Origin of the sequence: Nocardioides sp. InS609-2, from assembly GCF_023208195.1 — a bacterium.
GTDB lineage: Bacteria > Actinomycetota > Actinomycetes > Propionibacteriales > Nocardioidaceae > Nocardioides.
In genome coordinates this window covers 3,467,120-3,918,357 of the sequence record NZ_CP060034.1, presented here as the reverse complement: position 1 = coordinate 3,918,357, position 451,238 = coordinate 3,467,120, and the positions used below count along the sequence as shown (strand labels likewise).

The 451,238-nt window shown below is 69.8% G+C and carries 436 protein-coding genes, 2 tRNA genes, 5 pseudogenes and 6 riboswitches (2 of these 449 running past the window's edge); of the genes and pseudogenes, 185 read left to right on the top strand and 258 right to left on the bottom strand.

Annotated features, from left to right (window positions below; genetic code table 11):
- Positions 1-867 carry the 5' portion of a hypothetical protein gene (locus tag H4Q84_RS20170; RefSeq protein ID WP_248580860.1) on the bottom strand. It extends 300 nt beyond the left edge of the window, so only the first 867 of its 1,167 coding nucleotides appear in the window; the start codon lies at positions 865-867; the stop codon falls past the left edge of the window.
- Between the two features lie 229 nt (positions 868-1,096).
- On the opposite strand from H4Q84_RS20170, the gene H4Q84_RS20165 reads away from it, so the two are divergent.
- Together H4Q84_RS20165 and H4Q84_RS20160 are read left to right on the top strand one after the other, a co-directional pair.
- On the top strand, positions 1,097-1,348 hold the full coding sequence (locus H4Q84_RS20165) for an acyl carrier protein (protein ID WP_248580859.1): 252 nt from the start codon (positions 1,097-1,099) through the stop codon (positions 1,346-1,348).
- Complete coding sequence (locus tag H4Q84_RS20160) at positions 1,345-2,613, top strand: condensation domain-containing protein (RefSeq protein WP_248580858.1); 1,269 nt, start codon at positions 1,345-1,347, stop codon at positions 2,611-2,613. Before H4Q84_RS20165 ends, H4Q84_RS20160 begins: the two co-directional genes overlap by 4 nt.
- A gap of 6 nt (positions 2,614-2,619) precedes the next feature.
- Here the strand turns inward: H4Q84_RS20160 and H4Q84_RS20155 are convergent, their stop codons facing one another.
- A complete protein-coding gene (locus tag H4Q84_RS20155) occupies positions 2,620-2,799 on the bottom strand; it encodes a hypothetical protein (RefSeq protein WP_248580857.1) in 180 nt (59 codons plus the stop codon).
- Positions 2,800-3,214: 415 nt separating this feature from the next.
- On the opposite strand from H4Q84_RS20155, the gene H4Q84_RS20150 reads away from it, so the two are divergent.
- The 5 genes from H4Q84_RS20150 to H4Q84_RS20130 all read left to right on the top strand — a co-directional run bounded on the left by H4Q84_RS20150 (position 3,215) and on the right by H4Q84_RS20130 (position 9,026).
- The gene (locus H4Q84_RS20150; protein WP_248580856.1) at positions 3,215-3,469 is read left to right on the top strand and encodes a phosphopantetheine-binding protein; all 255 of its coding nucleotides are present in this window, start codon (positions 3,215-3,217) and stop codon (positions 3,467-3,469) included.
- A gap of 2 nt (positions 3,470-3,471) precedes the next feature.
- Positions 3,472-5,046 (top strand): amino acid adenylation domain-containing protein, encoded by a 1,575-nt coding sequence (locus tag H4Q84_RS20145; protein ID WP_248580855.1) that lies wholly within the window; start codon positions 3,472-3,474, stop codon positions 5,044-5,046.
- On the top strand, positions 5,043-6,410 hold the full coding sequence (locus H4Q84_RS20140) for a condensation domain-containing protein (RefSeq protein ID WP_248580854.1): 1,368 nt from the start codon (positions 5,043-5,045) through the stop codon (positions 6,408-6,410). Before H4Q84_RS20145 ends, H4Q84_RS20140 begins: the two co-directional genes overlap by 4 nt.
- Positions 6,407-7,345 (top strand): LLM class flavin-dependent oxidoreductase, encoded by a 939-nt coding sequence (locus H4Q84_RS20135; RefSeq protein WP_248580853.1) that lies wholly within the window; start codon positions 6,407-6,409, stop codon positions 7,343-7,345. Before H4Q84_RS20140 ends, H4Q84_RS20135 begins: the two co-directional genes overlap by 4 nt.
- Positions 7,346-8,060: 715 nt before the next feature.
- On the top strand, positions 8,061-9,026 hold the full coding sequence (locus H4Q84_RS20130) for an endonuclease/exonuclease/phosphatase family protein (RefSeq protein WP_349238379.1): 966 nt from the start codon (positions 8,061-8,063) through the stop codon (positions 9,024-9,026).
- A gap of 534 nt (positions 9,027-9,560) precedes the next feature.
- Here H4Q84_RS20130 and H4Q84_RS20125 read toward each other — a convergent pair.
- The 5 genes from H4Q84_RS20125 to H4Q84_RS20105 are packed head-to-tail and all read right to left on the bottom strand — an operon-like array spanning position 9,561 to position 15,519.
- Positions 9,561-10,256, bottom strand: coding sequence for a hypothetical protein (locus H4Q84_RS20125; RefSeq protein WP_248580851.1), 696 nt, complete (start codon positions 10,254-10,256; stop codon positions 9,561-9,563).
- Positions 10,253-11,746, bottom strand: a complete 1,494-nt coding sequence (locus tag H4Q84_RS20120) for a TraM recognition domain-containing protein (RefSeq protein WP_248580850.1) — start codon at positions 11,744-11,746, stop codon at positions 10,253-10,255. Before H4Q84_RS20120 ends, H4Q84_RS20125 begins: the two co-directional genes overlap by 4 nt.
- Before the next feature lie 32 nt (positions 11,747-11,778).
- Complete coding sequence (locus H4Q84_RS20115; RefSeq protein ID WP_248580849.1) at positions 11,779-12,354, bottom strand: hypothetical protein; 576 nt, start codon at positions 12,352-12,354, stop codon at positions 11,779-11,781.
- Entirely contained in the window at positions 12,344-14,077 is a 1,734-nt protein-coding gene (locus H4Q84_RS20110; protein WP_248580848.1) for a peptidoglycan DD-metalloendopeptidase family protein, read from the bottom strand. The genes H4Q84_RS20115 and H4Q84_RS20110 overlap by 11 nt, the downstream gene beginning before the upstream one ends.
- The gene (locus tag H4Q84_RS20105) at positions 14,074-15,519 is read right to left on the bottom strand and encodes an endonuclease/exonuclease/phosphatase family protein (RefSeq protein WP_248580847.1); all 1,446 of its coding nucleotides are present in this window, start codon (positions 15,517-15,519) and stop codon (positions 14,074-14,076) included. Before H4Q84_RS20105 ends, H4Q84_RS20110 begins: the two co-directional genes overlap by 4 nt.
- Before the next feature lie 191 nt (positions 15,520-15,710).
- Between H4Q84_RS20105 and H4Q84_RS20100 the strand changes: the two genes are divergently transcribed.
- Together H4Q84_RS20100 and H4Q84_RS20095 are read left to right on the top strand one after the other, a co-directional pair.
- Complete coding sequence (locus H4Q84_RS20100) at positions 15,711-16,811, top strand: tyrosine-type recombinase/integrase (protein ID WP_248580846.1); 1,101 nt, start codon at positions 15,711-15,713, stop codon at positions 16,809-16,811.
- Positions 16,812-16,833: 22 nt separating this feature from the next.
- Positions 16,834-17,205 carry a helix-turn-helix transcriptional regulator gene (locus H4Q84_RS20095; protein WP_248580845.1) on the top strand — a complete coding sequence of 124 codons (372 nt, stop codon included), beginning with the start codon at positions 16,834-16,836 and terminating at the stop codon, positions 17,203-17,205.
- A gap of 877 nt (positions 17,206-18,082) precedes the next feature.
- On the opposite strand, the gene H4Q84_RS20090 is transcribed toward H4Q84_RS20095, so the two are convergent.
- Genes H4Q84_RS20090 through H4Q84_RS20060 form a run of 7 tightly spaced genes read right to left on the bottom strand, consistent with a single transcriptional unit; the run spans position 18,083 to position 28,137 of the window.
- Positions 18,083-21,811, bottom strand: a complete 3,729-nt coding sequence (locus tag H4Q84_RS20090; protein WP_248580844.1) for a hypothetical protein — start codon at positions 21,809-21,811, stop codon at positions 18,083-18,085.
- 59 nt (positions 21,812-21,870) lie between these two features.
- Positions 21,871-23,382, bottom strand: coding sequence for an SCO6880 family protein (locus H4Q84_RS20085; protein ID WP_248580843.1), 1,512 nt, complete (start codon positions 23,380-23,382; stop codon positions 21,871-21,873).
- A gap of 45 nt (positions 23,383-23,427) precedes the next feature.
- Complete coding sequence (locus H4Q84_RS20080) at positions 23,428-25,842, bottom strand: type IV secretion system protein (protein WP_248580842.1); 2,415 nt, start codon at positions 25,840-25,842, stop codon at positions 23,428-23,430.
- 16 nt (positions 25,843-25,858) lie between these two features.
- On the bottom strand, positions 25,859-26,155 hold the full coding sequence (locus H4Q84_RS20075) for a hypothetical protein (RefSeq protein WP_248580841.1): 297 nt from the start codon (positions 26,153-26,155) through the stop codon (positions 25,859-25,861).
- Between the two features lie 38 nt (positions 26,156-26,193).
- Positions 26,194-27,039 (bottom strand): hypothetical protein, encoded by an 846-nt coding sequence (locus tag H4Q84_RS20070; protein WP_248580840.1) that lies wholly within the window; start codon positions 27,037-27,039, stop codon positions 26,194-26,196.
- Positions 27,036-27,308: a hypothetical protein gene (locus H4Q84_RS20065; protein WP_248580839.1), complete on the bottom strand. Its 273-nt coding sequence runs from the start codon at positions 27,306-27,308 to the stop codon at positions 27,036-27,038. Before H4Q84_RS20065 ends, H4Q84_RS20070 begins: the two co-directional genes overlap by 4 nt.
- The gene (locus H4Q84_RS20060; protein WP_248580838.1) at positions 27,298-28,137 is read right to left on the bottom strand and encodes a hypothetical protein; all 840 of its coding nucleotides are present in this window, start codon (positions 28,135-28,137) and stop codon (positions 27,298-27,300) included. The genes H4Q84_RS20065 and H4Q84_RS20060 overlap by 11 nt, the downstream gene beginning before the upstream one ends.
- Positions 28,138-28,465: 328 nt before the next feature.
- Between H4Q84_RS20060 and H4Q84_RS20055 the strand changes: the two genes are divergently transcribed.
- Positions 28,466-28,612, top strand: coding sequence for a hypothetical protein (locus H4Q84_RS20055; protein WP_248580837.1), 147 nt, complete (start codon positions 28,466-28,468; stop codon positions 28,610-28,612).
- A 185-nt stretch (positions 28,613-28,797) separates the two neighbouring features.
- Here the strand turns inward: H4Q84_RS20055 and H4Q84_RS20050 are convergent.
- Positions 28,798-30,080: pseudogene (locus H4Q84_RS20050) on the bottom strand (IS3 family transposase).
- A 467-nt stretch (positions 30,081-30,547) separates the two neighbouring features.
- Between H4Q84_RS20050 and H4Q84_RS20045 the strand changes: the two are divergent.
- A complete protein-coding gene (locus tag H4Q84_RS20045) occupies positions 30,548-30,775 on the top strand; it encodes a hypothetical protein (RefSeq protein ID WP_248580836.1) in 228 nt (75 codons plus the stop codon).
- Positions 30,776-31,180: 405 nt separating this feature from the next.
- On the opposite strand, the gene H4Q84_RS20040 is transcribed toward H4Q84_RS20045, so the two are convergent.
- Positions 31,181-31,663 (bottom strand): hypothetical protein, encoded by a 483-nt coding sequence (locus H4Q84_RS20040; RefSeq protein WP_248580835.1) that lies wholly within the window; start codon positions 31,661-31,663, stop codon positions 31,181-31,183.
- Between the two features lie 309 nt (positions 31,664-31,972).
- Here H4Q84_RS20040 and H4Q84_RS20035 point away from each other — a divergent pair, with 309 nt between their 5' ends.
- Together H4Q84_RS20035 and H4Q84_RS23250 are read left to right on the top strand one after the other, a co-directional pair.
- Complete coding sequence (locus tag H4Q84_RS20035; RefSeq protein ID WP_248580834.1) at positions 31,973-32,191, top strand: hypothetical protein; 219 nt, start codon at positions 31,973-31,975, stop codon at positions 32,189-32,191.
- A gap of 249 nt (positions 32,192-32,440) precedes the next feature.
- Positions 32,441-32,566: a hypothetical protein gene (locus tag H4Q84_RS23250; RefSeq protein ID WP_282580275.1), complete on the top strand. Its 126-nt coding sequence runs from the start codon at positions 32,441-32,443 to the stop codon at positions 32,564-32,566.
- A 209-nt stretch (positions 32,567-32,775) separates the two neighbouring features.
- Here H4Q84_RS23250 and H4Q84_RS20030 read toward each other — a convergent pair whose 3' ends face one another.
- On the bottom strand, positions 32,776-34,185 hold the full coding sequence (locus tag H4Q84_RS20030; protein WP_248579429.1) for an IS1380 family transposase: 1,410 nt from the start codon (positions 34,183-34,185) through the stop codon (positions 32,776-32,778).
- Positions 34,186-34,339: 154 nt separating this feature from the next.
- Between H4Q84_RS20030 and H4Q84_RS20025 the strand changes: the two genes are divergently transcribed.
- From H4Q84_RS20025 to H4Q84_RS19995, 7 genes and pseudogenes are all read left to right on the top strand, one after another.
- Complete coding sequence (locus tag H4Q84_RS20025) at positions 34,340-37,138, top strand: hypothetical protein (RefSeq protein WP_248580833.1); 2,799 nt, start codon at positions 34,340-34,342, stop codon at positions 37,136-37,138.
- Between the two features lie 47 nt (positions 37,139-37,185).
- The gene (locus tag H4Q84_RS20020; RefSeq protein WP_248580832.1) at positions 37,186-37,710 is read left to right on the top strand and encodes a hypothetical protein; all 525 of its coding nucleotides are present in this window, start codon (positions 37,186-37,188) and stop codon (positions 37,708-37,710) included.
- The gene (locus H4Q84_RS20015) at positions 37,707-39,086 is read left to right on the top strand and encodes an SWIM zinc finger family protein (RefSeq protein ID WP_248580831.1); all 1,380 of its coding nucleotides are present in this window, start codon (positions 37,707-37,709) and stop codon (positions 39,084-39,086) included. The genes H4Q84_RS20020 and H4Q84_RS20015 overlap by 4 nt, the downstream gene beginning before the upstream one ends.
- 841 nt (positions 39,087-39,927) lie before the next feature.
- On the top strand, positions 39,928-40,668 hold the full coding sequence (locus H4Q84_RS20010) for a uracil-DNA glycosylase (RefSeq protein ID WP_248580830.1): 741 nt from the start codon (positions 39,928-39,930) through the stop codon (positions 40,666-40,668).
- Positions 40,669-40,903: 235 nt separating this feature from the next.
- Positions 40,904-41,483, top strand: a pseudogene (locus H4Q84_RS20005) (IS3 family transposase); the annotation flags it as partial.
- A gap of 631 nt (positions 41,484-42,114) precedes the next feature.
- A complete protein-coding gene (gene ltrA, locus H4Q84_RS20000; RefSeq protein WP_248579451.1) occupies positions 42,115-43,578 on the top strand; it encodes a group II intron reverse transcriptase/maturase in 1,464 nt (487 codons plus the stop codon).
- A 107-nt stretch (positions 43,579-43,685) separates the two neighbouring features.
- Positions 43,686-44,160, top strand: a pseudogene (locus H4Q84_RS19995) (DDE-type integrase/transposase/recombinase); the annotation flags it as partial.
- 37 nt (positions 44,161-44,197) lie between these two features.
- On the opposite strand, the gene H4Q84_RS19990 reads toward H4Q84_RS19995, so the two are convergent.
- The 3 genes from H4Q84_RS19990 to H4Q84_RS19980 all read right to left on the bottom strand — a co-directional run bounded on the left by H4Q84_RS19990 (position 44,198) and on the right by H4Q84_RS19980 (position 48,335).
- Positions 44,198-46,024 carry a glycoside hydrolase family 15 protein gene (locus H4Q84_RS19990; protein WP_248580829.1) on the bottom strand — a complete coding sequence of 609 codons (1,827 nt, stop codon included), beginning with the start codon at positions 46,022-46,024 and terminating at the stop codon, positions 44,198-44,200.
- A 176-nt stretch (positions 46,025-46,200) separates the two neighbouring features.
- Entirely contained in the window at positions 46,201-47,631 is a 1,431-nt protein-coding gene (locus H4Q84_RS19985) for a cytosine permease (protein WP_248580828.1), read from the bottom strand.
- A complete protein-coding gene (locus tag H4Q84_RS19980; protein ID WP_248580827.1) occupies positions 47,628-48,335 on the bottom strand; it encodes a nucleoside deaminase in 708 nt (235 codons plus the stop codon). Before H4Q84_RS19980 ends, H4Q84_RS19985 begins: the two co-directional genes overlap by 4 nt.
- On the opposite strand from H4Q84_RS19980, the gene H4Q84_RS19975 reads away from it, so the two are divergent.
- A complete protein-coding gene (locus H4Q84_RS19975; protein WP_248580826.1) occupies positions 48,267-49,814 on the top strand; it encodes a PucR family transcriptional regulator ligand-binding domain-containing protein in 1,548 nt (515 codons plus the stop codon). The two genes, H4Q84_RS19980 and H4Q84_RS19975, sit on opposite strands and share 69 nt — an antisense overlap.
- A 283-nt stretch (positions 49,815-50,097) precedes the next feature.
- Here H4Q84_RS19975 and H4Q84_RS19970 read toward each other — a convergent pair whose 3' ends face one another.
- From H4Q84_RS19970 to H4Q84_RS19940, 7 genes are all read right to left on the bottom strand, one after another.
- Positions 50,098-50,985, bottom strand: a complete 888-nt coding sequence (locus tag H4Q84_RS19970) for a cytochrome c biogenesis protein CcdA (RefSeq protein ID WP_248580825.1) — start codon at positions 50,983-50,985, stop codon at positions 50,098-50,100.
- 28 nt (positions 50,986-51,013) lie between these two features.
- Positions 51,014-51,412, bottom strand: a complete 399-nt coding sequence (locus H4Q84_RS19965) for a redoxin domain-containing protein (RefSeq protein WP_248580824.1) — start codon at positions 51,410-51,412, stop codon at positions 51,014-51,016.
- Between the two features lie 440 nt (positions 51,413-51,852).
- Positions 51,853-53,565 (bottom strand): ABC transporter permease subunit, encoded by a 1,713-nt coding sequence (locus tag H4Q84_RS19960; RefSeq protein WP_248580823.1) that lies wholly within the window; start codon positions 53,563-53,565, stop codon positions 51,853-51,855.
- A 56-nt stretch (positions 53,566-53,621) separates the two neighbouring features.
- The gene (locus H4Q84_RS19955; protein ID WP_248580822.1) at positions 53,622-54,368 is read right to left on the bottom strand and encodes an ATP-binding cassette domain-containing protein; all 747 of its coding nucleotides are present in this window, start codon (positions 54,366-54,368) and stop codon (positions 53,622-53,624) included.
- A complete protein-coding gene (locus H4Q84_RS19950; protein WP_248580821.1) occupies positions 54,365-55,288 on the bottom strand; it encodes a putative selenate ABC transporter substrate-binding protein in 924 nt (307 codons plus the stop codon). Before H4Q84_RS19950 ends, H4Q84_RS19955 begins: the two co-directional genes overlap by 4 nt.
- A gap of 35 nt (positions 55,289-55,323) precedes the next feature.
- The gene (locus tag H4Q84_RS19945) at positions 55,324-56,271 is read right to left on the bottom strand and encodes a hypothetical protein (RefSeq protein WP_248580820.1); all 948 of its coding nucleotides are present in this window, start codon (positions 56,269-56,271) and stop codon (positions 55,324-55,326) included.
- Complete coding sequence (locus tag H4Q84_RS19940) at positions 56,264-57,397, bottom strand: radical SAM protein (protein WP_248580819.1); 1,134 nt, start codon at positions 57,395-57,397, stop codon at positions 56,264-56,266. Before H4Q84_RS19940 ends, H4Q84_RS19945 begins: the two co-directional genes overlap by 8 nt.
- A gap of 113 nt (positions 57,398-57,510) precedes the next feature.
- Between H4Q84_RS19940 and H4Q84_RS19935 the strand changes: the two genes are divergently transcribed.
- The gene (locus H4Q84_RS19935; protein WP_248580818.1) at positions 57,511-58,164 is read left to right on the top strand and encodes a class I SAM-dependent methyltransferase; all 654 of its coding nucleotides are present in this window, start codon (positions 57,511-57,513) and stop codon (positions 58,162-58,164) included.
- A gap of 59 nt (positions 58,165-58,223) precedes the next feature.
- Here H4Q84_RS19935 and H4Q84_RS19930 read toward each other — a convergent pair whose 3' ends face one another.
- The 11 genes from H4Q84_RS19930 to H4Q84_RS19880 form a co-directional block, all read right to left on the bottom strand.
- Positions 58,224-59,120 carry a DMT family transporter gene (locus tag H4Q84_RS19930; RefSeq protein WP_248580817.1) on the bottom strand — a complete coding sequence of 299 codons (897 nt, stop codon included), beginning with the start codon at positions 59,118-59,120 and terminating at the stop codon, positions 58,224-58,226.
- A gap of 2 nt (positions 59,121-59,122) precedes the next feature.
- On the bottom strand, positions 59,123-60,475 hold the full coding sequence (locus H4Q84_RS19925) for an aldehyde dehydrogenase family protein (protein ID WP_248580816.1): 1,353 nt from the start codon (positions 60,473-60,475) through the stop codon (positions 59,123-59,125).
- Between the two features lie 74 nt (positions 60,476-60,549).
- Complete coding sequence (locus tag H4Q84_RS19920) at positions 60,550-61,773, bottom strand: Glu/Leu/Phe/Val dehydrogenase dimerization domain-containing protein (protein WP_248580815.1); 1,224 nt, start codon at positions 61,771-61,773, stop codon at positions 60,550-60,552.
- Positions 61,770-63,365, bottom strand: coding sequence for a 5-guanidino-2-oxopentanoate decarboxylase (locus H4Q84_RS19915; RefSeq protein ID WP_248580814.1), 1,596 nt, complete (start codon positions 63,363-63,365; stop codon positions 61,770-61,772). The genes H4Q84_RS19920 and H4Q84_RS19915 overlap by 4 nt, the downstream gene beginning before the upstream one ends.
- A 5-nt stretch (positions 63,366-63,370) precedes the next feature.
- Entirely contained in the window at positions 63,371-64,174 is an 804-nt protein-coding gene (locus H4Q84_RS19910) for an SDR family oxidoreductase (protein WP_248580813.1), read from the bottom strand.
- Positions 64,171-66,270 (bottom strand): acetate--CoA ligase family protein, encoded by a 2,100-nt coding sequence (locus H4Q84_RS19905; RefSeq protein ID WP_248580812.1) that lies wholly within the window; start codon positions 66,268-66,270, stop codon positions 64,171-64,173. Before H4Q84_RS19905 ends, H4Q84_RS19910 begins: the two co-directional genes overlap by 4 nt.
- A complete protein-coding gene (locus tag H4Q84_RS19900; protein ID WP_248580811.1) occupies positions 66,267-67,433 on the bottom strand; it encodes an acyl-CoA dehydrogenase family protein in 1,167 nt (388 codons plus the stop codon). The genes H4Q84_RS19905 and H4Q84_RS19900 overlap by 4 nt, the downstream gene beginning before the upstream one ends.
- Positions 67,434-67,566: 133 nt before the next feature.
- Entirely contained in the window at positions 67,567-68,352 is a 786-nt protein-coding gene (gene ddaH, locus H4Q84_RS19895) for a dimethylargininase (protein WP_248580810.1), read from the bottom strand.
- Complete coding sequence (locus H4Q84_RS19890; protein WP_282580274.1) at positions 68,352-69,044, bottom strand: amino acid ABC transporter ATP-binding protein; 693 nt, start codon at positions 69,042-69,044, stop codon at positions 68,352-68,354. The genes ddaH and H4Q84_RS19890 overlap by 1 nt, the downstream gene beginning before the upstream one ends.
- A 47-nt stretch (positions 69,045-69,091) precedes the next feature.
- Entirely contained in the window at positions 69,092-70,126 is a 1,035-nt protein-coding gene (locus tag H4Q84_RS19885; protein ID WP_248580808.1) for an amino acid ABC transporter permease, read from the bottom strand.
- A gap of 71 nt (positions 70,127-70,197) precedes the next feature.
- Positions 70,198-71,082, bottom strand: coding sequence for an ABC transporter substrate-binding protein (locus tag H4Q84_RS19880; RefSeq protein WP_248580807.1), 885 nt, complete (start codon positions 71,080-71,082; stop codon positions 70,198-70,200).
- A 189-nt stretch (positions 71,083-71,271) separates the two neighbouring features.
- Between H4Q84_RS19880 and H4Q84_RS19875 the strand changes: the two genes are divergently transcribed.
- Positions 71,272-71,871, top strand: a complete 600-nt coding sequence (locus H4Q84_RS19875; RefSeq protein ID WP_248580806.1) for a TetR/AcrR family transcriptional regulator — start codon at positions 71,272-71,274, stop codon at positions 71,869-71,871.
- A gap of 438 nt (positions 71,872-72,309) precedes the next feature.
- Here the strand turns inward: H4Q84_RS19875 and H4Q84_RS19870 are convergent, their stop codons facing one another.
- Positions 72,310-72,537 carry a hypothetical protein gene (locus tag H4Q84_RS19870; RefSeq protein WP_248580805.1) on the bottom strand — a complete coding sequence of 76 codons (228 nt, stop codon included), beginning with the start codon at positions 72,535-72,537 and terminating at the stop codon, positions 72,310-72,312.
- A gap of 185 nt (positions 72,538-72,722) precedes the next feature.
- On the opposite strand from H4Q84_RS19870, the gene H4Q84_RS19865 reads away from it, so the two are divergent.
- The gene (locus H4Q84_RS19865; protein ID WP_248580804.1) at positions 72,723-73,400 is read left to right on the top strand and encodes a response regulator transcription factor; all 678 of its coding nucleotides are present in this window, start codon (positions 72,723-72,725) and stop codon (positions 73,398-73,400) included.
- Positions 73,401-73,584: 184 nt separating this feature from the next.
- Here H4Q84_RS19865 and H4Q84_RS19860 read toward each other — a convergent pair whose 3' ends face one another.
- From H4Q84_RS19860 to ligD (H4Q84_RS19840), 5 genes are all read right to left on the bottom strand, one after another.
- A complete protein-coding gene (locus H4Q84_RS19860) occupies positions 73,585-74,250 on the bottom strand; it encodes a signal peptidase I (protein WP_248580803.1) in 666 nt (221 codons plus the stop codon).
- 105 nt (positions 74,251-74,355) lie between these two features.
- Positions 74,356-75,558 (bottom strand): HAMP domain-containing sensor histidine kinase, encoded by a 1,203-nt coding sequence (locus H4Q84_RS19855; protein ID WP_248580802.1) that lies wholly within the window; start codon positions 75,556-75,558, stop codon positions 74,356-74,358.
- Positions 75,551-76,255, bottom strand: a complete 705-nt coding sequence (locus H4Q84_RS19850) for a response regulator transcription factor (RefSeq protein WP_248580801.1) — start codon at positions 76,253-76,255, stop codon at positions 75,551-75,553. Before H4Q84_RS19850 ends, H4Q84_RS19855 begins: the two co-directional genes overlap by 8 nt.
- A 71-nt stretch (positions 76,256-76,326) precedes the next feature.
- On the bottom strand, positions 76,327-77,220 hold the full coding sequence (gene ligD, locus H4Q84_RS19845) for a non-homologous end-joining DNA ligase (protein WP_248580800.1): 894 nt from the start codon (positions 77,218-77,220) through the stop codon (positions 76,327-76,329).
- Positions 77,217-78,158, bottom strand: coding sequence for a non-homologous end-joining DNA ligase (gene ligD, locus H4Q84_RS19840; protein WP_248580799.1), 942 nt, complete (start codon positions 78,156-78,158; stop codon positions 77,217-77,219). The genes ligD (H4Q84_RS19845) and ligD (H4Q84_RS19840) overlap by 4 nt, the downstream gene beginning before the upstream one ends.
- 68 nt (positions 78,159-78,226) lie before the next feature.
- Between ligD (H4Q84_RS19840) and H4Q84_RS19835 the strand changes: the two genes are divergently transcribed.
- From H4Q84_RS19835 to H4Q84_RS19815, 5 genes are all read left to right on the top strand, one after another.
- The gene (locus H4Q84_RS19835; RefSeq protein ID WP_248580798.1) at positions 78,227-78,598 is read left to right on the top strand and encodes a nuclear transport factor 2 family protein; all 372 of its coding nucleotides are present in this window, start codon (positions 78,227-78,229) and stop codon (positions 78,596-78,598) included.
- Positions 78,599-78,662: 64 nt separating this feature from the next.
- Positions 78,663-79,571 carry a Ku protein gene (locus H4Q84_RS19830; RefSeq protein ID WP_248580797.1) on the top strand — a complete coding sequence of 303 codons (909 nt, stop codon included), beginning with the start codon at positions 78,663-78,665 and terminating at the stop codon, positions 79,569-79,571.
- 85 nt (positions 79,572-79,656) lie between these two features.
- Positions 79,657-80,034, top strand: coding sequence for a YciI family protein (locus tag H4Q84_RS19825; RefSeq protein WP_248580796.1), 378 nt, complete (start codon positions 79,657-79,659; stop codon positions 80,032-80,034).
- Positions 80,027-81,316, top strand: a complete 1,290-nt coding sequence (locus tag H4Q84_RS19820) for an RNA polymerase sigma factor (RefSeq protein WP_248580795.1) — start codon at positions 80,027-80,029, stop codon at positions 81,314-81,316. Before H4Q84_RS19825 ends, H4Q84_RS19820 begins: the two co-directional genes overlap by 8 nt.
- A gap of 73 nt (positions 81,317-81,389) precedes the next feature.
- Positions 81,390-82,229 carry an alpha/beta hydrolase gene (locus tag H4Q84_RS19815; RefSeq protein ID WP_248580794.1) on the top strand — a complete coding sequence of 280 codons (840 nt, stop codon included), beginning with the start codon at positions 81,390-81,392 and terminating at the stop codon, positions 82,227-82,229.
- Positions 82,230-82,762: 533 nt separating this feature from the next.
- Here H4Q84_RS19815 and H4Q84_RS19810 read toward each other — a convergent pair.
- Positions 82,763-83,740 carry a WYL domain-containing protein gene (locus tag H4Q84_RS19810; protein ID WP_248580793.1) on the bottom strand — a complete coding sequence of 326 codons (978 nt, stop codon included), beginning with the start codon at positions 83,738-83,740 and terminating at the stop codon, positions 82,763-82,765.
- A gap of 90 nt (positions 83,741-83,830) precedes the next feature.
- Here H4Q84_RS19810 and H4Q84_RS19805 point away from each other — a divergent pair, with 90 nt between their 5' ends.
- Complete coding sequence (locus H4Q84_RS19805) at positions 83,831-85,321, top strand: DHA2 family efflux MFS transporter permease subunit (protein ID WP_248580792.1); 1,491 nt, start codon at positions 83,831-83,833, stop codon at positions 85,319-85,321.
- Between the two features lie 51 nt (positions 85,322-85,372).
- Here the strand turns inward: H4Q84_RS19805 and H4Q84_RS19800 are convergent, their stop codons facing one another.
- Genes H4Q84_RS19800 through H4Q84_RS19785 form a run of 4 tightly spaced genes read right to left on the bottom strand, consistent with a single transcriptional unit; the run spans position 85,373 to position 93,157 of the window.
- Positions 85,373-86,239, bottom strand: a complete 867-nt coding sequence (locus H4Q84_RS19800; protein WP_248580791.1) for an SDR family NAD(P)-dependent oxidoreductase — start codon at positions 86,237-86,239, stop codon at positions 85,373-85,375.
- A 2-nt stretch (positions 86,240-86,241) separates the two neighbouring features.
- Positions 86,242-87,303 carry an ABC transporter permease gene (locus H4Q84_RS19795; protein WP_248580790.1) on the bottom strand — a complete coding sequence of 354 codons (1,062 nt, stop codon included), beginning with the start codon at positions 87,301-87,303 and terminating at the stop codon, positions 86,242-86,244.
- 49 nt (positions 87,304-87,352) lie between these two features.
- Positions 87,353-88,252, bottom strand: coding sequence for an ABC transporter ATP-binding protein (locus H4Q84_RS19790; protein WP_248580789.1), 900 nt, complete (start codon positions 88,250-88,252; stop codon positions 87,353-87,355).
- 24 nt (positions 88,253-88,276) lie between these two features.
- Positions 88,277-93,157, bottom strand: coding sequence for an NAD-glutamate dehydrogenase (locus H4Q84_RS19785; protein ID WP_248580788.1), 4,881 nt, complete (start codon positions 93,155-93,157; stop codon positions 88,277-88,279).
- A gap of 76 nt (positions 93,158-93,233) precedes the next feature.
- On the opposite strand from H4Q84_RS19785, the gene H4Q84_RS19780 reads away from it, so the two are divergent.
- The gene (locus H4Q84_RS19780; RefSeq protein ID WP_248580787.1) at positions 93,234-93,713 is read left to right on the top strand and encodes a DUF2505 domain-containing protein; all 480 of its coding nucleotides are present in this window, start codon (positions 93,234-93,236) and stop codon (positions 93,711-93,713) included.
- On the opposite strand, the gene H4Q84_RS19775 is transcribed toward H4Q84_RS19780, so the two are convergent.
- The gene (locus H4Q84_RS19775; RefSeq protein WP_248580786.1) at positions 93,701-93,853 is read right to left on the bottom strand and encodes a hypothetical protein; all 153 of its coding nucleotides are present in this window, start codon (positions 93,851-93,853) and stop codon (positions 93,701-93,703) included. The genes H4Q84_RS19780 and H4Q84_RS19775 overlap by 13 nt on opposite strands.
- An 89-nt stretch (positions 93,854-93,942) precedes the next feature.
- Between H4Q84_RS19775 and H4Q84_RS19770 the strand changes: the two genes are divergently transcribed.
- A complete protein-coding gene (locus H4Q84_RS19770) occupies positions 93,943-95,016 on the top strand; it encodes an alkene reductase (RefSeq protein WP_248580785.1) in 1,074 nt (357 codons plus the stop codon).
- A 63-nt stretch (positions 95,017-95,079) separates the two neighbouring features.
- On the opposite strand, the gene pruA is transcribed toward H4Q84_RS19770, so the two are convergent.
- From pruA to H4Q84_RS19755, 3 genes are read right to left on the bottom strand one after another with little or no spacing between them, the layout of a single operon-like run.
- Entirely contained in the window at positions 95,080-96,708 is a 1,629-nt protein-coding gene (pruA, locus tag H4Q84_RS19765) for an L-glutamate gamma-semialdehyde dehydrogenase (protein WP_248580784.1), read from the bottom strand.
- Positions 96,709-96,756: 48 nt separating this feature from the next.
- Entirely contained in the window at positions 96,757-97,116 is a 360-nt protein-coding gene (locus H4Q84_RS19760) for a hypothetical protein (RefSeq protein WP_248580783.1), read from the bottom strand.
- On the bottom strand, positions 97,113-98,564 hold the full coding sequence (locus H4Q84_RS19755) for a wax ester/triacylglycerol synthase family O-acyltransferase (protein WP_248580782.1): 1,452 nt from the start codon (positions 98,562-98,564) through the stop codon (positions 97,113-97,115). Before H4Q84_RS19755 ends, H4Q84_RS19760 begins: the two co-directional genes overlap by 4 nt.
- A gap of 134 nt (positions 98,565-98,698) precedes the next feature.
- On the opposite strand from H4Q84_RS19755, the gene H4Q84_RS19750 reads away from it, so the two are divergent.
- On the top strand, positions 98,699-99,064 hold the full coding sequence (locus tag H4Q84_RS19750) for a hypothetical protein (protein ID WP_248580781.1): 366 nt from the start codon (positions 98,699-98,701) through the stop codon (positions 99,062-99,064).
- A 1-nt stretch (position 99,065) separates the two neighbouring features.
- Positions 99,066-100,406, top strand: coding sequence for a hypothetical protein (locus tag H4Q84_RS19745; protein ID WP_248580780.1), 1,341 nt, complete (start codon positions 99,066-99,068; stop codon positions 100,404-100,406).
- Here H4Q84_RS19745 and H4Q84_RS19740 read toward each other — a convergent pair.
- Positions 100,369-101,628, bottom strand: coding sequence for a hypothetical protein (locus tag H4Q84_RS19740; protein ID WP_248580779.1), 1,260 nt, complete (start codon positions 101,626-101,628; stop codon positions 100,369-100,371). The two genes, H4Q84_RS19745 and H4Q84_RS19740, sit on opposite strands and share 38 nt — an antisense overlap.
- A gap of 2 nt (positions 101,629-101,630) precedes the next feature.
- Positions 101,631-102,275 carry a hypothetical protein gene (locus tag H4Q84_RS19735; RefSeq protein ID WP_248580778.1) on the bottom strand — a complete coding sequence of 215 codons (645 nt, stop codon included), beginning with the start codon at positions 102,273-102,275 and terminating at the stop codon, positions 101,631-101,633.
- A 125-nt stretch (positions 102,276-102,400) separates the two neighbouring features.
- Between H4Q84_RS19735 and H4Q84_RS19730 the strand changes: the two genes are divergently transcribed.
- On the top strand, positions 102,401-102,649 hold the full coding sequence (locus H4Q84_RS19730) for a helix-turn-helix domain-containing protein (protein WP_248580777.1): 249 nt from the start codon (positions 102,401-102,403) through the stop codon (positions 102,647-102,649).
- 7 nt (positions 102,650-102,656) lie between these two features.
- On the opposite strand, the gene H4Q84_RS19725 is transcribed toward H4Q84_RS19730, so the two are convergent.
- From H4Q84_RS19725 to sigE, 3 genes are read right to left on the bottom strand one after another with little or no spacing between them, the layout of a single operon-like run.
- Entirely contained in the window at positions 102,657-104,129 is a 1,473-nt protein-coding gene (locus H4Q84_RS19725) for a trypsin-like peptidase domain-containing protein (protein WP_248580776.1), read from the bottom strand.
- Positions 104,126-104,662 carry a hypothetical protein gene (locus H4Q84_RS19720; RefSeq protein ID WP_248580775.1) on the bottom strand — a complete coding sequence of 179 codons (537 nt, stop codon included), beginning with the start codon at positions 104,660-104,662 and terminating at the stop codon, positions 104,126-104,128. Before H4Q84_RS19720 ends, H4Q84_RS19725 begins: the two co-directional genes overlap by 4 nt.
- An 11-nt stretch (positions 104,663-104,673) precedes the next feature.
- Positions 104,674-105,288 (bottom strand): RNA polymerase sigma factor SigE, encoded by a 615-nt coding sequence (sigE, locus tag H4Q84_RS19715; RefSeq protein ID WP_248580774.1) that lies wholly within the window; start codon positions 105,286-105,288, stop codon positions 104,674-104,676.
- A gap of 230 nt (positions 105,289-105,518) precedes the next feature.
- Here sigE and H4Q84_RS19710 point away from each other — a divergent pair, with 230 nt between their 5' ends.
- Positions 105,519-106,184, top strand: coding sequence for an O-methyltransferase (locus H4Q84_RS19710; protein ID WP_248580773.1), 666 nt, complete (start codon positions 105,519-105,521; stop codon positions 106,182-106,184).
- A 3-nt stretch (positions 106,185-106,187) separates the two neighbouring features.
- On the opposite strand, the gene H4Q84_RS19705 is transcribed toward H4Q84_RS19710, so the two are convergent.
- From H4Q84_RS19705 to H4Q84_RS19695, 3 genes are all read right to left on the bottom strand, one after another.
- Positions 106,188-106,532 (bottom strand): hypothetical protein, encoded by a 345-nt coding sequence (locus H4Q84_RS19705; protein WP_248580772.1) that lies wholly within the window; start codon positions 106,530-106,532, stop codon positions 106,188-106,190.
- Positions 106,529-107,950, bottom strand: a complete 1,422-nt coding sequence (locus tag H4Q84_RS19700) for a leucyl aminopeptidase family protein (protein WP_248583690.1) — start codon at positions 107,948-107,950, stop codon at positions 106,529-106,531. Before H4Q84_RS19700 ends, H4Q84_RS19705 begins: the two co-directional genes overlap by 4 nt.
- 107 nt (positions 107,951-108,057) lie before the next feature.
- Entirely contained in the window at positions 108,058-108,225 is a 168-nt protein-coding gene (locus H4Q84_RS19695; protein ID WP_248580771.1) for a DUF3117 domain-containing protein, read from the bottom strand.
- Between the two features lie 165 nt (positions 108,226-108,390).
- On the opposite strand from H4Q84_RS19695, the gene H4Q84_RS19690 reads away from it, so the two are divergent.
- A complete protein-coding gene (locus tag H4Q84_RS19690) occupies positions 108,391-109,176 on the top strand; it encodes a PaaX family transcriptional regulator C-terminal domain-containing protein (RefSeq protein WP_248580770.1) in 786 nt (261 codons plus the stop codon).
- A 56-nt stretch (positions 109,177-109,232) separates the two neighbouring features.
- Positions 109,233-110,027 carry an enoyl-CoA hydratase-related protein gene (locus H4Q84_RS19685; RefSeq protein ID WP_248580769.1) on the top strand — a complete coding sequence of 265 codons (795 nt, stop codon included), beginning with the start codon at positions 109,233-109,235 and terminating at the stop codon, positions 110,025-110,027.
- Here H4Q84_RS19685 and H4Q84_RS19680 read toward each other — a convergent pair.
- Genes H4Q84_RS19680 through ileS form a run of 8 tightly spaced genes read right to left on the bottom strand, consistent with a single transcriptional unit; the run spans position 110,024 to position 117,703 of the window.
- Positions 110,024-110,782, bottom strand: a complete 759-nt coding sequence (locus H4Q84_RS19680; RefSeq protein ID WP_248580768.1) for a M14 family zinc carboxypeptidase — start codon at positions 110,780-110,782, stop codon at positions 110,024-110,026. The genes H4Q84_RS19685 and H4Q84_RS19680 overlap by 4 nt on opposite strands.
- A 4-nt stretch (positions 110,783-110,786) precedes the next feature.
- Positions 110,787-111,212 (bottom strand): hypothetical protein, encoded by a 426-nt coding sequence (locus H4Q84_RS19675; protein ID WP_248580767.1) that lies wholly within the window; start codon positions 111,210-111,212, stop codon positions 110,787-110,789.
- Between the two features lie 14 nt (positions 111,213-111,226).
- A complete protein-coding gene (locus tag H4Q84_RS19670; protein ID WP_248580766.1) occupies positions 111,227-111,553 on the bottom strand; it encodes a DivIVA domain-containing protein in 327 nt (108 codons plus the stop codon).
- Positions 111,554-111,556: 3 nt separating this feature from the next.
- Complete coding sequence (locus H4Q84_RS19665) at positions 111,557-112,315, bottom strand: TIGR00730 family Rossman fold protein (RefSeq protein WP_248580765.1); 759 nt, start codon at positions 112,313-112,315, stop codon at positions 111,557-111,559.
- Complete coding sequence (dapE, locus tag H4Q84_RS19660; protein WP_248580764.1) at positions 112,315-113,403, bottom strand: succinyl-diaminopimelate desuccinylase; 1,089 nt, start codon at positions 113,401-113,403, stop codon at positions 112,315-112,317. The genes H4Q84_RS19665 and dapE overlap by 1 nt, the downstream gene beginning before the upstream one ends.
- A gap of 43 nt (positions 113,404-113,446) precedes the next feature.
- Positions 113,447-113,839, bottom strand: a complete 393-nt coding sequence (locus H4Q84_RS19655) for a TetR-like C-terminal domain-containing protein (RefSeq protein WP_282580360.1) — start codon at positions 113,837-113,839, stop codon at positions 113,447-113,449.
- Positions 113,840-113,868: 29 nt separating this feature from the next.
- Complete coding sequence (locus H4Q84_RS19650; protein WP_248580763.1) at positions 113,869-114,468, bottom strand: TetR/AcrR family transcriptional regulator; 600 nt, start codon at positions 114,466-114,468, stop codon at positions 113,869-113,871.
- Positions 114,469-114,514: 46 nt separating this feature from the next.
- Positions 114,515-117,703 carry an isoleucine--tRNA ligase gene (ileS, locus tag H4Q84_RS19645; protein WP_248580762.1) on the bottom strand — a complete coding sequence of 1,063 codons (3,189 nt, stop codon included), beginning with the start codon at positions 117,701-117,703 and terminating at the stop codon, positions 114,515-114,517.
- 364 nt (positions 117,704-118,067) lie between these two features.
- Here ileS and H4Q84_RS19640 point away from each other — a divergent pair, with 364 nt between their 5' ends.
- The 6 genes from H4Q84_RS19640 to H4Q84_RS19615 all read left to right on the top strand — a co-directional run bounded on the left by H4Q84_RS19640 (position 118,068) and on the right by H4Q84_RS19615 (position 124,246).
- Positions 118,068-118,631 carry a DinB family protein gene (locus tag H4Q84_RS19640; RefSeq protein WP_248580761.1) on the top strand — a complete coding sequence of 188 codons (564 nt, stop codon included), beginning with the start codon at positions 118,068-118,070 and terminating at the stop codon, positions 118,629-118,631.
- Positions 118,632-118,680: 49 nt separating this feature from the next.
- Positions 118,681-119,508 (top strand): hypothetical protein, encoded by an 828-nt coding sequence (locus H4Q84_RS19635; RefSeq protein WP_248580760.1) that lies wholly within the window; start codon positions 118,681-118,683, stop codon positions 119,506-119,508.
- 36 nt (positions 119,509-119,544) lie between these two features.
- The gene (dapD, locus tag H4Q84_RS19630; protein WP_248580759.1) at positions 119,545-120,516 is read left to right on the top strand and encodes a 2,3,4,5-tetrahydropyridine-2,6-dicarboxylate N-succinyltransferase; all 972 of its coding nucleotides are present in this window, start codon (positions 119,545-119,547) and stop codon (positions 120,514-120,516) included.
- A gap of 70 nt (positions 120,517-120,586) precedes the next feature.
- Positions 120,587-121,483: a hypothetical protein gene (locus H4Q84_RS19625; RefSeq protein ID WP_282580359.1), complete on the top strand. Its 897-nt coding sequence runs from the start codon at positions 120,587-120,589 to the stop codon at positions 121,481-121,483.
- 13 nt (positions 121,484-121,496) lie between these two features.
- Positions 121,497-122,456: a calcium-binding protein gene (locus H4Q84_RS19620; protein WP_248580757.1), complete on the top strand. Its 960-nt coding sequence runs from the start codon at positions 121,497-121,499 to the stop codon at positions 122,454-122,456.
- An 830-nt stretch (positions 122,457-123,286) separates the two neighbouring features.
- Positions 123,287-124,246, top strand: coding sequence for a helix-turn-helix domain-containing protein (locus tag H4Q84_RS19615; protein ID WP_248580756.1), 960 nt, complete (start codon positions 123,287-123,289; stop codon positions 124,244-124,246).
- A gap of 6 nt (positions 124,247-124,252) precedes the next feature.
- On the opposite strand, the gene dapC is transcribed toward H4Q84_RS19615, so the two are convergent.
- A complete protein-coding gene (dapC, locus tag H4Q84_RS19610) occupies positions 124,253-125,347 on the bottom strand; it encodes a succinyldiaminopimelate transaminase (protein WP_248580755.1) in 1,095 nt (364 codons plus the stop codon).
- The gene (fdxA, locus tag H4Q84_RS19605) at positions 125,344-125,670 is read right to left on the bottom strand and encodes a ferredoxin (RefSeq protein ID WP_248580754.1); all 327 of its coding nucleotides are present in this window, start codon (positions 125,668-125,670) and stop codon (positions 125,344-125,346) included. The genes dapC and fdxA overlap by 4 nt, the downstream gene beginning before the upstream one ends.
- Before the next feature lie 53 nt (positions 125,671-125,723).
- Between fdxA and H4Q84_RS19600 the strand changes: the two genes are divergently transcribed.
- Positions 125,724-126,674: a GNAT family N-acetyltransferase gene (locus tag H4Q84_RS19600; RefSeq protein ID WP_248580753.1), complete on the top strand. Its 951-nt coding sequence runs from the start codon at positions 125,724-125,726 to the stop codon at positions 126,672-126,674.
- Here H4Q84_RS19600 and H4Q84_RS19595 read toward each other — a convergent pair.
- Together H4Q84_RS19595 and H4Q84_RS19590 are read right to left on the bottom strand one after the other, a co-directional pair.
- Positions 126,671-127,621 carry a DUF389 domain-containing protein gene (locus H4Q84_RS19595; RefSeq protein WP_248580752.1) on the bottom strand — a complete coding sequence of 317 codons (951 nt, stop codon included), beginning with the start codon at positions 127,619-127,621 and terminating at the stop codon, positions 126,671-126,673. The genes H4Q84_RS19600 and H4Q84_RS19595 overlap by 4 nt on opposite strands.
- A 5-nt stretch (positions 127,622-127,626) precedes the next feature.
- Complete coding sequence (locus H4Q84_RS19590) at positions 127,627-128,319, bottom strand: molybdopterin-dependent oxidoreductase (protein WP_282580358.1); 693 nt, start codon at positions 128,317-128,319, stop codon at positions 127,627-127,629.
- 35 nt (positions 128,320-128,354) lie between these two features.
- On the opposite strand from H4Q84_RS19590, the gene H4Q84_RS19585 reads away from it, so the two are divergent.
- Together H4Q84_RS19585 and aspS are read left to right on the top strand one after the other, a co-directional pair.
- Positions 128,355-128,915, top strand: a complete 561-nt coding sequence (locus H4Q84_RS19585; protein WP_248580750.1) for a TetR/AcrR family transcriptional regulator — start codon at positions 128,355-128,357, stop codon at positions 128,913-128,915.
- 281 nt (positions 128,916-129,196) lie between these two features.
- Positions 129,197-130,543: an aspartate--tRNA(Asn) ligase gene (gene aspS / locus H4Q84_RS19580; RefSeq protein ID WP_248580749.1), complete on the top strand. Its 1,347-nt coding sequence runs from the start codon at positions 129,197-129,199 to the stop codon at positions 130,541-130,543.
- A gap of 7 nt (positions 130,544-130,550) precedes the next feature.
- Here the strand turns inward: aspS and H4Q84_RS19575 are convergent, their stop codons facing one another.
- Genes H4Q84_RS19575 through H4Q84_RS19555 form a run of 6 tightly spaced genes read right to left on the bottom strand, consistent with a single transcriptional unit; the run spans position 130,551 to position 135,818 of the window.
- Positions 130,551-131,354, bottom strand: coding sequence for an alpha/beta fold hydrolase (locus H4Q84_RS19575; protein ID WP_248580748.1), 804 nt, complete (start codon positions 131,352-131,354; stop codon positions 130,551-130,553).
- Between the two features lie 29 nt (positions 131,355-131,383).
- The gene (locus H4Q84_RS19570; RefSeq protein WP_248580747.1) at positions 131,384-133,129 is read right to left on the bottom strand and encodes a VanW family protein; all 1,746 of its coding nucleotides are present in this window, start codon (positions 133,127-133,129) and stop codon (positions 131,384-131,386) included.
- 9 nt (positions 133,130-133,138) lie between these two features.
- Positions 133,139-133,468 (bottom strand): DUF6113 family protein, encoded by a 330-nt coding sequence (locus H4Q84_RS19565; protein ID WP_248580746.1) that lies wholly within the window; start codon positions 133,466-133,468, stop codon positions 133,139-133,141.
- A 17-nt stretch (positions 133,469-133,485) separates the two neighbouring features.
- A complete protein-coding gene (mshB, locus tag H4Q84_RS19560; RefSeq protein ID WP_248580745.1) occupies positions 133,486-134,397 on the bottom strand; it encodes an N-acetyl-1-D-myo-inositol-2-amino-2-deoxy-alpha-D-glucopyranoside deacetylase in 912 nt (303 codons plus the stop codon).
- A gap of 30 nt (positions 134,398-134,427) precedes the next feature.
- Positions 134,428-134,556, bottom strand: coding sequence for a hypothetical protein (locus H4Q84_RS23245; protein WP_282580273.1), 129 nt, complete (start codon positions 134,554-134,556; stop codon positions 134,428-134,430).
- A gap of 11 nt (positions 134,557-134,567) precedes the next feature.
- Positions 134,568-135,818 carry an NUDIX domain-containing protein gene (locus H4Q84_RS19555; RefSeq protein WP_248580744.1) on the bottom strand — a complete coding sequence of 417 codons (1,251 nt, stop codon included), beginning with the start codon at positions 135,816-135,818 and terminating at the stop codon, positions 134,568-134,570.
- A 26-nt stretch (positions 135,819-135,844) separates the two neighbouring features.
- On the opposite strand from H4Q84_RS19555, the gene H4Q84_RS19550 reads away from it, so the two are divergent.
- Positions 135,845-136,942, top strand: coding sequence for a hypothetical protein (locus H4Q84_RS19550; RefSeq protein ID WP_248580743.1), 1,098 nt, complete (start codon positions 135,845-135,847; stop codon positions 136,940-136,942).
- 70 nt (positions 136,943-137,012) lie between these two features.
- On the opposite strand, the gene H4Q84_RS23240 is transcribed toward H4Q84_RS19550, so the two are convergent.
- Genes H4Q84_RS23240 through H4Q84_RS19540 form a run of 3 tightly spaced genes read right to left on the bottom strand, consistent with a single transcriptional unit; the run spans position 137,013 to position 138,552 of the window.
- Positions 137,013-137,378: a thioesterase family protein gene (locus tag H4Q84_RS23240; RefSeq protein WP_349238376.1), complete on the bottom strand. Its 366-nt coding sequence runs from the start codon at positions 137,376-137,378 to the stop codon at positions 137,013-137,015.
- A complete protein-coding gene (locus tag H4Q84_RS23235; protein ID WP_282580272.1) occupies positions 137,378-137,812 on the bottom strand; it encodes an acyl-CoA thioesterase domain-containing protein in 435 nt (144 codons plus the stop codon). Before H4Q84_RS23235 ends, H4Q84_RS23240 begins: the two co-directional genes overlap by 1 nt.
- The gene (locus H4Q84_RS19540) at positions 137,809-138,552 is read right to left on the bottom strand and encodes a class I SAM-dependent methyltransferase (protein WP_248580742.1); all 744 of its coding nucleotides are present in this window, start codon (positions 138,550-138,552) and stop codon (positions 137,809-137,811) included. Before H4Q84_RS19540 ends, H4Q84_RS23235 begins: the two co-directional genes overlap by 4 nt.
- 57 nt (positions 138,553-138,609) lie before the next feature.
- Here H4Q84_RS19540 and H4Q84_RS19535 point away from each other — a divergent pair, with 57 nt between their 5' ends.
- Positions 138,610-139,674 (top strand): GNAT family N-acetyltransferase, encoded by a 1,065-nt coding sequence (locus tag H4Q84_RS19535; protein ID WP_248580741.1) that lies wholly within the window; start codon positions 138,610-138,612, stop codon positions 139,672-139,674.
- 109 nt (positions 139,675-139,783) lie between these two features.
- Entirely contained in the window at positions 139,784-140,422 is a 639-nt protein-coding gene (locus tag H4Q84_RS19530) for a DUF402 domain-containing protein (RefSeq protein ID WP_248580740.1), read from the top strand.
- 76 nt (positions 140,423-140,498) lie between these two features.
- Here the strand turns inward: H4Q84_RS19530 and H4Q84_RS19525 are convergent, their stop codons facing one another.
- Positions 140,499-140,858 (bottom strand): DNA polymerase ligase N-terminal domain-containing protein, encoded by a 360-nt coding sequence (locus H4Q84_RS19525; RefSeq protein WP_248580739.1) that lies wholly within the window; start codon positions 140,856-140,858, stop codon positions 140,499-140,501.
- Between the two features lie 68 nt (positions 140,859-140,926).
- Here H4Q84_RS19525 and H4Q84_RS19520 point away from each other — a divergent pair, with 68 nt between their 5' ends.
- Positions 140,927-141,880: an acyl-ACP desaturase gene (locus H4Q84_RS19520; protein ID WP_248580738.1), complete on the top strand. Its 954-nt coding sequence runs from the start codon at positions 140,927-140,929 to the stop codon at positions 141,878-141,880.
- Positions 141,881-141,886: 6 nt separating this feature from the next.
- On the opposite strand, the gene H4Q84_RS19515 is transcribed toward H4Q84_RS19520, so the two are convergent.
- The 19 genes from H4Q84_RS19515 to H4Q84_RS19425 form a co-directional block, all read right to left on the bottom strand.
- Positions 141,887-142,258, bottom strand: coding sequence for a VOC family protein (locus H4Q84_RS19515; protein ID WP_248580737.1), 372 nt, complete (start codon positions 142,256-142,258; stop codon positions 141,887-141,889).
- A gap of 197 nt (positions 142,259-142,455) precedes the next feature.
- Positions 142,456-143,172, bottom strand: coding sequence for a DUF6390 family protein (locus H4Q84_RS19510; protein WP_248580736.1), 717 nt, complete (start codon positions 143,170-143,172; stop codon positions 142,456-142,458).
- 1 nt (position 143,173) lies between these two features.
- Complete coding sequence (gene hypE, locus H4Q84_RS19505; RefSeq protein WP_248580735.1) at positions 143,174-144,232, bottom strand: hydrogenase expression/formation protein HypE; 1,059 nt, start codon at positions 144,230-144,232, stop codon at positions 143,174-143,176.
- On the bottom strand, positions 144,229-145,356 hold the full coding sequence (hypD, locus tag H4Q84_RS19500) for a hydrogenase formation protein HypD (protein ID WP_248580734.1): 1,128 nt from the start codon (positions 145,354-145,356) through the stop codon (positions 144,229-144,231). Before hypD ends, hypE begins: the two co-directional genes overlap by 4 nt.
- Entirely contained in the window at positions 145,353-145,637 is a 285-nt protein-coding gene (locus H4Q84_RS19495; protein WP_282580271.1) for a HypC/HybG/HupF family hydrogenase formation chaperone, read from the bottom strand. The genes hypD and H4Q84_RS19495 overlap by 4 nt, the downstream gene beginning before the upstream one ends.
- A gap of 29 nt (positions 145,638-145,666) precedes the next feature.
- Entirely contained in the window at positions 145,667-147,946 is a 2,280-nt protein-coding gene (gene hypF, locus H4Q84_RS19490) for a carbamoyltransferase HypF (protein WP_248580732.1), read from the bottom strand.
- Positions 147,939-148,181, bottom strand: a complete 243-nt coding sequence (locus H4Q84_RS19485; protein ID WP_248580731.1) for a HypC/HybG/HupF family hydrogenase formation chaperone — start codon at positions 148,179-148,181, stop codon at positions 147,939-147,941. The genes hypF and H4Q84_RS19485 overlap by 8 nt, the downstream gene beginning before the upstream one ends.
- Complete coding sequence (locus H4Q84_RS19480) at positions 148,181-148,648, bottom strand: hydrogenase maturation protease (RefSeq protein WP_248580730.1); 468 nt, start codon at positions 148,646-148,648, stop codon at positions 148,181-148,183. The genes H4Q84_RS19485 and H4Q84_RS19480 overlap by 1 nt, the downstream gene beginning before the upstream one ends.
- A 14-nt stretch (positions 148,649-148,662) precedes the next feature.
- The gene (locus tag H4Q84_RS19475; RefSeq protein WP_248580729.1) at positions 148,663-148,974 is read right to left on the bottom strand and encodes a hypothetical protein; all 312 of its coding nucleotides are present in this window, start codon (positions 148,972-148,974) and stop codon (positions 148,663-148,665) included.
- Between the two features lie 25 nt (positions 148,975-148,999).
- Entirely contained in the window at positions 149,000-149,203 is a 204-nt protein-coding gene (locus H4Q84_RS19470) for a hypothetical protein (protein WP_248580728.1), read from the bottom strand.
- A 153-nt stretch (positions 149,204-149,356) separates the two neighbouring features.
- Entirely contained in the window at positions 149,357-150,736 is a 1,380-nt protein-coding gene (locus tag H4Q84_RS19465; RefSeq protein WP_248580727.1) for a hypothetical protein, read from the bottom strand.
- The gene (locus tag H4Q84_RS19460) at positions 150,733-151,374 is read right to left on the bottom strand and encodes a DUF6084 family protein (RefSeq protein ID WP_248580726.1); all 642 of its coding nucleotides are present in this window, start codon (positions 151,372-151,374) and stop codon (positions 150,733-150,735) included. Before H4Q84_RS19460 ends, H4Q84_RS19465 begins: the two co-directional genes overlap by 4 nt.
- On the bottom strand, positions 151,371-152,030 hold the full coding sequence (locus H4Q84_RS19455; protein ID WP_248580725.1) for a DUF5947 family protein: 660 nt from the start codon (positions 152,028-152,030) through the stop codon (positions 151,371-151,373). The genes H4Q84_RS19460 and H4Q84_RS19455 overlap by 4 nt, the downstream gene beginning before the upstream one ends.
- Positions 152,027-152,935, bottom strand: coding sequence for a NifU family protein (locus H4Q84_RS19450; protein WP_248580724.1), 909 nt, complete (start codon positions 152,933-152,935; stop codon positions 152,027-152,029). The genes H4Q84_RS19455 and H4Q84_RS19450 overlap by 4 nt, the downstream gene beginning before the upstream one ends.
- A gap of 2 nt (positions 152,936-152,937) precedes the next feature.
- Positions 152,938-154,698 carry a nickel-dependent hydrogenase large subunit gene (locus H4Q84_RS19445; protein WP_248580723.1) on the bottom strand — a complete coding sequence of 587 codons (1,761 nt, stop codon included), beginning with the start codon at positions 154,696-154,698 and terminating at the stop codon, positions 152,938-152,940.
- A gap of 75 nt (positions 154,699-154,773) precedes the next feature.
- Positions 154,774-155,829, bottom strand: coding sequence for a hypothetical protein (locus H4Q84_RS19440; RefSeq protein ID WP_248580722.1), 1,056 nt, complete (start codon positions 155,827-155,829; stop codon positions 154,774-154,776).
- Between the two features lie 138 nt (positions 155,830-155,967).
- Positions 155,968-156,777, bottom strand: a complete 810-nt coding sequence (gene hypB / locus H4Q84_RS19435) for a hydrogenase nickel incorporation protein HypB (protein ID WP_248580721.1) — start codon at positions 156,775-156,777, stop codon at positions 155,968-155,970.
- Between the two features lies 1 nt (position 156,778).
- Entirely contained in the window at positions 156,779-157,105 is a 327-nt protein-coding gene (locus H4Q84_RS19430; RefSeq protein ID WP_248580720.1) for a hydrogenase maturation nickel metallochaperone HypA, read from the bottom strand.
- 121 nt (positions 157,106-157,226) lie between these two features.
- Positions 157,227-158,318 carry a glycosyltransferase gene (locus H4Q84_RS19425; protein WP_248580719.1) on the bottom strand — a complete coding sequence of 364 codons (1,092 nt, stop codon included), beginning with the start codon at positions 158,316-158,318 and terminating at the stop codon, positions 157,227-157,229.
- A gap of 108 nt (positions 158,319-158,426) precedes the next feature.
- Here H4Q84_RS19425 and H4Q84_RS19420 point away from each other — a divergent pair, with 108 nt between their 5' ends.
- The 4 genes from H4Q84_RS19420 to H4Q84_RS19405 all read left to right on the top strand — a co-directional run bounded on the left by H4Q84_RS19420 (position 158,427) and on the right by H4Q84_RS19405 (position 160,711).
- Complete coding sequence (locus H4Q84_RS19420) at positions 158,427-158,570, top strand: hypothetical protein (RefSeq protein WP_248580718.1); 144 nt, start codon at positions 158,427-158,429, stop codon at positions 158,568-158,570.
- Between the two features lies 1 nt (position 158,571).
- Positions 158,572-159,438 (top strand): crotonase/enoyl-CoA hydratase family protein, encoded by an 867-nt coding sequence (locus tag H4Q84_RS19415; protein WP_248580717.1) that lies wholly within the window; start codon positions 158,572-158,574, stop codon positions 159,436-159,438.
- A 62-nt stretch (positions 159,439-159,500) separates the two neighbouring features.
- On the top strand, positions 159,501-160,013 hold the full coding sequence (locus H4Q84_RS19410; protein WP_282580270.1) for a sigma-70 family RNA polymerase sigma factor: 513 nt from the start codon (positions 159,501-159,503) through the stop codon (positions 160,011-160,013).
- On the top strand, positions 160,010-160,711 hold the full coding sequence (locus H4Q84_RS19405; RefSeq protein WP_248580715.1) for a zf-HC2 domain-containing protein: 702 nt from the start codon (positions 160,010-160,012) through the stop codon (positions 160,709-160,711). Before H4Q84_RS19410 ends, H4Q84_RS19405 begins: the two co-directional genes overlap by 4 nt.
- Here H4Q84_RS19405 and H4Q84_RS19400 read toward each other — a convergent pair.
- Complete coding sequence (locus H4Q84_RS19400; protein ID WP_248580714.1) at positions 160,658-161,065, bottom strand: hypothetical protein; 408 nt, start codon at positions 161,063-161,065, stop codon at positions 160,658-160,660. The genes H4Q84_RS19405 and H4Q84_RS19400 overlap by 54 nt on opposite strands.
- A 76-nt stretch (positions 161,066-161,141) precedes the next feature.
- Positions 161,142-163,472, bottom strand: coding sequence for a CDP-alcohol phosphatidyltransferase family protein (locus tag H4Q84_RS19395; protein WP_248580713.1), 2,331 nt, complete (start codon positions 163,470-163,472; stop codon positions 161,142-161,144).
- 95 nt (positions 163,473-163,567) lie between these two features.
- On the opposite strand from H4Q84_RS19395, the gene H4Q84_RS19390 reads away from it, so the two are divergent.
- Genes H4Q84_RS19390 through H4Q84_RS19370 form a run of 5 tightly spaced genes read left to right on the top strand, consistent with a single transcriptional unit; the run spans position 163,568 to position 167,629 of the window.
- A complete protein-coding gene (locus H4Q84_RS19390) occupies positions 163,568-164,548 on the top strand; it encodes a zinc-binding alcohol dehydrogenase (protein WP_248580712.1) in 981 nt (326 codons plus the stop codon).
- Positions 164,545-164,949, top strand: coding sequence for a 6-carboxytetrahydropterin synthase (locus tag H4Q84_RS19385; RefSeq protein WP_248580711.1), 405 nt, complete (start codon positions 164,545-164,547; stop codon positions 164,947-164,949). Before H4Q84_RS19390 ends, H4Q84_RS19385 begins: the two co-directional genes overlap by 4 nt.
- Positions 164,946-165,986: a glycosyltransferase family 4 protein gene (locus tag H4Q84_RS19380; protein WP_248580710.1), complete on the top strand. Its 1,041-nt coding sequence runs from the start codon at positions 164,946-164,948 to the stop codon at positions 165,984-165,986. The genes H4Q84_RS19385 and H4Q84_RS19380 overlap by 4 nt, the downstream gene beginning before the upstream one ends.
- Entirely contained in the window at positions 165,895-166,947 is a 1,053-nt protein-coding gene (locus H4Q84_RS19375; protein WP_349238428.1) for a lysylphosphatidylglycerol synthase transmembrane domain-containing protein, read from the top strand. Before H4Q84_RS19380 ends, H4Q84_RS19375 begins: the two co-directional genes overlap by 92 nt.
- The gene (locus H4Q84_RS19370; RefSeq protein ID WP_248580708.1) at positions 166,940-167,629 is read left to right on the top strand and encodes a dihydrofolate reductase family protein; all 690 of its coding nucleotides are present in this window, start codon (positions 166,940-166,942) and stop codon (positions 167,627-167,629) included. Before H4Q84_RS19375 ends, H4Q84_RS19370 begins: the two co-directional genes overlap by 8 nt.
- Positions 167,630-167,713: 84 nt before the next feature.
- Here H4Q84_RS19370 and H4Q84_RS19365 read toward each other — a convergent pair whose 3' ends face one another.
- Positions 167,714-168,367: a class I SAM-dependent methyltransferase gene (locus H4Q84_RS19365; RefSeq protein WP_248580707.1), complete on the bottom strand. Its 654-nt coding sequence runs from the start codon at positions 168,365-168,367 to the stop codon at positions 167,714-167,716.
- A gap of 60 nt (positions 168,368-168,427) precedes the next feature.
- On the bottom strand, positions 168,428-168,712 hold the full coding sequence (locus tag H4Q84_RS19360) for a hypothetical protein (protein WP_248580706.1): 285 nt from the start codon (positions 168,710-168,712) through the stop codon (positions 168,428-168,430).
- Between the two features lie 163 nt (positions 168,713-168,875).
- On the opposite strand from H4Q84_RS19360, the gene H4Q84_RS19355 reads away from it, so the two are divergent.
- Entirely contained in the window at positions 168,876-170,336 is a 1,461-nt protein-coding gene (locus tag H4Q84_RS19355; protein WP_248580705.1) for an SGNH/GDSL hydrolase family protein, read from the top strand.
- Here the strand turns inward: H4Q84_RS19355 and H4Q84_RS19350 are convergent.
- Together H4Q84_RS19350 and lon are read right to left on the bottom strand one after the other, a co-directional pair.
- Positions 170,333-170,551, bottom strand: a complete 219-nt coding sequence (locus tag H4Q84_RS19350) for a hypothetical protein (RefSeq protein ID WP_248580704.1) — start codon at positions 170,549-170,551, stop codon at positions 170,333-170,335. The genes H4Q84_RS19355 and H4Q84_RS19350 overlap by 4 nt on opposite strands.
- A gap of 106 nt (positions 170,552-170,657) precedes the next feature.
- On the bottom strand, positions 170,658-172,970 hold the full coding sequence (lon, locus tag H4Q84_RS19345) for an endopeptidase La (RefSeq protein ID WP_248580703.1): 2,313 nt from the start codon (positions 172,968-172,970) through the stop codon (positions 170,658-170,660).
- A 589-nt stretch (positions 172,971-173,559) separates the two neighbouring features.
- On the opposite strand from lon, the gene H4Q84_RS19340 reads away from it, so the two are divergent.
- A complete protein-coding gene (locus H4Q84_RS19340; RefSeq protein WP_248580702.1) occupies positions 173,560-175,431 on the top strand; it encodes a sialidase family protein in 1,872 nt (623 codons plus the stop codon).
- Positions 175,432-175,620: 189 nt separating this feature from the next.
- On the opposite strand, the gene ychF is transcribed toward H4Q84_RS19340, so the two are convergent.
- Positions 175,621-176,697: a redox-regulated ATPase YchF gene (gene ychF, locus H4Q84_RS19335; RefSeq protein WP_248580701.1), complete on the bottom strand. Its 1,077-nt coding sequence runs from the start codon at positions 176,695-176,697 to the stop codon at positions 175,621-175,623.
- 446 nt (positions 176,698-177,143) lie between these two features.
- On the opposite strand from ychF, the gene H4Q84_RS19330 reads away from it, so the two are divergent.
- Both H4Q84_RS19330 and H4Q84_RS19325 read left to right on the top strand, forming a co-directional pair.
- Positions 177,144-177,662: a PH domain-containing protein gene (locus H4Q84_RS19330; protein ID WP_248580700.1), complete on the top strand. Its 519-nt coding sequence runs from the start codon at positions 177,144-177,146 to the stop codon at positions 177,660-177,662.
- A 35-nt stretch (positions 177,663-177,697) separates the two neighbouring features.
- The gene (locus H4Q84_RS19325; protein ID WP_248580699.1) at positions 177,698-179,143 is read left to right on the top strand and encodes a PH domain-containing protein; all 1,446 of its coding nucleotides are present in this window, start codon (positions 177,698-177,700) and stop codon (positions 179,141-179,143) included.
- Here H4Q84_RS19325 and H4Q84_RS19320 read toward each other — a convergent pair.
- Positions 179,100-179,843 (bottom strand): CDP-alcohol phosphatidyltransferase family protein, encoded by a 744-nt coding sequence (locus H4Q84_RS19320; protein WP_248580698.1) that lies wholly within the window; start codon positions 179,841-179,843, stop codon positions 179,100-179,102. The genes H4Q84_RS19325 and H4Q84_RS19320 overlap by 44 nt on opposite strands.
- Positions 179,844-179,944: 101 nt before the next feature.
- Between H4Q84_RS19320 and H4Q84_RS19315 the strand changes: the two genes are divergently transcribed.
- The 3 genes from H4Q84_RS19315 to H4Q84_RS19305 are packed head-to-tail and all read left to right on the top strand — an operon-like array spanning position 179,945 to position 182,361.
- Positions 179,945-180,724 carry an exodeoxyribonuclease III gene (locus H4Q84_RS19315; RefSeq protein ID WP_248580697.1) on the top strand — a complete coding sequence of 260 codons (780 nt, stop codon included), beginning with the start codon at positions 179,945-179,947 and terminating at the stop codon, positions 180,722-180,724.
- 35 nt (positions 180,725-180,759) lie between these two features.
- The gene (locus tag H4Q84_RS19310; protein ID WP_248580696.1) at positions 180,760-181,926 is read left to right on the top strand and encodes a DNA recombination protein RmuC; all 1,167 of its coding nucleotides are present in this window, start codon (positions 180,760-180,762) and stop codon (positions 181,924-181,926) included.
- Between the two features lie 21 nt (positions 181,927-181,947).
- The gene (locus tag H4Q84_RS19305; RefSeq protein ID WP_248580695.1) at positions 181,948-182,361 is read left to right on the top strand and encodes a DUF6542 domain-containing protein; all 414 of its coding nucleotides are present in this window, start codon (positions 181,948-181,950) and stop codon (positions 182,359-182,361) included.
- Here H4Q84_RS19305 and H4Q84_RS19300 read toward each other — a convergent pair.
- Complete coding sequence (locus tag H4Q84_RS19300) at positions 182,321-182,944, bottom strand: L-threonylcarbamoyladenylate synthase (protein ID WP_248580694.1); 624 nt, start codon at positions 182,942-182,944, stop codon at positions 182,321-182,323. The two genes, H4Q84_RS19305 and H4Q84_RS19300, sit on opposite strands and share 41 nt — an antisense overlap.
- A gap of 13 nt (positions 182,945-182,957) precedes the next feature.
- A complete protein-coding gene (locus H4Q84_RS19295; protein WP_248580693.1) occupies positions 182,958-183,953 on the bottom strand; it encodes a 4-hydroxy-3-methylbut-2-enyl diphosphate reductase in 996 nt (331 codons plus the stop codon).
- Between the two features lie 128 nt (positions 183,954-184,081).
- Between H4Q84_RS19295 and H4Q84_RS19290 the strand changes: the two genes are divergently transcribed.
- The 3 genes from H4Q84_RS19290 to H4Q84_RS19280 are packed head-to-tail and all read left to right on the top strand — an operon-like array spanning position 184,082 to position 185,997.
- A complete protein-coding gene (locus H4Q84_RS19290; protein WP_248580692.1) occupies positions 184,082-184,480 on the top strand; it encodes a hypothetical protein in 399 nt (132 codons plus the stop codon).
- Positions 184,481-184,538: 58 nt separating this feature from the next.
- Complete coding sequence (xseA, locus tag H4Q84_RS19285) at positions 184,539-185,789, top strand: exodeoxyribonuclease VII large subunit (RefSeq protein ID WP_248580691.1); 1,251 nt, start codon at positions 184,539-184,541, stop codon at positions 185,787-185,789.
- Entirely contained in the window at positions 185,782-185,997 is a 216-nt protein-coding gene (locus H4Q84_RS19280) for an exodeoxyribonuclease VII small subunit (protein WP_248580690.1), read from the top strand. Before xseA ends, H4Q84_RS19280 begins: the two co-directional genes overlap by 8 nt.
- Here H4Q84_RS19280 and H4Q84_RS19275 read toward each other — a convergent pair.
- Positions 185,994-186,386 (bottom strand): DUF5709 domain-containing protein, encoded by a 393-nt coding sequence (locus H4Q84_RS19275; RefSeq protein ID WP_248580689.1) that lies wholly within the window; start codon positions 186,384-186,386, stop codon positions 185,994-185,996. The genes H4Q84_RS19280 and H4Q84_RS19275 overlap by 4 nt on opposite strands.
- Positions 186,387-186,404: 18 nt before the next feature.
- On the bottom strand, positions 186,405-186,962 hold the full coding sequence (locus tag H4Q84_RS19270) for a DUF4245 family protein (RefSeq protein ID WP_248580688.1): 558 nt from the start codon (positions 186,960-186,962) through the stop codon (positions 186,405-186,407).
- Positions 186,963-187,071: 109 nt separating this feature from the next.
- Here H4Q84_RS19270 and H4Q84_RS19265 point away from each other — a divergent pair, with 109 nt between their 5' ends.
- Genes H4Q84_RS19265 through glpX form a run of 5 tightly spaced genes read left to right on the top strand, consistent with a single transcriptional unit; the run spans position 187,072 to position 191,077 of the window.
- Positions 187,072-187,467, top strand: coding sequence for a TOBE domain-containing protein (locus tag H4Q84_RS19265; protein WP_248580687.1), 396 nt, complete (start codon positions 187,072-187,074; stop codon positions 187,465-187,467).
- Positions 187,464-188,225, top strand: a complete 762-nt coding sequence (gene modA, locus H4Q84_RS19260; RefSeq protein WP_248580686.1) for a molybdate ABC transporter substrate-binding protein — start codon at positions 187,464-187,466, stop codon at positions 188,223-188,225. The genes H4Q84_RS19265 and modA overlap by 4 nt, the downstream gene beginning before the upstream one ends.
- Before the next feature lie 7 nt (positions 188,226-188,232).
- Complete coding sequence (locus H4Q84_RS19255) at positions 188,233-189,036, top strand: ABC transporter permease (protein ID WP_248580685.1); 804 nt, start codon at positions 188,233-188,235, stop codon at positions 189,034-189,036.
- Positions 189,033-190,037, top strand: coding sequence for an ABC transporter ATP-binding protein (locus H4Q84_RS19250; protein WP_248580684.1), 1,005 nt, complete (start codon positions 189,033-189,035; stop codon positions 190,035-190,037). The genes H4Q84_RS19255 and H4Q84_RS19250 overlap by 4 nt, the downstream gene beginning before the upstream one ends.
- Before the next feature lie 20 nt (positions 190,038-190,057).
- The gene (glpX, locus tag H4Q84_RS19245; protein WP_248580683.1) at positions 190,058-191,077 is read left to right on the top strand and encodes a class II fructose-bisphosphatase; all 1,020 of its coding nucleotides are present in this window, start codon (positions 190,058-190,060) and stop codon (positions 191,075-191,077) included.
- Here glpX and H4Q84_RS19240 read toward each other — a convergent pair.
- Positions 191,042-191,887 carry an alpha/beta fold hydrolase gene (locus H4Q84_RS19240; protein WP_248580682.1) on the bottom strand — a complete coding sequence of 282 codons (846 nt, stop codon included), beginning with the start codon at positions 191,885-191,887 and terminating at the stop codon, positions 191,042-191,044. The two genes, glpX and H4Q84_RS19240, sit on opposite strands and share 36 nt — an antisense overlap.
- Before the next feature lie 91 nt (positions 191,888-191,978).
- Here H4Q84_RS19240 and H4Q84_RS19235 point away from each other — a divergent pair, with 91 nt between their 5' ends.
- The 5 genes from H4Q84_RS19235 (at position 191,979) to ugpC (ending at position 197,330) form a co-directional block, all read left to right on the top strand.
- Positions 191,979-192,908, top strand: coding sequence for an alpha/beta fold hydrolase (locus H4Q84_RS19235; protein ID WP_248580681.1), 930 nt, complete (start codon positions 191,979-191,981; stop codon positions 192,906-192,908).
- A 121-nt stretch (positions 192,909-193,029) separates the two neighbouring features.
- A complete protein-coding gene (locus tag H4Q84_RS19230) occupies positions 193,030-194,277 on the top strand; it encodes an extracellular solute-binding protein (protein WP_248580680.1) in 1,248 nt (415 codons plus the stop codon).
- Entirely contained in the window at positions 194,274-195,230 is a 957-nt protein-coding gene (locus tag H4Q84_RS19225; RefSeq protein ID WP_248580679.1) for a sugar ABC transporter permease, read from the top strand. The genes H4Q84_RS19230 and H4Q84_RS19225 overlap by 4 nt, the downstream gene beginning before the upstream one ends.
- Positions 195,230-196,060: a carbohydrate ABC transporter permease gene (locus H4Q84_RS19220; RefSeq protein WP_248580678.1), complete on the top strand. Its 831-nt coding sequence runs from the start codon at positions 195,230-195,232 to the stop codon at positions 196,058-196,060. Before H4Q84_RS19225 ends, H4Q84_RS19220 begins: the two co-directional genes overlap by 1 nt.
- 4 nt (positions 196,061-196,064) lie before the next feature.
- Positions 196,065-197,330: a sn-glycerol-3-phosphate ABC transporter ATP-binding protein UgpC gene (gene ugpC, locus H4Q84_RS19215; protein ID WP_248580677.1), complete on the top strand. Its 1,266-nt coding sequence runs from the start codon at positions 196,065-196,067 to the stop codon at positions 197,328-197,330.
- A 23-nt stretch (positions 197,331-197,353) separates the two neighbouring features.
- Here ugpC and H4Q84_RS19210 read toward each other — a convergent pair whose 3' ends face one another.
- From H4Q84_RS19210 to thiE, 8 genes are all read right to left on the bottom strand, one after another.
- Positions 197,354-198,001 (bottom strand): DUF1707 domain-containing protein, encoded by a 648-nt coding sequence (locus H4Q84_RS19210; RefSeq protein WP_248580676.1) that lies wholly within the window; start codon positions 197,999-198,001, stop codon positions 197,354-197,356.
- 21 nt (positions 198,002-198,022) lie between these two features.
- On the bottom strand, positions 198,023-199,714 hold the full coding sequence (gene thiC / locus H4Q84_RS19205; RefSeq protein WP_248580675.1) for a phosphomethylpyrimidine synthase ThiC: 1,692 nt from the start codon (positions 199,712-199,714) through the stop codon (positions 198,023-198,025).
- Entirely contained in the window at positions 199,711-200,538 is an 828-nt protein-coding gene (gene thiD, locus H4Q84_RS19200) for a bifunctional hydroxymethylpyrimidine kinase/phosphomethylpyrimidine kinase (protein WP_248580674.1), read from the bottom strand. The genes thiC and thiD overlap by 4 nt, the downstream gene beginning before the upstream one ends.
- Positions 200,535-201,101 carry a thiamine phosphate synthase gene (locus tag H4Q84_RS19195; protein ID WP_248580673.1) on the bottom strand — a complete coding sequence of 189 codons (567 nt, stop codon included), beginning with the start codon at positions 201,099-201,101 and terminating at the stop codon, positions 200,535-200,537. Before H4Q84_RS19195 ends, thiD begins: the two co-directional genes overlap by 4 nt.
- The gene (locus tag H4Q84_RS19190) at positions 201,101-201,856 is read right to left on the bottom strand and encodes a thiazole synthase (protein WP_248580672.1); all 756 of its coding nucleotides are present in this window, start codon (positions 201,854-201,856) and stop codon (positions 201,101-201,103) included. The genes H4Q84_RS19195 and H4Q84_RS19190 overlap by 1 nt, the downstream gene beginning before the upstream one ends.
- Positions 201,853-202,050 carry a sulfur carrier protein ThiS gene (thiS, locus tag H4Q84_RS19185; protein WP_248580671.1) on the bottom strand — a complete coding sequence of 66 codons (198 nt, stop codon included), beginning with the start codon at positions 202,048-202,050 and terminating at the stop codon, positions 201,853-201,855. The genes H4Q84_RS19190 and thiS overlap by 4 nt, the downstream gene beginning before the upstream one ends.
- Complete coding sequence (locus tag H4Q84_RS19180; protein ID WP_248580670.1) at positions 202,047-203,033, bottom strand: FAD-dependent oxidoreductase; 987 nt, start codon at positions 203,031-203,033, stop codon at positions 202,047-202,049. Before H4Q84_RS19180 ends, thiS begins: the two co-directional genes overlap by 4 nt.
- On the bottom strand, positions 203,033-203,623 hold the full coding sequence (thiE, locus tag H4Q84_RS19175; protein ID WP_248580669.1) for a thiamine phosphate synthase: 591 nt from the start codon (positions 203,621-203,623) through the stop codon (positions 203,033-203,035). Before thiE ends, H4Q84_RS19180 begins: the two co-directional genes overlap by 1 nt.
- Positions 203,617-203,726, bottom strand: a riboswitch (TPP riboswitch). (Overlaps the previous gene by 7 nt.)
- Before the next feature lie 124 nt (positions 203,727-203,850).
- On the opposite strand from thiE, the gene H4Q84_RS19170 reads away from it, so the two are divergent.
- The 6 genes from H4Q84_RS19170 (at position 203,851) to H4Q84_RS19145 (ending at position 207,634) form a co-directional block, all read left to right on the top strand.
- Positions 203,851-204,090, top strand: coding sequence for a hypothetical protein (locus tag H4Q84_RS19170; protein WP_248580668.1), 240 nt, complete (start codon positions 203,851-203,853; stop codon positions 204,088-204,090).
- 66 nt (positions 204,091-204,156) lie between these two features.
- Positions 204,157-204,384 carry a hypothetical protein gene (locus H4Q84_RS19165; protein ID WP_248580667.1) on the top strand — a complete coding sequence of 76 codons (228 nt, stop codon included), beginning with the start codon at positions 204,157-204,159 and terminating at the stop codon, positions 204,382-204,384.
- On the top strand, positions 204,377-206,131 hold the full coding sequence (gene frdA / locus H4Q84_RS19160) for a fumarate reductase (quinol) flavoprotein subunit (RefSeq protein ID WP_248580666.1): 1,755 nt from the start codon (positions 204,377-204,379) through the stop codon (positions 206,129-206,131). Before H4Q84_RS19165 ends, frdA begins: the two co-directional genes overlap by 8 nt.
- Positions 206,132-206,133: 2 nt before the next feature.
- Complete coding sequence (locus H4Q84_RS19155) at positions 206,134-206,883, top strand: succinate dehydrogenase/fumarate reductase iron-sulfur subunit (protein WP_248580665.1); 750 nt, start codon at positions 206,134-206,136, stop codon at positions 206,881-206,883.
- Positions 206,880-207,290: a fumarate reductase subunit C gene (locus H4Q84_RS19150; protein ID WP_248580664.1), complete on the top strand. Its 411-nt coding sequence runs from the start codon at positions 206,880-206,882 to the stop codon at positions 207,288-207,290. The genes H4Q84_RS19155 and H4Q84_RS19150 overlap by 4 nt, the downstream gene beginning before the upstream one ends.
- The gene (locus tag H4Q84_RS19145; RefSeq protein ID WP_248580663.1) at positions 207,287-207,634 is read left to right on the top strand and encodes a fumarate reductase subunit D; all 348 of its coding nucleotides are present in this window, start codon (positions 207,287-207,289) and stop codon (positions 207,632-207,634) included. The genes H4Q84_RS19150 and H4Q84_RS19145 overlap by 4 nt, the downstream gene beginning before the upstream one ends.
- Position 207,635: 1 nt before the next feature.
- Here the strand turns inward: H4Q84_RS19145 and H4Q84_RS19140 are convergent, their stop codons facing one another.
- Positions 207,636-210,023, bottom strand: coding sequence for a bifunctional salicylyl-CoA 5-hydroxylase/oxidoreductase (locus H4Q84_RS19140; RefSeq protein WP_248580662.1), 2,388 nt, complete (start codon positions 210,021-210,023; stop codon positions 207,636-207,638).
- A gap of 57 nt (positions 210,024-210,080) precedes the next feature.
- Between H4Q84_RS19140 and H4Q84_RS19135 the strand changes: the two genes are divergently transcribed.
- From H4Q84_RS19135 to H4Q84_RS19120, 4 genes are read left to right on the top strand one after another with little or no spacing between them, the layout of a single operon-like run.
- A complete protein-coding gene (locus H4Q84_RS19135) occupies positions 210,081-211,241 on the top strand; it encodes an acyl-CoA dehydrogenase family protein (RefSeq protein ID WP_248580661.1) in 1,161 nt (386 codons plus the stop codon).
- A complete protein-coding gene (locus H4Q84_RS19130; protein ID WP_248580660.1) occupies positions 211,238-212,077 on the top strand; it encodes an enoyl-CoA hydratase family protein in 840 nt (279 codons plus the stop codon). Before H4Q84_RS19135 ends, H4Q84_RS19130 begins: the two co-directional genes overlap by 4 nt.
- Positions 212,074-212,826: an SDR family NAD(P)-dependent oxidoreductase gene (locus H4Q84_RS19125; RefSeq protein WP_248580659.1), complete on the top strand. Its 753-nt coding sequence runs from the start codon at positions 212,074-212,076 to the stop codon at positions 212,824-212,826. Before H4Q84_RS19130 ends, H4Q84_RS19125 begins: the two co-directional genes overlap by 4 nt.
- Positions 212,823-213,221 (top strand): RidA family protein, encoded by a 399-nt coding sequence (locus tag H4Q84_RS19120; RefSeq protein WP_248580658.1) that lies wholly within the window; start codon positions 212,823-212,825, stop codon positions 213,219-213,221. Before H4Q84_RS19125 ends, H4Q84_RS19120 begins: the two co-directional genes overlap by 4 nt.
- Positions 213,222-213,230: 9 nt before the next feature.
- On the opposite strand, the gene H4Q84_RS19115 is transcribed toward H4Q84_RS19120, so the two are convergent.
- Positions 213,231-214,031: a PaaX family transcriptional regulator C-terminal domain-containing protein gene (locus tag H4Q84_RS19115; RefSeq protein ID WP_248580657.1), complete on the bottom strand. Its 801-nt coding sequence runs from the start codon at positions 214,029-214,031 to the stop codon at positions 213,231-213,233.
- Positions 214,032-214,034: 3 nt separating this feature from the next.
- Positions 214,035-215,627 carry an AMP-binding protein gene (locus H4Q84_RS19110; protein WP_248580656.1) on the bottom strand — a complete coding sequence of 531 codons (1,593 nt, stop codon included), beginning with the start codon at positions 215,625-215,627 and terminating at the stop codon, positions 214,035-214,037.
- Positions 215,628-215,796: 169 nt separating this feature from the next.
- On the opposite strand from H4Q84_RS19110, the gene H4Q84_RS19105 reads away from it, so the two are divergent.
- On the top strand, positions 215,797-217,500 hold the full coding sequence (locus H4Q84_RS19105) for a fumarate hydratase (RefSeq protein ID WP_248580655.1): 1,704 nt from the start codon (positions 215,797-215,799) through the stop codon (positions 217,498-217,500).
- Positions 217,501-217,581: 81 nt separating this feature from the next.
- On the opposite strand, the gene H4Q84_RS19100 is transcribed toward H4Q84_RS19105, so the two are convergent.
- Positions 217,582-218,520, bottom strand: a complete 939-nt coding sequence (locus tag H4Q84_RS19100) for a DUF559 domain-containing protein (protein ID WP_248580654.1) — start codon at positions 218,518-218,520, stop codon at positions 217,582-217,584.
- 207 nt (positions 218,521-218,727) lie between these two features.
- Here H4Q84_RS19100 and H4Q84_RS19095 point away from each other — a divergent pair, with 207 nt between their 5' ends.
- Complete coding sequence (locus H4Q84_RS19095) at positions 218,728-219,021, top strand: zf-TFIIB domain-containing protein (RefSeq protein WP_248580653.1); 294 nt, start codon at positions 218,728-218,730, stop codon at positions 219,019-219,021.
- A gap of 44 nt (positions 219,022-219,065) precedes the next feature.
- Positions 219,066-219,758 (top strand): hypothetical protein, encoded by a 693-nt coding sequence (locus H4Q84_RS19090; protein ID WP_248580652.1) that lies wholly within the window; start codon positions 219,066-219,068, stop codon positions 219,756-219,758.
- Here H4Q84_RS19090 and H4Q84_RS19085 read toward each other — a convergent pair.
- Together H4Q84_RS19085 and H4Q84_RS19080 are read right to left on the bottom strand one after the other, a co-directional pair.
- Complete coding sequence (locus H4Q84_RS19085) at positions 219,737-220,255, bottom strand: SRPBCC domain-containing protein (RefSeq protein ID WP_248580651.1); 519 nt, start codon at positions 220,253-220,255, stop codon at positions 219,737-219,739. The two genes, H4Q84_RS19090 and H4Q84_RS19085, sit on opposite strands and share 22 nt — an antisense overlap.
- Positions 220,252-220,608 (bottom strand): metalloregulator ArsR/SmtB family transcription factor, encoded by a 357-nt coding sequence (locus H4Q84_RS19080; protein WP_248580650.1) that lies wholly within the window; start codon positions 220,606-220,608, stop codon positions 220,252-220,254. The genes H4Q84_RS19085 and H4Q84_RS19080 overlap by 4 nt, the downstream gene beginning before the upstream one ends.
- 80 nt (positions 220,609-220,688) lie before the next feature.
- On the opposite strand from H4Q84_RS19080, the gene H4Q84_RS19075 reads away from it, so the two are divergent.
- Positions 220,689-222,041 carry a class II fumarate hydratase gene (locus H4Q84_RS19075; RefSeq protein WP_248583688.1) on the top strand — a complete coding sequence of 451 codons (1,353 nt, stop codon included), beginning with the start codon at positions 220,689-220,691 and terminating at the stop codon, positions 222,039-222,041.
- Complete coding sequence (locus H4Q84_RS19070) at positions 222,038-222,745, top strand: class I SAM-dependent methyltransferase (protein ID WP_248580649.1); 708 nt, start codon at positions 222,038-222,040, stop codon at positions 222,743-222,745. Before H4Q84_RS19075 ends, H4Q84_RS19070 begins: the two co-directional genes overlap by 4 nt.
- Here H4Q84_RS19070 and H4Q84_RS19065 read toward each other — a convergent pair.
- From H4Q84_RS19065 to H4Q84_RS19045, 5 genes are all read right to left on the bottom strand, one after another.
- Positions 222,723-223,358 (bottom strand): class I SAM-dependent methyltransferase, encoded by a 636-nt coding sequence (locus tag H4Q84_RS19065; protein ID WP_248580648.1) that lies wholly within the window; start codon positions 223,356-223,358, stop codon positions 222,723-222,725. The genes H4Q84_RS19070 and H4Q84_RS19065 overlap by 23 nt on opposite strands.
- On the bottom strand, positions 223,351-223,836 hold the full coding sequence (locus H4Q84_RS19060) for a diadenosine tetraphosphate hydrolase (protein WP_248580647.1): 486 nt from the start codon (positions 223,834-223,836) through the stop codon (positions 223,351-223,353). The genes H4Q84_RS19065 and H4Q84_RS19060 overlap by 8 nt, the downstream gene beginning before the upstream one ends.
- Before the next feature lie 131 nt (positions 223,837-223,967).
- Positions 223,968-224,609, bottom strand: coding sequence for a lytic transglycosylase domain-containing protein (locus tag H4Q84_RS19055; RefSeq protein ID WP_248580646.1), 642 nt, complete (start codon positions 224,607-224,609; stop codon positions 223,968-223,970).
- A 203-nt stretch (positions 224,610-224,812) separates the two neighbouring features.
- Positions 224,813-226,156 (bottom strand): PhoH family protein, encoded by a 1,344-nt coding sequence (locus H4Q84_RS19050; RefSeq protein ID WP_282580269.1) that lies wholly within the window; start codon positions 226,154-226,156, stop codon positions 224,813-224,815.
- A 303-nt stretch (positions 226,157-226,459) separates the two neighbouring features.
- Entirely contained in the window at positions 226,460-227,236 is a 777-nt protein-coding gene (locus H4Q84_RS19045; protein ID WP_248580645.1) for an isoprenyl transferase, read from the bottom strand.
- Positions 227,237-227,305: 69 nt separating this feature from the next.
- Between H4Q84_RS19045 and H4Q84_RS19040 the strand changes: the two genes are divergently transcribed.
- The 3 genes from H4Q84_RS19040 to H4Q84_RS19030 all read left to right on the top strand — a co-directional run bounded on the left by H4Q84_RS19040 (position 227,306) and on the right by H4Q84_RS19030 (position 229,089).
- A complete protein-coding gene (locus H4Q84_RS19040; protein ID WP_248580644.1) occupies positions 227,306-227,824 on the top strand; it encodes a hypothetical protein in 519 nt (172 codons plus the stop codon).
- Positions 227,824-228,273, top strand: coding sequence for a YetF domain-containing protein (locus H4Q84_RS19035; RefSeq protein WP_248580643.1), 450 nt, complete (start codon positions 227,824-227,826; stop codon positions 228,271-228,273). Before H4Q84_RS19040 ends, H4Q84_RS19035 begins: the two co-directional genes overlap by 1 nt.
- Positions 228,274-228,348: 75 nt before the next feature.
- A complete protein-coding gene (locus H4Q84_RS19030) occupies positions 228,349-229,089 on the top strand; it encodes a hemolysin III family protein (protein ID WP_248580642.1) in 741 nt (246 codons plus the stop codon).
- Positions 229,090-229,092: 3 nt separating this feature from the next.
- Here H4Q84_RS19030 and H4Q84_RS19025 read toward each other — a convergent pair whose 3' ends face one another.
- Positions 229,093-230,322 carry an alpha-hydroxy acid oxidase gene (locus H4Q84_RS19025; RefSeq protein WP_248580641.1) on the bottom strand — a complete coding sequence of 410 codons (1,230 nt, stop codon included), beginning with the start codon at positions 230,320-230,322 and terminating at the stop codon, positions 229,093-229,095.
- Positions 230,323-230,486: 164 nt separating this feature from the next.
- Here H4Q84_RS19025 and H4Q84_RS19020 point away from each other — a divergent pair, with 164 nt between their 5' ends.
- Positions 230,487-230,864, top strand: coding sequence for a hypothetical protein (locus tag H4Q84_RS19020; RefSeq protein ID WP_248580640.1), 378 nt, complete (start codon positions 230,487-230,489; stop codon positions 230,862-230,864).
- Here H4Q84_RS19020 and H4Q84_RS19015 read toward each other — a convergent pair.
- Positions 230,842-231,753, bottom strand: a complete 912-nt coding sequence (locus H4Q84_RS19015) for a DUF1353 domain-containing protein (protein WP_248580639.1) — start codon at positions 231,751-231,753, stop codon at positions 230,842-230,844. The genes H4Q84_RS19020 and H4Q84_RS19015 overlap by 23 nt on opposite strands.
- Positions 231,754-232,214: 461 nt before the next feature.
- Here H4Q84_RS19015 and alc point away from each other — a divergent pair, with 461 nt between their 5' ends.
- Positions 232,215-233,165, top strand: a complete 951-nt coding sequence (alc, locus tag H4Q84_RS19010; protein WP_248580638.1) for an allantoicase — start codon at positions 232,215-232,217, stop codon at positions 233,163-233,165.
- Here alc and H4Q84_RS19005 read toward each other — a convergent pair.
- On the bottom strand, positions 233,155-235,101 hold the full coding sequence (locus H4Q84_RS19005) for a thioredoxin domain-containing protein (protein WP_248580637.1): 1,947 nt from the start codon (positions 235,099-235,101) through the stop codon (positions 233,155-233,157). The two genes, alc and H4Q84_RS19005, sit on opposite strands and share 11 nt — an antisense overlap.
- A 124-nt stretch (positions 235,102-235,225) precedes the next feature.
- On the opposite strand from H4Q84_RS19005, the gene H4Q84_RS19000 reads away from it, so the two are divergent.
- On the top strand, positions 235,226-236,506 hold the full coding sequence (locus H4Q84_RS19000) for a site-specific integrase (RefSeq protein WP_248580636.1): 1,281 nt from the start codon (positions 235,226-235,228) through the stop codon (positions 236,504-236,506).
- An 84-nt stretch (positions 236,507-236,590) separates the two neighbouring features.
- On the opposite strand, the gene H4Q84_RS18995 is transcribed toward H4Q84_RS19000, so the two are convergent.
- Positions 236,591-237,304: a hypothetical protein gene (locus H4Q84_RS18995; protein ID WP_248580635.1), complete on the bottom strand. Its 714-nt coding sequence runs from the start codon at positions 237,302-237,304 to the stop codon at positions 236,591-236,593.
- A gap of 384 nt (positions 237,305-237,688) precedes the next feature.
- Between H4Q84_RS18995 and mobF the strand changes: the two genes are divergently transcribed.
- Positions 237,689-240,220 carry a MobF family relaxase gene (gene mobF, locus H4Q84_RS18990; protein ID WP_248580634.1) on the top strand — a complete coding sequence of 844 codons (2,532 nt, stop codon included), beginning with the start codon at positions 237,689-237,691 and terminating at the stop codon, positions 240,218-240,220.
- On the opposite strand, the gene H4Q84_RS18985 is transcribed toward mobF, so the two are convergent.
- Positions 240,175-240,879, bottom strand: coding sequence for a helix-turn-helix transcriptional regulator (locus tag H4Q84_RS18985; RefSeq protein WP_248580633.1), 705 nt, complete (start codon positions 240,877-240,879; stop codon positions 240,175-240,177). The genes mobF and H4Q84_RS18985 overlap by 46 nt on opposite strands.
- A gap of 110 nt (positions 240,880-240,989) precedes the next feature.
- Between H4Q84_RS18985 and H4Q84_RS18980 the strand changes: the two genes are divergently transcribed.
- The 5 genes from H4Q84_RS18980 (at position 240,990) to H4Q84_RS18960 (ending at position 245,993) form a co-directional block, all read left to right on the top strand.
- Positions 240,990-241,238, top strand: a complete 249-nt coding sequence (locus tag H4Q84_RS18980; RefSeq protein ID WP_248580632.1) for a helix-turn-helix domain-containing protein — start codon at positions 240,990-240,992, stop codon at positions 241,236-241,238.
- Positions 241,239-241,243: 5 nt separating this feature from the next.
- Positions 241,244-241,525, top strand: a complete 282-nt coding sequence (locus H4Q84_RS18975) for a hypothetical protein (RefSeq protein WP_248580631.1) — start codon at positions 241,244-241,246, stop codon at positions 241,523-241,525.
- A gap of 70 nt (positions 241,526-241,595) precedes the next feature.
- Positions 241,596-242,759: a hypothetical protein gene (locus tag H4Q84_RS18970; RefSeq protein WP_248580630.1), complete on the top strand. Its 1,164-nt coding sequence runs from the start codon at positions 241,596-241,598 to the stop codon at positions 242,757-242,759.
- On the top strand, positions 242,731-243,543 hold the full coding sequence (locus tag H4Q84_RS18965) for a GSU2403 family nucleotidyltransferase fold protein (RefSeq protein WP_248580629.1): 813 nt from the start codon (positions 242,731-242,733) through the stop codon (positions 243,541-243,543). Before H4Q84_RS18970 ends, H4Q84_RS18965 begins: the two co-directional genes overlap by 29 nt.
- Before the next feature lie 107 nt (positions 243,544-243,650).
- Entirely contained in the window at positions 243,651-245,993 is a 2,343-nt protein-coding gene (locus tag H4Q84_RS18960; protein ID WP_248580628.1) for a DEAD/DEAH box helicase, read from the top strand.
- 159 nt (positions 245,994-246,152) lie between these two features.
- On the opposite strand, the pseudogene H4Q84_RS18955 reads toward H4Q84_RS18960, so the two are convergent.
- A pseudogene (locus H4Q84_RS18955) lies at positions 246,153-246,323 on the bottom strand (DUF255 domain-containing protein); the annotation flags it as partial.
- Positions 246,324-246,804: 481 nt separating this feature from the next.
- Here H4Q84_RS18955 and H4Q84_RS18950 point away from each other — a divergent pair.
- Together H4Q84_RS18950 and H4Q84_RS18945 are read left to right on the top strand one after the other, a co-directional pair.
- Positions 246,805-247,299 (top strand): hypothetical protein, encoded by a 495-nt coding sequence (locus H4Q84_RS18950; RefSeq protein WP_248580627.1) that lies wholly within the window; start codon positions 246,805-246,807, stop codon positions 247,297-247,299.
- 206 nt (positions 247,300-247,505) lie between these two features.
- A complete protein-coding gene (locus tag H4Q84_RS18945) occupies positions 247,506-247,766 on the top strand; it encodes a hypothetical protein (RefSeq protein ID WP_248580626.1) in 261 nt (86 codons plus the stop codon).
- A 21-nt stretch (positions 247,767-247,787) separates the two neighbouring features.
- On the opposite strand, the gene H4Q84_RS18940 is transcribed toward H4Q84_RS18945, so the two are convergent.
- Positions 247,788-248,132, bottom strand: a complete 345-nt coding sequence (locus H4Q84_RS18940) for a helix-turn-helix domain-containing protein (protein WP_282580268.1) — start codon at positions 248,130-248,132, stop codon at positions 247,788-247,790.
- Between the two features lie 204 nt (positions 248,133-248,336).
- Here H4Q84_RS18940 and H4Q84_RS18935 point away from each other — a divergent pair, with 204 nt between their 5' ends.
- From H4Q84_RS18935 to H4Q84_RS18920, 4 genes are all read left to right on the top strand, one after another.
- Positions 248,337-248,657 carry a Rid family hydrolase gene (locus H4Q84_RS18935; protein ID WP_248580624.1) on the top strand — a complete coding sequence of 107 codons (321 nt, stop codon included), beginning with the start codon at positions 248,337-248,339 and terminating at the stop codon, positions 248,655-248,657.
- Between the two features lie 157 nt (positions 248,658-248,814).
- A riboswitch (cobalamin riboswitch) is annotated at positions 248,815-249,026 on the top strand.
- 50 nt (positions 249,027-249,076) lie between these two features.
- Positions 249,077-249,937, top strand: coding sequence for a nitrite reductase (locus tag H4Q84_RS18930; RefSeq protein ID WP_248580623.1), 861 nt, complete (start codon positions 249,077-249,079; stop codon positions 249,935-249,937).
- A complete protein-coding gene (locus H4Q84_RS18925) occupies positions 249,934-250,599 on the top strand; it encodes a precorrin-8X methylmutase (RefSeq protein WP_248580622.1) in 666 nt (221 codons plus the stop codon). Before H4Q84_RS18930 ends, H4Q84_RS18925 begins: the two co-directional genes overlap by 4 nt.
- Positions 250,596-252,104, top strand: a complete 1,509-nt coding sequence (locus tag H4Q84_RS18920) for a precorrin-2 C(20)-methyltransferase (RefSeq protein ID WP_248580621.1) — start codon at positions 250,596-250,598, stop codon at positions 252,102-252,104. Before H4Q84_RS18925 ends, H4Q84_RS18920 begins: the two co-directional genes overlap by 4 nt.
- A 1-nt stretch (position 252,105) precedes the next feature.
- Here H4Q84_RS18920 and cobM read toward each other — a convergent pair whose 3' ends face one another.
- Positions 252,106-252,858, bottom strand: a complete 753-nt coding sequence (gene cobM, locus H4Q84_RS18915) for a precorrin-4 C(11)-methyltransferase (protein WP_248580620.1) — start codon at positions 252,856-252,858, stop codon at positions 252,106-252,108.
- Complete coding sequence (gene cbiE, locus H4Q84_RS18910) at positions 252,855-254,063, bottom strand: precorrin-6y C5,15-methyltransferase (decarboxylating) subunit CbiE (protein ID WP_248580619.1); 1,209 nt, start codon at positions 254,061-254,063, stop codon at positions 252,855-252,857. The genes cobM and cbiE overlap by 4 nt, the downstream gene beginning before the upstream one ends.
- A 54-nt stretch (positions 254,064-254,117) precedes the next feature.
- Positions 254,118-254,259, top strand: a riboswitch (cobalamin riboswitch).
- 21 nt (positions 254,260-254,280) lie between these two features.
- On the opposite strand from cbiE, the gene H4Q84_RS18905 reads away from it, so the two are divergent.
- The 9 genes from H4Q84_RS18905 to H4Q84_RS18865 all read left to right on the top strand — a co-directional run bounded on the left by H4Q84_RS18905 (position 254,281) and on the right by H4Q84_RS18865 (position 264,050).
- Positions 254,281-256,332, top strand: a complete 2,052-nt coding sequence (locus H4Q84_RS18905) for a magnesium chelatase subunit D family protein (RefSeq protein WP_248580618.1) — start codon at positions 254,281-254,283, stop codon at positions 256,330-256,332.
- Entirely contained in the window at positions 256,329-256,955 is a 627-nt protein-coding gene (bluB, locus tag H4Q84_RS18900; RefSeq protein ID WP_248580617.1) for a 5,6-dimethylbenzimidazole synthase, read from the top strand. The genes H4Q84_RS18905 and bluB overlap by 4 nt, the downstream gene beginning before the upstream one ends.
- 2 nt (positions 256,956-256,957) lie before the next feature.
- On the top strand, positions 256,958-257,572 hold the full coding sequence (gene cobO, locus H4Q84_RS18895) for a cob(I)yrinic acid a,c-diamide adenosyltransferase (RefSeq protein WP_248580616.1): 615 nt from the start codon (positions 256,958-256,960) through the stop codon (positions 257,570-257,572).
- The gene (locus tag H4Q84_RS18890) at positions 257,569-259,971 is read left to right on the top strand and encodes a cobyrinate a,c-diamide synthase (RefSeq protein ID WP_248580615.1); all 2,403 of its coding nucleotides are present in this window, start codon (positions 257,569-257,571) and stop codon (positions 259,969-259,971) included. Before cobO ends, H4Q84_RS18890 begins: the two co-directional genes overlap by 4 nt.
- Positions 259,972-259,985: 14 nt before the next feature.
- A riboswitch (cobalamin riboswitch) is annotated at positions 259,986-260,061 on the top strand.
- Positions 260,062-260,121: 60 nt separating this feature from the next.
- The gene (locus H4Q84_RS18885) at positions 260,122-260,334 is read left to right on the top strand and encodes a CbtB-domain containing protein (protein WP_248580614.1); all 213 of its coding nucleotides are present in this window, start codon (positions 260,122-260,124) and stop codon (positions 260,332-260,334) included.
- Between the two features lie 87 nt (positions 260,335-260,421).
- Positions 260,422-261,225 (top strand): CbtA family protein, encoded by an 804-nt coding sequence (locus H4Q84_RS18880; RefSeq protein WP_248580613.1) that lies wholly within the window; start codon positions 260,422-260,424, stop codon positions 261,223-261,225.
- Positions 261,222-262,274: a nicotinate-nucleotide--dimethylbenzimidazole phosphoribosyltransferase gene (gene cobT / locus H4Q84_RS18875; RefSeq protein ID WP_248580612.1), complete on the top strand. Its 1,053-nt coding sequence runs from the start codon at positions 261,222-261,224 to the stop codon at positions 262,272-262,274. The genes H4Q84_RS18880 and cobT overlap by 4 nt, the downstream gene beginning before the upstream one ends.
- A complete protein-coding gene (locus tag H4Q84_RS18870; protein ID WP_248580611.1) occupies positions 262,267-263,022 on the top strand; it encodes an adenosylcobinamide-GDP ribazoletransferase in 756 nt (251 codons plus the stop codon). The genes cobT and H4Q84_RS18870 overlap by 8 nt, the downstream gene beginning before the upstream one ends.
- A complete protein-coding gene (locus H4Q84_RS18865; RefSeq protein WP_248580610.1) occupies positions 263,019-264,050 on the top strand; it encodes a cobalamin biosynthesis protein in 1,032 nt (343 codons plus the stop codon). Before H4Q84_RS18870 ends, H4Q84_RS18865 begins: the two co-directional genes overlap by 4 nt.
- Here the strand turns inward: H4Q84_RS18865 and H4Q84_RS18860 are convergent.
- From H4Q84_RS18860 to cobA, 7 genes are all read right to left on the bottom strand, one after another.
- Positions 263,977-264,504: a bifunctional adenosylcobinamide kinase/adenosylcobinamide-phosphate guanylyltransferase gene (locus H4Q84_RS18860; RefSeq protein WP_248580609.1), complete on the bottom strand. Its 528-nt coding sequence runs from the start codon at positions 264,502-264,504 to the stop codon at positions 263,977-263,979. The genes H4Q84_RS18865 and H4Q84_RS18860 overlap by 74 nt on opposite strands.
- Positions 264,501-265,238 carry a cobalt-precorrin-6A reductase gene (locus H4Q84_RS18855; protein WP_248580608.1) on the bottom strand — a complete coding sequence of 246 codons (738 nt, stop codon included), beginning with the start codon at positions 265,236-265,238 and terminating at the stop codon, positions 264,501-264,503. The genes H4Q84_RS18860 and H4Q84_RS18855 overlap by 4 nt, the downstream gene beginning before the upstream one ends.
- The gene (locus H4Q84_RS18850) at positions 265,235-266,713 is read right to left on the bottom strand and encodes a cobyric acid synthase (RefSeq protein ID WP_248580607.1); all 1,479 of its coding nucleotides are present in this window, start codon (positions 266,711-266,713) and stop codon (positions 265,235-265,237) included. The genes H4Q84_RS18855 and H4Q84_RS18850 overlap by 4 nt, the downstream gene beginning before the upstream one ends.
- Before the next feature lie 126 nt (positions 266,714-266,839).
- Entirely contained in the window at positions 266,840-267,640 is an 801-nt protein-coding gene (gene cobF, locus H4Q84_RS18845; protein ID WP_248580606.1) for a precorrin-6A synthase (deacetylating), read from the bottom strand.
- Positions 267,633-271,226, bottom strand: a complete 3,594-nt coding sequence (cobN, locus tag H4Q84_RS18840) for a cobaltochelatase subunit CobN (protein ID WP_248580605.1) — start codon at positions 271,224-271,226, stop codon at positions 267,633-267,635. The genes cobF and cobN overlap by 8 nt, the downstream gene beginning before the upstream one ends.
- 26 nt (positions 271,227-271,252) lie before the next feature.
- Positions 271,253-271,397: riboswitch (cobalamin riboswitch) on the bottom strand.
- Positions 271,396-272,106 (bottom strand): (2Fe-2S) ferredoxin domain-containing protein, encoded by a 711-nt coding sequence (locus H4Q84_RS18835; protein WP_248580604.1) that lies wholly within the window; start codon positions 272,104-272,106, stop codon positions 271,396-271,398. It overlaps the preceding riboswitch by 2 nt.
- On the bottom strand, positions 272,103-273,086 hold the full coding sequence (gene cobA / locus H4Q84_RS18830) for a uroporphyrinogen-III C-methyltransferase (RefSeq protein ID WP_282580267.1): 984 nt from the start codon (positions 273,084-273,086) through the stop codon (positions 272,103-272,105). Before cobA ends, H4Q84_RS18835 begins: the two co-directional genes overlap by 4 nt.
- Before the next feature lie 136 nt (positions 273,087-273,222).
- A riboswitch (cobalamin riboswitch) is annotated at positions 273,223-273,369 on the bottom strand.
- A 242-nt stretch (positions 273,370-273,611) separates the two neighbouring features.
- Here cobA and H4Q84_RS18825 point away from each other — a divergent pair.
- A complete protein-coding gene (locus tag H4Q84_RS18825; protein ID WP_248580602.1) occupies positions 273,612-275,297 on the top strand; it encodes a ribonuclease J in 1,686 nt (561 codons plus the stop codon).
- Positions 275,298-275,347: 50 nt separating this feature from the next.
- Here the strand turns inward: H4Q84_RS18825 and H4Q84_RS18820 are convergent, their stop codons facing one another.
- On the bottom strand, positions 275,348-276,748 hold the full coding sequence (locus H4Q84_RS18820; protein WP_248580601.1) for a PLP-dependent aminotransferase family protein: 1,401 nt from the start codon (positions 276,746-276,748) through the stop codon (positions 275,348-275,350).
- Here H4Q84_RS18820 and H4Q84_RS18815 point away from each other — a divergent pair.
- From H4Q84_RS18815 to H4Q84_RS18800, 4 genes are read left to right on the top strand one after another with little or no spacing between them, the layout of a single operon-like run.
- On the top strand, positions 276,747-277,673 hold the full coding sequence (locus tag H4Q84_RS18815) for a DMT family transporter (protein WP_282580266.1): 927 nt from the start codon (positions 276,747-276,749) through the stop codon (positions 277,671-277,673). The genes H4Q84_RS18820 and H4Q84_RS18815 overlap by 2 nt on opposite strands.
- Positions 277,674-277,696: 23 nt before the next feature.
- Positions 277,697-278,740 (top strand): zinc-dependent alcohol dehydrogenase family protein, encoded by a 1,044-nt coding sequence (locus H4Q84_RS18810; protein WP_248580599.1) that lies wholly within the window; start codon positions 277,697-277,699, stop codon positions 278,738-278,740.
- A gap of 37 nt (positions 278,741-278,777) precedes the next feature.
- Positions 278,778-280,184, top strand: a complete 1,407-nt coding sequence (locus H4Q84_RS18805; RefSeq protein WP_248580598.1) for a 3' terminal RNA ribose 2'-O-methyltransferase Hen1 — start codon at positions 278,778-278,780, stop codon at positions 280,182-280,184.
- On the top strand, positions 280,181-282,730 hold the full coding sequence (locus H4Q84_RS18800) for a polynucleotide kinase-phosphatase (protein WP_248580597.1): 2,550 nt from the start codon (positions 280,181-280,183) through the stop codon (positions 282,728-282,730). Before H4Q84_RS18805 ends, H4Q84_RS18800 begins: the two co-directional genes overlap by 4 nt.
- Positions 282,731-282,746: 16 nt before the next feature.
- Here the strand turns inward: H4Q84_RS18800 and H4Q84_RS18795 are convergent, their stop codons facing one another.
- The 4 genes from H4Q84_RS18795 to H4Q84_RS18780 form a co-directional block, all read right to left on the bottom strand.
- A complete protein-coding gene (locus H4Q84_RS18795; protein ID WP_248580596.1) occupies positions 282,747-282,899 on the bottom strand; it encodes a hypothetical protein in 153 nt (50 codons plus the stop codon).
- Positions 282,900-283,058: 159 nt separating this feature from the next.
- Positions 283,059-283,292 (bottom strand): hypothetical protein, encoded by a 234-nt coding sequence (locus H4Q84_RS18790; protein WP_248580595.1) that lies wholly within the window; start codon positions 283,290-283,292, stop codon positions 283,059-283,061.
- Between the two features lie 28 nt (positions 283,293-283,320).
- Positions 283,321-283,797: a 2Fe-2S iron-sulfur cluster-binding protein gene (locus tag H4Q84_RS18785; RefSeq protein WP_248580594.1), complete on the bottom strand. Its 477-nt coding sequence runs from the start codon at positions 283,795-283,797 to the stop codon at positions 283,321-283,323.
- Positions 283,798-283,811: 14 nt separating this feature from the next.
- Positions 283,812-286,148 (bottom strand): molybdopterin cofactor-binding domain-containing protein, encoded by a 2,337-nt coding sequence (locus H4Q84_RS18780; protein ID WP_248580593.1) that lies wholly within the window; start codon positions 286,146-286,148, stop codon positions 283,812-283,814.
- 91 nt (positions 286,149-286,239) lie between these two features.
- Between H4Q84_RS18780 and H4Q84_RS18775 the strand changes: the two genes are divergently transcribed.
- The 3 genes from H4Q84_RS18775 (at position 286,240) to H4Q84_RS18765 (ending at position 289,195) form a co-directional block, all read left to right on the top strand.
- Entirely contained in the window at positions 286,240-287,037 is a 798-nt protein-coding gene (locus H4Q84_RS18775; protein WP_248580592.1) for a glyoxalase superfamily protein, read from the top strand.
- A gap of 10 nt (positions 287,038-287,047) precedes the next feature.
- Positions 287,048-287,668: a class I SAM-dependent methyltransferase gene (locus H4Q84_RS18770; protein WP_248580591.1), complete on the top strand. Its 621-nt coding sequence runs from the start codon at positions 287,048-287,050 to the stop codon at positions 287,666-287,668.
- A gap of 102 nt (positions 287,669-287,770) precedes the next feature.
- Positions 287,771-289,195 (top strand): cytosine permease, encoded by a 1,425-nt coding sequence (locus H4Q84_RS18765; protein WP_248580590.1) that lies wholly within the window; start codon positions 287,771-287,773, stop codon positions 289,193-289,195.
- Here H4Q84_RS18765 and H4Q84_RS18760 read toward each other — a convergent pair whose 3' ends face one another.
- From H4Q84_RS18760 to H4Q84_RS18750, 3 genes are read right to left on the bottom strand one after another with little or no spacing between them, the layout of a single operon-like run.
- Complete coding sequence (locus H4Q84_RS18760; protein ID WP_248580589.1) at positions 289,196-289,444, bottom strand: hypothetical protein; 249 nt, start codon at positions 289,442-289,444, stop codon at positions 289,196-289,198.
- Between the two features lie 12 nt (positions 289,445-289,456).
- Positions 289,457-290,338 carry a mycothiol conjugate amidase Mca gene (mca, locus tag H4Q84_RS18755; RefSeq protein ID WP_248580588.1) on the bottom strand — a complete coding sequence of 294 codons (882 nt, stop codon included), beginning with the start codon at positions 290,336-290,338 and terminating at the stop codon, positions 289,457-289,459.
- Between the two features lie 45 nt (positions 290,339-290,383).
- Positions 290,384-291,268 carry an aldo/keto reductase gene (locus tag H4Q84_RS18750; RefSeq protein WP_248580587.1) on the bottom strand — a complete coding sequence of 295 codons (885 nt, stop codon included), beginning with the start codon at positions 291,266-291,268 and terminating at the stop codon, positions 290,384-290,386.
- A gap of 71 nt (positions 291,269-291,339) precedes the next feature.
- Between H4Q84_RS18750 and H4Q84_RS18745 the strand changes: the two genes are divergently transcribed.
- Both H4Q84_RS18745 and greA read left to right on the top strand, forming a co-directional pair.
- Positions 291,340-291,735 carry a DUF4307 domain-containing protein gene (locus H4Q84_RS18745; RefSeq protein ID WP_248580586.1) on the top strand — a complete coding sequence of 132 codons (396 nt, stop codon included), beginning with the start codon at positions 291,340-291,342 and terminating at the stop codon, positions 291,733-291,735.
- Positions 291,736-291,877: 142 nt separating this feature from the next.
- Positions 291,878-292,375 (top strand): transcription elongation factor GreA, encoded by a 498-nt coding sequence (greA, locus tag H4Q84_RS18740; protein ID WP_248580585.1) that lies wholly within the window; start codon positions 291,878-291,880, stop codon positions 292,373-292,375.
- Between the two features lie 123 nt (positions 292,376-292,498).
- Here greA and ilvA read toward each other — a convergent pair whose 3' ends face one another.
- The 6 genes from ilvA to H4Q84_RS18710 are packed head-to-tail and all read right to left on the bottom strand — an operon-like array spanning position 292,499 to position 298,181.
- The gene (gene ilvA, locus H4Q84_RS18735) at positions 292,499-293,689 is read right to left on the bottom strand and encodes a threonine ammonia-lyase (RefSeq protein ID WP_248583686.1); all 1,191 of its coding nucleotides are present in this window, start codon (positions 293,687-293,689) and stop codon (positions 292,499-292,501) included.
- A 19-nt stretch (positions 293,690-293,708) separates the two neighbouring features.
- Complete coding sequence (locus tag H4Q84_RS18730) at positions 293,709-295,055, bottom strand: AI-2E family transporter (RefSeq protein ID WP_248580584.1); 1,347 nt, start codon at positions 295,053-295,055, stop codon at positions 293,709-293,711.
- Positions 295,056-295,064: 9 nt separating this feature from the next.
- Entirely contained in the window at positions 295,065-296,456 is a 1,392-nt protein-coding gene (locus tag H4Q84_RS18725) for a glutamate mutase L (RefSeq protein WP_248580583.1), read from the bottom strand.
- On the bottom strand, positions 296,440-297,612 hold the full coding sequence (locus tag H4Q84_RS18720; RefSeq protein ID WP_248580582.1) for a cystathionine gamma-synthase: 1,173 nt from the start codon (positions 297,610-297,612) through the stop codon (positions 296,440-296,442). Before H4Q84_RS18720 ends, H4Q84_RS18725 begins: the two co-directional genes overlap by 17 nt.
- Positions 297,609-297,971: a type II toxin-antitoxin system death-on-curing family toxin gene (locus H4Q84_RS18715; RefSeq protein ID WP_248580581.1), complete on the bottom strand. Its 363-nt coding sequence runs from the start codon at positions 297,969-297,971 to the stop codon at positions 297,609-297,611. Before H4Q84_RS18715 ends, H4Q84_RS18720 begins: the two co-directional genes overlap by 4 nt.
- 3 nt (positions 297,972-297,974) lie before the next feature.
- A complete protein-coding gene (locus H4Q84_RS18710; protein ID WP_248580580.1) occupies positions 297,975-298,181 on the bottom strand; it encodes a CopG family transcriptional regulator in 207 nt (68 codons plus the stop codon).
- A 45-nt stretch (positions 298,182-298,226) separates the two neighbouring features.
- Between H4Q84_RS18710 and msrA the strand changes: the two genes are divergently transcribed.
- Genes msrA through H4Q84_RS18695 form a run of 3 tightly spaced genes read left to right on the top strand, consistent with a single transcriptional unit; the run spans position 298,227 to position 300,933 of the window.
- Positions 298,227-298,940 (top strand): peptide-methionine (S)-S-oxide reductase MsrA, encoded by a 714-nt coding sequence (msrA, locus tag H4Q84_RS18705; RefSeq protein WP_248580579.1) that lies wholly within the window; start codon positions 298,227-298,229, stop codon positions 298,938-298,940.
- A 3-nt stretch (positions 298,941-298,943) separates the two neighbouring features.
- Complete coding sequence (locus H4Q84_RS18700; RefSeq protein ID WP_248580578.1) at positions 298,944-299,546, top strand: AAA family ATPase; 603 nt, start codon at positions 298,944-298,946, stop codon at positions 299,544-299,546.
- Between the two features lie 34 nt (positions 299,547-299,580).
- Positions 299,581-300,933: an AarF/UbiB family protein gene (locus tag H4Q84_RS18695; RefSeq protein WP_248580577.1), complete on the top strand. Its 1,353-nt coding sequence runs from the start codon at positions 299,581-299,583 to the stop codon at positions 300,931-300,933.
- Between the two features lie 3 nt (positions 300,934-300,936).
- Here the strand turns inward: H4Q84_RS18695 and H4Q84_RS18690 are convergent, their stop codons facing one another.
- A complete protein-coding gene (locus H4Q84_RS18690; RefSeq protein ID WP_248580576.1) occupies positions 300,937-302,937 on the bottom strand; it encodes a VWA domain-containing protein in 2,001 nt (666 codons plus the stop codon).
- A 78-nt stretch (positions 302,938-303,015) separates the two neighbouring features.
- Positions 303,016-304,404 carry a magnesium chelatase gene (locus H4Q84_RS18685; RefSeq protein WP_248580575.1) on the bottom strand — a complete coding sequence of 463 codons (1,389 nt, stop codon included), beginning with the start codon at positions 304,402-304,404 and terminating at the stop codon, positions 303,016-303,018.
- A gap of 208 nt (positions 304,405-304,612) precedes the next feature.
- On the opposite strand from H4Q84_RS18685, the gene H4Q84_RS18680 reads away from it, so the two are divergent.
- The gene (locus H4Q84_RS18680; protein WP_248580574.1) at positions 304,613-306,133 is read left to right on the top strand and encodes an OFA family MFS transporter; all 1,521 of its coding nucleotides are present in this window, start codon (positions 304,613-304,615) and stop codon (positions 306,131-306,133) included.
- 131 nt (positions 306,134-306,264) lie between these two features.
- Here H4Q84_RS18680 and H4Q84_RS18675 read toward each other — a convergent pair whose 3' ends face one another.
- The 5 genes from H4Q84_RS18675 to H4Q84_RS18655 form a co-directional block, all read right to left on the bottom strand.
- On the bottom strand, positions 306,265-306,423 hold the full coding sequence (locus H4Q84_RS18675; protein WP_248580573.1) for a MerR family DNA-binding transcriptional regulator: 159 nt from the start codon (positions 306,421-306,423) through the stop codon (positions 306,265-306,267).
- A gap of 17 nt (positions 306,424-306,440) precedes the next feature.
- Positions 306,441-306,827 carry a GNAT family N-acetyltransferase gene (locus H4Q84_RS18670; RefSeq protein WP_248580572.1) on the bottom strand — a complete coding sequence of 129 codons (387 nt, stop codon included), beginning with the start codon at positions 306,825-306,827 and terminating at the stop codon, positions 306,441-306,443.
- 121 nt (positions 306,828-306,948) lie between these two features.
- On the bottom strand, positions 306,949-307,476 hold the full coding sequence (locus H4Q84_RS18665; protein WP_248580571.1) for a DinB family protein: 528 nt from the start codon (positions 307,474-307,476) through the stop codon (positions 306,949-306,951).
- Positions 307,477-307,534: 58 nt separating this feature from the next.
- Positions 307,535-308,071, bottom strand: coding sequence for a hypothetical protein (locus H4Q84_RS18660; RefSeq protein WP_248580570.1), 537 nt, complete (start codon positions 308,069-308,071; stop codon positions 307,535-307,537).
- Positions 308,072-308,091: 20 nt separating this feature from the next.
- A complete protein-coding gene (locus H4Q84_RS18655) occupies positions 308,092-308,691 on the bottom strand; it encodes a hypothetical protein (RefSeq protein ID WP_282580265.1) in 600 nt (199 codons plus the stop codon).
- An 85-nt stretch (positions 308,692-308,776) separates the two neighbouring features.
- On the opposite strand from H4Q84_RS18655, the gene H4Q84_RS18650 reads away from it, so the two are divergent.
- On the top strand, positions 308,777-309,175 hold the full coding sequence (locus tag H4Q84_RS18650; protein WP_248580569.1) for a YchJ family protein: 399 nt from the start codon (positions 308,777-308,779) through the stop codon (positions 309,173-309,175).
- Here the strand turns inward: H4Q84_RS18650 and H4Q84_RS18645 are convergent.
- On the bottom strand, positions 309,165-309,500 hold the full coding sequence (locus H4Q84_RS18645; protein WP_248580568.1) for a hypothetical protein: 336 nt from the start codon (positions 309,498-309,500) through the stop codon (positions 309,165-309,167). The genes H4Q84_RS18650 and H4Q84_RS18645 overlap by 11 nt on opposite strands.
- Before the next feature lie 92 nt (positions 309,501-309,592).
- Here H4Q84_RS18645 and H4Q84_RS18640 point away from each other — a divergent pair, with 92 nt between their 5' ends.
- Positions 309,593-310,066, top strand: a complete 474-nt coding sequence (locus H4Q84_RS18640) for a VanZ family protein (RefSeq protein ID WP_248580567.1) — start codon at positions 309,593-309,595, stop codon at positions 310,064-310,066.
- On the opposite strand, the gene H4Q84_RS18635 is transcribed toward H4Q84_RS18640, so the two are convergent.
- Positions 310,026-310,805, bottom strand: a complete 780-nt coding sequence (locus H4Q84_RS18635) for a TSUP family transporter (RefSeq protein WP_248580566.1) — start codon at positions 310,803-310,805, stop codon at positions 310,026-310,028. The two genes, H4Q84_RS18640 and H4Q84_RS18635, sit on opposite strands and share 41 nt — an antisense overlap.
- Positions 310,806-310,855: 50 nt before the next feature.
- Here H4Q84_RS18635 and H4Q84_RS18630 point away from each other — a divergent pair, with 50 nt between their 5' ends.
- The 7 genes from H4Q84_RS18630 to H4Q84_RS18600 all read left to right on the top strand — a co-directional run bounded on the left by H4Q84_RS18630 (position 310,856) and on the right by H4Q84_RS18600 (position 318,375).
- The gene (locus H4Q84_RS18630) at positions 310,856-311,704 is read left to right on the top strand and encodes an ABC transporter substrate-binding protein (protein WP_248580565.1); all 849 of its coding nucleotides are present in this window, start codon (positions 310,856-310,858) and stop codon (positions 311,702-311,704) included.
- A 37-nt stretch (positions 311,705-311,741) separates the two neighbouring features.
- Positions 311,742-313,163 (top strand): cystathionine beta-synthase, encoded by a 1,422-nt coding sequence (locus H4Q84_RS18625; protein WP_248580564.1) that lies wholly within the window; start codon positions 311,742-311,744, stop codon positions 313,161-313,163.
- Between the two features lie 61 nt (positions 313,164-313,224).
- Positions 313,225-314,247 carry an SGNH/GDSL hydrolase family protein gene (locus tag H4Q84_RS18620; RefSeq protein WP_248580563.1) on the top strand — a complete coding sequence of 341 codons (1,023 nt, stop codon included), beginning with the start codon at positions 313,225-313,227 and terminating at the stop codon, positions 314,245-314,247.
- Between the two features lie 99 nt (positions 314,248-314,346).
- The gene (locus H4Q84_RS18615) at positions 314,347-315,093 is read left to right on the top strand and encodes an ABC transporter ATP-binding protein (RefSeq protein WP_248580562.1); all 747 of its coding nucleotides are present in this window, start codon (positions 314,347-314,349) and stop codon (positions 315,091-315,093) included.
- Positions 315,090-316,463, top strand: coding sequence for an ABC transporter permease (locus H4Q84_RS18610; RefSeq protein WP_248580561.1), 1,374 nt, complete (start codon positions 315,090-315,092; stop codon positions 316,461-316,463). Before H4Q84_RS18615 ends, H4Q84_RS18610 begins: the two co-directional genes overlap by 4 nt.
- A complete protein-coding gene (locus H4Q84_RS18605) occupies positions 316,460-317,773 on the top strand; it encodes a sensor histidine kinase (protein ID WP_248580560.1) in 1,314 nt (437 codons plus the stop codon). Before H4Q84_RS18610 ends, H4Q84_RS18605 begins: the two co-directional genes overlap by 4 nt.
- A complete protein-coding gene (locus H4Q84_RS18600; protein WP_248580559.1) occupies positions 317,725-318,375 on the top strand; it encodes a response regulator transcription factor in 651 nt (216 codons plus the stop codon). The genes H4Q84_RS18605 and H4Q84_RS18600 overlap by 49 nt, the downstream gene beginning before the upstream one ends.
- Positions 318,376-318,438: 63 nt before the next feature.
- On the opposite strand, the gene H4Q84_RS18595 is transcribed toward H4Q84_RS18600, so the two are convergent.
- From H4Q84_RS18595 to eno, 7 genes are all read right to left on the bottom strand, one after another.
- Positions 318,439-319,299 carry a Bax inhibitor-1/YccA family protein gene (locus H4Q84_RS18595; RefSeq protein WP_248580558.1) on the bottom strand — a complete coding sequence of 287 codons (861 nt, stop codon included), beginning with the start codon at positions 319,297-319,299 and terminating at the stop codon, positions 318,439-318,441.
- Between the two features lie 144 nt (positions 319,300-319,443).
- Positions 319,444-319,517, bottom strand: a tRNA-Leu gene (locus H4Q84_RS18590).
- A gap of 6 nt (positions 319,518-319,523) precedes the next feature.
- Positions 319,524-320,345 carry a uracil-DNA glycosylase gene (locus H4Q84_RS18585; RefSeq protein WP_282580264.1) on the bottom strand — a complete coding sequence of 274 codons (822 nt, stop codon included), beginning with the start codon at positions 320,343-320,345 and terminating at the stop codon, positions 319,524-319,526.
- Between the two features lie 4 nt (positions 320,346-320,349).
- Positions 320,350-321,243, bottom strand: coding sequence for an exopolyphosphatase (locus H4Q84_RS18580; RefSeq protein ID WP_248580557.1), 894 nt, complete (start codon positions 321,241-321,243; stop codon positions 320,350-320,352).
- A complete protein-coding gene (locus H4Q84_RS18575; protein WP_248580556.1) occupies positions 321,240-321,731 on the bottom strand; it encodes a DUF501 domain-containing protein in 492 nt (163 codons plus the stop codon). The genes H4Q84_RS18580 and H4Q84_RS18575 overlap by 4 nt, the downstream gene beginning before the upstream one ends.
- A gap of 7 nt (positions 321,732-321,738) precedes the next feature.
- Entirely contained in the window at positions 321,739-322,338 is a 600-nt protein-coding gene (locus tag H4Q84_RS18570; protein ID WP_248580555.1) for a septum formation initiator family protein, read from the bottom strand.
- A 21-nt stretch (positions 322,339-322,359) separates the two neighbouring features.
- Positions 322,360-323,637: a phosphopyruvate hydratase gene (gene eno / locus H4Q84_RS18565; protein WP_248580554.1), complete on the bottom strand. Its 1,278-nt coding sequence runs from the start codon at positions 323,635-323,637 to the stop codon at positions 322,360-322,362.
- A 796-nt stretch (positions 323,638-324,433) separates the two neighbouring features.
- On the opposite strand from eno, the gene H4Q84_RS18560 reads away from it, so the two are divergent.
- On the top strand, positions 324,434-324,928 hold the full coding sequence (locus tag H4Q84_RS18560; protein ID WP_248580553.1) for a DUF427 domain-containing protein: 495 nt from the start codon (positions 324,434-324,436) through the stop codon (positions 324,926-324,928).
- On the opposite strand, the gene H4Q84_RS18555 is transcribed toward H4Q84_RS18560, so the two are convergent.
- From H4Q84_RS18555 to H4Q84_RS18540, 4 genes are all read right to left on the bottom strand, one after another.
- Positions 324,929-325,522 (bottom strand): MazG family protein, encoded by a 594-nt coding sequence (locus H4Q84_RS18555; protein ID WP_248580552.1) that lies wholly within the window; start codon positions 325,520-325,522, stop codon positions 324,929-324,931.
- A gap of 7 nt (positions 325,523-325,529) precedes the next feature.
- The gene (locus H4Q84_RS18550; protein WP_248580551.1) at positions 325,530-326,219 is read right to left on the bottom strand and encodes a hypothetical protein; all 690 of its coding nucleotides are present in this window, start codon (positions 326,217-326,219) and stop codon (positions 325,530-325,532) included.
- Positions 326,216-329,788, bottom strand: a complete 3,573-nt coding sequence (gene mfd, locus H4Q84_RS18545; protein WP_248580550.1) for a transcription-repair coupling factor — start codon at positions 329,786-329,788, stop codon at positions 326,216-326,218. Before mfd ends, H4Q84_RS18550 begins: the two co-directional genes overlap by 4 nt.
- A 136-nt stretch (positions 329,789-329,924) precedes the next feature.
- Complete coding sequence (locus H4Q84_RS18540) at positions 329,925-330,107, bottom strand: hypothetical protein (RefSeq protein ID WP_248580549.1); 183 nt, start codon at positions 330,105-330,107, stop codon at positions 329,925-329,927.
- A 126-nt stretch (positions 330,108-330,233) separates the two neighbouring features.
- On the opposite strand from H4Q84_RS18540, the gene H4Q84_RS18535 reads away from it, so the two are divergent.
- Together H4Q84_RS18535 and H4Q84_RS18530 are read left to right on the top strand one after the other, a co-directional pair.
- Positions 330,234-331,013: an endo alpha-1,4 polygalactosaminidase gene (locus H4Q84_RS18535; protein ID WP_248580548.1), complete on the top strand. Its 780-nt coding sequence runs from the start codon at positions 330,234-330,236 to the stop codon at positions 331,011-331,013.
- An 18-nt stretch (positions 331,014-331,031) separates the two neighbouring features.
- A complete protein-coding gene (locus H4Q84_RS18530) occupies positions 331,032-331,970 on the top strand; it encodes a transglycosylase SLT domain-containing protein (protein ID WP_248580547.1) in 939 nt (312 codons plus the stop codon).
- Positions 331,971-331,983: 13 nt separating this feature from the next.
- On the opposite strand, the gene H4Q84_RS18525 is transcribed toward H4Q84_RS18530, so the two are convergent.
- On the bottom strand, positions 331,984-332,670 hold the full coding sequence (locus tag H4Q84_RS18525) for an acyl-CoA thioester hydrolase/BAAT C-terminal domain-containing protein (RefSeq protein WP_248580546.1): 687 nt from the start codon (positions 332,668-332,670) through the stop codon (positions 331,984-331,986).
- 207 nt (positions 332,671-332,877) lie between these two features.
- On the opposite strand from H4Q84_RS18525, the gene H4Q84_RS18520 reads away from it, so the two are divergent.
- Positions 332,878-333,150, top strand: a complete 273-nt coding sequence (locus tag H4Q84_RS18520; RefSeq protein WP_248580545.1) for a DNA gyrase subunit A — start codon at positions 332,878-332,880, stop codon at positions 333,148-333,150.
- Positions 333,151-333,226: 76 nt separating this feature from the next.
- Here H4Q84_RS18520 and H4Q84_RS18515 read toward each other — a convergent pair whose 3' ends face one another.
- The 6 genes from H4Q84_RS18515 to H4Q84_RS18490 form a co-directional block, all read right to left on the bottom strand.
- Positions 333,227-334,504, bottom strand: coding sequence for an HNH endonuclease signature motif containing protein (locus H4Q84_RS18515; protein WP_248580544.1), 1,278 nt, complete (start codon positions 334,502-334,504; stop codon positions 333,227-333,229).
- Between the two features lie 87 nt (positions 334,505-334,591).
- On the bottom strand, positions 334,592-335,122 hold the full coding sequence (locus H4Q84_RS18510; protein WP_248580543.1) for a GNAT family N-acetyltransferase: 531 nt from the start codon (positions 335,120-335,122) through the stop codon (positions 334,592-334,594).
- Positions 335,115-335,735: a class I SAM-dependent methyltransferase gene (locus H4Q84_RS18505; RefSeq protein ID WP_248580542.1), complete on the bottom strand. Its 621-nt coding sequence runs from the start codon at positions 335,733-335,735 to the stop codon at positions 335,115-335,117. Before H4Q84_RS18505 ends, H4Q84_RS18510 begins: the two co-directional genes overlap by 8 nt.
- An 85-nt stretch (positions 335,736-335,820) precedes the next feature.
- Entirely contained in the window at positions 335,821-336,219 is a 399-nt protein-coding gene (locus H4Q84_RS18500) for a VOC family protein (protein WP_248580541.1), read from the bottom strand.
- Positions 336,216-336,824 (bottom strand): HAD-IA family hydrolase, encoded by a 609-nt coding sequence (locus H4Q84_RS18495; RefSeq protein ID WP_248583684.1) that lies wholly within the window; start codon positions 336,822-336,824, stop codon positions 336,216-336,218. Before H4Q84_RS18495 ends, H4Q84_RS18500 begins: the two co-directional genes overlap by 4 nt.
- Before the next feature lie 7 nt (positions 336,825-336,831).
- A complete protein-coding gene (locus H4Q84_RS18490; protein WP_282580263.1) occupies positions 336,832-337,602 on the bottom strand; it encodes a 3'(2'),5'-bisphosphate nucleotidase CysQ in 771 nt (256 codons plus the stop codon).
- 107 nt (positions 337,603-337,709) lie between these two features.
- On the opposite strand from H4Q84_RS18490, the gene H4Q84_RS18485 reads away from it, so the two are divergent.
- Genes H4Q84_RS18485 through H4Q84_RS18475 form a run of 3 tightly spaced genes read left to right on the top strand, consistent with a single transcriptional unit; the run spans position 337,710 to position 340,633 of the window.
- Positions 337,710-338,378, top strand: a complete 669-nt coding sequence (locus H4Q84_RS18485) for a hypothetical protein (RefSeq protein ID WP_248583723.1) — start codon at positions 337,710-337,712, stop codon at positions 338,376-338,378.
- Positions 338,379-338,399: 21 nt separating this feature from the next.
- Positions 338,400-339,629, top strand: a complete 1,230-nt coding sequence (locus H4Q84_RS18480) for an MFS transporter (protein WP_248580540.1) — start codon at positions 338,400-338,402, stop codon at positions 339,627-339,629.
- Entirely contained in the window at positions 339,626-340,633 is a 1,008-nt protein-coding gene (locus H4Q84_RS18475) for a hypothetical protein (protein ID WP_248580539.1), read from the top strand. Before H4Q84_RS18480 ends, H4Q84_RS18475 begins: the two co-directional genes overlap by 4 nt.
- A gap of 174 nt (positions 340,634-340,807) precedes the next feature.
- Here H4Q84_RS18475 and H4Q84_RS18470 read toward each other — a convergent pair whose 3' ends face one another.
- Positions 340,808-341,962, bottom strand: coding sequence for a glycosyltransferase (locus H4Q84_RS18470; RefSeq protein ID WP_282580262.1), 1,155 nt, complete (start codon positions 341,960-341,962; stop codon positions 340,808-340,810).
- A gap of 110 nt (positions 341,963-342,072) precedes the next feature.
- On the opposite strand from H4Q84_RS18470, the gene H4Q84_RS18465 reads away from it, so the two are divergent.
- From H4Q84_RS18465 to H4Q84_RS18455, 3 genes are read left to right on the top strand one after another with little or no spacing between them, the layout of a single operon-like run.
- Positions 342,073-342,951, top strand: coding sequence for a hypothetical protein (locus tag H4Q84_RS18465; RefSeq protein WP_248580537.1), 879 nt, complete (start codon positions 342,073-342,075; stop codon positions 342,949-342,951).
- 56 nt (positions 342,952-343,007) lie between these two features.
- A complete protein-coding gene (locus tag H4Q84_RS18460) occupies positions 343,008-344,357 on the top strand; it encodes an O-antigen ligase family protein (protein WP_248580536.1) in 1,350 nt (449 codons plus the stop codon).
- Positions 344,350-345,858: a lipopolysaccharide biosynthesis protein gene (locus H4Q84_RS18455; protein ID WP_282580261.1), complete on the top strand. Its 1,509-nt coding sequence runs from the start codon at positions 344,350-344,352 to the stop codon at positions 345,856-345,858. The genes H4Q84_RS18460 and H4Q84_RS18455 overlap by 8 nt, the downstream gene beginning before the upstream one ends.
- Here the strand turns inward: H4Q84_RS18455 and H4Q84_RS18450 are convergent.
- The gene (locus H4Q84_RS18450; protein WP_248580534.1) at positions 345,852-346,946 is read right to left on the bottom strand and encodes a glycosyltransferase; all 1,095 of its coding nucleotides are present in this window, start codon (positions 346,944-346,946) and stop codon (positions 345,852-345,854) included. The genes H4Q84_RS18455 and H4Q84_RS18450 overlap by 7 nt on opposite strands.
- A gap of 165 nt (positions 346,947-347,111) precedes the next feature.
- On the opposite strand from H4Q84_RS18450, the gene H4Q84_RS18445 reads away from it, so the two are divergent.
- Entirely contained in the window at positions 347,112-348,080 is a 969-nt protein-coding gene (locus tag H4Q84_RS18445; RefSeq protein ID WP_248580533.1) for a glycosyltransferase family 2 protein, read from the top strand.
- Here H4Q84_RS18445 and H4Q84_RS18440 read toward each other — a convergent pair.
- The 15 genes from H4Q84_RS18440 to H4Q84_RS18370 form a co-directional block, all read right to left on the bottom strand.
- A complete protein-coding gene (locus H4Q84_RS18440) occupies positions 348,071-349,447 on the bottom strand; it encodes a DUF4082 domain-containing protein (protein WP_248580532.1) in 1,377 nt (458 codons plus the stop codon). The genes H4Q84_RS18445 and H4Q84_RS18440 overlap by 10 nt on opposite strands.
- Before the next feature lie 104 nt (positions 349,448-349,551).
- Positions 349,552-351,039 carry a hypothetical protein gene (locus H4Q84_RS18435; protein ID WP_248580531.1) on the bottom strand — a complete coding sequence of 496 codons (1,488 nt, stop codon included), beginning with the start codon at positions 351,037-351,039 and terminating at the stop codon, positions 349,552-349,554.
- A gap of 228 nt (positions 351,040-351,267) precedes the next feature.
- Positions 351,268-352,614, bottom strand: coding sequence for a hypothetical protein (locus tag H4Q84_RS18430; protein WP_248580530.1), 1,347 nt, complete (start codon positions 352,612-352,614; stop codon positions 351,268-351,270).
- A 270-nt stretch (positions 352,615-352,884) separates the two neighbouring features.
- Positions 352,885-354,387, bottom strand: a complete 1,503-nt coding sequence (locus tag H4Q84_RS18425; RefSeq protein WP_248580529.1) for a DUF4082 domain-containing protein — start codon at positions 354,385-354,387, stop codon at positions 352,885-352,887.
- A 542-nt stretch (positions 354,388-354,929) separates the two neighbouring features.
- Entirely contained in the window at positions 354,930-356,789 is a 1,860-nt protein-coding gene (asnB, locus tag H4Q84_RS18420; protein WP_248580528.1) for an asparagine synthase (glutamine-hydrolyzing), read from the bottom strand.
- Complete coding sequence (locus H4Q84_RS18415) at positions 356,789-357,970, bottom strand: glycosyltransferase (RefSeq protein WP_248580527.1); 1,182 nt, start codon at positions 357,968-357,970, stop codon at positions 356,789-356,791. The genes asnB and H4Q84_RS18415 overlap by 1 nt, the downstream gene beginning before the upstream one ends.
- Entirely contained in the window at positions 357,967-359,310 is a 1,344-nt protein-coding gene (locus H4Q84_RS18410; RefSeq protein ID WP_248580526.1) for a glycosyltransferase family 4 protein, read from the bottom strand. The genes H4Q84_RS18415 and H4Q84_RS18410 overlap by 4 nt, the downstream gene beginning before the upstream one ends.
- On the bottom strand, positions 359,307-360,449 hold the full coding sequence (locus tag H4Q84_RS18405) for a glycosyltransferase (protein ID WP_248580525.1): 1,143 nt from the start codon (positions 360,447-360,449) through the stop codon (positions 359,307-359,309). Before H4Q84_RS18405 ends, H4Q84_RS18410 begins: the two co-directional genes overlap by 4 nt.
- Entirely contained in the window at positions 360,446-361,705 is a 1,260-nt protein-coding gene (locus H4Q84_RS18400; protein ID WP_248580524.1) for a glycosyltransferase, read from the bottom strand. Before H4Q84_RS18400 ends, H4Q84_RS18405 begins: the two co-directional genes overlap by 4 nt.
- 5 nt (positions 361,706-361,710) lie before the next feature.
- Complete coding sequence (locus H4Q84_RS18395) at positions 361,711-362,814, bottom strand: DegT/DnrJ/EryC1/StrS family aminotransferase (RefSeq protein WP_248580523.1); 1,104 nt, start codon at positions 362,812-362,814, stop codon at positions 361,711-361,713.
- The gene (locus H4Q84_RS18390; RefSeq protein WP_248580522.1) at positions 362,811-363,461 is read right to left on the bottom strand and encodes an acetyltransferase; all 651 of its coding nucleotides are present in this window, start codon (positions 363,459-363,461) and stop codon (positions 362,811-362,813) included. Before H4Q84_RS18390 ends, H4Q84_RS18395 begins: the two co-directional genes overlap by 4 nt.
- Positions 363,458-364,600 carry a DegT/DnrJ/EryC1/StrS family aminotransferase gene (locus tag H4Q84_RS18385; protein ID WP_248580521.1) on the bottom strand — a complete coding sequence of 381 codons (1,143 nt, stop codon included), beginning with the start codon at positions 364,598-364,600 and terminating at the stop codon, positions 363,458-363,460. The genes H4Q84_RS18390 and H4Q84_RS18385 overlap by 4 nt, the downstream gene beginning before the upstream one ends.
- Positions 364,597-365,592 (bottom strand): NAD-dependent epimerase/dehydratase family protein, encoded by a 996-nt coding sequence (locus tag H4Q84_RS18380; RefSeq protein WP_248580520.1) that lies wholly within the window; start codon positions 365,590-365,592, stop codon positions 364,597-364,599. Before H4Q84_RS18380 ends, H4Q84_RS18385 begins: the two co-directional genes overlap by 4 nt.
- The gene (locus H4Q84_RS18375) at positions 365,592-366,653 is read right to left on the bottom strand and encodes a Gfo/Idh/MocA family oxidoreductase (protein ID WP_248580519.1); all 1,062 of its coding nucleotides are present in this window, start codon (positions 366,651-366,653) and stop codon (positions 365,592-365,594) included. The genes H4Q84_RS18380 and H4Q84_RS18375 overlap by 1 nt, the downstream gene beginning before the upstream one ends.
- Before the next feature lie 56 nt (positions 366,654-366,709).
- Positions 366,710-371,422 carry a DUF4082 domain-containing protein gene (locus tag H4Q84_RS18370; protein ID WP_248580518.1) on the bottom strand — a complete coding sequence of 1,571 codons (4,713 nt, stop codon included), beginning with the start codon at positions 371,420-371,422 and terminating at the stop codon, positions 366,710-366,712.
- Between the two features lie 71 nt (positions 371,423-371,493).
- Between H4Q84_RS18370 and H4Q84_RS18365 the strand changes: the two genes are divergently transcribed.
- Entirely contained in the window at positions 371,494-372,099 is a 606-nt protein-coding gene (locus H4Q84_RS18365) for an acyltransferase (protein WP_248580517.1), read from the top strand.
- On the opposite strand, the gene H4Q84_RS18360 is transcribed toward H4Q84_RS18365, so the two are convergent.
- Positions 372,093-373,487 carry a sugar transferase gene (locus H4Q84_RS18360; protein WP_248580516.1) on the bottom strand — a complete coding sequence of 465 codons (1,395 nt, stop codon included), beginning with the start codon at positions 373,485-373,487 and terminating at the stop codon, positions 372,093-372,095. The genes H4Q84_RS18365 and H4Q84_RS18360 overlap by 7 nt on opposite strands.
- Positions 373,488-373,894: 407 nt before the next feature.
- Here H4Q84_RS18360 and H4Q84_RS18355 point away from each other — a divergent pair, with 407 nt between their 5' ends.
- Positions 373,895-374,590, top strand: coding sequence for a TetR/AcrR family transcriptional regulator (locus H4Q84_RS18355; RefSeq protein ID WP_248580515.1), 696 nt, complete (start codon positions 373,895-373,897; stop codon positions 374,588-374,590).
- 49 nt (positions 374,591-374,639) lie between these two features.
- On the opposite strand, the gene H4Q84_RS18350 is transcribed toward H4Q84_RS18355, so the two are convergent.
- The 7 genes from H4Q84_RS18350 to H4Q84_RS18320 all read right to left on the bottom strand — a co-directional run bounded on the left by H4Q84_RS18350 (position 374,640) and on the right by H4Q84_RS18320 (position 380,371).
- Positions 374,640-375,110 carry a hypothetical protein gene (locus H4Q84_RS18350; RefSeq protein WP_248580514.1) on the bottom strand — a complete coding sequence of 157 codons (471 nt, stop codon included), beginning with the start codon at positions 375,108-375,110 and terminating at the stop codon, positions 374,640-374,642.
- Between the two features lie 138 nt (positions 375,111-375,248).
- Complete coding sequence (pth, locus tag H4Q84_RS18345; RefSeq protein ID WP_248580513.1) at positions 375,249-375,851, bottom strand: aminoacyl-tRNA hydrolase; 603 nt, start codon at positions 375,849-375,851, stop codon at positions 375,249-375,251.
- An 80-nt stretch (positions 375,852-375,931) separates the two neighbouring features.
- Positions 375,932-376,633 (bottom strand): 50S ribosomal protein L25/general stress protein Ctc, encoded by a 702-nt coding sequence (locus H4Q84_RS18340; RefSeq protein ID WP_248580512.1) that lies wholly within the window; start codon positions 376,631-376,633, stop codon positions 375,932-375,934.
- Between the two features lie 284 nt (positions 376,634-376,917).
- The gene (locus H4Q84_RS18335; protein ID WP_248580511.1) at positions 376,918-377,793 is read right to left on the bottom strand and encodes an aminoglycoside phosphotransferase family protein; all 876 of its coding nucleotides are present in this window, start codon (positions 377,791-377,793) and stop codon (positions 376,918-376,920) included.
- Between the two features lie 43 nt (positions 377,794-377,836).
- Complete coding sequence (locus H4Q84_RS18330) at positions 377,837-378,571, bottom strand: ABC transporter permease (protein WP_248580510.1); 735 nt, start codon at positions 378,569-378,571, stop codon at positions 377,837-377,839.
- Between the two features lie 46 nt (positions 378,572-378,617).
- A complete protein-coding gene (locus H4Q84_RS18325; protein WP_248580509.1) occupies positions 378,618-379,391 on the bottom strand; it encodes an ABC transporter permease in 774 nt (257 codons plus the stop codon).
- Positions 379,388-380,371 carry an ABC transporter ATP-binding protein gene (locus tag H4Q84_RS18320; RefSeq protein WP_248580508.1) on the bottom strand — a complete coding sequence of 328 codons (984 nt, stop codon included), beginning with the start codon at positions 380,369-380,371 and terminating at the stop codon, positions 379,388-379,390. The genes H4Q84_RS18325 and H4Q84_RS18320 overlap by 4 nt, the downstream gene beginning before the upstream one ends.
- Before the next feature lie 75 nt (positions 380,372-380,446).
- Between H4Q84_RS18320 and pepN the strand changes: the two genes are divergently transcribed.
- Complete coding sequence (gene pepN / locus H4Q84_RS18315; protein ID WP_248580507.1) at positions 380,447-382,867, top strand: aminopeptidase N; 2,421 nt, start codon at positions 380,447-380,449, stop codon at positions 382,865-382,867.
- 87 nt (positions 382,868-382,954) lie between these two features.
- On the opposite strand, the gene H4Q84_RS18310 is transcribed toward pepN, so the two are convergent.
- The 4 genes from H4Q84_RS18310 to H4Q84_RS18295 form a co-directional block, all read right to left on the bottom strand.
- Positions 382,955-383,926, bottom strand: coding sequence for a ribose-phosphate diphosphokinase (locus H4Q84_RS18310; protein ID WP_248580506.1), 972 nt, complete (start codon positions 383,924-383,926; stop codon positions 382,955-382,957).
- 44 nt (positions 383,927-383,970) lie between these two features.
- Positions 383,971-385,449 carry a bifunctional UDP-N-acetylglucosamine diphosphorylase/glucosamine-1-phosphate N-acetyltransferase GlmU gene (glmU, locus tag H4Q84_RS18305; protein ID WP_248580505.1) on the bottom strand — a complete coding sequence of 493 codons (1,479 nt, stop codon included), beginning with the start codon at positions 385,447-385,449 and terminating at the stop codon, positions 383,971-383,973.
- Positions 385,450-385,497: 48 nt separating this feature from the next.
- Positions 385,498-385,576: transfer RNA gene (locus H4Q84_RS18300), tRNA-Gln, on the bottom strand.
- Positions 385,577-385,834: 258 nt separating this feature from the next.
- Positions 385,835-386,950, bottom strand: a complete 1,116-nt coding sequence (locus H4Q84_RS18295) for a glutamate--cysteine ligase (RefSeq protein ID WP_248580504.1) — start codon at positions 386,948-386,950, stop codon at positions 385,835-385,837.
- A 51-nt stretch (positions 386,951-387,001) separates the two neighbouring features.
- Here H4Q84_RS18295 and H4Q84_RS18290 point away from each other — a divergent pair, with 51 nt between their 5' ends.
- From H4Q84_RS18290 to H4Q84_RS18275, 4 genes are read left to right on the top strand one after another with little or no spacing between them, the layout of a single operon-like run.
- Positions 387,002-388,102, top strand: coding sequence for an ATP-dependent DNA ligase (locus tag H4Q84_RS18290; RefSeq protein WP_248580503.1), 1,101 nt, complete (start codon positions 387,002-387,004; stop codon positions 388,100-388,102).
- Between the two features lies 1 nt (position 388,103).
- Entirely contained in the window at positions 388,104-388,253 is a 150-nt protein-coding gene (locus H4Q84_RS18285; protein ID WP_248580502.1) for a hypothetical protein, read from the top strand.
- Positions 388,254-388,304: 51 nt separating this feature from the next.
- Positions 388,305-388,841, top strand: a complete 537-nt coding sequence (locus tag H4Q84_RS18280) for a hypothetical protein (RefSeq protein ID WP_248580501.1) — start codon at positions 388,305-388,307, stop codon at positions 388,839-388,841.
- 10 nt (positions 388,842-388,851) lie between these two features.
- On the top strand, positions 388,852-391,518 hold the full coding sequence (locus H4Q84_RS18275; RefSeq protein ID WP_248580500.1) for a stealth conserved region 3 domain-containing protein: 2,667 nt from the start codon (positions 388,852-388,854) through the stop codon (positions 391,516-391,518).
- On the opposite strand, the gene H4Q84_RS18270 is transcribed toward H4Q84_RS18275, so the two are convergent.
- Positions 391,515-391,892: a VOC family protein gene (locus tag H4Q84_RS18270; protein ID WP_248580499.1), complete on the bottom strand. Its 378-nt coding sequence runs from the start codon at positions 391,890-391,892 to the stop codon at positions 391,515-391,517. The two genes, H4Q84_RS18275 and H4Q84_RS18270, sit on opposite strands and share 4 nt — an antisense overlap.
- Positions 391,893-391,906: 14 nt before the next feature.
- Positions 391,907-393,340 carry an MFS transporter gene (locus tag H4Q84_RS18265; protein ID WP_248580498.1) on the bottom strand — a complete coding sequence of 478 codons (1,434 nt, stop codon included), beginning with the start codon at positions 393,338-393,340 and terminating at the stop codon, positions 391,907-391,909.
- A 109-nt stretch (positions 393,341-393,449) separates the two neighbouring features.
- Here H4Q84_RS18265 and H4Q84_RS18260 point away from each other — a divergent pair, with 109 nt between their 5' ends.
- On the top strand, positions 393,450-394,073 hold the full coding sequence (locus H4Q84_RS18260) for a TetR/AcrR family transcriptional regulator (RefSeq protein ID WP_248580497.1): 624 nt from the start codon (positions 393,450-393,452) through the stop codon (positions 394,071-394,073).
- On the opposite strand, the gene H4Q84_RS18255 is transcribed toward H4Q84_RS18260, so the two are convergent.
- Together H4Q84_RS18255 and H4Q84_RS18250 are read right to left on the bottom strand one after the other, a co-directional pair.
- Positions 394,060-395,109 carry a hypothetical protein gene (locus H4Q84_RS18255; RefSeq protein ID WP_248580496.1) on the bottom strand — a complete coding sequence of 350 codons (1,050 nt, stop codon included), beginning with the start codon at positions 395,107-395,109 and terminating at the stop codon, positions 394,060-394,062. The two genes, H4Q84_RS18260 and H4Q84_RS18255, sit on opposite strands and share 14 nt — an antisense overlap.
- A gap of 10 nt (positions 395,110-395,119) precedes the next feature.
- Positions 395,120-395,677 carry a DUF664 domain-containing protein gene (locus H4Q84_RS18250; RefSeq protein WP_248583682.1) on the bottom strand — a complete coding sequence of 186 codons (558 nt, stop codon included), beginning with the start codon at positions 395,675-395,677 and terminating at the stop codon, positions 395,120-395,122.
- A 211-nt stretch (positions 395,678-395,888) separates the two neighbouring features.
- Here H4Q84_RS18250 and H4Q84_RS18245 point away from each other — a divergent pair, with 211 nt between their 5' ends.
- Complete coding sequence (locus H4Q84_RS18245; protein ID WP_248580495.1) at positions 395,889-396,071, top strand: hypothetical protein; 183 nt, start codon at positions 395,889-395,891, stop codon at positions 396,069-396,071.
- A 302-nt stretch (positions 396,072-396,373) separates the two neighbouring features.
- Here H4Q84_RS18245 and H4Q84_RS18240 read toward each other — a convergent pair whose 3' ends face one another.
- Positions 396,374-397,465, bottom strand: coding sequence for a DNA polymerase domain-containing protein (locus H4Q84_RS18240; protein ID WP_248580494.1), 1,092 nt, complete (start codon positions 397,463-397,465; stop codon positions 396,374-396,376).
- Between the two features lie 83 nt (positions 397,466-397,548).
- Here H4Q84_RS18240 and H4Q84_RS18235 point away from each other — a divergent pair, with 83 nt between their 5' ends.
- The 5 genes from H4Q84_RS18235 to msrB are packed head-to-tail and all read left to right on the top strand — an operon-like array spanning position 397,549 to position 402,668.
- Positions 397,549-398,754, top strand: coding sequence for a nucleotide sugar dehydrogenase (locus H4Q84_RS18235; protein ID WP_248580493.1), 1,206 nt, complete (start codon positions 397,549-397,551; stop codon positions 398,752-398,754).
- Entirely contained in the window at positions 398,751-399,527 is a 777-nt protein-coding gene (locus H4Q84_RS18230; protein WP_248580492.1) for a glycosyltransferase family 2 protein, read from the top strand. Before H4Q84_RS18235 ends, H4Q84_RS18230 begins: the two co-directional genes overlap by 4 nt.
- A gap of 7 nt (positions 399,528-399,534) precedes the next feature.
- Positions 399,535-400,566 carry an NAD(P)-dependent oxidoreductase gene (locus H4Q84_RS18225; RefSeq protein ID WP_248580491.1) on the top strand — a complete coding sequence of 344 codons (1,032 nt, stop codon included), beginning with the start codon at positions 399,535-399,537 and terminating at the stop codon, positions 400,564-400,566.
- A 1-nt stretch (position 400,567) separates the two neighbouring features.
- Positions 400,568-402,265 (top strand): hypothetical protein, encoded by a 1,698-nt coding sequence (locus tag H4Q84_RS18220; RefSeq protein ID WP_248580490.1) that lies wholly within the window; start codon positions 400,568-400,570, stop codon positions 402,263-402,265.
- Positions 402,266-402,269: 4 nt separating this feature from the next.
- Positions 402,270-402,668: a peptide-methionine (R)-S-oxide reductase MsrB gene (msrB, locus tag H4Q84_RS18215; protein ID WP_248580489.1), complete on the top strand. Its 399-nt coding sequence runs from the start codon at positions 402,270-402,272 to the stop codon at positions 402,666-402,668.
- Positions 402,669-402,906: 238 nt separating this feature from the next.
- On the opposite strand, the gene H4Q84_RS18210 is transcribed toward msrB, so the two are convergent.
- The 4 genes from H4Q84_RS18210 to H4Q84_RS23230 form a co-directional block, all read right to left on the bottom strand.
- The gene (locus tag H4Q84_RS18210; RefSeq protein WP_248580488.1) at positions 402,907-403,578 is read right to left on the bottom strand and encodes a class I SAM-dependent methyltransferase; all 672 of its coding nucleotides are present in this window, start codon (positions 403,576-403,578) and stop codon (positions 402,907-402,909) included.
- 86 nt (positions 403,579-403,664) lie between these two features.
- Positions 403,665-404,369: a hydrogen peroxide-dependent heme synthase gene (gene hemQ / locus H4Q84_RS18205; RefSeq protein WP_248580487.1), complete on the bottom strand. Its 705-nt coding sequence runs from the start codon at positions 404,367-404,369 to the stop codon at positions 403,665-403,667.
- Positions 404,370-404,373: 4 nt separating this feature from the next.
- A complete protein-coding gene (gene hemG, locus H4Q84_RS18200; protein ID WP_248580486.1) occupies positions 404,374-405,726 on the bottom strand; it encodes a protoporphyrinogen oxidase in 1,353 nt (450 codons plus the stop codon).
- A gap of 20 nt (positions 405,727-405,746) precedes the next feature.
- The gene (locus tag H4Q84_RS23230) at positions 405,747-405,875 is read right to left on the bottom strand and encodes a hypothetical protein (RefSeq protein WP_282580259.1); all 129 of its coding nucleotides are present in this window, start codon (positions 405,873-405,875) and stop codon (positions 405,747-405,749) included.
- Between the two features lie 139 nt (positions 405,876-406,014).
- On the opposite strand from H4Q84_RS23230, the gene H4Q84_RS18195 reads away from it, so the two are divergent.
- Positions 406,015-406,959, top strand: a complete 945-nt coding sequence (locus H4Q84_RS18195) for a DUF4349 domain-containing protein (RefSeq protein WP_248580485.1) — start codon at positions 406,015-406,017, stop codon at positions 406,957-406,959.
- A gap of 30 nt (positions 406,960-406,989) precedes the next feature.
- Here H4Q84_RS18195 and H4Q84_RS18190 read toward each other — a convergent pair whose 3' ends face one another.
- Positions 406,990-407,874, bottom strand: coding sequence for a sigma-70 family RNA polymerase sigma factor (locus H4Q84_RS18190; protein WP_248580484.1), 885 nt, complete (start codon positions 407,872-407,874; stop codon positions 406,990-406,992).
- Between the two features lie 83 nt (positions 407,875-407,957).
- Between H4Q84_RS18190 and H4Q84_RS18185 the strand changes: the two genes are divergently transcribed.
- Positions 407,958-408,416 (top strand): carboxymuconolactone decarboxylase family protein, encoded by a 459-nt coding sequence (locus H4Q84_RS18185; RefSeq protein ID WP_248580483.1) that lies wholly within the window; start codon positions 407,958-407,960, stop codon positions 408,414-408,416.
- A gap of 15 nt (positions 408,417-408,431) precedes the next feature.
- On the opposite strand, the gene hemE is transcribed toward H4Q84_RS18185, so the two are convergent.
- Complete coding sequence (hemE, locus tag H4Q84_RS18180) at positions 408,432-409,487, bottom strand: uroporphyrinogen decarboxylase (protein WP_248580482.1); 1,056 nt, start codon at positions 409,485-409,487, stop codon at positions 408,432-408,434.
- A 70-nt stretch (positions 409,488-409,557) separates the two neighbouring features.
- Here hemE and H4Q84_RS18175 point away from each other — a divergent pair, with 70 nt between their 5' ends.
- Positions 409,558-410,187, top strand: coding sequence for a DUF3000 domain-containing protein (locus tag H4Q84_RS18175; RefSeq protein ID WP_248580481.1), 630 nt, complete (start codon positions 409,558-409,560; stop codon positions 410,185-410,187).
- 4 nt (positions 410,188-410,191) lie between these two features.
- Complete coding sequence (locus H4Q84_RS18170; RefSeq protein ID WP_248580480.1) at positions 410,192-411,535, top strand: ribonuclease D; 1,344 nt, start codon at positions 410,192-410,194, stop codon at positions 411,533-411,535.
- Here H4Q84_RS18170 and H4Q84_RS18165 read toward each other — a convergent pair.
- From H4Q84_RS18165 to hrpA, 4 genes are all read right to left on the bottom strand, one after another.
- The gene (locus H4Q84_RS18165; protein WP_248580479.1) at positions 411,472-412,881 is read right to left on the bottom strand and encodes an extracellular solute-binding protein; all 1,410 of its coding nucleotides are present in this window, start codon (positions 412,879-412,881) and stop codon (positions 411,472-411,474) included. The genes H4Q84_RS18170 and H4Q84_RS18165 overlap by 64 nt on opposite strands.
- A 94-nt stretch (positions 412,882-412,975) precedes the next feature.
- Complete coding sequence (locus H4Q84_RS18160) at positions 412,976-413,428, bottom strand: type II toxin-antitoxin system PemK/MazF family toxin (protein ID WP_248580478.1); 453 nt, start codon at positions 413,426-413,428, stop codon at positions 412,976-412,978.
- A 133-nt stretch (positions 413,429-413,561) separates the two neighbouring features.
- Positions 413,562-414,149 carry a hypothetical protein gene (locus H4Q84_RS18155; RefSeq protein ID WP_248580477.1) on the bottom strand — a complete coding sequence of 196 codons (588 nt, stop codon included), beginning with the start codon at positions 414,147-414,149 and terminating at the stop codon, positions 413,562-413,564.
- Between the two features lie 97 nt (positions 414,150-414,246).
- A complete protein-coding gene (hrpA, locus tag H4Q84_RS18150) occupies positions 414,247-418,002 on the bottom strand; it encodes an ATP-dependent RNA helicase HrpA (RefSeq protein WP_248580476.1) in 3,756 nt (1,251 codons plus the stop codon).
- A 272-nt stretch (positions 418,003-418,274) separates the two neighbouring features.
- Between hrpA and H4Q84_RS18145 the strand changes: the two genes are divergently transcribed.
- Both H4Q84_RS18145 and H4Q84_RS18140 read left to right on the top strand, forming a co-directional pair.
- A complete protein-coding gene (locus H4Q84_RS18145; RefSeq protein ID WP_248580475.1) occupies positions 418,275-418,982 on the top strand; it encodes a response regulator transcription factor in 708 nt (235 codons plus the stop codon).
- Positions 418,982-420,352, top strand: coding sequence for a HAMP domain-containing sensor histidine kinase (locus H4Q84_RS18140; RefSeq protein WP_248580474.1), 1,371 nt, complete (start codon positions 418,982-418,984; stop codon positions 420,350-420,352). The genes H4Q84_RS18145 and H4Q84_RS18140 overlap by 1 nt, the downstream gene beginning before the upstream one ends.
- 4 nt (positions 420,353-420,356) lie before the next feature.
- On the opposite strand, the gene H4Q84_RS18135 is transcribed toward H4Q84_RS18140, so the two are convergent.
- Both H4Q84_RS18135 and H4Q84_RS18130 read right to left on the bottom strand, forming a co-directional pair.
- Positions 420,357-421,061, bottom strand: a complete 705-nt coding sequence (locus tag H4Q84_RS18135) for an NUDIX domain-containing protein (RefSeq protein ID WP_248580473.1) — start codon at positions 421,059-421,061, stop codon at positions 420,357-420,359.
- Positions 421,062-421,097: 36 nt separating this feature from the next.
- Positions 421,098-421,691, bottom strand: coding sequence for a TetR/AcrR family transcriptional regulator (locus H4Q84_RS18130; protein ID WP_248580472.1), 594 nt, complete (start codon positions 421,689-421,691; stop codon positions 421,098-421,100).
- Between the two features lie 49 nt (positions 421,692-421,740).
- Here H4Q84_RS18130 and H4Q84_RS18125 point away from each other — a divergent pair, with 49 nt between their 5' ends.
- Genes H4Q84_RS18125 through H4Q84_RS18115 form a run of 3 tightly spaced genes read left to right on the top strand, consistent with a single transcriptional unit; the run spans position 421,741 to position 424,658 of the window.
- Positions 421,741-423,267 (top strand): NAD(P)/FAD-dependent oxidoreductase, encoded by a 1,527-nt coding sequence (locus H4Q84_RS18125; protein ID WP_248580471.1) that lies wholly within the window; start codon positions 421,741-421,743, stop codon positions 423,265-423,267.
- Positions 423,264-424,115, top strand: a complete 852-nt coding sequence (locus H4Q84_RS18120; RefSeq protein ID WP_248580470.1) for an SDR family oxidoreductase — start codon at positions 423,264-423,266, stop codon at positions 424,113-424,115. Before H4Q84_RS18125 ends, H4Q84_RS18120 begins: the two co-directional genes overlap by 4 nt.
- Positions 424,116-424,124: 9 nt before the next feature.
- Positions 424,125-424,658 carry a DUF402 domain-containing protein gene (locus H4Q84_RS18115; protein ID WP_248580469.1) on the top strand — a complete coding sequence of 178 codons (534 nt, stop codon included), beginning with the start codon at positions 424,125-424,127 and terminating at the stop codon, positions 424,656-424,658.
- 65 nt (positions 424,659-424,723) lie between these two features.
- On the opposite strand, the gene H4Q84_RS18110 is transcribed toward H4Q84_RS18115, so the two are convergent.
- Genes H4Q84_RS18110 through H4Q84_RS18100 form a run of 3 tightly spaced genes read right to left on the bottom strand, consistent with a single transcriptional unit; the run spans position 424,724 to position 428,221 of the window.
- Positions 424,724-426,037 carry a threonine/serine exporter family protein gene (locus tag H4Q84_RS18110; protein WP_248580468.1) on the bottom strand — a complete coding sequence of 438 codons (1,314 nt, stop codon included), beginning with the start codon at positions 426,035-426,037 and terminating at the stop codon, positions 424,724-424,726.
- A gap of 19 nt (positions 426,038-426,056) precedes the next feature.
- The gene (locus H4Q84_RS18105) at positions 426,057-427,124 is read right to left on the bottom strand and encodes a DNA polymerase IV (RefSeq protein WP_248580467.1); all 1,068 of its coding nucleotides are present in this window, start codon (positions 427,122-427,124) and stop codon (positions 426,057-426,059) included.
- Positions 427,121-428,221 carry an FUSC family protein gene (locus H4Q84_RS18100; protein ID WP_248580466.1) on the bottom strand — a complete coding sequence of 367 codons (1,101 nt, stop codon included), beginning with the start codon at positions 428,219-428,221 and terminating at the stop codon, positions 427,121-427,123. Before H4Q84_RS18100 ends, H4Q84_RS18105 begins: the two co-directional genes overlap by 4 nt.
- Before the next feature lie 66 nt (positions 428,222-428,287).
- On the opposite strand from H4Q84_RS18100, the gene H4Q84_RS18095 reads away from it, so the two are divergent.
- Positions 428,288-429,673: a wax ester/triacylglycerol synthase family O-acyltransferase gene (locus H4Q84_RS18095; protein ID WP_248580465.1), complete on the top strand. Its 1,386-nt coding sequence runs from the start codon at positions 428,288-428,290 to the stop codon at positions 429,671-429,673.
- Positions 429,674-429,704: 31 nt separating this feature from the next.
- Here H4Q84_RS18095 and H4Q84_RS18090 read toward each other — a convergent pair whose 3' ends face one another.
- Together H4Q84_RS18090 and H4Q84_RS18085 are read right to left on the bottom strand one after the other, a co-directional pair.
- A complete protein-coding gene (locus H4Q84_RS18090; protein ID WP_248580464.1) occupies positions 429,705-430,598 on the bottom strand; it encodes a DUF559 domain-containing protein in 894 nt (297 codons plus the stop codon).
- 235 nt (positions 430,599-430,833) lie between these two features.
- Positions 430,834-431,994, bottom strand: coding sequence for a site-specific DNA-methyltransferase (locus tag H4Q84_RS18085; RefSeq protein ID WP_248580463.1), 1,161 nt, complete (start codon positions 431,992-431,994; stop codon positions 430,834-430,836).
- Positions 431,995-432,071: 77 nt separating this feature from the next.
- Here H4Q84_RS18085 and H4Q84_RS18080 point away from each other — a divergent pair, with 77 nt between their 5' ends.
- Positions 432,072-433,349 (top strand): phosphodiester glycosidase family protein, encoded by a 1,278-nt coding sequence (locus H4Q84_RS18080; RefSeq protein WP_248580462.1) that lies wholly within the window; start codon positions 432,072-432,074, stop codon positions 433,347-433,349.
- Here the strand turns inward: H4Q84_RS18080 and H4Q84_RS18075 are convergent.
- Positions 433,342-433,884, bottom strand: a complete 543-nt coding sequence (locus H4Q84_RS18075; RefSeq protein WP_248580461.1) for a hypothetical protein — start codon at positions 433,882-433,884, stop codon at positions 433,342-433,344. The two genes, H4Q84_RS18080 and H4Q84_RS18075, sit on opposite strands and share 8 nt — an antisense overlap.
- A gap of 75 nt (positions 433,885-433,959) precedes the next feature.
- Here H4Q84_RS18075 and mug point away from each other — a divergent pair, with 75 nt between their 5' ends.
- Positions 433,960-434,526: a G/U mismatch-specific DNA glycosylase gene (mug, locus tag H4Q84_RS18070; protein ID WP_248580460.1), complete on the top strand. Its 567-nt coding sequence runs from the start codon at positions 433,960-433,962 to the stop codon at positions 434,524-434,526.
- On the opposite strand, the gene glgC is transcribed toward mug, so the two are convergent.
- Entirely contained in the window at positions 434,523-435,764 is a 1,242-nt protein-coding gene (glgC, locus tag H4Q84_RS18065) for a glucose-1-phosphate adenylyltransferase (RefSeq protein WP_248580459.1), read from the bottom strand. The genes mug and glgC overlap by 4 nt on opposite strands.
- Positions 435,765-435,824: 60 nt before the next feature.
- On the opposite strand from glgC, the gene glgA reads away from it, so the two are divergent.
- Positions 435,825-437,012, top strand: a complete 1,188-nt coding sequence (gene glgA, locus H4Q84_RS18060; RefSeq protein WP_248580458.1) for a glycogen synthase — start codon at positions 435,825-435,827, stop codon at positions 437,010-437,012.
- Here the strand turns inward: glgA and H4Q84_RS18055 are convergent.
- The 4 genes and pseudogenes from H4Q84_RS18055 to H4Q84_RS23345 all read right to left on the bottom strand — a co-directional run bounded on the left by H4Q84_RS18055 (position 436,994) and on the right by H4Q84_RS23345 (position 439,978).
- The gene (locus H4Q84_RS18055; protein WP_248580457.1) at positions 436,994-437,452 is read right to left on the bottom strand and encodes a hypothetical protein; all 459 of its coding nucleotides are present in this window, start codon (positions 437,450-437,452) and stop codon (positions 436,994-436,996) included. The genes glgA and H4Q84_RS18055 overlap by 19 nt on opposite strands.
- 88 nt (positions 437,453-437,540) lie before the next feature.
- On the bottom strand, positions 437,541-437,954 hold the full coding sequence (locus H4Q84_RS18050) for a type II toxin-antitoxin system VapC family toxin (RefSeq protein ID WP_248580456.1): 414 nt from the start codon (positions 437,952-437,954) through the stop codon (positions 437,541-437,543).
- Positions 437,941-438,252: a helix-turn-helix domain-containing protein gene (locus H4Q84_RS18045; RefSeq protein WP_248580455.1), complete on the bottom strand. Its 312-nt coding sequence runs from the start codon at positions 438,250-438,252 to the stop codon at positions 437,941-437,943. Before H4Q84_RS18045 ends, H4Q84_RS18050 begins: the two co-directional genes overlap by 14 nt.
- A gap of 39 nt (positions 438,253-438,291) precedes the next feature.
- A pseudogene (locus H4Q84_RS23345) lies at positions 438,292-439,978 on the bottom strand (DUF6880 family protein).
- A 92-nt stretch (positions 439,979-440,070) separates the two neighbouring features.
- On the opposite strand from H4Q84_RS23345, the gene H4Q84_RS18030 reads away from it, so the two are divergent.
- Together H4Q84_RS18030 and H4Q84_RS18025 are read left to right on the top strand one after the other, a co-directional pair.
- Positions 440,071-440,499 carry a hypothetical protein gene (locus H4Q84_RS18030; RefSeq protein ID WP_248580452.1) on the top strand — a complete coding sequence of 143 codons (429 nt, stop codon included), beginning with the start codon at positions 440,071-440,073 and terminating at the stop codon, positions 440,497-440,499.
- 23 nt (positions 440,500-440,522) lie between these two features.
- Positions 440,523-440,774: a DUF3253 domain-containing protein gene (locus tag H4Q84_RS18025; RefSeq protein WP_248580451.1), complete on the top strand. Its 252-nt coding sequence runs from the start codon at positions 440,523-440,525 to the stop codon at positions 440,772-440,774.
- A gap of 4 nt (positions 440,775-440,778) precedes the next feature.
- Here H4Q84_RS18025 and H4Q84_RS18020 read toward each other — a convergent pair whose 3' ends face one another.
- The 10 genes from H4Q84_RS18020 to H4Q84_RS17975 form a co-directional block, all read right to left on the bottom strand.
- A complete protein-coding gene (locus H4Q84_RS18020; protein ID WP_248580450.1) occupies positions 440,779-441,579 on the bottom strand; it encodes a calcium-binding protein in 801 nt (266 codons plus the stop codon).
- Between the two features lie 61 nt (positions 441,580-441,640).
- Positions 441,641-442,444: an ABC transporter substrate-binding protein gene (locus H4Q84_RS18015; RefSeq protein WP_248580449.1), complete on the bottom strand. Its 804-nt coding sequence runs from the start codon at positions 442,442-442,444 to the stop codon at positions 441,641-441,643.
- Positions 442,445-443,041, bottom strand: a complete 597-nt coding sequence (locus H4Q84_RS18010) for an ATP/GTP-binding protein (RefSeq protein ID WP_248580448.1) — start codon at positions 443,039-443,041, stop codon at positions 442,445-442,447. It abuts the gene before it with no gap.
- Positions 443,022-443,360 carry a DUF742 domain-containing protein gene (locus H4Q84_RS18005; RefSeq protein ID WP_248580447.1) on the bottom strand — a complete coding sequence of 113 codons (339 nt, stop codon included), beginning with the start codon at positions 443,358-443,360 and terminating at the stop codon, positions 443,022-443,024. The genes H4Q84_RS18010 and H4Q84_RS18005 overlap by 20 nt, the downstream gene beginning before the upstream one ends.
- Before the next feature lie 51 nt (positions 443,361-443,411).
- On the bottom strand, positions 443,412-443,843 hold the full coding sequence (locus H4Q84_RS18000) for a roadblock/LC7 domain-containing protein (RefSeq protein WP_248580446.1): 432 nt from the start codon (positions 443,841-443,843) through the stop codon (positions 443,412-443,414).
- Positions 443,840-446,404 (bottom strand): ATP-binding protein, encoded by a 2,565-nt coding sequence (locus H4Q84_RS17995; protein ID WP_248580445.1) that lies wholly within the window; start codon positions 446,402-446,404, stop codon positions 443,840-443,842. The genes H4Q84_RS18000 and H4Q84_RS17995 overlap by 4 nt, the downstream gene beginning before the upstream one ends.
- A gap of 176 nt (positions 446,405-446,580) precedes the next feature.
- The gene (locus tag H4Q84_RS17990; RefSeq protein ID WP_248580444.1) at positions 446,581-446,967 is read right to left on the bottom strand and encodes a type II toxin-antitoxin system VapC family toxin; all 387 of its coding nucleotides are present in this window, start codon (positions 446,965-446,967) and stop codon (positions 446,581-446,583) included.
- Positions 446,964-447,233, bottom strand: a complete 270-nt coding sequence (locus H4Q84_RS17985) for a type II toxin-antitoxin system VapB family antitoxin (RefSeq protein WP_248580443.1) — start codon at positions 447,231-447,233, stop codon at positions 446,964-446,966. Before H4Q84_RS17985 ends, H4Q84_RS17990 begins: the two co-directional genes overlap by 4 nt.
- 796 nt (positions 447,234-448,029) lie before the next feature.
- Complete coding sequence (locus H4Q84_RS17980; RefSeq protein WP_248580442.1) at positions 448,030-449,511, bottom strand: RNA-directed DNA polymerase; 1,482 nt, start codon at positions 449,509-449,511, stop codon at positions 448,030-448,032.
- A gap of 68 nt (positions 449,512-449,579) precedes the next feature.
- A protein-coding gene (locus H4Q84_RS17975) for a vitamin B12-dependent ribonucleotide reductase (protein ID WP_248580441.1) crosses the window boundary here: on the bottom strand, positions 449,580-451,238 show its 3' portion. The gene runs 1,218 nt beyond the window's last position; only the last 1,659 of its 2,877 coding nucleotides appear in the window; the start codon falls outside the window, past its right edge; it ends in the stop codon at positions 449,580-449,582.

Below are 451,238 nucleotides of genomic sequence, written 5' to 3'. Positions count from 1 at the left end.
GTGATTGAGCTCGTCGAACCAGGCGTCCCGGAACGTGGCCACAGCCCCCGGGCCCGTGCGTGCGTCGGTGCTGTCCAGCGAGACGCCGGTGTTCATGAAGCACCCGACGAGGTCCGCCACACCAGGGTCCCGCCCACCCCACGGGTATCCGACGACGGACGCGGCGGAGCCCGGCATGACGTCCCGAATGGCCCGATGGAGGGAGAAGAGCAGGTAGGGGAACAATGAGCCGCGGAAACCCTGGGAAACCGCGACTCGGGGGAGCGCCACCGTCGGTGCCGGCACGGCCGTCCCCTGCCGCACCTGTGGGAGCGTCCCACCGGCTGACGCGAGCCGGTCGACCCAGAACGCGACGGAGGCGCCTCCGGCGGCGGCGTTCTCAAACGCGAACCGGTCGTGGACCGCTGCCTCGAAGCGCTTGCGCTCATACGCGTCGGGGTCACGGGGGGCAGCGAGTTGACGCATCACCAGCATCAACGACTGCTGGTCGACCAGGGCGTGGTCCAGCACGAGGGCCAGTCGGTCGCGAGCGGTTGAGCGGATCAGCTGGGCTGCGAGCGGGGCTCCGCGCAGGTCGGTCTCGAACCCGGCGACCAGCTGCACGACCTCCTGGTCTGCGGCCCCGTCCGACTCCGCCCCGAGCTCCGCGAAGTCGCACCAGCCCGGTATCCACTCCTGGTCGGCCTCGCCCCGTGAGAAGCGCGGGCGGTAACAGAGCGCCGGGTTCGTTGCGGCCACCGCCGTAAGCACCTTCTCGACGTCGCGTGCCACCAAGCTGCCCGGCGACGCCGAGAACTCCAAGCAGACGCTGCCCCTCCTACCCGTGCGCTCCCCCTCCATAGCAAAGGCGAACTGCGCGCTCAACATGGGAAGACTCGACGGCATGGGCCACCTCCAACCGGTCGCAATACTGGCCGTCGCCCTCGACTCCCGGTCCTATCAGGTGCTAGGAGTCGGGCCCGACCGCCGACGCCCGCAGATCCTGACCGGTGTCAGTACAGGCCCGTCGGGCCGGTCAGTAGCGTTGGCAGTGGCGTGGCGTTGCGCGACGAGCCTTCGCCCAGAAGTCCGACAGCGAAACGAGGAGCTCCCGCGCATGGATCGATCGAGCGACGCGCAGCCCGACCAGGTGGCGACCCTGACGGAGATCTGGCGACAGGCCCTGGATAAGCCGGGACTCGACGAGGATTCCGACGTATTCGAGAACGGCGGCACGTCGCTGCACGTGCTCCAGGTCGCCGGCCAGATCTACCAGCAGCTCGGCACCAACGTGAGCCTGCGCGACGTCTTCACCCACACCACGCCGCGCAGCCTGGCCACCCTCCTGTACGGCGACTCGGAGGCGTGAGCGTCGAGGGCGCAGTCCACCGCGGCCCGACGTCGCTTGCCGAGGAGGTGCGGCTTAGGGGTACCTTCTCGCACTGGCACAACCTCCTCTACGAGATCTGGTGGCTGACCGGTCCGCTCGAGGTCAACGCCGTCCGCGACGCGTGGCGACGGGTGTGCCTGCGCCACGACGCGATGCGCCGCACCTACGCCTCGCCCGTCGAGGCGCTGACGCACCGCGACCCTGTGGCCGAGGTCGAGCTACACACTGCCGACACCGATGATGAGGCGGCGGCGATCATGCGCCGCAGCCTCGGGACCCCGTTTGACCTGGGCGGCGACCGCTTCACACGCATCGTCCTCGTGCAGCGAGACGACCAGAGGCACCTGCTCGGCATCTCGGTCGACCACGTCATTAGCGACGAGATGTCCTGGCAGTACCTCATGCAGGACTTCAACGTCCAGTACCGCCAGGCGCTCGAACGCACCGCGCCCGACACGGCGGAGAGCAGGACCTACCGCGACTTCGCGTCGGCGATGCGCGAGGACTTCGACGGCGCGTGGGGCAGCGAGCGCCGGGAGTTCTGGACCGGCTACACGCGCGACTTCGGGAACATCCCCCCATCGTTCTCCCTCCAGGGCGAGTCCAAGGCCGAGCCGGACATGACGACGCTCGCACTGGACCTGCCCGCCGACGGCACGGCCATGGTCTGCGCCTCCGCAAGCCAGGCGCGCGCCACGCCGTTCTCTGTCATCGCGTCCGCGATGCTGAGCAGCATGCAGGAGGTGTCGGGCGAGGACGCGGCGGGCCTCCTTTTCCACCACCACGGGCGCTTCACCCCGGGGTGCTACGGCACGCTCGGGCTGTTTACCCAGGGGGTCCCCGTTCACCTGAGGGGCACCTCCCCGTCCCGACTGGACACGGTGCGCGACGTCTTCCATCGCAGCGTCCAAACTTCCGACCACATCCTCTCGCTCGACATCGCAGGCGACACCTGGTCCAGATCGCTCATTTCGCCGCGGGCGTCGGAGGTTTTCCTCGGAGTCACGGAGGGGCGCAACGCCAGCACCAACGTGCGGCTGCCCGGGATCACGGCCGAGTCCGTCGAGATGAAGTTTGATGGCGCGGCCGCCGGGAAGGACACCATCGTGTTCGTCTGGACGCTCCGCGAGTCGCATCCGCACGTTACGGCTACCTACAACCGCAACCTCTTCCCCGACGAGTCCGTCGACCGTCTGCTCCGCCTAGCGGCCGCGCACGCGGTCGAGCCGCTCGAGCAGGCCTGAGCCGCCTCAGCAGGCCTCGGCCGCCTGGCCCATGGGCCGCATCCAGCCCAGGTCGTTGGGCGGGCACTCGTACTGGATGCCGAGGATGATCCTGGGCAGCAGGGACCCGGTGAGGGCAGGCATCACCAGGGACGGCGGAGCGTCTCCGGTGCTCCGCCGGACGAAGCACAGGTTAACCCCGCCCATCTCTCCACCCACCGGTGCTCGACCGCGTCCAGAGACCAGACCCGGGCGCAGCCCTGCTCGACCGCCTGCCGTTGTCGTGGAACTTCTCGAGCGTGCCGTGGTGCAAACTCTCGTCCGCGCCCCACTGCATGGTGAACATGTGGTCCCTGAAGACCCAGCCGAAGGCAGGCGCCTCAAGAATTAGGCCCCGCTCCGAGCTCGAGTCGGACGGGATTGTGCCTCACCTGCAAGCCGGGCATGCGGGAGCTCCATTATGGTCGGCGACCTTGACCACCCAGGCACTTGGCAGCTCGCCCAGGACGACCTGGCAAGGCGGGCGCCGAGCGCACGGTCGGTACTGATGGGTGTCAGTACCTCGCGACGTCTCGAGTGTGCGAGATTCACAGTGCTGACCATGCGGCAAAGAGGAGAAACAATGCTCGAAACAGCAGGATCCGACCAAGTGGTCGACTGCCTCGTCACCACCTACCGTTCCGTCCTCGAGGTCGAGGACGTCGACGCCGACTCCGACTTCTTCGAGCTGGGTGGTCACTCGGTTCTAGCCGGCCGCGTGGTCGCCCAGGTCCGCGACCAGCTGGGCATCCCCGTCTCGCTGCGCGACGTGTTTACAGCGCGCACGCCGCGAGGCATCTCCGAGGCGGTCAGCGGTCGCGACCCCCTTCCGCACTGACCGTGACGAGTCTCGGTGACCTGACGGCGCTCGAGCATGGAGAGCAACGACACTACCCGCGGGACGACACCCTGCCCGCACAGGTCACCGCCTGGGCAGGTCGCACCCCGCACGCACGCGCCGTCGTCGCCCCCGGCGGCGTCCTGACCTACCGGCAGCTCATCGAGCGGTCGACCCGGCTGTGCCACGGCCTTCGCGCGCACGGCGTCGCGGCCGGCGACGTCCTGGCCGTGCAGGAGGGTCGCACGACCGAGCGCATCGTGACCTACCTTGCGATCCTCATGGCCGGCGCCAGCTACCTCCCGCTCGACGACCTAAACCCCCCCGAACGCAACGCCTTCATGGTCGCCGACAGCGGCGCTGTCGCCGTCCTCGCTCCCGCCGACCGCGACCCGCAGGTGCCCGTGCCGGTCATCGACGTCGCGAGAGCCGTGCGCAGCGGTGACGCCAGCAGTCCGGGCGATCTGCCCACCGGCACCGCCAGCGACACGGCGTACGTCATGTACACGTCCGGTTCCACCGGACGCCCTAAGGGCATCGCCGTCCCTCACCACGCGATCACGCGGCTCGTGGTCAACACCGACTACCTGACGCTAGGGCCCGGCGACGTCGTTGCGCACGGGTCCAACGCCAGCTTCGACGCCGCGACCTTCGAGATCTGGGGCGCCCTGCTCAACGGCGCGACGCTCGTCGGCCTCGACACCGAGGACATGCTGGTTCACCATCAGCTGACCCGCTTCGTCGGCGAGCACTCCGTGTCAGCGCTCTTCCTGACGACCGCGGTCTTCCACGCCCACGCCGACGAGGCGCCGGCAGCCCTCAGCAAGGTCGGCACGGTGCTCGTCGGCGGTGAAGTGGTGGACCCTGGTGCGGTCGCAGCGGTTCTCGGCGCCAGCGGCGCGAGGGTTCTCCATGTGTACGGCCCCACCGAGGCGACGACCTTCAGCACCAGTCTCGACGTCCAGCCCCGGCACCTCGCGGCCGACCGGCTGTCCATAGGCCGGCCGGTGGCTAACACCCAGGTCGCCATCCTGCGCGAGGGCGAGCGCGTCCCAGTCGGCGACGTCGGTGAGTTGCACATCGGCGGCGACGGCCTGGCGCGAGGGTACGTCGGAAGGGACGAGCTCACACGGGAGCTGTTCGTCCCCGACCCCCTCGACCCACAGCGGACCCTCTACCGCACCGGCGACTCCGCCCGGTGGAACGAGGACGGGACCGTTGACTTCCTGGGTCGCATGGACAATCAGGTCAAGTTGCGCGGGTTCCGCGTAGAGCTCGGAGAGGTCGAGGCCGCCCTGCGCGCGCACCCCGGTGTGGCCGATGCCTGCGTGGTCGTCCAGGGGACCGGCGCGCTCCAGCGGCTCGTCGGCTACGTCGCCACGGCACGCAGCGGTGACACCGACTACCACGAAATCCTGGCCCGCTCGCTGCCCCCGTTCATGCTGCCCTCGCAGGTCGTGGAGCTGAGCTCGCTCCCCCGCACCAGCAACGGCAAAGTCGACCGCCACGGCCTCGCCCGGTTCCAGGACAGACCCTCGACATCCCCGACGCGGACCAGTGAGGAAGCCACGCCGTGAACCACAGCCTCGTCCCCGACGCCCCCCTGTCCTTCGCACAGGCGCGCATATGGCTGCTCACCCAGATCACCGGCCCCGATTCCCAGTACAACGTCCCGCTCATCCTGCGGTTTCCCGGCGCGGTCGAAGCACCGGCCCTCGGAGCGGCCCTGCGCGACGTCGTCACGCGCCACGAGATCCTGCGGACGAGCTACGCCGACGTCGGCGGACGCCCCCACCTGTCGGTCTGGGAGACCGATGCGTTGCCCCAGCTACTCACCGTCGAGACCTGCCCTGAGGACCGGCTGCGCGATCGGGTGCGTGAGGTCTCTCAGCACCACTTCGAGCTCGTCGACCAGCTCCCGCTCCACGCGTGGCTGCTCTCCGGGGAGGACGGTGCCGGAGCCGTCCTGGTTGTCGTGATCCACCACATCGCCGTGGACGAGGGTTCCCTGGTGCCCCTTCTTGGCGACCTCGGCACGGCCTACGTCGCACGCCGGGCCGGAAGCGCGCCCGCGTGGCAGCCCATGTTGCTCCAATACTGCGACTACGCCGTCAGGCAGCGCGAGTTCTTGGGCAACGTCCACGACCCCGGCAGCCTAGCCGCACGCCAGCTGGACCACTGGGTCAAGCAGCTCACGGCGTTGCCCGAAGAGATCCCGCTGCCGATGGACCGGCCGCGGCCGGCCGCCCCGGACACGCGCGGCGCGACCGTGGTGGTGCCGGTGCCCGGCGAGATGCGCGAGCGCATCATGAAGCTGGCCCGGGCCGAGCGGGTGGCGCCCTTCACCCTCGTCAAGGCGGCTCTCGGCGCGTTCCTGTCGGGGCGCGGCGCCGGTGACGATCTCCCGCTCATCGGCTTCGTCACGGGGCGGTTCGACGGCGACCTCGACGGCATGGTCGGCTTCTTCGTCAACACCCTGGTCTTCCGCGTCGACGCCTCGGGCGCACCGTCGTTCCGCGAGCTCGTGAGTCGCACGCGTAGGGTCGACATCGATGCCTACTCCCACCAGGACATCCCCTTCGAGGAAGTGGTCCGGGCGCTCAACCCGTCCCGGTCCTCCCAGCGGCACCCGCTCGCGCAGGTGGCGATCTCTTACGTCACGCCTGAGACCTACACACTCCCGGGCACCGAAGCCCGGGTGGAGATCGGCCAGGACCTGCGGGTCAAGTTCGACTTGCAACTCGACATCGTCGACATCCAGGGCGCCGGTGCCGACCCTGCCCAGGGGATGTTCATCGAGTGGGTTTACGCCGTGGCGCTGTTCGACGAGGAGACCGTCTCGAGCATGGCCCACGACTTCCGCGGCTTCCTAGAAGCTCTGCTCCGCGACCCCGACCGGCAAGTCGGTCTCGACGACTCGGCCTACGCGGAGATGCGATGATCGCCGGGCGCACGCACGTCGACGTTAGCATCAATCCGCGGGGCATCGCTCGCACGCTCGAGGAGGCCGAGGCCCTGGTCGCCTGGGGCGCTGCGCGCCTCAGCGTGTGGGACTCCCCGAGCCGATACTCCGACTGCTGGACCACCCTGGGCGCGCTCTCCCAGCACGTGACCACCCGGCCCCTCGGCGTCGGCGTCACCAACCCGCTCACCCGGCACCCGCTCGTCACGGCGTCGGCGATCGCCAGCGTCCACGACGCAAGCCCCGCAGGCGCGTTCCTCGGGGTGGGCACGGGCGACAGCGGCGTGGTCAACCTGGGCAGGCGACGCGCGACCCTCGCCGACCTCGAGGAGTACGTGTGCTGCGTGCGCTCACTGCTCCACCACGACCGCGCGCATTGGCGGGGGCAGGAGCTCTGCATGGAGCGCCCCGGCACCAGCGCACCGCCGATCTACCTGGCGGCGCACGGGCCGCGCTCGCTGGCCCTCGCTGCGCGAATCGCGGACGGCGCGATCGTCGGGATCGGCTTCGATCGCACGTCGGTTGACCTGGCGCACCCGATCGTGTCGGACGCCGCCCCGACGCGCGCCGACGACCTGCCCGAGCTCGACCTCTGGTGGAACGCAGGCGGGATCGTTGTGGACCACGACGAGGAGCGTGCCGTCGTGCGCGCCGGATGGCTGGCGGCGTGGGCAGCTCACCACCTCGTCAACGGCAGGGCGGGGCTGGCCTCCATCCCCGAGGGGCTGCGCGCCGGGGTGAGAGAGCTAGCGGACTCCTACGACCTGGGCAACCACGGGATGCAGTCGGAGAGCAGGAAGCGCCGGTACCTCGACGTCGCGCGGAGCACCGGCGCCTGGGGCTACCTCGGTGACCGCTTCCTCGTCGCCGGTACGCCGGACCGGGTGCGGTCGCGGCTCGAGGAGCTGCGATAACTCGGGGTAGGCCGCATCTCCATTGGAACGGAGGCCTCAGGGCTCGACGGAGTCCGAGACCTGCTGCGGCTCCTGGACGAGCGAGTGCTGTAAGTCCTGGGGACGCGGGTCTTGGTCAGAGCGGGTCGCGGCGCACCCGTCCGGCCATGTGCGTGACGAGGGTGTCGACCAGGTCCAGGTCGAGCCACCTCCCCAGGGGCGCCGGCACGGTCGCCGCGTCACCCAACGCACGGTGGCGCGGCCCGGCGTTGGCCGAGTGCTTCCCGAAAGCTGCAGCCGTGCCTCCGACTGCACCACGGGGCTAAGCGCGTCGAGAGTGCGTGCGCCGAAGTAGCCGTCCGGGCCACGCGCCACGATCCGGGCGAGCGGGCCGAGAAGCTGATCCCACGATCGTCGTCCTCGAGTTCGGTGCAAAGGATGCGCGCGCGCGGAAACATCACCCTAGGCTGCCGAGCAGCTGGCCGCTCACCACCGTGAGAGCACGATGTTCGCCGTGGACGGGGCGACCTTGATGTCTACCACCACCGTCTGGAGGTCGTCCACCACAGGCTCCTCAGAGACGACGGCTGCGCCGATGCGGCCACACCCCAGAAAGTACCCTCGCGCCGCGCAGGGCCGCCCGTCGACGCATCCTCCCCGGTGTCAGGATCGGGGTCGGCGACCCGGCCATAGTTTAGACGGCGAAGGTCACCCCAAGTCGACGCACTGAGAGCAGATGCCTTGCCCCAAGCCGCTCACTCCCCCGACCAGCGCGATCGGCTGGACCGGGCCACCTCTCTTCAGGCGTGCTGCGAGCCGACGGGGGCCCGCCGGCGGTGCGTGCCGGTGGGTGGATCTTGACCAACGACGAGCTCGACCGTCAGGCCCTGCGGGACATCCCCCGTCCCGGCCGCGCCACCGCAACGGCTCATCGATGACGTCTCGCAGGCTGGAAGTAGCCACATGGAACATTGCAGGCGGCGTCTTGGGGGCGTCGCACCAGCGCGGAGTCGTGCCTGACCTGGACCACCACGTGAGCGTGCTGAGGACGCATGGCCCCGACGTGGTGTGCCTGCAAGAGGCTCACGAGTACGGTGATCGGACAGGTCAGACGGAAGAACTGGCCGAGCGCGCGGGGTATGCCCACTGGGCGGCGTACGCACTCAGTGCCTCTCACCTCGTCGACGGGGCGCAGCTGGCGCTAGGCGTGCTGTCGCGGTTCCCACTGAGCGGACTTTCGTTGCGGGTCTTGCCCGCGCCACGGCTGGAGGCGACCGGCCCGGGCGAGGAGGAGTGGATTCTGCACGACAAGGGCTACCTCGTCGGGACGGTGGGGCTGCCCGGGGGCGACGTCCACCTCGCCAACGGACATTTCTTCCCGCTACACCGCTTCGCACGAAGCCTGGCCGACCCGCAGTTCGCACCGCTGTTGCGACGGTTCACCGACGACCTGCTCGGGATCGACGCAGCTGGGCCAGCGCTGGTCGGCGTCGACCTGAACCACTCCCCGGCCGCCGAGGTGCTGGCGGCGGCACTGCTGCCTGGCCACTTCACAAGCGTCCTGGACGCACACGCACCGACCACCCCGCGCGGGGCGCAGCGCGACTACCTGCTCTGTGGCCATCAGGTCCGGGTCGTCTCCACGATAACGGTGCCGACGCAGTCAGACCACTTTTACTGCCAAGTCAGTGTGAGGGTCTGAAACCCTGTCACCACCGCCGGGGCGCGGGCGGCGGCGGCGGGCAACCCGGGACTACCCCGAGGTTTGGGCAACCCTCCTGGTCGGGGCGGTGTACCAGGCCACACGAAAGGCCTCGAGCTCTGCGGGATGCCGGGCACCGTCTACCAACTGGGCCGGATGGCGTTCTCGAGCCGGTAGGCCGCCAGAGCCAGGCGACCCACTCCCCCGCTGTTCGAGGTCGAGTTCAGCCCCGGAGCGGGACGAGTTGCGGGGAGCTAGCTACTGAAACGGTCTGAGTCCCGTTAATCAGCCGATGGTGAGACCCGCACGTCGGGGAACAGTCCCACTGGGGTGGTGAGTATGGGAGCGGGGCGTCGTGTTCGAAGGTTGCGTGGGTTTGCCGGACGGGCCCTCGCCGGAGAACAAGACCGCGAGTGTCGCGTACCGGTTTCAGTAGAGGCTCTGGTGTGTCCCGGGTACTACGGAGTCAGGATTTCTGGGTCTGTAACGCCGCCTGAGCCCGGCGGATGGCCACGGCGCGTTCCTTGACCGTCATCATTCGTGGGGTCCCTTCGCGGTCCGGGGCCGGGGCGAGACCTCGTCCGGCGCGTCGCCCATCAGCTGGCCGGTCTCGAGGTCGACTAGCCCGAGCCGTGGCCCCTCTGGGGGCTGCTTGGCGGCGCTGCGAGGCTTCGGGAGCGCGTCGACGTCACCGGCGAAGAGGTCCTCTCGGTGCTGGGTCTGCGCCGTCGCGGTGTAGTCGCTGTGGCTGGGTCGGCCTGGCCACGGGGCGTGGGCGTCGTCGCAGCGCGCGCGCAGTCGGCCCTGCATGCGGTCCACGAAGGTGGGCAGGCAGTAGCGGTGCCACTCCTCGAGGGCGTCGCTGGTCTTGGCCAAGCCTGAGCGGCGGCGCTGGTCGGCGATCACTGCGATCTCGTGGACCAGGTGCGGGTGCTCGGGCCAGCAGGGCGGCATGAGCGCGTGCGTGTCCCAGGTGTACTCGTGGTTGAGCCAGATCACGACCTGCTCGAGCCATTCCCACACCTCGTACCGCAGACCGGGGTCGGCGCAGGTGCTGGGCTCCCAGGGGCGCGCCAGTTGGGAGTGGGGGCCGAGGGCCTGCTGTTCCTCCGGGGTGCCGTTGGCCGCGACGTGCAGCTCCCGGTAGGCGAGCCTTACCAGTTCGCCTGGCTGGGGGAAGGGCAGGATCATCGGCTTGGGGTCGCGGCGTGGCTCCTGATGTGCGGTCACGAGACTGTGCTCCGATCGTCGTTGTCGCTGAACCCGAGCCGGCGGGCTTCGACCAGGGCTGCGGCCACTCGCGCCTCCGGGGTGAGGCTTGGGCTGCGGTCGCCGGTGAGTCGTTGCCTCAACGTTCGCTGTTGGGCCAGGAGGTCGGCGCCCTCCTTGCCTTCGACGCAGCGGGTCAGCTTGGCGATGATGGGCTTGCCGTTCTCGGCGATTACCAGCGCTTTGCGTTCGGGCAGTTGGCGTACTTCTTCGGGTCGCATGATCGCGATGTCGTCGCCGGAGTAGCTGCGTCCTCCCCCGCGGCCGCCGGAGTTGTGGGTGACTCGGCCGACCCGCACGGTGCCCAGGAGGTCGGAGATCTCCTGGTTGAACGCGACGTCCTTGGAGCCGCCGAACATGACCAGGACGTTGGTCAGTCCCAACAGCGCCCGGGACTCGTGTTCGCCGAAGAGCGAGGTCAGCTGGGCGCGGGTCTGGGCCGCGTAGATGAACGACAGGCCGAGTGCTCGTTCGTTGGCCATCCGGGTCCGCAGCGTCGGCAGTGGTGCGGTGGAGGGGAGCTCGTCGAGGCAGGCGAGCATGGGAGGGCAGAGCCGGCCGCCCCAAGGTGACCTGTTGGCGAGCATGAGTGCGGTGTCCAGCACGTGCTCGGCGACGGCGGTCATCAGGGGGCTCGCGGAGGCGTAGGGGTCTTCGCGGCCCAGAAGGTAGATCGTGCCTCGCCGGTCGATGACCTCGGCTAGGTCGGTGGCGAGCCTGCCGTGACTGGGAACGCATCGGCGTCGGGTGTCGGCTTGGAAGAACAGCGACAGCGCCTGCTGGACGGTGGTGACGGTGTTCCCGGCGGTCCGGTCGTCACCGTTGAGGGCACCGTGTAGCAGTCCGTGCCAGAACGGCTCGGCGTGCGGGTGTCGACGGAGGATCTCGGCGGGGTCGGTCGCCGCGGCCGGGTTGGCGATCCAGCGGAGCACGTCGTCGAGGGTCTTACCGGTCAGAGCAGCGGCGTGGAAGTAGCCCTGGAGGACTTTGGCCGATTCGGCGGCGTAGAAGCGGGCGGCGTCGTCGCCCGTTCCGCCGTTGATCGCACCCTTCACCGTGCCGGCAGTGAACGCCTTCGCGCGTCGCTCGGCCACCTTGGGGTCCACGCATCCGGCGATCGGGTCCCACACGAGCTCGCGGACCCCCCGACCGCCAGTGGGGCCCCACAGCCCGTCGGCCAGCCCGAAGGGGTCCAGGACGACACAGGGTCGGTCGCCGGCTAAGCGGGAGGTGAGGCTGAGCAGGAGGTCCTCGACCTTGGTGAGGGTGACCAGCGCCGCCCCGGGGGCGCCCAGCAGGGCCGGGGTGAGGAGGTCGAGTGTTTTGCCGGAGCCCTGCGGTCCGATCACGCCGGCCGTGCGGTCCCAGGGGACCCACATGTTGCCGCCACGCGGCTCGTGGGCCTCACCGATGCGCCACCCGACGTCCCAAGGGTTCATTCGAAGCTTCATCGTGTCTCTCCTCGATTGCGGCCCGCCACCAGTCAGGGGCTGGGAGGTTCGCTGGTTCGGTCAGTGGTGATCGTCAGTGGGACAAGGTCCTCCGCCCCCGGATCCGGGGCGGGCCTTTTGCCGTAGATGTCGGGTCGCACGAGCGCGGAGACCCTGCGGAGCCGGCTCAGGCCGAGGAGCTTCTCGGCCTCGGCGGCTGAGGCCATGCCTCTCATGCGCACCGGGCCCCACCGGGTGTAGCACTTGACACCGATCCAGGTCGTGAGGCTGAGGAACGCCAGTTCGATGCCGGATACGGCCGCCCACACGAGCCACGGCGGGGCCAGCTCATCGGGCAACGGGGTGGGCAGACCAGCGGCGGCGTCTCCGGTGAGGACCCGGGGCAGGCTGGTCCAGAACGCTGCCCCGATCGGCGAGGGAACCGCGACGCCACCAGTGTCAGGGCCGCTGTCGGCGGCCGGCCACGTCATCCCCGCGCCGACGATCAGGTTGGCGATCGTTCTGCCCGCCTGGATACCCACGACGATGCCGAACAGCACCACGAAGGTCACCGCGGCCGGGATCTCCCAGGTCCAGGGATAGGGCGTCTTGAGTCGTTCACGCTGCATGGTTGTGTTCCTCCTGCCCACCTACGTCTCTGCGGGCGGTGCGGGCGGTCACGTCGCCCTTCGCGTTTTCGGCCAGCCAGCCGCTGGGGTCGACGTTGTCGGGGCCGTAGATGGAGCCGTTCTCGAGGTGCACCTCGAAGTGGAGGTGGCATCCGCGCGAGTTGCCCAGGTCTCCGGTGGTGCCGATCTGGTCGCCGGCGGCGACCGTCTGGGCGCGGCTGACCGTGACCGTCTCCATGTGGGCGTACCAGGTCGCCAGCGATGTCGCGCCGGTGGTGATCTTGACCAGGTACGGACCCGCCCATGACTGGGTGGTGTCGATCTCGATCGTGCCTGCGTGGGCGGCGTAGACCGGGGTGCCGCAGGGCATGGAGAAGTCGGTCCCGGTGTGCCAAGACGACCAGCTCGACCCCGAGGAGTGCCAGTTGTGCTGGTCGCTGCCGACGTACTGCTCCGGGACCGGGTAGACCACCTCGGAGCATCCTTGGGTGACGTCTGCGGTGGAGTCCACCGCGGCCGCCGGCAGTGCATTGATGTGCACGTGGTCGCGGTGGTTCTCGGTGTCGTTGCCCCGGTCCTCCATCGGCCGCCATCCTTCGCCGGCACGGTCGGCCGACCAGATGCGCTGGTACCAGATGATGTAGTCGATCCCGAGCTGCACGGCGTGGGAGCGGGCGTAGTCGGCGAGCGCGTTTCCTTGCTGCTTGCCCGCTGCGGTGAGGGGCACCATGAAGTCGGCGGCCAGCCCGGACGGGTGTCCGTTCGGGTCGTGCGCGGACTCGCGGTACCCACCGACGTTCTGGATGCCGAACATCGGCCCGAGGACCCCGACGAGTCGTGCCAGTTGAGGCTGCACTGGCCCGAGGTTGTAGCCGGCGGGTTGCATCGTGCAGGCGGTGTTGTTGCTGGCGGTGGTGGCCACCACGAGGGGGTGATCGCTGATCTTCGCCGTCTGGACACTGGAGTCGACGCGTGCGCTGGCCCAGCTGAGGTTCGCCCCGTAGATGTGGTCCACGGCCGCGTCCTCGGTGGGTTCGGTGCACGGGTCAACTGATCCACCGAAGGCGTTGGTCAGGGTGGGGGTGAGCTGGCAGTGGGAGGACCCGTTCCCATCCCGGGCGTCGTTGAAGTCGCCGGCGATGACGACCGGGGTGCCGGCCGCTGCCAGGTCGGAGAGCGTAGCGTGTTGGCGGCGCAGTGCCTCGGCGCGCAGAGCTGCAGCGTTTCCGTATGCGTCGGCCGGGTTGTGGATGCTCCACACCCAGATGCTCTGCCCGGTGGTGGTCGACGTCAGCTGCACCAGCGGCATCCCGACCTCTTTGCCGTCGAAGTAGGGGATCTGCACGAGCTGACCAGTGGTCAGGGTCCAGGCGGTGCTGTCCCAGATGACCCGGTTCTGGGCGTCTCCGTCGAGGGGGAACATGCCCCAGGTGCCGGCGTAGTCACCTGCAAGAGCCTTGGCTTGTGGGGGGTGCACTTCTTGCAGGGCGGCGATGCTGACGCCGGCGGACTGCAGAGCCGTCATGGCGCCGGGAAGCCGCTTCTTCCAGGTCGGGAAGTCGGGCCTGGTCGACCCGCCCGCGGCGTTCTTGTCGGTGTGTCCCGCGCCGAGCAGGTTGAAGGTCGCCACGGTCACGCCGGCACCCGCGTGGCTGCACTCTCCCGTCGACGTCGAGGCGGGCGTGATGGCGGTGAGGTCGTTGGAGCCGACGATGTCGGTCATATCACCGGCGACCGTCTCCCACCGTGCATACGCGCCGCGCAGGTCGTCTCGGGGCCGCTGCACTCGGGCGGCGGCCTCGGCCAGCGGCAGCTGCTCCCACCCGCGACGTCGAGGAGCCCGGGGTTGTCGGTGTGGGCGGCCTGGCCGAAGAACGCCTGCGTCGCGAGCGCGGGGTCGGTGACCTGGGCGCGGGTGCCCCACCCGGTCGAGGGCCGTTGCTGGAACAGACCGGCGGAGTCTGCGTGGCCCCCGTCGAGGTTGCGCAGGGTGGACTCTTGGATCGCGGTCGCGAGCGCGATCTGGAGCCCGAACCGTGGCACCTGAAGGTCGCGGGCCACCCGGGCGATCTCGAGGACGTTGCCCGCCTGCTCCTCGGTGAGCTGGGGAAGCCCCGGGCCGAGGGTTAGAGCGGTCAGCTGTGTCAGGACGTCGCCCCTGCCCGTGGTGAGGGTGGTGTTTCGCGACGCCTCGACGATGGACTCGGTCGCAGCGGCAGCAGTCGTTGCTGTGCTGCTGGTGGGCCCGACACCGTTCATCGCGAACTTGGCGGCGACCCAGGGGTGATCGGACTGCATCGGCCCGGACCAGCCCTGTGTGAGGGTGACGCCGAGCTGGCGCTGGTAGAAGATGAAGTCGACAGCGGCGGAGTGCCAGCCGTATCCGGCCGCGCTCATCTTCGCAACCGCGGACCAGGACAGGTCGCTGTAGGTGGCGTGGGTGTTCATGTCGCCGGCGACCAGGACCGGGCCGTGAGCGGCCAATGAGGTCGACAACTCGATGAGGGTGTCCATGCCCTGGCCGTACTGCTCCGCGCGCGTCAGCGGCGGGTTGCCGTGCTGGCGGGGGTACTTGTGCGGGTTGATCATGTGGTGGGTCGAGAGCATCGACACCACCGCACCGTCAGCGCGTTGCAGCATGGTCCAGGTGACGAAGCGGTCCCACAGGATCGGTTGACCCTTGTAGAAGCCCTGGTCGCCCTCGACGATCGTGACCCGGCCGCCGCCGACGCGGGTCCAGGTGTCGGTGCGCCAGGCGACCACGTTGCTGATCGACTCTCGAGCGCTCGACCCTGGGATGGCGTCGGGGTCGCGGTACGCCGCGTACCCGGGCGCCGCGGCCTCGATCTCGGCCAGGCTGCGCCCGGCCATCTCGTTGAGCGACACGAAGTCGGGACGGGTGGACAGCACTCGGGGCATCGAGGCGTTGAAACCGGCCATCCCGACGCGGTCGGGGATGTTGGCCTGGGCGACCACGATGTCCCCGGTCACGGGTCCTCCGACGGGCCCCTCGACCGGGACGGTGCCCGTCGGGGCGGCCTGAACGGCCTGGGAGGTGCACTCCGTGGTCGCACCGACGCCCATCGACACCACCACGGCGGCCGCGAGCGGCAGCCCCAACAAGATCACCAGGACTGCCAGGCTCGCTCCGAATGCCTTCTTCACCGATATCCCCAGCCCTTAGGACGCTGTCTCTATGCACGACGGTTCGTTTGCCGGATCGGGAGCTCGGATCCGAGTCTGTGCAGGTGGTGCGGGTTCCCGACGTTGCAGCAGTTCATTGAATCTTCCTCACTCTGACTGACGGTTTGGGTGTAACGTCGACGCATGGGCCGCATGGTTGAACAAGGGCATTGATGAGACTGCTCGCGCTGCCCGGCTGCGTGACAGAGCACGCCCTCGCTTCGGCGCAGGACGTTGAGGACTTCGAGCAGGAGCTGGTCGACCAGTACGCGCTGGCGATGGTGGCCGCAGGCTTGAGCGACGGGCACATCGGCAACAGCCGAGCCATCGTGATCGAGTTCGCCCGGTCGTTGACCTGCCCGTTGTGGGAGGCGACTCCTCAAGACGCCGACCGGTTCCTGGCCGAGCAACGACGACTGGGACGCAGCCTGTCCACGCGTGCCGGCAAGGCGGGCACGCTGTCGGTGTTCTACGAGTTCGTCGTCGCTCGCTACGAAGGCACCATCCGGCGTGCAACCGGGGTCCAGGTCGAGCAGCCGATCGACGAGTACAACCGCCAGTCCGGGGCCTCGCTCGGGAAGATCCGGGTGCCACCCTCGGATGAAGAGATCGACGTCTTGTTCACGGCCTGGCGTGAGTCGGTCCCGGACGCACGCAAGTACCTGCCCGCGGCCAGGGACTACTTCGCGGCATCGCTGTGGCGTCGACTTGGGCTGCGGATCAGCGAGAGCGTCATGCTCGACATTCGCGACTGGCGTCCCGACCTCGGCGGGTTCGGCAAGCTCCACGTCCGCTTCGGCAAGGGCAGCCGCGGCCGTGGACCCAAGCCGCGACTGGTCCCGGCGATCAACGGCGCAGACCAGCTGATCGACTGGTGGCTGGCAGAGGTCCGCCCGCAGTACGGCGCGGACTGGGCCGACCCCGATGCCCCGATGCTGCCCTCGGAACGAGGCGACCATGACCTGGGTCGCTGCGGCCGGGCGCGCGCAGACGTGCTTCGTAGGACGCTGACCAGCCAGGTCGACCAGTGGCTCCCAGCCTGGTCGGGCCGGATGACTCCGCACGTGCTGCGCCACTACTGCGCGTCCTCGCTGTACGCCGCCGGGATGGATCTCAAGGCGCTCCAGGAGCTGCTCGGACACCAGTGGCTGGCGACCACCTCGGGCTATATCCACGTCCGCAGCGACCACATCGAACGGGCCTGGGACCAAGCCAACGAACGCGTCGAGGACCGCTTCGGCCAGCGACGCCTGGCCGGACCAACGATGAACTGACCCCAAGGAAGAGAGGAAGCAGATGCAGTGGCACTTGCGGCTGCGCGCCGCCGAGCGAGGGATCTGGAAGTCGGCCCAGCTGCGGCGGATGCTCGCTGACGCCGGACTGGAGATCTCCGCGGGGAAGATGTCGTCGTGGTGGGCGGGATCCCCGCCGACGATGCGTCTCGAAGAGCTCGACGTGCTCTGCGCGGTGTTGGAGTGCACGCCCAACGACTTGATGAGCCCCGAGCCAGACAAGGTCGCCGCTCGTCGCCCCCGCTCCTCGGACGCCGCTAACGGCGGCGACCATCCTGACCACCCCGACGGCCCGAACGGCAACGGCGGAACCAGCGGCGGTGCCCCGGGGGTGGCCCCGCGATTCGGCAAGCCCCGCTCGACGCCACCCCTGTAACCGGGGCCAGTCGATCGGGTTAGGTCACGGGTGGGACAGGGCGCGACGTCATGCCAGGGCCAGGACCGAACGCGCCGTTGCGACTGCCGCCCAAGTGCAACCGCTGCCAGATCAACCGAGTCGCATGGACCACTCCCCGCGTGGACTTCTGCTACGAGTGTCTGCCAGGTGGCCCGTTCCCCTCGCCACCGTGCCGGCGCTGCGGCGCCCACACCGACTACTTCAGCCAGGGCCTGTGCAACCGGTGTCATCCCCGCAGCCCCGAACACATCGACTCCTGCAAGGGCTGCCTGGCCTGGGGCGTCTACCCGCGCTACAACTGGACCTGCTGGTCGTGCCGCTGGTGGCAGACCCACTACCCCAAGGGCATCTGCGGCTTCTGCGGCCGCGCCAGCCATGTCAGCGAGCAACAAGCGTGCCGGCTGTGCCTGGAGAATGCCCGGCTCGAGCAACAGCCCGGCCGCGCACCCGACGTCGCCGGGGCGAACAGGCACAGCCAGCAGCTCTTCTTTGCCAACATGGTCTTCAAACGTCGTGTGACCCCGGCGCCCGAGTACGTCACCTGGACCCGAAGATGGTCCCTGAAGAACAAGAACCAGCTGCCCCATCAGCCAGGCACCCGCTTTGACGAGGAGGCCCAAGAGCAGCTCGCCCTGTTCGCCATGGCGCCCGACCCCGAGGTCCTGCGCCAGCGCATCCTGGTCGAGGACAGCGAGCTGACCCGCTACTGCGCGGCGATCCTCGCTGACCACGCGCGGCGCTACGGCTGGAGCGTGCGACAGCGCAACGCTGTGATGCAGACACTGCGAATGCTGCAGACCGTGCGACCCACCCCCACTGCGAAGATCCGCGCCAGCGACATCATCGCGTTGCGCCGCTACGACGGCACCATCTCCTCCACCATCGACGTTCTGGCCGAGGCCGGTCTGCTGATCGAGGACGTCCCCACCCACGTCGAGCGGTTCTTCACCGCCAAGTTCATCGACTCCGGCGCCCTGCCACCGCTGATGCGCCAACAGCTCGAGCTGTGGCTGCAGATCATGCTCGGCGGGTCGCGGCAGGCGCCCCGCCAGCTCCCGCGCGACCCGGCGACTGTCGAGCTGCACATCCGTGGCCTTGCGCCTGTGGTCCAGGCCTGGGCCGAAGCCGGGCGCCAGTCGTTCGCTGAGATCACCAAGGACGACATCCTCGCCGCCCTCGCGGCGCTGCCCGCCGACACCACCCACAGGCACTTCGCCGAGAACGGTCTGAAGTCGCTGTTCAGATCCTCAAGGGCCGGCGCCTCGTCTTCGCCAACCCCATGAGAGGCATCGACCTCACTCGCGTGGCGACCAACATCCCGCTCCCGCTGGACACCGCACTGATTCGCACCGAGCTGGACTCGCCGAACCCGGCCGTCGCCCTCGCCGTGGCCCTGGTCGCTTTCCACGCCCTCACCGGCAAGCAGGTGCGCGAGCTGCAGTTGACCGACATCGTCGACGGCCGGCTTCTCCTCGACGGCCGCGACATCCCACTCGCCGCACCCGTCAGGACACGGCTCGCTGCGTGGCTCGACTACCGCAACCAGACCTGGCCGGCTAGCGCCAACCCCCACCTGCTCATCAACCGACGCACCGCACCCCGACTCGTCGCCAGCGGCCACGCCTTCCCCTGGAAAGACAGCGCCGTACGACCGCGTGCCCTGCGCGAGGACCGCATCCTCCACGAGATCCACGCCACCGGCGGCGACGTGCGCCGCATCTGTGACCTCTTCGGCCTCAGCGTCGAAGGCGCCACCCGCTACCTCAAGACCATCGAGCACCCCGATCTCGGCATCGAGGGCGAGCGGAGTTCCCGAGGCTAGCGGCCGACCACCTGCCGGGAAGCACTCGCGCGGCACGCTCGAGCCACTGGTCGCGAAGCAGGGGATATTGATGAGACGGGCGATCCCCACAGTGGGAGCATGCTCGGGGCCCGGCCATCGGTACGAACTGGTCACCAGCCGCTCGACTGCAAGGAAACGAGACTGTTGAACATGCTGCCGGAACTGGACGCTCAGTTGGACGCGCACGAAGCTGACCTCCTGCGTGCCGTTCTCGGCGACTTCGCCGAGCGCGTCCAGACCGCGCTTGGGGACAACCTGGTAGGCGTCTACCTCAAAGGGTCCTTCGCGCTCGGCGCCGGAGACGTCCACGCCGATGTGGACTTCCTCGTCGTTACGGCGCAGGAACTCGACCCCAACGAGGAGTCGAAGATCCGTGAGATCCACCGACGGATGCCCACCAGGGCAGAGCACTGGGCACGCGTCCTGGAAGGCTCCTACGCCACCGCCGACCAGCTGCGTGAGCGAGCAAACTCCAACCAGTCGTGGCTCTACGTCGACAACGGGCAGCGTGAGATGGAGTTGTCGAGCCACGACAACACCGAGACGTTCCGCTGGGTACTCAAGAATCGCGGGCTGCCCATCACGGGCCCGCCCCCTGACTCGCTCCTGCCTGAGGTCCCGACACAGGTGCTCCGCCAGGAGGCTGCAGCGCTTGCCGTCCGGCGTCATGACGATGCCTTGAGCGACCTCGAGTACCTGGAGAACGGCTGGGGCCAGCCGCACGAGGTCCTCACTCAATGCCGCATGCTGTACAGCGCGAGCACCGGTCAAGTCGCGGGCAAGAACGAGGCAGCGCGCTGGTGCCTGACAGTGCTTCCAACGGAGTGGCACCAACTCGTCGAGGCGGCGATCGCCGATCGGCCCAACCCCTGGGAACGGGTCCACAAACGGGCCGACCCACGCTTGACTGCCCTCGCCCGCCGCTTCATCGAAGAGATGAAGCCGCGCATCGCCACAGCGTCGACCGGGCCATCCCTCCGCGACGACGCATGACCCGCCCTCGGTAGGACAACCTTCGCCGGGACATTGCTCGTGCCCGTGGGTCAGGTCACCGGCGGCGATGTCCGCCGCACCGGTGACGTGCTCGACCTCCGAGTCGAAGGCGCCACGCGTTACCTCAAGGCCATCGAACACCACGACCTGGGTGACAACGATGAGAGAGTTCGGCGAACATGAACGAAGACAGGCCGACAACCCACCGACCATGTGCAAGTTCGGCGAGAAAGCGTCAGAAATCCGGCGAACAGTCATAAGGCCGCCCTCGATGGCCTCGTTGGTCCAGGTCAGCTCCCGCTCGACGGGGTGGAGGACGGTCTGGACCTTGTAGGTCGACTCCCCCACGCACCACAGTGCGCGGCCCTTGCCCTGCATCGCCCACCCGGTGACGAGGTCTTGGGCGATCGGGCCGAGGCCGAGCATCGTGTCGAGCTCGCGGGCGACCTTCGGCTTCTGGCCGCCGAGGATCTTGATGTCGGCGAGCTCGAGGAGGTCCTTGGCGATGGCGGTGGCCTGGGAGTCGCCGTCGCCGACCGAGAGCAGGTCGGAGGGCTTGTGCAGGTTGGCCCACTGGATGTCGCCTCCCCGGCCTGCCATGCCGCGGGACAGGCGCAGGTCCGCATCGAAGCTCTGCACCGCGGAGACCCCGAGGCGCAGCTGCTTCCAGACCTCGTCGCGGACCACGATCCGCAGATCGCCGGGTTCGGCGATTTCGCGCAATCCCCGGCCCCAGCTGTTCACGCACAGCAGCGCGATGCCCACCGCTTCGTCGCCGAGGTCGTCGAGGCGCGAGAGGCTCAGGGACTGGATCGGGGCCCGCCAGTCGACGTCGATGTTGGTGTGGTCGTCGAACAGGCCGGCCAGGGTGCCCTTGACCAGCTGGCCCAGCGCGTTACGCAGCAGCCGGGTCTCGTCGAGGAACTGCCGTTCGGTGGCGTACTGACAGCCCCGGACCAGCTCGGGGGTGGGGTTGTGCAGCAGGTGCCACAGCTCGGGGATGGTTGTCTCGCGCAGCTCGGTGGAGCCCTGGGCGTAGCCGGTGAGGAACTCGAGCGCGGTGTGGACGACGTCGGCCTCGGTCGGCCCGAACGGGACGTGTGCGGTGCCGATGCGCATCGATCCCACCAGGCCGCGGACCAGGGTGAGCCAGCGGGCGAAGATGATGGTGGCACGACGTTGGGCCTCGGTGGCGTCGAGCCGGTCCCAGCCCTGTCCGAGGGGGCCTTTGGACAGCGGGTTGATCCTGGTCCACATGCCGGGCCCGATGACGAACGGCTCCACACCGTGGGCGCGGCAGAGCTTCTCGTACTCGTCCTTGGGGTCGCCCAGGATGAGGGTCCGGTAGCCGAAGGGCATCATGCGGTTGCAGAACGCCTTCACGGTCGCGGACTTACCCGTCCCGGGCTTGGAGTAGTAGAAGATGTTGGGGTTGGTGACCGGGACGTCGTCGCGAAGCACCCACCCCAAAGGGTCGGCGTAGAACGACCCGCCGGAGAGCTGGTCGATGCCCATCTGTGCGCCGGTGGGCGGCAGGCCGGGGGCACCGATGAAGGGCCAAAGGACGGGGGCCTGGTCGCTGGTCATGCGCCACGCCGAGGCCGGTGCGCCGGCTGCGGCCCAGCCGCGGCCGGCACGCATCGCGCCGCGGCGGGGAGCCGGCCTGAACAGGCGCGCCTCCTTGGTTGCGGCCAGGGCTACGGGAGTCAAGGGCAGGTCGTGGCCGAAGTCGGACAGCAGTTGCGACATGTCGCGGCCGCCTCGGCGACCATGAGCGCTGCGGCGCAGGCCCACTCGTGCGAGCGGGCTCATCGGGCGCCGCTCTTGCGGGTCAGGCTGGTGCCCAAGGGCACTGCCGAGGCGGCGAACGCGGCGTCTTGGGCCAGGTCGAGTCGCAGTGGGGCGAACCCGGCCCGTCGTACCGAGGCGTCCAGGCGGCGACCGAACTCGCTGACCCGTGCCGTCTTGGGGACCGTCACCGTGCACACGGCGTACGGGCGGGTCAGGAAGTTGCCGCGGGCCAGCTTGGTGTCCATCCCGCGGGCCTTGGCGGTCTCCTCGCGTTGCTTGGCGCGGACCTTCATGCCGAGCCTGCCGCGCACCGCCTCAGCGGTGTCGGCGGCCCACTCGGAGTTGCCTGACTGCCGGTCCGCCTTGGACTGGGCCACGATCGGGAAGGCGACCATGAACGAGCGCCGCTCCCCCGACTCGCTCGGCGTCAGAATCGGGGCCAGTGCCCCCATCACGGCACCCTTGGCGGGCAGCTTGATGGTGGCGCTGATCGAGTTCCACGCGTCGTGGCTGTAGTGCCGCACCACCGGGTCCGCACCCGAGGGGCCGGCCATCGCCCACGGGACGTCTGCGTTCACACCCGGGTCCTTCTCGCGCAGCGCCAAGGCCTCAACGATGCCGGCCCGGTCACCTGGGGCAAACCCGGTCCGGCAGGCCAACGCGAGCTCGGGTGAGGTCAGCCAGCTGACCGACGTCATCCCCATGGCACCGCGCAGGTGGGCCTCGACCTCACCCATCAGCAGGTACAGCTCGCGACACCGACCCTCCAGGCCACCACCAGACTCCTTGGCCGACCGGGCGATGCGGGCCTCGGGCACCACCAGGGTGATGAACTGCTCGGTACGCACCGACGCCTGGCTCAGCCCGTTGGCGAGGTCGGCGTTGATCTGCCGGGACAGCGGCGGGCTGGAAGGCTTCGTGTGGGCCTGGACCCACAGCTCCCGTTCGGCACCGTCCTCGGGGACGGTGCGGACCATGAACAGGATCTCCTCGATCTTCTCGGTGCGCCCGGCGACATCGATGAGCTCCGCGAGGCCTGCCCCGTAGCGGCGTCGCTCGTCGGCTGCCTCCATCCCGATTCCGGGGTGCACGACCGCGGCCGTCACCGCCCAGCACCGGCTGGCGTGGTCCTGGATGATCGCGACCCGCTGCAGGCCCGAACCGTGCGGCGGGCCGTCGTGGATCTGGACGCCCTGCAAGACCCCGGGCAGGTCCGGGGTCTCGAGGTCTTCGGTCTTGCCCTCGGCGGCCTTGGCCCGAAACGCCGTCCAGCCCATCAGCCCGCCGGCCGCGTGCGCGACCGCGGCGCACATCCATCCGGTGGCCGAACGGCCGTGAATGGGCACGATCGTTACCAGCACCACCGCCACCCAGATGAGCAGCAGCAGAAACCCTGAGAGCCAGGCGCCCTGCTGGATCGCCCAGAAGACCGGCAGGCTGCCGGTGGCCAAGAACGCCAGCTGTGTCCCAGAGATTCCGAAGAACCAGCCGATCCGGTCACGGCTGTAGTCGGCGTACGTCGTGGTCATCGCCTTCTCCATTTCGTTTCGTTGTTCCGACTCGTACTCAGACCGCTACCGGCGGCACCGCTCCCGCTGCTCCCGCGGCACCGCCCCCGGCACCGCCGGCTGCACCACCCGCAGCGCCGCCGGCCGGTGCGCCCGGGGCTCCGCCGCCGGTCCCTGGGGCGCCCGGTTGCGAGCCGCCCGGCGGCGGGGGTGGCGGGGGGGTGGGGGTGGGGATCCGGTGTCGTCATCGGCCGGCTCCGAGGAGCTGCGCTGCTGGTTGTTCGAGTTGTTGGAGTTGTTGTCGCGGTCCTGCAGACTGCTGAAGTCCGGCCCATAAGTGTGGTGGCCGACGCCGGCCTGGTTCGTCTCGTCGCCCAGCAAGGACGCGCCCTTGGTGCCGATGGTCGACACGATGCCCATGCCGGCAGCCATCACCCCGCCGACACCGCCGCCGATCGCGGCCAACATCCCTTGGCCGGACTTGCCGAACCGGTCGCTGGTCGAGGTCTCCGCGTTGCCCTCGCCGGCAGACCGTCCGCTGTCATCGGCCTGCGTCGCCGCGGAGGAGCCGTCCTCCGACCCGCCACCTGACCCGCCACCGGACATCAGGCCTTGCAGCCCGCCCGACATCGCCATGCCCTGACGGAACGACGAGCCCGATGGGGTGCCGGGGTCGACGAAGGCAAGCAGCTTGAACAACGCCATCGGGGCCACGCAGCTGACACACAGCAGCATCACGCCGGGCAGCGCGGTCGCGATGGCCTTCGTCGAAGTGTCGCTCATTCCAGCGGCCACCCCGGTGGTGAACTGAACTCCGATCCCGAGCACGAGCACCATCAACACGGGCGTGAAGGCCGCGGCGTGAAACCAGCGCAGGCTCTTCCAGAACCAGCTGCGGCCGACATCCGAGACCAGACCCGCGGCGGCCACAGGGCCCGTGGCGACCAGCACCATCAGCGATGCGGCGCGGGCCAACATGATGAGTATGTGGCCGAGCGCAGCCAGCCAGACCACGCAGCCCAGCAAGCCGAGCACGGTCGCCACAGCGGCGTCGGTGACGTCTTCGTCCTCGAACCCTCCGAGCGGGTCCCACTCATTCACGGTGTTCACGCCCAGAAGTGCCTTCAGCAGGGCACCGTTCAACCCCGTGCAGGCGGCGAGGAAGGCGACGCAGTAGCCCAACCACGCGAAGCACACCACCACGAACTGGGCGCCGCCGATCAGGGCCCGGGCAAGGCTCTTGCCCTCACGTTTGAAGGCAGCCACGCCGAGTTGGATCAGCGTCATCACCAACACCAGCGCGCCGGACATCCAGAACGCGTACTCGTAGATGACCCGGCCAGGCCCGTTCTCACCGAGGTCCGGCGTCAGAAACTTCTCGGTATACACCAGCGCGACGCGCAGCACGAACAAGCCGGCGTTCCACAGCGCCAGCATGGCCTCGGTCCAGCCCTGTGCGGCGGCCTTGGCGATCACTTCCCCGAGCTCACCGAGCGGGTTCGGGAGGTCCGGGATGATGTCAATCCCGAGTGCCGCTCCAGCGCCGGGCCCGACCCGGGCTCCGACACCGGCGCCGACCGCTTGCACGTGACCCGGCCCAACATGGATCGCCACAGCGGGACCGCGCCTCGCGCCGGCACCGAGGTTGTCACCGGCCGGCGGCGCGTCCGCGGTGAGGCCCTCGCTCACCCAGGTGCGCCACCCAGCCTCAATGGCCAGCTGCGTCCCCGGCCAGGTAGACGGCGCCGGTGCCGGCACCGAGCCGGGCGCGATCATCCATCGTCCGCCGTGCCACTGCATGCGCTCGCAGTAGCCGTAGGCGACCTCCCCCTGGGCGCGGAAGCTGGCACTGATCCGGGTCAACACACACGCCGTGACCCAGTCGGCCCCGTCCGTGCCTTTGATCAGGAGCGCAGCCGGCTGGACTCGCACCGTGATCGAGGGGTCCTTCGCCTCGACCATCCCGGTGCTGTCCAGGAACGCGCCCACGGCTCGGGCCAGGCCCCAGCCCTCCACGCCCGGACCAGCAGGCATCGCCCAAGCGTCGTAGACCTGCTGTGTAGTCGCCAGGCTCATCGCCTGCAGGACTGTGACCTCAAGCTGGGCGAGCTGACCGGCAGCACCCTCCGGGGTCTGCGGGAAACCCATGAGCACGTTCGCCGCCCCCAGCCGGGTCCCGGAGGGTACTGACAGCGGTGCCGCCTCGGTGGCCTTCTCGGACTGCTCCATGGCCTCCTTCGGCACCGAGAGCATCGGGGCGGCCGCGATCTCGTCGCGGAGCTCTTGGCCGGTAGCCGAGCTCGGCGGCAGCCCGCCTCCTCGTGCCACGCCCGGTACGTCCGCGTCACGCCCTTGGTTGCCCGCGGGTGCCACCACCTGCAAGACCGCGTAACCCAGGCCGGCGACCAAGACCAGGGCAGCCACGATCGCACCCGCGAGGATCCCCAGCAGGCGCCGCCGGCCCCAGCCGGTCGTGTTCATGGCTGCGCTGCTCATCTCAGACGCAGCCCTGGCCCAAGAGCCCGTCGAGCATCGAGGGCGCGACGAGGTAGCCGATCGCAGCGAGGAACACCACAACGATGCTGATCACCCCCACCTTGGAGGCGTGGGCCATGCCGAAGATCCGGCCGGCCACGACCGCCCCGATGCCAATCACGACCGCGAGGCCGAAGAGGATGATGACTCCCCACAGCACGTAGCCGGTGATCTCATCGACGGGTGCCTGGGCGCCGGGTGGCGCCTTCGGGCAGACCTTCATCGAGATCGTCAGGGCGGTTGAGGTCATGGTGTTCATAGGTGTGCTCTCCTTCGGTTGGATTCGAGTCGTCGTGTTCAGTTGGTGATGGTCGGATGCCCCAGGCGTGACAGGATTTGTTCGGCGGCGCGGATCAGCGGCTGAGGCAGAGGCTTGGAGTCGAGGCCGGTGACTGCCCGCTCTCGGTCCACCGGGATCTCCACCACCCCGCCTCCGTCGCCGAGCAGTCGACGCGTGCGAGGGCCAGCGGAGTGCTCCACGCACTTGGGCCACTTCTTGCGCCGTGGCCCTACGACGGCGACCAGGACGCGGTCGAGGTCCTCGAAGTGGGCCAGGGTCGTCTCCAGGCGCCGCAGGCTGGGCACGGTCGCTGCCGCGACCAACACCGTGTGGTCGGCTGTCAGGGTGGCCTCGGCCAGCCACGAACCGCCCGCGAAGAGCTGGGTGACGTCCCAGCCCACATCGAGAACCGTGAGCTGGACTCCCTCCGGGGTGGGCGTGGGGTGCGGCACCTGGTCCACGCCGGTCAACATGTCGTCGACTCGTTCGAGGAGCACTCGACCGCGGGTGCCTTGGCGCCATCCATCTGGATGGAGTCCCAGCTCAGCCGTGCTGGCCGCAGCCAGGCCGGACGCGGTGATCGAGCAGCACTCCACGATGCGCGCCCTGCTGCTCGAAGCCTCCGCGATGGCGGTGGCTACCGTGGTGGCCCCTACCGCGCCGGCGCAGCCAAGCACCGGCAGAATCCACTCCCCCGCAGCCGGGTGCCAGGTCGCGTGCCCGAAGGAAGAGGCCGCTGCGTTGGCGGGCGGCCGAGCTCTTGTTGCCCGAAAGTCACCGGCCTGGATGGCGCGCCAAGCCCTCGTGAGCTCGTCAACCGACACCGCCGACCTGGTCTCCCGACTGCCGGTGCCGGTGCTCACGGCTGGTCTCCCAAGGCCAACCTGCGGTACTCAAGTGCGGAACGAACCTCGGCTGGGGAGAGCCGCTTGAGGGCATCCTTGGCCCGCTGAACCTCATCGAACAGCGCCACGCACCCGCCCAGCTGACGAATCGCCTCGTCCTCCTTGCTGGCGATCTCGAACAACTGGGCAATCTGCTCGGTGCTTCGCACTCCCTGGACCTCTGACATCTCCATCACCGCCTTCGCCGGTCCTACGGCGAGACCGAGTGCTGGGCGATCAACCTTCATTCCGAAAACCCCCACCGGCGACCGCCTCGCTCAGTGCACGCATGCTGCGCGCCGCCCGTCGACGGACGGTGGCCTCCGATACCCCGACCCGAGGCGCCACCGCCCGGGAGAGGTCGTTGGACGCGAACCCGCCGCGGCCGCGTGAGGATCGCTGCACGTCGGAGCGCGCGGCCTCGTCGACCAGGCACATCAACAAGCACCTGTCGTCCTCGCTGATGACCTGGCTGGTCGTCGCCCACTCCAAGAGCTCCAGGAGCACCTCGAGCGGCTCTTCCTCTGCCGCTGGGAGTTCGGTCGCCGACCGGTTCTCCTCGTTGACATCTGCGAGGGTGGTGTGTGCCCACGACCTGTCGACACGGGCCACCTGGTGGTAGTCGCCCAGTTCCAGGAGCACCCCGGCTCGGGTGTCCATCAGAAGGTTGGCCGCTACCTTCCGTCGCCGGCGCCAGGCAAAGGACCGAACCTCGAGCCACAGCTGAGCGGCCACCAGTTCATCGACCGATGTGTCCGCCCCACCCACCGCACGCCGGGGCCCCACAGTCAGGCGGTGGGCAAGGTGACACGCACCCGGCAGCAGCGCCCAGGCCAGCACGGCAGCAGCTGCGACATCGTCACCACCGTCTGGCGCGGCCAGCATCGCCAACCCCAGCAGAGCCTCATCCGCGGCCGCCGAGTCAGCCACTCGCAGCCAAGGCCGCAGTCCTCGCATCCCGCCCGGAACCACGCCGAGACGCGGCTCCGTGTCGACCCAGACGCACCAGCGATCCTCGGCCAACTTCAACAGCCCGGCCCGGTCGTCATCTAGATCCAACAGCGCGGCAACACCCATCACACATTCCTCTCGTCGTGGCGAATCCACGGCGAGAAGGAACCATTCGAGCGTCCCTCTTCACGTTCCCCCCAACGCCCGGCAAGGCGGGGGAACGCTCAGGGCGCGCAGGTGTTTGCGCAGGTCAGAGGGCGTTCCCCCAAAATCTCGAAAACGTGTCGGCAAAGACTTGCCCTCAGGGATCTGTCGAGATGCAGCGAACATTGCACGGCGCGCCCTGCATGTATTCACGACCAATCTGCTCGACTTGCGTCTACGCAGTGGCAGGTTCCGCAGCCGGCTGGCCTGGCTCTGGAATATGGGCCGCGTTAGCCAGACCTGGCCGGGCATGTCTCGCGTCCCCAGCCAGCGCGGGCACGTCGTTGATGCCCTTGCCGACGAGCACCACATGTCAGCCAACCGGCCGCACGCCCTCGGCCCCGGCGTGGCAGCGGTCGGGTGGCTAGATATCCGCTCACCGCTCGAGATCCACTAGACGAGCGTCCGGCGAATCGACCACCCCGTGACGGAGGGTCATCGCTTGTGAGCTTCTCTCCCGACCCGAGATTGCCGTACCGATCGTTAGGCAAGCGTGCCGGGCTTTCAGACCCAGTGAGTTGGTTCCTGCGCTGGCACGGGCATCGGCGGGCCTTACCCCCGGTTCTTGGACACGGGGTGTGATTACGCGGCTGTCGGGAGCGTAGCCGCGTAGTTGTTCTCGTAGTGGATCGGGGACTGGTAGCGGCACCAGGAGTGCCGGCGGCGGGTGTTGTAGCGCGTGAGCCACCGGAACACCTCGCGGCGACAGGTGAGCTCGTCGGATCAGCAGTTCTCGTCTTGAGGACCTCTCTCTTCAGCGTCGCGTTGAACGACTCGGCCAGGCTGTTGTCCGCGCTGGTCCCCACGGCGCCCATCGACTGGGTCACGCCCAAGTCACTGCTGAGCCGGGCGTAGATCTTCGAGGTGTAGACCGACCCGTGATCGCTGTGGAACACGGCGCCGTCCAGGCTCCCCCGTGTGGCTGCTGCGGCCTTGAGGGCGTCTTCGACGAGCTCGGTGCGCATGTGGTCCGCGATCGCCCAGCCGGCCAGGCGGCGGGAGCAGCAGTCGATCACGGTCGCCAAGTACAAGTTGGAGCCGTCGGCGATGGGCAGGTAGGTGATGTCCCCGACGTAACGCTGGTTCGGGGCCTGGGCGGTGAAGTCACGGTTGAGCAGGTCGGGCACCTTGGCATCAGCTGGCTCCGGCACGGTCGTGCGGACCTTGCGGCGTCGCCGGTAGCCGACGATGCCGTGGCCGCGCATCACTCGCGCGACCCGCTTGTGGTTGACCCGCTCGCCTGCACCGACGCCGTCGTTGAGTTCGGCGGTGACCCGCGGTGCACCCACTGTGTTGTCTTTCTTGTGGACCGCACGGATCCGCTCGGCAAGCTCGGCGTCGGCCGCCGCCCGTGCTTCGCGGGCCGGTGCGGCTGCCTTCCAGGCGTAGTAGGACGCTCGCTCGATCTCAACGAGCTCACACAGCCGCTTCACCTCGTAAGTGGTGGAGTAGTCGGCGACGAACTGGAAGCGGCTCACCAGTTCGTCTCCCCGGCAAAATATTTGGCCGCCTGGCGAAGGATCTCCCGCTCGGTGTTGAGCTTCGTCGTCTCGGCTCTCAACGCGGCGTTCTCAGCCTCCAGCCGGGCGATCCGCTTCTCGGGCGTCTCGTCCACGCCATCCGGCGGGGCCAACAAGGCGGCTGACGGGGGCTTGAGTGGGCTCCGGATCAGGGTCCCGTCCGTGGCAGTCTTCTTGCCGGTCCCGTGCATCTCGGGCCAGTGCCGTGCATCTCGAGCCAGTGCCGCAGCGTGCCGCGCTGGATCCCGAGATCCTCAGCGATGCTGCGCACCGTCGCGCCCGTGTGGACTCGTACAAGTCGACGGCCTGACGACGGAACTCCTCGGAGTAGTTCTTCCTGGCCATAGTTCTGGATCATCTCGCTCTCTCCAGCAGATGCTGGATTCAGCGTGTCCAAGAACCAGGGTCAGGGCCCTATGTCCCGACCAGCCAGCCCCGGATCTTGGCCTCATAGGGGCCCAACACCGGCGCCATCCGTGCCGGCGGCTTCCGCACCGGCGGGACCGCATCAGCCAGCGCTGCCCGGACCGTGCGGCGGTGTACATGGTGCTTGTCCGCGAGCGCCCGGATCGACAACTCTCGATCCCGCGCATCACGTCGGATACTTTCGAACTGCTCCACTCTCGATCTCACTCTCACCCCAACATCTCTCGTGATCGCCTTGGCAGACGGACACGAAAGTACGGGGACTGGTAGGTCGAGGGTGGGGCCACTTCGCCCGAGCACTACGGCTCCAAGTGGGGCCACTTCAGGCTGTCACACTCACCCGGGGATGCACCCGGCACTTCGTGCGTGGTCAGTCTCGTGCCGCGATGGCCAGTTCCGAGGAGCGGACGACCCTCCACGAGGCGATGCGCAAGGTCCTGCAGACGGCGCCGGGCCGTCGGATGCTGGCAGCCGAGCTCGCTGCCCACATCGACCGCCGGGGGCTCTACAAGATGCGCGACGGTCGCAGAGTCGAAGCTCAGCAGATTCACGCCCGAGTCGGCCACTACCCCGAGCTCTTCGAGCGGGAAGGCACCTTCATCAACCTCAAGTAGCGACCACCAATAGCCATGCCGCTGGCCGAGCCCTTCTCGTGATGCGTCTTAGCCGCGAAGGACACGCATTGGGTGCTGTCGGCGAGGCCTCGAGCGTCCTGGGTCTGCCGGTGCAACTCCTTGGGCCCGCCGGCGGGCCGCCTTCCGCTCCTTCTTCCGGGCCTTCAGGGCTGTGGCCGCGGCATCCGCCGCACGGGTGACCTCGTCGAGACGGGGCACCGCCTCAACTCGGTCGCCGAGCTGGCCTGTTCGAGCTTGCTCGTCTGGGTGCGGACGTGCTGTGCCACCACCACGGTGTCTTGTGCCATGCCTTGGCTCTCCCGTCTGGGCCTGCTCCTCTTGACCGGATGGTATTGCCGAGCGCCGGCGCCTACCGGCGCGTCGCCACTCCGGCCTCCGTGGTGGTCACGGGCTGTTGAAGAGAACTTGCGCCATCTGCAGGTGGATGGTGTGGAGCCGATGGGACTGGTCGTGAGCTCGCTCCAGGAGTTCCTCGAGGTCGACGCGGGAAAGGCGATGGTCGTGGGTAGCCGCGGCCAGGAGGATCTCCCAACCCACCGCCTTGGCCGAAACACCACCCCTGAGCTTTTCCAGCTCCGCCAGGGAGGCGAGTTCGGTCGGCCAATGCAGCACCCGGGAGAGGTGCCCCACCCCCTCGAGCGCGTAGCGCGCAGCACGTTGGGGCACCGACCCCGGGTGGCGGCCGGTGGTGCGCACTATTTGTTCCAGACTGGCGCGGTCCGCCTCGATCTCCGCAGTGAGGGCCACGAGTTCGGCAGCCCACGGCGAACCCTCGTGGCGCGACGAGGCCGCGCGGAACATCGCCACCCCCGTGTGCGCCGCCATCAGGTGGGCCATCGCGTAGGTACTCACCACATCACGAGTCATGTCGGTCTCCCTGCCCGGTCTGCCCACCCTACCTGCCGCGAAATGAATGAGCAGGTACGTGGGGGTCACCGGCGGTCTTGACCGCGGTAAATAAAACCACTGCAGTCTGACCTGGGCATACGTGGCTCTATGGGTGCGGCCGTGCTCACGGCCAGCCAGCCCGGAAACGCCTCAGATGAAGTCATCCGGCCACCCGGTCGGGTCCGTGCCCCCCGTGCCAGTACAGCCAGCGCCGCTCGCGACCGTCCTTCAGGCTATGCCAGCAAGGACCGTGAGGGACCTGCGTCTTTGCGCCCACTATGACGCGCCGTGGCTAAGCCTTCGTTGGACGGCGGCGTCACCCATTACGACGTGAGCGCGGATCTGCAGTTCGACATCGAGCTCGTCACGATAGTGGAACTGCCTGGCCCGGTCACGGGGCAGCCGCAGCGGCCGTACGGCTCGCTGGAGCGTCGGCTGCGCAATGCCCGCACGGTTGTCGAGTACACCGAGGGGCTCGTGCACGACGTGCAGCATCCAGAGGACTAGGGATGATGCGGACTCCGACGCCCCGTCGGCTTGAATGGCTCCAATGGCTCCAATGGCTCCAATGGCCGATCATGACCTACTCGATGTCGTTGCCAGCCAAGCGTTGGGACGGTGACGAGTGGCTGCGGCAGGCATCCACACTGGCGTACCCGCACCTGAGTGCTCTCGCCGACGAGCGTGGCATCCCCGACGTCCACGTCGGCCTGGTCTTCGCTGATGACTCCGCCGTTGCCGTTCAGACCGTTCTCGATGAACTCCACCCGGAGGGTGCTGAACCCGTCAATGTTCGACATCAAGCGGGTGCAGGGGCAGACCGCGGCGAAGACCATCGCGCACGGCGAAGAGAGCCACCAGCGCCATGAGATGCCCCGGTAACCATGGGTCCGTTTTGTCGGTTCTCGCCCGGCCCCTGACGATGGCCCCCACACTTGTCCCAGCACTGAGCCTCGATCCACCGATGGGCAGGGGCTGAGCGTCCGCGGTCGCTGAGGCGGGGTCTTCGAGTGTGTGGGCGTGGCCGACCGTCTGGCCTCGCTGCCAGGTTGTTCCGGGTTGGTCGTTGTGCCGGTGTCGGCTGGGGGTGGTCAGGTCGTCGGTGCCGGTGTTGGTCCGCAGGCCCGGTTGAACAGTTCGCTCCAGGCTGTCTCACAGGGCCATCCGGTCGGGAGGTGCAGCGTCACTCTTCGTGCCGAGGACGCGACCCGGGCGGGCACGGCGATCAGCTTGCGGCGGATGGTCGCGGTGGTGGCCTTGGCGAGTCCCGGGCCGGTGATGGTCGCGGCTGCTCTGGTCAGGTTGAACGCTATGACGGCCAGCACGAGCCAGGCGGCGTTCGCTGCGAACTTTCCCGATGGCAGATGCGCGAGGGCGGAGCCCTTGAGGTCGGAGTGGACCTGTTCGATGATCGCGTGGCCGCGGTGGGTCTTGTCCGCGGCCACCGTGCCGGCCACGGCCGGGTCTGTGGTGGTGAAGAAGGCGTGGAAGCGCCAGGTGTCGAACAACGTCTCCTGACCATTCTTGGCGGACGTGTTGAGGTCGGGGATCCGGCGGACCACGAGCCGTCCGGTGACTTGGTCGGCTTTCTTCTTGGAAGTGAACGCGGTGAACGGAATCTCGGCGACCTCGGCGCGGGAGACCCACGTGTTGGTGGGTTCATCGAAGACGGCGTCGGTGTACTCGATGGTGGTCCAGGCATCGTCACCGATGGTGGCGATCGCCGCCTTGACCTTGGGATCCATTCGCACGGTGACCGAGATGTCGGCGCCACCGCGCAACGCCGCGTTGACCACCTCGGCGCCGTAGAACGCGGAGTCGGCTCGCAGCATCGGGCGCAGATCGGACTTGGCGGGCAGTTTGCTGGTGGTCTTCAACGCGTCGGCGACCAGGCGTTTCGCGCCCCGCGGTGAACCACATGATCCCTTCCGGAGCCGGTGGGCCACGATCACCGGCGCGGACTGGCTCGTGGACACGACAGCGAGCAGCGCGTTGAGCCCACGCACGCCGGAGTAGCCGTAGCCAGAGCCCTGCTTGGCGTGCCCGTGGACCTCGACGATGGTGTCGTCGATGTCGATCATCACCCGCTCGCTGGTGTCAGGTGAGGTCACGATCAGCGGTGCCTGCTCGGCCAGCCCGGCCAAGAACCTCGAGGCGACAGCGTCGAGCTGGCGGACGTGGCCGAAGCTGAACGTGCGCAGGAACGAACCCAGCGTCGAGGGCGCGTAGGCGTTCGTGAACACCCGGCCCATCCCGCCGTGACGGAGCAGCGCCATGTCATCGATGCTGTCCGCGCCGGCGACCATCCCGGCGACCAGCGAGGACACCTTCAACCCCGCGTTCGCGCCCTTGTCGGTCGGCACAGTGAGGTGGGCTTGGGCCAGTTCCTGGAGTCCCGCGGATCGGGCCAGCGCGAGGACCGGGACCAGCCCGGCCGACGACACGAGATTGGGATCATCGAACACTGCCGACGTGGCACGGGGCGTGTGGCAAAGTTGCATCTACGAGATGCCCTTCGTCTTGGTGAGAATTGGGACCCTGAAGAAGTCCGATTTTCCCAGCACGTAAGGGCATTCTCACTTCACGACGCGCTCACAACCTCAAGCTCATCGGTGGATCGAGGCTGAGCAGTAGCGACGCACACGGGGTGAACGGATGGGGCTCAAGGATCGACTGACGCCAGCGCTCGAGACGGGTGACGTTACCGCGGGCTGGGAAGTCCTTCGCGATCTGCACGGGGACGAGCGTCGCGAGGCGAAGGCTGCGTTCGAGTCACCCAAACCGTGGGCGGACCTCATCGACAACTCCACCTTCGGGTACGAACAGCCTGCGCCGGGCCAACCGCACGACAAAGACGCGTACGAGTCTGCGTCGAAGCGTCGCTACCGGGCGCACCTGATCCTCGCGCTCGCCGCAGTCGAACTGTGTGGACCGGTGATGGCAGCGGACCGCGTGCAAGCCAGGTGGTGGGGTCTGGTCGACGACCGCAGCGAGCTCATCTACGCCCTGTGGGAAAAGGACCGCGCGTGGGCCCAGGCCTACGTCGACCAAGCGTCGAAGAGCGGCGGGGCGGGTGACGTGATCCGAACCGTCGTCGCGCATCACGGCCTCGCTTGCCCATCCGGCGAGGCGTTCCTCGAGGTGTGGACCGACGGAGCACCGATCACGTTCCACGGCTGGCCGAAGCCCGAACCTGATGCCGCCGAGTGGCTCAATGCGGACCCTCTGCTTCCCGACCTCGCCTACCACCTGCTGAACTCCGACCACTGCGCCAGCTGGGGGTGGCTTCCAGAGGTGATGTGCCGTGGTGTGGAGCTCGGGGTGCTCGACCGCTCCCGGTTGCTCGAGGTGGTGCTAACCGCGCTGACGACCCAGCACCGTCCGTCCGCTCAGGCCGTGATGGCCGAGACGCTCCAGGTGCTGGGCTTGAGGGCCGAGGAGGTGCCGGGTGGGTTCGACTACATGCTGGGCGTGCTAGCGACGACCAAGTCCTCCGTGCTGAAGATGGTGTTCCCGCTGGTGCTGGAGCTGGTGTCTGGTCCGGAGGAGCTGCGCGACCTCACGATGCTGGTGGCCGGCCGCGAGAAAGTGCACAGGACGACCCTGCTCAAGGCGCTCGACGACGAGGCGCTGGAGGCAAGGGTCGGCGGTGACGGTGTAATCGAGGCGTTGGAGCTGCTCGCTGCCGACGATGACGTCCGCTTCGCCGCGGCGGTCACGCGAGCGCTCGAGCGACGCGGTGCCGCCTCGCCTTCACAGCCCGCCGTCGCCGAACCCCTCGGGCTGTGGGACCTGCGGCCGACGCCGATCGCGCCCGACAAGAACTGGCCGCACTGGCTCGACCTCAACATCACCTGGGGCAAGGCACTCGCGAAGAGATCCAACGAGTACCCCGAACAGCTGCAGCGGGCCACATACAACCTGCTGACTGCGATGGCCGCCGGCCAGGACTGGCGTGCCCCGCTGCTCGCCAACCTGCAGAAGCGCATGACAGACGGGCAGCTGATGGTGGCCCGCACAGTCGACGCCTTCATCGACGTATTCCTCGCCGGCGGGTTCCGCGACACGTACCCAGTCGCGCTGGCTGTCGCGGACACCGGCGCAGGTGTCGGACGCAAGCCGGCCGGGCTGCACCTGTTCTTGCGCATGCTGGCGCAGTACGCCGTCGAGATCCCGCCCGATGTGTCGATCGAGCTGCCGGCGAACATCCGCGCACTGGCCGCGGCGAACGGACGGACGAGCGCGCAGGAGGAAGCGCGGCGACTCGGTGTCGCCCTCGCACGCGCCGAGGACCGCGACGCCTGGCTGGCGGACCTCCATGCGGGCCGGGCGTCGACGACGCCACGGGAAGCCCGGGGACTCTGGACCGACCCGGTCCTGAGCCCCCTGCCTGAGGACGTCCGCCTCGAGGACGACCGCGTCGCCCGGGCTCGCGACCTCGCGCACCTGCGGGCGATGGTCGCCGACCCAAGCTACGTGGCGATCGGCACCCACGTGCAGTGCTTCTCAGAAGCGCGGGTCAACGAACGACAGGCCTACTTCGTCCCGGTGCCGGCCCCGGACGACGAGCTCCTCGAGCTCGCCGTGATCACGGCTGCAGCGTCGCACGGCTCCGAAGCCGTACGCCGCGAGATGCGCCGGCCGGTGACGAAGGCGGCCGGTCAGGGCTACCCGCACGAGTTCACCGGCGGCCGCAAGGCGGTCCAGCAGTGGGCGGCCTCCGACTTTACCGTTGACGACTATTGGCGGACGGCGTGGCGCTCGGTGTCCACGCAGGCCGTCAGGAGCGAGTTCCCTTACCAGGACCACGAGCAGCTTCACCACGTCGAGGTGTGGCGGCACAGCGTCCGCTACCAGGACTTCGACATCGCCCGCGCCGACCACGACGTCCTCCGCCAGGTGCCGCGGGTCGCCGAACTGCTGGCCGCGGACTCGCCGCTCGGGCGACCGACCGGCAACCCGCGGGTCGACGCCCAGCCCCTGCTCGCCGTGTTTCAGGCGCCGGACGAGCTGGAGGCGATCGCCCGGCTCCGACTGCTTGAGGGACTCCTGAACATCGAGCACAACGACGTCGTCCTCGCCGCGCCGACCTGGGCCGACTTCACCCTCGACTTCGACGACCTGCTCGCGCGCCTCATGGCGTGCGAGGGCCGACCAGTCGGGCCGCTCGACCTGGTCCAGGCCCTGCACCGGCTGCGGCCCGTGGACCCGGCGCGGTTGGCCGAGCTCCGCGGACTCAACGTCCGGACGACGCCCGAGCTCACCTCTCCCGACGGCGACGAGTCGTGGGACGCGGTCGAGCTCGTCCGGTCCTGGGTATCAAGCGGGGGCTCCCGCCAGTCGACGCGAGCGCCGTCGACGGCATGTGGACCTCCACGGCAACCGCACCCGTGCCGTTTACAACGTGCCAAGCGCTCGCACGCGTCTCCTCGTTCGCACAAGATCCCTACGTGACCGCAGCCAACCTGGCACGCGTCATTCCCACCTGGTCCGATCGTGCCGTGAGGCACGCGTTCGTCGAAGGAAACCGGCACGGCACGACAACGGCCGACTTCCCGGCCCACGCGACCGGGAACTTCGGCGCACCTCTGCACGACCTGTTCCTGCACGACCTCACCCGCGCCACCGTCAAGAGCGACCGCAACGACTACCGGCTCCTTGGCGCCCGCTGCGCTCTCGGGCACCAGCGGTTCGACCCCGCTCTGTTCGCGGAAGCGGGCCTTCAGCGACACCGGGCCGGCACCCTCGACCTGCCCCATCTCCTCGAGACCACCCAGACACTTGGCGAGCAGCAACTGGTCAAGCAGCTGTGGCCGCTGCTCACGGCCCTGGCCTCGGGCCTGGCCGCCGAATCCAAGCGGCCGCCAGCCCTGGCCGGCATGTTCCGCCAGCTGTCGGGCTGGGTGGTTGAGATACCCGAACGGGTCGAGCTACCGGACGGGATCCGCCACCTCGCCGTTGCACGCGGGTCGTCCAAGGCCCATGAGGCGGCCCGGACGCTGGTCGAGGCAGTGGAGCAGGCGTGATCGGCGACTACAGGACTGCCTCGACTCTGACCGAACACGAGGGCACGTCCACGCTCGCACTCGCCACCGCGCTCGGGGTCACCCCCGACGGACTGGTCGACAACCCGACGTTCTTCAGCGGCTTCCCGGACCGCCCCGACGTCCTCGCCGCCGGTCTGCTCGCCGTCGCCGACGTCGCCGCCACGCGCTACGCCGACTTCGGCCTAGCCCAACGAGTCGCCAACCTCGACCCCGTCGTCACCGCTGGCGGCGACATCCTCCGCTTCGAGTCGTTCTCCGCCTGCAACGGCGTCCACGCACGACTCGACGTCCTCGCAGAAGGGCTCGGCGCCAGCACCGTCGGGTTCGGTACCACCAACGTCGATATCAACCCGCCTTTGCGCGCTGCACTGGCCCGGACGTCACGCACCGAGACGTTGCACCTCACCGTCGGACACGACGGCCTCACCGCATCGACACCTGCCGCCAACCATGTCGAACGCAAGGTCTCCCTGCCCGACCGTTGGGTCCGAGGTTTCGCCGAGGTCCCCACCATCAACGCCTCCATGTCGCACCGCGGCACCATCGTCGGACCCGCCATCAGCAAGCTGCTCGGCGCCCTCCCACGCGTCGCCTCACCAGGCCCCTTCCTGCACCTCGTGCCCGCGCCCGGCTCCTGGCGCATTGCCACCCACCGCTCCGAACGCTCCATCCCCCTACCCGGCGCCACCCGGCTTCGAGGCTCCGAACGCGTGACGCGGCACGCACGACGACTCGACGTCTACGCCTCTCCGACCGGCACCACTGCATGGGTCTTCGAGCTCCCCAGCAGCCGCCTGACCCTGGTCCTGAGCCCTGAGCCGTACCGGGCGTTCTCCGGTGAGGGCGGGCTCCTCATGTGGCTCAACGACCCGTCCGCCGAAGCCTACGGCCTCGCACTCCTACCCCTTCTCGGCTGGGAACCCACCATCGACCCTGATCGCCTCGCTACCACCAGCGGACTGAGCGCATCCAAGGTCACGACAGGGCTCGCATGGCTCGCCGCGTCCGGCCGTCTCGGCTACGACCTCACCGCGCGCGCGTGGTTCCACCGTGAACTGCCCGTCGACGTAGCAAAAGTGCTCCGACGCAACCCACGCCTGCTTTCCGCGCAGCGTCTGCTCGAGCAGGACAAGGTCAGCCGGGTCGAGCCCAGAACTTGGCTCGTGGCCGGGGGCGGCAAAGCCACCTACCAGGTCCGTGCCTTCAAATCAGCTGACCCGTCCACCGAGACCCTCGAGTTCAGCCGACCCGGGCTGGTCTGCGAGTGCCCGTGGGAGGAGAAGCACCATGGCGCGCGAGGCCCGTGCAAACACGTGCTGGCGGTCGCCCTGAGCCTGCGTGGTGAGAGCAGTTGAGCTCGCTCAGTGCCACAGGCCCCGAATCACGAGCGAGCCGAGTCGATCGGACAAGAAGAGATTCCAGTACCTCACCGACGACAACGTTGAGGACGTCCACTCCGAACTGGCGTCCGTCGCCTGACCAGGTCGCCCGAGTGGACGTCGGCATGCCCGGGCTGCCCACCGAGTGGCTCGCACTGCGTTGGCGATCCTCACACAGTCATTCCGCCGCCAGTCGGACACCGTGACGCGCACTCTCATGCACAGAGTCGCGTACTTCGGACCTAGGGTTTGGGCGTGACCGACGAGCCGAGCATCGTGACGCACTCCGCCCCAATCGACAGGGCTCGGACGAACTTCATCCACAGGCTGGCGGTCGACGGTCGGTTCGAACAGGTATGGACACGCACGGACGATCAGGAAACGTTCGAGCTCCGCCATCCCGTTCTTCCCCTACGGCGTTTCTCTTGGTGACCGGATCGCCATCCGCGACGACGGATCGTTTCAAGTTGTTGAGAAGAGCGGCCACCAAACGATCCGCGTGGTGATCCACGACGCTCAGTACGCCCATGAACGGCACGCCGACTTCCACGCCCTGATCGCAAGCACCGGCGCGCGTTGAGAGACGCTGGGGCATGCGTCGACATATTGGGCGCTCGACGTTGACGGCGCCACCCACGCACAGCAGGTCATCACCGGGCTGACACCTCTCTCGCAAGCGGGCACCATCGACTGGGAATGGGCAGACCCACCTCTCCAAGACTGAGCGCCCGCAGGGTTCTGCGCGCGCGTCGGCGTTGCGTCACACCGCCGTATGTTGGCAACGCCAGCGCGGAACCTTCTCGTCTATGGTCGCCCGATGGTTGAGACAACGTGGTCCCTGGACCGGCTAGCTGCAGCGGGGCGGATCGCCGAGGACTGGGTCGCAGGGCTGCGGACGGCTGACCCAGCCATCGACGCGAGGATCACTGCATGCTTGGCGAAAGTCAGCACGGTGGAGCGATACCTGCCGGTCGAGACGGAGCTCAGTTCAGTGCTCTGGCGCGCCTATGAGGTGCCGCTCAAGGAGGTACGGGTCCTGATCCTCGGGCAGGACCCCTACCCGGACCCAGATCGAGCGACCGGTCTGAGCTTCTCCACCGGGCCAGGCGGGGATATCCCGGACTCGCTCATCAACATCTACGCCGAGCTCGGCGACGCTGACTTCCCAATCCCCAGTTCGGGGAATCTCGCCGCGTGGTCAAGCGAAGGTGTCATGCTCCTCAACCGCGCGTTGACACTTCCGCGTGACAAACACACGCGGCCAAAGAGGCACATTCGGTGGTGGTCGCACCTGACAGTAGCGACCATGCGTGCCATCGAAACTGAAGCAGCAGATCGACCGATTGCGGCAATGCTGTGGGGAGTCCCGGCTCATGGCATGCGCAAGCACCTCGGGCCTAATGTCGAGGTGTTCGCGTCGAGCCATCCCTCGCCCATGTCAGTGGATCGGACAGCAGGTCGCGAACGGCCGTTCCGGGGGTCGGACCCGTTCGGCAAGGTCAACGAGTGGCTCGTGAATCATTCAGCGGACCCGATCGACTGGACCATCCGCGACTGATCGCCGCTCGCGCCATACCTCCGCCTATGACTGTCAAGAAGTAAGGCCGCCATCGCCGATCCGACGCTCGTTGACGGCGATCTTGCACTCTCCCCTCTCCCCCGCTTGGCCCGGCCAGCAGCGGAAGCGTGCAGCCATGGCGAGCGCCACGCACGCGACAACCGTGGCCCGAAGAATTTTCGACAGAGTTGATCGCTCCGCACCAACCCGCTCCCCTAGGTGAATAGGGGGTAGGCGGCCGGGGACGACGAGTGATGAGTCGGCGGAGCTGAAGCGGCTGAAGCGTGAGAACGCTGAGCTCAAGCGTGCCAACGCGATCTTGCGGAGTGCTTCGGCTTTCTTCGCGACCGAACTCGACCGGCCACAGCGTTGATCGTGCAGTACATCGACTCAGTCGCAGGCAACCGCGACGGGGACGGTCTGCGATGGGGTGTCGAGTCGATCTGTGCCCAGCTCACCGAGCTGGGCGCCAGGATCGCCCCGTCGACCTACTACGAGCACCGTGACCGCCCGCCGAGTGCCCGCGAGGTCAGGGACGCCGACCTGAAGCCGAAGGTCGCCCAGGCGTACATCGAGAACTACGGCGTCTACGGTGCCCGGAAGGTCTGGCTGACCCTCACCCGGGAGCGCCTGGCGGTGCGCCGCCGATCGCACGCTGCACCGTCGAGCGACTGATGACCGAACTGGGCCTGCGCGGAGCGGTGCGCGGCAAGGTCAAGCGCACCACGATCAGCGACCCGCATGCTGCGAAGCCGCATGATCTGGTGGACCGCAACTTCCGGCCGCTTGCACCAGACCGGCTGTGGGTCGCCGATTTCGAGCGCCACGAGGCGCTGTTGAACCGTGCGGTGGTGAAAGGACACCGCCTCCGGTCCGTCGTAGCGGGCCGGGTGAAGCTGAGGGCAGCCTGACCCCCGGGACGGGGGTGAGGGTGGAAGCAGCCCTGACAACGACGGGACGGGCCAGTACTGCCAGATGGCCTGGGTCCGGCTAGCAAGACGGGAAGGCGTACGTGAGGAACCAACGGCTGAACGCCCCTCAAGAGAGCCACCAGCTCGAACCTGGCGGATCTGGGCTGGATAGCAGCGCGCACCCCGATCACGACACCGCCGAGCGCGGTGTCGGTGTGATGGTCGAGGGAACTTCTGGACTGGGTGATGTCGCCGGTCGGGAGGCCACGGTGAAGGTCTGCGGCGTAGCCGTGGCGATGCTGCAGGGGCATAGTTGGGCGCCGACCCCGTCGAACGGTTCGACAGTGAACGTGGGAACCATCTCGGCGGTCCCCTCCCCGGCCAGCATCCTGCTGGTCGTCGGGAAGGCCCGTCGCCGGCCGATGCTGCCGAGGTGGGGCGGAGGACCCGTAGTAGTCCGAGGCCGGGAAAGCCGGTCACATGGCGAAGGGGTCCAGCGTGTTCGCAGCAACCACGCACCTTCAGGAGGTCGCTGGTGAATACCGGCGAACCGGCACTCGATGTCTTCCCCGAGCGGGAAGAGGCCGAGTGGCGGGTACTGAGGATGCAGAAGAAGCTGCACCGATGGGCGGTGGCCGATCCTGGCCGTCGCTTCGATGACTTCGCCAACCTTGTCTACGACCCGGCGTTCCTGGTCGTGGCGTGGCACAGGGTGCGGGGCAACAAGGGCGCACGGACCGCCGGTGTCGACGGGGTCACTCCCCGCGGCGTCGACCGGGACGCGGTCGACCTGCTGGCCGGGGTCCGTGAGGACTTGAAGGCCGGTGCGTTCGTGCCGCTGCCGGTGCGGGAGAAGACGATTCCGAAGGCGTCGGGCAAAGTCCGAAGCCTGGGGATCCCGACTACCCGTGACCGGGTCGTGCAGGCTGCGTTGAAACTGGTGCTCGAGCCGATCTTCGAGGCGGACTTCAAACCATGCTCCTATGGTTTCCGCCCGCGGCGCCGGGCCCAGGACGCGATCGCCGAGATCCACTTCCTCGCCTCACCTCCTCGGAACTATGAGTGGGTGTTCGAGGCAGACATCAAGGCGTGCTTCGACGAGATCGACCACACCGCCCTCATGGGCAGGGTGAGACATCGTGTCGGGGACAAACGGGTCCTGGGCTGGGTGAAGGCGTTCTTGCGGGCCGGGGTCCTCACCGAGGACGGCATCAACCGCGAGACGATCACCGGCACACCTCAAGGCGGGATCCTTTCACCGCTGCTGGCCAACATCGCCCTGTCCGTGCTGGATGAGCACTTCGCCGCCAAATGGGAGGGGCTCGGACCGGAATGGACGCGCGCCAAGCACCGACGTGCCGGTGGTGCGGTCATGAAGCTCGTCCGCTACGCGGATGACTTCGTGGTCCTCATCCACGGACAACGCGCCGATGCTGAAGCGCTGTGGGACGAGGTTGGGGCGGTGCTCGCGCCGATGGGCCTGCGCCTGTCGGTAGAGAAGACGAGGGTCTGCCACATCGATGAGGGGTTCGACTTCCTCGGCTGGCGCATCCAGCGCCGGACCTGGCGGAGCCGGACCGGCAAGACGGCGATCTACACCTACCCGTCGAAGAAGTCATTGGCTTCGGTGATGGCCAAGGTGCGGACGCTGACGCGTCGTGCGAAACATCGAACGCTCGCCGACCTGCTGCGCCGGTTGAACCCGGTGCTGCGGGGTTGGTGCAACTACTTCCGTCACGGCGTGTCCTCGCGGACGTTCGGCTACGTCGATCACTTCGCCTTCTGGCGGATCGTCGGCTGGCTCCGCAAACGACACGTCGGGCTGAATATGCACACCCTGGTCCGGCGCTACCTGCCCGGTTGGCAGATCCGCGCCGGAGGAATCGAGATGTTCCGACCGGAAGCGATCGTTATCGAGCGCTACCGCTACCGGGGCACCAAGATCCCCACACCATGGTCGAGCGCACCGACAAAGGGATCACCCGCACCAACGGCATGACCACGTGGAGAGCCGGATGCGGTGAAAGTCGCACGTCCGGTTCGGAGGGCGGGCCAGGGAGACCCACCAGCCGAAAGGCTGGCAGGGCGCCCCGGTCCGACCCCTACACCGAGCACTGGACCGGTGAAGGGAAGCTGTATGTCCGCGTTCAAGGACGTCTACTCCAACCGGATCGTCGGCTACTCCATCGACTCTCGGATGAAGTCCCGGCTCGCCGTGGCTGCGCTGAACAACGCCGTCGCCCGCCGCGGCGACGTGGCCGGCTGTGTGGTCCACACGGACCGAGGATCGCAATTTCGTAGCCGGAAGTTCGTCCGTGCTTTGGGCCAAAACAGCATGGTCGGATCGATGGGCAGGGTCGGCGCCGCAGGTGACAACGCAGCCATGGAGAGCTTCTTCAGCCTGCTCCAGAAGAACGTCCTTAACAGGAAGCCCTGGGCCACTCGCGAGGAGCTGCGGATCGCGATCGTGACCTGGATCGAAAGGACCTATCACCGCCGCCGCAGGCAGGACTCGCTGGGCCGATTGACCCCCATCGAGTTCGAGATCATCATGACCACACCGGCCACTCAGGCCGCGTGACCCAACCTGTCACCTGATCGTGCAGCAGACCCTTTCGTCAGCCGCTTTGCTGTTCGGCGTCGGCGAGTGCTTGTGCTGCGTTGATCAGCCCTAGGTGGCTGAAGGCTTGAGGGAAGTTGCCCAAGAGTTCACCGCTGGTGGGGTCGACCTGTTCCGCGAAGAGTCCGAGGGGTGTGGCGTATCCCGCGGCGCGCTCCAAGGTCTGGCGGGCGCGATCGAGCTGGCCGGACAAGGCCAGGGCGTGGGCCAACCAGAACGTGCAGAGCAAGAACGTGCCTTCTGGCTCGGCGAACCCGTCTTCGCTGCGGTAGCGGTAGAGGAGGCCGCGTTCGTCTCGTAACCCCCTCTCGATCGCGTCGATGGTGGACAGGATCCGCGGGTCGTCGGGGGGCAGAAAGCCGACAATCACCATCAGCAGGGTGGATGCGTCGAGGTCGTCAGAGCCGAAGGACTGAGTGAATGCGTGGGCCGAGTCGCTGTAGCCGGAGGTCAGGATTGCTGTGCGGATCTCGTCGCGGGCATCTCTCCACGAACTTGCGCGAGCGGGGTCAACGGCGAGCTGTTCGGCCATCGATAGGCCGCGGTCCAGGGCCACCCAGCACATGAGCTTGCTGTGCAGGAACGGTCTGGGCGCACCGCGGATCTCCCAGATGCCTTGGTCGTCTTCGCGCCACAGCGCCGCAGCTTGATCGACTGCCGCGATCAGAAACCGCCCGGTTGCCTCGTCCATGTCGCCGAGTTCGCCACGCAGGGTGTAGGCCGCGTCCAGGAGGGCGCCATACACGTCGAGCTGGTATTGACCCCAGGCATCGTTGCCCACTCGGACCGGTCCACTGTTCCTCCAGCCGTCCAGATGTGGGAGCTCTCGCTCGGTGAGGTCTCGCTCGCCTCCGATCCCGAACATGATCTGGAGGTGGAGGCCGCGGTCGAGTTGCGTGGCGGCGGCCCTGGCAAGGAAGGAGAAGAATCGTGCCGCCTCATCTGGACAGGCCGCGACGAAGAGGCCCTGCAGCGTCATGCTTGCATCGCGGACCCAGGTGTATCGGTAGTCCCAGGTCCGGCCGCTCCCCACTCCTTCGGGCAGGCTTGTGGTTGCGGCGGCCACCACGGCCCCGCTGCGCGCGTAGGTCAGGCCCTGCAGGACTACCCCGCTGTGATGGACCAGGTCCCGCAGAGGTCCCCTATAGCGTTGATGCAGGACGGACCAACTGCGCCAGGACGACTCGGTGCCCTTCAACCGCCGCCGGATCTTCCGCGGCGTCCAAGCCTTGGCCGCCGGTCCCCAGGCGTCGCCCTGTCCCAACGCGAATGTGAGTTCCTGCCCTTCTCGCAGCGTGATCATCCCGGTCGCGCATGCCTCGCTGATGTCCAGGTCCATCTGGGTGCTGAGGACAACAACGGTGGCGCCGCCATCAGCGACGACCGCGCGGCCATCGGTAGCGGTCAGGCGCGGGTGCACCAAACCGAATTCCGGTCGGGGTGCGAACTCCACCCGCACCAACACAGACCCACGTGTGCAACGCACGTGTCGCAACAGGACCCCTGGCGCCGTACGCCCGAGTTCGTGTCCCTGTTCCCGCGCCCCGAGGGCCATTGCATCGGTGACGACCAGCTCCCCCTCGGGGCAGGTCCACGTGGTGTCCAGGACCAGACTCGTGGCACGGTAGGCCCAGGTCGAGGTACATCCAGGCGCTTCCGGAGCGATTGAGAAGTGACCCGCCGAGTCGTCCAGGAGACGACCCAGGACCGAGGGGCTGTCGAAGCGTGGAAGGCACAACCAGTCCACCGACCCGCCTGAGGTAACCAGCGCGGCCGAGCCACAGTCGGACAACAGCGCGTGATCTCGAAGGGGGATGTCACTCATGCCCCCATGAGACACCACCTCAGCGTCACTGCCTACGACGGCGGATGACGAAAGTGTGACGCCCAGCCAATCTCCGTGGCAGATCCCTGCCCACCGGCCAGCACCTTCGTTTCGGGTCCCAGCTCAGCCAGGCCGAGCACCTCGGCGACGGTGGTCGGCGTGCGAGGACGGCTTCATCACTCGGCCCTTGTGGCTGCGTCGACGAGCCCCCGGGAGCGGGCCGAGGCCGAGCGCCTCGCGAGCACCGTGTAGAGGACTCCCGCAGTCAGACCGCCCGCGAGCCACGAGATGTCCACGTTGCCGAGCATCTTCGCGCCGGGTCCCTGCAGGGCAGTCGGGATGCCGAACTCGAAGAACCAGGCGGCGAAGATGCCGACCAGGAACGAGATCATGGCGTCCCACTTGATGTCGCCGAGCCGGGAGCGGCCGGGTGCGTCGTACAAGGCGTCGATGTCCACCTGCTGACGACGGACCAAGTAGTAGTGCACGGCCATGATCGAGGCCCATGGTGCGACCCATACGACGAGGCTGGCCAGCCAACCGTCGAGAGCGTGCGCGAAGCTCTCCTGGAAGATGAGCACGATCGTGAACACCGACGCGAAGGCACCCACGAGGTAGGCCATGTTCCTGCGCGACACCTTCAGGTCGACGGTGAGGGCACAGAGCGCGCAGCTGTAGATGTTGAGGATGTTGGTGGCGATCGGGCCGTGGATCACCAGTAGCAGCACGGGGATCGCGAGAGCACCGAAGACCGTGACGATGAGCTGACCCGGGTCCGCCTGCTTGCCGATGGTCGCCACCGACGCGCCGAGCACGCCCAGCCAGACGACGGGAATGAATTGACCGAGCACGCTCGCGACGTACAGCTTCCGCTTGGGGACCGAGGGCGACACGAAGCGCGAGTAGTCAGAGGCGTACGCGAGCCAGGTGATGCCCCAGCCGATGCCGATCGCGGTCATGACCGTGCTCATGGCGCTCAGCCGGTCTTTGCCCTCCAGTCCGGCACCGGCGTACCCCCAGTCCACGTCGAGTTTGGTCCACGCGACGACGCTCATGGCCAGGAGTACGACGAGGGTGACGGGGACGGTGTACCTCTCGAACGCGGAGATCCAGCGGAAGCCGTTGGCCGCAATCCAGGTCTGCAGTGCCATCACCACCAAGACGATGGCGATCTTGACGCCCGTGCCTCCGGACATCCCGAGTTCGCCGAGCAGCGCGACCACGAGGTCGAGCACGATCCAGGTGTTGATAGCGCACCAGCCAGCGGAAGTGATGCCCTGGATGATCGCCGGCAGGTAGGCGCCGCGCCGACCGAAGGCGCTGCGGGCGAGGACCATCTGGCTCACGCCGGTCCGCTGACCCATCAGGACGAAGAACCCGAAGACGGCCATACCGACCAGGTTCCCCAGCACCAGGACGAGGACCGTGTCGGCGAGGCCGAGACCGAGCACGATGCCGAGGGCGCCGAGCACCCAGTTGATGGGGGCGATGTTCGCGCCCGCCCAGATCCAGAACTGTTGCATGGCGGTCGACTCGCGCGCACCCTCGGGGACAGGGTCGAGCGCGTGCTCGTCGTACGCCGAGTCGGGTGCTGAGTGTGCTGTCATCGTGTCTCCAAGGCTGCGGTGGCGGGCGTGGGTCCGGTGGGGTCCTCGACCCCGATGTCTTCGTTCCAGATCTCTGGGCTGCGGTCGATGAACTGAGCCATGAGGTCGATGCACTCGGGGAGGTCGAGGACCTCGAGCTCGACGCCGTGAGAACGCAACAGGGCTTCGCTTGCCTCGAACGTGCGGTTCTCTCCGATCACGACGCGTGGGATCCCGTAGAGGAGGATCGTCCCGGCGCACATGGGACATGGCGAGAGCGTCGTGTACAGCGTCGCGCGACGGTACGACGACGCCGGAAGTCGGCCGACGTTCTCCAAACAGTCGGTCTCCCCATGTCGGATCACGCTGCCCTGCTGAACCCTGCGGTTACGACCGACCCCCAGAACCTCGCCGTTCACGATGAGTGCGGCGCCGATGGGGACGCCGCCTTCCTCCAGCCCTAGGCGAGCCTGCTCGACCGCCAGCTTCATGACGATGAGGTCGTAGTTCACGGGAAACCTCCTGTTCGGGTGCCCACCCTCGTTGTGGGATAGCACCGAGTGTTCGCCGTCACATCCGACCGCCGGCAGGGACAGTACGTCGAATATTTCCGCACGAGCCTTGACAACTCGTCCAGGTAGATCGAGCGTCTTGGCATGCTCATCCCCCTCGCCGAGATCCTCACCCTCCCGGCAGTCGCCGCAGGGGCACCGCTCGTGCTGCACGGCACGCCCGAGGACTGCCTGATCCGGTGGGTGCACTCCTCCGAGGTCTTCGAAATGGGTCCCCTGCTCCGCGGCCAAGAGCTGCTCCTGACGACGGGCCTCGGGCTCAAAGGCAGCTCTCCCTCTGACCTCGAGGGCTACATCGATGCCCTCGCCGACGCGGGGCTCGCGGCGCTGGCCCTGGAGCTCGGGCGCACGTTCGCCGAGGTGCCCGCCGCGGTGACCCGCGCCGCGAAGCGACGTAACCTCCCCCTGCTCGCTTTCCGCGGGGTGGTCCCGTTCGAAAGCGTGGTCGAGGGGTTCCACGAGCTGGTCATGCACCGGGACCGCGCAACCTTGCGCGTATCGGACAGGGTGTGGCGCGAACTACTGGACGTCGTACTCGCCGGCGACGGCCTGAACGCACTGGTCAAGCGGGTCGCCCACCTCGCCAACGCGCGGTGCGTCCTCCTGGCCCGCGACGGCCGCGTCGTGGCAGCCAGCGATCCCGGGGCGACACAGGACTCCCCTACCGCTGCCAACAGCCGTACGGTCGACCTCGGAGGCACCGCCTGGGGATCCCTGGTGATCGCGGGCAGCACGAGCCAGACGCACACGGCGATCCTCGACCGGGCCGTCAAGGTCGTGAGCCTCGAGCTGCTCCGCACCGGCACGACCCTGGAGACCGCAGCAGTCGCCAACAACCTCCTCCGGGACATCGCGGACAGCCGCCTGCCCTCAGTGGAGGAGCTGCGTTCGAGACTTGAGATCGCCGGCTTTCCCGCCGAGAAGGGGCGGCCCATCGTCGCCCTGTGTGTCGCCAGTGACCGACGCATCTCGCCGCCGGTCCTCTCGGCGGCCGCGCATCGCGCTTCGCGCGAGACGTTCGGAGCCTGTCTGGTGGGTCACCTCGACGACGATGTCGTCATCGTCGCCCGGGTCCCCCGGGGCAGCGAGCAACGGCTCCGCGAAGCGCTCGGCAAGATGTGCTCCTCCTTGTCGGAGACCATCGAGCAGACGACCGGCCACGCGATCGTCACCGTGGCCGCCGGATCACCGGTCGGCGACGTAGACGGACTGACCGCCACCCTCACCCAGTCCCGCGAGGTGGCTTCGATCGCCCGCAGGCTCGGTGCCCGACGACAGCCCCTGCATGCACGCGACCTGGGTATCTACCGGCTGCTGGCACGCTTCGGCAACGAACCCGAGCTCGCCGACTTCCTGCGCGAGCAGATCGGCCCCCTGCTCGACCACGACGCGACGTACTCCTCCAAACTCGTGCAGACACTCGACACATATCTCCAGCACGGCCTCGCCAAGACCGAAACCGCGACAGCGCTGGGCATTCGACGACAGACCCTGTACAACAGGCTGGACCGCATCAACGCCGTCCTGGGCCGCGATGCTCTCACTGCTCACGAAAGCAGGACCGCGCTCAGCCTCGCTCTCCACGCGTGGAGACTACGGACAGGTCTCGATCCCAGCCGGAGCGGCGGCTGAACCCGGCGGCCTCCGCCAGCCTTGCTCGCCCCGTCCACCACGCGGTTCGTCACGAGCACGGGCCCTGCCCAACGTGCGGCGGCGTGCCGACCCCGTCGCCACCTCGGAGGCCGATTGGCCGACGGCCCGGCGAGGAGGCGCCACGCGGTGACTCCCACGGTGGTAGAGCGCCCGACCGACAGACGGCATCAACTTGCCGTCGCGCGGGTCTTCGGCGTGGACCGATGTGATGTCCTGGGAAGTTGGTCAGTAGGAGGCCTATGGTGCTCCGCGAAGCGATCACTCATGGCATCGAGTCCTGGGGCGTGGGTGGTGTGCGGTCCCGGGTTCGCCGTCTACTGGCGGTGACCGCGAGTGCCGTGAGCGCCAGGCCGAGGAGGGCCCATCCTCCGGGACCGACCGTGGCGACGAGGTCAGCGAGTTCGCGTTGCACGCGGGCGGCGAGGTCGATGACGGGGTCCTCGGTGGCGCCGCCGCCGAGCACCCGCACCTCCCAGGCGCCGTACCAGCCGACATAGGCCCCGGCGAGGAGGAGCACGCCGCCGCTCGCGCGCGGCAGCCAGCGGCCGGTGCCGCGCAACGTTCGCACCAGACCGTCCGAGGCCAAGGCGACGGCGATCGCGACCGCGCCGACCACCGCCCCCATGCCGAGCCCATAGGCCACGAACAAGCTGGCGCCGGTGGCCATCGAATCAGTACGGAAAGTCGCCACCACCACTGCCAGGAACGGAGCGATTGTGCAGGTGAGCGACGCCAGCGCGTAGCCTGCGCCGAACCCTGCCATCGCCCCGAAGCTCCGGGTGAGCGGGCGTGGTGCGGCAGCGGCACGCCGCCGGAATACGGGGACCCTCGGTGTCTTGCCGAGGACGAGAAGTGCCCCGACCAGGGCCAGGGAGAACCCGAGGGCGATGGTGAACCAGGGCAGGTATTGCTGCAGCTGTGAGGCGACCGGGGCGACGACGAAGCCGAAGATCCCGAACACAGCCACGAATCCGACTGTCATCGAAACCGTCAGGCCGAGCGCCCGCCCCACGGCACGAGGTCGCGTGGTCGGCTGGTCCCCGAGGATCAGGAGCGAGAGGTAGGCGGGGAGCAGGGCGAACCCGCACGGGTTGACCGCGGCCAGCATCCCGGCACCGAGGGCGACGGCCAGCAGGGGCGAGTCGAGCACTTGGACTTCGTCGATTCTGCGGGTCGGCTCAGCTGCCGGCCAGGTCGCCGACGACATCGAGCAACTCGGCGTCATCAAGGTAGCCGCTGGTCACCGTGCGACCCTCGGCGTCGAGCACCACGTACGTGCTCTGCTCGGTGATGCCGAAGTGACGCCACACCTCTCCGTCAGGGTCGGCGAGCTGGGCGATCTCCCGCGCCGGTACGTCGGCCGCGAAGTCGTCGATGGCCTCGCTGTCGTCAAGACTGCCCACCCCCACGAAAGCCACTTCGTCGGCGAATTGGTCTGCGGCAGCACTGACCCCTGCGATCTGACGGCGGCAGGTGGGACACCACGGAGCCCAGAACCACAAGACGGCCGGCCTTCCGGCCAGGGAGGAGCCCTCGAAAGCAGCCCCGTCGACCGTCTGGGAGGAGAAGTCCAGCACCGCGGGAACCGCGGCGGGCGGATCCTGCTCGCCCTCTCGGTCTTCCTGAGGATCGACCTCACCGGACTCGGATGGGCCCTCGGGCGTCGACCCGCTCGTCTGATCGGCCGATGCCGGCGCCGCCCTATCCCGGGAGGTCGATGTGGCCGTCCCGCAGCCGGAGATGGTCAGGCTGAGGACGATCGCAACGAAGGCCAGACCAGGAGGACGCACGCCCTCAGCGTCTCATGTCGACGGTCGCGATGACCTTATCAACCGGTGACGGCCCGCCTGGGACCATCCAGACTGCGCCCACCCCCGGCGTTGAAGCGAGCGCTCGATCTCCTCGGGGGGCGCCCTTCACGTAGCCCGTCTCCTTGGACAAGGTTGTGCGCAACCGCGAAATGGCATGTCGCAGTCAGACGACACCGTCGGTAGCCCGCTCACGCTCCTCGTGGCCGCTACGCGCTGAAGGCGCGTCGAAGTCGCCGGCCCGCGAGCTCGGCGGCGACGCTGACGACGAACGAGGCTGCGAGCAGGGTGGTGATGACGGGGAAGCGGAAGATCGCGAGGTTCTCCGCGAACAGCCGGCCCAATCCTGCGGCGCCGACGACACCCACGATGGCGGTCTCTCGGACGCAGATCTCGAAGCGGTAGAGCGTGTAGGTGACCAGATAGTGCACCGAGGGTGGCGTGGTCGCGGCGGTCGAGGCCAGCCAGCGGCGCACGCCGACGACCCGCAGGGCGTCTCGCGGCCGGGTATCTATGCTCTCCCAGGCCTCGGCGACGAGCCGGCCGAGAATGCCCCCTGTGTAGATGCCGAGGGCCAGGGCTCCGGGCAGGATGCCGGGAAACAGGACGAGAAGGGCGATCACCGCCCACACCGTGGGTGGGACCGAGCGCAGCTTCAGCAGCACGACTCTGGACGCCCACCACAGGAAACCCCGGACGAGGCCGGTCAGCAGCGAGGTGTGCTCGTCCATCGGTCCCCGGTGTGGCCGGGTCGCCCAAGGGCCGACCAGCATCGTGACGACCACGGCGACGGCCATGGCCAGCACTGCCATGGCCAGGGTGTCGAGGACGGCACCGGTTAGCGTCGGCCAGCCGCCCGGCGGCAACACGGGGGGCCACATGTCGTCGAGAAGTCGGCCGGTCAGGTCCCGGGTGCGCGGGGAGGTCAGCCCCGAAAAGGAAACGTCCGAGGAGACCCAGGCCCAGGCCAGGGCCGGGGCCGCGAGGAGGGCCGTGCCGCGGGCCCACCAGGACCGCTCGGCCCGAGCTGATCGGCGCGTTGCACCGTCCCCGGCGCCGGAAGGCACAGGCAGGGTGGGTCGACGGCGGCGCGCCTTGCCGCCGGACCAGTCCGCGCAGCTCACCACCGCCAGATCGCCTCGCAGCCGGGTGCTCCACAGGTCGGCCACGGCCGAGAGCAGCAACACCGCGCCCACCAGGGTCCAGACCTGGTCCCAGTTGCGGGACTGGAGGCTGACCACCAGCTCTTGGCCGAGCCCGCCGATCCCGACGACGCCGAGGATCACCGCCGAGCGGATGGCACACTCGAATCGGTAGAAGGAGTACGACAGGAGGATCGGCGCCGCGGCCGGGAAGAGCGTGTAGGCCAACGCCGACACGGGTCGTGACCCGGTGGCGCGCAGGGTGCGCACTGGGCCGGGGGGTACGCCGTCCAGGATCTCGCCGAACACCTTCGCCGTCTGCGCCCCGAACGGCAGGGCGATCGCGAGCACCGCGACCAGCGGATCGAGGCCGAGGACACTCACGAACAGCAGCGCCCAGATCAGCTCGTGGATCGATCGGACGGCCACCAAGGCGCCGCGCAGCACCACGCGTACCCACCGCACGACTCGCGGGGGGCGTTGGCCCCAAGCGACGTCGCTGAGCACCAGACCACCGAGGAGCCCGACCACCAGCGCAGCTGCCGTGCCCAGGGCGGCGAAGACCAGCGTCACCCCCGCGGCGTCGAGCACCACGGCAAGGAAGTCCGCCGACAGGTCGGGACGCAGCGCGGAGGCCATCAGGTCCGCGACCAGGGGGATGCCGCCGCGGTTGACGACCTCGGAGCCCGCCGGGACGGCTCGCCGCCAGGCCCAGACGAGCGGCAGCACGACCAGCAGCCCCACGACGACCCGCCGGCCCGCCACTGCTCTCGGGCTCACCCTCGGGTGAGCGGGTTGGCCGGTGGCGGCCTGATCCGGGGCGGTGCCAAGATCCGTCACGTCAGCGCGTACAGATCGTCCAGGACGCGGTCGTGGAGGTCGCCAGAGGGCAGGTCGAAGACCACCCGGCCGTGCTTCAACCCGATCGCCCGGGTGCAGTGTCGCCGGGCGAGGTCGGGCTGGTGCAGGCTGACCACGACCGTGGGCCGGCTGCCCGCCGCGCTCAACAGGTCCAAGATCCTCGCGGCCCGCGTCGGGTCCAGGCTGGAGACGGGCTCGTCGGCCACCACGAGGTCGGGGGCCTGCACCAGCAGTCGGGCGATGGCGACGCGTTGACGTTCCCCGCCGGAGAGTAGCTCGGTGCGTTCGTGGACCGCCCAGGAGAGTCCGACCCGGTCCAGCGCGTCGAGGGCGACGTCGTCGGCGCGGGGCCAGGCGAGCGCGGCCAAGGCCCGGGCGGTGCTCCAGTGCCCGAGTCGACCCGCGTTGACGTTGTGCAGCACGCGTACCTGCTCGATCAGGTCGAGGCGCTGGGAGACGGTGCCGATCCTGCGCTGCACGCGCCGTAGCCGGGCGGGTGGGAGGCCGCTCAGGTCGACGCCGAGCACCTCGACGGTGCCGGCGGTGGCGGTCAGCGACCCGTTCAGAAGTGAGAGCAACGTGCTCTTACCGGCGCCGCTGGCACCCAGGAGTGCCACTCGCTCGCCCGCGGTCACCGTGAGGTCGATGTCGACCAGCGCCTCGACCGAGCCGAACCGGCGCCCGGCCCGGCGGAGCCACACCACGGGCACCGGCTCCGTCACGCGAGTAGTCCCTGCTCGGCGGCGATGGCCTCGATCTGGTCGTAGTTGGCGTTCTCGGTGGCCACAAACGCTTCGGCGCCGAAGAGGTCGAGGATCTTGGCGTCGTCGGGGTTGGCCGCGTCCAGGCCGAACAGCAGGTCGGTCACCGACCGCGTGGTCCCGGCGCCGTACACCTCATCGAGGTCGGGTCGGGCCAGCCAGTGGTAGTCGGCGTACCCAGGGGTGCGCCACAGGACGACCACGTCCCGCAGGTCGACCTCATCCGCAGCCCGGGTCGCGGCCCACACCTGCTCGTTGACCGCGCCGACCTCGAAGCTCCCGGCGGCGACCGCCTCGATCGTGGCGTCGTGGGAGCCGGAGAATCCGGGCTCGCCCTTCAGGTCCTCTTGGTCGAGCCCACCCTGGGCCATGAAGTACTGCGGCATCAGCCGGCCCGAGGTGGACGTCTCGCTGCCGAACGTCAGGGTGTGACCAGCCAGCCCGGCCAACCCGGTGACGTCCTCGAACGGCGCCAGCCCGGCGGCCGAGTTGGCGATGAAGAGGCTGTGGAAGTCGGCGTCGATGTCACGTTGGGCGATCGCCGTCGCGCCCTCGACCCGGACCCGGGCCTGCACCCCGGTGAGACCACCCATCCACGCCAGGTGGATGTCGCCGACCTCGAAGGCGCGCACCACGGCGGTGTAGTCGGTCACCGGCCTGTAGGTGACCTCCAGCCCGGTGGCCTCAGCGAACCGGGACGCCACCGACGGGTAGAGCCGGTTCAACAGCTCGGGATCCTGGTCGGGGATCGCTGAGATCCCCAACGGGCTGCCGCGCTCGGCCGCGCCGCCCCCGGCCGACCCGTCCTTGCCGCCGCAGGCCGTCAGCAACAAAAGACCTGCCGAGCCCAGCAAAAGGGACCGTCGCGGGATCTGGGCCATAGTGGTTTTCTCCGTCGGTGCTCGGCGCGGTGTGGTCAGGTGCTGGCGGAGTCGACATGATCCGGTGGTGCGACGCCCGCATGCGCGCGGGATCGGCCCAGCCACGCGCCGACCACGGCGAGGCAGAACAGGTAGGCCGCCGAAGTGGGCGTGCCCCCGAGGAACGGATCGGAGAACCCGAGCTGGGCGTGCAACGACAGCCCGGCCAGGGCCGAGAGGACGGCCGCGGCAACTGCCAGGCGGCGTACACCGGACCGTGCCGCGAGCACCAGCAGCGCACCGGCGACCACCAACACAAGACCGCCGACCATGTTGTACGCGCCCAGACTCACCGAGAGGTCGCTGGAGCCCAGATCTGGCCCCCGGGTCGCGAGCGGGTCACCGAACGACCGCACCGCACTGGAGAGGCCGACGAGCATGGTCAACCCGCCCCACACCTGGCCGAGCACCCGCCCCGTGGTCCGCCCTGCGCGGACCGCGTCGGTGGCCAGGATCCGGCCCCCGGCGCTGACCAAGAGAATGAGGTGGGCCCCGATCATCAGCCAGTAGGACCACGGCCACTCGTTCGGGGCGTAGGCCACCGACAATCCGATGGCCACCGATTGCACGATCCCGAGCGCGGCCGCGAGCCGGACCCAGGAGCCGGTGAGCAGCAGCACCGCCAGCGCCGTCTCGAGGACGAGCACAAGCCAGCCGAACGGCGTGAAGTTCGGCAGCACGAGGTGCTCGACCACCCATGAGTACGGCGGGAACACCGGGTGACTGACGGCGTAGGCGGTGAAGTGATAGAGCCCGTTGTCCGCAGACTTACCGAAGTCGGGGGCCCGCTTCCAGGACACGTTGTAGAGCCACATCAGCCCCAGCAGGATCCGCAGCGCCGTGGCCCCCACCGCATGGGCGCGGGGTGCCTCGTCGGCGGCCGGCGCGAGCAGCCACCCGACGGCGCTCATCATGCCCGGGCGCGTGGTCGTGGTCTCAGGCACAGCGGAACACCTCTCTGCCGGTACGGGCCGAAGCGTCCTGGACGGCTACCGTGTCCCGCACCACACCGAAAACCTCTGCCAGCGGCAACGGCGCGTCCGCGATGCGCATGTTCGGGTTGGTGACGGCCACCGGGTGCCACCAGGCGCCGTCGACGGCCAGGGTGGGTTCCGGCTCCAGGTTGTCGATCGACACGTGCACACCGCCGTCGGCGAAGCCCTCCGCGGCCACCGGCCGGACAAGTCGGTCGTCGCGATCGATGCCCTCCTCATCCAGCCGACGGTGCAGCGCCTCCACACCGGCCGGGTCCTCCTCGTACAGAGTTGCGGCTACCCGGACCCGGAAGCCGAGCGAACGGGCCAGCCCGATCCCGGCCACAGCGCGCTCCCACGACCCCGCCCCGCGCTGCCGATCGTGCAGGGCGGCAGTGGCCGAGTCGAGGCTGACCTGCAGAGTCACCGAGCGGTCCAATGACTCCAGCAGCTGACGGCGGCGACCCCGGCCGAGGATCATCGCATTCGTGAGCAAGGTGCGCTCGGTCCCCTCGGCTGCGGCCAACAGGTCGCCGAGGTCGGGGTGCATGAAGGGCTCGCCACCCGTGAGGAAGACCTCCCGCCCGCCCATGGCCCGGAACTCCGCGAAGACGTCGCGAGCCACATCCGGGGAGAAGCGTCGGGCGTCCGCCCGCGTTGAGGACTCCGCGCAACAGTAGTCGCAAGCCAGATTGCAGTCGAAGTTGCTGTAGACCCACAGTCGCTGCCCCACCGGAGTGCGCGACCCGCGGCTGAAGACCGTGCCCGACTCGATCTCGGCGAGGGCGCCAGCCTGCGAGGTGGCCCCCAGCTTCCGGACGGCGAACCACCAGGGACCGCCCGGGGTCTCACCGACCTGGGCATCGACGTCATGACCGACAAGGTCTGCCCAGACCGGAAGATCGGTGAGCACGCTGGGCTCGGCACTGCGCACGCCGAGCAGCTGACCGGCCTCCAGGCGCCGCATCGCCCGAGTGATCAGGAGGAGCAGCCCGCTGCCACAGTCCATGTCTCCCCCGTCCACGAGCACCGCGACGGCACCGGCAGGCGTGGCGACCGGCTCAGCACCGGCGCGGGTGTTGGCGGATGGCGACATTCCTCCACACTAGGCCCCGGCCCACTCAGTGGGCTTCCGCAGAAACTTACGATGTGGTGACCGCATGACCGACGACGGCAGCCCCGGCGAGCTCCCGCGCTAGGCTCCCTGCCATGTCCGGACCCGTCCGCCCCGTCGATGCCGCGGACCGCCTGAACTTCTGGGAGGACGTGCACGACAACAAGGATGTGGACGACGTTTCCTGGTGGCAGTCGGTGCCGGAGCTCTCGTTAGATCTTGTCGACCAGACCGGAGTCGGGCGAGACCAGCCGATCATCGACGTCGGTGCCGGCTGGTCCACGCTGGTCGACCACCTTCTGCAGCGGGGGTTCCGCGACCTCACTGCCATCGATCTGTCCGCCACCGCGTTACGGACCGTACGGAACAGGATCGGTGAAGCGGGCACGCAGGTTGTCCTCGACGTCGCGGACGTGCTCGACCTGCGGCCCACACGCCGGTACACCGTGTGGCACGACCGCGCGGTCTACCACTTCCTCACCGAGCCCGACGAGCGCGAGGACTACCTCGCCTCCCTCGAGCGCAGCCTGAAACCCGACGGCTGGGCGGTGGTGGCGACCTTCGGACCGGACGGCCCAACCACCTGCAGCGGACTGCCGATCGTGCGCTACACCCACCGAGAACTGGCCGCCCAGTTCCCCGGCTACCAACTCGTCGCGACCAGCGGCGAGGAACACCTGACACCCTGGGGTAGCACCCAACAGTTCACCGCCGTTTTGCTGCGCCGCCAGCCCGCCGACTCGGACTGAGGCGGCTCCGGCCCGATTTATGCCTGCGAGTCCGGGAAGAGAATGGGTCTGCTGCACGATCAGGGATGGACGGGTTGCGGCTCCACCGGTGGACCAGTCGGGCGGCTGATCACTACGAGCATGGCGATCAGCACGAGTGCGCCCCCCATTGCCGTCCTCACGCCCAAGGCCTCACCAAAGACAGCGAAGCCGAAGAACGCCGCCCACACCGGTTCGAGAACCATCAGCACCGCCGCCTGAGAGGATCCGAGGTGTGCCTGCGCCCAGGTCTGCACGAGAAGTGCGACAGCCGCGGCCACGACCGTGAGGTAGCTGAACACGACCCAGTCCCGCCCGTGCGGGAAGGTCACACCGTCGACGGACGCGATCAAGGTGAACACGACACCCATCGTCAGCAACTGTACAAAGGTGAGCGGAAAGGCGGTCGCCGGCGTGGTCCAACGGCTCATCGCGACGATGTGCACCGCGTAGAGCGCGGCGGCGAGGAGCGTGATCAGTTCGCCCGGTCCCAACGCCCAGCCACGCAATGACATGAACGCCACTCCGACGCCTGCCGTCACAGACGCGATGAGGGCGCGTCGGTCGATCGGGGTCCGCAGCAGCGCGGCGGAGAGGAAAGGCGTGAAGACGACGTACATCGACACGACGAACGCCGAGACCGTGGCAGCCGTACGCTGTAGACCGACGAACTGCAGCAGCTGCGCGACCGCGTAGCAAAGACCAAGGCGGATGCCGAGGTCCAGGCATCGGCGGTCCATCCTCCGGACGAGGCCAGGTCGCACCGCCAAGATGACCGTGGCGGCGCCGAGGAATCGCAGGCCGAGAAAATCGGTCACGGACATGCGCGTCAGCAGGTCCTTGGACATCGAGAACGTAGAGCCCCAGATCGCGGTGACCGCGATCAAGGCTAGAGCAGCGGTGGTGAGCGTGCGGCGATCCGTGGGGGTCGCCTGCACGCTCACATTTGCACCGACTTCACTTCCAGGAACTCCTCGATGCCCCACCGGCCGAGCTCGCGTCCGTTGCCTGAGCGGCCGTAGCCGCCGAACGGTGCGGCGGGGTTGGAGGCCCCCCCGTTGACGTCGACCTGCCCGGTCCGCAACCGCCGTGCCATCTCCAGCGCACGGTCCTGGTCGCTCGACCACACGGCACCGTGCAGGCCGTAGTCGGAATCGTTAGCCATGGCGACCGCTGCGTCGTCGCTCGCATACCCCTGGACGGTCACGACGGGGCCGAACACCTCGTCACGTACGATTTCGGCGTCGGGTGCCACGTCGGTCAGAACAGTGGCCGCCACGAAGTGCCCGCGCTCGAAATGTTGCTCGTCGCCTCCGGCGATCAGCCGCGCGCCTGCGCCGACTGCGCGCTCGATGAAGCCCGTGACTGACGACCGTTGGCGGGTGTCGACGACGGGGCCCAACCAGGTCTGCTCAGAGCACGGATCGCCGACGGTCAATGCTTTGGCGGCCGCGGCCGCCACCTCGAGCGCCTCAGCCAGGGCCGCATGCGGCACGAGCAGCCGGGACCAGGCTGTGCAGGTCTGGCCGGAGTTCAGCATTCCACCCTCGATGCTGGCGGTGACAGCCTGCTCGAGGTCGGCGTCGTCCAAGACGATGCTGGCGGATTTTCCACCCAGCTCGAGGGACACGCGCTTCACGCTGGCTGCGGCCCGCGCTGCGATGCGCGCGCCGACAGCGGTGGAACCGGTGAATGAGACGACGTCGATACCGGGATGGACGACGAGCGCTTCCCCCACCACCGACCCTTTCCCCGGAACCAGGTTCAGCACGCCGTCGGGCAGGCCGGCCTCGATCGCTGCGTCGACCAGCAGGTACGCCGACAGCGGGGTGATCTCGGCTGGTTTCAGCACCACTGGACTGCCGGCGACGAGCGCGCCACCGACCTTGCACAGCACTTGGTAGAAGGGGTAGTTCCAGGGTGTGATGCATCCGGCCACGCCAGCTGACTCGCGCAGCACGAGCGAATTGCCGACGCGCTCCTCCCAGGAGACGTCGGCAGCGGCGTCGAGGTAGGACGAAAGCACCGCGAGGCCTGGGTCGACGTGCGCGGTCCGCGCTATCGCCACCGGCGCGCCCACCTCCGCGACTGTGGTGTCGACGAGCAGGTCGTAGCGCTCGCGCAAACGGTCGAGCCAGCCGCGCAGGACGGCGACGCGCTCAGCGACGGAGGCAGACGCCCACTCGGGGAGGGCATCGCGGGCGGCCGCCACGGCGAGGTCCACCTCAGCCGCACCGCATTCCGCACTGGAGCCGACGGCCAGCTCGGTGGCGGGGTTCTCGACCTGGACCATGCCGCCACTGGCCGGGATCTGCCAGCGGCCGCCGAAGAACGCCGCGTCGCGTGCCCACTCTGCCCGGGGCTGCGTCATCCCGTGATCCCGACCCGCTCGGTGACGGCAGCAGCGTTGGTGGCGGAGAGGGCCAGTGCACTCTCCCGCAGGGTACGACCGCTCGCGGTGCTGTCGGCGGCCACCGTCTCCACCAGCCGCCGCATCACCGCGTCGATCTTGGCGTACGACGACTCGGCGGTCGGCTCGATGTCGCCGAAGACGATCCACCACCACCAGGCGTTCGTCATCACGTTTGCCAGGAAGTCGGGCACGACGGCGATGCCGCGTGCTGCCAACGTCGCTTCGGCGTCAGGCAGCGTGGGCATGTTCGCGCCCTCCACCACTACGCGTGCCTGGATGCGCGACGCAGCGGCCTCATCGATGACGTACGACATCGCGGCCGGGACCAGGAGGTCGCACGCCACGGCTAGCCAGTCGTCGCGGTCACCGGTGACGTCGTCCGGTCCGAGAGCCGAGCGGTCGATGACACCCAACCCGTCGCGCGCTGCCAGCAACGTCTCGACGTCGAGCCCGGCATCGTTGCGGATCAGGCCGACGCGGTCGGCGACCGCGACGACACGCACGCCGTTCTCGACCAGGTAGCGGGACGCCGCCCCGCCGATGGAGCCGAACCCCTGAACCACGGCCGTCGCCGACGTGGCGGGAATCCCGAGGCGTTCGGCAGTGGCCAGGCATGCCTGGGCAACTCCGTAGCCGCCCACGAGATCTCCGAGGGAGATCCCGCCGATCGTCACCGAGAACGCTTGGGCCAGTCGCTGTCGAGCGGCGTCCGCGTCGTCGAGAGTGGCGAAGACTGCTTCGACCGTGGAGGCAAGCCCGACCTCGGCGGCCGCCTTGTCCAAGGTCTCCTGCCGCAGCCCGAAGTCTTCGCCGGTGTTCCACTGCTCCCGAACAACCGGGAGCACCGCAGCCAGGAAGCGGCGCAAGACTTCGGGCGCCTGCGGGTCGGCGGGGTCGACGTCGATGCCACCCTTGCCGCCTCCGAGGGGCACGTACACATCGTCGGGGTCGTAGACCAGCGCCTCCTTGCGGGTCATCCCCTGTGCGAGTCCGCGCACCTCCTCGAGCGTGCAGCCCTGTCGCAGCCGCAGCCCTCCGCTGGCGAGCCCCCGCACCAGGGTGTCGATGACGACATACCCTCGACGGCCGGTGACCGGGTCGGTCCAGGTGATCTCGAGCAGCGACCCCCTTGTTGTTGTCGCGGCCAGCGGGGCGGGGGTGGACGTGGCAGTGCTCATGCAGAGACTCCTTCGTGCATACGTACGTGGATGACGGTGGGCCGGTCGGCGATCAGCGCCTCGGAGACGGCGGACCCGAGGTCAGCGGGGTCGTCGATCATGACGCCGGCGCAGCCGAGCGCGCGACCGAGAGCCGCGAAGTCCGGCGCCGGGAAGGTGACCGCGTGCACTGGGTCGTTGCGGTCGGACATCTCGTTGCGGATTTCGCCGTAGCCGGAGTTGTCGACGACGACGACCGGCAAGGCGATGCCAAGCTCCGCGGCGGTGGCCAACTCTTGGACGGTGAACATGATGCCTCCGTCGCCGAGCAGCGCCACGACGGGACGACGCGGGTCGGCAACCTTGACGCCGATGCCGGCCGGCAGCCCGAACCCGAGCGTGCCGAAGCCGGTCGGGAAGAGGAACGAGCCCGGCGTGTACGTCGGAAGGTTGGTCATTGCGCCGAAGTAGCAGACCATTGCGTTGTCGGCAGCGATGACCACGTCGCGAGGCAGGACCGCGGCCAGCGCCTCAACAATTCCTAACCACTCGCTCCCCTCGATCCGGGCCTCGCTGCTCTTCTGGGCACGCCAGCTCGTGACGTCGCCGGGCTCCCCGCGCAACTGCGCGGTGGCGAGCCGAGCCTGCAGCGCCTGCAGCACCGCACGTGAGTCACCGACGAGCGAGACGTCCGGCACCGCATTCGTGACGATGCCGACAGGGTCGACGTCGATACGGACAAGCTTGCCGGCGACTGGCAGCGGGCCGTACCAAAGGTCGGCAGGTGCCAACTCGGTGCCGACTGCCAGGACGACATCGGCCTCGGCCACCAGCTCGCGCACCGCCGGGAGGTGGATACCAGCTCCCAGGGCGAGCCGGTGGTCTTCCGGCAACACGCCCTTGCCGTTGGTGGTGGTCACCACGGGTGCGCCCAGTAGTTCGGCCAGCCTCACCAGTTCGTTGGCTGCGGGCTTGCTACCTCCACCGGCCAGGATGACCGGCCGCTTCGCCGACGCCAGCCGGCCGACCGCCTCGTCGAGCAGCGCGAGCACGGGCAAGGTCGGTGCGGTCGCGACCGGTGGCACAACGATGACGTCGCCGGTTTCGGCGAGCACGTCGAGGGGCACCTCGAGGTGCACCGGCCGAGGACGCCCCGCGGTCATGATCGAGAAGGCCTGGGCCACCGCGGTCGATATCTCGGCGACGCTGGTGGGCCGCAGGCTGGCCGCGGCCACCGCGGCGAGTGCCGTGCCCTGGCTCTTCATCTCGTGCAGCAAGCCGTTCCCGGTCGCTGGGTGGCGTAGCGGGAGGCCTGGCGACACCACGAGGACCGGCACCGAGTCCGAGTACGCCTGGCCTACGGCTGCCGCCGCGTTGAGCAACGCCGGACCGGTAGTCACGACTGCGACGCCGGGGCGACCGGTGGCCCGTGCGTAGCCGTCGGCGGCGTACCCGGCACCCTGCTCGTGCCGGGTCCCCACGTGGCGGACGCCCCGCTCGGCCAGGTGCTTGTAGATCTCGAGGTTGTGGGTGCCCGGGATCCCGAACACCACGTCGACCCCGTGAGCCACCAGTGATGCGACAAGCGCCTCACCCCCTGTCATCGCGACCATGCCCCTTACCTTCCAGCCGACGAGTCGGCGTAGACGACCTTGCCGAGCCACTGACCGCCGTCGACACTCAGCACGTCACCGTTGATGTACGCGGCGCGCTTGCGGTCGAGGAGGAACGCCGCCGACTCGGCGACTTCCTCCGGGCTGGTGAAGCGGCCTGCCGGAACGCTGGCCAGGACGCGGGCCCGGTCCTCCTCGGTCGGCCACAGGGCAGCGCCGGCGCCCTCGGTCTCGGTGGGACCGGGTGAGATGCAGTTGACACGAACGCCTCGGCCGCCCCACTCGGAGGCCAAGGTGCGCGTCATCGCGAGCACCCCGCCCTTGGCCGCGGCGCTGTGCACCGTGCCAGGGTGGCCGTGCCAGGCGTAGCTGGCGATCACGTTCAAGATCGCGCCCCCGTCAGCCTTGAGCATGTGCCGCGCAGCGGCGCGCGAGGCGTAGAACGTCCCGTTCAGCACGATGTCGACCACGGCCTTCCACCCGCCGGGCGACAGGTCCTCGGCGGGGCAGGTGAAGTTGCCGGCTGCGTTGTTCACCAACGCGTCTAGGCGGCCGTGCTCGGCGACGACGCCGTCGACAGCAGCAGTCACCGCGTCGGAGTCGCGGACGTCGCAGGTCACGGTCCCGGCCTGGACGCCGTACATCTCGACCATGCGGGCAGTCTCCTCCAGCGGCTCTGGCCGGCGGCCCAGCACGACCACGTCACCGCCTCCAGCGGCGTACCTGAGCGCGATCCCTCGACCGATGCCGGACCCCCCGCCGGTGACGAGCGCCACCTGTCCCGTGAACTCCGCGGACGTCTCGATCATGCGATGGCTCCTGTCAGCTTGGGATCAGTGGGTGTTCGCGCAGCGATGGTGTCGGAGAGGATGACCAGCGCGTCAACCGCGACCGCGTCATCAGGACCCACGCGGAGAGGATTGATCTCGGCCTCGAACACGAGGGCGTTCTCTGCCACGAGGCGGGAAATGGCGACGACCGCTCGCGCGGCGGCCTGTACGTCGACGCGAGCGCGTCCACGCCACCCGTCGAGGAGCGGGAAGGCCCGCAGCGAGTGCAGCATGTGCAGAGCCTGCGACTCGTCCACCGGCCCAAGTGCGATCTGCACGTCCTGGTACAACTCGGCCTGGACCCCTCCGAGGCCGACGAGGACCACCGGCCCGAAAGAGGCATCGCGACGGGCACCGACGATCAGCTCGACCACGTCGCGACGTTGGTCCATCTCTTCCAGCACGTACTCGCCCTCACCGAGCCGGGCGGACATGTCCTGGTAGGCGGCGACGACGGCAGCCTCCTCGACGAGGCCCACAGCGACTGCACCGACCTCGGTCTTGTGCTCAATCCAACCCGCCTTCAAGACATAGGGTGCCTTCAGCTGCGACATCGCGTGCAACAGGTCGTCTGCCGAACGCAGTGCGCACGCCGCCGGGTAGCGGACCCCGTAGGACTCGAGCAGGTTGCGTCCGCGGAGGTAGCTCGCGCTGGCTCCGACAACGCCCTCGGGCCCGGCCGGGCCGACGATCGGCGCGCCCGTGTGCTCGGCGAGACTGGCCGCCAACCCGAGCGAACGCGCCACCGCGTCAATCGTGTGAAGCGTCGGCACGGACTGGGCGCGCATCGATCGGACTGCTTCGGAGTCGTGGCTCATGGAATGGACGACTACCGGACGCTGGTGGGACGTCACGGCTTCTGCCAATGACTCGACGACCTCGAGCTCACGCGCCAGCAACTCGGGTGTGTCCGCCCCATAACAGCCGAAGTAGCCGGACAGCACCACAGCGTCGACCTCCCCGCTTTGGATCAGCACGTCGACCACTCGGGAGTAGGCGGCGAGGTCTCGCTCGCCCGCACCGGCAAGGTCGACCGGGTTGGTGACTGCGGCCTGCGCGGGCAGGAAGCTGCTCAACAGCTCTGAGGTCGGAGCCGACAGTCGAGGGACCGAGAGGTCGTGACGCGCCAGGCTATCCGCTCCGACTGCTCCCTGGCCGCCGGAGTCGCTGACCACAGCGACACGGCGCCCCTTAGGCAACGGACTGCCATGCAGGAGGTGCGCCAGGTCCACCGCCTCGGCCGGACTGTTCACCAGGACCGCACCGGCCGCGCGACAGGCGGCGGCCACCACGTCGAGCGACGAGGTGAGCGAACCGGTGTGGGAGCGAGCGGCTGTGCGGCTCGCCTCACTTGCCCCGACGGTCAGGACGACGACCGGCTTACCCGCAGCACGCAGCCGTGCCATCGTCGTGACCAACTCGCGGCCGTCCCCGAAGTTCTCGAGGTAGAGCACGACCGCCTTCGTGGCGTCGTGGTGCACGAGGTCGGACAGGAGTTCGGCGGCCGTCACGTCGACCTGGTTGCCAACAGACACGAAGCGCGACACGCCGAGCCCCGCGTGCGCTGCCAGGCCCGCCATTTCGAGCCCCAGCTGACCGGACTGCGAGATGATGCCCAGGCTGCCGGGTGAGAAGGTGCCCCATGCCAGCTCCAAGTCGTGGGTAGCGTCGTAGAGGCCCAAGCAGTTGGGGCCGATCATGCGCGCACCTGACGCACGGACCTGCGATGCGATGCGCCGTTCCAGTCCCGGCTCGTCGTGAGCCTGGTCGATGCCGGTGGTGATGCCGAGGAAGCCGCGCGTACCCATGGACAATGCCTGTTGCACGAGGCCGGGGACGGTCGCTGCAGGAGCGCACAGCACCACCAGTTCGGGAGCGTCGGGAAGGTCGGCGAGGGAGGGGACAGACTCGACTCCCTCGATCACGGCCGACTTGGCGTTGACCAGGTGCACAGTGCGGGTGCTCGAGCCCCGCAGTGCCCCGCGCGCGAGCCAGTATCCCCACTTGGCCGGGTTGGCGGAGGCACCGACCACGGCGACCGAGCGAGGGTCGGAGAATACGGAAAGGTCGCTCATCGGCGCTGCACCGCACGCGAGATGATCAGGCGCTGGATGTCGCTGGTGCCTTCCTCGATCTCCTCGAGCTTCGCGTCGCGCAGCCACTTCTCGACGAGGAACTCTCGCGAGTATCCCCACCCGCCGTGGGTCTGGAGGGCAGCGTTGGTCACCCAGGTGGTGTTCTCGGACGCGGTCAGCTTGGCGATTGCCGACTCGACGGCGACGAACTCGCCCTGGTCGAACAACCGCGCTGCGCGCATGGTGACGAGGTGAGAGACGTCGGTCTTGGCGGCCATGTCGGCGATCCGGAAGGCTACCGCCTGGTGCTCGATGATCGGCTTGCCGAACTGCTCGCGCTCGCTGGCGTACTTGATCGTCGCGTCGAGCGCAGCACGCGAGAGACCGGTGGCGCCGGCGCCGATCAGGATGCGGGAGGCGTCGAAGGTGCGCATCAGGCCGTAGAAGCCCTTGCCCTCCTCGCCGAGGCGGTTCTCCACGGGGACTCTCACGTTGTCGAGGAAGACCTCGGCGTTGACGATGCCGCGCTGTCCCATCTTCTGCATGGGTTGTCCGACGCTCACGCCGGGCATGTCGCGCTCCACGAGGAACGCGGTGATGCCCTTGGAGCGCAGGCTTGCGTCGACGGTGGCGAACACGATGATCCACTGCGCGTAGGGAGCGTTGGAGATCCAGGTCTTCTGGCCGTTCAGGACGTAGTCGTCACCCTCGCGCACCGCCCGAGTCTTCAACGAGGCCGAGTCCGACCCCACGCCCGGCTCGGTCACCGCGACCGAAGTGACGGGAGGATTGTTGCCGGTCAAGGGGGTCAGCCACCGCTTCTTCTGCTCCTCGTCTCCAAGGGCCTCCACAGGCCCAGCGAAGAACGCGCTCGAGGTGAGGAAGTTGCCGATGCCGATGTCGCCGTAGCAGAGCTCCTGCTGGACCAGGCACTGCGTGACCAGGTCGGTCACGCCGCCACCGCCGTACTCCGTGGGCAACATGTAGGCGGAGAGACCGATCGAGGCGGCCCGCGCCCACAGGTCAAGAGGTGACTGCGTGTCCGCCTCGTCCACCTCACGCGCTCGTGGCCGGATCTCGCGCTCTGCGAAGTCGCGGGCCAGCGCGACGAACTCGACCTGCTCCTCGGATAGCTCGATGCCATCGCGAACGATGTGAGTCATGTTCTCTCCTTATCGGAAGCCAGCGCATCAACACTAAACTGACGCGTCAGTTAAATCAATGGACAGTCTCACCCATCGCGACCGATGGCCAAAACTTCTGTGGGGCAACAGGCATTCAGTGCAGCGGCTGGGTTCAGGCCTCGCCGGCTCGTCGTGGGATCAAAACACTCAGGCACGTCACACAACCCTCGAGCTTCTCGAACTCGCTGATATCCACGACGCGCGCCGTAAAGCCCAGGTCCGTGAGCCACTCGACGGTGCGGGGGGCGCTGGCGCTGATCAGCACCTGGTCCCCGCCGAGTGGCACGACATGACAGCCGCCCTCTTCGACCACCGGACGGTACGGCGGAATCGCACCGGACTCGAACAGGTTGTCTAGCGCCAAGAACGTGCCGTCGGGCAGCGCCGTCACGGCGGACTTCAGGTGCAGCACCGCCTGCAGCCGAACCGGCACGACGGTGCGGCCCAACGGGGCAACATGCTCGCGGAGCTGACGGATCCCGTCCGCGTTGGTGCGCCCGCCTCGGCCCACGTACATGGTCGTCCCGACCTGCAGCACGTCGCCTCCGTCCAGCGTTCCGGGGCCGGCGATGCGAACGACGTCAAGCCCGAGCTCGCGAACAGACTTCTCGGTCCCTGCCAACTCCCCGCGCCGACTCTTCGCACCGTTGCGCGTCAGGACAGCGACGCCGTCCACCACCACCACCGAGTCCTCGACGAAGGTGGCGTCGGGGAACCCCGGGGCCGGATCCACTTCGCGCACCGTCCACCCGGCGGACGCGAGAGCGGCCCGATAGGCAGCATGCTGCTGAGCGGCTAGCTCGACGTCCACGGGCACGCGGTCGATGTGCGTGACGATGCCATAGCCGAGATCGTCGGTGGGACGACGGACGAGCGCGACAGACGTCAGGGCGACCATCACAGCCTCCCTGCGGTGAGCACTCGGGCGAGGAACTGACGGGTGCGTTCCTCCTGTGGATCCTCGAAGATCTGCTGCGCGCTGCCGCTCTCGAGGATGCGGCCCTGATGCAGGAAGCAGACCTGCGAGGCGACCTCGCGCGCGAAACTCATCTCGTGCGTGGCCAGGAGCATGGTGAGGCCGTCCTGAGCGAGCTCACGAACAATGGCGAGCACGTCGCCGACGAGTTCGGGGTCGAGGGCAGCCGTGATTTCGTCCAGCAGCAGAACCTGGGGGTTCGTCGCCAGCGCGCGCACGATCGCCACACGTTGTTGCTGGCCGCCGGAGAGCGCGTCGGGGTAGACGTTGGCCTTGTCCTTCATCCCCACGCGGTCCAATAGGGAAAGTGCCTGACTCTCCGCCTCAGCCCTGGGTCGGCCCGCGACCTTGAGGGGGGCAAGGGTGACGTTCGCCAACACGCTCATGTGGGGGAAGAGGTTGTACGACTGGAAGACCATGCCGACGTTGCGGCGCAATCGGTTGACGTCCACGCCCTGTCCGCTGACGACGTCACCGTCCACGCGAATCTCGCCTCGGCTAATCGGCTCCAAGGCGTTGATGCATCGCAGCAGCGTCGACTTGCCGGAGCCCGAGGCGCCGATGAGGCAGACGACCTCGTGCTTCGAGACCTCGAGGCTGACTCCCTTGAGCACCTCGTGGTCACCGTAGAACTTCTGAACGTCATTGATCTCGAGGAACGTCACGACGAACTCCCGGTGCGCTTGTGCTCCCTCGCCATCAAGTGGTCGACGAAGCGGGCCTGTGGAATGGTGATGAGGACGAAAAGCAACGCGACCACGATCACGGGTGACAGGTTGAAGGCGTTGGACGCCGAGAGCCGAGCCTGCGTGAAGGCGTCGGTCACACCCATGACCCCGATGAGGGCTGTGTCCTTCTGCAGGCCGATGAAGTCATTCAGCAGCGGGGGCACGATGCGGCGTATCGCTTGCGGAATGATCACCGTCCGCAGGGTCATGCCGTACGACAGACCGAGCGACCGGGAAGCGGCCCATTGACTGGGATGGATGGACTCGATGCCGGCGCGGTAGACCTCGGCCACGTATCCGGAGTAGGTCAGCGTCAGCGCGATGACCGCGAGCCAAACCGGCGAGAGATCCTTGACCACCGGCACTTGCGCAAGTTTCAGGCCGAAGCCGACGAGGTAGAGCACGATGATGCTGGGTATCGCACGGAAAGTGTCGACGTAGGCGATCGCGATCCAACGAAGAGGCCGTCCGGCGCGACCCGGCAGTAGTCGCATGACCGCGATCAGTAGGCCGACGACGAGCACCAGCACCTGCGCACCCGCAGCGACCCGGACATTCACCCAGAACGCGTCGGTCACATTCCAGAAGCTGGACTTCAAGAACTCCCAGCGCAGGAAGGTGCTGGTAATGGCGCCATCGCTCGCGGTGGCGAACCACACCAGGCCCGCGAGGATCGACACCGCCAGGGCATAGCCCATCCCGGTGTGCGCGTGCTCCCGGCCCGTGGCCGCGGCGTGCCTCGCTGCGGCGAGCTCCCCTCGGGACACATGGTGGGTGCGGCTGCGTGCGCTGCCGAAGGCCCGCAGTGCGGGCACTACGGGTAACAGTGCAGCGACGGCGAGCAGCCCGAGCACGAGCGTGACAACCAGCGAGGGGTCGCTCAGCATCCGGTGCAGTGACCGCAGGCTGGCCGCGCTGGCAAGGCCGCACGCGACCGTGAGCACCAAAGCCACCGCTGCGATCGGCACCACCGGCTGCGGAGGTGTCGGCGGCGCCGACACGTCCGCGGCACTGGGTGGGGCACTGGTCACGGCACCGCTCACTTCAACGTCCATACCGGCACAGCAGCCGGGTCTCCGCCCAGTTCGGGACCGAGCCACGTCGCGGACAGCTTGTCCAGCGTGCCGTCCTCACGCATGGCCTCGATCGCCCCACTGACGGCGTCGCCGTTCGACGAGTCCTGGGGGTAGATCGCCGCATAGTGCTCACCGGTCTCGAACTGACCGACCACCTCGAGCGAGCCTCCCGAGTTCTTGGCAAATCCCAGCATGATGGCGGTGTCCTGGACGACGGCGTCAGCAATCCCGGAGCTCACCCCCGTCACCATCGAGGTCGTGTCCTGGAACAGCTGGGGCTCCTCGCTTGGCTGCAGGGTGCTCTGTGCCCACGTGACCGCGGTCGTGCCGACCTGGACCCCGATCTCCGCATCGCGGAGCGTGTCCTCGGTGATCTCGGTGTCGGATGGGGCCAGCACACCGAGATTCGAGTCGAAGTAAGGGGCGGAGAAGGCGACCACCTCTTCACGCTCCGGCGTCACGGAGATCTGTGCCATCGCCATGTCGTAGCCCTGCGTCTGACCGGCCACCAAAGCGTCGAACGACACATTTTCCACCCTGACACTGTCGAGTCCGGCCCGGTGGGCGATGTTCACCGCCAGGCAGAACTCGTACCCGCCCGTGGTGGTCTCCGGGGTCTCCCCCTTCCACCACCCCGGCGACGGCAGGTTGGTCTGAACGGTCAGGACACCCTCGGTGATCGGATCGAGGGAGATCGACCCCTTCTCACCGTAGGTCTCGCACTCACCGAAGCTGCCGGCGCTCGCGTTGCCCGCACCCTCGCCGCTCCCGTCGCCGCCGCATGCAGCGAGCGTGCTCAGGCTGACCGTGGCTGCTACGGCCAAAAGAAGTGTCTTGACGTTTCGCACAGACCCTCCGCATTGTTGACTGGTTCGTCAGTTATTGACGTGTCGGAGCGTGCCGCCATCCCCTTACTCTTGTCAAGGGATGTCCGCCAAAAGGCTCCTCGATCTGCCATCGGGGCCAGCAGGACTGACTGACCCGTCAGCCGGTCTAGAATCGAACGCCGCGCGTCGATCGAGTTGGGGGATACGAAGATGGCCAGAATCAGCGTTGAGGTCGAAAGACGAGAGCAAATCTTGTCCGCTGCATGCGAGGTGGTCTCGGAACTTGGTTTCAAGTCGCTGCGCATTGCCGACGTGGCTCGACGGGCGGGGACGAGCACGGGAACCGTGCACTACTACTTCGCGACCAAGACAGCGTTGATGCACGCTGCGTTCGAATGGAACTTCGAACGCTCGTTGAGCCGGCGACGCCCCATCCTCACCGCCGCATCTGATGCCAGGGAAAGACTTCGAGCGTTCATCGACTCCTACCTGCCTGCTGACGATGTCACCGTGCTGGCTTGGCACGTCTGGGCCGAGCTCTGGGTCGAAGCCCTGCACGACACAGAACTGCAGGAGCTCAACGAGCGCGTGTACGGAGAGTGGCGGCGTATCGTCGCTGGCATCATCCGCGACGGCCAGGATGCCGGGCTGTTCCCTCCGGACGACCCGATCCTTGCGGCAAACGCTCTGATCGCCATGATCGACGGGCTTGCCCTGCAGGTTCTCCTCGCCTCCACCAGCATGAGCATCGAGCGCATGCGCGCGGTCTGCGACCAAGTACTGCGAGCGATGGGGTTGGGCGACGGCTGAGTCGCGACTTTTGACGACCTGCCTACGGCACGAGAGCGACCCATGGACGGAATTGCCTCCCCGCGCCTGCGCTGCCGCTGCTCCGGACCGGACGGGACCTTCCACCGGTTCACCGGGACCTAAACGGGCTCCGACGCAGTCGGCTGGCTGGTGCTCTGCATTCAGGCAAAGCGAGCGGACGACGGCGAGTATCGATAACTCGGCCACGAGGGGCACGGTGGTGACGACTACCAGTACGACACTCTCATCCGCGCCAGCGCCGAGGCCACGAAGTCATCGCCGATGAAGTCGCGCTGGCCGGCGGACAGGGCCCGCCAGGTCTTCACGGCCCGCCCGCGTGCGGGAGCCGAGGCCGTCGATTCTCGGCACGACACCCCGGCAGCCCACTTCGAGCAGGGCATCCCAGCGCACCTGGTCCGCGGAACCGGTGGCCACCAGTCAGGGCAACAGGGCCTCGTCCACGATGGTGAGTACGTCGCGCCACCGGCCGAGATCGTCGAGGTCGGCGACCACCAGACCAGCCGTGGCGCCGCTGCCGGCAGCCTGCCGGCGCAGGGACAGATGGGGGGCCCGGGTGGCCGGGGACTCCACGTGTTCGATGACCAGGCCACGCGCCCCGAGGGCCGCCGCTAGGGCCTCCCCCACGAGCCGGCTGTGCGCCAGCACCGCGACATGGGACGACGGCGCGGCCTGGCCGGGTCAGGCACGAGCGCCAGTGTGCACATCACGCCTTGCCGCGTCGTACGAATGCCGGGGTCCACCGCTGGGCGGTTCGCTGACGCGCACGGGTGCTGACCCGTAGCATTCCCGTAGGTGGGAACCACATTCTTGACGTCCGGGGAGGGTCGATCATGCGCACACAGGGGACACGCGTCTGCCTGATCGACGACCACGCGCTCTTCGCCGAGTCGTTGCAGATCGCGCTCGAGCTCGAAGGGCACGAGGTGCGTCGCATCCCGCTGCCGAAGGACCTGCACAACGCGACCGCGCTGCTCCCGACCGTGCTGCGCTACAAGCCGTCCGTCCTGCTGCTCGACCTCGACCTCGGCAACGCCGACGGCTCGGCGCTCATCGAGCCGGTCACGCGTGCTGGCGGCGCCGTCGTGGTCGTCACCGGCAGCACCGACCGGGCCCGCTGGGGCCTGTGCATGAGGTACGGCGCCCGCAAGGTGCTGCCCAAGACCGGGCCGCTCAACGACATCCTCGCCACCATCCGCCGCATCTCCGAGGGCCGCACCGTCACCACGGCGGAGGAGCGCGACGAGTTGGTGCGCTTCTGGAGGGACGAACGCAAGGAGGTGCAGGAGCTCCATGAGCGCCTGGGCCGCCTCACGCACCGCGAGTCGGAGGTGCTCGGCATGCTCATGGAGGGCAACCAGGTGCGCGACATCGCCGCGCACAGCACAGTGTCGGAGGCGACGGTCCGGACACAGGTGAAGTCGATCCTCTCCAAGCTCGAGGTCACCTCCCAGCTGGCCGCCGTCGGGCTCGCGCACCACGCGAGCTGGAACGCACCGCACAGCTCGTAGGCCCCCGGATGTCCCTCATATGAGGCATGCCCGGTCTCGGTGGTACTGCCTACCGTTGTGAGTGAGTCAGCCGGCCTCGTCACGACCCCAAGCGTGACGATGCAATCCGGCCCCGTCGCCCGGTCCGCCCCACAACCCCAGGGCCAGGAGACGGGGTCGGTGGCTGTGTGGGTCAGGCTGTGGGTCAGGCCCCGCGGCGGAGGTGGTACGGCGCGGGCGAATTGGGCGCCGTGCGAGCGGCCGGGATCTCGGCATCACTGTGCGGGCCCGCGCTGGCGACCGGCGCGCTGACGACGCTCTTCGGCTGGCGAGGGCGGCGACGGCGGCGACGGTCGGTGCCGAACATCTCGCTGATGCTCATCAGGGCGATGATGGCGGCCGGCACCCCGATGACGACGATGCGCGTGGCCCGGTCGGTCAGCGCGATGAACGCGTAGCCGACGTACGGGATGGAGGCGACGACCCGCGGTTGCGTGGCCGTGTTGAGCTTGAAGGTCCACGGGTCGGGCGTGGCGTTGGCGTCGCCCTGGGTGCGGAACTCGTCACCGTTGATGCTGACGATCCGGTGGGTGACCAGGGTGGTGACGCCCGACTCGGCCGGCGGGACGTAGGAGATGGTGTCGCCCACCTCGAGCTCGGAGACCGGGACGGTCTGTTCGAACACGACCGAGCCGCGGTCGTAGGTGCCGGCCATCGAGCTGCCGGTGATGACGTAGCGCGAGAATCCGAACGCCGCCGGCAGGATGAAACCGAGAGCCACGAGCATCACGACGAGGCACAGCACGTTGACCGCGATGCGCCGGGTGCGGCTGACGCGGCGACGCCGGTTGATGCTGATCTCGATGCTCACAGGCGTGCTCCGTGGCTTACGTGCAGATGCTGCTGCTGACCTCTCAAATCTAGGCTGCGGCGGGCAACACGGGAACCACGACTCGTCCACCGTTGGGTAACAGAATCAGCGCCTCGGGAGCAGGATCTCGACCCCGGCCTCGCTGAGCACCTCACCCGACAGCCGCCCGCCCAGCGCCTCGACCATGGCCTTGGCCGAGTCGGCGCCGGCGCGTTCCTGCGGCTTGGTGCCGCTGCGGGGGCGTCCACCCTCGATCCGGATCCGCACGTGCTCGGGCTGGCCGGCGAAACGCAGGCTGACCGGGCCCGCTGCCGTCGCCGTGACGTCGGCCAGGACGTGGTCGAGCAGCTGCTCCACCGGGCCCGGGGTGAGTCGCGCGTCGCCACCGCCGTCGACGTAGGCCCGGACCTCGATGTTCTCGGGCAGCCGGTCGCGCCAGTGCTGGGCGATGCGGGAGCCGAGGGCAGCCAGGCTGATCTCGGCACCGGCGACGAGGCTGCGGCCGCGGGCGAACTCGAGCAGGTCGTCGACCACGCCGTCGAGGCGCTGCACCTCCCCCACGCAGCGCGAGGCCGTGCGGCGTACGTCGTCGCTCAACTCGGTGCGCATCGACAGCTCCTCCAGCTCCAGCCTCATACCGGTCAGCGGCGTGCGCAGCACGTGCGAGGCGTGGTGGAAGAAGGCGCGGTCACGCTTGATGGAGTCCTCGAGGCGGACCGAGCTGGCTAGCAGCGAGGTGGCGATGGCGGCGGCCTCGGGGATCGACGACTTCGGCAGCTCGAGGTCGAAGCGCCCGCGACCGAGCGCCTCGGCACTCTCGGCGAGTGCGACGAACGGACGCGAGAGGTAGCCCGCGAGCATGAACCCGACCGCTCCGGCGAAGAGCAGGAGCATCAGCAGCAGGGCGGCCAGCGCCCCCACGTTGCGCCCGAGGATGTCCTGGATGACCGTGCCCGACTGCCGGACCGTCACCATCGTCTGCCCCATGGTCTCGCGGCCGACCGTGTCGGCGGCCTCCTGCGCCACGTCGTAGCCCGCGCCCATCGCCGTCACCGGCGGGAGACCCGCGCGCTCGACGGTGACCGAGGTCCGTTCGGCGGCCATCGGCTCGAGGAACGCCGTGGTCACCGGGTCGCCGTCACGCTCGGCGCTGCCGACACTCACGGCGATGAGCTGCGCCGTACGTTCGAGGGAGGCGGACTCGCGCTCCTCGATCAGGTCTCGGAGGGTGAAGGCGCGGACCAGCCCGGCCACGAGGAGTACGACGACAGTCAGAGCGACGAACGCAATGGTCAGCCGCTCACGCATCGTGCGAGCTGCTCTCGAGGCGGAACCCGACGCCCCGGACCGCGACGACCCGATCGGTCGCCCCGGCATCCTCGAGCTTCTGCCGCAGCCGTCCGATGGTGACGTCGAGCGTCTTGGTCGAGCCGAACCAGTTCTGGTCCCAGACATCGCTCATCAGCTGCTCGCGCGAGACCACCTGGTCGCGCTCGCTGGCCAGGAGGGCGAGTACGTCGAACTCCTTGGTCGTCAGCGCGATCTCGCGGTCGTCCAGGCGCACCCGGCGGGCGCCCTCGTCGATGCGCAACCCGGTGACCCGGAGCGTCGACTGGGCGGCGCGCGGCGTCTCGCGAGGCAGGCTCCGGCGCAGCAGGGCGCGCACGCGGGCCTGGAGCTCGGCCAGGCCGAACGGCTTGGAGAGGTAGTCGTCGGCACCGTAGTCGAGCCCGACAACGCGGTCGAGCTCACCGGCGCGGGCGGTGACGATCATGATGCCGCCGTCGAAGCCCTGCTCACGCAGCTGGCGGCAGACGTCCAGGCCGTCCATGTCAGGCAGTCCGAGGTCGAGGATGACCAGGTCGACGTCGCGCTCCTTGACAAGCTGGAGGACGCGGGCGCCAGAGTCGAGCCACGTGACGTCGTGGCCCTCGCGCTGGAGGGTGCGGACCAGCGGAAACGCGATGTCTTCCTCGTCCTCGACGAGGACGACCTGATGGCCCATGGCTTGAAGCATAAGCGGGAACGTATCGTCCCACCTGGCTGTTGACGCACTTGCGCCCCTGCGCTGGACGGTCAGGTGAACAGGTCGCCGTGGGCGGCCACCCGCTCCAGGACCTGTTCGAAGCGGAACTGCTCCAGCCCCAGCGGGTCGTCGGCGCCCTCCTCGACCTCGGTCCAGGTCAGCGGTGTCGCGACGGTGGGCGTCTCGCGCCCGCGCAGGGAGTACGGCGACACGGTGGTCTTGCTGCCGGCGTTCTGCGACCAGTCGAGGAACACCTTCCCGCCCCGCCGCGCCTTGGTCATGGTGGCCGTGACCAGCTTCGGGTGCTCGGCCTGCAGCTCCTCGGCGACCTCCTTGGCCAGCGCCGTCGTGCCGTCGCTGTCGCGGCTGCGGGGCACCGCGGCGTACAGGTGGAGGCCCTTGCTGCCGCTGGTGACCGGGCGGGCGTCGAGGTCTCGTTCGGCCAGCTTGCCGCGCACCAGCAGCGCGACCTGGGCGCACTCGTGGAGGCTGGCCGGCTCGCCGGGGTCCAGGTCGATGACGAGCCGATCGGGCTTACGGGGGGCGCCGGTCCTGGTGACGGTCCACTGGTGCACGTGCAGCTCGAGCGCGGCCAGGTTGACCAGCCACGTCAGCGTCGCGAGGTCCTCGATGATGGGAAAGACGAGGGTGTCGGACGTGCTGTTCTTCGCCCGCGAGCCGGTGGTGGGCACCCTGGCCGTGCGCACCCAGCTGGGCGTGCCGGCCGGGACGTTCTTCTCGAAGAAGCTCTTGTCGGCCACCCCGTGTGGCCAGCGGATCCGGGTCACGCAGCGGTCGCGCACGTGCGGCAGGAGCACGCCGGAGACCTGGGCGTAGTAGTTGAGCACCTCGCCCTTGGTGGTGCCGGTGCGTGGGTAGAGCACCTTGTCGAGGTTGCTGATCTTGAGGGTGCGGCCGCCGACCTCGACGTGGACGTCGTTCACCGGGTGCCTCCGAGGTCGTCGGGGCCGAGGTCGGTGCGCACGCCCTGGAACGACGGCTGCCGGAGCCGCTCGTAGCCCAGCCCGTGCGTGTCGATGTCGACCACGACGACCGGCTCGACCCAGGTCGTGCCGGTCGCGTCGACGCGCGGCACCTCGTCGTCGAAGGGGCTTTCGGAGCGGGTCAGCGGGGCCAGCAGCCCGGCGAGCTTGCGCGAGGTCAGGCCGGCGATGCCGCTGCCGACCCGGCCGCGGTACATCAGCCCGCCGGCCGTCGGCTCCCCCACCAGCAGCGCCGCCAGCCGGTCGGTGGTGCCAACCTGGGGGCGCCAGCCGCCGACCACGAACGAGCCGCGGTGGCGGTGCGCCAGCTTGCGCCAGTGCGGGCTGCGAGTGTCAAACTCGTAGCGCGAGTCACGACGCTTGCTGACCACTCCTTCCAATCCCTGCTGGCGGGTCACGTCGAGCAGCATCGCGCCGTCGTCGTACGACGCGGGGACCTGCCAGCTCGTCTCGGCCAGGTCGAGCCCGGCGAGCAGGTCGCGGCGCTGCTCGAGGGGTAGGCGGCTCAGGTCGCGGCCGTCGAGGCGCAGCAGGTCGAAGGCCATGAAGGTGGCCGGGACGGTCGTGACGAGGCGGGCGACCTCCTTCGCGTTGCGCAGGTGCATGCGGTGCTGGAGCACCCGGAAGTCGGGCAGGCCGCGGTCGTTGAGGGCGATCACCTCACCGTCGAGCAGCAGGTCACGATCGCCGAGGGGTGACGTGCTGAGCTCCGGCCAGGCGGGTGTGACGTCGTTGCCGTTGCGGCTGTACATCCGCGAGCCGGCACCCGTGGTGTCGAGCAGGATGCGGACGCCGTCCCACTTGACCTCGTGCTGCCAGGCGTCGCCGGCGGGCACGTGGTCGCCCTTGGTGGCGAGCATGGGTCGCATGGGCGGCATGAGGTCATCATGCCCAACGGGTCGCGAACCCCCACGCGGATGTCGGCGGTGTCTGCAAGGCTCCCGGCATGAGCGAGCACGAGCAGACCATCCGGCGCTACTGGCAGTGCGCCGAGGAGCGTGACTGGGTGGGCTTCGCGGCCGTCCTCTCCCCCGACGCCGTCTACGACATGTCGCAGACCCGCGAACGGGTGATCGGGCGTGACGACTACGTGAAGTTCAACGTGGACTACCCCGGCGACTGGCACCTGTCGGTGCGCCGGGTCGTGGCCGACGAGCGCGGTGGCGCGAGCTGGCTCGACTTCACGGTCGGCACCGAGACGATGACCGGCATCAGTTTCTTCACCTTCGACGACGACGGGCTGGTCGCCGCGGTCGACGACTTCTGGCCCGAGCCCTACGAACAACCGGCCCGGTCCGACGTGGTCGAGCGCTACTGATGGATGCGGTGGTCGCGGTGTTGCGGCGATACTGGCCCGACACGATCGACTGGGAGGTATGAGCATGCGCGCGATCTGGAAGGGCAGTGTTTCCTTCGGCCTGGTGTCGGTGCCGGTGAAGCTGTACGCCGCCACCGAGTCCCATGACGTTTCGTTCCGGCAGGTCCATGCCAAGGACGGCGGCCGCATCAAGTACCAGCGCGTCTGCGCGATCGACGGCGAGGAGGTCGCCTACGCCGACATTGCCAAGGGCTACGAGACTGAGGACGGCGAGATGGTCATCCTCAGCGACGACGACCTCGCCGAGCTGCCGTCGGCGTCGTCGCGCGAGATCGCGGTCGAGAAGTTCGTGCCGTCCAAGCAGATAGACCCGATGCTGTTCGAGAAGAGCTACTACCTCGAGCCCGAGACCACCGGAGCCAAGCCCTACGCCCTGCTGCGCCAGGCGCTCATCGACGCCGACCGGATGGCCGTCGTCACCGTCGCGCTGCGTCAGCGCACCTCGATCGCCGTGCTGCGCGTGCGCGACGACGTGATCGTGCTGCAGACGATGATGTGGCCCGACGAGGTCCGCAAGCCCGACTTCTCGGTCGACGTCGGCGAGGTCAAGGACGCCGAGGTCAAGATGGCGCACATGCTCGTCGACACCCTGGCCGGCGACTTCGACTCGTCCGAGTTCGAGGACGACTACGCCGGCGCCGTCGAGGCGCTGGTGACCGCCAAGATCGAGGGCGGCGAGGTCAAGAAGACCGCGACGTCCACCAAGTCGTCGGGCGAGGTCGTCGACCTGCTCGCGGCCCTGCAGAAGTCGGTCGCCGCGGCCAAGACCGCGCGCGGCGAGAGTGACGACGAGGACGAGAAGCCCGCGAAGAAGACGCTCGCCAAGAAGGCACCGGCAAAGAAGACGGCCGCGAAGAAGACGGCGGGCAAGAAGACGGCCAAGAAGGCACCGGCGCGCAAGAAAGCCAGCTGAACTTCGTCCCTGGTCGATGTCGAAGTTCGGCCGCACCGTTCGACGTACCCCCGACAACACCCACCACCACAGGGAGGTAGCCGCGATGCGCTACATGGTCTTCGTCAACATGCGTGAGGACGTCGGAGCCCCGACGCCCGCCCTCGTCTCCGCCATGAACGAGCTGATGACCGAGGGCTTCGCCAGCGGCGTACTCGTCGACGTCGGGGGTCTCTGGTCGACCGGCGCCAGCACCGAGTTCGTCGTGCGCGGCGGCCAGGTCACGACCACCGACGGCCCGTTCGCCGAGGCCAAGGAGGTCGTCGGCGGCTACGCCGTGATCGAGGTCCGCGACGACGACGAGGCGCGCGAGCAGGGCCGCCTGATGGCGACCGTGCACCAGCAGCACTGGCCGGAGTGGGAGGGATCTGTCCACGTCCGCCGCATCGCGAGCCCGAGCGACGGTCCGCCCCCGCGTGACTGACGCTCCCTCCGGCTCCCCCGACGGGCAGGCGACTCGCGCCGTCACCGCCGTGTGGCGGCGCGAGTCGACCCGTCTCGTCGCGGCGCTCGTGCGGATGACCCGCGACGTGTCGCTGGCCGAGGACCTCGCGCAGGACGCCCTGGTGGCGGCCCTCGAGCAGTGGCCTGCCGACGGCGTCCCGGCCAACCCCGGCGGCTGGCTGATGTCGGTCGCCAAGCGCCGCGGGGTCGACCAGTTCCGCCGCAACGCGACCCTGCGTGACAAGACCGCCCAGCTGGGCCATGAACTCGAGGAGGCGACGATGCCCGATCTCGACGCAGCCATCGACCACATCGAGGACGACGTGCTCCGGCTGGTCTTCCTGACCTGCCACCCCGTCCTCTCCGCCGACAGCCGGGCGGCGCTGACCCTGCGACTCGTCGGCGGGCTCAGCACGGCCGAGGTCGCGCGCGCCTTCCTGGCCCAGGAGACCGCCGTCGGCCAGCGCATCTCGCGCGCCAAGAAGACGCTGGCCACCTCAGGGGTGTCGTTCGACCTGCCGACCGGTGCCGAGCGCACCCAGCGCCTCGACGACGTGATGGCGGTGGTCTACCTGATCTTCAACGAGGGCTACACCGCGACCGCCGGCGAAGAGTGGCTGCGGCCCGACCTGTGCCACGAGGGCATCCGGCTGGCCCGGATGCTGGCCGTGCTCGAGCCGACGGAGCCCGACACGCACGGGCTGCAGGCGCTGCTCGAGCTCCAGGGCTCGCGCACTCACGCCCGCACCGCCAGTGACGGCACCCCCGTGCTCCTCGACGACCAGGACCGCGCCCGCTGGGACCACCTGCTCATCCGACGCGGCCTGGCCGCGCTCGAACGCTCCACCACGGTCAGCCAGGGCGGCGGCCGCCCGGTCGGCGCCTTCACCGTGCAGGCCCACATCGCCGCCTGCCACGCACGCGCACGCTCCGCCGCGGACACCGACTGGCGCCAGATCGCCGGCTGGTACGACGCCCTCGCCGCCGCCGCGCCCGGCCCCGTCATCGAGGTCAACCGGGCCGTCGCCCACGGACGCGCTTTCGGCCCCGACGCCGGGCTGGCCGTGCTCGATGCCCTGACCGCCAGTGGCGGGTCCACGGTGCTGGCCGGCTCCCACCTGCTGCCGAGCGTCCGCGGCGACCTGCTCGAGCGCGCCGGTCGTCGGGCAGATGCCTCGGCAGCCTTCAGCGAGGCGGCCGTCCTGACCGGCAATGCCCGCGAGCGCGAGCTGCTGACCCGGCGCGCCGAGGAGAATTCCTGATCCTGATGTCGAAGACCGGGTGTGCCGTTCGACGAACTCACGAACCTCACTCACCATCGACCCAGGAGCAGACATGTCCACCACCACGAAGGACGCGACCGTGAGCACCAACGAGACCCGGTACGCCGTCTCCGCCGACGGCACCCGCATCGCCTACGACGTCACCGGCACCGGCCCGGCGCTCGTGCTCGTCGACGGGGCGCTCTGCCAGCGCTCGATGGGCCCGGCCCGCGGCCTGACCACGGAGCTGTCCGGACAGTTCACGGTGCACACCTACGACCGACGCGGTCGCGGCGAGAGCGACCCCGGCGCGTCGACGTACATACCGGAGCGGGAGATCGAGGACCTTGCCGCCGTCATCGACGCCGCCGGCGGCTCCGCGCACGTCTTCAGCGCGTCCTCCGGTGCTGCCCTCGCGCTGGCTGCCGCGGCAGCTGGTCTGCCGATCGAGCGGCTGGTCGCCTACGAGGCGCCGTTCATCGTCGACGACACGCACGCGCCGTGCGACGCCGACCTGGGCGAGCGCACGCGGGCCCTCGTCGACGCCGACCGGCGTGGCGAGGCCGTGAAGCTGTTCATGCGGCTCGTCGGCGTACCGCGGCCGATGCTGGCCGTGATGAGCGTGCTCCCGGTCTGGAAGAAGCTGACCGGCGTCGCGCACACGCTGCCGCACGACTACGCCATCGTGCTGCGGCACCAGCAGGGCACGCCGCTGCCCGACGGCCTGTACGCCGCCAGCACCACCCCGACGCTGGTTATCGCGGGCGGCAGGTCAGCCGAATACATGCTCAACTCGCAGGCCGCCGTCGCCGCCGCAGTGCCCGACGGCCGGCTCGAGGTGCTGCCCGGACAGACACACATGATCAAGGCCAAGGTCGTCGCGCCGGTGGTTGCCCGCCACCTGGCTGGCTGACGCCGGAACGCGAAGGCAGCGGGTCATGGGAAGCAACCTGACGGTCGACATCTTCCTCTCGGTCGACGGCTGGGCCGGTTCGGACGGATTGCCGGGTTAGTTCGGCTACTTCGGCCCGGAGCTCGAGCAATGGGATGAAGGCCGACGGCGACGTGCCGTTGCGCACGATGGGCAGCCTCTCCTCGGCCAGGTAGCTCGTCAGCGCTGGCCTTGTCGACCGGTTGCGGCTGATGACCTTCCCCCTCATCGCCGGGCCGGCCGGGCGCGAGCCAGCCTTCGCCGACCTGGCGTCCGCCGCGACCTCGAGCTGGTGGACACCAGGCCCTGGACGGCCGCGTGCTGCTCGTGGAGTACCAACCGACCGGGGAGGACATGCCGAGGGGCTGGGCACGGGACAGTGCCCAGCCAAGGCCCGGGCGCGCGCAGACTGATGGACCGATCGTCAGCGAGTCCAGCGACCACTCGAGGACGATCGGATCACGAGACCGAGGGCGCCTTGGACGTGTCCAGATGCCCGGCCAGCAGCTCGGACGTCAGGCGGGGGCCGACGCGGCTGCCGAGGCGAGCCTGGCTGACCACGCGATGAGCGTCTCGATCATCTCCGGCGGCGCGGAGTCGATCGTCACCGGAGCCTCGAGCATGACCACCCCGAAGGCCGCCCACCGGACGTCGTTGGCCTCGATCTCCAGCCGGCAGGACGTCTCGTCGGACGCCACGATCGTGGCCCACGGGCCGATCCGCGCGCTGACGTGCGACTCCGGCGCCTCGACGGTCACGACCAGGCGCAAGGTCTCGCCCCGCGAGAGCCCCTTCCTGACGTACGCCGCGGCGTCGCCCCCGGGGATGTCTCGGGGCCGGAAGATGGCTCGGGTGCCCTCGGGGTCGCGAAGCCGGTCCATCCGGAAAGACCGCCAGTCCTGACGATCGAGGTCGTAGCCGAGCAGGTACCACTTGCGGCCGACCGTCACGAGCCGGTGCGGCTCCACGTGCCGGCGCAGGTCCTCGCCGGGTGCACTGCCGCCCTTGGCGGTGTAGCCGAACCGGAGACGCTCCTGGTCCCGAACTGCCTGAGCGACCGCTGAAAGCACGCTGGCCTCGACCTCGGGTGCCTGCGAGAACGGTGAGTCGACGGTCGCGGCACGCAGCGCCTCGGCCCGACGCCGGAGGCGGGTCGGCAGCACCTGCACCACCTTCGCCAGTGCCGAGAGCGACGCCTCGGACAACGAGCCACTCAGGCCACTCGCCGTACCGCCGAGGGCGACGACCATGGCGATCGCCTCGTCCTCGTCGACGACCAGCGGCGGCATGGAGCCACCGGGGCCGAGCTGGTAGCCGCCCTCGACGCCCCGGTTGGAGTGCACGGGGTAGCCGAGGTCGCGCAGCCGCTCGATGTCGCGCCGAAGGGTGCGCTCGGAGACCTCGAGGCGCCCGGCGAGCTCGGTGCCGGCCCAGAAACGGTGGGTCTGCAGCAGCGACAACAGGCGCAGGGTGCGGGAGCTGGTGTTGGCCATGGATCCAGATTGCCACGAATACCGGTCAGAAACTGACCGGATGGATCCCTAGCGTGGGAACCACAGGAAGCAACCACTCGAGGAGCACACATGAGCACCGTCGTAGACACCCCGCAGCTCGGCGCATACCCCGGCGAAGGGGACGCGCCGATCGCCGGACGCGCCCGCACCGCTGCGCTGATCAGTCTCCTGCTCGCCTCCACGATGGAGCTGATCGACACCACGATCGTGAACGTCTCGCTGCCAAGCATCGAGGCCGACCTCGGGGCCACGGGCTCGCAGCTGCAGTGGATGGTGGCGGCCTACCCGCTCGCCTTCGCGGTGGCGCTGATCACCGGCTCGCGGCTCGGCGACGCGTTCGGCCGCAAGCGGCTCTTCGTGGGCGGCCTGGTCGCCTTCATCGCGATGTCGGCTGCCTGCGGCCTGGCGCCCAACCCCGAGACGCTGGTCGCCTTCCGCGCGCTGCAGGGCCTCGGCGCGGCCGCGATGATCCCGCAGGTGATGTCCAACATCCAGGTGATGTACGCACCCGAGGAGCGCGCGAAGGCGATGGGTGCCTTCACCGGCCTGGCCGGCATCGCGACGGTCGCCGGGCCGGTGCTGGGCGCGGTGCTCACCGAGGCAGACATCGCCGGCAGCGGCTGGCGCGCGATCTTCCTGGTCAACGTCCCGGTCGGCTTCCTCGCGTTGTACGCCGCGCTGCGGTTCATCCCCGAGTCGCGCTCGTCGGCCCGGCCCAACCTCGACCCGCTGGGCGTCCTCACGCTGGCCGGCGGACTGCTCGCCGTGCTCTACCCGCTGACCATGGGCCGCGAGCAGGGCTGGCCGGCCTGGGTGTTCGCGCTGGTCGTCGTCGGTGGCCTGCTGCTCACCCGGTTCGTCGTCAGCCAGCGCCGCGCCGAGGCTTCCGGTCGCGAGCCGCTGGTCGCGCTGAGCCTCTACAAGGAGCGTTCGTTCGCGGGTGGCTCGTCGGTGCTGATGCTGCTGTTCGTCTCGATGGGCGCCTACTTCCTGGCCCAGACGATCTACCTGCAGGCAGGGCTCGGCTGGTCGGTGCTGAAGGCTGGCCTGACCGGCATCCCGTTCGCGGTGACCACGGCCGCCATGGCCGGCTTCGGCGTGGTGGTGCTGGCGCCGAAGATCGGTCGCAAGGTGCTCCAGATCGGTGCGCTCGTCCTGGCCGCGGGCGCCGTCGTACTCGTGGTCACGGTGCAGTTCGCCACGCCCGACACGACGTTCTGGATGTTCATCCCCGGCTTCGTCGTCGCGGGCGCCGGGTTCGGCCTGATGGTCGCACCGATCGGCATGTTCACCGTGGCCGACGTCCCCGTCGAGCACGCCGGGTCTGCGTCTGGTCTCTTCAACACCACCGGCCAGCTCGCCAACGCGATCGGTGTCGCAGTGCTCGGCTCGGTCTTCTTCGAGATCGCCGAGCGCTCGACGTCGCGACTGCCCGACGAGATCTTCGCGCCGGCCTTCCAGGTGACGCTCGGCCTGGTCGCGGTGCTGATGCTGGTGGCGTGCGTCGCCTCACGGGCCTTGCCCGCGGTCGCGCCGGAGGAGCCGATCGAGATCCACTGATCCATCCAGAGCCGGCGGTCGTGGCCCACCAGGGTCACGGCCGCCGCTGCGTCATTCGCCGCGAGCGGCCGCCGAGTCGGGCGAGCGGCGGTCGACACGGTGGAACAGCGCGTCGGTGGCACGTGGTGCGACCAGGTTGAGCAGCTCGCCGAACTTGCCCACGACGCCGTCGACAGTCACCGGCCGGTCCTCCAGCGCCCGCAACACACGCCCGGCCGCCTGCTCCGGCGAGGCGCCGTGGCCGGCGTACGCCTCGGTCGGCGTCACCATCGGGGTGCGCACCAGCCCGAACCGCATGTTGGTGAAGGTGACGTTGTCGCCGTAGGTCTCGCGCCCCGCGATGCGCGACCAGCTGTCGAGCGCCGTCTTGGAGGCGATGTACGCCGCGAACTTGGGCGCCTTGAGCTGGACGCCCCACGTGACGATGTTGACCACCTGCCCGAACCGCTGGGCCCGCATCGCCGGCAACAGTCCCATCGTCAGCCGCACCGGGCCGAAATAGTTGACCGCCATCGTGCGCTCGAAGTCGTGCAGCCGGTCGTGGCTGAGCGCCAGCGACCGGCGGATCGACCGGCCGGCGTTGTTGACGAGGTAGTCGACACCGCCGTGCTCGGTCAGCACCGCGCTCACCAGCGCATCGACGGAGTCGGCGTCGGTCAGATCACAGGCATGCACCCAGGCTCGTCCGCCGCCGGCCCGGATGTCGTCAGCCAGCCGTTGCAGCTCGGGCTCGCGCCGCGCGACGAGCAGCACCGACGCACCTCGGGCAGCCGCCGCCCGGGCTGTGGCCTCGCCGATGCCCGACGAGGCTCCGGTGACCAGGACCCGGCGGCCGGCGAGCGGGCTGCGCGTGTCGCCCGCGAGGCGCCGCCGTACGCGTCGTACCCGCGCGCGGCTGGTGGCGAAGAGCAGCCCCATTCCTAGGTGGTCTCCCACCGGAAGAGCCGGGCGGCCAGCAGGGTGACGACGACAGCGAAGCCGGCGAGTACGGCGAGGGGCAGGCCGATCGCCGCAGGCCCCTCGCCACGCACCATCACGTCGAGCATGCCGTCGTTGAGCCACCGGAGCGGCAGGCACTTCGACACGATCTGCAGCCATTGCGGCGATCCCTCCAGGGGAAAGAACGACCCGCTCAGGAACGACATCGGCAGCACGATGAAGTTGGCCATGTTGACCGCGCCCTCGGTCGACTTCGCCACGGCTCCGGCAAGCAGGCCGATCGCCATGAAGCACAACGTGCCGACGATCAGCAGTGGGATCGCCGCCGGCCAGGCCCCGGTCAGCTTGAGCCCGAACGCCACCGCCCCGAGGCCGAGGAAGATTGCCATCTGCGTCAGCGCGATGGCGATGGTGACCACCACCCTCGCCGCCACCACGGTCGTCGTGGAAACCGGCGAGAGCTGCAACCGGCGCAGCAGCTTGGAGTTGCGCCAGCCGTTGAGGGTCGCGGCCGCCCCGAACGACGCACTCATCGCGATCGCCCAGCCGAGCAGGCCAGGCGTGACGAACTGGATGGTGCGCAGCGAGTCGTCCTCGACCGCCTGCGTCTCGAAGCCGTAGGTCGGTGGCTGACCGGACATCGCGATGTTGCTGGCGTCGACGAACGACCGCAGCGTGCCCTGCGTGATGCCGGCCTTCACCTGGTCGGTCTGCGTGTAGTGCGCGACGAGGGTGCCGCCGTCCATCTGCACGGCCACGTCGGCATGGCCCTTGCGCACCTTCTTGATGGCGGCCGTGAGGTCGTTGGACTTCTCGATCTCGAAGGTGTCCTCGAAGGCCTTCTTGGCCTCCTTCGGCAGGTCGTCGATCAGGCTGACCTTGCCGACCTCGATGAGCTCGACCTGTGACTGGCTCTGGTCGCTGAAGATGCCACCGAAGAGCACCAGGAACATCAGCGGGAAGATGACGGCGAAGAACACCGACGTGCGGTCGCGCAGGAAGCCCTTGATGATCGCCTTCGACAAGGCCAGGAACGCGTTCATGCGGGGTCCCCGCGGAAACGCGAGTGCAGCAAGCGGTTTCGTGGGGTGCTCAAGCGCGGTACTCCCGTCCGGTGACGTCGAGGAAGACGTCCTCGAGCGTGCCGGAGGCCACGGCGATCCCGTCGAGGTGACCGCCATCCGCCAGCCTCGTGAGTACGACGGCCGGCTCGCGTGTCGTGAGCACCAGCCCGTCGGTGTCGGTGTGAGCCTTCTCGATGCCGGGCATCGACTCGGCCTCCCTCTGCTCGAGCTGGCCGGCGGCCACGGTGATCCGGGTCGGCGCGTCGAGCGACCGGATCAGCTGGCGCGGGGTGTCGAGCTTGAGCACCTTGCCGTGGTCCATGATCGCGACCCGGTCACACAGCACCTCGGCCTCGTCCATGTAGTGCGTGGTGAGGACGACGGTGCGGCCGGAGTCGTTGAGTCCGGCGAGCAGGTCCCAGAGGTTGCGCCGGGCCTGCGGGTCGAGCGCCGCCGTCGGCTCGTCGAGGAACACCACGTCGGGATCGGGCACCAGCGCGCAGGCGATCGACAGCCGCTGCATCTGGCCACCAGACAGGTCCTCGACCCGGGAGTCGACCTTGTCCTCGAGTCCCACGCGTTCGAGCCACTCGTCGCCGCGTCCCGGCGGGACGCCGTACAACGCGGCGAAGGTGTGGATCTGCTCGCGGGCCGTGAGCCGTTCGAAGAACGACGACGCCTGGAGCTGCACCCCCATCCTCGGCAGCAGTCGCGGGTTGCGTGGCCAGGGCTTCTCCCCCAGCACGGTGACGGTCCCCGCGTCCGGCTTCCGGAGGCCCTCGATCATCTCCAGGGTGGTGGTCTTGCCCGCACCGTTGGGTCCGAGGATACCGAAGAACTCTCCTTCGGCGACCTCGAAACTCACCCCGTCAACCGCTCTTAGCTCCCCGTAGGCCTTGGCGAGGTCAATGACCTCGATGGCTCCCATGCGTTCGAGGCTAGCGCTTTGGCGTCACCCGGTGGCAAGCAGGGCGCGGACGACACGCAGGCCCACGGACATGCGCGCGAGGTCGGGATTGTCGTCGGAGCAGATCTCCTCGAGCGTCGCGGCGGACCGCCCCACCTGGTCGGGATCGGCGTCCTCCCACGAGGCAACCCGTGCCGGCGCGGACTCCGCGTCGGTCGTCGCCTCGAGCACCTGCGCGGTCAGCTGTGCATGCACGGCATACAGGTCGTCGCGCAGTGCGGCCCGCGCCATCGTGGCCCAGCGGTCATCACGCGGGAGGTTGATGATGCGGCCCACGAGCGCCGGCAGGCCGAGTCGCTCGCCGAGCGCGAAGTGCACGCGCGCCACCTCGGCCGGGTCGACACCCTCGCGCTCTGCGGTCTCGACGACGTTGAGCAGTGCGTACGACGGCGGCAGCACGGCCACCCGGGTGGCGAGCTCCTCGGGCACCCCTTCGGCCACCAGCGAGTCGCGACGCTCGACGAACGCACCGAGTTCGCGTCCGCTCATCAGGTCGGGCAGCTCGGCCATCACCTTCTGCACCTTCACCTCGAAGGCCGTGACGGTCGACTCACTGTCGAGCGGAGGACGCCGGTTGTTGACCAGCCACCGCGAGGCGCGCTCGACCAGGGTGCGCATCTCGATGCGCATCCGTGTCTGCAACGTCGCGGGCAGCACGTTGTCGTAGGACTTCAGGTCGTCACGCAGCTGTAGCGACCCGAAGATCTCGCGGGCCACGAAGTTGGCCCGGGTCAGGTCGGCCGCGCTGGCGCCGGTCTCGCCGGCCAGCCGCGGCCAGAACGTCATGCCGGCGCCGTTGACCAGGTCGTTGACGACCTGGGTCACGATGATCTGGCGGCGCAGCGGGTGGTCGAGCATCTGGGTGCGGTAGCCCTGCCGCATCTTCGACGGGAAGTAGGCGAAGAGGTCGGCGCGTAGGAACGGGTCGTCGGGCAGGTCGGAGGCCAGCAGGTCCTCGGCCAGCACGATCTTGGTCCAGGCGAGCAGCACCGACAGCTCCGGCACGGACAGCGCGTCACCGCGCTCGAGGAGGCGGCGTACCTGCCGGGTGGTCGGCAGGCCCTCGAGCTCACGGTTGAGCACGCCGCGGCGCTCGAGCGCCTTCATCCAGTCCTCGTGCACGTGCAGCAGCCCGGGCGCGTTGGCGGCGGCGTTGGCCAGCGCGAGGTTCTGCTCGTAGTTGTCGCGCAGCACCAGCTCGGCGACCTCGTCGGTCATCTCGGCGAGCAACGTGTTGCGCTGCTTGCCGGTCAGGTCGCCGTCGGCCACGACCTTGTCGAGCAGGATCTTGATGTTCACCTCGTGGTCGGAGGTGTCGACGCCGGCGGAGTTGTCGATGAAGTCGGTGTTCATCCGGCCACCCTCACCGCGCCGGGACGACCGGGCGTACTCGATGCGGCCGAGCTGGGTGAAGCCCAGGTTGCCACCCTCGCCGACGCACTGGGCGCGCAGCTGCCCACCGTCGACGCGGATCGCGTCGTTGGCCTTGTCTCCGGCGTCGGCATGCGTCTCGTCGGACGCCTTGACGTAGGTGCCGATGCCGCCGTTCCAGAGCAGGTCGACCGGCGCCAGCAGGATCGCCTTCATCAGCTCGGCGGGCGTCATGCTCGGCACGTCGCCGGAGATGCCGAGGGCGGTGCGCACGGTGTCGTTGAGCGGGATCGACTTCAGGTTGCGGCTGAAGATGCCGCCGCCCGAGGAGATCAGGCTCTTGTCGTAGTCCTGCCAGCTCGAGCGGGGCAGGTCGAAGAGACGCTTGCGCTCGGCGTACGACGAGGCGGCGTCAGGCTCTGGGTCGAGGAAGATGTCGCGGTGGTCGAAGGCGGCCACGAGCCGGGTGTGCTCGGAGCAGAGCATGCCGTTGCCGAACACGTCGCCCGACATGTCGCCGATGCCGACGGCGGTGAAGTCCTCGGTCTGGCAGTCGATGCCGCGCTCGCGGAAGTGCCGCTGCACCGAGACCCACGCGCCGCGCGCGGTGATGCCCATGACCTTGTGGTCGTAACCGACCGAGCCACCGGAGGCGAACGCGTCCCCCAGCCAGAAGCCGTAGTCGTTGGCCACGCCGTTGGCGATGTCGGAGAACGTCGCGGTGCCCTTGTCGGCGGCGACGACGAGGTAGGAGTCGTCACCGTCATGGCGTACGACGCCGGGCGCCGGCACCGTCACGCCGTCGACGAGGTTGTCGGTGACGTCGAGCAGCCCGCAGATGAACGTCTTGTAGCAGGCCACGCCCTCGGCGAGCCACGCGTCGCGGTCGGAGGAGTCGGGCAGCTGCTTGGCGAAGAATCCGCCCTTCGCGCCGACCGGCACGATCACGGTGTTCTTCACCATCTGCGCCTTCACCAGGCCGAGCACCTCGGTGCGGAAGTCGTCGCGTCGGTCGGACCAGCGCAGGCCACCACGCGCCACCGCGCCGAAGCGCAGGTGCACGCCCTCGACCCGCGGGCTGTAGACGAAGATCTCGTACTTCGGCCGCGGCGCGGGCAGGTCGGGGATGGCCGACGGCTCCATCTTGAACGACATGTAGTCGTGCACGCCGCCACCGGTGGCGGGCTGGAAGTAGTTGGTGCGCAGCGTCGCGTTGATGTGGGTCAGGTAGGAGCGCAGGATGCGGTCGTGGTCGAGGCTGACGACGTCGTCGAGAGCCCTGGCCAGCTTGTCCTGCACCGCTTCGACGAGGGCGACCCGGGCCTCCGCGTCGGCCGGCAGGTGGTCCTTGCCGGGGTCGAAGCGGGACTCGAAGAGCTGGACGAGCAGCCGGGTGATGTCGACGTTGCCGCGCAGCGCGCCCTCGATGTAGTCGAGGGCGAAAGGCGAGTTGCCCTGCCTCATGTACTTCGCATAGGCGCGCAGCACCGTGGCCTGGCGCCACGTCAGCCCGGCCCCGAGCACCAGTGAGTTGAAGCCGTCGATCTCGTTGTAGCCGTCCCAGACGGCACGCAGCGCGTCGACGAACAGCCTGCGGGCGGGCTCGGGCAGCTCACGGCCGTAGCGAAGCCCGAACTCGTAGATGTAGGTCTGGCGGGGCAGGGCACTGAGCTCGTAGGGCCGCTCGTCGACCACCTCGACACCCATCGACGACAGCATCGGCAGCACCTGCGACAGCGACAGCGGCGGTCCGATGCGGAAGACCTTGAGCCGGGCCTCGCCGCGGCCCGCGTCGACATGGGCGTAGAGCGCGAGGTCGAGCCCCACGCCGCCCGTGATGGCTTCCAGCCGGCCGAGGTCCGTGGAGGCGGTGGCCGGGCTGAAGTCCTCCTTGTAGGCCTCGGGGAACGACTCCAGGTAGGAGCGGCCGAGCCGCGAGCCCCGCTCGTCGCCGTACTCTCCGATGACGGCGGCGATGAAGTCGTCGCGCCACGAGCGCGAGGCGGCGGCCAGCCGGCGCTCGATGTCGGAGGTGTCGATGTCGCCGATGTGGCCACCCTTGGGCGGGTGTACGACGAAGTGCACGCGCGCCGTCGACGACTCGTTGACACGTGCGGTGAACTCCACGGAGTCGCCGCCGAGACGGTCCTTGAGGATCTGCGCGAAGCGCTCGCGGACGCCGGTGTTGTAGCGGTCGCGGGGTAGGTAGACGAGCACCGAGACGTAGCGGCCGTAGGTGTCGCGACGGACGAACGCCCGCAGCTGACGCCGCTCGCCGGCGTACATGACGTTCTCGGCGATCGGCGCGAGCTCCTCGACGGGAGTGTGGAAGAGCTCGTCGCGCGGGTAGTTCTCGAGGGTGTCCATCAGGGCCTTGCCGGCGTGGCTGCGCTGGTCGAAGCCCGCAATGCGCTGCACCTCGGCGGCCTTCTCACGGAGCAGCGGGATATGCGTCAGCGACTCGGTGTAGGCGCCGCTGGAGAACAGCCCGAGGAAGCGGCGCTCCCCCACGACCTCACCGTTGGCGTCGAACTTCTTGATGCCGACGTAGTCGAGGTAGGCCGGCCGGTGCACGGTCGCCCGCGAGTTGGCCTTGGCGAGCACGAGCAGCGTCTTCTCGCGTGCCTTCGCCTTGACCAGCGTGGGGAGCTTGCCGAACGACGTCGACATGTCCTGGTCGGCGCGCAGGATCCCGAGGCCGGTGCCGGGTACGGCGCGCAGCAGCACGTCGTCGCCGTCGTCCTCGAGCTTGTACTCGCGGTAGCCGAGGAAGGTGAAGTGGTCGGCAGACAGCCACTTCAGCAGGTCGCGTCCCTGGCGCAGCTCCTCGGCCGACAGCGGCGGCGGGGACTCGACGAGCTCGTCGCCGATCGCCTTGATCTGGGCCTGCATCCTCTCCCAGTCCTCGACCGACTCGCGGACGTCCTGGAGGACCTTGCGCAGCGACTGCTCGATCTCGGCGGCGCCCTCGTCGCCGGCGATCCGGTCGATCTCGACGTGCATCCACGACTCGGCCAGCGCCTGGTCGTCGGGGGCGACCTCGCCCTCCTCGACGGCGCGCACGCTCTCGAGGGTGCCGGTGATGTCGCGCAGCACCTGTAACTGGGGGTGGATCACGGCGTGCACGTTGCGCTGCAGGCGGCCGAGCTCCATCGTCACGGAGTCGACGAGGAACGGCATGTCATCGGTGACGATCTCGACGACCGAACGACCGCCGGCCGACCAGCCGGTGTCGGAGAGGCCGGGCGTGCTGACCCGGACGACCGCGCGGCCCTGCGGCCGGCTCTCGGCGAGCTTGTAGTGGCTCGCCAGGGCGCCGTACAGGTCGGTCCCGCTGCGCTCGGAGACGTCCTCCGGAGCGACGTGGCGGTAGTAGGCCCGCAACAGCGATCCCACGACCTCGTGCGGTGGGCCACCGGTGCCCGAGCTCTTGTGGGCGACGTCCGTCGCCCTGGCGATCAGTTCGGCCTTGTCATCCTCGATCGTGGTGGGCACAAGCCGACCCTAGGACTCGTGACGACAGCCACACAACACGGGTGGCTGTCAATCGGTATGCGCCATGATGTCGGCCATGAGCAAACGACTGACCCATGATCTGACGTACGACGCGCCGCTGGCCGATGTCGCCGCAATGCTCGCCGACCCGGCGTTTCGTGAGCGGGTGTGCGACGCCCAGGGCGTGCTACGCCACGACGTGACGATCGAGGCCTCCGGCGAGGGCAAGCACGTGCGGATCGACCAGGTGCAGGCGGCCAGGGGTCTCCCGTCGTTCGCGGCCAAGTTCGTCGGCGACGAGATCTCGATCGTGCAGGACGAGGAGTGGTCGGCCGCCGAGCACGCCGTCCTCACCGTCGCTATCCCGGGCAAGCCGGGCGAGATGGCCGGCACCATCACGCTCGTGGAGTCGGGCGGCGTCACCACCGAGACCGTCGACCTGACGATCAGGGTCGGCATCCCGCTGGTCGGCGGCAAGATCGAGGGCGTCGTGGCGGACATGCTGCTCAAGGCACTCAAGTCGGAGAACAAGGTCGGCCGCGACTACCTGTCCTGATCCGCGGCGGGGGCGGCGTCCTGGCGGCGGCGCAGCCACACCACGATCCCGAGCAGCAGGAACGGCCCGAACGCGAGCAGCAGCGTGAGCACCTGCTCAAAGGGATGCAGGGCCCCCAGGTGGAGCGGCGTGATGTTCATCGCCCTCCATTCTCGCGCGCGTTCGGAATGACCGGCACACCTCCCCTGGTTGATGGAGTGTTCAACCAATTCCACCAGAGGAGACACGCATGCCTGATCTGTTCGAGGCCCTGACCGTCAAGTCCTGGGAGCTGCCCAACCGCCTGGTGATGGCGCCCCTGACCCGCAACCGAGCCGACTCCGACGGGGTGCCGGGCGACCTCGCCGTCGAGTACTACTCGCAGCGCGCCTCCGCCGGGCTGATCATCACCGAGGGCAGCCAGCCCAGCGCGCGTGGGCAGGGCTACCTCGACACGCCCGGCTTCCACTCCGCCGAGCAGATCGCCGGCTGGCGTCGCGTCGCCGACGCCGTACACGCCGAGGGCGGACGCATCGTCGCCCAACTGATGCACGCAGGCCGCATCTCTCACCCCGACAACACCGGCGGCCAGGAGATCATCGCCCCGAGCGCGATCGCGGCACCAGACCAGATGTTCACCGCCGGCGGCCCCAAGCCGTTCCCGGTGCCGCGCGCCCTCGAGACCGACGAGATCCCCGCTGCTGTGCAGGAGTACGTCACGGCTGCCCGAAACGCGATCGAGGCCGGCCTGGACGGAGTCGAGGTCCACGCCGCCAACGGCTACCTCATCCACCAGTTCCTCGCCCCGGGCTCCAACGAGCGCACCGACGAGTACGGCGGCTCTCCGGCCAACCGGGCCCGCTTCGGCATCGAGGTCACGCAGGCAGTCGTGGCGGCCATCGGCGCTGACAAGGTCGGCATCCGGATCTCCCCAGCCCACAACATCCAGGGCGCCACCGAGGAGGACCCGGCCGACGTCGAGGCGACGTACACGGCGCTCATCGAGGCCATCGCTCCCCTCGGGCCGGCCTACCTCAGCGTGCTGGCCGACCCGAAGCTCGACCTGGTGCAGGACCTGCGCGCGGCCTTCGGCGGCGTGCTGATCGCCAACGACGGCTTTGGCGACGTGACGACCCGCGAGTCCGCCCAGGAGATCCTCGACAAGGACCTGGCCGACGCGGTCGCCATCGGCCGCCTGTTCATCGCCAACCCGGACCTGCCGGAGCGCTGGGCGACCGGCGCCGAGCTGAACGAGCCGAACCCCGACACGTTCTACGGCGGCGGCGCCGAGGGCTACACGGACTACCCGTTCCTCACCCGCTGACGCACACGCAGGAAGACCCCGCCCGGACTTCCCGGGCGGGGTCTCTTGCATGAGTACGGCGGCTCAGCCCATGTGCGGGTAGCGGTAGTCCTTCGGCGGGACGAACGTCTCCTTGATCGACCGCGGGCTGGTCCAGCGCAGCAGGTTGATCGCGGCGCCGGCCTTGTCATTGGTGCCGGACGCACGACCGCCGCCGAAGGGCTGCTGCCCGACGACGGCACCGGTCGGCTTGTCGTTGATGTAGAAGTTGCCGGCGGCGAAGCGCAGCTCACGACCGGCCCAGGCGATCGCCGCACGGTCCTGGGCGATGATCGCGCCGGTCAGGGCGTACGGCGCGAAGCTCTCCATCTGCGCCACGACCTGCTCGAACTTGCTGTCGTCGTAGACGTGCACGGCCAGGATCGGGCCGAAGTACTCGTCGGAGAACACCTGGTCGGTCGGGTCGGTCGAGACGACCACGGTCGGCCGGACGAAGTAGCCCACCGAGTCGTCGGTCTGGCCGCCGGCCACCACGGAGAGGTGCTTGTTGCGGGCCACCCGGGCGAGCGCCTTCTTGTGCTTGGCGAACGCGCGGTCGTCGATCACGGCGCCCATGAAGTTCGACAGGTCGGTGACGTCACCCATGGTGAGGTTCTCGACGTCGGCCAGGAACTGGTCCTCGAGCTTGTCCCACACCGACTTCGCGACGTACGCACGAGAAGCGGCCGAGCACTTCTGGCCCTGGAACTCGAAGGCGCCACGGATCATCGCGACGCGTACGACGTCGGGGTCGGCGCTGGGGTGGGCGACGATGAAGTCCTTGCCACCGGTCTCGCCGACGATGCGCGGGTAGGTGCGGTACTGGTCGATGTTGGCGCCGATCGTCTTCCAGAGGTGGTGGAAGGTCGGCGTCGATCCCGTGAAGTGCACGCCCGCCAGGTCGCGGTGCGTCAGGGCAACCTTCGAGACGTCGAGTCCGTCGCCGGGGAGCATGTTGATGACGCCGGGCGGCATGCCGGCCTCCTCGAGGAGCTCCATCGTGAGGCTGGCAGCGAGCTGCTGGGTCGGCGACGGCTTCCAGATGACGGTGTTGCCCATCAGTGCCGGAGCGGTCGGCAGGTTGCCGGCGATCGCGGTGAAGTTGAACGGCGTGATCGCGTAGACGAAGCCCTCGAGCGGGCGGTGGTCGGTGCGGTTCCAGATGCCGGGGCTGTTGGCGATCGGCTGGTCGTGGTGGATCTGCTTGGCGTAGTGCACGTTGAAGCGCCAGAAGTCGATCAGCTCGCATGCGGCGTCGATCTCGGCCTGGTAGGCCGTCTTCGACTGCCCGAGCATGGTCGCGGCGTTGATGCGCTGGCGCCACGGACCGGCCAGCAGGTCGGCGGCCTTGAGCAGGATCGCGCACTTGTCGTCGAACGGCATCCGCTGCCACGGCAGCGCGGCATCCTTGGCGGCCTTCACGGCGGCCTCGGCGTCCTTGGTCGTGGAGTTCTTCATCGTGCCGAGCACGTGCTGGTGGTCGTGCGGCTGCACGACCTTGATCTCGGCACCGCCGCCGTTGCGCTTGCGGCCGTTGATGTGGGCGCGCAGCGTGTGCTGCTTGCGCTCCAGCTTCTCGAGCTCCACCACCAGGGCGTCCCGTTCGGGGCTGCCCGGTGCATAGGTGAGGTTCGGCTCGTTGATGGGAGCCGGCGGGGTAGTCACTGCGTCCATGCCAGCGAGGGTAGCGACCGGCGGGCCCTTGTGCCGACTCGGCGGGGGCTACCGCAGCAGGTGCGGGATCTCCTGCGCGGCGAACCACGCCAGGTCGTCGTCGGGGTCTGCGTCGTCATCGGTGTCGACGTGTACGGCGACCACGTCGCGCCACGCGATCTCACCGTCGCCGTCGTCACTCGTCTGGTCACTCGTCTGGTCACTCGTCTGGGCCACAAGCACGCAACGGCGACCCGGGCCGTCGAGCAGGGCGGCGGAGAGGTCGGCGGCGGTCATCAGAGCGTCGTACTCGGACTGTTCGTCGTCGCCATCCGGAACCACCCGCTCGGCCGAGGCCGGTACGGCGCCCGCGGTGTGCCAGGCGCCGAGCAGGTCGAGGGTGGCGGCGAGGTAGCTGCGGGTGCTCACTTCTTGCCCTTCGACGTCGATGCCTTCTTGCGACCTCGCGGGGCGCGCTGCCGGGCGGGGCTCGCGGAGTCGACCAGCTCGTCGAGCGCCTCGAGGACGCACTGCCCGAGCACGTCGGCGTCGGGCAGCAGGTCGCGGTCGGCGGTGATGCCCCAGAACACCCGCCCGTCGTACGACGTCACGCCGATCGCCAGCGCGTGACCCGGGAGGAGCGGGTGGACGGGGTAGCTCTCGAGCATCCGTGCGCCCGCGGCGTACAGAGGGAACTGAGGGCCGGGCACATTGGTGACCGAGAGGTGGAAGCCCCGGCGCAGCTCCTGCGCGGCGACCCGGGAGCCGAGTGCGTGGAACGTCGTGGGCGCGAAGCCGGCGATGCCGGCCAGCCGCTGCGCGCCGACGGCACGGCCTGACTTGCCGTGTCCGTGGAAGCCGTAGCTGACCTGGTGCAGGCGGACGACGGCGCTGGGCTCACCGATCGGCAGGTTCACCTCGTGGCCGGCGATCTGGGTGCCGAGCGAGGTGGCCTCGAGCTCGTCGTCGATCACTGACATCGGCACCATCGCCTTGAGCTTCTTCATGCCGCCCAGCGACTCGGTGCGGGCCATCAGCCAGCCTCGCAGCGCGCCGGTGACGGTGGCCAGGATGACGTCGTTGACGGTGCCCCCGTGCACGCGCCGGATGCGCTGGTAGTCCTTGAGGTCGGTCTCGACCGTGACGAACCGGCGCTGCTGCGACAGGACGCCGTTGACCGGCGACTCCGGCACCGGCCTCCGGTTGGACAGGGCGCCGGCGACGGTCCCGACGCGGTTGAGCGTCTGCTCCGCGGTGCGCAGGGCGGTGCCGATGTTGCTGCGCACGGTGTTGAGCACGGTGAACGGGTCCTGCACCGACTCGGCCAGCGCGTCGGTCACCAGCGAAGCGGGGGTGGGCCGCGAGCGGGCCCGCCACTCGTCGTGGCCCAGCGTCTTCGGCTCGGGAGAGTCATCGAGCAGCACCTGTCCGAGGTCGACGGTTCGCACGCCGTCGACAAGGATCTGGTGGGACTTCGAGAGCACCGCGACCCGTCCGCCGGCGAGCCCCTCGACGAAGTAGACCTCCCACAGCGGCCGGTGCCGGTCGAGCGGGCGCGAGATGATCCGCGCCGTCAGCTCACGCAGCTGGTCGAGACTGCCCGGACGCGGCAGGGCCGAGCGGCGTACGTGGTAGGCGAGGTCGAAGTCCGGGTCGTCGACCCAGACCGGGTTGGCCAGCCGGCCGGGCACCGCCTGAAGCCGCTGCCGGTAGCGCGGCACGAACGCGATCCGGTCGCCGATGAGCTCGACCAGCCGCTGGTAGTCGAACGCGCTCTCGCCCGGGTCGAATATCTCGAGGGTGGCGTTGTGCATCGGCGTCGTGGGCGACTCCGTGGCCAGGAAGGCCAGGTCGCGCGGACGCAGCCGCTCGCTCATGCGTGCCCCCTGTCCGCCAGGTGTGACCGGTGTCGGCTCCGTTTGCCGCCTCGTGGGATTCTGGCAGACGCACGCAGTGAAGCGCGCGAGCCCACGGTTGGTGGGACCACCGGAGCACGAGGAGTTGTACGAAGATGTGGCGCACCACGATGGGACTGCTGGGCCTGTGCCTGGCGGCTGCCACCCTGACCGGCTGTTCCGACGACTCAAAGCCCGCAGACGAGCCGTCCGGCGACGTCGTCTCGTCGGTCGACATCACCTTCTCCGGCGACACGGTCGAGCCCAACGGCGAGCGCATCCAGATCAAGAAGGACGTGCCGCTGACCCTCAACGTCACCGCCGACGCCCCCGGCGAGATCCACGTCCACTCGAACCCCGAGCAGGAGTTCGAGTACGACGAGGGCGAGACCGAGCTCGAGCTGACGATCGACGCGCCGGGCGTCGTCGAGGTCGAGTCGCACACGCTGGAGAAGACCATCCTCCAGCTCGAAGTCCGCTGAGGTGGACCGCAGCACTCTCGCGCACGGCATCGGCGGGGCCAAGGACCTGCCGATCTCGCCCGAGCTGGCGATCGCGGGCGCCGTCGCGGCGCTCACCATCTCGTTCACGGTCCTCGCCCTTGCCTGGCGCACGCCCCGCTTCGACGCGGCCACTTCCGGCCGCCCCGCTCCGCGCCTGCAGGCGCTCGTCGACGCACCGTGGTTCGGCCTCGCCACCCGCACCTTCGGCATGCTGCTGTTCGTCTACACGCTGCTGGTCGCCGTGGTCGGCAAGGACCTACTCACCAACCCGTTCTTCGGCATGTTCTACGTGCTGCTCTGGGTCGGCCTGATCCCGGCTTCCCTGCTGCTTGGCCCGGTCTGGAAGACGATCAGCCCGGTCCGCACCATCAACGCCGGCTTCGCCAGACTGGCCGGCAGCGACGCCGAGTCGGGTATGTACGACTACCCACGTCGCGTCGGCTACTGGCCCGCAGCGGTCAGCCTCTTCGCGTTCGTCTGGCTCGAGCTGGTCTACCCCTACTCCACCGAGCTCGGCCCGGTGCGGCTGTGGTTTGCCGCCTACGTCGCCGCGATGCTCATCGGCGGCGCCCTGTTCGGCAATCGCTTCTACGCGTACGGCGACCCGTTCGAGGTGTTCTCGACGCTCGTCTCGAAGCTGTCGGTCTGGGGCCGTCGCCGCACCCCGGGCGGCCGGGGCCCCGGACTGCTCGTCGTACGCATGCCGCTCGCCAACCTCGACACCGTCGTGGCCGCACCCGGCCTGGTCGGGGTGATGGCCGTATTGTTCGGGTCGACCGCCTTCGACTCGTTCAAGGACTCCAGCCGGTGGGTGCGGTTCGTCCAGTCCAGCTCGATCAGCACGTCGTTGCTCAACAACCTTGCCCTGCTGGCGTTCTGTCTCGCCGTCGGAGCGGTCTTCGCGATCGGCACCATGGCCACCGGCGTCAGCAAGGACGCGCGGCGCAGCGAGCTGCCAGCCCTCTTCGCGCACTCGATCGTGCCGATCATCGTGGGCTACTTCTTCGCCCACTACCTGACCTACTTCGTGGAGCAGGGCCAGATCACGCTCATCCAGATGAGCGACCCGTTGTCGCGGGGCGACAACCTGTTGGGCACCGGCAACTGGTCGGTCAACTTCTGGCTGTCGTTCCACCCGACGTTCCTTGCCAACAGCAAGGTCGTCGGGGTCGTGATCGGCCACGTGCTTGGCGTCATCGCGGCCCACGACCGGGCCGTCAAGCTGCTGCCGCCGCGGCACCAGCTCACCGGTCAACTGCCGCTGCTGTTCACCATGGTCGGCTTCACCGTCGGCGGGCTCTACCTGCTGTTCGCCGCCTGAACCCCGTACGACGGTCTGCCGCGGCCGCCATCGTGGCCGGGAACATCGCGTCCACCAGACCACTCACCGCGCGGGTCAGCGCGCTGTCGGCCGTCTCGGCCAGGCTGCGCCCGCCGACCAGGGCCCGGTCGACGCCGGGCCGGTCGTCGGGCAGGAAGTGCAGCCCCGAGATGCGAGCGAAGCCCTCGACCATGCCGGCGATGTCCTTCTCCGACCAGCCCAGGCTCGGGCGCATCCGGTTGACCGCCACGCGCACCGACAGCCCGCCGGTGAGGTCGCGCAGGTCGACCAGCCCGCGGGCCAGCCGCGAGAGCCCGACCGGGTCGGCGGACCCGACGACCAGGATCTCGTCGGCGGCCTCGATCGACTCCAGGGTCATCGTGTTGCGGGCCGGAGCGGTGCCGAAGTCGGACCCGCGGTCTTGCTCGACGCTGAACCCCGTGTCGACCACGACGTGCGACTGCTCGCGGCCGAGCTCGAGGATGTCGGTGACCGCTCCGGCGCGGACCTCGACCCAGCGGTCGGCACGCGGCAGGCCGGTCAGCACGCTGAGGTGCTCGTCGACCGCGCGTCGTACGCTCGTGAACCGCTCACGGAGCTGACCGCTGCCCGCCAGCCGAGCCGCCGACAGCACGCCCGAGACCTCGTCGAGGATGCCGAGGTGCTGGGCCACGGCGCCGGCCCAGGGGTCGGCATCGACGAGCAGCGTCGCCGCATGCCGACGCGACAGCTCTGCCGCAATGGCGGTGGCGATGGTGGTGCGGCCGGGAGCGCCGGCCGGTCCCCACACCGCGACGACGCGGTGGGTGCCAGGCTCGGCAGGCACCGGCGGCTCCGCGGCGAGCTCGTCGCGGATGCGAGTGTCGGCCAGGTCCTCCACGCTCGACACCGACTCGGCCAGCGAGCCGAGGCCCGAGACCGGCACCAGCGTCGCGATGTCGAGTCGGGCCGCCCGCGCGACGGTCTCGTCGTGCTCGGGGTCAGGGACGACCGCGACCGGGCGCACGGCATGGCGTCGCAGGTGTGAGATGGCCGAGGCATCGAGGCCTGGCGCGTCGAGCGAGAGGACAACGACATGGGCCTGGCCGTTGCCGGCCGAGGCGAGCAGGTCGTCGACGTCGACGCACCTCTTGAGTACGACGACATCGTAGGCGTCGGAGAGCGACTCGAGCGCCGCAGACTCCCAGGCCGCGCCCGACGCGAGCAGCAGGACACAGATCATCGTCAGCCCCGGCCGACCAGCATCACCCGGCCGGCGCCGCTGGCCAGGATCAGGTCGGAGAGATCGGTGTCGTCGGGGATGCCGAGCACGAGCTGCCGGTCGGTCGACGAAGAGCCGAAGTCGGAGGAGCCGACGGGGCTGTCGATGACGGCGACGTCCTCGACGGCCAGCGTCGCGGTGGCCTTGTCGTCGCCGGAGTCGGGGACGATCCAGACGTCGACGCGCGAGCCGGGGCCGACCGACGTCGGCACCTGGGAGCCGGGCACCGAGACCGAGAGAGCGACCGTGCCGGCGTCGTCAGCGGTGCCGAGGGCGGCGCGGGGCAGCAGCTCGCCGTCGCCCACGCCTCGGGTCAGGACGAGGTCGGCGGGCAGCTCGTCGGCGACGCGGAGATAGCGCTCGGCGTCGGCGGGGTCTGCGAAGCGCACCCGGGCCTGTTCGAGGTCGCCCGCGTCGACCGCCACTCCGGGAGCCAGGTCGCCGGCGACCCCCCACACCGCGATCGAGTCGTCGGAGCCGCCGATGATGCGGGCGCCGGCCACCACGGAGGCGGCCACGATGGCAACGCCGATCCACAGGCGGGGGTCGCGCCAGCCAGGTGGCTGGGCCCGGACAGCGGACGGTGCGTCGTTCTTCCCGAGAGTCACCCGCACATCATGCAACGTCGACGGCGACCCGCGCAGAGGGTTGTCCACAGGCTCCGGCAGGACCGTTGTCCACAGGAGGTGGGACGAACAGCGATTCACGGCCCCCGGAGTGGCACGATGGGGGCATGGCCGGCACCCCCCGCTTCCTGACGCTCGCCGACGTCGCCGATGTGCTCAACACCTCGAGCGCACAGGTCTACGCGCTCGTCCGCCGCGGCGAGCTCTCGGCCATCAAGATCGGTGGCCGGGGCCAGTGGCGCGTCGAGTCGGCACAGCTGGAGACGTTCATCGAGCAGATGTATGCCCAGACGCGCGACTTCGTCGACCAGCACCCGTTCGTCGAGGCCGACGCGGGGCGCGCTGTCGAGGAGTAGCTCCTTCTCAGCCGACTTCTGAGTCGAGGGTGACCTTCACGTCGCGCTCCTCGCCGTTGCGCACGATCGTGAACTCCAGCGTCTCCCCGGGCTGGTGCGTACGGATCGAGACGATGAGCGAGATGCCGTCGGTCACCCGCTGGCCGTCGACAGCCACGATCAGGTCGTCCTCGAGCAGCCCGGCGTCCTGCGCCGGAGTGCCGTCGTTGACCTTGTCGATGCGGGCGCCGTCGGTGGTCTGGCCACCGGTCTGCACCTGCGCGCCGATCACCGGGTAGCGCGCCTCGCCCGTCTCGAGGATCTGGTCGGCGGTGACCCGCACCTGCTCGATCGGGATCGCGAAACCGACGCCGATGTTGCCGGACTCGCCCGACAACCCGCCACCGGTGGTGGCGATGGCGGAGTTGACGCCGACGACCTGTCCGCCGAGGTTGACCAGCGGACCACCGGAGTTGCCGGGATTGATCGCTGCGTCGGTCTGCACCGCATTGATGTAAGACGACTCGTCACCCGACTCCCCCGTGGTCACCGGGCGGTTGAGCGCCGACACGATGCCCGCCGTGACCGTCTGGCTCAGCCCCAGCGGCGAGCCGAACGCCACCACCGGGTCGCCGACGTGGAGGTCGCGGGAGGCACCCAGGGCCGCGGGCTGCATGTTGGCTGCGTCCTTCACGAGCAGCACCGCCAGGTCGTAGACCGCGCTGCGCCCCACCACGGTGGCCGGATAGGAGTTGCCGTCGGAGTCGACGACCTCGATCGGGCCGTCGTCCGATGCGGCGCTGGCGACGACGTGGTTGTTGGTGATGACGTGACCCTGCCGGTCGAGCACGAACCCGGACCCGGTCGCGCCGGCTTCCTTACCCTCGAACTCGGCGATGATCTGGACGGTGCTGGGCAGCAGTTCCTGCGCGACCGCGGCCACCGAACCGTCGATCGGGTCGAGCGGCGTGTCGGTGCGGGTGTCGACGGAGTCGAGGCCACCGCTGATGTTGTTGTCGTCGCCGAGTCGGTCGATCGCCACGGCGCCGAGGGCACCGCCGCCGAGACCGATCACGAGCGCGAGACCTGCAACGGCGGGCCACAGCCAGCCGGGCACGCGGCCACGAGGCTCGCGTTCGGCCCGGTCGGTCGCTTGCATCGGGGTGGTGGCGTAGGCACCCTGCGGGCCCGCGTACTGGCCGGCGGGCGGGCCCCAGTACGGCGTCTGCTGGGGCGGGATCGGCGACGGGCCGGCGGGGGTCGCCGGGCCGAAGCCGGGCACCGGGCCGACCATGCCGGTGTCGACGTCGTCCTGGTCGGTGGGGTGAGCGGCAACCGGCTCGTCGTACGGCTGGGAAGGGGTCACCCAGCCCGAGGGCTGCTCGCCGAGCCGGCCGTGGTGCAGCGGCTGGGTGGGCTCGGTGTCAGCAGGAGGCTCGACATCGTGCGCGCGCCCGGAGTCGAGATCGTCGTCAGGATGGCCCGAGTCGTTGTCGTTCACGGACCCATCTTCTCGCGGATGGCCCCAGGTCGCACGGTTCGGGTGGATCGATGCTTGTGGTCGGCCGTGGCGCCCATGCCCGGAGTGGCCGTGGACGTGGGCCGGGTGAGGCTCGTTACGGGCGCCCGGCGCTCCATCTGGGGGGCGTTGGCGGGGCCGGCACCGAGCGCGAGTACGCCGACAACAGCCACGCCGACAGCACCACTGCCGATGACGCCGCCGACCACACCTCCGACGAAGCTGCTGCCACCGAAGCCGTGCCCGGAGGTACGACGCGGGCTGGCCGGAACGAGGTACTCGGGCTGACGCGGGGCGGCCAGCGGGCGCGCCATCAGCAGAGAGTCCTTGAGCCGGTCGGGAGCCGCGGCGTCACCGAGCGAGAGCCCGGCCAGTCGCGTCTTGACCATGCCTTCGCGCTCGACGAGGTCGCGGCACGGGTGACACTGGTGCACGTGCTGCCACCAGCGGTCCTCCTCGGCCGCGGGCATCCGCCCGTCGAGGAGCGCGCTGACTCGCGTGCCCAGGTGACCCATGACCGGAACCATCATGAGGTGCGCCCGATGACCTGGATCGGTCCGGTGGCCGGGCCGGCGTACCGCTGGCGGCCGTCGACCGGGGCGCGGTGGGCCAGGGCGTTGCGCAGCATGGCGCGTCCCCGGTGGATGCGCGAGCGCACGGTGCCGAGCTTGGCGTCCATGATGTGCGCGATCTCTTCGTAGGTGAGTCCCTCGACGTCACAGAGCACGACGGCGGCGCGGAAGTCGGGAGGCAGCGTCGAGAGCGCGCGCTCGATGTCGTCGTCGAAGGTCGTGTCGGCGTAGACGATGTCGGGCGTCGCCTCTCCGCTGGTGAGGCGGCTGGCCCGCTCGTCGGAGAGGGCGTCGAAGCGGATGCGCTGCTTGCGACGGGCCGAGTCGAGGAAGAGGTTGGTCGTGATCCGGTGCAGCCAGCCCTCGAACGTGCCGGGTGTGTAGGTGTCGAGGGAGCGGAAGACCCGCACGAACACTTCCTGCGTGAGGTCTTCGGCGTCGTGGCGGTTGCCGGTCAGCCGGTAGGCCAGCCGGAACACGCGGTCGGAGTGCCGCTCGACGATCTCGTCCCAGGTCGGCACCTCTGCGGGGCCGGAGCCGTCAACCGGAGGGGGTACGTCGGCAGCCATGGGAGCCTCCTGGGTGCCGCGGGGCTTCCGGGGCGATGAACCGAACAAGATGACAACCTGACGCTAGGGAACTGGCCTGAGAGGAACCTGTGAAGTCGCAGGGATTCACCGGAGATTCCTCTCTGTGGGGCACAACGAGCCGGGCGCCCGCACTGTTCCCGGGAGGTTCCGACGGCTCCGGTTCGCGATAGGGTCGTGGGGCTGTTGACGCCCGCGCGACCCGCCCGACCATGGAGGCCATCATCACCACGCCGATCAAGCCCGCGAGCTGGTCCTACGCCGAGAGCTTCGTGGCCGAGGACGACGTCCTGGCGGCTGCCCGCGCCCGGGCCGACGAGGTCGGCGTCTCGCCGATCGGCGCCGGCGGTGGGGCCGCGCTGCGTTTCCTGGCTGCCGTGCTCGAGGCGCGTGCCGTGGTCGAGATCGGCACCGGCACCGGCGTCTCCGGCCTGTGGTTGCTGCGCGGCATGCGGCCCGACGGGGTGCTGACCACGGTCGACATCGAGGCCGAGCACCAGCGGCTCGCCAAGGAGACCTTCGCCGAGGCCGGCATCCCGGCCCAGCGCGCCCGCACCATCTCAGGCGCCGCCCTCGACGTGCTGCCGCGCCTGACCGACGGTCACTACGACCTGGTCTTCTGCGACGGCGACAAGCGCGAGTACTCCGCCTACCTCAAGGAGGCACTGCGGTTGCTGCGTCCCGGTGGCGTGGTGGCCTTCGACAACGCGCTGTGGCACGACCGGGTCGCCGACCCGGCCCAGCGCGACGAGGAGACGGTCACCATCCGCGACCTCGGCAAGGAGATCGCCGAGCACGAGTCGCTCGTGCCGGTGCTGCTGCCCGTCGGCGACGGTCTCCTGCTGGCGAAGAAGGAGTGGGCGGGCGACGAGGCGTGAGCCTCAGGCGCCGAAGGACGCCTGGGCGCTGAAGCCGTCCGAGCCCTCGGCGACGGCGACGATGTCGCACGCCTCGATGAGCACGGGTGCCGCGCCGACGATCTTCGAACCCGGCGCGTCGGCGGCCCCGGCGGTGAAGGTCTCCTGGAACGTCGCGCGCGCCTGGTCCGACACGAAGACGTAGCAGCCCTCGAACCAATCCCCCGGCCGCACGCGCCAGGTCTTGTGGTGCAGCCCGGTCATGCCGGTGAATCTGGCGTGCGAGGTCTCCGCGACGTACGACGCGAGCTCGGCCTCGACACCCGCGGACGCATCGGCGAGCGACCAGCGGACGGTCAGACCCTTCACTTGATCCCGGCCAGCGGGTCGTCCTGACCGAGCCAGGTGAGCAGGACGCGGGCGCCGAACCCGGTCGGCCCGGCGGTCCACTCGTACTTCTCGGCCGGGGCGTCGCCCACGGAGGCCACGTCGAGGTGCGCCCACGGCAGTCCGCCGGTGAAGTGCTGGAGGAAGAGTGCCGCAGTAATGGCACCCGGGCCGCCGGGCGCGTTGTCGGCGTCGGCGACCTTGGAACTGAGCAGTTCCTCGTAGTCGGCGGCCAGCGGGAAGCGCCACAAGCGCTCACCCGAGTCATTGCCGGCCGCGTCGATGGACCCGGCGAGTGCCTCGTCGCTGGCGAAGAAGCCGCCGGTGCCCTGGCCCAGCGCGACCTTCATCGCACCGGTCAGGGTGGCGATGTCGACGAGTACGTCGGGGTCGAGCTTGTCGACGGCGTACGCGAGTGCGTCGGCCATGACCAGACGGCCCTCGGCGTCGGTGTTCGTGACCTCGCTGGTGCGACCGCCGTAGTGCCTGATGACGTCGCCGGGGCGCATGGCGTTGCCGGAGACGGCGTTCTCTGCGGCGGCGATCAGCCCGGTGACGCGCAGCGGGCAACCGACAGCGGCCAGTGCAGCCATCGTGGCCAGCACGACGGCACCACCGGTCATGTCGCGCTTCATCGCGACCATGCCCTCGGCGGGCTTGATGTCGAGGCCACCGGTGTCGAACGTGATGCCCTTGCCGACCAGCACGACGTGGCGGGCCTTGCGGCCGCCCTTGGCCGGCGTGTAGTCGAGCCGGATCAGCCGCGGCGGGGTGGCCGACGCCTGACCGACGCCGAGGATGCCGCCGAAGCCGTCGGTGGCCAGCCGCTTCTCGTCCCAGACCTCGACCTCGAGACCCGCCACCCGGGCGATCTCGACAGCCTGTTCGGCGAGCCAGGGCGGGTTCTTGAGGTTGGCGGGCACGGTCGCGAGCATCCGCGCGCGCCAGCCGGCGCCGCCGATGGCGATCGCGCGCTCGAGGCCCGGGCCGACGGCGGCGTCGTCGTGGCCGGCGAGCGCGATGCGCGCCACCGGTGCCTCCTTGGGGCCCTGCGAGCGCCAGTGGAACCCGAAGGAACCCAGCATGGCCCCGACCACGAACGCCTCGAGCCCGCCCTCGGGCGCGATCGTGGCGATGGTGGTGGCCACACTGGCTCGGTCCTTGGTGGCACGCGCGAGCGTGGCACCGGCCCGCCGGAAGTCGTCCCGCGTCTGCGCACCCACACCCACGAGCAGCACCAGGCGTACGTCGTCGGCGACGACGGGGACCGACGTGACCTCACCGGTCCTGCCGGTGGCACGGGCCCCGTCGAGCGCCGCCAGCAGGTCGATGCCGAGCGTCTCCGCGGCCTCGTCGGCACCCGGCCCGAGCAGGACGGTGTCGTTGTCACCCGGCAGCACCGGGAACGCCCAGACCTCGACTCCGCCGATCTCGTGCGGAGCCAGCGGGCTGATGGCGAACTCAGGCGGCGAAACCTGGGGCGGCAGTGTGGGGGTCGATGTCACGATCAGCCGACGACGGCCCTGAGTGCGTCAGCGAGCGCCCCGGCCTCTTCGGCATTGAGCTCGACCACGAGGCGGCCACCACCTTCGAGCGGAACGCGCATCACGATGCCGCGCCCCTCTTTGGTGACCTCCAGCGGTCCGTCGCCCGTCCTCGGCTTCATGGCCGCCATCTGCGCACCTCTTCCTTCGTCGCAGCCCAGGCTGCAGTCGTGCTACTGCCGAATGGCACGTCGGAGTGGAAGGGCTCCACTCCGACGACGTGTCGCCGTCATTATTCCTCATCCAGGAAGTGACCGGGACCACAGGTATCCGCGACGGGCTGGCAGACTCCTCGCATGCACGCCAGGTCAGCGCTCTTCGACGTCTACGGCGACGTGCTGTCCCAGCGCGACAATCGCTCTTCGGTCGCAGGGCTGGTGCGGCTGCTGGCGCCCACCGGCATCGCCGCGCCCGCGGTGCGTACGGCGATCTCCCGGATGGTCAGCCAGGGCTGGCTGGAGCCGGTGACGGTCTCGGGTGCGCGTGGCTACGCCGCCACGGGGCAGGCCATCCGGCGCCTCGACGCAGCGCGCGAGCGCATCTACCGCCCTTCCTCCCGCGCGTGGGACCACACCTGGCAGCTCGTCTTCGTCAGCACCCCGATCAACAGGTCGGCCAGGACCCGGGTGCAGCGCGAGCTCTCGTTCCTCGGCTATGCCGAGATGGCCGACCTGGTCTGGGTCAGTCCGTTCGTACGTCGCGAGCTCCACGCCGCACTCGACCGAGCGGGTGCCCGGGCGATTACCGCCGAGGCCCGCGACTTCTCCCCGGCCCACGGACCCGCAGCAGCGTGGGACCTCGGGCATCTCGCCACGGCGTACTCCACGTGGCACGCGAGTGCGGCAGCCGAGATCGAACGGCACCTGGCGGGCCACGACGACCCCGACGAGGCGGCGTTCGCGGCGCGCTTCCACCTCGTGCACGAGTGGCGCAAGTTCCTGTTCGAGGATCCGGACCTGCCCGACGAGCTGCTCCCCCCCGACTGGCCGGGCCGAGCCGCCTCGGCGTTCTTCACCGAGGCCGCCAACCGCCTGCATGCCGGCTCAGAGCGGTTCGTCGCTCGCACGCTGTCCGGCCACTGAGCGACGGCGCGGGCTGTGGGGATCCCCGGCTGACCGAGTGCGGCAGACTGGCGGACATGACCGCTGACCCCGTGCTCGTCGACGTCACTGACGGCGTCGCCACCATCACCCTCAACCGGCCCGACGCGATGAACAGCCTCGACATCGCGACCAAGGTGGCGCTTCGTGACGCCGTACACGCGGTCGCCAACGACGACGCGGTGCGCTGCGTGGTGCTCACCGGCACCGGTCGCGCGTTCTGCGTGGGCCAAGACCTCAAGGAGCACATCACGATCCTGCAGAGCCGGTCGAGCGACGTGCTGTTCTCGACGGTCGACGAGCACTACAACCCGATCGTCACCGCGCTCGCGACGATGCAGAAGCCGGTGATCGCTGCCGTCAACGGCGTCGCGGCAGGCGCCGGCGCGAGCCTGGCGCTGGCCTGCGACCTGCGCATCCTGGCCGACACCGCCGGGTTCAACTTCGCGTTCGCCGGGGTCGCGCTGTCGTGCGACACGGGGTCGAGCTGGACGCTCCCCCGCCTCGTGGGCCGCGAGAAGGCGCTCGAGCTCCTCTACTTCCCCTCGACGGTCGACGCCGAGGAGGCCCGGCGCATCGGGCTGGCCAGCCGCGTCGTACCTGCAGCCGACCTGGCCGCCACGACAACCGAGCTGGCCGGTCGACTCGCCGCAGGTCCTACCGTCGCCTACGCGTCGATCCGCTCGTCGGTCGCCTACTCCGCCGAGCACTCCTTCACCGAGTCGCTCGCCTTCGAGGGCAAGATGATGACGCGCACCGGCGCGACGCACGACCACTCAGCCGCGGTCGAGTCGTTCGTGGTGAAGCAGAAGCCGGTGTTCGAGGGCCGCTAGAGCCCGGCAGGCGGGCGCTTGCTCCGCCGCGCATCGAGTACGTCGAGCACCTGACGCGGCGCGTCGACGCGCAGCCGGTGGCGGCCGGGGCGGGCGGCGTACTCGACGGTCAGGGCAGAGCCACCGAACGTCGCGTTGAACCACATGGTCATGGTGCCGTGGCACAGGCCGCCGCAGTTGAGCCGCGTCGACGGCAGCTTCAGCTTGCGGGCGAGGCGACGCGCGAAGCCGGCGTCCTTGGTGTCGGTGTCCACCCCGTTGAGCGGCTGGTGGAAGCTGATCACCCGGCGCGGCGCGATCTCGGTCAGGAACGCCATCATCGCCCGTGTCTCGGGCTCGGAGCCCGGCCGCGGACCCGACTCGTAGTTGCCCTCGAGATCCGCCCAGCGGTAGGGGTAGTTGCGGTTGAGGTCGATGCCGTGCGCGTTGCGGCGGGTGCCCCGGGCGACCCCGTCGGGGTTGTACGTCGGCACCACCCACAGGTCGATGCCCCGGACGTAGCGGCGGCCGTCACGCAGTGTCGTGAGGATCTGCGTCGTCGCGTGCTCGGTGCCGTGCATGCTCGAGATGAGCACGATGCGGGGCTTGCCGGGCTCGCCCAGGTGCCAGGCCACGATCGGGCGGCCCTGCACCGAATGACCGATGACGCGGCGCTCGATCACTGCCGGCTTGCCATCGGCCTCAGATGCGTGCGCCGCGGGCACGACGGTGAGCGTGACGACCAGGCCGCACAGGACGGCCAGCAGGCGGCGCACGGGATCAGACCGCCGAGGTGAGGTAGCCCCAGGTGAACACGAGCACCCCGACGACCATGCCGACGTGGGCGAGCACGGAGAGTCCGGGCCCTTCGCTCCACGTGTCTTCGGAGGCCTCGACAGAGTGCCTCCCGCGCGACGGCAACCAGCGCAGCAGCACGAGAAGCCCGGCGACCGCGACGACCCACCACAGCGCCAGCGCGACGATACCCACGACCGGGTCACCCGGCACGGAGTCCTCGGGGAAGGCCAAGAAGAGCACCCACAGGACCAGAGCCAGCACGCCCGCGACCGTGTGCACGTTGAGGACCGGGTTGCTGACGCGGTACTGCCCCGCGCCGCCCTCGTCACGGCTCAGCCGCAGCCGGGTGAGCACGACGACAACGCCGGCCAGGGCGGTCAGGATGTAGATGATGACTTCGGTGGACACGGGGGCAGTGTGCCTCAGTCGGACGCGGCACCGCCACGTTCGTCGCTGTCTGCCACCGTGTCCTCACGCGACTCGTCCTGGACGTCATCGGTTTCGGCCCGCGCCGCGTCGAGCTGCTCGGCCAGCCGCGACAGCAGGGTGTCGACCTCAGACATCCGATAGCCGCGTACGCCAAGAGAGAAGCGCACCCGGCGGAGGTCGTCGCCCGCGAGCTCACCGGCGGGTACGCGCGCGTCGGGGCGGTCGTCGTACGCCTCGGGCATCGTGCCGATGCGACCGGCAGCCGCGACGGCGACGCCGCCCATCGCCAGCACGATCAGGATCGCGAACAGCCAGGTCACGGGCTACTCCGATCGCTCGGCGTGCGGGGTCGGGTGGGCGCCCTGGCGGGCGCGCACCATCAGCTCGACCGCCAGGTCGACGTCGTCGGTGAGGGTGATCATGTCGAGGTCGGCGTCGTTGATCTTGCCCTCGGCCAGCACGGTGTCGCGCAGCCAGGCAAAAAGCCCTGACCAGTAGTCGACACCCAGCAGCACCACCGGGAACGACGTGACCTTCTGGGTCTGCACGAGCGTCAGCGCCTCGAAGAGCTCGTCGAAGGTGCCCAGCCCGCCGGGGAGTACGACGAAGCCCTGCGCGTACTTCACGAACATCGTCTTGCGGGCGAAGAAGTAGCGGAAGTTGATGCCCTTGTCGACCCACTGGTTGAGCCCGGCCTCGAAGGGCAGCTCGATGCCGAGACCGACGCTCACGCCGCCGGACTCGCTGGCGCCCTTGTTGGCCGCCTCCATGGTGCCGGGACCGCCACCGGTGATGACCGCGAACCCGGCCTCGGCCAGTTTGCGGCCGATCTCCTCGGCGACGGCGTAGTCGGCATGCTCGGGCTTCGTGCGCGCCGAGCCGAAGACCCCGATCGCGGGCCCGAGCTCGGCCAGCGCACCGAAGCCCTCCACGAACTCGGCCTGGATGCGCAGCACGCGCCACGGGTCGGTGTGCACCCAGTCGCTGGCCCCGCGCGAGTCGAGCAGCCGCTGGTCGGTGGTGCCGGTGTCGACCTGGCCGCGGCGCATCACCACGGGGCCTCTGTGCTTGTCGATTGCCATCAGTTGTCCCCCGTGTCGTCGGTGAGCCAGGCCCGCAGCTGCTCCTCGCAGCGCACGATATGCGCAGTGGGCACGTGCTCGTCCTGCTTGTGCGCGAACGCCGGGTCGCCCGGTCCGAAGTTGACCGCAGGCACCCCCAGACTGCTGAAGCGGGCCACGTCGGTCCACCCGAACTTCGGATTGACCTCGCCGCCGACGGCCTCGATGAACGCCTTGGCGGCGGGTACGTCGAGCCCGGGCAGCGCCCCCGGTGCGATGTCGGTGATCTCGACGTCGTACCCGTCGAAGAACTCGCGCACGAAAGCCGTCGCGTCGTCGCCCGAACGGTCGGGAGCGAAGCGGAAGTTGACCTCGACCACGCACTCGTCGGGCAGCACGTTGCCGGCCACTCCCCCACGGATGAACACCGCGTTGAGGCCTTCGTGGTACTCCAGCCCGTCGATCACCGGCGTGCGCGCCTCGTAGGCATTGAGCCGCGCGAGCACGTCGCCGGCGCCATGGATCGCGTTGACCCCGCGCCAGCTGCGCGCCGAGTGCGCACGTTCGCCGTACGTCTTCACGTCGACGCGCATCGTGCCCTGGCAGCCTGCCTCGACGATGGCGTTGCTGGGCTCCATCAGGATCGCGAAGTCGGCCGTCATCAGCTCGGGGTTGCTCTGGCTGAGCAGGTAGAGCCCGTTGAACTCGGTGTCGATCTCCTCGGCCTCGTAGAGGATGAACGTGACGTCGCGGTTGGGCGCCGGCACCGTCGCGGCGATGCGCAGCATGACGGCGTCGCCGCCCTTCATGTCGCAGGTGCCGAGCCCGTGCAGGATCTCGCCGTCGGGCGTGCTCTCGCGGCGCGCGGGCAGGTTGTCGTTGAGGGGCACCGTGTCGAGGTGCCCGGCGATCACGACACGCTCGGCGTGACCCAGGTCGGTGCGCGCGACCACGGTGTTGCCGTGCCGGGACACCTTGAGGTGGCCGAGGGTGCGGAGTGCCTCCTCGACGGCGTCGGCGATGGTCTGCTCGTCGCGGCTGACCGACTCGATGTTGACGAGCTGCTCGGTCAGGGTCACCGCATCTGCGGTCAGGTCCAGGGGCGACATGGCCCCATCCAACCAGCCGCCCCACCGTGGGCGACCCGGCGAGTCACGCACCGAGCGCGTCGGCCTCGCGCGCGACCAGGGCATCAAAGAGCGAATCGGCGGGCTCGAAGCCCCCCACGAAATGCCCGTTGAGCTCGAGCGTGAGCAGACCGATGACGCGAGCGAACGCGCCCAGGAGCAGGAGCATCACCTCCGGCAACACGTCCAGCTCCAGAGCGCCGCGGGTGGACACCAGCTGGCGCGCCAGGACCCGCCCGACGTGCACGGCGTCCGGTGCGGGCCTCGCCTCGACCACCGGCATACAGAAGGCCCGGACCACGCGACCGGCCGCCCCGATGGTGTCGGGTGGTGCCTGGTAGCCCGGGATGGCCGAACCGTAGATCAGGGCGAACCTGTGCGGCTGCGTCAGCGCCCACTCGCGGACCGCGTGGCAGATGTCGACCCAGCGTCGCCGGGGCGCCTTGGTCAGCCCATCGGGCGGGCTGCGGCAACGATGGACTCGAAGGCCGCCGTCGTGCGTTCGAGCGCGAGCGGGTCGCGCATCAACCGGGTGGCGTGGTGGTGCGCGAGCTTGATGCCGTGCACCTCGAACGCGAACTGCGCCGTGTCGAGGTCGGAGCGGAACTCCCCCGTGGCGACGGCGGACGCGGCCGTGCTGCCCAACAGCTCGAGCCAGTCGCGCTCGTTGTCGACCAAGGCGTCGCGCACGACGCCCGGACGGTCAGTGAGCTCGGCGGCCAGCGTCACAAAGATGCAGCCGCCTGCAAAGGCCGTCTGCTCCCACACCAGCCAGCCCTCGAAAAGCTTGCGCACCCTGGGCTCGCCCCGGGGGACGCCGAGGGCCGGGCGCACCACCGAGTCGACGAACAGCTTGCGCGCCCGCGTCAGGGCCTGCAGCTGCAGCTGTTCCTTGGACTTGAAGTGGGCGAAGAGACCGCTCTTGCTCATCCCCGTCACGCTGGCGAGACCGCCGATGCTCAGCGAGCTGATGCCAACCTGGGACGCCATCTGAAGTGCCTCGTCGACGATGGCCGCCCGCGTCGCCTCACCCTTCGTCGTCACCACAGATCCGAGACTAGCACGATCGTTCTTTTTTAGGGCCGTTCCGTGATCAGATCCTCGCGAGCGTGATCTCCAGTGGCTCGGTGCCGGACTCGACGACGTCGTACGACGCCGCCAGGGTCTCACCGGCCACCAGGTCGGCATGCGTCGTCACGGCAGCAACCACCTCCGCGCTGCCCCCGATGGTGAGGGCGATGCGGTCGGAGACGTCGAGACCGGCGTCCTTCCGGGCCTGCTGCACGGCGCGTACGACGTCGCGCGCGAGTCCCTCCGCGGCCAGCTCGGGAGTGACGTCGGTGTCGAGCACGACGAAGCCTCCGCGCGGCAGCATCCCGGTCGCGGTGCCGTCGGCGTCGCCGGCGACGGTCTCGAGGGTGAACTCGCCCTCGACGAGCGCCAGGCCACCGGCAGTGACGGTGCCGTCGTCGGCCACCGACCAGTCGCCGCTCTTGGAGCCCTTGATCGCCAGCTGGACGTCCTTGCCCAGTCGCGGGCCGGCAGCCCGGGCGTGCACGACGAGCCGCTGCTCCACGGCGTACGACGCGGCCTCGGTCGACTCGGCGTCTACCAGCCGAACGGCCTTGAGGTTCAGTTCTTCGGCGACGAGCCCCTCGAAACCGGCCAGGGTGGCGCCCGGCGCCACGACGGTCAGCGAAGAGAGCGGCAGGCGGTTGCGCAGCCCGGCGCTCTTGCGCAGCGCCGAGCCGGCGGAGCAGACGTCGCGCACGAGGTCCATCGCGGCGACCAGGTCGGCGTCCTCGGGCAGCTCGTCGGCCGCGGGCCAGTCGGCCAGGTGCACCGACCGCTCGCCGGTCAGGCCGCGCCAGATCTCCTCCGTGGTCAGCGGCAGCAGCGGTGCCGCCACCCGGCAGACGGTCTCGAGCACGGTGTGGAGCGTGTCGAACGCACCTTCGTCGACGACCCCGTCGGTGGCCCAGAAACGCGAGCGCGACCGGCGGATGTACCAGTTGCTCAGCACGTCGAGGAACGACCGCATGCTGTCGCACACACCCGCGATGTCGAGGGCATCGTGCTGGGCGGTCGTCTGCTCGACGTACTGCCGCGTCTTGGCCAGCAGGTAGCGGTCGAGCGGGTCGGTCGAGGTTGTCGATCGCTTGGCGGTGTAGCCCGCGGCGTTGGCGTAGAGGCTGAAGAAGTACCAGCTGTTCCAGAGCGGGATCATCACCTGGCGCACCGAGTCGCGGATGCCCTGTTCGGTGACGACGAGGTTGCCGCCGCGCAGGATCGGCGACGACATCAGGAACCAGCGCATCGCGTCGGCGCCGTCGCGGTCGAAGACCTCGTTGACGTCGGGGTAGTTGCGCAGCGACTTGCTCATCTTGTTGCCGTCGGAGCCGAGCACGATGCCGTGGCAGATGCACGAGCGGAACGCCGGCCGGTCGAACAGCGCGGTCGCCAGGATGTGCAGCGTGTAGAACCAGCCGCGCGTCTGGCCGACGTACTCGACGATGAAGTCGCCCGGGAAATGGTGCTCGAACCACTCCTCGTTCTCGAACGGGTAGTGCACCTGGGCGAAGCTCATCGAGCCGGAGTCGAACCACACGTCGAGCACGTCGGCGACGCGGCGCATCGTCGACTTCCCGGTCGGGTCGTCTGGATTGGGCCGGGTGAGGTCGTCGACGTACGGCCGGTGCAGGTCGGGCTCGCCGTTGTTCAATGGCAACCGACCGAAGTCGCGCTCGATCTCCTCGAAGGATCCGTAGACGTCGATGCGCGGGTAGGTCTCGTCGTCGGACTTCCACACCGGCACTGGGGAGCCCCAGAAGCGGTTGCGCGTGATCGACCAGTCGCGGGCGTTGGCCAGCCACTTGCCGAACTGGCCGTCCTGGATGTGGCCGGGCACCCACTCGATGTCCTTGTTGAGCTCGAGCATCCGCTCCTTGAACTTCGTCACCTCGACGAACCACGACGAGACACCCTTGTAGATCAGGGGCTCGCGACAGCGCCAGCAGTGCGGGTAGGAGTGGTCGTAGGTCTCCCGGCGCAGCAGGACGGTGCCAGGAGTGACGCTCGCGCTGACCGCCTTGAGGTCGTCGATGATGTGCAGGTTCGCGTCGAAGACCAGCATGCCTTCGTACTCGCTGACCGGGAAGGTGAAGCGGCCGTCCTTGCCCACGGGCATGACCGGCTCGATGCCCTCGCGGTCGGTGACGATCTTGTCGTCCTCACCGAAGGCGCCGGCCGAGTGCACGAGCCCGGTGCCGTCGGTGGTCGTGACGAAGTCGGCCTCGACCACGCGGAAGGCGTTCTCGTGGCCGAGGTAGTAGCCGAACGGCGGCGTGTAGGTGCGCCCCATCAGGTCGGAGCCCTTGAGCCGCTCGACGACCTGGCTCTCGATCGAGTCGCTGCCCTCGTCGAGCAGCTCACGGGAGTACGCCGCGAGCCGCTCCGCGCCGACGACGTACCGCTCCTTCGCGCCGGTGAACGACGACTCGACCACCAGGTAGTCGAGGTCGGGGCCGACCATGATCGCGAGGTTGGAGGGCAGGGTCCACGGCGTCGTCGTCCAGACGAGCGCCAGCTCGCCGGTCTCGAGACGCAGGCCCACGGTGACGGCCGGGTCCTGGCGATTCTTGTAGACGTCGTCGTCCATCCGCAGCTCGTGGTTGGACAGCGGCGTCTCGTCGTTCCAGCAGTAGGGCAGCACCCGGAAGCCCTCGTAGACGAGGCCCTTCTCGTGCAGCTGCTTGAACGCCCACATCACCGACTCCATGTAGTCGGGACTGAGCGTCTTGTAGTCGTTCTCGAAGTCGACCCAGCGGGCTTGGCGGGTGACGTACTCGACCCAGTCGGAGGTGTACTTGAAGACCGACTCGCGGCAGGCGGCGTTGAACTTCTCGACGCCCAGTTCGTGGATCTCGTCGGTCGTCTTGAGGCCCAGCTGGCGCATCGCCTCGAGCTCGGCGGGCAGGCCGTGGGTGTCCCAGCCGAAACGCCGCTCGACGCGCTTGCCGCGCATCGTCTGGTAGCGCGGCACGACGTCCTTGACGTAACCGGTGAGCAGGTGGCCGTAGTGCGGCAGTCCGTTGGCGAACGGCGGGCCGTCGTAGAAGACGAACTCGTTATCACCGTCGGTGCCGCCGTCGCGCTGGTCGATGGAGGCCTGGAACGTGCCGTCGCCCTTCCAGTAGGCGAGCACGCCTTCCTCGATCGTCGGGAACGACGGCGCGCTCGGCACCCGGGTCGCGTCGGTGTGGGAGACCTTGGGGTAGGTCATGTGAGGCTCCTGCGGTCGTCGTACGTCGTGGGCTCCTGCTCCACGAGGACGACATGACTGCCGCGGTACCACCTCGCTTGCCACCCGGAGGTGACCGCTTCATCAGGGCTGTGACGGGCCTACCCGTCCGGGTCTACTGGGGTCTTCTCGACCTGTTCTTCCGGAGGCTCACCGCTGATGACGGCTCGAACGCCTGTGCCGCCAGTCTAGGGCGGGGCCCGTGAAGGAGCCAATCACTTCGGCGATGGGTGAGGCAGACGCTCGCGCATGACCGACAAGACCGCCAGGAAGGTCTCGCTGGTCCCGGCGCCGCCCTGAGCCAAACCAAGATGCGGATCCCGAGGGCTTTTGCCAGACTCGCGCCATGACCGACAACGCGCAGGCCGCCCGCAAGCACCCCGACATGTGGGTCGACCCCGAGGACGACCCGCGTGAGACCGATGCCGGGGCCAGCGGCGAGAAGGCCGTGCTGCTGGAGTACCTCGACCGCTACCGGATGACGTTCGAGATGAAGTGCGAGGGTCTCGACGCCGAGCAGCTGGCGCGGCGTTCGGTGCCGCCCTCGACGATGTCGCTGCTCGGCCTGGTCCGTCACCTGGCCAAGGTGGAGCACTCCTGGTCGCGCCGGGTGTTCGAGGGGCAGGTCGAACTGCCGCGCCTCTACCGCACCGACGAGGACCCGGACCTCGACTTCAACGGCGCGGTCGCCGACGACGCGGTCATCGCCGACGCATGGGAGTCGTGGCGGCACGAGGTTGCGCATGCCCGTGAGGTCGAGGCCACCCTCGACCCCGACGCCACGACGTACGTCCACGGCGAGCCGGCCGCGGTGCGCGACATCCTGGTGCACCTGGTCGAGGAGTACGCCCGGCACGTCGGGCACGCCGACCTGCTGCGCGAGTGCATCGACGGGCGCACCGGCCAGTAGCCCGTGCCGTCGGGGTTTGGATCCCCCTCACCGGGACATGCTGTACCGAGTGACCATCCCCAGAACCCTCCTGCCGGCACTCGCCTGCCTCCTCCTCGCGCTCACGTGTGCGCCCGCCAGTGCCACCGACGAACCGTCCGTGGCCGGGCTGCCGGCGCTGGCCGCGAGTCCCAAGCTGAAGGTGAGGGTGCCCACCACGTCGATCGAGTCGACTCCCGGCACGTGGGTGACTCTCAAGGTGACGGTCCGCAACACCACGGTTACGGCGATCCGCAAGGTCGCCGTACGCACCGGTGCCTCGCCGGGGGTGTCGGTGGCGGCGGCCAAGATCAAGATCGGCAGCATCGCTCCCCGCGCGACGAAGACCGCGAAGGTCCGGGTCCGGATCGACACCGCTGCGTCTGCCGTCGTCTCGATCAGAGCCTCGTCGAAGAAGGACACGACCCTGCCGAAGAAGGTTGCGCTCACGTCCACGTCACCGCCCCCTCCGGGCGTCGAGGCGGCCTGGCGTGGCAACTTCACCGGCCCCACCGACGCCGGCATCGGCTTCACCCTGAGCGGCGACCGCAACACCATCACCGGCTGGTCCGGCCCCCGGGTCTACGGCTCCTGCTCCGACCAGGGCAGTGGCTTTGCGTGGTACCCCGACACCAGCTTCGACAGCATCCCGGTCGACGCCGCCGGCACCTTCGTCGGCACCAGCTCGTACGTCGACGCCGGAGGCTTCGACCACACGGTGCGCCTGAGCGGCACCATCTCCGGCACCACGGTGGTCGCGGGCTCCCTGACGCACACCGCCACGTGGGTGCACGACGGCACCACGGCGACCTGCACCATCTCCGACGCGCAGCAGACCTGGACAGCCACGCAGGGCTGACGCAGGGCCTTCGGCACCGCTCCGTAGGCTGGTCGTGTGACGACAGCATCAGAGACGACTCCGCAGACCCGGGCCTGGGGGTTCGGACTGGCGACAGTGGTGACCTCCGGGGCCTCCGAAGGCGCCGTACTCGACACCTGGTTCCCGGCGCCCGCGCTCGGCGACGCCGGTGACGCGAACGCCCCGGTCGCGCTGGAAAAGGCCGCCGGCGAGTTCCCGGAGCGCCGGGTGCGCACCGAGGTCGTGAAGGTCGAAATCGACCTGGCCGAGGCTCCGAAGGACGCCAGCGACGCCTACCTGCGGCTGCACCTGCTCTCGCACCGCCTCGTGCGCCCGCACGGCCTCAACCTCGACGGCCTGTTCGGCACGCTGGCCAACGTCGTGTGGACCAACCGGGGCCCGGCCCCCGTCGACGGCTTCGAGGAGATCCGGCTCGCCCTGCGCGCCGACGGCCCGGTGCAGGTCTTCGGCGTCGACAAGTTCCCGCGGATGACCGACTACGTCGTGCCGACCGGCGTCCGCATCGCCGACGCAGACAGGGTGCGGCTCGGTGCCCACCTGGCCGAGGGCACGACCGTCATGCACGAGGGGTTCGTGAACTTCAACGCCGGCACGCTCGGCGAGTCGATGGTCGAGGGCCGCATCGTCGCCGGCGTGGTGGTCGGCAACGGCTCCGACATCGGCGGGGGCTCCTCGATCATGGGCACCCTGTCCGGCGGCGGGAAGCACGTCATCTCCATCGGCGAGCGATGCCTCCTCGGCGCCAACGCCGGCATCGGCATCGCCCTGGGCGACGACTGCGTGGTCGAGGCCGGCCTCTACGTCACCGCGGGAACCAAGGTGACAATCCGCGACATCGACAACAAGCCGAAGGTCGTCAAGGCCCTCGAGCTCTCGGGCGCGAGCAACGTGCTCTTCCGGCGCAACTCCGTGACCGGCACCATCGAGGCCGTGGCGTGGCACCGCGAGGGCATCATCCTCAACGCAGCGCTGCACGCCAACGACTGACATGCCCCGGGTGGCTCGCTGGGCCGTGCTCGGCCTGGCGGTCGTCGTCGTCGTGACCGCCGTCGGAGTCCTGGTCAACCGTGGCGTCGAGCTGATCCCGACCAGCGAGAGCTGTACGGCGAGCGTGCAGGGCCGCACCGTCGAGATCAGCCTCGAGCAGGCCGAGAACGCGGCCCTGATCACGGCCATCTCGGTGCAGCGGGGCATGCCGGCCCGCGCGGCCACCATCGCCCTCGCCACGGCGTACCAGGAGTCGAAGCTGCTGAACATCGAGCACGGCGACCGCGACTCGCTGGGGCTCTTCCAGCAGCGACCCTCGCAGGGCTGGGGCACCGAGGAGCAGATCCTCAACCCCTACTACTCCATCAACGCGTTCTACGACGGCCTCATCGGCATCGACGGCTACGACTCGATGCGGATCACCGAGGCGGCGCAGGCCGTGCAGCGCTCCGGCTTCCCCGAGGCGTACGCCGACCACGAGGCCGACGCCCGGGTGCTCGCCTCCGCGCTGACCGGCAACTCGCCGCGCGCCTTGAGCTGCGTCATCGACGAGCCCGACGAGGCCGCCTCGTCACGCCTGAGCGACGAGGGGCTGACCCGTCGGGCCGCGAACGTGCGCAAGGACATCGTGGCGGCCTTCGGCGAGCAGTCGATGGGCGGCTTCGAGCCCGGCGGGGTCACCTCGGGCCACATGGTCGGCTCGGCGCACTACGAGGGCCGGGCGATCGACGTCTTCGTGCGGCCGATCAACGCCGACAACCGCAAGCGAGGCTGGGCGATGGCGTCCTACCTGATGGCCCAGGCATCGCGGCTGGACATCAACACCCTGATCTTCGACGACCGCATCTGGCACGCTGGATCACGTTCGGACGACGGGTGGACCGATTACGACGTGCCGACATCGTCCCGCGGAGACCGTAAGATCCTTGAGCACAGGGACCACGTACACGTCGACGTACACGACTAGCACGGGGATTGACATGAACAAGCGCAGCAGCAGGATCTGGCTGGCAGGCATCGTCGCGGCCATCAGCTTCTCCGCACTGGCGGCCTGCGGCAGCGATGACGCCGACGATGCTGCCGACCCCGTCGAGAGCGGCAGCGCGACCACGACGCCCACCGTCGACACCACCGCCGCGCTCGCCGCGACCACGTCGGCCGAGGCGTGCGCGTCGCCCACCGTCACCGGCACCGACGGTGACGACGCCGACCTCAGCGGCACCGACGGCAACGACGTCATCGACGGCGGTGCGGGCAACGACGTGATCGACGCCGGCGCCGGCAACGACGTGATCTGTGGCGGCGAGGGCGAAGACCTGTTGCGCGGTGGCGACGGCGACGACGTGCTCTACGGCGGCGCCGAGAGCGACGTGATCGCGGGCGACGCCGGCAACGACCGACTCATCGGCGGCGCCAACCTGATCCGCAGCGGCTTCGAGGTGCCTGACGTCCTGCTCGGCGGCGAGGGCGACGACACGCTCGAAGGTGCCGGCGACGGCGCCGAGCCGACCGGTGCCCCCGACATCGCCAGCTTCGTGACTGCCAAGGCCGGCGTCTCGATCGACCTGGCCTCGCTCAGCGTCACGGGTGACGGCAACGACACCCTGGTAGCCGGCCGCTGGATCGTGCGCGGCACCAAGTACGACGACACGATCAGCGGCAGCGCAGGCAACGACGTGGTCTTCGGCTTCGCTGGCAACGACACCATCAGCACCCTCGGCGGCGACGACATCGTCAACGACGACGCCGACCCCGAGGCCGAGGCGAGCGACGCGACGCCGGGCAACGACACCATCGATGTCGGTCCGGGCAACGACCGGGTGACCTCTATCGGCGGCAACGACACCCTCGAGGGCGGCGCCGGCACCGACGAGCTCAAGGGCAAGGCGGCCAAGGGTGGCTGTGCCGGGTTCGAGAAGGGCCCGGCGGTCTGCCGCTAGGGCGTGACGTCGAGGGGGGCGACGTCGAGCACGATGAGCTTGCCGGAGCAGACACTGGTGCGCAGTCCCATCCTGGCGTCCTGGCGCAGGTCGCAGGACTTCGACGTCGCCGCCGACCGGATCGATATGTCCTACGAGCCGAACATCGAGTTGGACACGCCGCTGGCCAGGACCGCGAACCAAGTGCTGCGCGGGTTGTCCGAACAGCTCAACGGCCAGTCGGTCAGTGTCATCCTGACCGATCCCACCGGGCTGGTGCTGAGCCGAGTGACCGGTGACCGTGACCTCGAGAGGCACCTCGATCGCGTCCTGCTGGCGCCCGGCTTCAGTTATGCCGAGAAGTTCGTGGGCACCAACGGCATCGGCACGGCCCTGGAGGTTGGTGGTCCGGCGCACGTTTTCGGCCACGAGCACTACGCCGAGAACCTGGAGGCGCTGGCCTGTGCCGGTGTGCCCATCCATCACCCGATCACCGGCAGGCTGGTCGGTGCCGTTGACCTGACCTGCTGGCGCAAGGACGCCGGCTCACTCCTCCTGACGCTGGCGAAGACCACCGCCGAACAGATCCGGCAGGCACTGCTCGCCGACGCCGGGTCGGAACAGATGGGTCTCCTCCAGGAGTACATGCGCACGTGCAGCCGGAACGCGGGGGTCGTGTTCGCCCTCAGCCGCGACGTGGTCATGTTGAACGAGCACGCCCGCTCGGTGCTCGCGCCCGCAGACCAGGCGACCGTTCTCGCCCACGCCACCGAGGTGCTGCGTCGGGCCGCCGAGCGCCGATCGACATCGAACTGCCCTCGGGGCAGTCTGCGCGGCTCTACTGCCGACCCGTGCTCGGCGACGGCCACACCGTCGGCATCGTGGCGCACGCGACTCTCGAGAGGCAGCGCGAGGCCGTTCCGGAAAGCGTCCCTCCCGCTCCGCGGCCGACACCGCTGGCCGGACTGGTCGGGTCGAGCCCCGCGTGGATCCATGCCTGCCAGCAGGTCGAGCAGGCCTTCCGGGCCGGAGAGTGGCTCGCCATCGTGGGCGAGCCGGGTGTGGGCAAGCTGGCCGTGCTGCGCGCCGTACAGCTGCGGCGCCAGCCCATCGGCCGGTTCGTGGTGCTCGAGGCGACCGAGGGCAGTAGCGGCCCGGAGTGGCTCGCGTCGACCCGTCGGTCGATCCTCGAGGACGCCGACAGCGTCGTGATCCGCCATGCCGACCGGCTGGACGGCACCCAGCTGCGCGGCATCTCCGCGGCACTCCAGGAGGCGCGGGCCGCCACCCGCGCGCAGCCGTTCTGGGCGGCCGTGACCTACTGGGAGCTGGCTCCGAAGCCCGACAAGGAGCTGCCGCGGCTGCTGCAGCTGTTCCCGCGCACCGTCGAGATCCCGCCGCTGCGCCTGCACCTCGAGGACCTCCTGCAGCTGGTGCCGCTGTTCCTCTCCAGGTCCGGTCGCGGGACACCACCCGTCTGCTCACCCGAGGCGATGCGGATGCTGATGCGGATGTCCTGGCCCGGCAACGCCGAACAGGTCCACCAGATGCTCGACGAGATCGTCACCCGCCGTCGCGGAGGCGTGATCGGACCGGACGACCTGCCGCCCGCGACCCACACCGTGAGCCGTCGGGTGCTGACCTCGCTGGAGGCGATGGAGCGCGACGCGATAGTGCGCTGCCTGACGGACTCCGACGGCAACAAGATGCGCGCTGCCCGGTCGCTGGGCATGTCCCGCGCGACGATCTACCGGAAGATCCGCGAGTACGGCATCGTCGCGCCGTCTCGCTCGCACCCTGACTCCGACTGACGGCAGTCAGACCTTCAGGCGGGCCACGGCGGTGTCGATGCGCTCGTCGGTGGCCGTCAGCGCCACCCTGACGTGCCGGCCGCCGGTCGGCCCGTAGAACGACCCCGGCGCGACCAGGATACCCAGCTCGGCGAGGCCAGCGACGGTCTGCCAGCAGTCCTCGTCGCGGGTCGCCCAGAGATAGAGCGAGGCCTCGGAGTGGTCGATCCGGAAGCCGGCCGACTCGAGGGCCGGCCTGAGCTTCGCCCGTCGCGCGGCGTACGTCGCATGCTGGGCCTCGGCATGTGTGTCGTCGTCGAGGGCCGCAGCCATCGCGGCCTGCTGGGGCGCGGGCATCATCAGCCCGAGGTTCTTGCGGACGGCGAGCAGCTCGCCCAGCACCGTCGGGTCACCGGCGACGAAGGCGCAGCGGTATCCGGCCAGGTTGGATCGTTTGGAGAGCGAGTGCACCGCGAGGATGCCCTCGTGGGAGCCGCCGCAGATGTCGGGGTGCAGGACGCTGACGCCCTCGCCCTCCCAGACGCACTCGATGTAGCACTCGTCGGAGATGAGCAGCGTGCCCCGGTCGCGGCACCACTCGACGACCTTGCGGAGGTGATCGGGCGGCAGCATCCTGCCGGTCGGGTTCGAGGGCGAGTTGAGCCAGAGCAGCCGCGGCACCTCGGGACCGATTGCGGTCAGCGAGTCGGTGGCGAGCGAGCGCGCGCCGGCGAGGGCCGCGCCGACCTCGTAGGTCGGGTAGGCGACCTGGGGCTGGACGACCAGGTCGCCGGCGCCGATGCCCAGGTGCACCGCAACCGAGGCGATGAACTCCTTGGAGCCGATCAGCGGGAGCACGGCGTCGGGGCCGAGCCCGGTCACCCCGAACCGACGCGCCAGCCAGTCGATCGCCGCCCGGCGGACCGCCGGGGTGCCGACGGTCGTCGGGTAGCCCGACGCATCGGCAGCCGCGGCCAGCGCCTCCTGCACGACGTACGGCGTGGGGTCGACGGGCGTGCCGACGGAGAGGTCGACGATGCCGTCGGCGTGCTCCCGCGCACGCTCGGCGTGCTGGGTCAGGGAGTCCCAGGGGAAGTCAGGGAGCCGACCCGAGACGGTCACTCGTCGTGCGGCTGCGGCGGCAGGGCCTCGATGAGCGGGTGATCCTTGTCGATCTCACCCATCTTGGCGGCGCCACCGGGCGAGCCGAGGTCCTCGAAGAACGCGACGTTGGCGGTGTAGTAGTCCTTCCACTCCTCCGGGGTGTCGTCCTCGTAGAAGATCGCCTCGACCGGGCACACCGGCTCGCAGGCCCCGCAGTCGACGCATTCGTCGGGGTGGATGTAGAGCATCCGCTTGCCCTCGTAGATGCAGTCGACAGGACATTCGTCGACGCAGGCGCGGTCCTTGAGGTCGACGCACGGCTGGGCGATGACGTAGGTCACCAGATCCTCCTGTGGGGCGGGGCGTTGTGCTGTTACCAGCCTAGTATCCCGCCATGCCCGAAGCTCGCCGACACCGCCCGCGTGGACTCGGCCCGCATGTCGTGGGCCAACGGGTCGTCGTACGCCGGGTGCTGCCGGGCGAGACCGGGCCGTCGGGTGGGCCGGCCATGACCGATGTGCTCGGCGTCTGCACGTCGTGGTCGTTGGAGTACTGCGTCGTCCAGCCTTCGACAGGTCCGGCCGTGACGATCGCCCTGGCCGACATCGTCAGTGGCAAGCCGGTGCCGCCGCGGCCGTCGGTCCGGCAGCGGGTGTCGCCGCACGATGCGCAGAGCCACGTGGCGTCGCTGTGGGACGACCTTGTCACCGAGCCGTTGGGCGAGTGGGTGCTCCGCGTCGCCCCGCCGTACGACGGCCGGTTGCGGCGGCGCGGCAACTCGGTGCTCGCCATGGGCTCCCCCGGTGCCTCGCTCCCCGAGGCCGCTGCGCACGTGATGGCCTTCTACACGCGCCATGACCGGCGGCCGCTGGCCCAGGTGGTGAGCGACGGGGACGTCGAGTCCTCGCTGCTGGGGCTGGGCTGGGCGCCGCTGGGCAGCGGGGATGCGCACTGCCAGCTGGCGTCGGTGTCTCGGGTGCTCCGCTCATGTAACGCGGAGTTAGGGCGACTGGGATACCGGCAGACCGGGATCCCAGTCGACCTAACTCCGCGTTACATGGAGGAAGGCAGTCGGATCGAGGTCACCCTGGGCGGGGGTACGGCGCGCGGCCGGGCCGCGCTCGACGGCGACTGGGTGGGGCTGTACTCGCTCGAGGTCGACCCGGCTCACCGGCGGCGCGGTCTCGCGACCGTCGTACTCAAGGAGCTGCTCGACTGGGCAGCCTCGCGCGGCGCCACGACGGCATGGCTGCACGTCGAGACGGACAATCCGGGCGCGATCGCGCTGTACGAACGGCTCGGGTTCGTCACGCACCACACGACCCGGTATCTCGCGGCGCCCTAACGGCCGAACATTCGCTCGGCCGTCGTCATCAGGGACGGCCAGGAGGCCCGGACGAGCATCAGCACGAGCGTGCCCGCCACGATCATCCCGGCGATGTTGAGGCCGAGCTGCGCCAGCGATCCGGTGATCTCGCCGCGGTCCCACACCGCCAGGCCGAGGGCGAGGTTGCCGGCGGCCGGCACGGTGGTGACGCTGATGAAGACGCCGACCATCGTGGCGGATCGTTCGATGGCGAGGGCGAGGGCTCCGGCGGCGCCGGCGACGAGAGCCACGATGAACGACCACCGGTCGGGGTGCCAGATGAAGCCGGTGTTGGGTCGTGGGCGCGTGACTTCCTCGACGGTGAGCATTCCGGTCACCGACGCCAGCAGGGCGAGCACGGCGACCACGACCACGGCGAAGGCGAACGACAGGACCAGTAGGCGCAGGCTGCGGCCGACGAGGGACCAGCGACCCAGCGCGATGCCCGCGCAGGCGGAGCCGATCGCGGAGAACTCCGGCCCGACGACCATGGCCCCGATGACCAGCACCGAGGAGTCTGTGACCACCGCGATCGCGGCGAGCACCACGGCCAGCACGAGGAAGATGAGGAACGACAGCGTGGGCACGGCGCCGTCGTACGCCTTGGCCTCGACCGCCTCCCAGATCACGGCGTCGTCCGGGTGCCCGGGAGTGTTCGCCTCCAGCTCGCGGGCGCCCAGGAACGGCGTCCCCGTGGGGGCGGTCAGGACGATGCCGCCGCGCTTGTCGAGGTCGAGCCTCTTGAGCGTGGTCAGCAACGACCCGGCACCCTCACGGGCAGCATCGCACTCCAGGAGGTCGCCCTCGGGCCGCGCCACCACGCCGAGCTGCACGGTCACATTGGTGGCGCAGTCGTGGGTCAGCAGCACCTCGCGCACGGCGTCGGTGAGGTCGGTCGGCACCGTCAGGCGGAAGTGGACCAGCACGCGCGTCAGGGTACGGCGTCTCCCTCCTCGACGAGCTCCGACCGTGCCAGCGACCACTCGGCCAGTCGGACCGTGATCGGAATCAGGGCACGGTATGGACGTCGTACGAGACGGGCGGGCAGGCGTGGATGGCGCTCCTCCAGCGCCACGCGCGCACGCAGATGCTCCTTGCTCGGTAGGACGGGCAGCTCCTGGAGGAGCTCGAGGCCGACCAGGTGCTTCACGCTCTTGTAGCCGTACTGCGACGGGCAGACCAGTCGCAACGGCGCTCCATGGCGGGCATCGAGTGGACGGCCGTCGAGACGCACCGCCAGCAAGACATCGTCGGCGAGCAGGTCCTCGACGCAGAGGACTGCCGAACCTGCGTCACCGCCGCGCGCGCGGACCCACGGGACAGGCTTCTCCTCGCCCACCCAGGGCAGGACGACCTCGTGCCAGAACTCTCGCATCCTCACACCGCCCCACTGCACGCCGCGATAGGACCAGGTCGTCACACAGTGGAAGTCGCTGTCCTGGTCACGCATCGGCAACGCCGCGAACTCCTCCTCCCCCAGCACCAGGTCCTCGCAGCCTGCAGCTGAGACCCGTAGCGCCAGAGGGCAGGCTCGAGGCGGGCGACGTAGCGGCTGATCGGCAAACCGGGGGAAGTTCACGCGCGCCCGCTGACCCGGCGGCAGAGGGGACTGGTCCGTACGCATCCGTATGGTCACGAGCCATACGTTAGAGTATGGACATGGTGACTGCCAACAGCCTCAGCGCGGCTGTCTGGGCGCGAGCGGCACTGGCGCGCATAAGCTCCGGCGGTGTCGACGCAGTCAAGGTCGAGACCCTCGCCAGCGAACTGGGCGTGACCAAAGGCAGCTTCTACTGGCACTTCGCCGACCGGTCGGCCCTGGTCGCGGCTGCCCTGGAGCTCTGGGAGCGGGAGGGCACGACCGAGGTCGTCGCGGCACTCGACGACGTCGACGATCCGCGGGCGCGCCTGCGGGCACTGTTCGAGACGTCATTCGGCGACCTCGTCGACAGCCCCATCGAGTCCGCCCTGGTCACCCGGATCGACGACCCGGTGGTCGGCCCGGTCGTCGAGCGCGTTTCCATCGCCCGCATCGCTTTCCTCGAGCGCCTCTTTCGCGAGCTGGGCCTGACCCCCTCGCGCGCCGCCGTCCAGGCGCGCATCGTCTACAGCCTGTACGTCGGCCACGGCCAGGTGCGACGCACGCTGCCAGATGACCCGGTGATCGGAGACCCGAGACCGGCCTATCTGCGCCGTCTTCTGGACGTCGCGACACCCTGACGTTCGCGAGGGGGCTGCGCATCGGCCTAGAATGTGAGTGGCTCGCGTGAGGACTGACACCCCTCGGCTGGAGACAGCGAACGCGGCCCGCGCGTCCGGCGTACCGACGAGAGGCCGGAGTCACTCCGGCGAAGGTGTGGTGGCACCGCGACTTTGCCCCCGCCCACACCTCCAGGGCTTTGGCTCCGAAGCGCGAGACCGGGGCGGCCCTGAGAGCAAGCGGGCCGTGCGCCTCCGGTCGAGCTGCGAGGAGCCGATCCAAGCAGCCACTGGAGGTAATCATGAGACCCATCCCCGAATCATCCGCCCGCCTCGGTTTCGAGGCTCGCTCCGCTCGCACCTCAACCAGCGGCGACGAACGCATTCTCACCACCGCCCTGCCCTCGGCCGAGCCGGGCTCTGCCGTCCTGTTGCAGGGGTGGGTGCACCGGCGCCGCGAGCTGGCGCGGGTCACGTTCCTGATCGTCCGCGACCGGGCGGGGCTCGCGCAGGTCGTCCTGCCGGCCGGCACCGAGGTGCCGCCGGAGGAGACGCCGATCGAGGTGCACGGCGTGGCCACGGCCAACGCGCAGGCGCCGGGCGGCATCGAGGTCACCGAAGCCACGGTCACCGCGCTAAGCGAGCCGGCCGACACCCCGGCCGTCGAGCTGTGGCGGCCGACCCTCGACGCCAGTCTGCCGACCCTGCTCGACCACGCCGCGACCACGTGGCGGCACCCGATACAGCGGGCGAAGTGGGAGCTGGCGGCCGCGTCGCTGCACGGCTTCCGCGCCTCGCTCGACGCGACGGGATTCACCGAGGTGCACTCCCCCAAGCTGGTCGAGTCGGCCACGGAGAGCGGGGCGAACGTGTTCGCGGTCGACTACTTCGGCCGGCCGGCGTACCTCGCGCAGAGCCCGCAGTTCTTCAAGCAGCAGCTGGTGGGCGTCTTCGAGCGGGTCTACGAGGTCGGGCCGGTGTTCCGCGCAGAGCCGCACGACACGGTGCGCCACCTCGCGGAGTACGTCTCGCTCGACGTCGAGCTCGGGTTCATCCGTGACCATCGCGACGTCATCGCGTGCCTGCGCGACACGGTCGCCGGCATGGTCAGAGGCATCCACGAGCGCGCGGGCGACGCCGTGGAGCGGCTCGGCATCACGGTGCCCGAGGTGCCGGCGGAGTTCCCGGTGCTGCACTTCCGCGAGGCACTCGAGATCGCCGGCGCACCTGAAGACGAGCCCGACCTCAACCCCGGGCACGAACGCGCGCTGGGTGAGTGGGCGATGCGCGAGCACGGCAGCGACTTCGTGGTCGTCGAGGGCTACCCGACCGCGAGCCGGGCGTTCTACAGCCACCCCGACCCCGACGAGCCGCACTGGTCACGCAGCTTCGACCTGATCTTCCGTGGGCTCGAGCTGGTGAGCGGTGCGCAACGCCTGCACAGGTACGCCGACTACGTCGCCACGCTGGAGGCGCGCGGCTACCCGTATGCGCCCTACGCGTCGTACGTCGAGGCGTTCCGGCGCGGCATCCCGCCACACGGTGGCTTCGCGATCGGCCTGGAGCGCTGGGTGGCGCGGCTGGTCGAGGCGGCCAACATCCGCGAGGTCACGCTGTTCCCGCGCGACCTCAACCGGCTGGCGCCCTGAGACCGGGTCAGGGCAGGCAGGACGGCCGGAACGCCGCGTCCGCAGGACCGGGCCGGGTCAGCGCGTCGAGGGTCCACTCGATGGCCGGTCCGTCCTGCGGGATCTGCAGGTGGTCGGCGACGTCGAGCGCGCAACGGTCCTGCAGTGTCACGTTGGTGACCTGCGGGCCTGCCGCAAGGTAGCCCGAGAGGTAGGGGTTGACCACGAGGTCGTACCGGGTGACGACGTTGGTGTAGCTGACGTCGCCGGGTGTCTCGTCACCGGAGTTCAGCGCCGTGATAAAGGCTGCGTCGGACGCCTGCTGCGTGCACGAGAAGCAGAAGCCCGCGCTCGGCGCCAGCAGCGCGGAGTTGTAGGTGCCGTGGTTGGACGGCGCCAGCCCGACGAGGTCGTCGACCTTGGCCGCACCGCCGAGGAACCTGATGTAGTAGCGCGGCATCATGCCGCCCTGCGAGTGCCCGACCAGGCTCACCTTCGAGGCACCCGTCGATGCCAGCACTCGGTCCACGAACGTCGAGAGCTGGGCCGCCGACTCCTCGATCGGGCCGGTCGCCCGCGTGCCGTAGTCGAGGGAGTAGACACAGAACCCGGCCTGCTTGATCCGGAAGGAGATCCGGTCGAGCAGGCTGCGGCGGTCACCGAACGTGCCGTGCACGAGCACGACGGGCTGCGGCTTCTCGGCGCTCGGCCGGCAGCTCCAGTCGTTGGACCCGATCGGGTCACCGGTCGTGGCAGTCGCCGGGGCACTGTTCAGACTGAGCAGGCCAGCAGCGAGCAGTACGGCGGCAAGGAGACCCGTCAGTCGGCGCATGACGGGTCAACGCGTGCTGGGGTCTGCGGTTACGGCGACGGGGTCTCCGGGGGCGGCTTGCAGATCACCGTGTCGGAGGGCGTGTACGTCGTGTTGAAGTTCTCGGAGTGGTCGAGCGCGCTCTGTCCGGGCTTGCGGAAGAACCGCTTCACGTCGACCTCGAAGCCGCCGTACCCGTCGTTGGGGTAGCAGTCCTCGGTGTTCAGGGTGCGGGTCTTCTCCGGCGTGAGGTTGTAGCGGTCAGAGGTGCTGGTGGTGATGTCCCACGTCTTGGTGGAGTACATGCTCACGGTCACAACGCCCGACGAGCTGCTCGTCGCCGGGGTGACGTTGGCGTGGACCAGGACGCCGTACGGGGTGTCGTTCTGGAACTTCAGGTCGATCGCACCCCAAGCCACGGTGGCCTCGCGGCCGACGGGGTAGCGGTCGATGTAGAAGCTGTGCGGCTTGTGCTCGACGTCCTTGAGGCCGGCGAAGAACATCGCGTTGAACGTCGTGGTCGCCATCTGCGAGACGCCGCCGCCGAGGTCTTCCTTGAAGATGCCGTTGCTGATGATGAAGCCCTCGGTGAAGCCGTTGGCGGCGGTGCGCTCGCCGACGGTGTCGTTGAGCGAGAACGTCTCCCCCGGCTTCAGCACGGTGCCGTCGACCAACTCGGCAGCCCGGCCGATGTTGACGTTGCGGTACTCGGCGTAGGGGTAGTAGGTCGTGAACGTCGAGACCCGTTCCTTGATCTCGAGCTGGCGCGCCATCTTGGTGGTGAAGCCGGCCTCGGCGACGGTCGCCGTAACGGCCAGGCTGCGCTGGCCGGGAGGCGCGGCGGCGAGACCGAGGAACGCCGCGTCGATCTGCGCCTCGTCGAAGCTCACGCCGGGCTTGTCGGGGATGACCTTGGGCGAGCCATCGACGAGGGCGACGGTGGCGTCGACCGGCGCGTCGGCCGCGCCGACGCGAGTCTGCACGAGCTCGGCGAGCTTGGCGGCGTCGAGCTGCGGCACGAGTACGCCGTCGGCAGGCACCATCGAGAGTGCCTCGGTGTAGTTGCGCGGCAGCAGCTTGATCGTAGACGAGTCGAAGGTGAGGGTCACCGGCTCGGACACCGCCGGGTTGGCGAACGTCGTGAGCGCCTGCTGCACGTCGGCCGCGTCGATCTCGGGCTGTACGTCGACCAGCTCGACCTCGGCGGACGCGCCCTCGTCGAGGTAGGCGCCGGTCAGCGCATCGCGCACGGCGGTCGGGTCGAGGCCGGTGCCGGTGCGGGGCTGGCGGGTCTTGACCTCGCCGTTCTTGAACTTGACCTTGCCCTCGCGGGCCTTGGCGCCGACCTCGCTGCCCAGGGTGTCGACCAGCGTGGTCATCGCGGTCTCGTCGACCGTGACCTTGGCCTCGAGCCCGTCGCCGCCGGTGTAGTAGTCCCAGAGGCGGGCGGGCGACCAGCTGTCGCCCCCACCGGCGTCGGCGACCGATGCCTCGTAGTCGACGGCTAACCCGGCCTCTGCAGGAGTGACGGTGCTCGGCTGACCGTTGACGCTGACGTTGATCGGTGCAGCGGCCCGCTCGGCGAGCCCACGCTCGAGTACGACGGCCGCCCGGTCCTGGCGCTGACCGCCGATGTCGACCCCGGAAATCGTCGTGCGCCGGGGCACCTTGTCGCCGGCCATCTCGTGCAATAGGGCGTAGGCACCGCCTGCGAGCAGGACGAGCCCGAGCAGGAGCAGCGTCACGACGCGGGCTCCGGCCTTCTCCTTGGCAGCAGCTGGCTGGGTCTCGAACACGCCGAGAGTCTAGGCGGGCGGCCTTTGATTTCCCCGATCGACGCGGGGCCTGTCCAGCGTCACCAGCGAGCCCGTCACCACGACCAGGGTGGCCACCAGGAACGTATATCCGGTGGCGTCGGCGGCCACCAGATAGTCACCCTCGGCGCGAGGGATCGACGCCCGCCCGACCACGATCACCCAGCCGAGCGCGAAGGCGAGCCGGCCCCACCAGCGACCCGGCAGCGCGCCCAGCAGACAGGCGCAGGCGGCCAGCCCGAGGGCCAGCCCCCACCAGCGGGAATGCAGCAGCACCGCGGCGTACGCCGTGGTGGCACCCAGCACGAAGACCGGGAGCACCAGCCACGCCCTGTTCGTCACAAGCCTGCGAAGAGATCCGTCTCGAGGCCTGCGTCACCGAGCGGACCCGTGGTGCCCTTCGCGAGGCGGAAGAACTCCTCGCCCCAGAAGGCGTGCCCGCTCTCGGCGCCGGAGAAGAAGAAGCCGTCGGGGGCGACCTGGGATCGGTGGGCGGCGAGCGACGCCATCTTGCGGTCGACGACGGCCGAGCCGTCGACGCTGGCCGTGAGCAGCTCGTCGGCCGTGACGAACGGCCCGAGGTCGCCGTCGGGCTCCATACCCTCGAACGTCTCGGTGTCGCCGTCCTCGCGCAGCTTGCGCAGGCTCTCGCGCATCCGGCTCTCGCTCATCGCGGTCCAGTAGACCTTGGCGACGTCGTGGGGCTCGCCCAGGTCGAGACGGTAGGACGGCACGGCGGCCAGCTGGACGGCGTACATCGCGACGCGGTGGGCCTGGATGTGGTCGGGGTGGCCGTAACCGCCGAACTGGTCGTAGGTGACGACGACCTGCGGGCGCACCTCGCGGATGATCTCGACCAGCAGGTCGGCCGCCTCGGTGAGGTCGGCGTTGGCGAACGCGTTGTCGTGGGTGTCATCGGCGGCGACGGCGTGGCCGTCCTCGTGCCACTTCATGCCGGAGTCGCGGAAGTGACCGGGGCCGCCGAGCCAGCGGTGGTCGGTGATCCCGAGCTCCTTCATCGCCGTCTCGAGCTCGCCGCGCCGGTGCTCGCCGAGTGTGTCGTCCTTGTCGGCTGCCATGTGCTCCCACTCGGGCACCAGGATCTCGCCCATCTCGCCGGACGTGCAGGTCACCAGCGTCACGCCGTCACCGCGGTCGACGTAGGTCGCCATCGTGGCGCCGGTGCCGATGGACTCGTCGTCGGGGTGGGCATGGACCAGTAGCAACCGCTGGGCGGGGGTATCACTCATGGCGTCGAGCCTACTGAGGCTCACCGACAGTCAATGCGGCCGCTTGATCCGCAGGGGTGCCGCGGGCAGGTCGAGGGGTACGACGGGTAGTGGTGGGGTGCCGTCGTCGGCATCGAGCCAGCCGTCGTACTCGTCGACGAGGAGCTCGAGCACGGGCACCGGCGCGTCGCTCAGGACTGCCCACGGGTGGTCCTCGTCGTCGTCCTCGCCGGCCAGCCGTTCGCGGGCGACCGTCGCCTCGTAGCCGTCACCGACCAGCCGCCTCGCCACGAAGCGGGCGTGGTCCTCGTCGAAGAAGATGCCTCTCGCCGGCCCAATATCTCCTCGATCTGTGGCCGCCTCTCGCGCATGCCGGCCAGGGCGCGCAGGGTCCGTTCGGGCTCGCCAACCGCAGCCAGCCCGGCACCGCCCGGGTCGCCGGACTCGATCATCGCGCGCACTCCGTCGGCCGCGGCGCTGACCCGCTGGTCGACGTTGTCGAGCACCTCCCGAGCGGTGACACCGCCGTAGCCCTCGGCCAGCGCGGTGAGGCGTTCGGCCGCGACCTCGGGCGGGATCTCACGGAAGAGCGGGACGGCGATCCAGGCCTGGTAGGCCAGCTCCATGGCAACCGTGGTGGGCCCGGCCATGTCCCAGTCGAAGACGCCGGAGACCTGGTCTCCGTCGAAGGCCACGTTGTACGGCCCGAGGTCGTTGTGGCCGATCCGGTCGGTGTGGCCGACCGGGAACATCCGCCACGGGCCCGGGTGGTCGAAGCCGGCCGTTGCCTCGTGGAACTCCCGCGTCCAGGCCGCCAGGTCGTGCAACCGCGCCGGCGACAGCAGCTCGGAGTCGACGTCGATCACCTCACCGGGCATGAAGTCGAGGATCTCGCGGCCTCGCTCGTCGATGCCGTGCACGCGGGGCACGCCGCGAAGCCCGGTCCGGGCGAGGTGGTGCAGCAGGGCGTGCGCGGCCGGTGTCCACGGCCCGGTGGGTCGTCGTACGGTCGCGCCGATGCGCACCGCCCCACCAACGTTGCCGCCCTCGAGCGGCTCCCCGTCGAGCAGGGCCTCGCGCACGTCGGCCAAGAAGGGGAGGTCGGGCTCGAGCCAGTCGACGTCGTCGAGCTCGTCGATCCCCAGCCAGGTCACGCGATCGTGCTCGGTCGGAACCGGCTTCCCCGCCCCTGCTGTGCACACCGCGACACGCAGCTCGTACGCCGCACTGATCGGCACCGTCGGGTCCAACCACCTGGTGACGGCCACCGTCAGGCCGAGCTCCTCGCTGATCTCGCGCACCAGTGCGTCGTCAGGGTCCTCGCCCGGCTCGACCTTGCCGCCCGGGAACTCCCAGCGGCCGGCGGCCTCGGGTGGCGCCGTACGCCGCGCGGCCAGCACGCGTCCGTCGCGGATGATCGCCGCGCCCACCACCGTCTGCACGGGAGCACGCTACTAACGTGGCCGCCATGCCTGGAACTCCCGCCGAGCCGACCTTCGGCGTGCACCTGGTGCGCACCGAGGAGAACATCGCCGAGATCGACGCGCTGGCCGGAGTTCTGGGTGGCCGGGTCGGCCTCGACGGACTGCTCGAAAGCCTGAAGTGGCAGGCGAAGGAGTCGCTGCTCGGCCGGCTGCTGGGCCGCGCGGTCTCGCGGGCGATCACCTGGGACGCCTACGACCGGCGCGACGTGCGCTGGTGGCCGCAGGGCATCTCGACGTCCGCCGACGCGAGCGACACCGAGGACATCGGCGGCCGCCGGGTGCTCGTGGCGACGTGGTACTCCAAGGTGATCGGCGGGGTGTCGTACGGCTCGCGGGTGACGTTCCTCGACCTCGACACGTTGAAGTACCGCCACGTCCTGCTCGTCACACCGCGTCTCGACAAGGCCGGCAAGCTGGTGCTGAGGCCGCTGCAGATCCATGCGGGTGGCGTGGTGTGGGCGGGTCAGTACCTCCACGTCGCGGCCACGTCGCGAGGCTTCGTGACGTTCCGGCTCGACGACATCATGCGGGTGCCCGGCGACGACGACCACCCCGACGAGTTCGGCATCGACGACGAGCGGGTGGCGTCGTACGGGCATCGCTACGTGCTGCCTCTGCGGTTCAGCTACCGAGCCGAGACCGACGAGGGGCACACCCGACTGCGCTACTCGTTCGTCTCGCTCGACCGGCGCAGCGAGCCGCCGACGATGATCGCCGGTGAGTACGGCCGCGGCTCCGACTCCACCCGGCTGGCGCGCTACCACCTCGACCCCTCGACCTGGTTGCTGGAGACCGGCGAGGACGGCTTCTCCCGGCCGATCGAGCTCGACGACGGCGGCGTCGTACAGATGCAGGGTGGGGTGGTCGCCGGGGGTCGCTACCACCTGACGGTGTCGAAGGGCCCGCACACGCCCGGCTCCGTGTACGTCGGCCAGCCGGGGAGCTTCCGACGGCGGATGTTCGCCACGCCGATGGGCCCGGAGGACATCGCCTACTGGCCGTCGACCGACGAGCTGTGGTCGATCTCCGAGCACCCCAGGCGGCGCTGGGTGTTCGCCATGCGCCGCTCGTGGTTCGACTGAGCTGCTTCGGTCTCGATACACCTCGCGAGTTGGTTGTCGAGTAGCGAGCGCCAGCGAGCGTATCGAGACCTCAGCCGCGTGGCGGCCGCGCCAGCTGACGCGCCTGCGCGACGAGTCGGCCGGCGGAGTCCCAGACCTCGCAGTCCTCCTCGAACATGCCACCGGCAATGTTGCGGGTCGCGTGCCGCAACTTGAGCCAGCCGGGCGCAGGCACAGCACGAACGTGGGCCGTCAGCTCCAGGGTCGGCGCCCAGCCGGGCAGGCCGAGGTCGAATGTCACCGGCGGCAGCGCATCGCAGACCATCAGCAGCTCGATCGGATCTGGGTCGCGCTCGCCCTTCAGTCGGAACCACGCCTGCAGGACGCCGTTGCCGCTGGGCTGACCCGTCGCCCAGCCGACGTATGCCGGGTCGAAGAGCATCTCGAAACGGTCCATCAGTGGCGCGCGGATCTCAGCAGGCGCCATCGTGTTGGGCACGCACTTGTCACGCGGGGGCAGCTGCGGCTCCTGCGCCGTCGTACGCACATCGTCGGGCAGGTCGCCGAGACGGCCGTAGTCGCAAGCGCTGTGATGCGGGCGACGTCGCCCTGCACCAGGTCGGCGCCCACGGTGGCGACGGATCCGCCAGTGCGGAGCACTCGGGTCTGCACCTGCGCCGGGCCGGGCGTGGTCGCGGAGAGGTAGTAGGCGCTGACGGCGATCGGGTCGGGCTTGTCGGGCAGCTCGTGGCTGATCGCGTTGCCGATGGTGGCGAGCAGGTAGCCGCCGTTGACCCCGCCGCCGACCACCCAGCCGTCGGTCAGCTCGGCGTCGTACACACCGTCGCCGCGCGGCCTCACCGCGATGTGCTCGTCCCACTCGATCGTCATGGCGCGAGCGAAGGGCGCGCCTGCGCGACGTAGACCCACTCCTGGCCCGGCCGGTCTGTGGCGTCGCGCACCTCCTCGACCTCGAAGCCCGCGGCGGCCAGCGAGCTCTCGATCTCGGCCTGCTCGCGGAAGCGCAGCGTCGACTCGGACGTGTACAGCTCGCCATCGCTCTCGAAGCGGATCGAGCTCAGGAACGTGACGTACGGCGGGGTGTCGGCCAGCAGCTCGTGCCACGTCTCGACCCGGCCGACGCCCTCGATGTCGGTGGTCGTCCGGGAGTGCTCGGGCGTCCAGCTCTCCCAGTCGCGGCGCGCCGGGACCCGGGTCTCGAAGACGAGACGCCCGCCCGGTTTCAGCGCACGGTGGATCGCTCCCAGCGTCTGCGTCCAGGCCTCGTCGGTGAGGAAGACCTGGGCCACGTTGGCGGTCATCACCGCGAGGTCGACCAACAGGTCAGCGGGCAGGTCGGTGGCGTCGCCGTGGATCCACGTCACCCGATCGGCACCGTCCTTGCGCCGCGCCACATCGAGTGAGGCCCGCGCAGGATCCACGCCGACGACGTCGATCCCCCGCCGGGCCAGCAGGCAGGCGAACGTGCCGGTGCCGCATCCGACGTCGAGCACCGACCGCGCGTCGTACTCATCGAGCATCGCGGCATAGACGTCGAGGTCGCTGCGGTCGGGATCGAGCGGGTCGTACACCTCGGCGAGCCGCTCCAGTGCGAAGTGTGCGTCGGGCATGGGCTCGAGTATCGCAATCCGGTTGCTCCGCTCGGCCGTGCCTGCTTTTGTCGCCCCATGCACCGCCTTCGCCCCGCCACCTCCCACGACGTCGACTTCCTCATCGACGTGGTGGTCACCGCAACCCGCGACCAGGGGCGGCTGCCGAACGACTTCGACGAGGCCGAGTGGCGCGCAGGTTTCGCGGAGTGGACCATCGAGGAGCTCGCGAGCACCTCCGTCATCGAGGTCGATGGCGAGCGGGTCGGCCGGCTGCGCGTCGTACGCCGCGAGCACGAGATCGAGCTCGCCGGCATCCAGCTGCTGCCGGCTCACCAGGGGCACAGTCTCGGCACGAGGATCGTCGAGGAGCTGCTGGCCGAGTCTCTGGACGGAGGGCGCTCGCTGGCTCTGTCGGTCGAGAAGGACAACCCTCGCGCTCTTGCGTTCTACGAGCGTCTGGGGCTCGTGCGGACCGGTGAGACCGACGACGAGGTGCAGCTGCGGGCGCAGGCCTTCAAGGGTGCCGGGTGGTACGCCGTCGCACCGCACGGCAGCCGTCGCCAGGTCCTCCATACCGTGGAGGAGCCGCTGCGCGAGCTCGGGCTCATGGCCGATGAGTACACCGGCCCGTTCAGGAGCGACGACGGCGCGCTCGGTGACGACTTCGACGAGGTCCACCGCGTGACCGGCATTTCCCGCGAGCTCTTCGACGACGTGATGGCATGGAACGACGAGGTCACCGGTGTCGGGCATCGACCGACCGGCGCCCTGTTCGTCCGTCAGCAGAACCTCTTGCGCAGGCTCGGCGAGGAGGTCCATCCCGGCATTGCGGTCGACTCCCCACAGAGGGAGCCGCCCGTGGTTGTCGTGCTGAGCAGTCTCAATGTCGACCCGGATCAGTCCGATCGCCTCGTCCTGTGGGACGAGGCCGCCCTGGAGAGCGGCCGAGCGATCCCACTACCACTGATCTCGGCCGCGTTGACCGGCCGAATCACGTCTTGGGTTGCCGACGCATGGAAGTACGACCACGGCACACCCCAGAACAATGCCGCGCTGTTCGAGTGGCAGGACGAGGGCTCAGCACTCGGGCGTGAGCTCCAGGAGGCCCTCGGGGCGGGGTTCCACGTACTGGGCCGCTGACCTGACCCCCGGTGACGTCATACGAATCGTGGAAGCGGGTCCACGGCTCGTATGACGTCCCGCCTGGCCTCCCCGCCCCGGAGGGGCGCGGCTCGGTAACCTCCACCGAGTGAACATCTCGGGCACGCGTCCCTCTGGCGAGCCGCCCTTCTGGGCGCCCGGCACCCCGATCATGTGGCGATACGGCGACCCGGACCGACCGCACTGGGGCACCCCGATGACCGTCGTGCAGGACAACGCCGACGGACTGGTCGCCTGGCTCCCGGCCGGGACACCGGTGCTCAAGGTCGCTCGCGCCGACGGTCTCGACTTCCGGGGTGACCCGTCGACGATGTTCACCGCTGAGCGGGAGCAGGTGGTCAGCACCTGGGAGGAGTACGACGTGCTGCGCATAGCGCCGACCGGCAGCGCATGGTCGGTGTGGGCGTTCTTCCCGGCCGGGGACGCGACGTTCGAGGGCTGGTACGTGAACATAGAGGACCCGCACGTCCGCGACGAGGACACGACGTACTCCACGGACCACGTGCTCGATGTCTGGGTCGAGCCCGACCGCAGCCACGGCCGCAAGGACGAGGACGAGCTGGTGCTCGCCGTCGAGCAGGGCCGCTACACCCCCGACGAGGCGGCCCAGATCGCCAACGTCGCCGACGAGGTCGAGGCCGTGATCGCTGCGTGGGGGCCGCCGTTCAGCGACGGGTGGGACAGCTTTCGCCCAGACGTCGCGTGGCCGGTCCCGCACCTGCCCTGAGGTGCGCCAGGACGTCATCCGAATCGTGGAAACGGGTCCACTGCGCGTATGACGTCCCGGGGCGGGCGAACAGCCGCTACCCAGGCAACGGCTGGTCCTTGGTGCGATGCAGCAGCCAGTCCCTGCCCGTCTCGATGAGGGCGTAGCGCACGGAGCCCTCGCGCCCGTGGAGCACGAAGAGCCGCCGGCGTTCGTTGCTCCCGACGTCCTCCCACCAGCCGATGTCGGCGACCGACTTGTGCTCGTCCTCGTAGGTCAGGTGGTCGAGGTCGTGGTCGGCCACGGCGACGGCGAGCCGGTCCTCCTTGCTGCTGGGCGGCAGGCCGCGCGGGACCGCCCACGAGCGCAGCACGCCGTCCTCCTCGAGGCGGAGGTCGAAGTGCGGGCTCGGCTTGCGATGGTCGTGCAGCACGAAGGCCGGGCGGTGGGACGTCATGTCCGCCAACCTAGCCAGCGGGGCCGTACGGCGTAGGCTCGGATTTCAGCCGACACCGAGGAGCCGATGTGACCAGTTCACCGCACCTGCTGGAGGAGCTCGAGCCCGTCGTGGCCGAGAACTTGGACCGTCACCTGGGGCTCGCGCAGGAGTGGCACCCCCACGACTACATCCCGTGGAGCGAGGGTCGCGACTTCGCTTTCATGGGCGGCGAGGACTACGCCCCGGAGCAGTCACGGCTCTCGGAGACCGCCAAGGCTGCGATGTTCACGAACCTGCTCACCGAGGACAACCTGCCGTCGTACCACCGCGAGATCGCCACCCGCTTCGGCCGTGACGGCGCCTGGGGCACGTGGGTGGGTCGCTGGACGGCGGAGGAGAACCGGCACGGCGTCGCGCTGCGCGACTACCTGGTGGTGACCCGTGGCGTCGACCCGGTCGAGCTCGAGCGCGCCCGGATGGACTACATGACCTCGGGCTACGACTCCGGCGACAAGACCCCGCTGGAGACGGTGGCCTACGTGTCGTTCCAGGAGCTAGCCACCCGCGTCTCGCACCGCAACACCGGCAAGGTGACCCACGACCCGGTCGCCGACAAGCTGCTCGCCCGGATCTCCAAGGACGAGAACCTGCACATGGTCTTCTACCGCAACATCGCGGCCGCGGCGCTCGACATGGCCCCCGACGAGACCATGCGGGCGATCGCCGACGAGGTGATCAAGTTCGAGATGCCGGGCGCCACGATGGCCGGGTTCCGGCGCAACTCGATGATCATCGCCAAGGCCGGGATCTACGACAACCGGCTGCACCACGACGAGGTGATCATGCCGGTGCTGCGGCACTGGAACATCTTCGACCGCACCGACTTCGGCGCAGTGGGTGACCAGGCACGCGACGAGCTCGTGACGTTCCTCCAGGCGCTCGACGTACAGGCGACCAAGTTCGTCGACCGCCGGGCCGAGCACCGCGCCCGTGTCGCCGCTCAGTCCGACACCGATGCCACGCCCGACATCGCATCCTGACGGAGCTCACTCCACGAGCGTCACCTTCGGCCGTACGACGCAGAACTCGTTGCCCTCCGGGTCGGCAAGCACGTCCCACGACTCGTCGCCGGTCTGCCCGACGTCGACCCGACGCGCGCCGAGGGCGAGCAGACGCTCGATCTCGGCATCGCGGTCGGCGGCCTCGGTGGTGAGGTCGAGGTGCAGCCGGTTCTTCACGGTCTTCGTGTCACCAGCCGGCATCAGGCAGATGCCCACCGGCGCGTCGAGCGACGGGCCGACGACGACCTCGCGCTCGCGCACCGACAACACCTGCCAGCCGAGCGCGTCGGCCCAGAAGCGGCCGAGGCCAAGAAGGTCGTGAGCGTCGATGACGACGTGGTGCACTCGCAGCGGCATCCCCGAAGTATCGCCGACCCGCATTCCACCCGCGTCACCGAGACCGCGTGCCGGTAAGCCTCCAGGGGGTAGAAGACGCCCGCGGGCGCGGCGCGGCGAGCCACTGGGCCCGTCGAATCGGGCAAGCCCGCTCGCCAGTGCCGGGAAGGAGCGTCGTACGGCCTCGATGTCCATGGCGGTCCTGCTCGCACCAGCCCCTATGCACCGAGCCCCACGGCAGACCTCTGCTCGGCCTCGAGGCGCCGGATGCGGTCTGCCTGGTCAGGCGTGAGTACGTCGCACACCCAGTCCCAGTGCAGCGCGACCGTCTCGCCGACAGCCGGTGACGTGAGCAGGCTCTGGCCGCCGACCGACCACCGGGCGAGCTCTTCGGTCGGGTCCGACAGCACGAGGGCGGTGCCGTCCCAGCGCAGGAGTCTGGTCAGCACCGTCACCCACTCGCCGTCGACCTCGCTCACCACGCCGCTTCGGATCCGGCAGCGGTCCAGCACCGACACGGCCGGGCTGGGGGGAAGACCACGGAGCAGCATCTCGGCCCACGGATAGACCTCGAACACCTGATAGCTGTGGTGCGCGCGCGCCCGCGCGGCCGACTCGCGCCACGTCCCGCCGACCTGCCCGTCGAAAGCCACCGTCAGATGGTCGACCAGGACGGCCGGATCAACGCCGTCGAGCAGGTCGCTGCCGATCCAGTAGGACTCGACCACCGTTGCCGAGAGCGGGTCGTCGGTGCCGAGAACCCCGGCGAGGAACGAGAGATAGACCCAGGCGCCGTCGAACAGTCGGGCCCTCCGTTCGATCTCGGCCACCGCGCCGGGCACGAGCATGTCGTGGGCGCGGTCTGGCCCGCAGTAGCCGAGCTCGTTGGGCGGGTAGGCGTAGCGCGCGAACTTGAGGGCTCCCTCGTCCGACACGTCAGCAGATCCTGGGCAGCTGCTCGCCGATCGGCAGGTCCACGACGCGGGTCCCGCCGAGACCCGTCCGGGCCACGACCATCTGCGGGTGCTCCGCGACGCACGTGCCGATCCGGCGCGCACCGGCACCGCGCGGGTGCTGCCGCATGGCGGCCAGCACCTCCTCGGCGTCCTCGGCCGCCACGATGGCGATCAGCTTGCCCTCGTTGGCGACCTGGAGCGGGTCGAGGCCGAGCAGGCCGCACGCGTCCTTGACCTCGGCCTGGATCGGCAGGTCCTTCTCGACCAGCTCGACGCCCACTCCGGAGGCCTTGGCGATCTCGTTGAGGGTGGCCGAGACTCCCCCGCGGGTCGGATCACGTAGCACGTGTACGTCGACCCCGGTGGCGAGCATGTCGGCAACCAGGCCGTGCAGGGGCGCGCAGTCGCTCTCCACCGTCGTACCGAACTCGAGCCCCTCACGACAGCTCATCACCGCGATTCCGTGCACGCCGATGTCACCGCTGACCAGCACGGCGTCGCCGACCTGGGCCCGCGCCGGCGAGATGTCGACGCCGTCGGGGATCACGCCGATGCCGGCGGTGTTGATGAAGATGCCGTCGCCACTCCCGCTGTCGACCACCTTGGTGTCGCCCGTGACGAGCTGCACGCCCGCGACCTCGGCCGCCTTGCCGATGGCCATCGCGACGCGACCGATGTCGGTAATCGGAGTGCCCTCGGCCAAGATGAACGCGGTCGACAGGTAGAGCGGCGTCGCCCCCGACATGGCCAGGTCGTTGACGGTGCCGTTGACCGCGAGGTCCCCGATGCACCCACCCGGGAAGAACATCGGCTTCACGACGAACGAGTCGGTGGAGAAGGCCAGCCGGCCGGCGGGCACCTCCAGCACCGCGGAGTCGCCGAGCTCGGCTCGCGCGGCGCCGCCGAAGGCCGGCAGGAAGAGCTGCTCGATCAGCTCGCCGGACATGGCTCCGCCGCCGCCGTGGCCCATCACGATCGTCGGGGTGTCGCGCAGCGGCAGCGGGCAGACCCATCCCTCGAAGTCCAGGTCGTTGCTCATCGGCTGTCAACCAGGCGGGTCTCGGACAGCTCCAGGTGGTCGAGGCGCCGGTAGGTGTAGTAGGCCGCGCACGCGCCCTCGGACGACACCATGGTCGCACCGAGCGGCTTGCGGGGCGTGCACTCCTTGCCGAACGCCGCGCACTCGTGCGGCTTGATCAGCCCTTGGAGCACCTCACCCGAGCGGCACAGTGCCGACTCGTCGGTGTGGATGTCGGTGACCGAGAAGCGCGCTTCCGCGTCGTACTCGGCGTACCGCTCCGACAGCTTCCACCCGCTCTGCGGGATCATGCCGATGCCGCGCCAGGTGCGGTCGGTCACCTCGAAGACGTCGCGCAGCATCGCCATCGCGGGGAGGTTGCCCTCGGCGGTGACGGCCCGGGAGTAGGCGTTCTCCAACTCGTGCCGTCCCGACTCGAGCTGGATCACCGTGCGCCGGATGCCCTCCAGGATGTCGAGAGGCTCGAACCCGGTGACCACGATCGGCACCTTGTACTTCTCGGTCAGGGCTGGGTACTCCGACGTGCCCATCACGCTGCACACGTGACCGGCCGCGAGGAACGCCTGTACCCGGCACTTCGGGGAATCCATGATCGCCGCCATGGCCGGCGGCACGAGCACGTGCGAGACGAGAAGCGAGAAGTTGGGGATGCCCTGCTTCTTCGCCTGGTAGACGGTCATCGCGTTGGCCGGCGCCGTCGTCTCGAACCCGATGCCGAAGAACACGACCTGCCGATCGGGGTTCTCACGCGCCAGCTTCAGCGCGTCGAGCGGTGAGTAGACGACACGTACGTCGCCACCCGCGCTCTTGATCGAGAACAGGTCCTCGCTGCTGCCGGGCACCCGGAGCATGTCGCCGAACGAGCAGAAGATGACGCCCGGCTGCTGGGCGATCGCGAGCGCCTTGTCGATGATCTCGAGCGGCGTGACGCACACCGGGCAGCCCGGGCCGTGGATCATCTCCACGCCCTCGGGCAGCAGCTGGTCGATGCCGTGCCGGATGATCGAGTGCGTCTGCCCGCCGCACACCTCCATCATCGACCAGGGCTGCGTGGTGACTGCGTGGATCTGCTCCACCAGCTTGCCAGCGAGCACCGGGTCACTGAACTCGTCGAGGTACTTCATCGTGGTTCTCCCGCCTGCTTGGCTGCGAGGGCGAAGCCGTCGCCGAACTCTTCCTCGAGGATGCCGAGCTTCTCGAAGTTGGCCAGCGTGTCCAGCGCCGACTTCTCGTCGAGCCGCTGGATCGCGAAGCCGACGTGCACGATGACGTACTCCCCGATCTGTACGTCGGGGATGTAGGCCAGGCAGACCTCCTTGCGGAGTCCGCCGAAGTCGACCTGCGCCATGGTGGTGCCGTCCTGATCCTCCACGGACAGGACGCGGCCTGGGACCGCTAAACACATGTGCGCTCTCCTTTGCAGTAGGCGAGGGGTCAGCTCAGCGAGCCGATCAGGATCTGTCCGAAGGCGATGCCCCCGTCGTGGGGTGGAAGCAGCCGCGGGCGCAGGACGGTGAAGTCGCGTGCCTCCAACAGCCGAGTGGAGCTGTCGAGCAGCAGGGCGTTCTGGAACACCCCGCCGGCGAGGACGACCACGTCGAGACCGGTCAGCCGGCGTTCGTGGCCGGCGAGGTCGGCGACAAGGGTCGCGACAGCGGCATGGAACCGCGCCGAGATCTCGGCGGCCGGCGCTCCACGGCGTACGTCGTCCACGACGGCGCGCAGCACGGGTGCGGGCTCCGCGAGCACCGGGCCGCCGTCGGGAGCCGTGATCGCGAACCGGTAGGGCTCCGAAACCTGCGCCGAGCGCGCCAGGGACTCGAGCTCGATCGCAGCCTCGGCCTCGTAGTCCACGGTGTGCCGGACTCCGACTATCGAGGACACGGCGTCGAAGAGGCGTCCCATGCTCGACGTGGGCACGCACCCCAGTCCGGTCGACAGCTGGTGGGTCAGCACGCCGCGCTCGGTCTCGGGACAGGCCGCCACGGCCGGGATGTCGTCGGACCACGGGATGCCGGCGGCCCACAGGTGCGCCAGCGCCATCCGATACGGCCGCAGCACACTCGCGTCGCCGCCGGCGAGTGGGACGTAGGCCAGCTGGGCTGCTCGCCGGAACGACTTGTAGCCGGCGACCAGGACCTCGCCACCCCAGATGGCGCCGTCGGTGCCGTAGCCGGTGCCGTCGAACGCCACCCCGATGACGGTGTCGTCGCTGCCGAGCCCGTGCTCCCCCATCACCGAGGCCACGTGCGCGTGGTGGTGCTGGACGGTGCGGACCTCACGACCGGCGGCATGCTCACGTGCCCAGCGGCTGGACCGGTAGCCCGGGTGCGCGTCGGCGACGAGGGACTCGGGCCGCACGCCGGTGAGCTCCTCGAGGTGAGCCTCCGAGGCGGTCAGCGCCGCCTGGGTGGCGAGGTCGTCGAGGTCGCCGATGTGCTGGCTCACCCAGGCGTAGCGACCCGAAGCGAGCGCGCACGTGTTCTTGAGGTCTGCCCCGACGGCCAGCACCGGGTCGACGTCGAACGGCAGCGCGACCGGCAACGGCGCGTGGCCACGGGAGCGCCGCAGCGGCAACTCGGCACCGCCGACGTAGCGGGCCACCGAGTCGTCGCACGGCACGTGGATGGGGCGGTCGTGCCGCAGCCAGGCGTCGGCGATCGAGGACAGCCGCTCGCGAGCCGCGTCGTCGTCGGTGACGATCGGCTCACCGGAGAGGTTGCCGGACGTCATCACGAGCGCGTCGGTGCCGGGTGCCTCCAGCAGCAGCACGTGCAGCGGCGTGTAGGGCAGCATCAGGCCGAGGTCGGGGTTGCCCGGCGCGACAGATGCACCGAGCTGCTCGGTGTCGGCGCGGGGAAGCAGCACGATCGGCTTGCGGATGCCGGTGAGCAACCGGCGCTCTGCCTCGTCCAAGGTCACGAGTCCGTCGGCCACCCCGCGGTCGCGCACCATCACCGCGAACGGCTTGTCGCCGCGCTGCTTGCGGCGGCGCAGCTCGGCGACGGCCGCCTCGTTGCGGGCATCGCAGGCCAGGTGGTAGCCGCCCAGCCCCTTGACGGCGACGATCAGGCCACGGGCGATCAGGTCACGCGCACGGCGTACGGCGTCGTCACCTTCCGCCCGTGGCCCGTCGCCGACAAGCTCCAGGGTCGGGCCGCAGTCGGGGCACGCGATCGGCTGGGCGTGGAAGCGCCGGTCCGTCGGGTCGTCGTACTCGCGGCGACAGGCGTCGCACATGGCGAATCCGGCCATGGTGGTCGCGGCCCGGTCGTAGGGCAGGCCGGTGATGATGGTGAATCGGGGACCGCAGTTGGTGCAGGTGATGAACGGGTGGCGGTAACGGCGGTCGGCCGGGTCGGCGAGCTCGCGGAGGCAGTCGTCACAGGTCGCGACATCGGGCGACGCCAGCGTGCGTCCCTCGCCGCTCGGGGAGTCCTCGATCGTGAAGCCGGTGCCACCACGAGCCGGCTGCGTCGTTTCGCAGACCTCCTGCACGTCGGCCAGCGGAGGCGCCGCGTGGGCCAGCCGATGAGCCAGCTCGGCCACCGCGGCCGGAGCTCCTTCCACCTCGACCAGCACCCCTGAGGACGTGTTGGCGACGGTGCCGGTGAGACCCAGCTCGCTCGCGGTGACGTAGACGAACGGGCGGAAGCCGACCCCCTGCACGAGACCGGAGACCTCGAACCTGCTGCGCACGCGCTGCTCAGCCATCGCGCGCGCGACCCATCATCTCGAGGCCGGTCATGGCCTTCTCGGCCGCTGCTTCATCGACGCGTTCGACGACGAAGCCCATGTGGATCAGCACCCACTCGCCCGGCTCGACCGCCATGTCCTCGAGCATCCCCAGGTTGACCGGACGCTGCGCGCCGAGCACGTCGACCAGGGCGAGCATCCCGGCGTTGCCCTCCAGGACTCGCACGACGCGGCCGGGGATCCCGAGGCACATCAGCCGGCCCCGTCCAGTGCCGGCACGCGTTCGCGGAGTACGGCGAGCACGGTCGCCATCGCCTCTGGCACCGCGGCCTCGACCTCGTCGGAGAGCCCGATCCCGTCACCGACGTCGGCCGGCCGGCACCCCACGACGTACGTCGGGGGCAGGGAGCCGCCCAGGTCGGACAGGCTGGCCAGGACGGCGACCGGGGCCATCCCGTGCGGGTCGAACGCGCCGGCGCCGAGGTCACCCTCGCCGACCTCGAGCACGTCGAGGGTGCCGGGGGCGCCGTCACCGGGCAGGGCGTCGACGATCACGAGCGCGTCGTACCCGTCGAGGAGGTCGTAGGCCAGATGCATGCCGCGGATGCCGTAGTCGACAGCGCGCACCTCCTCGGGCAGGGTGCCGGACGCGACCAAGCGCCGGACGACCTCGGGACCGAACCCGTCGTCGCCGCAGAAGAGGTTGCCGATGCCGGCCACCAGCACTCGCGTCGTCAGGACTTGTCCTCCGCCCGTCCGGTTCCCGGCTCGTGTGAAGGGCCCGTCGTGCCGCCTGGCTCGGAAGCCTCGTCGGCCCCTTCGGCCGGCTGTTCGTCCGCGGGTGAGGCGTGCTCACCGCGCTCGGTCTGAGTGGGGTCGTCGACCTCTGAGTCTGACTCCGCCGGACGGCCGGCGCCGCCCGTGTGGACGCCGTCCTGGGTCGTCTCTTCCGGGCCGCCCACCTCGGCTGACTCCTTGCGACCGTCGTACGGCGGGACGGTCTTGCCCTCGGTGTCGGGATCGTCGGGGTTGGGGATCGTGGTCATCGCGTGCTTCCTCTCCTCGTGTCGGTCATCCGCCGGACTGCAGGTCCGGAGACTCCGGGTGCTGGGCTTCCTGGGGATCGATGCCCGTGTCGTCGTCCTCGTCCGCGGTGCCGGCGGGACGGTCCACGGGGCCGCCTGACGGCTCGTCGGAACCCGTGTCGCGCGAACCCTCGGGGCCACGCTCGTCCTGTGGCTCCTCGTCGAGCTGTTCTCCTGGCTTGTCACTCATGCTGACCTCCTCACTGATCGGTGGTGCTGGGGACGCGTCACATCTGGCGCATCTTGAGGTAGCGCTTCACGTCGGGAATCGAACGGACCCCGACGACGGCGGCGACCGCGGCGATCCCGGCGCCGACGATCACGGTAAGCAGGCCAACAGTTCTCATGGGTGACTCTCCTCTCGTGCCTGGTCCAGTGGTTCGAGCTCATCGGGGGCGAAGTAGAAGAAGCGCCCGGCTTCCTCGTGCAGGTCGGCTGCGGGGTCGTCGACCAGCACCAGCGCGACGTGTGTGCTGCCGTCGACGTCGGAGAGCACAGCAGTGACCCGGGCGACCTGGTCGGCGAAGAACAGGTCCTGGGCGTCGGCGCGCCGCGACGGGTGCACCCGCACCAGGCTGCCGCGCGCCACGCTCACGCCCTCGATCACGACGCTGTCGGTGTCGGGCCGCACGCTCTCGTCGGCGGCCGGGTCCCACCACGGGACGTCGCCGGTGTCGAACTGCGTGCCGACGACAGGGCCAGTTGCCGGGGTCGCGACCCGGTGCGGGTCACGCAGCACGCCGTGCAGGTCGCGCAGCGTCTCGGGAGACATCTGGTCACAGCGGTCGATGATGGCGGCGGCGCGCGGATCGGTGGCCCGGGCCTCGGCCTTCTCGGCGTCAGTCATCGTCATCACGCGCAGGCTCAGGATCTCGTCGATCTCGGTCGAGTCGAACAGCGCACCGGCGCTCTGCTCTGCGATCTCCGGGTGGTCGTAGAGGATGATCGGCGAGCCCATCACCACGTCGTTGGAGCCGACAGGCCCCACCAGGACGGGGAAGCACCGCCGCTGCGTGCACCGGGCCGCGGCCGCTGCCGCCGCATCCGGGGGCTCCAGGAGCGAGACGAAGCCGACCCCGTCGGCCACGAGAAGGACGTGCGTGCCGATCATCGACGAGCGGATGGCGTCGTCCTTGCCGTGCACCTCGTCGGGGTGGGTGTTGGTCACCGCCACCGAGAGCCGCGGGAACCCGTCGTCGGGCTCGGCGCCCACGCTGACGCCCGCCTGCAGAGGGAACCGTCGCCGCACGATCCGACCGACCGTCGTACCGGATGCGTCGACGAGAGACTCGACGTCTTCACCGCCCGGGATCTCCACCGCGGTGACTACCGCCGGCCTGCTCACGTCGTACGACGGCAGCTCGACCTCGCACTCGACGGCCTCCTCCCAGCTGAGCACGGACAGTCCGTCGACGACCAGCTCGGCGACCGGGACGAAGTCGCCCCCGACGTACTGCTCGACGGAGCGCACCTGGAGCTGCAGAAAGCGCAGGTGCGGGCTCACCGTCGCGGCGTTCCCCGGGGGCGACAACAGGCACTGGAAGGACAGGCCCGGCTCTTCGGCAAAGCTCGCGGCCGATGCCCGCGGAGGCCCGAGGACCCCGAACTGCCAGCGGGACTGGTTCTTCGAGGAGCTGGCGCGGTAGGGGTAGAGCAGGTAGCCCTCGTAGAGCACGGCGTCGGCGATCGCTCGGACGTGGTCGAGGCTCGGCATCCGGCTCATGGCTGGACGCCGTCCCTGGTTGCGAGGAGGGTCTGCACGGTCTCTTCCCACGTGGTCAGGCCGTGCTGGGCCTTGAAGCCGGCCAGCTCGGCCAGGACGTCGTGGTCGAGGCGGATCCATCCGGTGTTCGGGTAGTAGGACGCGATCATCTGCTGCCAGACCTGCACCGGGAGCTGATAGGACGCCTCGCAGTCCCAGGGCACCTGCACCACTCCGAAGCCGTTGACGCCCTTGGTGAAGACGGTGCCCGAGAAGAGGAAGACGATCGGGATGTCACCCTCACCGACGGCGTGCAGGTAGCGCGACCCGGTGATCTCGAAGTCGTAGGTGCACGGCAGCGCCAGGTCGACCTCGGTGATGCCGGTGAAACCCTGGACCATGGAGCTGCACTGCATCCACAGGAACGGCTTGAGGGTGTCGACCCAGCGGTCCCGGTCGCCGAAGAGCGCGCGGAGACCGGACTCGTCGGCCTCCGCGTAGCGACGGCGCTGGGGCTCGATCCGCACCTGACAGCGCAGCGCGATCGCGTGGATCGTCTCGCCGCTCGTCTCCTGGATGCGCAGCCGCGCGGTGAGCTGTGGTGCGGCGGCGTACGGCTCGGCGAAGACGTCGACCACGGAGAACTCGTAGCTGCTCATGACGGTAGCCCCGGGGCGGGGGGTGCCGGCCTGCTGCGTTCGACGACCATCGTGAAGAAGTCGTCGATCGCGGCGCGCGCCTCGGTGCCGCCGTCGAAGCCACGCCACAGAGACCGCAACCGGCCGACCAGCTCGTAGCACGCGTCGATGGGCACGACGTGTGCGGTGTAGTCCGGGTGGTCCCGATCGGCAGCGCGCAGCAGCAGCGCCTCCACGTCGGCGTGCAGGTGGTCGAGCTGCGCGTTGGCCGCCACGATGCGGTCCCAGGCGTCGAGCGGGAGCTCCGACTCGGTCGCGCCGGCCGGACCGGGATAGAAGGCGATGATGCGGTCCTGCACGGAGTTCTTGAAGAGGAAGGCCAGCCCGACCGGGATCTGGAGCTCGTCCCACTCGCGGGCGCCGAAGTCGAAGTCGGGGAACGAGAGATAGCGGTCGGGTACGGCGCGGTAGCGCAGCTCGGCATGCTCGGCGGTGAACAGCAGGTAGCACCCCCGACACGTGCACATCAGCACCCTGCTCTCGAGATTGACCACGTGCTGGTGCTCGTCGGCGATCGTCGCGGCACACATCTCGCAGCGCTCCCCCACCACCGGCGCCGGCCGGGTGCTGGTGATCCGGCGGAGCGAGGCGAGCGGGGAGCCGCCGGGGGCAGTCATGCCGAGACCGGAGTGACGACCGCTACCGAGGTGACGTCGCCATCGGTGAGCAGAGGCACGGGGACCAGGTGCAGGGACTCGTCGTCGAGACACGCACCGGCACGTCGTACGTCGTAGTGCGCGCGGCAGGCGGGGCAGCGCAGAACCGCCTCGCCCACCGCGGCACCCAGCCTTCGCGACAGCGCCGCACCGTCGAGCGACTCCTCGCAGCGGGCACAGCGGTTGGCGTACGCGAAGAGCTCCGGGCCCAGACGGCAGACGAGGATCCGCGCGCCGCTGACCTCGACCGTCGTCACGGCGCCCGATGTCAGGGCTGCGAGGTCGGGAAGCGGCTCCCAGGACGACGTGGTCTCCTCGAGCCGCGAGCGCAGGGAGGAGACCGGGATCAGCGTCTCGGCACCGCTCGGCTCGGCGTCCTCGACCTCGATGCCGGTGATCTCGGGGGCGGCCGCCTCGATCGCCCCCTCGACGGCGAGCTTGAGGGTCACCGACGACGACGGGCAGCCGTCGCAGCTGCCGAGCAGCCGCAGCCGGACCGTGCCCTCGTCGCTGACCTCGAGCAGCTCGACGTCACCACCGTGCGAGCCGAGGTAGGGCCGGACACTCTCGAGCGCCTGTTCGACGCGCTGTCCCACGTCGTAGGGATGCAGGCCGTGCACCAGCAGCAGGCTCGCCACCAGGTCGTCGGCGGCCAGCGCGGCCAGCACCTCGTCGGTGAGCTGCCCCGCCTCGTAGGTGATGTCGAGGATGCGCTCGAGCCCGGCACCGTACAGGTCGGCCACCAGCCGGACCAGCTCCTCCGCGCGCTCGCGCGCCACCACGCCGCCCGAGCCACTGGCGTCCAGCAGCGCGTCGATGCGCTCGCCCGTGGCCCTGAGCTGGTCGGCCCCCTCGACTTCCGCCATCGCTACCCGCTGACGGACTGGGTCGGCGAATGCATCAGCTCGAGCTTCTGCCCCTCTCCGAGATACATGTGCACGCCGCACGGCAGGCACGGGTCGAAGCTGCGCACCGTGCGCATGATGTCGATGCCCTTGAAGTGCTCGCGGTCGTTCTCCTCGAAGATCGGCTGACCTTGTACGGCGTCCTCGTAGGGCCCGGGGGTCCCGTAGGAGTCACGCGGGTTGGCGTTCCACGGGGTCGGCGGGTAGGGGTGGTAGTTGGCGATCTTCCCGTCGCGGATGACCATGTGGTGGCTCAGCACCCCGCGCACCGCCTCGGTGAAGCCGCAGCCGATGCCCGTCTCGGGCACGGTGAACTTCTCCCAGGTCTTGGTGCGGCCGGCCCGGATCTCGACCAGCGCCTTCTCGGCGAAGTGCAGCGCGCATGCCGCGGCGTACGCCTGGAAGTAGGTGCGTGCCCGGTTGCGCTCCAAGGTGTTGCTCCACTGCGGGATCTTCCACTCCAGCTCGACCGGGCCCTTGAGCGCGGTCTTCGGCAGGTTGATCTTCACCGACTCGCCCGTCGACTGCACGTAGCCGATGTCGACCAGTCCGGCCAGCGCCGTCGACCACAGGCGCGCGAGCGGGCCACCGCCCGTGTCGAGGGCGAGGTAGTCCTTGCCGTCGAACCAGCGCGGTGACATCACCCAGCTGTACTTGTTGTCGAGGTCGCGCTTCTGCGGCTTCGGGTTGGTGTGCTGGTTCCAGGGGTGCCGCCGGTCGACCGGGTTGCCGAGGGGGTCCTTCTCTACGAATATCTCCTGGCCCTCCCAGTCGTCGTAGTAGGACGAGCCGAGCAGGATGCGGATGCCGAGGTTGATCTCCACCAGGTCGGTCGTGACGAGCTTGCCGTCCACGACGATGCCCGGGGTGACGTACATCTTGCGGCCCCAGTTGGTCATGTCCTTGTACTCGAAGTTGCAGTGCTCGGGGTCCTGGAACGAGCCCCAGCAGGCGAGCAGGATGCGGCGGTTGCCGACCTCCTCGTAGCCAGGGAGTGCCTGGTAGAAGAAGTCGAAGAGGTCGTCGTGCATCGGCACGACCTTCTTCATGAACTCGACGTAGCGCATCAACCGGGTGATGTAGTCGGTCATCAGCTGGATCGTCGCCACGGTGCCGACACCACCCGGATAGAGCGTGGAGGGGTGGACGTGCCGGCCCTCCATCAGGCAGAACATCTCGCGGGTCCAGCGGCTGACCTGCAGCGCCTCACGGTAGAACTCACCGGTGAACGGGTTCAGCGACCGCATGATGTCGCCGATGGTCCTGTAGCCATGGGCTTCCGCGTTCGGTGACTCGGTGTTGTTGGCGAGCTCGAGCACTCCGGGGTTGGTCTCCGCGACCATCTTCTCGCAGTAGTCCACCCCGACCAGGTTCTCCTGGAAGATGTTGTGGTCGAACATGTACTCGGCCGCCTCGCCGAGGTTGACGATCCACTCACCGAGGTGCGGTGGCTTCACTCCGTACGCCATGTTCTGGGCGTAGCAGGAGCAGGTCGCGTGGTTGTCACCGCAGATGCCACAGATGCGGCTGGTGATGAAGTGCGCGTCGCGCGGGTCCTTGCCCTTCATGAAGATCGAGTAGCCACGGAAGATCGAGCTGGTGCTCTTACACTCCACGACGGTCTTCTGCTTGAAGTCGATCTTGGTGTAGATCCCGAGGCTGCCGACGATTCGGGTGATCGGGTCCCACGCCATCTCGGTCAGGCCGTTTGCGTCCTCGGTCATGCTGCTGGGTGCTGGAATGGTCGACGTCATCCCGCCGCCCTCTCGGTCGTGTGTGGTTGGGTGGAAGAGCGGGAGCTACCAGGTGCGCTTGGCGCCGGTCGTCAACTGCCTGCCGGGCTTGCGCCACTTGGGCTCCTTGTCCAGCGTCGCCGTGGTCACCTTGCGGAGCCGGCGCATCGTGTTGCCGTAGAGCCCGACCGTGGTCGTCGAGAGCTTGCCGCCCGGCGGCTCGTCCATGAAGGGCATGAACTTGTCGGGGAAGCCGGGCATCGTGCAGCCGATGCAGATGCCACCCACGTTGGGGCAGCCGCCCATGCCGTTCATCCAGCCGCGCTTGGGCACGTTGCACTTCACTGTGGGGCCCCAGCACCCGAGCTTGACGATGCATTTGGGTGAGCCGTACTCGGTCGCGAAGTCGCCCTGCTCGTAGTAGCCGGCCCGGTCGCAGCCCTCGTGCACGGTCTGCCCGAAGAGCCAGGTCGGTCGCAGTGCCTCGTCGAGCGGGATCATCGGCGCCTGCCCGGTGGCCATGTAGAGCAGATAGGTCAGCGTCTCCGCCATGTTGTCGGGCTGCGCCGGGCAACCCGGCACGCAGACGATGGGGATGTCGGCCTTCGACTTCCAGCCCCAGCCGAGGTAGTCGGGCACACCCATCGCGCCGGTGGGGTTGCCCTCCATGGCGTGGATCCCGCCGTACGTCGCGCAGGTGCCGACCGCGACGATCGCGGTGGCCTTCGGGGCCAGCCGGTCCAGCCACTCGCTGGTCGTCATCGGCTGCCCGGTGTCGGGGTTGTTGCCGAAGCCGCACCAGTAGCCCTCATCGTGCAGCTGCTCGTTGGGGATGGATCCCTCGACGACCAGCACGAACGGCTCGAGCTCACCGCGGTCGGCCTTGTGGAACCACTCGAGGAAGTCGTCCCGTCCGCCCTGCGGTCCGCACTCGAAGTCGATCAGCGGCCAGTGGACGGCGATCTGTGGCAGTCCCGGGAGGGCGCCGAGCGCGATCTCCTCGATGCTGGGCTGCGTCGCGGCCGTCAGCGAGACAGAGTCGCCGTCACAGCTGAGACCAGCATTGATCCACAGGACGTGGATGAGCGTTTCTTCCGCCTTCACTGCTTCGGCTGTGGGCATCTGCGCCGGCTCTCTGGGGGCCCGTGACGGTCCCCTCTTGGTTCGCAGGTCGTCATCTGTGTGACCTGTGTCACTCCCCCAACCATGACAGTCGACGGCGTAATGCTTGTCAAGGGAAACCCGAACCCTTACCTCATTTCAGGTCAGCCAGGTCAGCCAGGCATCGAGGTTCTCGCCGGTCTTCGCAGACACCGGGACCACCTGCACAAGGGGGTTCAGCTTCCGGGCGTCCACGGTCAGGCGCTCCATGTCGAAGTCGACGTACGGCAGCAGGTCGGTCTTGTTGATGACGACGAGGTCCGCGGCCGCGAACATGTGGGGGTACTTCAGCGGCTTGTCGTCGCCCTCGGTCACCGAGATCACGACGACCTTGCGCAGCTCCCCGAGGTCGAACAGGGCCGGGCAGACCAGGTTGCCGACGTTCTCGATGAACACGATGCTGTCGCGTTCCGGCCGCAGCTGCTCGAGTGCGCGGGACACCATGGTGGCGTCGAGGTGACAGCCCGCCCCGGTGTTCACCTGCACCGCCCGGGCGCCGGCCTTGCGGATCCGCTCGGCGTCGAAGAGCGTCTCCTGGTCGCCCTCGATCACGCTGACCGCCCGGTCCGTTGCGGCGATCGTGCGTTCGAGCAGGGTCGTCTTGCCTGCCCCGGGCGAGCTCATCAGGTTGAGCGCGGTGATGCGGCGTTCGGCCAGCCAGGCCCGGTTGCGCGCTGCCAGTCCGTCGTTCTTGGCCAGCACGGCGACCTCGAGCTCCAGGGTGTGGGTGCGCAGCTCGTCGTCCTGCTCGAGGTGCACGTGGTCGTGACTGTGGCTTTCGTCGTGGCTGTGGTTTTCGTCGTGCCCGTGGCCGTGGCCGTGGCCATGCCCGTGGCCGGCCGCGTCGCTCGCGGCGCCAGGCGTCGTCACGCGTACGTCGGCCTCGCCGCATCCGCAGGTGCTGCACATGTCACACCACTTCCACTGAAGTCACCTGGAGCTCGCGACCGGACAGCAGCTCGACGTCGGCGCTCCCGCAGTCGCACAGCAGGAACGCGTCGCGCATCGAGAAGTCGGTGTCGCAGTCGCGACAGTGCGCCAGCCCGGCCTGCTCCTCGATCTCGAGCGTCGCGCCCGCCAGGGCGGTGCCCGCGGCCGCGAGCTCGAAGCAGAACACCAGCGCATCCGGCACCACGCCCGACATCCGGCCCACCCGGAGGCGTACGACGCTCACCCGGCCGCCGGTGCGTTCGAGCACCGTCGACACCACGCTCTCCGCGATGGCCAGCTCGTGCATACGTCCCGCCTCTCGACGTCACCGTAGGCCCGGAGCCGTGACCTCGCAACGGCTGCCGGGCCGTCAGCGGATCCAGCGGACGGCAAGCGCACAGCCGACCGCGATGTGTCCTCGCTGCGCATCACGTCCTGCTGAACCGCTCCACGAGCACGTCGACCACCTCCGCGGGCGACGGCATGTGGGCGATCTCCGCCGCCACGGATCGTGCCCGGTCGGTGAACGAGTCCTCGGTCATCAACCTGGACACAGCCCAGGTGACCGACTCCGCATTCACCTCGCCCGGGGTCAGCACCAGCGCCGTACCCGACCGGGTTGCGCCGGCGGAGTTGCGGAACTGATCTGCCCCCAGTGGCATGCACAGCTGTGGCCGGCCGGCGGCCAGCGCGCCCAGGAACGTGCCCGAGCCCGCGTGGGACACCACCACGGAGCAGCGCTCCAGCACCTGCGGCTGGTCGACCCACTTCTCGACCTGCACGTTCGGCGGCAGCTCCCCCAGCGAGCTCGGGTCGCCATCGGGCCCGACCGCGACGAGGAGCCGGATCGGCAGGGCGGACAGTGCCGCGGCGACGGTGGGCAGGATCGGCGCGTGGTTCTGGACCGTGCCGAGGGTGAGGTAGACGAGCGGCGGTTCGTCGTCCGGCTGCTGGTCCGGGCCGCGCGTAACCGGTCGCAACGGCTGCACGGCAGGGATGTGGTCCGTCGCGACCGACTGCACCGACGACGGGCAGATGTCCAGATAGAGCGACGTGAAGCACCCGGCGTACGGCGCGGGGTCCTGCACGTAGGCGGCCCAGAGGGGGGCGACGCGCTCTCCTGCCGCGGCCATGATCTCGGCCGGGATCGCCCCGCCGAATGAATGCGTCACACTCGGCGTCCCCAGCACGGCACCGACCAGCGGCGAGGCCAGCTCACCTTGCTCATGGACCATCAGGTCGGGTCGCCACTCCTGCGCGAGCGGCAGCAGGTCCGCCGCCATGGGCGGCGTCAGCAGCTCGCCGAACAGACGGGGGTACATGAAGGCCGCACGCTCGGGCGGCGCGATCCCGGCCGCGGTCGCATGCAGCCGACCGACCGCCTCGAGGAACTCTGGTCCCGCCGCGCCTGCTGGTGCCGTGTCCAGGCCGGCGGCCGCGACGTGCCGGGTCGCGTGTGCGCTGGTGGCCCACAGCACCTCGTGACCGACCTCCCGGAGGGCCAGAGCAAGCGGGAGCATGGGAAAGATGTGTCCGTATCCGAAGGTCGACGAAAAGAGCACCCGCACGCGATCACCTTCCCTGAACCGTCCACCCTCACCGGTTGATGGGTTGGGTACGGTCCTGACATGGGAATTCTCCGCAAGATCGCTGTCGTTGGCATCGCCAAGAAGTTGTACGACGAGTCGCGCAAGCCCGAGAACCAGCGCCGCATCAACGAGGCGATGTCCTCGATCAAGGCTCGACGCGAGCGCTCGCGTCGCGCGCGCTGACGTGGCCTACGAGACGCTGACCTGGGACGTCGACGGCGACGGCATCGCCACCCTCACCCTCAGCCGGCCCGAGAGCCTCAACGCCTTCGACCTCACGATGGCACGCGAGCTGGAGCGGGTCTTCCTGACCGACGCCCGCGACGACGCGGTGCGCGCGGTCGTCGTGACCGGCGCCGGGCGGGCGTTCTGCGCTGGCATGGACCTCTCGGCCGAGGGCAATGTCTTCGGCCTGGACGAGACGGTCGTCCCGACGCCCGAGGACCTGCGCGCCCACCTCACCGAGGCGCCGTACGACGAGGGCGTGCGCGACACCGGCGGCCGTGTGACGCTCGCGATCCACGCTCTGCCGAAGCCCGTCATCGCGGCGATCAACGGGCCGGCGGTCGGCATCGGCGCCACCATGACGCTGGGGATGGACCTGCGACTCGCGTCGACGACGGCGAAGATCGGCTTCGTGTTCGGCCGGCTCGGCATCGTGCCCGAGGCCTGCTCCAGCTGGTTCCTGCCGCGCATCGTCGGCATCCAGCAGGCACTCGAGTGGATCTACTCCGCGGAGATTCTCAGCGCCGAGGCAGCCCTCGCCGGCCGGCTGGTCCGCTCGGTGCACGAACCCGGCGACCTGCTGCCCGCGGCGTACGAGCTGGCGCGGTCGTTCGTTGTCGGCCGCTCCCCTGTCGCGCTGGGGCTGGCCAAGCAGCTGCTCTACCGTAACGGCGCCGCAGCCGATCCGCTCGAGGCACACCTGTCGGACTCGCTCGCGATGTTCCTCACCTCGATCGGCGACGGCAAGGAAGGTGTGGCCGCGTTCCTCGAGAAGCGCGCACCGGAGTTCACCGGGCGCGCCTCCGAGCTGCCGAAGGTGTTCTGAGCTCCGCAGCAGGACACTTGAACCGGGACAACGCGCTGCCCGTGTCATGCGTAGGAGGTTCGATGCCGGAGAGCCCAGCCGTCGTGATGCGGCAGCTGCACGACGAGCACGCCGCTGCGCTGTGGGGCTTCTGCCTGCGCCTGACCGGTGGCAACCGCGCCCAGGCGGAGGACGTCGCGCAAGAGACCCTGCTCCGCGCCTGGCGCAACGCGGCGGTCCTCGAGAAGTCCCAGGGCTCGGTCCGGGCGTGGCTGTTCACGGTCGCCCGCAACATCGTGATCGACGAGTGGCGCACGAAGCGCTCGCAGAGCGAGCTCAGCGTGGCCGAGGTCCCCGACGTGGCCAGGACCGACGACCAGACCGACCAGCTGCTTCTCTCGTGGCTGGTGGCCGAGGCACTCACCAAGCTGTCCGCCGACCACCGTGCCGTACTGCTGGAGTGCTACTACCGCGGGCTCCCGGTGGCCGAAGCCGCGCAGCGCCTCGGCGTCCCGGAGGGCACCGTGAAGTCACGCACGCACTACGCGCTGCGCGCGCTACGGCTGGCTCTCGAGGAGATGGGGGTGGGTCCATGAACACCTCGATGAGCTGCGACTTCGCCCACCACGACGGGGCCTACGTCCTGGGCTCGCTGTCGCCGGCCGAGCGCTCGGAGTTCGAGCGCCACCTGGCCGGCTGCGAGGACTGCGCGCGAGCGGTGCGTGAGCTCGCCGGGCTGCCCGGCCTCCTGGCCAGGGTCTCGCCGGACGTGCTGGAGTCCGTCGGCGCCCCCGAGCCGGTGCCGCCGTCGCTGCTGCCCGCGCTGGTCAGTGAGACACGGCGCTCCCAGCGACGTCGTACGACGGTGCTCGTCGGTCTCGCCGCAGCCGCGGCGCTGGTCGTCGCAGGCGGCTCGGCAGTCGCACTCAATGTGTTCGACGAGGACCCCGTGCCGGCCGGCCAGTCGGCCCCGCCCAGCGGCACCCCTGGCGAGCCGATGACCTCGGTCGGCTCGGAGTCGGTGTCCGGGACCCTCGCCCTGACCAGCGTCGCGTGGGGCACCCGCCTCGACCTCGTGTGCACCTACGCCCCGGACCACGAGGCGACGTACGGCGCGACGTACGCCATGGTCGTCCGCACCCGCGACGGACGGGTCGAGCAGGTCGCCACCTGGATGGCCCTTCCCGGGAAGGCCATGCGGCTCCCGGGCGCGACGTCGGCGACGCTGGCCGACATCGCCTCAGTCGAGGTGCTGACCGCCGACGGGGAGCCCGTGCTGACGCTGACGGAGTGAGCGCAGGTAGCCCTCGGCACGAGCCGCCAGCAGCCCGGCGACGATCGCGACGACCTCCGAGACGGCCGCTGCCCAGGTGTAGATGCCGGACCAGGACGCGTTGACGCCGTACAGCCCGACGGTCGTGGAGATGATGAACGCCCCGAGGGTGGACACGCCGAACCCGACCACGAGCAGCAGCGGCGCCCAGTGCCGCCAGGTGAGCAGCAGGACAGCGATGACGAGGCCGGCGACCGCGTTGACCAGGAAGGCCGGACCGACGACATCGAGGTCGCGGGTGCCGTCGAACCACAGCTTCAGGTGCACGGCGCCCGAGACCAGAGCCGCTGCCGCCGCCAGTAGTCGCATGTTCATGACCAGCTCCGATCCACCACGGGCACCCCGGCCGTCGAGGGCTCCACCCGTTACACGTCCCCGGGGACGGCGAGGTTCACTGCGGGCGCCGGCCGAAGGCCGAGAAGAACCGGTCACGGAACGTGTCCATCCGCCAGACCGGGGCGTCCGGCCCGGGCAGCAGTCCGCCCTGCCAGTCCCATCCCGAGACCCGGCGCAGGACCGCCGGGTCCTGCGCGATCACACTGACCGGGACGTCGTGGCCGGCGTGGTCACCGCTGACGTAGGTGTGCGGCTGGTGGTCGCCGAGCACGACGAGCACGAGGTCCGGGTCGGGCTGCTGCTCCAGGAACGACACCAGTGTCTCCATCGAGTACTCGATGGACTCTCCGTAGACCCGGCGGACCGCATCGGGATCGCGGAACACGACGTCCGAGGGCTCCCCGCGCTCCGGCATCGCGTCGAAGACCGAGCCGTCGCCGACCTGGGCCCAGGGGACGAGGTGTGGGAGCGGCGTCCACGGGTGGTGGCTGGAGACCAGGTCGATCTCGGCCATGACAGGCACCCGGTCACCGGGCGCGAGCTCCCGACGTCGGAAGTGCTCGAGCGTGTACTGGTCCGGCATCGAGGCGTAGCCGAACTCAGGCCCCTGGTAGCCGACGTTGCGGGCGTCGTACAGCTGGTCGAAGCCGTAGAAGTCAGCGCCCTCCGGCCAGGCCTTCGTGTTCGCGGGGACGTCGGAGACCGTGCGCCATCCAGCTCTTCCGAACGCCTCGGTCAGGGTCAGCCGGTCGGTGTCCAGCAGCTGGTCGTAGCGCTGCTGGCTGTCGACCCACAGACCGGACTGCAGTGTCGAGTGGGCCAGCCAGCTGGCGGCTCCGAAGGTCGGTGACGTCAGGAAAGCGCTGCGCGAGGAGTAGCCCGCGGCACGCAGCCGTCGGGTCCCGTCCTCGAGTACGGCGTCGACGCCGGCGGAGAAGGACGAGTCCTGCACCGCGACCCGGCCATAGCTCTCGACGAAGACGAGCAGCACGTCCTTGCCACGCAGACCCTTGAGCAGCCGGTCGGCCGGGGCCCGGCTCATCCGGTCCGTCGCGATCTCGCCGGCGAACCTACGACGGTCGCGGAGGTCGGCACGGACCAGGCGCACCTGGTCGACGGCCAGGCCGGCGGCGCTGGTCGAGGCGACCCGGCCGGCCTGGCCGGCCTGGAGGCCGGCCGCCGCGCACAGGACCCAGACGATGCCGAGCGCGGTGAGCGCCCGCGTGGTCCCCCGGCGGTGCTCCGCCGCGACCCGGGTCAGCCGGATCGTCGCCAGTGGCAGCACCACCAGGAGCACCACCAGCAGGCCTGCGGCCGCGACCGCGGCGGCGATGGCGGCTGGCTGCCCCACCGAGTCGGCCAGGACGCCGATCCCGGGCCCGAAGTAGACCCAGTCGCTGACCGGGCTGAAGCGTCGGTCCAGCACCGCGAGGAATCCCGTGTCCAGCACCTTCACCACGACCAGGACCCCCAGCAGCAGCCCGAACGTCGACGCCACCCATCGACGCGGCCCGGCCGGCAGCACCAGGGCGAGCGCGACCAGCACGATGCCCTCCAGCGGCAGCCGGAGGAAGGCCCCGGGCGTCGCCTCCTCCGCGCGGTCCGGCAGCACCAGGGCGAGCCAGACCAGCCCCAGCGCGAGTGCCGTGACCGGGGCGCCGGTGAGAGCGCGTCGGGAGGCGGGGACCGGGACGGTGTCGCGGCGGTGCCGCCACTGCCACCAGACGTCCCTGCCGAACGACTCCGTCAGCAGGACGAGCGCGACGACGAGCGCGACCTGCGCCCACCGCCGGGGCATCACGTCCGCCGCTGCCACCGCCAGGACGACACCCTGCACGGCCGCGACCACCTTGGCCCAGTAGCGCGGTGGCGTGGGCCGGCGAAGCCACGAGAGGGCCCAGCCGGCCGCGACGTACAGGTATCTCATCGCCCCGATGGCGAGGACCCAGACGCCGACGGCCGGTGCGACGTACACGCTGAGGACGGCGATGAGGAAGGCGTCGACCTCCATGTCGAAGCGGGCACCGAGCTCGGTCACTGTCCCGGTCCGCCGGGCGACGCACCCGTCGACGACGTCCAACAGGAGGGCGACGACGGTGAGGGCGACCAGGGTGGTGACCGGCGCCGGCCGGAGCACGGAGTCCGCGGTGAGGGCCGCCACCGAGCAGGCGATCCCGGCGCGGACCAGCGTCACGCGCCCGGCCGGCCCGATCCCCTGGGCGCTGTGCCGCACGAGCGCCGCGCCGAGCGTTGCGCTGAGGACCGCGTCGCTGAGGGCACCGACTGCCCAGCCGACGGTGCTGAGGCCGACCGTGGCCGACAGGGTCCCGAGCAGCGCGAGCAGGCCGACGAACCCGAAAAGCGGTCCGGCTTGAACCCGATTCACCGCGCCTCCGTGTGTAGGGGTACGACGTTGACACGACCGCGGACCGTCTTCGGTTCATCCAGCCAGGTTCGTCCGATTCAGGGAGAGGGGCGCCGGTGGCAGCCGAGTCCGCGTTCTGGGTGGCCGAGCCGGGCCGCGGCGAGATCAGGCCAGCGCTGCTGTCCGAACCGAGAGCAGGCGAGGTTCTCGTCCGTACGACGAGGTCGGCGATCAGCCGCGGCACCGAGACGCTGGTGTTCCGGGGCGGCGTGCCCGTCGACCAGTACGACGTCATGCGCGCGCCGTTCCAGGAGGGCGACTTCCCGGGACCCCTCAAGTACGGCTACCTCAACGTCGGTGTGGTGGAGCAGGGGCCGCCGGACCTGCTTGGGCGCACGGTCTTCTGCCTGCACCCTCACCAGACGGCGTACGTCGTCCCGGCTACCGCCGTCACCGTCGTGCCCGACGGCGTACCTCCCGAGCGGGCGGTGCTCGCCGGGACCGCCGAGACCGCCGTGAATGCCCTGTGGGACGCGGCTCCCCTGCTCGGCGACCGGGTGGCGGTGGTGGGAGCTGGCATGGTCGGGTGCTGCGTGGCCCGGCTGCTGGCCGGTATCCCGGGCACTCGGGTGACCCTCGTCGACACCGACGCGGCGAGAGCAGTCACTGCGAAAGCGCTGGGGGTCGCGTTCGCCCACCCCGACGAAGCCCGGGGCGGCTGCGACCTCGTCGTACACGCCAGTGCGACGGCCGCCGGCCTCCAGACCTCGATCGACCTGCTCGGCCCGGAGGGCGAGGTCGTGGACCTCAGCTGGTACGGCGACACCCGGGTCGAGCTCTCGCTGGGCGGAGCCTTCCACGCGGGGCGACTGTCGATCCGTTCCAGCCAGGTGGGCTCGGTCGCACCCGCCCGACGGGCCCGCCGCTCCCCCGCCGACCGGCTGGCGCTGGCCCTGGACCTGCTGAAGGACCCGGCCTTCGACGCCCTGCTGACGGGCGTCTCGCCGTTCCACGAGCTGCCCGAGGTGATGGCCGGACTGGCCGACGGCACCCTGCCCGCGCTGTGCCACGGCATCACCTACGACGAAGGGAAATGACCGTGTTCCGAGTGACCGTCCGCGACCACATGATGGTGGCCCACAGCTTCCGTGGCGAGGTTTTCGGGCCCGCACAGCGGCTCCACGGCGCGACGTACGTCGTCGATGCGACCTTCGCGGCGACCGAGCTCGACGCCGACGGGATCGTTGTCGACATCGGGCTGGCGACCGAGCAGCTGCACGGCGTACTGGCCGACCTGAACTACCGCAACCTCGACGACGAGGAGGCGTTCGCCGGCACCAACACCTCGACCGAGGCGCTGGCCCGGGTGGTGGCCGACCGGCTCGCCGAGCGCGTGCACGCCGGCCACCTCGGACCCAGCGCCAGGGACGTCAGCGGGATCACGGTGACGCTGCACGAGTCTCACGTCGCGTGGGCGAGCTACGAGCGACGGCTTTGAGCGTCGTCCACGTCGTCGTGCCCGAAGGCATCGACGACCCACGACATCCGAGCGGCGGCAACGCCTACGACCGCCGGATCTGCCGGGAGCTGGCCACCCTGGGCTGGGTGGTCCACGAGTACGCCGTCGCCGGCGACTGGCCGACGCCGAGCCCCGACTCCCTGTCGACACTCGCACGAGTGCTGGCCTCGGTCCCTGATGGAGCCGTGGTGCTGCTGGACGGGCTGATCGCGTCGGCGGCGCCCGAGGCGGTGCTGCCCGAGGCGGATCGACTGCGGATGGTCGTCCTCCTCCACATGCCGCTCGGCGGCGCCCGCGAACGGGCCGTACTCCTCGCGGCGGCCGCCGTGGTGACCACGAGCAACTGGGCACGTCGCACCGTGCTCGACCAGCACGGCCTACCCGAGCAGAGCCTGCACGTCGCGGAGCCCGGCGCCGACGTGGCCGCGCCGACGCCCGGTTCGCAGAGCGGCGGGGAGTTGCTCTGCGTCGCCGCCGTCGTACCGGCCAAGGGCCACGACACGCTGCTCGACGCGCTGGCCCGGATCAGCCATCTGGACTGGCGCTGCAGGTGCGTGGGCGCGCTCGACCTCGATGCCGGGTTCGTCGGCCACGTGCGCGCCCGGGCTCGGGGGGCCGGGATCGCGGCGCGGGTGCTGTTCACCGGTCCCCTCACCGCATCGGAGCTCGGTGCGGTCCTCACCACGACGGACCTGGTGGTGACGGCCTCGCGCCGTGAGTCCTACGGCATGTCCGCGACCGAGGCCCTGGCCCGCGGGATCCCGGTGGTGGCGGGCGCGGTCGGCGGGCTGCCCGAGGCCCTCGGTCTTGCGAGCGACGGGTCCCTGCCCGGGTCGCTGTTCCCAGCCGAGGACCCGGTCGCCCTGGCCGAGCACCTGGCGCGATGGCTCGGCGACGCGGGGTTGCGAGACGAGCTCCGGAGGTCTGCGGCCGGGCGCCGCGCAACGCTGGGCGGCTGGACGCAGACAGCCCGGCAGGTGGCGGCGGTCCTGGCCGACTCGCGCGTCGCCTGTTGAACCACTCGGCGCTCCCGTCCGTGTCTCAGGCATCGCACCGCCGACGATCGGAGCCGCCATCAGCAGGACGCTCTGGATCTGGGCGCGCCTCCTCGGCGGTGCCGCGATCCTGGGCGCCCTCGTGTGGCGGCAGGGCACCGGCCCGTTCCTGGACGCCTTGCGTCTGCTGAGCCCGGAGGCGCTGCTGACGGCTCTGGTGGTCACCTCCGGCACCACGCTCTGCTGCGCCTGGCGGTGGAGTCTGATCGCCCGACGTCTCGGCTTCGACGTACCGGTCCGGACGGCGTTCGCGGCGTACTACCGGTCGCAGTTCCTCAACGCCACACTGCCCGGCGGAGTGCTGGGCGACGTGCACCGAGGGGTGAGCCACGGTGGTGAGACAGGCTTGATGGGCCGTGGGCTGCGGTCGGTCGCGTGGGACCGCGCCATCGGTCAGGCGGTGCAGGCGGTCGCCGCGCTGGGTGCGGTTGTCCTGCTGGTCCAGGCCGTGCGCACGCCGGTGGTGCTCGTGACGGTGGTCGGTCTCGGCATCCTCGTCATCGCGTGGTTCTCGCTTCCCCGCCGTGGCCGCCTGGTGCTGGCCGGGGACTTCCGGCTGCTCAGCGGCGTGTGGCCGAAGGCGGCGCTGGCCTCCGCGCTCGCCGCCCTCGGCCATGCCCTCGTCTTCGTGGTCGCCGCCCGGACCGCCGGGGTCACTGCCCCGCTCCCCCAGGTCGCGGCCCTGGCGCTCGTCGTACTCCTCGTGTCGGCCGTGCCGGTCGGCGTCGCCGGCTGGGGTCCCCGCGAAGGAGCCGCGGCGTGGGTCTTCGGCGCCGTGGGTCTGGGCGCCGCTACGGGCCTCACCGTGGCGGTGGTGTACGGCGTGATGGCGCTGGTCGCGACGCTGCCGGGTGCCGTCTTGCCCGTACGTCGCGGCGACCGGGCGCCGACGCAGCAGCTGGAGGACGCGGCGCATGGCTGACCGGCCGTACACCCTCCTCAGCTGCGGGATGTCGCTCGACGGCTACCTCGACAACGCGACCGACCAGCGGCTGCTGCTGTCCAACGACGCCGACTTCGACCGAGTGGACGAGGTCCGGGCTGGGTGTGACGCGATCCTGGTCGGGGCGACGACGGTTCGGAAGGACAACCCGCGACTGCTCGTCCGTGGGGCGCGACGTCGGGAGGCGCGACTGGCAACGGGTCGACCCGGCTCTCCGCTGAAGGTGACGATGACCAGGAAGGCCCGGCTGGACCCGGGCGCGAACTTCTTCACGACCGGCGACAGCACGAAGCTCGTCTACTGCCCGGCCGAGACGGTCGACCATGCCCGGGACCGGCTCGGCTCGGTCGCCACCGTCGTCGACGGCGGCCGCACGGTGCGGATGCGCGGGCTGAGCGAGGACCTGCACGAGCGCGGGGTGCGGCGGCTGTTGGTCGAGGGCGGCGGGACCGTGCACACCCAGTTCCTCACCGACGGTCTTGCCGACGAGCTGCAGCTCGTCATGGCTCCGTTCTTCGTGGGTGACTCGCACGCCCGGAGGTTCGTCGGCGACGGGATGTTCCCCTGGGGTCCCGAGCACCGCGCGACGCTGGTCGAGACCCGGACCATGGGCGACGTCGTACTGCTCCGCTATGCCCTGTCGGCCAGGTTCGAGAGCTGACGCCGTCTCGTCTCCCGTCGCGAGGAGGGTCGGCGTCCTGCGCAGGAAGAGGGAGAGCCCGGCGCACCACCCGGCTTGGTCCGGTCAGCGGTCCTTTCGCAGTACGAGCACGTTGTCAGCGAGAGTGCCCGTCTTTCCGTTGTGGCCGGTGGCCTCTCGATCCCGCCTGACGCACAGCTCCGTGTGCCACACGCGGCTGTCGAGGCCGATCTCGTCGAGCGTCTGCGCGGCGGTCGGGAACGACGCAGTCCCGTGCGTCGACCACGAAGGCGCCGACGCGTGGTCGATCACGACCAGCCGGCCGCCCGGTGTGATCGCGTCGGCCGACCTGCGCAGCACCGCAGGCCGGTCCATCGCGACGGGCGACTGGAAGTACGTCGCGGTGACGAGGTCGAACTGTCCTTCGGGGAACGTCGCCGTCAGGTCGTGCTGCTGCATCGACACCCTCTGTGTGAGACCCGCCTCGTCGACCGCGTCCGCCATCCGTCCCAGAGCGGTGGCGGAGACGTCGACCGCCGTCACCGTCCACCCGTTGGCGGCCAGCCACAGGCTGTCACCCCCGTGGCCGGCCCCGAGGTCGAGCACGCGGCCGGGCTCGGGAGCCAGCTCGGCGAGGACGTCGACGAGGGCCGCGTTGGGTCGGCGACCCCAGTCAAGGTCGAGGCCGCTGTAGTGGGCATCCCAGAACTCCGGGGTCGAGCTCGTGTTCCGATGTGTGTGCGAGCCTGCCTTGTCCATACCCCGAAGGAAACCCGGCCGAGTCTCCAACTGCAAGGAAGTTTGCGATATTGGCAAATCTCAGATCGCGGCGACAACGCCAGGGCAGGAGCGGGACCGAGCACGCGAGCCATGGAGACGAACCCATTCGACATCGCCTGCTGACTCGGCGACGTACGTCCTGCGCGTGGCCCAGCCGATGTACGCCGCCCAGATGGCCTCGCGATGGTCGTCGGCGTGCGCGTCCACCGGGATGCCGTAGTAGGAGGCGCGTGATTTCCGATGGACCTCCGCCACAACAGGCGCGTCGGCCACCGCTGCGATCCGTACGTCGGCATGGGTATGCACGAAGTGTGTGCCGGACACCCGACATGGGCCAGAGCTCGGTGACCTCCGTGGGCCATATCCAGACCGTCCGATCGACGCTAGCCTGCAGGCGTCGAAACACGACTCGGCGTGCCCCTCGGCCTAGGGATGGTGGGGACAGGTGCGGGCACCGGGCACCAGAGTCGCGCGTTGGGTCAGGTGGTTGTGCGCCGTCCCCTTGCTGGTCGTCCTCGGCGGTGGCGCCGCGCTCGTGTTCTACATCGTTGTGCTCTCCGACGGGACGACCGCGGCAGCCTCACCGTCGCCGACGGCTGATCCCGGAGCGCCGCTGATCGTCGCCGTCGGTGACAGCTTCATCTCGGGAGAGGGCGCGAAGACCTACCTCGCCGGCACGAACAACCCAGGGAACAGCTGCCACCGTGCCAACACCGGCTACCCCTATCTCGTGGCGACCGCCCGACAGGCGCGTCTGGTCAACGCTTCGTGCTCCGGCGCGCTCATCCGTGACTTCGAGGAACCGCAGTACCCCGACTCACCCGACACGACGTACGGCGGCCTGCCCCAGATGGAGGCCCTCGCAGCGCCTCGCATCACGCCCGACGGTCCCGTCGAGCCCGGCAGCATCGATGTCGTCCTGCTCAGCATCTCCGGCAACGACGCCGGCTTCGGCGAGGTCGTGAGGACCTGCCTCAACACGAACTGTCTGCGCTACGAGCCGGAGTGGATGGCGCGACTGGAGACGCTCCAGCCGCAGCTCGCGGCCTTCTACCCGAAGATCAAGGACGCGGCGCAGGGTGCCCGCGTCCTCGTCGTCCCCTACCCCGACCCGCTGGTCGTCGGCGACTGCGTGAGGGGGCTCTCGACCGCGGAGGCCGAGTTCCTGATCAACCGATTCCTGCCCAGGCTCAACCTGCTCATCACCTTCGCGGCTGAGCAGGCCGGCCTCGAGGTCGTGGACTCACAGGACGCGTTCGCGGGCGCGCGCAACTGCGAGCCGGGCGTCACCGCCGATGGTGCGGCCATGAACACCATCGACCTCGGTCGCGCCGGCAACGGTCCCGGTGATGTCGTCCGCGGCAGCTTCCACCCGCGCGAGCTGGGCCACCGGCTTCTCGCCAAGGTGGTGCTGGACCACCTCCAGCAACCACCGACGGCCGACCCGCTCGGGTGCCAGCCCTTCGGCTGCCCGCCCGGCCCCCCGCCCAATCCCCCGATCCCGCCTCCCGGAGGCGATCCCATCCAGTTCCCGCCCGGCATCGCGTGTGGTGGCGACATCCTGCAGAACGGCGAGCTCAAGACCGTTGCCGCCGATCAGGATGCTGTGGAGATCGCCGCCAGAGCGGACAGCACCGTGTGCTTCTCCTTCGCCGGCCAGCCCTGGCGTACGGCGCAGGCTGCCGGTGATGGCACGGCCCGAATCGATGTCGCCCAACTCGCGCGAGCCGAGGTCCCGACCCTGACGGTGATTCAGTCGACCACTCCCACGCAGTGGACCCGGGACCTCTACCTACCTCCTGCCGGCGTCAACCCCACCGACCCCGCGTGGTGGCAGCAGCTCTCCGGCCTTCTCCTCTCGGTCGTCCTCGCCGCCGTCGCTCTGGCGATCGCGCCGTACGTCGTCGAGTGGGTGCGCCGCCGTCGTCGCGGCCGGGTCCCTGCCTAGGCTTGTCGTACGCAGCTGACCGCTGCCCGGCACCACGACTGTCGCACCCGCGGAAGCGTCGTGACGTCCTCGGAGCGGTCGCCCTCAACGCTGAGTACGTCGGTGTCGACCCGCCGCGGCCGGCCCTTCGACCGGCCGCGGCGGCGCACTTCGGCAACATCTCGCTGGAGCTCTTCGGGCAACTGCACCGCGGCGTACTCGACTACGACGCCCACTTCACCCAGATCGTCGACCAGCTGGCCGCGGACCTCGGCCTGGCCCGAGGCTGCGGTTCAGGGGGCGGCGTGGACAGCCCCGAGTCGGCGGGAGGTGCGCGCCTGGTCACGCAGCGACGGCTGCCGCACCAGCCGGAGACAACGCGCCACGGACCACGTCGAGGACGTCGCCGACCACGTGCACGGTCAGCGCCTCCAGGACGTCAGCCGGTACGTCGTCCAGGTCCGGCTCGTTGCGGAGCGGGACGAAGACCTCCGTCAGCCCGTTGCGCTGGGCGGCGAGCAGCTTCTGCTTGAGCCCGCCGATGGGCAGCACCCGGCCGTTGAGGGTGACCTCCCCGGTCATGCCGACCTCGGACCGCACCGGGCGACCGGTGGCGAGCGAGGTCAGGGCGGTGACCATCGTGATGCCGGCCGACGGGCCGTCCTTGGGGGTCGCCCCGGCCGGCACGTGCACGTGGATCGCGCGGTCGAGGAGCGCCGGGTCGACACCGAGCTCCACCGCGTGCGATCGGACGAAGGTGAGAGCGATCTGCGCCGACTCCTTCATCACGTCGCCGAGCTGGCCGGTCAGGGTGAGCCCGGCCGGGCCGTCGTGCGCGGACGCCTCGATGAAGAGCACGTCCCCGCCGAGACCGGTCACGGCGAGACCCGTCGCGACACCGGGCACCGAGGTGCGCTCGTGCGCCTCCGGAGTGAACCGCGGCCGGCCGACCAGGTCCTTGAGGTCCGCCAGGTCGACGTCGACGCGTTCGGCGCCGGTCGCGAGACGGATCGCCGCCTTGCGCAGTGCCTTGGCGAGGAACCGCTCCATCTGCCGCACGCCCGCCTCGCGGGTGTAGTTGGCCGCGATCTCGCGCAGCGCCGCGTCGGAGACGGTCACCTCGTCGGCGGTCAGCGCGGCCCGCTCGAGCTGACGGGGCAGCAGGAAGTCGCGGGCGATGGCGACCTTGTCGTCCTCGGTGTAGCCGTCGAGGGTGACCAGCTCCATCCGGTCCAGCAGCGCCTGCGGGATCTGCTCGACCACGTTGGCGGTGGCGATGAACAGCACGTCGGAGAGGTCCAGGTCGAGCTCGAGGTAGTGGTCGCGGAACGTGTGGTTCTGCGCCGGGTCGAGCACCTCGAGCAGGGCGGCGGCCGGGTCGCCGCGGTAGTCGGCGCCCACCTTGTCGACCTCGTCGAGCAGCACGACCGGATTCATCGAACCGGCCTCCTTGATGGCCCGGACGATGCGGCCCGGGAGCGCCCCGACGTACGTCCTGCGGTGGCCTCGGATCTCGGCCTCGTCGCGCACGCCACCCAGGGCGACGCGGACGAACTTCCGGCCCAGCGCGTGGGCGACCGACTCGCCGAGCGAGGTCTTGCCGACTCCAGGAGGCCCGGCCAGCAGCACGACCGCGCCGGAGCCCCGGCCACCGACGACCTGGAGGCCGCGCTCGGCGCGTCGGGCGCGAACGGCGAGGTATTCCACGATCCGCTCCTTGACCTCGTCGAGGCCGTGGTGGTCGGCGTCGAGCACGGCGCGCGCCGCGACGACGTCCGTCGAGTCCTCCGTGGTGACGTGCCACGGCAGCTCGAGCACGGTGTCGAGCCAGGTCCGGATCCACGCGGTCTCCGGACTCTGGTCGCTCGAGCGTTCGAGCTTGTCGACCTCGCGAAGCAGGGCGACGCGTACGGCCTCCGGCACGTCCGCGGCCTGGACCCGGGCGCGGTAGTCGTCCGAGCCTTCGGGCTCGCCCTCGCCGAGCTCCTTGCGGATCGCGGCGAGCTGCTGGCGTAGCAGGAACTCGCGCTGGCTCCTCTCCATGCCCTCACGCACGTCCTCACCGATCTTGTCGGTGAGCTCGGACTCGGCGAGGTGGTCGCGGGTCCAGCCGATGAGGGTCTCGAGGCGCGACTCGACGTCGGGGTTCTCGAGGAGCTCGCGCTTGCGGTCCGCGGAGAGGTACGGCGCGTAGCCGGCGGCGTCCGCGATCGCGCTGGGGTCGGTCATCTGGTGGACCGAGTCGATGACCTGCCAGGCCTCGCGCCGCTGAAGTACGGCGACGACGAGGCGCTTGTACTCCTCGGCGAGCTCGCGGGCCCGGTCGGTGACGTGGTCCTCGATGGGCTCGACCTCGACCCAGAGGGCCGCGCCGGGGCCGGTGACGCCGCTGCCGATACGGCCACGCTGCTCGGCCTTGAGCACCGCGGCGGGGCCACCGCTGCTGAAGCGGCCGACGCGCTCGACGCTGGCGATCACCCCGTGCGACGCGTAGCGGTCCTCGAGCCTCGGCGCGACCAGGATGCGGCCGTCGCCGCTGGCGCGGGCCGCGTCGACCGCGGCTTGGGACGACTCGTCGAGCTCGAGCGACACCACCATGCCCGGGAGTACGACGAGGTCGGAGACGAACAGAACAGGAAGACGGGTCTGGGACATGGGAGTCCTCGCTCTCGGAAAAGCCTGAGTGGTCCTGACTCAACTTCCGAGGGCTGGGTGGTGTTCCGGCGAGGGGCCGTGTTCGTTGACAGCGAAATCCGCGGCGTGCGATTCGCGAGGAGGCCTGGCAGATGCGCCGCGGCGTCGTCGTACGCAACGACCGGCGGATCAGAATGTTTGCGTCGAGAACCAGTTGGCGCTCGGCAGCCACTACGCGTTCTTGGGGCGACGCATCTGCTTGAAGTCCTCGGGCACAGCGTCAGCCCGCGGCCACGTCGAGGTCGAGGAGCGCATCGAGCTTCGCGGCGGGGGATGAAGTAGCCGACCGTCTGCCCGTGCCGAGTCACGGCAACGGGAGCATCGGCCCGATGTAGTCCGCGAGCGGACCCGACTTCACGCGATTCCCACGAAGGCTCTCTGGCAACGTCGGCCGTTGTGCCAATGATTCTTGGGAAGCCTCGACCGGTTCTCCGGACACGGAGGGGTTCCCACGTCGTCGCGACGGTCGTACGGTGACTCGGTCGATGCTGGAGTGGCACCGAACGGGCCGCGACCACTGAAATGGCCGTGTGACAAAGGAGTCACCTCGATGAAGATCGCCCTCGCCCTCAAGTATCAGGCTCGCACACGATCTCGGATCGGACTGCTGGCCATCGGCGTCCTTGCTCTCGCCCCACTGGCTGCGTTGCCCGCTCAAGCGACCACCTCGCCCGGCGATGACGCCGTCAGTGTCGACGCAGCGTACGTCAAGGCGAATGGACGGCCGTTCACTCCCGATGACGCCATTGCGCGCTGCGGCAACAACCGACGCCAGCAGAACGAACCCACCTCCGCGGTCGACGCGACCGCCCCGACGATCGTGACGTCCGGCTCCAACGACTATTGCACCGTCGAGGTCACCGGCGGCACCTGGGCCGGCTTCTACCGCTCCACCGACTCTGGCCGCACTTGGACCGACTCGCTCCTGCCCGGCTACCCGACGGACGACTCGCCAGAGGGCAAGGCGAGCCCGCTCCAGAAGCGCGGCATCGGCAACGCCGGTGACCCGGTTCAGGCATGGGACCTCCACGGCCGCCTCTTCTACATGGGTAACGCGTTCAACCGTGTGGCTCCGCAGAATGGCTCCGTCTGGATCGCCACCTATGACCGGCACGCCGAGCACTACGTGCGGACCGTGATCGTCGCCAGCGCCGGTCCTGCGCTGAACGGCAAGTTCAACGACAAGACGGCGATCGAGGTCGACCGGGGTACCCACAGCCCGTACGAGGGCAACGTGTACGGCGCGCTCTCGGTGTTCCAAGGCAACGGCAACAACGAAATCAAGTTCGTTCGCTCCACGGACCACGGCGCGACGTTCAGCAATGCTGTCAGGATCTCGCAGACCTCCCCTGGCAACCAGTTCGCCGACATCGCTGTCACCAGTGACGGCACGGTCTATGTCGTCTGGAACGGTTTCGTGGGAAACCGCGGCGCGGGTGGTCGCGACGCGATGCTCTACGTGAAGTCCACCGACGGCGGCAAGCACTTCACCCGGCCGAAGGTGGCCGCCGACTTCGACGGCTTCGATGCAGCAGACACCGCAGGTGACCCCGGGGCCGCGGCGGAGGCGCACGAGCAGGCCTTCGAGACGGCCGACGGCCCTGAGTCCGACGCCGAGCCGAACTCGGCCGGTGACTCCAGGGACTGCGGCTCTGGCCCCTTCGCCTGCCTGAGCGGTTTCACGTTCTTCCGGCACAACAGCCAGCCGCACATCACTGCCGACCCCAAGGGCGATCCCAACACACTTTGGATGGTCTACGACGCGTCGGTGCCCTCCACCGAGGTCGCGTCGACCTCGACGTACAACACGGCACCGGTCGCTGCGGACGGAACGCTTCAGGTGGCCCAAGGATCGATCTACCTCACGAAGTCCACCAACGGCGGGCAGACCTGGTCGACGCCGACCCGGATGGCTCCAGAGGCGGCCGGTCACCAGCTGTTCCCCGACATCAACGCAGACGGCGGAAAGCTCTTCGCGATGTGGTACGACAGCCGGAACGACCTCGGCTACAGCGTCCAGAACCCACCCGGCAACGCGACCGCGAGGGATGCAAGCGGTTTCCACCTGCCGACACTCGGACTGGATACCTACGGCGCCTCGTCGACCGACGGCGGCACCACGTGGTCACAGACAAAGATGTCCACCCAGACCCAGATGCCGAACTACGAGATGTTCGGCAACCGGCGGGTGCCCTTCCAGGGCGACTACAACTACGTGTCGAGCGTGAACGCTTTCGGCTACGGCACATGGACCGACACCCGCGAGGTGCGACCGGGTGACGACCCACGCTACGACGGCGGCGAAGGGTTCGACGTTTTCCAGTGCCGCATCGAAGGCCCCCCCGGCAGCTTCGGAGCCGACACCTGCCCCAACTCCGGAGGACTCGATCAGGACATCTACGGCGCGGGCCTCACGCCCTGACCAAGCATGGCGAACACCGACATCGACGGTGACGGGTACGACCCCCGCGAGCGACCTTGTGCGCCTGAGCGGCCTCGTCCTGCCACGTCACCTCGACCGGCGAATCGCCGAGGGCAATTTCGGGAAGGGAGTTCGGACAGGGTCGACTCTGGCCCTACACCCCGTCTGTCCCTGAACAAGCGCGACGTTTCACACGTTGAAGCGGAACTCCACGACATCGCCGTCGGCCATGACGTAGTCCTTGCCCTCCATGCGCACCTTGCCGGCTTCCTTGGCCTTGTTCATGGAGCCGGCGGCCATCAGGTCGTCGAACGAGACGATCTCGGCCTTGATGAAGCCGCGCTGGAAGTCGGTGTGGATGACGCCGGCGGCCTCGGGGGCGGTGGCGCCCTTCTTGATGGTCCAGGCCCGCGTCTCCTTGGGGCCGGCGGTGAGGTAGGTCTGCAGGCCGAGGGTGTCGAAGCCGACGCGGGCCAGGGTCTCGAGGCCGGGCTCGTCGACGCCCATCTCGGCCAGCATCGCGCGGGCCTCCTCGTCGTCGTCCAGCTCGACCAGCTCGGACTCGAACTTCGCGTCGAGGAAGATCGCCTCGGCCGGTGCGATGATCTCGCGCATCTGGTCCTTGAGGGTCTCGTCGGACAGCTCGTCGGCGTCGCAGTTGAAGACGAAGATGAACGGCTTGGCGGTGAGCAGGGACAGCTCCCGGATCAGCGAGCGGTCGATCTTGGTCGAGCTGATCGGCGTACCGGACTCGAGTGCGGTCAGCGCTTCGCGGGCGGCGTCGAGATTGGCGGCGAGCGACTTGTTGCCGCGCGCCTCTTTCTCCAGCCGCGGGATCGCCTTCTCGACGGTCTGCAGATCGGCCAGGATCAGCTCGGTCGAGATGGTCGAGATGTCGCTGCTCGGGTTGACCTCGCCGTCGACGTGGGTGACGTCCTCGTCGCGGAAGACCCGGGTCACCTGGCAGATCGCGGCAGACTCGCGGATGTGGGAGAGGAACTTGTTGCCCAGGCCCTCACCCTCGGAGGCGCCGCGGACGATGCCCGCGATGTCGACGAACTCGACCGTGGCGGGCAGTAGCTTGGCCGACCCGAACACCTCGGCGAGCTGCGGCAGCCGGTCGTCGGGGACCCCGACGACGCCGACATTGGGCTCGATGGTCGCGAACGGGTAGTTCGCCGCGAGGACGTCGTTCTTGGTCAACGCGTTGAAGAGGGTCGACTTGCCCGCATTGGGGAGTCCGACGATGCCGATGGTGAGTGCCACGGGCGGTGAGTCTAGGTCTGCGCTGACCCACGACCCAATCACCCGGCCCGGTCACCTGGCCGGAGCGCCGAACGACCCCGCGGCATCGGGGGGTCCGCGGGGTCGTTCCGGAGTTCGCGCTGCGGATCCTGCATGGGGTCATGATCCGCGGCCTGGGAAGGTGGGGGCCTTCCGTTGAACCTGAGTACAGCGTCGTACAGGAAGTGCAGCGTGTATGCAGAACGCTGCCCCATGTATTTGCAGTGCAACTACTTGCAGATCAGGAGCCCGGATTCCGTCGCCGCGGCTCGGGAAGAACGCCCGGGCGATGGTAGGTGCGCAGCGACTGCGCGCTGGCGATCGGCTGGTCGCCGTTGGCGATGGACCGACCGTCGGCGTCCCGGACAACGGCCCGCTCGAACTGCTTGAACGACGGCGCCTTCGCAGGTTTCTGCAAGGCTCTCGTCATGACCGATGTGACGGCCGAGACGACATTGCGCGAACCAGCCCATCAGGTGAGCCCGCGGGCGGTGACCTACTGGCGGCTGGGCGCGGCGATCGGCGCGGTCGTCTTCGTCGGTCTCACGATCGCGGCGTACGTCGTGATCCCGATGCTGACGGACTCCGGTCGGCCGTGGTGGGCGACTCTCCTGCTCGGACTGTTGGTGGTCGTCGAGGTGGCGTACGTCGTGGCGATGCCGACCATCCGCTACCGCGTGCACCGGTGGGAGGTCACCGAGACCGCGATCCACACGCGGTCGGGCTGGATCAGCCGCGAGACACGCATCGCACCGCTGTCGCGGGTGCAGACCGTCGACTCCCAGCAGGGCGCGCTGATGCGACTGTTCAGGCTCTCGACGCTGGTGGTCACGACCGCGTCGGCCGCCGGGCCGCTGACCATCGTCGGTCTCGACCAGGAAGCGGCGAGGCGGGTGGTCGCCGATCTCGTCGCCATCACCGGCGCCAGCGAGGGCGACGCCACGTGACGCCTGAGTGGCAACGACTCGACCCTCGGCTACTGGTGATCGGACCGTTACGGGCGCTGCGCCAGTTCCTCGTGCCGGCCGTCGTGGCGATCTTCGGCGTGAGTACGTCGGGTGGCCTGCGGTGGTGGTGGTCGCTCCCGATCGTCCTGGTGCCCTTGTTGATCGGCCTGCTGCCGTGGCTGACGACCCGCTACCGGATCACCGGGACCCGGCTCGAGCGGCGCTCCGGCTGGCTCAACAAGCAGGAGGTCACCGCTCCCCTCGACCGGGTGCGCAGCGTCGACCTCGAGAGCTCGCTGCTGCACCGGATCCTCGGGGTGACGACCGTCAGCATCGGCACCGGTGTCGACGAGACGCGGATCAAGCTCGACGCGATCGCCAACGACGACGCGGCCGGGCTGCGGCGGGTGCTGCTGGCTGAGCGCGCGCCGGCCGTCGTCTCGACTCCCCCGTCGGAGGACGCCCCGACTCCGCTCGAGCAGCCGGAGGTGCTGGCCACGATCGACTGGTCCTGGCTGCGCTTCGCGCCGTTCAGCCTCTCGCGTCTGGTCATCGTGGCGGGTGCGCTCGGCGCACTCTCGCAGTTCGCCGACGACCTGCCGTTCCTCGACAGCGAGCACCTTTCCGACGCCTGGCAGTGGGTGGTCTCGTTCGCGATCCCGCTGGTCGCCATCGTGCTGTTCGTCATCGCCCTGATCGGCTGGCTGGTCATCTCGGTCGGGGGCTACGTCATCCAGTGGTTCGGCCTCAGGCTGACCCGCGAGCACGGCTCGCTGCATCTGACCGCCGGCCTCTTCACCACCAAGTCGATCAGCGTCGAGGAGACCCGCGTGCGCGGGCTGGTGCTCGACGAGCCGTTGCTGCTGCGCCTGGTCGGCGGCGCCGAGCTGTCCACGCTCGCGACCGGCGTGGAAGACGGCGTGACGCAGATCCTGCCGCCCGCCCCGGTCGGGGTCGCGCGGCGCGTCGGGGTCGCCGTACTGCCGGGGGCGGAGCCGATCGACGTGCCGATGCGGCGGCACGGGCCACGAGCCAGGCGGCGCCGCATCATCCGTGCGCTCTGGTTTCCCGCGTTCCTCGTCGTAGCCGGTGTCGTCGCAACCATCGCGTTCGAGCTGCCGTGGTGGCCCGCGGCCGTGCTCGCCGTGGTCGTGCTGGGCCTGGGCGTCGTGCTGGGCGAGTCGGCCTACCGCCACCTCGGACACGCGCGTACGCCGGAGCACCTGGTCTCCGGAGACGGCATCACGACGCGTCGGCGGACCGTGCTGGAGTCGGACGGCATCATCGGCTGGGTCGTCGTGCAGACGTGGTTCCAGCGACGTGCCGGGCTGGTCACCCTGGTTGCCACCACCGCCGCCGGTGCCGAGAGCGTCCGCATCATCGACTTGCCGCTGGAGTGGGCCATCGAGCTCGCCGACGCCTCCACCCCGGGCGTGCTCAGTGCGTGGTTGCCTCGTCCGCTGGACGCTCTGACGAGTTGAGCCGGCGGGTGCGGTGGGCCGTCTTGGCGGTCAGCCACAGGCTCACGGCCACGTAGTAGACCGGGTAGGCCATTGAGACCACGATGAGCACCATCGACGGGTCCGGCAGCTGCGCCACGATGACGCCGAAGACCGCCAGCCAGGCTGCCGAGAAGCTCATGTTGAGGTACCAGAGGTCCTCGGTGCGCGACGGGTAGAGGTACTTCACGGGCACGAACACCAGCACCGTGAAGACGAGCAGCAGCACGGTCGTGACACCGACCGACATGCCGACCACGACGACGTAGAACGCCACGACGTTCCAGTAGCTCGGGAAGCCGAGGAAGAAGTGGTCGTCGGTCTTCGCGTCGGACCGGCAGAACTGGTAGCACGACGCCAGCAGCGGAAGCGACGCCACGGTGCCGCCCCAGAGGCCGTCGGGCAGGTAGCCGTTGGCCCAGAGCAGCACGATCGGCGCGAACGCGTAGGTCAGGTAGTCGACGATGTTGTCGAGCAGCGCACCGTCGAACTCCGGCACCAGCTCCTTCACCCGGAAGTGCCGGGCCATGAATCCGTCGGTGCCGTCGACGAACATCGCCGCCAGGAAGAGCCACAGCACGGTCTGCTCGTCACCCTCGTAGGCGAAGTGCACCATGCCGAGCGCGAGCACCGACCCGATGGCGGTGTAGGCGTGCACCGCCCAGGCGGCAAGCTTCTGCATGGGGACCACGCTAGGGGATGCCGCCCGATCCGCGGCGCGCAGCAGGGCCGGGGGCGGGTGGCGCCCCTGAGGGATACGAGACCCATCGATAGGGTTGACTCGTGCGCCTGGCCACCTGGAACGTCAACTCACTCCGCTCACGTATCGACCGGGTCGAGGCATTTCTGCAGCGCCACGACGTCGACGTACTCGCTCTCCAGGAGACGAAGGCGCGCGAGGACCAGCTGCCGCTGATGGGCCTCCAGTCGCTGGGGTACGACGTCGCCGCGGCCGGCACGAACCAGTGGAACGGCGTCGCGATCATGAGCCGGATCGGCCTCGACAACGTGCAGGTGGGCTTCGACGGCATGCCCGGGTACGGCGAGCCACTGGCGCCCGAGTCGCGCGCGATCGGGGCGGTGTGTGGCGGCGTACGCGTGTGGTCGGTGTACGTGCCGAACGGCCGCAAGCCCGACGACCCGCACTACGTCTACAAGCTCGACTGGCTGGCGAAGCTGCGTGCCGAGTCTGCCCAGTGGCTAGGCGAGGACGCGGCGCTGGTGGGCGACTGGAACGTGTGCCCGACCGACGAGGACGTCTTCGACCCGGCGCAGTTCAAGAACTCCACGCACGTCACGCCGGCCGAGCGGGCAGCGTTCCAGGCGTTCCTCGACGACGGCTGGGTCGACACGGCCAGGCCGTTCACACCGGGGCCTGACGTCTACACCTATTGGGACTACTACCGGCAGCGTTTCGAGCGCAACCGCGGCCTGCGCATCGACTTCGTGCTCGGCTCGCCGTCGTTCGCGGGCCGGGTCACCGGGGCGTTCATCGACCGCGACGAGCGGGCCGGCAAGGGCGCCTCCGACCACGCTCCCGTGGTCGTCGACCTCGCCGACTGATCCGGACTGTCGGTGGGTCCGGTCATGCTCGCCCCATGGAGATCGTGACGCTGTTCCTCACCCTCGTCGTCGGGCTCGCCCTCGGCGTGCTCGTCGGCCACCTCTGGGCCCGCTCGCGCGGCACGGGTGTCGCGCATGCCGCGCTCGAGGCGCGGGCTGCCGACCAGGCCGTCGTCGCGCAGGGCCTCGAGCGGCTGCAGCGCCAACTGGTCGACCTCGAGCGCGAGCGCGCCCAGTGGCAGGGCCACTTCGACGCGCAGGTCGACAGCATGCGGCTGTCCACCGACACGCTCCGCCGCGAGACGTCCTCGCTGTCCACGGCCCTGCGCAAGCCGCAGGTGCGCGGTAGGTGGGGCGAGCTGCATCTGCGCCGCGCCGTTGAGCTGGCCGGGCTCGTCGATCGGTGCGACTTCACCGAGCAGGCGCGGCTCGTCGGTGGGGCACTGCGTCCCGACCTGATCGTGCGACTTGCCGGCGGACGCTCGATCGTGGTCGACGCCAAGGTGCCCCTCGACGCGTTTCTCGACGCCACGGCCACCGATGACGACGATCTGCGGGCGCACCACCTGAGCCGACACGCGGCTCAGCTGCGCAACCACGTCAACGCGCTGGCTGACAAGGCCTACTGGCGGGCTCTGACCGAGTCACCGGAGTTCGTGGTGATGTTCGTGCCGGCGGAGGCGTTCCTCTCCGCGGCGCTCGACGCGCAGACCGACCTGCTCGAGTACGCCGCGGAGCGACGTGTCATCCTCGCCACGCCCACCACCCTGATCGCCCTCCTGCGCACCGTCGCGCACGGCTGGTCGCACGACCGGCTCGCGGACCAGGCGGCCGAGGTGCAGCGGCTCGGCCGCGAGCTGCACGAGCGGCTGGCCACGATGGGCGGCAACCTCGCCCGGCTCGGGCGTTCGCTGAGCGCCGCGGTCGGCGCCTACAACCAGGCCGTGGGCTCCATCGAGGGGCGGGTGCTGGTGACGGCCCGCAAGTTCAGCGAGCTCGGGGTGACCGACGACGCGCTCGATGAGCCGGCGCAGGTCGAGGTGACTCCGCGCAGCCTCGCGGCCGCGGAGTTCGCCCACGACATCAGCGCGCTCGGGCGCGACGCCGACCCGCTGGACGACACCCTCGACCTCTCCTGGGGCGAACGCGGCACGGGCGACCCGTCCGGGGGTGATGCGGCGCGGCGTGCGAGCGGAGCCTGAGCCCCGCCGTACGGTGCAAGCGTGAGCCAGACCCGCTCCTTCCCGATCGCGGGACTCGAGCCGGGACGCCAGGTCGTGGCGCTCGGCCTCGCTGCCGTGCTCACCGTCGTGGTGATCAACGTGCTCCTGGTCGGCGAGCTGTCGCTCTTCTTCGACCTCTGCTTCGTCGTGCTGTGCATGGCGCTGGCGCTGGCCGTGCGCACCCGTGACTTCTTCACCATCGGTGTGCTGCCGCCGCTGATGATGGTCGGCGTCTTCACCCTGATCGGCCTGACCGTGCCCGACGTGATCGCCGAGCCGCGCGACGGCGTCGTGCAGGCAGTCGTCAGCGGGCTGGCGCACCACAGTGGCGCGCTGGTGGCGGGCTACGCGTTGTGCCTGGCCACGCTCGCGTTCAGGACACGAAGCGAGAAGGATCCCCGGCCCCGAGCCTGAGCACCTCGGGCACGCCCTCCGACCAGTCGATGACGGTGGTGGGCTGGGCGGGCGTCTCCCCCGCCTCGACGACGATGTCGACCTGGTGGTCGAGGTCTTCCTTGATCTCCCAGCCGATGGTCCGGGCCTCTTCCTCACCGGGGAGGATCAGCGTGCTGGTGAGGATCGGCTCGCCGAGCTGCTCGAGGATCGCGGACACCACGACGTGGTCGGGGATGCGCACGCCCACGGTCTTCTTCTTGGGGTGCATCAGCCGCTTCGGCACCTCGCCGGTGGCCGGCAGGATGAAGGTGTAGGGCCCCGGCACCGCTGCCTTGATCGTCCGGAAAGCCGAGTTGTCGACGTGCACGAACTGGCCGAGCTGCGAGAAGTCCTTGCACATCAGGGTGAAGTGGTGATGGTCGTCGAGGTCACGGATGCGCAGGATCCGGTCACGGCCGTCGCGGTTGCCGAGCTGGCAGCCCAGCGCGTAGCCCGAGTCGGTGGGGTAGGCGATCAGCGCGTCGTCGCGCAGCGCCTCCACGATCTGGGTGACCAGACGCGGCTGCGGGTTGTCGGGGTGAAGGTCGAGGAAGCGCGCCATGGCGGGGAGCCGCTCAGGCCTGCTGGGTGAGGCGCAGGTCACGCCGCAGCTCGGGCGGCAGCGCGAAGATGAGCGACTCCTCGGCGCTGTGTACGGCGCGTGCCTCGGGGTAGCCGCGCTCGCTCAGGTAGGCCAGCACCCCGTCGACGAGCGACTCCGGAACGCTCGCACCCGAGGTGACGCTGACCTTCTCGACCCCGTCGAGCCAGGCCTCGTCGATCTCGGACGCGTCGTCGACGCGGTACGACGCCTTGGCGCCGACCTCGAGCGCCACCTCGACCAGGCGCACGGAGTTCGACGAGTTGCCGGACCCGACCACGATCACCAGGTCGGCGTCGTGGGCGATCTCCTTGACCGCCAGCTGGCGGTTCTGGGTGGCGTAGCAGATGTCGTCGCTCGGCGGGTCGAGCAGCAGCGGGAAACGCTCACGGATCGCGGCCACGGTCTCGAGCGTCTCGTCGACCGACAGCGTGGTCTGCGAGAGCCAGGCCACCTTGGCCGGGTCGCGTACGACGATGTCCCCGACGTCGGCGGGCGACTGCACGAGCTGGATGTGCTCGGGCGCCTCGCCGGCGGTGCCCTCGACCTCCTCGTGGCCCTCGTGGCCGATGAGCAGGATGTCGTAGTCGTCGGCCGCGAACCGCCTGGCCTCGTGGTGCACCTTGGTCACCAGCGGGCAGGTCGCGTCGATCGTCTTGAGGCTGCGGGTCTCGGCCTCGCGGTGCACCTCGGGCGACACCCCGTGCGCGGAGAACACCACGGTCTTGCCCTCGGGCACCTCGTCGAGCTCCTCTACGAAGATCGCGCCGCGCGACTCGAGATCGGACACGACGTGCTTGTTGTGCACGATCTGCTTGCGCACGTAGACCGGCGCGCCGTACAGGTCGAGCGCCTTCTCCACGGTGATCACTGCCCGGTCGACGCCGGCGCAGTAGCCCCGGGGCGCGGCGAGCAGCACGGCCTTGGCCTCATCGGCGCTGAGGACGGAAGGCACACCCAGGTCGGTCATGGGTCCGAGTCTAAGGGGGGGTGGTGGACTGGCGAAGTCCAGACCACAGCACCCAAAGATCGCGTGGATGACCACGAAGTAAGGGACACTCCCGCAGGACATCGGCCAGATAGAGAAACGAGCACCTGATGCAGATGACGGACGTGGCAGTGGCGGTGGCCATGGCGCTGGTGATCGCAGGAATCGCCGTAGCCCTGGCGCACTGCGTCGTCCTACTCATGCTGCTCGTCCGGAAGGGCGCGGACGCCGACCCCTTGCCGTTCCCGTGGGGATATACCGGTGTAGGTCTGGGCGTGGCATTCCTCGGCTTCTACCTCTCGCGTGGTGTCACGGACGGGTCATGGGGGGCCATCACGGACCTGAGTGGCGTGGTCTTGGCACTCGGCGTCGCGTCGTGGGGCTTCGGCGCCGCCCACATCATGGTCACGACCCGGCTCAAGCGGTCCGTGCGATGGACGCTGCCGCTCATCGTTTCCCTGGTGACCGGCCTTGCACTGGGTGCCGCCTCTCCAGTCCTCATCGGCTAGGACTCCGGCACGCCAGGCTGGCCACAGAGTGTCAGCGGCCACCCGTAGGCTCACCGCCGTGGCCTTCGAGACGTCTCCGACACAGCCGGCACCCGTCCGGCAGATCGCCAGCGCGATCTCGTCGTGGATCGACCGGCTGGGCAGCGTCTGGGTCGAGGGCCAGATCGCCCAGGTCACCCGCCGGCCAGGCGTGCAGACGGTGTTCATGACCCTGCGCGACTCGGTGGCCGACATCTCGGTCACGGTCACGTGCGCACGCAGCCTGCTCGACAGCCTCGACCCGCCGCTGGTCGAGGGCGCCAGCGTGGTCATCCACGCGAAGGCGTCGTTCTACCCCAACCGCGGCACCCTGTCGCTGCAGGCCCGCGAGATCCGGATGGTCGGCCTCGGCGAACTGTTGGCCCGCCTCGAGCGCCGCCGCCAGCTGCTGGCCGCCGAGGGGCTCTTCGCGCCCGAGCTCAAGCGGTCGCTGCCGTTCCTGCCCGCCTGCGTCGGCCTCGTCACCGCGCCGAAGTCAGCGGCCGAGCGAGACGTGATCGACAACGCCACGCGCCGCTGGCCCGCGGTGCGCTTCGAGGTGGCGTACGCCGCGATGCAGGGCCCGCGCTCCGCGAGCGAGGTCATCGAAGCCGTCGAACGCCTCGACCGGCACCCCGACGTGGACGTGATCGTCATCGCCCGCGGCGGCGGCTCGCTCGAGGACCTGCTGCCGTTCTCCGACGAGGGCCTGATCCGGGCGGTGCACGCCGTCAAGAAACCTGTGGTCTCCGCCATCGGCCACGAGCCCGACCAGCCGCTGCTCGACCTGGTTGCCGACGTACGCGCGTCAACACCCACGGATGCCGCCCGGCGCCTCGTGCCCGACGTCGTCGAAGAGGTCCAGGGCGTCGTCTGGGCCAGGGGCCGCATCCGGACCCTGCTCGGCCAGTGGCTCGACCGAGAGCAGGGTGGTCTCGACGCACTGCGCTCTCGGCCCGCGCTGGCAGACCCACGCACCCTGCTCGACGCCCGCGTCGACGAGCTCACCACGTTGCGCGAGCGTGCCCGGCGCTCGCTGTCGCACCGGCTCGACCGCGCAGCCGACGACATCGACCACCACCGGGCACGGGCCCGAGGCCTCTCACCGCTGGCCACGCTTGAGCGCGGCTACGCCGTTCTCCAGGACGCCGACGGCCACGTCGTCACGTCGATCGAGGGCATCGACGCCGGCCGGGCGGTGTCGGTGCGTGTCTCCGACGGCCGCGTGCACGCCACCACCGATCGGGTCGAGTCGCTCGACCACTCACCAGAGGGAGACACCCATGGCTGACAAGGCCGCCGCACCCGACCAGCTCTCCTACGAGGACGCCCGCGAGCAGCTGGTCGAGGTGGTCCGCACCCTCGAGGCCGGCGGCACCACCCTCGAGGAGTCGCTCGCCCTCTGGGAGCGCGGCGAGAAGCTCGCCACCGCGTGTCAGTCCTGGCTCGACGGCGCCCGCAAGCGGCTCGACGAGGTCGTCGAGGCCGACGAGGGCTAGCTCGGCTCGTCGATCGTGTGCATCGCGGCCTCTTCTGCGCTCGCGCCCGCGCCGTCGATGCCGTCGTCGGTGGCATACAGGTCGGTGTCGGCTCCGGCCGGGCCCGGGTCGGGCGCCTCCAGCCGGCCGGTGCGCTCGGCACCGACCTCGCCGCCGACGTCACCGTCGAGGATGTCCGCGTCAGCCTCGGCCTCGGCGTCCGCCCAGACCTCGGGCTCCTCCTGACGCACCCGCTCGTCGAGGGTCTCCCCCTCGATCTGCTCGGCGTGCGTGACGCCCTTGGCGGTCACGCCGCGCGGCTGCTCGGGAGGTGAGATGCCCTCGTCGAGGATGTCGTCGACTCCTCGGTCATCGAGCGTGTCCTGTGGTTGCAGCTGGTCTTCGCTCATGCTTCGACCGTACGCCGCTCACCCAGACGCGGCCGTGGGGTCCTTGGTCAGCAGCTCCAGCAGCTCTTGTACGTCGGCCGCGCCGGCCGACCCGTAGACGAGCACCGACTCGCCGTCGACGTCGGCGGCGTAGCCGACATCGCCGCCGTCATCGGTCCAGGACGACCACGAGGTGGCCAGACCATCCGGCACGGACAGCGACTCGCCCTCGGCGGCGTCCTCGTCGACGTACTGCTCGACGAGGTTGTCGATCGACTCGTCCTCCTGGCGCACGCCGACGAAGGCGCCGTCGTCGGTGAGCATGCCGAGCCCCCAGGCCGGGCGGTCGCCGGGCACCGAGTCGAGGCTGGTCACGCGCCAGCCGTCGGGCAGCGTGGGCGGGTAGACGACCTCGCGGCCGGCCCCTTGGAGCGCACTCACGGCCTCGAGGTAGTCGACGGTGTCGGGGGTGACGTCGAGGTCGTTGCGGTTGATGGCGCGGAAGCCGACGAAGGCCGCGATGGCCGCCACCGTGACGATCAGCGCGCCGACCATGCCTGCGGCCGAGCGCTGGTACCGGCCCCCCTGTTCACTCACGCCACCATCCTCTCAGGGTCACCAGCCAGGACCGTCGGGAGCCAGCCGTCATGCCGATTCGCGGACGCCCGATGCAGACAGATCACCGCAGATGCGGAACACTGCACAGGTGACCACCTACCGGATCGCGGAGGCAGCCGACCTCCTGGGCGTCAGTGACGACACCGTGCGGCGCTGGGTCGACAGCGGCCGGCTGCCGACGCTGCCCGGCGAGGGACCCTCACGCATAGATGGGGTGACGCTCGCCGAGCTCGCCGCCTCGCTGGCCGACTCCCCCGACCGCGAGAGCACCAGGGCGGCCTCCGTCAGCGCTCGCAACCGGCTGCACGGCATCGTCACCGCGGTCCGCAAGGACTCCGTGATGGCGCAGGTGGAGCTGGTCTGCGGGCCCTACCGGATCGTCTCGCTGATGAGCAGTGACGCCGCCACCGAGCTCGGTCTCGAACCCGGGGTGCGGGCCTTCGCATCCGTCAAGTCCACCAACGTGATCGTGGAGGTCCCGTGAAGAAGATCGCTGCCGCCCTGACCCTCGCCCTGGCGCTCGCCACCCTCGCCGGCTGTGCGGACGACGCCGACGGCGGCGGCGACGCCGCGGGCGGAGGTGGCGAGCTGACCGTGCTCGCCGCGGCCTCGCTGACCGATGTCTACGAGGAGATGGCGACGAAGTTCGAGGAGGCCCACGACGCCGTGGTCACCTTCTCCTTCGGCTCCAGCACGGACCTGGCCGAGCAGGTGGCCGACGGCGCTCCCGGCGACGTCCTCGCCACCGCCGACGAAGCCTCCATGCAGGTGGCCGAGGACGCCGAGGTCACGGGCGACGTGGAGCCCTTCGCCACCAATATGCTGACGATCGTCACCCCGCCCGACAACCCTGCAGGCATCCAGAGCCTCAAAGACCTCGACGGCGCGACCTGGGTCCGCTGCGCCGACGAGGTCCCGTGTGGCCGCGTCGCGCTGGCGGTGCTCGGGGCCAACCAGGTCACCGCGGAGCCGGCCAGCCTCGAGGACGACGTACGCGCGACGCTCGACAAGGTGACGTCCGGCGAGGCCGATGCCGGCCTCGTCTACGCCACCGACGCGGACGCGGCCGGCGACGCCGTCGCCACCGTCGAGATCCCGGGCGCCGAGGAGCGGCTGACGTCGTACTTCACCACCACGCTCGAGCAGAGCAAGGACGCCGATCTCGCGCAGAAGTGGGTCGACTACGTGCTCTCGCAGGAGGGCCAGACCGCGCTTGCCGACGCCGGGTTCACGGCCCCGTGAGCCGCTGGTGAAGGACAACCTGGGCCGCGCGCCGGTCCTGCTGGTGGTGCCGGCCGGACTGGCCACGCTGCTGCTGACCGTCCCACTGGTGGCGATGGTGGCGGCGACCAACTGGCCCGACCTGCCCACCCAGCTCCGGTCGGAGCCGCTGCGCGAAGCACTGTGGCTCTCCCTGGTCACCTCCACCGCGGCGGTGTCGATCTGCCTGGTCTTCGGACTCCCGCTGGCGTGGGTGCTGGCGCGGGTCGACTTCCGGGGCCGTGGCGTGCTCCGGGCGCTCGTCACCGTGCCGCTGGTGCTGCCTCCGGTGGTGGCCGGCGTGGCGCTGCGTACGGCGTTCGGCCGCACCGGCTTCCTCGGCAAGCCGTTGCTGGAGGCCACCGGTTTCGGCTTTCCGTTCACGACGTGGGGCGTGATCCTGGCCCACGTGTTCGTCTGCATGCCGTTCGTCGTGATCAGCATCGAGGGGGCGCTGCGCTCGACGAACCCGGAGTACGACGCGGCCGCGGCCACGCTCGGCGCCACCCGGTGGACCACCTTCCGCCGGATCACCGTGCCGCTGGCGATGCCCGGCATCGTGGCCGGTGCGGTGCTCGGCTGGGCACGCTCGCTGGGAGAGTTCGGTGCGACGATCACCTTCAACGGCAACTACCCCGGGACCACGCAGACCATGCCCACCCTGATCTACGTCAAGCGGCAGTCCGACCAGGACGCCGCCCTCGCGCTGAGCCTGGTCATGCTGCTGGTCTCGGTGATCGTGCTGCTGTCGCTGCGCGACCGCTGGCTCGGCACCCGGATGGCCAGCGCGTGAGCGGTCCGGGCCTCGAGGTCCGGGTCGAGGTGCCCGGTCGGGTGCGCGCGTCGTTCGACGCCGCGCCGGGGGACGTGATCGCGCTGATCGGGCCCAACGGTGCGGGCAAGTCGTCGCTGGTGCGCGCGCTCGCCGGCCTGGCGCCTGCCGAGGGTCACGCCCGCCTCGACGGCACCGACCTGCTCGCGATCCCCGCCCGCGAGCGCAGCGTCGGGCTCGTCTTCCAGGGCCAGCTGCTCTTCCCGCACCTCAGCGCCCTCGACAACGTCGCATTCGGGCCGCGCGCCCGCGGTGTCCCCCGCACGGAGGCCGATGCCGACGCCCAGGCCTGGCTCGACCGCTTCGGCGTCGGCGAGCTCGCCGACCGCAGGCCGCCCAAGCTGTCCGGGGGCCAGGCCCAGCGCGTGGCCATCGCCCGGGCGCTGGCGACGAAGCCCCGGCTGCTGCTGCTCGACGAGCCGCTGACCGGTCTCGACGTCAAGGTCGCGATGGCGCTGCGCATCGAGTTGGGGCGCCACCTCGCGTCGTACGACGGAGTCACGCTCCTGGTCACCCACCACGCGATCGACGCGCTGACCCTGGCCGACCAGGTGGTCGTGCTCGACGCCGGCGAGGTGGCCCAGGTCGGCACCCCGGCCGAGGTCTCGCAGCGCCCCCGCACCGAGCACGTCGCCCGCCTCGTCGGCCTCAACGTGGTGCGGCACGAGGACGAGCTGATGAGCTTCACCCCCGACGCCGTCGCCGTCTCCCTCGACGAACCGGTCGGCTCCCCGCGGCTGCGCTGGCGCGGCTCGGTCGCCGACGTGTCGCCCCACGGCGACGCCGTACGCCTGCTGGTGCATGCCGACCCCGACCTGATCGCCGACGTCACCCCGGCGGCTGCCACCGAGCTCGGGCTGACTCCCGGTCGCGACGTGTGGCTCTCGGTGAAGGCGACGTCCGTACGCCGTTACCCGGCGTACGCGCAAACGCCACCCGACGGCCGACCCACTGGGTCCTGACGCGGCGCTACCATGCGCCCATGAGCCCCAAGGACCTCAACGTCGCCCCCCAGTCGCCAGACCGCAACCTGGCCCTCGAGTTGGTGCGGGTCACCGAGGCCGCGGCCATGGCGGCCGGCCGCTGGGTCGGTCGCGGTGACAAGAACGACGCCGACGGCGTGGCCGTCAACGCCATGCGCGTGATGATCTCGTCGATCGGCATGAACGGCACCGTCGTCATCGGCGAGGGCGAGAAGGACAACGCGCCGATGCTCTACAACGGCGAGAAGGTCGGCGACGGCACCGGCCCCGAGTGCGACGTCGCGGTCGACCCGATCGACGGCACCACGCTGACCGCCAAGGGCATGTCCAACGCCATCTCGGTGCTCGCAGTGGCCCCCCGCGGCACGATGTTCGACCCGTCTGCCGTGTTCTACATGGAGAAGCTGGTGACCGGCCCCGAGGCGGCCAGTGTCGTCGACATCCGCCTGCCCGTGGCCGAGAACATCCACCAGGTCGCCAAGGCCAAGGGCTCGCGACCCGAGGACGTCACCGTCGTCGTGCTCGACCGGCCGCGGCACGACCGGCTCGTCGAGGAGATCCGGGCCACCGGCGCGCGGATCAAGTTCATCATCGACGGCGACGTCGCCGGCGCCATCATGGCGGCCCGGCCCGACACCGGCATCGACCTGCTGCTGGGCGTCGGCGGCACGCCCGAAGGCATCATCGCGGCCTGTGCCATGAAGTGCCTGGGCGGCGTGATCCAGGGCCGCCTCTGGCCCCAGGACGACGCCGAGCGACAGAAGGCCATCGACCACGGCCACGACCTCAGCCAGGACCACATCCTCACCACCGACGACCTCGTCACCGGCGACGACTGCTTCTTCGTGGCCACCGGCATCACCGACGGCGAGCTGATGCGCGGCGTGCGCTACCGCGCCAACGGCGCGACGACCGACTCCCTGGTGATGCGTTCGCGCAGCGGCACGATCCGGTCGATCACCTCAGAGCACCAGCTCGGCAAGCTACGCAATTTCTCCGCGATCGACTTCGACAAGTGAGGTACCGCCGCGCGTGAGCGCGGCCACCACCTGGTCGATGACGCGGGGGTCGAAGGCCATCCCGAGGTGCGAGGCGTTGACCTCCACGGCGCGGGCCCGGGGGTCGATGCACGCACGCGGGTCGACGATGCCGTCGCGCGGTGACCAGATCGCGGTGAAGTCGACGGAGTCGGGCAGCGGTGCGCGGCACTCGGCGAAGCTCCGCCGCGCGCACTCGCCCGACACGCAGTCCTCGGCCATCAACCCGCGCACGCCGGCCCGGCTGAGCCGCACGAGAAGGTCGACGCTCGCGGTCAGGGAGACGTGATGGGCGGCCGCCGCCAGCATCGGGCTGCCCATCGTGACGATGCCCGACACGAGATCGGGACGACGAGCGGCGACTCCCCGCGCGAGCATGCCACCGAGACTGTGGCCGACGATGCGCACCTTGGTGCCGCGCCGGGCCGCCACCGACTCCAGCCGCGCCTCGAGCTGGTGGGCGGCGGCGAGCGTGCAGCCGATGTTGGCGCGGATCTGCGAGCGGTAGGTGCGGATCCCCGTACGCCGCAGCGCACCGGCCATCATCGCCAGCGTGCCGTCGCCGGCGAGGAAGCCCGGCACCAGCACGACGGGTTCGTGGTCGCGCGACGGCGACCGGCCGGCGTACGGAGTGACGCGGCGTGCGCCGCCCTCGCCCAGGCGGCGAAGTGCGAATCGGCCGGCCTCGATGACCACGCTGCCCTCACGGAGTACGGCGACCGGATGAGGCCGCGCGAATCCCTCCGGGCGCAGGAAATCGCCCAGCGTCGAGGAGCCGTCACGGGTGCTCACGACGCCTGACCCTAGGCGCAGATCGCTTTCCTGGCTGGGAATCCGGCCCGGTCCGTGTCGCTGCTGGTCACGATCGTGTTGACTGGCGTACATGTCCTCGATGTCTTCCCGGCGGCCGGACATCACCGTTTCGGAAGAGCTCTTCGCGCCAGTGAGTCCGGGGGTGGAGCTCTGCTACCAGACCTACGGTCACCCCGACGACGAGCCGTTGCTGCTCGTCATGGGCCTCGGCGGGCCGATGACCTGGTGGGATCCCGAGCTGTGCCGGCGGCTGGCTGCCCACGGCTTCTATGTGATCCGCTTCGACAACCGCGACACCGGTCGGTCCTCCAAGATCCCGGGCCGGGTCACGCGCGCCCAGCTGGTGCGCGCGTTCACGGGTCGACGGGTGCGGCCGCCGTACTCGATGGGCGACCTGGCCGGCGACGCGTTCGGGCTACTCGACCACCTCGGCATCGCGGCTGCCCACGTGGCGGGCGTCTCGATGGGCGGCATGATCGTGCAGACGATGGCGATCGACGCGCCTGCCCGAGTGCGTTCGCTGACCAGCATCATGTCGACGACCGGCCGTCGTACCGTCGGCTGGCAGAGCCCGCGACTGATGCCGTCGCTGATCGGCAACCGCGCAGCCGGCCGCGAGGCCTACCTCGCCTCGAGCGCCGCCTTGTGGGCGATGATCGGCTCCCCCGCCTTCCCCCCGGACGAGGTGGCGGCGCGCGCCCGGGCCGAGGAGACCTTCGACCGCGGGTTCTCCGCCGGCGGCGTGCTGCGCCAGATGATGGCGATCCTCACCCAGCCCGACCGCACCCAACGCTTGCGCGGCGTGCATGTCCCCGCCCTGGTGGTGCACGGCCTGGCCGACCGCATGGTCCACGTCTCGGGTGGTCGCGCGACAGCGTCGGCCGTGCCCGGCGCCGAGCTGCTGCTCATCGACGGCATGGGCCACGACCTGCCGGCTGACCTCTTCGAGACGATCGCCGAGGCGATCGGTCGTACGGCGGACCGCGCGGCCCCTCACTGAGCGTGGCGCTGGACGTGGGTGTTGCCAAATGACGTTAATGAGACTAGACGTGACCTACACCACAACAGGGGAGGAGCACATGAAGCGTCCCTCGCAGTCATTCCGGAGGAGAAAGCGCATCGTGGGGGCGGGTCTAGCCCTCACCTGTGCCGCAGGCCTGGCGGCCTGCTCAGCAGGCGCCGACTCGGGCAGGCCTGAGCTCGTTTGGTACACCAACCCCGACAACGGAGGCCAGGCAAAGGTCGCCGAGAACTGCTCGACCGACGAATACACCGTCACGACCCAAGTGCTTCCTCAAGACGCCGGTCAGCAGCGCATCCAGCTGGCTCGACGGCTCGCCGCAGGTGATCCCGCGATCGACCTGATGAGCCTCGACCCGCCCTACACGGCGGAGTTCGCCAACGCCGGCTTCCTGGCCGAGATCCCGCAGGACATGCAGGACACCCTCTCCGAGCAGTCATTCGACGGCGCCACGGCAGCAGCCACGTGGGAGGACAAGGTCGTCGCCTTCCCGTTCTGGTCCAACACGCAGGTGCTCTGGTACCGCAAGTCGTTCGTCGACAAGGTCGGGCTCGACATGTCACAGCCGGTGACCTGGGACCAGATCATCGACGCAGCCGACGAAGGTGGCGGCAAGATCGGCGTCCAGGCCAACAAGTACGAGGGCTACTCCGTCTGGATCAACGCGCTGATCGCCGGCGCGGGCGGCACCATCGTCGAAGACGCCGAGAAGGGCGACGACGCCACGATCACCGTCGACAGCGAAGCCGGACGTGCTGCCGCAGCGGTCATCGAGAAGCTCGCCTCCAGCAAGGCAGCGGCCAGCGACCTGTCGGTGTCCAACGAAGGCACAGCCGGTTCGACGTTCGGCTCCGATGACGGCGCCTTCCTCGTCAACTGGACCTACATCTTCCACAACTACGACGAGAGTGCGCCCGACGTCGTCAAGGACATCGGCTACACGAAGTACCCGGCCACCGTCGAGGGCGAGGATTCACACCCGCCGTACGGCGGCATCGGCATCGGCGTGAGTGACAGCTCCGACCAGAAGGAGCTGGCCCTCAAGGCAGCCGCCTGCCTGGTCAGCCCGGAGAACCAGGGCGTGAACGCGGAGCTGACCGGCAACATGCCGGCGAGCTCGGCGGGCTACGACTACCCGGCCCTGGCCGAGATCTACCCCGAGGACCTGCTGCAGCTCTTCGAGGACAGCGTGGACGCCGCGGCGCCCCGCGCGGTCACGCCCTACTGGAGTGACATCTCCTCTGCCCTCCAGAGCACCTGGCACCCGCCGAGCGGCGTGAACTCCGAGACCCCGAAGAAGTCGCAGGAGTTCATCGACGAGATCCTGAAGGGAGGGAGGCTGCTGTGAGCACCGTCGTCGCCCCAGACTCCAAGAAAGACACACGCCGGGCCGGCAAGGTGCCCGACAGCGACCGGACGATGGCCGAGAACCGTCTCGGCCAGCGCCTGGTCGCCCCCGCGGTGATCCTGATGGTCCTGGTCACCGCCTACCCGATGCTGCAGGCGCTCTACCTGTCGCTGTTCAAGTACCGGCTGACCACACCCGACGACCGAGAGTTCGTCGGGCTCGGCAACTACCTCACCGTGCTGTCCGACTCGCTCTTCTGGCGGGACACCTTGAACACCGTGATGATCATGGTCATCACCGTGGCGGTGGAGCTGGTCATCGGCTTCGCCTTCGCCATGGTGATGCACAAGATCATGATCGCCCGCGGACTGATGCGGACCTCGATCCTCATCCCCTACGGCATCATCACGGTGGTCTCGGCCTTCGCGTGGCAGTTCGCGTTCTCGCTCAACAACGGCTTCGTGAACTCGTGGTTCTCGTGGCTGCCATGGATCGCGTCCGACACCAACTGGTACGGCGACCACTGGCACGCGATCTTCGCGATCATGGTCTCTGAGATCTGGAAGACCACGCCGTTCATGGCGCTGCTGCTCCTGGCAGGCCTCTCGCAGGTCTCCGAGGACATGCTGGAGGCCGCACAGGTCGACGGCGCCACGTGGACACAGCGCCTCTTCAAGGTGATCCTGCCCAACATGCGGGCCGCGATCATGGTCGCCGTCCTGTTCCGCGCACTCGATGCCTTCCGCATCTTCGACAACATCTTCGTGATGACTCGAGGCGCGCAGAACACCGAGTCGTCGTCGTTCCTGACCTACAGACAGGTGATCGAACAGATGCAACTGGGCATGGGATCGGCGTTGTCGGTGCTGTTGTTCATCACCGTGCTGCTGCTGGCCTTCGGGATCGTGCGGCTGTTCAAGGTCGACCTGGCACAGGCGAGGGGTGAGGGCTGATGAAGGGCAAGACCGGAATCTCCACCTGGATCGGCTTCGCGCTGATCCTGGTCTGGTGCCTGTTGCCGGTGGCGTGGATCCTCTCGCTGTCGTTCAAGTCGCTCGACGAGACGACGGCAGGCAGCCCGCAGTTCCTCCCGAAGGACTTCACCTTCGAGAACTACGGTTCGATCCTCGACAACGGTGACTTCACCCGCGCGCTGATCAACAGCTTCGGCATCGCGCTGATCGCCACATTGCTGTCGGTCATCTTCGCCACCCTGGCGGCGTACGCCATCGCGCGGCTGGAGTTCAAGGGCAAGCGAGTGGTTCTCTCGATGGCGTTGGCCATCGCGATGTTCCCGGTGGTCTCACTCGTCGGCCCGCTGTTCGACATGTGGCGCACGGTCGGGCTGTTCAACACCTGGCCGGGCCTGATCATCCCCTACATGACGTTCACGTTGCCGCTGGCGATCTGGACACTCTCGGCGTTCTTCCGGGAGATCCCGTGGGAGATGGAGCAGGCGGCGCAGGTCGACGGCGCCACGTCGTGGCAGGCCTTCCGCAAGGTCATCGTCCCGCTGGCGGCACCGGGTGTCTTCACCGCGGCAATCCTGACGTTCTTCTTCGCGTGGAACGAGTTCGTGCTCGCGATCTCGCTCACGTCGACGACGGCGTCACGCACGGTGCCGGCCCAGATGTCCTACTTCGTGGGGTCCGACCCGTTCAATCCGCCGTACTCCCAGCTGGCTACGGCCTCCGTGATCGTCACGATCCCGGTGATCATCATCGTCCTCCTGTTCCAGCGCAAAATCGTTGCCGGCCTCACCTCCGGCGCAGTGAAGGGTTGAGCTCATGGCTGCCATCGACATGAAGAACATCGTCAAGAAGTACGGCGACGGGTTCCCCGCAGTGAACGACGTCAGCATCGACGTCGCCGATGGGGAGTTCATGATCCTCGTCGGCCCGTCGGGCTGCGGGAAGTCCACGCTGTTGCGGATGATCGTCGGGCTCGAGGACATCACCTCGGGCGACATGGTCATCGGGGACAAGAAAGTCAACGACCTGGCTCCTCGCGACCGCAACCTCGCGATGGTGTTCCAGAACTACGCGCTGTACCCGCACCTCACGGTCTACGAGAACATCGCTTTCCCCCTCCGGCTCGCCGGCGCCTCCGAGAGCGAGGTCGACGAGAAGGTGCGCACCGCCTCGAAGACCCTCGAGCTCGACGAGCACCTCGAGCGCAAGCCCGGCAACCTGTCGGGTGGTCAGCGACAGCGGGTGGCGATGGGTCGTGCGATCGTGCGCAACGCCGATGCGTTCCTGTTCGACGAGCCGCTGTCGAACCTCGACGCCAAGCTCCGCGGCCAGATGCGCACCGAGATTTCACGGATGCAGAAGCGACTGGGCATCACCACGGTCTATGTCACCCACGACCAGACCGAGGCGATGACGCTGGGCGACCGGGTCGCGGTGTTGAAGCGCGGGGTGCTCCAGCAGCTCGCGACGCCGCGTGAGCTCTACACCAACCCGGGCAACCTGTTCGTCGCAGGCTTCATCGGCTCACCGCCGATGAACTTCGTGCCGGCAGAGGTCGACGGCACGTCGGTCAAGCTGCCGTTCGGGACCGTCACCATTCCCGAGGAGCGGGCGAAGAACGCCCAGGGCAAGGGCCTGCTCATCGCGGGCATCCGGCCCGAGCACTTCGAGGACGCCTCGGTGGTCGACGCCGGCAAGCCCGGGTCGACGTTCCGGGCCACGGTCGACGTGGTCGAGTGGCTCGGCAACGAGGCCTACGCCTACATTCCGTTCGAGGCGCCGCCCGAGGTGCAGCAGCAGCTGACCCAGCTGGAGCGGGACCTCGACGGCGAGTCGATGCGCACGCACCTCGTCGTCAGCCTCGACGGTGCCAGCCGGATCAGCGAGGGTGACGAGGCCGAGATCTGGATCGACGCCACCCAGATCCACCTCTTCGACCCGTCGACCGGTGAGAACCTCACCGTCGACCGTGAGAAGGCCGGCCGGATCCCCGGTGCCGACGATCCGACGGCGCAGGCACAGGCCGAGCAGATGGCCGACCACGGCGACGAGGTACACGCAGCCGAGGAGCCGCAGGCCTGACCAACAGGTCGAGACCAGAGGGCCTACCGGTGGCCGCCGTGCAGAGACTTGCGCGGCGGCCCCGGGGGCCCTTTGCGCTGCACGGTGACCGCGCCCATCAGGGCGAACCCGCGCACCCGCACGATCGGTGAGTCGGCGGTGATCTCGGCCGGCACCTTGTCGCGGCCCTGGTCGAAGGCGCCCATGATGCCGACGCCCTCGACGATCACCTGGGTGTGGGCGTTGACGGTGATGTCGATGCCACCCCAGAAGGCACTTGCGGTGATCACCGTCTCGCGGTTGGTGAACAAGGCCTCGCGCAGGTCGATGCCGATGCCGCCCATCATCGCGAAGGCCGAGTGGCTCGCACCGACGGTCCAGGCACCGCGGCGGTCGATGCCGCTCATGATCGCGATCGACGTGTTGTAGGTCGGCATCCCCAGGTCGCCGGCAACAGGATGCACCGGCGCGGAGGCGGGGCGCGGCACTGGGTGCTGCGGGTGGGCGGGCAGGTCGAGCGTGAGCGGCACCAGGTCGCCGTACGTCTTGGCGGACCAGGTGGCGTCCAGTCGCTCGTCGAGCTCGTGGAAGTCGATGCGGCCATCGCCCGCGGCATCGCGCAGCACCTCGGCCACGCGCTGGCGGTCGGCGTCGGAGATGCGCATCTGGTGCGGTTCGGGTGTCTCCCCCATGGCGTCAGGGTAGTACCCCGATCAGGCCTGACCGGTCTGGACGTACACCGTGCCGCCGAGCTCGAGGAACTCCTCGGACTTCTCCTTCATGCCCTTGGCCGGGTCGAGGCCGAAGCGGTCCCGGACGTCCTGGCTGATCTTCATCGAGCAGAACTTCGGGCCGCACATCGAGCAGAAGTGCGCCGTCTTCGCGCCCTCCGCCGGCAGCGTCTCGTCGTGGAACGACTCGGCCGTGTGCGGGTCGAGCGACAGGGCGAACTGGTCACGCCACCGAAACTCGAACCGGGCCTTCGAGAGGGCGTCGTCCCAGTCGCGCGCACCCGGGTGGCCCTTGGCGATGTCAGCGGCGTGCGCGCTCAGCTTGTAGGTGATGACGCCGGTCTTCACGTCGTCGCGGTTGGGCAGACCGAGGTGCTCCTTGGGGGTGACGTAGCAGAGCATCGCGGTGCCGTGCATCGCGATCGTGGCGGCACCGATGGCGCTGGTGATGTGGTCGTAGCCGGGCGCGATGTCGGTGACCAGCGGGCCGAGGGTGTAGAAGGGCGCCCCGTGGCACCACTCCTGCTGGAGGGCGACGTTCTCCTCGACCATGTCGAGCGGCACGTGCCCCGGCCCCTCCACCATCACCTGTACGTCGTGGCGCCAGGCCCGTTCGGTGAGCTCGGCCAGCGTGCGCAGCTCCGAGAACTGGGCCTCGTCGTTGGCGTCGGCCGTCGATCCGGGCCGCAGGCCGTCGCCGAGGCTGAACGACACGTCGTACGCCGCGAAGATCTCGCAGAGCTCGTCGAAGTGCGTGTAGAGGAAGTTCTCCTCGTGATGGGCCAGGCACCAGCCGGCCATGATCGCGCCGCCGCGGCTGACGATGCCGGTGACGCGCTGGGCGGTGAGCGGCACGTAGCGCAGCAGCACGCCCGCGTGGACGGTCATGTAGTCGACGCCCTGCTCGCACTGCTCGATCACGGTGTCGCGGAAGATCTCCCAGGTCAGCTTGTCGGCGTCGCCGTCGACCTTCTCGAGGGCCTGGTAGATCGGCACCGTGCCGATCGGCACCGGCGAGTTGCGCACGATCCATTCGCGCGTGGTGTGGATGTCGTCACCGGTCGACAGGTCCATGACCGTGTCGGCGCCCCACGTCACCGCCCAGGTCATCTTGTCGACCTCCTCGGCAATGCTCGAGGTGACCGCACTGTTGCCGATGTTGGCGTTGACCTTCACCAGGAAGCGGCGACCGATGATCATCGGCTCGGCCTCCGGGTGGTTGAGGTTGACGGGGATGATGGCCCGTCCGGCCGCCACCTCGCTGCGCACCAGCTCGACGTCGCAGCCCTCGCGCAGTGCGACGAACTCCATCTCGGGGGTGACCTTGCCGCGGCGGGCGTAGTGCATCTGCGTGACCGCCTGGCCACCGATGGCGCGGCGCGGGCTCCGTCGCTCGCCGCGCCACTCCTCCTGCGCTGCCCCGCGTCGTACGGCGGAGCGGCCGTTGTCGATCAGCTGCCCTTCGCGGCCGCCGTACTCCTCGGTGTCGCCGCGCCCCGCGATCCAGTCGGCGCGCAGCGGTGGCAGGCCGACCTCCGGGTCCGAGCCGGGCCCCTCGGTCGTGTAGCGGTCGAACGTCTCGCCGTTCGTGAGTGCGACGCGGGTGCGTGGCACCTGGATGTCGGGGCTGTTGCCTTCGACGAGCAGGCGGGTGTGGGCGGGGTGGACGGTCATGGTGCTTCTCCTTCTGTTGGGGATTGGATGTGCGCGACGGGCCCTCGACCACGGCCGAGGGTCCAGGTCCGGGAGGTGTGCAGCTGCCGGGTCGTGTACGCCGCGGCACGGCGTACGCACTCGGGGATCGGGTGGCCGCCGGCCAGCGCGGCGGCGAGGGCAGCGCTGAAGGTGCAGCCGGTGCCGTGGTCGTTGGTGGTCTCGACGGCCAGGTGTGGCAGCGGAACCGGCTCGAGACCGGGCAGGGCCACCCAGTCGGTGCAGGCTGCGATGTCGCTGCCGCCGCCGGTGAGCACGACTGCCGGGCCCAGCTCGGCCAGTCGACGGGAGAGAGCAGCCGGCGTGTCGTCGACACCGAGCAGTGCTCGCGCCTCGTCGATGTTGGGCGTGATGACCGTGGCGACCGGCAGCAGGTGGTCGAGGTAGGCGCGGATCACCTCGTCGTCGCCGAGGACCGCCCCGCTGGTGGCCACCAGCACCGGGTCGACGACCAGACCGGGTCGTCCGCCTGAGACCGGGTCAGAGCCCGGTGTGAGGCGGACGAGCCGGTCGGCGACGAGGCGGACGACGTCGGCTGTACCGAGCATGCCCGTCTTGACCACGGCGACCGGCAGGTCGTCGAGCACGGCATCGATCTGGGCCTCGACCACCTCGTACGGCACCGGGTGCACCGCGCGCACGCCGGTGGTGTCCTGCGCGGTCACCGCCGTGACGACGCAGGCGCCGTGCACCCCGTGGGCGGCGAACGTCGCCAGGTCGGCGGCGATGCCCGCGGCACCTCCGGAGTCGGTGCCGGCGATCGTGAGCCCGACAGCAGGGTTCATGGCGTCAACTCGGCCAGCAGCTCGGTGACCGTCGAGGCCGGGTCGGCGGCCCGCATCACGGCGCCCATCACGGCAACGCCGTAGGCACCGTGGGAGATTGCCTCCGCGGCGTTGGACGCGTCGATGCCGCCGAGTGCGAACACGTTGATGGGGTGGCCGGCGAGGTCGCTCGGGTCGAGCAGCGGTCCGTAGCCGGGCTTGCTCGTGCTCGCGGCGTAAGGCGAGAGGGTGGCGTACGCCGCGCCTTCGCCCGCCGCCCGGGCGACCTCCGCCGCGGTGTGGCACGACCGGCCCGCAGGACCACCGAACGCCGCCTGCCCGGCTGCCAGGTGGACCAGATCGGCGGCCGGGTCTGGGATCCGCGACGAGACCACGAGCAGCCCGGGCACCGTGGCCAGCTCGGCCACGAGTGCGTGCCGCGCCACCGGGTCGAGGTCGTGCTCGCGTACGACGACCGCCTCGAGCCCCGCGCCCACACACTCACGCACCGTGCGTACCAGGGCGCGGCCGAGCCGTAGCTGGGCCCGGTCGGTCAGCACGAGCAGGCGCGGCAGATCGGTCATCAGATCCGTCCCGCCATCGGGCTCGACGCCCGCGCCACGGACCGACGCGGGATCCGGCCGGCACTGCGGGCGACGGACCCCGCCTCCACGGCGAGCCGCAGGGCGCGCGCCATGAGCACCGGATCGTCCGCCCGCGTGATGGCGCTGGCTGCGAGCACCGCGCTGCATCCCAGCTCCATGGCCAGCGCGACGTCACTCGCGGTGCCCACACCGGCGTCGAGCACCACGGGCACGTCGACGGCGGCGACGACCGCTTCGATCGCGTAGGGATTGAGCACGCCGAGCCCGGAGCCGATCGGCGACCCCAGCGGCATCACGGCCGCGCAGCCCACGTCGGCCAGCCGACGAGCAAGCACCGGGTCGTCGGTCGTGTACGGAAGCACGACGAAGCCGTCGCCCACCAGGTCCTCAGCGGCTGACAACAGCTCGACGGCATCAGGCATCAGGCTGCGCTCGTCGCCGATCACCTCGAGCTTCACCCAGTCGGTGCCGAGCGCCTCTCGTGCGAGCCGGGCAGTGAGCACCGCGTCACGAGCGGACAGACACCCGGCTGTGTTGGGCAGTATTCGCACACCGCGCGCGGCCAGACCGGCGAGCATGCCGCCGTCGCGGGTCGACGACACCCGCCGGACGCTCACTGTCACCAACCCCGGCTCGGCCGCGTCGAGCACCGGGCCGAGCAGCGAGAGCTGGGGCAGCCCACCCGTGCCGAGCCACAGCGGGGACAGCGCGACGCCCGAGATCACGATGCTCATCCGCCCTGCACCGCCGTGACGATCTCGACCCGGTCACCGTCGACCAGCGGCCGGTCGTGGTCGCGCGCCGGGACCACGTCGCCGTTGACCGCCACGGCATGGCCGCGCGGGTCCGGGAGCAGGTCACGGATGGTGACCGGTTCGTCGGCCTGGCGGCTGACTCCGTTGACGACGAGGTTGATGACGGGATTCACAGGTGCCTCCGTGGGTCGAGGGCCGGCTCGACGTGGCCGGACTCCAGGTGGTCGGCGATCAGCCGGGCGGTCAGGGGCGCCAGCAGCACGCCGTGCCGGAAATGACCGGCGGCCAGCAGAACGCCGGGCTCGTGGGTGGGGCCGACGAGCGGCAGGTTGTCGGCCGTGCCCGGCCGGTCCCGGGCGAGCGCCTCGACGAGCTCCGCACGCTCGAGCTCGGGCAACAGGGTCCGGGCGGCGCCCAGGAGGCGCAGCACACCTCCGAGCGTGACGACCGGGTCGCCGTCGTGCTCTTCGCTCGTCGCGCCGATCACCACCTCTCCGCCGTCGCGGGGCACGACGTACACGGGCTCGCCCTGCACCCAGCCGCGCACCACGCGCTCCGGCGGATCCTCGGTGCGAGCACGCAGGATCTCGCCGCGCACACCCCGCACCAGCCGGGAGTACGGCGTGGGCAGGCGCGTCCCGGTGGCCAGCACGGTGACGTCGGCGGTGGTGGCCTCCGGCTGCACGGGCACCCGGCTGAGCAACGCCGCAACCACTGCTCTGGGATCGACGCTCAGGTCGTCGGCCAGCAGCGCTCCCCCGACAACGCGGGCGGAGAGGCGAGGCTCGCGATCGCGAAGGTCACGCGAGGTCAGCCTCGTCGCGTCGGCGCCGAGGCCTTGCAGCAACGAGACCTGGCGCTCCACCAGTTGCACGTCACCGGCGTCGTGGCCGACCAGCAGGCTGCCGCCACAGCGCAACGGCACACCGAGGCGTTCAGCGAGTGTCGGCCACAGCGCAAGGCTGCGCATCCCGAACCCGAGCAGTGCCTCCTCGCCGTGCCACACCTCGGCAGCCGGGCTGAGCATCCCCGCGGCGGCGTACGACGCTCCACGCCCGGGCGCCGGGTCGACGACCTGCACGTCGTGGCCGCGCCGAAGCAGCTCGTCGGCGCACGCCAGGCCGATGATCCCGGCGCCGCGCACCAGCACCCGCATCAGGCGACCGCCGCGACGAGCTCCTTCGCTGCCTGCACTGGGTCGGGTTGTCGCCAGATCGCACCGATGACTGCGATGCCGTGGGCGCCGGCTGCCCGGGCCTCGGCGGCTCGCCGGACGTCGAGGCCACCGATGGCGATCAACGGCAGGCCGCCTGCGGCTTCGGCGATCGCGTCCGTGCCGAGCGGGTCGGGCAGGCCGGCCTTGCTGGCGCTCGCGAACACCGGCCCGAAACCTGCGTACGACGCTCCGTCGACGGCCGCGCGCCGTACCTGCTCTGCGTTGCGGCAGGTGCCACCCACGAGCAGTCCGGGCGCAATCCGGCGGGCATCGGCGACCGGCAGGTCGGTGGCGCCGAGGTGCACTCCGTCGGCGCCGGCGGCCAGCGCGATGTCGAGGCGGTCGTTGACGACGACGACGGCGCCCGCCGGACGCGCGGCCGCGATCACACGTTCGGTCAGGTCGAGCACGCAGGTCGCCGGTAGCGCCTTTGCCCTGATCTGGAAGCCGTCGACTCCCACCTCGGCAAGACGTGGCAGCAGTGCCAGCGCATCGGTGATGTCGACCAGGCAGAAGAGACGGGGAATCATCGGAACTCACTTCCTTCGCCGGCATGACCCGGATCAGGTACGACGGTCGGAGCGGTTCCAGCTCCCTCTCAGCCCGCTTCCGCGGACTCCCGTGTGGACGTGGCTGACCGTAGCAGAGACGGACCCGGGCGCACGGTGGATCGCCGCCCAGCTGTGGAAGGGCCGACGAAAGACGCGTGGGTAGCGCTGGTTCGGACCATCGAGGGGTCCTCGACTCGAGGACAATCATGGATGCCGGACAGTCGCTCATCAGCGCGGCCCGGGCGGGGGCCGACCTCGCCGAGCGCGAAGGACGGGCCACGACCCAGTCGTCGGGCCTCAAGACCCACGGCAGGTGGGCCTACGAGCGCGCCGGCCCCGCGACGTACACCTGGACCAGCCCGCCCGACCCACCAGAACGTCGAACAGCCTCTGGTCACGTCGGCAAGGTCGCTGCTCAGCCTCGCTGGTTCAGTGGCGCTGGTTGAGGCGTCCGTCCCCGCCCTCTTCCCAATCGGGGCCGAAGGGAGGAATCTGGGATCCGGAGGTAGGTCATGACGTCAACCCTCACCCGCTTCGAGCCCCGGCTCGCGCCCTGCGGGAGCCAGGCCGACGGCGAGCAAGTCGTGACCGAGGACCTGCAGGGGCTCATCACCCGCGACCTCCGGTTCTCCTGCGGCTGCCAGACCCACCACGAGGAGTACCACGACGGGAGCGTCCACAACCAGGTCGTCAACCACCGCGGCCGAGTCCTCGTGGACGAGGAGCTGCGGGGTGAGTGACGGCCCGATCGTCGCTGCACACGACGTACTGCTCGTCGGCGGCGGGGCAGCCGGGTTGCGCGCCGCCATCGCGATTGCGGAGGCGGACCTCGGTCTCGACGTGGCCGTCGTGTCGAAGGTCTACCCGATGCGCAGCCACACCGTGTCCGCCGAGGGCGGCGCCGCTGGCGTCATCGCCGAGGGCGACACCATCGAGGAGCACATCTACGACACGATCTCCGGCGGCGACTGGCTGGGCGACCAGGACGCGATCGACGCGTTCGTCAACGAGGCTCCGCGCGAGCTGCTCCAGCTCGAGCACTGGGGCTGCCCGTGGAGTCGCCAGCCTGACGGCCACATCGCCGTCCGCGCGTTCGGCGGCATGAAGAAGAAGCGCACCTGGTTCGCCGCCGACAAGACCGGCTTCCACATGCTGCACACGCTGTTCCAGACGTCGCTGAAGCACCGCGAGGTCAAGCGGTACGACGAGTGGTTCGTGACCCGGCTGCTGGTCGACGACGGGCGGGTGCACGGGGTGGTGGCCGTCGAGCTGCGCACCGGCCGAATCCAGGCGATCACGGCCAAGTCCGTCGTCCTGGCCACCGGCGGCTGCGGGAAGGTGTTCCCCTTCACGACCAACGCCAACATCAACACCGGCGACGGCATGGCCCTGGCATACCGTGCCGGCGCACCGTTGAAGGACATGGAGTTCGTCCAGTACCACCCCACCGGGCTCCCGTTCACCGGGATCCTGATCACCGAGGCCACCCGGGCCGAAGGAGCGTGGCTGGTCAACAAGGACGGCTACCGCTACCTGCAGGACTACGACCTCGGGAAGCCGACGCCCGAGCCCGAGATGCGGAGCATGGAGCTCGGGCCTCGCGACCGCCTGTCGCAGGCCTTCGTGCACGAGGAGGAGGAGGGGCGCACCGTCGAGACGCCGTACGGCAACGTCGTGTACCTCGACCTCCGGCACCTCGGCGCCGACCTGATCGACACCAAGCTGCCGTTCGTCCGCGAGCTGTGCCTCAAGTACGAACGCATCGATCCCGTGACCGACCTGATCCCGGTGCGGCCGGTCGTCCACTACATGATGGGCGGGGTCCACACCGACATCGACGGCGCCACCCCGCTCGCTGGCCTGTACGCCGCGGGCGAGACCGCGTGCGTCAGCATCAACGGCGCCAACCGGCTCGGCTCCAACTCGCTGCCCGAGTGCCTCGTGTTCGGCGCGCGGGCGGGACGCGCCGCGGCCGAGTACGCCGCGACCGCACCCGCGCCGCCGGCGGTGATCGCGGCCCAGGCGGCCGACGAGGTGCGCCGCATCGAACGCGACCTGCTCGGCAACGTCCCCCGCGACGACGGCGTGGCAGCCATCCGCGAAGAAATGCAGACCACGATGGAGGACGCCGCCGGGATCTACCGCAACGGCCCGGCCATGGAGAAGGGGATCGACGGCCTACGGGCGCTGCAGGAGCGGGGCGCCCGGGTCGGCGTACGCGACTCGAGCCGGACGTTCAACACCGAGCTGGTCGCCGCACTGGAGCTGACCAACCTGCTCGACGTCGCCGAGTGCATGCTCGTTTCCGGGCTGCAGCGAGAGGAGTCCCGCGGTGCCCACCAGCGCACCGACTTCCCCGATCGCGACGACGAACGGTTCCTCGCGCACCAGCTGGTGCACCGCGAGTCCGACGGCGCCGTACGGGTGGAGACGCTGCCGGTGACGATCACGAGGTGGCCACCGGGCGAACGGGTCTACGGGAGGTAGTGATGGCTGACGACAAGATCACGATGGAGGTGGCCAGGTACCGGCCCGACAAGGACACGAAACCCGGCTGGCAGGAGTACGACGTACCCCTGCGCACCGAGTGGACCGTGCTGGACGGGCTCAACCACGTGAAGGACGAGATCGACACGACCCTCGCCTTCCGGTGGTCGTGCCGGATGGGCATCTGCGGAAGCTGCGGGATGAACGTCAACGGCGAGCCGCGGCTGACGTGCGGCACGTTCCTCAGCGACTACGCGCCCGGGCCGGTCCGGGTGGAGCCGCTCGCGAACTTCCCGGTGGTGCGCGACCTCGTGGTCGACATCGACGACTTCATGGAGAAGCTGCCCCGGGTCAAGCCGTGGATCATCCGCGACGAGGAGCAGTCGGTCGACGACGGCGAGTACCTCCAGACGCCCGAGGAGCTCGACGCGTACAAGCAGTTCAGCATGTGCATCAACTGCATGCTGTGCTACTCCGCGTGCCCGGTCTACGGGCTCGACCCCACGTTCGTCGGACCGGCCGCGATCGCGCTGGCCGAGCGCTACGACCTCGACTCCCGCGACCAGGGTGCCCGGGAGCGGCTCGACGTGCTCATCGAGCACGAAGGCGTCTACGGCTGCACCTTCGTCGGCGAGTGCACGCGGGTCTGTCCCAAGCACGTCGACCCGGCCGGCGCCATCCAGCGCTACAAGCTCAAGACGGCGCAGGAGTCCGTGAAGGCGTTCCTTCTCCCCCGAGCGCTGCGGCGATGACTCCCCCGACCACTCCGCCCGACACCGACCTGACCTACCGACGGCCGATCCCCGTGCTGTGGTGGGTCCGCAAGCGCAGCTACTTCCTGTTCGTGATGCGCGAGCTGAGCAGCATCTTCATCGCCTGGCTCGTCCTCTACCTGCTGCTGTTCGTCCGCGCCGTCGGCCGCGGTGAAGCGGCGTACGACGACTTCCTCGACTGGGCGGCCTCGCCCGTGCTCGTCGTGCTGAACGTGGTGGCCCTCGCGTTCGTGGTCCTGCACACGATCACCTGGTTCTCGCTGACACCTCAGGCCATGGTGGTCAGCCTGGGCGGGCGTCGGTTGCCCGCGGCGGCGATCATCGGCGCGCAGTACGCCGGGTTGGGCGCGGTGTCCGCGTTCGTGGTCTGGCTGGTGATGCGATGAAGTTCCGGATCGAACCCTTCCTCTGGCTGGCGTTCAGCGGCGGCGGGGTGATGGCCGCGCTCTTCCTGCCGGCCCTCGCGTTCCTGTTCGCCCTCGCCTTCCCGCTGGGCTGGATCGACCCGCCCGACCACGACCACCTGGCCGCCGTGGTGGCGCACCCGATCACGTTCCTGGTCCTGTTCGGTGTGTTCGTGATGATGCTGATCCACGCAGCACACCGGTTCCGCTTCACGCTGTACGACGGACTGCAGGTCAAGCACCGGGGGCTTGTGGCGGCGGTGTGCTACGGGGGTGCGCTCGTCGGGGCGTTCGCGGCGTTCCACTTCCTCGGCAGCGCGACCTGACCTAAGGGGTGTCTCCTGGTCGCCACCGGCGGTGACGCGTGCCCGCGTCGCCCTCGCGGATCAGCTGCAGCCGTGGGCGCGGTCCGTCGCTGCGGCCGGTCTGCGGTTTGCGCCGACCGGGTCGCCACGGCAGCGGCCACGGAGCTCCGGGTCCGTCGTAGTCCTGATCGACCGCGGCATGCAGCGTCCAGGACGGGTCGTATAGGTGCGCCCGGCCGATCGCGCAGAGGTCGGCCCGGCCCGCCATCAGGATCGAGTTCACGTCGTCGTACGACGAGATGACGCCGACCGCGATCGTGGGGACCCCGAGCCGGTTGCGGATCGCGTCGGCGTACGGCGTCTGGTAGGACCGCCCGAACTGCGGCCGCTCGCGCGCGGTGACCTGTCCGGTGGAGACGTCGATGGCGGCGGCTCCGGCCGCGACGAACGCCTCGGCGACCCGCAGCGCGTCGTCGAGGGTCTGTCCGTCGTCGACCCAGTCGGTCGCCGAGATGCGCACCGTCATCGGCCGGTCGGCCGGCCACCCGGCACGGATCGCGGTGAACACCTCGAGCGGGAACTTCAGCCGCCCGTGGACATCGCCGCCGTACTCGTCGGTGCGTCGGTTCGTGACCGGCGACAGGAAGGCAGACAGCAGGTAGCCGTGGGCGCAGTGCAGCTCGAGCAGGTCGAAGCCGGCCTCGGCTCCCCGCCGGGCGGACTCGACGAACTCGTCGCGGATGGTGTCCATCTCGGCGCGAGTCAGCTCGCGCGGCACCTGGTTGACGCCGTCGCGGTAGGCCACCGGGGAAGGGGCGACGACCTCCCAGTTGTCGTCGTCGAGGGGCTGGTCGATGCCCTCCCACATCAGCTTGGTGGAGCCTTTGCCGCCCGAGTGGCCTAGCTGGAGCCCGATCTTCGCGGCGGAGTTGGTGTGCACGAAGTCGGTGACCCGGCGCCACGACGTCTGCTGCTCGTCGTCCCAGAGTCCCGCGCAGCCTGGGGTGATGCGCCCGTCGGGCGACACGCAGACCATCTCGGTCATGACGAGCCCAGCACCGCCGAGCGCCTTGCCACCGAGGTGGACGAGGTGGAAGTCGGACGGCAACCCGTCGTCGGCGACGTACATGTCCATCGGTGACACTACGACACGGTTGACGAGGTCGAGGGTGCCGAGGCGGGCGGGCTGGAACATCGGCGGGCAAGGGTCGGTGCTGCCCACGCTGTCGGCGTACCACTCGTCGCAGCGGGCCACGAACTCCGGATCGCGCAGGCGCAAATTGTCGTAGGTGACCCGGCGGCTGCGAGTCATGATGTTGAAGGCGAACTGCAGGGGCTCCTGGTGGACGTACTGCCCGAGGTTCTCGAACCACTCCAGGCTGGCCTGCGCAGCGCGCTGGGTGGAGAGGACGACCGCCTTGCGCTCCGTCTCGTACGTCGCCAGGGCGGCGCCGAGGTCGCCATTCCCGTCCGGCACAGCCTCGTGCAGGCAGGCGGCCAGGGCCAGCGCGTCCTCCATCGCGAGCTTGGTGCCGGAGCCGATGGAGAAGTGCGCGGTGTGTGCGGCGTCGCCGAGGATGACGACGTTGTCGCGCACCCAGCGCTCGTTGCGGACCGTGGTGAAGCTGATCCAGCGCGAGTTGTTGGCCTTCACCTCGTGCCCGTCGAGCACGTCGGCGAAGAGCTCGCGGATGCGCGCGATCGACTGCTCGTCGGACTCCCCCGGCGACCAGCTGCGGTCGGCGAAGTCGGCGAACCCGGCCTTCTCCCAGACCGCCGACGTCATCTCGACGATGAACGTGCTGCCGGTGGCGTCGTACGGGTAGCCGTGGATCTGCATCACGCCGTACGGCGTCTGGGCGACGTAGAACTTGAACGCGTCGAACACCTTGTCGGTGCCGAGCCAGATGTACCGGCAGTCGCGCACCTCCAGGGTCGGCTCGAACGTGTCGGCGTACCTGGTGCGTACGGCGGAGCCGAGCCCGTCGCACGCCACGACCAGGTCGTGCGTGCTTTCCAGGTCGTCGACGTCGGGCGACTCGGTGCGGAAGTGGATGGTGACGCCGAGCTCGAGGCAGCGCGCCTGGAGGATCTCCAGCAGCCGCTTGCGCGACATCGCCGCGAAGCCGTGGCCGCCGCTGGTGACGACCTCGCCCTTGAAGTGCACGTCGATGTCGTCCCAGACCGCGAACTCGTGCTGCATCTGCGCATAGATGTGCGGGTCGGCGTGCTCGATGCCGCCCAGTGTCTCGTCGCTGAAGACGACGCCGAAGCCGAAGGTGTCGTCGGCGGCGTTGCGCTCCCAGACGGTGATCTCGTGAGGCTCACGCCCCGACTGCTGGGAGAGCTGCTGGGCCAACGCACTGAAGTAGAGCCCGCCGGGCCCGCCACCGATCACCGCGATCCGCATGGGCTCAACATATTGCGTTCTTGACGGAAGTTGTCAAGGCGCAATACCGTCGCTGGCATGAGTGGCCTCACCGGGGAGCAGCAGCAGTACGTCGACCGGATCCGCGCCGTCGCCACCGATCACCTCGTCTCCGTGCCGGCGGTGCACGGCGCCGTCAACCGGCCGCTGCTCGAGCTGCTGGGCGACCACGGCCTGCTCCGCGGCCTCTTCGGCGGTGCGCCCGACGAGGCGCCGCGCGACGCCGCCGCACTCCAGCTCTGTCTCCTCCGCGAGACCCTGGCGACGATCACGACCGAGGCCGAGACCGCCCTCGCGCTACAGGGGCTGGGCAGCTACCCGCTCCTACAGTCCGGCTCGCCGGAGGTCGTCGAGCGGTGGATCCCCGGCGTCGTGGCCGGCACCACTGTGGCCGCGTTCGCCCTCTCCGAGCCCGGTGCCGGGTCAGATGCCGCCGCACTAGCGCTGAGAGCCACGCCCGACGGCGACGGCTGGCGGCTGCACGGCGAGAAGACCTGGATCTCCAACGCGCCCGACGCCGACGTCTACACCGTCTTCGCCCGCACGACCGAGGCAGCGCGGGCCCGCGGCGTCACCGCGTTCGTCGTGGCCGGCGACGCCGAGGGACTGTCCGGCGAGCGCCTCGACATGGTCGCTCCGCACGCGATCGGCCGGCTGGTGTTCGACGGCGTCCGGGTCGGTCCCGAGGACGTGCTCGGCGAGGTCGACCGTGGCTTCGCGGTGGCCATGCGCACGCTCGACCTGTTCCGGCCCAGCGTCGGCGCCTTCGCCGTCGGCATGGCGCAGGCCGCCCTCGACGCGTCGCTGGACTGGGCGCTCACCCGCGAGGTGTACGGCGACCTGCTGATCCGCCAGCAGTCCGTCGAGCACACCCTGGCCGAGATGGCCACCCGCACCCAGGCGAGCCGGCTGCTCGTGCGCGCTGCCGCGACAACGTACGACAGTGGGGCGCCGGCCGCCGAGATCACGCAGAGCGCCGCGATGGCGAAGCTGTTCGCCACCGAGTCGGCGCAGTGGGTGGTCGACCAGGCAGTGCAGCTGCACGGCGCGCGTGGGCTGCAGCAGGGCCACCTGCTCGAACGGCTCTATCGTGAGGTCCGGGCGCCGCGCATCTACGAGGGCGCCTCCGAGGTGCAGCGCACGATCATCGGCCGTGGTCTGGTGCGTGCCCGACAGGCCGAACAGGAGGGCCAGCAGTGACCCGCAGCCGAGCCAACTATCGAGGCAGCGTCCCGATCACCCACGACTGGCAGCACTTCCGCTTCTCCGTATCCGACCGGGTCGCGACGGTGACCCTCGACCGGCCCGAGAAGATGAACCCACTCACCTTCGAGTCGTACGCCGACCTGCGCGACCTGCTGCACGAGCTCCCCCACCGTGGCGACACCGACGTGCTCGTGATCCGCGGTGAGGGCCGCGGCTTCTGCGGCGGCGGTGACGTCAACGAGATCATCGGCGAGCTGCTCAAGATGGACCCGCGCGACCTGATCGGGTTCACCCGGATGACCGGTGACGTCATCAAGGCGATGCGCGAGTGCCCGATCCCGATCGTCACGGGCATCCAGGGCATCGCCGCCGGCGCCGGGTCGGTCATCGCGATCGCCAGCGACTTCCGAGTCTGCTCGACCTCGGCCCGCTTCGCGTTCCTCTTCACGAAGGTCGGGCTGTCGGGCGGCGACATGGGGGCGGCGTACCTCCTCCCCCGGCTCGTCGGCGCCGGCCGGGCCACCGAGCTGCTGATGCTGGGCGACACCATCGACGCCGAGACGGCCGACCGCTACGGACTCGTGTCGCAGCTGGTGGCCGACGACGGGCTCGACGAAGCCGTCGAGGCGCTCGCGCGGCGCCTGGCTGACGGCCCGACGCTGGCGTTCGCGCAGACCAAGTCGCTCATCACCCGCGAGCTGGACATGCCGCTCGGTGCCGCGATGGAGCTCGACGCGATGACGCAGGCGCTGCTGATGACGACCAGCGACCACGCCGAGTTCCACGCCGCCTTCAACGCGAAGCGCCCGCCCGAGTGGACGGGTCGATGAGCCAGGTCGCCATGGTCACCGGCGCCTCGCAGGGCATCGGCCGGGCGTGCGCCGAGGCGCTCTCCGCGGCCGGCTATCGGGTTGCCCTGGTCTCCCGGTCCGAGGCGACACTGCGCGAGGTGGCCGACGTACTGCCTGGTGAGTCGCTCGTCCTGCCGACCGACGTGACCTCAGCCGAGCAGCTGGACGCCGCGTTCTCAGCCGTCGAGTCGGCGTGGGGCCCGGTGGAGGTGCTGGTCGTCAACGCGGGTGCGGCGATGTCGGCCCCCCTCGTGAAGACCTCCGACGACGACTGGCAGCGGATCCTCGACCTCAACCTCACGGCGCCGTTCCGGTGCCTGCGTCGCGCCCTGCCGTCGATGACGTCCGCCGGACGCGGACGGGTGGTCGTCATCGCGTCGACCGCAGGCAAGCACGGCGGCGCCCGCACCGCGGCGTACACCGCCAGCAAGCACGGTGTCCTAGGCCTGGTCCGGTCGGCTGCGGCCGAGGTCGCCCGCACCGGCGTGACCGTCAACGCCGTGTGCCCGGGCTACGTCGACACCCCGATGACCGACGAGTCGGTTGCCCACATCGCGTCGGGCACCGGACGGAGTCCAGAAGACGCGCGCTCGATCCTCGCCAATATGCAGCCGATCGGGCGCCTCGTCGACCCCGCCGAGGTCGCGTCGGCCGTGATGCTCTGCGTCGAGAACGGCGCGATCAACGGACAGGGCCTCAACGTCGACGGCGGGGCGGTCCAGTCATGAAGCGCGTCAACCCTGCCTCGCTCGCCGCCCCATCGGGCTTCTCGCATGCCGTGGTCGCCACCGGCACGACCGTCTTCCTCGCCGGCCAGACCGGGATGGATGCCTCCGGCGCGATCGTCCCGGGCGGCGTGGTGGCGCAGTTCGAGCAGGCGCTCAGCAACCTGCTCACCGCACTCGGCGAAGCCGGGGGCACCCCCGCCGACCTGACCTCGTTGACGATCTACATCGTCGACATGGACGATTACCGCGCCCAGGCCCGCGCCATCGGCCGCGTCTGGAAGTGGCTGATCGGCAGCGAGTACCCCGCCATGGCCGGCATCGGGGTCTCGCGCCTCTGGGACCACGACGCCGTGGTCGAGGTGCAGGGGTTGGCTGTGCTCAAGACTCAGGCGTAGGCCGGGACGTCATCCGTGCACGACCCCGTGCGCATGCGTGTGCGCGCCCTCGCGAAGCCGCGCGTCCAGCCCGGCGAACAGATCACCCGCCTCGATGCCCGGCCAGTCGGCGGGCAGGTGCTCGAGGGGCAGCCCCGGGTCGAGGTAGGGCAGCCGGCGCCAGGCGGTGAGCATCGGGACGTACGTCGCGAACGCCTGTGGCGGCGTGAGCCGGATGCGCTTCCGGAACGCCGGCCGCCACGCGTCGCAGAAGTCGGCGTACAGCGCGGTGAGGGCATCGAGGTCCCACCACTCCCCCATCCGCGCGGAGACGTCGCCTGCGCCGAGGTAGTCACCGCGGAAGAACTCGGTGTAGGCCGTGAGGCCGGCGCGCTCGAGCGCGCGCACGGCTCCGTCGTACGCCGTGGCGGGGGCGACCCAGACGCCGGGCGCGACGGTGCCGAAGCCGAGGCCGGCGAGCAGGGAGCGCAGCGCGTGACGGCGTTCGCGCTCGGACTCCGGGACAGAGAAGACCAGCACCAGCCAGCCGTCGGCGGCCGTGGCGCGCGGCCGGCTCCAGATGCGCTGGTCGCCCTCATGCAGCACTTCGAGCGAGCCGGGCGAGAGCAGGTAGCCCGCCTGGCCGTCGCGGCGCGACGGCTCGAGCACCTCGCGCCGCTTGAGGCGTGACACCGACGACCGGACCGCGGCGGAGTCGACGTCGAGGTCGCCCATCAGCGCGACGAGCGAGGCCACCGACAGCCAGTCGCCGTCCTCGCGCGCGTAGAGGCCGTAGAGCGACAGGATCAGCTGCCGCGGAAGAGTCTCCATGGGTCAGACATCTTCCCGCAGCCGGAACCGCTGGAGCTTGCCGGTCGCCGTACGCGGCAGGGCGTCGACGAACTCGACGGCCCGGGGATACTTGTACGGCGCGATCGCGGCCTTCACGAAGTCCTGCAGCTCGTGCGCCTTCGCCGCGTCGCCGGTGGCCGCGTCGGCGAGCACGACGTAGGCCTTGACCAGGGAGCCGCGGGCCTCGTCGGGCACCCCGACCACCGCGCACTCCGCGACCTCCGGGTGCTTGAGCAGCGCCTCCTCGACCTCCGGGGCGGCGATGTTGTAGCCCGACGAGACGATCATGTCGTCGCTGCGTGCCTGGTAGAAGAAGTAGCCGGCCTCGTCGCGGACGAAGGTGTCACCCGTGATGTTCCAGCCGTTCTGCACGTACACCCGTTGCCGTGGGTCGTCGAGGTAGCGACACCCGGTGGGGCCCTTCACCGCCAGCCGCCCCGGCACACCCGGAGCCGCCTCGTCACCGAGCTCGTCGAGCACGGTCGCGACGTAGCCCGGCACCGCGCGGCCCGTCGACCCGGGCACGATGTCGTCGCCCGCGGCCGAGACGAAGATGTGCAGCATCTCGGTGGCCCCGATGCCGTCGATGATGCGCACGCCGGTCGCCTCGAGGAATGCCTGCCACGTGACGGCGGGCAGGTGCTCCCCCGCCGAGACGGCGGTCTTCAGCGACGGCAGCGTGGCGCCCGCGGCGAGCATCGCCTTGTACGCCGTCGGCGCGGTGAAGCAGGTGGTCACCCCGAACTCGTCGATGATCGCGGCCAGCTCGACGGGCGTCGCCTTCTCGACCAGCACCGTCGAGGCGCCCGCGTGCAGCGGGAACAACAGCACCCCGCCCAGCCCGAACGTGAACGCGAACGGCGGCGTGCCGGTGAACACGTCGTCGGGTGATGGACGCAGCACGTGTCGGGAGAAGGTGCTGCAGACCGCGAGTACGTCGCGGTGGAAGTGCATGGTCGCCTTCGGGCAGCCGGTGGTGCCGGACGTGAACGCGAGCAGTGCGACGTCGTCGGAGGAGGTGGCGACGTCATCGTGGGTGAGCGGCTTGTCGGTCATCAGCTCGGCCAGCTCGGAGTCGTCTCCGAAGGCCACCACCCGCACGCCGAGGCCCCCGGTCCCTTCGAGGAACCGCTCGTCGACCAGCGCCAGGTCGAGCCGGGCGATGTCGTGGATGGTGTCCAGCTCACCGGCACGAAGCAACGGCATCGTGGTGACGGCGACGCCGCCCGCCTTGAGGACGCCGAACCAGCACGCGGTCAGCCACGGGTTGTTGGGCCCGCGCAGCAGCACGCGGTTGCCGGGTACGACGCCGAGGTCGTCGACCAGCGCGTGTGCGATCCGGTTGGCAGCGGCCAGCAGGTCGCCGTACGTCCAGGTGGTCGCGCCCGGTGAGTGCAGGCACGGCCGGTCGGCGCCGTGCTCGGCGATGACGTCGTCGAGCAGCGCCGTCGCGCAGTTGAGCCGGTCGGGGCAGTGCAGCTCTGGCAGGTCGAAGGTCAGCTCCGGCCACTGTTCGGCCGGCGGCAGGTGGTCGCGACAGAACGTGTCGGCATGGGCAGACGGCAGCAGCTCCATACCGGCAACGTATGGTCCGTATCCAACGACCGTCAAGAGTGCGACATACGACGGATCAGGCAGTGCACGGTCGATGATCCGTCAACGGCGAAACCTCCGGGCGGAGTTGTCAGCTTTCGCCCGGGCCGAGCAGGCGGTCCCTCGCGAGCCCGGCGTACGCTCTTGGGCCGTGAGCACCCAGCCCGAGTTCCGCTACTCCGACCTCCTGCCGATCGGCGCCGACGACACGCCGTACCGGCTCCTCACGACCGACGGCGTCTCGACCTTCGAGGCCGACGGGCAGACGTTCCTCAAGGTCCACCGCGAGGCGATCCGGCTGCTGACGGCGGAGGCGATGCACGACATCAGCCATTACCTGCGGCCGGCGCACCTGGCCCAGCTGCGCAAGATCATCGACGACCCGGAGTCGTCGGGCAACGACCGATTCGTCGCGCTCGACCTGCTCAAGAACGTCAACATCTCCGCCGGTGGCGTGCTGCCGATGTGCCAGGACACCGGCACCGCGATCGTGATGGGCAAGAAGTCCGAAGGCGTGCTCACGGGTGTCGACGACGGCGAGGCGATCAGCCAGGGCGTGTACGACGCGTACACGAAGCTCAACCTGCGCTACTCGCAGCTCGCGCCGCTGACGACGTACGACGAGAAGAACACCGGCACCAACCTGCCCGCGCAGATCGAGCTCTACTCCACTCCCCAGACCAGTGGGAAACCGGAGTACAAGTTCCTCTTCATGGCCAAGGGCGGCGGCTCGGCCAACAAGTCGTTCCTCTTCCAGGAGACCAAGGCGGTGCTGAACCCCGAGCGGCTGCTGACGTTCCTCGACGAGAAGATCCGCTCGCTCGGCACGGCCGCGTGTCCGCCGTACCACCTGGCTGTGGTCATCGGCGGCACGTCGGCGGAGTTCGCGCTGAAGACCGCGAAGTACGCCTCGGCGCACTACCTCGACAACCTGCCGACCGAGGGCTCGATGAGTGCGCACGGCTTCCGCGACGTCGAGCTGGAGGAGAAGGTCTTCGAGCTGACGCAGTCGTTCGGGATCGGCGCGCAGTTCGGTGGCAAGTACTTCTGCCACGACGTGCGGGTCGTGCGACTCCCCCGGCACGGCGCCTCGTGCCCGGTAGCCATCGCGGTCAGCTGCTCGGCCGACCGGCAGGCGCTCGGCAAGATCACGCCCGAGGGTGTCTTCCTCGAGCAGCTCGAGACCGACCCAGCGCAGTACATGCCCGACGCCGGCATTGCCCACGACATCGCCGGCGGCGCGGTAGTGGAGATCGACCTCAACCAGCCGATGGCCGACATCCTGACCGAGCTGCGCAAGCACCCGGTGAAGACCCGGCTCTCGCTGACCGGCCCGCTGGTCGTCGCGCGCGACATCGCGCACGCCAAGATCAAGGAGCGGCTCGACTCGGGCGACGAGATGCCGTCGTACCTCAAGGACCACCCGGTCTACTACGCCGGTCCGGCGAAGACTCCCGAGGGCATGCCGTCGGGCTCGTTCGGCCCGACGACGGCCGGCCGGATGGACTCGTACGTCGACCAGTTCCAGGCCGCCGGGGGCTCGATGGTGATGCTGGCCAAGGGCAACCGGAGCAAGCAGGTCACCGAGGCGTGTGACGCGCACGGCGGCTTCTACCTCGGCTCGATCGGCGGACCGGCCGCGCGCCTCGCGCAGGACTGCATCAGGTCGGTGTCGGTGCTGGAGTACGAAGAGCTCGGCATGGAAGCCGTCTGGAAGATCGAGGTGGAGGACTTTCCGGCGTTCATCGTCGTCGACGACAAGGGCAACGACTTCTTCACCGACCCGGGCGGTGCCGTGACCGTGCCGCTGAGCTCTTTGAAGGCGGCCGGGATCCGGCTGCGGTCGACGCAGTGAGCGGGCTGTTCCCCCCTCGGGACGTCATACGGACGGAGCCTCCGGCGGCACCATCCGTATGACGTCGCGAGGGGGCTCGGGTCACGCGGCGCCGGTCAGCCCGCCGGCGCGGAGCGCGGCCGCGATCTGAGCGAAGAACTCGTCGGGCTGCAGTCTGAGCCCGAGCAGCGGGAGCCTGAGGACGGTGTTACCGGCCAGGACGAGAGAGTTCTGGCGCAGCGCATCGCCCACGACGTTCTCCGCCCAGGTGTGGTGGATGCCGTCGATCTCGACGACCAGACCGAACGCTGGCCAGTAGAGGTCCAGGTAGTAGCGACGACGGGCATCTCGCCGCAGCACCTGACGCTCGGGTGGCGGCAGACCGCGGCGCCTGAGCTCGGCGGCCACGTCGAGCTCGCCGAGGGCACGCCCACCGTCGAGGAGGTCGTTGACCACGACGTGCAACAGCGCCCGGCGCTTGTCGCGCCGGATGCGCAGCAGCTCGGTGCCGATCGCCGACGGCGAGGCGAGTCCCTGTTGCACGACGAGCGTCAGCAGGTACGTCGCCTGCCGGTCGGTGAGCGCCCACAACCCCGCTCTCACGGCTGCGACAGGGACGCGGGTCCGGGGTATCCCGAACGGGACGACATCGTCCGCCGACCAGCGGCGTGTCTGGCGGATGTCGTAGCGCCGGTTGCGTCGTACCCTCGCGCCCCGCGGCACGCTCACTCGAATCCGCTCGTGATCGAACCGCTCGAGTCCGCTCGCCACGAGGGCCGCTACGCCGTCGAGGCAGGCGCGCGGCCCGCCCTGGAACACCGCCGCCCACCGGTGGCCCTCCTCGTCGAGCACGTGGTTGTGTAGGCACACGGCCTGGTCCCCGACGAGCTGCCATCGACGCGCCCGCACCTGGCCACGGATCTCCCAGCGGGTGATGCCGATGCCGTAGAGCTGGCGCCGGGACGCCACCTGTCCCTGCATCCCGGCCAGCTCCTGCGCACCTCGGAAGCGAGCATCGGTGTGATCGTGCGGCCAGGCCATGCGCCCACCGTCGCCCGACGCCCCGCCGGGTCGCAACCGCCGATCCCCGTGCTGTGGACAACGCCTCCCGGGACGTCATACGGACGGAGCTTCCGGCGGCACCATCCGTATGACGTTGCGGGAGGCTGAGCACGGCGCGGAAGGTCGAGCACGGGAACCTGTCCTGACTTCGCGTCGTTGGACCGGGAAACCCCAGGAGGACATCTGATGCAGTGCCCGACCGACGGCACCACCCTGACCATGAGCGAGCGCAGCGGGATCGAGATCGACTACTGCCCGCAGTGCCGCGGCGTCTGGCTCGACCGCGGTGAGCTCGACAAGATCATCGAGCGCTCGATGGGTCAGGCACCGGCCCCGGCCGCGCCCGCGGCACCAGCTGCTCCGGCCTACGAGCAGGAGCGCGACACACGGCGCCACCAGGAGGACCGGCGCTACGCCGACCCGTACCAGCAGCCGTACCGCAAGAAGAAGGAGAGCTGGCTCAGCGAGATCTTCGACTGAGCCCGCCCTCGGGCAGCGACCCCCGGCGCAAGTAGCGTCGGGGCATGCCCACTGAGTACGCCGAGGTCGCGCGCGCCGAGTCGGAGCGCGGTGAGCTCGTGCTGCGCTCGCGCCGCGAGGACGACGGTCCCGAGGTCCTGGAGCTGCGGGCCAACGGCGTCTTCGTGATGGACACCGCCGAGACCACCAGCGAGGTGGCAATCGCGACGGCCGCGCTGAAGCTGGTGATCAACCCGCGCGACGTGCTCGTCGGAGGCCTCGGCCTGGGCTTCACGCTCCAGGCCGTGCTCACCGACCTGCGCGTCGAGAGGTGCACGGTCGTCGAGATCGAGGAGGCGCTCGTCGGCTGGATGCGCGACGGCACCATCCGGCACGGCCAGCGCGTCCTCGCCGACGCCCGCGCCAACGTGGTCGTCGCCGACATCTCACTCGCGCTCGCGGAGGCCCGCGAGTCCTCGTACGACCTGGTGCTCCTGGACGTCGACAACGGTCCGGGCTACCTGGTGCACGACGCCAACGCCGCGATCTACGAGCCGCCGTTCCTGGGCCTGTTGCGTCGCATCGTGCGGCCCGGTGGCGCCGTGGTCATCTGGTCTGCGGCAGAGGAGCCCGGACTCGAGCGCAACCTCGGCGGGGTGTTCGACCACGTCGAGCCGCACTCCTACGCCGTCGACCTGCAGGGGCGCGAGGAGACCTACTGGCTGTATGTGGCCCGTCAGGAGAGCTCGGCGCGGTAGTAGGCGGCGAAGGCCGGGTAGTAGTCGTTGAAGTCGATGGCCGTGAGGTCTCCGCCCGTCTCGGCTGCCACCATCCGGTCGAGGTAGTAGTCCCAGCCCGGACCGACGCTCTCGGCCAGCGTCAGGTCGCAGACCTCCTGCGCAAACGTCAGCGTGGTGACGCCATCAGCTTCGTTGAGGTCGATCTGCCAGCTCCAGAGCTGGCTGTGGTCGTCGGGCCGCGCCGATCGCATCACCAGCCGGGTCGGCTCGCGGCACTCGTCGATCAGGACCTCCTCCTCGGGCGCGTCCTCGGCCTCGGCGGTCATCCGGAACGCGATCTCGCCGCTCGCCGGGTCGCCCGCCCAGGTGCCGATCCAGCGCACCAGGCGTTCCGGCTCGGTCACCGCCGCCCAGACGTCGGCGATCGGGGCGCTGAACGTGCGCTCGAACACGACGTACGGCGTGCCGTCACGGTCGTCGCGGCGGCCGGTGGCGCTCGGGGTGCTGGTGTTCATGCTGTCTCCTCGGTGTCCGTGGACTGGGGGCTGGATCGCTCGCGCACCGTGCGGCGGACCTCGAGGTCGAGCCCGTCGAGCGCCGACTCGTCGAACCGTGGTGCCGGATCAAGACCGGCCAGCCAGGTCGACACCGGGACCAGGCCGGACCGTTCGAGCCGGTAGTGCCGCTCGCGACCGTGGTCGACGGCGGTCACCAGCCCGGCGTCGCCGAGCACGCGGAGGTGGCGGCTGATCGCGGGCCGGCTGATGTCGTGACCGGCGGCGAGGTCGATCACCCGGACGGGTCCGCCCCTGAGCTTGCCCAGGATGTCGCGGCGCACCGGGTCGGCAATCGCGGCGAAGGCATCCATAGTTATTGGTAACTGATTTGTTACCAATATGTCAAGGTAACGTCGGGACGGTGAGCGACTTCCGCACCGAGCACGACAGCATGGGCGAGATCCAGGTGCCCGCCGCCGCCCTGTGGCGGGCCCAGACCCAGCGCGCTGTCGAGAATTTCCCGATCAGCGGCACCACCCAGGAGCCCGCGCTCATCCACGCCCTGGCCCGGGTGAAGGCGGCCGCCGCCAGGGTGAACGCCGACCTCGAGGTCATCAGCGCCGAGCAGGCCGCCGTCATCACCGACGGAGCCGCCGCGGTGGTCGCCGGCGAGCACGACGCGGAGTTCCCGCTCGACGTCTTCCAGACCGGGTCCGGCACGAGCACCAACATGAACATGAACGAGGTGCTGGCCTCGTTGGCCGCGCGCGCCGGCGCCGAGGTCCACCCCAATGACCACGTCAACGCCTCACAGTCCAGCAACGACACCTTTCCGACCGCGATCCACGTCGCTGCAACGCTCTCGGTGCGCGACGATCTGTTCCCCGCACTGTCGAGGTTGGAGTCGTCGCTGTCGGCAAAGGCCGATGAGTTCGCCGGGCTGGTGAAGTCCGGTCGCACGCACCTGATGGACGCCACCCCCGTGATGCTCGGGCAGGAGTTCGGTGGGTACGCCGCCACGGTCGGTTACGCGCGGGAGCGACTGGACGCCGTACTCCCCCGGGTGCGTGAGCTGCCGCTCGGCGGCACCGCCGTCGGCACCGGCATCAACACGCCGCCCGGCTTTGCCGCCGCCGTCATCGCGGCGCTCAACACCGACACCGGTGATGCCTTCACGGAGGCCCGCAACCACTTCGAGGCGCAGGGCTCGCGTGACTCGCTCGTCGAGCTCAGTGGGGTGCTGCGCACGATCGCGGTCGGCCTCACCAAGATCTGCAACGACCTGCGCTGGATGTCGTCGGGGCCGACGACCGGGCTGGCCGAGATCCACCTGCCCGACCTCCAGCCGGGGTCGAGCATCATGCCCGGCAAGGTCAACCCGGTGCTGCCCGAGGCGACGCTGATGGTCTGCGCGCAGGTCGTCGGCAATGACGCGACCGTGGCGTGGGCGGGCGCGGCCGGCAACTTCGAGCTCAACGTGATGATGCCGGTGCTGGCCCGCAACCTGCTCGAGTCGGTGCGCATCCTCGCCACCGCATCGACGCTGCTGGCCGAGCGCTGCGTCGACGGCATCACCGCCGACGCCGATCGGATGCGCACCTACGCCGAGTCGTCGCCGTCGGTCGTCACGCCGCTGAACAAGCTGATCGGCTACGAGGCGGCGGCCAAGATCGCCAAGCAGGCACTGAAGGACGGCGCGACCATTCGTGAGACGGTCATCGCGATGGAGTACATCGACCGAGGCGAGCTCACCGAAGCCCAGCTCGACGAGGCCCTCGACGTGGAAGGCATGACCCACCCATGAAGCTGAACGACCCCGCACACGTGCGCGAGCAGTATGCGACCGAGGCCAACCTGGAGACCCGCCGCTCGGTGTGGCACCCCACCGCCGACGGCCTCGACCCGGCCACCGAGGCGCTGCGGGCCATCGACCGCGCCCTTGTCGGCGACGCCGACATCCTCGAGATCGGCTGCGGCACCGGCGTGATGGCCGAGCAGATCCACGCACTGCCGGGCGTGACATTGATCGCGACCGACTTCTCGCAGCGCTTCGTCGAGCTCACCACGGCCCGCGGCGTCGACGCCCGCCAGGCCGACATCTGCTACCTGCCTTTCGATGACGCGTCCTTCGACGTCGTCTACGCCGGCTGGATGCTCTACCACGTGCGCGACCTGGAGCGAGCCCTCAACGAGGTCCGCCGGGTGCTGCGGCCGGGTGGCACGTTCGTCGCGGTCACCAACGGCAACGACCACCTTGCCGACCTGCGCGTCCAGGCGGGCGGCAGGCCGGAGGTCACCCAGTTCAGCAGCGAGACCGGCGAGTCCGTCCTGCGGCGCCGCTTCGGCGACGTACGCCGTCATGACCTGGAGACGCGCGCGGTCTTCCCCGACCACGCGACCGCGCAGGCCTACCTTGACTCGTGCGGCGAGGGTTTCGCGGGCAAGCTCCCGACCTTCGAGGGCGAGCGGGAGTACGCCGGCCACGTCACGGTTTTCGAGGCCCGCTGACCCGCCGGGCCAGCAGGTAGCCCGCAGGCCACCTCTCACCCTCGCGGGGCTGCCGCAACAGCCGCGCCGTCTCGACGATCCCGGTCTCGCGCAACAGGCCCGAGACCAGGTCGAGCGGCCGCCGGAACGCCGTCACGACCTTGTGGTCGAACGCCTCCGCCGCATCACCATCGATCGACTGGAACGCGATCAGGAGGTGCCCACCCGGCGCCAGCACGCGGCTGATCTCCTCGAACACGAGCGGGAGCCCCTCCGGTGGCGTGTGGATGGTGGAGTACCACGCCAGCGCCCCGTCGAGAGATCCGTCCGCGATGTCCAGCGCTTCCAGAGATCCTTCGTCGAAACGCAGCTGTGGGTGCCGCCTCCGTGCCGTGGCCACGAAGGCCGGTGCCAGATCGATGCCGAACGCGTCGAGCCCGTGGTCGTGCAGGTACGCCGTCCAGTGCCCGGGTCCGCAGCCGAGATCGGCCACCCGGCTGCCGGCGTCTGCGCGCACCAGCTCAGCGAACGCCGTGACCATCGCGCGGTCCACCGGATGCGCCACAGCCACGTCTCCGAACAGCTCCGTGTAGGCGTCGGCGAGCGCGTCGTACGACGCCCGGACGTCAGCCACGGCGGAGCGTCTGCTGACGGTCGATCTCCGCCGTGAGCTCGGCGCGGAGCTCGTCGTGCCGAGGGCCGAGGGTGGTATCTGGGCCGGCGTTGCCGGTCCAGTGGTGCAGCGCCTGCGGCCAGCCGATGATCTCCTCGGGCTCCCACTCGTAGCGTGGAGTCACGTGGGCGTGCAGGAAGGCGTCGGTGTTGCCCTGGATCTCGAGGTTGATCCGGCGGAACGCCGGGTCGCGGCGCCGGCACACCTCCGACACGGCGCGACCGAGGACGGCCATGTCCTCGAGGAAGACGATCTGCCGCTCGGGCGTCAGGTCGGTGAGCTGGTCGATGCCCGGGGTGTCGGTGAGCAGCACGCAGTAGCCCGGCAGGTGCTGTCGATCGCCGATGACCGCGAAGCCGGCGTCCAGCCGGCGCAGCACCGTCGGGTTGGTGCCCACCAGGGCGGAACCGATGCGGTCGGTCTTGTAGGCCTCGTCCATTCGTGTGTCCTCCAACGTCGGTGGCCCAGAAGCAGGCGATCCCCGCCGCACCCGGTGCTTCTCGGCCATCAAGCTGCAGTGATCCCCGGCTGACCGGGGATCACTGCAGAAATGAGACGGACCCCGAAAGTTCAGTACCAGCCGTGGCCCTGCTTGAAGCCCCACGCGCTGCACGGGGTGCCGTAGCGGCTGGCGATGTAGTCGAGGCCCCAACGGATCTGCGACTCGGCCGAGGTTATGTAGTCCGATGGCAGGTCGTGGGTCGCGGTGAGCGCCTGCGGGATGCCGTACGCCGAGGAGCTGGGGTTGTCGGCCGTGACGCGCCAGTTGCTCTCGCTGACGTAGAGCGAGTCGAGGCAGGAGAACTGCGAGTCGTCGAAGCCGTACTCGGAGAGCAGCGCTCGGCCGATCTCGCGCGGGTCGGCGTCATCGAGGTTCTCGGTGCGGGTGGTCGCGATGCCCTGGGTGCGCGAGAGCGCGGCCTTCTTCGCCGGGTCGGTGACCCGGCGGCGGTCGGAGCGCGACACTGTGCCCTTGGTCGCGCGGTCGCTGAGGCGCTCCTCGGCGAGGGTGTCACCGGCCGCGGAGCTCAGGTCGGACGACGCCTGCGAGATCGCCGGGGTGTCGGAGAGGACACCGCCGGCGACGCTGACGCCGGTCGCGACCACGGCGGCGCCCGACAGGGCAGCAGTGGTGCGTACGACGCGCTTGCGGGCGTTCTTGGCGGTTGCGCTGGGGGCGCGGTGCGACGGAACGTACTTCGTAGACGACACGACTCTCACAGGGGCTTGACGACAATGTGCGGGGAACCGGTCGCATCGACGTAGGACGCCGGACCCGAAAGATCACGAAACGGTCACGAGCCACCTTGCATGAGTCCCGTATGCGGTGCAAACCGAACGACGCGATTCGGGCGAGGAAATTCGCCTCATCCGTCGCACGGTTCACACCCGCCACACGGGCCTCGTGCATCACGTCACAGCGTGACGTTCTCCAGCATCTCGGTGACCAGGGCCGCGATGGGCGAGCGCTCGGACCGGGTCAGCGTCACGTGGGCGAACAGCGGGTGCCCCTTGAGCTTCTCGATCACCGCGACGATGCCGTCGTGTCGGCCGACGCGCAGGTTGTCGCGCTGGGCGACGTCGTGGGTGAGCACGACCTTCGACCCGGCGCCGATGCGCGAGAGCACCGTCAGCAGCACGTTGCGCTCGAGTGACTGTGCCTCGTCGACGATGACGAACGAGTCGTGCAGCGACCGACCCCGGATGTGAGTCAGCGGCAGCACCTCGAGCATGCCGCGGTCCATCACCTCGTCGATGACGTCCTTGCCGGCCAACGCACCCAGGGTGTCGAAGACGGCCTGCGCCCAGGGCGACATCTTCTCGTTCTCGGAGCCGGGCAGGTAGCCGAGCTCCTGGCCGCCGACGGCGAAGAGCGGGCGGAACACCACGACCTTCTTGTGCTGGCCGCGCTCCATCACCGCCTCGAGACCTGCGCACAGGGCCATCGCAGACTTGCCGGTGCCCGCGCGGCCACCGAGCGAGACGATGCCGACCTCGGGGTCGAGCAGCAGCTCGAGGGCGATCCGCTGCTCGGCGCTCCGACCGTGGATGCCGAATGCCTCACGGTCGCCGCGCACCAGGTGGACCTGCTTGTCGGGACCGACGCGGCCCAGCGCGGTGCCGCGGTCGGAGACGAGGACCAGCCCGTTGTGGCAGGGCAGGTCGCGGGCCTCGGCCAGGTCAGCCACGCCGTCGGCGTAGAGCTCGTCGAGGACGTCGGCTGCAACCTCGAGCTCCGCCATGCCGGTGTAGCCCGGGTCGGAACTGCTGCCGCCGTTGGGGCCAGTCTCGGCTCGATATTCTTGGGCGTCCAGGCCGATCGCCGAGGCCTTGATGCGCAGCGGCATGTCCTTCGACACGAGGGTGACCAGACGACCCTCGTCGGCGAGGTTCTTGGCGACCGCGAGGATCCGGGTGTCGTTGTCACCGAGACGGAAGCCCGAAGGCAGTGACCCGGGGTCGGTGTGGTTGAGCTCGACGCGGATCGAGCCACCTTCGTCGCCGACCGGGACCGGTTCGTCGAGTCGGCCGTGGAGGATGCGCAGCTCGTCGAGGGCTCGCAGCGCGGAGCGGGCGAAGAACCCGAGCTCAGGATGGTTCCGTTTGCCCTCCAGCTCGGTGATCACGACCACCGGGAGCACCACCTCGTGCTCGGCGAAGCGGCGCATCGCGGCGGGATCGGCCAGCAGGACGCTGGTGTCGAGGACGTACGTGCGGTTCTTGGACGAACTGCGCTTGACCTGCTTGGTGGCAGCCACGACATCTCACCCTCACGGCACCGCGCGCTCACTCGACGCCCGGCCCTAGTTCACGCTGACGGACCGGGAGCTTCCCTGGATGTGGGAAGAGACCCGAAAGCCGGAGTGCCGGCTCCCTCGGGCGCGTGGGAGCGGCTGCCCCCAGTGGCGTCCTGCGTAGTCGTCAACGTTCACGATCGGGCCTCCCGATGCGGTGAGCTTCCCCACTCACCGATACGGAAAACGTACGCCTGGGGATGCCGGAATATGGGCAACACGCCCGAACTCGTGGTGAACACACGACGGCCGCCCAAGGCTGCGTCGTCAGGACCCGAACCGGCGCTCGCGCTCGGCGTACGCGCGAACGGCGCGGAGGAAGTCGACGCGCCGGAAGTCGGGCCAGTAGGCCTCGCAGAAGTAGAACTCGCTCTGCGCGCTCTGCCAGAGCAGGAAGCCGCCGAGGCGCTGCTCCCCCGAGGTGCGGATCACCAGGTCGGGGTCGGGCTGGCCCTTGGTGTAGAGGTGCTCGGCGATGTGCTCGACGTCGAGGGTCTCGGCGAGCTCCTCGATGGAGGTGCCCTTGCCGGCGTGCTCCTGGAGCAGGGAACGTACGGCGTCGGCGATCTCCCGCCGCCCGCCGTACCCGACAGCGACGTTGACGAGCAGGCCGTCGACGTGGCGGGTGGACTCCTCTGCGGCTTTGAGGTTGCGGGCCGTCGAGGCCGGCAACAGGTCGAGGGAGCCGACGGGGTGCAGCCGCCACCGGCCCTGCTCGGCCAGTGCGGACACCGCGCCCTCGATGATCCCGAGCAGGCCCTCGAGCTGGTCTGCGGGACGGTTCAGGTTGTCGGTGGAGAGCAGCCACAGGGTGACCACCTCGACGCCGACCTCCTCGCACCAGCCGAGGAGCGGTTCGATGTTGGCGGCGCCGGCGCGGTAGCCGTGTGCGGTCTCGGCGCCCACCGCCTTGGCCCACCGCCGGTTGCCGTCGAGCATGACACCCACGTGCTTTGGCAGCCGGTCCGGCGGGAGTCGACGGACGACGCGAGCTTCGTACGCCGGGTAGAGCACCCGTCGTACCGCGTCCTTCCAGTTCGCCACGTCCTCGATGGTAGAGGAACATCGGCGCGCCGCCTGCCCCTGGCGGCCGCTCGGGGGCAGGCTGACCCGGTGAGCGACGACACCACCAGCGACCTGCGCGATGCGCCGCCCGGTCGACGCAGCCGGTGGACAAGGCACGCCGGCGTCGCCCTGCTCACGCTGATGCTGGCCGCTGCGGCGGTCGGACTGCTGGGTCCCCGCACTGCGGACACCTCCGACAGCGCGGGCGATTGGTCGCTGGGCGTCACCTACCCGCAGATCACCCGGGCCGGTCAGCCGTCCCCATTGACCCTCACGGTCACCAACGCGACCGGCTTCGGGGACACCGTTCGGATCCGGCTGTGCGACGAGCTCTTCGACGACCTGGACTTCCAGGCGTGGTACCCCGCGCCGTCGTCGGAGACGGACGACGGGCCATGGCTCTACTACGAGTTCGACCCCCCGCCCTCGGGCAATCGTCTCGAGATCAGCCTCGATGCCCGCACCGCTCCCGGGCACCTCGGGGGGCGCCTTCCCTGCGACATCGCGGTCCTCTCGGGAGACCAGCCGACCGCCCAGGTCTCGTTCACGGTCTGGAGGCTGCCCTGATGGACGTGCTCATCCGTGCGCTGATCGTCTTCACGTTCCTGTGGGTCGTGGTCCGGATCTCGGGGAAGCGTGAGGTCGCCCAGCTCTCGGCGTTCGACATGATCCTGCTCGTCACCCTCGGCGACCTGGTCAGCCAGGGCATCGTGCAGGAGGACTTCTCGGTCACTGCTGCCCTCGTCGCCGTCGCCACCTTCTCCGTGGCCAGCATGCTGCTGGCCTGGCTGGGCACCCGGTTCCCGTTCATGGCCCCCGCCCTGGCCGGCCGCGCCCGGGTCGTGGTGCGCGACGGCGAGCCGTTGCTCGACGTACTCACCGGCGAGCGACTTACCATCGACGACCTCCACGAGGCAGCCCGCGAGAAGGGCATCCGCCGCCTGCGCGATATCGAGCTGTGCGTCCTCGAGACCGACGGCGGGTTCTCCTTCTTCACCTACGACGCCAGTGCCTGAGCCGTCCGCTGAGCGACCGTGACCCTGTCACGCGAAATGCAGACGGACTGGGTCGACTCACGTACCTTGGAGCGCATGAACGACTCACTGCGCAACCGGCTCGACGACGTCCACGGGCGCGTCGACGATGCCGCGGGCGCGATCAGTGAGGCGATCGCAGAGATCAAGCCCCGCCTGCGCGGCTGGTCCCACGCCGTCGTCGCACCGCTGGCGCTGGCCGCCGGCATCGTGTTGGTCGCGCTCTCCCCCAACGCCACCACGCGCGTCGGATCGGCCATCTTCGCCGCGTCCGCCCTGGTGCTCTTCAGCGTCTCCGCGATCTACCACCGCGGCACGTGGTCACCGCAGGTGCACGAGCGGCTCAGGCGGTTCGACCACTCCAACATCTTCATGCTGATCGCCGGCACGCTGACCCCGTTCGCGCTGCTGCTGCTCGACGGCGCCGACCGGTGGGTCATGCTCGCCATCTCGTGGGGCGGTGCGTTCGCCGGCGTCGGTCTCAAGGTGTTCTGGGGCAACGCTCCCCGCTGGCTCGATGCGCCGATCTACATCGTGCTGGGCTGGGCGCCCGTCTTCTTCCTGGGCGACTTCATCTCCGGCGCCATGGACTATGGCCCCGGAGTGGGCACCACGCTACTCGTCCTCGTCGTCGCCGGCGGCGGCCTCTACACCGTTGGCGGCATCGTCTACGGCACGAAGTTCCCCAACCCGTCGCCCCAGACGTTCGGCTTCCACGAGGTGTTCCACACCTTCACGATTCTCGCGTTCGTGACGCACTACGTCGGCATCTCCATGGCCACGTACTCACTGCGCTGACCCTCAGCTGCGCGGCGCCAGCCGCTGCAGGGTGGTGACGTGGCCGGGCGTGAGCTCGTCGAGTGAGCTCACGCCGAGCAGCCGCATGGTGCGCTCGATCTGGCCCTGGAGGATCTCGATGGTGCGGTCGACGCCGTCGCGGCCACCGGCCATCAGTCCGTAGAGGTAGGCGCGCCCGACCATCGTGAAGTGCGCGCCGTGCGCGATCGCGGCCACGATGTCCTGGCCGGACATGATGCCGGTGTCGAGATGCACCTCGAGGTCGCTGCCGACCTCCTTGACGACCTGCGGGAGCAGGTGGAACGGGATGGGCGCGCGGTCGAGCTGGCGGCCACCGTGGTTGGAGAGCACGATCGCGTCGACACCTGCGTCAGCGAGGCGGCGGGCGTCGTCGACGTTCTGCACACCCTTGACCGAGATCTTGCCGGGCCACTGCGACCGGATCCACTCGAGGTCCTCGTAGGTCACCGTCGGGTCGAACATCGTGTCGAGCAGGTCGGCGACCGTGCCCGACCAGGCGTCGAGGCTCGCGAATGCCAGGGGCTCTGTGGTGAGGAAGTTGATCCACCAGGCCGGCCGCGGGATCGCGTTGAGCACGGTGCGTGGCGACAGCGTGGGCGGGATGGTCATGCCGTTGCGTACGTCGCGGAGCCGGGCGCCGGCCACGGGCACGTCAACCGTCACCAGCAGCGTGTCGAAGCCGGCCGCAGCGGCGCGGTCGACCAGCGCCATCGAGCGGTCGCGGTCCTTCCACATGTAGAGCTGGAACCAGTTGCGACCCCCCGGTGTCGCTGCAGCGACGTCCTCGATGCTCGTCGTACCCATCGTGGAGAGGGCGAACGGGATCCCCGCTGCCTCGGCGGCCTGCGCCCCGGCGATCTCGCCCTCGGCCTGCATCATCCGGGTGAAGCCGGTGGGCGCGATGCCGAAGGGCAGCGCCACCTTCTTGCCGAGCACCTCACGTGAGGTGTCGATCTTCGAGACGTCACGCAGGATCGCGGGGTTGAACTGGACGTCGGCGAACGCCTCCCGGGCGCGGAACAGCGAGACCTCGCCGTCGGCAGCCCCGTCGGTGTAGTCAAAGGCAGCCTTGGGCGTACGACGCTTGGCGATCGTGCGCAGGTCACTGATCGTCAGCGCCTTCTCGAGCCGTCGCTTCTTCGGCGACATCTCCGGCTTCTTGAACTTGAGCAGGGGGGCCAGGTCGTGTCGGTTGGGCAGCTGCCGCTTCATCGGTTCACTCCGATTCCGAGACGGGCTTGCGCACCATCCCAGTCGAGGCCAGGTCCGCACCGAGTGCCCGAACCTGTACGAGCACGTTACCCAGAGCCGCTGCCCCGACGTGGCCCTGCTCACGTTCGGCAACCATATGCGCCGCTCGCACGTCGTTCCAGGTGATGTCCGAGAACACCAAGACCATTCAGATCTCCTGGCCGCACGTGGTCGGCGGCTCCGTCGCCGCCGCCACCGCGGCTGCCCTCTCGACCCGGCTTGGCCTGGTCGGCACCATCGTCGGCGCGGCCGCGGCGAGCATCGTCAGCGCCCTCGTCGCCGCGACGATTGCCGGCTGGCTCGAACACCTGCGCCGAGTCGCCGTCGACCGCGAACCCGCGCGCTGGCAGGGCTTCGTCGTCGGCACGGCCGCCATCGCGCTGGTCGCTGTCGCGTTCAACACCGGGATGGACCTGGTCACCAGTGACCTGCCGAGCGATGCGTTCGCGACGCGCTTGCTGGCGGAGATGGGGCTCGGGGCTAGACGCTCAGCGCCAGGGTGACGGCGATCGCGACGGCCACCGCGAGCGCGGCGATGCCGGCGGTGACCATCGGCCACCGAGCGGAAGCCCGCTCGACTGCGAGGTAGGAACCAGCGATGGCGGCCAGGCCAAGGGTGACGGGCAGAAGCACGGCAAGGAGTACGCCGACGATCGCGCCGGCCATCCGGAACCGACCCCATAGCAGACCGAGTGCGACCGGGATCGTCACGGCGCCCGCGAAGCCGCCGACCACCTCGAGCCACCACGGCCGCTCCCCCATCCACGGCAGCTCGAACGTCGCCGGCCACGCCAGGTCGAACAGGTCGGCGATCGCGCTGTAGCCCAGCACGACGATGCCGAGCACGGTGAGCGCCACCGCACCGCGGTAGCGCCACGTCGTCGCTGCCGCCCAAGGCAGGTCCCGGCCCAGCACGAGCGTGGCCAAGGTGACCGCTGACCACACGATCCAGCGGCGTACGACGCCGGTGCCGGTGTCGGCCATCGCATCGCGGAAGATACGGTCGGCCTCCACCCGGTCGACGCGGTGCCCCAGGGTCGAGACGTAGGAGGCGGCCTCGTCGGGGTCCTGCACGAGGCCGTCGTGCAGCAGCGCGGCCGGCAGGTGCGCGCCCGTCTTGGGCACCAGCCACGTGAACAGGGCAGGCACCGACGTCAGGTCGGTGCGGAACGCATCCGGGTCGGCGGGCACCAGCAGCTCGCCCAGATGGCGGTCGTCGTAGGCGATGCGACGTTCCATGCTGAACGACTCGAGGCCGGACTCGGTGTGCCGCTCGAGAACGATGCGCGGATCCTGACCAGGATCGGGCGGCAGGCCGGGCTGCTGGTCGCGCCCGGGAACACCGCCGTCGTAGAAGCGGCGTACCTGCTGTCGGACCCGAGCGATCTCCACCGGATCAGCGTGGCACAGGGCGCCGACATCGCACCGGATCCGGAGGTTCTGTGACTAGCGTGAAGCGATGGAGGTCTACGACTTCAATGCCCTCCCGAACGAGGCGCGGACCCTCGTCTCCGGTTGCCTCGACACCGGTGACTTCGGCGACGTCTGGGGCGGGGTCGCGTCGCTCCGGCTGCGGCTTTCCTTACCTGGACCGCTGCGCGGAGCCGCGGGATCGAGCTCGCGTCGGTCGTGCGGTGGATGTCGGCCGCGCCGGCGGACCTCGTCGTGTTCGCTCCCGATGAGACGTTCACCGACGACCCCGCGCGGCTGCACCACCGCAACCCCGTGTCGCCGTACGCCGGGGCAGAGCCTGCCGGCGCGGTGCGCGACGTGTGGCTGCGCGGACAGCCAGTTGTGAGGGGTGGCAGGGTGGCCGACATACCGACCGGACGACTGCTGAGGAGAGGAAGCCGATGACCGACTTCACGGAGTTGCCGGACCTGGCCTCGCGAGCACTCGCGGGCAGCGTGGTCGCGGCCAACGACGAGTTCTTCGCGGCTCGCGAGAACCTGATCCAGCCCGGACCTCCTGCGGTGGTGCCCACGTTCGGCCACAAGGGCAAGGAGTACGACGGCTGGGAGACCCGACGCCGCCGCGAGCCCGGTGTCGACTGGGCGATCGTGCGGCTCGGCGTGCCCGGAGTGATCCACGGTGTTGTTGTCGACACGGCGCACTTCCTCGGCAACTACCCGCCGTTCGTCTCGGTCGAGGCCGCCTCGGTCGACGGCTATCCGTCCGCTGCCGAGCTGGCGGACCTGCACTGGGAGCCGATCGTGGCGCGGTCGCCGGCTGCCGGCGGCTCGGTGAACTCCTACCCGGTGACCGATCCCCGGGACTGGACGCACGTGCGGCTCACCCTGCATCCGGACGGGGGCGTGGCCCGGTTCCGCGTGCACGGCACGCCCGCCCCCGACCCACGCTTCCTCACCGGCACCATCGACCTGGCTGCCCTCGAGAACGGCGGCGGGCTGGTCTCCTGCTCCGACGCCTTCTACGGATCCGCCGAGAAGATGATCCTGCCCGGCCGCGCCCACGACATGGGCGAGGGCTGGGAGAACGCTCGCCGTCGCGACGGCGGCAACGACTGGGCCGTGTTGCGGCTTGCCGGCGCGGGCGTCGTACGTCATGTCGAGCTGGACACGTCGTACTTCCTCGGCAACGCGCCGGGCTGGGTGCAGCTGTCAGGCTGCGCCGACCTGGACGCAGGCGAGTGGTTCGACCTGGTGCCGAAGCAGCGCTCCCAGCCGGACACCCGTCATCGCTACCTCGTCGCCGAGGACCGACCGGTCACGCACGTCCGGCTCGACGTCTACCCGGACGGCGGGATTGCCCGGCTCCGGGTGTGGGGCGAGCTCACGAGCTGAAGATGTCGTCCGGTTCGGTGACCGGACGCTCGCACACCATGCCTCGACAGACGTACGCCGCGGGCCGGCCGTCGACCTCGCCACGACCCTCGAGCAACGGAATGCCCTCGACCCCGGGCTCGGCGACGACCACCACGGCACCGGGCTTGCGCAGCGCGCGGTGGGCCAGCGCATCCCTTTCCGCACCCGGCTTCCCGACGACTGCGATCTCGAGCGGACCGTCGAGCATGCTCTGCGCAGCGGCGAGCGACCAGCCGGCGAACCGGGGCGCCCGCTCCATCAGCGTGGCCACGCTCGCCAGTGCCTCCTCGGCGGCCTGCCGGTGGCGTCCCGACCCGGTGAGCGCGGCGTACGTCGACAAGGCCTGCGCCGTGCTCGACAGCCCCGACGGGCTCGCGTTGTCCGAGGGGTCTCTCGGTCGGGCCACCAGCTCCTCGGCAGCTGCGGAAGTGTCGTGGAATCCCCCGTCGTCGGCCCTGAAGTCGCGCAGCGCCACGTCCAGCAGATCGCCGGCCACCTCCAGCCACTCGGCCTCGGCGGTGGCCGCCGCCAGGTCGAGCAGGCCGAGCGCCAGCGCGCCGTGGTCCTCGAGCACCGCGGCATGCCGGCCGACCACGCCGTCGCGCGACACCCGGCGCAGGCCGTCGTCGGTGAGGTGTACGTCGACCACCAGGCGCGCCGCCGTCCGTGCCGCGTCGACGTACTCGTCGACACCCAGCAGCCGACCAGCAGCGCAGAGACTGCTGATGGCCAGCCCGTTCCAGGCGGCGACGACCTTGTCGTCGCGGGCCGGGCGGATGCGCGTGGCCCGCGCGTCGAAGAGCCGGCTGCGCACCCGGGCGAATCGCTCGGCGTCGTCCGGCTCGCGCAGCAGCTGCAGCGTCGAGGCGCCGTGCTCGAAGGTGCCGGCCGCGGTCACCTCGAACGTCTCGCCCGCCCACACCGCGTCCTCAGGACCGAGCACCTCGAGCAGCTGCAAGGGAGTCCAGGCGTAGAACTTGCCCTCGACACCCTCGCTGTCGGCGTCGAGCGCGGATGCGAAGCCGCCCTGCTCTGTGCGCAGCTCGCGCAGCAGGAAGTCAGCGGTCTCGCGGGCCACCCGCTCCCCCAACGGCCCGCCCCACCGGGCATAGACCCCGAGCAGCAGGGCGTTGTCGTAGAGCATCTTCTCGAAGTGCGGCACGACCCAGTCGCGATCGACGGCGTACCGCGCGAAGCCGCCGCCGAGCTGGTCGTACATCCCGCCCCGCGCCATCACCTCGCAGGTCGCATCGAGCATGGGCGAGCCACCACGGCGCAGCAGGAACTCCAGCACCATGCTGGGCGGGAACTTCGGCGCACCGCCGAACCCGCCCGACTCGTCATCGAAGTCACCCGCCAGCACCGTGTGTGCGCGTTCCAGCACCTCGGCGTCCACCGGGCCGGGCGTCATCGCCGACTCGCGGCGCAGGTGCTCGCGGATCTGGTCGGCCGTGCGGCGTACGTCGTCACCGCGGTTGGCCCACGCGTCGGTGAGCGCCTCCAGCACCTGGCGGAACGACGGCTGCCCGTGCCGCGGCTCGTCGGGGAAGTAGGTGCCCGCGAAGAACGGCGTCGCGTCGTGGTCGAGCACGCACGTCATCGGCCAGCCGCCGTGCCCGGTCATCGCCGTCGTCGCGGACATGTAGACCGCGTCGACATCGGGCCGCTCCTCCCGGTCGACCTTGATGCTCACGTAGTGCTCGTTCAGGTACGCCGCGGTGGCGTCGTCCTCGAACGACTCGTGGGCCATCACATGGCACCAGTGGCACGCGGCGTACCCGATGCTCAGCAGCACGGGCACGTTGCGGCGCCGAGCCTCCTCGAACGCGGCGGGTTCCCACTCCCACCATTCCACTGGATTTTCCGCGTGTTGGAGCAGGTAGGGGCTGGTCGCGTTGGCGAGGCGGTTGGCCATTTCCTGTGACTCCTGACGAGTGGCACGTGCACAGATTCTCTTGAATGATGCATGAAAGTGATGCGCGATGGATCTGCAACGGGTCCCCCTGTGGCCCGGTGGCACCAGCCTAGGAGGCGGTCTCGTGGCCACACGCACTCAACCCAAGCTGCTCGCTCAGGGCAAGCCGCGCACGCTCGGCGGCACGAGACGTGCTTGGCGGGTTCGTCTCTACGCCCCCGGATCGGGCAACAACAAGTACCAGGTCTACTTCCGGGCACCCGCTGGCGAGGGTGAACCGTGGAAGCGGGTGCTGCGCCGCGCTGCCTCCGAAGAGGAGGCCCGCAAGATCTTCGCCCAGGCCGAGGCCGCGCTCGACACCGAGCAGGCGACGCCCGTCGGCGCTGATGTGCGCGCGTCGCGAACGATCCGGATGCTCGGCGAGGAGTACCTCAGGGATTCGATCGAGCGCGGCAAGCAACCCCGGACGATGGAGCAGCGCGAGTCCCGGCTCAACGCCCACATCCTGCCGACCATCGGCGACGTGCCCGTGACGAAGTGGCGAGTCGAGCACAGCCGCAAGGTGATGGAGAAGGGATCGAAAACCCTCTTCTCCACCCGCGGCCGCGAGGACCTGCGCGGCCAGCTCGCCGCGATGCGCAAGCTCGCCTGGCGCTTGGGCTGGCTCGACCGGAGCATCGATCCCCTGGACGGACTTGAAATCTGGCGAGCGGATGTGCTCCACGGAGCGACCGCCCAGTACGTCGATCCCCGCCTGCGGCCAGAGACCCGTCAGGTGCACGCCATGGCCAACGCAGCCGACCAGCTCTGCGGCTCCGACGGCACCGACCCGTTGATGACCCGCCTCCCGCTCTTCGGAACGAAGATCCGCGTGGCGGGATTCGGTGGGCTCCGCCTCGGCGAGCAGAACGCATTGCGTGCGATCGACGTCTTCTTCGACCGGGGCTACGTCCACGTCAACGGTTCCTGGATCACACCCCGCCGCGTGCCCGGGTTTCGTGGCCCAGTGAAGAACCACACCCTGCACGAGGTCCCACTCCCCGGGTCACTACTGCGCGACGAACTCCTCCCCCGGGTCAAAGAGTTGCTCGGGCTGCCCGCCAAAGCGTCACTCCAGCAGGTAGCCAACGCTCAAGGGGCGGAGCGGCAACGACGGGCAGACTTAGCAGCCCGTGAGCCCGACAAGAAGCTCGCCTGGTGGAACTTCCGCGTGCCACCCGAGGATGAACTCTGGCTCTTCGTGGACACCATCACCGGCCTCCCGGTCAAACCGGAGCTGCACAACGAGCGCTGGCACCGCATCCGCGCCTGGGTCGAGGAGAACGATCCCGAAAACGCCTGGCCCGCGCACGATCGTCTATCGCAACCTTCGCCACCACGCGGCGACCAAGTGGTTCCACGATGAGCTCGGCGAGCTGAGTATGTCAACCTGATGTGGCCCCGCCGTGACGGCCGAGAGGGGCCCCACCGAACACTGGAACTCGGTTTGCTATGAGGAGTTGTCTTTACCCAGCACGTCGGTCCGGGCTGCGTCGGCGACGAGTACGTGCGCGGGCGCCGTGACCAAGCCTGAGCCCAGCAGCACGGCCGTTGCGGTGTACTCGCCCGGTTCGATGCTCGTCAGATCAGGAAGCCACCTCACGGGGAGCCAGCCGTACCCCTGTTCATCGAGTTCGATTGGGGGTCCGAATCCGGAGAAGACAACCTCCGAGGGTTGCGGCAACCAGGTGCCATCTCGCGCATGGGCAAGTCGCCCTACGACATGGGTCTTCTCGATAGCCATTGGATCGATGGACCCGCCGTTGACACGATTGATTCGGACTTTGATTTCGGCGAGTTGCTGCGCGAGCGCCAGATTCAACGAGTTCGAAGGCCACGCGAGGGTGAACTCGTGCGCCGCTTGGCTCGCGGCGGGGGTGACGCCGACCGGCCAGGTCGTGATGCCTCGCCATCCCTCCTTTTCTGCGGTGAGGTAGACGATCCACCAGTCGTCGCTGCCGTCTTCGGCCGGGGAGGCAAAGACGGGTGTCGGAGCGTCTTGGGTTCCTTCGACGGTCAGCAATCTCCACCCGCGTGTCGGGGGAGCGCCTCGAGACGTGTCCGGCGGCATCTCGATGCGGAGCACGGGCTTGCCGTTGAAATAGGTCGGCAGGTTGCCACCCTCATCGTGAAGCCGGATCTCATCGAATTCGTTCTGGTCCAAGCTGACTCTTGTTACTTCGGACATGTCGACACCACCCTTTTCGGCCGGTCACGATCAGTAGAGGCAGTACATCTTGCTGCCGCCTAGGCACTGGGCCGTGCTGGTCTTGACTCCGTCGTAGTAACGCGTGCTGTTGGGCGTGAATGTGGCCGTCATGCGGACTCTGTCCACCGTTTCCTTGTTCGTCTGGTTCTGGTGGGCGACGCCTTGGGACCCTGAGCCATTGCCATCTTGGACACCGCCCTCACCCGCCTGCTCACTGCCGCAAAAAGACCCGTTGCAGTACGAAAGTTCGTAGGGGCACGGGCGCGAGAACCGGCTCTGACCAGCGGATATGTGGTTGTCGACGGTTGTTGAGGGAGGTGGATTCAGATGCACGGTGGCATGAAGGTCTACCGGGGCGCAGCCGCGGCCGCGCGACACTACGTCGAGGCAGACCGCTCCCGGGCCGACGACTACTACCTCACCGAGGGAAGCGGCGTCGCGATGCGCATGGTCGCCGCCCCCGATGGCATCGAGCACCGACACGACATGGATGGTGAGACCTACGAGCAGTGGGTCGCCGGATACGACATCGAGACGGGTGCGGCCAAGGGGCGGTTGAGGACCGATGACCAAGCGGTGCGGTTCGTCGAAGTCACCGTCAACGGGCCGAAGACGTGGTCGCTCGCGGCGGCGCTGCACCCGGAGGTCGCGGCGGCCTATGACACCGCACAGATGGAGGCCGCCGAGGAGATCGTCGGTTGGCTCGCCTCGCACGCGACGACCAGGGTCGGGCCACGCGGCCGTCAGATGCAGGTGCCAGTCGAGCAGATCGAGGCAGCCGTCGTACGTCACTTCACCTCCCGAGCCGGTGACCCGCACCGGCATCTGCATCTCCAGATCAACGCCCGGGTCTTCGCCGAGGGCAACTGGCGGGGCATCCACACCGTCGGAGTGCGGGACAGCTTGGAGGCGATCAACGGGATCGGGCATGCAGCCGTGATGACGAACCCGGCGTTCCGGGCAGCGCTGGCCGCACACGGTTTGACCCTCGACCCCGAGGCTGGCGAGGTCGCCGAGCTAACGCCGTACGCCGGGGCGTTCAGCGCCAGAGCACGGCAGATCGAAACCAACATCGACTCCTACGAAGCCCGGTGGCGTTCCGAGCATCCAGGTGAGGAACCCGGCCCGGTATTGCGGCAGGCATGGGACCGCCGCGCGTGGCCGGACGCTCGCCCCGACAAGATTGTGCCGACCTCGGGTGAGGAGTTGCGGCAGCGGTGGGTCGAGGAGCTGCGCGAGCTGGACTTTCGACACGCCGCCTCCGGCGGCGGCTCGACCACCGAACTCAAGGCCGGCGTGCTGGACCGGCACGCCGTGGTTGACCTGGCGCTCGTCCGGCTCGGCGCGCGCCGCTCCGCGTGGAACGCTGCCGACGCACGTGGTGAGGTCGAGCGGCTGCTCGCCGCCACGGGTGACGTCATCGAGGGAATGGTGCGGCGCGAGCTGGCCGAGGACCTGACCGCCCGGGTCGTCGCCGCTTCCCGTCCCCTGCTCGGCCGACCGGACGTCCCTGAGCACGTCCGCGCACTGACGTCGGCAGACGTGCTGGCGATCGAGCGCGAGATCGTTGACCGGATCACGCAACGCGCCGAGGCCAAGGACATCACGATCGTCGAGGGTGCGGCGGGGGCAGGCAAGACCACCCGGTTGGCCGCGACCCGCGACCGAGTGCACGCGGCCGGTCACCGCATGGTCGTCGTCACCCCGACCCGCAAGGCCGCCCAGATCGCCGAAGGCGCGCTCGGCGCGTCGTCCTACTCAGCTGCCTGGCTGTTGCACCAACAAGGCTTCCGCTGGGACGACGATGGCCGGTGGAGCCGGGTCGCAGCATCGCCTGATGTTGCCGCCCGAACCCGGCCCGGGGACGTCCTTGTCGTTGATGAAGCGGGGATGCTCGACCAGGACACCGCCCGCGCACTCCTGCATCTGGCAGACGAGACCCAGGCAAGATTGATCTTGGTCGGCGACCGCCACCAGCTCCCCGCCGTCGGACGAGGCGGCGTTCTCGACCTCGCTGTCCGCTATGCACCCGATCGCGTCACCCAACTCGACACTGTCCGGCGGTTCGCCGACCCCGCTTTCGCCGAGTTGTCGTTGCGAATGCGCACCGGCGAGAAGCCCGGCGAAGTGTTCGACGAGCTGGTGTGCCGTGGCGAAATCGTGGTGCACGCCAGCGACGTCGAGCGACAGCAAAAACTCGCGGTGCGCACGACGTACGGCGAGCTCGTGGTCGCCGACACCCGCGAGCAGGTCACCAAGATCAACGGCCTCGCGCATCAGGTCCGCAAGGCCGTCGGCGAAGTCACCGACGAAGTGGTGAGTGCCTCGGGCGAACGGATCGGCATCGGAGACAAGATCGCCACCCGCCGCAACGACCGCGACACCGACGTCGCCAACCGGGAGACCTGGACCGTCCTGGCCTGCGACAACGGTGCCCTCGCCGTCCGCGGCGACTCGGGCAAGCGAGTCCTGCCGCCCGACTATGTGCGCCAGCACGTCGAACTCGCCTACGCCACCACTGCGTACGGCGCCCAAGGCTCGACCGTGCCGGTCTCTCATGTCCTGATCGGGGACCACACCGGGGCCGCCTCCGCGTACGTCGGCATGACCCGCGGCCGAGAACGCAACGTCGCCCATCTCGTCGCCGAGTCCGTCAAGGACGCCCGCACGCAGTGGATCGACGTGTTCGGGCGCGACCGTGCCGACCTAGGCCCGGCACATGCGGCCGGCGCTGCTGCCGAAGCGATCGACCGCCACGGCCCGAACGCACCGGGGCGACCTACAATGCGTCGCCCAGCGCCCCGGCGTCACGAGGACGACTTCGGCTACCGGCCTCCAGCGTCCTCCGCCGGCCCGAGCCTCAGACTCTGATCTCCCTGAGGCATGGGACGCGGATCGAATCGAGAGCGTCGCGGCGGCGGCGGTGGAGGCGGGGGCGGTAGGGGTTCGTAGCCCCGGACCCGCGCGTTCCGCGCGACCTCGGGATTCTCCGTGAAGAAGAAGCGCAGCCCGTCCACCTCCAGCGGCAGCGTGGCGAGCCGGATGGCCGGCTCCCAGGCTTGCCGAACCGGATCGGGCAGGTCGAGGTCGTCCCACAGGTCGACCAAGAGGCCGCCGTCGATCCAGCGGATCATCTGCTGCGGCATGCCTCGACGGATGAGCTGCTCGTAGGCTCCCCGCCGCTCCGTCCTGTCGCGCATGCCCCCATGCATCCTGTCGGTGTTGTGGATCAGATCGGGCATCTGGATCGTGGCGAAGCACATCGGAGGCTCAACCGCCCACAGCATGCTGGGCACCCAGAACTTCACGATTCCCGCTGGATAATGCTCCACCCAGTCAACCCGTGCCCGAAGCGTGAGCTCGTAGTCCATCGAGGCGAGGATTCGGGACGCGACCTTCAGCGACGGCGACTTCAGCCCGCGCTCGTATGCCGACAACGTCGCCTGCGAGGTGCCGGACAAGGCCGCCAGCCGGGCCTGCGTCAGACCTCGTGCTCGCCGCGCTCGCTCCAGCAGGAATGACCGGTCCATACCCGAGGACGATACCCAATCGGATGTATTTGGCCTCCCATCTGGCAGACCTCGCGCACCTACCTCCTGACAGCGGATCCACCAACGATCCGCCACAACCAGGAGGAAGCATGAACAAGAACCCCGTCGACGTCCCCTTCCACGCCCGTCACGAGGACGAACTGCTCACCCTCGACGAGGTCGCCGAGATCCTGATGACCTCGCCGAACACCGTCCGCTGGTGGCGCCAGATCGGCACCGGCCCCGACTTCTTCAAGATCGGCCGGCGGCTGTACACCACGGTCGGCGACCTGCGCCGCTGGATCCGCGAGCAGCGGCTCGCCTCCCAGCCCGTCATCGGTCGACCGAAGGCGGTGTGATCCCGATGGACGACCCGCGCAACATCTTCCTCGACGCAAGGGAGGTGATGCGCCGCTACGGCTGGGGCAAGACCAAGGGCTACCGCAACCTCAAGGACCGAGAACTGGTGCCGCCGCCCGTCATGACCCACCCCGACCGATGGCGACTCGACCAGCTCCTTGCGTGGGAGGAGAAGCGCATGGCCCTGGCCCAGGCAGCGTTGGAGGCTCTCGTCGCACCCGACCGAGACGAGATGACCGTCATCGACCTACTCCCCCAGCCCAAGCGACGGCGCCGGTCGGCATGACGCATGTGTGTGTGGACTTCCCGAAAATAAGGATCTTCCACGACATGCGGAATTCGGCTATTATCAAGAAATGGCCGGAGTCCTGCGCACGCTCACCTTGCCCTCCGAAGGGTACGGCGATGAGCCCAAGAGCGAGGCCGACGTCCTGCTGACATCGGCTGCCCGGATCCAAGCCGCGCTCCCGACGGGCTGGACCGTCCAGGCGAAGACCGAGGTCGGCGGACTGGATGTCTCCACCAACACCTCCCGCCGCCCCGCCTCACGGCTCTCTCTCATGCGAGAAGGAAAGACCGTGCTGGCGTACGTCGTCGAGGCCAAACGTGCCCTGGCTTCGAACTACCTGCTCCCCGCCATCAATCAGCTCCTCGCCTTCCAGGACGCCCGGCCCGCCAACTCGACCCGGATCCAGCCGATGCTGGTCGCTCGCTACCTCAGCCCCCAGCAACAGCGCGTGCTGCAAGAACGGGGCATCGCCTACGCCGACGCAACAGGAAACCTGTACCTCACATCGAACGACCCGCTGATCCTGCTGTCCGATCGAGGTGCGAGTACTGATCCGTGGCGGGGTCCCGGACGCCCGACGACCAGCCTGAAGGGCCTCCCCGCCGCTCGGCTCGTGCGTGCGCTGGCCGACTTCGTCCCGCCGTACTCCGTCGCGGATCTCGCCGATCTGTCCGACGCATCCCTCGGCGCCGCCTACCGCCTCAGCGACTATCTCGCCGGTCAAGGGCTGCTGACCCGCGGCGAACGCGGGCCGATCACGGATGTCGACTGGCCCGAGCTACTGCGGCGGTGGAGCCAGGAAGCTCGATACCTCGACACCAGCACGACGCGGGGCTTCCTCGAACCGCGCGGTCTTGACAACCTCGTCGAGAAACTCGCCAAGCAGACACCAACGCAGCGCTACGCAGTGAGCGGCTCCCTGGCCACCCAGCCCTATGCCTCATACGCTGAAGCTCGTTTAGGACTCATCTACGCGGACGACCCGCTGACGCTCGCGTCGGACCTCGGTCTGCGCCCCGTGGAGACCGGCGCCAACGTCATCCTCGCCGCGCCCCGCTCCCCCGTGGTCTTCGAGCGCACTTCGACCTGGCGAGACATCACCATCGTTGCCCCCAGCCAAGCCGTTGCCGACCTCCTTGGCGGCCCCGGCCGAAACCCCGCCGAAGGCGACTACTTGTTGGACTGGATGAAGGAGAACCCGGATGCCTGGCGCCGACAAATTGATCGTTGAAGCCCGTGCCGCTCTGCTCGATGCAGTCGCAGCCCTCGAAGCCCACAAGGACTCGGTGATCCTCATCGGCGCTCAGGCGATCTACCTGCGCACCGGCAACGCCACCTTCGCTCTGGCCGAAGCCACCAAGGACTCCGATCTGGCCATCGACCCGCGGAAGCTCGGCGAGGATCCGCGTCTCGAGGAGGCGATGACCGGCGCAGGCTTCATCCTTAACCCGGTCAGCCAGCAGCCAGGTGCCTGGATGTCGCCCAACGGGATACCCGTCGACCTGATGGTCCCCGAGCACCTCGCCGGCTCCGGCAGCCGGCGCGGCGTCCGCATCCCGCCCCACGCCAAGCACTCGGCACGCCGTGCGGTTGGCATTGAAGCGGCGATCATCGACCAGTCCCCGATGACCGTCGAGTCCCTCAATGGAGACGGACGAAGCGCCATCATCAACGTCGCAGGTCCGTCGGCCCTGCTCGTAGCGAAGCTCCACAAGCTCGGGGAGCGGGTGGGAAACCCAGACCGTCTCAACGACAAGGACGCGCACGACATCTACCGACTGCTGGTCGCAACCGAGGCCCCTGACCTGGCCGAGACCGTCCGGCGGCTTCTCACGGACAAGCTGTCCCAGGAGGTCACGGCCCAGGCGCTCGCCTACCTTGAGCAACTCTTCGTAAGCCCGGAGGCCCTCGGGTCCACGATGGCCGGACACGCCGAGGAAGGAGTCGGCCAACCGGACACCGTTTCGGCTGCGGCTAGCTTCCTCGCGCAGGACCTGCTGTCAGCCTTGGCCTGATGGGAACCAGCGGCCGGCTGTAGCTACGGCTTCGTCAAGATCTGGCGCGACCGCTTCCTCAACACGCCCCCCAACCTCGTTCTCGTCCAGATACCAGGATTGACGCCGTGAGCAACCTGCAAGCCGAACTCGAGAGCTTGAGGCGCGAGAACGCGCGCCTGCGCAAGCTCCTCAAGCTGACCGACGCGGAGGCGTCTCCATCTCGCGGTACCCAAGCGGCGTGGTTCGACAAAGCACCTGGTTCGGTGGACGCTCGTTCGTCCTCGCAGGCCAAGGTCGAGTTCTATGCAGCGCTGTTCGGCGCACGGCGTGACGTCTATGCGATTCGGTGGGAGAACGCGCGCACCGGCAAGTCGGGGTGGATGCCCGCCGTCGAGGGCGGGTGGCGCAAGGGCCGCCCTGCATCCGAAGTGCGGCATCTGCCACTGACGCCCGAGGTGCTTGCCGCGCATCTGACCGGCGATGTCCACATCGGCCTCTATCCGATGCTCCGTGGTGACCAGACTTGGTGGCTCGCCGCCGACTTCGACGGACAGGCCGCCATGCTCGACGCACTCGCGTATCTGAAGGCGGCCAGAGCGGTTGGAGCACCAGCCGCGTTGGAGGTCTCGCGCTCCGGTATCGGCGCACACGTGTGGATCTTCTTCACGGACCCAGTGCCCGCCGCTTCGACCCGACAGCTCGGGACCGCGTTCGTCCGCGAGGCGATCGCGATCCGTGGACGGATGGACCTGCGCTGCTACGACCGGCTCTTTCCGTCCCAAGACGTCCTGCCCGGACAGGGGCCCGGTAACCTGATCGCCGCGCCGCTCCACGGCAAGTCACGCAAGCTCGGCACCACCGTCTTCCTCGACCTGGCCACGCTGGAGCCGTTCGAGGACCAGTGGGAGTACCTGTCCACGCTGGAACGTCTCACGCCCAAGCAGGTCACCAAGCTTGCTTCATCGCTCCGGGAACCGACGGTTGGCGCACGCGTTGATCGCGCCCAGCCAGCCCGATCGACCAGGACACAGCCGAGCCCTGCCCCGATCGTCCACCTCAGTCTCGACGGGACCGTGAGGATTCCGGGATCGGAACTCAGCCCCTGGCTCTACGCCACCCTGAAACACGCGGCATCGACGTACAACCCGGACTTCTACGACCGCCAGCGTCGTCGCCAGTCGACCTGGAACGTCCCGCGCATCATCACCTCCTACGACGAGACGCTTGACGACCACCTCGTTCTCCCACGCGGACTACGCGAAACCGCTACCGGCCTCATCGAGAAAGCCGGCAGCAAGATCGAGCTTGCGGATCAGCGAGTCGCCGGCGATGCACTGGAGCTCTCGTCTTCCATCGACCTCACTCCGCAGCAACGGGAAGCAGTGGCGGCCGTACTCCCACACGACCTCGGGTTAATCGTCGCGCCGCCCGGCTCTGGGAAGACCGTGATGGCCTGCGCCGTCATCGCCCAGCGAGCCGTCTCCACGCTCGTGCTCGTGGACCGTAAGACGCTCGCCGACCAGTGGCGTCGCCAGATCCAGGACCTGCTCGGAGTCAAACCCGGCCAACTCGGCGGCGGCCGTTCCAAACTCACCGGAGTCGTCGACATTGCGACCTTGCAGACTCTCGCTCGCCGAACCGATCTCGCGGACAAGCTGAGCGCGTACGGCCAAGTCGTCGTCGATGAGTGCCATCACGTCCCGGCGGCCGCGTTCGAGTCCGCGGTGCGCGCGATTCCCGCCCGGCACTGGGTTGGCCTCACCGCCACCCCGTACCGGCGCGACGGTCTCGATGACCTGATCGGCTTCCAGCTCGGTCCCGTCCGACACACCTTCGCCCACGCGGATCCCGACACACTCGAAGGCGCCAGTGCCGGCCGGCCTCGCCCTTTGCTCATCGTCCACCCCACGGCATTCCGGCTGAACGACCCGATCGATCTCTCGGTCCCGGGCACCATCGCCGGCGTGCACCGCGCCCTCGCCGAAGACGAAGCACGCAACGAGCAGATCCTCAAGGATGTGGTGGAGGCCCTCGGTCGCGGCCGACACTGCCTTGTTCTCGCCCAGCGCACCGGCCACGTCGACCACCTGGCCGCCGCCCTCACCGAGCGAGGACTCGAGCCAGTCGTTCTCAAGGGCGGCATGGGCGCCAAGCAGCGCGCGGCTGCCAACGAACGGCTCGTCCCGACCGATGGCGGTCCACCGCTACTCGTCGTCGCCACCGGCCACTTCGTTGGCGAGGGCTTCGACTGTCCTGCACTCGACACTCTGTTCCTTGCGGGCCCGGTCTCGTTCAAGGGGCGCCTCGTCCAGTACGCCGGGCGCATCCTCCGTGCCTATCCCGGCAAGCAGACCGCCGAGGTCCACGACTACCACGATGTCGATGTTCCCGTCCTCGCGGCCGCGCTCACCAAACGGGCACCCGGCTACACCAGCCTCGGGTTCCCCAACCCCCGCAAGACCAGATGACGTGCCAGGCCGAGCCAGCTTGCGCCCCGAGTGATACACGAGAGTGATACACGAAGCCCCGGAAAAGGTGTCCAACGGCGGCACTCGGCGAAACGCCGTGAACCGCGACCACCGCTCTGACCTGCGGTTTCGTTGAAATCCACCGACGACCGTCTACGCGGCGACCTCGTGGCACCAGTGGCACGCGGCGTACCCGATGCTCAGCAGCACCGGCACATCGCGCCGCCGGGCCTCCTCGAACGCCGCCGGCTCCCACTCCCACCAGTCGACGGGGTTGTCCTTGTGCTGCTGCAGATACGGGCTCGTTGCTTCCGACAGACGGTTCGCCATCCGGGGTTCTCCTGTCACGCCAACAAGTGTGGATACCTGTCGCAATCAGGGCTGACGACAGGTTTGTCAGACATACGGTCCGTTGTCAGCCAACACCCCCGGGCGGTTCCGGAGCTTTCTGGGTGGGTGCGACCTACGCCATGCTGCGGCCATCACCGCCGACCAGCAACTTCACACGGTGCGATCCCATCGCCCGCGCCACACACCACCATTCCCCCCGACCGCCGCGACGTCTTCCTCAAGATTCGGGCGTCTTGGGTGCAGGCCGCAGTCGTCGCGCTGTCATTGCTCGGCCACGAACGACGCCTGAGGCTGCCAAGGCACCGCCTCAACGCCAAGGGCGTCCGGCCGGTTGGGCCAACTGCTCCCACCCACCGCCTGCGCGGACTCGAAAGACCGCGCCGTTGGGCACGGGAACCCATGGAGCTACCACCGGGTCCGTGCCTGCGATCTGAGCCAGGGCCGCACGGATCGCATCACCGTGGCTGACCAGCGCGGTCGTTCGCCCGGGCACGAGCTCACCCAGCACGGCGGCGATCCGGGTGTGCAGCGCAGCAACGGACTCGCCACCGGCGACGGGCTCAGTCGGGTCGGACCAGTCGTGCTGTTCCGCGACAGCCCACGTGTCGTCGTACCCGCGACCCTCGAGGCGGCCCAGGCCCTGCTCCCGCAACCGATGATCAAGCTGCGCGGGGACGCCCAAGGCGTTGCTGAGGATCCTTGCGGTCTCGACCGCGCGAACCAGGTCACTTGTGACGAGCCGCTCGAGACGTTCACGTCGTTCGGCGAGGTCAGTCGAAATGATCTCCGTGGCAGCGCGTGCCTGTTCACGGCCCACGTCGGTGAGTGGCGGGTGCGACGTCTGGCCTTGGGTGAGTCGACGCACATTCCACTCAGACTCACCGTGTCGGACGAGGTAGACGCAAGCCACAGGGTCGATCCTCCGCACGACGTCGAAAAGCAAGGACAAGACTAGGCCGTCTCTCGCATATCTGTGGAGACGGCGTCTCGTAGCCAGATCCTGATCGAGGCGACGTCGATGGTTCCTCGGTAGATGAAGTCGCGCTTGTCGTACCGGGTGGCAGCGCAGCTTGTGCACGGCCCGCTCGACGACGTTGCGCTGGCGGTAGGAGGCCGCGTCGAGGCCGCGTCGAGGCCGGGGAGCCGACCGCGGCCGCGGAGGTGGCCACGGATGCCCTGGAGGAGTACGCCTTGTCGGCCAGCAACTCGTCCGGGCGGGTGCGCGGACGCCCAGGGCCGTTGCGCAGGACGCGCAGCTCGTCCATCAGCAGCTCGAAGGCCAACGAGTCGTGCCGCTGCCCGGCGGTGGTCAGCGTGACCAAGGGGCGGCAGCGGGCGTCCGCACCGGACACCGAGGACGAGACAAACCTCGAGCTGGCGCTTCTGTCAGGCGTCCACGACCCGGCCCCCCACCAGCTTTAGGCCAGTTGCGGCCCGCTGAGGTCAGTGTTCTTCGTCGTCGTAGGTCACTCGCGCGTCCTCGATCTCCGCCATGTGTGTGTGCGCCCACTCCAGGAGCGCTTCCACCGGCGCGCGGAGCGTCTTGCCTAGAGCGGTGATCCGGTATTCCACCGCGATCGGCCGGGAGCGGACGACTTCGCGCTCAACAATGCCGTTGCGTTCGAGCCTGCGCAGGGTGGCGGTGAGCGACTTCTGCGTCACAGCGGGGATCGCGCGGCGCAGGTCATTGAATCGGCACGGCCGTTCGCACAACTCGTTCAGCACGTTCAGAGACCACTTGTCGAGGACGTGGTCGAGCAGCTCCCGGTGTGATGCAGCGATGTGCAACCGGCCGTAATGGGCAGCGGTGTATCGGTCATGAAACCTGGTCTCGTTGAAGTGTCCTGCGGCTACTTGGTAGCAAGTATTTACCTAACACGCTACTAACCCAGGAGATTCTCATGTCCGTACGACACTTCACCCCCGAAGGCATGCTGGCACCCACGCCCTACCACCACGTCGCAGTCGGCCACTGGCAGCCGACACATCCACGTGAGCGGGCAGATCGCTCGCCTAGCCGATGGCACCCCGGTCGCTCCTGGCGATCTGGCCGCCCAGCTTGCCCAGGCGTTGCGCAACACCGCGCGTGGACTGGCCGGCGCGGACGCGGGGTTCGAAGACGTACTGCGCCTCACGTTCTACGTCACACAGTGGGAGCCGGAGAAGATCACTCCCTTCATGGCCGGTCTCGAGCAGGTCGCGGACGAGATCGGTCTTTCCCTGCCCCTGCCCCCCTCGTCGCTCATCGGTGTGGACTACCTGTTCGAGCCCGATGTGCTCGTCGAGGTCGAGGCCACCGCAGTCATCGACTAGAGCCGCCCGCGTCCGGCGCAGCACGTCATGGGCACACCGTAGGCAACCGCTTCGGCTTCTCGCTGGTCGACACCGTGCGGCAGGGCCACGTCACTGACGCGACGCGAGCCGCCATGCATACGTCTCGCCCGGTGACGGCAAGGGTCCGCCGTTGGGTTGGTACCCTCACCACGCCAGTCGACCCGCATGCACTTGTGCGGGTCAGGGAACCCGGTGCGAATCCGGGACTGACGCGCAGCGGTATGGGTGACGGACGGAACGTGTTTGCGGGGAAGCTCTCGCGACAGCCACTGGATCGAAGGGTCCGGGAAGGCGTTCCGCACCGGATGATCCCGAGTCCGAAGACCTGCTGGCCCCTGCGGCAAACGCCGCCGGGAAACGAGGGCTTCGCGCACGGGCCTTGATCCCGAAGGACAGCAGTGACGACCACACCGAGCCTTCGGTCACGACCCGATCTTTGCCCCGGCGTGTTCCGCCCGTGGTCAGCCGACGATGGTGCCCTCGTCCGGCTGCGACTGGTCGGCGGACGGCTGGCCCCGGAGTCGCTGGCAGCCCTGAGCGATGTCGCCAGCGAGTACGGCGACGGCGCCCTCCACCTCACCCGACGGGCAAACGTGCAGCTGCGCGGCCTCCCCACCCGCGGCGGCGACCTGGTCCCCGAGGTGGTGCAGGCGATCGAGGCGACCGGGCTGCTCCCCTCCCGGACCCACGAGCTCGTGCGCAACCTCATGGTCTCCCCCCAGACCGGGCTCAGCGGAGGCCGCGCTGACCTCCGACCGGTCGCTGCCGAGCTGGACGATGTGCTGTGCGCAAACCCGCGGCTGGCCGGGCTGCCGGGCCGGTTCCTGTTCGTCCTCGACGACGGCCGGGGTGATCTGGTCGGCCGGTCGACCGACCTCGGCTTGGTGGCTCTCGATGCCACGACCGCGCAACTGCGCGTCGGTTCCATCGGTTGGGGGCCAGTGATCGGACTGGCAGCGGCCGCTCGGGCCATGGTTGACCTGGCTCTGCGTTTCCTGGACGAGCGCGGCGACGGACCCGAGGCGCCCTGGCACGTGGACGAGCTCGTGCAGCCGCTGACCGACCGCCTCCCGCGAGAGGCCGCGACCACCGTGACCTGCCCGGCCCTGCCGTTCGGACCCGTCGCAGGCGGCGAGCACGTGGCCGCTCCGAAGGGTGTCGTCGACCACGCGCTGGCCGCCCTCCTCGTCGGGCACGCCCGCGAACTGGTCGTCACGCCGTGGCGCGGCGTACTCGTCCCGTCCGAGGAGGCCACATGAGTGACCTGCAGCGCCCCACTCGCCACTACACCTACATCGACGACGGCCCGTCGATCTACGTGGAGTCCTTCGCGACCATCCGACGGGAGGCGAGCCTCGAGGCGATACCAGCAGACGCCGAGAAGCTGGCGGTGCGGATGGTGCACGGCAGTGGCCAGGTGGACCTCGTGCCCGACCTCCAGATCCATCCGGGACTGGTCCCCGCTGCCCGGCTGGCACTCGCGACGGGCGCGCCGATACTCGCCGATGCGCGGATGGTCGCCATGGGCATCACAGCCGGACGGCTGCCGGCCGACAACGACGTGCTCTGCTTCCTCAACGACGAGCGTGTGCCCGGCCTGGCCGCCACGTGGAGCACCACCCGCACGGCAGCGGCCGTCTCGCTGTGGGAGCCCCACCTGGACGGCGCCGTCGTGGCGATCGGCAACGCGCCCACCGCGTTGTTCCACCTGCTGGAGATGCTGATCGCCGGGGCACCCCGACCAGCGGCGATCGTCGGCTGTCCGGTTGGCTTCATCGGCGCGGCGGAGTCCAAGGAGGCCTTGGCCTCGTTCTACGAGGATCACGGCATCGACATCCCGTTCGTCACGGTGCGCGGGCGCCGCGGGGGCTCGGCGATGACCTCCTCCGCCATCAACGCGCTGGCCCAGGAGGAGGAGTGACAGCCGGGCACTTCTACGGAGTCGGGCTCGGCCCCGGGGATCCCGAGCTGATCACCCTCAAGGCGGCCCGGCTGATTGCCACGGCCGACGTGATCGCCTACCACGCAGGGGTCGGCAAGCAGTCCAATGCACGCCGCATCGCCGCCGGCCTGATCCCGGCGACTGTCGTGGAGGAAGAGCTTCGCTACCCCGTCACGACCGGTCGCACCGAACATCCGGGTGGCTACGCCGGAGCCATGGCGGAGTTCTACGAGCAGTCCGCCGCCCGGCTGGCCGCACACCTCGAGCTCGGTCGAACGGTGGTGCTGCTCGCCGAGGGCGACCCGCTGTTCTACGGCTCGTACATGTACATGCACGACCATCTCTCGGAGCGGTTCCCGACCGAGGTCGTCCCAGGTGTGCCGGCGTTCGCCGCGGCCACCGCAGCGGTCGCGTCACCGCTGGTGCGGCAAACCGACGTGCTGACGATCCTGCCGGGCACGCTGCCCGAGGCCGAGCTCGCACGTCGGCTGGCGGACACCGACGGCGCCATCATCATGAAGCTCGGCCGCACCTTCCCGGCCGTCAGGTCTGCTCTGGCGCAGGCGGGACGCCTCGAGCACGCGCTCTACGTCGAGCGGGCCTCCATGCCCGAAGAGCGATGGCTTCCGGTGTCGGACGTGGATCCGGCGACCGTGCCGTACTTCTCGCTGATCGTGGTGCCGGGCGACTCGGCGCACCAGGAGCCGACGGGGCGACGAGCTCACGCTCACCCTGCCCCGGTCGAGAGTCCCGCCGCGGAGCTGTTGGTGGTCGGGCTCGGTCCTGGTCCGGACGGGTGGATCACTCCCGAGGCGACAGCCGCCCTGGACCAGGTGGACCACGTGGTCGGCTACGCGGCGTACGTGAACCGGGTACCGCAACGGGCCGGCCTCACTCGGCACGCCTCCGGCAACACCGTCGAGCTCGACCGGGCCCGGCTCGCTCTCGACCTCGCACTGCGCGGGGAGAAGGTCGCAGTCGTCTCCGGCGGGGACGCCGGGGTGTTCGGAATGGCCTCGGCCGTCCACGAGGCGGCCATCGACCCGGCCTACAACGACGTGGTGATCCGGGTGCTGCCCGGGGTGAGCGCGGTACAGGCCGTCGCCGCCCGGGCGGGCGCCCCCATCGGCGCAGACTTCGCGGTGGTCAGCCTCTCGGACCGGCTCAAGCCCTGGTCGGTCGTGGAGCATCGGCTGCGGGCGATCGCCGAGGCCGACCTCGTGCTGGCGATCTACAACCCGGCGTCCCGCTCGCGGACCGACCAGATCGTGCGCGCCCAGAAGCTGCTGCTCGAGCACAAGTCCGCCGACACCCTGGTCGTGGTGGGCCGTGACGTCGGCCGCGAGGAGGAGTCGCTGCTCGTCACCACGCTGGCCGAGCTCGACCCGGAGTCGGTCGACATGAAGTGCCTGCTGATCGTCGGCGCGTCCACCACGCGTCGTACGGCTTCCGGAAGCGTGTGGACCCCACGGTTCGTCGACTGAGTCAGGACGTGGTCGAGCGGTCCCGCGTCGGGTCGTAGAGGTAGGAATCCCCACCACCACGGGGATCCAGGGCCCGCCCGACCATGATCACGGCGGCCTGCCGGATACCCGCGAGCTCTACCTGCTCGGCGATGTCTGCGACGGTGCCGCGCAGGAGGATCTCTCCTGGCTGGCTGGCTCGGTAGACCACGACCACCGGGCAGTCGGGACCGTAGTCGTCCACCAGCTCGCTCATCACCTCACGGATCCTGGTGATCGCCAGGTGGATCACCAGGGTGGCGCGAGTGCGCGCGAAGTGGCGCAGAGCCTCGGTTTCCGGCATCGCGGTCGATCGGGCCTGGGCGCGGGTCAGCACGACCGACTGCGTGATCAGCGGGACCGTCAGCTCGCGACCCACGCGCGCGGCTGCGGCGGCGTAGGCCGGCACCCCCGGCGTCACCTCCCACGACACGCCGGCCTCGTCGAGACGGCGGGTCTGCTCGGCCAGGGCCGAGTAGACCGACGGGTCGCCCGACACCAACCGGACGACCTCGAGCCCGTCACGGTCCGCCTCGACGATGTGACGCATGATCTGGTCGAGGTCGAGGTCCTGGGTGTCGACGAGGGCGGCGTCCGGCGAGCAGTGCACAAGGACGTACTCGTCCAGGTAGGTGCCCGGGTAGAGCACCACATCCGCCTCGGCGAGCCGCTTCGCCGCACGAAGGGTGAGCAGGTCCGCGGCGCCGGGGCCGGCGCCGACGAAGTGCACGGTCATGCGGTCACCGCCCACTGCGTGACGGCGCGTGCCGGGGTCCAGCCGGTGAAGGCACCGATGGGCGCGGCGTGCTCGACCGCGATCCGGGTGAGCTCGCCGCCGTGCTCGGCATACATGCGTGCGAGGAGGGTCTCGGTCTCGAAGGTCACCCCGTGCACGACCAGGCGACCACCGGGAGCGAGCCGGGTGAGGCTGCCGGTCACCACCCCGGGCCGCGTGGCGCCGCCACCGACGAAGACCGCATCCGGGGCTGGCAGTCCGTCGAACGACTCCGGCGCGCGCGCGTGGACGACCCGAAGCGCAGGTACGCCGAGGGACGCGGCGTTGCGGCTGATCCGCGCAGCGCGTACGGGGTCGGCCTCGATGGCGACCGTCCTGCAGGTGGGGTGTGCACGCATCCACTCGATGCCCACGGAGCCCGCGCCGGCGCCGATGTCCCACAGCAGCTGGCCCGGCTGTGGCGCCAGTCGCGCCAGCGCGCTCGCACGCAGGTCGCGCTTGGTGAGCTGGCCGTCATGCTCGAAGTCCTCGTCGCGCAGGCCCGTCGCCCAGGACCCGATCACCGGCCCGCGCAGGTCGAGCGCGATCACGTTGAGCCTCGACGCCGCGGCCCTCCACGTCGCCGCAGTCGCCTCGACGCGCGTCTCGTCGGCGCTGCCGAGGTCGCCGAGCACGGTCATCTGGCTGTCGCCGTACCCCCTCGCCACCAGCAGGGCGGCGACGACCGCCGGGGTGCCCTCGTCCGAGGACAGGACCAGCAGCCGGTGAGCCGGCGCGAGATGCCGGAGCACGGCGTCCGGATCACGCCCGACCAGACTGACGACCTCGGTGCTGTCCGCCGACCAGCGCATCCGGGCGCGCGCGAGGGAGACCGACGAGATCGCCGGGACCACCTCGCTGAAGTCCGCGCCGAACACCTCGGCGAGGGTCGACCCGATGCCGGAGACCATTGGGTCGCCCGACGCGAGCACCACGAGCTGAACGCCTGCATGGCGCTCCATCAGTTCGACGAGCCCGTCGCGCAACGGAGAGGGCCACGGCTCCCGTGTCTGGCCGTGGACCTCGGGCACCAGGCCGAGGTGGCGCTGGCCGCCGACCAGGACAGCAGCGTTCCGGACCCGAGTCCTGGTGGGCTCGGACAGACCGGACCATCCGTCGGCGCCGAGGCCGACGACGGTGACGTGAGCGGGGCGCGAGGAGGGCACGAAGTCACGCTATCGTGACCGATGACAGGCACGAGGTGCCCCGAGGTGCCGGACGTTCCCAACGGAGCGCCGGGCCCGAGGGGAGAATCTGGGAAGCCGGTGAGAATCCGGCACAGGCCCGCTGCGGTGGTCTGGACGGCGTCCCCGGACGTCGAGCCAGCAAGTCCGAAGACCGGCCTCGCGCCCACGTATCCACTGGCGACGAGCGGGAGCCTCCATGCCACAGCACTACCCCTTTTCTGCCGTCGTCGGTTCCGACGACATGGCGCTCGCCCTCCTCCTCACCACGATCTCGCCTGACATCGGCGGGGTGCTGGTACGCGGCGAGAAGGGCACCGCGAAATCCACGATCGTGCGTGCGCTCGCCACCGTCCTGCCCCCCATTGACGTGGTGGCAGGGGACCGGTTCTCCAGCGACCCCCGCGAGACCACCACCCTCTCGCCCGACGGCCCGTTCGCCGCGGACGCGAGGACCGAGACGCGGCCGGTGCGTCTCGTCGAGCTGCCCGTCGGCGCCACCGAGGACCGCGTGCTCGGGTCCCTGCACCTCGAGCGTGCACTCTCGGAGGGCCGTGCCGAGTACGAGCCCGGCCTGCTCGCCCGCGCCCACCGCGGGATCCTGTACGTCGACGAGGTCAACCTGTTGCACGACCACCTGGTCGACCTCCTCCTCGACGCCGCGGCCATGGGCCGTTCCACCGTGGAACGCGACGGAGTCTCGGTCGAGCACGCGGCCCGGTTCGTGCTGGTCGGCACGATGAACCCCGAGGAGGGCGAGCTCCGTCCCCAGTTGCTCGACCGATTCGGCCTCACCGTCGAGGTCGCGGCTTCTCGTGACCCGGCAGTCCGGGTCGACGTGGTCCGCCGCCGCCTCGCCTACGACGCCGACCCGGATGGCTTCGCGGCGACGTACGACGACGCGGAGCGGGCCCTCACCGCGCGCATCGTCAAGTCGCAGGAGATCGTCGAGACGGTGCTCCTCTCCGAGCAGGCACTGTGGAAGATCGCGGAAGTCTGCGCAGCCTTCGACGTGGACGGCATGCGCGCCGACATCGTGACCGCGCGCACCGCGGTAGCCCACGCGGCGTGGCAGGGGCGCACCGAGGTGACCCGCGAGGACATCCGTGCGGCGGCGCGGCTGGCGCTCCCCCACCGGCGCCGGCGCAACCCCTTTGACGCCCCCGGCCTGGACGAGGACCTGCTCGACCAGGTCCTCGGCGACGACGAACTCCCGCCAGACCCACCGCCACAGGGCAACCCGGGCGACGATGACCACGACCCCGGCAATCCCCTCGGGCAGGAGCCCGAGGACGACACCCGCGTGGAACCCGGTCAGGCCGAGGCCGCGGAGGACACCACACCTGACGTGCCCTCTGACTCGGCGGCCGCTCCTGGCGATGTGCAGGACCGACCGGCTCCTGCGACGACCGGATCGCAGGACTCGTCGCAGGCGGCCGTGACAGCGGGTGATCCCTACCGGACCAAGGTGTTCACCGTCCGAGGGACGGGCACCGGCGCGGCGGGCCGCCGCAGCCGGGCGATCACGCAGTTCGGCCACCGGGTGGGCACCTCACGGCCGGACGGGTCCGGCGGCTCCATCCACCTCATCGAGACCATCCGTGCAGCGGCGCCGCACCAGGCGATCCGGGGTCGCGCCGGAGGCCCACTCCGGTTCCGCGCGGACGACCTCCGGGTGGCCAGCCGCGAAGGCAAGGAGGCCAACCTGATCCTCTTCTGCGTTGACGCCTCGGGCTCCATGGCGGCACGCACTCGGATGCAGCAGGTCAAGACCGCCATTCTCTCGCTGCTGCTCGACGCCTACCGCCGACGCGACAAGGTCGGGTTGGTCACCTTCCGGGGCGGTGCCGCCGAGCTCGCGTTGCCCCCGACCCGCTCCGTCGAGATCGCGGCGCGGCGGCTGGCCGAGCTGCCCGCCGGAGGTCGCACCCCGCTCGCCGAGGGTCTGCTCGAAGCGGCGCGGGTGCTGGAGCTCGAACGCGTCCGCGACCCACGACGACGACCGCTGCTCGTCGTCGTCACTGACGGCCGCGCGACCTCCGGCACCGACCCGGTGGCGCGTTCGCGGCAGGCCGCTCATCACCTGGCGTCCCTTGGCGTGGCCGCCGTGGTCGTCGACTGTGAGACCGGGTCGTTCCGGATGCGGTTGGCCGCGGAGCTCGCCGCCAACCTGCGCGCCGAGCACGTGCCGATGAGCGAGTTGAGTGCCGCCGACCTCACCCGGATCACGCGCGCAGGCAACGCAGCATGAGCGCCGACCTGTACGACGTGATCGCGCGCCGCCGCGACGTACGCGCCGAGTTCTCTGGTGGACCCATCGAACCGGACGCGCTCGACCGGGTTCTCGGGGCGGCCCATTCCGCACCGAGCGTGGGGCACAGCCAGCCCTGGGACTTCGTGTTGGTCCGCGACCCACTCACCCGCGCGCGCTTCCAGGAGCACGTGCAGACCGAGCGCGCGACGTACGCCGCGACCCTGTCCGAGGATGACCGCGAGCGCTTCGAACGCATCAAGGTGGAGGGTGTCCGGGAGTCGACCGTCGGCATCGTCGTCACCTACGACCCCGACCGAGGCGGTCCGCAGGTGCTGGGTCGGCACGCGATCGACGACGCCGGGCTGTACTCGACCTGCCTGGCGATCCAGAACCTCTGGCTGGCCGCAACGGCCGAGGGTCTGGGCGTCGGCTGGGTGTCGTTCTACCGCGAACCGTTTCTGCAGGGTCTGCTGGCGATTCCTCCCCGGGTTCGCCCGGTGGCCTGGCTCTGTGTGGGACCGGTGACCCATGTCGAGGCCGTGCCCGACCTGGAACGACACGGTTGGCGACAACGCCGCCCGCTCGCCGACGCCATCCACCACGAGAGCTACAGGAGCTAGCCATGCCCAAGGGACAACCGGTCGCCGTGCCCGATGACGGGCTGAGCACCCGCGAGCGCCGCAACCAGCCGCTGCTGATGGTGCACACCGGCGACGGCAAGGGAAAGTCGACCGCGGCCTTCGGGCTTGCGATACGCAGCTGGAACCAGGGCTGGAACGTCGGTGTCTTCCAGTTCGTGAAGTCGGCCAAGTGGCGCATCGGCGAGCAGACCGTGCTCGAGCGTCTCGGCCGGCTCCACGAGGAGACCGGCGAGGGTGGTCCCGTCGAGTGGCACAAGATGGGCGCCGGGTGGTCCTGGTCCCGCAAGGAGGGCGACGAGTCCGATCACGCGGCCGAGGCCGCGGAGGGCTGGCAGGAGATCAAGCGCCGCCTCGCCGCGGAGACCCACGACCTGCTCGTGCTGGACGAGTTCACCTACCCGATGGAGTGGGGCTGGGTCGACGTGGATGACGTGGTCGAGACGCTGAGCAACCGCCCAGGGCGCCAGTACGTCGTGGTGACCGGCCGCCGGGCACACCCGAAGCTCATCGAGGCCGCCGACCTGGTCACCGAGATGACCAAGGTGAAGCACCAGATGGACCGAGGTCAGAAGGGCCAGCGGGGCATCGAGTGGTGACCCTTCCGCGGCTGGTCGTGGCAGCTCCCGCGACCGGCCAGGGAAAGACAACCGTCTCCATCGGCCTGATGGCGGCACTGTCTCGAGCCGGGCACGTCGTCAGCGGACACAAGGTCGGACCCGACTACATCGACCCTGGCTACCACGCCCTCGCGTGCGGGCGTCCGGGCCGCAACCTCGACCCGCACCTCGTCGGTGAGCAACGCATCCTGCCGTTGCTCCTGCACGGTGCAGCCGGGGCCGATGTGGCCGTCATCGAGGGCGTGATGGGCCTCTACGACGGCCGGGTCGGCGGTCACGGGTTCGCCTCGACGGCGCACGTCGCGGCAATCACCCGCAGCCCGGTCATCCTGGTCGTGGACATCTCGCGTTCCTCCCGGTCGATCGGGGCGGTCGTGCACGGGATGGGGACCTTCGACGACTCCATCGAGATCGCGGGCGTCATCCTCAACAAGGCCGGCTCTCCGCGGCACGCCGCCGAGGTCGCCTCCTCGATCTCGCTGCCCGTCCTCGGCACCATCGGGCGCAACGACTCCTTCGGCGTACCCTCCCGACACCTGGGGCTCGTGCCCGCCGCCGAGCGGGACGAGGCGGCACACACTCTGGACCAGCTGGTCCTGCAGATCAGCGAGGTCGTCGACCTCGACCGTGTCCTGCAGATCGCCGCAACGGCGCCCGACCTGGACGCGGTGCCGTGGGACCCGACCGCCGAGGTCTTCGCCCCGGCGTCCGGCCGCCGCCCCGTGGTGGCGATGGCCGGTGGCCGCGCCTTCACCTTCCGGTACGCCGAGACCGAGGAGCTGCTGCGTGCCGCGGGGTGCGACGTGGTGCCCTTCGACCCGCTGAGCGACTCTGCACTGCCACAAGGAACCTCGGGGATCTACCTCGGGGGCGGCTTCCCGGAGGTGCACGCTGCTGCGCTCACGGACAACGCGCCGTTGCGCGCAGATCTGCGCGCCGCAGTCGACGCGGGTGTCCCGACAGTCGCTGAGTGCGCCGGGCTGCTCTACCTCGTCGACACCCTCGACGGGCACCCCATGGTGGGCGCGATCGACGCCACCGCGGCCATGAGTTCCCGGCTGACGCTGCGCTACCCGACCGTCGTGGCGACCTCCGACTCCCTGCTCTGCCGCTCCGGCGAGCAGGTGAACGGACACGAGTTCCACCGCACCAAGACGGAGCCGGTGAGCGGAGACGCACCTGCCTGGACGGTCGACGGGCAGGACGTCGGCTTCACCAGCCCGACGCTGCACGCGTCGTACCTCCACACGCACTGGGCCGGGCACCCGCGGATGGCGCAGCGGTTCGCGAACGCGGTGCACTCTGCGGTCCCGCACTCCGCCGCCGGGGCACGTCGGGTCGAGAGAGGCGCCGAAGCGCCGGCGGCCGTCACGGACCCGCTGCGCCACCACGGTGACGTCGAGGCGGTCGACGGACTGGTCGACCTCGCGGTCAACGTCTTCCCCGGGCCGCCGCCGACCTGGCTGAGCACCACGCTGCGCGAGAGCCTGGAGCGGATCGGCAGCTACCCCGACGCCAGGACCGCGTCCGCGGCGGCAGCGGCACTGCACGGTCGCGCGCCCGACGAGGCGCTGGCCACCGCCGGCGCGGCCGAGGCGTTCTCGCTCGTCGCGCACCTCCGCCCGTGGCGGCGGGCCGTCGTCGTACACCCCCAGTTCACCGAGCCGCACGCCGCGCTCCAGCAGGCCGGGCACCGCGTCACCGAGGTGATCTGCCGTCCCGAGACAGCCTTCGTGCTCGACCCCGCCGCCGTGCCCGACGACGCGGACCTGGTGATGGTCGGCAACCCGACCAACCCCACCGGGGTCCTCCACCCCCGGGAGACGATCCGGTCGCTGCTGCGTCCGAGCCGGCTGGTCGTGGTCGACGAGGCGTTCATGGACACGGTCCCCGGCGAGGCGGAGAGCCTGGCCGCCCACGCGCTCCCGGGACTCCTCGTGCTGCGCAGCCTCACCAAGCACTGGGGCATCCCGGGCGTGCGCGCCGGCTACCTGCTGGGCGAGCCCGCCACGGTCGCCCTGCTGCGGCAGGGTCAGGTGCCGTGGTCGGTCTCGACGAGCGCGGCCGCCGCCATTCTCGCCTGCACGGCTCCGGCTGCGAAGTCGGACGCGGAGGAGCGCACCCAGCGGCTCGTCGACTGGCGCCAGCACCTCGAGGACGCCCTGCGGCGGCTGGGCGTTGAGCACGTGCCGTCGTCCACGTCGTACGTCCTGGCGCGCGTCGGGGTCGGCGTGCACACCCGACTGCGCGAGGCCGGGATCGCCGTACGCCGGGCCGACACGTTCCCCGGGCTGGGGCCCGAGTGGGTCCGGATCGCAGCGCGGCCGAGACCCCAGACAGACCTGATGGTGGCGGCCCTCTCACATGCCCTAGGCTGACCGCGCGGGCACGAGGAAGCCGGTGGGATTCCGGCACAGTCGCGCTACTGTGACACCGCCTCCGAGCGATCGGCAGCGGTGGAGTCAGACCCGAAGGTCCGCGCATCCATCCGCACTCAAGGGGACGCTCTCATCCCCACAGGAGGAACCATGTCGCAGACCGCTGCTGTCCCCGGGGCCGTCGAGATCCCGTCCATCCCGCTGCGTGAGCTGGCCCCCTGGGCGCTCTTCTTCGGGCTGCTCTCCGTCCTCGTCCTCTTCTTCATCAGTGCCGACCAGGGCGCGGTCTCGCTGCCCGCCGGCAACGCGATCCACGAGTGGGTCCACGACGGACGCCACCTGATGGGCTACCCCTGCCACTGATCGCCCGGTCCCTGACCGTCTCGTTCCTCCACCCCGGTCCTCCGGGCGATCCGTCGTACCCGGAGCCGTCATCTGAACGGATCCACCATGTCTGCACGCAACTTCCTGGTCCGGGGTCTCCTCGCCGGACTCATCGCGGGTCTCGCCGCGTTCGGGGTCGCCTACTTCGTGGGCGAGCCGCAGGTCCAGGCCGCCATCGAGCTAGAGGAGGCCGGCTCGGCCCCTGCTCCGACCGCCACCGCCGAGGAGACCGGCTCCCACGACGGCGAGGAAGCTGGTCACTCCCACGATGAGGAGGGCACGGTCGTCGCCCGTCACAACCAACGAACGTGGGGCCTGCTGACCGGCACCCTCGGCATCGGCGTCGCGCTCGGGGGCATCGTCGCCCTCGTCTCCGCCGCCGTGGTCGGCCGCCTGGGCCGCCTGGCTCCCGGCCAGTCCACCGCGCTCGTGGCCCTCATGGGCTTCGTGTCGGTCGCCCTGATCCCGTTCCTGAAGTACCCCGCCTCGCCGCCCGCGGTCGGCAACGCCGAGACCATCGGCAGCCGCACCGGGCTCTACTTCATCTACCTGGTGATCTCGGTCGCCGTCGCGGTCGCCTCGGTGGTCCTGGCCGACCGGCTCTGGCGCGATCACGGGTCGTACGTCGCCGTGGTGGCCAGCGGCTCGCTCTTCCTCGTGGTCACTGTCGTCTCGGGTCAGCTGCTCCCGACGGTCAACGAGCTCGGCGACTTCCCGGCCGACACCCTGTGGTACTTCCGCCGGGCCGCGATCCTCACGCAGGCCACGATGTGGGGCGTGCTCGGCGTGGCGCTCGTCGGGCTGACGCGCCCGCTCTTCCGACGCGACCTCGCTGACGCCGAGCGCCGCGAGCTGGCAGCCAGCCTGTGACGGCCGGCGCAGGACCGGCGTACGTCGCCCCTCCGAGCCGCGAGGCACACGCCCTGGCAACCGCGCGGCTCGCCGGGCTGGCCACGCCTGCCGGTGCACTCGGCCGTCTCGGCGAACTCGGGGTCTGGCTGGCGAGCACCCAGGGTGCCGTGCCGCCGACCCCGCTCGACGACGTCCGGCTGGTGATCTTCGCAGGCGACCACGGGGTCGCCGCCCACGGCGTCTCTGCGTACCCGCCCGAGATCACCGCTGCGATGGTGCGCACCTTCGTAGCCGGCCGGGCCGGGGTCTCGGCCCTGGCCGCAGCCCACGGCGTGCACGTGCGGGTGCTCGACCTGGGCGTCGACGACGACCTCGCCGGCGTGCCGGCCGCCGTCACCGCGCACAAGGTGACCCGCGGCAGCGGCGCGATCCACCTCGAGGACGCGCTCGACGTCGAGCAGACGTCGCAGGCGTTCGAGGTCGGTCGCACGGTGGCGCGCGAGGAGGTGGCAGCCGGCGCCCAGCTGCTGCTCAGCGGCGACATGGGCATCGGCAACACCACGCCGGCCGCAGCCCTGATCGCCGTCGCGCTCGGCCTCCCCGCCTCCGAGGTCACCGGCCGAGGCACGGGCGTCGACGACGCCGCCCTGGCCCACAAGCAGCAGCTGATCGACTTGGCGCTCGCGCGGGTCCGGGACCGCACCGACGCCCCGATGGCGGCACTGACCGCCCTCGGCAGCGCCGATCTGGCGGCGACCACCGGCTACCTCATCGAGGCCGCAGCGTCGGGAGTCCCGGTGCTGCTCGACGGCCTGATGTCGGTGGCCTGCGCGCTGACCGCGGAGCGGATTGCCCCTGGCGCCGTCGCCTGGTTCGCCGCGGGACACCGCTCCACCGAGCCGGCGCAGTCACTGGCGTTGTCCAAGCTGGGGCTCGAGCCAGTGCTCGACCTCGGCATGCGGTTGGGCGAGGGTAGCGGGGCTGTGGCCGCCGTACCCGTGCTGCGCAGTGCCGTGGCCGTTCTCCGTGACGTCGCCCTGCTCTCGGAGCTCATGCCGGATGCGTGACGGCTGGCGGCTCGCAGTCGGGATGCTGACCGTGGTGCGCGTCGCTCCCCCGCGCGGCGTCGACCGCGGCGTTGCCCGGGCGGCCATGCTGCTGGCCTCCCTGGCCGTGCTCCCGCTCGGCCTCGCGGTGGCGACCGTCGGCGGGCTCGGGCAGGCGGCCGGGCTCCCCCCGCTCGTCATCGGGCTCCTGTGTGTCGGGACGCTCGTGCTGGGCAGCCGGGCCTTCCACGTGGACGGCCTGTCGGACACCGTCGACGGACTGACTGTGTCCTACGACCGCGAGCGGTCCCTGGCCGTGATGCGCACGGGTACGTCCGGGCCGGCCGGCGGCGCGGCAGTGCTTCTCGTGCTGGGGCTGCAGGCCGCCGCGTTCGCCTCGATCGTCACCGCGACGGAGGGCGCGGTCCTGGCCGGAGTCCTCGTCTGTGCCTCGCGCTGCGCGCTGCTGCTGACCTGTGCGGCAGGTGTCCCGGGTGCCCGGACCGACGGCCTGGGCGGCGACTACGCCGGGTCGGTCCCCCGCAGCGCGACCGTGCTGGGGTGGGGGCTGGTCACGGTCCTCACCGCCGGCCTCGTCGCGTGGACGGGTGGTGATTGGTGGCGCGCCCCGATCGCGGTCGTGGTCGCCGTCGCCGTCGTCCTGGTGCTCCTACGGCGGGCCGTTCTCCGCTTCGGAGGCGTGACCGGCGACGTCTACGGTGCGGCCATCGAGCTCTGTCTGGCAGCCCTGCTGGTGACGCTCGCATGAGCCGTGCTTTCTCCCGGGCTGCCGGCCTGGCATTCGGCGTGGTCGCCGACCGCCTCGTGGCCGACCCCCGACGCTTCCACCCGGTCGCCGGGTTCGGCACGATCGCGGCGGGCCTGGAGTCCCGGTTGTACCGGCCGACGCGGGGGCGGGGGCTCGCCCACAACGGCGTGCTCGTCGGCGCCGCGGTCACGGCTGGGCTGGTCGCCGAGCGCCTGACCCTCGGTCGACCCGGCCTGCACGTCCTTGTCACCGCCGCCTCGACCTGGGTCGTGCTCGGCGGATCCTCGCTCGAGCGTGAGGGGCGGGCGGTCTCGACGCTGCTGGAGCAGGGTCGGCTACCCGAGGCGCGCCGGCAGCTCACCCACCTCGTCGGTCGTGACACGCGCACCCTCGACGCCGACGAGATCGCGCGTGCCGTCGTCGAGTCGGTCGCAGAGAACACGTCCGACGCCGTCGTCGCCCCGCTGGTGCTCGGTGGCCTGGCCGGTGTGCCCGGGCTCCTCGGCTACCGGGCAGCGAACACCCTGGACGCGATGGTCGGCCACCGCAACGAGCGCTACGACGAGTTCGGCTGGGCCTCCGCCAGGCTCGACGACCTGCTCAACCTCCCCGGTGCCCGGCTGACCGCTCTCCTCGCAGCGGCGCTCGGACCAGACCCGCGCGGGGCGCTCGAGGCCTGGCGACGCGACGCCGCCGGCCATCCCAGCCCCAACGCCGGCCCGGTCGAGGCTTCGTTCGCCGGAGCACTCGGCCTGCGGCTAGGCGGGTCCAACACCTACGGCGACCGGATCGAACACCGCCAGGAGCTCGGATCTGGCCGCCCGCCCGCGCCGTACGACGTCGCCCGGGCGCTGGACCTGGCCCGGCGCGTCGACACAGCCTCGGCACTCGTTGCGGTGCTGCTCTCGCTGGCCTGCGGAGGGCGTCGCCCGCTCGGGCGGCAGCCGCCGAGGCTCAGAGCACCAGCACTCGTCCGGCGACCACCAGGTGCACCTCGTCGCACTCTGCCGCGAATCGCTGGCTGGTGAGCCCGAGCAGGTCGCGGAACACCCGGCCCGAGCGGTGCGCCGGCACGACTCCGAGGCCTACCTCGTTGGTCACGAGCACCACGGGTCCGGTCGCTCGCCGGAGCTCGGCGACCGCTGCGGAGAGGCGGGTCTCGACGAACGCGTGCACCTGCGCGCCCGGACGCTCCCAGGCCCCCTCGTCGTCGAGCACGGCAGTGAGCCAGGTGCCGAGGCAGTCGACGAGCACAGGCCCCGGGGTGGTCAGCGCAGCGGCAAGGTCGCGGCTCTCGAGGGTGGTCCAGCTCGCGGGCCGTCGAGACCTGTGCGCGGCGATGCGCTCCGCCCAGTCGGGGTCGGAGTCCTCGTCGGTGGTCGGGCCAGGGGCGACGTACGTGACGGCGGGGTGGGCGTCGAGCAGCCCCTCCGCGTGGCGTGACTTGCCTGAGCGGACCCCGCCGGTAACCAATACCTTCATCGCTGGCCCCGCAGCCAGTCCACGGCGGCAGCGACGTCGTCGACGGTCTCGACACCGGCCGGCGGGGCCGGGCGGCGTACGACGACGAGGGGCACGCCCAGGATCTCGGCAGCGTCCAGTTTGGCCTCCGTCTGGGTGCCTCCCGAGTCCTTGGTGACGAGGACGTCGGCGCGGTGGTCGCACATCGCCGCCTGCTCCCCCTCGAGCGTGTAGGGCCCACGTCCCAACACCACGCGCCAAGCCGTGGGCAACGCGATCTCCGGCGGGTCCACTACCCGCGCCAGCACTGCTGCCTCGACGAGCGGCGCCACGAAGTGGCCCAGCGACTGGCGGCCGATCGTCAGGAACGGGCGCTCACCCAGGTCTGCGGTCCTACGAGCCGCCTCGGCGTGGTCGTCGACCCAGTGCCAGGCCGAGGCGCCGGGGCGCGACGACCAACCGGGCCGTTGCAACCGGAGCAACGGCAGCGTCCCGCTGCAAGCCACGGACGCGTTGGTCGAGATCATGGCGGCGAAAGGATGGGTGGCGTCCACGACCGCCGTCACGTGGTTTCCCAGCGCCCACTCCCGCAGGCCGTCGGCACCGCCGAAGCCACCTGACCGGACCTCGCCCACGGGCAGCCGCGGACGGTTCACCCGACCGGCCAGCGACGACACGACGACCACGCCGTCCGCGACGAGGGCGGCCGCGAGGTCCCGGGCCTCCCCGGTGCCGCCAAGCAGGAGGACGGTCACGACAGCACCCCTGGCGGGAGCACGCGCAGGTCCGGAGCACCGTCGCGGGCCAGGGCCAGCAGAGCGTCCACGTCGAGGTGCTGCTCGACCAGATCGCCGAGCAGATCTAGCCGGCGCTCACGCGCCGCCGCGAAGCTGACCTCGCTGGGCTCCCACGCACGACCGGTTGCGGCAGCGACGTCGGTCAGGAAAGCCGAACGGAACGGGTCGCCCTCCAGGCTGCCGTGCCACATGGTCCCGAAGACGGCCTCGCAACGGGCACCACCGAGGAACTCCTCGCCGGATCCCCGCACCGTGCGCCCGTGGTGGATCTCGTACCCCGTCGCCCGAACGCCCAGTCCGTCACCGACCGGGAGCCGCAGCACCTTCTCGGCGGCGAACTCCGTGCGTACGTCGAGGAGTCCGAGCCCCTCGACGACGGCGCCGGCAATGCCTTCGACGCCGTGTGGATCGGCGATCTCTTGCCCGAGCATCTGGAATCCGCCGCAGATGCCGAGCACCGGTCGGCCCTTCCCGGCGTGGGCGAGGACGGCCCGGTCGAGCCCCCGCGCTCGCAACCAGGTGAGGTCGGCGATGGTCGAGCGGGTGCCGGGCAGGACCACGAGGTCTGCATCGTCCAGCGCCCGCGGGTCGGTGACGAAGACGACGTCGAGCCCCGGCTCGAGCCCGAGTGCGTCGACGTCGGTGAAGTTGCTGACCCGTGGCAACCGCACCACTGCGACCTTGAGTGCGGCGCCCTCACCAACCCGTCGCCCGGCCAGGTCGAGCGCATCCTCGGAGTCCAGCCACAGGTCGGGTTGCCACGGCAGGGTGCCGAACACCCGGCGTCCGGTCAGCTCCTCCAGCGAGCGAAGTCCCGGCGCGAGCAGGGACTCGTCACCGCGGAACTTGTTCACGACGAAGCCCGCGACCAGCCGCTGGTCAGCCGGCTCCAGCAGGGCGACGGTGCCGAACATCGCCGCGAACACACCACCTCGGTCGATGTCCCCGACCACGATGACCGGGAGGTCCGCGTGCCGAGCAAGCCCCATGTTCACGTAGTCGCTCTGCCGCAGGTTGATCTCCGCCGGGCTGCCGGCACCTTCTGCGACGACCAGGTCGAAGCGGGAGGAGAGGTCGTCGAAGGCGTCGTACGCCGCGGCGGCGAGGTGGCGCCGCCCGTCGACGAAGTCACGGGCGCTGACCTCGCCGGCGGGCCGGCCCATCACGACCACGTGGCTACGCTGATCGCTGCCGGGCTTGAGCAGCACCGGGTTCATCGCGGCTTCGGGCTCGGCGCGCGCCGCGAGCGCCTGCACCCATTGCGCGCGGCCGATCTCGGCGCCGTCGCGGGTGACCATCGAGTTGTTGCTCATGTTCTGCGACTTGAACGGCGCCACCGATATCCCGCGCCTCGCGAACGCCCGGCACAGGCCCGTCGTGACGATGCTCTTGCCCGCGTCGGAGGTGGTGCCGGCGACCAGCAGCGCGCTCATCCGCGCAGCCCTCGTCCGCGCGGGACCCGTCCGAGGCGGTGCGGCATCAGCCCAGTGGGCAGGGTGCCGCCGTCGATGCCCGAACTCACGAGAAGTGCCTCTCGCTGGCGCCGCGGTCGGGCAGCGTCACGGCCGTGCCTCCCGCGACGGCGCGGCACCGCGTACGAGATAGACGTCCATCACCCAGCCCGCCGCCGCCCTTGCCCGCTCGCGTGCCTGCGCGATCCGGTCGAGCACGTCCCCGACGCGCCCGGAGACGAGCTCCTCGCTCGGCGTGCCGAGGTTGCCGCCCCACCAGATCTGCCAGTCCTCGAGGCCTGCGACGTCGATCTCGCGGTTGAGCATCACCAGGATGTTGCGCTGGCCGGCCTCGACTGCCTCGCGCAGGCGCCGGCCGGTGGTGACGTGGAGCGGCTCGCCGACCTCGTGAAGCATGATCGCGTGCCGGGCGGCGAGCAACTGGAGGCTGGAGATGCCGGGGACGACATCGATCTCGAAGGCCACGTTGCCGCGGGCGCGGACCTGCTCGACAACGCGGATCGTGGAGTCGTAGAAGGCCGGGTCGCCCCAGACCAGGAAGCCCGCATCGCCCTCGTTGTCGAGCAGCGCCTGCTCGAAGGCCTCGGCCCGCGCGGCGTGCCAGGACGCGACCACGGCGGCGTAGTCGTCAGCCGACGCCGTACGGTCCGGGTGCCGGTCGCGCTCGGGGTCCTCGACCCGCACGATGACGGGTGACGCCTCGAGGTGCCGGTCGAGCAGCCGCTCGCGTGCGTTGACCAGAGGGTCGGGCATCCCTCCGCGAGGTGACTTGTCGGAGACGACGAAGAACCTCACCTCCCGCATCGCGCGCACGGCCTCCAGAGTCACCTGTTCGGGATCACCCGGCCCCACCCCGATGAGCCGAACCCGCCGTGTCCCGTCAGCCACCGTGACGGTCCTCGAGGTCCCCCTCGAAATCCAGGTAGACCGCCTGCATCGCGGCGACCACGTCCGGATCGGGCTCGGCCCACAGCCCTCGGTCGATCGCCTCGTGCAGCTTCTCCACGATGCCGCGCAGCGCCCACGGGTTGGACTGCCGCATGAATGCCTGGTTGGTCTCGTCGAGGACGTACTCCTTCGCCAGGCTGGCGTACATCCAGTCGTGCACCACGCCCGCCGTCGCGTCGAAGCCGAACAGGTAGTCGACTGTGGCGGCCAGCTCGAAGGCGCCCTTGTAGCCGTGCCGCTGCATTGCGCTGATCCACCGCGGGTTGACGACGCGGGCCCGGAAGACGCGGTTGGTCTCCTCCTGCAGGGTGCGTGTTCGCACGGCGTCCGGCGTGGTCGAGTCGCCGATGTAGGCCTTCGGGTCGGACCCGGTCAGCGCCCGGACCGTCGCGACCATGCCTCCGTGGTACTGGTAGTAGTCGTCGGAGTCGGCGATGTCGTGCTCACGGGTGTCGATGTTCTTCGCCGCCACCTTGATGCGCCGATAGTTGGCCCGCATGTCGTCGGCGGCGGGAGCGCCGTCCAGTCCGCGCCCGTAGGCAAAGCCGCCCCAGGCCGTGTAGACCTCGGCCAGGTCCTTGTCGTCACGCCAGCTCCCCGACTCGACGAGCTGCAGGATGCCGGCGCCGTACGACCCGGGCTTCGAGCCGAAGATGCGCGTCGTGGCGCGGCGTTCGTCACCGTGCTCGGCCAGGTCGGCCTGCGCGTGTGCGCGCACGAAGTTCCGGTCGAGCGGCTCCTCCAGCCCGGCCACCAGCTTGACGGCGTCGTCGAGCATGGCCACCACGTGGGGGAAGGCATCCCGGAAGAAGCCGGAGATCCGGACGGTGACGTCGATGCGCGGACGACCCAGCTCCTCCAGCGGTACGACGTGCAGGTCGCTGACTCGACGCGACGCCTCATCCCATTCCGGCCGGACACCCAGCAGGGCGAGGACCTCGGCCACGTCGTCGCCACTCGTGCGCATCGCGCTCGTACCCCACACGCTGAGTCCCACCGACTCCGGGTAACCGCCGGTGTCGTCGAGGTAGCGCTGCACCAGGCTCTCCGCCATCGCCAGCCCGGTCTGCCAGGCCAGCCGGGACGGCACGGCACGGGGGTCGACGGTGTAGAAGTTGCGGCCGGTCGGGAGCACGTTGACCAGCCCGCGCAGGGGCGAACCTGACGGCCCCGCCGACACGAATCCGCCGTCGAGCGCGTGCAGGACGGCGTCGAGCTCGTCGGTCGTCCGGCTCAGTCGCGGCACGACCTGGGTGGCCGCGAACTGGAGCACCTGTTGCACCTGGGGGTCGTCGTGCAGGCCCTGCGCGGCCTCCGGGGACCACGCGGCGTCCTCCATCCCCTGGACCAGAGCACGGGCCTGCCGCTCGATCGCGTCGACCGTGGCGGCTGCTTCCGCGTTCTCCTTGAGCCCGAGAGCTGCGCGCAGGCCAGGAACCGCCGCGGACTGCCCGCCCCACACCTGGGAAGCACGCAGGATCGCCAGCACCAGGTTGACCCGTGCCTCCCCTGCTGGCGCCTGGCCGAGGACATGCAACCCGTCGCGGATCTGGGCGTCCTTGATCTCGCACAGCCAGCCGTCGACGTGCAGGATGAAGTCGTCGAACGTCTCGTCGTCCGGCCGCTCGTCGAGGCCCAGGTCGCGGTGCATCTCCGCGGCGTGCATCAGCTGCCAGATCTCCCCACGGATTGCCGGCAGCTTGGCAGGGTCCATGGCTGCGATGTTCGCGTGCTCGTCGAGAAGCTGCTCGAGCCTGGCGATGTCACCGTACGATTCGGCGCGAGCCATCGGTGGGATCAGGTGGTCGACGATCGTCGCGTGCGCCCGCCGCTTGGCCTGGGCGCCCTCGCCCGGATCGTTGACCAGGAACGGGTAGATCAGCGGCATGTTGGAGATCGCCGCGTCCGTCGCGCAGTCGGCGGACAGCGCGGCGTTCTTTCCCGGCAGCCACTCCATCGACCCGTGCTTGCCGAGGTGCACGACGGCGTGCGCCCCGAAGCCCCGCTCCAGCCAGCGGTACGCCGCGAGGTAGTGGTGCGACGGCGCCATGTCGGGGTCGTGGTAGATCGCCACGGGGTTCTCGCCGAAGCCGCGCGGCGGCTGGATCAGCAGCACGATGTTGCCGGCCGTGATCGTGGCAAGCACGATCGCGCCGTCCTCGTTCACGAACAGGGTTCCCGGCGCCTCACCCCACGTTTCGACTATGTCCCCCATCAGCGTCGACGGCACGTCGCTGGTCCAGGCGTCGTAATCGGCCTTCGTGATCCGCACGTGCGCGTCAGTGAGCTGGGCGCTGGTCAGCCACTCCTCGTCCTGGCCTCCGGCCGCGATCAGTGCGTGGATCAGGGTGTCGCCGGCGACTGTGTCGTCGTCCTCGTCGAGCCCGGGGATCGCGCCCGGTTGGCCGAGGTCGTAGCCCTCGTCGCGCATCCTGCGCAGCAGCCGGATTGTGGAGACCGGCGTGTCCAGGCCGACCGCGTTGCCCACGCGCGAGTGCTTGGTCGGGTACGCCGATAGCATCAGCGCGACCCTCCGCTCGGAGGTGGGGATCTTGCGGAGCCGGGCGTGGTTGACCGCGATGCCGGCCACGCGCGCGCACCGCTCGGGGTCGGCGACGTACCGCGGCAGGCCGTCCTGGTCGATCTCCTTGAAGGAGAACGGCGCGGTGATGATGCGGCCGTCGAACTCGGGGATGGCAATCTGGCTCGCTGAGTCGAGCGGCGTCACGCCGTCGGCGGAACCCTCCCACTCGGTACGACTGCTCGTGAGGCAGAGCCCTTGCAGGATGGGGATGTCGAGTGCGGCCATCCGCTGCACGTCCCAGGCTTCGTCCTCCCCACCGGCGCTGGCCGTGGCGGGCTGGCTTCCCCCGGCGGCGAGCACGGTGACGACCAGGGCGTCGAGCGCGCCCAGGGCGTCGTACAAGGAGTCGGGGGCGGCGCGCAGCGATGACGAGAAGATCGGTACGCCCACCGCCTCGCCCGTGGCGTCGACGGCATCGGCCAGGGCGTGGGCGAAGGCGGTGTTCCCGCTGGCCTGGTGGGCGCGGTAGAACAGCACGCCCACGCGGGGCAGACCCGCATCCGACGGAGCCGATGGGCGCTCCAGAATGCCCCAAGCCGGGATCTCGGCCGGCGCCTCGAACCCCTCCCCGGTCAAGAGCACGGTGTCGGAGAGGAATGCGTGCAGTTGGGCGAGGTTGGTCGGGCCGCCCTCGGCGAGGTAGCGGTGGGCCTCGGCGCAGACGCCGATCGGCACCGACGACATCTCCATCAGCTCAGCGCTGGGCTGCTGCTCGCCGCCCAGCACCACAATGGGCATCCCGGCGTCCCGGATGCGGGCGAACCCCGAGCACAGGTCCTGGGGGGAACCCAGGATCCGGCCGACCACCAGGTCGGCACCCTCGATGACTTCGGCCATCGATTGGTGGCCAGGCCGCGACGGGTTGGCCCAGACGTAGTCGGCCCCCGACGCGCGGGCCGAGAGCAGGTCGGTGTCGGAGGTGGACAGCAGCGCGATCTTCATGTTTCTCCCAGGGGGTTCTCGCCCCTCGTCGGCGGAGGTCCCGTGGCCAGTGTCTGGCTGAGCCGGCCAGGTGGGACCTGGTCCGGCATCACAGTGGCGGAACCGCCCCGGAATCGACCGGGTTCCTGTTCCACGAGACTTTCGGTCCCTACCCTAGACGAGCGGCTGGTCACCTGCCTGTGCGCCTGCTCCTGGGCAGCCGGACGGACTCGACAGGACGGCCTCCCACGAGGTGCTCAGCAGTGATCTGCCGGGCGGCGTCGGGATCTACGTCGCCGTACCAGACGTCGTCAGGCTGGACGCTGACTACCGGCGCGTGGTTGCAGGGGAACTGGCAACCGGTGTGGGTGATGAGCACGTCGTCGTCCGTCTGGCCCAGCCGCATCAGCTCGAGGATCACCGCCTCGGCGGTCCGGTCGGACCCCAAGGCCGTGCAGCGTGGACCGCGACAGACCAGCACTTGGTGGCGATGCCCGGGCACGTCCTCCCAGGCGGCGGACTCGAGGCCTGCCTCAGTGCCCGTCACCGGTCTGAGCAGACGTAGCACCTCGAGCACCTGCGCCGGCTCGTTGGCCAGGCGGGTGGCCACCTCGACGACGGGGCGGCGCCCCGGACGCTGGCGCAGCCAGTGGCCGGCGATGCGGCGCAGCCACGAGGCCGCTGGTGCGAGGCTGCCGAGACTGACACCCACGAGGACGACCCGCTCCGCACCAAGATCAGCGAGCCTCGTCAGCTCCGAAGAGACCGAGGGGTCGCCCATCTGCAGGAAGGCGACAGTGGCACGGTGCTCGTGGGCGACCTCGTGCAGCAGGTTGCGCGCCTGGACCTCCCGCACTGACATGCCGACGAGCACCACGGGTGCGGTCACATCGTCGTTCACGACGTCCTCCGCAGCGAGACAACCTGGCCGATGACGACCACCGCTGGAGCCCGGATCCCGGAGTCGTGAGCCACCGCCGCGATCGCGGCCAGAGACGCGGTGACGACTCGTTGGTGGGGATGGGTGCCGTCGGTGATGACGGCCGTCGGGGTAGACGGATCCATGCCCACCGCACACAACTCGGCGGTGATCGCCTCCAGCGTGCCCACGCCCATGAGGAACACCAGAGTGGTGCCGCAACGGGCAAGCGCGGCGTAGTCCAGGGTCGAGTCCGGGTGACCGGGCGGAACATGGCCGGACACGACCGTGAAGCCCTGCGTCAGTCCCCGGTGGGTCACCGGAATGCCGACGGCCTCCGGAACCGCGATGCTCGAGGTGACTCCGGGGATCACCCGGGCCGGTACGCCGGCCTCGCGGCACGCCTCCAGCTCTTCGAGGCCACGACCGAAGACAAAGGAATCGCCGCCCTTGAGGCGAACCACGTGCTGACCCGCCAGAGCCCGGTCAACCAGGATGCGATTGATCTCCTCCTGGCTGGTCGAACGACCGAAGGGGATCTTGGCCACGTCGACGATTTCCGCGTCTGGCCGGGCCCAGGTCAAGGCCTCCCACGGCGCGAGCCGGTCGATCACCACCACGTCTGCATCCGCGATGGCGTCCCGGCCCGCGACCGTCACCAGGTCGACCGCCCCCGGTCCCCCGCCCACCAGCGTGACCCGCCCCTGGCCTCGCCAGTCGCCCAGTCCGTCAGGGACCGGTTGTGAGCGGCGGCGGGGCCGCAGTGTCAGGTCTGCCGCCGCAACGTCCTCCGGCCCCGCCTCACGCCTGACCCAGGTGACCAAGCCCCGGGCAGCGAGGTCCTCCACATAGGCACTAACCCGGGCGGCATGCACGGTCACGTGCGCTCCCGCACTGAGCAGGCGCGCCACTTCCACGGCGGCGAGCTCGTCACCACCCAGCACCAACACGCGTGCATCCACCACGTCGATCTGGAGTCCCCGGTGGTCCGCGCCGCGAGCGGATCCGGGTGCACGGGTGTCACGAGGGGTTTCTTCCTGCGCTGGCATTAGGGGCTCCCGCTCACTCTGCCTGACTCGAGCGCGCCCGCGGAGGTGCGGGCGTGCGAGGCCGCGAGGCCGGTCTTCGGACTTCCTGGATCCACGTCCAGGTCACCGCAGCGGGTCCTGTGCTGGATTCTCACCAGCTTCCCGATTCTCCCCAAGCCCATCGAGACTGTGGGGCACCTCGCGCCGTCCGTGAACCCTAGGTGTCATCCGCAGGCCGCGGGCCGGCGGCCTGTGTCTCGGCGCAGCTTCAGGAGGTGCATGTCCAGGGAGTCTCCCTGGCAGGCATATGAGCGCATCGCCTTACGGAGTAAGGCGACTTACAACGTAAAGGTACTGCCAGGGCTGGTGCCGGACATGGCCCCGGAAGCCTCTACCGTGTGACCGTGTGACCGGGTCGAACCGGCCGCACCGTCACTTCCACAACCGAACGGACACACCGTGAGTCATCCGCACCCCGAGCTGCAGAAGCCCCCCAAGCTCCCGAAGGGTGGGCTCAGGGTCGTCGGTCTGGGCGGCCTCGGCGAGATCGGTCGCAACATGACCGTCTTCGAGTACGACGGCTCGCTGCTGATCGTGGACTGCGGGGTGCTCTTCCCCGAGGAGCACCAGCCCGGCGTCGACGTGATCCTGCCGGACTTCGGCTGGATCCGCGATCGGCTGGACAAGGTCGCCGCAGTGGTCCTCACCCACGGCCACGAGGACCACATCGGCGGTGTGCCGTACCTGCTGCGCGAGCGGCCCGACATCCCGCTGGTGGGATCCCGGCTCACGCTCGCCCTGATCAAGGAGAAGCTCAAGGAGCACCGCATCGTGCCGGTGCTCCAGGAGGTCAAGGAAGGAGACCGCTCCCAGCTGGGCGGTTTCGAGTGCGAGTTCCTTGCCGTCAACCACTCCATCCCCGATGGTCTGGCCGTTGCCATCCGTACCGGTGCGGGCCTCGTCCTGCACACCGGCGACTTCAAGATGGACCAGTTCCCACTGGACCGCCGGATCACCGACCTGCGCGGGTTCGCACGTCTCGCGGACGAGGGCGTTGACCTCTTCCTCGTCGACTCGACCAACGCAGAGGTTCCCGGTTTCACCACCGCGGAGCGCGACCTGGGCCCGGCCATCGAGAAGGTCTTCCGGGACGCCCCTCGCCGCATCATCGTCTCCAGCTTCGCGAGCCACGTGCACCGCATCCAGCAGGTGCTCGACGCAGCCGCAGCTCACGGGCGCAAGGTCGCCTTCGTCGGGCGATCGATGGTCCGGAACATGGGCGTCGCCGGGGACCTCGGCTACCTCCGCGTGCCCGAGGGTCTGATCGTCAGCCTCGAACACCTCGAGAAGATGCCCGCCAACAAGGCGACGTTGATCTGCACCGGCTCCCAGGGAGAGCCGATGGCCGCGCTCTCACGCATGGCCAGCCGGGACCACAAGATCCGAGTCGGCGAGGGCGACACGATCCTGATGGCGAGCTCGGTGATCCCCGGCAACGAGAACGCCATCTCGACCGTCATCAACGGCCTGACCCGTTGGGGTGCGAACGTCGTCCACAAGGGCAACGCGAAGGTCCATGTCTCGGGGCATGCGAGCGCCGGCGAGCTCGTCTACTGCTACAACATCATCGCGCCGGCCAACGTGATGCCGGTCCACGGAGAGTGGCGTCACCTTCGCGCCAACGCCGATCTCGCCATCAGCACCGGGATCGACCCCGACCACGTCGTCATCGCGGAGGACGGCGTCGTGGTCGACCTGGTGAACGGTCACGCCAAGATCACCGGCAAGGTCCAGGCCGGCAACATCTACGTCGATGCCCAGACCGTAGGCGGAGCCACCGAGGCCCACCTCAAGGACCGCCGCACCCTGGCCGAAGAAGGCGTGGTCACCGTGCTGGCGATCGTCGACGCCGACACCGGGGAGCTCGCCGACCGCCCCGACTTCCTCGTCCGCGGGTTCGCCCACGAGCCCACGACGTTCGATCCCGCCATCCAGGTCATCGAGCGCACCTTGGCGCGAGCTGCTGCAGAAGGCATCGGAGACCCGCACCAGCTGGAGAAGATGCTCAGTCGCGACATCGGCCGCTGGTCGCACCGGGCGTTCCGCCGTAGTCCGCTGATCATCACCGTGGTCATCGACGCCTGACCGGGACTCACTCACCTGGCCGGATCAGCCCGCCGCGACATCCAATCCGCTCACCCGAGTGCCTGGCCGAGGATGCGTGCGCCCGAGGGGAACGCGGAGGGGTTGGGTCCGGCGTAGTTGAGACGTACGAACGGTCCGGCCGGTTCGGCCGGGAACCACTCGCCACCCGGGGCGATGACGAGCCCCGCCCTCTCGCAGTCCTGGGCGAGCCGGCCGACGTCGGTCCCGTCGGGAAGGCGCACCCAGAGGTTCAGGCCTCCTGACGGCACGTGCTCGATGCCTGCCCGGGGTGCGTGTTCCCGCACGGCATTCACGAGGAGGTCGCGACGCGACCGGAGCTGTTCGCGCAGGCTGCGCTGGTGCGTGCGCCAGCCCGGTTGGGTGACCACGTCGAGCGCGGCCACCTGGAGCATGCTGCTGACGTACATCGACTCGGCGCCGCGGTCGGCGAGGATCCGGTCGCGGGCGGGTCCTCGGGCGATGACCGCGGCCACGCGGATGGCCGGCGACACGCTCTTGGTCAGCGACCTCAGGTAGATCACGTGACCGGAGTCGTCGTGGGCGGCCACGGGGGTGGCCGTGGTGGTGATGCCGAAGTCGTGTGCCCAGTCGTCCTCGACCAGGAACGCCCCGTGTGCGCGCACCACGTCGAGGACCTGCGCGTGCAGCGTGGTCGGCCACTGCGCCCCGGTGGGGTTGGCGTAGTTGGGTTGTGCGTACAGGACCCGGGCACCGGTCTCCCCGAAGGCGCGTGCCAGCTCATCAGGGTCGGGACCGAAGGGTCCGCTGGGCACGGGCACGATGCGGACGCCTGCCTGCTGCGCGGCCAGGATGGCTCCCCAGTACGTCGGTGACTCCACCAGCAGTGGCTGCCCCGCCGCGACCAGGGCACGGAAGATCGAGCTCAGGCCGCTCTGGCTGCCCGGGAGCACCACGACATCGCTGGGCGTGGGTGGGGTGACGCCGACCGGTGTCGCGGAGCCGAGCTCGTGGGCAAACCAGGATTGCAGCTCTGGCAGGCCGGCCGCGGGTGACCGTCCCAGGGCTGCGTCACCCCGGGCGGCGCGCGTGAGTGCCGAGCGGACCAAGCGCTCCGGCAACAGCTCGCGGTCGGGATAGCCGGCGTGGAGGGCGATGACGTCGTTCGGCGCGGTCCGCATGGCGGAGGGCATCGACTGGATGCGCGTCGGAGGTGACCGCAGCGCCGCGGTCTGCCAGCCGTAGTCGGCCGGCCGGGCGGTGCGCACTGCCCGGACGAAGGTGCCCACGCCGGGCCGGCTCTCGATCAGGCCCTCGCCGGTCAGAGTGCGCAACGCTCGCTGCACGGTCACGGGGCTCGCCTGGTGCTGGGCGACCAGCTCCCGCGTCGAGGGCAGCTGAGCGCCCGGGGCCGCCGTACGCATCCACGTCCGCAAGCCCGTGGCGATCCGCGTACTGCTATCGTCGTCCATGAGAGAGAACAGTAGCGCTATCGCTCCAATACGCCCGGCGATATCGGCCCCGGCGGCGTCCGGCCTGTGGTGGGGCCTGCTAGGCGTGGCGGCCTTCTCTTTCACCGTCCCGTTCACGCGGGTCGCGGTGGGCGGCCTCTCTCCCCTGTTCATCGGCTCGGGCCGGGCGGTCGTGGCTGCGCTGCTGGCTGTCCTGGCACTCGCCGTCACCCGGCAAACGCTGCCTCACGGTGCCCAGTGGGCCAGGCTGGCCGTGGTAGGCGCCGGCATCGTCGTCGGGTTCCCGCTACTGACGTCGTTCGCCCTCACCACCGCCCCGGCCAGCCACGGCGCCGTGGTCATCGGCGTCCTGCCGGCCGCGACGGCCGTGATGGCCGTCCTGCGCGGGCACGAGCACCCGCCGCGCGTCTTCTGGGTAGCCGCCGGCATCGGCGCGCTTGCCGCGCTGGCCTTCGCGTCCCTGCAGTCCGGCGGGCTGGGTCAGCTGCACTGGGCCGACCTGATGCTGTTCGGCGCAGTCGTCGCCGCAGCCATCGGGTACGCCGAAGGCGGCCTGCTCGCCCGCGAGCTGGGCGCCTGGCAGACCGTGTCCTGGGCCCTGGTCGTCTGCGCTCCGCTGATGTCAGCGCTCGCGCTCGTCTCAGCGGTGGGGCAGCCGCCCGACGGGACACCGGCGCAGTGGGCGGCGTTCAGCTACCTGGGCGTGGTCAGCATGTTCCTCGGCTTCTTCGCCTGGTACCGGGGGCTTGCCATCGGGCCGATGGCGCAGGTCAGCCAGGTGCAGCTCGTCCAGCCGGTCATGAGCATCACCTGGGCAGCCCTGCTGCTCGGTGAGCGCCTCACTGCGACGACACTGCTGGGAGGAATGGTGGTCATCGCCTGCGCTGGAGGCGCGGTCCGTGTTCGGCTGGGCAGCCCGCGCTGAGCCCACTCCCTAGGATCGCCCGCATGCAGGCAGTCCGGTACGACGCGTACGGCGCGACACCGACCCTCGTCGACATCCCGGCGCCCGAGTGCCCGGCGGACGGCGTACTCATCGAGGTCCGTGCCACCGGCGTGTGCCGGTCCGACTGGCACGCTTGGCAGGGGCACGACCCGGTGCCACTGCCGCAGGTGCCCGGGCACGAGTTCGCAGGCGTCATCGCCGCGGTCGGTCCGGAGGTGACGACTCGACAGGTCGGCGAGCGGGTGACCGTGCCGTTCGTCTGCGGCTGTGGACGGTGCGACTACTGCGCGGCCGGTGACGCCCAGGTGTGCCCGGACCAGTCGCAACCCGGGTTCACCCAGCCGGGCTCGTTTGCCGACCTGGTCGCCGTACCGGCAGCGGATCTCAACGTCGTCCCGCTCCCTGACAAGCTGGACTTCGTCACGGCGGCGTCGCTGGGATGCCGCTTCGCCACCGCCTTCCGCGCGCTGACGACGCATGGTCGGGTGCGACCCGGAGAGTGGGTGGCGGTCCACGGGTGCGGCGGTGTCGGCCTGTCGGCGGTGATGATCGCGAGCAAGCTCGGCGCCCGCGTCGTCGCGGTGGACGTGTCCGGGTCCGCACTCGAGCTTGCGGCCGAGCTGGGCGCCGAGGTGCTCGTCGACGGTGGGCCGGACGCCGTACGACGTGTGGTCGACGCCACCGGCGGCGGCGCGCACGTCTCCCTCGACGCCGTCGGATCCACCGACACGGCCGTCGCCGCCGTGTCCTCGCTGCGCCCGCGCGGCCGGCACGTCCAGGTCGGGCTGCTGCTGGGCGAGCACGCCACTCCCCCGGTGCCGATGGGAGTGGTGGTCGCCAAGGAGCTCGAGATCTACGGCTCCCACGGCATGTCCGCCCGCGACTACCCGGCGATGCTCGACCTCGTGGCCTCCGGCGCACTGCGGCCGGACCGGCTCGTCGGCGCCGTCATCGGACTCGGCGACGCCGGCGCGGCCCTGGCGGCCATGAGTCACCCCGCGACCACAGCGGGAGTCACCGTCGTACGGCTGGAGACCGGGCGCTGACGAATGTCAAACAGCTCCCGGGTGGCTTTCGTGGACAATGGCGCCGGTGTACCTGACCCTCACCTCCACGGCCCCGGACGCGACCGGGCTCGGCTACCTGCTGCACAAGCACCCGGAGCGGGCCCAGCAGTTCGAGGTGTCGGCGGGAGTCGCCCACGTCTTCTATCCCGAAGCGTCCAACGAGCGGTGCACGGTTGCCCTGTTGCTGGAGGTCGACCCGATCACGCTAGTGCGTGGCCGGAGGTACGGCGGCGACACGTTCGCGCTCAGCCAGTACGTCAACGACAGGCCGTACGCCGCGTCGTCGATGCTCGCCGTGGCCCTGGGCAAGGTGTTCCGCACGGCCATGGCCGGCCGGTGCGACGCGCGACCGGAACTCGTCGACCAGCCGCTCCCGCTGGAGATCCGGGTGCCGGTGCTGCCATCGGTGGGCGGCGCCAACCTGGTGCGCGAGCTCTTCGAGCCGCTGAGCTGGACGGTGGAGGCGATGCCGATCGTGCTCGACGTGACCGTGCCCGAGTGGGGCGACTCGCGCTACGTCGACCTCCTCCTGACGGGCAGCTTCACCGTCGCCCAGGCGCTGTCGCACCTCTATGTCCTGCTGCCCGTGCTCGACACCTCCAAGCACTACTGGGTGTCGTCCGACGAGGTCGAGAAGCTCATCCGCGCGGCCGGCGCCTGGCTGCCGACCCACCCCGCCCGCGAGGTGATCACCCGCCGCTACCTGGCGCACCAGCGCGACTACGTCGCCTCGGCGACCGCACGGTTGACGGAGGTCGACGACCAGCCGGAGGAGACCCACGAGCCGCCTCGCAGCCTGCCGCTGGTTGCCCTACGGAAGCAGGCCGTGCTCGACGTGCTCCGTGCGGAGGGCGCGGCGCGCATCGTCGACCTCGGCTGCGGAGAGGGCGCGCTGCTGCGGGAGCTGATCCAGGACGCGACGTTCAGCGAGATCCTGGGCGTCGACGTGTCGCCGCGTGCTCTCGAGCTCGCCGAGCGACGGCTCAACCTGGACCGGATGCCCGACAGCCAGCGCGCCCGGCTGAAGCTGCTGCAGTCGTCGCTCACCTACCGCGACGCGCGCATTGCCGGGTACGACGCGGTGGTGCTGATGGAGGTCATCGAGCACCTCGACCCCGAGCGCCTGCCCGCTCTCGAGGACACCGTCTTCGGGCAGGCCCGCCCGCGGACCGTCGTCGTGACGACCCCCAACGTCGAGCACAACGTCCGCTACGAAGGTCTCGCGGCCGGCACGATGCGGCACCGGGACCACCGCTTCGAATGGAGCCGCGCCGAGTTCGCCGCCTGGGCGGGGTCGGTGTGCGAGCGCACCGGCTACACGGTCGCGTTCCTCCCGATCGGCGACGACGACGCCGAGGTCGGGCCACCGACACAGATGGCGGTTTTTAGCCGATCCGACGCAAACCGTCAGGAGGCGTCATGAGCGAGCTGGGCATCCCCGAGCTCAGCCTGGTCGCCCTCGTCGGCGCATCGGGCTCGGGCAAGTCCACCTTCGCGCGCGACCACTTCGGCAGGTTCGAGGCGATCTCGAGCGACTACTGTCGCGGACTGGTGTCCGACGACGAGAACGACCAGGGTGCGACGGCCGACGCCTTCGCCGTCCTCCACTACATCGCCGGCAAGCGGCTAGCCGCCGGTCGGCTGACCGTCGTCGACGCGACCAACGTGCAGCGCGAGGCCCGGCGCAGCCTGGTCGAACTCGCCAGGGCACACGACGTACTCCCTGTCGCGATCGTGCTCGACGTGCCCGAGTCGGTGTGCGTCGCCCGCAACGCAGAGCGGCCCGATCGCGACTTCGGCGCCCGCGTCGTACGACGCCAGCGCGACCAGCTGCGCCGCTCACTGCGTGGACTGGCGAAGGAGGGGTTCCGCAAGGTGCACGTTCTCAGCAGCGTCGAGGAGGTCGCGGGCGCCGTGATCGTGCGGGAGAAGCTGCTCACCGACTTCCGCGACCAGCACGGGCCGTTCGACGTCATCGGCGACGTGCACGGCTGCCGCGCCGAGCTCGAGGCCCTGCTCGACCAGCTCGGCTACGCACTCGTGCGTGACAGCGAGGGTCGCCCGGTCGACGCCACCCATCCCGAAGGCCGGCGCGCCGTCTTCGTGGGCGACCTGGTCGACCGCGGACCCGACAGCCCCGGCGTGCTGCGGCTCGTGATGGGCATGGTCGGCGCCGGCCATGCGCTGTGCGTGCCCGGCAACCACGAGAACAAGCTGATCAGGGCGCTCGGCGGGCGGCAGGTGCAGGTCAGTCACGGGCTCGAGGAGACCCTGGCCCAGCTCGGCCGAGAGAGCGAGGAGTTCAGGCGCGAGGTCGCCGAGTTCTGCTACGGCCTGGTCTCCCACCTCGTGCTCGACGACGGCAAGCTTGTTGTCGCGCACGCCGGGCTCAAGGAGGCCTACCACGGGCGGGCGTCCGGTCGCGTCCGCAGCTTTGCCCTGTACGGCGACTCGACGGGCGAGACCGACGAGTTCGGCCTGCCGGTGCGCTACCCGTGGGCCGACGACTACCGCGGCTCGGCGATGGTGCTCTACGGGCACACCCCGACGCCGGAGGTGGAGTGGGTCAACAACACGCTCTGCCTCGACACCGGCTGTGTCTTCGGCGGCCGACTGACGGCGCTGCGCTACCCGGAGAAGGACGTCGTCTCGGTGGTGGCCGAGCAGGTCTGGTACGAGCCGGCCAGGCCGTTTCCGACTGCTGTTTCGACCGGCACGGCCCGCGACCACGACCAGCTCGACATCGAGGACGTGCTCGGCAAGCGGATCGTGGAGACGGCCAACCACGACCGCATCACCATCCGCGAGGAGAACGCCGCCGGAGCGCTCGAGGTGATGAGCCGGTTCGCCCTGCATCCGCGCTGGATGCCCTACCTGCCACCCACGATGGCGCCTGCGGCCACGTCGCAGCGGGCGGACCTGCTCGAGCACCCGGACGAGGCGTTCTCGGCCTTCGACAACGCGGGCATCCATGAGCTGATCTGCGAGGAGAAGCACATGGGCTCGCGGGCCGTCGTACTCGTGTGCCGGGACGCGGAGGCCGCGACCAAGCACTTCGGTGCGACCGGTGGCGAGACGGGCGCTGTCTACACGCGCACGGGTCGGTCGTTCTTCGACCGCGCTCTCACCGAGCAGCTGCTCGCCCGGCTGCGGGCCGCCATCGACGACGCCGGGCTGTGGGACGAGTTCGAGACGGGCTGGCTGCTGCTCGACACCGAGCTGCTCCCCTGGTCCGCCAAGGCCGGCGACCTCCTGCGTGACCAGTACGCCGCCGTCGGGGCGGCTGCCCGCCACGTGCTGCCCGCCGCGGCGGTGGGGCTCGCGACAGCCCTCGGCCGCGGGGTCGACGTCGACGACCTCCTCGACCGCACGCGCAGGCGCGCCGACGACGCCGAGGCCTTCACCGCGGCGTACCGCCGCTACTGCTGGCCCACCGACGGCCTCGACGGCGTGAGTGTCGCGCCCTTCCAGTTGCTGGCCACGCAGGGCCGGACCCACCACGACCGTGACCACGGCTGGCACCTCGCCATCGCCGACCGATTGGTGGCGGCCACACCCGATCTCGTGCGTACGACGCGGCGCATCCTCGTGGACACTCGCGACCCGGCATCTCTCGCGGCCGGCGTGGAGTGGTGGGAGTCGATGACCGCTGACGGCGGCGAGGGCATGGTGGTCAAGCCGCTCGCCAACCTGAGCCGGGCGCGCCGCGGCCTCGCCCAGCCGGGCATCAAGGTGCGCGGTCGGGAGTACCTGCGGATCATCTACGGCCCCGACTACACCGAGCCGCAGCACCTCACCCGGCTCCGCGATCGCAACCTCGGCCACAAGCGCTCCCTGGCGCTGCGTGAATACGCCCTGGGGCTCGAGTCGCTCGAACGGCTCACCCGCGGGGAGCCGCTGTGGCGCGTGCACGAGGCCGTGTTCGCCGTGCTGGCCCTGGAGTCCGAGCCGGTGGATCCGCGGCTGTGACCCGCTGGTTAGCCGGTCACGGAGCGACAAGGTCGGCAGTCTGGCCCGACCGGGTCAGCGAGTCGGCCACGAAGCCGCTCGCCTCGAGCTCGTCGACCACGTCGGTCAGGAACTGCACGGTCGCGGGCGTACGCGTCAGCGTGGTGCCGACCGCCTGCTGGATCTGCATGAACCGCTCGTCGATCAGGCGCAGGTCGGGGTTCGCGTCGACATACGCACTCAGCGGCTGCCGGATGCCGGATGCCGGCCGCGACCTCGCGCCCCTCAGCGCGGGAAGCGTCGACGCCCTCGTCTCCGCGGACGAGCGTGGCGTGCCGCAGGGTGCGGATCACGAAGAGGCGTACGCCGAGCCCTTCTTCACCCCGATGCGCACTCCTGCCCGGTCGACGTCAGCCGGGGTGGTCCGGTCGGAGCCCTGCGGGACGGCGTACACACCCTCGATGACCACGTACGGCGCGGTGAAGGCGACCTCGGTGGCGGCGCGGGCGGGCTCGACGACCCCCGCAACGCCGTCGGGATAGTCCGGGGCAGATCGCACCTCGGAGTCGGCCCGGAGGTGCATTTTGCCCCGGACTACCCCGCGAAATCAGTCACATCGCCCGGGCACCAGCCTTGATGGCCTGGCGAATACGTGTGTAGGTGCCACATCGGCAGACGTTGCGGATCTCGTCGAGATCGGCGTCGGTGATCTCGCGGCCCTCCGCCTGGGCCGCCTTGACCTTGGCGACGGCCGCCATGATCTGCCCGGGCTGGCAGTAGCCGCACTGCGCGACGTCGTACTCGAGCCAGGCCTCCTGCATCGGGTGCAGGTCACCGTCGACGGTGTCGGCGAGGCCCTCGATCGTGGTGATCTCATCGGTCGGCTCGATGTCGGCGACCCGCACGGAGCACGGGTTGAAGGCCTTGCCGTTGAAGTGGGAGGTGCAGGCCTTGCAGACGTTGATGCCGCAGCCGTACTTGGGGCCCTTGAGGCCGATCACGTCGCGGATCACCCAGAGCAGGCGGACGTCGTCGTCGACGTCGACCGTGGTCGTCGAGCCGTTCAGGATGAAGGTGTGTTGAGGCATTGATTCGCTCCGAGTCAGAACGTGTAGTCGAGGCCGTCGGTCGGCGCGGGCGGGACGGGCGGGATGAACGTCTTGATCTCGAACGGCAGCGGGCTGTCGTGGTTGACCGGGAACTTCGTCGGCATGGTGCCGGTCGCGCGGGCATAGGCGCAGGCCACCGCGGACATCGAGGCGGCGACACCGGCCTCTCCGGCTCCTCCGGGCTGCTCGGAGTCGGACGGCACGATGACCACCTCGAACTCCGGCGGGATGTTCCACTGCCGCGTGTAGAAGTAGTTGTCCCAGCTGGCCTCGAGGAAGTGCCCGCCCTTGAGGTGCAGGCTGCTGGTCAGCGCCAGCGCCAGCCCGTCGGAGAAGCCGCCCATCATCTGGGCCTCGAGACCCCTGGGGTTGATCACCAGGCCGGCGTCGATCGCGAACACGGCCTTCGTGACACGGGGTCCGGTGATGCCCTCGCGGATCGGGCGGTTGACGGTCTCGGGGCGGCAGTCGATCTCGACCAGGCAGGCCGTGGCGCCCTTGTACTCCTTGTGGATCGAGATGCCCTGCGCCGTACCGGCAGGCATCGAGCGACCCCAGTTGCCGACCTCGGCGACCTTCTCGAGCACCGCGCGGACCTGCTTCGACTTGGTGAACTCGAGGCGGAACGCGAGCGGGTCCTTGCGCATCGCCTTGGCGAGCTGGTCGACGACGAGCTCGTTGGCGCAGCGCACGTCGGGTGAGTAGATGTTGCGCATGCTGCCGGTGTTGAAACGCAGGTCGGTCTCGTTGAGCAGCTGCGTGACGACCCCGAAGTTGTAGGGCAGCTCCTGCGTCAGCGTGAAGATCGACTCCGAGAAGCCGAGCTCGTTGCCTACGCCACCGGGCAGCTCAGCCGCCATGGCGGTGAGCATCTCGCCCAGGCCATGGCTGAAGTCGGTGCTGACGCTGGTGTGCCGCTGCTCGAACGACAGCACCTGGCCGGCGAGGTGGGTGGCGCGGATGCGCGAGGTGCACATCGGGTGCACGCGGCCCTGGCGCGGCTCGTCGGCGCGGTGCCACATCAGGCGCACCGGCTTGCCCATCGCCTTGGAGATGCGGGCCGCCTCGATCGCGTGGTCGCCGAAGAGCTTGTGGCCGAACGACCCGCCTCCGGTGACGACGTTGACCGTCACGGCGCCCTGCGGGAGGCCGATGGCCTTGGCGATGTTGCCCTGCGCCACGATCGGCGACTTCAGGCCGGCCCAGACCTCCGCCCGGTCGGGCTTCACGTCGGCGATGGCGCAGTAGGGCTCGAGGGCCGCACTGCTGCGGAACATGAAGGTGAACTTCGCCTCGACGGTCTTGGCGAGGATCGGCACCTTGGGTACGGCGAGCGGCAGCTCGGCCTTCTTCAGCTTCGCAAGGATCGTCTGGTCGGACTCACCCTCGACGGTGCCAGCGTTCCAGTCGACCCGCATCGCCCGGATCGCCTCGATGCACTGGCCGAACGTCTCGGCCCGAACAGCGATGCCGGTCGGCACCTTGGCGATGTCGGTGACGCCGGGCATGGCGCGCACCTCAGCCTCGTTCTGGATCGCCCTCGGCGAGCCGTTCAGCGTCGGCGGCCGGCACACCATCGTGGGCAGGGCGTCGGGGATGTCGAGGTCCATCGTGAACTGCTTCTTGCCGGTCACGATGTCTCGGGCGTCGACGCGGTTGACCGGCCGGCCGATCACCGCGAAGTCGCTGCGCGCCTTCGGCGTGACGTCGACCCGCCTCGTCGTGGAGCTGGCGGCCTTGGCGGCGAGCTCGCCGTAAGTCACCGAGCTGCCGTCCGGCGCCTCGATGACGCCGCTCTTCGACTTCAGCAAGGCGACGACCGAGCCGAGCTCGATCGCGGCGGCGTCGAGCAGAGCGCCCTTGGCGATGGCCGCCGCCACGCGCACCGGCGTGTACGTCGACACGGTGGTGTTCGACCCACCGGTGAGCTGGTTGAAGACGAGCTCGGGGCGCGCCTTGGCGAGGGTGACCTGCACCTTCTCGAGCGGCAGGTCGAGCTCCTCGGCGATGATCATGGCCGTCGACGTGGTGATGCCCTGACCGTTCTCCGACCGCGGGATCGCGAACGTCGCGGTGCCGTCCTCGTTGATCGTGATGGTGATCAGGTTGGCCGTCGGCCGGGCCGCGTCGGTCTGGAGGTCCTCGAGGTCGTAGAGCTCGGGGATCTGCGGACCACTCGGGATCGCGGCGAACGCGGGAGTCCCGAGCGCGAGATCAGCAGCGGCGACCAGCGTGGTCGAGGCGACGACGTACCCGATGAAGCTGCGGCGACTCACGCCTGCGCGGGGGCTCTCGTCGAGTGGTGCGGGATTCGGCAACGTGGAAGTCATGCGGTTCCCTTCAGCATCCGAGATGTGCTCAATTTCAACCAACGAGTATTCGGAGCGGGAGTGACGGCGGATTGGCGTAGCGTCTCGCTCCATGGACGACCTGCTGGAAGCGGTGCCCATCCTGCGGATCTTCGACGAGCAGCTGGCCAAGGATTTCTACGTCGGCTACCTCGACTTCACGCTCGACTGGGAGCACCGGTTCGAGCCACGCCTGCCGCTCTATGCGCAGGTCTCGCGCGGCGCCGTACGCCTGCACCTGAGCGAGCACCACGGTGACGGCACGCCCGGCACCACGGTCATGGTCAACGTGAGCGACGCCCGAGCGCTCCACGCGGAGCTGCACGCACGCGACTACGACATGCTGCGTCCCGGCCTCGAGCACGAGGCGTGGGGCCTCGTCGTCACGGTGATCGACCCGTTCGGCAACTCGATCCGCTTCCACGAGGCGGTCGAGGGCGTTGAGGCCGAGCCGCTCGGCCCCATCCGGCACGAGCTCGTCGTGGCCGGCACTCCAGAGAAGGCGTTCGAGCGCTTCACCGCCAGGTACGGCGAGTGGTGGGACGCGCAGTACACGCCCGAGCCCGACACCTATGAAGGCATGAGCGTGAGCCCGCAGGTCGGTGGCACAGTCGCGCTGCGGCACCGCGACAGCCCGCCGTACTCCATCGGCGTGGTGACCGTGTGGGAGCCGGGCGAGCACTTCGCGCAGACCTTCACCCTCGCGATCGACCCCGGGCACCCGACGACCCTGGACGTGCGGTTCGCCGACGATCCGGACGGCTGCCGGGTGACGTTCGAGCACGGCGGCTGGGACGCCGGCAACGCGCACAGCCGCGCCAGGTTCGGTGACTGGCCGCACCTGCTGGACCGCTATCGGGCGATGAGCTGAGGAGGAACGCATGGACGCACACCTGTGGGACGAGAGGTACGCCGCGGCCGACCTGGTCTGGTCGGCCGGGCCCAACCAGTTCGTGGCCGCCGAGTGCGCCGACCTGACACCGGGTCGCGCGGTCGACCTGGCCGCCGGCGAGGGCCGCAACGCCATCTGGCTGGCCCAGCAGGGCTGGCAGGTGACGGCGGTCGACTTCTCGCAGGTGGGTCTCGACAAGGGCCGCCGGGTGGCCGAGGCCACCGGCGCCACTGGCGTCGAGTGGATCTGCGCCGACGCGACGACGTTCGTGCCCGCCGGGCCGGTCGACCTGGTGGTCATCGCCTACCTCCAGGTGCCTGCCGCCGATCGCCTGGCCGCGGTCACCGGCGCCGTACGCGCACTACGCCCCGGCGGCACGCTGCTGTGGGTCTCGCACGACGCCACCAACATCGCCGAGGGCACGGGTGGCCCGCAGGACCCGTCGGTCCTGATGAGCGCCGAGGACGTGCTCGCCGACGCCGAGTCGTCGGGTGTGCCGGTCGACGTCGCCCGAGCCGAGCGGGTCGCCCGGCTCGTCGAGAGTGGCGACCATCGGGGCGAGGAGCAGCGCACCGCCTGGGACGCGCTGGTGCGGCTGACCCGCCGCTGACAACGTGCACTCGTCTCGAATCCGAGATGCTGCGTGACCCGGGCCACTTCACAGCACGGGCGGTCCAGGAGTGTGATGGTCGGTGACCCGAAGGAGAACCTCATGACGCAGCAGCCCCAGCGAGCCCTCACCGTCGAACGCCGTTCGATCGACGTGATCCCCGCGAACGAGCGCCACGGGTCACCGATGAACCAGTTCACGCTTTGGATGAGCGCCAACCTCCAGATCACCGCGGTCGTCGACGGGGCGCTCGCCGTCGTGTTCGGCAACCAGGCGCTGTGGGCGATCATCGGGCTCCTGATCGGCAACCTGGCCGGCGGCGTCGTGATGGCGCTGCACTCGGCCCAGGGCCCGCGGCTCGGGCTGCCGCAGATGATCTCCAGCCGCGCCCAGTTCGGTGTGTACGGCGCCGCCATCCCGCTCGTGCTGGTGATCCTCATGTACCTCGGCTTCACCGCCACCGGCACCGTCTTGTCGGGTCAGGCCATCAACGCACTGCTCGGGGTCGACGCCCCGGCGATCGGCATCATCATCTTCGTCGTACTCGTCGGCATCATCGCGACGTTCGGCTACCAGCTGATCCACATGGTCGGGAAGGTAGCGGCCGTCATCGGCGTCGTCGGCCTCGGCTACCTCGCGATCCGCCTCTTCACCCAGCAAGACGTCGGCGCTGCCTTCGCCGACAACTCGTTCGGTGGTGCGCCGTTCCTGCTCGCCGTCGCCCTCGGTGCCGGGTGGCAGCTCACCTACGGCCCGTACGTCGCGGACTACTCGCGCTACCTGCCCGAGAGCACGCCGGAGCGCAGCGTCTTCGGCGCGACGTACGCAGGCACCGTCATCGGCTCGCAGCTCTCGATGACCTTCGGCGTGATCGTCGCGGCCGTGGCGGGCGATGCGTTCCTGCCCAACCAGGTGGAGTGGCTCGGCGAGCTCGCCGGCCCGGCGGTGCTGGCCGGCCTCATCTACCTCGTCATCGTGATCGGCAAGCTCACCGTCACCTGTCTCAACGCCTACGGCAGCTTCATGTGCGCGGCCACCATCGTCACCGGCTTCACCGGGCGCCAGGCGATGAGCAAGTCGGCCCGGGCCGTGTTCATCAGCGTGATGCTGCTCGCCGCCGCACTGATCGCGCTGGCCGCGAGCGCCGACTTCCTCAACAACTTCAAGAACTTCGTGCTGCTCCTGCTGATGGTCTTCACGCCGTGGTCGGCGATCAACCTCACCGACTACTACCTGGTGTCGAAGGAGCGGGTCGACATCCCCGCGCTCTACCAGCCCGACGGGCGCTACGGCCGCTGGAACCTCATCGCCATCACGACGTACGTCGGCGGTGTGCTCGTACAGATCCCGTTCCTGGCGCAGTCGCTCTACACCGGCCCGATCACCGAGTCACTCGGCGGCGCCGACATCTCGTGGATCGTCGGCCTGCTGGTGCCCGGGCTCGTCTACTACGTGTGGGCCAGCCGCAACCCGCGTGCGCCGGAGGCGATGGTGCGCCTGCCCGACGAGGACCTCGCCGGAATCTGATCAGCGCTGGTCGTCGGCCCCGTTGTCGGCCCCGTTGTCAACAGAGTCGTCGACCGGCTCGTCCCCGTACACACCCGAGTCCTTGGCGGCCTGCGCCTTGCGCAGCTGCTTGACGAGGCTGAACGAGAGCACCACGACGGCGGCGATGAGCAGCAGAAAGACGATGAGCGCGGTCCAGCCGGCCTTGACGTCCGCGTCCTCGGGCGCCTTGTCGGTGAAGGACAGCGTGGTCATCAGCAGGACGAACATGGGACCAGCCTCTCAGGCGGGGTCGGTGATGCCGGTGAACAGGTCGTCCTCCGGTGTCTCGGAAGCGACGTGGCTCACCACGAGCTCGTAGTCCTCGGTCGGCCAGACCTTCTCCTGGATCTCGCGCGGGATGGCGAACCAGAAGCCGTCGGGGTCGATCTGGGTGGCGTGCGCCAGCAGCGCCTGGTCACGCACTCCGAACCAGTCGGAGCAGACCACCTGTGTGGTGACGCGGGCGTCGCGCTCCGGGTCGGGCTCCCACTCCGCGAGGCGCTCGGCCCACGGCGACTCCAGGTCGTGCTCGATCATCGCGTCGTGCAGCGCCTGGATCTTCGGGCGGTTGTGGCCGTGGTGGTAGTAGAGCTTCAGCGGCTGCCACGGCTCACCGGCGTCGGGATAGCGCTCCGGGTCGCCGGCTGCGTCGAACGCCGCGACCGACACCAGGTGGCACGCGATGTGGTCGGGGTGCGGGTAGCCACCGTTCTCGTCGTACGTCGTCATGACGTGCGGGCGGAACTCGCGGATAAGCCGGACCAGCGGCTCGGCCGCCTCCTCCACCGGCACCAGCCCGAAGCACCCCTCGGGCAGCGGCGGCAGCGGGTCCCCCTCGGGCCAGCCGGAGTCGACGAAGCCGAGCCAGTCCTGGCGGACGCCGAGGATGTCGCGGGCCCGCTCCATCTCCTGGCGGCGCACCTCGGTGATGTTGGCCAGGATGTCGGGGCGGTCCATCTTCGGGTTGAGGATCGAGCCGCGCTCGCCACCCGTGCACGTCACGACGTGGACGTCGACGCCCTGGGCGACATACATCGCGGTCGACGCGGCCCCCTTGCTCGACTCGTCGTCGGGGTGGGCGTGCACGTGCATCAGGCGGAGGCCGGAGGGGCGATCAGGCATGACCCGAGTCTAGGTCCCGCCGCTCGTGCCCCCGACGCCTGCTGGTCACTCCCGGTCGAGCAGCGCCAGCTCGTCGGCGCTGAGGGCGAGGTGCGCGGCTGCCGCGGAGTCGGTGATCGACTGCGGCCGCTTCGCACCGGGGATGGGGATGACCACGGGTGACTGGGCGAGCTCCCAGGCCAGGCTGACCTGCTGGGCGCTGACTGAGTGGGCGGCGGCGACCTCGGCGAAGCCCGGGTGCTTGTCGGCCAGCTCCTTGGCGTCCGACAGGCCGCCGAGCGGGCTCCAGGGCAAGAAGGCCAGGCCGAGCTCCTCGCACACGTCGATCTCGGGGCGGCTGCTGCGGAAGGCCGGGGAGAACTGGTTCTGCACCGAAACCAGCTTGTCGCCGAGGACCGTGTGGGCCAGCCGGATCTGGTCGGGGTCGGCGTTGGAGAGCCCCACCATCCGCACCTTGCCGGACTCGGCGATCTCGGCGAGCGTGCCGATGACGTCGGCGTAGTCGATCTCCGGGTCGGGCCGGTGGTGCTGCCAGAGCGAGATCTGCTCGACGCCGAGGCGACCGAGGCTGGCGTCCACGGCGGCGCGCAGGCGAGGGGGCGAGCTGTCGAGCGCCCAGCCGCCGCCCTCGGTGCGCACGTGGCCCCCCTTGGTGGCCAGGAAGACCTGGTCACGCACGCCGAGCTCGTCGAGCAGGGAGGCGATGAGCGTCTCGTTGGCGCCCTGCGCGTCGGCCCCGAGCTCCTCGCCCGGACCGTAGGCGTCCGCGCTGTCGAACAGCGTCACCCCGGCGTCGAGCGCGGCGCGGACCGTGTCGGCGAGCTGCTCGCGCGGCTGGGTGCCGCTCTGGTCGAAGGTCATCAGGCCGAGGCCGATCGCGCCGACGTCGACGCGGCCGACGGTGTCGTTTCCGATGGTTCGTGTCTGCATGCCCGAGACGCTACGCGTTGGCCCATCACCCGCGCGCCGTGGCCAGGGGCGTGGGTGGCACGCTTGACCGCATGACGTCCGAGACCGAGCTCGCCGATCGGTACGGCGCGCCGACGGCCGGTCGCCGCCGGCTGGTCGTGATCGCGGTCGTATGCGTGGCTGCGGTGTGCCTCGGCTGGCTGGGCTGGACGGCGTGGTTCCACGTCACCCCCGACGTGCGCAGCGAGCTGGTCGGCTTCTCCGTCGTCTCCACGCACGAGACGACGGCCGAGATCGATGTCTCCGTGGATGACGCGGTCGACGCGTCGTGCACGGTGCGCGCCTACTCGGCCGACCACACCACGGTCGGTGAGCTCACGTTCGAGCCGGTCAACGGCCGCAACTCGGTCGCCGTACGCACCGAACGCGAGGCGACGAGCATCGAGAACATCGGGTGCACGGCCCCCGGCCAGCCCCGTCCACGCTGAACGGGACGATTTGACGGGCCCGTTGCTAAACTGGTCCGGTAGTCCCAGTTCCACCCGCTAGGGCCGCTCATCGCACGCGTGCGCTCCCGGAGCCCACGTCGGAGCCCGGCGGGTTTTTGCTTTGTCCCACAGGAGTGAACCCATGACCCAGTCGACCGAACAGGCGACCATCTGGCTGACCCAGGACGCCCACGACAAGCTCGTGGCCGAGCTGGAAGACCTCAAGGGCCCTCAGCGCCAGGAGATCATCGACCGCATCAGCGCGGCGCGCGACGAGGGTGACCTCAAGGAGAACGGCGGCTACCACGCGGCCAAGGACGAGCAGGGCAAGCAGGAGGCCCGCATCCGTCAGCTCGAGGACATGCTCCGGCGCGCCGAGGTGGGCGAGACCCCGCCCGACGACGGCATCGTCGAGCCCGGCATGGTCGTGACCTACCGCTTCGTCGGCGACGACGAGACCGAGACGTTCCTGCTCGGCGCCCGCGAGATCGAGGACGACACGATCCCGACGTTCTCCCCGCAGTCGCCGCTCGGTGCTGCGATCCTGGGCGCCAAGAAGGGCGACGTCATCAAGTACACCGCTCCCAATGGCAAGTCGATGAAGGTCGAGATCGTCAACGCCAAGCCTTATCAGGGCTGAGCCACCTCAAGCAGGTCGGGAGAGGCTCGGAGTCAAGAGCGCCGCGGGGAACTCTTGACTCCGAGACCCGAGCTGTAGGCGCGCGCGCCTCACAGTCCCCCGGAACAGCCCCTGCCGTCAGGTCTACTCGTAGACGCGGTAGCCGCGCTCGCGCAGCCGGGACCTGACGGCCTCGGCGTGCGGCTCGCCGCGCGTCTCGAGTTGGAGGCTGACCTCGACCTCGTCGAGGCTCAGCGTCGGCGAGATGCGCTCGTGCGCGACCTCGAGCACGTTGGCGCCGGATTCGCTGACCTGGGTCAACAGGCTGGCCAGCCCGCCGGGGACGTCGGGGATGACGACGCGCAGGTAGAGGTAGCGGCCGGCGCTGGCGAGGCCGTGCCGGATCACCTTGCCGAGCAGCAACGGGTCGATGTTGCCGCCGGAGAGTACAGCGACCGTCGGGGTCGTCCAGCGGGTCGGGTCGTCCAGCATGGCGGCCACAGCAGCGGCGCCGGCGGGCTCGACCACCATCTTGGCGCGCTCGACCAGCGCCAGGAGCGCCCGCGAGAGCGACTCCTCGGAGACGGTGACGATCTCGTCGACGTGGTCACGAACGGCGGCGAACGTGATCTCGCCCGGGCAGCCAACGGCGATGCCGTCGGCCATCGTCTTCATCGACGGGAGCGGAACCGGAGCGCCTGTGCGCAGGGAGTCGGGGAACGCCGCGGCACCCTCGGCCTGCACGCCGATGACCGTCACGTCGGGCCGCTTGGCCTTGATCGCGATGGCGACGCCGGCCAGTAGTCCGCCACCACCGGTCGGCACCAGCACCGTGCGCACATCGGGCGACTGCTCCAGGATCTCCAGCCCCGCCGTGCCCTGACCGGCCACGATGTCGACGTGGTCGAACGGGTGGATCAAGGTGGCGCCGGTCTCGGCGGCAAACGCCCGGGCCGCGACCAGTGCGTCCTCGAGGTAACGCCCGTGGAACACCACGTCCGCGCCGTAGGCACGGGTCGCCTTCTCCTTGGGGATCGGCGCCCCCTCAGGCATGAAGACGGTGCTCTTGATGCCCAGGCTCGTCGCGGCGAGCGCGACGCCCTGCGCATGGTTGCCGGCCGATGCGGCGACCACGCCGTACGCGCGCTCCTCGGCGGTGAGGCGCGAGATACGCACGTAGGCGCCGCGGATCTTGAACGAGCCGGTGCGCTGGAGGTTCTCGCACTTGAGGTCGACGCGACCGCCGGCCAGCGCCGACAGCCAGCGGGACTCCTCCATCGGCGTCAAGATGGCGGTCCCGGCGATCGTCGTACGAGCTGCCTCGATGTCGGCCAGGGTGCACTCGGCAGTCGGGTCAGCGCGGTGCTGGGTCACTGTCGACCTCCTCTCCGTGCTCGTCGTCGTTGATGTCGATGTCGTCGGTCTCCCCCGGATCGTCGGCGAGCGGGGGTATGTCCTCGGGGTCGGGCTCGTCCGGAGGACGCTGCGCCAGATGTTGCACAACGGCATTGACGGCCGCAGCGAGGGGCACCGCGATCAGGGCACCGGCAACGCCGGCCGTCAGGACGCCACACCCGATCGCCACGATGACGCCCAGTGGGTGCAGCGAGACGAAGTGGCCCATCAGGAAGGGCTGCAGGACGTGTCCCTCGAACTGCTGGACCACGATCACGCCGCCCAGCATCAGCAGCGCGGTGAACGGGCCCTGGTCGACGAGCGCGACGAGGACCGCGACGGTGCCGGCGACCGTGGCACCGATCATCGGGACGAACGCGCCGAGGAAGACCAGCACGCCGATGGCGAGCACGAACGGAAGGCCAAGCACGGCGGCGACGATCGCGACACCCATCGCGTCGGTGAACGCCACGATGACGGTGGCCCGCACGAACTGGGTCAGCGAGATCCAGGCCACCCGGCCCGACCCGTCGATGGACTCGCGGGCCGCCCGAGGCGCCAGCCGCACGAGCCAGCCCCAGATGCGGTCGCCGTCGGCGAGGAAGAAGTAGCTGGAGAACAAGATGATGAAGAAGGCTGCGGCGACGTGACTCAGCGCGGCGCCGAACTCAGTGAGCTGGCCGACGAGCTCGCCGTCGCTGCTGCGCTCGGTGATGGCCTTCTGGGCCTGGTCGATGTAGTCGTTGATCTGGCTGTCGGAGGCGTGCAGCGGACCGGTGCGCAGCCAGTCCTTGATCTCGTCGAGCCCCCGGACGACCTGGTCGGCGAGGTCGGAGGCGCCGCTGGCGACTTGTTGCCCGGCGACGCTCAGCAGGAACCCGACCAGGGCGATGCCACTGATGACGACGAGCAGGCTGGCGAGGCCCCGTGGCAGACCGATCGAGACCAGACCGCGGACGACCGGCGAGACCAGCGCCGCGATCAGGAGCGCCACGGCCAGCGGCAGGGTGACAAGGCCGAAGAAGGCAATTGTGCGGGCGATGACGTAGCCCGCGACGGCGATCACGAGGAATCGCCAACCCCACGCCGCTGCGAGGTCGAGGCCCCACGGCACCTCCGCCCGGCGGAAGTTCGAGGGGCCTGTGGCGAGAGGCGCCGGCTCCGCGCGGCGCTCAGACCGGATCAATGCCCACTGTGACGCGAGCTGCTGCGTGATGCGGTCGGCGAGCCGGGCGTCCTCGTCGTCGGATCGCATCGCGCGTGGAGAGCGTCCCGGAAGGCGGAACCTGGGTTCCTCGTTGGTCACCTCGACAGGCTACAGAGCAGGTTGCTCGGCCAGACGGCGGACCAGCCGGTACGCCGCCTCCGGATGCGCGCCCGCGAGCAGCCCGGCCGCCGCCAGCACGTAGTCATGGTCGACGACGATGCGCGGCGACCTCGGCAGCTGCCAGCCACCGTCGATGTCGGCACCGGTCGAACCGGCGAAGCCCCGCTCGGCCACCCCCGGTCGGCCGTTGCGCAGGACGCCGCCCGAACCCACCATCAGGTCGACCTCGCGGAGGTCCTTGCCGGTGCGCTCGACGACGCGTCCTTCGGGGCTGACGACGACCTTGCTACGGCCAGCGTGCCGGCGCAGGGCCAGGCCGATCGCGGCCCGGGCCAGGGCTTCGTCGTCATCGGCGCCGGCGTCGTCGGTGGGCAGGAAGCCCGGGTCGGCCTGACGCTGTGCCGCAGCGTCGGCGAGGTCGTCGAGCCCGGCCTCGGCCGCCGTCGTCACGGCGGACCAGCGCATCCCGAGGTCACCCTCGACCGTGCGCGTCACGGGAGTCGTCGCGACCACTTCGCGGGCCAGTCCGGCGTCCTCGGGGTCGAGCTCGACCACGCTGTGCACGTCGGTGGTCGCGCCGCCGACGTCGACCACGACCACGTCACCTGCACCCGGTCGCTCCTCGTCGACACCGCGGGCCAGCAGCTCCACACCGGTGAGTACGACGTCGGGCGTCGCGCCGGTGACCATCGCGACGAAGTCGGCGCGGCTGCTCAGGTGCTTCCCGCCGATGACGTGGGCGAGGAAGACCTCGCGGATCGCGGAGCGCGCGGAGTCGGGAGACAGCACGCCGATGCGCGGCACCACGTTGTCGGCGAGCACGTGCGGCACTCCCGCGGCCTCGAGGATGCCGGCCACCTCGGCCTGCGCGTCGACGTTGCCGGCGACGACGACCGGCCCCGTCCAGCCGGAGTCGACCAGGTCTGCCGCGCACTGGAGCAGCACCTCGGCGTTGCCCCCGTCGGTGCCACCGGTCAGCAGCACCACGTCGGGCTGGGTCGTCCGCACCACACCGGGCCAGGACCCGGTCTCAGGCGGACGACTCGAGCCGGCGATGACAGCGACCACCTTGCCCCCGCTGCTCAGCGCGACCCGGCGGCCCGCTTCGGCGGTGACCAGCTCCTCGTTGCCGACGACCGCGATCCGCAAGCCACCGCCGGCGGACGAGCAGGCCAACACTGCGGCCGTCGCGGCCCGGGCATCCTGCTCGACCAGCTGCGCCAGGCACGCGTCGTACCCGTCGAGGACGTCGGTCTCGATCGTGGTCGGGTGCGAGGCGGCAGCGACGATGCGGCCCTCGACGAGGTCGACGAGCCCGGCCTTGGTGAACGTCGAGCCGAAGTCGACGCAGATCACGACCCCGTCAGTCAGCGGAGCCAAGTGAGCGGTCCAGGTCGCCCAGCAGGTCGTCGATCGACTCGATGCCGACGCTGAGCCGGATCAGGTCGGCGGGCACCTCGAGGTCGGTGCCGGCGACCGAGGCGTGGGTCATCCGGCCCGGGTGCTCGATCAGCGACTCGACGCCGCCCAGCGACTCACCCAGCGTGAAGACCTCGGCGCGGCCGCAGACGTCGAGCGCGTGCTGCTCGCCGCCGGTGACACGGAAGCTGATGATGCCGCCGAAGCGCTTCATCTGCTTCGCCGCGACCGCGTGTCCGGGGTGCTCCTCGAGACCGGGGTAGATCACCTGCGCGACCTGGTCGTGACTGGTGAGGAACTCGACGACCTTCTCGGCGTTGTCGCAGTGGCGGTCCATCCGGACGCCGAGGGTCTTGAGACCGCGGTGGGTCAGGAACGCGTCGAACGGGCCGGCGACGGCGCCCATGGAGTTCTGGTGGAAGGCGACCTTCTCGGCCACCTCGAGGTCGCGCACCACGAGCGCACCGCCGACGACGTCAGAGTGGCCGCCGCAGTACTTCGTCGTCGAGTGCACGACGATGTCGGCGCCCAGAGTCAGCGGCTGCTGGAGGTACGGCGAGGCGAAGGTGTTGTCGACGACCAGCAGCGCACCCGCGTCGTGGGCCACCGACGCGAGCGCCTCGATGTCGCCGATGTTGAGCATCGGGTTGGTGGGCGTCTCGACCCACACCAGCTTGGTCTTGCCGGGCCGGATCGCCGCACGCATCGCGTCGACGTCGGAGACCGGCGCCGGGCTGTGCTCGAGGCCCCAGACCTGCTCGACCTTGTCGAAGAGCCGGTAGGTGCCGCCGTACGCGTCGTCGGGGATGACCACGTGGTCGCCCGGCCGGCACAGGGCACGGATCAGGGTGTCCTCGGCGGCCAGGCCGGAAGCGAATGCGAAGCCGCGCTCACCCTCCTCGAGCGCCGCTATGACGCCTTCGAGCGCGGTGCGGGTCGGGTTGGCGGAGCGGCTGTACTCGTAGCCGCCCCGCATGCCGCCGACACCGTCCTGTTTGTAGGTGCTCGTGGCGTAGATCGGCGGGATCACGGCCCCGGTCATCGGGTCGGGTTCGTAGCCGGCGTGGATCGCACGCGTCTCGAAGCCGGACTTGCTGCGGTGCTGCTGAGAGGTCACCCGTCGAGCCTAAGGGTCGCGGCGATCTCCTCGACATCGGCGTTGCCTTCGGCCACGCGCATGACGAGGTCGAAGGCTTCGTCGTCGGTGAGCAACACGTCGTGACCGTTCAAACCCAGGAACGACACCGCGGCGAGCCACGCGAGTCGCTTATTTCCATCGACGAGCGCGTGGTTGCGGCAAATCGAGTGAAGCAAGGCCGCGGCCTTGAGCTCGATCGTGCTGTAAGCGTCCTCACCGAACACACTGGACCGGGGTCTCGCGGCTGCCGAGTCCAACAACCCGGGATCGCGGACGGGACCTGCGCCGAGTTTGCGAGTCAGCAGGAGCAAGGCCTCAAGATCGAGGTAGAGGGTCACCGGTCAGGCCTTGCCCAGGCGGTCGAGCACGTCACCCCACTTGTCCAACATTTCCTCGGCGACCGCGTCGATGCGCTCGCTGCGCGTCAGGGAGGCGTGACGCTCGAGGATCGCGCGCCGGGCTGCCTCTTGCTTGGACACGCCTTCAACACGGGCAAGCGTGGTCAAGGCGTCGTCGAGCTCGGGGTCGGTGCGCAGTGTCATGGCCATCCCTCCACGGTATCAATCTGGTATCACCGAGGGTAGGGAACACTGGTGAGCGACGGATCGTTGTTTCCACAGCACCCAGTGATCGGAGACCACATGTTCGGCCGCGCCACCAAGACCACCCTTCCCACAGCCGAGGACGCCCTGAAGGGCCGCGAGACGGGGCACTCCGGCATCGCCGCGCGCCACGTCGTACTCGACGCGCCGGTGATCACCGACGACGTGCCCGAGGGCATGGAGGTCGCGATCTTCGGGCTGGGCTGCTTCTGGGGTGCCGAGGAGATCTACTGGCAGCTGCCGGGCGTCTGGTCGACGTCGGTGGGCTACGCCGGTGGCATCACCCCGAACCCGTCGTACGACGAGGTCTGCTCGGGTCGCACCGGGCACACCGAGGCCATCCGCCTGGTCTTCGACCCGACGGTCGTGTCGTTCGACGACCTGGTCAAGAGGTTCTTCGAGATCCACGACCCCACGCAGGGCATGCGGCAGGGCAACGACGTCGGCACGCAGTACCGCTCGGCCATCTACTTCACCACCCCCGAGCAGGAGCAGACCGCCCGCGACCTGACCAAGGTGTACGGCGACGAGCTGGCGCGCCGGCAGCTCGGCACCATCACCACGGAGATCCGGCCGGCCGCCCCTCTCGATGGCGGAGCGCCGTACTACTACGCCGAGGACCAGCACCAGCAGTACCTCGCGAAGAACCCGATGGGCTACCGCTGCCACGCCAACACGGGCGTCCGCTTCCCGGCGACTGCCTGAGTCGTGACCGGCGCGGCAGCGATGCCCCGGTTCCTGGTGCTCGTGACGGGGTACGCCGCGGCCGGGAAGACGACCCTCGCGCCGATGCTGGCCAGCGAGCTGGATGCCCTGTGGATCAGCCGGGACCGCATGCACGAGATCGTCTACTCGGGTTGGGAGCCTGAGCACCCCGCGCTGACGTCGCCGACGTACGACCCGCAGGTCGGCGGATCGACGTTCCGTGAGGGTGCAGTGGTGTGGAACCTGTTCCTGTGGATGTTGCAGCGCGTGACGACCCGGTTGTCGGTCGTTGCGGACACGCCGTTCAACCACGACTGGAACCGCACCATGTTCGCGGAGGCCGCAGTCAGGATCGACGTACCGATCGTGGAGGTCGCTCTGGTCGGCGACCCCGATGTGCTGCTGCGGCGAGCCCGCACTCGCGCCGCGAGCGGCGAGGTCCACGAGATCAAGGCCAGGTTCAGCGTCAGGCCGGACCGCTACCTGGCGGGGCCCTACCGACCGGTGCTCCACGACGACCGGGTCGTGCAGGTCGACACCACCGATCTGGACCAGGTCGACATCGCCGGCATGGCCGCGTCCGTCAGAGATGTGCTGCAGCGATGAGGCTCCGCAACCACGCATCCCCGACAATGGGGCCATGCCCGAAGACCCGCGCAAGGCCATCCCCCGGAAGGCGATCGCGCGGGGTGCCCGGCTGGCCGCACTTCCCCTCGGGTACGCCGGCCGCTCAGCGCTGGGGGTCGGAAAGCGTCTCGGTGGCCGATCGGCCGAGGTGGTGCTGACCGAGATCCAGCAGCGCACGGCCGAACAGCTCTTCCGCACCCTCGGCGAACTCAAGGGCGGGGCGATGAAGTTCGGCCAGGCGCTCTCGGTGCTGGAGGCGGCCTTCCCCGACGAGCTCGTGAAGCCGTACCGCGAGCAGCTGGTCAAGCTGCAGGACGCGGCTCCCCCGATGCCGACCCAGACCGTGCGTGAGCAGATCGAGTCGTCGATGGGCCCCGACTGGCGCACCCAGCTCGTCTGGCTCGACGGCGGCCAGGCGGCCGCTGCGTCGATCGGGCAGGTGCACCGCGGACGCTGGCACGACGGCCGCGACGTGGCCGTGAAGGTGCAGTACCCCGGCGCCGGCCAGGCGCTGATGAGCGACCTGCGCCAGCTCGCCCGCGTCGCAAAGGGCCTCGCCCCCGTCTTCCCCGGCATCGACATCAAGCCGTTGGTGGCCGAGCTACAGGCCCGCGCCGCCGACGAGCTCGACTACGAGCTCGAGGCAGAGGCACAGGCCGCGTTCGCAGACGCCTTCCGCGACGACCCGCTCGTCGTCGTACCCGACGTCGTGTACGCCGGCCAGTCGGTGCTCGTGAGCGAGTGGATGGAGTCGCCGGGGTCGCTGGCCACGGTCATCGCCGACGGCACCCAGGAGGAGCGCGACCACTACGGCGAGCTGCTCGCGCGGTTCCTCTTCTCCGGGCCGGCGCGCACCGGCATGCTGCACGCCGACCCACACCCCGGCAACTTCCGGCCGATCCCCAACGCCGACGGCTCCCCCGGCAAGCTCGGCGTCCTCGACTTCGGCGCCGTCGCGCGCCTGCCCGACCGGCAGCTGCCCACCTCGATGGGCAACCTGATGCGGGTCGCCGCCCTGGACGACCCCGATGCCCTGGTCGAGGCCCTGCGTGGCGAGGGCTTCATCAAGTCCGGCATCAAGGTCGACCCGCAGCTGGTCTTCGACTACCTCTCGCCGTTCGTCGACCCCACCCGCGTCGAGCGGTTCCGCTTCACCCGCGAGTGGATGCGCACCCAGTTCGAGCGGATCAACGACCCCCGGCAGCCGTCGTTCGCCGTGGCGACCAGGTTCAACCTGCCGACGTCGTACCTGCTGATCCACCGCACCTGGCTGGGCGGCATCGGGCTGCTGAGCCAGCTCAACGCGGAGGCGCCGTTCAAGGCGATCCTCGAGGAGCACCTGCCCGGCTTCGCGCCTTCGCCGTAGGCCTCAGCCGACCCAGAAGCCGCGTCCGCCGAACATGTCGCGGTAGTTGGCGCCACCCGACGGCGCGCGCGAGCCCAGGTAGGAACCAACCACGGCGGCGCCGAGATCGTCGAGCTCGGGCGCAACGACACGACCGTCGACCCGCTTGGCCATCGAGTCGATGAACCGCGCCAGCCCGGGGTCCTCGCCGAGCCGGAAGAAGGTGACCTGTGCGCCCAGCCGGCCGGCGTTGTCGAGCTCGCGGACGGCGTACGCGATGGTCAGCGGGTGCGGCGGGTAGTCGAAGTAGATCTCGCCGTGCGGCTCGAGGTGTGACGTCGGCTCGCCGTCGGTGACGATCAGCAGCACCGGCTGGGCGTTGGGGTGCTTGCGGAAGTGCCGGTTGGCCAGCAGCAGCCCGTGGTGCAGGTTGGTGCCCTTGTCCCAGCGGGCGTCGAGCGCGGTGAGCTCGTCGATCTCCATGGTGCGTGCGGCCCGCCCGAACGAGATCAGCTCTAGCGCGTCACCCCGGAACCGGCTACGGATCAGCTGGTGCAGCGCGAGTGCGGTGCGCTTCATCGGCACCCAGCGGCCGTCCATCGCCATCGAGAACGACGTGTCGACCAGCAGTGCCACCGCTGCCTGCGTGCGGGCCTCGGTCTCCTGCACCTCGATGTCGTCGACATGGATCTTGATGGGTCCTGACTTGCCCTCACCGCGTGTACGACGCACGGCGTTGCCGATCGTGCGCGGCACATCCCACGGCTCGGTGTCGCCGAACTCCCACTGGCGGGTGGCGCCGGAGCGCTCACCGGCCGCACCTGCCTGGCGTACGTCGCGTTGCCCCTGTCGCGACGACAGCCGGGTGGCCACGTCGCGCAGCAGCGCCTTGCCGAGCTCGCGCATCGCCTTGGGGCTGAGCCGGAGCTCGCCGTCGGAGCCGCGCTTGAGGTAGCCGGACTCGCGCAACGCCTTCTCGAGCTCCGCGAGGGTGCGGCCGTCCACGGCCGCGTCGTTGCCGAGCTGGCGCGCCAGCAGGTCGAGGTCGACGTCGTCCATCCGGGCGCCGCCGTACGACTGCGAGAGCTGCTCGGCCAGCGCGTCGAGGTCGGCGACGTCCTGCAGCACGCCGGTGCCGTCGCCGAGACCCAGACCTTGCTCGCCGCCGAACTCCTCAGACCCGCCCCATTCCTCACCGGGCCGTAGGGCCTGGAGGTTCTCGTCCATCCGCGACAGCTGCGCCATCAGGTCGGGCGAGCCGAACGCCTGCTGCGAGAGCTGCATCAGCTCGGCCCGCTGCTCCGGGCTCATCGAGTTGAGCATCCGCTGAGCGGCAGCACTCCTCGCGGCCAGCGCGTCCATCAGCTCGTCGATGTCCTGCGGGTTCTCGGGGAAGAAGTCGCCGTGCTTGTCCATGAACTCGCGGAAGTCCTCGTCCGTGTCGTCGCCGAGCCGGTGCTTCTCGAGCAGCGAGTTGAGGTCGTCGAGCATCTCGTTGATCGCCGCGCGGTCCTCGTCGGTCGCACCCTCCAGCGCCTGCTTCATGCCGGCGAACCTCTGGTCGAGCACCTCGCGCCCGAGCAGGTCCTTGATCTGCTCGTAGGCCTCGCGGGCCTCACTGCTCTGCCAGTCGTACGACGACAGCTCGCTCACCGCAGCCGCCGTCGAGGCCGGCAGGTTGTCGAGCTGCATCTCGCGGAACGCCCGGGCTGCGTCGTCCATCGACACGTCACGGGCCAGCTGCTTGCGCTCCTCGAGCACGGCCTTGTCGAGCAGCTCGCGCACCTCCTGCAGCGTGCCGTCGAGGTTGTGGCGGGCGAGCAGCTCGCGGCGCTTCTCGACCACCCGTCGGGCCAGGTCGTCGAGGCCGATCTGGTCCTGCCCGCCGCGCCGCAGGAACTCCTGCATCGCGTGCTCCGGCGAGTAGCCGGCCATCACCTCCTGGCCGATCGCGTCGAGGGCCTCGGCCAGGTCGACGGGCGGCGCCAGCGGGTCGCCGCCGGCGTAGCGCTGGTAGCGGCTCACGGCTGCCGCCTCCGGATGATCCGGTGGCTGGCGATCGGGGCCGAGACAGCGGTGACCACGTCCGTCCGGATCACGACCTCAGCCATAGACCGTCTCGGATCCGTCGCTGTCCTTGCCCACCTTGCGGGCCAAGAACAGTCCTTCGAGGGCCAGCTCGATGGCCGCTGCCCGGGTGCCGTCGTCGGTCGCGCCCAGGCGGTCGCAAACGTCGTCGTACAGCTCGGCCTCGCCCAGCACGGGCAGCCCGGTGAGGAAGGCGCGTGCGGTGACGTGCTCGCCGGTGGTGACCATCGAGCCCGCCTCGATCGCGTCGACGAGCAGGGCGAAGTCGAGGCCGCGGAAGTGCTGGCGCACGGTCTCGGCGGTCGCCGTACGGAGGAGGTGGGTGAGGATCTCGTGCTCTCGGCCTTCTTCGCCGGTCTCGAACTCGACCTTGCCGCCCAGCACCTCGACGGCGGTCTCGAGGTCGACGACGCGGGCGACCGCGTGCTCCTCGCCGTGCATGGTGGCGCGTCGCAGCGCGGCAGCCGCCACCGTCTCGGCACCGGCGATCGCGAAGCGGGCGCTGACACCCGAGCGCTGGTCCACCGCGCTGGACTCACGCAGTCCGCGGGTGAAGCGCGCGAGGATCTCGACGAGGTGGTCGGGCACATCGGCGACCAGGCCGGCCTCCTGCCGGATCACCGCGATCTCGGCATCGAGCTCGACCGGGTAGTGGGTGCGGATCTCGGCCCCGAAGCGGTCCTTGAGCGGGGTGATGATGCGGCCGCGGTTGGTGTAGTCCTCCGGGTTGGCGCTGGCCAGCACGAGCGTGTCGATCGGCAGTCGAAGCACGTAGCCGCGGATCTGGATGTCGCGCTCCTCCATCACGTTGAGCATCGCGACCTGGATGCGCTCGGCCAGGTCGGGCAGCTCGTTGATCGCCACGATGCCGCGGTGGCTGCGCGGGATGAGCCCGAAGTGGATGGTCTCGGGGTCACCGAGCATCCGGCCCTCGGCCACCTTCATCGGGTCGACGTCACCGATCAGGTCGGCGACCGACGTGTCCGGCGTCGCCAGCTTCTCGGCGTACCTCTCGTCACGGTGCCGCCACGAGATCGGCAGCTCGTCACCGAGCTCGATGGCGCGGCGTTTCGACCCGTGGGTCATGGGGTCGTAGGGGTGCTCGCCCAGCTCGGCGCCGTCGATCACCGGCGTCCACTCGTCGAGCAGCCCGACGATGGTGCGCAGGAGCCGGGTCTTGCCCTGCCCCCGCTCACCGAGGAGTACGACGTCATGGCCGGCGAGCAGGGCCCGCTCGACCTGCGGGATCACGGTGGTCTCGAAGCCGTGCAGCCCGGGCCACGGGTCGTCGCCCGCGGCCAGCATCGCCAGCAGGTTGTCGCGGATCTCGTTGCGGAGGGACTTGTGCTCGTGCCCGGACGCACGCAGCTCGCCCAGGGTCTTTGCGGTGGGGGCCTTGGTCACCCCAAAAACACTACTCAGGGTGCCAATCCACACCCGGCCCTCAGCCGCGAGCGCAGTGTGGCCGCGGGTGCCTGGCCCCACTTTGGCCACTCATCGCTTCGATTCGAAGTCACCCGACCACCGTAACCAGCGTCACCTTTCGCCCGAGATCCGTGGTAGGACGGTTCTGGGCCAGATTGGCTGAATGTTGAACAACAGGAGATCGTCCATGGCGCTCGAGTTCCTGGACCGCGACCACACCATTGCCCCGCCCGGCTTCAACCGCTGGTTGATCCCCCCGGCCGCCCTCGCCGTACACCTCTGCATCGGGCAGGCCTACGCCACCAGCGTCTACAAGGCCTCCCTCGTCGAGCACTTCGACTCCAGCCTCACCGCGATCGGCGTCATCTTCTCGATCGCCATCGTGATGCTCGGCCTATCTGCGGCGGTCTTCGGCACCTGGGTCGACTCCGGCGGCCCGCGCCGCGCCATGTTCACCGCCGCGTGCTGCTGGGCGACCGGCTTCGTCGTCGGCGCGATCGGCATCAGCACCGACCAGCTGTGGCTGGTCTACCTGGGCTACGGCGTGATCGGCGGCATCGGCCTCGGCATCGGCTACATCTCGCCGGTGTCGACGCTGATCAAGTGGTTCCCGGACCGTCCGGGCCTGGCCACCGGCATGGCCATCATGGGCTTCGGTGGCGGCGCGATGATCGCCAGCCCGCTGTCGTCGAAGCTGCTCAGCGCGTACGACGACAACTACGACGCCGTGACCGGAGTCGCCGCGGGCTCGGCGGTCTCCAAGCTCTTCCTCACCCTCGCCGTCGGCTACTTCGTCGTCATGGTCTTCGGGGCGTTCCTGGTGCGCGTGCCCGCCGACGGCTGGAAGCCGCACGGCTGGGACGGCTCCAAGGTCAAGGCGAAGTCGATGATCACCCACGAGAACGTCTCGGCCAACAACGCCATCCGCACCCCGCAGTTCTGGTTCCTCTGGGTCGTGCTGTTCTGCAACGTCACCGCCGGCATCGGTATCCTCGAGCAGGCCGCGCCGATGATCCAGGACTTCTTCCGCGACGGCGCCGACTCATCGGTCGCCGCCGCCTCGGCAGCGGGCTTCGTCGGCCTGCTGTCGCTGTGCAACATGGGCGGCCGCTTCCTCTGGAGCTCGACGTCCGACGTCATCGGCCGCAAGCCGATCTACATGGTCTACCTCGGCCTCGGCATCGTCCTCTACATCACCCTCGCCCTCGGTGGCAGCAGCTCGGTAGTGCTGTTCGCCTTCCTGGCCGGTGCGATCATCAGCTTCTACGGCGGCGGCTTCGCCACCGTGCCGGCGTACCTCCGCGACCTCTTCGGCACCTTCCAGGTCGGCGCGATCCACGGCCGACTGCTCACCGCCTGGGCCGCGGCCGGTGTGGCCGGGCCGCTCATCATCAACGGCTTCCTCGATGCACGTGGCGAGCCGGGCGCGCTGGTCGCCGACGACTACCGGCCGGCTCTGCTCACGATGGTCGGCATCCTGGCGGTGGGCTTCGTGTCCAACCTGCTGATCCGGCCGGTCGCCGACAAGTTCCACGAGCCCGAAGGATCGGAGACCGCGTTGACGTCCGACCAGGTCGAGGCCGATGCGAAGTACGACGTGCCCGCGCGCCGTACGCCGCTGCTCGCGGTCGCGTGGCTGGTGGTCGGCATCCCGCTGGCCTACGGCGTCTACGAGACAGTCGTCAAGGCGGCCGATCTCTTCAGCTGACCGCGGCCCGGACGACGGGCTGCTGCAGGTCGGTCACCCAGTCGGACTGGTCCTCTCGCTCGGCCCGCAGGTAGAGCTCGCGGCAGGGTCCCTCGGGGGCCAGTCCGCTCTCGGCGAGGGCGCCGTGCAGGTCAGCCCAGGACGCACCGATGCAGCTGGTCGGGCGAGTACCAGCGAGAGCCGGTGGACGCGTCGACCCTTGCTGGCACCACCAGACCAAGCTGGTCGTAGTGGCGCAGCATGCGCACGGACACCTGGCCGATGCGAGCGAAGTCTCCGATGGACAACATGGGTCATTCATCCCGCCTCACACGGTGTGAGAGTCAAGCCCTTCACTGAGATCGAGGTACATCACGTGCAACCCGACGTACCCGTGGCTCGGTGACCTGAACGCCCCCGGCACCCTGCCGATGATCTCGAAGCCGAGCTTCTCCCACAGGTGTACGGCGCTCGCGTTGGTCTCGACGACTGCATTGAACTGGATGCCGCGGTAGCCCTGCTCGCGGTGCCACTGCACGACGTACTCACCGAGGCTGCGACCGACCCCGCGACCGCGCGCGGCCGAGGAGACCATGAACGCCGCGGTGCCGACGTGGTCGCCGTTGGCCGGCCGGTTGGGGCCCATCTTGGCGCTGCCGAGCACGACGCCGTCCTCCTCGAGTACGACGGTGAGGCCGGGCGGCGCTCGACCCACAGGTCGCGGGCCTGGTCTGACGTCAGGTCGGTCGGGAACGCGTACGTCTCGCCCTCGGCCACGATCGCCGCGAAGAACGGGTGGATCTGGCTCCAGTCGGCCTCGGTGGCCGGGCGGATCGTCACAGGTCGGTCTCCCCGTCGATGGCCTCGCGGATCAGGTCGGCATGGCCGGCGTGACGGGCGTACTCCTCGATCAGGTGCACGAGGATCCACCGCAGGCTGGCGTGCCGGCCGTTGTGCCGGGGCATCTTGGCGAGCTGATCGAGGTCACCGGTGGCCATCGCCGCGTCGAGAGTGGCGTTGGCGCGGGCGACCTCCTCCTCGTGCCACTGCATGAGCTGGGCCGGGCTGTCGTCGACGGCGGAGTGCCAGTCCCAGTCCTCGTCGGCGTCCCAGTCGACCTGGGCCCAGATCCCCTGCGCCTCCTCGCCCTTGAACACGACCGTCCACCACCACTGCTCGACGTAGGTGAGGTGCTTCAGCATCCCGCCGAGGGTCAGCGGCGAGGTGGGCAACGGCGTGGCGAGCTGCTGTTGCGTCAGCCCCTCCGCCTGCCGGCGCACGGTCACCCGGAAGTAGTCGAGGAAGCTCCGCAGCATCGTGGTCTCGTCGGCGGAGTACGGCGGGTCGGTGCGCTCGAAGCTCATGTCCGTCACCGTATTGGCTCTCGTGTCCCGGGCACCAACGGGTTTGCCGGTGACTCCATCAGCGGCGAGCGTCCCGCTCCGCACACTCCTTCAGCGTCAGCAGCTGCTTGCGCATCATCGGTACGTCGCCCCACAGCAGCGCGGTCTGGTGCAGCGCCGAGAGGCGACTGCTGGACCGGGCCAGGTGCAGGTCCCCGCGCAGACCGGTGCCGCCGTCGGGCAGCGGGGTGACGTTGTATGTGATGGTCAGTGCGCCGAAGAGCCGCAGTGCGCCGGGCTTTGCCATCTCGAGCACGACCCGTTCGCCCGGCGACACCGACATGACCGTGAAGATCGTCAGCACCCGCTGGCCGGGGGTGAACTCGGTCAGCCCCGGCGTCAGCACTCGCGGGCTGCGGTGGCCCCAGTTGTCGAGCAGGTCATAGCTGTACGGCGCCACCTGGAGCTGCCGCAACCACAGCCACACCGTCGGCGCGGGCGCGTCGACCCGGACGCCGCGTGCGGCGGCCGGGCCGTCGTACCCAGGAGGTGCGGGTGCGGGGTGCGTCCCGCTGAGGTCGCCCCACGCCCAAGGCAGGCCGGCTGATGAGTTCACCCGGCCAGCCTAGAGAAGGTTCAGACCGCCGGACCCTCGCCCCGCAGCTTGTCGACCTCGGACATCGCCTCGCGGAGCTGGCCGAGCCACTCGTCAGCGTGCTCGCCGACAAGCCGCACAGACCAGGCGAGCGCGTCGGAGCGAGAGCGCGCCACGCCGGCGTCGACGAGGGTGTCGAGCACCCGCCGTTCGGGCTGGCGGAGCCGGGTCATCACCGGCGCGGCGACGTGGGTGAACAGTGCCTCGGTGTCACCGAGGCGGGCGCCCCACGAGACCTTCCGGGCGTATCGGCCCTGGGCCTCGAGGGCGATGGAGATGCGAACGTCCCGGCTGTCGGCACGGAATCGGCTGAGCCGGCCCTCGGCCTCGGCGCCCTCGACGTCGGCGTCCTTCAGGGTGCCGATGACGGTGATCTCCTCGCGGTCGACGCTCACGTCGACGTCGGAGAACCAGTCTTCGGGCAGGCGACCTGCGAACCAGGACGCGGCGTCGGCCGCGCTCGGGAGGTCGGCGGTCTGCCAGCCACCGCGGCGGCCGCCACGGTGCGGGCCGCCACGACCGTCTTCACGACGGCGGCCGCGACGGGGAGTGTCTTCTTCGGAAGATTCTGGGGGATTCACGATGTGCTCCTTGCAGTAGTTACATGATTACAGCATTACAACGAAAGAGAGTCCAGGATATTCCCGGCTCGATACAGTGCGCACGATGAACGCCCCACTGAGCTGGCCCTGCCCCTGCGGCACCGGTCTCGCGTACGACGCATGCTGTGGCCGCCTGCACCGCGGTGCCGCACAGGCCGAGACGGCCGAGGAGCTGATGCGCTCGCGCTACGCGGCGTACGCCCTGCGCAACGAGGACCACGTCTTCCGCACCTGGCACCCGCGCACCCGGCCGGACCGGATCGACCTGGAGCCCGCGACCACGTGGACCGGACTGCGCATCCTGGACACCGAGGCCGGTGGCGTCGACGACGAGTCAGGCGTCGTGGAGTTCGCGGCGGCGTGGACTCATGCCGGGAAGCCGGGCGTGCTCCGCGAGCGGAGCCGGTTCGAGCGCCGGGCGGGCCGCTGGGTCTACGTCGACGGAGACGTGATCAGGGGCTGACCAGGCACTCGGCGTAGCCGTCCGGCCACCAGCCGTCGCGGTGCTTCGACACGCTGAAGACTCGGACGACCTGGCCGTCAGGCGCCAGCGCGAAGACGACCGTCTCACCGTGCACCACTTCCACCACCAGCTCGCTTGCCTCGGCGAAGGGAGCAACAGCCTCTTCGGGGGTCGGACGGCCAGGTCCGGGGACGTCGAGGGCCACCCGGCGCTGCTGAGCAACCGGGCACGGGAGCGCGAGAGCCTCGGCGGCCACCTCGGGAGTCGCCTGTCCGGAGCACCCGGCCAGGACGATCATCACAACCGACCCGGCTACCCACCTCATGTGGGATGGACGCTCGGCTTCGCCGACGCGTTCCCGGTCATGGACCCGGGCGAGTGCGGACTCCCCGACCACCCCTGCCCCACACTGGACCGATGCTGCATCGCCATCCCTTCCTCAGCCTGCTCACCGGCGGCTACCTGGTCTTCGTGGGGTGGCTGACGCTGACTCCGCAGCCGATCGGTCCAGACCAGCAGGACCTGGTTGTGCGCCTGCTCGACGCCCTGCACCGACGTGGCTACGCCGCGTCGATCGACTACGACCGCTTGGAGTTCCTCGCCAACATCGGCCTCTTCGTGCCGGTCGGGATGTTCCTGCTGCTGCTGTTCGGGATCCGCTGGTGGTGGGTGGCCGCGGTGGTGGCCTTCCTGCTCACTGCCTTCATCGAGAGCGCCCAGCGCGGCATCCCCGGCCGGGTGCCCGACGGCCGCGACCTGCTCGCCAACACCGTGGGCGGCCTGATCGGCGTGTTCGTCGCGACGCTGCTGACGCTGCCGGCGGCGATCCGCCGCGACCGGGCCCGGCTGGTCACCACACGCCACTCACCTCCCCGCCGATCCGCACGATGAAGGCGGCAACGACCACGATGAAGAACACCCGCACGAACCGGGCTCCCTTCGAGACCGCCACTCTCGCGCCGAGGTAGCCGCCCGCGAGGTTGGCCAGCCCCATCACCAGACCGATGCCCCAGATCACAGCGCCCTGAGGCACGAAGATGCACAGCGCCGCGAGGTTGGTGGCCGCGTTGGCGAGGCGGGCCTTGGCCGACGCTTCGAGGAAGTTGTAGCCCAGCAGCCCGACCAGGGTGAACACGAAGAAGGAGCCGGTGCCTGGCCCCAGCGCACCGTCGTAGAAGCCGACGGCCAGGCCGGTGCCCATCGCGGCCAGCGTGTGGTGGTGGCCCGCGAACCGGAGCGCCGTGGCGTCACCGAGGGTCGGCTTGAGCAGCACATAGGCGCCCACCACGATCAGCGCGACGAGCACGATCGGCTCGAACGCCTCCCTGGGGATGTGCGACGCCACCACCGCACCCGCCGCGGAGCCGATGAACGCCAGCGCCATCAGCGGCAGGAACGTGCGCGGGTCCGGCCGCACCCGGCGGTAGTAGGTCACCGATGCCATCGACGTGCCACAGATCGACGCCAGCTTGTTGGTGGCCAGCACGTGCACCGGCCCAGCGTTCGGCAGACCGAGCAGCAGGGCGGGCAGCTGGATCAGCCCACCCCCTCCGACGACCGCGTCGACGAACCCGGCAGCGAGACCGGCGAGGGTGAGCAGCGCGACGACGTCGAGCCCGATGTCGCCCACACTTCTCCTCACGTTTGCCGCTGACCCCTGATGCTGCCAGAGTCGCGGCCGTGTCCCGCATCGTGTCCCTGCTGCCCTCGACCACCGAGATCCTCTTCGCGATCGGCGCCGGCGACGACGTGGTCGGCGTGACGTTCGAGTGCGACTTCCCGGCGGAGGCGCGCGGCCGGACGATCGTGTCGACCAGCGCGATGCCCGAAGGCCTGACGCCGCGCGAGATCGACGACTTCGTCGTGGCGGCGATGGCGCGCGGCGACGATCTCTACCACCTCGACGAGGGCGCACTCGCCGGCCTCGACGCCGACCTCGTCGTCACCCAGGACCTTTGCGCGGTCTGTGCGGTCGACGTCTCCGTGGTCGACGACGCGCTCGCCCACCTGGGCTGCACCGCGCAGGTCCTCACCATCGACCCACACACCTTCGCCGAGGTGCTGGACTCCATCCGCACCCTCGGCGATGCCACCGGGCACCGGCCCGAGGCCGACGTCCTCGTGGCCGACATCGAGGCCCGCCGTGACGCAGTCGTACGACGCGTGGCCGGCCGCCCGCGACCGCGCGTGCTGCTGCTGGAGTGGACAGACCCGCCGTTCGCGCCCGGCCACTGGATCCCCGAGATGGTGGAGCTCGCGGGCGGGCTGCCGGTGCTCGGCACACCCGGCGAGAAGTCGGTCCGGGTCACGTGGGAGGCCGCGCAGGCGAGTGCTCCCGACGTGGTCATCGTGGCGCCGTGCGGCTACGACCTCGCCGGTGCCCGGTCGCTGGCGGACGAGCTGGTCGCGGGCGGCGCCCTGCCGGCCGGCGTACCCGTGCACGCGGTGGATGCCAACGCCTCCTGGGCGCGGCCGGGCACCCGGTTGGTCGACGGCGTGGAGGAGCTCGCGCGGATCCTGCACCCGTGAACTTCGCCGGCGGAGGGCCCGGCGATACCGTGTGGGGGTGAAGTATGCGAACGCGCTCCTCGACCTCATCGGCAACACTCCCCTGCTCCGGCTGTCCACCTCGCTGGGTCCCGAGCTGGCGGTCGACCCTGCCACGCCACAGGGTGAGGAGACCGGCCCACTGCTGCTCGCGAAGATCGAGTACCTCAACCCCGGCGGGTCCGTGAAGGACCGCATCGCCACCCGCATGATCGAGGCCGCGGAGGCGTCCGGCGCACTGCAGCCCGGCGGCACGATCGTCGAGCCCACATCCGGCAACACCGGCGTCGGCCTGGCGATGGTCGCGCAGGCCAAGGGCTACAAGTGCGTCTTCGTGTGCCCCGACAAGGTCAGCGAGGACAAGCGCAACGTCCTCAAGGCGTACGGCGCCGAGGTCGTCGTCTGCCCCACCGCCGTCGCCCCGGAGCACCCCGACTCCTACTACAACGTCTCCGACCGGCTCTCGTCGCAGCCGGGCGCGTGGAAGCCCGACCAGTACTCCAACCCCAACAACCCGCGCTCGCACTACGAGACCACCGGCCCCGAGATCTGGGAGCAGACCGACGGCCGGATCACCCACTTCGTCTGCGGCGTCGGCACCGGCGGCACCATCAGCGGCATCGGCCGCTACCTCAAGGAGCAGAACCCCGACGTCAAGGTGGTCGGCGCCGACCCCGCAGGCTCGGTCTACTCCGGCGGCAGCGGACGGCCGTACCTCGTCGAGGGCGTCGGCGAGGACTTCTGGCCCGACTGCTACGACCGCACCATCGCCGACCGCATCATCGAGGTCTCCGACGCCGACTCGTTCGCCTTCACCCGTCGGCTCGCCCGCGAGGAGGCGCTCCTGGTGGGCGGTTCGTCGGGCATGGCGGCGTACGCCGCGAAGCAGTTGGCCGCCGAGCTCGCCGGGACCCCCGAGGGCGAGAACGCCGTGATCGTCGTACTCCTGCCAGACTCCGGCCGCGGCTACCTCACCAAGGTGTTCAACGACGAGTGGCTCGGCCAGTACGGCTTCGCCAGCGGTCAGGGCTCGACCGAGAAGACCGTGGGCGAGGTGCTGCGCGGCAAGTCCGGCCAGCTGCCCGACCTCGTCCACACCCACCCCGGCGAGACCATCGCCGAGGCCATCGCGATCCTGCAGGAGTACAGCGTCTCGCAAATGCCCGTCGTGCGCGCCGAGCCGCCGATCGTGGCCGCAGAGGTCGCCGGGTCGGTCTCCGAGCGCACCCTGCTCGACGCCCTCTTCACCGGCACGGCCCGCCTCACCGACCCGGTCGAGGACCACATGTCGCCCGCGCTGCCCACCATCGGCTCCACGGAGCCGGCGCACACTGCTGTCGCGCTGCTCGAGGGCGCCGACGCGCTGCTCGTGCAGGAGGACGGCAAGCCGGTCGGCGTGGTCACCCGCCAGGACCTGCTCGCCTTCCTCGCCCGCCCCTGACCTCGCGGCAGCACGTCAAATCCGTGTGTAGCCGTTGGGTTCGATCCATAGAGTGAGGGACGTGGGGAAAGCAGCAGCAGCTCGCAAGCTGGCCTCTGCCGCGGCGTACGGCGGTGGGGGCCTCTCTGTGCTGGGCGCAGGTCTCTACGGCGTGCTGACGTTCGAGGCGAAGGCCGCGCGCAAGGCCATCGGCCGGCTCGACCGCGAGCCACCCGACTCGACCGGCTGGTACGGCCGCGGCCGACCCGGGCCGGCCATCAAGATCGCGCTGCTGGGCGACTCGAGCGCAGCCGGATACGGGGTGGAGCGGGTCGAGGACACCCCCGGCGCCCACCTGGCCTCCGGCGTCGCGGCCGAGGCCGACCGCCGGGTCTACCTGCGCCACGTCGCGGTCGTCGGCGCCAAGTCGACCCAGCTGGAGACACAGGTCGACCGCATCCTGCCGATGCAGGCCGATGTCGCGGTGATCCTCGTCGGCGCCAACGACGTGACGCACAAGCTGCTGCCGTCGCAGTCGGTGCGCTACCTCGGTGAGGCCGTACGTCGCCTCGTCGAGGCCGGCACGGCCGTGCTCGTGGGCACCTGCCCCGACCTCGGCACCATCCGGCCGATCGCGCCGCCGCTGAAGCAGGTGGCGCGTGAGTGGTCGCGACGGCTGGCCGCGGCGCAGGCCATCACGGTCGTCGACGCGGGCGGACGCTCGATCTCGCTCGGCTCGATCCTCGGGCCGGAGTTCGACGCGGCGCCGGCGCTCTTCTTCGGCCCAGACCAGTTCCATCCGTCGGCAGACGGCTACCGTTCGCTGGCCGGAGTGCTCATCCCCTCGACGCTGGCCGCCCTCGGCCTCGGGCCGGATGAGGCCGCGGCGCCCGACCCGCAGCGCGGCGAACGCGTGATGCCGGTCGCCGCCGCCGCCGTGCGAGCCGCCCGCAACCCGGGCACCGAGCTCGACGGCACCGAGCTCGGCGGGTCCCAGAAGGGGCTGCGTGGCCGCTGGGTGGAGCTGCGCCACCGACGTCGTCAGCCGTCGGCAGAGACGACCTCGCCCGAGACCAGCGAGGTCTCCGTGAGCCGGCAGGGGTAGGGAAAACCCCACCAGAGGTTGGCGGTCTGGACCCATCGAGCGTGGGCGACCGGATCCATAGCGTTGTGGACATCCGATCCGTCCACGAAAGGCCACCTCATGGCTACCGCACTCTCTGTCCGCGACCTGACCCGATCATTCGGCGAGGGTGAGCACGTCGTGCACGCACTGCGCGGCGTCTCGCTCGACCTGCCAGCCGGTAGCTTCACCGCGATCATGGGTCCGTCGGGCTCCGGCAAGTCGACGCTCCTGGCGTGCCTGGCCGGCCTCGACGCCCCCACGTCCGGCAGCGTCACCGTCGAGAGCGACGACGTCACGGGCTGGTCGGAGGCGCGGCGCACCGTGCTGCGCCGCAACCGGCTCGGCATCGTCTTCCAGCACTTCCAGCTGATCCCGTATCTCACCGCCGAGCAGAACGTCGGCCTACCGGTGCGGCTCGCCGGCCGCCGGCCCGACCGGCATCGGGTCATGTCCCTGCTCGACGCGGTCGGCCTCGACGGCCGCGGCGGACACCTGCCCGGCCAGCTGTCGGGCGGCCAGCAGCAGCGCGTCGCCATCGCCCGCGCGCTGGTCAACGAACCCGCCGTGGTGCTCGCCGACGAGCCCACCGGAGCGCTCGACAGTCAGTCGGCGCGCAGCGTGCTCGCGCTGCTGCGCGGTCTCGTCGACCAGGCCGGCCAGACGGTGCTGATGGTCACGCACGACCCCGTCGCCGCGTCGTACGCCGATCGCGTGGTGTTCCTGGTCGACGGCGCGGAAGCCGGCCGGATGACCAGCCCGACGGTCGACGCCGTCGCCACCCAGCTCGCCCACCTCGACGACCTCACCCGTGGCGTGTCGGCATGAGCGGGATGACGATGCTGGCGCGCCGCTCACTGAGCCATCGCAAGCCGGCGTTCCTCGCCACGTTCGTGGCCGTGTTCCTCAGCGCGCTGATGGTGGGCTCGTTCGCCCACCTGGCCGAGATCGCCCTGGGCGACGACGTGCCGGCGGCGAGCCAGGAGGCGCTGCTGACCATGGGCGCCGCCATCGGCGGCTGGGGCGCCGTACTCGCCATCTTCGCCGTCTCCTCCACCCTCTCCGTCGCCGTCCGCGGCCGCGAGACCGAGATCGGCCTGCTGCGCACCATCGGCGCCACCCCGCGCCAGGCCCGCCGCCTGCTGCGGCGCGAGGTGCTGGTGGTGGCCGTGCTCGCGGCGGCCGCGGGGATCGCCCTGTCCTGGCCCACCGGCGCACTTCTGCTGCACGGGGTCCGCGACGCCGGCATGGCGGCCGACACCGTCGAGTTCTCCTTCGGGACGATCGCCGCCGGCACGACCTTCCTTGCCGTGGTGGGGCTCAGCCTCCTCGCGGCCGGTATCGCCGGTCGACGAGTGACCGGTGGCACCGCACGTTCGGCGCTCGCCACCTCCAACGACTCCGCACCCCGGCGCTCGCGCTGGCGCACGCTCGGCGGTGGCTTCCTGATCGTGTACGGCGTCTCGGCCGGTCTCATCACGATCTTCGTCACCGGCGACCTCGAGGACCCCTTCGCCGCCATGTCGACGGCAGGAAGCGCCGGCCTGATCACCGCGGTCGGAGTGGCCGCGTTCGGCCCGTCGATCCTGCGGGCGCTCGCCCGCCCGTTGACACCCCTGCTGGGAGTGGCCGGAGTCAGTGGGCACCTGGCCGCGCTCGGCACCCGCCACCGCAGCCACCTGCTCGGCCCGGTCTTCGGCGCCGCGGCGGTCTTCACCGCGGCCGGCACCAGCGTGCTCATGCTCGTCGGAATCGACAACCGCACCTTCGTGCTGCCCGAAGGGATGGTGCAGTCCGAGGCCGACACGGTGTTCTTGCTCAACAACGTGGTCACCGGCATGATCGCGCTGTTCTGTGCGGTGGTCCTGGTGAACGCGCTGCTGGCGGTCATCGCCGACCGGCGGGCCGAGTTCGGCCGCGTACGGCTGGTCGGCGGCACACCGGGACAGGTCCGTACGGCGGTGCTCATCGAGACCCTTCTCGTCTCGACGCTCGGCGCGATCACCGGCCTGGTCGCCTCGCTGGTGACCGTGGTGCCGTTCTCCATGGTCCGCGACGAGGGTGTCGTGCCCGACGGGCAGCTCTGGCTCCCGGCTGTCATGGCCCTGGTCGCGATCGCCCTCACGGTGACCGCCGGCAGCTTCGCGGTCGCGCGCGCCGTACGGCCTCGGGCACTCGAGGTCGTGGCAGTGTCATGAGCCCGATGGAAGACTGGCCGACGATGACCGATCCGCGCGCGTGGGACCTCGACGAGCTGCTGCGCGTCGACTCGGTGCTGCCCGTGCCGCTCGACGAGGCGGGGTTGCGTAGTCGGCTTGCGCTGACCGGGCTGGCGCTGGTGCACGTGGCGCTCGCGGTCCCAGCGCTGGTGCTCGCGATACTGACCATCCTGTCGGTCGCGCTGGGTCCGCTCGGCATCGGCATTGCGCTGTCCCACCTGGTCGTGCCGGCCACGTCCGGGCTCAACCGGGTGCACCGGCAGCTGTCGGCCAGGGTGCTCGGCATCGAACCCATCGAGGCGTCGTATGCACCGGGCAGCGGGCCGCTGGGCGGTCCGTTCACCTGGCTGCGCGACAAGGCCCGGTGGCGTGACTTCGGACATCTGGCCTTCGCCGCGACGGGCGGGTTCGTGATGTCGGTCGTGGTGGCTGGTCTGCCGGCGCAGCCCATCGTCAACCTGTTCGGGGCGGTGCTCGACGGCGGCTGGGCCTGGTGGGGGCTGTTCCTGCTCAGCGGGCCGGTGGCGCTGGGGATCTGGTGGTCGGTCACGCCTGCGCTGGTGCGGGCCCACGCCCTTGCCACGCGCGGCATCCTCGCGCCGCGGGCCGACGAGCTCGAGCGCCGGGTCGAGGAGGTCACCGCTTCGCGCACCGCCACCCTCGACCACTCCGCCGCCGAGATCCGCCGCATCGAGCGCGACCTGCACGACGGCGCCCAGGCCCGGCTCACCGCGATCGGCATGACTGTGGGGTACGCCGAGAGCGTGATGGCCGACGACCCCGCAGCCGCCTCCCAGCTGATGCGCGAGGCCCGTGAGACGACACTGGCCGCGCTGGAGGACCTGCGGGCGCTGGTGCGCGGCATCCACCCGCCGGTGCTGGCCGACCTCGGCCTGAGCGCCGCGGTCGAGAACCTCGCGATGCAGCTGCCGATCCCGATGTCGCTCGACCTCGGCCTCGACGGGCACCCGCCGGCACCGGTGGAGTCGGCGGTCTACTTCGCCGTCGCCGAGTGCCTGGCCAACAACATCAAGCACGCCGACGCCAGGCGCGGGTGGGTGCGCTTCGACCACGACGGCACCCGGCTGCGCGTCGTGTGCGGCGACGACGGCCACGGCGGCGCCGACACCGCGCGGGGCACCGGGCTCGCCGGTGTCGCCCGGCGGCTCTCCGCGTTCGATGGCACCATGACCGTGGACAGCCCCGTCGGGGGGCCGACCGTGATCACCATGGAGGTGCCGTGCGCGTTGTCATCGCGGAGGACCAGGCCCTCCTCCGGGACGGTCTGATCCGCATCCTCGAAGGCAACGGCTTCGACGTCGTCCATGCCGTCGGCGACGCGCCGTCGCTCGACACCGCGCTCGACGATCCCGACATCGACGTCGCGGTGCTCGACGTCCGCCTGCCGCCCGGTCATGCCACCGAGGGCCTCGTGGCGGCGACGCGCGTGCGCGCGGCCAGGCCGGCGTTCCCGGTGTTGGTGCTGAGCGCCCACATCGAGCCGGGCTACGCCCGCGGCCTCCTCGCCAGCGGCGAGGGCGCGATCGGCTACCTGCTCAAGGACCGCGTCGTCGACGTCGGCAGCTTCGTCGACGCCGTACGCCACGTGGCTTCCGGCGGCACGGTGCTCGACCCCGAAGTGGTCGCGGCCCTCCTGGCCCGGGCCGATCGTCGTACGCCGGTCGGCAGGCTCACTCCCCGCGAGCGGGAGGTCCTCGGGCTGATGGCGGAAGGCCGCTCCAATGCGGCGATCGCTGCCGCGATGGTCGTGACCGAGAAGGCCGTCGGCAAGCACTCCAACAACATCTTCACGAAGCTCGACCTGCCGATGGCACCCGACGACAACCGCCGGGTGCTCGCCGTACTCGCGTGGCTCCAGGAGTCGAACTGACCAGAAATGACCACCGGCCCGCCTCCCACTCAGGGGAGGCGGACCGGTGTCGATCGTGGTGGGTCAGTCCTGGCTGAAGATCGCCAGGATGCGAAGCAGGTTGGTGTAGATCCACACCAGGCTGACGGTGAGGCCGAAGGCCGCACGCCACGACTCGCGCTCGGGGAGACCGGCAGCGATGCCGTTCTCGACGTAGTCGAAGTCGAGGATCAGCATGAAGATGCCGAGCACCAGGCCGACGACGGCCATGACCAGGCCGAGCGTGCCGAAGCCGAACAGGCCGGTCGTCACGCCGAACATGCTCAGCACGAACGACAGCAGGCCGAGGCCCACCATGCCGAACATGGCCGCGACCACGAAGATGCGGAACTTCTGGCCTACCTGGATGTTGAAGATCTTGTACGCCGCGAGCGTGCCCGCGAATGCCGCGAACGTGCCCACGACTGCGCCCGTCACGACGCCGGCGCCGGCGTAGGACTCGAAGAACTTGCTCAGCGCACCGAGGGCGACACCCTCGACGGCGGCGAAGAGCAGCACCAGCGGCGGGCTGACCACGCGCTTGAACGAGTTGACCATCGAGAGCCCGAAGGCGCCGAGGGAACCGATCGTCATCAGGGCGATGGCGCGCTGGTAGTTGTCCTCGTTGACGAACCCGTTGCCGGCCGCGACGTCACCGATGAACCACCAGGTGATGGCTGCGGTGACCATCACGACGGCGAGCGAGATGCCGGTCGCCTGGACCACCGAGTCGATGGTCATCCGACCGCCGGAGCGCTCGTCGGTGGGCGTGCCGGTGCCCCAGGTGGAGGGGTCGGAGCTGCCCTGGACGGACGAGCCGCCCGGGTAGGTCTGGTTGCCGTAGGCGTTGGTGCTGGCGCGGTTGAACTCTTCGGTTCGCGCGAACACGGGGTTGTTGCTCTTCATGGTCTCCTCCTTGGAGGCCGTCCTGCTGAAAGCCGTCGTGGTGACGACTGCTGGGTCCACTCTATGCGGGCTCGCTGATTCCAACGCCCGACGGTAGGGCGGTGTTCCCGTGAAACCTGTGATGGTCCTGAGTGGATCGAGGGGTGCCCCGGGTGGGGGTCGAACCCACACTGAACGGCTTTTAAGGCCGCCTCCTCTGCCGGTTGGGATACCGGGGCAGGCGCTCATCCTCCCAGTGCGCGCGCCCGGCCGAGCACGTCATCCAGCATTTCCGGCGTGAGTCGGCCGGTGAACGTGTTGTGCTGGCTCGGGTGGTAGCAGCCCAGCAGGGTCAGGTCGCCGATGGTCACCTCGGCCCCGTGCGCGAACCGCGGCTTGGGTCTCGGCACCTCCATCCCGGCTCCGGCCAGCGCTCGCAGGGCGCCGTCCCAGCCGTACGCGCCGAGGGCCACGACGGCCCGGAGTCCCGGGGCCACCAGCGCGATCTCGCGGTTGATCCAGGGCGCACAGGCGTCGCGCTCGTCCGTCGTCGGCTTGTTGTCCGGTGGCGCACACCGCACCGTGGCGACCATCCGGGCACCGACGAGGCGCTGTCCGTCGCCCGCGTGGACGCTGGTCGGTTGCGTCGCCAGTCCGACGCGGTGCAGGCTCGCGAAGAGCCAGTCGCCGCTGCTGTCGCCGGTGAAGACGCGGCCGGTGCGGTTGCCGCCGTTGGCGGCGGGCGCGAGGCCGACCACGAGCACGCGGGGGTCGTCGGTTCCCCAGCCGGCGATCGGCCGACCCCAGTAGGGCTGGTCGGCGAACGACGCCCGCTTGTCGCGCGCGACGTCCTCGCGCCACCGCACCAGGCGCGGACAGGCCGAGCAGACGCTGACCCGCGCATCGAGCTCGGCAAGATCAGGCGTCGCCGCCAGACGTCGTACGCCGCCGGCGGAGCGCGCCACCAGCGTGTCCGTGGCCGCCGGGTCCTCGGGCCAACCCGTGCCCGGCGGCACCGGTGACGGGAACGGATGACCGGTCAGGGGGTGGGGCAGGTCGACCGTCACGTGCTCAGTCTGCGATCGACCAGGCGATGCCGTCGAGGATGTCGGCCTCGGAGACCACCATCGTCTCGACACGGGTACGCCGCAGGATGCGCGAGAGGATCAGCGCCCCGGCGTCGATCACGTCGGCCCGGCCGTGCGCCATGTATGGCAGTGCCAGGCGTTCGGAAACCGTCAGCCCGACCAGCCGGTCGACGTACGTGTGCACGCCGGCCACCGGGATCACTGCCTGGTCGGTCTGGGCGGCGTCGTACGCCGGCAGGTCGAGCACGCCGCTCGCGACGGTGATGATGCTCCCCGCCACCCCGACGACGGTGGCCGCGGCGGCAGGGTCGACCGGACACGCGTCGAGCGCCGCGTCGATGTCGGCGACGCAGGCGGCCAGCTCGGCCGCGGTCGGGGGGTCGGAGTGCAGGTGCCGCTCGTGGAGGCGGACCGAGCCGATGTCCATGGAGTACGCCGCGTCGGGCGCGTGGTGGCCGAGGATCAGCTCGGTCGACCCACCGCCGATGTCGATCACCAGCACGGGCGGCGTCGCGACGTCACGCAGATTGCGGACGGCCCCGCCGAACGCCAGCGCGGCCTCTTCGTCGCCCGACAAGACCTCGGGCAGCACGCCCAACCGGGCCTGCACTCCTTCGGCGAAGACCGACGCGTTGGTGCTGTCACGGGTCGCCGAGGTGGCGCAGAACCGCAGCCGGGTCACGTCATGGGCGGCAATCAGCACGGCGTACTCGTCGATCGCGGCGAAGGCCCGCTCGAGAGCGTCGTCTGCCAGCCTGCCGGTCGCGTCGACACCCTGACCGAGCCGCACCATCCGGGTCTCTCGCACGGCCACGTCGGGCAGGTCGCCGATGAGCAGCTTGATGGTGTTGGTGCCGCAGTCGATGGCGGCGATCATGCGTCGGCCGAGACGCACGGCCCTTCGGCCCACCACTCGCCCAGGAGGTCGAGCACCTCGTCGCCGAAGGGGTTGACGCCGCGACCCTGCGCGAGCGCCTGGCCGGCCAGCACGTGCAGGCACTTCACCCGGTCGGGCATGCCGCCGGCGGAGGTGCCCTCGATCTCGGGTACGTCGCCCAGCTCGGCTCGCGCGGCGAGGTACCGCTCGTGGGCCGCCCGGTAGGCAGCAGCGAGGTCGGGATCGTCAGCGAGCCGGGCCTGCATCTCCTTCATCAGCCCGCTGCCCTCGAGCGTGCCGATGCGAGAGGCCGCGCGCGGGCAGGTGAGGTAGAAGGTCGTCGGGAACGGCGTGCCACCGGGCAGCCGCGGCTCGGTCGTGACGACGTCGGGGTTGCCGCACGGACAACGGTGGCCCACGCCGTGGATCGCCCGCGGAGCCCGGCCGAGCTGTGCCTGAATTGTGGCCTCGTCGTCCGCGTCGATCATGGGTCGATCACTCGTTGGCGCCGATCTTCTCCGCGGGACCCTTGCCGACCTTGGGTGGGTGACCGGCGAGCTCCACCGAGGCCCAGGCGTCGTCCCACCAGGCCTTCGGCTCGGTCTTCACGACCTCGTCGGGGTCACTCAGCTCGGCGTTTGCCTCGAGGGGCTCGCCCTTCGCGTCGAGCACCACGAAGCCGGTCTCGCCCGGCATCAGGTAGCCGAAGTGCGCGCGGGCCTGCGCCTCGACGTACGCCGGGTCCTGCCAGCGCCGCTTCTCGCGCTCGAGCTCGTTGATGCTGGTCTCGCGCTCGGCGATCGCGCTCTTGAGGTCGCTGATGTGCTCGCGCTGCTGGAGGTATGCGCGCATCGACGACGCATAGGACACGACGAGCACCGCCAGCACGAGCACGAGCACGGCGGCACGACCCGTCAGCCGCGGCCGTCGCCGACCAGGGGCCAAGGGTGCCGCGGGGATCGGTCGCGCAGGAGGCGTCGCCGCCGGCGCAGAGCTGGCAGACGGCGCGGTGGAGCGGGCGCGCGGGCTGTCGCGCTGCCCGGGTCGCCTGCTGCCGCCGGGACCGCCCCGGGGAGTACGTCGTTGCTGTGCCATGTCTGACTAAGGATGACCGATTCAGCCGGTGAAACGCGGGAAGGAGCCTCGCCCGGCGTAGCGCGCCGCGTCGCCGAGGACGTCCTCGATGCGCAGCAGCTGGTTGTACTTGGCCACCCGGTCGGAGCGCGCCGGGGCGCCGGACTTGATCTGGCCACAGTTGGTGGCGACGGCCAGGTCGGCGATCGTGGTGTCCTCGGTCTCGCCGGAGCGGTGGCTCATCATGCAGGTGAAGCCGCTGCGCTGCGCGAGCGCGACCGAGTCGAGGGTCTCGGTGAGCGAGCCGATCTGGTTGACCTTCACCAGCAGCGAGTTGGCCTGGCCGCCGGTGATGCCGCGCTGAAGCCGCTCGACGTTGGTGACGAAGAGGTCGTCGCCGACGAGCTGGGTGAGGCCACCCAGGCGGTCGGTGATGGTCTTCCAGCCGTCCCAGTCGTCCTCGTCGAGGGGGTCCTCGATGGAGACGATGGGGTACGACGCGACGAGGTCGGCGTAGTAGTCGATCATCTCGGCCGAGGTCTTCTTCTTGCCCTCGAACGTGTACTTCTTCTTGTCGTGGAACTCCGACGCCGCCACGTCGAGCGCGAAGACGATGTCCTTGCCGACCTTGAGCCCGGCGCCCTTGACTGCCTCGGAGATCAGGTCGAGCGCGTCGCGGTTGGACGGCAGGTCGGGGGCGAAGCCGCCCTCGTCGCCGACACCGGTGGACAGCCCCTTCTTCTTGAGCACGGACTTGAGCGAGTGGTAGACCTCGGCACCCTGCTGCAGCGCCTCGCCGAACGTGGCCGCACCGATCGGCGCGATCATGAACTCCTGCACGTCGACGTTGCTGTCGGCGTGCGCGCCGCCGTTGAGGATGTTGAGCATCGGCACCGGCAGGACGTGCGCGTTGGGGCCACCGACGTATCGGAACAGCGGCAGGCCGGCGGAGTCGGCGGCGGCCTTCGCCACGGCGAGCGAGACGCCGAGGATCGCGTTGGCGCCGAGGTTGGCCTTGTTGGGCGTCCCGTCCAGGTCGATCATCGCCTGGTCGACCAGTCGCTGGTCGTCGGCCTCGAGGCCGAGCATCGCAGGGCTGATCTTCTCGACGACACCGGCCACTGCCTTGGCAACGCCCTTGCCGCCGTACCTCTTGGTGCCATCACGCAGCTCCACGGCCTCGAACGCGCCGGTCGAGGCACCCGAGGGCACCGCTGCTCGGCCGAAGGATCCGTCGTCGAGGAGCACCTCGACCTCGATGGTGGGGTTGCCGCGCGAGTCGAGGATCTCGCGTGCGCCGACTGCTTCGATGGATGCCACGGTGTGCTCCTGGGGGTGTCAGGGAAGTCTTGGACGAGCGCGTCGCAGCCTATCGGCCCTCCGGTTCGGCGCGCTCCGGGCACCTGCGGGCGTGGACGGCGCCGGTCCCGAGGACCGGCGCCGTCACTTCTGGATCAGCGGCACAGGATCTTCTTTTCGGCCCGCGCCTCCGAGCGCCACTGTGCGCACTTCCTGCCATCACCCAGGTCGAGGACCTCAGCGATCTCGGGCTCGACGATGACCGAGGGGGCCGGAGCTCGGTCCCCGATGTCGTTCGTCGGATGGTCAGCCTTGCGGTCGCGGCGTTCGTGGCCCTGTGCAACGCGATCGCCTGCGCGCAGCTCGCGATGACCTACCCCACCTCGGGCGGCACCTAGGTCTACGGCCGCGAGGTCCTCGCGCCGTAGTGGGGCTTCCTCGCCGGGTGGGGCTTCGTGGTCGGCAAGACCGCGTCGTGTGCGGCCATGGCGATGACGTTCGCGGCGTACGCCGTCCCGGGTACGCCGTGGCTCCGGCACGCGGCGGCGGGCGCTGCCATCGTCGTACTCGTGCTCTTCTTCGACCTGCGTGGCGCGATCGGGTTCTCGAGCTGCGGGGTTCTGGTCTACTACGCGGTCGCCAACGCGGCGGCGTTCCGGCAGCCGAGCGTCCCAACGGCGCTGGCCACGGGCGCTCAATGTGGTCGGCCTGCTCGGCTGTCTCGTCCTCGTGGCCACGCTGCCGGCGGTGTCGGTGGTCGCGGGGGTCGACGTCCTCGTCGTGGGAGTGGCGGGGAGATGGCTTGTACGTTTGCGAGATGCGCGCCAAGCCTGACCGTCCCGGACCCGGCCAGGAGTCGGTCTGGGACTACCCGCGACCGCCCGCGCTCGTGACGAGCGACGCGCTGGTCGGGATCGTGCTCGGTGGCGTGACGATCGCCAGCACGCGCCGGTCGCTGCGGGTGCTGGAGACCAGCCACCCGCCCACGTTCTACGTGCCCGCGGTCGACTTCGTCGACGGTGTGCTGGTGCCGGTGAGCGGCTCGACGTTCTGCGAGTGGAAGGGCGCCGCGTCGTACTTCGACCTCGTCACGCCCGACCGCACCGCGCCCCGGGCGGGCTGGACCTACCCGACACCGACCCGTGGCTTCGAGGCGCTGGTCGACCACGTCGCGGTGATGCCGTCGCTGGTCGACCGCTGCGTCGTCGACGGCGAGGTGGTGCGGCCGCAGGCCGGCGGCTTCTACGGCGGCTGGATCACCGACTCGGTCGCCGGGCCGTTCAAGGGCGAGCCGGGCACGCACGGCTGGTAGCTACAGCCGACGTCGTACGGCGTCGCGCAGGGCCTGCTCGGGATCCACGCCGTCGGCGCGCGCCTCGGCCACCAGGGCCAGCAACCGCTCACCGAGATCCGGCGACGCCGCCACCGTGACGGGGTCGCCAGCTCGCGTGAGCCGGTCGAGCACCTTGTCTGCGTAGAGCAGCGCCGGCAGCCCGGGCGGGATGCCGTCGGTGACGAACTCCCGCTTCTTCTCGGCCGCCTTCACCGACTCCCACAGCGTGTTGACCTCCGCCGGCGTCATCGCGCCGTCACGCTCGGTGCCGAAGACGTGCGGGTTGCGGCGCACCATCTTCTCGATGATGCCGCCGGCGACGTCGTCGATGGTGAAGTCGCCGGACTCCTCGGCGATCACGGCATGGAAGTAGATCTGGAGCAGCAGGTCACCGAGCTCCTCACGCAGGTGCTCGGGGTCACCGCTGTCGATGGCCTCTAGGGTCTCGTGCGACTCCTCGAGCAGGTAGCGCGCCAGCGACCGGTGCGTCTGCGACTGCTTCCACTCGCACTCGGCGCGCAGCCGGCGCATCACCTCGAGGAACTCGACGAGGGACGCGCCGGAAGCGGACATGAGCGGGTCAGCCGCAGCGGTGGCCGCGCGGCAGGCTGCGCGCGTAGACCGGGTCGGGCTCCTCGGCGAGGCCGGACTTCGCGGCATCGCTGACGGCGACCGAGAGGTTGGTGTCGGCCGGCACGATCTGCCCCTCGACGACCGCGAGGCCGTAGCGTGGGTCGACGTCGATCGGGTGCTGGTCGGGCCACGAGATGAAGAGGTCCCGACCGCGCTGGGTGATCGCCTCGACGGTGGGCTCGGCGATGCCGTCCTCGGTGAGCGACGCACGGCCGACGGCGTCGACCACGCCGTTGATCAGCGACTCGGCCGACATCACCTCGACGTAGTCGGCGCGGGTGTCCTCGGGGAATGCCTTGGCCGTCTCCGTCAGCTGACCGACCTGGCTGGAGTACTCGTCGCCCGGCTTCACGTCGTACGACGCGGCGAGCTGGCGTGCCTGCGATGACGCCGCGAGCAGGCTGACCACGAACTGGCGCACCTTGCCCAGCGCGGCCACGTTGCCCGAACCGCGCAGGTCGGGCTCGATCGAGGTGCAGATCGCCGAGGTGGCGTGGTCGACCTGGCTCACGGTGATCTGCTCGCCGTCGACGTCGGCCGCGACACCGGGCGAGGCGCTGCCCGCACAACCGGACAGCATGGCCCCTACGGAGACGGTGGCCAGCGCGGCAACCAGGTGACGACGGAACGTGCTCACGATTTCTCCTTGACTGGGGCTGCATCGGGCGGGTCGAGGACCGTGTCGATCACCGCACGGGCCCATTCAAGCAGGGCGCGCCCGGTGCCTGCCGCCGACCCGACCGGTCGCGGCACGAGCACCGCGCCGAGCTGGGTGAGCACCCGGCTCTGCGGGTACAGGCGCTGTAGGCGTACGACGCGGGAGTCGGGCAGGTCGACCGGTGCGAAGCGCATGTTCTTGCCGGCCAGGCCGATCTCGTGCAGCCCGGCCTGCCGGGCGCGGGCGCGGAAACGCGCGACCAGGAGCAAGGTCTCGACGACCTCGGGCGGCTCGCCGTACCGGTCGACGAGCTCCTCGCGGATCCCGTCGACGTCCTCGTCGCCCCTGGCCTCCGACATGCGCTTGTACATCTCGAGCCGCAGCCGCTCGCTGGAGACGTAGTCGTGCGGCAGGTGGGCGTCGACGGGCAGCTCGATGCGGACCTCGCCGGCGTCCTCGGGCTCCTCCTCGCCGCGGAACTGCGACACCGCCTCGCCGACCAGGCGGACGTAGAGGTCGAAGCCGACATCGGCGATGTGGCCGGACTGCTCGCCGCCGAGCAGGTTGCCTGCGCCACGGATCTCGAGGTCCTTCATGGCGATGGCCATGCCGCCACCGAGGTCGGAGTGCTGGGCCAGCGTCGCGAGGCGTTCGTGGGCGGTCTCGGTGAGCGGCTTCTCGGCCGGGTAGAGGAAGTAGGCGTAGGCCCGCTCGCGGGAACGACCGACCCGGCCACGCAGCTGGTGCAACTGAGAGAGGCCGAGGGTGTCGGCGCGCTCGATGATCATGGTGTTGGCGTTGGAGACGTCGAGGCCCGACTCGACGATGGTGGTGCACACGAGCACGTCGAAGCGCTTCTCCCAGAAGTCGAGCATCACCTGCTCGAGCTGGTGCTCCCCCATCTGGCCGTGCGCCGTCGCCACCCGGGCCTCGGGCACCAGCTCGCGCAGCTTGGCGGCGGCCTTCTCGATGCTCTGCACCCGGTTGTGGATGTAGAACACCTGGCCCTCGCGCAACAGCTCGCGGCGTACGGCGGCGACGACCTGGCGGTCCTCGTAGGCGCCGACGTAGGTCAGCACCGGGTGCCGTTCCTCGGGCGGAGTGGTGATCGTCGACATCTCCCGGATGCCGGTGACCGCCATCTCGAGCGTCCGCGGGATCGGCGTCGCACTCATCGCGAGCACGTCGACCGACGTGCGCAGCCGCTTCATCTGCTCCTTGTGCTCGACACCGAACCGCTGCTCCTCGTCGACGATGATCAGCCCGAGGTCCTTCATCTTGATCTCGCCGCTGAGCAGCCGGTGGGTGCCGATGACGATGTCGACGGTGCCGTCGGCAAGGCCGGCGATGACCTCGCGGGCCTCCTTGTCGGTCTGGAAGCGACTGAGTCCCTTGAGCACGACGGGGAAGCCGCTCATCCGCTCGGAGAACGTCGAGAAGTGCTGGGTCACCAGCAGCGTGGTCGGCACGAGCACGGCGACCTGCTTGCCCTCCTGCACCGCCTTGAACGCCGCGCGCACCGCGATCTCGGTCTTGCCGTAGCCCACGTCGCCGCAGACGAGCCGGTCCATCGGGACCGTACGACGCATGTCGGCCTTGACCTCGTCGACCGTGGTGAGCTGGTCGGGCGTCTCATGGAACGGGAAGGCGTCCTCGAGCTCGCGCTGCCACGGGGTGTCGGGGCCGAAGGCGTAGCCCTTGGTGGCCTGCCGGGCGGCGTACAGCTTGATCAGCTCGGCGGCGATCTCGCGGACCGCCTTGCGGGCACGGGCCTTGCGCTTGGTCCAGTCGGCGCCGCCGAGGCGGTCGAGGCTGGGCGACTCGCCGCCGACGTATCGGGTGACCTGGTCGAGGGTGTCGGCAGGCACGAAGAGCCGGTCCGGCGGGGCACCACGCTTGGCCGCGCCGTACTCGAGGACGAGGTACTCGCGGATCGCGCCCTGGATCTCGCGCTGCTTCATCTCGACGAAGCGGCCGACGCCGTGCTTCTCGTGCACGACGTAGTCGCCGGCGGTCAGCTCGAGCGGGTCGATCTGCTTCTTGCGACGGGCCGGCATCTTGCGCATGTCGCGCGTGGACGCCTTCTGGCCGGACAGGTCGTCGCCGGTGATGACGGCGAGACGGAGGTTCGCATCGACGAACCCGTGGCTGAGGCAGCCGGTGGAGACCGTGACGACGCCGGGGGTGTGGTCGCCGTCGGTTGTCAGCCGGGCCGCGATGTCGTGCTCGCCGAGCACCTCGACGAGGCGCTGCGCGGGCCCGTGTCCCTGGTGCACGATCACGACGCGGAAGCCGTCGCCGAGATAGCCCCGGATGTCGGCGATCGCGCGCTCGAGGTCGCCGCGGTAGCTCTCGGCCGGTAGCGCCGCGATGGTGCGCGACTCGACGGCGCCGACGCGCACGTCGATGTCGAGCTCGGCCAGGTCTGCGGTGTCGCCCAGCCCGAACGGGCTCATCGACCACCAGGCCAACGCCCGCGCGATGGTGTGCTCACGGACGTCGGCGATCGAGCGGTACGACGCCGCGCCGAGGTCGATGGGAGCGATGCCGCCGCTCGCGGCCGCTGCCCAGCTCGCGCCGAGGAACTCGTCGCTCGTCGCGACCAGGTCGTGGGCGCGGGAGCGGACCCGCTCGGGGTCGAGCACGAGCACGTGCGTCTTCTCGGGCAGCAGGTCGACGAGCAGCTCCATGTCGTCGACGAGCACGGGTGCGAGCGACTCCATGCCCTCGACCGCGATGCCGGCGGCCATCTTGTCGGTGAGCTCGAGCAGCGTGGGGTGGGCACGGCCCAGCTCGGCCGCGCGGCGTCGTACCTCCTCGGTCAGGAGCAGCTCGCGGCACGGGGGCGCCCAGAGCCGCTCGACGGGCTCCAGGGTGCGCTGGTCGGCGACCGAGAACGTGCGGATCTCCTCGACGTCGTCGCCCCAGAACTCCACCCGCAGCGGGTGCTCCTCAGTCGGCGGGAACACGTCGACGATGCCACCGCGCACCGCGAACTCGCCGCGCTTCTCGACCAGGTCGACCCGCGAGTACGCCGCGTCGGCGAGGCCGCGGACGACGTCCTCGAGCGCCAGTGTCTGGCCGGGCACCAGCTCGACCGGCGCGAGATCGGCCAGCCCCTTGACCTGCGGCTGGAGGATCGAACGCACGGGGGCGACCACGACCTGGAGCGGTCCGTTGGACGCGTCGGAGCCGGGGTGCCGGAGGCGGCGGAGCACAGCCAGCCGGCGGCCGACGGTGTCGCTGCGCGGACTGAGGCGCTCGTGCGGCAGCGTCTCCCAGCTCGGGTAGTAGCCGATCGTGGTCGGGTCGATCAGGTCGCCGAGCTCGACGACGAGGTCCTCGGCCTCGCGGGTGGTCGCGGTGACGACCAGCACCTGCCGGCCGGCGTCGACGAGCCCGCGCACGATGAACGGGCGCAGCGCGGCGGGACCGGTGAGGTCGAGCCCCGAGACGCTGCCTTCGTGGGCGTCGGTCACCGACTCGGCCAGCACGGGGTCGGCCAACACGGCAGGGACCAGCGCCTCCAGGGCGGGGCTCAGGCTCACGGACTCACTCTCGGGCTGGGAACACAACACGACAGCCCCCGGCCACGAAAGGCAGGGGGTGTGGGCCCAGTCTACGGCGCGCTGCGCGGCGTCCTTGCTTCGCGGGCTTGCTTCGAGGGCTTGCTTCGAGGGAGCGTCAGGCGGTGACGAGCCCCGGCCGCGCCGCGGGCAGGCCGGGCGCCAGCTGCGGGGTGCACGTGCAGCTGTCGGAGCACGGCAGGTAGGAGTGCATCGCGTGTCCGCAGGAGTAGCAGGGTCGGTCGTGCGACAGGTGACGAGTGCGCGTCGCCCCGTTGCTGGTATCGGCCGTGTTCCTCATGCCTCCATGTTCGGCCGACCCAGCGGTGACTTCAGGGTTCGACACGGATCTGACCCGAATCTGGTCACAACGGACTACTCCGAACCATCCGAAGTGACGACGCCAGTTGCGCCTATGCTGCCGATCATGTGGCGTCGCGCGGTTGCCGTGGTCGTGGGGCTCGTCGCGATCTCTGCCCCGCCGGCAATCGCGGCAGCCGACGTGGCCCTTCCTGATCCCGCGAGCGACTGGGCCTACCAGATCGGCGGGGCGTCCACCCCCGCCGCAAGCGTCGGCACCGTGTCGCGCGATCGGAGCGAGCCACCCGCACCCGGCGCGTACAACGTCTGTTACGTCAACGCCTTCCAGGCCCAGCCGGGTGAGCGGGCGTTCTGGCGGTCACCGGCACACTGGCAGCTCGTCCTCAAGCAACACGGGCGGCCAGTCGTCGACGGCGCCTGGGGCGAGTGGCTGCTCGACACCCGCACCCGCTCGAAGCGGGCCCGCATCGCCCGCATCGTCGGCCGCTGGATCGACGGCTGCGCTCGCGACGGCTTCGCCGCCGTCGAACCCGACAACCTGGACTCGTGGTCGCGTTCCCGTGGCCTGGTCGACCCCGCCGACAACGTGTCCCTGGCCCGGCTGCTCGCCGTCCGGGCACACCGGAACGGCCTCGCCATCGCCCAGAAGAACGCCGCCGGGCTCACCGGCCGCGGCCCTGGGATCGGCTTCGACTTCGCGGTGGCCGAGGAGTGCGGCCGGTACGACGAGTGCGGGCGGTACGCCGCGGGGTACGACGATCGCGTGCTCGTCGTGGAGTACCGCCGCCAGGACTTCGACGCAGCCTGCCAGGCTTGGGGTGACCGGCTGCCGATCGTGCTGCGCGACCGCGATGTCACGGTCGGTGGCGTCGACGAACGCTGCTGATCGCCTACCCTCGAGATCGTGACCGGACGACGCGCGCTGGGTGCTTGGCTCCTGTGTGCCGCGATGAGCGTGCAGGCGTGCAGCGACAGCGCGCCGGCCTCCGTCGCCGGCGCGACGGAGCGTCCAGCGGCCGCCTCTCCGGCCCAGCCGACCCGGGCCGCGCTGCCGGTGATCCGGCCGGCCCGGTCCGCGCGCGAGGTTGCCGAGCAGATCGTGGCCGCCGAGGACGCCCTGGCCGACCGGGCGACGTCTCCCGACGCGCTTGCCGCGGCCGGGCACCTCCAGCAGCTCGCCTACCGGGAGCTCGGCAGCCGTCCGCGCTGGGACGTCCGCGTGCGCGAGCTGGTGCCGCGCCGGCTGCACCAGCTGGTGCGCGACAACGTCGCGTCCCGGCGCGAGTTCCGGTCGATGCACCCGAGCAGACGCTCCGACCTCAGCGACGAGCTGCCCGCGTGGCGGATCATCGCGCCGGCGCCGATGTCGCGGCTGCGTGCCTTCTCCCGGGAGGCCGAGCGCCGGTCCGGAGTCGACCGGGAGTACCTCGCCGCGATCAACCTCGTCGAGACTGCATTCGGCCGGATCCGGGCCACGTCGACCGCCGGCGCCCAGGGACCGATGCAGTTCCTGCCCGCCACCTGGGCGGCGTACGGCGGAGGAGGCGACATCAACTCGCCCCGTGACTCGATACTCGCCGCGGGTCGCTACCTCGCGGCGAACGGCTTCAACCGGCCGGGAGGCCGGCCCGGTGCGCTCTACCGCTACAACAACTCCTCGGCGTACGTGCGCGGCGTGACACTGCTCGCCGAGGTGATGAAGCGGCGGCCGACGGCGTTCGCCGGCTACTACCACTGGCAGGTCTACTACCTGACCAGCCGCGGGAGCATCCTGCTGCCCGAGGGGTACGTCGCCCGCACGCCGATCCCCGTCGACGACTGGCTGGCCGAGCACCCTTCATAGACGACCAGACCGGTCATCTTGTCGAGAGTCCGAGCGCGGCGACGAGGTGCGGCCAGGCCAGCGAGCCGAGCGCGGCCTCGGCCTCGGGAGTCCCGCCCCGCCGCATCCGGGCGCCTGCCGCTCTCAGCGAAGGCTCGCCGGGCAGGACCGTGCGGTGACCCGCGCCGGGATGCGTGACCACGGTCGTCTCGAGGCCGCGCTCCCCTCGCCGAGCCGCGATCCGCTCGGCGAAGGCGACGGACGGCCATACCTGGTCGTCGCCACCCGCGACCAGCACGACCGCTCCTGCGATGCGCTCGACCGGGATCGCTGCCTCGTCTGCTGCTTGCACGTCGGCGGCAAGGCTGTGCGCGTAGAGATCGCGGTACGCCGGAGGGTCCTGGGCCGACTCCCACCCCTCGACGAACGGCATCCATGGCACCGGCTGGCCGTCCGCCGTCCAGTGCGAGGTCCATCTGGTGCCGTCGTACCCGCCCCACACGACCGAGGAGGGGGCGAAGGCGACGGTGGCGCGGACCCTCTGATCGCGCGCTGCGGTCAGGAGGGCCGCCTCGGCCCCGAACGACGTACCCATGACAGCCAGTCGATCGGTTTCGGCCGCGAGGTGGTCGAGGGCTTCGGAGAAGAGCTCGATCGGGACGTCGTACGGACCAGCCTGCTGGCCGGGCCCGCCGAACCACCGGATCGCGAGAACGTGCACGCCGTGCTGCCACAGCAGGCCGGCACGCTGGAGTCGACGCGACCGCTCGACCCCGCCAGGACCAGGACTCCGGTGCCGCACGGGACCTCGGGGCGGAGGAGACGCCACTCGGGGTCGGGGAACGGCATGGGCTCGATCGTAGGTGGCGGCCCGGGCGTTCCGAGGCTGCGGATGGTCCAACGCCGCCTTCCGCGAGACGCTGGCGCCATGACGCCCCAGGAACACGCACACGCCAGTAGCAGACTCGAAATCCTGCAGGCGATCCTGGCGGCCATGGAGCGGCGTCAGGAAGTGACCGAGTTGGTTTGGGCAGCCGCGACAACCGAAGCGGCGCGCGACGGTCTCTGCGAGCTCCTTGCGATCGACGGGGATTGCGCTTCGGCGCTGCTGGACATGCAGATCGGACGGCTGACGGGTTCGTCGCGCCGGCACCTCGCAGACCAGGCCGCGCAGCTACGGTCCGAGCTCACCCAAGCCTGATGACACGACACCGACCTTCGAGACGACATACGTCTGGCCCCGCCCTTCGTCTCGGGCGGGGTGTGGGGCTTGGTGGTCAACCCGGCTTCGTGCCCTTGTCGTCCCTGACGAAGATGTGGCCTTGGGGGCTGGTCCAGGTGTACGTCGCGGGGCCGGTGCGCCGGTAGGACCAGGCGCCGTGGGTCTTCAGGCGGTGGTGTCGCCGACAGAGCGCGGCGAGGTTATGGGTGGAGGTCTCGCCGCCGGCTTCCCAGGGGACGATGTGGTCGAGGTCGCCGGCTCTGGCGGGTCTGCTGCACCACGGGAAGACGCAGGTCTGGTCGCGCAGGATCACTTGCTCGCGGAGCCGGGGTGAGGGTTGGTAGCCGGCACAGACGATGTGCTCGTTGAGGTCGATGACGGGTTTCACCGTCACCTGGGTGCGGGACTGCTGACACCACCCACGGATCTGGTCGAGGGTGGCGAGGTTGCCTCGTTCTAGGCGGGCGATCGGGTCGCCCTCGGCCAGGTGGACGTGGAGGACGACTTGCCGAGCCGCAGTGGAGGCTTGGTTTCGAGACGGTTGCTGCGCAACCTCACCAACCAACGGGAGGGCGAGCTGGGACCGTGCCATCTCCCCGACCGCGGACGCCCGCCGGGCATCGAGCGAGTCCTCGGACCCGAGGCTCTTCAAGACGTCTGCACCGTGGGTGACGGCGGCGCCGAAGTCGAGGGCGTCGGCCAGATCCAGCTCGGCGGTCACCCGCATGGTCCCTGCAAAGGAGACTTGCTCCTCCTCGATCGTCACATGCCGCCCGTCGGCAGCGAGCCGGGCTTCCGCGGCAGCGCGTTCGGGGTCGAACCGGGCGATCGCCGCATCCACCAACCGGTCCACCGCCGAGGTCGAGGTGCGGTGCGCGAACCGGGCGAGCTGCGCGTCGACGTACGACGCTGCTTCACGGGAGAGCCCGGCGTGGATGGTGGTCTCGGCGATCCGCCTGGCCCGCCAGGCGGGCAGTTCACCGGACTGGACACGTCGCCACAACCGCGGCAACCGGTGCCGCAGCTCGATCGCCTGACCGATCAGGTGCTTCGCCGACACCGTCGAGATGCCCAGCACGGCTCCGAACTCGGCGATGCAGAACTCCGCCACCAAGGGCGCCCCCGGACCAGCGACCGGCTCCTCGTGCTCCGAACCACCAGGCAGCAGGATCGCGGCCGCATCAAGCACCGACGACGCCGGATGCAGGTCGGCCCACTCACACGCCGCCACCAGCAACTCGGCCTCGCCGCGATCAGCCGTGGCGCGAGATGAGCGCGCGAACGCCAGCACCGCGGATGCGGTGTCGGGAAGCTCGCTCGTCGTGATCGCCATACAAGAGAGCCAATCAGGGACCACCGACATTTTCGGGCCGGATCCAGGCGTGGAGGGACGTTGTGGAAACTATTCGAACTTTGCCGCTCAGGTGTCTCTGTCTCGAGGCAGGGCGATCCAGTAGCGCCGCACCGGACCATGCTCGGTGTCGCGGATGGCTTCGAGGACGCCGCCGTTGCTCTCGATCGTGCGGGCCGAGGCGATGTTGTCCGCAAGGCAGGGTACGAGGACGCGGTCAACGCTGAGGGCGGCGCTCGCCTCCGCGAGCATCTCACCGAGGGCCCAGCTGGCCAGACCGCGTCGTCGAGAGGACGGGCGCACGCCGTAGCCGATATGGCCCGCGTCGCCGTCGAAGAAATGGCGCAGGACGATCCCGCCGAGCACCTGGCCGTCCTCGACGATCCATCGGGGTGAGCCGTGCCTCTCGTCCGGGCACGGGGTCCCGGCCGGGTGGGTCAGCCGGACCCTCTTCTGCACCCAGGCGGCGAAGCCTTCGGGTGAGTCCACGTCGTCGTCCCCGATGCCGAAGCCGTCCTCGTGACGACCGGGTCCCCAGTCGTCGCGGCACTCAAGGAAGGCTGCGTGCAGCCGCGTGGTCGGCACGATCAGTTCACGCACGTCGCGAAAGCCTCCGGCACCACCGCACGCACGCCGCCTCGTGGTGCACCCCGACCGTGTCCCGTCCGGAGCTGGCACACACCCGCTCGATCACGGCCCGCGCGGCGGCGAGGCGCGCCCCCCGGGCAGCGGGGTCCATGGCGATGACGGCGGAGTTGGTGGCCAGGGCTCCGCAGAACTGCTCGGCGGTCACCTCCCAGGTCCATGCGAACCGCGCAACGACGGTCTCGTCCGCCGGGAACGGCAGGGCGGGGAATGCCGGGCCGCCGAGGCCTTTGCGATCAGGGTCGATGCCGGCGAGCTCGAACTCCCACGGTTCGACGGGCGTGACCAGGTTCCAGATGAGGCCGAGCCAGCCGCCGGGCGCGAGCACGCGTCGTACCTCCGCGACCGTCTCGTCGAAGGGGAACCAGTGCCACGCATCCGCGAAGAGTACGGCGTCCACGCTGGCGGCGCCGATCGGCAGCGCGTCTGAGGCAGCCCGGTGGCCAATGGCGGCGGGGTGACAAGAAGTGAGCACGTCGAGCATCTGTGGATCAACCTCCACGGCCTCGACCGTCAGGCCGAGCTCTATCAACGCTCCGGTCAGCTGCCCGGTGCCGGCGCGAGCCACGAGACCGCCTCGGGCGGATACCGGGGCCGCCAGCGGGCGTAGTCCTCGGCGACCTCGCCGAACAGCATCGAGCGGCCCGGGTCGATCACGAGGGGCTCTTCCGCTCCGCCTCCGCCTTCAGGATGCAGAACTCGTTGCCCTCGGGGTCGGCCAGGACCACCCAGCCGGTGCCGGGGCCGTACTTGCCGCGGAGGTCGGCGACCTGGGTGGCGCCGATGCCGAGCAGGCGCACGACCTCGTCGTCCTGGGTGCCGGTGCGAGGCCGGAGGTCGAAGTGCATCCGGTTCTTGACCGACTTCTCGTCGGACACTTCGATGAAGAGGATCAGGTGCCCGGTCTCGGCATCCCGGATCAGGCACTCCTCGTGGCCAGGCTCGTTGGGGTCGTCGGGCATGTCGACGTAGCCGAGCAGCTGCTTCCACCACTCGGAGAGCTCGTAGGCGTTGCGACAGTCGACGGTGGTGTGCGAGACGAAGGAGGTCATGGCGCCAGCCTGACATCGTGCGCGGCGAGGAGCGAGCGGATTGCCACCGGCCCGTCGTCGATCGTCCACTGCAACGCGGGCATCCCGGCCGCGAGCGCGCCGCACACGTTGGTGGCGCTGTCGTCGACGAACACCACGTCGCTGGTCGCGACACCGAGCGACTCGGCCACCTTCGCGAAGAACGCCGCATCGGGTTTGGCGAGCCCCAGATCACAGGAGTAGAAGCAGGTGTCGAACAGGTCGTCGTACCCCAGCTCGTGCTTCATGTACGACGCGCGCTCGGCGTGCTGGTTGGTCCCGAGGTGGACACCGTGGCCGGCGGCCCGGAGCGACCGCACGAGCGCGACCGAGTCGGGCGCCACGTCGATCGCCAGCCAGAGCGCGGCATACAGCTCGTCGACGGGCACGTCGAGATCGCGAGCAGCGAGCGCAGCCGCCAGCGCGGCAGGAAAGTCGCCTGAACCCACCAGGGTCGGCGTCTCGAGATCGTGCAGGGCCCCATGGAACTCCTCGGCTCCGTCACCCAGCAGGCGCGACATCGTCGCGCGCCAGCCGCCGCACACCTGCTGCATGACGCCGTCGGCGTCGACCAGGACGTGAGGCACCAACGCGTCAGTCGGTGCCGTGGGCGCGGACGAACGCGACGATCGCGTCGGCCAGCTCGGGCCGGCAGACGATGAGGTCGGGCAGGTAGACGTCGTCCTGGTTGTAGACCAGCTCGGACCCGTCGACCCGCGAGCAGAAGAGGCCGGCGGCGCGGGCCACGGCGACGGGTGCGGCGTTGTCCCACTCGTACTGGCCGCCCGCGTGCACGTAGGCATCAGAAACGTCGCGCACCACGCTGATCACCTTGGCGCCGGCGCTGCCCATCGGCACCAGGTCGGCGCCGAGCTCGGTTGCGAGCGCCTCCACGAAGGCCGGCGGGCGGCTGCGGGAGACGGCGATGCGGGGACGGTCCGAGGTACGCGGAGGCACGACGCTGGGCGACGCGGTGCTGAAGGTCTGGCCCAGCACGGGCTGCGCAACTGCGCCGGCGGTGAGCTCGCCGGACTCCCAGAGCGCGACGTGCACGGCCCAGTCCTCGCGCGGCGGCTCGGAGAACTCGCGGGTGCCGTCGAGCGGGTCGATGATCCACACCCGGCTCGCGGTCAGCCGCGACTTGTCGTCACGAGCCTCCTCGGAGAGGACGTTGTCGTCGGGACGAAACTCCGCGAGGAGCCGCGCCAGCAGCTCCTGTGCCGCGGCGTCGCCGGCGTCCTTGAGCTCCTTGCCCTCGAGCCCCTCGGCGCGGACCTCGAGCAGCCGCGCCCCGGCCTGCTCGGCGGCCCAGGCCGCGAAGGTGTGGTCGTCGGAGAGGTCGACTGTCGGGATCTCTGTGGTCACGCCGATCAGCCTCTCATGTGACTAGCGGACCGACTGCTGAGAGGGCCGGGGATATGCTGACGTCCAACCAGATGGGATCTAGGCTGCTCCCACGGAGGGCGCCGGCCATGACCAGGACCGCACGACACATTACGGTTCTCGTGGCATGCGCCGCCGCGCTCGCGGGCTGCAGCAGTGCCGACCCCTCCAGCGCGCCGCCCTCGGCGAGTGCCTCCGCGAGTACGTCGGCCAGCCCGGGTGAGCCCGCGAAACCGAGCGGCACAGGCACGGCCGCCCCGGACAGCGCCAGCCCGGATGCACCGGCCAGCCCGGATGCGCCGGACGCCGTCGGCTCCGACGGTCCCGTCGAGGTTCTCCCCCCGAGCCCCTCCGAGGGCGGCCTTCCCGGCCTCTCTCCCAGGCCGAATCCCGCCAAGTCCCTGGTCAGCCGGCCGTTGCCGGCCAGCGCGAGCGCCCAGGGCTCCCTGGTGCCCGGCTACCCCTCCGGTGTGCTCCCCTCGGTCGCGGGCAGCACCATCGAGGCCAGCAGTGTGGCGGCCGACGGGCGACGCCTGCAGGTCGCTCTCACCGCGCGCACCGGCAAAGGTGCCAGCACCGTGCTGCTGTTCTACCGCCAGCAGCTCACGTCGCTGGGCTTCACCGAGGAGAAGGTCACGGCCGTCGGCGGCTCCCAGACAGCGGGCTTCCGGCGTGGGCAGAACTCCGCCACGGTCACGGTCACCCGTGACGGCGACGAGTCCTCGTACTCGCTCTTCTCGACCTTGTACGCCGGCTGAGAGGCGCCCGTGTACCTCAGCATGAGCGACCGCCCGGGCGGCAAGGACCGGACGGGCACGCGTGACCCGATCCCCCGCGTGGTGATCACCCTCGGCTTCGTCAGTCTGCTGACCGACATCTCGTCGGAGTCGGTATCGGCGATCCTGCCCCTCTACCTCACTGCGGTGCTGGGGCTCTCGACCATCGCCTACGGCTTCGTCGACGGGCTCTACCAGGGGGTCAGCGCGCTGGTGCGCATCGCCGGCGGCTGGGCCTCCGACCGCAGCGACCATCCGAAGTGGGTGGCGGCGATCGGCTACGGACTCTCCTGCGTGGCCCGGGTGGTGTTGCTCTTCGCCAGTGGCCTGGGCGCGATCTCGGCCGTCGTCACCGCTGACCGCATCGGCAAGGGCCTTCGTACGGCGCCGCGCGACGCCATGATCTCGGCGGCCACCCCGACCGCCGACCTCGGCCGGGCGTTCGGCGTGCACCGCACCCTCGACACCGTCGGTGCCGCGCTGGGTCCGCTGATCGCGTTCTCGATCCTGTGGGTGATCCCCGACGGCTACGTCACCGTCATGATCGTCTCGCTGGCCTTCGCCGTCCTGGGCGTCGCGCTGCTCGGCCTGCTGGTGCCCGACGAGCGACCGCGCGAGAAGCTCGAGGTGGCCCCCGGGCGCGAGTTCCGCTGGCGCGACGTGGCCGAGCCGCGGCTGAACCGGCTGCTCGTCATCGCCGGCCTGCTCGGCATCCTCACCGTCGGTGACGGCTTCCTCTACCTCGCCCTGATCGACCAGCAGGACTTCGACGCCACCTGGTTCCCGCTGCTGTACGTCGGCACCAACACCGCCTTCCTCGTTCTGGCCACTCCCCTCGGCGCGCTCGCAGATCGGATCGGCCGGGCGCGGATGCTCGTCTTCGGCCATGCCGCGCTGCTCGGCGCCTACGCGTGCGTGGCACTGGCGTCGGGTGGCGCGCTGTTCACCGTGCTCACGCTCGTGCTGCTCGGCACGTTCTACGCCGCCACCGACGGCGTGATCGCCGCCCTGGCGGGGCGACTCGTCGCGCCGACGGTCCGGGCCAGCGGCATCGCCACGGCGCAGACCGTGGTGGCCCTTGCCCGGTTGCTGGCGTCGTTCGGGTTCGGCGTCCTCTGGTACGCCGTCGGCCCGCGGACCGCACTCCTGATCGTAGGCGGCGCCCTGCTCGTCGCCGTACCCCTTGCCCTGCAGCTGATGCGGGGCCTCGACGCATCGGCGGACACCGCATGACCAGTCGTCGCATCATCGCCTTCGTCGTGGTTGCCGTGCTGGCCATCGGCGGAACCGTGGCGTTCGTGCTGCGCGACTACGACCGCTACCGCGACCGCATCGACAGCGCGCCGCCGGTGCCGAGGACCAGCCTCGGCGCCGTCGTCGACGGGCCTCGCGTGGTGTTCCGCAACACCGCCATCGGCAACGACTACGGGCTGGTGGCCGTGGTGCCGCTCGACGACCTGACCGGGCCGCGCGCGTTCACCGATGTCTCCTGCGACCGCATCGACGCCAGCCCGACGGGCGCCTCCTGTCTGGTGACGAAGCGCGGGGTCGTCACCCGCTACGCATGGCTCGACCTCGGGCCCGACCTCACGGTCGAGGACGAGCACGGGATCGCCGGCCTGCCCTCACGCACGCGGCTCTCCCCCGACGGATCGCTGACCGCGAGCACCGTGTTCGTCTCCGGGCACTCCTACATGCAGGCCGGCTTCTCGACGGCCACCCGCATCCGCGAGGTGGGTGGCACCGACTACGGCAACCTGGAGCGCTTCGACTTCAGGCTCGACGGCGAGAGGATCGCCTCAGTCGACCGCAACGTGTGGGGGGTGACGTTCGCCGACGACACCACGTTCTACGCGACGGTGGCGACCGGCGGGACGCCGTACCTCGTCAAGGGCAACCTGACCGAGCGCACCCTCACCGCCATCCATGCCGGTGCCGAGTGCCCGGCCCTCTCCCCCGACGGCACCCACATCGCCTACAAGAAGAACGTCAGCGACGACGCGACCCACTGGACCATCGCGGTACTCGACCTGGCCACCGACAAGGAGGTCCTCCTCGACGGCGAGACGGCGAGCGTCGACGACCAGGTGCAGTGGCTCGACGACGACACCGTGCTCTACGGCCTGCCGCGCGCCGACGAGGCCGGCGTGACCGACGTCTGGCAGCTCGAGGCGACGGCCGACGCCACGCCGCAGATGTTCCTCGAGCAGGCCTGGTCACCGGCAGTGATCCACTGACCTGAGTTACCGAAGACAGGCTATGACAGGGACGCCTCGACCACGGAGACTCGATACTTGGTCCTGGGGGACCATGCCCTGTCGCGTTCGGCAGGGCAGGGCGGGGCAGGGCGTAGGGGGCAAGCATGGGGATCTACGAGCGGCGCGTAGGCGCCGACGTTCGAGACGAGTCCCTCAGACCAGGAGGCTCGCCGGACGCGTCTTCGGAGAGCTCCAGATGGCACCGACGTCGGCACTCACACCGTCGAGAAGCCAGTAGCCCGACTCGTGCAAGCCGATGACGCTCTCCGGTCCGACCCTGAGGTCATCCAGTTCAGCAGCTCCCAGGTTCGTCACCAGCGTCGGCCGGTCCTCAATGGTGATGGACGCGAGCCCGGCTGGAGTCACGGCGCTGCACACGAGCTCGGCACCGCCTCGCTGCAGGCGGGCGCCCTCGCTCGGCTCCGGAAAGCCGGACCCCTCCGGCAACACGTTGAGGACGCGCAGGCTGGTCGTCTGCGTGCACTCCAGCACCCGGTCGATGTCGAAGCGGATGTCGGCGAGCACGATGTTGCGCACCCCGGTCTGTGCCTTGACGCGGCGGGCCGACCAGGAGCCACGGAGCCAGCGCAGTCGCCACCGGTGGTCGGCCAGCAGGGGGCGGGTCTCCGACTTCGGCACCGACGAGGTCACATCACCGCACGTGGTGCGAGTCGGCACCTGGTCGGGATACATCGCGGCGAGAACGGCGTGGGCGTGGTCGAGCCGGGCCAGGTTGGTCGACAGGCTGTTGTGGGTGAGCGGCACGTCGACCGCTGCCACCCGCAGGCTCTGCGCGCGGAAGCGCATGCCGAGCTCGACGGCGTATGCGTGCCAGGCCAGGTCGGCGTGCTCGCTCACGGGCTCCTCGAGCAGGTCGCTGCGCCGCGCGAGAAAGAGCACCTCGTCAAGGCTGTCGACGTCGACCGGCGTCGAGGTACTGCGCCCCAGGATCATCAGCCGGTCGCGGATGCGGCCGACGAGCTCGCCGTCACCGGTGATGCCGATGGCACCGAGCAGGCCCACGTCGGGGTGGTCGGCCAGCAGACCGGCTGCCCGCTCGAGGGCCTCGAGGGAGTGCAGGTGAATGTCTTGATGGATGAACGCGACGTACTCGGTGGTCGCCGCCCGGACGCCGCTGTTGAGGGCGGAGCCGGCCGTGGGGTGCACCTGCCCGCGGTTGTCGACAGGGAGGTACTCGGTATGGGGCGCAGTCGGCAGCAGGGCTGCCACGGAGGCGTCGAGGCACGCCGACCTCACGGCCTCGTCATTCCAGACACAAACGATGCTGACAGGTTCGCGTCGCGACACAGGGACAGACTAGGCGACAACGGCCCATCCGGGATCGGCGTTCTCGCCGCGGGATGCCCTAGTGCTCAGTTAGGCTTGAGACACGTACAGGATGAGAGAGCGGGAAGCTGATGGATTTCCTCGACGCGCTTAAGGTCCTGTGGCGCAGGTGGCTCATTGTGCTGCTCGGGATCCTGATCACCGGCCTCGGCTGTGGGGCCGTGATCGCCAAGGTCCAGACCGTCTATCAAGGCTCTGCCCAGTACCTCCTCCTGCTGCCGTCCAAGGCAAATGGTGACTCGAATCCACAGAACCCGCTCATCAACCAGCCGGCCGGCCTGGTCATCGGTGCGAGCCTCATCGCCGCCGAGATCAACACCAAGGACACCGAGCGCGAAATGGCGCGCGACGGCTTCGAGTCCGACTTCGCACTCGCGCTCGCGCCCTCGGGCGGCCCGCTGTTGAGCATCACGGTGACCGACACCGACCGCGTGGGCGTGATCGCCACGCGCGACGAGATTCTCCGACGACTCGACAAGCAGCTTGCCGAGCTCCAGGAGCGCGACATCCCCGACATCCCCGATAACCAGATCATCTCTGCATTGCCGGTGGCCGTGAACCAGGAGGCGGAGGCGGTGCCCGGAGCCAAGATCAAGGCGCTCGTGGTCGTGGTGGCCCTCGGCGGCATCATCACCCTGCTGCTCGTCTTCGCCCTTGACCGCCCGCTGAGCCGGCGGGCCGCCCGGCGTGCCGAGAAGAAGAAGGCGAAGTCTGAGGCCGCCGGCGCCGGAGGGGCCCCGCCCGACGACACGGCCACCAAGCCCGCGGCGAAGCCGGCCAGGGGCGGGTCGCCGGAGCCGACGACCGCGTCAACCGGGTCCTCCGGCAACCGGCCCCAGTCGCGGCCCAAGACGACGGGAAAGGAGTCCGACCGGCAGCAGGGTAGGGGCCCCATCGACAAGAACGGTGCCGGCAACAGCGCCCGGCCCGCCGTCCGTCGCGGCAGATGAGCGCGACCGCCCCGTCACCTGCGGTCAAGCGGCCTGTCCGGCCCGCGCCAAGGCGCTTGCCGGGCACCACCCTGCTCACCATCTACGTCTGCCTACTGACGCTCATCCCGGCCGGCCTCGTGTTCGGCCCCATCGGCGCGGCCGGCACGCCGGCGACCCTGTGGGGGATCTTCCTCCTGATCTTGTGGCTGTGCAGCCGGCTGGGCGGGCTGGGCTCGAGGTCCCACGTCTCGCCCGTGTACCTGGCGCTGGGTTTCCTGGCCGTGTCCGTCCTGCTGAGCTGGGCCAACGGAGTCAGCGTCGGCTGGGTGCGCCCCGCCGACGTCCATCAGGTCACTGACGGCGTCTACTCGCTGGTGCCGGTCTCCGTCTCCGAGCTCCAGGAAAAATCCCAGCTGGCCGGCATTCGCGGGCTGCTGTCGGTGGCGGGCTGGCTGGGTGTTGCCCTCATTCTCTGTGACGGACTCCGCACCTGGCGCCAGCTCGACCGCTTCGTGACGACGATCGTCTGGCTCGCCGCGGTCATCGGCCTGGTTGGTGTCATCCAGTTCGTCACCGGCACCAACCTCGCGTCGTACATCCGCATCCCCGGGCTGACGATCAACGGCGAGATCGGGTCGCTCGTGCGCTCCGGCCTCAACCGCGTGCAGGCCACCGCAACACATCCCATCGAGTACGGCGTCGTGCTCGCCGCCCTGTTCCCCCTTGCGCTGCATCAGGCGCTGTACCGCGTCCGCCGCTGGTACGACTACGCGCCGGTCGCCCTGCTGTCGCTCGCCGTGCCGATGTCGGTGTCCCGCTCGGGGATCCTTGTGCTGGGTGCGAGCCTCCTCATCCTCTTCGCGGGCTGGTCATGGAACCGCCGCGCGTGGTCCCTGGTGCTGTTCCCCGCGGTGGTGGTGGCCATGCGCGCGACCTTCCCCGGTTTGGTCGGCACGATCCGTTCGCTGTTCACCAGCCTGCTCGGCGACCCCAGCGTGTCCGGGCGCACATCCGACTACGGCCAGATCCTCGGGATCTACGCCGGCCACCCGTGGTTGGGTCGTGGAGCGTCGACCTTCATGCCCGCCTACTACCGCACCCTCGACAACCAGTTCCTGATGAACCTCGTCGAGCTCGGTGCGGTCGGCCTGGTCATCACCCTGTTCCTCTTCATCGCCTCGACCTACGCGGCGAGGTACGCCAAGCGACACGCCACCTCCCCCGAGCACCAGCACCTCGGCCTCGCGCTGAGCGCGGGACTGGTCGGCATCGCGATGAGCTACGCGACGTTCGACGCCTGGGGGTTCCCGATGGCAGCGGGCGCCACGTTCCTCCTCATCGGCCTGTCCGGCGCGGCCTGGCGGATGACGCGCGACGACGTGCGGAAGCTGGCCAGCGCGAACGGCGACGTCGGCGATGGATGACGAGCGTCCCGGGGAGGCCTCGGCACCCCCCGACGGTGCTGGCCCCCCAGCGAGCGGCCTCCGGCGCAGCGTGCTGCGCAGCACCGCGTGGAGCACCGGCGGGGCGCTAACGATCCGGATGGCCAGTCTCCTGACCGGCATCGTCGCCGCCCGCCTGCTGACGCCCAACGAGTTCGGGCTCTTCGCCGTTGCCCTGGTGGTGTTCACCTTCATGGGCAACTTCGCCGACATGGGCATCGGTGCTGCAGTGGTTCGGGCCCGCGACGACATCGACCGCATCGCCTCGACCGCGGTGACCTTCGCCCTCATCAACTTCACCGGCCTTGGCGTCGTCCTCGCGCTGCTCGCGCCGTTCATCGCCAGGGCGTTCGGTGCCCCCGACGCCACCGGCGCCCTTCGGGTCATGTGTCTCTACCTCGTCCTGTGCGGCCCCGCCGCGGTGCCGGTGGGCCTCCTCATCCGTGAGTTCCGGCAGGGCCAGCGGGTCGTGTTCGACTTCGTCGGGCTCCTGGTGTCCAGCGGCCTGCTCATCTCCCTCGCCCTTCAGGGACTGGGCGAGATGGCCCTGGCCTGGTCCCGGGTCGGCGGCCAGGCCTTCGTCGTCATCGCCCTTCTCGTGGCGGCGAAGAAGCGCTACCGGCCGGGGTGGGACCGCGACGCGGCCCGCGAGATCATGCGGCTCGGCATCCCGCTCGTCGGAGCCAGCCTCATCGGCAGCATGCTCATGGGCGTCGACGTCTTCGTGATCAGCCGGCTGCTGGGGCCGCACGAGGCCGGCGTCTACACACTCGCCGCCACGATCGCTGCCTGGCCGCTCGGCCTGTTCCTGCCGGTCCTCGTCAACGTCGGTCTGCCGCTCTTCGCCAAGATCCGCGACGACCGCGAGCTCGTCGGTCGCCTCCTGGCCAGCTGCCTCGACATGATCGCCGGGGTCTTCTGGCCGGTCTCGGCCATCCTCGCCGGCCTGGCGCCGTACCTCGTGCGGGTGCTCTACGGAGACAAGTGGTCGGCGGCCGCGGCCATTCTGAGCGTCATCGCGATCACGAAGGCCTTCGAAGCCGTGATGTCGCTGGTCGCCGACGTGCTGATCGCCGGCGGCTACGCCAAGGAGTACATGCGCTCCCAGCTCGCGCGGCTACTGCTCGTGCTGCCGGCCATGTGGCTGACCGTGCCGCGCTGGGGCAGCGTCTCGGCGGCATGGGTGACCATCGTCGTGCTGGCCGTCGTGGTGATCCCGTGGAACCTCTCGACCTGTCGCCGGATGACGTCGCTGCCGGTCGTCCCGATGTTCCGCACCTCCCTGCCGCCCATCGGCGGAGCAGTGGCAGCCGGGCTGGTCGCGAGCTGGGTCGGCGCAATGCCCGACAACCCGTGGCTGGCGCTCCTTGCCGGTGGTGCGGCCGGCTCGGTCGTGTACGCGCTCCTGATGCTGCGCTGGGGCCTCAAGGCCTACCACCGCACCACCCAGCTGCGCCGTGCTCCGGCTGTCGAGGCTCAGTAGCCCAGGACCGACTGACGCCACGCGGCGTACCGCGCGCTCCAGTCGTGCTCGGCGCGGAACGCCGCCACCTCTTCCGGTGTGGCGGCGGGCAGGGCTGCCGCCTCGAGCACCGCTGGTGTGAGCGACCCACCCGCTGGCACGAGCAGGCAGCGGGGCGACAGGCCGCGCATGGCTTCGAGGTCGGTGGCCACCACGGCGGCCCCCGCGCCCAGGTACTCGTAGATCTTCAGCGGGCTCATGGACCCGGTGCCGTCGAGGTGCGGCACCAGGCAGACGTCGGCCGCGGCCATCATGGCCAGGATCGACGACCGCGGCTCGGCTTCGTGGATCAGCACGTTGGGCTCGGCCGCCAGCCCCCGGAACCACTCCGGGTCCTGCATGGGACCGACCAGGACAATCGTCCAGTCGGATCCGAGGTCTCGCGCGAGCGTCGTTAGGGCGTCGACATCGACGCGACCCTGAAGGCTGCCAGCGTAGAACGCCACCCGGCCACGCACCTCGGTGAACCAGGCCGGCACGGAGTCGACGTCGTCGTAGTCGGAGGCGAGGATGGCGTTGGGCACCACCGTACGGCGCCGCGCGCCGACGTTCTGCACGATCTTCTCGGTGACGCCAACGACGTTGACGTCCGCGGCAGCCAGGGTCTCGTGGGCCCAGCCGTACAGGTCGAAGAAGCCGGGAATTCCCCGAAAGTCGTCCCAGGCGTAGTAGCTGATGTCGCGCCAGGCGCCCCGGTCGGCTACGGCGGCCAAGACGGGATGTGAGGTCACAAGGACGGTTTCCGTCGCCTCGACCTGCGCGCGCAGCCAGCGGTCGAGACGCCGGTAGACGGGAACGGCCTCGTTCATCGTCGTGGGCTCGCCGCGGCGCCAGCGGTAGGGGTGGACGAGCCGGCGGCTCGGGTCCGTGGAGAAGGCTGGCGACGGGCAGCGCGCACGTTTGACCCGGCCCAGGTGACTGCGCACGGGATCGGCCAGGAGCACGAAGGGGATGGTCGAGTCGTCGCGGAGCAGAACGCTGATGCGGTCAGGAGAGTAGGCGTAGCCGACGGCCATCCCGTCTGCCCAGGTGCGATGGGCCAGGGCCATGACGACATCCGTCACAGTCTCAGGTCCATCTGGACCGTGACACTCGGTGGGCGCAGTTCATCCGCCCACCGTAAGGGATCCAGGCCGTTCGCCGGCCCGAGTCAACCGGTTCGGGCTAGAATCCTCGACGTTCTGGCCATCGCGCGAACGAGGTGGGAGCAACCCATGGACTCCCCCGGCACTCCGACACCCGTGATCGATGTCGCGGTCGTGGTCGTCGCCTTCAACAGCAGCGATGTCCTGCCTGCCCTGGTCGAGTCCCTGCCGGAGGGCCTGTCGGGTCTGACGTGGCAGCTCATCGTCAGTGACAACGCGTCCGTCGACGGCAGCGCCGACGTGGCCGTCCGCCTCTCCCCCGGCTGCACGATCGTCGACATGGGCCGCAATGCTGGCTACGCCGCGGGACTCAACGCCGGCGTCGCCGCAGCTCCTCCCCACCGCGCCGTCCTCGTGCTCAACCCCGACGTGCGACTCGCCGCCGGTTCGGTGGGGCTGCTGCTGGAAGCTCTCCAGGCACCCGGCGTCGGCATCGCAGTGCCACGGCTCGACGACTCGAATGGCGACCTGCACTTCTCACTGCGGCGCGAACCCACGGTGCTGCGCGCCTTGGGCGACGCCACCATCGGTGCCGTCCGCGCTGGACGCCGGCCGCGCTGGGGTGAGCTCGTCACCGATCCTCGGGAGTACGACGCCCTAGGCTTCGCCGACTGGGCCGAGGGCTCCACGCAGCTCATCTCGGCGCAGTGCTGGCACGCGTGCGGCACCTGGGACGAGTCGTTCTTCCTCTACTCCGAGGAGACGGAGTACGGCCTTCGAGCGCGCGACCACGGCTACCGCACGGTGTACGTCCCGACAGCACGCGCGACCCACCTGCAGGGTGAGTCCACGCGCTCGCCAGGCCTGTGGTCGCTGCTGGTCGCCAACAGGGTGCGTCTGCACCGTCGTCGCAACGGGTTCGTCGCGGGCACTCTCTTCTGGGCCGTGGTCGTCCTGCGCGAGGCAAGCCGGGCAGCGATGGGCCGGGCCACCAGCAGGGCGGCCCTCGCCACCTTGCTGAGCCCGCGACGGATGACGGACCGTCCCGGCCCGCACACCGTCGCCCCAGCAGCCGCCAAGGGGAAGACTCAGGGCTGACGGACCTTCTTGCCGTCGTCCCACACGTTGCCCTCGAACACGTTGCCCTCTCCTGAGTCGGCCACCGCCGCCGCGGCACCGAACGCGGCGCACTTGCGGTTGGCGCCCCGCTGGAACACGTTGCTCGTGATCACGACGTTCGTCGGGTTGTCGCCGTATGGCTTGCCCGTGTCGTAGCCGCCGTACAGGCAGTACGCCGCGCGCCCGGCGGTGAACAGGTTCGCGTCGATGGTGACGTCGGTGATCGGGTCGAAGTCCGCGAAGAGCGCGACGGCGCCGGAGCACCCACCGTTGCCTGAGGTCTCCGAGTCGCACGCCAAGGTGTTGTGGCGGACGAGCATGTCGGAGCCACCGTTGGAGACGAACCCGTCGCCGTGCCAGTCGCTGCCGGGCTGGATGTACTGACCGTGCAGCCAGGAATCCTGGATGTCACAGTTCTGGTTGCACGAGAGCGACTGCCGGGCCCCGACGACCTCGACGCGACGCATCGTGACGTTGTACTGCCCGACGGCCGAGCCGTCGAACGTGCCACCGTCGACCGTCGAGTCGGAGATCGTGAGCGAGCCCCCCTCCCTGATCTCGATGTTGCCGTTGACGAGCGAGTGCTTGATGACGACGTTCTCGGCCTGGATGGAGAGCCTGCCGTTGACCTGCCTGCCGTCGATCACGGCGCCGTCGGCGCGGATCGTCGAGGTTCCGGTGTACGCCGACAGCGACACTCCGCCGGGCACGCCGGTGTTGGCGGCGTCGGGGAACGATGACGGGGTCTTCGTCGTCACCTTTCCGAGCACCGGCCGGACCAGGAACTGCGCGTGCTTCATCAGCTTGGCCGGGTAATGACCCTTCAGTGCGTGGGCGCCACCCAGGACGCTGTAGCGGGATCCTCCGCCGGCCGTGCCGTCGCGGAGAACGGCGTAGGGAACTCCCGCGCGTACCGAGAAGGATGCGGCGTACGTGCTCCCCGCCTCGAGCTTCACCGGCGAGGCGAAGGACGCCTTCTGCCACCCCACCTCCCCGGTGGACGGGATGGCAAGCGTGCCGAGCGACTTGCCCGAGTCCGACCACACGCGAGCAACATGCCGCCCCGTGTCACCACGGACGCGGTAGTAGCGGAGCGCGGTCACCCTCGATCTGGCTGCGGCCTGGAAGCGGATCCCCCGCTCGGTGTCTCGTGACGAGCGGTCCCGCTCGTACTCCGGATCGTGAGCGCGCGCAGTCACACCATCGCGGTCCAAGGGCGGTACGACGCCGGCAGACGCACCCGCGACGAGACCTATGCTCACCAGGCCGGTGAGGCTGACAGTCATCGAGAGGGCGAGCGCCACCCATGTGGGGGTGGCCCGAGAGCGGAGGATCTTGTGGTCCATGTCCATTCCTGGGGTAGAACCCGGACGGCATCAGGGCCCCCCTGACCGCCCGAACCGTGGACTGTAGCAGTTCTGGCCTGCGCCACCTGAGCTCGCCGACACGGCTAGGGCGCCGGGATCACCCTGCCGTCGTCCCAGACGTTGCCGCTGAACACGTTGCCGTTGCCGGACGGCGCGACAGCCGTCACCGGTCCGTAGACGGCGCACTTGCCGCTGGCGCCCCGCGCGAAGACGTTGTTCGTCACCTTCACGTTCGCCGCGGCCATGCCGTACGGCTTGGCCGGGTCGTACCCGGCGTACATGCAGTATCCGGCCGGGCTCGACAAGAACAGGTTGTTGTCCACGGTGAGGTTCGTGATCGGGTCGAAGTCGCCGTAGGCGGCCAGGGCTGCCGAGCACGCGCCACCACTGCCGCTCACCTGGGAGTCGCACGCCATCGTGTTGTGGCGCAACGTCATGTTGTCGCCACCGTTGGTGAGGAAGCCGTCGCCGTGCCAGTCGCTGCCCGGCTTCATGTACTGCCCGTGGAGCCACGAGTCCTGGACGTCACAGTTCCCGGCGCAGCCCACCGAGGCCCGCGCACCGACAACTTCCACCCGGCGCAGGGTCAGGTTGTACTGCCCGACGGCCGAGTTCTGCGAGGTGCCGCCGTCAACGGTCGAGTCGGACATCGTGAGTGAACCGGTTTCCTCGATGTAGACCGTGCCGTTCACCTTCGTCCGCGTGATCGTCACGTTGGGCGCCTTGATGGTCAGGGTGCCGTTGACCTGCTTGGCGTCGATCACCGTGCCGGCGCTCGTGATGGTGATCGGACCCATGTAGGTCGTCAGGGCCAGTCCGTCCGGGACACCCGTGTTGGCGGCGTTCGGGAAGCCCGGCGCCGGCGTCGGTGTCGGTGTCGGCGTAGGTGTAGGTGTCGGCGTCGCGGTCGGCGTCGGCGTCGGCGTCGGCGTCGGCGTCGGCGTCGGCGTCGGCGTCGGCGTACTCGTCGGCGGTTTGCCCCTGGTGTGACGCACACTCACGTCATCGAGCAGCACGCGGTCCTTGCGGGCCTGCGTGGTGCGGACCTGCACCGTGATGAGGGAGCTGGTCGAGGTCCGGAACACCTCGACCTTGGCGCGCTGCCAACGGTTTGCGATGACGACGCCGTCCCGTTCGGTCGCAAGCACCCTCCCGCTCCCCGGCTCGATCTCACGCACCACGAGGCTCGCGTGAACGATGCCGCGGGTGGAGCGCAGCCACGCACTCACGATGTGCGGGCCACCCTCGTCGCTGGAGAAGACCGTGGTACTGGCCGCCACCCTGCCTGAAGTGCTGGTCCGCAGGCGGGCAGCCCGACCGGACTGACGCCCTTGGGGTACGGCGGCGATGTCCGCCAGCGGGCTGGCGGACCACCCTCGTGTGCCGGACTCGAACGTCTCCTCGTAGAGCGTGCTCGTGTCGTCGGCGGTCTCGCTGGCGAGCCCGAGGGTCGAGTCCGTGAGGGCGACGGGACCCGCGAGAGCCGGCGTGATGATCAAGATCCCGGCGGCTGGCACCAGGAGCAGGACCGCCATCAGGGCGCACTCGACCACGGGGCGTGGATTCTTCACGGCGAGTCGACCTTTGCGTAGGGGGCAGGGCACCCGGACGAGGGACATCCGTCCACGCATAACACCGGCGAGCGCTCCTTGAGAACAGCAGAAACGGTACCCAAAATGGGGTATGCCCACCGGTGAACGGTCAATCACGCGAGTAAAGAATTCTCGCCTCAGGCCCTGTCTCGAGGACGCCCCGCGCAGATCGTCACCCGCTCTGCGGCGAGCTGACCACCGGCCGTCCTACGGGGCCGAGATGGCCACGCCGTTCTCCCAGACGTTGCCGCTGAACACGTTGCCGTTGCCGGATGGCGCCACCGCGGTCACGGGACCGAACGCGGCGCACTTGCCGCTGGCGCCCCGCGCGAAGACGTTGTTCGTCACCTTCACGTTGGCCGCGGACTTGCCGTACGGCTTGGCGGGGTCGTAGCCGGCGTACATGCAGAACCCGGCTGGGCTCGACACGAACAGGTTGTTGTCCACCGTGAGGTTCGTGATCGGGTCGAAGTCGCCGTACGCGGCGAGGGCCGCCGAGCATGCGCCCCCGTTGTCCGTCGGCTGGGAGTCGCAGGCCAGGGTGTTGTGGCGCAGCGTCATGGCGTGGCCTCCGTTGCTCAGGAACCCGTCGCCGTGCCAGTCACTGCCCGCGGGCATGTACTGGCCGTGCAGCCAGGAGTCCTGGACGTCGCACTGGCTGGAGCAGCCCACCGAGGCACGTGCACCAACGACCTCCACGCGACGCAGAGTCAGGTTGTACTGACCGACCGCGGAGTTCTCTGACCTCCCGCCGTCGACGGTTGAGTCAGACATCGTCAGCGAACCGTTGTCCTCGATGAAGACGGTGCCGTTGACCTTGGTCCGCGTCATCGTCACGTTGGGCGCCTTGATGGTCAACGTGCCGTTGACCTGCGCGCCGTCGATCACCGCTCCGGCAGTCGTGACGGTCATGGGACCGGCGTACGTCGCCAGTGCGATGTCGGGCACGCCCGTGTTCGACGCGTTCGGGAACGGGTTGTTGCTCGGCGGCGGGGGCGGGGTGGTGGTCGACTTCGTCCGCCGCAGGTGCACGTCGTCCAGCAGGACGCGGTCGCCGCGACCCTGCTTGGTACGGACCGCCACCTTGATGACGGAGGTGGCAGACGTGCGGACCACCTCGACCTTGGCGCGACCCCAGCTGTCGCGGGCCTTGACCCGGTCGCGCGCCGACGTCAGGAGCTGCCCGGTGGCGGGCTCGACCTCGCGCACCACGAGTGCGGCGCGGACGGTGCCGCGGGTGGACTTCAGCCAACCGGTGACGGCCTGGTTCGCGCCGACGGCGTCGCTGGCCGCGACCCTGGTGCGTGCGACCGCGGCCCCGGGACCACTGGTGCGCAGGCGTGCAGCTTGGTCGGACTTGCGTCCGTGAGCGACGGTGGTGAGCTTGGCGCGGGCGTTGGTCGACCAACTCTTCGTGCCGGACTCGAACGTCTCCTTGTAGACCGTCTTGGTCTCCGCGGAGGCTCGCTCTGAGTTGCCGACGGGACCGGGACCTGCCTGCGCCGGTGTGCCCGCAAGCACTCCGACCGGGGCCGCGAGGAGGAGCACAGGCATCAGGACACGCTGGAAGGTACGGGGGTGGATCATGGGGATTGGCCTTACCTAGGGGACAGGGCACCCGGTGGAGCTGAGGGCGGCAGCGCCCGGACCGACGGGGTGCCTGGTCGTCAGTGCGGGATCGTACCCAAAATTGGGTAGCCGTCAGGAATCGCCAGATCCCTGTCGGCTCGCGTTGCCGCTCGCGGGACGAGGCACGGCGTGGTGCCGGGCGGTGATCCGGGACCATCCCGATCACCACCCGGCGCCTTTCAAGCTGTTGGTCCGTCAGCCGGCAGGGACAGCGCCGCCGTCGTCCCAGACGTTGCCGCTGAACACGTTGCCGTTACCGGACGGCGCGACAGCCGTCACCGGTCCGTAGACGGCACACTTGCCGCTGGTGCCGCGAGCGAAGACGTTGTTCGTCACCGTCACGTTCGCCGCGGCCATGCCGTACGGCTTGGCCGGGTCGTACCCGGCGTACATGCAGTAACCGGCCGGGCTCGACACGAGCAGGTTGTTGTCCACGGTCATGTTCGTGATCGGCTCAAAGTCGCCGTAGGCGGCCAGAGCTGCCGAGCACGCGCCACCATTGCCGCTCACCTGGGAGTCGCACGCCATCGTGTTGTGGCGCAACGTCATGTTGTTACCACCGTTGGACAGAAACCCGTCACCGTGCCAGTCGCTGCCCGGCTGCATGTACTGGCCATGGATCCAGGAGTCCTGGATGTCACAGTTGCCGGCGCAGCCCACCGAGGCTCGCGCCCCGACAATCTCGACGCGACGGAGGGTCAGGTTGTACTGGCCGACAGCCGAGTTCGACGAGGTACCCCCGTCAACGGTGGAGTCGGACATCGTGAGTGAACCGTTGTTCTCGATGTAGACCGTGCCGTTGACCTTGCTCCGCGTAACGGTCACGTTGGGCGCCTGGATGGTCAGGGTGCCGTTGACCTGCTTGGCGTCGATCACGGTGCCGGCGCTCGTGATGGTCATCGGGCCGCCGTAGGCCGACAGCGTCACACCGTCGGGCACGCCTGTGTTCGACGCGTTCGGGAATGCGCCACTAGCCGGAGCCGACGTCGTGGGAGCCGACGTCGTAGGAGCCGACGTCGTAGGAGCCGACGTCGTAGGAGCCGACGTCGTAGGAGCCGACGTCGTAGGAGCCGACGTCGTAGGAGCCGACGTCGTAGGAGCCGACGTCGTAGGAGCCGACTTGGTCGAGCCCTTGGGCTGGAAGACCACATCTACGTAGTAGTTCGAGCCGTGCCACGTGCTGGTCGGGCGGCTGCTACTGCCGCCGTACGCATACGTGCCGCGCAGCGCAGTGAGGGCCTCGGTGCTCAAGGTCTCGTTGTGATCGAAGGCGTGCTCCTGGATGGCGTAGTTGCCGTTGGGCGCCAGGTAGGACGCGGTGTAGTTGACTCCGGGCTGGATCTCGACCGGCTGGGAGAAGCTCGCGGTCTGCCAGCCTGCATCCGAGGAAGCGGGGAAGGTCACCGAGGCGAGGCGGCTACCGGTGTCGCTCCACAGCTGGCCGGTGTGCGGGCCGCGGTTCGCGGAGTCGCCGTAGAACTGGATGCCGGTGACGGCTCCAGGGGTCGAGGTGGTGAACTCGACGCCGAGCGTGACCGAGTCGTCGTCGTTCTCTGCCGGGACAGCAGGCACGACGGAGTCGGACCACATGCCGTATGCCGTCGAGTTGGCCACCGGGTTCAGTGCCGTGTTCGAGACGAGGACCGGCAGGCCGATCAGTGCGGTGAGTGCGACAGCGGCGCCAAGGATCCTGGACATTCTTGGTCGTGGCAGTCGTCTGTGCGAGGGGATGGGGGACATCGATTTCCATTTCCGAGTTGTTCTTACAAGGGCATCACTCGGGTTGCGACTCCGCTACGGCGCGCCCGACAGCGCCCAGCACCGGTTGGGCTGAGCGAGGACGTATGCGACGTTGTGCGGGAAATCCCCCCGACAACCCGGTACACGGTGGGCGTTCGAAACGCGCCATGGCTTATTGCCGACACTCGGATCTTCGAGACCCGGCGCCGAGCCGTCGAACGCCGTCTCTGACAGCGAAAGACACCGTTTCACTGACCCGCAGCGACCGGCAAAAGGTCCGGTCAAGCGGGTCCACAAGAACGTAACAGCGCCCCTCGGGAGGTACGAATCGGGCCAGCGGGGACAAACCGACCAGGTCGCGCAGGAATAGGCATTCACTCGGCACCTGTCAAGCACCTGCAGCACCTGAACCCCAGCAACTCCACGAAGCCACATGCGTAACACCCTTCAATGTGATGTAGAACACAGTTCGAACGGCGTGTCGGCGCGAGAAGCGGGGGTCAGGTTGCCGTGGCAGCCCGGGACCCCAGGAATCGCCGGCCCCAGACCTCTAGCGACAGCAGGGTCCAGATACGGATCTCCTCGTCGCGACGGCCTCGGGCATGGTCGTCGAGGATGCCGCCCACGACCCGCGCATCCATGAGCGAATCGACGAGACTGTCGGGTCCACGCAGCAGGTCACGAGCGAGCTCCTGCAGCTCCCCGCGGAACCATGCGTCGATCGGCACCCGGAAGCCGACCTTGGGCCGGAACACGATCTGCTCCGGCACATGGCGCAGCGCCACCTGCTTCAGCACCCACTTCGTCTGCCCCTCGCGCACCTTCACCGAGCTCGGCAGGCGGAAGGCCAGGTCAACCAGGCGGTGGTCCAGGAACGGCGGACGCAGCTCGAGAGAAGATGCCATCGACATCCGGTCGCCGCGCTCGAGCAGGTTGTCGGGCAGCCAAGTGTCCAGGTCCATCCGACCCATCAGGTCGATCGCGTCGCGATGGGGCACGTCGCGGCGTACGGCAGGGCTGCGCTCGCCGAGCAGAGCATCGATCTCGTAGTCGGTGAACGGTGCGAACCAGTCCTCCATGCGCGCGTGAGGCTGCGCGGCGAGCGCACGCACCGCGATCCGCAGCTTCCCCCGGCTCGACGGCAGGGCCCGCTCGAGCGTGCGCATCCCGCGGCCGCGCACCCGCGCCGGGAGACGGTTGGCCAGCGTCGTGGCGCCGGCGTACCGGTACTTCGGGTAGCCGCCGAACAGCTCGTCACTGCCCTCACCGGACAGCACGACCTTCACGTGCTGCCGAGCTGCCTTGGCGAGCTGGGCCACGGCGATGTCAGCAGGCTCGCTCACCGGAGCGTCCCGATGCCAGGTCAGGTGCTCCCACATGCCGCGGAAGTCGCCGGGCTGGATCCGCACGCGGTGATGGTCGGTGCGGAACACACTGCTGACCAGGTCGGAGTGTGGTGTCTCGTCGACCCGCGGGTCGCCGAAGTCGGCCGTGAAGGTGGCGATGGGGCCGGTGCTGCCCGCCCTGCGGCGCGCGCCGTCGGCGAGCGCGACGATCAAGCTGCTGTCGACTCCCCCGGACAGATAGGCACCCACGGGTACGTCGGCGACGAGGGCGGAGTCGATGGCCTGCTTCAAGGTGTCCTCGACGAGGTCGATCGCCTGCCCGGGCGAGCACGGCTCGAGGTCGTCAGGATCGGGGAGGCGCCAGTAGGGTCTGACGGTCACCTCGCCGCGAGCGGACACCTCCACGACATGGCCCGGCGGCACCTTGCGGATGCCCTTGAACAGCGTGTTGGGCGCGTGTATGGCGCGCGCCTTGAGGTAGCCGCGCAGCTGCGTCTCGTCGAGGGCGACCCGGTCGCCGAGCACCTCTAGCAGTGCCTTGATCTCGGAGCCGAAGACGAGCTGCTGCGCATCGAGGTAGTAGTAGAGAGGGAGCACTCCCACGCGGTCGCGGACCAGCCACGTGCGACCGGTGTGACGGTCGAACATGCCGAACGCGAACTGTCCGACGAAACGGCTCGCGGCGTGCGGCCCGTGCCGGGCCACGGTGGCCAACACGACCTCGGTGTCTCCGCTGGTCGTGAACGGGTAGTCACTGCCCTGACGCAGCTCGCGGTAGTTGAAGATCTCGCCGTTGAACGTCAGCGTGTAGCGCTGGTCGGGGGTCTGCATCGGTTGCGGCGAGCCCTCCAGGTCGATGATCGACAACCGGGTGTGGGCAATGCCGACCGGACCCTCGATGAGGAAACCCTCGTCGTCGGGCCCGCGGTGCGCGAGCACGTGCATCATCCGTCGAAGCGCGGCCTCGTCGACCCGTTGGTCGTCGAAGCGCCGGATGCCGGCGACGCCACACATCAGCCCACCTCCTGCTGGTCGAGGATCGCGCGGAGCACGTCTGCCCGAGCGTCCCAGGAGTCACCAGCGACTGCCGCTCGACGAAGCTCGGGGGTGCCTGCCGGGTGGCCGTCGACGGCCTCGCGCACGAGGGCGACGAAGTGGTCGGAGGAGCCAGAGACGGCCATGACGTCGGCATGTGCCTCCGCCTCCGGGTAGGGCGTGGTCACTACCGGCAGGCCGAGTGCGAGGTACTCCTTGGTCTTGATCGGGTTGCAGAAGCGGATCCAGTCGTTCTGGAGCCACGGCATGAGAGCAACGTCGAAACCCGCGCCGTAGGCCGGGATCTCGGCGTACGGCTTCATCCCGAGCCAGTGGACGTTGGGCAGCGCGACGAGCTCGTCGAGGGGACAGGTGGCCGCCCCCACGAGCACGACAGAGACGTCGGGGAGCTCGACCGCGAGGCGGCTGATGAGGTCGAGGTCGACGACGTAGTCGTCGATGCCACCGAAGAACCCGACGCGCGGGTGCGGCACCGGCGCGAGGTCGGCCGGCTCCGCGCCCCCGGGCTGGGGAGCGAAGTGGTCGAGATCGACACCGTGGCCCAGAAAGAGGGCGCGCCCCGAGCCCGCCGACACCAGTGGCTGCTCGTCCGCCATCAGCTCCCGGCTGACGTAGACCGCCGCGTCGCACGCCTCGAGCATCGACGCCTCGAGGCCGGCGATGAGTGTCGTGTCGGCCTCGGGCAGGGCGGAGTAGCGGTCGGAGCGGTTGACCACCACGGTGCGCGTCCGGAGACGGCGCGCGACCTCCCAGGCGGTCGGGAGCGTGATGAGGACGTCGGGGACGCGGATGCCGACGAGCCGCGACGCAACCCGCACCTGAAGCCGCACCGACAGGGCGTTGAGACGGCTCAGGCGCGGATTGGCGAACACCGGCACACTGACCGGCGTCATCACGTACAGCTTCGGGAAGGCGGGCTCAGGTCGGCGCAGTGCCCGGAGGGTGCTGCCGACCTTGCGTGCGACCCGGCGCAGCGGCTGGCTGGTGGTCCCGCGCCTTGGCATCCGCATGCCCAGGCTGTTGACGAGGAGCACCGGGCGGTCGATCGACAGCGCGCGGGCCAGCTGGACGTCGGAGTGCGCGCGGTTGTGGTACCAGTAGTCCTGCGCCGAGAAGAGGACCACGCCGACGCCTCTCATCCGGCGTCCTGCGAAGGCACTCGCGAACGGTTCCGGACGTACGACGCCAGGGCGACATCGTCGTACAAGTCGACGTACGCACGGCCCAGCTCGTCGTGAGACGTCTCCTCCGCCGGGGCCGCCGTGGCGACCGTCGCCAGGCCACTCAGCTCGTCGATGACCCTGACGTACGACGTGGCCTGGGCCTTCCAGTCGAGCTGCTCGGCAACCCGACGCCGGGCTCGCAGGCCCATGTCGGCACGCAGGTCGTCGTCGTCGAGCAGCCGCTCGACGGCGTCGCAGAACGCGGTGAGGTTTCCCGAGTCGACGTACAGGACCGTGTCGGCACCGCTGACCCTGGTCTCGACAAGGTCGAACGAGACCGAGGGAAGGCAGTAGGCCATGTACTCCATGGTCTTGTTCATCGTCGAGACGTCGTTGAGCGGCGACTTGAGGTCGGGGCACACACCGATGTCGGCGTTGCTCAGGTGACCCGCCATCGCCACCTTGTCGACGCGTCCGGTGAACTCGACCACGTCGTCGAGGCCGAGCTCGCTGCACTCGCGCCGCAGGGCGGCGAGGCAGTCACCGAAGCCCATCAGCACGGCCCGAACGTCGGTGCGGCCGCGCCGGTGCACGAGCTCGTCCATGACGTGGAGGACCGTGTCGACGCCATCTTGAGGCCCCATGATCCCGACGTAGGCGAGTGTGAAGGTCTCCCGCTCGGCCGGCGCGGTGGGGGTCGCGAGGACCGGCCGCATCTGGCGCGTGTCAGGACCACTGCGCACCACGGTGACGTGCCGCGGGTCGAGGCCGCCCCTGTGGATCGCCACCTGGCGGTAGGACTCGTTGGTCGACGTCACGCGGTCGGCCGTGCGGAAGGTGCGCCGCTCGAGCCAGGTGAGCGCCCGCAGCTCGAGGCGCTCACGCAACCCGGAGGGCTGGCCGAACCGCGACAGGAACAGCTCCGGGTTCAGGTCGTGGTGGTCGAAGAGGAATCGCACTCCACGACGTCGCCAGAGACGGGCGAGCAGCCAGTAGGTGTCGGGCGGGTTGCAGGCCTGTAGGACGTCGAAGCGCTGCCTGCGCCAGACCCGCAGGGACAGCCAGGCCGTGCGCAGCCAGGAGTAGATGAACTCCAGGGCGTAGCCCGCCAGGCCCGATGCCTCGGGGGTGGGAGCGTACTTGTAGACGTGGACGCCCTCGATGACCTGCCGGGCCGGGTCGTCCGGTCCCTTCGGGCAGATCACGCTGACGTCGTAGCCTCGCGCCCGCAGGGCCAGGCACTCGAGCCAGACCCGCCGGTCGAGAGGCACGGGCAGGTTCTGCACGATGATCAGGACGTGTGCGCCGCCGGTCACGCGGGGCCTCCAGACGGGTCATGGCGAAGTCGTTGTCGGCCACCGAGTGGTGCCTGCCGGATCACGGCCGTGAGGCCCGCTGTGAAGGCGGCACGGGAGAAGAGCTGCTCGGCCCGTCTCCGGGCCGCGCGCCCCAGGGACGCACGACGTGCGGGATCTGCGGCCAGATCGCCCACGCTGCGCGCGAAGGCCTCGACGTCGCCCGCCTCGACCAGCACGCCCGTGTCACCGAGCTGGTGAGCCACACCCCCGACGTCGAAGGCCACGACCGGCTTCGCCAGCATCATCGCCTCCATCACCACCAGCGGAAACGGGTCGTCGCGCGACGGCAGGGTCATGATGTCGAAGCCGCGCATGGCGGCGTACGGGTTGGCCGACGCTCCCGCGAACTCGACCTGCGGCTGACCGGCGGCCTCGACCGGCGGATCGCCGTCGCCGACCCAGACGAAGCGCAGCCGCGCGCCACCCTCGCCGGCGATCGCGCTGCGCGCGGCACGCAGCCAGAGGTCGACGCCCTTGCGGTGCTCCACCGCTCCGCAGCTGCCGACCACGACCTCGTGACCGTCCCTCGCCTCGGCAGGACCGGCCGTGAGGCGGCGGATGAGGTGTTCGTCTGGGATGGATAGCAGCAGGTGGACGTCTGCGGCCCCGGCATCGAGAAGGTCGCCCTCCACACTTGGCGAACAGGCCACCAGCAGCACGTCAGGCGCAGGCAGACCGCGGATCCCCACGCGCCCCAGGAACCCACCCAGGACCTCGCCGGACTCGTGCACGTGCAGCACCACCGGGTGTCCCAGCAGGCGACCGACGCGGACGTACGCCGCAGCCGACGACGAGTTGACGTAGACGATGTCGGGTCGAGCCATCAGGACGGTCACGAGCGCGACAGTGAGCTCCAGCAGCCTGGCCACGGGGTCCCGGAACCTCCCCGGGCGTGACCACAGCCGGCGTCGGACGCGCCAGAGCGGCTCGACACGCGTCGGCGCCACGTGGGCGAAGTCGGGCAGGAGGGGTCCCGGCCGCTGGGACACCACCCTGACGTCGTGGCCCTGCTCGACCAGGCAGTGGGCGACGAGCGCAGCGATCCGCGGCGCCCCCGTGCGCGATGCCTCGTGGCTCACCAGCAGGACCCGGCTCATGATCTCGCCCGCCGCGGCCCGGCCGCTGCCCGCCGCAGAACACCCAGGCCGTGGCGCGACACGAGGTAGGCATCGTCGAGCAGGCGGACCGGAGCGGGGCTCGCACCCACGAGGCAGTCACGGTAGATCACCTCGAGGCGCGTGGCGGCAGCGTCGAGGCCGAACCGCTCCTCGGCGACGCCGAGCCCCCACCGGCCGAGCGACTCGCGCGTCCCGGGGTCCAGGCGGCCGAGCTGTGCTGCGAGGTGCTGCGCGGGCTCCGGCTGCTCATCGGTGCCGAAGAAGCCGGCGCTCATGAAGTAGTCGTTGCTGGCAGGCTCGAAGAGCCGGCTGAAGCCGTTCTCGCCGAGCACGACGAGCGCGCGGCCGTGGGCGAGCGTGCGGCTGGCCGACCCGCCCATGGCGAGGCCGACGTCGGTGGCGGCGTAGGCAGGGTGCGGGTCGGCGAGGGCACCCGTCAGGATGATCGCCTCCCGTCCGAGCTCGGCGTTGACCTTCGCGGCGTGGAGCCGCACCTGCTCCATGGCGTTGCCGTCACCGACGACGGCCAGCCGCAGGTCGGGATCGTCACGGACGGCGACGGCGTCCATGGCCATCAGGATGCCGGATAGCTTCATCACCCGGTCGACCCGGGTGATCACGGTGAGCAGCACCTCCGTCGGGGTGATGGAGTACTCGGCCCGGAACGCGGCACCCGCAGCGGCGTCGGGCCGGTCGTGCGCGAGGTCCACCGGCGGCTCCAGCAGCCAGGCGCGGGAACCGTGCTCACGCAGCGCCTCCTCGTGCAGCCCCACCGTGCCGACCAGGAGCGGCGTGCGGGAGGTGGTGGGGAACTCGTTGGTCATCATCCAGTTGAGTACGACGGCGATGCGCCTCCGCCGCAGGCCGCTCGCCAGAGCGGCAGCACGCCCGAGCCACGGCGCGAAGACGTGGATGACCCGCAGGTCGTGGGCCTCCGCGTAGCGACGGAGCTGGCGGGCCCGGGCGAGCAGCCCCGCCTTCGTCGGCAGCAGGGTGACCTCGAAGCCGGCAACCTCGGCGTACGGCAGGATCGAGACCAGCACCTGCTCGTCGATCGCCAGCAGGTGCACCTCGTGTCCGCGGCTGCGAAGAGTGCGGGCGAGGTCGATCGCGTTGATCGGGCAGCCACCCAGGGCAAGCCCTTCGAGCACGAAGGCGACGCGCAGCGGGTCGGCGCGACCGGAGTGGGCGGCAACGCTGCGCTGCCCTCCAGAGTCTCCGACTGTCAGGCTCATGGGTGTCAGCCGACCAGCGAGCCGAGTGTCGCAGCGACGTACTCCTGCTGCTCGGACGTCAGGTGCGGGTGCATGGGCAGGGAGAGGACCTGGCCGGCCGCCCGCTCGGAGACGGGGAACGATCCGGGGCCCTGCTCCAGGCCTGCGTAGGCGTCGGTCAGGTGCACCGGCGTCGGGTAGTGGATGCCGGCGCCGATGCCCGCTGCGGTCAGCCCGGCGAGCACGCGGTCGCGCTCCGCCACGCGGACGACGTAGAGGTGCCACACGGGCTCGTTGCCCGGGAGGACACGGGGGGTGCGGACTCCTGGGATTCCCGAGAGGAGCTCGTCATAGCGCGCGGCCGCCTCACGGCGCAGCTGGTTCCACTTCTCCAGCCGCGACAGCTTGGCCCGGAGATAGACGGCCTGGACGGTGTCGAGCCGGGAGTTCACGCCGATCACGTCGTGGACGTACTTGGTGGGCGAGCCGTGGGCACCCAGCAGCCGGACCCGGTCGGCCACTCCCGCGTCATCGGTCGTGACGGCTCCGGCGTCACCAGCGGCGCCGAGGTTCTTGCCGGGGTAGAAGCTGGTGCCGGCCACCAACCCGAGCGTGCCGGCCGCGCGTCCGTGACGGCGAGCACCTTGCGACTGGGCGGCGTCCTCGACGATCGAGATGCCAGCGGCAGCACAGAGCGGCTCGAGCAGCTCGACGACCGCTGTCTGCCCGAAGAGGTGCACCGGCACGACGGCCTGGGTGCGTGAGGTGATCGCCTGCTCCACCGCAGCCGCATCGATCAGCAGGTGGTCGTCGTCGACGTCGACCAGCACGGGCGCCGCGCCGATGCGGGAGACGGCCTCGGCGGTCGCGATGAAGGTGTTCGCTGGGAGGACGACCTCCCCGCCGGGCGTGACCCCGACAGCCCGCAGCGCCAGCTCGAGCGCGTCGGTGCCGTTGGCGACGCCGATGCAGTGACGAGCCCCGACGTAGCCGGCGTACTCATCTTCGAACGCCGTGACCTCCGGGCCGCCGATGAATGCCGTGCGCGCGAAGACGTCCTCGATGCCGGCCCTCACCTCGTCGGCGATCTCCGCGTGCTGAGCCTTCAGGTCCACGAACGCGACATTCATCTCTCCACCTCCACTGCGATGCTGATGCGACGAGCGGGAACACCCACCCAGGTCTCTCCGGCCGGCAGCCCCGTCGTCAGCGCTGCCCCCATGCCGAGCACGGCGTCCTCGCCGACCACGACGTCCTCGCGGACGCAGCTGCCCATGCCGAGGTAGGCACCAGTGCGGACCCGCACTCTCCCGCCGAGGTTCACCCCCGCGCAGAGGGTCACGAAGTCCTCGACGACGTCGTCGTGGGTCAGGGTCACGTGCGGCATCGCCACGACGTGCTCGCCGACGTCGACCGCCGCGGTCATCACGACACCCTCGAGCACGATGCTGCCGCGACCGATCCGGCATCCGTCGGGCAGGTGGACGCGCGGGTGGACGACAGTGGCGTAGCGGCCGGCACCGACGCCCAGGTCGGCTAGCCGCTCGACGATGGCGCGGCGCGAGGTGCCCCGGCCGGCGCAGACCAGCAGCTCGTGGTCGGCGTACTCGCCCACGAGATCGAGGCCGCCCACCACGGGCACGCCGTCGAGCTCAGTGCCCCACAGAGCCGGGTCGTCGTCGAGCACCCGGATCGTGTCGTGGGCTCCCCGGTCGCGCTCCATGACGAGCACCTCGCGTGCGAGGCCAGTCGCGGCGAGGAGCATCAACCGGCTCACGACGCCTGTCCTGCGCTGCGGAGCGCCTCGATGACCCGAGCCTGGTCGGACTCCGAGAGCTGATGGAACATCGGCAGGATGAGCGTGTTGTCGGTGAGCCGCTCGGTCACCGGCAGAGGCACGTCGCCGGTGTCGCGGTCGCGGTAGGCGGGCTGTCGGTGGGAGGCCATGATGCCGCGGCGGGCGGAGATGCCCGCCTCGGCGAGGGTCAACATCAGCTCTTCGCGATCCTGGGCGAAGTCGGGCTCGACCTCCACCCAACACGACTGGAAGTTGGTGGTGCCCCAGGCAGGGTCGACCACGATGCGCAGCCCGTCGATCTCGTCGACCGCCATGGCGTAGGACGCGGCGATGGCGCGGCGACGGTCGACCACCTCGGGCAGCCGACCGAGCTGGACGATGCCCACGGCTGCCTGGAGGTCGGTCATCCGGAAGTTGAAGCCGATCTCGGCGTACTCCTCCGGCGGCGCCAGGACCTGCGAGTGCCGGTCGGCCGCCGACACGCTCATCGCGTGCTCGCGCAGCTGCCGGGCACGGGCCGCCCATTCGGGGAGAGACGTGGTGACCATCCCGCCCTCGCCGGTGGTGAGGATCTTGCGCGGGTGGAACGACCAGGCGGCGATGTCGGCACCGGCACCGACGGGGCGGTCGCGATAGGTCGAGCCGGCCGCGCACGCGGCGTCCTCGATCACGACGATGTCCTGCGGGTCGCACAACGCGCGCAGGGGTGCGAGGTCGAGCGGCACGCCACCCTGGTCCACGGCGATCACCGCGCGTGTCCGTGCGGTGATCGCCGAGGCGACTGTGTCGGCCGTGAGGTTGCCGGTCGTCGCATCCACGTCGGCGAAGACGGGGCGCGCCCCGACATAGGTCACGGCGTTGGCGGTGGCGATGAAGGAGAACGACGGCACCACGACGTCGTCGCCGGGGCCCACCCCGGCGACGAGCAGGGCCAGGTGCAACCCGGTGGTGCACGACGACACCGCCACGGCGTGGTCTGCCTGCATGGCCATGGCGAAGGCGGTCTCGAACGCCGCGACGCGCGGCCCTTGGGCGACCCAGCCGGAGGCGATCACCTCGGCGACGGCAGCGGCCTCCTCGTCGCCCAGCCAGGGCTGCATGACATTGATGCGGCTCATGACGCCACCGGGGTGCGGCCCGCTGCGATCTCCTCGCGCAACGGACGCCACCACTCGACGAGCTCGCGCAGTCCCTGGTCGAGGCCGACCTGGGCGGTGAACCCGAGGTCGCGCTCGGCCGCGGAGACGTCTGCGAGCCGGCGTACGACGCCGTTGACCGCGCGATCGGGGCCGTGCTCGACCGCGAGGTCGGAGCCCATCACCTTGAGCAGTGTCTGGGCCAGCCCGAGCAGGCTGGTCTCCTCGCCGCAGGCGATGTTGTAGACGCCCTCGGTGATGTCGCTGCCCGCCGCGAGGACGTTGGCCCGCGCGATGTCCGTGGTGTAGGCGAAGTCCATGGTCTGCTGCCCGTCGCCGAAGATCAGCGGCGGCTGGCCGTCGACGATGCGTTCCATCCAGCGCACCAGCACCTCCGTGTAGAGGCCGTGCACGTCCATCCGCGGGCCGTAGACGTTGAAGTAGCGCAGCAGCACGTAGTCGAGGCCGTTCATGGCCCGGAAGCTGCGGATCATGCCTTCGTTGAACGACTTGGCGGCGCCGTAGAACGTGTCGTTATTGTGGTGGTGGTGCCGCTCGGTGGTCGGGAACTCCTCGGCCATGCCGTAAACCGACGCAGACGACGCCGCGACCAACTTGTCGACGCCGTGCTCGACGGTGGCCTCGACGACGTTGAACGTGCCGTCCACGAGCACCTCGAGGGCGAGCCGCGGCTCCTCGGCGCACTGGGTGATGCGGATCGCGGCCTGGTGGAAGACCACGTCCTTGCCGCGGGTCACGTCGTGCACGAGGTCGCGGTCGCAGATGTCGCCCTCGACCAGGGTCACCCTCCCCGAGGCGAGAGCACCGTCGAGGTTGGCGCGGCGGCCGCGCACGAGGTTGTCGAGCACGTCGATGTGCCCCACGCTGGCCTCGAGAAGCTGGTCGACCAGCGTCGACCCGATGGTGCCCGCGCCACCCGTGACCAGGACGGACGCTCCTTCAAGACCGCTCATCAGACTGCCTCACGCTCAACGGTTCGGGTGTCGGGGTCCACGAGCGAACCGCCCGTGACGAGGCTGGCCGAGGCCGCCTCCAGGACGGAGAGGACGCGCAGGCCGGCCGCACCGTCGGTGAGGGACGCGCGCTTGTCGCGGATGCACGCGGCGTACTCGGCGACCATCGAACCGAGCGCCTCGCGCTCGGGCAGGGCCGGCGCCCAGGTGTCGCCGAGCCGGTAGGAGATCGTGGCGGCTGTGCGGTCATCGGCGGAGACCTGGGCCAGGTCGACGCCGCGGTCGTAGACGCTGATCCGCTGCTGCGGGTTGAGGTCGTCCCAGACCAGCGTGCGCCGGCTGCCACCGATCACCATCTGGCGGATCTTGGTGGGGCTCAGCCAGTTGACGTGCACATGGGCGATGGCGCCGCCGGGCAGCGGCATCGTGAGGTAGCCGACGCACGACTTGCCGGCGCGCAGCGGGTCGGCACCGTGGGCGGCGACGCCCTCGGGTCGGAGCCCGTCGGGCAGGATGAAGTCGAGGATCGACAGGTCGTGGGGAGCGAGGTCCCAGAAGACGTCGACGTCGGGCTGCACGAGCCCGAGGTTGATGCGGACCGAGTCGATGAAGAGGATCTCCCCCAGCGCACCGTCGGCGATCAGCTCGCGGATCTTCTGCACTGCTGGGGTGTAGCAGTAGGTGTGGTCGGCCATCAGGACCACGTCCTGGGAACGGGCCAGGTCGACCATGGCCGAGCCGTTGGCCACGCTGTCTGCCAGCGGCTTCTCGACCAGCACGTGCTTGCCGGCCCGCATCGCCGTCAGGGCGATGTCCTGGTGGGTGCGCGCCGGCGTTGCGATGGCGATCGCGTCGACGTCGTCGCGGGCGAGCACATCGACCAGGTCGGCGTGGACCTCGACGCCGCTGCGCGCGCCGAGCGCCTTCTGGGCGCGTTCGACGTCGAGGTCGCAGACGGCGACCAGGTCCCAGTCGTCGGCCGCTCGGAAGTTGCGGATCAGGTTGGGTCCCCAGTAGCCCGCGCCCACGACGGCAATACCGACCTTGCTGCTTGTTGACATTCAATTCCCCCAGGATCGTCTTGCCTGCTGTTCAGATCATCCGTCCTCGACGACCCCTAGGGGGAGGTTTGGCGGAAGACGAGATCGACGAAGTAGTTGGTGGCGTTGAACGTGCTCGTCGGGAAACCGCCGCCGGTGCCGTAGCGGTAGCGGCCGTTGCCCGCTGCCGGGGCCGTCAAGGGACCCACCGTCCGGGCGGTCGTGAAGTAGCCGGCCGTCGCGGAGTAGTGAGCGACGGGTGCGTAGTAGGACACGACGTACGCCGTGCCGGCGGTCACCGGCACCGGTGTGGCCAGCACGGCCGTCTGCCAGCCGGAGGCGGTCTCGTTGGTGAACGTGACGGTGCCCAGGCGGGTGCCGGTGATCGACCAGATCGACCCGGTGTGGGTGCCCGTGTTGCCGACCCCCTTGTAGAACTTCACGGCCGTGACCGTGCCGTTCTGGGAGGGGGTGAACGACGTGCCGAGCTCCACCGCGTCGGAGTCGTTGACCGACGGGGTGGCCGGGACGACGTCGGCGAACAGTGAGACGACCGTGGCCGTGGCCGTGGCCGTGCGGAACGTCCAGGTCTGGGTGGGCAGGGTCGCGCCGTCCGTGGAGACGATGCCGGCCACGGTCACGGTGTAGTCGGTGGCGGCGGCGAGCGCGGCGGTCGGCGTGAAGGTGAGCGTCTTGCCGTCGGTGGACAGGGCGGCGGAGCCCGCCACCGTCGTCGTACCGGCCTTCAGCGTCATCGACCACCCGCTCGCGAGCGGTGCGGAGAACGTCGCCGACGGCTTGACGGTCGTCGCGACGTCGTTCTCGGCGTCGAGCGGCGACCTGGACTGCAGGGTGAGGGTCGGCGCGGCACGCTGGAAGACGACGTCGACGAAGTAGTTGGCCGAACCGGATGAGTAGGTCGGGAAGCCACCGGCGGCGCTGTACAGGTAGCGGCCGTTGTTCGCCTGCGGCGCCGTCAGGTCACCCGCGGTCCACGCCGACGAGAAGAACCCGTTGGTGTAGGAGTAGTGACCGACCGGAGCGAGGTACGACGCGACGTAGCGCTGGCCCGCGGTCACCGCAACCGGCGACGAGAGCGTGCCGGTCTGCCATCCCGACGCGGTCTCGCCCGCGAAGGTCACCTGGGCCAGGCGGGTCCCGTCAATGGCCCACAACGAGCCCGTGTGGGTACCGGTGTTGCCTGCTCCCTTGAAGAAGCGGATCGCTGTGATGGTGCCGTCGCGGCTGGGTTCGAGGACGACGCCGAGCTCGACCGGGGAGCCGTCGGAGGCCGCGAGCGTCTGCGGCACCACGTCACCGAACAGGGTCTGGTTGCTGGCGGTGTCGGCCGACCTCGTGCGGAACGTCCAGGTCTGGGTCGCAAGCGTGGCACCGTCGACGGACGTGACGCCGCTGAGCGTCACCGTGATGTCGGAGTCGGCCGGCAGCTGGGCCGACGGAACCCAGGTCACGGTCTTGGCGTCGGCACTGAGGCTGGCCGTCCCCGGCAGCGTGGTCGCGCCCTGCTTGACCGTCAGCTGGTAACCCGGTGCGATCGGGGCCGACAGGACGACGGTGACGTTCGTGCCGCGCGAGACCGACACGGCGCCCGGAGCCGGGTCCTGGCTGACCACGGCGATGGCGGACGTGACCTTCTCGAAGACGACGTCCACCAAGTAGTTGGTGGCCGACGAGCTGTTGGGGAAGCCCGTGCCGTAGGTGTAGGCACCCGCGGTTGAGGTGACCCGCAGCGGCGGGCGCGACAGGTCGGCGGCCGCGAACGCATTGGGCGTCGCGGAGTAGCGGCCCACGGTGGTGCGGTACGACGCGACGTACTGGGTGTCCTTGCGTACGGGCACCGGGGTCGGGAAGGTCAGAGTCTGCCAGCCGGTCGTCGACTCGTCGGCGAACGTGCCGGTCGCCAGGCTCGTGCCGCTTGCCCCCCAGAGGGTGCCGGTGTGCGGACCGGTGTTGTTGAGGCCCTTGTAGAAGCGGACCGAGGTGATCTGCCCGTCGACGTCGGGGGTGAATCGCACGCCGAGGGTCACGGGGCTACGGTCGGCATCCTCGAGCAACGTCGGCATCAGCGAGTCGTCGAAGAGCGTGCACGGGCAGACCCCGGGCGTGCTCGGCGGTTTGACGGTAGTGAACGACCATGTACCGCCGGTCGTGACGGGGTTGCCCTGGGCGTCGGTGCCCGAGAGCGTGGCGGTGTACTTGACGAAGCCGGCGAGCGGCGCCGACGGCGTGAACGTCACGGTTCGCGAGACGGAGTCGTAGCTCGTGCTGCCCGCGACCGTCGTGCCGTTGGCGTCCTTCAGGGTGAGGCCCGCGGTGCCGGGAGCGAGGGGCTTGGAGTACCTGGCGCTCACCGTGGTGTTGGTCGGCACGCTGGAGGAGCCGGCGAGCGGCCACTGGTCGAGGGCGATCAATGGTGCGCTGTCGGTCGCGTTGAAGGTGACGTCGACGTAGTAGTTGGAGTTCTGGTAGCTCGAGGCCGGGAACGCACCGGGTGCTGCGTAGCGGCCGCCCGCCGCCGCGCCGTACCCACCCTCGATTACGAAGGCTCCAGCTTCCTGCGGCCCGTCGGAGAAGCCCCAGGTCTTGAGGGCGTAGCGACCCGCCGGTGCGGTGTAGGAGGCGACATAGACCTGGCCCGCCGTCACCGGGACCGCGCTGGCGAAGGCGACCTGCTGCCACCCGGTGGCCGTCTCGTTGGTGAAGGTCGCCTGGGCCAGGCGCTGGCCGGAGGAGCTCCAGAGCGAGCCGACGTGGGTGCCGGAGTTGCCGGTGCCCTTGTAGAAGCGGACGCCGGTGACGAAGCCGTCGGCGAGCGCGACGATGCGGACGCCGAGCTCGTTGGCAGAGCTGTCGTTGGCCGCGGTGATCTTGGGGACTTCGGGCCCGAAGATGCTGCACGGACACGTCACGCTCACGGCCTGGGAGACGGTGTCGCCGATGTTGGCGCTGTCGTCGATGGCACGCACCCGGATCGGGCTGCTGCCGACGCTCCTCGGCGCGTAGGCGTAGGTCCACGCGGTCGTGCCGGTCGCGGCGTGCCACGTCACGCCGGCGTCGGTGGAGACCTCGACTCCGGCCACGCGCCCGCCGAGGTCGGCGGCGGTGCCGGTGACGGTGACGGTCTGCCCGTTGTTGAGCACGGCGTTGGCGGCCGGGCTGGATACCGTGACCGTCGGCTTCGTCGTGTCCGTCGACTTCGTGGCCGCCACCAGGTTGGCGGCCAGGGTCGCGGGCTGGGCGCTCATGTCGGCGAGCAGGTTGACCTGCGCCTGCTGCATTCGTACGTCGGCCGGCTCGGGCGCGAACCCGGAGTCGTGCTGCGCGTCGAGGCCCCACGCCCACTGCACGGTGCCGGCGCTGAAGACGAGCGCACCGCTGGCGGCCTTGTACATGGTGAGGTGGTGGGTGGTCGTGCCGGCCTGGACCGTGTTGCCGAAGTCCTGGAGGTACTCCGGGACGGCACCGGTGGTGGTGGACAACGCGATCAGGCCCGCGGGCCGACGCCCGTTGTCGACGTCCTCGTTGGACTCGTACCCGATGGTGTGCTTGGCCAGCGTGGCCGAGCCGGAGGCAAGGTTCGCCACGGACGTGTTGCGCCACAGCCGCAACTTGCCCTCGGCGGCGCTGACGGTCATGGCCAGGTCACTGAAGTTGACCATGTACTGGGTGCCGATGAGTGAGTTCTCGGGCACTCCGGCCCCGGCGCTCTTCGGTGCGAAACGCGGGTCGCGCCAGGTGCCGGTCCACTCGGTGTCGGGGTCGATCTTGGCGTTGGCCAAGGTCTCCTTGTAGGAGGTCAAGGTGCGGTAGGCGGTGTTGGTGCCGTCGATCGAGGGCTGGTAGCGCGTCTTCCAGTAGACCTCGTTGCCGGCCAGGAACTGCAGGTTCACCCCCGCGTCGCGGGCAGCCTCGACATTGGCCCGCTGGGCCTTGCTCCAGTACTCGTCGTGGCCGATCGACAAGAAGACCTTGTGGTTCTTGATCAGCTGGCCTCGGCGGTCGCTGTCGACGCCGGCCATGTAGCTGACGTCGTAGCCGTTGCGCTCCATGAAGCGCACCATGGCGTACTCGCTCGACATGAAGAAGTCGCGCCCGGACTCACGGCCACGGGTGAGCACCGGCCGGTTGTAGCTGACCTTGTACGCGCGGCCGTTGGCGCCGCCGCCGTAGAAGTACGCCCCGCCATAGGTGTTGTAGGCCTGCCACGTCGGGTCGGAGGTCTGGAAGACGACGTCGGAGGTGCTGGCGTCGTCGCGCACGATGAAGGTGATGTGGCTGCCTGCGCCAGTGGACCGCTTGATGTGGGCGATGTAGACGCCCGAGACGGCCGTGGTCGGGACGGTCCACGAGGCGGAGACAGCCCAGTTGCCGCAGTCGTAGAGGGCGGTCGTGACGTCGGTGACGCAGTTGGGCTGGTTGCGCGGAGTTGGCGTGACGCTTGCGATCTTGCGGGCGCCGAGGCCGCCGTAGTAGCCCATCCGGTAGATGTCGGCGGTGTAGGCCGAGGCAGTGGTGTCGACCTTGAAGTCGATTCGCTGGCCGAGGTTGACCGAGATGTCGGTTGCGAAGCCCTGGATGGCGGGGTCGCCGGCACCGCTGATGTCCCAGACGCTGGGGTCGGTGCCGGGCTTGGAGTTCTCACAGGCGATCTTGTTGCCGCCGACACCGCAGGGGTCCCCCGCCGCGAGGGCAGGTGCTCCCGGCGTGACCACGGCCATCAGGGCAGCCATCATGAGCGTCGCGACGAGCGCGGCGAGCCTGGACACCATGGGAGGTCTCCTCGTTGAGCTCTGCCGAGTGTTCATCGCACCCATCCCGTGCGGGGGCTACGCTGCGGGCCATGACGCCAGGGCCGCCGCGTATCGAACCCTCCGCCGACGTGTCCGACGAGGCGATCATCGGGAGCGGGACTCTCGTCTGGCACCTGGCCCAGGTCCGTGAGGACGCGGTCATCGGAGACGAGTGCATCATCGGCCGGGGCGCCTACGTCGGCCCGGGAGTTCGGCTCGGCAACCGGTGCAAACTGCAGAACTACGCACTCGTCTACGAGCCGGCCGTCGTCGAGGACGGCGTCTTCATAGGCCCCGCGGTCGTCTTCACCAATGACCTGATGCCGCGCGCCGTGATGCCCGACGGTCGGCTCCAGACCGGCGACGACTGGGAAGCAGTGGCCGTTGTGGTGCGCGAGGGTGCCTCGATCGGCGCCCGCGCGGTGGTCGTCGCGCCCGTGACCATCGGCCGCTGGGCCATGGTCGGCGCGGGTTCGGTTGTCACTCGCGACGTACCCGACTTCGCCCTGGTCGTTGGCATTCCCGCGCGGCGCGTCGGCTGGGTGGGGCGCGCTGGGGAGGCGCTGGAACGTCACGGGGCTGAAGCTTTCAGGTGTCCACGCACCGGGGCGGAGTACGTCGAGTCGGATGGTCTGCTGCACGAGACGCATCAGTAGGCCCCTGACGACCGGGTGACCGCGGCGAAGGTCTTGAGACCGATGCGCAGATCCTCGCCGAGGTCCCAGTTGTCGGTGTACTCGAGGTCGAGCCGCACGGACTCGTCATGGCTCAGGTCGGACCGGCCACTGACCTGCCACAACCCGGTGAGGCCGGGGCGTACGGCGAGGCGGCGGCGCTCGTCGTCGTTGTACTGGGCAACCTCGCCCGGGAGAGCGGGGCGGGGCCCGACAAGCGACATCTCGCCGCGCATCACGTTGATCATCTGCGGCAGCTCATCGAGTGAAGTCTTGCGCAGCAGGCCACCCACGCGGGTGACGCGAGGGTCCTGCTTCATCTTGAACAGCCGCCCGTTGCCTTCGTTGAGCTCGGCGAGCTCGGCCTTGCGCTCCTCGGCGTCGCACGACATCGAGCGCAACTTGTACATCGTGAAGGGAGTGCCGTCGCGGCCCACGCGCGTCTGCTTGAACACGGCAGGGCCCGGGGACTCGAGGCGGATCGCGACCGCACAGGCGATGAGCACAGGCATCGACATCATCAGGATCGCGGCAGCGGCGACCCGGTCGAGAACGGCCTTGCCGACGCGATCGATGCGCCCCGGACGGGGAGCGCCCACTTCGACTCCGGTGGCGGCCCCGAGCCGGAGCGGGGTGACTCTGCGGCGGGAGACCCCGTCGGGGAGCCCGAGAACGACGAGGCGGACGTTGGCCTCGGCCAGACGCCAGGACAACCGCCGCAGAGCCATGGAGTTGAGGTGCATCGACGGCGCGACCGCCAAAGTGTCGACGTGCCAGGCATCCGCCATCTCGACGATCCGCTCGATCGACGTGAGTGCACAGGTCATCACGTCGGGGAGATCGAGGGAGCGCTCGGAGACGTCGCCCAGCAGGCCCACACCCACGACGTCGCAGCCGGCGGTGCGCCGGAGCTGTGCGAGTGCCTGCGCGGAGCCGTCCTGGTCGCCGACGAGCATGACCCGGCGGGCGGTCGCGGGGTGGGCGGTCACATTGGTGGCGCCGCGGGCCAGCACGCCGACTATCGCGAACTGCGCCGCGAAGCCGGCCAGGAGCTGGGAGGGACGGTCCACGCCCATCAGCACGACCAGCACGGACACGGCACCGAGCGAGGTCATCTGGTGTCGTAGGTAGATGCCGATGCGTGCCTCGGCACCACGGCCGACGTCGCGGCGGGCCATGGCCACACCGACCACGGCGCCGACACACCCGAGCGCCGTGACGCCCGGGCCGAGGCCGGCGAGCACGCCGATCGCGGCACCGGTGGAGACGATCGCAAGGATGACGGCGGCGACCCAGGCGGCGTACGTGCTGAAGGGCCACGTAATGAGGCGAGAGCGGCTCGCGCCGACGGAGAGTTCGAGCGAAGTCATCCGCGGCCCCGTGCCGTGCTCGAGAAAGAGCGGTTGGTGGGGCCCATCGCGATCGGCTGACACGCAACGTCTCGCGTCGGACCCCACCCGTGCAGACGGCCTGAAGGGGGGGACTTCGTTGGTGCGGCCCGGCCGTGGCCCGCACCGGCCTCATCTGCACTCCGACGACGACCACACTGAACGCGGTCTGGGCGTCGTCGGAGACTGGTGTGGTTCATGATTGTCGCCATGCGGCACCCCCATTTCGGCTGACGAGAACAGTGTTCTCTACCGCGAACACCGTTGTCATACCCGGAATTGACGAAGCCGGTTCGGGGACTCCCGGGGCCGGGTGAACCTGGTCACATGCGGTCCCGGACCGCGTACGGTGTCCCTGCCTACCGCCTCACGACAGGTGCCGCCGCACGATGACATCCGAGAACCCCACCGACGCGCCGGGTGCACGTCGTGCTCGCGTGCGCGAAGCAGCTCTCCTGGAGATCAAGCAGGCCGCCCGGGAGCACCTGCTCCGCTACGGGCCCGGTGAGCTGTCGCTGCGGGCGGTCGCTCGCGACGTGGGGGTGACGCCCTCGGCGCTCTACCGCTACTTCGACTCCCGCGGCGCCCTCGTCGCAGCGCTGAGCGCCGACGCGCTGGAGTCCGCCGCCAAGGCGGTGTCGAGCGCGTCCTCTGACGAGGCACTCAGGCCCGTAGAGCGGCTCCGGGCGATGTTCGTGGCCATGCGGGCGTGGACGCACACGCACCGCTCGGAGTTTGAGCTGATCTTCGCCAACCGCGACGAGCAGACCCGTCCCGACATGGCGCGGTCGGAAGAGATGCAGCGACTGGTGTCGCTGCCGCTGGCAGCCGCGATGGCCGCGCTGGCAGACGGCAGCATCGCGCCGAGCGTGAGCCAGCCGACGCTCAGCGCCGATGCCGTGGCGGCGGTGCAGGCGCTGCCCGTCGACATCGACCAGGAGCTCTTCGGCCAGGCGATGCTCGTGTGCACGAACTGCTTCGGCTGGCTCTACCTCGAGCACTTCGGGATCGTCACGTGGGCCGTCGACGAGGGTGACGCCGCCTTCGCGTCGCACCTCGACGGCGTCCTGGGCGCCCGTCCCTGACCCAGCACCGGATACGTCGGCCAGGCGGGCGGGATCAGGGGCGGCTCGATCAGGCGGTCGAGTCGAATCGGCGCGCTGGCCAGCGCACTCCCGAGGCGGCCGGCGGCCGTGGGAAGCCAAGGGCTGCGTAGACCAGGGCGGTCACGAGCGGTCGGGCCAGGCGCAGGTCGTAGCCACCCGGCCCACGCTGGAGCACGAGCAGCCACTCCTGCGCGTCGGGATCACACCCGTCGATCAGCAGCCGGGCGTCGTCAAGCCGGTCGATCTGACCTTGCACGGGACCGTGACCTGACGAGTCGACGGTGACCAGCTCGCGCTCGAACGACGCAGCGACCCACCACGCTCGAAGGCCCAGGAACTCCTGCAGCCTCGTGGCCAGCCAGACCAGCCGGCTTTCTGGCCGGTCGCGGTCGCGGCCGTCGAGGTGGTCCATGCACTCCTCGACGAGGAGTGTCCAGGCCTCCGACGACGGCGACGCGATGATGCGTCCATCGGGCTGATCCAAAATGTCCTCAACCATGACCGGTCTTCTCCCCCACCCCGTGCGCCGCGACTGACCTCCCCAGGCCCGCACGGAAGGAGAGTAGCCGCGCGGACGCGCCGAGCGAATGGCCCATATCGGGTAGGTGGGTCCCCGATTCAGACACATCCGGGAGGGTCACGAGTTGAACATCTGCTGCGCCTTCTCGAGTCCCTGGGCGACCAGGCACTCGACCGCATCGGCCGCATCCGTCACCTGGAAGGGCAGTTCCTTGCGCTCCACCGACGAGTAGTTGGACAGCACGAAGTCAGCCACCGACTGCCGACCGGGGGGCCGGCCGATGCCGGCGCGGACCCGGTGGAAGTCACCCGTGCCGAGCGAGGAACGCATCGAGCGCAGCCCGTTGTGCCCGTTGTCACCGCCGCCCAGCTTGGCGCGCAGCGTGCCGAACGCGATGTCGAGCTCGTCGTGAATCGCGACGATGCGGTCGGGCACCACCTTGTAGAACTTCGCGAGCGTCGACACCGCGCCGCCGCTCTCGTTCATGTACGACCGCGGCTTCATGAGTACGACGCGCGGCCCGGGTGTGCCGGGGGCCGCGAACCGGCCCTCGACCAGCTCGGCCCGGCCGGACCGGTCGGCCTTGAACGACTGGCCCATCCGCTGCGCCAGCTCGTCTACCACGAGGTAGCCGACGTTGTGGCGGTGCCCGGAATAGGAAGGACCGGGATTCCCAAGCCCGACCACCAGCCACACATCGTTCGTCTGGTCGGTCGTCATGGCAGGAGTATCCCGGTCCGTTCGGTGCGTGCCGGCCCCGAGGTGGTCGTGTCGCCACCACCTCGAGAACCGGCCGCGGATCACTCGGAGGAGTCGCCCTGGGACGCGTCGCCGCTCTCGCGGGCCTCGTCCTCGGCAGCGGCCTCGACCTGCGCCTCGCCCAGGGCGTCGTCGGACGGCTCGTGCACGATGCCGGCCTCGGCCTCGGCCTCCTCCAGCTCGGCCTCCAGGGCCTCGGCGGTGACCTGCTGGGTGATGTTGATGACCAGCGTCTCCGGGTCGGTGAGCAGCGTGGTGCCCTCGGGCAGGCGCAGGTCGGAGGCGTGGATCTGGGTGCCGATGGCGGCGCCCTCGATGTCGACCTCGATCTGCTCGGGGATGTGCGTTGCCTCGGCCTCGACCTGGACGGTGGCGTTCTCCGTCACGACCAGGGTCTCGGGGCCGGCCTCGCCGACGGTGTGGATCGGGACGTCGACGGTGACCTTCTCGCCCCGGCGTACGGCGATGAAGTCGATGTGCTCGATGACGCGACGGAGCGGGTCGACCTGCACCTCGCGGGCCAGCGCGAGCTGCGACTGGCCGTCGATGTCGAGGTCGAGCAGCGCGTTGGCGCCGCCGCGCTTGAGCGCCATCATCGTGACGTGGCCCGGCAGGGTCACGTGCACCGTGTCGTTGCCGTGGCCGTAGACCACGGCGGGGATCTTGTTGTCGCGGCGGATGCGGCGGGCCGCACCCTTGCCGAACTCCTCGCGGACCTCGACGGTGATCTTCTCGGTGGCCATGGGTATCTCCTGTGCAGCAGATGGAATCGAAACCGTGTGGCTGCCACGTCAGGCGAAGGAGACGACGAACGCCGCGCTCCCGACAGGAGGCGCGGCGCGAAGGCTGAACCTGCCCTGTCGATCACGGAGTCGCAATGCGCTCCCTCGCCGAGGCAACCCGGGAAGACTACCGGCGCATCCGTCCAGCGACCAAACGACGGCGGTCTCGATACACCTCGGTCGTTCCACGCGAGGCACTCGAGCACCGAGCAGGTTGTAGTTGGTCGAGTATCGAGACCCAGCCGCTAGAACTCCGCCAGCACCGCCTCGATCCTCCGCCGACCGCCCTCGGCGAACGCCGGCACCGTCTCGGCGTAGTAGGTCGCGGCGCTGATCGAGGGCGAGAGCGCCCAGCCACGGGCACGCCGCCAGGCGTCGTCGTCGTACCCCGAGAGCTCGCGGAACAGCGCCCGGGCTGGCGGCTCGAAGAGCGTGTACGCCGTGTGGAGGTCGGTCGCCGGGTCTCCGAGCCCGATGGCGCCCCAGTCGATGACGGCGCTGAGCCGGCCCCCGCGCACCAACAGGTTGCCTCTCAGCAGGTCGCCGTGGATCCAGCGCGGGGGCCCGTCGTACGCCGGGGCGTCGAGGCAGTCCTGCCATGCGGCCCGGACAGCGGAGCGGTCGAACCCCTCGAGCCGCGGGAGCCACTCGTCGACCCAGCCCTCGAGGTTCGCCAGGGGTACGCCGCGGGCCGTGCCCGTCTTGAGCGGACCGTCGCCCGGGTCGATCGCCGCGAGCGCCCGCACGAACCCGGCCAGCTGCGTGGCCACCACCTCGGCGTCGGCGTTGTCGGGCGTGAGGGCCTCACCGGGCAGCCACCTCACGACCGACCACCGCCACGGATAGCCCTCCCCCGGCTCGCCGACCGCGACGGTGACCGGCACGCCCAGTGGCAGGTGTGACGCCAGCAGCGGCAGCCAGCGAGCGTCGCTGTCGGCCTGGTCGACCGCCCACTCGATGCGTGGCATCCGGGCCACGAGGTTGTCGCCGAGGCGCCAGAGCAGGTGGTCGGTGCCGAACTCGGCGACAGGGGTCACCGGCAGGTCGGCCCACTGCGGGAGCTGGGCGGCGACCAGTCGGCGTACCTGGTCGACGGTCGTGATCACGTCGTTGTCATGCATCAGGCCGAGCCTCCCGTGGCCGTGCGGCGCGGGCAACCGGGTTTCAGATGAGGTCGAGCGTGGCCCGCGACCTGCTCAGCCGCTCCAGGGCCGACAGCATCGACAGGCCGACCACCACGAACACGGCCCCCACCCCCAGCTCGCGCAGCACCAGACCGGAGACGTCCCCCAGCGAGCCACCGGCCGCGACCTCGCGTGCGGCCTGGATGCCGTGGGTCAGCGGCAGCACGTTGCCGACGGCGGCCATCCAGCCCGACAGCTCGTCCAACGAGACGTTGACTCCGCAGAACACCAGGAGCACGAGGAAGAGGACGTTGCCCAGCGTGGCGCTCTCCCGCACGCGCAGCGAGATCGCGCATATCACCAGGCCCAGCCCGGTGCACGACGCCGAGGTCACCGCCGTCACGAGCGCGATCGCCGGCCAGGCCGACCACGGGATCGTGACGCCGAGGAGCAGTCCGCCGAAGAGCAGGCCGAACATCGCGACGCCCCAGCCGTTCACGATCGCGGGCAGCGACCGGCCGAGGAACAGCGGGATCCGGCGGGCCGGCGTGGTCAGGATGATGCCGAGGGTCTGCGAGTAGCGCTCGCCGCCGATCGTCGCGCCCATTGCGAACAGGCACGGGATGGCGGCGTAGTTGAGCGCGTTGCCGATCAGGTAGAACTCGTCGTTGCCGACCCCGGCGCTGCGACCGATGTAGGCGAACAGCAGTACCTGGCTGATCGGCGAGACGAGCAAGGTCGGCACCAGGATCCACGGGTTGAGCCAGTTGAACATCGCGCGGTAGCTGATCAGCCGCCGATGAAGAAGATCCGCAGGCTGGTCACGTCAGCGCCAACGTCGCGTGCTTGCGGGCCGAGTCGACGAGTCGGGTGCTGAGGTACGCCGCCAGCGCGGCGTACGCGGTGCCGAGAGCGAGGCAGACGGCCAGGTCTCCCCACGGGCTCCCACCGGCGGCCGACTCGCGGATGGCCGCCATCGCCCAGGTGGGCGCGAGCACCCACGAGAGCGGCTGGAGCACTCCGGGCAGCAGGCCCAGCGGGATGAGGAACCCGCACAGCAGCCAGCCCGGGTACTCCAGGGCGGCGCCAAGCGCCCAGCTCGTGCGGTAGCGGATCGCGGTGACCGAGAGCAGGAAGCCGAGCATGGCGATCGTGACGCAGGCCATCATCAGGCTGAGCACGAACAGCGGCCAGCTGGCGATCGTCAGCTCGATCCCGAACACCAGCCACCCCCACAGCATCGTGGCGACCACGCTGTAGAGGCCGAGCGTCGCACTCGCCAGCGTGCTGGGCAGCAGCACCATCGAGAACGGCGTCGGCGCGGCCACCACCAGCTCGAGGGTGCCGGCCCAGCGTTCGCGCGACAGCAGGGTGCACGCGGGCACCATCATCGCCGTCCAGATGCCCATCACAGCGGCGCCCAGACCGGCGTAGACCATGGCCGTCGGGTCGTTCTCGACGCGGTAGACGAGCAGCGCCGACGTGGCGAACATCAGCGGGAAGCTGATACTCAGGAACCCCTCGAACGGCGAGATCGCCATCACCTTGAACTGCAGCCAGTAGCAGATCCAGAGCTGTCGCAGCCGGGCCGTCATCCGGCGACCGGGGCGGCGTTGACGAGCTCGACGTACGCGTCCTCGAGGGTGGGCTCGCGGTGGCTCACCCGGCCCACGCGTACGTCGCCGAGCCGGCCGAGGACCTCGTGGGTGACCTCCGCGCCGGGGTCGACCTTGACCACCAGCAACTGCACCTGGCCGCGCTCCTCGACCGTGGCGGACACGACCCCGGGCAGCGCGCCGACGGCGGCGGTCCGGTCCTCGGGCAGGCCGTAGGTCTCGACCTCCAGGACCCGGCCGCCGCTGACGCGTTCCTTCAGCTGGGCGGGTGTGCCCTCGGCGACGATCTCGCCCTTGCGGATGACCGCGATCCGGTCGCAGAGCTCGTCGGCCTCGAACATGTAGTGCGTGGTGAGCAGGACCGTCTTGCCCTGCCCGGACAACGTGGCGATGGTGCCGCGCAGCTCGCGGGCGCCGACCGGGTCGATGCCGATCGACGGCTCGTCGAGGAACAGCACCTCCGGGTCGTGCAGCAGGCCCCGCGCGATGTGGAGGCGCTGCCGCATGCCGCGCGAGTAGCCCTCGACGCGCTCGCCCTCGCGACCGGTCAGCCCGACCAGCTCGAGGAGCTCGCCGATGCGGGCCTTCTGCTCGCGCGGCGCGACGCCGTACAGCTCGGAGAAGTAGCGCAGGTTGTCGTAGCCGGAGAGCCGCTCGTAGAGTCCGCGGTCGCCGCCGAAGACGTAGCCGATGCGGCGGCGAACCTCGCGGACGTCGTCCACCACGTCATGGCCCAGCACCCTCGCACTGCCGCCGGTCGGGAGCAGCAAGGTGATGAGCATCTTGATGGTGGTGGTCTTGCCGGCGCCGTTCGGGCCGAGCAGGCCGAAGAGCTCGCCGGGGGCGATGTCGAAGCTGACGCCCTTGACCGCCTCGACGTCCTTGCGGGTACGCCGGACCACGCCGGTGTGGGTGCGGAAGGTCCGGCTGAGGTCACGGGCTTCCACGGCGAGAGTCACCTCGGGAGGCTATCTCGGCGCGGTCCGGCGCCGGCACCCGATTATCGGGCAGAGGCGACCGCTAGCCTGCTGGCAATGTCTCTCACGCTGAACGAAGCCCGTGCCCGCGCCGCCGTCGTCACCGACGTCGCCTACGACATCGCGCTGGACCTCACCGACCGCGACACCTTCGGGTCGACGACGACGGTGCGTTTCACGGTCACCGAGGAGGGCGCGAGCACCTTCCTCGAGCTGTTCGACGCGAGCGCTGTCGCGGTGAGCGGCGCCGATGCGTGGGAGCACAGCGGAAACCGGGTCGCCCTCACGGGGCTTGCCGCTGGCGACCACGAGGTCACCATCAGCGCCCGGCTGCCCTACGTGACCAACGGCGACGGCATGCACACGTTCACCGACCCTGCCGACGGCGAGACCTACGTGTCGGCGTACCTCGGCATGGACATGGCCCACCACGTCTTCGCCTGCTTCGACCAACCCGACATCAAGGCGCCCTTGTCGCTCACAGCCGTCGCGCCCGAGGGCTGGACGGTCATCGGCAACGGCGTCGCTTCGCAGGACGGCTCCACGTGGTCGTTCGCCACGACGCCGGCCGTCTCGACTTACCTCTTCGTGGTCTGCGCCGGCCCGTGGCACTCCTACACCTGGGAGTACGCCGGGCTGCCGTTCGGCTGGCACGCGCGACGCTCGCTGGCCCCGCTCCTCGAGCGCGACGCCGCCGAGCTGCGCAGGATCACCGAGGCGTGCTTCTCCTACTACACCGACGTGTTCAAGCCGCCGTACGCGTTCGACTCCTACGACCAGCTGATGGTGCCCGAGCACAACTGGGGAGCCCTCGAAACGCCGGGTGCCGTGACGTTCCGCGACGAGATGCTGTTCCGCGGCGAGCCCACCCCTATGCAGCGCGTCGCCCGGGCCAGCGTCATCGCGCACGAGATGGCGCACATGTGGTTCGGCGACCTGGCGACGTTCGTGTGGTGGGAGGACTCGTGGCTCAACGAGTCGTTCGCCGACTACATGGGCTACCAGGTGGCGTCGCACGCCGTCGGCGAGGAGGACGCGTGGACCTCCGTCGCGCTGCGCCGCAAGACCACCGGCTACCGCGCCGACGCGCGGCGCTCGACGCACCCGATCGCGGAGGACGCCGAGGCGATGGTCGACGTGGACACCGCGTTCGGCAACTTCGACCACATCACCTACGCCAAGGGCAGCGCCACCCTCCGCCAGCTCGTCACGTGGCTCGGCGAGGAGACGTTCCTGGCCGGCGCCAACGCCTACCTCACGGCGCACGCGTTCGCCAACGCGACGCTCGCCGACTTCCTCGACGCGCTGGACGAGGTCTCCGACCGCGACGTCCGCACCTGGGCCGAGCAGTGGCTGCGCAGCACGGGCCACGACACGATCCGCGTCACCCGCGACGGCGACGTACCGGTGCTGCACCGCGACGGGTCCCGGCCGCACCGCTTCACCGTCGCGGCGTACGACGCCACAGGCACGCACGTCGGCAGCCGGCTGGTCGACCTGGCCGAGGCTCCGGTCGAGCTGCCCGAGTATGCCGGCTGCGCGGTGCTGCCCAACGCCGGCGACGAGACGTTCGCCGCGCTCGACCTCGACGAGCAGACGTGGGCGTTCGTGCAGGCACACCTCTCCTCGATCGAGCAGCCGCTGACGCGGGCGGTCATCTGGTGGGCCGCGATCGCGGCGACGCGTGCCGGCACCCTGTCGATCGACGACTTGTTCGGCCTGGTGGCCCGGCACCTGTCGACCGAGCGGCACCCGATGGTGTTCGAGGGCGCCCTCTTGTTGACCCAGGACGCCGTGCTCACTCCGCTGCTCTCGCCCGACCGGCTGGCCGAGGCCGAAGAGGTCGTCTCAGCTGCCTGCACGCTGGCGCTGGCCGGATCCCCCGAGCCGTCGCTCGCCGTGTCGGCGGCCCGCGGACTGACCAACACGACGTCCGACACCGACCTGCTGCGCGAGTGGCTGTCTTCTGGTCAGGTCGACGGACGCGAGCTCGACCGGGACGTGCGCTGGCTCGTCGTACGCCGCCTGATCGCTCTCGGCGCCGACCCCGCGCTCATCGACACCGAGCTCGCGGACGACCCGTCCGCCTCCGGCGAGCTCGGCGCACGGGCCGCCCGCGCGGCGATCCCGACCGCCGATGCCAAGGCCGCCGCGTGGGGCGAGATGTACGACGGCGACCCGTCGAACCGCGAGTTCACCGCCACGTCAGCCGGCTTCTGGACGGCCGGCCAGGCCGAGCTCGTCGCGCCGTACCTCGCGAGGTACGCCGCCGAGGCCCCCGCCGTCGCAGAGCGCCGTGGCCAGGCCTACAGCCTGGTCGTGGGCAACAGCTTCCCGTTCCTCCCGCTGGCCACCGAAGACCTGCAGGGACTGCGTGACGCCCTGGCCGCCCGCGTCGACGAGGGCGTCACCACCGTGCTGGCCCGCACCTGGAGCGACCGCGTCGACGACCTGGACGTGGCCCTGAAACTGCGCTGAAGCTGCCTTCGGTGGTCGAGTGCCTCGCCACACCCTTCGGTGGTCGAGTGCCTTGCGAGGTGTATCGAGACCCAGGTGTATCGGGGCTCAGGCGTGCCCGTCGAACATGCTCGTGACCGACCCGTCCTCGAAGACCTCACGGATGGCGCGCGCGAGCAGTGGCGCGATAGACAGGCAGGTCAGCTTGTCGAACTTGCGGTCGTCGGTGATCGGCAGCGTGTTGGTCACGATGATCTCGGCGGCCGAGCTGTTCTTGAGCCGGTCGACGGCCGGGTCGGACAAGATGGCGTGCGTCGCGGCGATGATCACGCCCGCGGCGCCGTCGTTCATCAGCGCCTCGGCGGCCTTCACGATCGTGCCGCCGGTGTCGATCATGTCGTCGACGAGCACGCACATCCGGCCACTGACGTCACCGACGACGCGGTTGGCGACGGTCTCGTTGGGCCGGTCGGTGCGACGCGTCTTGTGGATGAAGGCCAGCGGCGCGCCACCCAGGCGGGCCGACCAGCGCTCGGCCACCTTGATCCGGCCGGCGTCCGGGGAGACGATCGCGAGGCGCTGGTCGCCGTACTTCTCGCGCACGTAGTCGGCCAGGATCGGCAGCGCCATCAGGTGGTCGACGGGGCCGTCGAAGAAGCCCTGGATCTGGTCGGCGTGCAGGTCGACGGTGATCAGCCGGTCGGCGCCGGCGGTCTTGAAGAGGTCGGCCATCAGCCGGGCCGAGATCGGCTCGCGGCCGCGGTGCTTCTTGTCCTGGCGGGCGTAGCCGTAGAACGGCATGACGACCGTGATGCGCTTGGCGGACGCCCGCTTGAGCGCGTCGACCATGATCAGGTGCTCCATGATCCACTCGTTGATCGGAGCGGTGTGGCTCTGGATCACGAAGGCGTCGCAGCCGCGCACCGACTCCTCGTAGCGGATGTAGATCTCAGAGTTGGCGAACTCGTAGGCCGACTGCGGCACGAGCCCGCTGCCCAGCAGGGTGGAGACCTCCGCGGAGAGCTCGGGGTGGGCCCGGCCACTGAAGACCATCAGGTTCTTCTCGGTGGTCCGCTTCATTCCGCTCACTCTGGGTGGCTCCTCGATCGGGGGTGGAGTGCCGGTCAAGATTCTGTCTCACCGGAGGCGCCGGCCCCAACCCCGGGGTCCACCTGTTGTTCATCCGCGGGACGTCCTGAGCGTGACGCCGCCTCGGCCTGCGCTGTGCCCGGCCGCTTGGACTGTGCCCACGCCTCGATGTTGCGCTGCGGGCCGCTGCTCACGGCCAGCGCGCCGGGGGGTACGTCGCGTCGTACGACGGTGCCCCCGGCCGTGCCGGCGCCGTCGCCGATCGAGACCGGGGCCACGAACGTGTTGTTGGATCCGGTGCGCGCGTGCCTCCCTACGGTGGTGCGGTGCTTCTCGACGCCGTCGTAGTTGGCGAAGATCGTGCCGGCCCCGATGTTGGTGCCCTCACCGATCTCGGCGTCTCCGACGTAGGAGAGATGTGGCACCTTCGCGCCGTCGCCGATGATGGCGTTCTTGGTCTCGACGAACCCGCCGATCTTGCCGCCGATGCCGAGGTTGGTGCCCGGACGCAGGAACGAGAACGGGCCGACGGTGGCCCCGTCACCGATCACGGCCAGTTCGGCATGAGTGCGTACGACGCGGGCTCCCGCGCCGATCTCGCAGTCCTTGAGCGTCGTGTCGGGCCCGACGACGGCGTCCTCGCCGACGACCGTGGCGCCGAGCAGCTGGGTGCCGGGCAGGATCGTGGCGTCCTGGCCGAGCACGACGTCGGCGTCGATCCAGGTGGTGGCGGGGTCCATGACCGTCACGCCGTCGCGCATCCAGCGCGTGACGATGCGGCGGTTGAGCTCGCGGCCGAGCTCGGCCAGCTGGACCCGGTCGTTCGCTCCTTGCGTCTGCATCACGTCGGAGATGGTGTGTGCGCCGACGGTGAGGCCGGCCTCGCGGGCGATCTGCACGGCGTCGGTGAGGTAGAACTCGCCCTTGGCGTTGTCGTTGCCGATCTGCGGCAGCGCCTCGAGCAGGAACTCCACGTCGAAGGCCAAGATGCCGGAGTTGATCTCGCGGATCAGCCGCTGCTCGTCGCTGGCGTCCTTCTCCTCGACGATCGCCTCGACGTCGCCCTCGGAGGTGCGCACGATGCGGCCGTAGCCGAAGGGGTCGGCGACCAGTCCGGTCAAGATGCTGACCGCCCGCTGGGCCGCTTCATGCTCGGCCGCGAACGCCCGCAGGCTCTCGCCCTCGAGCAGCGGGGTGTCGCCGGCGGCCACGATCACGGTGCCGTGCGTGGGGCCGGCCACCTCCATCGCGACCCGGACGGCGTGCGCCGTACCTTCCTGCTTCTCCTGCACGGCGAGCAGCACGTCGGGCACGAGGGCCCGGATGTGCGGGCCGACCTGCTCACGCTGGGTGCCCACCACCGCGACGATCCGCTGCGGCTCCATCGCGCTGACCGCGGCCAGCACGTGGCCGATCATCGAGCGCCCGCCGACCGGATGCAGCACCTTCATCGTCTTCGACTTCATCCGGGTGCCACCACCCGCGGCCAGGACGATCACCGTGAGGTTGTCCATGCTCCTGCCTTCTCCCGTGGGTCGTGCACGTGTTCACTGCGCATCTTGCTCCCCGGGTAGGAGTCGAACCTACGTCGCTAATCCTGATTCAAAGTCAGGCGGGCCCTGCCGGCAGACCAACCGGGGAATGAGTCACCCAAGGGTAGGGCCCGCCTCGGCGGGACAAGCCAACTGCCCGGCAGACCAACCGGGGAATGAGTCACCCAAGGGTAGGGCCCGCCTCGGCGGGACAAGCCAACTGCCCGGCAGACCAACCGGGGAATGAGTCACCCAAGGGTAGGGCCCGCCTCGTGGAGGCTGCTGATCGGGAGCTTTGTGTACGTTCTTCTCGCTGTGGCGTCGTTGCAACGCACTCACAGCGACGTGACACCCGGCTGACCGGGTGTCACGACAGCTCATTCACCACCGAGTCCACCACCGCCACCCAGTCGCCACCGCTTGCCCCGGCCACCCGACGCTGCCGCTGGTACGACGCGCCGCGGCGCGGGATCTCCTCTACCAGGGCCAGGTCGTCGGCGCAGCCGAGCCGGCGGGCCACCGGGGCGAGCCGCTCCAGCAGGTCGGCGAGGTCGTCGAGGAGCAGCCGCTCGCGGGAGTCGGAGTCGAGGATGATCCACGCGTCCAGCCCGTAGCGCGCCGCCCGCCACTTGTTCTCCTGCACGTGCCACGGCGGCATCGTGGGCAGGGACTCGCCGGCGTCGAGCCGGTCACCGAGGTCGGCCACGAGGCAGTGGGTCAGCGCGACCAGCGCCCGCATCTCGTCGTACGTCGAGACGCCGTCGCTGATGCGGACCTCGACCGTGCCGAGGTGCGGAGCGGGCCGGACGTCCCAGCGGATCTCGGTGACGTCCTCGATGACGCCGGTGGTGAGCAGGTCGCCGGCGTAAGCCTCGAACTCCGCCCACGCGTCGAACTGGAACGGCAGCCCGGCCGTCGGCAGCTGCTGGAACATCATCGCCCGGTTGCTGGCGTAGCCGGTGTCGTGGCCGGCCCAGGCCGGTGATGAGGCCGATAGCGCGAGCAGGTGGGGGTACTGGTTGAGCAGCGCCGAGACGATCGGCACCGCGTGCTCGCGGCGCACCCCGACGTGCACGTGCACGCCCCAGATCAGCATCTGCCGTCCCCACCACTGGGTGCGCGACATGAGCTCCTCGTAGCGGTGACCGGGCGTCAGCTGTTGTTGAGACCACTCAGCGAAGGGATGGGTGCCGGCGCAGTAGAGGTCGGCGCCGACCTCGTGCGCCACCGGCCGCACCTGGTCGACGAGGCCGCGCAGGTCGGCGATCGCCTCGTCGGTCGTGCGGCAGACTCCGCTGGTCAGCTCGACGGAGTTGCGGAGCAGCTCCTTGTGCAGTCTCGGGTTGTCGCCGTACCTGTTGCGGTAGACCTCGAAGACCTGGCCGGCCGCGTTGACGAGGTCGCGTGTCGTGCGGTCGACGAGCGCGAACTCCCACTCGACCCCGAGGGTGTCGCGCTCCGAGTGCGCGAAGTCGATGGCCACCCGGTGATCGTCGCAGAGTCGGGCGGCTGCCCGCTGGTCTACCGTCGGGGCATGGACCTGCCCGTCATGCCGCCCGTCCAGCCGATGCTCGCCAAGCCGGTCAAGGCCGTCCCGAAGGACGACGGCTACAGCTTCGAGCCGAAGTGGGACGGCTTCCGCTGCCTGGTCTTCCGCGACGGTGACGAGGTCGAGCTGACCAGCCGCAACACCAAGCCGCTGACGCGCTACTTCCCCGAGGTCGTGGCGGCCGTCAAGCAACAGCTGCCCGAGCGCTGCGTGCTCGACGGCGAGCTGTTCGTCGCGCTGAGCACACCGGAGGGGGGTGACCGCCTCGAGTTCGAGACGCTCCAGGAGCGCATCCACCCGGCGAAGTCCCGAGTCGACATGCTCGCGGAGAAGACGCCGGCCGGTTTCGTCGCGTTCGACCTGCTGGCACTCGGAGACGAGTCGTACGTCGACCGGCCGTTCGCCGACCGTCGAGCGGCCATGGAGTCGGCGCTGGCTGGACTGGCCGGCCCGTGCTACCTGACCCGCACGACCACCGATCCGGCCGAGGCCGAGCAGTGGTTCACCGAGTTCGAGGGCGCCGGGCTCGATGGCGTGATCGCGAAGCCCCTCGCCGCGCCGTACGCGGAGAACGTCCGGACCATGCTCAAGATCAAGCACGAGCGCACCGCCGACGTCGTCGTCGCGGGCTACCGCGAGCACAAGACGTCGACGCCGGAGCACCCGCTGCTCGGGAGCTTGTTGTTGGGCCTGTACGACTCCACCGACGGAAGTGGCAAGCTCCAGCACGTCGGCGTCAGCGCCAGCTTCACCGCCACCCGCCGCGCCGAGCTGATCGAGGAGCTGCAGGCGCTCGTGTGCGATCTGGCCGACCACCCCTGGGGAGAGTGGTCCGAATGGGCCATCGCGAACCCCGACCGGGCGCCCGGCACGCAGAGCCGCTGGAGTGCCGGCAAGGACCTCTCCTTCACGCCGTTGCGGCCCGAGCGGGTGCTCGAGGTGAAGTACGACCATATGGAGGGCCGACGCTTCCGGCACACGGCGCAGTTCAAGCGCTGGCGGCCCGATCGCGACCCGGAGTCGTGCGGCTATGAGCAGCTCGAGGAGCCCGTCTCCTACAACCTCGCCACTGTCCTCGGCGGCTGACGTGGGGACGGTCGACGAGTTCCAGCTCAGCAGCGCAGTGCACCGGGCGAAGCTCGCCTCGCAGGCCGTTGCGGGCCTGATGGTCCTCAGCGGTGGCCTGCTCCTGGCCATGATCGGCGGTGGGGACGGCGGCGACTGCACGGTGACGTGACCGGCGATAGGATCGGGACGACCCAGTCGCCGAGTCGTTCGGAGGATCGCCATGCAGGACTATGACGTCGTACTGCTCGTCGAGCAGGCTCTCTCCCCCGCTGACGGGGCACAGGTCCACTCGCTGCACGAGGGGCTGGACCAGCCGGTGACCTACCACGTGCTGCTGCCGCTGGAGGACGCCTCGGCCCGCGTGGAAGCAGCCATGGGGTCGCTGGCCGCCGGTGAGGTGATGGCATCTCCCGCGATGGCGATGAACGACGTCGACCTCGACGCCGTCCGCCAGGACTGCAAGGACCGTGCCGACGCCGATCTCAAGACGACGATCGCGTCGCTCTCGGCATCGGGCGCCACGGTCAGCGGCGCAGTCGTCACCGAGTCGCCGATCGAGGCACTGGCCAAGAAGGTCGCCGAGGTCGACGGCCGCGAGGCCATCATCTTGACGCGCCCGCACATCGTGGCCGAGTTCTTCCACGTCGACTGGACCTCCCGGGCTCGCCGCAAGATAGGCGTGCCGGTGCTGCACCTGCTCGAGCACGAGAACTTCGACGAGCAGGCGGGCGGCTGCGAGGGCGTCTCCGGCCTGTGAAGATGGGGCTGTGAAGATCGCCCCACGGTTGCGACTCGTCCGATCCGGTCGCAGCGACCGCCTGCGCGTCGCGTTCTGCGTCTTCAACCTCGACGGCATGGGCGGCACGTCGCGTTCCGCCATCACGCAGGCCAACGCGCTGTCGGCCCGCCACGACGTGCGCCTGGTAAGCATCACCCGTTCCACCGATGCTCCGCACTACCCGATCGACCCGGCCGTGACCGTCGACTACCTGCTCGACGTACGACGCCGAGACCGCAGGCCGGCGCCGTCGGTGCTGATCCCGGCCCGGTGGGACGGCCAGTTCGACGCCGACACCGATGACGCGATGGCGGCCTACCTGCCGGGCCTCGAAGCCGACGTGCTGGTCACGGTCACGCCCGCGCTGCTCGCGGCGGTGGTGCAGCTCGCGCCCAACGACGTCGCGCTGGTGCACCAGGAGCACCGCTCGTCGGCCGACCGGGTGGGCGGGCTGGAGCCGCTGCTGGCGTTCGCCCCGCGGGCTGACGTCGTCGCCCTGCTGACCGAGGCGTCGGCGACCTGGCTGGCCGACGAGCTGGGTCCGGTCGCGCCCGAGGTGGTCGTCGTACCCAATCCACTGCCGGAGACGCCGCAGCCGCGCTCGGCGCTCGACTCGAAGCTGATCGTGGCGGCCGGGCGGATCGTCGCGGAGAAGCAGTTCATCCATCTGGTGCGGGCGTTCGGCGAGATCGCGGAGGGCCGGCCCGGCTGGCGGCTGCGCATCCTCGGCGAGGGCCCGCTGCGCGGCGAGCTCGAGGCGCACGTCGCCAAGGCCGGCCTCGCCGACCGGGTCGAGCTGCCCGGCCCGGTCTCGGACATGGCCGCGGAGTGGGCCGCCGCGTCGGTCTGCGCGCTGACGTCGCGCACCGAGGGCTTCCCGCTGGTGGCCCAGGAGGCGATGTCTGCGGGCGTGCCGGTGGTGACCTACGACTGCCCGTCAGGCCCGCGCGAGCTGGTCGAGCACGACGTCAGCGGACTGCTCGTCGCAGCCGGCGCGAAGGCCGGGCTCACCGCGGCTCTCTCCCGGATCACCGGCGACGAAGCGCTGCTGCGGCGACTCGGTGAGGGCGCGTTCGAGGCCTCCCGGCAGTACGACGCCGACGTCATCGCCGCCCGCTGGGAACCCATCTACGCGGGAGCCGTTGCCCGCCACACCTCGGGGGAGCGCCCACCCCGTTGGGACCGCCCGCACACCCGCGAACGCGTCGGCGTGGCCCCGCTGGTGACGCCGGAGGACGCGCGGGCCGAGGCCTTCGAGGTGGCCACCGACGCAGCCATCGCTGCCGGCCCGGGCTGGTTCGTCATCCCCGCCCATGCCGGCTTCGCGCCGACCGTGGTCGTGCCGACGTCGCAGCGCACTGCCTTCCTCGGTGCCCTGTCTGCGCCTGAGCACCTTTCCCTGCGCGACCCCGGTGACCGGGGCTGGCCAGAGCGCCGTCTCCCCGTCGCGACGATGGTCGACCTCCAGCGCCGCGCGATGACGCCGCGGCTGGTGCTCGAGCCGTGGCCGCGCGGCGACGGCGGCAGGCGCTCGCACCTGGGCGAGCACTGCGGTGTCGAGATCGAGTTCTGGGACCGTGCCGGTGACGGCGACCTGGTCGCACCCCGCCCCAACGGGTTCGTGTCCCGGGTGGGGTCGCCCGACACGACGGTGTCGGTCCTCGGGCGCGAAGTGCCGTCGTACACGCTGGTGAGTGGGCTGAGCGTCGACGAGTGCCGCTTCCCGGTCGACGTCGTCTACACGTGGGTCGACGGCGACGACGACGCGTGGAACTCCGCACGCGAGCAGCGGCTGGCCGACGTCGGCGGCGACGAGCAACGTCGTGAGGCCAGCGGACAGGCGCGGTTCCGCAGCCGCGACGAGCTCCGCCACTCGATGCGCAGCGTGCACCTCTTCGCACCGTGGGTGCGCACGATCCACCTCGTCACCGCGGGCCAGCGGCCGGCGTGGCTCGCAGACCACCCGCAGGTCCGCGTGGTCGACCACCGCGACATCCTGCCCGCAGACGCGCTGCCCACGTTCAACTCGCAGGCCATCGAGACCGCACTGCACCGGGTGCCCGACCTGGCCGAGCACTTCGTCTACCTCAACGACGACGTGTTCCTCGGCCGGCCGCTGCGCCCCGAGTTGTTCTTCTCCCCCGGCGGTGACGTCGCGGCGTTCGTCGGTGACGGACTCATCGGCGACCCCGGGCCTGACGCCAAGCCGTTCCTCCAGGCAGCGCTCAACAACCGGCGCCTGCTGCACGACGCGTTCGGCGTCGCGATCACCCACGTGATGGCCCACTCTCCCCACCCGCAGCGGGTCTCGGTGCTGCGCGAGATCGAGTCGCGGTTCGGCGAGGCCGTCGACGCCACCGCCCGCGCGCCCTTCCGCTCAGCGGGTGACGTGTCGCTGCTGTCGTCGTTCGCCCAGCACTACGGCCTGATCACCGGTACGGCGTTCCGCGGCGAGGCGGCGCACGCGTTCGTGGATCTCTCGAATGCCCGGATCGCCCGCCAGCTCCGGCAGCTGCGCGCCCGCGACAACGACTTCTTCTGCGTCGGTGACCACCACGACTTCGCGGTCGACGCAGACGAGGTCGACGCCCTGCTGGCGGAGTTCCTCGCGGCGTACTTCCCTGTTGCTGCGCCCTGGGAGACGCCCGGCCGCTAGCCGCCGTACGGCACGGTGAGGATCTCGAGGTGGTGGCCGTCCGGGTCGTTCCAGTAGAGCCCGCGACCGCCGTCCTCTGAGTTCTCCTGGCTCTCCTTCCGGTGGAACGGGTCGGCCCAGTAGGTCAGCCCGCGCTCGATGATCCGTGCCTTGATCTCGTCGAACGACGCGTCGTCGACCAGGAACGCATAGTGCTGGGAGTGCGGCGCCGCATGGTCGTCGGCGTAGTCGAGCGCGACCTCGTTGTCGACCTGGACGACCACGAACGGGCCGTACGTCGTCGGCTCGGGCAGGCCCAGGATCTCGACCAGGAACCGTGCGGACGCGTGCTTGTCACTGACGTGGACGATGGTGTGGTTCAGCTTGACGCTCATCTCGATCAGTCCTTTCAGTGCTGATTCTGCTCCGGACGTGGTGTCCGGACCAGGACAGCGGCGACGACCGCCGCTGCCACGAGGAGTGCGGCGGCGCACGTGGTCGCGACCGCGAATCCGTGCACCAGCGCGGCAGCTCCGACACCGGCGGCGGCGGTCGCCGAGACGGCCACGCTGTTCAGGGCGGCCGTCCCGATGGACCCGCCCACCTGCATGAAGGTGTTCGCCGTGGCCGCGGCCACCCCGGCAAAGCGCATGTCGATGCCACTGGTGGCGACGCCGATGGCGGGCGTGAACACACAGCCCATCCCGACGCCCAGCAGGATCTCGGCCGGCATGATCCGGGTCAGGTAGCCGCTGTCCTGGGTCAGCCCCGCGAGCAGGAACAGGCCTGTCGCGGCGATCAGCAGCCCGGGCACCATGAGGATGCGTGGCGCGACTTTCGGCATCAGCCGGGCACCGAGCCCGAACGAACCCGCCGCGACCGCGACGGACAGCGGCAGGAAGGCGACGCCGCTGCGCACCGGGCTCCAGCCCAGCACCGCCTGGAAGTGGTAGGTCAGCATCAAGAACATCCCGAACGAGCCCACGACCGCCGTGGCGACCGACAGATAGGCCCCGATCCGCGGGCCGTCGGCGAGCACCCACAGCGGAAGCAGCGGCTGGGCGCTCCGCTGCTGACGCACGAGGAACAGACCGACGCCGACGAGGCCGACCGCCGCCGGCAGGAGCACGTCTCCGGAGACCCAGCCGCCGGTGGCCGCCTGCGCGCAGCCGTAGACGATCGCCGCCAGGCCGGCCGAGGCAAGCAGGCCGGAGACCACGTCGATACGAGTCTCGGCGTAGCCGTCACCGTGCGGGAGGACCCGCCGCCCGATCACGAATGCGACCAGCGCGATCGCGACGTTGACGTAGAGGCACCAGCGCCAGCCGGCGTACTCCGCGAGCACGCCGCCGAGGAGCAGGCCGACCGCAGCGCCGGACGACGCCACGGCGCCGTACACCCCGAACGCCTTGGCGCGCTCCTTCCCGTCGGTGAAGGTCACGGCGATGAGGGACAGGGCGGTCGGCGCGAGCACGGCCGCGAACACGCCCTGCAAGGCCCGACCGGTGAGGAGTACGCCGAGGCTCGGGGCCGCGCCGGCGAGTGCCGAGGAGGCGGCGAAGCCGACCAGGCCGACGAGGAAGGCACGACGCCGGCCGACCCGGTCGGCGATCCGGCCGCCGAGGATCAGCAGGCCGGCGACCGCGGAGGTGTAAGCGGTGACGACCCAGGCGCGGTCGCCGTCGGAGAAGCCGAGTGCCTGTTGGGCCGTCGGCGGTGCGATGTTCACGACGGTGGCGTCGAGCGCCACCATGAGCTGGGCGATGGCGATCACGACCAGGGCCGCCCACCGGTTGTCGGTGGCGGGCTGCGCTGGCGTTTGTGAGTGGGTCTTCAGGTTCATGACGGGTTTCCTTAACCGGAGGATGTGTCTCCATTTAAGGAACCACGACCGGCCCGGCCGCGTCAAGAGATACGGAGGATTTTCCTCCGTATCTGTGTATGCTCTCACCATGCCGACCCTCCGCGCCGACGCCCGCCGCAACCACCAGCAGGTCCTGGAGGCCGCTCGTGAGGTCGTGCTCGCACACGGGCCGAACGTGCCGCTGGACGTGATCGCCAAAGAAGCCGGCGTCGGCATCGGCACGCTCTACCGCCGCTTCACCGACCGCGAGGGGCTGCTCAGGGCGGTCGTCCTCGACGCGCTCACCCGCGCCCGCGAAGTGGCCGAGCGGGCGCTCGACGAGCACGAGCAGGGGTACGACGCACTGGCGGCGTACCTGCGCGGGGCGCTCGAGCTACGGGTGTCGGCGCTGATCCCGATGGTGCTCGACCGGCTCGATCCAGCCGACGCGGAGCTCACCGCCGCACGCGAGGCAGGCGCGGCGGTCCTCGAGACGATCATCGACACCGCTCACCAGGACGGCACGCTCCCCCACGACATCGACTTCGGGGACATCGGGCCGATGCTGGTGCGGCTGTCCCGTCCACTGCCGGGCACCCTCCCGACCGAGGTGGACCTCCGTCTGGCGCGCCGGCAGCTCGACCTGCTCCTGCTCGGCATCCAGCACGCCTCCGACGACACCCTCGGCGCACCCGGCCTCACCCGCAAGGAGCTCCGCGTCAGCGACGCCTGAGCCGCCTGGCCACCCGGTTGGTGAGGGATGTGCGCAGCTTGGCGTTCTCGTCGCGCAGCGCGTGCAGCTCGCGTCGTACCCCTGCCAGCTCGGCGTCCTTGCGCCTGCGCACGGTGCGCTTGCCCTCGGCCACCTTGGCGGTCGTCGAGTCCATGGCGATGGCGGCCGACCAGTCGAACAGCTCGGCGTACTCGCCCTGCATCTGCTCGAGTGCAGCCACCGCCGCGGCGTCCTGCGGGTCGTCGACCAGCGCGTTCATGGCGTCCCAGGTGCGGTCGGCCAGGTCGCGGAGCACGGCCGGCACGGCCAGGTCGTCCCACGTGATGCGCGAGCGGTTGAGCTTCACGTCGATGAAGTCGTCGACATCGTGGTGATCCGGCGACGACAGGTCGGCGTCGTAGGTGATGCCCAGCTGCTCGCCGGCGCGAGTCATGGCGGCCCGCCAGTCCTCGATCAGGTCGGGGTAGCGCACGAACGCCCGTGGCATGCCGCGCGTGGCGAGCTCGGTCTGGAAGGCCGCGTTGACCCAGGCGGCGATGTTGGCCGTCTCGCGCTGGCGGCGGAAGGCGGGCTCCTGCTCGGTGAGGTACGCCGTGTCGCGCGACCGCACGACCTCGGTCGGGTGGCGCAGCATCGTCAGCGTCGACACGTCGGCGCCGAGCTCGCCCGCGACCTTCGCCCAGACCGGCAGGATCCAGAACGCGCGCGGGTCCTTGACCAGGATCTGCGGCTCGTCGAGCTGGCCCGACAGCCACTCGCGCAGCCGCGCCTCGACCTCCGGCGCGGACCCGGCCTCGCCCGCGATCGCGCCGGCGTCGGGGCGGGTGTCGATGGTGCGCACGGGCACCGGGTTGAGCACGTCCTTGTGGAACTCCGTGACCCACAGCGGCTCGTAGTAGCCCCGGGGGTTGGCCTCGTCGGCCTCCACCTCGGGCTGCGGGATGTGCAGGCCCAGCCGCTTGAGGGTGCCGGCCACGCTGCTGGTGCCGCTGCGTCCCGAGCCGGTGACGATGACGAGCTTCACGCGTTCTGGCACGAGCGAGAGGCTACCGGTCGGTGAGTTCGGCCACGATGTCGAGATGGCCCGCGTGGCGGGCGTACTCCGCCAGCACGTGGAAGCAGATCCACTCCAGGGTCGGCGGGTCACTGTCGAACCGCCCTCCCGCGGCCGCGACCGCGTCCAGCGGATGCGCGGCCAGCACCTCCGTCGTACGACGCCCGACCGCGCGCAACCGCTCGGCCAGCGCCTCGGCCGTCACGCCGTCGGTCACGAGCCAGCGCGCGGCCGGCCGTGTCTCGTCGGAGTCGTCGGCGATCCACGGCTCGACGGTGTTCCAGTCGCCCCACGGCTCCTCGACCGGCTCGCCCAGGAACCCCCACACGAACCACCGCTGCTCCATGTGCAGCACGTGGCTCAACAGCTCGATCGGGGTCCATCCGCTCGGCACTCGGCTCGTGCGCTGCTGCTCCGGTGTCAGCGCCAGCACCCCGTCGACGACGTCTGTTCGCATCCAGTCCAGGTACGCCGCCCACCGGGCACTGCCCACCGGCCCGCGCTTGGCCGGCTCGCCGGTGTTGCGGGACACGCGCTGGTCCTCGGTCATGGCGGCCACGCTAGCCATCCTCTTCCGCCCACGACTCCGTGGGATCTCCGGCACCAGGTGCCGGCAAGTGCACGACGTCGTCCACCGGACAGCCGTCGCGGCAGGCTCGCGGCCGACCCCTCCAGCCGCGTGCGACCAAGATCCGGCTCACAGTCGCGGCGAGGCGGCACGGGTCGAGCACCTGTCCCCACCCGACCCGGAGCGTCAGTCTGTGGGCCAGTGCCGCGTCGAGGTCACGATCGAGGTCTGCCCAGCGATCGGAGCCCTCGTGTCCGAGCCGTCCGTCGAGCTCGACGATGGTGCGAGTGACGACGTACTCGACATCGCGGAAATGGAGGACTGCCTCCTCGAGGCGGATACGCGGCGGGCTGAGGCGCATCTGCGCACGCTGTGAGAAGCGACCACCCGCTCGACCCGCACCCCGGGCAGCGACCGAACGCTCCTGCCTCCGTCGACTGCGACCCTGATGACCGGCGGGAAGGCAACGCGAACGCCATGCGCACACAGCGCAGCGTCACCCGCCACCGCGGCCGGCCAGTAGAACAGCACCGCAGCCCTCGCGCGCTGCTGCCACGCGACCACGCCACCCTGCTCGGCGATCAGCCGAGCGAGCGTCAGGTCGTCGAGGGACATGCGTCCAGCGTGTCTCCAAGCGGGGACGGTCAGCCTCCGACGAGGCACACCCTGTGGAGAACGTCAGTCCCCGACCCGGTTCCCCGCGTCATCCCAGTGCGCGGCCACCTTCTTGCTCGGCTGCACCCGCGGCGGCTCGCCGGGCATCTTGGGGTAGTCGGGCGGGTAGTTGAGCTCGACGGGATGCTCCGACCACAGGTCCAGCAGGGGCGTGAGGTCGTTGTGGACGTCGTCGATGGCAGCCCACGGGTCGCCGTCGACCATCCGGGACGGCACGGTGAAGAGGTTGTGGTCGCGCGGGTCGGTGACCGTCGCGATCTCGTCCCAGGTCATCGGGGTCGAGACCGGGGAGCCGGGGATCGGCCGCAGTGAGTACGCCGAGGCAATGGTGCGGTCACGCGAGTTCTGGTTGAAGTCGACGAAGATCCGCTCACCCCGCTCCTCCTTCCACCAGGCGGTGGTGACGCCGTCGTCGCGCTTCTCGAGCTCGCGGCCGAACGCGATCGCCGCATGCCGCACGTCGGTGAACTCCCAGTCGGGCCGGATGCGCACGAAGATGTGGATGCCGCGGTTGCCACTGGTCTTGGCGAAGCCGACCATTCCGAGGTCGTCGAGCAGCTCGCGCGCCACGCCGGCGACGCGCACGACATCGGCGAACGTCGTACCGGGCTGGGGGTCGAGGTCGATGCGCAGCTCGTCGGGGCGGTCGACATCGGCGCGGCGTACGGGCCAGGGATGGAAGGTGAGCGTGCCCATGTGCGCGCACCACACCGGTACGGCGATCTCGGTCGGGCAGATCTCGTCGGCGGTGCGGCCCGACGGGAAGGTGATCGTCGCGGTCTCCAGATAGTCGGGAGCCCCCTTGGGCACGCGCTTCTGATAGAACGCGTCGGCGCCCTTGTCCTGGGGTCCGGTGGCCAGCTTCATGCCCGGCCGCACCCCCGACGTCCAGCGCTCCAGAGCCGTCGGACGGTCACGCAGCGCGCGCATCAGTCCGTCGCCGACGTCGGCGAAGAACTGCGCGACCATCAGCTTGGTGACCTCGGGCGTGGACTCCGTCGCCTCGTAGATCACCCGGTCGGGGCTCGAGACGCGCACAGCGCGGTCACCGTCAGGACCGGGTACGACGACCTCGGCAGCAGCGGGCTTGGCCATGTCGGTCAACCTATCGCCAGCCGATAGCATCGCCGTGCCCGAACGCTCGAGACGTTCGTGACGCCAATGATCCGGGGGAACCCATGACCGACCAGACCGACACCACCTTCGACCTCGTGGTGGTGGGCGGCTGTGGCCACGTCGGGCTGCCGCTGGCCATCGCGTTCGCCGACCGCGGCAAGCGGGTCGGCATCTACGACGTCAACGAGGCTGCGGTCAAGCTGGTCGAGAGCGGCGAGCTGCCGTTCGTCGAGAACGGCGCGACCGAGGTCCTCGAGCGCGCCCAGGCCGCCGGCCGGCTGACGGTCAGCACCGACCCGTCGATCATCTCCGGCGCCGACGTCGTCGTCGTCGTGATCGGCACCCCTGTCGACGAGCACCTCAACCCCGACCCGCGCGCGGTCACCTCCGCGATCGCCGAGATCCAGCAGCACTTCCGCGACGGCCAGCTCCTGGTGCTGCGCAGCACCGTCTTCCCCGGCGTCACGGCCGGCGTCGAGCGGCTCCTCGCCAAGGCCGGCCTCGCGATCGACGTCGCGTTCTGCCCCGAGCGCATCGCCGAGGGCAAGGCGATGGAGGAACTCTTCACGCTCCCCCAGATCGTCTCCGGGCGCACCGCTGAGGTGAAGCTGCGTGCCGGCGAGCTGTTCGGCACGCTCACCGAGAGCATCGTCGAGCTGGAGACCGAGGAGGCCGAGCTCGCCAAGCTGTTCACCAACACCTGGCGCTACATCAAGTTCGCCGCGGCCAACCAGTTCTACGTGATGGCCAACGACCACGGGCTCGACTTCGACAAGATCCGCAAGGCGCTGGCGCACGACTACCCGCGCGCAGCCGACATGCCGGGCGCCGGCTTCGCAGCCGGACCGTGCCTGTTCAAGGACACGATGCAGCTGGCCGCGTTCACCGACAACTCGTTCGTCCTTGGCCACGCCGCGATGCTGGTCAACGAAGGGCTGCCGCTCTACCTGGTCACCCACCTCGAGAAGACCCACGACCTCTCCAACATGACCGTCGGCATCCTCGGGATGGCGTTCAAGGGCGAGAGCGACGACATCCGGTCGAGCCTGTCCTACAAGCTCAAGCGCATCCTCGAGTTCCGCGCAGGCGAGGTGCTGTGCACCGACCCCTTCGTCACGGTCGACACCTCGCTGCTGCCGCTCGACGACGTACTCGAGCGCGCCGACCTGCTGATCCTGGCCGCCCCGCACCGCGCGTACGCCGACCTCGAGACCGCCAAGCCCGTCGCCGACGTCTGGAACTTCCTCGGGCAGGGCAGCGTCGTATGAACCCCGCCCAGAAGAAGACAGGCCCCCGTGTCTCCGTCGTCATCCCTGCCTACAACGAGGGCGACGGCGTCCTCCCGGTGCTCGACCGGATCTTCGAGTCAGTCGAGACGCCGTGTGAAGTGCTCGTGGTCGTCGACTTCGAGACCGACACCACCGTGCCGGTGCTTGCCGAGTACGCCGCCGGCGAGCCGCGCCTCACGACCCTCGTCAACACCTATGGCCGGGGTCCGGCCAATGCCATCCGCTTCGGCATCGACCAGGCCAACTCGCACGTCGTCGTGGTCACCATGGCCGACGGCAGCGACGACCCCCGCCAGATCGACGCGCTCGCACGGCTGGTCGAGCGGGGCGTGGTGGTCGCGGCAGCGTCGCGCTACTCGGCCGGCGGCCAGCAGGTCGGCGGCCCGTTCCTCAAGGCGTTCGTCGCGCGCAGCGCCGGCACGTCGCTCGGCATGCTCGGCCGGGTCGGCACCCGCGACGCCACCAACAGCTTCAAGGCCTACTCCACCGAGTTCGTGCGCGAGGTCGGCATCGACTCTCGCAGCGGGTTCGAGATCGGTCTCGAGCTGACGGCGAAGGCGCGCCGGCTGCGCCGCCCGGTCGCCGAGATCTCCACCATCTGGCTCGACCGCACCGTCGGCGACTCCCGTTTCGACATGAAGGCGTGGATCCCGAGGTATCTGCGGTGGTACCGCTTCGCCTTCGGTCCCGAGCTCACCATCGACCAGCTCCGTGTCCAGGCGGCCCGGATCGCCGCCCAGAACAGCCGTTAGGAACCTCATGTCAGAGCTGCAGAAGGTCCTCGTCTCCGGCTCGGCCGGCTTCATCGGCGGCTACGTCGTCGAGGAGCTCCTCGGCCGCGGCTACAAGGTCGTCGGCATCGACAACTACTCCAAGTACGGGCCCGTCGAGAAGTCCTACGACAACCACCCCGACTACGACTTCACCGAGGGTGACGCGCGCGACCCGATCCTGATGGAGAAGCTGCTCGCCGACTGCGACCACCTCATCGCCGGGGCCGCGCTGATCGGCGGCATCTCCTACTTCCACGCCTACGCCTACGACCTGCTCGCGCAGAACGAGCGGATCATGGCCTCGCAGTGCGATGCCGCCATCGCCGCCGCGCGCAGCGGCAAGCTGAAGAAGGTCACCTACCTGTCGTCGTCGATGGTCTTCGAGTCGACCGAGCACTGGCCCTCCAAGGAGGGCGACGAGCGGAAGATCCCGCCGCCGCTGTCGTCGTACGGCTTCCAGAAGCTGGCCGTGGAGTACTTCGCCAAGGCCGCCTGGGACCAGTACAAACTGCCCTACACGATCGTCCGCCCGTTCAACTGCGTCGGCATCGGCGAGGGCCGTGCGCTCGGCGACGTCGAGGTCTCCTCGGGCAACGTCAAGCTCGCGATGAGCCACGTCGTGCCCGACATCGTGCAGAAGATCGTCAAGGGCCAGGACCCGCTCCACATCCTCGGCGAGGGCAACCAGGTCCGGCACTACACCTACGGCGGCGACCTCGCGAGGGGCATCGTCGAGTGCATGTCGCAGGAGGCCGCCTACAACCAGGACTTCAACATCTCCACGCCAGAGTCCACCAGCGTGCGCGAGCTCGCCGACGTCATCTGGCGCAAGATCAAGGGCGACGCCCCGCTCACCCTGGTCAGCGACGAGGCCTACGAGTACGACGTCCAGAAGCGCGTCCCCGACGTGCAGAAGGCCAAGGACGTGCTCGGCTTCGAGTGCAGCACGTCACTCGACGTGATGCTCGACGAGGTCATCCCGTGGGTGACCCAGGCGGTTGCCGACGGGCGTCTGTGACGTGGCTCGTCGGCTGACCCCGGCTGGTGAGGGGCGGCTGTACGCGGCTGTTCTCCTCACCGGCCTGGCTGTCGCGGGAGCGATCCTGGTCACCTTCGCCCGACGGCTCTATTTCTTCGGCGACGACTGGGCCTTCCTGCTCACCCGCGGCAGCGTGGAGGGCACCGACCTCGACCTCTTCGCGCCTCACAACGAGCACTGGACCACCCTGCCGATCCTGCTCTACCGCGGGCTCTTCGCGGTCTTCGGCCTCGACCAGTACCTGCCGTACGCGCTGCCGGTCATCCTCGCCCACCTCGCACTGTCGGCCCTGACCTACGTCGTACTCGTGCGACTGGGCTCGCATCGCGGTCCGGCCCTCGTAGCCGCCCTCGCTCTCGCGTTCTTCGGGGGTGGGGCCGACAACACCCTGTGGGACTTCCAGATCGCCTTCGTCGCCCCGTTGATGTTCGCGATGTCGGCGGTGCTGGCATGGCTTCGCTTTCCGGCCAGCGTCAAGGGGGTCGTGGTCGCAGGAGTGTGCCTCGTACTGGCCCTGATGTGCTCCGGCGTGGGCATCGCGTCAGTGGTGCTCGTCGTGGTCTTCGTCGCCCTCACCAACGGCATCCGCAGTGCGATCGCGGTGGGCGCGGGCCCGACCCTCGTCTTCCTCGGCTGGTACGCCGCCATCGGCCACACCGCGGCGAGCGCCTCCTTCGCCGACAAGGAGGTCTACCTCCAGGTGCCCAGCTACGTCTGGACCGGCCTCGTGGCGTCGGTCGAGCGAGCTTCCGGCATCGACGGGTCGGGGCCGGTGCTGCTCGTCGTCCTCGTCGTCACCCCGTTCGTCATCCGTGACGTCAGTCCTGGCGTGCGGGCACTGGCGATCGCCGGGGTGGCCACCGCGCTCTTCCAGTTCCTCCTCCAGGCCTGGTCCCGCGTGGGCATGGGGGTGGAGCAGGCGACGGAAGAGCGGTACGCCTACCTCACCGTTGCCCTGCTCCTGCCGTCTTTCGCAGTCGCGTGTGGCTGGCTGAGAGGTCGGTTGCAGGGTCCTGGCTGGGTCGCTGCGCTGCTGGCCACGCTGGTGGGCCTCGGCTACGTCGTCCAGGGCATCGGCCTCCAGCACGCGTTCGTCGAGAGCCGTCTCGACCTGGCGCCCGATCTCCAGCGGCAGCTGCGCGGCATCCAGGCGGTCATCACGGACGACGGCCCGGTGCTCACCGAGCAGCCCTTCCCGACGTACCAGCCCGACATCACCGTCGCACTGCTCGACTCACCCGAGGCGCGCGCCGCACTGCCACCGAACCCTGTCAGCGGGCGTACGGAGCTCGAAGGACAGTCGCTGGTCAACGTCGGCGTCGGCGGCACGTCCTTCGGGTTGCCCGAAGCACGGGACTTGCGGACCGGGCGCGGGCTGGTCGCCTCCGGCGACGCCGGCCCTGATTGCGAGCGGTACGTCGCGTCCGGGCGGGGCGCCGTGTTCGAGCTCGACTCCCCCGCCGACGGCTCGCAGTTCACCCTCACCGGCGACGCCAACTTCGTCACGACGCAGCTGCTGCGCGACGGGGTGCGCACCTTGCCCCACGTGCAGCGGGTGACGCCGGGACAACCTCTGTACATCGCGGTGCGCGTGCCCGATGCGACGCTCCGGGTCAGCTTCGACAAGGCCGGCGCCTACACGGTGTGCCCGACCCCAGACACCGCGCCCGTATCCTGAGGGCATGGCTTACGACGTGGAGAAGACCGACGAGCAGTGGCGCCAGGAGCTGAGCGCCGAGGAGTACGCCGTGCTCCGCCAGGCCGGCACCGAGCGCGCCTTCACCGGCGAGTACACCGACACCGACACCACCGGCACCTACTCGTGCAAGGCGTGCGGCTCGGAGCTGTTCACCTCCGACACGAAGTTCCACTCGGGGTGCGGGTGGCCGAGCTTCTACCAGCCGATCAGCGACACGGTCGACTACATCGAGGACGTCTCGCACGGCATGAAGCGGGTCGAGGTGCGCTGCGCCAACTGCGGCTCACACCTCGGCCACGTCTTCCCCGACGGCCACGGCACCCCCACGGGCGACCGGTTCTGCATCAACTCGGTGAGCCTGAAGCTGACTCCCAAGGAGTAGCCGGCGGACTGTTGGGCACCCTCGATTGGTCGAAAGCCGCATGGATATCGGCCAAAACCATGCGGTCCTTGCCCAATGGAGGGGGTTGATTCCCGACCACGGGTCGGCGACCTCCCGATAGGTGCCAACTCGGCCGGAGCCCGGGCGGACGATGACACCGGCCCGAGAGCTGCCTCCATTGGTCACCAACCGCACGTTTCGGCGCCGGAACCTGCGGTTTGGGACCAAACCGCAGGCCTCAGCGACCAGCGGCCGGTCGGCCCACCATGAACGCCTGCGCGCCCAGCACCCGCCACGCGAGCGGCACCTTGAGGTAGAGCTTCACCAGTCCGGGGCCGCTCGGCAGCCGGCTCTTGGTCGTGTAGGGCAGGAACCGCGGGATGTTCAGCTCGACATCGAAGCCTGCGGCGGCGAAAGCCTCCACGAGCGCCCGGTCGTCGACCGGCGTGATGTGGTCGAAGAACATCCAGTAGTCCTTGGCGCAGTAGCGCACGTTGGGCTGGAGCACGAGCAGCTTGCCGTCGGCCTTGAGCACGCGTCGTACGGCGAGCAGCGTGGACGCGATCACCTCGCGCGGCACGTGCTCGAAGAAGTTGCTGATGAACACCCGGTCGATCGACCCGTCGTCGATGCCGACCAGCTCGTCGGAGCGGGTCACGATGGCCTCGACGCCCGGCCCGGCCTTGTGGATGACGTCGGGATTGAGGTCGACCGCGATGCGTCGCTTGGCCTTGATGTTGTTGACGAACTCGCAGTGACCCGCGGCGATGTCGAGCACGATCGCGTCGTCGGGCACCCACTTCTGGAAGAAGCGCGAGCAGAGCACCTCCCACACGTCGAGGCGCTGGGCCTCCTCGTTGTGGAAGCGGTTGGCGTAGAGCTCGCGGAGCTCTTCCGGTTCCGAGGTCACCCGCGCAGCCTAGCCAGCGGGCCGTTCGGCCGATCAGTCCGACCCCGCGACGACACGGGCATCGAGCCCGGACAGCCGGCCGGGCATCAGGGCAGCCGCTGCACCAGGTCGGCGACGCTGGCGCGCGAGCCGGTGTAGAACGGCACCTCTTCGCGCACGTGGCGGCGGGTCTCGGAGCCGCGCAGGTGACGCATCAGGTCGACGATGCGGTACAGCTCGTCGGCCTCGAAGGCCAGCATCCACTCGTAGTCGCCGAGGGCGAAGCTCGCGACCGTGTTGGCGCGGACGTCGGGGTAGTCGCGCGCCATCTTGCCGTGCTCGGCCAGCATCGCGCGGCGCTCGGCGTCATCGAGGAGGTACCACTCGTAGGAGCGCACGAACGGGTAGACGCAGATGTGCGCCTTGGGCTCCTCGTTGTCGAGGAATGCCGGCACGTGGCTCTTGTTGAACTCCGCCGGCCGGTGCAGGGCGAGCTGCGACCAGACCGGGTCGAGGCGACGACCGAACGTCGTACTCCTGAAGCGGTGGTAGGCGTCCTGGAGGGCCTCGCTCGTCTCCGCGTGCCACCAGATCATCAGGTCGGCGTCGGCGCGCAGGCCGGCGACGTCGTAGGTGCCGCGGACGACGACGTCCTCGCCGGCCAGCTTGGAGAAGAGGGTCTCGACCTCGGCCGACTCGGACGCGCGGTCGCTGTCGCCGATGAGGTCACGCAACCGGAACACCGACCACATCGTGTAGCGGATGGTCGCATTGAGCTCGTTGATGCGGGAGGCGTTGCTCTGGTCGCTCATGCCCTCATTCTGCCGCGTGGACCATGAGCGCCGCGAGGCGGGCGGACCCGATGACGGCGGGGATGCCGACCCCGTCGTACGTCGCTCCACAGACCACGACCCCGGTGCCGTCGAGGGCCGCGCGGATCCGGACCACCCGGCCGACGTGGCCCACGGCGTACTGCGGCAGCGCGCCGCCCCAGCGCTGTACGTGAGTGTCGACCGGCCTTGCGTCGATACCGGCAATCTCGCGGAGATCGGCGAGCGAGCCCGCCACCAGATCGGCGTCGGGGGCCTGCAGCGCAGCCTCGTCGCGGTGCCGACCCAGCGAGGTGCGCAGCAGGAGCACGCCGTTGCCGGTGTCCCGCACCCAGTCCCACTTCGCGAACGAGAACGTCGACGCCTTGATGTGGCGCTGCTCGACTGGCGGCACCAGGAAGCCCGACCGGGCGGCGAGGTCGGGCAGGTCGGCCGCGTGGAAGGCCAGCGTCACCACGGCGACCGACGCCATCTCGATCGCGGCGAGCTCTGCGGCCGCGTCGGGGGCGAGCTCCGCCAGCAGCCGTGCCGTCGGCGCCGACGGCGTGGCCAGCACGACCCGGTCGGCAAGCACCGTCTCGGCGTCGCGGGTCGAGCCGACGGTGAGCTCGAAGCCCGAGGCCGTACGCCGCAGCTCGCGCACCGTAGCGTGCGTTCGGACCACGAACCGGCCACTGTCGACCAGTGCCCGAGGCAGGAGCCCCATGCCCCCCTCGATGCCCGCGAAGACGGGGACGTCGGACGCGACGATCGCGGCGGCTTGCTCGGTCAGCGACCCACGGCCGGCCATCGCGGCCAGCTGGGGCATGGCGGCGAGGACGGAGATCTCGAACGCGCGGCCGGCGTACACACCACCCAGCAGCGGCTCGACCAGCCGGTCGACGACCTCGTCGCCGAGGCGCGCGGCGACCAGGTCACCGACGGAGACATCGTCGCCGCTCCACGGTGTGACGACCTCGGCGCGGGCGCGGGCCAGGCCGTCGGCCGACAGCACGCCCGAGGCGGCCAGCTCGTCCAGGTCGAACGGCACCCCCATTAGTGACCGTGGCAGCGGCCGCAGCTCACCGCGGCTCCAGACCCGCGACGTCGCGCTGGTGGGGTGTACGACGGGCAGTCCGAGCTCGCGGGCCAGCTCGACGCCTTCGGGGCGGCGGTTCAGCATCGCCTCGGCGCCGACGTCGACCGTCACTCCGGCGACCTCGGCCAGCCGCAGCTTCCCGCCGACGACCGGCGACCCCTCGAGTAGCAGCACGTCATGGTCGGCGCCCAGCAGGTGGGCGGCGGTCAGGCCGGCGATCCCACCACCGACCACGACGATGCGCAGTCGGTCGGCAGTCACGCCGGCCAGCCTCGCACAGCTCAGGTGACAGCGGGCTCCGGGATCCACTCGTCGAAGGCCAGCTGGCCGCCCTCCTCGACCTGGTCGAGGTCACGGCCCAGCGTCTCCGGCGGGGCGCGCGCGCTCAGCAACGAGACCAGCCCGTACACACCACCCCGTGGCCTCCGCCGACGACCAGCCAATGTGATTCGCTAAGTCAATCAGATTGCTCATATTACGATCGGGTTGCAAGCCGCCGCACCCGACGGACCGCGGGAACCGGCCCCTCCCCCGTGGCGTCCCAGCCACATGTTGACCTCACCCCGGGCACCGGCCCTGCTCGCCGGCATCGCGATCGCACTGACAGTCGGCCTGTCGGGCTGCAGCTCCTCCGGGAACGACAGCGGCGCCACGTCCTCCGAATCCGCCGAAGCCCCGGCCTCCGGGCAGCAGGACTTGCTCGACATGCCGTCCGATGAGGGCGGGGGCGACAGCGACAGTGGCTCGGTCAACGGCCAGAAGGCCGGCACCCCTGCCCGGGCCGCCCTGCAGGAGCGTTCGATCATCTCGGTCGGCACCGTCTCGCTGAGCAGCAAGGACGTGCAGGGCACACGTAACGAGGTGCAGAAGATCATCGACACCCGCCAGGGCGAGATCACCGGGGAGGAGACCCAGACCAGCGACGACGGCGAGATGACCTGGTCACGACTCGAGCTGCGCGTGCCCAGCGAGGACTTCAGCGAGACCATGACCGACCTCGAGAAGGCAGGCACCCTCGAGAACGCCAGCCGCACCGCCGAGGACGTCACCACACAGGTCATCGACACCGACGTCCGGATCCGCGCTCAGGAGCGCAGCCTGCGCCGCATCGAGGTGCTGCTCGACAGTGCCGGCTCGCTGCGCGACGTCGTCGCCGTCGAGGCCGAGCTCACCCGCCGCCAGGCCGACCTCGACTCACTCAAGCAGCAGCAGGCCTACCTCTCCGACCAGACGAGCATGTCGACGATCACCGTCCACATCGACCGCGAGGGGACCACGAAGCCCCGCAAGGACGACGACCCGGCCGGCTTCGTCGCAGGCCTCGAGGGCGGCTGGTCGGCGCTGGCCACCTTCGGTGCGGGCCTCGCCACCGTCACCGGCGCCCTGCTCCCATTCGCGGTCGTCCTCGCCCTGCTGGGCACCCCGCTCTTCCTGGTCCTGCGCAGGTACGCCGCCCGTCGTACGCCGCGGCAGACGACCGCGGAGACGAGCTAGGAGCCAGGAGGTCTCGCTTCCGACGAACAGTCACTCGTCGAGCAAGGCAAGGTCGAGGCGACCCAGCCGCTCCGGGTCCGCGAGGATGTCGATGCCAGTGATCTGGCCGCCGGAGACCGTGAACCCCATCACCGACAGTGGTCGGCCGTCCATGATCGTGACGATCCCGGCTGCCCCGTTGACCAGGACCGGGCGGCCGAAGCGCGCGTACCGTGCGAACGTCATGGCCGACTCGGCCACGGCCCGCGCGCCCTTCAGCAGCTTCGAGACCCCGATGCTGCCGGATCCCGTGTCCGCGCGCAGCACGACGTCCGGGTCGAGGACGGCCACCAGGGCCTCGAAGTCACCCGCACGGACTGCGGCGTAGAAGGCGGTGACGACCTCGCGCTGCCGGGGAAGCGGGTCGGCGGGAGCGGTTGCCTGCCCTTGGACCCGCCGCCGCGCCCGACTCGCCAGCTGTCGGGTGGCAGCGGAGGAGCGGCCCACGATCGGTGCAATGTCGTCGAAAGGTACGGCGAACACGTCGTGCAGCACGAACGCGAGACGCTCCGCGGGCGTCAGCGAGTCCAGCACGACGAGCAGGGCAAGTCCGACGGAGTCGGCGAGCAGCGCCTGGTGCTCGGGGTCGCTGCCGGACTCCGGACTCACGACCGGGTCCGGCACGTGCACGTCGTACGGCTGCTCCCCACGCGACGTGCGGGACCGCAGGGCGTCCAGGCACACCCGGGCGACGACGGTCGTCAGCCAACCGCCCAGGTTGTCGACCGCGCTGGTGTCGGAGCGGCTAAGTCGCAGCCAGGCCTCCTGGACGGCGTCGTCGGCCTCGCACAGCGAACCGAGCATCCGATAGGCGACCGCCCGAAGGTGGCTCCTCTTCTCCTCGAACCGCTCAGCCAGAAATTGTTCGTCGGTCATTCGGTCACATTCCTTCGTCTGGGTCCGTCATAGCGCTGACGAACCACCCCCGACCGATGTGACACAACGAAGAGGAGAACATCATGAAGGCACGAATCGGCAACCCCGCGATCGTCGTCCCCGACGCGATGAAAGCACTGCTGGCACTGGGCAAAGTGGCCCACCAGGGCAGCGTCCCGCAGGAGACGCACTACCTGGTGCACCTGAGGGCGAGCCAGATCAACGCCTGCGGTGTCTGCGTGGACCTGCACGCCCGCGAGCTGCGCAAGGCCGGCGAGTCGGACGAGCGGATCTTCTCGGTCGCGGCGTGGCGGGAGACGCCGTACTACTCGGACGCGGAGCGGAGCGCGCTGGCCCTCGCCGAGTCGATCACCCGTCTGTCCGACACGTCGGACGCCGTCCCGGACGATGTCTGGGATGAGGCCGCGCGCCACTACGACGAGTCGGAGCTCGCGTCCCTCACGCTCTCGATCGCCGCCGTCAACATGTGGAACCGCCTCAACGTCGCTACCCGCCAGGTCGCAGGTGAGTGGGTCGGGTGACGAACCCACTCTCATCTACTGGCCGGTCAGTCCGGTGAGCGGGTAGCTCTGCACGAACTCCGTCAGCCGGGCCAGCTGGTCGGGATCGGTCGACGGGATGACGCCGTGGCCGAGGTTGAAGATGTGGCCCTTGGCGGCCCGGCCGGCGTCGATGATCTCGCCGGCGCGAGCCAGCATCACGTCGGTCGGCGCGAAGACCAGAGTCGGGTCGAGGTTGCCCTGCACGACCTTGTCGCCGACCAGCGGCAGCGCGTCGGCGAGCGGGGTACGCCAGTCGACGCCGACGACGTCGGCTCCGGCGTCGCCCATCAGACCGAGCAGGTTGGTGGTGCCGACACCGAAGTGGATGCGCGGCACATTGAGCTCACCGGCCGCGGCCAGCACCCGCGCGGAGTGCGGCATCACGTGCTCGGCGTAGTCGGCGGGGGTGAGCGCTCCGGCCCACGAGTCGAAGAGCTGTACGGCGGAGGCACCGGCGTCGACCTGCACCTTCAGGTAGGCCGCGGAGATGCCCGCGATCTTGCGCATCAGCGCGTCCCACACCTCGGGAGCACCGAACATCATCGCCTTGGTCTTCGCGTGCTCCTTAGACGGGCCACCCTCGACGAGGTACGACGCGACGGTGAACGGGGCGCCGGCGAACCCGATCAGCGGCGTCGCGCCAAGCTCGCCCACCAGCCCCTGCACGGCCTGGGTGATGAAGGGGACGTGGTCAGGGGTCAGGTCGGGGATCGTCTCGACGTCGGCGAGGGTGCGCACGGGCGAGGCGACGACGGGTCCGACCCCGGGCACGATGTCGAGGTCGACACCGACCGCCTTGAGCGGGAGCACGATGTCGGAGAAGAAGATGGCCGCGTCGACGCCGTACCGGCGGACGGGCTGCAGAGTGATCTCGACGACGAGCTCGGGATCCATGCACGAGTCGAGCATGGCGACGCCCTCGCGCGCCTTGAGGTACTCCGGCAGCGAGCGACCGGCCTGACGCATGAACCACACGGGCGTGTGCGAGACGGGCTCACCCCGGGCGGCGCGGAGCAGGACACTGTCAGCGGCAGCAGGCGACGGACTCACCCTCGAATCCTCGCAGGTCAGGCGGCGTGTTGGCACATCGACGGCTGGCCCCGCGACCTACTGTTGGCTCATGGCTGTCCGTGAAGAGACACGCCCGGGCACGGGCGCGGGTTCCCCACCCCCGGAGTTCCTGGCGGCGGTTGCCGCGATGCGCGCGGCGCCCCTCCGGCCGGAGGTCTTCTGCGAGGAGATGCCGGCACCGCAGCGCATCGCCCCGCACTCCTTCGCGCTCAGCGCCGACGTCACCGTCGATGACGTCGACCTCGGCACCGGCCGCATCATCCTGCTCCACGACCCGGCCGGCAACGACGCCTGGCAGGGCACGTTCCGGTGCGTGGCCTACGCCCGAGCCGACATCGACCCCGAGCTGATCACCGACCCGATGCTGGCTGCGGTCGGCTGGACCTGGCTGACCGAGGCGCTCGACGCGCACGGCGCCCAGTGGACGGCCGCCTCCGGCACCGTCACCCGGGTCGCCACCGAGAGCTTCGGTGGCATGTCCGACGAAGAGGGCACCGCGCAGGTCGAGATCCGCGCGTCCTGGACCCCCGTCGCGCCGGACGCCTCCGTCGGCGGCCCGCCCGACCTCACCCCCCACGTCGAAGCCTGGGGCGAGCTCCTCTGTACGGCGGTAGGCCTGCCCCCCGTGCCCGAGGGCGTGACCGCCATGCCGAGCCGACGCGGGCAGCGCGGCCGCTGACCTCATGCCCCCCGAGCCGACAATCGAAGACCCCGACGAGTCCGTCGAGACCGACGAGACTCCCGAGGTCCCTCCGGCTCCACTGCTGCTCCTGCGCGACGGCCTGACCCCGATCGTCGACACCCCCGAGCTCCTCGAGGAAGCCTGCGCCGCTCTGGCCACCGCCACCGGACCCGTCGCGATCGACGCCGAGCGCGCCTCGGGCTACCGCTACTCCGCCCGCGCCTATCTGATCCAGCTGCGCCGCGAGGGTGCCGGCAGCTGGCTGATCGACCCGATCGCCTTCGACTCCCACCTGCCGATGCTGCAGGGCACACTCACCGGCGCGGAGTGGATCCTGCACGCCGCCACCCAGGACCTGCCCTGCCTGCGCGAGGTCGGCCTCGAGCCGGCCGCGCTCTTCGACACCGAGCTCGCCGGTCGGCTGCTGGGCTACCCGCGCGTCGGCCTCGCGACCCTGGTCGAGGAGATCCTCGGCCAGCGGATGCGCAAGGAGCACTCCGCCGCCGACTGGTCGACCCGGCCGCTGCCGACAGCTTGGCTCGAGTACGCCGCGCTCGACGTGGAAGTGCTCCTCGAGCTGCGCGACCACATGATCGAGAAGCTCGAGGAAGCCGGCAAGACCGAGTGGGCCCGGCAGGAGTTCGACCACCTGCTCAGCTTCGAGCCGGCCGTCCGCGTCGACGCCTGGCGCCGCACGAGCGGCGTGCACCGCCTCCGCGGACGTCGAGCCCTCGGTGCCGCCCGGGCGATGTGGGAGGCGCGCGACCGCATCGCGGCCGAGCGCGACGTGACGCCGGGCCGGATCATTCCCGACGCCGCGATCGTCGCCGCCGCCACCGCGATGCCCACCGAGAAGGGTGCCCTGCTGGGCACCAAGGGGTTCCACGGCCGGGGCGCGGAGCGTTACTCCCGGCAGTGGCTGACTGCGCTCGACGAGGTCTTCGCGATGGCCGAGGGCGACCTGCCCGCCAAGGCGCCCCGTAGCGACGGCCCGCCGCACCCGCGCACCTGGGCCGAGCATGACCCGGTCGCCGCCGTTCGTTTCCAGCTCGCGCGCGCCGCGATGCTGGCGATCTCCGAAGAGCTCGCGGTGCCGGTCGAGAACCTGCTCACCCCCGACTACCTGCGCCGCGCCATGTGGGCGCCGCCATCCACTCGCGACGCCGGTCAGCTGGCCGATGCGCTCGCGGCCCAGCTGTCGTCGTACGGCGCCCGGCCGTGGCAGACGGACCTGGTCACCCCACCCCTGGTCGACGCGGTGCTCGGCGCCGACGAGCGGAGTCAGTCGGACGACTCCGACGACGTCGGGTCCGACGGCGAGGGCGACTCGGTCTCCGGCACGTAGTCGGGGTCGAGGATCGGTCGCGAGACCTCGTCGATCTGGTCGGTGACCCCGTCGAGGTCGAGCTGGCCGGGCAAGGTCAGCAGCTGGTGGATCAGGTCGGCCTCTGCCTCTTCGAGCTCCTGGCCGTTGTCGAGCAGCGGGGGGATGACCATGCCGCGGATCGAGGCGGTGAAGACGAAGGACGAGACCGGCTCGCGGTTGGGCTGCAGGAAGACCTCGGACCCGGCGACCGAGCTGTTGGCCGGCACCATGAAGCCGGCCGCAACCACTTTCTCGGTCGCCTCGTCGGACACCAGGTCGGCGATCACGTCGGCAGCGGCCTGCGGGTCCTCGGCGTCGGCGGACATGCACAGCCCGGTGGTGTCGCCCACGGTGGCCGGAGAGTCAAGCACCGGCATCGAGATCACGTCGAACGGGAGCTCCGTCACGCCGCGCAACCGCGGCACAAGGTCGCGCTCGCCGGCGAGGATGCCGAGCTTGCCGCGCTCGAACCACTCCAGCGGCGTCGCCTTCGCGAGCTGCTGGTCGGTGAGCGTCATCTGGGCGTCGCGCAGGACCGCGAGGCTGCGCTCGAGGGCGCCGCGGGTGTCACCGTCGGAGAAGGCCAGTGACTTCGGGTCGTCATCGTCGTCGAAGACCTGGCCGCCGCCGGAGTAGATGTACGGCGCGAGGCCACGCAGGCTCGGCTCGACGTAGAAGCCGCGGGTGCCGCGGGCCGGCCGTGAGGCGAACTCCGCCGCCGCGGTGAACTCGGCGAGATTCCAGAAGTCGCGGGGATCCCGCGTGGGGATGTTGAGCCCGCGCCGCTTCATCTTGTCGAAGTCGACGAGGTCGGTGTTGATGTACATCACCACCGGCGAGACCGAGTAGGCCATGCACTGGAGTCGCGAGTCGATGCCGAACGCCTGTACGGCGTCGCGGGAAAAGCCGTCCCCGAAGTCGACGCCGCGCTCGTCGAGCAGCTCGTCGACGGGCCGCAGGGCGTCGCGCGCCAGCAGACCGGGCAGGTCGCGGCGCGAGACCATGAAGACGTCCGGCTCGTCGCCGTCCTCGATGCCCTTGAGCGCCGTGGCGTGGTCACGCCACGACTCCAGCTCGACCTGACCGGTCTGGGAGGTCGCGTTGTAGTCGTCCACGACCGACCTGTACGCGTCGAGCTCTTCCTCATGCCCGTAGACGCCGAGCGTCACCGGCTCCGCCTCCGTCGCCGCAGAACTGGAGCCCGACGACGGCTCGTCGGAGGACGCGGGCGGATCCGCTTTGCCGCCCTGGCAGGCCACGAGCGCCGGGATCAGGCAGACCACCAAGCCGATGGCGGCAGCCCGGACCGGGCGGCATCGATGCATGCGGAAGCGCTCCTTCGATCTGATGGGGGACTGCGTCCACCCTAGCGACCCACGCGTAGCCGCTGCATGCCTATTCCTTGCGGCCGGGGGAAGCTCACGTGAGGTCGTGGAACGCCCGCGCCCCGGCCACCACGGCTTCGAAGACGTCGCGGTCGAGCGCGGCACCCTCGCGCCGGATCGAGGCCGCGTCGAGACGGATCAGCCGGTCGAGGCGCACCTCGCTCGGCCGGCCCTCGCGGTCCCAGCCGCCGACGCCGACGTCCATCCAGTGCCGCCCGTACGACGCCTCGTCGGCCGCGTCGCGGTCGTGGTCCTGGCTGGAAAGCATCAGGCCGAGCCACTCGTCGCCGTCCGTGGAGCTGTCGTGGGCGAGCAGCAGCACGGGCCGGTCCTTGCCCTGCTGCGGGTCGTCCTCGTAAGGGACCCAGCCCCAGACGACCTCACCCGGATCGGGCAGACCGTCGGCCTCCGGTGCGTAGTCGACACCCGTGCCAGGCGTGACAGGCGTGCGATCGGGGACCAGCCGGGAGATCAGACGACGCCACATGGGAGTCAGTCTAGGAAGAGTTGTGGGGTACGCCGGACCGGGAGCGCCTCACGGCGCGTGGCCGCTCTTAGCGGCACATTTTGGGACCCGGGGCTGCCACAGCCCGACGTACCACCCGACAGAGTGTAGGTGGTCACGCCAGCTCGTGTCGCAGTTCGAGGTGCGCGGCCGACTCGAGCTGCTCGGCCAGCGTGAGCATCCTCACGGTCTCGTCGTGCGGAGCCTCGAGGCTGGCGCGGCCGGTCGCGACGACGCGGGCGAACGCCGCGGCCCGGAGCAGCACGTCGGCGAAGTCGCCGACCGTGATGCCACGGAGTACGGCGTCGACCATCGCCCGCAGCTCGTCGGGACCGGGTGGGTCGGCGACACCGGACACCACGCGCGCCACCTGGGCGCGCGCCCGGCCGGCCTCGAACTGGGCCGCGACACCTGCCGGGTCGGCGTACACCCAGGCGCGCATGACGTAGAGCCGCCACAGCGACCCGGCCAGTGAGTCGGCCGGCGAACCCGCCCACAGCTCGGCCAGCGTCTCGAGGCCCTGGGTCTCGGCGAGGTGGAGCACCCGCTCGGCGATGTGAGCGTCGTCGCTGCCACGGGCTCCGCGGACCAGCAGGGTCGCGGCGCGATCGGCCGCTTCCTGCAGCATCGCCGGGTCGTCGCCCGACTCGATCTCGTCGAAGAACACCGCTCCGGGAGTCAACGGTCGATGGTGCTGGCGCATGTCCGCCACCCTAGTTCGCCTCGCCCCTCCCGGTAGTTAGGCGCGAAATGGTTGTCCCGTCGGTCAGAACGGAGCCATCTTGCGGCTAACTATCCCGTCAGCCGGCGAGTGCCTTGCGGATCCGCTGGTCACTCACCGGCTGCGCGGTGCCGAGCTGCTGGGCCCACAGCGAGACGCGGTACTCCTCGAGCAGCCACCGCGCAGAGCGCTGCGACGGGCTGGGCGGGCGACCGTCGGGCAGCGCGTCGAGCTGGTGCAGCAGCGCTTCCTGGAGGTCGGTGATCTGGTCCATCAGCTGGCGGTCGCGGGCAACCTGCTCGTCGAGCCTGGCGCGCCGGTGCTCGATCGCCGCCAGGTAGCGCGGGAACTGCCGCAGCTGCGCCGCCCCCGCCTCGCCCACGAAGCCACGGCGTACGAGACGCCCGAGCTGGGCCTGCATGTCGGTCAGCGCCGGCAGGGTCATCAGGTCGGCGCGTCCGCTGAGGATGCGGTCCGTACGCCGCCACGCGTCGAGCACCTTCATCACATCGTGCATGGTGGCGCGCAGCCGGGCTTCGAGGTCGTCGCCTGCGGCGGCCAGCAGGGCGGCGTACGCCTGCTCGCCACGCGGAGGGGGCCGGGCGTCGACGACGTCGGCGACGACTGCGGCGCGGCAGTCCTCGAGCAGCTCGGCGACGCTGGGGTAGGGCGACCCGGCGAGGCCGAGCTTCTCGGCATTGTCGAGCCCGTCGACAATGCGGGCGACCGGGTTGCCGGCGCGGGCGAGGTCGAGCAGGAGCAGGCGTCGTACGCCCAGCCGGTGTCGCGACTCGGCCTCCTCCTGCGAGCCGAAGATGCCGAGGCCGACGGTTGTGCCTTCGTCGACCAGGCCCGGGAACGCGAGCACCTCGTGGCCCGCGCGGCGCTGCGTGAACGACGTCTCGACGCTGCCGAACGTCCAGGTCGTCTGGGCTGTGGAGGTGACACCGGCGTCGGCGGCGACCTCGGCCATGGCCTGCGCGAAGGTCGGCCGCAGCGGCTCCTTGAGCGCCTCGAGGTCCTTGCCCCGCGCTGCCTCCGACCCGGTCTCGTCGACGACCCGGAACGTCGGCCGCAGGTGCTCGGGCACCTTGGCCCAGTCCCACGCCTCGCGCGGCACGAAGACGCCGGTGGTGGAGCGGAGGTGGCGTTCGAGCGCCTCGATCAGCGGCTCCTCGCCGGCCGGCACCTTGGCCAGGAAGTCGCGCGCGGTGTTTGGCGCCGGCACGAAGTGCACGCGCAGACTCTTGGGCAGGCTCCGCACCAGGCTGACCACGAGCTCCTCGCGCAGCCCGGGCACCACCCACGAGAAGTCGTCGGCCTCGACCCGGTTGAGGGTGGCGACGGGTACGTCGATGGTGAGCCCGTCGTCGGTCGAACCCGGCTCGAAGTGGTAGCTGATCGGGAACGTCAGCCCCTCCGAGCTGCCCTGCCAGACGGTCGGGAAGTCCTGGCCCGCGACCTCGCCCGCCGTGTCGTGGATGAGCATCTCGAGGTCGAAGGTGAGCAGCTCGGGGTGCACCCGGCGCTCCTGCTTCCACCACTGGTCGAAGTGCGCGCCGCTGACGACCTCCTTGCCGACGCGCGCGTCGTAGAAGTCGAAGAGCGAGTGCTCGTCGACGACGATGCCGCGGCGCCGGGCCCGGTGCTCGAGCTCCTCGGCCTCGGCCAGCAGGGCGCGATTCTGGTCATAGAACTTGTGCCCGGTGTGCCACTCCCCGTAGACGAGCGCGTGCCGGATGAAGAGCTCGCGGGCCAGGTCCGGGTCGACCTTGCCGAAATTGACGAGCCGGTCGGCGACCAGCGGGACGCCGTATAGCGTGACCTTCTCGTGGGCCATCACGGCCGCGCGCTTCTTCGACCAGTGTGGCTCGCTCCACGTACGACGGACGAGGTGCCCGGCCAGCCGCTCTGCCCACTCGGGCTTGATGGCGGCGTTCTGGCGCGCCCAGAGCCGCGACGTCTCGACCAGCTCGCCGGCCATCACGAACGCCGGGTTGCTGCCCTTGAGGCCGGAGCCCGGGAAGATCGCGAACTTCGCGCCGCGCGCGCCTAGATACTCCCGCATCGGCCGCCGCTCCCCCGGCCGACTCTGGTCGCGCTCCTCGAGGGCGCCGATGTGGCTGAGCAGGCCGGAGAGCAGTGCTTGGTGGATGCCATCGGCGTCAGGCGTGTCGGCCGGCTGACCGGCCTCGATCCTCATCTCCTTGGAGACCCGGCGAAGCTGCGACTCGAAGTCCTGCCACTCGCGCACGCGCAGGTAGTTGAGGAACTCCCGCTTGCACATCCGACGGAACGCGCTCGACGACAGCTCGCGCTGCTGCTCCTTGATGTAGCGCCACAGGTTCAGCCAGGTCAGGAAGTCGCTGCCGTCGGCCCTGAACCGCGCATGCTGCTGGTCGGCCTGCGCCTGCATCTCTGCCGGTCGCTCGCGCGGATCCTGGAGGCTCAGGGCGGCGGCGATGACGACGACCTCGCGCACGCAGCCCAGCCGCTCGGCCTCCAGCACCATCCGACCGAGCCGCGGGTCGATCGGGAGTCGAGCCAGCCGTCGCCCGAGCTTGGTGAGGCGCTGGTCGTCGTCCAGCGCTCCGAGCTCCTCGAGCAACTGCACGCCCGCGGAGACATTGCGCTTGTCGGGTGGCTCCACGAACGGGAAGCGCGCGATGTCACCCAACCCCAGCGACGTCATCTGGAGGATCACCGAGGCCAGGTTGGTGCGCAGGATCTCGGGGTCGGTGAACTCCGGCCGGGCCTCGAAGTCGTCCTCCGAGTAGAGCCGGATCGCGATGCCGGCCTCGACCCGACCACACCGGCCCGACCGCTGGTTGGCCGACGCCTGGCTGATCGGCTCGACCGGCAGCCGCTGCACCTTGGTGCGCGCGGAGTAGCGGCTGATGCGCGCGACGCCCGAGTCGACGACGTACCGGATGCCGGGCACGGTGAGCGAGGTCTCGGCGACGTTGGTGGAGAGTACGACGCGGCGCACCGTGGCCGGGTGGGACGAGAAGACGCGGTGCTGCTCGGCAGCCGACAACCGACTGAACAGCGGCACGATCTCCCACTGCCGCCCCGGCGTGGACGGCAGCTCGGACAGCGCGTCGGCGGTGTCGCGGATCTCGCGCTCGCCAGGCAGGAACACGAGTACGTCCCCCGGACCCTCGCTCGACAGCTCGCGCACGGCGTCGACGATCGCCTCGGTCTGGTCGCGCATCACGGCCTCCCCCTCGTCGTCCTCGTCGGGCAACTCGAGGAGGGGGCGGTAGCGGATCTCGACGGGATACGTGCGCCCGGAGACCTCGACCACGGGCGCGTCGAAGTGTTCGGCGAACCGCTCCACGTCGATCGTGGCGGAGGTGATGATGAGCTTGAGGTCTGGCCGCTTCGGCAGCAGCCGCTTGAGGTAGCCCAGCAGGAAGTCGATGTTGAGGCTGCGCTCGTGGGCCTCGTCGATGATGATGGTGTCGTACTTCCGCAGCTGCCGATCGCGCTGCAGCTCGGCCAGCAGGATGCCGTCGGTCATCAGCTTGATCCGGCTCTCACGCGAGGTCCGGTCGGTGAACCGCACCTGGTAGCCGACCAGGTCACCGAGCTGGGTGCCGAGCTCCTCGGCGATCCGCTCGGCCACCGACCGCGCGGCGATCCGGCGGGGCTGGGTGTGCCCGATCAGCTTGTCCTGGCCACGCCCCAGCTCGAGGCAGATCTTCGGCAGCTGGGTGGTCTTCCCGGACCCCGTCTCACCGGAGATGATCACGACCTGGTGGTCACGGATCGCGGCGGCGATGTCGTCGCGACGCTGGCTGACGGGCAGCTCGGCGGGGTAGGTGATCTTCACAGCCCGCCCATTGTCGCGTACGGGAGCAACCCGATTCCGGCGCGGCTACGAATTGGTCCCGGAGCTCGGCGTCTCGGTGGGGGCGTCGGGCTGGGCGCCGTCGTCGGGCTGCGTCGTCGGGGGTACGACGCCCGGCGGCGCCTGGGGTGCGAAGCCGCGCGGGCCGCGGCCGGGGCCGTCCCGAGGCGGCGAGGGTCGACACCGTGATCTCCTGACCCCCAGCACAGGGTGTCCACAGCCAACGCACAGCATCCCGCGGCAGAGTACGACGCATGGAGCTGATCCGGCCTGACGGCGACCCGGTCCGGGTGCTGGTCGTCGACGACGAGGTCAACATCGCGGAGCTCCTCTCGATGGCGCTGCGCTACGAGGGCTGGGAGGTGCGGATGGCGCACACCGGATCGAAGGCCGTCTCTGCTGCCAGGGAGTTCCAGCCCGACGCGGTCGTGCTCGACGTGATGCTGCCCGACTTCGACGGGCTGGAGGTGCTGCGCCGCTTGCGCGCCTCGGCCCCCGACGTACCCGTGCTGTTCCTGACCGCGAAGGACGCCGTCGAGGACCGGGTGGCTGGACTGACCGCTGGCGATGACTACGTCACCAAGCCGTTCTCACTCGAAGAGGTCGTGGCCCGGCTGCGTGCGCTGATGCGCCGCTCCGGTGCCCGCGCCATCACCGCCAACAACATGCTCACCGTCGGTGACCTGACGATGGACGAGGACAGCCGCGAGGTGCATCGTGACGGCGAGGAGGTGAGCCTGACGGCGACCGAGTTCGAGCTGCTGCGCTTCTTCATGCGCAACCCGCGCCGGGTGCTGAGCAAGGCGCAGATCCTCGACCGCGTCTGGAACTACGACTTCGGCGGGCAGGCCAACGTGGTCGAGCTCTACGTCTCCTACCTGCGCAAGAAGATCGACGCCGGCCGCGAGCCGATGATCCACACCATGCGGGGCGCGGGGTACGTGCTGAAGCCGGTGAGCTGATGCGCGACCGCTTCGCCTCGCTCACCGCGCGACTCGTGCTCACGGCGGTGCTCCTGGTCGTCGTCGTCTCCGCACTGATCGGCGTCGCGGCCACGCTGGCCATGCAGAACCGGCTCACCGCCCAGGTCGACGACCAGCTCAACGAGACGTTGCGGCGTCCGACGTTCTTCGGCCCCGGCGCCGGCAACACCGAGCCCGGCACGGTGATCGCCCAGTTCCGCGATGGCCAAGAAGGGGAGGGACTGCGCTTCGGACGCGGTCCCGACAATGACCGGCCCTTGTCGTCGACAGTGCTCGACGAGCTTGCCTCGGTCAGCCCCTCCGACGGCACCACGAGCGTCGATCTGACCGCACTCGGCAGCTATCGGGTCAAGGCGATCGACGGCGCCGCGGGCACGCTCGTCGTCGGGCTGCCCGACGGTGACGTCGGCGAGGCGGTCTCGTCGCTGATCGGCTACGAGGTCCTGTTCATCGCGCTGGGGAGTCTCGTCGCGGCGGGTGGCGCACTGGTCGTCGTACGACGCCAGCTCGCGCCGCTGCGCGAGGTCGCCGCCACCGCCCACAACGTCGCAGCGCTGCCGCTCGCGACCGGCGCCATCGAGCTCTCGGAGCGGGTCCCCGGCAACCTCACCGACGTACGCACCGAGGTCGGCCAGGTCGGCGCGGCCCTCAACACCCTGCTCTCCCACGTCGAGTCGTCGCTGGAGTCCCGGCACCGCAGTGAACAGCAGGTGCGGCAGTTCGTCGCCGATGCCTCGCACGAGCTGCGCACCCCGCTCGCGACGATCCAGGGGTACGCCGAGCTGGCTCCCCGCCACCCGGCGCAGACCGAGGTGGCGCTGGCCAAGGTGGAGGGCGAGACGCTGCGGATGACGTCGCTCGTCGAGGACCTCCTGCTGCTCGCCCGGCTGGACGCCGGCCGGCCCCTCGCGTCGGCACCCGTCGACGTGACCCGGCTGCTGGTCGAGGCGGTCTCCGACGCCCGCGTGCTGGCGCCCGACCACCAGTGGCGCCTCGACCTGCCCAGTGAGGCGGTGGAGGTCGCCGGTGACGAGCAACGGCTGCACCAGGTGGTGATGAACCTGATGACCAACGCCCGCAAGTACACCCCCGCCGGCACCACGGTCACCGTGCGCGCGCGGCCCGGGCTGATCGCCGTACACGACGACGGGCCGGGGTTCGCGCCGGAGCTGGTGGAGGAGGCGTTCGAGCGGTTCGCGCGCGCCGACGCCGCGCGTACTCGCGGACCCGACCGCGGTGCCGGCCTCGGGCTCGCCCTGGTGAAGGCGATCGTGGAGGCGCACGCCGGCACGGTTGCGCTGGACAGCCGACCGGGTGACACAACCGTGACCGTCACGCTGCCCGCCTGACGCCTCAGCTCGGCCGCGAGATCGGGATGCTCAGCGGATGGATCCCCGGCTTACGCGCCCGGAACAGCCCAGCCGGCCGACCAGGACCCTGCGACGGGCGCATGTGCCCCGTCTCGGTGATGAAGTCCTCGGTCTTGGTGACCTTGCGTTGGAAGTTGCCGGGGTCGAGCGGGTGACCCCACACCACCTCGTAGACCGAGCGCAAATCGGACAGCGTGAACTCCTCACCCATGAACGACGTCGCCAGCGTGGTGCGCTCGAGCTTGGTGCGCACGCGCTCGACCGCGTCGGTGAGGACGAGCTTGTGGTCGAAGCCGAGCCGCGACCGGCTGCGCAGCAACGGCTCGACGGGGTGCCAGCCGGCCTCGCTCGCGTCGTCGCCAGCACGCGCCGAGACGGGCTCGGGCAGGATCGCGAGGTGCGCCACGCTGACGATGCGGCCGCGTGGGTCGCGCCCGGGGGCGCCGTACGACGCGAGCTGCTCGAAGACCACGTCGGTCAGCCCGGTCTCCTCCCGGAGCTCGCGGCGAGCGGCTTCAGGGAGGTCCTCGTCGGGATCGACGAAGCCGCCGGGCAGCGCCAGCTTGCCGGCGTACGGCTCGTTGCGGCGCTTCACCAGCAACACTTGCAGCGCGTCGGCGTGCACCGTCAGGATCGCCATGTCCACGGTGACGTAGAAGACGGGGTAGTCGCTCGTGAACTTGGCCATCTCGCGACCATAACTAGTCCGGTCGACAAGTAAAAGTCACACGACGAGTGCGACCAGCTGCGGCAGCGACAACGTCAGGGCCTGAAGCAGCTCTTCGCGAGTGACGCCGCCCGGCTCGGCGACCCAGGTCAGCACGACCTCCTCGGCCAGCGCAGACCAGCCGCGGACCATCAGCCGCGCCGCCGGGGTGTCGGGCACCAGCTCGCCCTGCGCGTCCTCGGAGAAGATCCGGTCGGTCAGCGCCGAGCGGGCCTCTTCATACAGGGCCGACAGCCCGCCGGCCCCACCGGCCGCCCCCTTGACGATCGACACGTAGCCGGCGTGGTTGGTCTCGACGTAGTCGACGTAGGCCGTCATCGACGCCAGCAGCCGCTCCATCGGGTCGCCACCCTCGGGTGGCGCGGTGCGGGCGATCAGGTCGTCGACCGCGCGCCGTACGACCGCTTCGCGGAACTCCTGCTTGCCGCCGAAGTAGTGGTAGAGCAGCCCACGAGAGATGCCGGCGGTCTCGGCCAGCAGGTCGATCGAGAGCTCGTCGAGCGAGCGGGTGGCGAGCAGTCCGACGCCGAGGTCGAGCAGCTGGGCACGCCGGGCATCGGGGCTCAGGCGGGTCCGTGTGGGCGTCGTCACGCGTCACACCTTATTGACGTTCGTTCAATAACGCCAATAGTGTGGCGGCATGTCCACGCAGCAGCGCACCCTCCCCCGGCACGTCCGGCACCTCGTCATCGGCGCCGGTTTCGCAGGGCTCGGTGCCGCGATCAAGCTCAACGAGGCCGGCGAGCGCGACTTCGTCGTACTCGAGAAGGGCGACGACGTCGGCGGCACCTGGCGCGCCAACACCTACCCGGGCGCCGCTTGCGACGTGCCCAGCCAGCTCTACTCCTTCTCCTTCGGGCCCAACCCCGACTGGTCGATGTCGTTCTCGCCGCAGCCCGAGATCCATGCCTACCTGCGCCGCGTCGCCGAGGAGTCCGGCACCCTCGACCGCTTCTTCTTCGGTACGACGATGCGCGAGGCGCGCTGGGACGACGATGCCCAGCTGTGGCTGGTGTCCACCGACCGCGGCGACCTGACCGCGGCCACGATCATCAGCGGCTCAGGCGGACTGTCCGAGCCCAAGCTGCCCGACATCGACGGCATCGACTCCTTCGCCGGCGAGGTCTTCCACTCCGCCCGCTGGGACCACGACGTCGACCTGGCCGGCAAGCGGGTGGCCGTGATCGGCACCGGCGCCTCGGCGATCCAGATCATCCCGGAGCTCGCCAAGGTCGCGGGTCACGTCGACGTCTACCAGCGCACCGCGCCGTACGTCGTGCCGCGCAACGACCGCAGGTACACCCGTCTCGAGCGCTTCGCGTTCCGGCGCGTCCCGGCGGTGATGAAGGCCTACCGCACCGCCATCTACTGGGGCCGCGAGCTCTACGTGCCCGGCTTCACGTTCCAGCGGCGGCTGCTCGCGCCGGCTCGAGCGATGGCGCTCGGCAACATCAAGAAGGGCATCGACGACCCCGCCCTGCGCGAGCGCGTCACGCCCGACTTCGCGGTCGGCTGCAAGCGCATCCTGATCTCCAACACCTATTACCCGACCCTCGCAGCCGACCACGTCGATCTGGTGACCGACCGGATCGCCAAGATCACCGGCAACGCGGTCGTCACCGCCGACGGCGTCGAACGACCGATCGACGTACTCGTCGTCGCCACCGGCTTCCACACCACCGAGCAGCCGATCGCCCACCACATCATCGGCCGCGACGGGCGCACGCTGGCCGAGGTCGGGGCCGAGCACGGGAGCGCCAACTACAAGGGCACCACGGTGCACGGCTTCCCCAACCTCTTCCAGATCGTCGGCGCCAACACCGGCCTCGGACACAGCTCGATGGTCTTCATGATCGAGTCGCAGCTGGCCTACGTGATGGACGCGATCCGCACGATGCAGGTCAACCACTACGGCACGGTCGAGCCGCGGCAGGACGCGCAAGACGCGTGGAACCACGACCTCCAGCGTCGCATGAGGCGCACCGTCTGGAGCACCGGTGGCTGTGCCAGCTGGTACCTCGACGCGCAAGGCCGCAACACCACCCTGTGGCCGCGTACGACGTACACCTTCCGCAAGCTGCTCGCGACGTTCGACGTGAGCGCGTACGACGTGCAACCGCTGGTCGAACGAAGTCGAGACCACTCCACCGAAGGAGCCACCGCATGAGCATGAAGACCGTCACCGACAAGGTCGTCGTCATCACCGGCGCCGGCTCAGGCATGGGCCGCGAGCTCGCCGTCCGCGCGGCACGGGGCGGCGCACTGCTGGCCCTCTCCGACTGGAACGCCGACGGCCTCGCCGAGACCGTCGACCTGGTCAAGGTCGCGGGCGCCCGCGAGGTCCGCAGCGACCTCGTCGACGTCTCCGACCGCGCCGCGATGATGGACTGGGCGGCTGCCGTCGCCGACCAGTTCGGCCGCGTCAATATGGTCATCAACAACGCCGGCGTGACCGCGACGGGCGACTTCGAGCACATGACGTACGACGACTTCGACTGGATCGTCGGCATCAACTTCATGGGAGTCGTGCACGGCACCAAGGAGTTCCTGCCCCACCTGATCGCCTCCGGCGACGGCGCGATCGTCAACATCTCGTCGCTCTTCGGCCTGATGTCGGTGCCCGGCCAGTCGGCGTACAACGCCACCAAGTACGCCGTCCGCGGCTTCACCGAGGCGATCCGCGAGGAGATGCTCGTGGCCGGCCACCCGGTCACCGTCACCTGCGTGCACCCCGGCGGCATCAAGACCGGCATCTCCCGCAACGGCCGCAAGAACGCTGGCGAGGACGCTGCTGCGCTCGACCGCATCTTCGAACAGAAGCTGGCCCGGATGACGCCCGAGAAGGCGGCGAAGATCATCTTCGACGGCGCACTCACCGGGAAGGCGCGCGTGCTCGTCGGCATCGACGCCCACCTGCTGCACCACTTCGCGCGGCTCACCGGCTCGCGCTACCAGGACGTCGTCGCCCGGCTGCACGGCCGCGTCGCGCCGCCCGCGAAGAGCTCCCGGACGTAGCCTGCCGGGGTGACCCCCTCCCCCGGCGACGACGTCCGCTGCGAGATCACCAAGTGGGGGGACCAGCCGCACTGGGTCTACCCGGGCGTCTACCTCGGCGAAGACGCGCACGGTGACTGGATCGGCTTCCCGAAGGGCACGTACTTCTTCCGGCCGGGCGCCGAGTACGTCGCCCCGTACCACCAGGTCGGGCTGATCCCGCACGCCGACCTGGCCGAGCGTGGCTGGATGGCGGCCTTCCACGCCGCCGGGGGGCCCGTCCAGGTGTACGTCGACATCGCGACGCCGCCGGTCTGGGACGGTGCCGTGCTCCGCTCGGTCGATCTGGACCTCGACATCGTGCGCGGCGCCAACGGCCGTGTGTGGGTCGACGACGAGGACGAGTTCGCCCAGCACCGCGTGGCGTACGGGTACCCCGAGGAGGTCGTGCGCGCCGCCTGCGCCAGCTGCGACCACGTGCACGCGGCCGTCCGCGACGCGCGCCCGCCGTACGACGGTTCGCATCTCCCCTGGCTCGACAGTCTGGCCGCCATCGCGGGATAGTCCGGGGCAAAATGCACCTGGATCTGCCAGCGGAGGTACGGATTGCCCCGGACTACCCCGCCGGGTCAGCGCTTGGTGCGCGCCCGCAACGGCCCGACCAGCCGCGGCCCCGACAGCCGGTCCTCGAGCCGCCGCGCCTCCCGCTTGAGCGGCTGGGCGAGGTACTCACCGAGGATCACCCCCGACGCCAGCGCGATCGCCACGCCAGCAGCGGTCACCATGGCGAGCAGCCCGAGCGACACCCGCGCGTCGTCCTCGGCGAGCAATGACAAGCCGCGATAGATGGAGAGTCCGGGCAGCAACGGCACCACGGCCGACACCACGATCACCAGCGGGGGCACCCGGATCCGGCCGGCCACGAAGTAGGACACCAGCCCGATCGCGAACGCCGCGGTCCCGGCGCCCCAGGTGCGACCGAAGCCGGCCTCGTCGACGAGCCGGTACGCCGCCGCACCGAGCGCGGCGACGGCAGCGATGGGCAGCAGCGCCCGCATCGGGGAGTACGACGCGTAGGCGAACGCGGCGGCGCACAGCGCGGAGCCGACCACCAGCACCCACGTCGCCTCCCAGCCGGAGTAGCCGGGCTCCAGCCGGCCCACGTCCACGCCGATCGCCTCGCCCAGCGAGAGCCCGCCGCTGACCCCCGCGATGATGCCGGCGGTCGCGAGGAGCGCCTCGATCAGTCGTGCGCCGCTCGTGACGTAGAAGCCGGTGAGCGCATCCTGGATCGCACCCATGAAGCCCACCCCGGCCAGCAGCATGACGATGTTGGCCGTGACGACGAGCGACGGGTCGACGTCGATCTCGGAGGCCGCGGCGCCGAGCGCGAAGAGCGTCGCCACGACTCCCCCGGCGATCTGCTGGTAGAACGCCGGCAGCCGTCGTCGCGACATCGCGAGCTGGAGCCGGTCGATGCTCATCGCGGCGAGACTCGCGATGCCGGCCACCACCATGCCACCGCCGAGGAAGGCGGCGACACTGGCGCACATCACGCCCCAGGCGAGGGTGACAAGCCAGCGGTGGGTCGGGTGGCCGACCGACACGATCGTGGCCATCCGGGTCCGCGCGAGATAGACGTCGGCCTCGTCGTCGAGGATGTCGCGGACCAGGTGGTCGACGGCGGTGAGGTCGCCGTAGTCGAGATCGCGGTGCTTGACGTTGCGGATCATCGACAGCGCCGGCTCCTCCTCGTCGTACTGGTGGCTCATCGCGAGGGACGTGAACGTCACGTCGATCTCGGGGTTGCGCATGCCGAGGTGACGCGCGACGGAGCCCATCGTGGCGGTCACGTCTGCCGCGCCGGCGCCGGACGAGATGAGCACTTCGCCGATGCGCAGGCACAGGTCGATGGTGAGGTTGAGTTGCTTGATGTCGCTCATCGGGGACGACGCTATCGGCTCAGTAGCCGCCCTCCGGAGGCACCATCTCCAGGCGTACGCCGAGGAGCCGGGCGGGCTTGTCCTGCTCGACCCGTTCGAGCAGCCCGACGGCCACCTCGCCCAGTGCAACGGGGTCGTTGGTGGCCTCCTTGAGCGTGCGGACGCGCGTCACCGTGAAGAAGTTCGGATAGCGCACCTTGATGTGCACCCGCGCCGCCGGTCGGCCCTCGCGGTCGATGTCGGCGACCACCCGGGTCGTCAGCTCGCGCACCGCATCGGGGATCTCGGGCCACTCGAGGTCGCGCTGGTAGGTCTCCTCGCGCCCGTGCGCACGCGGGACCCACGGCTCGTCGCTGACCGGGCTGCTGTCGACCCCGCGGCCGAGCCGGTGGAACCACGGACCCATCGTCGGCCCGAGCTCGGCGGCCAGCCGGTCCACTTCGATCTCGGCGAGCTGCCGTACGGTCTCGATGCCGAACGGCTCCAGCCGCTTGGCCGTCTTCTTGCCGACGCCCCAGAGCGCGGTCACCGGCCGGTCGCCCATCTCGGCGAACCACGTCTCGCTGCTGATCCGGTAGGCGCCGCGCGGCTTCCCGAAGTCGGTCGCGATCTTCGCCTGCAGCTTGTTGTCACCTATGCCGACCGAGCAGTGCAGGCCGGTCGCCGCCAGCACCTGCTCGCGGATCTGCCGGGCGAACTCGAACGGGTCGCGGTCACTCGTGTCGACCGGGGGCCGCGCCGCGACGAACGCCTCATCCCAGCCCAGCACCCCCACGACGACCGGGTCGCCGTCCCAGGTCATCGACTTCAGGGTCGTCATCACGACGGCCGAGGCCGCGTCGTACGCCTTGCGGTCGACGGGCAGGATCACCGCGTCGGGGCATTTTCGCGCGGCGATGCGCAGCGGCATGCCCGACCCGACGCCGTACTCCCGTGCTTCGTACGACGCGGTCGACACGACCGCCCGCTCGGTGGGGTCACCCCGGCCCCCGACGATGACCGGGAGCCCGGCGAGCTCCGGGCGCCGCAGCACCTCGACCGCCGCGATGAACTGGTCCATGTCGACGTGCAGCACGTACGGGGTCATCGCGGTGGCGGCGGCAACGCGTCGGACGCTTCGAGTGGATCCATCCCGGTCAGCAGGAGCAGGTCGGCGATCACCGACCGCAGCTGGGCCAGCACCACCTCCGCCGAGAGGACATCACTGCGCTCGACGAGACCGGTGGCCTGGCCGACGGCGAGCAGGGCGGGCCGGGCGACCTCCGCCATCCGGTTGGCCGCCAGCTCGTCGGCGGCATGGTCTGCAGCGGCCGCCAGCTCGCGCGCCACGATGGCGTAGGAGCCTGGCACGGGTCGTCGGTGGTACGCCGCGACAGCGGTGTGCCGCACCAGCACCCGGGTCGAGCGCAGGGACCGGTCGAGGGGATCGACGAGGTCGGCCATCCGGCGTACGTGGCCCTTGTGTCGCACCCGGAACGGCGACGACGCGACCACCGACAGGCCCTCGTCGGCGGCGGACCTCAGCTCGTTGATGAGGTAGTCGGTGGCGCGCGCGTCAGCGAGTACGTCGAGCGCGTGCTCGACCTCGCCGTCGAGCATCACGTCTGCGGCGGCCCGCAACAGCTCGGCCACCTTCCGCACCACCACGGCCGCCTGCTCGCGTGGCCGGCGCAACGGCGCGGCGGGCACGACGGTCGCCGCAACCAGGGCCACGGCGCCGCCCACGAGTGCGTCGGTCCAGCGGGTCAGGGCCATGCCCGGGTCGGGCAGCAGGGTGCTGACCACGATCGACTGCACGGCCGCCTGCGTGACGAACAGCTGCCCGCCGTCGAGCAGGAACGCCGTCGTCATCGCCAGCGACACGATCAACGTGAGCTGCCACCAGCCACTGCCGACGTACGACACGAGCAGGTCGGCGAGCAGCACCCCGACCGCGACGCCGACCGTGACCTCGACGACCCGGCGCAGCCGCTGGCCGTACGACGTGCCGAGACTCACCACCGCAGCGATCGGCGCGAAGAACGGGCTCGCGTGGCCGAGCAGGTCGTGGGCGATGAACCAGGCGGCTCCGGCGGCCAGCGCGCACTGCGCGATCTGGAACCGCTTGGACTTCCAGCGGTCGATGCGGGTGCGCGCCGAGGTGCGGCTGCGGGTCCAGGCCCGGTCCAGCGGCGTCGCCTCCATGGAGCGATCGTGCCAGACGCGGGCGCGTCCCTTGTGGCGCGGCGGTGTGGCCGCGAGGATCACCAGATGGTGACACCGATCGACCCCACCGGTGTGGGGTTCCTGCTGGCCGAGAACCGCTCCATGCCGATGCACGTCGGTGGGCTGCAGCTGTACCGCAAGCCGGAGGGCGCCGGGCGCAACTACGCGCGCGAGCTCTACGAGCACATGAGCAGCACCGAACGCATCGCGCCGCTCTTCCTGCGCCACCCGCACCGTTCCACACGCACCGCCGGTCAGCTCGTGTGGGAGCAGGACGAGCAGTTCGACATCGAGCACCACGTCCGGCACAACGCGCTGCCCAAGCCCGGCCGCGTCCGCGAGCTCCTCGAGCTGTGTAGCCGCCTGCACAGCACCCGGCTCGCGTGGGAGCGGCCGCTGTGGGAGGCGCACGTCATCGAAGGCCTCCGCGACGGCCGGATGGCGATCTACACCAAGGTCCACCACTCCCTCGTCGACGGCGTGTCCGCGACCCGGCTGATGGCGAGCTCACTGTCGCCCGACCCCGACAAGCGGGGCATGCAGCCGCCGTGGGGCTACCGCGAGAAGCCTGCCCGCGACGCCACCGACACCGCCGGCGTGCCCCTGAGCGCCCTGCGTACGGCGCTCGGCATCACCGCCGAGGCCGCCGGCATGCCCGCCGCGCTGATCAAGACCCTCACCAAGAGCGTGCGCAACGAGACCTCAGCCCTGTCGCTCTACGCGCCCCGCACGATGCTCAACCAGCAGATCACCGGCTCGCGCCGGTTCGCCGCGCAGCACTGGCCGATCGAGCGGATCCGCGGTGTCGGCAAGGCCGCCGGCACCACCATCAACGACGTCGTCATCGCGATGTGCGCGGGTGCGTTGCGGTCCTACCTGCTCGACTTCAACGAGCTGCCCGACGAGAGCCTGGTGGCGATGGTGCCGATCGGGCTGAACGCCAAGAAGTCGCAGATCCCGTCGGCCGAGGGCGGCAACGCCGTCGGCTCGATCATGGTCAAGATGGGCACCGAGTTCGCTGACCCGGCCGACCGGCTGCGCGCGGTGCAGGCGTCGATGAAGGACGGCAAGGAGGCGTTGTCGTCGATGACGCCCATGCAGATCCTGGCGATGAGCGCGATCGGCCAGGCCCCGGCGATCCTGACGCCCATGTTTCGGATGCAGGGCATCGTGCGGCCGCCGTACAACGTGGTCATCAGCAACGTGCCGGGCCCGCGCACCACGCAGTACTTCAACGGCGCGCAGCTGGTCGGCAGCTATCCCCTGTCCATCCCGATCCACGGGATGGCGCTCAACATCACCTGCACGTCCTACGACGGCCTGATGTGCTTCGGCCTCATCGGCTGCCGCCGCACCGTGCCGCACCTACAGCGGCTGCTGACCTACCTCGACGACGAGCTGAAGGCGCTGGAGAAGGCTGCCGGGGTCTGACCCGTTCAGCAGAACAGGCACAAATGGTGTTTCAGGTCCGAAATCGGCCACATCCGGCGTTTGTGCCTGTTCTGCGTGACGCAGTGCGGAGCGCGACGGCCTCGGCCAGGGCGATGGCCACGTCGTCGGGAGTCAGCATCACGTCCTCCCACGAGAACCGGAGCACCAGCCACCCGTGCAGCGACAGGCGGTTGTAGCGCCGGCAGTCGCGCATCAAGGCCTTGCGGTGACCGTGCCAGGCGAAGGAGTCCGCCTCGAGCACGGTGCGCAGCTGGGTGTCGACGAGGTCTGGTCGCACCAGCTCACCGGAGAGATCCAGCTCGACCTGAGGTGTCACGGCCAACCGGGGCACGTCGACCGCGATCGCACGCAACACCGACTCGAAAGGGTTGGCCGCGCGGCCATCGGCCAGCTCGAGCACCCGTCTGGCCTGCCGCGCGCCGTGGCCGCGGAGCACCAGTGAGTCGAGGTCGCTCCGGGTGACCAGGCCGCTGCGAAGCGCGGAGTCGGCGACCGCCAGTGCTTCGTCGAACGGCAGCGCGAGGGCGCAGTCGCTCACGGTGCGGATCGGCGAGGTGGCCGGACCGTCGAGGTCGCCCGGTGCCAGATCGCGCCACGTCAGGCGCACCCCATGCCGTCGGTGTGGATCGACTCGTCGCTTGCGGGGCACGATCACCTCGGGCTTCGGCGGTTGCGTCTTGAGCTCCCAGCCCCAGTACGTCGCGGCGCTGCGGTGCGACATCGTCCCTTGCAGCCGGGTCGCAGCCCGGAGCGCGTCGGCAGCCGTGGGCAGCGCGAAGCGACCGGGCGCCAGCCGCACGATGGTGCCGCTGTCGACCAGCTTCTTCAGCTGCCGGGCCGAACCAGGTAGCTGGCTTCGGGACGCGACTCCTCCATGACGGAGAAGGACGTCCACGAGGTGCATGCCTCCACCCTCACGCGATCCGGCTACCGACCGCGCCCGTTGTCCACAGGCCTCAGCCGAACATCCGGCGGATCAGGAAGTCCATTCCCGTGGCCGGCGGCACCTTGCGAGCTTGCGCGCAGGTGCGGCACAGCCACCCGAAAGCCGGCGACGAGGAAGGCGAGCCCCGCCTGCTCGCCGATGCCGCTGGAGGCACCGGTGGCGCCGGTGGCGGGCGCGACGCGAGAGTCGGAGGTCAGGTCGGCATCTTGTCGCAGGCCTCGATCAGGCCACCACCCAGCAGTACGTCGACGGCGCGGAGCCGTGCGCGGGTGATGTCGGCGACCGTGGCCAGTCCGGCGAGCTCGGCGTTGGAGCCGGGCCGCGTCGGCTGTCCGATCTCGATGGAGATGCACTGCCGCGTGCCACCGTCCTCGACGTTGGCGAGCGCGACGGCGTGGCCGGTGGTGCCGCTCCCGGCGAAGAAGTCGAGCACGGTTGCGTCACAGGGCATGGTGCCGAGGATGCGACGGATCAGCCCGGTCGGCTTGGGTGACTCGAAGATGTGGCCGACGATCTCCTTGAGCTCGGCCACGGCGGTGTCCGTGGAGCCGACCTCCTGTGCGAGCCAGATGGTGTTGAGCTTCTTGCGGCGGCCGTCGTGCAGCCAGTCGCGCTGGAAGACGTCGACCCGTTCGCCATGGCGGCCGCGGATGGTGCGGCACACCAGGTCGTCGGGTCGCTCGTCGATCAGCGGCCGCGACCACCGCCACACCGCCGGCTTGGCGTCGCCGAAGACCGGCCAGACCTCCTGGCCACCCTCGAACGGCGCGGTCGCCACCCGGCCACCCTGCGGGTCGCCGTACACGGGGAAGTGGAGGGTACGCGCGGTGACCGGGTTGAACTTCTTGTTGGTGTTGCGCAACGGGAGGTGGCGGAAGCGGCGGCCGTCGGGCGCGGTCTCCGGGAAGTCGGCGGGGTTGACGGTGTCGGTGGTGCTGGCGTCGAGGTCGCAGAGCCGGGCGTCGCGGGCGAAGGCGAGGAGATACTCGTGGCTGGTGGCGAACCCGCCGCCGAGCTGTCGCCCCTTGGGGTTGAGGTTGACGACGATCTGGGCGAGGAAGTTGGCCTCGCCGAACACGTCGTCCATCAGCAGGCGCAGGTGCGCGACCTCGTTGTCGTCGATGCTGACGAAGATCGCGCCGGTCTCGGCCAGCGTCTCGCGCGCGCACTCCAGCCGGGGCCGCATCATCGCGGTCCAGGCGGCGTGGCCGCCGTAGCGATCGGCGTATGCGAAGTCGTTGCCCGTGTTGTACGGCGGGTCGACATAGATGAGGTCGACCGAGCCCGGCGGGACGGTCGGGAGTACGTCGAGGTTGTCGCCCTCGACGAAGACGTTCCACGCCCGCTGGTCCACCCGGCGACCCTACTGGCGCGCAGACACGGCCGATCGGTTGTCCGGAGTCTTGACGTTTGTTGTTTACTCTGGAGCGCATGCCTGCTTTCAAGCGCTTTGTCCTGCCCACGCTCAGCCTGGCCACGACGGCGTGCGTCGTCGCGTCGCTCGGGGCCGCCGCCCCGTCGTCGGCGGACCCGACGCCGACTGCCCAGCCCCCTGCAGTCGCCAACGGCGAGCGGGCACCAGGCACCGGCACCACCGAGCACCCCAAGCACAGCAGCGATGGCATCGCCGGACCGATCGCGCCCGAGCTGCCCGCGGGCCGGGTGCGGCCCCAGGTCCTCAACGAGACCACCTGGGACATGGCGCCCGGCATCAACTTCCGTCAGTGGGACCAGATCGACCCGCGCGGCCCGATCCGCGCCCAGCTGCTCACCATTGACATCAACAACACGGCCAACGAGTTCGACATCGTCTCTCCCGCGAAGGTGCCCGTCCGGAAGGCGGTCAGCGAGCTCACCGCCAAGTCGGGTGCGGTCGCCGCGGTCAACGGCGACTTCTTCGACATCGGCGACACGGGTGCGCCCCTGGGGGTCGGCAAGGACCGCGAGCAGGGCATGCGCCACGCGCCCAAGGCGGGCTGGAACAGCTCGTTCTGGGTGGACGCCGTCGGACACCCCTACATCGGCCAGCTGCCCTACAAGGGCAAGCTCAAGCAGCACCCGAAGCTCAAGTTCAACAACCACAACTCACCGAGCATCCAGGCCAACGGCATCGGCGTCTTCGACAAGTTCTGGGGCCCGACGCAGGGGTCGTCGGTCACGGCCGGCCAGAAGCGCGTGCGTGAGGTCGTCGTCCAGGGCGGCATCGTGCGGTCCAACAAGACGAAGGTCTCCGAGGGCTACAAGATCAAGGGCAAGGGCCTCGTGATCGTCGCCCGCGGCACCGCGACCAAGATGCTGAGGAAGTTGAAGGTCGGCGAGAAGGCGTCTCTCGTCGAGTCGATCGCCGCGTCGCCGACCGTGGCGATCAGCGGCGACCGTCCGCTGCTCACCAACGGCGTGCGCGTCGTCGTCGACGACAAACAGATGCACCCCCGCACGGCGATCGGCATCGACGCCGACACGGGCCACGTGCTCATCCTGGTGATCGACGGTCGGCAGTCGTTCAGCCGCGGCTACACGATGGTCGAGCTGGCCAACATGATGACGGCCCTGGGTGCGGAGAACGCGCTCAACCTCGACGGCGGCGGCTCGTCGACCATGGCCGGACACACCGTCGACGGCCAGCTCGCCGTACTCAACTCGCCGTCCGACGGCCACGAGCGCCTGGTGCCCAACGGCATCGGCATCTTCTCGCGCCCGGTCAGCTGACGGTCGGGCCGAGCTCGACGGTGTCGACGACGAGGATCGCCACCGATGTCTGCGCCGCGAAGCACTGCACCTGACGCTTCGACATCACCGGAGACACCTGTACGGCGCCGTCGACCCGCTCGACGGTGACGTCGATCGGACGGTCGCAGCCGATGACGAGTACGGCGCCGACCAGTGTCTGGTCGGCGCCGATGTCCGGTGCGCTCGAGACGGCGGTACGGATGTCCTCGGCCATCCGCGAGCCCGTGAACTGGTCGGTGAACTCCGCCACGGCCGCCTCGGTGTCGAGCGGCGCGGGGGTGGTCGAGACGGTGCCGTCCTCCTCGGTGTTGGTGAGGAGAGCGACCTGGGTGAATGGCACCGGGCCGTCGTCCTCGGTCTCGGGCGTGGGCTGGTCGGTCGGTTCACCCGACTGGGATGTGGCCTCACCAACCGGGTCGGTGGCGGTGTCGTCGGCGTCCTGCCCGCAGGCGCTGAGACCGAGGGTGAGCAGGGTCGCTAAGACGAGTGCGGGAGGTCCGAGAGTGCGTCGCATGGTGATCCGACGTTAGCGAGTCACCGGCCGTTCCCGACAGCGGAGCTGTCCGGAGGGCCGGCTAACCTCCACCGCATGCCCCGCTTCACCCGCGCCGAGCTCGAGTCCTACCGCGGCGCGGAGGTGCCGGACCTGCTGGGCCCGGGGCTGCGGCTGCTGTTCGTAGGCATCAACCCGGGGCTCTGGACGGCCGCAACGCAGACCCACTTCGCGCACCCGGTCAACCGCTTCTACCCAGCGCTGCTGAAGGCCGGCATCATCGACCGCGCGATCGACCCGGCGGCAGGCATGACCGATGACGACCGCGGCCACCTCCGAGCGCGCGGCATCGGCATCACCAATCTCGTACGTCGCGCGACGATCCGTGCCGATGAGCTCACTGCCGAAGAGCTGAGGCACGGCGGTGAGTCACTGCGAAAGCTCGTGGCAGAGCGGCGGCCGAGGGTCGTCGCCGTGGCCGGCATCACGGCGTACCGACAGGCGTTCGGTGATCGCAAGGCAACAGTCGGTCGGCAGCCCGACGACCTGGGCGACGCAGAGCTCTGGGTGGTGCCCAACCCCAGCGGCCTGAACGCGCACCACACCGTCGACACCCTCGCCGCGGCGTACGCAGAACCCGCCCGTGCCGCGGGACTGCTCTAGGACTCCGGGAACTGCTGGTCCTTGCCCAGCACGGTCAGCCCACCCTCGACGAGGAAGCCGCGCGACCGGTCCAGCTCCTGGTCGACGCCGACGGTCTCGCCCGCGGGCACGATGACGAACTTGTCGAGGATCGCGTTGCGTACGACGGCGCCGGGGCCTACGCGCACCCCGTTGAGCAGCACCGAATCGGACACCTCGGCGCCCGCATCGATGCGCACCGCGGGCGAGAGCACCGACTTGCTGACGGCTCCGCCCGTGACGACGACACCGGGTGACAGCAGAGCCTCTTCCGCTGTCGCGGGCTCTCCGGAAGCACCCTGCACGAGCTTCACCGGTGGCTGCGGCCCGTACGACGTCATGATCGGCCACTCGAAGTTGTAGAGGTTGAAGACCGGCAGCGGGGAGACGACGTCCATGTGCGCGTCGTAGTACGACGCGAGCGTCCCGACGTCGCGCCAGTAGCCGCGGTCGCGGTCGGTCGCGCCGGGCACGTCGTTGTCCTTGAAGTCGTAGACGGCCGCCTTCCCCTGGTCGACGAACGCCGGCACGATGTCGCCGCCCATGTCGTGCCTGGAGCCTTCGAGCGACGAGTCGCTCGTCACCGCCTCGACGAGTGCCTGTGCGTCGAAGACGTAGTTGCCCATGCTGGCGAGCACCTCGCCGGGGCTGTCCGGCAGACCGACGGGGTCCTTCGGCTTCTCGAGGAACTCGCGGATCCGCGAGGTGTCCGACGGGTCGACGTCGATCACGCCGAACTGGTCGGCGAGGGCGATCGGCTGCCGGATCGCCGCGACCGAGCACGGCGCCCCGGACGCGATGTGCTGGTCGACCATCTGGCTGAAGTCCATGCGGTAGACGTGGTCGGCCCCGACGACCACCACGATGTCTGGCTTGTCGTCCCGAATCAGGTTCAACGACTGGTAGATCGCATCGGCGCTACCGAGGTACCAGTGCTTGCCGACCCGCTGCTGCGCCGGCACCGGGGCGACGTAGTTGCCGAGTATCGTCGACATCCGCCAGGTCTGCGCGACGTGCCGGTCGAGGCTGTGCGACTTGTACTGCGTCAGCACGACGACCTTCAGATACCCGCTGTTGACGACGTTCGACAACGCGAAGTCGATCAGCCGATAGATGCCGGCGAACGGCACGGCGGGTTTGGCCCGGTCGGCAGTCAGCGGCATCAGCCGTTTGCCTTCTCCGCCGGCGAGCACGATCGCGAGCACGTTCTTTCGCTGCATGTCGTCACCGTGGCATTCGCCCCACCACTTGTCGAGGGCGTGTCCGAGTACGTTGCTGCCATGCGAGTCGACGTGCTGACCAAGGAGTACCCGCCCGAGGTGTACGGCGGCGCCGGCGTGCACGTCGCCGAGCTCGCCCGCGCCCTGCGCGGAAGAGACGACCTCGTGACTCGCGTCCATGCGTTCGGTGCGCAACGTGACGAGGCCGGCACCGCGTCGTACGCCGACCTGCGCGAGCTCGCCGACGCCAACGGCGCGCTGAAGACGATGGGTGTCGACCTCGCCATCGCCGACGCGTGCGGCGGGGCCGACCTCGTGCACTCGCACACGTGGTACGCCAACTTCGCCGGCCACGTCGCAAGCCTGCTGCACGGCATCCCGCACGTCATCAGCGCGCACTCGCTCGAGCCGCTGCGACCGTGGAAGGCCGAGCAGCTGGGCGGTGGGTACGCCGTGTCGTCGTGGATCGAGCGCACGTCCTACGAAGCCGCGGAGGGCGTGATCGCGGTGTCGGCGGCCATGCGCGACGACGTACTCCGCTGCTACCGCGACGTCGACCCGGCGCGCGTGCAGGTCGTGCACAACGGGATCGACACCGACGAGTGGTCTCCGGTCAGCAACCCCGACCGGGTGCGCGAGCTCGGCGTCGACCCGGACCGTCCGTCGGTGGTGTTCGTCGGCCGGATCACCCGGCAGAAGGGGCTTCCGCTCTTCCTGCGCGCTGCCGCGCAGCTGCCGCCCGACTGCCAGCTGGTGCTCTGCGCCGGCGCGCCCGACACCCCGGAGATCATGGCCGAGGTCGAGACCCTCGTCGCCGACCTCGCCGCCACCCGCTCCGGCGTCGTGTGGATCAGCGAGATGCTGCCGCGGCCCGACGTGGTCGCGCTGCTGTCGGCCGCCACTGCCTTCGCGTGCCCGTCGGTCTACGAACCGCTCGGCATCGTCAACCTGGAGGCGATGGCCTGCGAGACCGCGGTGGTCGCCACTGCCACCGGCGGCATCCCGGAGGTCGTCGTACACGGAGAGACCGGGCTGCTCGTGCCCATCGAGCAGGCCACCGATGGCACGGGCACACCGCTGGATCCCGACCAGTACGTCGCCGACTTCGCCGCCGCCCTCAACGAGGTAGTGGCAGCTCCTGAGCGCGCCGCCACGATGGGCCGCGCGGGCCGCCAGCGGGCGATCGATGCCTTCAGCTGGGACTCGATCGCCGGCCGCACCGTGGAGATCTACCGCTCCCTGCTCTGACCCGCCGTCATGAGTACGGCGTCGGTGTGGACCCGGTTGCGACGTACCGACACGAGGTAGAACCGGTCGCCATCGGCCTCGAACCACACCCGCCCCTCGACCCGGTGCTCGAACGTCAGCCCGAGCCGGATGAGCCGTACCCGCCGAGCGGTCGGCCGCAGGAACGTGTGCACGAGGAAGCGCAGCCACGTGGCCGCGGCGTACACCGACACTCCGTCACGGATGACCAGGCAGCAGCCCTCGGCACACGACACCCACGGACTCCAGCCGCGCGGGCGGCCCGGCCAGATGCGGCGTAGGCGGGGCATTGGCTCGGCCGCGCCGCCGCCGTCGTGGCGGGCGAGCGGCTCCCGACTGAAGCTGGCGAGGAACGCCACCTCGTCGGTGTTCAGCGGTGGGTGCACCCGCAGCCGGCCGACCGGCTCGAGGGGTGTGGTCATGGTGTCGTCTCCAGTCGTGAGTGTTCGTGGTGACACCCTTCCCAGAGTCAGGCCTGCTGCAATCAGCACAATCGCCGACTGTGGATAACTAGGTGACCAGGGTCAGCACTGGCAGGCGAAGACGGGCCACGAGCCTCGCGTCGGCTGTGAGCAGTGAGCTTCCGAGCCGATGGGCGAGCGCGACGTAGACCAGGTCGTAGATCGGATGTTCGTCGTAACGCCGGGCCAGATCCCAGGCACGCGCGATGTCGTCGGCCACGTCGGCCAGCGTGATCGGCAGGGTGGCGAGATGCTCGAATGCACGGTCGGCGTCGGTCCCGGTCCAGCGACGACGTCGTACGCCGGTGAGCAAGGCGTTGGACACCTCCTCGATCAGCAGTCGAGGCGCGAGGACCTCGGCACCTTCCGCTGCCAGGCGGCGCAGCAGCGAAAGGGCAGGACCGTCGGGGTCTGCGTCCGGCGCCACCCAGTCGACGACGATGCTCGCGTCAACGACCGGCACGGTCGTCCCACACCAGGTCGGCGGCCGAAGCACCCGCGAGGCCGGTGCGGTCGGCGGTCACCCGCTCGGCCCAGGCGGCCAGGGAGTCCTGGGAGTCCTGGGAGTCCTGGGCAGCCATGGCCTCGTGAGCGTCAGCCAGCGCCGTGACGAGATCGCGCGCGATGAGCAGGCGGTTGCCCTGCTTGGTTGCGGGGAGGCGTCCATTCCAGACCCAGCGGCGAATCGTCTCGGGGGCGCGATGGGTCAGCCGCGCCGCTTCGCGCACATCCACCATCTCTACACCATCAACCACGATCATGTAGTAACCGTACTACTACATGTTCTGCGGAGCAGCCCGTCACAGGCCCCGGCGATCCAGCTGTCCCATGAGAGCCGGGCGACGCGCGTATCGAATCCTGATCCCCTGCAGGTACGCCGCGAAGTCCTCGCTCTCGCCCGCCCGGTCGCACAGGTCCCTCAGCAGCTCGAGGTTGTCGGCGATCTCGGCGTACTTGCTGGAGTTCGCCACCGCGAGCTGCTTGTCGACGCGAGGTTGATGAAGGGTGGCCGCGCGGCCGGGGAACTCGGCTGCCAGCGCACCCGCGAGTTCCTGCCAAGCGTCTCCCGGCCCGAAGTCACCAGCGACCTCCCACGCAGTCTCGATGTCGCCTTCGGCCAGCGCAATCCGGATGCGGGCGGCGCCGCTCCCGAATGGCTGTCGTGCCAGCTCGTCGAGCGTGGCGAACGCGCGGGCCCGCTCAGCGTCGAGCGATCCGACACGCTCGGCCAGCTCTGCGAGCGCGCGAAACCTCGGCACCTCCGGCCGGCGGGCGAACTCGCGTCGTTGCACCTCGAGCGCATCCTCTGGGCGCCCCCGGGCGACGTACTCCTCCGCGACCTCTTCGGGACTCAACCAGAAAGCGCGACCACTGCTGGACATGTGCGACGAGACCCTCCCCGCGGCAACGGCGCGCTCAAGCCACTCAAATGCGTCGTCGTCGCGGCCGGCGCTGCGGAGCCGGTCGATGATGCCCGGATAGTCCTCGTGACCGGATCGACTGGTCAGCAGCTCGACGGCCCGATCGACGTCCTGGTCGTGGTCGGCGAGCTCGAGCAGCATCCAGTCGACCCTCGAACCGTTCGTAGGCCTCGATGTCCTTGTGCTTTGCGTCGAGGGCATCGACCGCCTTGCGGTAGACGCTCAGGGCACGCTCGTCGAAGGCATCGACGAAATCAGGCAACGTCGTCTCCGGCCAGCCCGGTGAGTCGTCGCGGAACTTCGCCAGCCACCTCGCCAGCTTCACGCCGTCGGGGCTTCCTTCGCGACAGGCACGGGCGTAGAGGTCGGCCGCCCGCTGGCAGGCGTCGCCGATACTGCCGGCGGAGTCGTCGGCACGGAGGATGACCGTGCGCAGCCGGGTCACCGCCTTGAGCAGCGCCGGACGGACGGCATCGGCGGCACCGCTCTCGAGATGGTCCTGCAGCTCGTCGAGCACCCGCTGGGCATCGTGGGCCACGTCGAAGGATCGGCGATAGTCGACGAAGCCGCGCGTTGAGAAAGCCTGCTGGACCAACCTCGTCAGGTCCACGGCCGCTTTGGGATCCGCCTGAGTGGCGGCTGCCCGCACCTGCAGGATTCGCCCGACGTGGGGGTCCCTCTCGGCCAGCTCGATGACCAACCTCCGGAGAAGCGTCGGGTCCAGGGTTTCTACGTACGTCGCCAACACAGGTGTCGTCTCCGGGCTGGGTGAGGCGTCACCACCCCGACCGGAGCCTGATTCGTCCAGGACAGCCAAGCCGAGAGCGACCAGGTGCTTGCAGAAGTTGCCTTTGGAGTGGTGCGGACAGGTGCAGTCGCCGTCGATGCGGCCGTTCGACCAGTCCAGTTCAACGAGATAGACACGCTTGGCCTGGATCGAACCACGGGCGGAAGTGCCGGAGAGACGCAGGCCGTGCACGTAGCGGACGTAGTCTTCGCCGCGGTCGAAACTCGTGCGGCCAGCGGCCCTGAGGAGTCCGGCCTCCGTCAGCTGCGTTTCGACCATGCGACCATCCTGCCCGCCGGCGGTCGCCGCTCTCCATCGTGCGCTGTGGATAACTCCCGCGGCCTGTCGGCGATCTACGGCACCGTGAGGGCATGAGCCCCTACCGACCCCGCATCAGGACCGAGTTCGACCTCGAGCGCGCGTGGCGCATCATCGCGCCACCGGACGAGCCTCGACCGCACGCCTTCTGGATCATGCTGATCGGCGACGACCGCCGCGCGTTCACGCAGGTGATCCAGGTGGAGGAGGCGTTCAAGATCCCGCCGCCCGCACGCAGCCACGTCTTCCCCGACTTCGTCACCGAGCTCGTCGGCCAAGCACCCGCAACCGTCGAGCGGCTCGCGTTCCTCCGCACCCGCCCCGGCCACTTCGGCCCCACCGACGAGGACCTCGCCTGGGCCGAGTGCCTGTATGCCGTCGCCCGCGACGTCGGCCTGCCGTGCGAGACCGTCTTCCTGGCCACCGACCTGGTGCTGGTGCCGATGCCGAGCGACCCGATCGGAGCAGCAGCCTCGGCCTAGGGCACTGCCGGCACACTGGGGTCGTGGACCCACACGACGAGCGCCTCGAGGCTGCCATCCTGGACCTGCTCGCGCAGCGCCGGCTCGGTGCCTCGATCTGTCCATCGGACGCGGCTCGCGTGGTCGGCAGCGAGAACGACTGGCGCGAGCTGATGGAACCCGCCCGTCAGGCAGCCGGCAGGCTCGTGAGCTCCGGCGAAGTGGAGATCACCCAGGGCGGCCAGGTCGTCGACCTCGAGTCCGCGAAGGGACCCATTCGGATCCGGAGAGTCTGACGACTCAGTAGGGCCAGCCCGCAGGCGCGGCACCGACGGTGACCGACTCGCAGTCACGTGCCTCGAACTTGCCGACCTTGTCGTTGCCGTCACGGCTCCCGACGAAGATCACCTGGTCGTAGCCGGCGTCGCAGTAGATCTCGTCGGCTTCCCCGTCGTTGAGGACGTAGAAGACGTCGTCGCCCTCCTCGCCGTACACGTCGTCGACGCCCGATCCGAGGAAGAAGGTGTCGCCCCCGGCGTCGCCGGTGCCCTGGTCGTTGCCGGGGCCGTCGATGAGCAGGTCGTCGCCGGGGCTGCCGTCGAGCTCGTCGTCGCCGTTGCCACCGTCGACGCGGTCGTTGTCGGGGCCGCCGGCGACGTGGTCGTTGCCTTCGCCGCCGAGTACGACGTCCGCGCCGGTGCCGCCGAACCCGAAGTCGTCACCCTCGCCACCGACGAGCTGGTCGACTCCCGGGCCACCGGTCAGCGAGTCGTTGCCTAGGCCCCCGTCGAGCACGTCGTTGCCGTTGTTGCCGAGCAGGGTGTCGTTGTCGTCCTCGCCGTACACGCTGTCGCGACCGGCCTGACCCTGCACGCGGTCGCTGCCGGTGCCGCCGTACACGAGGTCGTCGCCGGCGCGCCCCATGACGACGTCATCGGCGCCGAGGCCGGAGATCGTGTCATTGCCGCGAAGGGCGTCGATCCGGTTGACGTTGTCGTTGCCCATGATGACGTCACGACCGTTGGTGGGCTTCCCGGCGTACGCAGGACTCGCGACAGCAAGGCTCGCGACAAGCGCGATGAGGACAGGTGTACGGCGCATGGGGACCCTCCCGGATCGAGTTCGCATGTCAAGCGTCGCCTGACAACATTGCAGGAATTACCTAATTTTGGGTATTCGGCGCGCTACCGAACCACTCCTCGTAGACCTTGGAGTAGCCACCGTTCGACTTGAGATCAGCCAGTACGTCGTTGATGGTGCGGAGCAGGTCGACGTTGCCGTTCTTCTTCACAGCCATGCCGTACTGCTCGCCCGTGTCGAACTCCGCAGCCACCGTGACCGCCGGGTTGTTGGCGACGACGTCGCCCACCACGGTGTTGTCGTAGACGGCGGCGTCGACGTCGCCCTTCTCCAGCGCGGCATCCATCGCCGCGGAGTCCTCGAAGGGGACGATCTCGGCAGTGCCCGGAGCGTTGTCGGTGACGTAGAGCTCGCCCGTCGTACCGCCCTGCACACCGACCTTCTTGCCACCGAGGTCCGCGAGCGACGTCACCGCGGAGCCCGCCTCGAGCACCAGTGCCTGCGAGGCGTTGAAGTAGGGGCTGGAGAAGTCGAGCACGCGGGCCCGGTCACCGGTGATGGTCATGGCCGAGATGGCCACGTCGCACTCGCCGGAGTTGAGGGCTTCGCCGGACTGGATGGCGTCGAAGTCGGTGTCGACGATTGCCGACTTCACGTCGAGCCGTTTCGCCACCTCGGCGACCAGGTCGACGTCGAAGCCCGCGGGCTTGCCGTCCAACTCGTACTCGAAGGGCTCGTAGGGCATGTCGGTGCACACCGTCAGGGAGCCGGGCTTCATGACGACCGGGGCCAGCGCGGCGGACGCGGTGTCCTCTGCGGCGCAGCCGGCCGCGCCGAACGAGACGATCAACGCCGCGATGGTGGCGCAAGCAGCACGGGGCAACATTCAGATCACCTTCGCTGAGAGCGACCCGGTGAGTCGCTGCAGGGCATATTCCGTGACGCGCACCAGCGCCCGCTTGGCCGACTCCCGGTCGCGGGCGTCGATGTCGATGATCGGTACGTCGTCGGGCAGGGCGAGCGCGTTGGCCACCTGCTCGAGGGTGTACTTCTCGGTGCCCTCGAACTGGTTGACGGCCACGATGAAGGGCAGCCCCTTGGACTCGAAGTAGTCCAGCGGCGAGAACGAGTCGTCCAGCCGCGCGGTGTCCACCAGCACGATCGCGCCGATGGCGCCGAGGCACAGGTCGTCCCACATGAACCAGAACCGGCGCTGGCCGGGCGTTCCGAAGAGGTAGAGGACGAGGTCCTCGGCGAGGGTGAGCCGGCCGAAGTCCATGGCCACGGTGGTGGTGGCCTTCGTGGGCACGGCCGCGAGGTCGTCGACACCTTCGGACTCGTTGGTGACCAGGGCCTCGGTGCGCAAGGGCACGATCTCCGACACGGAGCCGACAAGCGTCGTCTTGCCCACGCCGAAGCCACCCGCGATGACGATCTTCGTCGACGCAGCCGCGCGCTTGGCGCTAGTAGTTGCGTAGTCCACGGAGAGTCCTTTCGATGAGCTCGAGTCGCTCGTCCCTCGACGAGTTCGCGGTGATGGTGGCTTGGACCGAGACGTTGCCTTGTTCGACCAGATCGCTGAGTAGGACGCGCACGACCCCGATCGGCATGGAGACGAGGGCGGAAACCTCGGCCACGGAGCGGGTGTCGCACATGCCGAGGATGCGGACCGCGCCCGAGCTCAGGCCGGCGTCGATGTCCTTGGGCTGACGACGCAGGGTCGCCTCCAAAGGCAGGTCGACCGTCGCCTGGGTACGACCGGCCGTGATCGTGTACGGCCGGACGAACCGGGCTGCGGACACGAACTCACCGTCCAGTCCGACGCGATCAGCTGAGCCCATGACCATTCACAGTCAGCTTCTCGTGGTCGCGACGCGGGCCTGGGCCTGCACCATCTGACCGACGCGCTCGACCAGCAGGGCCATCTCGTAGCCGACCTGGCCGATGTCGGCAGCCTCGGTCGTGAGCACGGCGAGGTTGGAGCCGTCGCCGACGCTCATGAGCATCAGGTAGCCGTGCTCCATCTCGACGACGGTCTGCAGGACTGCGCCGCCGTCGAAGAGTCGGGCTGCACCGACACCCAGGCTGGCGAGCCCGGACGACACCGCGGCGACCTGCTCGGCACGGTCGAGCGGAATGCTGGAGCTCGCTGCCATCAGGAGGCCGTCGGCTGACACCAAGATGGCGTGGGCCGCATCGGTCACCTCGGTGACGAAGCGGGTCACCAGCCAGTCGAGGTTGCGATCGTCCTGCTGCGAGGCAAGGTGGCCGTTGATGTCGATCATGCTGGGCCTGCTTCCGTGTGCTGAGGGTCGGAGGTCGAGGTTGCGGCGGAGCGGCCGCGGGAGACGCCGGCCGCGTGCGCCTGGAGACGAGCCCGGATGGCTTCGGGATTGCGGGCGGTGACGGTCGCGTGCTTGGTGACGCCACCGGGGACGAGACGGTTGCCGGGACGTCGTACCGGCAAGCCGGCTGACGTGACGGCCGCCTCGGTCGGCGCCTCTGCGACGACATCCGCGCGGTCCCAGCCGGCTTCGACCTCGGAGGACTGCCACGACTCGTCGGTGCCGCCGGCACTGAGCCAGGCGGACCGCATCGACTTGAAGATCGGGGTGTCGTACTCGATCGGCGCCTCGGGGATCGGCTGCTCGACGAGGGCGAGGGTCGGGGTGACCGGCGGGCTCGGCGCAGCGAGCACGGCAGGTACGACTGGTGCTGGGACGGGCTCGGGCTCGGGCTCGGGCGTCGGTTCCGGCACGACCTGCACCGGGGGCTCAGGTGCCGTCACCGCTGCGACAGGTACCGGTGCGGGTGCCGGCTCGGGTGCCGCCGGGGCGCGGTCCTCGGCACGGTCGATGCTGGTGCCCGGGCGGCGCTGTGGCAGACCGATGATGCCGTTGATCCGGGCCTCGATGGAGTTGCGGTCCGGCTCTGCGGGCGTCTCCGCCGGAACCACGGGATCCTGCCGGGGAGTCGGGGCCTTGACCTCGCGCGCCGGCTTCGGCGTACGCGGCGACTGGGCGTGCTGCATGTCGGGAAGGATCGACGGCGGCAGTACGACGGTGGCCGTCGTACCGCTCACGGCATTGCATCGCAGCGACGCGACGATCCCGTGCCGCTGGGCGAGCCGGCTCACCACGAACAGGCCCATCCGGCGCGCTGTGTCGGGCGTGACGTCGCCACCGGAGCGCAGGGTCTCGTTGATCTCCGCGAGGTACTCCTCCGGGATCCCCAGACCGGAGTCGGTGATCTCGACGGTCACACCGTCGGGTGACGTGGTGGAGGCGAGCGTCACGTTGGTGGTCGGTGAGGAGTAGGAGAGCGCGTTGTCCACGAGCTCGGTGAGCAGGTGTACGACGTCCGCCGCGGCGTCGTCGCCGAGGCGCAGGCTGCTCGTCGAACCCACGTGCACACGCTGGTAGTCCTGCACACCGGACGTCGCCGCCTGCAGCGCGTCGCCGACGGTGAGCCGGTGCTCGCCACCGGTGTGCGTGGGCGCGTCGGCGAGGATCAGCAGGCTGTCCGCCGTACGACGCATGCGAGCCGCCAGGTGGTCGAGCCGGAAGAGGCTCTCGAGGCGACGCGGGTCTTCCTCGTCCTTCTCGAGCTTCTCGATGAGACCGAGCTGCTGGTTGATCAGCGAGGTGTTGCGGCGCGACAGGGTCACGAACATCTCGCCGACCTGCTCACGCAGCTGGGCCTCGCCGGATGCCAGGTGAACGGCCTGGCGGTGCATGTCGTCGACCGCTCGGGCGAGCTGGCCGATCTCTTCGTGCGTGGTGACGTCGATGGGCACGATCGCGCCCGGGTCCTGACCGGCGCGGATCTTGGCGACCGCCTCCGGCAGCTGCAGGTTGGCCACGGCCAGCGCGCCTTCGCGCACCCGGCGGATGGGCTTGAGCAGGGTGCGGGAGACGAGGAACGCCAGCAAGATGGCGAGGAGGAGGGCGCCGAGCGTGATGCCGGCGTTGACCTGGGCACTCCGCTGAGCACTGCTCGCGCTGGCGGCCAGCTGGTTGTCGATGCCGGTCAACAGCGACGAGACGAGGGCGTCGTACTCGGTGTAGGCCTGCTCGCCACCGAGGTCGGATCCGCCGGTGCGGATGGTGCGGAAACGCTGGGCGTTCTCGGTGCGCAGGTTTGAGAGGGAGGCCTCGGAGTCGCCGAGCGCACTGGCCAGGCGATCGATGGCCGAGCCTTCGACGCCGAGCTCGGCGAAGAGCTCGAGCGAGCCGGTCTTGCCGGTGCGCTCGGTGGCGACGAGCGCCTGCTGCATGGCGAGTGAGAAGCGGCCGGCGAGGGTCTGGGACAGGAGCTCGAGTCGCGGTTCCGGGTCGGTCTGGGCGTTGACGATGGTGGTGATCAGCTGGGTCACCCCGGACTGGAGCTGCCGCAGCTGCGCGATCCAGGTGCCCGGGCTGAGGTCCTCGGCGCCTTCGCGCAGGGCCCGACTCAGGTCGAGCACGACGTCGACCTGGTAACGCTGTTCGGTGGTCAGGTCGGCGGTGTCCCGCGCCTTGGAGATCTCGGCGGCGGCCTTCTGGAGGTCGATCAGCGCACCACCGAGGTCGATTTCGCTCGTGCCGGTCGTGGCCTGCGCGGCGACCATGGCGCGCTCTGCAGCGGTCAGGTAGTCGACTGCGGGTCGCAGCACGGTCACCTGGGTGGCGCTCGCGGACGAGTTCGACGACGCCTGCAGGTCACCTGCCACGCGCAGCCCACCGAGGGTTGCCGCGAGCAGCAGCGGTACGGCGAGCGCCAGCGCCACCTTGCGGCGCAATGGCCAGGCAGAGACGGCGAGCGGTGATTCGGACTGTCCGTGACGTGAGGGGCGCTTCTTGCTCATCGTTCCCCAGCTGGTTCGAGTCAGACGTCGCCACCGGCGACGAGCCCCTGGATGGGGGGCGCGATCCAAGATAAGGACAGGTCCGGGGCCGGCGTGGCGTTTCACCCAAACTGGTGATGACGTGCTTGCTTCGGCATCCTGGCTGTTGAGCCGCCGCCCCGTCCGCACGGCTGCTGCTAGAGCGCTGGGGCGACGTCTGTGTGGGTGAAGTCGTTGCCGGTGAAGAGCAGCGGCTCGCCCGTGGTCACTGACAGCGCGTAGGCGAAGCAGTCGCCGTAGTTCAGTCGCGCCGACGAACCGGAGCCCCGGCCGAAGCGTCTGTGCGCGACGCGCGCCACCTCGCCCTGTCGCACCGAGACCGGCACCACTTCGATCTCCAGCGCCTCGATGATCTGGTCGAGCCGCTCACCATGGCCGGCCGAACGAGAGTCCGCCACGATCGACACCTCGAGACGCGTCGCGACTGACATCCGGCAGTCAGCACCTGCGGCGGCCCGCAACAGCCGACCGGCACCGGGTTCGTCGTTGACGATTGCCATCAGCGCCGACGAGTCGACGATCACCGAGGCAGCCCGGTGGCGTCGTCGTACAGGTCTTCGACCCGCCGGACCTCCGCGTCGTCCCTTCCCGGGCTGGCCAGATAGGCCGCCACCAGTTCGTGCACGACGTCCACCCTCTCGTCGATCCGGGCAGCCGCGGGGTCGGCGTCATAGGCGCGCAGCAGCCGCTCGAGCGCCTCCTCGATGGCGCCGGTCTGCGACTTGCCGGTGACGCGTGCCGCTTGGCGAGCCAGCTCGTGGACGCGCTCGTTCTTGATGTTCAGGCCCATGTCTACCATTCTACCGTCAATGCCTTCTACCGGTCTACAGTCGCAAGTCACGCGAGGAGGATCGCGAGATCGGTGGCCCGTGCGGGCCGCGCGTCGCTGGTGAGGACGCGCATACCTTACTGATTGGCGAGCTCGACGTAGATCGCGTCGGCAACGCGGAGCTGGCCGAGCCGGGCCCAGTGTGCGAACCCGGGTCTCGCGAAGCTCTGGCAGCAGGCTTGAGGAAGTGGGCGATCAGGTAGCGCAGCCATGGGATCATGGAGTACGACTTGTCCGTGCCGTCCCACACGAGGCAGCTGCCATCCCAACTGACGTGCCAGTCGCACCACAGATTGGGTTGACCCCTGCGCCAGGTCGCTTTGGCACCCGCCCGCGAAGTCCTCCGGCCGCTCCGCACGCGGGTTGTCGGGCCCCTGGTACGGCCCACCGTCGCGTACGCATCGGCGCGACGCCGCGAACGCGGTGGATAACTCCGGAGGCTCAGCCCGGATCCTCGGCATCCTCGAGACATGGACCTCTACTCATTTGAAGTACGCGACCCGCCGCCCGCTCGAAGAAGTCGCTGCCCAGATGCCACTCACCGAGGACACGGCGCTCGTCGCGCTGGTGCGCAGGCCGTCCACCGAGCAACGCCTGCTGCCGGTTCGTCAGCTCGCTCTCCGCTGGCGAGGCGTCCGACCACGAAGACCTTGCACGCAGGATCGTGGAGCCCGCCGAGCGATGCGGGGCTCGTGTCTATCCACTCTCTAGATGCGCCCACCGAGAGTTGGTCCGACCACACGGCAGTCCCTAATCCCTAAGCGGCCAACCGTGGGCATCCATCCGAGATCCACTCGATTGCAGGCAACGCTTCAGGCGCTACCGCGCGCAGTTTGGTCAGACCTGCTGTCCTTTTGGTCGAGGGACGCCATCGCCGAACGGAGAGGATCAGAGCCCTTCTGTGCTGGGGTGTTCCCACAGCTATCGCGGCTTCGACAGCATGTCCGAGTTTTCCTGCCTCGCTAGCGGCCCACGCCTCGACATAGGCGCACCGGAGTGGGACCCAATCGCCAGAATGCAATGCAACTTCTTCGAGGGGCACCGCGAGCGCCTTCGAGATGCGCGCCTTTGAACAGGCGAGCAGGGCCTGAAGCTGTATCGCAGCCGAGCCCGGAGTCGCGTCCTGAACGGCGAGCGAGACCAGCCAGTCAAGGTCGATCTTTTTGTCGCCGACCAGCCTCGAAAAATAGGCTCCGAACCCCTTCGGGTCTATGCGGGCAATAGTCGGCGACTCTTCGACGAGCCGCAGGGCGAACGGATCGCCTCTATTGCACAGTACTTTGAGGCACCATCGCAGGCGAGACTCGTTCGGCAGCTCGGCGCGGGCCTCCGTTTCGAAGGCTTCTCGTACCCGCTCCACCCCTCGGTCGCCGTCGTCGCGCAGCGCGATAACCAAGTCTTCGATTTCCCGATCAAATAGCCTGAGACCTGCGTCGTCTCGTGTAACAAAGTGGCGCACCTTCGATTCATTCAGCTCAAGCGACAACCTCGCAAGCTCGCGCGTCACAGCCTCGACGAGCGGCGGGAACTCGTTGCTGCCGATGCTCATCAAATAGTCATCAGTGACGCGGGTGAAGGGATCACACGCGTCAGCGACGATCTTGTCCACGGAAATGAGCATGATGTTGCCCAACAGGCCAGACGACTCCGGGCCAACGGGTACACCACGTACGTCCCACTCACTCTGCCAGGATCGAAGAATTTCGATGAGCGGATCGGCGACAGCACTCGTTACGCCGATGCCATCAAGAACGGAGCGAAGGGGCTCTAGCTGAATCGATGGGTAGTAGTCCTTGACGTCCAGTGTCCCGAGCCCCCCGAAACCCGAGTTCGCCATCGCATCACGGAGACGATTACGCCGAGCCGACACTCCGTATCGGAAGTCTCTTACAGTCCAGCCGGGACCTCCGCTTAGCAAGCGGTAGCTCAGCACCTCGCCTCCCAGTGCCGAGTCCACGTTCTGCGCAAGGCGTCCTGTGATTACTCGGTAGGCGAGTTCGTCGAGGGCGTCGACACTTGCCAACCAACGGTTTGTCGGCGCTAGGCCCTTGGGCAACGGGAATGCATGGGCCGCAGAGACGATCACTCCCCTACTCCGACGCTCGTTGATGAGGTTCGCCGTCAGGTCGGGAGAATAGCCAAAGTCTGCCCATCCGACCGGGTCAGGAAGGTCGCGAGACAGGACCCACGGAGCGCCGGCGTGCACGGTCGCCTCCACATCCAGGCTCGAAATCTCCATCACATGTCACCTCAGTCGCCAGGGGCACGGCCGGGGACATCCCAACCAGGGCCATTGCAATCGCCTATTTAGCTGCAGCCGCTGGTGCTCCCGCAGCCCTCGCACACGTAACAGGACCCAGCCGGGCGCATCTTGGTGCCACAGGTGAAGCAGAGCGGGGAGTCGACGGCGGTGCCGGTGATTTTCTCCAGGAGCTCGGCGGAGGTGTGGGCTTCCTTCACCGCCGGCACGATCTCGGCCTCGACGACAGCCTCGGTTTCGAGACGGGCCTGGAGGCCCTCCTCAACCAGCGGCTCAGCGTCGGCCTTGAGGGACTCCGCCTCGCTGATCTCGGCGAGGGGCTCGTAGGAGCCGGTCTCGAGGTGGCGGCGACGCTCGTCGGCGGAGTAGATGCCGAGCATCGAGCGGTCCTCGAAGGACAGGTAGTCCAGAGCCAGGCGGCGGAAGATGTAGTCCATGATCGACTGCGACATCCGGACGTCGGGGTCGTCGGTGAGGCCGGCGGGCTCGAAGCGGAGGTTGGTGAACTTCGAGACGTAGGTCTCCAGCGGGACGCCGTACTGGAGGCCGATCGAGACGGCGATCGAGAAGGCGTCCATGACACCGGCCAGGGTCGAGCCCTGCTTGCCGAGCTTGAGGAACACCTCGCCGAGCTGGCCGTCATCGTGGGCACCGGAGGTCATGTAGCCCTCGGCGCCGCCGACGGTGAACGACGTGGTGCGCGAGACACGCGACTTCGGGAGGCGCTTGCGGGTCGGGGCGTAGACGACCTTCTCGACGACCGTCGGCTCGACCGGGGTCTGCTTGCCGTCGTCGGCCTTGCCCTTGTTCTCGCCCTTGCCGGACGACATCGGCTGGCCGACCTTGCAGTTGTCGCGGTAGATCGCGGTCGCCTTCAGGCCGAGCTTCCAGCTCTGCAGGTAGACGTCCTCGATCTCCTCGACCGTCGCGGTCTCGGGCAGGTTGACCGTCTTGGAGATCGCGCCGGAGAGGAACGGCTGGCAGGCAGCCATCATCCGCACGTGGCCCATCGGCTTGAGGGAGCGCGCACCCATCGCGGTGTCGAAGACCTCGTAGTGCTCGGTCTTCAGGCCCGGCGCGTCGATGACGTGGCCGTGCTCGGCGATGAAGGCGACAATCGCCTCGACCTTCTCAGCGTCGTACCCGAGCTTGGTCAGCGCCCGCGGGATCGTCTGGTTGACGATCTGCATCGAACCGCCGCCGACGAGCTTCTTGAACTTCACCAGCGAGAAGTCGGGCTCGATGCCGGTGGTGTCGCAGTCCATCATGAAGCCGATGGTGCCGGTCGGCGCGAGCACCGAGGCCTGCGCGTTGCGGAAGCCGTTGGCCTCGCCCAGCTTCTGTACGTCGGCCCACGCGGCCGTCGCGAGCTTGTGGACCTGTGCGTCGGGGATGCCGAGCGTGCGGACCACGTCGTTCGCGGCCTGGTGCTTGCGCATCACGCGCTTGTGGGCCTCGGCGTTGCGGGCGTAGCCGGCGTACGGGCCGACGACGCCGGCGATCTCGGCCGAACGTCGGTAGGAGACACCGGTCATCAGCGACGTGATGGTCGCGGCCATCGTGCGGCCGCCGTCGGAGTCGTAGCCCAGGCCCATCGCCATCAGCAGCGCGCCGAGGTTGGCGTAGCCGATGCCGAGCTGGCGGTAGTCGCGGGTCGTCTCGGCGATCGGCTCGGTCGGGAAGTCGGCGAAGCAGATGGAGATGTC

What these genes read in the sequence shown, in the direction of transcription:
- H4Q84_RS18015 (WP_248580449.1), bottom strand. Translation starts at nt 442,444, where the DNA reads ATGTTGCCCCGTGCTGCTTGCGCCACCATCGCGGCGTTGATCGTCTCG.
- H4Q84_RS18120 (WP_248580470.1), top strand. Translation starts at nt 423,264, where the DNA reads ATGAGCATGAAGACCGTCACCGACAAGGTCGTCGTCATCACCGGCGCC.
- H4Q84_RS18080 (WP_248580462.1), top strand. Translation starts at nt 432,072, where the DNA reads ATGCCTGCTTTCAAGCGCTTTGTCCTGCCCACGCTCAGCCTGGCCACG.
- H4Q84_RS18540 (WP_248580549.1), bottom strand. Translation starts at nt 330,107, where the DNA reads ATGAGGAACACGGCCGATACCAGCAACGGGGCGACGCGCACTCGTCAC.
- H4Q84_RS18160 (WP_248580478.1), bottom strand. Translation starts at nt 413,428, where the DNA reads ATGTGGCGTCGTCTGATCTCCCGGCTGGTCCCCGATCGCACGCCTGTC.
- H4Q84_RS19915 (WP_248580814.1), bottom strand. Translation starts at nt 63,365, where the DNA reads ATGGTCGCGATGACAGGGGGTGAGGCGCTTGTCGCATCACTGGTGGCT.
- ddaH (WP_248580810.1), bottom strand. Translation starts at nt 68,352, where the DNA reads ATGGTCGCCCTGACGTCTGTCGCGCTCGTCCGTCGTCCCACCGACGAT.
- H4Q84_RS18095 (WP_248580465.1), top strand. Translation starts at nt 428,288, where the DNA reads ATGGTGACACCGATCGACCCCACCGGTGTGGGGTTCCTGCTGGCCGAG.
- H4Q84_RS17985 (WP_248580443.1), bottom strand. Translation starts at nt 447,233, where the DNA reads ATGGGCCTGAACATCAAGAACGAGCGCGTCCACGAGCTGGCTCGCCAA.
- H4Q84_RS18355 (WP_248580515.1), top strand. Translation starts at nt 373,895, where the DNA reads ATGACATCCGAGAACCCCACCGACGCGCCGGGTGCACGTCGTGCTCGC.
- H4Q84_RS18905 (WP_248580618.1), top strand. Translation starts at nt 254,281, where the DNA reads ATGCCACAGCACTACCCCTTTTCTGCCGTCGTCGGTTCCGACGACATG.
- H4Q84_RS19150 (WP_248580664.1), top strand. Translation starts at nt 206,880, where the DNA reads ATGACTCCCCCGACCACTCCGCCCGACACCGACCTGACCTACCGACGG.
- H4Q84_RS18645 (WP_248580568.1), bottom strand. Translation starts at nt 309,500, where the DNA reads ATGAGGTGGGTAGCCGGGTCGGTTGTGATGATCGTCCTGGCCGGGTGC.
- H4Q84_RS19190 (WP_248580672.1), bottom strand. Translation starts at nt 201,856, where the DNA reads ATGAGCATCGTGATCTCGGGCGTCGCGCTGTCCCCGCTGTGGCTCGGC.
- H4Q84_RS18500 (WP_248580541.1), bottom strand. Translation starts at nt 336,219, where the DNA reads ATGACCTCCTTCGTCTCGCACACCACCGTCGACTGTCGCAACGCCTAC.
- H4Q84_RS18455 (WP_282580261.1), top strand. Translation starts at nt 344,350, where the DNA reads ATGGATGACGAGCGTCCCGGGGAGGCCTCGGCACCCCCCGACGGTGCT.
- hemQ (WP_248580487.1), bottom strand. Translation starts at nt 404,369, where the DNA reads ATGAGCGACCAGAGCAACGCCTCCCGCATCAACGAGCTCAATGCGACC.
- H4Q84_RS18140 (WP_248580474.1), top strand. Translation starts at nt 418,982, where the DNA reads ATGCGCGACCGCTTCGCCTCGCTCACCGCGCGACTCGTGCTCACGGCG.
- H4Q84_RS19155 (WP_248580665.1), top strand. Translation starts at nt 206,134, where the DNA reads ATGGCTGACGACAAGATCACGATGGAGGTGGCCAGGTACCGGCCCGAC.
- H4Q84_RS18695 (WP_248580577.1), top strand. Translation starts at nt 299,581, where the DNA reads ATGCCCGAAGACCCGCGCAAGGCCATCCCCCGGAAGGCGATCGCGCGG.
- H4Q84_RS18865 (WP_248580610.1), top strand. Translation starts at nt 263,019, where the DNA reads ATGAGCCGTGCTTTCTCCCGGGCTGCCGGCCTGGCATTCGGCGTGGTC.
- H4Q84_RS18575 (WP_248580556.1), bottom strand. Translation starts at nt 321,731, where the DNA reads ATGATCGACGCGGACGACGAGGCCACAATTCAGGCACAGCTCGGCCGG.
- H4Q84_RS18170 (WP_248580480.1), top strand. Translation starts at nt 410,192, where the DNA reads ATGCCCCCCGAGCCGACAATCGAAGACCCCGACGAGTCCGTCGAGACC.
- H4Q84_RS18105 (WP_248580467.1), bottom strand. Translation starts at nt 427,124, where the DNA reads ATGACCCCGTACGTGCTGCACGTCGACATGGACCAGTTCATCGCGGCG.
- H4Q84_RS18075 (WP_248580461.1), bottom strand. Translation starts at nt 433,884, where the DNA reads ATGCGACGCACTCTCGGACCTCCCGCACTCGTCTTAGCGACCCTGCTC.
- H4Q84_RS20110 (WP_248580848.1), bottom strand. Translation starts at nt 14,077, where the DNA reads ATGACCGACATCGTCGGCTCCAACGACCTCACCGCCATCACGCCCGCC.
- H4Q84_RS19275 (WP_248580689.1), bottom strand. Translation starts at nt 186,386, where the DNA reads ATGAGCGAAGACCAGCTGCAACCACAGGACACGCTCGATGACCGAGGA.
- H4Q84_RS19540 (WP_248580742.1), bottom strand. Translation starts at nt 138,552, where the DNA reads ATGCCCGACGCACACTTCGCACTGGAGCGGCTCGCCGAGGTGTACGAC.
- aspS (WP_248580749.1), top strand. Translation starts at nt 129,197, where the DNA reads ATGAGACCCATCCCCGAATCATCCGCCCGCCTCGGTTTCGAGGCTCGC.
- H4Q84_RS19330 (WP_248580700.1), top strand. Translation starts at nt 177,144, where the DNA reads ATGACCGATGTGACGGCCGAGACGACATTGCGCGAACCAGCCCATCAG.
- H4Q84_RS20085 (WP_248580843.1), bottom strand. Translation starts at nt 23,382, where the DNA reads ATGACCACGACGTACGCCGACTACAGCCGTGACCGGATCGGCTGGTTC.
- cobN (WP_248580605.1), bottom strand. Translation starts at nt 271,226, where the DNA reads ATGAAGATCGCGCTGCTGTCCACCTCCGACACCGACCTGCTCTCGGCC.
- H4Q84_RS18250 (WP_248583682.1), bottom strand. Translation starts at nt 395,677, where the DNA reads ATGACCGAGGACCAGCGCGTGTCCCGCAACACCGGCGAGCCGGCCAAG.
- H4Q84_RS19210 (WP_248580676.1), bottom strand. Translation starts at nt 198,001, where the DNA reads ATGGGGGAGACACCCGAACCGCACCAGATGCGCATCTCCGACGCCGAC.
- H4Q84_RS20090 (WP_248580844.1), bottom strand. Translation starts at nt 21,811, where the DNA reads ATGTCGCAACTGCTGTCCGACTTCGGCCACGACCTGCCCTTGACTCCC.
- bluB (WP_248580617.1), top strand. Translation starts at nt 256,329, where the DNA reads ATGAGCGCCGACCTGTACGACGTGATCGCGCGCCGCCGCGACGTACGC.
- H4Q84_RS18330 (WP_248580510.1), bottom strand. Translation starts at nt 378,571, where the DNA reads ATGTTCAACTGGCTCAACCCGTGGATCCTGGTGCCGACCTTGCTCGTC.
- H4Q84_RS19515 (WP_248580737.1), bottom strand. Translation starts at nt 142,258, where the DNA reads ATGCCGCTGCGAGTGCACCACGTCGTCATCGACGCTCACGACCTTCTT.
- H4Q84_RS19975 (WP_248580826.1), top strand. Translation starts at nt 48,267, where the DNA reads ATGCTCATCCCCCTCGCCGAGATCCTCACCCTCCCGGCAGTCGCCGCA.
- H4Q84_RS19585 (WP_248580750.1), top strand. Translation starts at nt 128,355, where the DNA reads ATGGTGACTGCCAACAGCCTCAGCGCGGCTGTCTGGGCGCGAGCGGCA.
- H4Q84_RS19165 (WP_248580667.1), top strand. Translation starts at nt 204,157, where the DNA reads ATGACGTCAACCCTCACCCGCTTCGAGCCCCGGCTCGCGCCCTGCGGG.
- H4Q84_RS18820 (WP_248580601.1), bottom strand. Translation starts at nt 276,748, where the DNA reads ATGGACGACGATAGCAGTACGCGGATCGCCACGGGCTTGCGGACGTGG.
- H4Q84_RS19180 (WP_248580670.1), bottom strand. Translation starts at nt 203,033, where the DNA reads ATGCGGGTGCTGGTGCGCGGCGCCGGGATCATCGGCCTGGCGTGCGCC.
- H4Q84_RS19405 (WP_248580715.1), top strand. Translation starts at nt 160,010, where the DNA reads ATGAACACCTCGATGAGCTGCGACTTCGCCCACCACGACGGGGCCTAC.
- H4Q84_RS19075 (WP_248583688.1), top strand. Translation starts at nt 220,689, where the DNA reads ATGGGCGAGATCCAGGTGCCCGCCGCCGCCCTGTGGCGGGCCCAGACC.
- H4Q84_RS19620 (WP_248580757.1), top strand. Translation starts at nt 121,497, where the DNA reads ATGAACAAGCGCAGCAGCAGGATCTGGCTGGCAGGCATCGTCGCGGCC.
- cobM (WP_248580620.1), bottom strand. Translation starts at nt 252,858, where the DNA reads ATGACCGTGCACTTCGTCGGCGCCGGCCCCGGCGCCGCGGACCTGCTC.
- H4Q84_RS18440 (WP_248580532.1), bottom strand. Translation starts at nt 349,447, where the DNA reads ATGGACCACAAGATCCTCCGCTCTCGGGCCACCCCCACATGGGTGGCG.
- H4Q84_RS18580 (WP_248580557.1), bottom strand. Translation starts at nt 321,243, where the DNA reads ATGATCGCCGCCATCGACTGCGGCACCAACACCATCAAGCTGCTCATC.
- H4Q84_RS19095 (WP_248580653.1), top strand. Translation starts at nt 218,728, where the DNA reads ATGCAGTGCCCGACCGACGGCACCACCCTGACCATGAGCGAGCGCAGC.
- H4Q84_RS18425 (WP_248580529.1), bottom strand. Translation starts at nt 354,387, where the DNA reads ATGTCCAGGATCCTTGGCGCCGCTGTCGCACTCACCGCACTGATCGGC.
- asnB (WP_248580528.1), bottom strand. Translation starts at nt 356,789, where the DNA reads ATGTGTGGCGTCGCCGGCATCCGGCGCTTCGACGACCAACGGGTCGAC.
- H4Q84_RS19100 (WP_248580654.1), bottom strand. Translation starts at nt 218,520, where the DNA reads ATGGCCTGGCCGCACGATCACACCGATGCTCGCTTCCGAGGTGCGCAG.
- H4Q84_RS19450 (WP_248580724.1), bottom strand. Translation starts at nt 152,935, where the DNA reads ATGGCGGAAGTCGAGGGGGCCGACCAGCTCAGGGCCACGGGCGAGCGC.
- thiD (WP_248580674.1), bottom strand. Translation starts at nt 200,538, where the DNA reads ATGAACCCTGCTGTCGGGCTCACGATCGCCGGCACCGACTCCGGAGGT.
- H4Q84_RS18965 (WP_248580629.1), top strand. Translation starts at nt 242,731, where the DNA reads ATGCCTGGCGCCGACAAATTGATCGTTGAAGCCCGTGCCGCTCTGCTC.
- H4Q84_RS18710 (WP_248580580.1), bottom strand. Translation starts at nt 298,181, where the DNA reads ATGGCCATGACACTGCGCACCGACCCCGAGCTCGACGACGCCTTGACC.
- ileS (WP_248580762.1), bottom strand. Translation starts at nt 117,703, where the DNA reads ATGACCTACCCCAAGGTCTCCCACACCGACGCGACCCGGGTGCCGAGC.
- ugpC (WP_248580677.1), top strand. Translation starts at nt 196,065, where the DNA reads ATGGCTGCCATCGACATGAAGAACATCGTCAAGAAGTACGGCGACGGG.
- H4Q84_RS23235 (WP_282580272.1), bottom strand. Translation starts at nt 137,812, where the DNA reads ATGACGATCGAGTGGGACGAGCACATCGCGGTGAGGCCGCGCGGCGAC.
- H4Q84_RS19115 (WP_248580657.1), bottom strand. Translation starts at nt 214,031, where the DNA reads ATGGAGACTCTTCCGCGGCAGCTGATCCTGTCGCTCTACGGCCTCTAC.
- H4Q84_RS19385 (WP_248580711.1), top strand. Translation starts at nt 164,545, where the DNA reads ATGACCGTGTTCCGAGTGACCGTCCGCGACCACATGATGGTGGCCCAC.
- H4Q84_RS19020 (WP_248580640.1), top strand. Translation starts at nt 230,487, where the DNA reads ATGTCCGAGAACACCAAGACCATTCAGATCTCCTGGCCGCACGTGGTC.
- hypB (WP_248580721.1), bottom strand. Translation starts at nt 156,777, where the DNA reads ATGTGCAGCACCTGCGGATGCGGCGAGGCCGACGTACGCGTGACGACG.
- H4Q84_RS18185 (WP_248580483.1), top strand. Translation starts at nt 407,958, where the DNA reads ATGAAGGCACGAATCGGCAACCCCGCGATCGTCGTCCCCGACGCGATG.
- H4Q84_RS20060 (WP_248580838.1), bottom strand. Translation starts at nt 28,137, where the DNA reads ATGGGTGTTGCCGCGCTGTTGGATCTAGATGACGACCGGGCCGGGCTG.
- pruA (WP_248580784.1), bottom strand. Translation starts at nt 96,708, where the DNA reads ATGGACGCAGTGACTACCCCGCCGGCTCCCATCAACGAGCCGAACCTC.
- H4Q84_RS20025 (WP_248580833.1), top strand. Translation starts at nt 34,340, where the DNA reads ATGGGGCTCAAGGATCGACTGACGCCAGCGCTCGAGACGGGTGACGTT.
- H4Q84_RS19795 (WP_248580790.1), bottom strand. Translation starts at nt 87,303, where the DNA reads ATGAACGCGTTCCTGGCCTTGTCGAAGGCGATCATCAAGGGCTTCCTG.
- ligD (WP_248580799.1), bottom strand. Translation starts at nt 78,158, where the DNA reads ATGCCGCCCATGCGACCCATGCTCGCCACCAAGGGCGACCACGTGCCC.
- H4Q84_RS20100 (WP_248580846.1), top strand. Translation starts at nt 15,711, where the DNA reads ATGAGACTGCTCGCGCTGCCCGGCTGCGTGACAGAGCACGCCCTCGCT.
- alc (WP_248580638.1), top strand. Translation starts at nt 232,215, where the DNA reads ATGACCGACTTCACGGAGTTGCCGGACCTGGCCTCGCGAGCACTCGCG.
- H4Q84_RS18385 (WP_248580521.1), bottom strand. Translation starts at nt 364,600, where the DNA reads ATGAGCCGCATCAATGTCATGCAGCCCTGGCTGGGCGACGAGGAGGCC.
- H4Q84_RS18350 (WP_248580514.1), bottom strand. Translation starts at nt 375,110, where the DNA reads ATGGTTGAGGACATTTTGGATCAGCCCGATGGACGCATCATCGCGTCG.
- H4Q84_RS19575 (WP_248580748.1), bottom strand. Translation starts at nt 131,354, where the DNA reads ATGCGCCGACTGACGGGTCTCCTTGCCGCCGTACTGCTCGCTGCTGGC.
- H4Q84_RS17995 (WP_248580445.1), bottom strand. Translation starts at nt 446,404, where the DNA reads ATGAGCAAGAAGCGCCCCTCACGTCACGGACAGTCCGAATCACCGCTC.
- H4Q84_RS18790 (WP_248580595.1), bottom strand. Translation starts at nt 283,292, where the DNA reads ATGCACCTCCGGGCCGACTCCGAGGTGCGATCTGCCCCGGACTATCCC.
- H4Q84_RS19135 (WP_248580661.1), top strand. Translation starts at nt 210,081, where the DNA reads ATGAGTGGCCTCACCGGGGAGCAGCAGCAGTACGTCGACCGGATCCGC.
- pepN (WP_248580507.1), top strand. Translation starts at nt 380,447, where the DNA reads ATGTCTCTCACGCTGAACGAAGCCCGTGCCCGCGCCGCCGTCGTCACC.
- hypF (WP_248580732.1), bottom strand. Translation starts at nt 147,946, where the DNA reads ATGGCTGAGCAGCGCGTGCGCAGCAGGTTCGAGGTCTCCGGTCTCGTG.
- H4Q84_RS18100 (WP_248580466.1), bottom strand. Translation starts at nt 428,221, where the DNA reads ATGGAGGCGACGCCGCTGGACCGGGCCTGGACCCGCAGCCGCACCTCG.
- H4Q84_RS18975 (WP_248580631.1), top strand. Translation starts at nt 241,244, where the DNA reads ATGGACGACCCGCGCAACATCTTCCTCGACGCAAGGGAGGTGATGCGC.
- H4Q84_RS18815 (WP_282580266.1), top strand. Translation starts at nt 276,747, where the DNA reads ATGAGAGAGAACAGTAGCGCTATCGCTCCAATACGCCCGGCGATATCG.
- H4Q84_RS19780 (WP_248580787.1), top strand. Translation starts at nt 93,234, where the DNA reads ATGAGCAAACGACTGACCCATGATCTGACGTACGACGCGCCGCTGGCC.
- H4Q84_RS20075 (WP_248580841.1), bottom strand. Translation starts at nt 26,155, where the DNA reads ATGAACACCATGACCTCAACCGCCCTGACGATCTCGATGAAGGTCTGC.
- H4Q84_RS17980 (WP_248580442.1), bottom strand. Translation starts at nt 449,511, where the DNA reads ATGGAGATTTCGAGCCTGGATGTGGAGGCGACCGTGCACGCCGGCGCT.
- H4Q84_RS19810 (WP_248580793.1), bottom strand. Translation starts at nt 83,740, where the DNA reads ATGGCCAACACCAGCTCCCGCACCCTGCGCCTGTTGTCGCTGCTGCAG.
- H4Q84_RS19685 (WP_248580769.1), top strand. Translation starts at nt 109,233, where the DNA reads ATGACCGCTGACCCCGTGCTCGTCGACGTCACTGACGGCGTCGCCACC.
- H4Q84_RS18270 (WP_248580499.1), bottom strand. Translation starts at nt 391,892, where the DNA reads ATGAGCGTCAAGCTGAACCACACCATCGTCCACGTCAGTGACAAGCAC.
- H4Q84_RS18480 (WP_248580540.1), top strand. Translation starts at nt 338,400, where the DNA reads ATGAGCGACCGCCCGGGCGGCAAGGACCGGACGGGCACGCGTGACCCG.
- H4Q84_RS18800 (WP_248580597.1), top strand. Translation starts at nt 280,181, where the DNA reads ATGAGCGAGCTGGGCATCCCCGAGCTCAGCCTGGTCGCCCTCGTCGGC.
- H4Q84_RS19030 (WP_248580642.1), top strand. Translation starts at nt 228,349, where the DNA reads ATGAACGACTCACTGCGCAACCGGCTCGACGACGTCCACGGGCGCGTC.
- H4Q84_RS18370 (WP_248580518.1), bottom strand. Translation starts at nt 371,422, where the DNA reads ATGGTGTCCAGGCTCGCCGCGCTCGTCGCGACGCTCATGATGGCTGCC.
- H4Q84_RS19900 (WP_248580811.1), bottom strand. Translation starts at nt 67,433, where the DNA reads ATGACTCACATCGTTCGCGATGGCATCGAGCTATCCGAGGAGCAGGTC.
- H4Q84_RS19535 (WP_248580741.1), top strand. Translation starts at nt 138,610, where the DNA reads ATGCACCGCCTTCGCCCCGCCACCTCCCACGACGTCGACTTCCTCATC.
- H4Q84_RS19985 (WP_248580828.1), bottom strand. Translation starts at nt 47,631, where the DNA reads ATGACAGCACACTCAGCACCCGACTCGGCGTACGACGAGCACGCGCTC.
- H4Q84_RS18125 (WP_248580471.1), top strand. Translation starts at nt 421,741, where the DNA reads ATGTCCACGCAGCAGCGCACCCTCCCCCGGCACGTCCGGCACCTCGTC.
- H4Q84_RS19940 (WP_248580819.1), bottom strand. Translation starts at nt 57,397, where the DNA reads ATGTCGCCATCCGCCAACACCCGCGCCGGTGCTGAGCCGGTCGCCACG.
- H4Q84_RS19920 (WP_248580815.1), bottom strand. Translation starts at nt 61,773, where the DNA reads ATGAGCACTGCCACGTCCACCCCCGCCCCGCTGGCCGCGACAACAACA.
- thiE (WP_248580669.1), bottom strand. Translation starts at nt 203,623, where the DNA reads ATGATTCCCCGTCTCTTCTGCCTGGTCGACATCACCGATGCGCTGGCA.
- H4Q84_RS19005 (WP_248580637.1), bottom strand. Translation starts at nt 235,101, where the DNA reads ATGGCCAACCGCCTCGCCAACGCGACCAGCCCCTACCTGCTCCAACAC.
- H4Q84_RS19740 (WP_248580779.1), bottom strand. Translation starts at nt 101,628, where the DNA reads ATGATCTGTGTCCTGCTGCTCGCGTCGGGCGCGGCCTGGGAGTCTGCG.
- H4Q84_RS18195 (WP_248580485.1), top strand. Translation starts at nt 406,015, where the DNA reads ATGTTGACCTCACCCCGGGCACCGGCCCTGCTCGCCGGCATCGCGATC.
- H4Q84_RS19640 (WP_248580761.1), top strand. Translation starts at nt 118,068, where the DNA reads ATGACCGACAACGCGCAGGCCGCCCGCAAGCACCCCGACATGTGGGTC.
- H4Q84_RS18135 (WP_248580473.1), bottom strand. Translation starts at nt 421,061, where the DNA reads ATGGCCAAGTTCACGAGCGACTACCCCGTCTTCTACGTCACCGTGGAC.
- H4Q84_RS20095 (WP_248580845.1), top strand. Translation starts at nt 16,834, where the DNA reads ATGCAGTGGCACTTGCGGCTGCGCGCCGCCGAGCGAGGGATCTGGAAG.
- H4Q84_RS18175 (WP_248580481.1), top strand. Translation starts at nt 409,558, where the DNA reads ATGGCTGTCCGTGAAGAGACACGCCCGGGCACGGGCGCGGGTTCCCCA.
- H4Q84_RS18045 (WP_248580455.1), bottom strand. Translation starts at nt 438,252, where the DNA reads ATGATCGTGGTTGATGGTGTAGAGATGGTGGATGTGCGCGAAGCGGCG.
- H4Q84_RS18850 (WP_248580607.1), bottom strand. Translation starts at nt 266,713, where the DNA reads ATGAGCGCGCTGCTGGTCGCCGGCACCACCTCCGACGCGGGCAAGAGC.
- H4Q84_RS18260 (WP_248580497.1), top strand. Translation starts at nt 393,450, where the DNA reads ATGCCGACCCTCCGCGCCGACGCCCGCCGCAACCACCAGCAGGTCCTG.
- H4Q84_RS18030 (WP_248580452.1), top strand. Translation starts at nt 440,071, where the DNA reads ATGAGCCCCTACCGACCCCGCATCAGGACCGAGTTCGACCTCGAGCGC.
- glgA (WP_248580458.1), top strand. Translation starts at nt 435,825, where the DNA reads ATGCGAGTCGACGTGCTGACCAAGGAGTACCCGCCCGAGGTGTACGGC.
- hypD (WP_248580734.1), bottom strand. Translation starts at nt 145,356, where the DNA reads ATGAAGTACCTCGACGAGTTCAGTGACCCGGTGCTCGCTGGCAAGCTG.
- H4Q84_RS18860 (WP_248580609.1), bottom strand. Translation starts at nt 264,504, where the DNA reads ATGAAGGTATTGGTTACCGGCGGGGTCCGCTCAGGCAAGTCACGCCAC.
- H4Q84_RS19145 (WP_248580663.1), top strand. Translation starts at nt 207,287, where the DNA reads ATGAAGTTCCGGATCGAACCCTTCCTCTGGCTGGCGTTCAGCGGCGGC.
- H4Q84_RS18665 (WP_248580571.1), bottom strand. Translation starts at nt 307,476, where the DNA reads ATGAGCTTCGAGCGCACCGACCCGCCGTACTCCGCCGACGAGACCACG.
- glmU (WP_248580505.1), bottom strand. Translation starts at nt 385,449, where the DNA reads ATGGACAACCTCACGGTGATCGTCCTGGCCGCGGGTGGTGGCACCCGG.
- H4Q84_RS18055 (WP_248580457.1), bottom strand. Translation starts at nt 437,452, where the DNA reads ATGACCACACCCCTCGAGCCGGTCGGCCGGCTGCGGGTGCACCCACCG.
- H4Q84_RS19060 (WP_248580647.1), bottom strand. Translation starts at nt 223,836, where the DNA reads ATGGACGAGGCCTACAAGACCGACCGCATCGGTTCCGCCCTGGTGGGC.
- H4Q84_RS19695 (WP_248580771.1), bottom strand. Translation starts at nt 108,225, where the DNA reads ATGGCGGCCATGAAGCCGAGGACGGGCGACGGACCGCTGGAGGTCACC.
- H4Q84_RS18675 (WP_248580573.1), bottom strand. Translation starts at nt 306,423, where the DNA reads ATGTTGTCCATCGGAGACTTCGCTCGCATCGGCCAGGTGTCCGTGCGC.
- H4Q84_RS18750 (WP_248580587.1), bottom strand. Translation starts at nt 291,268, where the DNA reads ATGCAGACACGAACCATCGGAAACGACACCGTCGGCCGCGTCGACGTC.
- H4Q84_RS18775 (WP_248580592.1), top strand. Translation starts at nt 286,240, where the DNA reads ATGGACGACCTGCTGGAAGCGGTGCCCATCCTGCGGATCTTCGACGAG.
- H4Q84_RS19120 (WP_248580658.1), top strand. Translation starts at nt 212,823, where the DNA reads ATGAAGCGCGTCAACCCTGCCTCGCTCGCCGCCCCATCGGGCTTCTCG.
- H4Q84_RS19310 (WP_248580696.1), top strand. Translation starts at nt 180,760, where the DNA reads ATGGAGATCGTGACGCTGTTCCTCACCCTCGTCGTCGGGCTCGCCCTC.
- H4Q84_RS18795 (WP_248580596.1), bottom strand. Translation starts at nt 282,899, where the DNA reads ATGCAGATCCAGCAGGCGGTCGGCACCACGCTGACGCGTACGCCCGCG.
- H4Q84_RS19950 (WP_248580821.1), bottom strand. Translation starts at nt 55,288, where the DNA reads ATGGCCCAGATCCCGCGACGGTCCCTTTTGCTGGGCTCGGCAGGTCTT.
- H4Q84_RS18780 (WP_248580593.1), bottom strand. Translation starts at nt 286,148, where the DNA reads ATGACTTCCACGTTGCCGAATCCCGCACCACTCGACGAGAGCCCCCGC.
- H4Q84_RS19600 (WP_248580753.1), top strand. Translation starts at nt 125,724, where the DNA reads ATGCCCGAAGCTCGCCGACACCGCCCGCGTGGACTCGGCCCGCATGTC.
- H4Q84_RS19220 (WP_248580678.1), top strand. Translation starts at nt 195,230, where the DNA reads ATGAAGGGCAAGACCGGAATCTCCACCTGGATCGGCTTCGCGCTGATC.
- H4Q84_RS19365 (WP_248580707.1), bottom strand. Translation starts at nt 168,367, where the DNA reads ATGGACAAGGCAGGCTCGCACACACATCGGAACACGAGCTCGACCCCG.
- H4Q84_RS19195 (WP_248580673.1), bottom strand. Translation starts at nt 201,101, where the DNA reads ATGACCGATCTGCCGCGCCTGCTCGTGCTGACCGACCGGGCCCAGCTA.
- H4Q84_RS19420 (WP_248580718.1), top strand. Translation starts at nt 158,427, where the DNA reads ATGGGAATTCTCCGCAAGATCGCTGTCGTTGGCATCGCCAAGAAGTTG.
- H4Q84_RS19525 (WP_248580739.1), bottom strand. Translation starts at nt 140,858, where the DNA reads ATGACGTCCCACCGCCCGGCCTTCGTGCTGCACGACCATCGCAAGCCG.
- H4Q84_RS18325 (WP_248580509.1), bottom strand. Translation starts at nt 379,391, where the DNA reads ATGACGGCCCGGCTGCGACAGCTCTGGATCTGCTACTGGCTGCAGTTC.
- H4Q84_RS18985 (WP_248580633.1), bottom strand. Translation starts at nt 240,879, where the DNA reads ATGGACCGGTCATTCCTGCTGGAGCGAGCGCGGCGAGCACGAGGTCTG.
- H4Q84_RS19290 (WP_248580692.1), top strand. Translation starts at nt 184,082, where the DNA reads ATGCAGATGACGGACGTGGCAGTGGCGGTGGCCATGGCGCTGGTGATC.
- H4Q84_RS19460 (WP_248580726.1), bottom strand. Translation starts at nt 151,374, where the DNA reads ATGAGCAGCTACGAGTTCTCCGTGGTCGACGTCTTCGCCGAGCCGTAC.
- H4Q84_RS19485 (WP_248580731.1), bottom strand. Translation starts at nt 148,181, where the DNA reads ATGTGCCTCGGGATCCCCGGCCGCGTCGTGCGAGTCCTGGAGGGCAAC.
- cobO (WP_248580616.1), top strand. Translation starts at nt 256,958, where the DNA reads ATGCCCAAGGGACAACCGGTCGCCGTGCCCGATGACGGGCTGAGCACC.
- H4Q84_RS18225 (WP_248580491.1), top strand. Translation starts at nt 399,535, where the DNA reads ATGTCAGAGCTGCAGAAGGTCCTCGTCTCCGGCTCGGCCGGCTTCATC.
- mobF (WP_248580634.1), top strand. Translation starts at nt 237,689, where the DNA reads ATGAAGGTCTACCGGGGCGCAGCCGCGGCCGCGCGACACTACGTCGAG.
- H4Q84_RS19855 (WP_248580802.1), bottom strand. Translation starts at nt 75,558, where the DNA reads ATGCGTGAGCGGCTGACCATTGCGTTCGTCGCTCTGACTGTCGTCGTA.
- H4Q84_RS18340 (WP_248580512.1), bottom strand. Translation starts at nt 376,633, where the DNA reads ATGGCCACCGAGAAGATCACCGTCGAGGTCCGCGAGGAGTTCGGCAAG.
- H4Q84_RS18810 (WP_248580599.1), top strand. Translation starts at nt 277,697, where the DNA reads ATGCAGGCAGTCCGGTACGACGCGTACGGCGCGACACCGACCCTCGTC.
- H4Q84_RS18475 (WP_248580539.1), top strand. Translation starts at nt 339,626, where the DNA reads ATGACCAGTCGTCGCATCATCGCCTTCGTCGTGGTTGCCGTGCTGGCC.
- H4Q84_RS19825 (WP_248580796.1), top strand. Translation starts at nt 79,657, where the DNA reads ATGCGCTACATGGTCTTCGTCAACATGCGTGAGGACGTCGGAGCCCCG.
- H4Q84_RS19475 (WP_248580729.1), bottom strand. Translation starts at nt 148,974, where the DNA reads ATGACCACGATCCCCAACCCCGACGATCCCGACACCGAGGGCAAGACC.
- H4Q84_RS18415 (WP_248580527.1), bottom strand. Translation starts at nt 357,970, where the DNA reads ATGAGAGGCGTCGGCGTGGTCCTCTTCTCGGCGCAGGACTACTGGTAC.
- H4Q84_RS18535 (WP_248580548.1), top strand. Translation starts at nt 330,234, where the DNA reads ATGTGGCGTCGCGCGGTTGCCGTGGTCGTGGGGCTCGTCGCGATCTCT.
- H4Q84_RS18230 (WP_248580492.1), top strand. Translation starts at nt 398,751, where the DNA reads ATGAACCCCGCCCAGAAGAAGACAGGCCCCCGTGTCTCCGTCGTCATC.
- H4Q84_RS18265 (WP_248580498.1), bottom strand. Translation starts at nt 393,340, where the DNA reads ATGAACCTGAAGACCCACTCACAAACGCCAGCGCAGCCCGCCACCGAC.
- H4Q84_RS19720 (WP_248580775.1), bottom strand. Translation starts at nt 104,662, where the DNA reads ATGGGTCACCTGGGCACGCGAGTCAGCGCGCTCCTCGACGGGCGGATG.
- H4Q84_RS18520 (WP_248580545.1), top strand. Translation starts at nt 332,878, where the DNA reads ATGACGCCCCAGGAACACGCACACGCCAGTAGCAGACTCGAAATCCTG.
- H4Q84_RS18000 (WP_248580446.1), bottom strand. Translation starts at nt 443,843, where the DNA reads ATGATCGACATCAACGGCCACCTTGCCTCGCAGCAGGACGATCGCAAC.
- H4Q84_RS19770 (WP_248580785.1), top strand. Translation starts at nt 93,943, where the DNA reads ATGCCTGATCTGTTCGAGGCCCTGACCGTCAAGTCCTGGGAGCTGCCC.
- H4Q84_RS23240 (WP_349238376.1), bottom strand. Translation starts at nt 137,378, where the DNA reads ATGGACCGTTTCGAGATGCTCTTCGACCCGGCATACGTCGGCTGGGCG.
- H4Q84_RS19925 (WP_248580816.1), bottom strand. Translation starts at nt 60,475, where the DNA reads ATGGTCCAGGTCGAGAACCCCGCCACCGAGCTGGCCGTCGGCTCCAGT.
- H4Q84_RS18555 (WP_248580552.1), bottom strand. Translation starts at nt 325,522, where the DNA reads ATGTCCGCTTCCGGCGCGTCCCTCGTCGAGTTCCTCGAGGTGATGCGC.
- H4Q84_RS19235 (WP_248580681.1), top strand. Translation starts at nt 191,979, where the DNA reads ATGTCCTCGATGTCTTCCCGGCGGCCGGACATCACCGTTTCGGAAGAG.
- dapE (WP_248580764.1), bottom strand. Translation starts at nt 113,403, where the DNA reads ATGTCGCCCCTGGACCTGACCGCAGATGCGGTGACCCTGACCGAGCAG.
- mca (WP_248580588.1), bottom strand. Translation starts at nt 290,338, where the DNA reads ATGCCTGATCGCCCCTCCGGCCTCCGCCTGATGCACGTGCACGCCCAC.
- H4Q84_RS20030 (WP_248579429.1), bottom strand. Translation starts at nt 34,185, where the DNA reads ATGCAACTTTGCCACACGCCCCGTGCCACGTCGGCAGTGTTCGATGAT.
- thiC (WP_248580675.1), bottom strand. Translation starts at nt 199,714, where the DNA reads ATGACCGTCCACCCCGCCCACACCCGCCTGCTCGTCGAAGGCAACAGC.
- H4Q84_RS18235 (WP_248580493.1), top strand. Translation starts at nt 397,549, where the DNA reads ATGACCGACCAGACCGACACCACCTTCGACCTCGTGGTGGTGGGCGGC.
- H4Q84_RS19080 (WP_248580650.1), bottom strand. Translation starts at nt 220,608, where the DNA reads ATGGATGCCTTCGCCGCGATTGCCGACCCGGTGCGCCGCGACATCCTG.
- H4Q84_RS19370 (WP_248580708.1), top strand. Translation starts at nt 166,940, where the DNA reads ATGGCTGACCGGCCGTACACCCTCCTCAGCTGCGGGATGTCGCTCGAC.
- H4Q84_RS19140 (WP_248580662.1), bottom strand. Translation starts at nt 210,023, where the DNA reads ATGCGGATCGCGGTGATCGGTGGCGGGCCCGGCGGGCTCTACTTCAGT.
- H4Q84_RS18650 (WP_248580569.1), top strand. Translation starts at nt 308,777, where the DNA reads ATGAACGCCCCACTGAGCTGGCCCTGCCCCTGCGGCACCGGTCTCGCG.
- greA (WP_248580585.1), top strand. Translation starts at nt 291,878, where the DNA reads ATGACCCAGTCGACCGAACAGGCGACCATCTGGCTGACCCAGGACGCC.
- H4Q84_RS18570 (WP_248580555.1), bottom strand. Translation starts at nt 322,338, where the DNA reads ATGGCACAGCAACGACGTACTCCCCGGGGCGGTCCCGGCGGCAGCAGG.
- H4Q84_RS20120 (WP_248580850.1), bottom strand. Translation starts at nt 11,746, where the DNA reads ATGAAGCTTCGAATGAACCCTTGGGACGTCGGGTGGCGCATCGGTGAG.
- H4Q84_RS19865 (WP_248580804.1), top strand. Translation starts at nt 72,723, where the DNA reads ATGCGCACACAGGGGACACGCGTCTGCCTGATCGACGACCACGCGCTC.
- H4Q84_RS19455 (WP_248580725.1), bottom strand. Translation starts at nt 152,030, where the DNA reads ATGACTGCCCCCGGCGGCTCCCCGCTCGCCTCGCTCCGCCGGATCACC.
- H4Q84_RS19590 (WP_282580358.1), bottom strand. Translation starts at nt 128,319, where the DNA reads ATGCGTACGGACCAGTCCCCTCTGCCGCCGGGTCAGCGGGCGCGCGTG.
- H4Q84_RS20135 (WP_248580853.1), top strand. Translation starts at nt 6,407, where the DNA reads ATGATCGCCGGGCGCACGCACGTCGACGTTAGCATCAATCCGCGGGGC.
- H4Q84_RS18395 (WP_248580523.1), bottom strand. Translation starts at nt 362,814, where the DNA reads ATGAATGTCGCGTTCGTGGACCTGAAGGCTCAGCACGCGGAGATCGCC.
- pth (WP_248580513.1), bottom strand. Translation starts at nt 375,851, where the DNA reads ATGACGACCGACCAGACGAACGATGTGTGGCTGGTGGTCGGGCTTGGG.
- H4Q84_RS18465 (WP_248580537.1), top strand. Translation starts at nt 342,073, where the DNA reads ATGGATTTCCTCGACGCGCTTAAGGTCCTGTGGCGCAGGTGGCTCATT.
- H4Q84_RS18515 (WP_248580544.1), bottom strand. Translation starts at nt 334,504, where the DNA reads ATGGCGATCACGACGAGCGAGCTTCCCGACACCGCATCCGCGGTGCTG.
- H4Q84_RS18770 (WP_248580591.1), top strand. Translation starts at nt 287,048, where the DNA reads ATGGACGCACACCTGTGGGACGAGAGGTACGCCGCGGCCGACCTGGTC.
- H4Q84_RS19430 (WP_248580720.1), bottom strand. Translation starts at nt 157,105, where the DNA reads ATGCACGAGCTGGCCATCGCGGAGAGCGTGGTGTCGACGGTGCTCGAA.
- H4Q84_RS19550 (WP_248580743.1), top strand. Translation starts at nt 135,845, where the DNA reads ATGCCTGGAACTCCCGCCGAGCCGACCTTCGGCGTGCACCTGGTGCGC.
- H4Q84_RS19170 (WP_248580668.1), top strand. Translation starts at nt 203,851, where the DNA reads ATGGATGCCGGACAGTCGCTCATCAGCGCGGCCCGGGCGGGGGCCGAC.
- H4Q84_RS18090 (WP_248580464.1), bottom strand. Translation starts at nt 430,598, where the DNA reads ATGCACCTCGTGGACGTCCTTCTCCGTCATGGAGGAGTCGCGTCCCGA.
- H4Q84_RS19690 (WP_248580770.1), top strand. Translation starts at nt 108,391, where the DNA reads ATGCACGCCAGGTCAGCGCTCTTCGACGTCTACGGCGACGTGCTGTCC.
- H4Q84_RS19495 (WP_282580271.1), bottom strand. Translation starts at nt 145,637, where the DNA reads ATGTGTTTAGCGGTCCCAGGCCGCGTCCTGTCCGTGGAGGATCAGGAC.
- H4Q84_RS18190 (WP_248580484.1), bottom strand. Translation starts at nt 407,874, where the DNA reads ATGACCGACGAACAATTTCTGGCTGAGCGGTTCGAGGAGAAGAGGAGC.
- H4Q84_RS18980 (WP_248580632.1), top strand. Translation starts at nt 240,990, where the DNA reads ATGAACAAGAACCCCGTCGACGTCCCCTTCCACGCCCGTCACGAGGAC.
- H4Q84_RS19775 (WP_248580786.1), bottom strand. Translation starts at nt 93,853, where the DNA reads ATGAACATCACGCCGCTCCACCTGGGGGCCCTGCATCCCTTTGAGCAG.
- H4Q84_RS19755 (WP_248580782.1), bottom strand. Translation starts at nt 98,564, where the DNA reads ATGAGCGAGCGGCTGCGTCCGCGCGACCTGGCCTTCCTGGCCACGGAG.
- H4Q84_RS18760 (WP_248580589.1), bottom strand. Translation starts at nt 289,444, where the DNA reads ATGTTCGTCCTGCTGATGACCACGCTGTCCTTCACCGACAAGGCGCCC.
- H4Q84_RS19400 (WP_248580714.1), bottom strand. Translation starts at nt 161,065, where the DNA reads ATGAACATGCGACTACTGGCGGCGGCAGCGGCTCTGGTCTCGGGCGCC.
- H4Q84_RS18615 (WP_248580562.1), top strand. Translation starts at nt 314,347, where the DNA reads ATGGCTACCGCACTCTCTGTCCGCGACCTGACCCGATCATTCGGCGAG.
- H4Q84_RS18970 (WP_248580630.1), top strand. Translation starts at nt 241,596, where the DNA reads ATGGCCGGAGTCCTGCGCACGCTCACCTTGCCCTCCGAAGGGTACGGC.
- H4Q84_RS20045 (WP_248580836.1), top strand. Translation starts at nt 30,548, where the DNA reads ATGGCCAGTTCCGAGGAGCGGACGACCCTCCACGAGGCGATGCGCAAG.
- H4Q84_RS19445 (WP_248580723.1), bottom strand. Translation starts at nt 154,698, where the DNA reads ATGACCGAGGACGCAAACGGCCTGACCGAGATGGCGTGGGACCCGATC.
- H4Q84_RS18280 (WP_248580501.1), top strand. Translation starts at nt 388,305, where the DNA reads ATGCAGGACTATGACGTCGTACTGCTCGTCGAGCAGGCTCTCTCCCCC.
- H4Q84_RS18870 (WP_248580611.1), top strand. Translation starts at nt 262,267, where the DNA reads ATGCGTGACGGCTGGCGGCTCGCAGTCGGGATGCTGACCGTGGTGCGC.
- H4Q84_RS19730 (WP_248580777.1), top strand. Translation starts at nt 102,401, where the DNA reads ATGGCCGGCACCCCCCGCTTCCTGACGCTCGCCGACGTCGCCGATGTG.
- H4Q84_RS18365 (WP_248580517.1), top strand. Translation starts at nt 371,494, where the DNA reads ATGACGCCAGGGCCGCCGCGTATCGAACCCTCCGCCGACGTGTCCGAC.
- H4Q84_RS19300 (WP_248580694.1), bottom strand. Translation starts at nt 182,944, where the DNA reads ATGGCGCGCTTCCTCGACCTTCACCCCGACAACCCGCAGCCGCGTCTG.
- H4Q84_RS19875 (WP_248580806.1), top strand. Translation starts at nt 71,272, where the DNA reads ATGGCCAGAATCAGCGTTGAGGTCGAAAGACGAGAGCAAATCTTGTCC.
- hypE (WP_248580735.1), bottom strand. Translation starts at nt 144,232, where the DNA reads ATGAGCAACGACCTGGACTTCGAGGGATGGGTCTGCCCGCTGCCGCTG.
- H4Q84_RS20010 (WP_248580830.1), top strand. Translation starts at nt 39,928, where the DNA reads ATGGTTGAGACAACGTGGTCCCTGGACCGGCTAGCTGCAGCGGGGCGG.
- H4Q84_RS18375 (WP_248580519.1), bottom strand. Translation starts at nt 366,653, where the DNA reads ATGTCAACAAGCAGCAAGGTCGGTATTGCCGTCGTGGGCGCGGGCTAC.
- H4Q84_RS18785 (WP_248580594.1), bottom strand. Translation starts at nt 283,797, where the DNA reads ATGCCTCAACACACCTTCATCCTGAACGGCTCGACGACCACGGTCGAC.
- H4Q84_RS20080 (WP_248580842.1), bottom strand. Translation starts at nt 25,842, where the DNA reads ATGAACACGACCGGCTGGGGCCGGCGGCGCCTGCTGGGGATCCTCGCG.
- H4Q84_RS20040 (WP_248580835.1), bottom strand. Translation starts at nt 31,663, where the DNA reads ATGACTCGTGATGTGGTGAGTACCTACGCGATGGCCCACCTGATGGCG.
- H4Q84_RS23250 (WP_282580275.1), top strand. Translation starts at nt 32,441, where the DNA reads ATGAACTCCACCCGGAGGGTGCTGAACCCGTCAATGTTCGACATCAAG.
- H4Q84_RS18880 (WP_248580613.1), top strand. Translation starts at nt 260,422, where the DNA reads ATGTCTGCACGCAACTTCCTGGTCCGGGGTCTCCTCGCCGGACTCATC.
- H4Q84_RS19025 (WP_248580641.1), bottom strand. Translation starts at nt 230,322, where the DNA reads ATGAAGCGGCAGCTGCCCAACCGACACGACCTGGCCCCCCTGCTCAAG.
- H4Q84_RS19665 (WP_248580765.1), bottom strand. Translation starts at nt 112,315, where the DNA reads ATGGCAATCGACAAGCACAGAGGCCCCGTGGTGATGCGCCGCGGCCAG.
- H4Q84_RS18165 (WP_248580479.1), bottom strand. Translation starts at nt 412,881, where the DNA reads ATGCATCGATGCCGCCCGGTCCGGGCTGCCGCCATCGGCTTGGTGGTC.
- H4Q84_RS19340 (WP_248580702.1), top strand. Translation starts at nt 173,560, where the DNA reads ATGAAGATCGCCCTCGCCCTCAAGTATCAGGCTCGCACACGATCTCGG.
- H4Q84_RS18765 (WP_248580590.1), top strand. Translation starts at nt 287,771, where the DNA reads ATGACGCAGCAGCCCCAGCGAGCCCTCACCGTCGAACGCCGTTCGATC.
- H4Q84_RS19910 (WP_248580813.1), bottom strand. Translation starts at nt 64,174, where the DNA reads ATGATCGAGACGTCCGCGGAGTTCACGGGACAGGTGGCGCTCGTCACC.
- H4Q84_RS19850 (WP_248580801.1), bottom strand. Translation starts at nt 76,255, where the DNA reads ATGGGCCATCAGGTCGTCCTCGTCGAGGACGAGGAAGACATCGCGTTT.
- H4Q84_RS18290 (WP_248580503.1), top strand. Translation starts at nt 387,002, where the DNA reads ATGGACCTGCCCGTCATGCCGCCCGTCCAGCCGATGCTCGCCAAGCCG.
- H4Q84_RS19070 (WP_248580649.1), top strand. Translation starts at nt 222,038, where the DNA reads ATGAAGCTGAACGACCCCGCACACGTGCGCGAGCAGTATGCGACCGAG.
- H4Q84_RS19465 (WP_248580727.1), bottom strand. Translation starts at nt 150,736, where the DNA reads ATGAGCCGGATGCCGAGCCTCGACCACGTCCGAGCGATCGCCGACGCC.
- H4Q84_RS18380 (WP_248580520.1), bottom strand. Translation starts at nt 365,592, where the DNA reads ATGAGCGGTCTTGAAGGAGCGTCCGTCCTGGTCACGGGTGGCGCGGGC.
- H4Q84_RS19410 (WP_282580270.1), top strand. Translation starts at nt 159,501, where the DNA reads ATGCCGGAGAGCCCAGCCGTCGTGATGCGGCAGCTGCACGACGAGCAC.
- H4Q84_RS19090 (WP_248580652.1), top strand. Translation starts at nt 219,066, where the DNA reads ATGCCCACTGAGTACGCCGAGGTCGCGCGCGCCGAGTCGGAGCGCGGT.
- H4Q84_RS19815 (WP_248580794.1), top strand. Translation starts at nt 81,390, where the DNA reads ATGTCCACCACCACGAAGGACGCGACCGTGAGCACCAACGAGACCCGG.
- H4Q84_RS18430 (WP_248580530.1), bottom strand. Translation starts at nt 352,614, where the DNA reads ATGCCTGTGCTCCTCCTCGCGGCCCCGGTCGGAGTGCTTGCGGGCACA.
- H4Q84_RS20165 (WP_248580859.1), top strand. Translation starts at nt 1,097, where the DNA reads ATGGATCGATCGAGCGACGCGCAGCCCGACCAGGTGGCGACCCTGACG.
- H4Q84_RS19110 (WP_248580656.1), bottom strand. Translation starts at nt 215,627, where the DNA reads ATGGAGCTGCTGCCGTCTGCCCATGCCGACACGTTCTGTCGCGACCAC.
- glpX (WP_248580683.1), top strand. Translation starts at nt 190,058, where the DNA reads ATGAGCCCCAAGGACCTCAACGTCGCCCCCCAGTCGCCAGACCGCAAC.
- H4Q84_RS19805 (WP_248580792.1), top strand. Translation starts at nt 83,831, where the DNA reads ATGAGCACCGTCGTAGACACCCCGCAGCTCGGCGCATACCCCGGCGAA.
- H4Q84_RS19085 (WP_248580651.1), bottom strand. Translation starts at nt 220,255, where the DNA reads ATGAACACCAGCACCCCGAGCGCCACCGGCCGCCGCGACGACCGTGAC.
- H4Q84_RS19295 (WP_248580693.1), bottom strand. Translation starts at nt 183,953, where the DNA reads ATGACCGACCTGGGTGTGCCTTCCGTCCTCAGCGCCGATGAGGCCAAG.
- H4Q84_RS18885 (WP_248580614.1), top strand. Translation starts at nt 260,122, where the DNA reads ATGTCGCAGACCGCTGCTGTCCCCGGGGCCGTCGAGATCCCGTCCATC.
- msrB (WP_248580489.1), top strand. Translation starts at nt 402,270, where the DNA reads ATGGCTTACGACGTGGAGAAGACCGACGAGCAGTGGCGCCAGGAGCTG.
- H4Q84_RS18595 (WP_248580558.1), bottom strand. Translation starts at nt 319,299, where the DNA reads ATGAAGAGCAACAACCCCGTGTTCGCGCGAACCGAAGAGTTCAACCGC.
- H4Q84_RS19905 (WP_248580812.1), bottom strand. Translation starts at nt 66,270, where the DNA reads ATGAGCGACCTTTCCGTATTCTCCGACCCTCGCTCGGTCGCCGTGGTC.
- H4Q84_RS18400 (WP_248580524.1), bottom strand. Translation starts at nt 361,705, where the DNA reads ATGAGCCTGACAGTCGGAGACTCTGGAGGGCAGCGCAGCGTTGCCGCC.
- H4Q84_RS18360 (WP_248580516.1), bottom strand. Translation starts at nt 373,487, where the DNA reads ATGACTTCGCTCGAACTCTCCGTCGGCGCGAGCCGCTCTCGCCTCATT.
- H4Q84_RS18925 (WP_248580622.1), top strand. Translation starts at nt 249,934, where the DNA reads ATGAGTGACCTGCAGCGCCCCACTCGCCACTACACCTACATCGACGAC.
- H4Q84_RS20055 (WP_248580837.1), top strand. Translation starts at nt 28,466, where the DNA reads ATGTCTCGCGTCCCCAGCCAGCGCGGGCACGTCGTTGATGCCCTTGCC.
- H4Q84_RS20150 (WP_248580856.1), top strand. Translation starts at nt 3,215, where the DNA reads ATGCTCGAAACAGCAGGATCCGACCAAGTGGTCGACTGCCTCGTCACC.
- H4Q84_RS18805 (WP_248580598.1), top strand. Translation starts at nt 278,778, where the DNA reads ATGGCGCCGGTGTACCTGACCCTCACCTCCACGGCCCCGGACGCGACC.
- H4Q84_RS18610 (WP_248580561.1), top strand. Translation starts at nt 315,090, where the DNA reads ATGAGCGGGATGACGATGCTGGCGCGCCGCTCACTGAGCCATCGCAAG.
- H4Q84_RS19790 (WP_248580789.1), bottom strand. Translation starts at nt 88,252, where the DNA reads ATGGGAGCCATCGAGGTCATTGACCTCGCCAAGGCCTACGGGGAGCTA.
- H4Q84_RS20065 (WP_248580839.1), bottom strand. Translation starts at nt 27,308, where the DNA reads ATGAAGGTTGATCGCCCAGCACTCGGTCTCGCCGTAGGACCGGCGAAG.
- H4Q84_RS18450 (WP_248580534.1), bottom strand. Translation starts at nt 346,946, where the DNA reads ATGGCCCTGGCCCATCGCACCTGGGCAGACGGGATGGCCGTCGGCTAC.
- H4Q84_RS18155 (WP_248580477.1), bottom strand. Translation starts at nt 414,149, where the DNA reads ATGCGCCAGCACCATCGACCGTTGACTCCCGGAGCGGTGTTCTTCGAC.
- H4Q84_RS18110 (WP_248580468.1), bottom strand. Translation starts at nt 426,037, where the DNA reads ATGAGCGACATCAAGCAACTCAACCTCACCATCGACCTGTGCCTGCGC.
- mug (WP_248580460.1), top strand. Translation starts at nt 433,960, where the DNA reads ATGCCCCGCTTCACCCGCGCCGAGCTCGAGTCCTACCGCGGCGCGGAG.
- H4Q84_RS19800 (WP_248580791.1), bottom strand. Translation starts at nt 86,239, where the DNA reads ATGGGGCTGCTCTTCGCCACCAGCCGCGCGCGGGTACGACGCGTACGG.
- mshB (WP_248580745.1), bottom strand. Translation starts at nt 134,397, where the DNA reads ATGAGTGATACCCCCGCCCAGCGGTTGCTACTGGTCCATGCCCACCCC.
- H4Q84_RS19440 (WP_248580722.1), bottom strand. Translation starts at nt 155,829, where the DNA reads ATGCCCACAGCCGAAGCAGTGAAGGCGGAAGAAACGCTCATCCACGTC.
- H4Q84_RS18310 (WP_248580506.1), bottom strand. Translation starts at nt 383,926, where the DNA reads ATGAAGCGGACCACCGAGAAGAACCTGATGGTCTTCAGTGGCCGGGCC.
- H4Q84_RS19830 (WP_248580797.1), top strand. Translation starts at nt 78,663, where the DNA reads ATGCGCGCGATCTGGAAGGGCAGTGTTTCCTTCGGCCTGGTGTCGGTG.
- H4Q84_RS19320 (WP_248580698.1), bottom strand. Translation starts at nt 179,843, where the DNA reads ATGCAGAAGCTTGCCGCCTGGGCGGTGCACGCCTACACCGCCATCGGG.
- H4Q84_RS18020 (WP_248580450.1), bottom strand. Translation starts at nt 441,579, where the DNA reads ATGCGCCGTACACCTGTCCTCATCGCGCTTGTCGCGAGCCTTGCTGTC.
- H4Q84_RS18680 (WP_248580574.1), top strand. Translation starts at nt 304,613, where the DNA reads ATGGCGCTCGAGTTCCTGGACCGCGACCACACCATTGCCCCGCCCGGC.
- H4Q84_RS18240 (WP_248580494.1), bottom strand. Translation starts at nt 397,465, where the DNA reads ATGGCCAAGCCCGCTGCTGCCGAGGTCGTCGTACCCGGTCCTGACGGT.
- H4Q84_RS19470 (WP_248580728.1), bottom strand. Translation starts at nt 149,203, where the DNA reads ATGAGTGACAAGCCAGGAGAACAGCTCGACGAGGAGCCACAGGACGAG.
- sigE (WP_248580774.1), bottom strand. Translation starts at nt 105,288, where the DNA reads ATGGCTGCCGACGTACCCCCTCCGGTTGACGGCTCCGGCCCCGCAGAG.
- lon (WP_248580703.1), bottom strand. Translation starts at nt 172,970, where the DNA reads ATGTCCCAGACCCGTCTTCCTGTTCTGTTCGTCTCCGACCTCGTCGTA.
- H4Q84_RS19750 (WP_248580781.1), top strand. Translation starts at nt 98,699, where the DNA reads ATGTGGCGCACCACGATGGGACTGCTGGGCCTGTGCCTGGCGGCTGCC.
- H4Q84_RS19990 (WP_248580829.1), bottom strand. Translation starts at nt 46,024, where the DNA reads ATGAGTGACATCCCCCTTCGAGATCACGCGCTGTTGTCCGACTGTGGC.
- H4Q84_RS18605 (WP_248580560.1), top strand. Translation starts at nt 316,460, where the DNA reads ATGAGCCCGATGGAAGACTGGCCGACGATGACCGATCCGCGCGCGTGG.
- H4Q84_RS20155 (WP_248580857.1), bottom strand. Translation starts at nt 2,799, where the DNA reads ATGGGCGGGGTTAACCTGTGCTTCGTCCGGCGGAGCACCGGAGACGCT.
- H4Q84_RS18560 (WP_248580553.1), top strand. Translation starts at nt 324,434, where the DNA reads ATGCGCGCCAAGCCTGACCGTCCCGGACCCGGCCAGGAGTCGGTCTGG.
- H4Q84_RS19935 (WP_248580818.1), top strand. Translation starts at nt 57,511, where the DNA reads ATGTCCGGACCCGTCCGCCCCGTCGATGCCGCGGACCGCCTGAACTTC.
- H4Q84_RS19425 (WP_248580719.1), bottom strand. Translation starts at nt 158,318, where the DNA reads ATGCTCCCGCTTGCTCTGGCCCTCCGGGAGGTCGGTCACGAGGTGCTG.
- H4Q84_RS18445 (WP_248580533.1), top strand. Translation starts at nt 347,112, where the DNA reads ATGGACTCCCCCGGCACTCCGACACCCGTGATCGATGTCGCGGTCGTG.
- H4Q84_RS18335 (WP_248580511.1), bottom strand. Translation starts at nt 377,793, where the DNA reads ATGCATGACAACGACGTGATCACGACCGTCGACCAGGTACGCCGACTG.
- H4Q84_RS19710 (WP_248580773.1), top strand. Translation starts at nt 105,519, where the DNA reads ATGGAGGCCATCATCACCACGCCGATCAAGCCCGCGAGCTGGTCCTAC.
- H4Q84_RS18485 (WP_248583723.1), top strand. Translation starts at nt 337,710, where the DNA reads ATGACCAGGACCGCACGACACATTACGGTTCTCGTGGCATGCGCCGCC.
- H4Q84_RS19280 (WP_248580690.1), top strand. Translation starts at nt 185,782, where the DNA reads ATGGCTGACAAGGCCGCCGCACCCGACCAGCTCTCCTACGAGGACGCC.
- glgC (WP_248580459.1), bottom strand. Translation starts at nt 435,764, where the DNA reads ATGCAGCGAAAGAACGTGCTCGCGATCGTGCTCGCCGGCGGAGAAGGC.
- H4Q84_RS18405 (WP_248580525.1), bottom strand. Translation starts at nt 360,449, where the DNA reads ATGAGCCGGGTCCTGCTGGTGAGCCACGAGGCATCGCGCACGGGGGCG.
- H4Q84_RS20130 (WP_349238379.1), top strand. Translation starts at nt 8,061, where the DNA reads ATGCCTTGCCCCAAGCCGCTCACTCCCCCGACCAGCGCGATCGGCTGG.
- H4Q84_RS19125 (WP_248580659.1), top strand. Translation starts at nt 212,074, where the DNA reads ATGAGCCAGGTCGCCATGGTCACCGGCGCCTCGCAGGGCATCGGCCGG.
- H4Q84_RS18145 (WP_248580475.1), top strand. Translation starts at nt 418,275, where the DNA reads ATGGAGCTGATCCGGCCTGACGGCGACCCGGTCCGGGTGCTGGTCGTC.
- H4Q84_RS19035 (WP_248580643.1), top strand. Translation starts at nt 227,824, where the DNA reads ATGGACGTGCTCATCCGTGCGCTGATCGTCTTCACGTTCCTGTGGGTC.
- H4Q84_RS18745 (WP_248580586.1), top strand. Translation starts at nt 291,340, where the DNA reads ATGACGTCCGAGACCGAGCTCGCCGATCGGTACGGCGCGCCGACGGCC.
- H4Q84_RS18640 (WP_248580567.1), top strand. Translation starts at nt 309,593, where the DNA reads ATGCTGCATCGCCATCCCTTCCTCAGCCTGCTCACCGGCGGCTACCTG.
- H4Q84_RS20115 (WP_248580849.1), bottom strand. Translation starts at nt 12,354, where the DNA reads ATGCAGCGTGAACGACTCAAGACGCCCTATCCCTGGACCTGGGAGATC.
- H4Q84_RS19835 (WP_248580798.1), top strand. Translation starts at nt 78,227, where the DNA reads ATGAGCGAGCACGAGCAGACCATCCGGCGCTACTGGCAGTGCGCCGAG.